414 protein-coding genes, 11 tRNA genes, 3 rRNA genes, 2 pseudogenes and 2 riboswitches (2 of these 432 cut by a window edge) are annotated in these 461,373 nt (G+C 36.5%); of the genes and pseudogenes, 184 read left to right on the forward strand and 246 right to left on the reverse strand.

The genetic code is table 11. The features are described from left to right. Nucleotides 1-1,366: the 5' portion of a M23 family metallopeptidase gene (locus ACWPWS_RS19980; protein WP_454047681.1), read on the reverse strand. It extends 323 nt beyond the left edge of the window; 1,366 of the gene's 1,689 nt are visible here — the first part of the coding sequence; the start codon lies at nt 1,364-1,366; the stop codon falls past the left edge of the window. A 454-nt stretch (nt 1,367-1,820) separates the two neighbouring features. Between ACWPWS_RS19980 and ileS the strand changes: the two genes are divergently transcribed. From ileS to trpS, 7 genes are all read left to right on the forward strand, one after another. Then, nucleotides 1,821-5,216 carry an isoleucine--tRNA ligase gene (gene ileS, locus ACWPWS_RS19985; RefSeq protein WP_454047682.1) on the forward strand — a complete coding sequence of 1,132 codons (3,396 nt, stop codon included), beginning with the start codon at nt 1,821-1,823 and terminating at the stop codon, nt 5,214-5,216. Between the two features lie 58 nt (nt 5,217-5,274). Beyond that, complete coding sequence (locus tag ACWPWS_RS19990) at nt 5,275-5,655, forward strand: TraR/DksA family transcriptional regulator (RefSeq protein ID WP_002983772.1); 381 nt, start codon at nt 5,275-5,277, stop codon at nt 5,653-5,655. 81 nt (nt 5,656-5,736) lie between these two features. Further along, nucleotides 5,737-5,982, forward strand: a complete 246-nt coding sequence (locus ACWPWS_RS19995; RefSeq protein ID WP_454047683.1) for a DUF6576 domain-containing protein — start codon at nt 5,737-5,739, stop codon at nt 5,980-5,982. Between the two features lie 17 nt (nt 5,983-5,999). Further along, nucleotides 6,000-6,194 carry a DUF2683 family protein gene (locus tag ACWPWS_RS20000; protein ID WP_309512962.1) on the forward strand — a complete coding sequence of 65 codons (195 nt, stop codon included), beginning with the start codon at nt 6,000-6,002 and terminating at the stop codon, nt 6,192-6,194. Further along, nucleotides 6,194-6,832, forward strand: coding sequence for a lipoprotein signal peptidase (locus tag ACWPWS_RS20005; protein ID WP_209786760.1), 639 nt, complete (start codon nt 6,194-6,196; stop codon nt 6,830-6,832). The genes ACWPWS_RS20000 and ACWPWS_RS20005 overlap by 1 nt, the downstream gene beginning before the upstream one ends. A gap of 14 nt (nt 6,833-6,846) precedes the next feature. Further along, the gene (locus ACWPWS_RS20010; RefSeq protein WP_454047684.1) at nt 6,847-7,491 is read left to right on the forward strand and encodes a SanA/YdcF family protein; all 645 of its coding nucleotides are present in this window, start codon (nt 6,847-6,849) and stop codon (nt 7,489-7,491) included. A 259-nt stretch (nt 7,492-7,750) separates the two neighbouring features. After that, nucleotides 7,751-8,719: a tryptophan--tRNA ligase gene (gene trpS, locus ACWPWS_RS20015; protein ID WP_209786758.1), complete on the forward strand. Its 969-nt coding sequence runs from the start codon at nt 7,751-7,753 to the stop codon at nt 8,717-8,719. Between the two features lie 46 nt (nt 8,720-8,765). Here trpS and ACWPWS_RS20020 read toward each other — a convergent pair whose 3' ends face one another. The 9 genes from ACWPWS_RS20020 to ACWPWS_RS20060 form a co-directional block, all read right to left on the reverse strand. Continuing rightward, entirely contained in the window at nt 8,766-10,061 is a 1,296-nt protein-coding gene (locus tag ACWPWS_RS20020; RefSeq protein ID WP_454047685.1) for a sensor histidine kinase, read from the reverse strand. Further along, nucleotides 10,061-10,732, reverse strand: coding sequence for a response regulator transcription factor (locus ACWPWS_RS20025; protein WP_454047686.1), 672 nt, complete (start codon nt 10,730-10,732; stop codon nt 10,061-10,063). The genes ACWPWS_RS20020 and ACWPWS_RS20025 overlap by 1 nt, the downstream gene beginning before the upstream one ends. Nucleotides 10,733-10,865: 133 nt before the next feature. Continuing rightward, on the reverse strand, nt 10,866-11,066 hold the full coding sequence (locus ACWPWS_RS20030) for a PepSY-like domain-containing protein (RefSeq protein WP_209786755.1): 201 nt from the start codon (nt 11,064-11,066) through the stop codon (nt 10,866-10,868). Nucleotides 11,067-11,101: 35 nt separating this feature from the next. Then, on the reverse strand, nt 11,102-11,551 hold the full coding sequence (locus tag ACWPWS_RS20035; RefSeq protein ID WP_309512969.1) for a PepSY-like domain-containing protein: 450 nt from the start codon (nt 11,549-11,551) through the stop codon (nt 11,102-11,104). 178 nt (nt 11,552-11,729) lie between these two features. After that, entirely contained in the window at nt 11,730-12,425 is a 696-nt protein-coding gene (locus ACWPWS_RS20040) for a YjjG family noncanonical pyrimidine nucleotidase (RefSeq protein WP_105684158.1), read from the reverse strand. A 202-nt stretch (nt 12,426-12,627) separates the two neighbouring features. After that, the gene (locus ACWPWS_RS20045) at nt 12,628-13,218 is read right to left on the reverse strand and encodes an RNA polymerase sigma factor (RefSeq protein ID WP_105684157.1); all 591 of its coding nucleotides are present in this window, start codon (nt 13,216-13,218) and stop codon (nt 12,628-12,630) included. A 192-nt stretch (nt 13,219-13,410) separates the two neighbouring features. After that, on the reverse strand, nt 13,411-13,902 hold the full coding sequence (locus ACWPWS_RS20050) for a hypothetical protein (RefSeq protein ID WP_209786753.1): 492 nt from the start codon (nt 13,900-13,902) through the stop codon (nt 13,411-13,413). 85 nt (nt 13,903-13,987) lie between these two features. Beyond that, the gene (gene metK, locus ACWPWS_RS20055; RefSeq protein ID WP_105684155.1) at nt 13,988-15,268 is read right to left on the reverse strand and encodes a methionine adenosyltransferase; all 1,281 of its coding nucleotides are present in this window, start codon (nt 15,266-15,268) and stop codon (nt 13,988-13,990) included. Nucleotides 15,269-15,506: 238 nt separating this feature from the next. Next, nucleotides 15,507-16,457 (reverse strand): LysR substrate-binding domain-containing protein, encoded by a 951-nt coding sequence (locus tag ACWPWS_RS20060; RefSeq protein ID WP_047428937.1) that lies wholly within the window; start codon nt 16,455-16,457, stop codon nt 15,507-15,509. A 133-nt stretch (nt 16,458-16,590) separates the two neighbouring features. On the opposite strand from ACWPWS_RS20060, the gene ACWPWS_RS20065 reads away from it, so the two are divergent. The 5 genes from ACWPWS_RS20065 (at nt 16,591) to ACWPWS_RS20085 (ending at nt 20,859) form a co-directional block, all read left to right on the forward strand. Beyond that, complete coding sequence (locus ACWPWS_RS20065) at nt 16,591-18,078, forward strand: catalase (RefSeq protein WP_454047687.1); 1,488 nt, start codon at nt 16,591-16,593, stop codon at nt 18,076-18,078. 105 nt (nt 18,079-18,183) lie between these two features. After that, the gene (locus ACWPWS_RS20070; RefSeq protein WP_105684154.1) at nt 18,184-18,951 is read left to right on the forward strand and encodes an enoyl-CoA hydratase-related protein; all 768 of its coding nucleotides are present in this window, start codon (nt 18,184-18,186) and stop codon (nt 18,949-18,951) included. Nucleotides 18,952-19,006: 55 nt separating this feature from the next. Further along, complete coding sequence (locus ACWPWS_RS20075; protein WP_034692520.1) at nt 19,007-19,429, forward strand: deoxycytidylate deaminase; 423 nt, start codon at nt 19,007-19,009, stop codon at nt 19,427-19,429. Between the two features lie 6 nt (nt 19,430-19,435). After that, complete coding sequence (xerD, locus tag ACWPWS_RS20080) at nt 19,436-20,350, forward strand: site-specific tyrosine recombinase XerD (RefSeq protein ID WP_454047688.1); 915 nt, start codon at nt 19,436-19,438, stop codon at nt 20,348-20,350. Continuing rightward, the gene (locus tag ACWPWS_RS20085) at nt 20,347-20,859 is read left to right on the forward strand and encodes an NUDIX hydrolase (RefSeq protein ID WP_309512970.1); all 513 of its coding nucleotides are present in this window, start codon (nt 20,347-20,349) and stop codon (nt 20,857-20,859) included. Before xerD ends, ACWPWS_RS20085 begins: the two co-directional genes overlap by 4 nt. A gap of 102 nt (nt 20,860-20,961) precedes the next feature. Here ACWPWS_RS20085 and ACWPWS_RS20090 read toward each other — a convergent pair whose 3' ends face one another. From ACWPWS_RS20090 to ACWPWS_RS20135, 10 genes are all read right to left on the reverse strand, one after another. After that, nucleotides 20,962-21,420 (reverse strand): heme-binding domain-containing protein, encoded by a 459-nt coding sequence (locus tag ACWPWS_RS20090; protein ID WP_209786748.1) that lies wholly within the window; start codon nt 21,418-21,420, stop codon nt 20,962-20,964. Nucleotides 21,421-21,424: 4 nt separating this feature from the next. Continuing rightward, nucleotides 21,425-23,200 (reverse strand): Ig-like domain-containing protein, encoded by a 1,776-nt coding sequence (locus tag ACWPWS_RS20095; protein ID WP_454047689.1) that lies wholly within the window; start codon nt 23,198-23,200, stop codon nt 21,425-21,427. A 25-nt stretch (nt 23,201-23,225) separates the two neighbouring features. Further along, nucleotides 23,226-24,488 (reverse strand): serine hydrolase domain-containing protein, encoded by a 1,263-nt coding sequence (locus tag ACWPWS_RS20100; protein WP_454047690.1) that lies wholly within the window; start codon nt 24,486-24,488, stop codon nt 23,226-23,228. 127 nt (nt 24,489-24,615) lie between these two features. Then, complete coding sequence (locus tag ACWPWS_RS20105; protein ID WP_454047691.1) at nt 24,616-24,972, reverse strand: hypothetical protein; 357 nt, start codon at nt 24,970-24,972, stop codon at nt 24,616-24,618. Between the two features lie 106 nt (nt 24,973-25,078). Then, nucleotides 25,079-26,008 (reverse strand): 2-hydroxyacid dehydrogenase, encoded by a 930-nt coding sequence (locus tag ACWPWS_RS20110; RefSeq protein WP_454047692.1) that lies wholly within the window; start codon nt 26,006-26,008, stop codon nt 25,079-25,081. Nucleotides 26,009-26,054: 46 nt separating this feature from the next. After that, nucleotides 26,055-26,441, reverse strand: coding sequence for a GxxExxY protein (locus ACWPWS_RS20115; RefSeq protein WP_454047693.1), 387 nt, complete (start codon nt 26,439-26,441; stop codon nt 26,055-26,057). A gap of 78 nt (nt 26,442-26,519) precedes the next feature. Next, nucleotides 26,520-27,062 (reverse strand): acyl-CoA thioesterase, encoded by a 543-nt coding sequence (locus ACWPWS_RS20120; RefSeq protein ID WP_047381641.1) that lies wholly within the window; start codon nt 27,060-27,062, stop codon nt 26,520-26,522. After that, nucleotides 27,050-27,802, reverse strand: coding sequence for a hypothetical protein (locus ACWPWS_RS20125; RefSeq protein ID WP_454047694.1), 753 nt, complete (start codon nt 27,800-27,802; stop codon nt 27,050-27,052). Before ACWPWS_RS20125 ends, ACWPWS_RS20120 begins: the two co-directional genes overlap by 13 nt. A 213-nt stretch (nt 27,803-28,015) precedes the next feature. Continuing rightward, the gene (locus ACWPWS_RS20130; RefSeq protein WP_454047695.1) at nt 28,016-30,133 is read right to left on the reverse strand and encodes a TonB-dependent receptor; all 2,118 of its coding nucleotides are present in this window, start codon (nt 30,131-30,133) and stop codon (nt 28,016-28,018) included. 308 nt (nt 30,134-30,441) lie between these two features. Continuing rightward, entirely contained in the window at nt 30,442-31,212 is a 771-nt protein-coding gene (locus tag ACWPWS_RS20135; protein WP_454047696.1) for a WG repeat-containing protein, read from the reverse strand. Between the two features lie 287 nt (nt 31,213-31,499). Between ACWPWS_RS20135 and ACWPWS_RS20140 the strand changes: the two genes are divergently transcribed. Next, nucleotides 31,500-34,283, forward strand: coding sequence for a bifunctional aconitate hydratase 2/2-methylisocitrate dehydratase (locus ACWPWS_RS20140; RefSeq protein ID WP_209786738.1), 2,784 nt, complete (start codon nt 31,500-31,502; stop codon nt 34,281-34,283). A gap of 319 nt (nt 34,284-34,602) precedes the next feature. Next, nucleotides 34,603-36,870 carry an aconitate hydratase gene (locus tag ACWPWS_RS20145; protein ID WP_454047697.1) on the forward strand — a complete coding sequence of 756 codons (2,268 nt, stop codon included), beginning with the start codon at nt 34,603-34,605 and terminating at the stop codon, nt 36,868-36,870. A gap of 154 nt (nt 36,871-37,024) precedes the next feature. On the opposite strand, the gene ACWPWS_RS20150 is transcribed toward ACWPWS_RS20145, so the two are convergent. Then, on the reverse strand, nt 37,025-37,702 hold the full coding sequence (locus ACWPWS_RS20150) for a LytR/AlgR family response regulator transcription factor (RefSeq protein ID WP_454047698.1): 678 nt from the start codon (nt 37,700-37,702) through the stop codon (nt 37,025-37,027). Beyond that, entirely contained in the window at nt 37,695-38,714 is a 1,020-nt protein-coding gene (locus ACWPWS_RS20155; RefSeq protein WP_454047699.1) for a sensor histidine kinase, read from the reverse strand. Before ACWPWS_RS20155 ends, ACWPWS_RS20150 begins: the two co-directional genes overlap by 8 nt. Nucleotides 38,715-38,903: 189 nt before the next feature. Here ACWPWS_RS20155 and ACWPWS_RS20160 point away from each other — a divergent pair, with 189 nt between their 5' ends. Together ACWPWS_RS20160 and ACWPWS_RS20165 are read left to right on the forward strand one after the other, a co-directional pair. Further along, nucleotides 38,904-41,027, forward strand: a complete 2,124-nt coding sequence (locus tag ACWPWS_RS20160; protein WP_454047700.1) for a TonB-dependent receptor domain-containing protein — start codon at nt 38,904-38,906, stop codon at nt 41,025-41,027. Between the two features lie 183 nt (nt 41,028-41,210). Further along, nucleotides 41,211-43,439 (forward strand): outer membrane beta-barrel protein, encoded by a 2,229-nt coding sequence (locus ACWPWS_RS20165; protein ID WP_454047701.1) that lies wholly within the window; start codon nt 41,211-41,213, stop codon nt 43,437-43,439. 173 nt (nt 43,440-43,612) lie between these two features. On the opposite strand, the gene ACWPWS_RS20170 is transcribed toward ACWPWS_RS20165, so the two are convergent. The 13 genes from ACWPWS_RS20170 to ACWPWS_RS20230 form a co-directional block, all read right to left on the reverse strand. Then, complete coding sequence (locus ACWPWS_RS20170; RefSeq protein ID WP_454047702.1) at nt 43,613-44,323, reverse strand: HesA/MoeB/ThiF family protein; 711 nt, start codon at nt 44,321-44,323, stop codon at nt 43,613-43,615. A 142-nt stretch (nt 44,324-44,465) separates the two neighbouring features. Then, on the reverse strand, nt 44,466-45,584 hold the full coding sequence (thiH, locus tag ACWPWS_RS20175; protein WP_454047703.1) for a 2-iminoacetate synthase ThiH: 1,119 nt from the start codon (nt 45,582-45,584) through the stop codon (nt 44,466-44,468). Between the two features lie 9 nt (nt 45,585-45,593). Next, nucleotides 45,594-46,370 carry a thiazole synthase gene (locus ACWPWS_RS20180; RefSeq protein ID WP_454047704.1) on the reverse strand — a complete coding sequence of 259 codons (777 nt, stop codon included), beginning with the start codon at nt 46,368-46,370 and terminating at the stop codon, nt 45,594-45,596. Further along, nucleotides 46,367-46,981: a thiamine phosphate synthase gene (locus ACWPWS_RS20185; protein WP_454047705.1), complete on the reverse strand. Its 615-nt coding sequence runs from the start codon at nt 46,979-46,981 to the stop codon at nt 46,367-46,369. The genes ACWPWS_RS20180 and ACWPWS_RS20185 overlap by 4 nt, the downstream gene beginning before the upstream one ends. 2 nt (nt 46,982-46,983) lie before the next feature. Next, nucleotides 46,984-47,724 (reverse strand): hydroxymethylpyrimidine/phosphomethylpyrimidine kinase, encoded by a 741-nt coding sequence (locus ACWPWS_RS20190; protein ID WP_454047706.1) that lies wholly within the window; start codon nt 47,722-47,724, stop codon nt 46,984-46,986. Continuing rightward, nucleotides 47,700-48,287 (reverse strand): thiamine phosphate synthase, encoded by a 588-nt coding sequence (locus ACWPWS_RS20195; RefSeq protein WP_454047707.1) that lies wholly within the window; start codon nt 48,285-48,287, stop codon nt 47,700-47,702. The genes ACWPWS_RS20190 and ACWPWS_RS20195 overlap by 25 nt, the downstream gene beginning before the upstream one ends. Then, entirely contained in the window at nt 48,284-50,095 is a 1,812-nt protein-coding gene (gene thiC, locus ACWPWS_RS20200) for a phosphomethylpyrimidine synthase ThiC (protein ID WP_454047708.1), read from the reverse strand. The genes ACWPWS_RS20195 and thiC overlap by 4 nt, the downstream gene beginning before the upstream one ends. Before the next feature lie 24 nt (nt 50,096-50,119). Then, nucleotides 50,120-50,326, reverse strand: a complete 207-nt coding sequence (gene thiS / locus ACWPWS_RS20205; RefSeq protein WP_105684220.1) for a sulfur carrier protein ThiS — start codon at nt 50,324-50,326, stop codon at nt 50,120-50,122. 58 nt (nt 50,327-50,384) lie between these two features. Then, nucleotides 50,385-50,480: riboswitch (TPP riboswitch) on the reverse strand. Between the two features lie 104 nt (nt 50,481-50,584). After that, nucleotides 50,585-51,427: a hypothetical protein gene (locus tag ACWPWS_RS20210; protein ID WP_454047709.1), complete on the reverse strand. Its 843-nt coding sequence runs from the start codon at nt 51,425-51,427 to the stop codon at nt 50,585-50,587. Between the two features lie 21 nt (nt 51,428-51,448). Continuing rightward, nucleotides 51,449-52,126 carry an RluA family pseudouridine synthase gene (locus tag ACWPWS_RS20215; protein ID WP_209786724.1) on the reverse strand — a complete coding sequence of 226 codons (678 nt, stop codon included), beginning with the start codon at nt 52,124-52,126 and terminating at the stop codon, nt 51,449-51,451. 11 nt (nt 52,127-52,137) lie between these two features. Then, the gene (locus ACWPWS_RS20220; RefSeq protein WP_105684126.1) at nt 52,138-52,455 is read right to left on the reverse strand and encodes a hypothetical protein; all 318 of its coding nucleotides are present in this window, start codon (nt 52,453-52,455) and stop codon (nt 52,138-52,140) included. Nucleotides 52,456-52,458: 3 nt separating this feature from the next. Then, nucleotides 52,459-53,274, reverse strand: a complete 816-nt coding sequence (gene panB, locus ACWPWS_RS20225; RefSeq protein WP_047381678.1) for a 3-methyl-2-oxobutanoate hydroxymethyltransferase — start codon at nt 53,272-53,274, stop codon at nt 52,459-52,461. 61 nt (nt 53,275-53,335) lie between these two features. Further along, the gene (locus tag ACWPWS_RS20230; RefSeq protein ID WP_209786722.1) at nt 53,336-54,049 is read right to left on the reverse strand and encodes a Crp/Fnr family transcriptional regulator; all 714 of its coding nucleotides are present in this window, start codon (nt 54,047-54,049) and stop codon (nt 53,336-53,338) included. Between the two features lie 88 nt (nt 54,050-54,137). Here ACWPWS_RS20230 and ACWPWS_RS20235 point away from each other — a divergent pair, with 88 nt between their 5' ends. The 9 genes from ACWPWS_RS20235 (at nt 54,138) to ACWPWS_RS20275 (ending at nt 63,722) form a co-directional block, all read left to right on the forward strand. After that, nucleotides 54,138-56,516: a heavy metal translocating P-type ATPase gene (locus tag ACWPWS_RS20235; protein WP_454047710.1), complete on the forward strand. Its 2,379-nt coding sequence runs from the start codon at nt 54,138-54,140 to the stop codon at nt 56,514-56,516. A gap of 109 nt (nt 56,517-56,625) precedes the next feature. Then, nucleotides 56,626-56,838 (forward strand): cbb3-type cytochrome oxidase assembly protein CcoS, encoded by a 213-nt coding sequence (gene ccoS, locus ACWPWS_RS20240; protein WP_209786720.1) that lies wholly within the window; start codon nt 56,626-56,628, stop codon nt 56,836-56,838. A 21-nt stretch (nt 56,839-56,859) separates the two neighbouring features. Beyond that, nucleotides 56,860-59,121 carry a cytochrome-c oxidase, cbb3-type subunit I gene (gene ccoN / locus ACWPWS_RS20245; protein ID WP_209786719.1) on the forward strand — a complete coding sequence of 754 codons (2,262 nt, stop codon included), beginning with the start codon at nt 56,860-56,862 and terminating at the stop codon, nt 59,119-59,121. Between the two features lie 17 nt (nt 59,122-59,138). Continuing rightward, nucleotides 59,139-59,339 (forward strand): cbb3-type cytochrome oxidase subunit 3, encoded by a 201-nt coding sequence (locus ACWPWS_RS20250; RefSeq protein WP_103232097.1) that lies wholly within the window; start codon nt 59,139-59,141, stop codon nt 59,337-59,339. Nucleotides 59,340-59,348: 9 nt separating this feature from the next. Continuing rightward, nucleotides 59,349-60,230: a cbb3-type cytochrome c oxidase N-terminal domain-containing protein gene (locus tag ACWPWS_RS20255; RefSeq protein ID WP_209786718.1), complete on the forward strand. Its 882-nt coding sequence runs from the start codon at nt 59,349-59,351 to the stop codon at nt 60,228-60,230. A gap of 95 nt (nt 60,231-60,325) precedes the next feature. Next, complete coding sequence (gene ccoG, locus ACWPWS_RS20260) at nt 60,326-61,780, forward strand: cytochrome c oxidase accessory protein CcoG (RefSeq protein WP_454047711.1); 1,455 nt, start codon at nt 60,326-60,328, stop codon at nt 61,778-61,780. 10 nt (nt 61,781-61,790) lie between these two features. Continuing rightward, nucleotides 61,791-62,243: a FixH family protein gene (locus tag ACWPWS_RS20265; RefSeq protein ID WP_454047712.1), complete on the forward strand. Its 453-nt coding sequence runs from the start codon at nt 61,791-61,793 to the stop codon at nt 62,241-62,243. Further along, on the forward strand, nt 62,234-62,959 hold the full coding sequence (locus tag ACWPWS_RS20270) for a sulfite exporter TauE/SafE family protein (protein ID WP_105684119.1): 726 nt from the start codon (nt 62,234-62,236) through the stop codon (nt 62,957-62,959). The genes ACWPWS_RS20265 and ACWPWS_RS20270 overlap by 10 nt, the downstream gene beginning before the upstream one ends. 19 nt (nt 62,960-62,978) lie before the next feature. Next, the gene (locus tag ACWPWS_RS20275; protein ID WP_454047713.1) at nt 62,979-63,722 is read left to right on the forward strand and encodes a hypothetical protein; all 744 of its coding nucleotides are present in this window, start codon (nt 62,979-62,981) and stop codon (nt 63,720-63,722) included. A gap of 67 nt (nt 63,723-63,789) precedes the next feature. Here ACWPWS_RS20275 and ACWPWS_RS20280 read toward each other — a convergent pair whose 3' ends face one another. The 12 genes from ACWPWS_RS20280 to ACWPWS_RS20335 all read right to left on the reverse strand — a co-directional run bounded on the left by ACWPWS_RS20280 (nt 63,790) and on the right by ACWPWS_RS20335 (nt 78,380). Next, complete coding sequence (locus ACWPWS_RS20280; RefSeq protein ID WP_454047714.1) at nt 63,790-64,491, reverse strand: hypothetical protein; 702 nt, start codon at nt 64,489-64,491, stop codon at nt 63,790-63,792. Nucleotides 64,492-64,827: 336 nt separating this feature from the next. Beyond that, on the reverse strand, nt 64,828-66,096 hold the full coding sequence (gene serS / locus ACWPWS_RS20285; protein ID WP_209786712.1) for a serine--tRNA ligase: 1,269 nt from the start codon (nt 66,094-66,096) through the stop codon (nt 64,828-64,830). A gap of 66 nt (nt 66,097-66,162) precedes the next feature. Further along, a complete protein-coding gene (locus ACWPWS_RS20290; RefSeq protein ID WP_454047715.1) occupies nt 66,163-66,681 on the reverse strand; it encodes a hypothetical protein in 519 nt (172 codons plus the stop codon). Between the two features lie 38 nt (nt 66,682-66,719). Further along, the gene (gene asnB / locus ACWPWS_RS20295) at nt 66,720-68,618 is read right to left on the reverse strand and encodes an asparagine synthase (glutamine-hydrolyzing) (protein ID WP_454047716.1); all 1,899 of its coding nucleotides are present in this window, start codon (nt 68,616-68,618) and stop codon (nt 66,720-66,722) included. A 66-nt stretch (nt 68,619-68,684) separates the two neighbouring features. Next, nucleotides 68,685-69,938: a lipopolysaccharide biosynthesis protein gene (locus tag ACWPWS_RS20300; protein WP_454047717.1), complete on the reverse strand. Its 1,254-nt coding sequence runs from the start codon at nt 69,936-69,938 to the stop codon at nt 68,685-68,687. A gap of 5 nt (nt 69,939-69,943) precedes the next feature. Further along, nucleotides 69,944-71,077 (reverse strand): glycosyltransferase, encoded by a 1,134-nt coding sequence (locus ACWPWS_RS20305; RefSeq protein ID WP_454047718.1) that lies wholly within the window; start codon nt 71,075-71,077, stop codon nt 69,944-69,946. Nucleotides 71,078-71,175: 98 nt separating this feature from the next. Continuing rightward, entirely contained in the window at nt 71,176-71,664 is a 489-nt protein-coding gene (locus ACWPWS_RS20310) for a hypothetical protein (protein WP_454047719.1), read from the reverse strand. 110 nt (nt 71,665-71,774) lie between these two features. Next, entirely contained in the window at nt 71,775-72,911 is a 1,137-nt protein-coding gene (locus ACWPWS_RS20315; protein ID WP_454047720.1) for a hypothetical protein, read from the reverse strand. 14 nt (nt 72,912-72,925) lie between these two features. Next, the gene (locus ACWPWS_RS20320) at nt 72,926-73,711 is read right to left on the reverse strand and encodes a (Fe-S)-binding protein (protein WP_047377320.1); all 786 of its coding nucleotides are present in this window, start codon (nt 73,709-73,711) and stop codon (nt 72,926-72,928) included. 89 nt (nt 73,712-73,800) lie between these two features. Beyond that, the gene (locus ACWPWS_RS20325; protein WP_454047721.1) at nt 73,801-75,138 is read right to left on the reverse strand and encodes a 4Fe-4S dicluster domain-containing protein; all 1,338 of its coding nucleotides are present in this window, start codon (nt 75,136-75,138) and stop codon (nt 73,801-73,803) included. Nucleotides 75,139-75,146: 8 nt separating this feature from the next. Continuing rightward, on the reverse strand, nt 75,147-76,097 hold the full coding sequence (locus ACWPWS_RS20330; RefSeq protein ID WP_454047722.1) for an MlaD family protein: 951 nt from the start codon (nt 76,095-76,097) through the stop codon (nt 75,147-75,149). 129 nt (nt 76,098-76,226) lie between these two features. Beyond that, entirely contained in the window at nt 76,227-78,380 is a 2,154-nt protein-coding gene (locus tag ACWPWS_RS20335) for a SurA N-terminal domain-containing protein (RefSeq protein WP_454047723.1), read from the reverse strand. A gap of 260 nt (nt 78,381-78,640) precedes the next feature. On the opposite strand from ACWPWS_RS20335, the gene lon reads away from it, so the two are divergent. The 3 genes from lon to ACWPWS_RS20350 all read left to right on the forward strand — a co-directional run bounded on the left by lon (nt 78,641) and on the right by ACWPWS_RS20350 (nt 82,877). Next, complete coding sequence (gene lon, locus ACWPWS_RS20340; RefSeq protein WP_209786703.1) at nt 78,641-81,046, forward strand: endopeptidase La; 2,406 nt, start codon at nt 78,641-78,643, stop codon at nt 81,044-81,046. Between the two features lie 208 nt (nt 81,047-81,254). Next, entirely contained in the window at nt 81,255-82,367 is a 1,113-nt protein-coding gene (locus ACWPWS_RS20345) for an AI-2E family transporter (RefSeq protein WP_034692644.1), read from the forward strand. Nucleotides 82,368-82,499: 132 nt separating this feature from the next. Continuing rightward, the gene (locus ACWPWS_RS20350; protein WP_454047724.1) at nt 82,500-82,877 is read left to right on the forward strand and encodes a DoxX family protein; all 378 of its coding nucleotides are present in this window, start codon (nt 82,500-82,502) and stop codon (nt 82,875-82,877) included. A gap of 116 nt (nt 82,878-82,993) precedes the next feature. On the opposite strand, the gene ACWPWS_RS20355 is transcribed toward ACWPWS_RS20350, so the two are convergent. Beyond that, entirely contained in the window at nt 82,994-84,352 is a 1,359-nt protein-coding gene (locus tag ACWPWS_RS20355) for an acyl-CoA dehydrogenase family protein (protein WP_209786701.1), read from the reverse strand. Nucleotides 84,353-84,560: 208 nt separating this feature from the next. Between ACWPWS_RS20355 and ACWPWS_RS20360 the strand changes: the two genes are divergently transcribed. The 11 genes from ACWPWS_RS20360 (at nt 84,561) to ACWPWS_RS20410 (ending at nt 94,729) form a co-directional block, all read left to right on the forward strand. After that, nucleotides 84,561-85,472: a DUF4349 domain-containing protein gene (locus ACWPWS_RS20360; protein ID WP_454047725.1), complete on the forward strand. Its 912-nt coding sequence runs from the start codon at nt 84,561-84,563 to the stop codon at nt 85,470-85,472. Nucleotides 85,473-85,628: 156 nt separating this feature from the next. Beyond that, nucleotides 85,629-86,504: a TraB/GumN family protein gene (locus ACWPWS_RS20365; RefSeq protein WP_454047726.1), complete on the forward strand. Its 876-nt coding sequence runs from the start codon at nt 85,629-85,631 to the stop codon at nt 86,502-86,504. A gap of 24 nt (nt 86,505-86,528) precedes the next feature. Next, a complete protein-coding gene (locus ACWPWS_RS20370) occupies nt 86,529-87,038 on the forward strand; it encodes an RNA polymerase sigma factor (RefSeq protein ID WP_209786698.1) in 510 nt (169 codons plus the stop codon). Next, nucleotides 87,028-87,633: a hypothetical protein gene (locus ACWPWS_RS20375; RefSeq protein WP_209786697.1), complete on the forward strand. Its 606-nt coding sequence runs from the start codon at nt 87,028-87,030 to the stop codon at nt 87,631-87,633. The genes ACWPWS_RS20370 and ACWPWS_RS20375 overlap by 11 nt, the downstream gene beginning before the upstream one ends. Before the next feature lie 206 nt (nt 87,634-87,839). Beyond that, complete coding sequence (pgi, locus tag ACWPWS_RS20380; RefSeq protein WP_454047727.1) at nt 87,840-89,480, forward strand: glucose-6-phosphate isomerase; 1,641 nt, start codon at nt 87,840-87,842, stop codon at nt 89,478-89,480. A gap of 47 nt (nt 89,481-89,527) precedes the next feature. Then, on the forward strand, nt 89,528-90,412 hold the full coding sequence (locus tag ACWPWS_RS20385) for a bifunctional 5,10-methylenetetrahydrofolate dehydrogenase/5,10-methenyltetrahydrofolate cyclohydrolase (RefSeq protein ID WP_034692667.1): 885 nt from the start codon (nt 89,528-89,530) through the stop codon (nt 90,410-90,412). A 7-nt stretch (nt 90,413-90,419) separates the two neighbouring features. Then, complete coding sequence (locus tag ACWPWS_RS20390; protein ID WP_454047728.1) at nt 90,420-91,049, forward strand: 7-carboxy-7-deazaguanine synthase QueE; 630 nt, start codon at nt 90,420-90,422, stop codon at nt 91,047-91,049. A 43-nt stretch (nt 91,050-91,092) separates the two neighbouring features. Then, nucleotides 91,093-92,463 carry an exopolysaccharide biosynthesis polyprenyl glycosylphosphotransferase gene (locus tag ACWPWS_RS20395; protein ID WP_209786694.1) on the forward strand — a complete coding sequence of 457 codons (1,371 nt, stop codon included), beginning with the start codon at nt 91,093-91,095 and terminating at the stop codon, nt 92,461-92,463. A 103-nt stretch (nt 92,464-92,566) separates the two neighbouring features. Then, entirely contained in the window at nt 92,567-93,319 is a 753-nt protein-coding gene (locus tag ACWPWS_RS20400; RefSeq protein WP_209786693.1) for an MlaE family ABC transporter permease, read from the forward strand. Then, nucleotides 93,319-94,134: an ABC transporter ATP-binding protein gene (locus ACWPWS_RS20405; RefSeq protein WP_047428831.1), complete on the forward strand. Its 816-nt coding sequence runs from the start codon at nt 93,319-93,321 to the stop codon at nt 94,132-94,134. Before ACWPWS_RS20400 ends, ACWPWS_RS20405 begins: the two co-directional genes overlap by 1 nt. Next, nucleotides 94,118-94,729 (forward strand): outer membrane beta-barrel protein, encoded by a 612-nt coding sequence (locus tag ACWPWS_RS20410; RefSeq protein WP_454047729.1) that lies wholly within the window; start codon nt 94,118-94,120, stop codon nt 94,727-94,729. The genes ACWPWS_RS20405 and ACWPWS_RS20410 overlap by 17 nt, the downstream gene beginning before the upstream one ends. A 36-nt stretch (nt 94,730-94,765) precedes the next feature. Here the strand turns inward: ACWPWS_RS20410 and ACWPWS_RS20415 are convergent, their stop codons facing one another. Continuing rightward, complete coding sequence (locus ACWPWS_RS20415; RefSeq protein WP_105684091.1) at nt 94,766-95,077, reverse strand: hypothetical protein; 312 nt, start codon at nt 95,075-95,077, stop codon at nt 94,766-94,768. An 86-nt stretch (nt 95,078-95,163) separates the two neighbouring features. Further along, entirely contained in the window at nt 95,164-95,970 is an 807-nt protein-coding gene (locus ACWPWS_RS20420) for a M48 family metallopeptidase (RefSeq protein ID WP_454047730.1), read from the reverse strand. A 105-nt stretch (nt 95,971-96,075) separates the two neighbouring features. Between ACWPWS_RS20420 and ACWPWS_RS20425 the strand changes: the two genes are divergently transcribed. Beyond that, nucleotides 96,076-96,624: a DUF4251 domain-containing protein gene (locus ACWPWS_RS20425; RefSeq protein ID WP_209786691.1), complete on the forward strand. Its 549-nt coding sequence runs from the start codon at nt 96,076-96,078 to the stop codon at nt 96,622-96,624. On the opposite strand, the gene meaB is transcribed toward ACWPWS_RS20425, so the two are convergent. Then, nucleotides 96,621-97,613, reverse strand: coding sequence for a methylmalonyl Co-A mutase-associated GTPase MeaB (gene meaB / locus ACWPWS_RS20430; RefSeq protein ID WP_454047731.1), 993 nt, complete (start codon nt 97,611-97,613; stop codon nt 96,621-96,623). The two genes, ACWPWS_RS20425 and meaB, sit on opposite strands and share 4 nt — an antisense overlap. Nucleotides 97,614-97,812: 199 nt before the next feature. On the opposite strand from meaB, the gene ACWPWS_RS20435 reads away from it, so the two are divergent. Both ACWPWS_RS20435 and ACWPWS_RS20440 read left to right on the forward strand, forming a co-directional pair. Further along, nucleotides 97,813-98,106, forward strand: a complete 294-nt coding sequence (locus tag ACWPWS_RS20435; protein WP_062676044.1) for a c-type cytochrome — start codon at nt 97,813-97,815, stop codon at nt 98,104-98,106. A 20-nt stretch (nt 98,107-98,126) separates the two neighbouring features. Further along, nucleotides 98,127-98,414, forward strand: a complete 288-nt coding sequence (locus ACWPWS_RS20440; protein WP_209786689.1) for a c-type cytochrome — start codon at nt 98,127-98,129, stop codon at nt 98,412-98,414. 75 nt (nt 98,415-98,489) lie between these two features. On the opposite strand, the gene ACWPWS_RS20445 is transcribed toward ACWPWS_RS20440, so the two are convergent. The 16 genes from ACWPWS_RS20445 to ACWPWS_RS20520 form a co-directional block, all read right to left on the reverse strand. Then, nucleotides 98,490-101,039 carry a T9SS-dependent M36 family metallopeptidase gene (locus ACWPWS_RS20445; protein WP_454047732.1) on the reverse strand — a complete coding sequence of 850 codons (2,550 nt, stop codon included), beginning with the start codon at nt 101,037-101,039 and terminating at the stop codon, nt 98,490-98,492. Between the two features lie 86 nt (nt 101,040-101,125). Then, nucleotides 101,126-101,647, reverse strand: coding sequence for a hypothetical protein (locus tag ACWPWS_RS20450; RefSeq protein ID WP_454047733.1), 522 nt, complete (start codon nt 101,645-101,647; stop codon nt 101,126-101,128). Continuing rightward, nucleotides 101,634-102,332: a peptide chain release factor H gene (gene prfH, locus ACWPWS_RS20455; protein WP_454047734.1), complete on the reverse strand. Its 699-nt coding sequence runs from the start codon at nt 102,330-102,332 to the stop codon at nt 101,634-101,636. The genes ACWPWS_RS20450 and prfH overlap by 14 nt, the downstream gene beginning before the upstream one ends. 1 nt (nt 102,333) lies before the next feature. Further along, nucleotides 102,334-102,879 (reverse strand): hypothetical protein, encoded by a 546-nt coding sequence (locus ACWPWS_RS20460; RefSeq protein ID WP_454047735.1) that lies wholly within the window; start codon nt 102,877-102,879, stop codon nt 102,334-102,336. A gap of 83 nt (nt 102,880-102,962) precedes the next feature. Further along, entirely contained in the window at nt 102,963-104,354 is a 1,392-nt protein-coding gene (locus ACWPWS_RS20465; RefSeq protein ID WP_454047736.1) for an RtcB family protein, read from the reverse strand. A 28-nt stretch (nt 104,355-104,382) separates the two neighbouring features. Then, nucleotides 104,383-105,120 (reverse strand): hypothetical protein, encoded by a 738-nt coding sequence (locus ACWPWS_RS20470; protein ID WP_454047737.1) that lies wholly within the window; start codon nt 105,118-105,120, stop codon nt 104,383-104,385. A gap of 408 nt (nt 105,121-105,528) precedes the next feature. After that, the gene (locus ACWPWS_RS20475; RefSeq protein ID WP_454047738.1) at nt 105,529-106,515 is read right to left on the reverse strand and encodes a M28 family peptidase; all 987 of its coding nucleotides are present in this window, start codon (nt 106,513-106,515) and stop codon (nt 105,529-105,531) included. A 43-nt stretch (nt 106,516-106,558) separates the two neighbouring features. After that, nucleotides 106,559-108,679, reverse strand: a complete 2,121-nt coding sequence (gene scpA / locus ACWPWS_RS20480) for a methylmalonyl-CoA mutase (RefSeq protein WP_454047739.1) — start codon at nt 108,677-108,679, stop codon at nt 106,559-106,561. 138 nt (nt 108,680-108,817) lie between these two features. After that, complete coding sequence (locus tag ACWPWS_RS20485; RefSeq protein WP_454047740.1) at nt 108,818-111,871, reverse strand: reprolysin-like metallopeptidase; 3,054 nt, start codon at nt 111,869-111,871, stop codon at nt 108,818-108,820. 137 nt (nt 111,872-112,008) lie between these two features. Then, the gene (locus ACWPWS_RS20490; protein WP_454047741.1) at nt 112,009-114,111 is read right to left on the reverse strand and encodes a prolyl oligopeptidase family serine peptidase; all 2,103 of its coding nucleotides are present in this window, start codon (nt 114,109-114,111) and stop codon (nt 112,009-112,011) included. A 93-nt stretch (nt 114,112-114,204) separates the two neighbouring features. Further along, nucleotides 114,205-114,882 (reverse strand): hypothetical protein, encoded by a 678-nt coding sequence (locus ACWPWS_RS20495; protein ID WP_454047742.1) that lies wholly within the window; start codon nt 114,880-114,882, stop codon nt 114,205-114,207. A gap of 78 nt (nt 114,883-114,960) precedes the next feature. Further along, on the reverse strand, nt 114,961-116,046 hold the full coding sequence (prfA, locus tag ACWPWS_RS20500; protein ID WP_209786678.1) for a peptide chain release factor 1: 1,086 nt from the start codon (nt 116,044-116,046) through the stop codon (nt 114,961-114,963). A 159-nt stretch (nt 116,047-116,205) separates the two neighbouring features. After that, on the reverse strand, nt 116,206-117,504 hold the full coding sequence (locus ACWPWS_RS20505) for an APC family permease (RefSeq protein WP_454047743.1): 1,299 nt from the start codon (nt 117,502-117,504) through the stop codon (nt 116,206-116,208). A gap of 7 nt (nt 117,505-117,511) precedes the next feature. Beyond that, entirely contained in the window at nt 117,512-119,935 is a 2,424-nt protein-coding gene (locus ACWPWS_RS20510) for a TonB-dependent receptor plug domain-containing protein (protein WP_454047744.1), read from the reverse strand. A gap of 93 nt (nt 119,936-120,028) precedes the next feature. Continuing rightward, nucleotides 120,029-120,134: riboswitch (SAM riboswitch) on the reverse strand. Nucleotides 120,135-120,405: 271 nt separating this feature from the next. Beyond that, nucleotides 120,406-123,243, reverse strand: a complete 2,838-nt coding sequence (locus ACWPWS_RS20515; RefSeq protein ID WP_454047745.1) for an alpha-amylase family glycosyl hydrolase — start codon at nt 123,241-123,243, stop codon at nt 120,406-120,408. 192 nt (nt 123,244-123,435) lie between these two features. Further along, nucleotides 123,436-125,514 carry a T9SS type A sorting domain-containing protein gene (locus tag ACWPWS_RS20520; protein ID WP_454047746.1) on the reverse strand — a complete coding sequence of 693 codons (2,079 nt, stop codon included), beginning with the start codon at nt 125,512-125,514 and terminating at the stop codon, nt 123,436-123,438. A gap of 154 nt (nt 125,515-125,668) precedes the next feature. On the opposite strand from ACWPWS_RS20520, the gene ACWPWS_RS20525 reads away from it, so the two are divergent. Then, nucleotides 125,669-126,541: a helix-turn-helix transcriptional regulator gene (locus ACWPWS_RS20525; protein ID WP_309513019.1), complete on the forward strand. Its 873-nt coding sequence runs from the start codon at nt 125,669-125,671 to the stop codon at nt 126,539-126,541. Between the two features lie 93 nt (nt 126,542-126,634). Here the strand turns inward: ACWPWS_RS20525 and ACWPWS_RS20530 are convergent, their stop codons facing one another. Next, entirely contained in the window at nt 126,635-126,919 is a 285-nt protein-coding gene (locus ACWPWS_RS20530) for a hypothetical protein (protein ID WP_172625768.1), read from the reverse strand. A 93-nt stretch (nt 126,920-127,012) separates the two neighbouring features. Beyond that, the gene (locus ACWPWS_RS20535) at nt 127,013-128,620 is read right to left on the reverse strand and encodes a fumarate hydratase (protein WP_454047747.1); all 1,608 of its coding nucleotides are present in this window, start codon (nt 128,618-128,620) and stop codon (nt 127,013-127,015) included. Nucleotides 128,621-128,845: 225 nt separating this feature from the next. Between ACWPWS_RS20535 and fumC the strand changes: the two genes are divergently transcribed. Then, entirely contained in the window at nt 128,846-130,240 is a 1,395-nt protein-coding gene (gene fumC, locus ACWPWS_RS20540) for a class II fumarate hydratase (protein ID WP_454047748.1), read from the forward strand. A 74-nt stretch (nt 130,241-130,314) separates the two neighbouring features. Here the strand turns inward: fumC and ACWPWS_RS20545 are convergent, their stop codons facing one another. The 12 genes from ACWPWS_RS20545 to ACWPWS_RS20600 all read right to left on the reverse strand — a co-directional run bounded on the left by ACWPWS_RS20545 (nt 130,315) and on the right by ACWPWS_RS20600 (nt 142,031). Then, entirely contained in the window at nt 130,315-131,355 is a 1,041-nt protein-coding gene (locus tag ACWPWS_RS20545) for a porin family protein (protein ID WP_454047749.1), read from the reverse strand. A gap of 29 nt (nt 131,356-131,384) precedes the next feature. After that, complete coding sequence (locus ACWPWS_RS20550) at nt 131,385-131,993, reverse strand: hypothetical protein (protein WP_454047750.1); 609 nt, start codon at nt 131,991-131,993, stop codon at nt 131,385-131,387. Continuing rightward, on the reverse strand, nt 131,980-132,540 hold the full coding sequence (locus ACWPWS_RS20555) for an RNA polymerase sigma factor (RefSeq protein WP_149835407.1): 561 nt from the start codon (nt 132,538-132,540) through the stop codon (nt 131,980-131,982). The genes ACWPWS_RS20550 and ACWPWS_RS20555 overlap by 14 nt, the downstream gene beginning before the upstream one ends. A gap of 125 nt (nt 132,541-132,665) precedes the next feature. Continuing rightward, complete coding sequence (locus ACWPWS_RS20560) at nt 132,666-133,604, reverse strand: Dyp-type peroxidase (protein WP_454047751.1); 939 nt, start codon at nt 133,602-133,604, stop codon at nt 132,666-132,668. Nucleotides 133,605-133,622: 18 nt separating this feature from the next. Beyond that, nucleotides 133,623-134,339: an ABC transporter ATP-binding protein gene (locus tag ACWPWS_RS20565; RefSeq protein WP_454047752.1), complete on the reverse strand. Its 717-nt coding sequence runs from the start codon at nt 134,337-134,339 to the stop codon at nt 133,623-133,625. A gap of 3 nt (nt 134,340-134,342) precedes the next feature. Further along, nucleotides 134,343-135,809, reverse strand: coding sequence for a DUF5687 family protein (locus ACWPWS_RS20570; RefSeq protein ID WP_454047753.1), 1,467 nt, complete (start codon nt 135,807-135,809; stop codon nt 134,343-134,345). A 74-nt stretch (nt 135,810-135,883) separates the two neighbouring features. After that, nucleotides 135,884-137,533, reverse strand: a complete 1,650-nt coding sequence (locus tag ACWPWS_RS20575; protein ID WP_454047754.1) for a DNA repair protein RecN — start codon at nt 137,531-137,533, stop codon at nt 135,884-135,886. A 129-nt stretch (nt 137,534-137,662) separates the two neighbouring features. Next, nucleotides 137,663-138,568, reverse strand: a complete 906-nt coding sequence (gene porD / locus ACWPWS_RS20580) for a type IX secretion system protein PorD (RefSeq protein WP_454047755.1) — start codon at nt 138,566-138,568, stop codon at nt 137,663-137,665. A 36-nt stretch (nt 138,569-138,604) separates the two neighbouring features. Then, a complete protein-coding gene (gene coaBC, locus ACWPWS_RS20585; protein ID WP_454047756.1) occupies nt 138,605-139,810 on the reverse strand; it encodes a bifunctional phosphopantothenoylcysteine decarboxylase/phosphopantothenate--cysteine ligase CoaBC in 1,206 nt (401 codons plus the stop codon). 127 nt (nt 139,811-139,937) lie between these two features. Continuing rightward, on the reverse strand, nt 139,938-140,261 hold the full coding sequence (locus ACWPWS_RS20590) for a DNA-directed RNA polymerase subunit omega (RefSeq protein WP_034681463.1): 324 nt from the start codon (nt 140,259-140,261) through the stop codon (nt 139,938-139,940). Nucleotides 140,262-140,302: 41 nt separating this feature from the next. Further along, nucleotides 140,303-141,298: an outer membrane protein assembly factor BamD gene (locus ACWPWS_RS20595; RefSeq protein WP_105684058.1), complete on the reverse strand. Its 996-nt coding sequence runs from the start codon at nt 141,296-141,298 to the stop codon at nt 140,303-140,305. A 103-nt stretch (nt 141,299-141,401) separates the two neighbouring features. Continuing rightward, complete coding sequence (locus tag ACWPWS_RS20600) at nt 141,402-142,031, reverse strand: TetR/AcrR family transcriptional regulator (protein WP_034692722.1); 630 nt, start codon at nt 142,029-142,031, stop codon at nt 141,402-141,404. A 97-nt stretch (nt 142,032-142,128) separates the two neighbouring features. Between ACWPWS_RS20600 and ACWPWS_RS20605 the strand changes: the two genes are divergently transcribed. The 4 genes from ACWPWS_RS20605 to ACWPWS_RS20620 all read left to right on the forward strand — a co-directional run bounded on the left by ACWPWS_RS20605 (nt 142,129) and on the right by ACWPWS_RS20620 (nt 144,766). Continuing rightward, nucleotides 142,129-142,755, forward strand: a complete 627-nt coding sequence (locus ACWPWS_RS20605) for a TatD family hydrolase (RefSeq protein ID WP_209786662.1) — start codon at nt 142,129-142,131, stop codon at nt 142,753-142,755. Next, the gene (locus ACWPWS_RS20610; RefSeq protein WP_209786661.1) at nt 142,748-143,473 is read left to right on the forward strand and encodes a tRNA threonylcarbamoyladenosine dehydratase; all 726 of its coding nucleotides are present in this window, start codon (nt 142,748-142,750) and stop codon (nt 143,471-143,473) included. The genes ACWPWS_RS20605 and ACWPWS_RS20610 overlap by 8 nt, the downstream gene beginning before the upstream one ends. A 100-nt stretch (nt 143,474-143,573) precedes the next feature. Further along, nucleotides 143,574-143,945, forward strand: a complete 372-nt coding sequence (gene rnpA, locus ACWPWS_RS20615) for a ribonuclease P protein component (protein ID WP_209786660.1) — start codon at nt 143,574-143,576, stop codon at nt 143,943-143,945. Nucleotides 143,946-144,166: 221 nt separating this feature from the next. Continuing rightward, the gene (locus ACWPWS_RS20620; RefSeq protein ID WP_309513026.1) at nt 144,167-144,766 is read left to right on the forward strand and encodes a DUF4126 domain-containing protein; all 600 of its coding nucleotides are present in this window, start codon (nt 144,167-144,169) and stop codon (nt 144,764-144,766) included. Nucleotides 144,767-144,815: 49 nt separating this feature from the next. Here the strand turns inward: ACWPWS_RS20620 and ACWPWS_RS20625 are convergent, their stop codons facing one another. From ACWPWS_RS20625 to ACWPWS_RS20685, 13 genes are all read right to left on the reverse strand, one after another. Next, entirely contained in the window at nt 144,816-146,942 is a 2,127-nt protein-coding gene (locus tag ACWPWS_RS20625; RefSeq protein WP_454047757.1) for a hypothetical protein, read from the reverse strand. Nucleotide 146,943: 1 nt separating this feature from the next. Beyond that, the gene (locus ACWPWS_RS20630) at nt 146,944-147,495 is read right to left on the reverse strand and encodes an LptE family protein (protein WP_105684217.1); all 552 of its coding nucleotides are present in this window, start codon (nt 147,493-147,495) and stop codon (nt 146,944-146,946) included. Next, nucleotides 147,485-148,189 carry a hypothetical protein gene (locus ACWPWS_RS20635; protein ID WP_454047758.1) on the reverse strand — a complete coding sequence of 235 codons (705 nt, stop codon included), beginning with the start codon at nt 148,187-148,189 and terminating at the stop codon, nt 147,485-147,487. Before ACWPWS_RS20635 ends, ACWPWS_RS20630 begins: the two co-directional genes overlap by 11 nt. 13 nt (nt 148,190-148,202) lie before the next feature. Then, complete coding sequence (locus ACWPWS_RS20640) at nt 148,203-149,492, reverse strand: sigma-54 interaction domain-containing protein (protein WP_105684051.1); 1,290 nt, start codon at nt 149,490-149,492, stop codon at nt 148,203-148,205. 36 nt (nt 149,493-149,528) lie between these two features. Next, a complete protein-coding gene (locus ACWPWS_RS20645) occupies nt 149,529-150,326 on the reverse strand; it encodes a tetratricopeptide repeat protein (RefSeq protein WP_454047759.1) in 798 nt (265 codons plus the stop codon). Then, nucleotides 150,298-150,474 carry a hypothetical protein gene (locus ACWPWS_RS20650; RefSeq protein ID WP_209786655.1) on the reverse strand — a complete coding sequence of 59 codons (177 nt, stop codon included), beginning with the start codon at nt 150,472-150,474 and terminating at the stop codon, nt 150,298-150,300. The genes ACWPWS_RS20645 and ACWPWS_RS20650 overlap by 29 nt, the downstream gene beginning before the upstream one ends. Before the next feature lie 100 nt (nt 150,475-150,574). After that, a complete protein-coding gene (gene miaB, locus ACWPWS_RS20655) occupies nt 150,575-152,011 on the reverse strand; it encodes a tRNA (N6-isopentenyl adenosine(37)-C2)-methylthiotransferase MiaB (protein WP_105684216.1) in 1,437 nt (478 codons plus the stop codon). 83 nt (nt 152,012-152,094) lie between these two features. After that, on the reverse strand, nt 152,095-152,823 hold the full coding sequence (locus ACWPWS_RS20660; RefSeq protein WP_209786653.1) for an energy transducer TonB: 729 nt from the start codon (nt 152,821-152,823) through the stop codon (nt 152,095-152,097). Nucleotides 152,824-152,837: 14 nt separating this feature from the next. After that, nucleotides 152,838-153,320, reverse strand: coding sequence for a hypothetical protein (locus ACWPWS_RS20665; protein WP_454047760.1), 483 nt, complete (start codon nt 153,318-153,320; stop codon nt 152,838-152,840). 136 nt (nt 153,321-153,456) lie between these two features. Continuing rightward, nucleotides 153,457-155,190 (reverse strand): thiamine pyrophosphate-dependent enzyme, encoded by a 1,734-nt coding sequence (locus ACWPWS_RS20670; RefSeq protein ID WP_209786651.1) that lies wholly within the window; start codon nt 155,188-155,190, stop codon nt 153,457-153,459. Between the two features lie 222 nt (nt 155,191-155,412). Beyond that, nucleotides 155,413-156,615 (reverse strand): diaminopimelate decarboxylase, encoded by a 1,203-nt coding sequence (gene lysA, locus ACWPWS_RS20675; protein WP_209786650.1) that lies wholly within the window; start codon nt 156,613-156,615, stop codon nt 155,413-155,415. Between the two features lie 261 nt (nt 156,616-156,876). Continuing rightward, on the reverse strand, nt 156,877-158,100 hold the full coding sequence (locus ACWPWS_RS20680; RefSeq protein ID WP_454047761.1) for a 3'-5' exonuclease: 1,224 nt from the start codon (nt 158,098-158,100) through the stop codon (nt 156,877-156,879). 150 nt (nt 158,101-158,250) lie between these two features. Further along, nucleotides 158,251-159,777 (reverse strand): helicase HerA-like domain-containing protein, encoded by a 1,527-nt coding sequence (locus ACWPWS_RS20685; RefSeq protein ID WP_105684043.1) that lies wholly within the window; start codon nt 159,775-159,777, stop codon nt 158,251-158,253. Between the two features lie 140 nt (nt 159,778-159,917). Between ACWPWS_RS20685 and ACWPWS_RS20690 the strand changes: the two genes are divergently transcribed. The 4 genes from ACWPWS_RS20690 (at nt 159,918) to ACWPWS_RS20705 (ending at nt 163,285) form a co-directional block, all read left to right on the forward strand. Continuing rightward, complete coding sequence (locus tag ACWPWS_RS20690) at nt 159,918-160,979, forward strand: hypothetical protein (protein WP_454047762.1); 1,062 nt, start codon at nt 159,918-159,920, stop codon at nt 160,977-160,979. A gap of 201 nt (nt 160,980-161,180) precedes the next feature. Continuing rightward, on the forward strand, nt 161,181-162,590 hold the full coding sequence (locus tag ACWPWS_RS20695) for an MBL fold metallo-hydrolase (protein ID WP_454047763.1): 1,410 nt from the start codon (nt 161,181-161,183) through the stop codon (nt 162,588-162,590). Between the two features lie 4 nt (nt 162,591-162,594). Continuing rightward, a complete protein-coding gene (locus ACWPWS_RS20700; protein ID WP_454047764.1) occupies nt 162,595-162,972 on the forward strand; it encodes a rhodanese-like domain-containing protein in 378 nt (125 codons plus the stop codon). Between the two features lie 13 nt (nt 162,973-162,985). Further along, on the forward strand, nt 162,986-163,285 hold the full coding sequence (locus tag ACWPWS_RS20705; RefSeq protein ID WP_034692844.1) for a thioredoxin family protein: 300 nt from the start codon (nt 162,986-162,988) through the stop codon (nt 163,283-163,285). Nucleotides 163,286-163,418: 133 nt separating this feature from the next. On the opposite strand, the gene ACWPWS_RS20710 is transcribed toward ACWPWS_RS20705, so the two are convergent. Further along, nucleotides 163,419-164,171 (reverse strand): nitrilase family protein, encoded by a 753-nt coding sequence (locus ACWPWS_RS20710; RefSeq protein ID WP_454047765.1) that lies wholly within the window; start codon nt 164,169-164,171, stop codon nt 163,419-163,421. 224 nt (nt 164,172-164,395) lie between these two features. Between ACWPWS_RS20710 and ACWPWS_RS20715 the strand changes: the two genes are divergently transcribed. The 7 genes from ACWPWS_RS20715 to ACWPWS_RS20745 all read left to right on the forward strand — a co-directional run bounded on the left by ACWPWS_RS20715 (nt 164,396) and on the right by ACWPWS_RS20745 (nt 174,067). Further along, the gene (locus tag ACWPWS_RS20715) at nt 164,396-164,836 is read left to right on the forward strand and encodes a DUF6646 family protein (RefSeq protein WP_105684037.1); all 441 of its coding nucleotides are present in this window, start codon (nt 164,396-164,398) and stop codon (nt 164,834-164,836) included. Between the two features lie 106 nt (nt 164,837-164,942). After that, nucleotides 164,943-166,433 carry an RIP metalloprotease RseP gene (rseP, locus tag ACWPWS_RS20720; protein ID WP_209786643.1) on the forward strand — a complete coding sequence of 497 codons (1,491 nt, stop codon included), beginning with the start codon at nt 164,943-164,945 and terminating at the stop codon, nt 166,431-166,433. A gap of 80 nt (nt 166,434-166,513) precedes the next feature. After that, nucleotides 166,514-166,587: transfer RNA gene (locus ACWPWS_RS20725), tRNA-Asn, on the forward strand. Between the two features lie 497 nt (nt 166,588-167,084). Further along, nucleotides 167,085-170,267: a S41 family peptidase gene (locus ACWPWS_RS20730; protein ID WP_454047766.1), complete on the forward strand. Its 3,183-nt coding sequence runs from the start codon at nt 167,085-167,087 to the stop codon at nt 170,265-170,267. A 64-nt stretch (nt 170,268-170,331) separates the two neighbouring features. Continuing rightward, a complete protein-coding gene (locus tag ACWPWS_RS20735) occupies nt 170,332-171,051 on the forward strand; it encodes an AAA family ATPase (RefSeq protein WP_454047767.1) in 720 nt (239 codons plus the stop codon). Nucleotides 171,052-171,186: 135 nt separating this feature from the next. Then, nucleotides 171,187-171,260: transfer RNA gene (locus ACWPWS_RS20740), tRNA-Asn, on the forward strand. Between the two features lie 275 nt (nt 171,261-171,535). Continuing rightward, on the forward strand, nt 171,536-174,067 hold the full coding sequence (locus ACWPWS_RS20745) for a DUF5686 family protein (protein WP_454047768.1): 2,532 nt from the start codon (nt 171,536-171,538) through the stop codon (nt 174,065-174,067). An 85-nt stretch (nt 174,068-174,152) separates the two neighbouring features. Here the strand turns inward: ACWPWS_RS20745 and ACWPWS_RS20750 are convergent, their stop codons facing one another. The 4 genes from ACWPWS_RS20750 to rplU form a co-directional block, all read right to left on the reverse strand. Further along, the gene (locus tag ACWPWS_RS20750) at nt 174,153-174,326 is read right to left on the reverse strand and encodes a bacteriocin-like protein (RefSeq protein ID WP_209786639.1); all 174 of its coding nucleotides are present in this window, start codon (nt 174,324-174,326) and stop codon (nt 174,153-174,155) included. Between the two features lie 206 nt (nt 174,327-174,532). Then, the gene (locus tag ACWPWS_RS20755) at nt 174,533-174,700 is read right to left on the reverse strand and encodes a hypothetical protein (RefSeq protein WP_454047769.1); all 168 of its coding nucleotides are present in this window, start codon (nt 174,698-174,700) and stop codon (nt 174,533-174,535) included. A gap of 178 nt (nt 174,701-174,878) precedes the next feature. Continuing rightward, nucleotides 174,879-175,136, reverse strand: a complete 258-nt coding sequence (rpmA, locus tag ACWPWS_RS20760) for a 50S ribosomal protein L27 (RefSeq protein WP_002984034.1) — start codon at nt 175,134-175,136, stop codon at nt 174,879-174,881. Nucleotides 175,137-175,148: 12 nt separating this feature from the next. After that, nucleotides 175,149-175,727, reverse strand: coding sequence for a 50S ribosomal protein L21 (gene rplU / locus ACWPWS_RS20765; RefSeq protein ID WP_076597840.1), 579 nt, complete (start codon nt 175,725-175,727; stop codon nt 175,149-175,151). A 184-nt stretch (nt 175,728-175,911) separates the two neighbouring features. On the opposite strand from rplU, the gene ACWPWS_RS20770 reads away from it, so the two are divergent. The 8 genes from ACWPWS_RS20770 (at nt 175,912) to ACWPWS_RS20805 (ending at nt 185,955) form a co-directional block, all read left to right on the forward strand. Next, nucleotides 175,912-176,799, forward strand: coding sequence for a neutral zinc metallopeptidase (locus ACWPWS_RS20770; protein ID WP_105684033.1), 888 nt, complete (start codon nt 175,912-175,914; stop codon nt 176,797-176,799). Nucleotides 176,800-176,943: 144 nt separating this feature from the next. After that, nucleotides 176,944-178,032: an acyltransferase family protein gene (locus ACWPWS_RS20775; RefSeq protein WP_454047770.1), complete on the forward strand. Its 1,089-nt coding sequence runs from the start codon at nt 176,944-176,946 to the stop codon at nt 178,030-178,032. Nucleotides 178,033-178,106: 74 nt separating this feature from the next. After that, on the forward strand, nt 178,107-178,685 hold the full coding sequence (gene miaE, locus ACWPWS_RS20780; protein ID WP_062676098.1) for a tRNA-(ms[2]io[6]A)-hydroxylase: 579 nt from the start codon (nt 178,107-178,109) through the stop codon (nt 178,683-178,685). A 24-nt stretch (nt 178,686-178,709) separates the two neighbouring features. Continuing rightward, entirely contained in the window at nt 178,710-179,327 is a 618-nt protein-coding gene (locus ACWPWS_RS20785) for a DUF502 domain-containing protein (RefSeq protein WP_047377240.1), read from the forward strand. Nucleotides 179,328-179,420: 93 nt separating this feature from the next. Beyond that, nucleotides 179,421-180,797 carry a tryptophanase gene (locus ACWPWS_RS20790; RefSeq protein WP_413930365.1) on the forward strand — a complete coding sequence of 459 codons (1,377 nt, stop codon included), beginning with the start codon at nt 179,421-179,423 and terminating at the stop codon, nt 180,795-180,797. Nucleotides 180,798-181,123: 326 nt separating this feature from the next. Then, nucleotides 181,124-182,200, forward strand: a complete 1,077-nt coding sequence (locus ACWPWS_RS20795; protein ID WP_454047771.1) for an FAD-dependent monooxygenase — start codon at nt 181,124-181,126, stop codon at nt 182,198-182,200. A 2-nt stretch (nt 182,201-182,202) separates the two neighbouring features. Beyond that, complete coding sequence (locus ACWPWS_RS20800) at nt 182,203-183,360, forward strand: pyridoxal phosphate-dependent aminotransferase (protein WP_454047772.1); 1,158 nt, start codon at nt 182,203-182,205, stop codon at nt 183,358-183,360. Between the two features lie 162 nt (nt 183,361-183,522). Continuing rightward, complete coding sequence (locus tag ACWPWS_RS20805) at nt 183,523-185,955, forward strand: TonB-dependent receptor plug domain-containing protein (RefSeq protein WP_454047773.1); 2,433 nt, start codon at nt 183,523-183,525, stop codon at nt 185,953-185,955. A 43-nt stretch (nt 185,956-185,998) separates the two neighbouring features. On the opposite strand, the gene ACWPWS_RS20810 is transcribed toward ACWPWS_RS20805, so the two are convergent. Beyond that, nucleotides 185,999-187,216 (reverse strand): PQQ-dependent sugar dehydrogenase, encoded by a 1,218-nt coding sequence (locus tag ACWPWS_RS20810; protein WP_454047774.1) that lies wholly within the window; start codon nt 187,214-187,216, stop codon nt 185,999-186,001. A gap of 106 nt (nt 187,217-187,322) precedes the next feature. Here ACWPWS_RS20810 and uvrB point away from each other — a divergent pair, with 106 nt between their 5' ends. Further along, a complete protein-coding gene (gene uvrB, locus ACWPWS_RS20815) occupies nt 187,323-189,314 on the forward strand; it encodes an excinuclease ABC subunit UvrB (RefSeq protein ID WP_209786632.1) in 1,992 nt (663 codons plus the stop codon). Nucleotides 189,315-189,391: 77 nt separating this feature from the next. Here the strand turns inward: uvrB and ACWPWS_RS20820 are convergent, their stop codons facing one another. From ACWPWS_RS20820 to ACWPWS_RS20835, 4 genes are all read right to left on the reverse strand, one after another. Then, complete coding sequence (locus ACWPWS_RS20820; RefSeq protein ID WP_309513051.1) at nt 189,392-189,619, reverse strand: DUF3820 family protein; 228 nt, start codon at nt 189,617-189,619, stop codon at nt 189,392-189,394. Nucleotides 189,620-189,638: 19 nt separating this feature from the next. Then, nucleotides 189,639-190,718 carry an AI-2E family transporter gene (locus tag ACWPWS_RS20825; RefSeq protein WP_209786629.1) on the reverse strand — a complete coding sequence of 360 codons (1,080 nt, stop codon included), beginning with the start codon at nt 190,716-190,718 and terminating at the stop codon, nt 189,639-189,641. A 14-nt stretch (nt 190,719-190,732) separates the two neighbouring features. Further along, nucleotides 190,733-191,461: a beta-carotene 15,15'-monooxygenase gene (locus ACWPWS_RS20830; RefSeq protein ID WP_209786628.1), complete on the reverse strand. Its 729-nt coding sequence runs from the start codon at nt 191,459-191,461 to the stop codon at nt 190,733-190,735. A gap of 72 nt (nt 191,462-191,533) precedes the next feature. Then, complete coding sequence (locus ACWPWS_RS20835) at nt 191,534-192,259, reverse strand: hypothetical protein (protein ID WP_454047775.1); 726 nt, start codon at nt 192,257-192,259, stop codon at nt 191,534-191,536. Nucleotides 192,260-192,304: 45 nt separating this feature from the next. Here ACWPWS_RS20835 and ACWPWS_RS20840 point away from each other — a divergent pair, with 45 nt between their 5' ends. Continuing rightward, nucleotides 192,305-193,282 (forward strand): aminodeoxychorismate synthase component I, encoded by a 978-nt coding sequence (locus ACWPWS_RS20840; protein ID WP_454047776.1) that lies wholly within the window; start codon nt 192,305-192,307, stop codon nt 193,280-193,282. After that, on the forward strand, nt 193,266-193,892 hold the full coding sequence (locus ACWPWS_RS20845; protein WP_105684018.1) for an aminotransferase class IV: 627 nt from the start codon (nt 193,266-193,268) through the stop codon (nt 193,890-193,892). Before ACWPWS_RS20840 ends, ACWPWS_RS20845 begins: the two co-directional genes overlap by 17 nt. 2 nt (nt 193,893-193,894) lie before the next feature. Here the strand turns inward: ACWPWS_RS20845 and menD are convergent, their stop codons facing one another. Next, nucleotides 193,895-195,565 carry a 2-succinyl-5-enolpyruvyl-6-hydroxy-3-cyclohexene-1-carboxylic-acid synthase gene (gene menD, locus ACWPWS_RS20850; RefSeq protein ID WP_454047777.1) on the reverse strand — a complete coding sequence of 557 codons (1,671 nt, stop codon included), beginning with the start codon at nt 195,563-195,565 and terminating at the stop codon, nt 193,895-193,897. Nucleotides 195,566-195,649: 84 nt separating this feature from the next. Here menD and ACWPWS_RS20855 point away from each other — a divergent pair, with 84 nt between their 5' ends. Then, nucleotides 195,650-196,600: an isopenicillin N synthase family dioxygenase gene (locus tag ACWPWS_RS20855; RefSeq protein ID WP_209786625.1), complete on the forward strand. Its 951-nt coding sequence runs from the start codon at nt 195,650-195,652 to the stop codon at nt 196,598-196,600. Between the two features lie 396 nt (nt 196,601-196,996). Next, nucleotides 196,997-197,158: a bacteriocin-like protein gene (locus ACWPWS_RS20860; RefSeq protein ID WP_165791697.1), complete on the forward strand. Its 162-nt coding sequence runs from the start codon at nt 196,997-196,999 to the stop codon at nt 197,156-197,158. A gap of 779 nt (nt 197,159-197,937) precedes the next feature. On the opposite strand, the gene rrf is transcribed toward ACWPWS_RS20860, so the two are convergent. From rrf to ACWPWS_RS20895, 7 genes are all read right to left on the reverse strand, one after another. Next, a 5S ribosomal RNA gene (gene rrf, locus ACWPWS_RS20865) occupies nt 197,938-198,045 on the reverse strand. Between the two features lie 145 nt (nt 198,046-198,190). Next, nucleotides 198,191-200,932 (reverse strand): 23S ribosomal RNA (locus ACWPWS_RS20870). A 204-nt stretch (nt 200,933-201,136) separates the two neighbouring features. Then, nucleotides 201,137-201,210, reverse strand: a tRNA-Ala gene (locus tag ACWPWS_RS20875). 97 nt (nt 201,211-201,307) lie between these two features. Next, nucleotides 201,308-201,381, reverse strand: a tRNA-Ile gene (locus ACWPWS_RS20880). A gap of 212 nt (nt 201,382-201,593) precedes the next feature. Next, a 16S ribosomal RNA gene (locus ACWPWS_RS20885) occupies nt 201,594-203,112 on the reverse strand. The 16S, 23S and 5S rRNA genes sit together here with 2 tRNA genes alongside, the layout of an rRNA operon. Before the next feature lie 1,605 nt (nt 203,113-204,717). After that, complete coding sequence (locus tag ACWPWS_RS20890) at nt 204,718-205,764, reverse strand: PA0069 family radical SAM protein (RefSeq protein ID WP_454047778.1); 1,047 nt, start codon at nt 205,762-205,764, stop codon at nt 204,718-204,720. 122 nt (nt 205,765-205,886) lie between these two features. Beyond that, nucleotides 205,887-206,081 (reverse strand): hypothetical protein, encoded by a 195-nt coding sequence (locus ACWPWS_RS20895; RefSeq protein ID WP_034693837.1) that lies wholly within the window; start codon nt 206,079-206,081, stop codon nt 205,887-205,889. 175 nt (nt 206,082-206,256) lie between these two features. On the opposite strand from ACWPWS_RS20895, the gene ACWPWS_RS20900 reads away from it, so the two are divergent. Then, nucleotides 206,257-206,607 (forward strand): hypothetical protein, encoded by a 351-nt coding sequence (locus ACWPWS_RS20900; RefSeq protein ID WP_454047779.1) that lies wholly within the window; start codon nt 206,257-206,259, stop codon nt 206,605-206,607. Between the two features lie 103 nt (nt 206,608-206,710). On the opposite strand, the gene ACWPWS_RS20905 is transcribed toward ACWPWS_RS20900, so the two are convergent. Then, nucleotides 206,711-209,359, reverse strand: a complete 2,649-nt coding sequence (locus ACWPWS_RS20905; RefSeq protein WP_454047780.1) for a hypothetical protein — start codon at nt 209,357-209,359, stop codon at nt 206,711-206,713. A 33-nt stretch (nt 209,360-209,392) separates the two neighbouring features. Further along, nucleotides 209,393-210,190, reverse strand: coding sequence for a DUF2797 domain-containing protein (locus ACWPWS_RS20910; protein ID WP_209786620.1), 798 nt, complete (start codon nt 210,188-210,190; stop codon nt 209,393-209,395). Nucleotides 210,191-210,279: 89 nt separating this feature from the next. On the opposite strand from ACWPWS_RS20910, the gene ACWPWS_RS20915 reads away from it, so the two are divergent. The 10 genes from ACWPWS_RS20915 (at nt 210,280) to msrA (ending at nt 226,151) form a co-directional block, all read left to right on the forward strand. Further along, nucleotides 210,280-211,308: a GDP-mannose 4,6-dehydratase gene (locus ACWPWS_RS20915; RefSeq protein ID WP_454047781.1), complete on the forward strand. Its 1,029-nt coding sequence runs from the start codon at nt 210,280-210,282 to the stop codon at nt 211,306-211,308. Nucleotides 211,309-211,444: 136 nt separating this feature from the next. Continuing rightward, the gene (locus ACWPWS_RS20920) at nt 211,445-211,666 is read left to right on the forward strand and encodes a DUF2795 domain-containing protein (protein WP_002662059.1); all 222 of its coding nucleotides are present in this window, start codon (nt 211,445-211,447) and stop codon (nt 211,664-211,666) included. A 123-nt stretch (nt 211,667-211,789) separates the two neighbouring features. Continuing rightward, entirely contained in the window at nt 211,790-214,864 is a 3,075-nt protein-coding gene (gene secA / locus ACWPWS_RS20925) for a preprotein translocase subunit SecA (protein WP_209786618.1), read from the forward strand. Nucleotides 214,865-215,015: 151 nt separating this feature from the next. Continuing rightward, on the forward strand, nt 215,016-217,205 hold the full coding sequence (locus ACWPWS_RS20930) for a TonB-dependent siderophore receptor (RefSeq protein ID WP_454047782.1): 2,190 nt from the start codon (nt 215,016-215,018) through the stop codon (nt 217,203-217,205). 31 nt (nt 217,206-217,236) lie between these two features. After that, the gene (locus ACWPWS_RS20935; protein WP_454047783.1) at nt 217,237-219,396 is read left to right on the forward strand and encodes a TonB-dependent siderophore receptor; all 2,160 of its coding nucleotides are present in this window, start codon (nt 217,237-217,239) and stop codon (nt 219,394-219,396) included. A 41-nt stretch (nt 219,397-219,437) separates the two neighbouring features. After that, entirely contained in the window at nt 219,438-220,637 is a 1,200-nt protein-coding gene (locus ACWPWS_RS20940; RefSeq protein WP_454047784.1) for a PepSY-associated TM helix domain-containing protein, read from the forward strand. Further along, nucleotides 220,637-222,751, forward strand: a complete 2,115-nt coding sequence (locus ACWPWS_RS20945; RefSeq protein ID WP_454047785.1) for a TonB-dependent receptor — start codon at nt 220,637-220,639, stop codon at nt 222,749-222,751. The genes ACWPWS_RS20940 and ACWPWS_RS20945 overlap by 1 nt, the downstream gene beginning before the upstream one ends. Nucleotides 222,752-222,802: 51 nt before the next feature. Next, nucleotides 222,803-224,014 carry a PepSY-associated TM helix domain-containing protein gene (locus ACWPWS_RS20950; RefSeq protein ID WP_454047786.1) on the forward strand — a complete coding sequence of 404 codons (1,212 nt, stop codon included), beginning with the start codon at nt 222,803-222,805 and terminating at the stop codon, nt 224,012-224,014. Nucleotides 224,015-224,093: 79 nt separating this feature from the next. Further along, entirely contained in the window at nt 224,094-225,062 is a 969-nt protein-coding gene (locus tag ACWPWS_RS20955) for an ROK family protein (RefSeq protein ID WP_105682818.1), read from the forward strand. Nucleotides 225,063-225,596: 534 nt separating this feature from the next. Then, entirely contained in the window at nt 225,597-226,151 is a 555-nt protein-coding gene (gene msrA, locus ACWPWS_RS20960) for a peptide-methionine (S)-S-oxide reductase MsrA (RefSeq protein WP_454047787.1), read from the forward strand. A 199-nt stretch (nt 226,152-226,350) separates the two neighbouring features. On the opposite strand, the gene ACWPWS_RS20965 is transcribed toward msrA, so the two are convergent. Together ACWPWS_RS20965 and ACWPWS_RS20970 are read right to left on the reverse strand one after the other, a co-directional pair. Next, nucleotides 226,351-228,111: a RagB/SusD family nutrient uptake outer membrane protein gene (locus ACWPWS_RS20965; protein ID WP_454047788.1), complete on the reverse strand. Its 1,761-nt coding sequence runs from the start codon at nt 228,109-228,111 to the stop codon at nt 226,351-226,353. 13 nt (nt 228,112-228,124) lie between these two features. Next, the gene (locus tag ACWPWS_RS20970) at nt 228,125-231,169 is read right to left on the reverse strand and encodes a SusC/RagA family TonB-linked outer membrane protein (RefSeq protein WP_454047789.1); all 3,045 of its coding nucleotides are present in this window, start codon (nt 231,167-231,169) and stop codon (nt 228,125-228,127) included. Between the two features lie 331 nt (nt 231,170-231,500). On the opposite strand from ACWPWS_RS20970, the gene ACWPWS_RS20975 reads away from it, so the two are divergent. After that, a complete protein-coding gene (locus ACWPWS_RS20975) occupies nt 231,501-232,577 on the forward strand; it encodes a phosphatidylinositol-specific phospholipase C1-like protein (protein WP_454047790.1) in 1,077 nt (358 codons plus the stop codon). Between the two features lie 148 nt (nt 232,578-232,725). On the opposite strand, the gene ACWPWS_RS20980 is transcribed toward ACWPWS_RS20975, so the two are convergent. Then, on the reverse strand, nt 232,726-234,516 hold the full coding sequence (locus ACWPWS_RS20980; RefSeq protein ID WP_454047791.1) for a metallophosphoesterase family protein: 1,791 nt from the start codon (nt 234,514-234,516) through the stop codon (nt 232,726-232,728). A 74-nt stretch (nt 234,517-234,590) separates the two neighbouring features. Beyond that, nucleotides 234,591-235,430, reverse strand: coding sequence for a hypothetical protein (locus ACWPWS_RS20985; RefSeq protein ID WP_454047792.1), 840 nt, complete (start codon nt 235,428-235,430; stop codon nt 234,591-234,593). A gap of 364 nt (nt 235,431-235,794) precedes the next feature. Between ACWPWS_RS20985 and ACWPWS_RS20990 the strand changes: the two genes are divergently transcribed. The 4 genes from ACWPWS_RS20990 (at nt 235,795) to ACWPWS_RS21005 (ending at nt 239,583) form a co-directional block, all read left to right on the forward strand. Continuing rightward, nucleotides 235,795-235,956, forward strand: coding sequence for a hypothetical protein (locus ACWPWS_RS20990; protein WP_454047793.1), 162 nt, complete (start codon nt 235,795-235,797; stop codon nt 235,954-235,956). A gap of 73 nt (nt 235,957-236,029) precedes the next feature. Then, nucleotides 236,030-237,712 (forward strand): hypothetical protein, encoded by a 1,683-nt coding sequence (locus ACWPWS_RS20995; protein WP_454047794.1) that lies wholly within the window; start codon nt 236,030-236,032, stop codon nt 237,710-237,712. Nucleotides 237,713-237,724: 12 nt separating this feature from the next. After that, a complete protein-coding gene (locus ACWPWS_RS21000; RefSeq protein ID WP_309511911.1) occupies nt 237,725-238,390 on the forward strand; it encodes a response regulator in 666 nt (221 codons plus the stop codon). A gap of 125 nt (nt 238,391-238,515) precedes the next feature. Continuing rightward, nucleotides 238,516-239,583: a type I restriction endonuclease gene (locus tag ACWPWS_RS21005; protein ID WP_454047795.1), complete on the forward strand. Its 1,068-nt coding sequence runs from the start codon at nt 238,516-238,518 to the stop codon at nt 239,581-239,583. A 250-nt stretch (nt 239,584-239,833) separates the two neighbouring features. Here the strand turns inward: ACWPWS_RS21005 and ACWPWS_RS21010 are convergent, their stop codons facing one another. The 3 genes from ACWPWS_RS21010 to ACWPWS_RS21020 all read right to left on the reverse strand — a co-directional run bounded on the left by ACWPWS_RS21010 (nt 239,834) and on the right by ACWPWS_RS21020 (nt 241,723). Continuing rightward, a complete protein-coding gene (locus tag ACWPWS_RS21010; RefSeq protein ID WP_454047796.1) occupies nt 239,834-240,283 on the reverse strand; it encodes a GNAT family N-acetyltransferase in 450 nt (149 codons plus the stop codon). Further along, a complete protein-coding gene (gene yihA, locus ACWPWS_RS21015; RefSeq protein WP_105683392.1) occupies nt 240,276-240,899 on the reverse strand; it encodes a ribosome biogenesis GTP-binding protein YihA/YsxC in 624 nt (207 codons plus the stop codon). The genes ACWPWS_RS21010 and yihA overlap by 8 nt, the downstream gene beginning before the upstream one ends. Before the next feature lie 62 nt (nt 240,900-240,961). Next, the gene (locus tag ACWPWS_RS21020) at nt 240,962-241,723 is read right to left on the reverse strand and encodes an alpha/beta fold hydrolase (RefSeq protein ID WP_209786598.1); all 762 of its coding nucleotides are present in this window, start codon (nt 241,721-241,723) and stop codon (nt 240,962-240,964) included. A gap of 272 nt (nt 241,724-241,995) precedes the next feature. Between ACWPWS_RS21020 and mraZ the strand changes: the two genes are divergently transcribed. The 18 genes and pseudogenes from mraZ to ACWPWS_RS21110 all read left to right on the forward strand — a co-directional run bounded on the left by mraZ (nt 241,996) and on the right by ACWPWS_RS21110 (nt 263,085). Next, a complete protein-coding gene (gene mraZ / locus ACWPWS_RS21025) occupies nt 241,996-242,454 on the forward strand; it encodes a division/cell wall cluster transcriptional repressor MraZ (protein WP_209786597.1) in 459 nt (152 codons plus the stop codon). Nucleotides 242,455-242,502: 48 nt separating this feature from the next. Next, nucleotides 242,503-243,396, forward strand: a complete 894-nt coding sequence (gene rsmH, locus ACWPWS_RS21030; protein ID WP_309511909.1) for a 16S rRNA (cytosine(1402)-N(4))-methyltransferase RsmH — start codon at nt 242,503-242,505, stop codon at nt 243,394-243,396. A gap of 65 nt (nt 243,397-243,461) precedes the next feature. Then, nucleotides 243,462-243,827, forward strand: a complete 366-nt coding sequence (locus ACWPWS_RS21035; RefSeq protein WP_034693891.1) for an FtsL-like putative cell division protein — start codon at nt 243,462-243,464, stop codon at nt 243,825-243,827. Beyond that, nucleotides 243,811-245,802: a penicillin-binding transpeptidase domain-containing protein gene (locus ACWPWS_RS21040; RefSeq protein ID WP_209786595.1), complete on the forward strand. Its 1,992-nt coding sequence runs from the start codon at nt 243,811-243,813 to the stop codon at nt 245,800-245,802. Before ACWPWS_RS21035 ends, ACWPWS_RS21040 begins: the two co-directional genes overlap by 17 nt. Nucleotides 245,803-245,846: 44 nt before the next feature. Then, nucleotides 245,847-247,307, forward strand: coding sequence for a UDP-N-acetylmuramoyl-L-alanyl-D-glutamate--2,6-diaminopimelate ligase (locus ACWPWS_RS21045; protein ID WP_454047797.1), 1,461 nt, complete (start codon nt 245,847-245,849; stop codon nt 247,305-247,307). A 38-nt stretch (nt 247,308-247,345) separates the two neighbouring features. Further along, nucleotides 247,346-247,726 (forward strand): four helix bundle protein, encoded by a 381-nt coding sequence (locus ACWPWS_RS21050; protein ID WP_454047798.1) that lies wholly within the window; start codon nt 247,346-247,348, stop codon nt 247,724-247,726. Between the two features lie 44 nt (nt 247,727-247,770). Beyond that, entirely contained in the window at nt 247,771-249,012 is a 1,242-nt protein-coding gene (mraY, locus tag ACWPWS_RS21055) for a phospho-N-acetylmuramoyl-pentapeptide-transferase (RefSeq protein WP_209786592.1), read from the forward strand. Between the two features lie 86 nt (nt 249,013-249,098). Continuing rightward, nucleotides 249,099-250,424 carry a UDP-N-acetylmuramoyl-L-alanine--D-glutamate ligase gene (gene murD, locus ACWPWS_RS21060; protein ID WP_454047799.1) on the forward strand — a complete coding sequence of 442 codons (1,326 nt, stop codon included), beginning with the start codon at nt 249,099-249,101 and terminating at the stop codon, nt 250,422-250,424. 64 nt (nt 250,425-250,488) lie between these two features. Beyond that, nucleotides 250,489-251,727 carry an FtsW/RodA/SpoVE family cell cycle protein gene (locus tag ACWPWS_RS21065; protein WP_034694212.1) on the forward strand — a complete coding sequence of 413 codons (1,239 nt, stop codon included), beginning with the start codon at nt 250,489-250,491 and terminating at the stop codon, nt 251,725-251,727. A gap of 1 nt (nt 251,728) precedes the next feature. Then, entirely contained in the window at nt 251,729-252,826 is a 1,098-nt protein-coding gene (murG, locus tag ACWPWS_RS21070; protein ID WP_454047800.1) for an undecaprenyldiphospho-muramoylpentapeptide beta-N-acetylglucosaminyltransferase, read from the forward strand. Between the two features lie 71 nt (nt 252,827-252,897). Continuing rightward, nucleotides 252,898-254,268 carry a UDP-N-acetylmuramate--L-alanine ligase gene (murC, locus tag ACWPWS_RS21075; protein ID WP_454047801.1) on the forward strand — a complete coding sequence of 457 codons (1,371 nt, stop codon included), beginning with the start codon at nt 252,898-252,900 and terminating at the stop codon, nt 254,266-254,268. Between the two features lie 78 nt (nt 254,269-254,346). Then, nucleotides 254,347-255,312: a cell division protein FtsQ/DivIB gene (locus ACWPWS_RS21080; RefSeq protein WP_454047802.1), complete on the forward strand. Its 966-nt coding sequence runs from the start codon at nt 254,347-254,349 to the stop codon at nt 255,310-255,312. Nucleotides 255,313-255,391: 79 nt separating this feature from the next. Then, on the forward strand, nt 255,392-256,777 hold the full coding sequence (gene ftsA / locus ACWPWS_RS21085; RefSeq protein WP_454047803.1) for a cell division protein FtsA: 1,386 nt from the start codon (nt 255,392-255,394) through the stop codon (nt 256,775-256,777). Between the two features lie 121 nt (nt 256,778-256,898). Then, complete coding sequence (gene ftsZ, locus ACWPWS_RS21090) at nt 256,899-258,809, forward strand: cell division protein FtsZ (RefSeq protein ID WP_454047804.1); 1,911 nt, start codon at nt 256,899-256,901, stop codon at nt 258,807-258,809. Between the two features lie 90 nt (nt 258,810-258,899). After that, nucleotides 258,900-259,346, forward strand: coding sequence for a GatB/YqeY domain-containing protein (locus ACWPWS_RS21095; RefSeq protein WP_209786585.1), 447 nt, complete (start codon nt 258,900-258,902; stop codon nt 259,344-259,346). A gap of 452 nt (nt 259,347-259,798) precedes the next feature. After that, nucleotides 259,799-260,209 (forward strand): BrxA/BrxB family bacilliredoxin, encoded by a 411-nt coding sequence (locus tag ACWPWS_RS21100; protein WP_079243608.1) that lies wholly within the window; start codon nt 259,799-259,801, stop codon nt 260,207-260,209. A gap of 104 nt (nt 260,210-260,313) precedes the next feature. Beyond that, nucleotides 260,314-261,828, forward strand: coding sequence for a GH3 auxin-responsive promoter family protein (locus ACWPWS_RS21105; RefSeq protein ID WP_454047805.1), 1,515 nt, complete (start codon nt 260,314-260,316; stop codon nt 261,826-261,828). A gap of 113 nt (nt 261,829-261,941) precedes the next feature. Beyond that, a pseudogene (locus ACWPWS_RS21110) lies at nt 261,942-263,085 on the forward strand (IS3 family transposase). Between the two features lie 36 nt (nt 263,086-263,121). Here ACWPWS_RS21110 and ACWPWS_RS21115 read toward each other — a convergent pair. From ACWPWS_RS21115 to ACWPWS_RS21160, 10 genes are all read right to left on the reverse strand, one after another. Then, the gene (locus ACWPWS_RS21115; protein ID WP_454047806.1) at nt 263,122-263,532 is read right to left on the reverse strand and encodes a hypothetical protein; all 411 of its coding nucleotides are present in this window, start codon (nt 263,530-263,532) and stop codon (nt 263,122-263,124) included. A gap of 31 nt (nt 263,533-263,563) precedes the next feature. Continuing rightward, complete coding sequence (locus tag ACWPWS_RS21120; protein WP_454047807.1) at nt 263,564-263,926, reverse strand: hypothetical protein; 363 nt, start codon at nt 263,924-263,926, stop codon at nt 263,564-263,566. A gap of 4 nt (nt 263,927-263,930) precedes the next feature. Beyond that, nucleotides 263,931-264,902, reverse strand: a complete 972-nt coding sequence (locus ACWPWS_RS21125) for an endonuclease/exonuclease/phosphatase family protein (protein WP_454047808.1) — start codon at nt 264,900-264,902, stop codon at nt 263,931-263,933. A 74-nt stretch (nt 264,903-264,976) separates the two neighbouring features. Further along, complete coding sequence (locus ACWPWS_RS21130; protein ID WP_454047809.1) at nt 264,977-265,762, reverse strand: endonuclease/exonuclease/phosphatase family protein; 786 nt, start codon at nt 265,760-265,762, stop codon at nt 264,977-264,979. A gap of 213 nt (nt 265,763-265,975) precedes the next feature. Beyond that, on the reverse strand, nt 265,976-266,704 hold the full coding sequence (locus ACWPWS_RS21135; RefSeq protein ID WP_209786580.1) for a rhomboid family intramembrane serine protease: 729 nt from the start codon (nt 266,702-266,704) through the stop codon (nt 265,976-265,978). A gap of 6 nt (nt 266,705-266,710) precedes the next feature. Then, complete coding sequence (mutL, locus tag ACWPWS_RS21140) at nt 266,711-268,507, reverse strand: DNA mismatch repair endonuclease MutL (protein WP_454047810.1); 1,797 nt, start codon at nt 268,505-268,507, stop codon at nt 266,711-266,713. Nucleotides 268,508-268,822: 315 nt separating this feature from the next. Next, on the reverse strand, nt 268,823-269,650 hold the full coding sequence (locus ACWPWS_RS21145; RefSeq protein WP_454047811.1) for a YoaK family protein: 828 nt from the start codon (nt 269,648-269,650) through the stop codon (nt 268,823-268,825). A gap of 32 nt (nt 269,651-269,682) precedes the next feature. Beyond that, complete coding sequence (locus ACWPWS_RS21150) at nt 269,683-270,177, reverse strand: hypothetical protein (protein ID WP_454047812.1); 495 nt, start codon at nt 270,175-270,177, stop codon at nt 269,683-269,685. Nucleotides 270,178-270,423: 246 nt separating this feature from the next. Beyond that, complete coding sequence (locus ACWPWS_RS21155) at nt 270,424-271,839, reverse strand: sensor histidine kinase (protein ID WP_105682862.1); 1,416 nt, start codon at nt 271,837-271,839, stop codon at nt 270,424-270,426. A gap of 3 nt (nt 271,840-271,842) precedes the next feature. After that, nucleotides 271,843-272,550 carry a response regulator transcription factor gene (locus ACWPWS_RS21160; RefSeq protein ID WP_105682863.1) on the reverse strand — a complete coding sequence of 236 codons (708 nt, stop codon included), beginning with the start codon at nt 272,548-272,550 and terminating at the stop codon, nt 271,843-271,845. Nucleotides 272,551-272,966: 416 nt separating this feature from the next. Here ACWPWS_RS21160 and ACWPWS_RS21165 point away from each other — a divergent pair, with 416 nt between their 5' ends. The 6 genes from ACWPWS_RS21165 (at nt 272,967) to ACWPWS_RS21190 (ending at nt 282,372) form a co-directional block, all read left to right on the forward strand. Further along, the gene (locus ACWPWS_RS21165; protein ID WP_209786576.1) at nt 272,967-273,536 is read left to right on the forward strand and encodes a helix-turn-helix domain-containing protein; all 570 of its coding nucleotides are present in this window, start codon (nt 272,967-272,969) and stop codon (nt 273,534-273,536) included. 596 nt (nt 273,537-274,132) lie between these two features. After that, a complete protein-coding gene (locus ACWPWS_RS21170) occupies nt 274,133-276,958 on the forward strand; it encodes a TonB-dependent receptor (RefSeq protein ID WP_454047813.1) in 2,826 nt (941 codons plus the stop codon). 9 nt (nt 276,959-276,967) lie between these two features. Next, nucleotides 276,968-278,266, forward strand: a complete 1,299-nt coding sequence (locus ACWPWS_RS21175) for a DUF5690 family protein (protein ID WP_209786574.1) — start codon at nt 276,968-276,970, stop codon at nt 278,264-278,266. Between the two features lie 11 nt (nt 278,267-278,277). Then, nucleotides 278,278-279,432 carry a TIGR03364 family FAD-dependent oxidoreductase gene (locus ACWPWS_RS21180; protein ID WP_454047814.1) on the forward strand — a complete coding sequence of 385 codons (1,155 nt, stop codon included), beginning with the start codon at nt 278,278-278,280 and terminating at the stop codon, nt 279,430-279,432. A 7-nt stretch (nt 279,433-279,439) separates the two neighbouring features. Continuing rightward, on the forward strand, nt 279,440-280,108 hold the full coding sequence (locus ACWPWS_RS21185) for an HAD-IA family hydrolase (RefSeq protein WP_454047815.1): 669 nt from the start codon (nt 279,440-279,442) through the stop codon (nt 280,106-280,108). Nucleotides 280,109-280,518: 410 nt separating this feature from the next. After that, nucleotides 280,519-282,372 carry a LamG-like jellyroll fold domain-containing protein gene (locus ACWPWS_RS21190; protein ID WP_454047816.1) on the forward strand — a complete coding sequence of 618 codons (1,854 nt, stop codon included), beginning with the start codon at nt 280,519-280,521 and terminating at the stop codon, nt 282,370-282,372. Between the two features lie 76 nt (nt 282,373-282,448). On the opposite strand, the gene ACWPWS_RS21195 is transcribed toward ACWPWS_RS21190, so the two are convergent. Genes ACWPWS_RS21195 through ACWPWS_RS21205 form a run of 3 tightly spaced genes read right to left on the reverse strand, consistent with a single transcriptional unit; the run spans nt 282,449 to nt 284,773 of the window. Beyond that, nucleotides 282,449-282,934, reverse strand: coding sequence for a GNAT family N-acetyltransferase (locus tag ACWPWS_RS21195; RefSeq protein ID WP_454047817.1), 486 nt, complete (start codon nt 282,932-282,934; stop codon nt 282,449-282,451). 14 nt (nt 282,935-282,948) lie between these two features. Continuing rightward, nucleotides 282,949-284,364, reverse strand: a complete 1,416-nt coding sequence (locus ACWPWS_RS21200) for an aminotransferase-like domain-containing protein (protein WP_209786569.1) — start codon at nt 284,362-284,364, stop codon at nt 282,949-282,951. A 40-nt stretch (nt 284,365-284,404) separates the two neighbouring features. Beyond that, a complete protein-coding gene (locus ACWPWS_RS21205; RefSeq protein WP_209786568.1) occupies nt 284,405-284,773 on the reverse strand; it encodes a hypothetical protein in 369 nt (122 codons plus the stop codon). Between the two features lie 103 nt (nt 284,774-284,876). Here ACWPWS_RS21205 and ACWPWS_RS21210 point away from each other — a divergent pair, with 103 nt between their 5' ends. Continuing rightward, nucleotides 284,877-285,560 (forward strand): helix-turn-helix domain-containing protein, encoded by a 684-nt coding sequence (locus tag ACWPWS_RS21210; RefSeq protein WP_454047818.1) that lies wholly within the window; start codon nt 284,877-284,879, stop codon nt 285,558-285,560. A gap of 54 nt (nt 285,561-285,614) precedes the next feature. Here ACWPWS_RS21210 and ACWPWS_RS21215 read toward each other — a convergent pair whose 3' ends face one another. The 9 genes from ACWPWS_RS21215 to ACWPWS_RS21255 all read right to left on the reverse strand — a co-directional run bounded on the left by ACWPWS_RS21215 (nt 285,615) and on the right by ACWPWS_RS21255 (nt 290,390). Further along, nucleotides 285,615-285,956 (reverse strand): hypothetical protein, encoded by a 342-nt coding sequence (locus tag ACWPWS_RS21215; protein WP_454047819.1) that lies wholly within the window; start codon nt 285,954-285,956, stop codon nt 285,615-285,617. 81 nt (nt 285,957-286,037) lie between these two features. Then, nucleotides 286,038-286,385: a YrhB domain-containing protein gene (locus ACWPWS_RS21220; protein WP_454047820.1), complete on the reverse strand. Its 348-nt coding sequence runs from the start codon at nt 286,383-286,385 to the stop codon at nt 286,038-286,040. Nucleotides 286,386-286,463: 78 nt separating this feature from the next. After that, entirely contained in the window at nt 286,464-286,811 is a 348-nt protein-coding gene (locus tag ACWPWS_RS21225; RefSeq protein ID WP_454047821.1) for a YrhB domain-containing protein, read from the reverse strand. 23 nt (nt 286,812-286,834) lie between these two features. Then, complete coding sequence (locus ACWPWS_RS21230; protein WP_454047822.1) at nt 286,835-289,372, reverse strand: hypothetical protein; 2,538 nt, start codon at nt 289,370-289,372, stop codon at nt 286,835-286,837. Between the two features lie 399 nt (nt 289,373-289,771). Continuing rightward, nucleotides 289,772-289,855 (reverse strand) — tRNA-Leu (locus ACWPWS_RS21235). A gap of 79 nt (nt 289,856-289,934) precedes the next feature. Continuing rightward, a tRNA-Leu gene (locus ACWPWS_RS21240) sits at nt 289,935-290,016 on the reverse strand. 122 nt (nt 290,017-290,138) lie between these two features. Continuing rightward, a tRNA-Leu gene (locus ACWPWS_RS21245) sits at nt 290,139-290,222 on the reverse strand. Between the two features lie 6 nt (nt 290,223-290,228). Next, nucleotides 290,229-290,304, reverse strand: a tRNA-Gly gene (locus ACWPWS_RS21250). A 4-nt stretch (nt 290,305-290,308) separates the two neighbouring features. Beyond that, nucleotides 290,309-290,390 (reverse strand) — tRNA-Leu (locus ACWPWS_RS21255). A 180-nt stretch (nt 290,391-290,570) separates the two neighbouring features. On the opposite strand from ACWPWS_RS21255, the gene ACWPWS_RS21260 reads away from it, so the two are divergent. Genes ACWPWS_RS21260 through ACWPWS_RS21275 form a run of 4 tightly spaced genes read left to right on the forward strand, consistent with a single transcriptional unit; the run spans nt 290,571 to nt 293,431 of the window. Beyond that, nucleotides 290,571-290,948 carry a DUF3127 domain-containing protein gene (locus tag ACWPWS_RS21260; protein ID WP_454047823.1) on the forward strand — a complete coding sequence of 126 codons (378 nt, stop codon included), beginning with the start codon at nt 290,571-290,573 and terminating at the stop codon, nt 290,946-290,948. Between the two features lie 59 nt (nt 290,949-291,007). After that, nucleotides 291,008-291,661 (forward strand): leucyl/phenylalanyl-tRNA--protein transferase, encoded by a 654-nt coding sequence (gene aat / locus ACWPWS_RS21265; protein ID WP_309511883.1) that lies wholly within the window; start codon nt 291,008-291,010, stop codon nt 291,659-291,661. Further along, nucleotides 291,648-292,526, forward strand: coding sequence for a DMT family transporter (locus ACWPWS_RS21270; protein WP_454047824.1), 879 nt, complete (start codon nt 291,648-291,650; stop codon nt 292,524-292,526). The genes aat and ACWPWS_RS21270 overlap by 14 nt, the downstream gene beginning before the upstream one ends. 47 nt (nt 292,527-292,573) lie before the next feature. Continuing rightward, nucleotides 292,574-293,431, forward strand: coding sequence for a hypothetical protein (locus ACWPWS_RS21275; protein WP_454047825.1), 858 nt, complete (start codon nt 292,574-292,576; stop codon nt 293,429-293,431). Nucleotides 293,432-293,473: 42 nt separating this feature from the next. On the opposite strand, the gene ACWPWS_RS21280 is transcribed toward ACWPWS_RS21275, so the two are convergent. From ACWPWS_RS21280 to ACWPWS_RS21330, 11 genes are all read right to left on the reverse strand, one after another. Next, complete coding sequence (locus ACWPWS_RS21280; protein ID WP_209786563.1) at nt 293,474-294,856, reverse strand: tetratricopeptide repeat protein; 1,383 nt, start codon at nt 294,854-294,856, stop codon at nt 293,474-293,476. Between the two features lie 207 nt (nt 294,857-295,063). Beyond that, nucleotides 295,064-296,035: a quinone oxidoreductase family protein gene (locus ACWPWS_RS21285; RefSeq protein ID WP_454047826.1), complete on the reverse strand. Its 972-nt coding sequence runs from the start codon at nt 296,033-296,035 to the stop codon at nt 295,064-295,066. A 335-nt stretch (nt 296,036-296,370) separates the two neighbouring features. Beyond that, the gene (locus ACWPWS_RS21290; RefSeq protein ID WP_309511881.1) at nt 296,371-296,952 is read right to left on the reverse strand and encodes a Crp/Fnr family transcriptional regulator; all 582 of its coding nucleotides are present in this window, start codon (nt 296,950-296,952) and stop codon (nt 296,371-296,373) included. Nucleotides 296,953-296,998: 46 nt separating this feature from the next. Next, entirely contained in the window at nt 296,999-298,381 is a 1,383-nt protein-coding gene (gene glmM / locus ACWPWS_RS21295) for a phosphoglucosamine mutase (protein WP_454047827.1), read from the reverse strand. Nucleotides 298,382-298,451: 70 nt separating this feature from the next. Next, nucleotides 298,452-299,468: a DUF4421 family protein gene (locus ACWPWS_RS21300; RefSeq protein WP_454047828.1), complete on the reverse strand. Its 1,017-nt coding sequence runs from the start codon at nt 299,466-299,468 to the stop codon at nt 298,452-298,454. A gap of 218 nt (nt 299,469-299,686) precedes the next feature. Beyond that, nucleotides 299,687-301,720, reverse strand: coding sequence for a ferrous iron transport protein B (gene feoB, locus ACWPWS_RS21305; RefSeq protein WP_454047829.1), 2,034 nt, complete (start codon nt 301,718-301,720; stop codon nt 299,687-299,689). After that, nucleotides 301,720-301,974, reverse strand: coding sequence for a FeoA family protein (locus ACWPWS_RS21310; protein ID WP_105682883.1), 255 nt, complete (start codon nt 301,972-301,974; stop codon nt 301,720-301,722). Before ACWPWS_RS21310 ends, feoB begins: the two co-directional genes overlap by 1 nt. Before the next feature lie 104 nt (nt 301,975-302,078). Then, nucleotides 302,079-302,390: a hypothetical protein gene (locus ACWPWS_RS21315; protein ID WP_454047830.1), complete on the reverse strand. Its 312-nt coding sequence runs from the start codon at nt 302,388-302,390 to the stop codon at nt 302,079-302,081. Between the two features lie 82 nt (nt 302,391-302,472). Next, nucleotides 302,473-302,763, reverse strand: a complete 291-nt coding sequence (locus ACWPWS_RS21320) for a hypothetical protein (RefSeq protein ID WP_209786556.1) — start codon at nt 302,761-302,763, stop codon at nt 302,473-302,475. An 84-nt stretch (nt 302,764-302,847) separates the two neighbouring features. Then, entirely contained in the window at nt 302,848-303,135 is a 288-nt protein-coding gene (locus ACWPWS_RS21325) for a hypothetical protein (RefSeq protein WP_209786555.1), read from the reverse strand. 182 nt (nt 303,136-303,317) lie between these two features. Beyond that, on the reverse strand, nt 303,318-304,217 hold the full coding sequence (locus ACWPWS_RS21330; protein ID WP_105682887.1) for a GLPGLI family protein: 900 nt from the start codon (nt 304,215-304,217) through the stop codon (nt 303,318-303,320). 180 nt (nt 304,218-304,397) lie between these two features. On the opposite strand from ACWPWS_RS21330, the gene ACWPWS_RS21335 reads away from it, so the two are divergent. After that, nucleotides 304,398-304,895: a DinB family protein gene (locus tag ACWPWS_RS21335; RefSeq protein ID WP_105682888.1), complete on the forward strand. Its 498-nt coding sequence runs from the start codon at nt 304,398-304,400 to the stop codon at nt 304,893-304,895. Between the two features lie 56 nt (nt 304,896-304,951). Here ACWPWS_RS21335 and ACWPWS_RS21340 read toward each other — a convergent pair whose 3' ends face one another. Next, a complete protein-coding gene (locus ACWPWS_RS21340; protein WP_454047831.1) occupies nt 304,952-307,663 on the reverse strand; it encodes a hypothetical protein in 2,712 nt (903 codons plus the stop codon). A 450-nt stretch (nt 307,664-308,113) separates the two neighbouring features. Here ACWPWS_RS21340 and ACWPWS_RS21345 point away from each other — a divergent pair, with 450 nt between their 5' ends. Then, complete coding sequence (locus ACWPWS_RS21345; protein WP_209786552.1) at nt 308,114-308,995, forward strand: cupin-like domain-containing protein; 882 nt, start codon at nt 308,114-308,116, stop codon at nt 308,993-308,995. Between the two features lie 57 nt (nt 308,996-309,052). Here ACWPWS_RS21345 and ACWPWS_RS21350 read toward each other — a convergent pair whose 3' ends face one another. From ACWPWS_RS21350 to ACWPWS_RS21425, 16 genes are all read right to left on the reverse strand, one after another. After that, on the reverse strand, nt 309,053-310,777 hold the full coding sequence (locus ACWPWS_RS21350) for a hypothetical protein (protein WP_454047832.1): 1,725 nt from the start codon (nt 310,775-310,777) through the stop codon (nt 309,053-309,055). A gap of 123 nt (nt 310,778-310,900) precedes the next feature. Beyond that, the gene (locus ACWPWS_RS21355) at nt 310,901-311,629 is read right to left on the reverse strand and encodes a metallophosphoesterase (RefSeq protein ID WP_454047833.1); all 729 of its coding nucleotides are present in this window, start codon (nt 311,627-311,629) and stop codon (nt 310,901-310,903) included. Nucleotide 311,630: 1 nt separating this feature from the next. Then, the gene (locus ACWPWS_RS21360) at nt 311,631-312,173 is read right to left on the reverse strand and encodes an RNA 2'-phosphotransferase (RefSeq protein ID WP_454047834.1); all 543 of its coding nucleotides are present in this window, start codon (nt 312,171-312,173) and stop codon (nt 311,631-311,633) included. A gap of 10 nt (nt 312,174-312,183) precedes the next feature. Then, entirely contained in the window at nt 312,184-313,149 is a 966-nt protein-coding gene (locus ACWPWS_RS21365; RefSeq protein WP_454047835.1) for an ADP-ribosylglycohydrolase family protein, read from the reverse strand. Further along, on the reverse strand, nt 313,149-313,835 hold the full coding sequence (locus ACWPWS_RS21370; RefSeq protein ID WP_454047836.1) for an SIR2 family NAD-dependent protein deacylase: 687 nt from the start codon (nt 313,833-313,835) through the stop codon (nt 313,149-313,151). The genes ACWPWS_RS21365 and ACWPWS_RS21370 overlap by 1 nt, the downstream gene beginning before the upstream one ends. A 4-nt stretch (nt 313,836-313,839) precedes the next feature. Continuing rightward, nucleotides 313,840-314,346, reverse strand: a complete 507-nt coding sequence (locus tag ACWPWS_RS21375) for an O-acetyl-ADP-ribose deacetylase (RefSeq protein WP_454047837.1) — start codon at nt 314,344-314,346, stop codon at nt 313,840-313,842. Next, on the reverse strand, nt 314,343-315,158 hold the full coding sequence (locus ACWPWS_RS21380; RefSeq protein ID WP_454047838.1) for a TIGR02452 family protein: 816 nt from the start codon (nt 315,156-315,158) through the stop codon (nt 314,343-314,345). Before ACWPWS_RS21380 ends, ACWPWS_RS21375 begins: the two co-directional genes overlap by 4 nt. Nucleotides 315,159-315,160: 2 nt before the next feature. Then, the gene (locus tag ACWPWS_RS21385) at nt 315,161-315,574 is read right to left on the reverse strand and encodes an ADP-ribosylation/crystallin J1 (RefSeq protein ID WP_454047839.1); all 414 of its coding nucleotides are present in this window, start codon (nt 315,572-315,574) and stop codon (nt 315,161-315,163) included. A 20-nt stretch (nt 315,575-315,594) separates the two neighbouring features. Then, nucleotides 315,595-316,188 (reverse strand): DUF4291 domain-containing protein, encoded by a 594-nt coding sequence (locus ACWPWS_RS21390; protein WP_454047840.1) that lies wholly within the window; start codon nt 316,186-316,188, stop codon nt 315,595-315,597. 13 nt (nt 316,189-316,201) lie between these two features. Beyond that, nucleotides 316,202-316,675, reverse strand: a complete 474-nt coding sequence (locus tag ACWPWS_RS21395) for a macro domain-containing protein (RefSeq protein WP_454047841.1) — start codon at nt 316,673-316,675, stop codon at nt 316,202-316,204. A gap of 74 nt (nt 316,676-316,749) precedes the next feature. After that, nucleotides 316,750-317,817, reverse strand: coding sequence for an adenylosuccinate synthetase (locus tag ACWPWS_RS21400; protein ID WP_454047842.1), 1,068 nt, complete (start codon nt 317,815-317,817; stop codon nt 316,750-316,752). Nucleotides 317,818-317,848: 31 nt separating this feature from the next. Beyond that, the gene (locus ACWPWS_RS21405; protein WP_454047843.1) at nt 317,849-318,694 is read right to left on the reverse strand and encodes a hypothetical protein; all 846 of its coding nucleotides are present in this window, start codon (nt 318,692-318,694) and stop codon (nt 317,849-317,851) included. A gap of 2 nt (nt 318,695-318,696) precedes the next feature. Beyond that, the gene (locus ACWPWS_RS21410; RefSeq protein WP_120232302.1) at nt 318,697-319,032 is read right to left on the reverse strand and encodes a hypothetical protein; all 336 of its coding nucleotides are present in this window, start codon (nt 319,030-319,032) and stop codon (nt 318,697-318,699) included. 77 nt (nt 319,033-319,109) lie between these two features. Then, nucleotides 319,110-319,658: a 2OG-Fe(II) oxygenase gene (locus ACWPWS_RS21415; protein ID WP_454047844.1), complete on the reverse strand. Its 549-nt coding sequence runs from the start codon at nt 319,656-319,658 to the stop codon at nt 319,110-319,112. Between the two features lie 33 nt (nt 319,659-319,691). After that, nucleotides 319,692-320,234, reverse strand: coding sequence for an NADAR family protein (locus ACWPWS_RS21420; RefSeq protein WP_454047845.1), 543 nt, complete (start codon nt 320,232-320,234; stop codon nt 319,692-319,694). A gap of 312 nt (nt 320,235-320,546) precedes the next feature. Continuing rightward, nucleotides 320,547-321,242, reverse strand: coding sequence for an NUDIX hydrolase (locus tag ACWPWS_RS21425; protein WP_034694004.1), 696 nt, complete (start codon nt 321,240-321,242; stop codon nt 320,547-320,549). A gap of 124 nt (nt 321,243-321,366) precedes the next feature. Here ACWPWS_RS21425 and ACWPWS_RS21430 point away from each other — a divergent pair, with 124 nt between their 5' ends. Further along, complete coding sequence (locus ACWPWS_RS21430; protein WP_454047846.1) at nt 321,367-322,011, forward strand: DUF1579 domain-containing protein; 645 nt, start codon at nt 321,367-321,369, stop codon at nt 322,009-322,011. A 51-nt stretch (nt 322,012-322,062) separates the two neighbouring features. Here the strand turns inward: ACWPWS_RS21430 and lepA are convergent, their stop codons facing one another. From lepA to ACWPWS_RS21455, 5 genes are all read right to left on the reverse strand, one after another. Then, nucleotides 322,063-323,859 carry a translation elongation factor 4 gene (gene lepA / locus ACWPWS_RS21435; RefSeq protein WP_105702314.1) on the reverse strand — a complete coding sequence of 599 codons (1,797 nt, stop codon included), beginning with the start codon at nt 323,857-323,859 and terminating at the stop codon, nt 322,063-322,065. A 125-nt stretch (nt 323,860-323,984) separates the two neighbouring features. Next, nucleotides 323,985-325,004, reverse strand: coding sequence for a hypothetical protein (locus ACWPWS_RS21440; RefSeq protein WP_454047847.1), 1,020 nt, complete (start codon nt 325,002-325,004; stop codon nt 323,985-323,987). A 97-nt stretch (nt 325,005-325,101) separates the two neighbouring features. Next, complete coding sequence (locus ACWPWS_RS21445) at nt 325,102-325,614, reverse strand: hypothetical protein (RefSeq protein ID WP_105682907.1); 513 nt, start codon at nt 325,612-325,614, stop codon at nt 325,102-325,104. A 6-nt stretch (nt 325,615-325,620) separates the two neighbouring features. Beyond that, the gene (locus ACWPWS_RS21450) at nt 325,621-326,163 is read right to left on the reverse strand and encodes a hypothetical protein (protein ID WP_454047848.1); all 543 of its coding nucleotides are present in this window, start codon (nt 326,161-326,163) and stop codon (nt 325,621-325,623) included. 17 nt (nt 326,164-326,180) lie between these two features. After that, entirely contained in the window at nt 326,181-326,732 is a 552-nt protein-coding gene (locus tag ACWPWS_RS21455) for an RNA polymerase sigma factor (RefSeq protein WP_110008945.1), read from the reverse strand. Nucleotides 326,733-326,914: 182 nt separating this feature from the next. Here ACWPWS_RS21455 and ACWPWS_RS21460 point away from each other — a divergent pair, with 182 nt between their 5' ends. The 4 genes from ACWPWS_RS21460 (at nt 326,915) to porW (ending at nt 331,419) form a co-directional block, all read left to right on the forward strand. Further along, nucleotides 326,915-327,664, forward strand: a complete 750-nt coding sequence (locus ACWPWS_RS21460; protein ID WP_454047849.1) for a Rossmann-like and DUF2520 domain-containing protein — start codon at nt 326,915-326,917, stop codon at nt 327,662-327,664. After that, on the forward strand, nt 327,654-328,172 hold the full coding sequence (locus ACWPWS_RS21465) for a KdsC family phosphatase (RefSeq protein ID WP_105682910.1): 519 nt from the start codon (nt 327,654-327,656) through the stop codon (nt 328,170-328,172). The genes ACWPWS_RS21460 and ACWPWS_RS21465 overlap by 11 nt, the downstream gene beginning before the upstream one ends. 8 nt (nt 328,173-328,180) lie before the next feature. Beyond that, complete coding sequence (locus ACWPWS_RS21470) at nt 328,181-328,744, forward strand: Maf family protein (RefSeq protein ID WP_209786532.1); 564 nt, start codon at nt 328,181-328,183, stop codon at nt 328,742-328,744. Between the two features lie 128 nt (nt 328,745-328,872). Next, a complete protein-coding gene (gene porW / locus ACWPWS_RS21475) occupies nt 328,873-331,419 on the forward strand; it encodes a type IX secretion system periplasmic lipoprotein PorW/SprE (RefSeq protein WP_454047850.1) in 2,547 nt (848 codons plus the stop codon). Between the two features lie 17 nt (nt 331,420-331,436). On the opposite strand, the gene tsaB is transcribed toward porW, so the two are convergent. The 5 genes from tsaB to ACWPWS_RS21500 all read right to left on the reverse strand — a co-directional run bounded on the left by tsaB (nt 331,437) and on the right by ACWPWS_RS21500 (nt 335,056). Next, on the reverse strand, nt 331,437-332,117 hold the full coding sequence (tsaB, locus tag ACWPWS_RS21480) for a tRNA (adenosine(37)-N6)-threonylcarbamoyltransferase complex dimerization subunit type 1 TsaB (protein WP_454047851.1): 681 nt from the start codon (nt 332,115-332,117) through the stop codon (nt 331,437-331,439). 81 nt (nt 332,118-332,198) lie between these two features. Continuing rightward, complete coding sequence (locus ACWPWS_RS21485) at nt 332,199-332,948, reverse strand: SDR family NAD(P)-dependent oxidoreductase (RefSeq protein ID WP_209786529.1); 750 nt, start codon at nt 332,946-332,948, stop codon at nt 332,199-332,201. An 82-nt stretch (nt 332,949-333,030) separates the two neighbouring features. After that, a complete protein-coding gene (locus ACWPWS_RS21490) occupies nt 333,031-333,402 on the reverse strand; it encodes a YraN family protein (protein ID WP_209786528.1) in 372 nt (123 codons plus the stop codon). A 41-nt stretch (nt 333,403-333,443) separates the two neighbouring features. Next, on the reverse strand, nt 333,444-334,373 hold the full coding sequence (locus tag ACWPWS_RS21495; protein ID WP_454047852.1) for a S66 peptidase family protein: 930 nt from the start codon (nt 334,371-334,373) through the stop codon (nt 333,444-333,446). Next, a complete protein-coding gene (locus tag ACWPWS_RS21500; RefSeq protein WP_209786526.1) occupies nt 334,370-335,056 on the reverse strand; it encodes a LysE family translocator in 687 nt (228 codons plus the stop codon). The genes ACWPWS_RS21495 and ACWPWS_RS21500 overlap by 4 nt, the downstream gene beginning before the upstream one ends. A gap of 274 nt (nt 335,057-335,330) precedes the next feature. Here ACWPWS_RS21500 and ACWPWS_RS21505 point away from each other — a divergent pair, with 274 nt between their 5' ends. Further along, nucleotides 335,331-336,185, forward strand: coding sequence for a T9SS type A sorting domain-containing protein (locus ACWPWS_RS21505; RefSeq protein ID WP_454047853.1), 855 nt, complete (start codon nt 335,331-335,333; stop codon nt 336,183-336,185). Between the two features lie 55 nt (nt 336,186-336,240). Here ACWPWS_RS21505 and rnr read toward each other — a convergent pair whose 3' ends face one another. Both rnr and rpiB read right to left on the reverse strand, forming a co-directional pair. Continuing rightward, complete coding sequence (gene rnr, locus ACWPWS_RS21510; RefSeq protein ID WP_454047854.1) at nt 336,241-338,346, reverse strand: ribonuclease R; 2,106 nt, start codon at nt 338,344-338,346, stop codon at nt 336,241-336,243. 384 nt (nt 338,347-338,730) lie between these two features. Next, nucleotides 338,731-339,165, reverse strand: a complete 435-nt coding sequence (rpiB, locus tag ACWPWS_RS21515; RefSeq protein ID WP_454047855.1) for a ribose 5-phosphate isomerase B — start codon at nt 339,163-339,165, stop codon at nt 338,731-338,733. A gap of 642 nt (nt 339,166-339,807) precedes the next feature. Between rpiB and ACWPWS_RS21520 the strand changes: the two genes are divergently transcribed. After that, the gene (locus ACWPWS_RS21520) at nt 339,808-340,998 is read left to right on the forward strand and encodes a phosphoglycerate kinase (protein ID WP_454047856.1); all 1,191 of its coding nucleotides are present in this window, start codon (nt 339,808-339,810) and stop codon (nt 340,996-340,998) included. Between the two features lie 1,312 nt (nt 340,999-342,310). Here the strand turns inward: ACWPWS_RS21520 and ACWPWS_RS21525 are convergent. From ACWPWS_RS21525 to ACWPWS_RS21550, 6 genes and pseudogenes are all read right to left on the reverse strand, one after another. Then, nucleotides 342,311-343,132 carry a class I SAM-dependent methyltransferase gene (locus ACWPWS_RS21525; protein WP_454047857.1) on the reverse strand — a complete coding sequence of 274 codons (822 nt, stop codon included), beginning with the start codon at nt 343,130-343,132 and terminating at the stop codon, nt 342,311-342,313. 118 nt (nt 343,133-343,250) lie between these two features. Beyond that, nucleotides 343,251-345,113, reverse strand: a complete 1,863-nt coding sequence (mnmG, locus tag ACWPWS_RS21530) for a tRNA uridine-5-carboxymethylaminomethyl(34) synthesis enzyme MnmG (protein ID WP_454047858.1) — start codon at nt 345,111-345,113, stop codon at nt 343,251-343,253. Nucleotides 345,114-345,260: 147 nt separating this feature from the next. Next, nucleotides 345,261-345,680: an rRNA maturation RNase YbeY gene (gene ybeY / locus ACWPWS_RS21535; protein ID WP_454047859.1), complete on the reverse strand. Its 420-nt coding sequence runs from the start codon at nt 345,678-345,680 to the stop codon at nt 345,261-345,263. Between the two features lie 5 nt (nt 345,681-345,685). Further along, the gene (locus tag ACWPWS_RS21540) at nt 345,686-347,845 is read right to left on the reverse strand and encodes a patatin-like phospholipase family protein (RefSeq protein ID WP_105682924.1); all 2,160 of its coding nucleotides are present in this window, start codon (nt 347,843-347,845) and stop codon (nt 345,686-345,688) included. Between the two features lie 2 nt (nt 347,846-347,847). After that, a pseudogene (locus ACWPWS_RS21545) lies at nt 347,848-350,294 on the reverse strand (bifunctional UDP-N-acetylmuramoyl-tripeptide:D-alanyl-D-alanine ligase/alanine racemase). 185 nt (nt 350,295-350,479) lie between these two features. Continuing rightward, nucleotides 350,480-351,067, reverse strand: coding sequence for a thymidine kinase (locus ACWPWS_RS21550; RefSeq protein WP_209786519.1), 588 nt, complete (start codon nt 351,065-351,067; stop codon nt 350,480-350,482). A 61-nt stretch (nt 351,068-351,128) separates the two neighbouring features. Between ACWPWS_RS21550 and ACWPWS_RS21555 the strand changes: the two genes are divergently transcribed. The 5 genes from ACWPWS_RS21555 to ACWPWS_RS21575 all read left to right on the forward strand — a co-directional run bounded on the left by ACWPWS_RS21555 (nt 351,129) and on the right by ACWPWS_RS21575 (nt 357,045). Then, nucleotides 351,129-352,610: a hypothetical protein gene (locus tag ACWPWS_RS21555; RefSeq protein ID WP_454047860.1), complete on the forward strand. Its 1,482-nt coding sequence runs from the start codon at nt 351,129-351,131 to the stop codon at nt 352,608-352,610. A 2-nt stretch (nt 352,611-352,612) separates the two neighbouring features. Then, entirely contained in the window at nt 352,613-353,287 is a 675-nt protein-coding gene (gene rsmI / locus ACWPWS_RS21560) for a 16S rRNA (cytidine(1402)-2'-O)-methyltransferase (RefSeq protein WP_209786517.1), read from the forward strand. Between the two features lie 6 nt (nt 353,288-353,293). Next, on the forward strand, nt 353,294-354,805 hold the full coding sequence (locus tag ACWPWS_RS21565) for a WG repeat-containing protein (protein ID WP_454047861.1): 1,512 nt from the start codon (nt 353,294-353,296) through the stop codon (nt 354,803-354,805). A gap of 173 nt (nt 354,806-354,978) precedes the next feature. Further along, complete coding sequence (fabG, locus tag ACWPWS_RS21570; RefSeq protein ID WP_209786515.1) at nt 354,979-355,722, forward strand: 3-oxoacyl-[acyl-carrier-protein] reductase; 744 nt, start codon at nt 354,979-354,981, stop codon at nt 355,720-355,722. A gap of 3 nt (nt 355,723-355,725) precedes the next feature. Further along, nucleotides 355,726-357,045 (forward strand): DUF6056 family protein, encoded by a 1,320-nt coding sequence (locus ACWPWS_RS21575; protein WP_454047862.1) that lies wholly within the window; start codon nt 355,726-355,728, stop codon nt 357,043-357,045. Between the two features lie 42 nt (nt 357,046-357,087). Here the strand turns inward: ACWPWS_RS21575 and ACWPWS_RS21580 are convergent, their stop codons facing one another. The 3 genes from ACWPWS_RS21580 to ACWPWS_RS21590 all read right to left on the reverse strand — a co-directional run bounded on the left by ACWPWS_RS21580 (nt 357,088) and on the right by ACWPWS_RS21590 (nt 359,561). Continuing rightward, on the reverse strand, nt 357,088-358,128 hold the full coding sequence (locus ACWPWS_RS21580; RefSeq protein WP_454047863.1) for a GMP reductase: 1,041 nt from the start codon (nt 358,126-358,128) through the stop codon (nt 357,088-357,090). Nucleotides 358,129-358,312: 184 nt separating this feature from the next. Further along, nucleotides 358,313-359,101, reverse strand: a complete 789-nt coding sequence (gene surE, locus ACWPWS_RS21585) for a 5'/3'-nucleotidase SurE (protein WP_454047864.1) — start codon at nt 359,099-359,101, stop codon at nt 358,313-358,315. 289 nt (nt 359,102-359,390) lie between these two features. After that, nucleotides 359,391-359,561, reverse strand: a complete 171-nt coding sequence (locus tag ACWPWS_RS21590; protein ID WP_047426491.1) for a lmo0937 family membrane protein — start codon at nt 359,559-359,561, stop codon at nt 359,391-359,393. Nucleotides 359,562-359,900: 339 nt separating this feature from the next. On the opposite strand from ACWPWS_RS21590, the gene ACWPWS_RS21595 reads away from it, so the two are divergent. Beyond that, nucleotides 359,901-362,030: a carboxy terminal-processing peptidase gene (locus ACWPWS_RS21595; RefSeq protein ID WP_209786511.1), complete on the forward strand. Its 2,130-nt coding sequence runs from the start codon at nt 359,901-359,903 to the stop codon at nt 362,028-362,030. Nucleotides 362,031-362,084: 54 nt separating this feature from the next. On the opposite strand, the gene ACWPWS_RS21600 is transcribed toward ACWPWS_RS21595, so the two are convergent. Next, the gene (locus tag ACWPWS_RS21600; RefSeq protein WP_062672846.1) at nt 362,085-362,588 is read right to left on the reverse strand and encodes a superoxide dismutase family protein; all 504 of its coding nucleotides are present in this window, start codon (nt 362,586-362,588) and stop codon (nt 362,085-362,087) included. Between the two features lie 242 nt (nt 362,589-362,830). On the opposite strand from ACWPWS_RS21600, the gene ACWPWS_RS21605 reads away from it, so the two are divergent. The 10 genes from ACWPWS_RS21605 (at nt 362,831) to ACWPWS_RS21650 (ending at nt 371,426) form a co-directional block, all read left to right on the forward strand. Continuing rightward, nucleotides 362,831-363,481, forward strand: a complete 651-nt coding sequence (locus tag ACWPWS_RS21605; protein WP_454047865.1) for a 4'-phosphopantetheinyl transferase family protein — start codon at nt 362,831-362,833, stop codon at nt 363,479-363,481. A gap of 84 nt (nt 363,482-363,565) precedes the next feature. Next, nucleotides 363,566-364,468 (forward strand): AraC family transcriptional regulator, encoded by a 903-nt coding sequence (locus tag ACWPWS_RS21610; protein WP_454047866.1) that lies wholly within the window; start codon nt 363,566-363,568, stop codon nt 364,466-364,468. 92 nt (nt 364,469-364,560) lie between these two features. Next, nucleotides 364,561-366,807: a TonB-dependent receptor gene (locus ACWPWS_RS21615; protein ID WP_454047867.1), complete on the forward strand. Its 2,247-nt coding sequence runs from the start codon at nt 364,561-364,563 to the stop codon at nt 366,805-366,807. 50 nt (nt 366,808-366,857) lie between these two features. After that, complete coding sequence (locus tag ACWPWS_RS21620; RefSeq protein ID WP_454047868.1) at nt 366,858-367,517, forward strand: hypothetical protein; 660 nt, start codon at nt 366,858-366,860, stop codon at nt 367,515-367,517. Nucleotides 367,518-367,654: 137 nt separating this feature from the next. Next, nucleotides 367,655-368,968 carry a 2TM domain-containing protein gene (locus ACWPWS_RS21625; RefSeq protein WP_454047869.1) on the forward strand — a complete coding sequence of 438 codons (1,314 nt, stop codon included), beginning with the start codon at nt 367,655-367,657 and terminating at the stop codon, nt 368,966-368,968. Nucleotides 368,969-368,972: 4 nt separating this feature from the next. Continuing rightward, nucleotides 368,973-369,278, forward strand: a complete 306-nt coding sequence (locus ACWPWS_RS21630; RefSeq protein ID WP_454047870.1) for a 2TM domain-containing protein — start codon at nt 368,973-368,975, stop codon at nt 369,276-369,278. Nucleotides 369,279-369,325: 47 nt separating this feature from the next. Next, the gene (locus tag ACWPWS_RS21635; protein WP_454047871.1) at nt 369,326-369,895 is read left to right on the forward strand and encodes a methyltransferase family protein; all 570 of its coding nucleotides are present in this window, start codon (nt 369,326-369,328) and stop codon (nt 369,893-369,895) included. A 125-nt stretch (nt 369,896-370,020) separates the two neighbouring features. Then, nucleotides 370,021-370,317 (forward strand): 2TM domain-containing protein, encoded by a 297-nt coding sequence (locus ACWPWS_RS21640; RefSeq protein ID WP_454047872.1) that lies wholly within the window; start codon nt 370,021-370,023, stop codon nt 370,315-370,317. A 29-nt stretch (nt 370,318-370,346) separates the two neighbouring features. Then, nucleotides 370,347-370,622, forward strand: coding sequence for a 2TM domain-containing protein (locus ACWPWS_RS21645; protein WP_454047873.1), 276 nt, complete (start codon nt 370,347-370,349; stop codon nt 370,620-370,622). 60 nt (nt 370,623-370,682) lie between these two features. Next, nucleotides 370,683-371,426, forward strand: a complete 744-nt coding sequence (locus ACWPWS_RS21650) for a LytR/AlgR family response regulator transcription factor (RefSeq protein ID WP_105682943.1) — start codon at nt 370,683-370,685, stop codon at nt 371,424-371,426. 92 nt (nt 371,427-371,518) lie between these two features. Here the strand turns inward: ACWPWS_RS21650 and ACWPWS_RS21655 are convergent, their stop codons facing one another. The 3 genes from ACWPWS_RS21655 to ACWPWS_RS21665 all read right to left on the reverse strand — a co-directional run bounded on the left by ACWPWS_RS21655 (nt 371,519) and on the right by ACWPWS_RS21665 (nt 374,132). Beyond that, nucleotides 371,519-372,745 (reverse strand): DUF6051 family protein, encoded by a 1,227-nt coding sequence (locus tag ACWPWS_RS21655; RefSeq protein WP_454047874.1) that lies wholly within the window; start codon nt 372,743-372,745, stop codon nt 371,519-371,521. A 170-nt stretch (nt 372,746-372,915) separates the two neighbouring features. Further along, nucleotides 372,916-373,113 (reverse strand): hypothetical protein, encoded by a 198-nt coding sequence (locus tag ACWPWS_RS21660; RefSeq protein ID WP_309511842.1) that lies wholly within the window; start codon nt 373,111-373,113, stop codon nt 372,916-372,918. 122 nt (nt 373,114-373,235) lie between these two features. Beyond that, a complete protein-coding gene (locus tag ACWPWS_RS21665; RefSeq protein WP_309511841.1) occupies nt 373,236-374,132 on the reverse strand; it encodes a hypothetical protein in 897 nt (298 codons plus the stop codon). 112 nt (nt 374,133-374,244) lie between these two features. Between ACWPWS_RS21665 and ACWPWS_RS21670 the strand changes: the two genes are divergently transcribed. Then, nucleotides 374,245-374,982, forward strand: a complete 738-nt coding sequence (locus ACWPWS_RS21670) for a glycine-rich domain-containing protein (protein WP_454047875.1) — start codon at nt 374,245-374,247, stop codon at nt 374,980-374,982. A gap of 13 nt (nt 374,983-374,995) precedes the next feature. Further along, nucleotides 374,996-375,346 (forward strand): hypothetical protein, encoded by a 351-nt coding sequence (locus tag ACWPWS_RS21675; protein WP_454047876.1) that lies wholly within the window; start codon nt 374,996-374,998, stop codon nt 375,344-375,346. A gap of 63 nt (nt 375,347-375,409) precedes the next feature. On the opposite strand, the gene ACWPWS_RS21680 is transcribed toward ACWPWS_RS21675, so the two are convergent. Both ACWPWS_RS21680 and mnmA read right to left on the reverse strand, forming a co-directional pair. Continuing rightward, nucleotides 375,410-375,616: a hypothetical protein gene (locus tag ACWPWS_RS21680; RefSeq protein WP_454047877.1), complete on the reverse strand. Its 207-nt coding sequence runs from the start codon at nt 375,614-375,616 to the stop codon at nt 375,410-375,412. Nucleotides 375,617-375,742: 126 nt separating this feature from the next. Then, nucleotides 375,743-376,930 (reverse strand): tRNA 2-thiouridine(34) synthase MnmA, encoded by a 1,188-nt coding sequence (gene mnmA / locus ACWPWS_RS21685; RefSeq protein WP_454047878.1) that lies wholly within the window; start codon nt 376,928-376,930, stop codon nt 375,743-375,745. A 189-nt stretch (nt 376,931-377,119) separates the two neighbouring features. Between mnmA and ACWPWS_RS21690 the strand changes: the two genes are divergently transcribed. Then, nucleotides 377,120-377,647, forward strand: coding sequence for a hypothetical protein (locus ACWPWS_RS21690; protein WP_105682951.1), 528 nt, complete (start codon nt 377,120-377,122; stop codon nt 377,645-377,647). 98 nt (nt 377,648-377,745) lie between these two features. Here ACWPWS_RS21690 and ACWPWS_RS21695 read toward each other — a convergent pair whose 3' ends face one another. Further along, a complete protein-coding gene (locus ACWPWS_RS21695) occupies nt 377,746-380,280 on the reverse strand; it encodes an ATP-dependent Clp protease ATP-binding subunit (RefSeq protein WP_209786494.1) in 2,535 nt (844 codons plus the stop codon). Nucleotides 380,281-380,432: 152 nt separating this feature from the next. Here ACWPWS_RS21695 and ACWPWS_RS21700 point away from each other — a divergent pair, with 152 nt between their 5' ends. Genes ACWPWS_RS21700 through ACWPWS_RS21715 form a run of 4 tightly spaced genes read left to right on the forward strand, consistent with a single transcriptional unit; the run spans nt 380,433 to nt 383,193 of the window. Continuing rightward, nucleotides 380,433-380,657, forward strand: coding sequence for a uroporphyrinogen decarboxylase (locus ACWPWS_RS21700; RefSeq protein ID WP_105682952.1), 225 nt, complete (start codon nt 380,433-380,435; stop codon nt 380,655-380,657). Beyond that, entirely contained in the window at nt 380,657-381,754 is a 1,098-nt protein-coding gene (locus ACWPWS_RS21705) for a glycosyltransferase (RefSeq protein WP_454047879.1), read from the forward strand. The genes ACWPWS_RS21700 and ACWPWS_RS21705 overlap by 1 nt, the downstream gene beginning before the upstream one ends. A 45-nt stretch (nt 381,755-381,799) precedes the next feature. Then, nucleotides 381,800-382,219: a SufE family protein gene (locus ACWPWS_RS21710; RefSeq protein WP_105682954.1), complete on the forward strand. Its 420-nt coding sequence runs from the start codon at nt 381,800-381,802 to the stop codon at nt 382,217-382,219. A 50-nt stretch (nt 382,220-382,269) separates the two neighbouring features. After that, nucleotides 382,270-383,193, forward strand: coding sequence for a glycosyltransferase family 9 protein (locus ACWPWS_RS21715; RefSeq protein ID WP_408915153.1), 924 nt, complete (start codon nt 382,270-382,272; stop codon nt 383,191-383,193). Here ACWPWS_RS21715 and ACWPWS_RS21720 read toward each other — a convergent pair. The 7 genes from ACWPWS_RS21720 to ACWPWS_RS21750 all read right to left on the reverse strand — a co-directional run bounded on the left by ACWPWS_RS21720 (nt 383,183) and on the right by ACWPWS_RS21750 (nt 389,386). Further along, the gene (locus tag ACWPWS_RS21720; RefSeq protein ID WP_454047880.1) at nt 383,183-384,304 is read right to left on the reverse strand and encodes a hypothetical protein; all 1,122 of its coding nucleotides are present in this window, start codon (nt 384,302-384,304) and stop codon (nt 383,183-383,185) included. The two genes, ACWPWS_RS21715 and ACWPWS_RS21720, sit on opposite strands and share 11 nt — an antisense overlap. A gap of 109 nt (nt 384,305-384,413) precedes the next feature. Beyond that, a complete protein-coding gene (locus ACWPWS_RS21725) occupies nt 384,414-384,920 on the reverse strand; it encodes a hypothetical protein (RefSeq protein WP_454047881.1) in 507 nt (168 codons plus the stop codon). 88 nt (nt 384,921-385,008) lie between these two features. After that, nucleotides 385,009-385,509: a hypothetical protein gene (locus tag ACWPWS_RS21730; protein WP_454047882.1), complete on the reverse strand. Its 501-nt coding sequence runs from the start codon at nt 385,507-385,509 to the stop codon at nt 385,009-385,011. Nucleotide 385,510: 1 nt separating this feature from the next. Continuing rightward, a complete protein-coding gene (locus ACWPWS_RS21735; protein WP_454047883.1) occupies nt 385,511-387,721 on the reverse strand; it encodes a cysteine peptidase family C39 domain-containing protein in 2,211 nt (736 codons plus the stop codon). A 195-nt stretch (nt 387,722-387,916) separates the two neighbouring features. Then, nucleotides 387,917-387,991: transfer RNA gene (locus tag ACWPWS_RS21740), tRNA-Val, on the reverse strand. 33 nt (nt 387,992-388,024) lie between these two features. Continuing rightward, a tRNA-Val gene (locus tag ACWPWS_RS21745) sits at nt 388,025-388,099 on the reverse strand. Nucleotides 388,100-388,141: 42 nt separating this feature from the next. Continuing rightward, the gene (locus ACWPWS_RS21750; protein WP_454047884.1) at nt 388,142-389,386 is read right to left on the reverse strand and encodes a bifunctional folylpolyglutamate synthase/dihydrofolate synthase; all 1,245 of its coding nucleotides are present in this window, start codon (nt 389,384-389,386) and stop codon (nt 388,142-388,144) included. Nucleotides 389,387-389,568: 182 nt separating this feature from the next. Here ACWPWS_RS21750 and ACWPWS_RS21755 point away from each other — a divergent pair, with 182 nt between their 5' ends. The 5 genes from ACWPWS_RS21755 to ACWPWS_RS21775 are packed head-to-tail and all read left to right on the forward strand — an operon-like array spanning nt 389,569 to nt 393,765. Further along, a complete protein-coding gene (locus tag ACWPWS_RS21755) occupies nt 389,569-390,891 on the forward strand; it encodes a TolC family protein (protein WP_454047885.1) in 1,323 nt (440 codons plus the stop codon). 1 nt (nt 390,892) lies between these two features. Further along, nucleotides 390,893-391,483 (forward strand): SprT-like domain-containing protein, encoded by a 591-nt coding sequence (locus ACWPWS_RS21760; protein ID WP_105682958.1) that lies wholly within the window; start codon nt 390,893-390,895, stop codon nt 391,481-391,483. Nucleotides 391,484-391,485: 2 nt separating this feature from the next. Further along, nucleotides 391,486-392,568, forward strand: coding sequence for a mannose-1-phosphate guanylyltransferase (locus ACWPWS_RS21765; RefSeq protein ID WP_454047886.1), 1,083 nt, complete (start codon nt 391,486-391,488; stop codon nt 392,566-392,568). Nucleotides 392,569-392,600: 32 nt separating this feature from the next. Next, the gene (locus tag ACWPWS_RS21770) at nt 392,601-393,263 is read left to right on the forward strand and encodes a hypothetical protein (RefSeq protein WP_454047887.1); all 663 of its coding nucleotides are present in this window, start codon (nt 392,601-392,603) and stop codon (nt 393,261-393,263) included. Then, a complete protein-coding gene (locus ACWPWS_RS21775) occupies nt 393,232-393,765 on the forward strand; it encodes a GNAT family N-acetyltransferase (protein ID WP_209786484.1) in 534 nt (177 codons plus the stop codon). The genes ACWPWS_RS21770 and ACWPWS_RS21775 overlap by 32 nt, the downstream gene beginning before the upstream one ends. A 93-nt stretch (nt 393,766-393,858) precedes the next feature. On the opposite strand, the gene bcp is transcribed toward ACWPWS_RS21775, so the two are convergent. Further along, on the reverse strand, nt 393,859-394,308 hold the full coding sequence (gene bcp / locus ACWPWS_RS21780; RefSeq protein ID WP_105682961.1) for a thioredoxin-dependent thiol peroxidase: 450 nt from the start codon (nt 394,306-394,308) through the stop codon (nt 393,859-393,861). Nucleotides 394,309-394,341: 33 nt separating this feature from the next. On the opposite strand from bcp, the gene ACWPWS_RS21785 reads away from it, so the two are divergent. After that, nucleotides 394,342-394,962, forward strand: a complete 621-nt coding sequence (locus tag ACWPWS_RS21785; RefSeq protein ID WP_454047888.1) for an endonuclease III domain-containing protein — start codon at nt 394,342-394,344, stop codon at nt 394,960-394,962. Between the two features lie 182 nt (nt 394,963-395,144). On the opposite strand, the gene ACWPWS_RS21790 is transcribed toward ACWPWS_RS21785, so the two are convergent. Both ACWPWS_RS21790 and ACWPWS_RS21795 read right to left on the reverse strand, forming a co-directional pair. After that, the gene (locus tag ACWPWS_RS21790) at nt 395,145-395,591 is read right to left on the reverse strand and encodes a DinB family protein (protein WP_454047889.1); all 447 of its coding nucleotides are present in this window, start codon (nt 395,589-395,591) and stop codon (nt 395,145-395,147) included. A gap of 103 nt (nt 395,592-395,694) precedes the next feature. Further along, entirely contained in the window at nt 395,695-397,491 is a 1,797-nt protein-coding gene (locus tag ACWPWS_RS21795; RefSeq protein ID WP_309511832.1) for a DUF885 domain-containing protein, read from the reverse strand. A gap of 169 nt (nt 397,492-397,660) precedes the next feature. Between ACWPWS_RS21795 and ACWPWS_RS21800 the strand changes: the two genes are divergently transcribed. The 4 genes from ACWPWS_RS21800 to ACWPWS_RS21815 all read left to right on the forward strand — a co-directional run bounded on the left by ACWPWS_RS21800 (nt 397,661) and on the right by ACWPWS_RS21815 (nt 400,331). Continuing rightward, complete coding sequence (locus ACWPWS_RS21800) at nt 397,661-398,122, forward strand: hypothetical protein (protein ID WP_209786478.1); 462 nt, start codon at nt 397,661-397,663, stop codon at nt 398,120-398,122. Nucleotides 398,123-398,296: 174 nt separating this feature from the next. Then, nucleotides 398,297-399,001 carry a MotA/TolQ/ExbB proton channel family protein gene (locus ACWPWS_RS21805; RefSeq protein ID WP_077413278.1) on the forward strand — a complete coding sequence of 235 codons (705 nt, stop codon included), beginning with the start codon at nt 398,297-398,299 and terminating at the stop codon, nt 398,999-399,001. Between the two features lie 11 nt (nt 399,002-399,012). Beyond that, nucleotides 399,013-399,411: an ExbD/TolR family protein gene (locus ACWPWS_RS21810; protein WP_209786476.1), complete on the forward strand. Its 399-nt coding sequence runs from the start codon at nt 399,013-399,015 to the stop codon at nt 399,409-399,411. Between the two features lie 35 nt (nt 399,412-399,446). Then, nucleotides 399,447-400,331: a ferric siderophore ABC transporter substrate-binding protein gene (locus tag ACWPWS_RS21815; RefSeq protein ID WP_454047890.1), complete on the forward strand. Its 885-nt coding sequence runs from the start codon at nt 399,447-399,449 to the stop codon at nt 400,329-400,331. Nucleotides 400,332-400,346: 15 nt separating this feature from the next. Here ACWPWS_RS21815 and ACWPWS_RS21820 read toward each other — a convergent pair whose 3' ends face one another. The 9 genes from ACWPWS_RS21820 to ACWPWS_RS21860 all read right to left on the reverse strand — a co-directional run bounded on the left by ACWPWS_RS21820 (nt 400,347) and on the right by ACWPWS_RS21860 (nt 408,013). Then, nucleotides 400,347-400,739 (reverse strand): hypothetical protein, encoded by a 393-nt coding sequence (locus tag ACWPWS_RS21820; RefSeq protein WP_105682968.1) that lies wholly within the window; start codon nt 400,737-400,739, stop codon nt 400,347-400,349. Nucleotides 400,740-400,803: 64 nt separating this feature from the next. After that, the gene (locus ACWPWS_RS21825; protein ID WP_454047891.1) at nt 400,804-402,207 is read right to left on the reverse strand and encodes a nucleoside recognition domain-containing protein; all 1,404 of its coding nucleotides are present in this window, start codon (nt 402,205-402,207) and stop codon (nt 400,804-400,806) included. A gap of 299 nt (nt 402,208-402,506) precedes the next feature. Next, on the reverse strand, nt 402,507-403,016 hold the full coding sequence (locus tag ACWPWS_RS21830) for a DUF6973 domain-containing protein (protein ID WP_454047892.1): 510 nt from the start codon (nt 403,014-403,016) through the stop codon (nt 402,507-402,509). 54 nt (nt 403,017-403,070) lie between these two features. After that, nucleotides 403,071-403,925: an acetyl-CoA carboxylase, carboxyltransferase subunit beta gene (gene accD, locus ACWPWS_RS21835; RefSeq protein WP_047095043.1), complete on the reverse strand. Its 855-nt coding sequence runs from the start codon at nt 403,923-403,925 to the stop codon at nt 403,071-403,073. Between the two features lie 90 nt (nt 403,926-404,015). Next, nucleotides 404,016-405,086 (reverse strand): class II fructose-bisphosphate aldolase, encoded by a 1,071-nt coding sequence (fbaA, locus tag ACWPWS_RS21840; RefSeq protein WP_454047893.1) that lies wholly within the window; start codon nt 405,084-405,086, stop codon nt 404,016-404,018. A gap of 70 nt (nt 405,087-405,156) precedes the next feature. Then, nucleotides 405,157-406,023, reverse strand: coding sequence for an NAD kinase (locus ACWPWS_RS21845; protein WP_105682973.1), 867 nt, complete (start codon nt 406,021-406,023; stop codon nt 405,157-405,159). A 1-nt stretch (nt 406,024) separates the two neighbouring features. Next, nucleotides 406,025-406,678, reverse strand: a complete 654-nt coding sequence (locus tag ACWPWS_RS21850) for a CBS domain-containing protein (protein ID WP_209786469.1) — start codon at nt 406,676-406,678, stop codon at nt 406,025-406,027. Between the two features lie 187 nt (nt 406,679-406,865). Beyond that, nucleotides 406,866-407,396, reverse strand: coding sequence for an RNA methyltransferase (locus ACWPWS_RS21855; protein ID WP_454047894.1), 531 nt, complete (start codon nt 407,394-407,396; stop codon nt 406,866-406,868). A 5-nt stretch (nt 407,397-407,401) separates the two neighbouring features. After that, nucleotides 407,402-408,013, reverse strand: a complete 612-nt coding sequence (locus ACWPWS_RS21860) for a toxin-antitoxin system YwqK family antitoxin (protein WP_309511826.1) — start codon at nt 408,011-408,013, stop codon at nt 407,402-407,404. Between the two features lie 64 nt (nt 408,014-408,077). Between ACWPWS_RS21860 and ACWPWS_RS21865 the strand changes: the two genes are divergently transcribed. After that, a complete protein-coding gene (locus tag ACWPWS_RS21865; protein ID WP_245169802.1) occupies nt 408,078-408,677 on the forward strand; it encodes a hypothetical protein in 600 nt (199 codons plus the stop codon). 12 nt (nt 408,678-408,689) lie between these two features. Here ACWPWS_RS21865 and ACWPWS_RS21870 read toward each other — a convergent pair whose 3' ends face one another. Next, complete coding sequence (locus ACWPWS_RS21870) at nt 408,690-409,568, reverse strand: bestrophin family protein (RefSeq protein WP_454047895.1); 879 nt, start codon at nt 409,566-409,568, stop codon at nt 408,690-408,692. Nucleotides 409,569-409,831: 263 nt separating this feature from the next. On the opposite strand from ACWPWS_RS21870, the gene ACWPWS_RS21875 reads away from it, so the two are divergent. Continuing rightward, a complete protein-coding gene (locus ACWPWS_RS21875; protein WP_454047896.1) occupies nt 409,832-410,710 on the forward strand; it encodes a cupin-like domain-containing protein in 879 nt (292 codons plus the stop codon). Between the two features lie 136 nt (nt 410,711-410,846). Here ACWPWS_RS21875 and ACWPWS_RS21880 read toward each other — a convergent pair whose 3' ends face one another. After that, complete coding sequence (locus ACWPWS_RS21880; protein ID WP_454047897.1) at nt 410,847-411,377, reverse strand: GNAT family N-acetyltransferase; 531 nt, start codon at nt 411,375-411,377, stop codon at nt 410,847-410,849. A 126-nt stretch (nt 411,378-411,503) separates the two neighbouring features. Between ACWPWS_RS21880 and mutS the strand changes: the two genes are divergently transcribed. Further along, complete coding sequence (gene mutS, locus ACWPWS_RS21885; protein WP_454047898.1) at nt 411,504-414,098, forward strand: DNA mismatch repair protein MutS; 2,595 nt, start codon at nt 411,504-411,506, stop codon at nt 414,096-414,098. 37 nt (nt 414,099-414,135) lie between these two features. Here mutS and ACWPWS_RS21890 read toward each other — a convergent pair whose 3' ends face one another. The 3 genes from ACWPWS_RS21890 to ACWPWS_RS21900 all read right to left on the reverse strand — a co-directional run bounded on the left by ACWPWS_RS21890 (nt 414,136) and on the right by ACWPWS_RS21900 (nt 414,809). Continuing rightward, nucleotides 414,136-414,294, reverse strand: coding sequence for a hypothetical protein (locus ACWPWS_RS21890; protein WP_454047899.1), 159 nt, complete (start codon nt 414,292-414,294; stop codon nt 414,136-414,138). Between the two features lie 29 nt (nt 414,295-414,323). Beyond that, a complete protein-coding gene (locus tag ACWPWS_RS21895; protein WP_209786462.1) occupies nt 414,324-414,491 on the reverse strand; it encodes a bacteriocin in 168 nt (55 codons plus the stop codon). Nucleotides 414,492-414,653: 162 nt separating this feature from the next. Beyond that, nucleotides 414,654-414,809 carry a bacteriocin gene (locus ACWPWS_RS21900; protein ID WP_123864437.1) on the reverse strand — a complete coding sequence of 52 codons (156 nt, stop codon included), beginning with the start codon at nt 414,807-414,809 and terminating at the stop codon, nt 414,654-414,656. A gap of 149 nt (nt 414,810-414,958) precedes the next feature. Between ACWPWS_RS21900 and ACWPWS_RS21905 the strand changes: the two genes are divergently transcribed. From ACWPWS_RS21905 to ACWPWS_RS21915, 3 genes are all read left to right on the forward strand, one after another. After that, nucleotides 414,959-415,447: a TlpA family protein disulfide reductase gene (locus tag ACWPWS_RS21905; RefSeq protein ID WP_454047900.1), complete on the forward strand. Its 489-nt coding sequence runs from the start codon at nt 414,959-414,961 to the stop codon at nt 415,445-415,447. 10 nt (nt 415,448-415,457) lie between these two features. Further along, nucleotides 415,458-416,111 carry a thioredoxin family protein gene (locus ACWPWS_RS21910; RefSeq protein WP_454047901.1) on the forward strand — a complete coding sequence of 218 codons (654 nt, stop codon included), beginning with the start codon at nt 415,458-415,460 and terminating at the stop codon, nt 416,109-416,111. A 70-nt stretch (nt 416,112-416,181) separates the two neighbouring features. Next, nucleotides 416,182-416,583 (forward strand): ribosomal maturation YjgA family protein, encoded by a 402-nt coding sequence (locus ACWPWS_RS21915; protein WP_454047902.1) that lies wholly within the window; start codon nt 416,182-416,184, stop codon nt 416,581-416,583. 24 nt (nt 416,584-416,607) lie between these two features. Here ACWPWS_RS21915 and ACWPWS_RS21920 read toward each other — a convergent pair whose 3' ends face one another. Genes ACWPWS_RS21920 through ACWPWS_RS21940 form a run of 5 tightly spaced genes read right to left on the reverse strand, consistent with a single transcriptional unit; the run spans nt 416,608 to nt 421,143 of the window. Then, nucleotides 416,608-417,528: a YARHG domain-containing protein gene (locus ACWPWS_RS21920; RefSeq protein WP_454047903.1), complete on the reverse strand. Its 921-nt coding sequence runs from the start codon at nt 417,526-417,528 to the stop codon at nt 416,608-416,610. After that, nucleotides 417,525-418,163 (reverse strand): DUF2306 domain-containing protein, encoded by a 639-nt coding sequence (locus ACWPWS_RS21925; RefSeq protein WP_454047904.1) that lies wholly within the window; start codon nt 418,161-418,163, stop codon nt 417,525-417,527. Before ACWPWS_RS21925 ends, ACWPWS_RS21920 begins: the two co-directional genes overlap by 4 nt. Nucleotides 418,164-418,180: 17 nt before the next feature. Then, nucleotides 418,181-418,588, reverse strand: coding sequence for an energy transducer TonB (locus tag ACWPWS_RS21930; RefSeq protein WP_454047905.1), 408 nt, complete (start codon nt 418,586-418,588; stop codon nt 418,181-418,183). Between the two features lie 19 nt (nt 418,589-418,607). Beyond that, nucleotides 418,608-419,909 carry an alpha/beta fold hydrolase gene (locus tag ACWPWS_RS21935; RefSeq protein ID WP_454047906.1) on the reverse strand — a complete coding sequence of 434 codons (1,302 nt, stop codon included), beginning with the start codon at nt 419,907-419,909 and terminating at the stop codon, nt 418,608-418,610. Between the two features lie 31 nt (nt 419,910-419,940). Further along, a complete protein-coding gene (locus tag ACWPWS_RS21940; RefSeq protein ID WP_454047907.1) occupies nt 419,941-421,143 on the reverse strand; it encodes an NAD(P)/FAD-dependent oxidoreductase in 1,203 nt (400 codons plus the stop codon). A gap of 114 nt (nt 421,144-421,257) precedes the next feature. Between ACWPWS_RS21940 and ACWPWS_RS21945 the strand changes: the two genes are divergently transcribed. From ACWPWS_RS21945 to ACWPWS_RS21965, 5 genes are all read left to right on the forward strand, one after another. Continuing rightward, complete coding sequence (locus ACWPWS_RS21945) at nt 421,258-421,752, forward strand: acyl-CoA thioesterase (protein WP_209789236.1); 495 nt, start codon at nt 421,258-421,260, stop codon at nt 421,750-421,752. A gap of 95 nt (nt 421,753-421,847) precedes the next feature. Beyond that, entirely contained in the window at nt 421,848-422,900 is a 1,053-nt protein-coding gene (gene thiL / locus ACWPWS_RS21950; RefSeq protein ID WP_209786453.1) for a thiamine-phosphate kinase, read from the forward strand. Nucleotides 422,901-422,992: 92 nt separating this feature from the next. Beyond that, nucleotides 422,993-423,811, forward strand: coding sequence for a helix-turn-helix domain-containing protein (locus ACWPWS_RS21955; protein ID WP_454047908.1), 819 nt, complete (start codon nt 422,993-422,995; stop codon nt 423,809-423,811). 170 nt (nt 423,812-423,981) lie between these two features. Then, a complete protein-coding gene (locus ACWPWS_RS21960) occupies nt 423,982-425,202 on the forward strand; it encodes a multidrug effflux MFS transporter (RefSeq protein WP_454047909.1) in 1,221 nt (406 codons plus the stop codon). A gap of 98 nt (nt 425,203-425,300) precedes the next feature. Next, entirely contained in the window at nt 425,301-426,209 is a 909-nt protein-coding gene (locus ACWPWS_RS21965; RefSeq protein WP_454047910.1) for a DUF6268 family outer membrane beta-barrel protein, read from the forward strand. A gap of 58 nt (nt 426,210-426,267) precedes the next feature. On the opposite strand, the gene ACWPWS_RS21970 is transcribed toward ACWPWS_RS21965, so the two are convergent. The 7 genes from ACWPWS_RS21970 to pepT form a co-directional block, all read right to left on the reverse strand. Beyond that, a complete protein-coding gene (locus tag ACWPWS_RS21970) occupies nt 426,268-427,002 on the reverse strand; it encodes a LytR/AlgR family response regulator transcription factor (protein ID WP_454047911.1) in 735 nt (244 codons plus the stop codon). Next, the gene (locus ACWPWS_RS21975; protein WP_454047912.1) at nt 426,995-428,053 is read right to left on the reverse strand and encodes a sensor histidine kinase; all 1,059 of its coding nucleotides are present in this window, start codon (nt 428,051-428,053) and stop codon (nt 426,995-426,997) included. Before ACWPWS_RS21975 ends, ACWPWS_RS21970 begins: the two co-directional genes overlap by 8 nt. 78 nt (nt 428,054-428,131) lie before the next feature. After that, complete coding sequence (locus tag ACWPWS_RS21980; RefSeq protein ID WP_454047913.1) at nt 428,132-428,728, reverse strand: porin family protein; 597 nt, start codon at nt 428,726-428,728, stop codon at nt 428,132-428,134. 153 nt (nt 428,729-428,881) lie between these two features. After that, nucleotides 428,882-429,115, reverse strand: coding sequence for a hypothetical protein (locus ACWPWS_RS21985; protein ID WP_209786446.1), 234 nt, complete (start codon nt 429,113-429,115; stop codon nt 428,882-428,884). Nucleotides 429,116-429,282: 167 nt separating this feature from the next. After that, on the reverse strand, nt 429,283-430,590 hold the full coding sequence (locus tag ACWPWS_RS21990) for a hypothetical protein (protein ID WP_454047914.1): 1,308 nt from the start codon (nt 430,588-430,590) through the stop codon (nt 429,283-429,285). A gap of 155 nt (nt 430,591-430,745) precedes the next feature. Continuing rightward, on the reverse strand, nt 430,746-431,312 hold the full coding sequence (locus ACWPWS_RS21995; protein ID WP_454047915.1) for a hypothetical protein: 567 nt from the start codon (nt 431,310-431,312) through the stop codon (nt 430,746-430,748). 6 nt (nt 431,313-431,318) lie between these two features. Continuing rightward, on the reverse strand, nt 431,319-432,566 hold the full coding sequence (gene pepT, locus ACWPWS_RS22000; protein ID WP_454047916.1) for a peptidase T: 1,248 nt from the start codon (nt 432,564-432,566) through the stop codon (nt 431,319-431,321). A gap of 187 nt (nt 432,567-432,753) precedes the next feature. Between pepT and ACWPWS_RS22005 the strand changes: the two genes are divergently transcribed. From ACWPWS_RS22005 to ACWPWS_RS22015, 3 genes are read left to right on the forward strand one after another with little or no spacing between them, the layout of a single operon-like run. Then, nucleotides 432,754-433,602 carry a hydroxymethylglutaryl-CoA lyase gene (locus ACWPWS_RS22005; RefSeq protein WP_454047917.1) on the forward strand — a complete coding sequence of 283 codons (849 nt, stop codon included), beginning with the start codon at nt 432,754-432,756 and terminating at the stop codon, nt 433,600-433,602. Nucleotides 433,603-433,605: 3 nt separating this feature from the next. After that, entirely contained in the window at nt 433,606-434,622 is a 1,017-nt protein-coding gene (locus ACWPWS_RS22010) for a tetratricopeptide repeat protein (protein ID WP_454047918.1), read from the forward strand. Between the two features lie 8 nt (nt 434,623-434,630). Next, entirely contained in the window at nt 434,631-435,473 is an 843-nt protein-coding gene (locus ACWPWS_RS22015; protein WP_454047919.1) for a sulfurtransferase, read from the forward strand. 52 nt (nt 435,474-435,525) lie between these two features. Here ACWPWS_RS22015 and ACWPWS_RS22020 read toward each other — a convergent pair whose 3' ends face one another. The 4 genes from ACWPWS_RS22020 to ACWPWS_RS22035 are packed head-to-tail and all read right to left on the reverse strand — an operon-like array spanning nt 435,526 to nt 437,430. Further along, the gene (locus ACWPWS_RS22020) at nt 435,526-435,852 is read right to left on the reverse strand and encodes an SUF system Fe-S cluster assembly protein (protein ID WP_034691980.1); all 327 of its coding nucleotides are present in this window, start codon (nt 435,850-435,852) and stop codon (nt 435,526-435,528) included. A gap of 3 nt (nt 435,853-435,855) precedes the next feature. Continuing rightward, nucleotides 435,856-436,557, reverse strand: a complete 702-nt coding sequence (locus ACWPWS_RS22025) for a 3'-5' exonuclease (RefSeq protein WP_209786440.1) — start codon at nt 436,555-436,557, stop codon at nt 435,856-435,858. Nucleotides 436,558-436,576: 19 nt separating this feature from the next. Next, a complete protein-coding gene (locus ACWPWS_RS22030) occupies nt 436,577-436,924 on the reverse strand; it encodes a tRNA-binding protein (protein ID WP_079243765.1) in 348 nt (115 codons plus the stop codon). Further along, entirely contained in the window at nt 436,921-437,430 is a 510-nt protein-coding gene (locus ACWPWS_RS22035) for a hypothetical protein (protein ID WP_454047920.1), read from the reverse strand. Before ACWPWS_RS22035 ends, ACWPWS_RS22030 begins: the two co-directional genes overlap by 4 nt. A gap of 289 nt (nt 437,431-437,719) precedes the next feature. Between ACWPWS_RS22035 and ACWPWS_RS22040 the strand changes: the two genes are divergently transcribed. From ACWPWS_RS22040 to ACWPWS_RS22060, 5 genes are all read left to right on the forward strand, one after another. After that, entirely contained in the window at nt 437,720-441,364 is a 3,645-nt protein-coding gene (locus ACWPWS_RS22040; protein WP_454047921.1) for a hypothetical protein, read from the forward strand. A gap of 29 nt (nt 441,365-441,393) precedes the next feature. Next, entirely contained in the window at nt 441,394-442,971 is a 1,578-nt protein-coding gene (locus tag ACWPWS_RS22045) for a hypothetical protein (protein WP_454047922.1), read from the forward strand. Between the two features lie 119 nt (nt 442,972-443,090). Beyond that, entirely contained in the window at nt 443,091-443,597 is a 507-nt protein-coding gene (locus ACWPWS_RS22050) for a hypothetical protein (protein WP_454047923.1), read from the forward strand. 75 nt (nt 443,598-443,672) lie between these two features. Continuing rightward, on the forward strand, nt 443,673-445,931 hold the full coding sequence (locus tag ACWPWS_RS22055) for a hypothetical protein (RefSeq protein WP_454047924.1): 2,259 nt from the start codon (nt 443,673-443,675) through the stop codon (nt 445,929-445,931). Between the two features lie 11 nt (nt 445,932-445,942). Then, the gene (locus ACWPWS_RS22060; RefSeq protein ID WP_454047925.1) at nt 445,943-446,332 is read left to right on the forward strand and encodes a hypothetical protein; all 390 of its coding nucleotides are present in this window, start codon (nt 445,943-445,945) and stop codon (nt 446,330-446,332) included. A 192-nt stretch (nt 446,333-446,524) separates the two neighbouring features. Here ACWPWS_RS22060 and ACWPWS_RS22065 read toward each other — a convergent pair whose 3' ends face one another. The 7 genes from ACWPWS_RS22065 to ACWPWS_RS22095 all read right to left on the reverse strand — a co-directional run bounded on the left by ACWPWS_RS22065 (nt 446,525) and on the right by ACWPWS_RS22095 (nt 452,501). Beyond that, nucleotides 446,525-447,535 carry a trypsin-like serine peptidase gene (locus tag ACWPWS_RS22065; RefSeq protein ID WP_105683005.1) on the reverse strand — a complete coding sequence of 337 codons (1,011 nt, stop codon included), beginning with the start codon at nt 447,533-447,535 and terminating at the stop codon, nt 446,525-446,527. 73 nt (nt 447,536-447,608) lie between these two features. Continuing rightward, nucleotides 447,609-448,454, reverse strand: a complete 846-nt coding sequence (locus ACWPWS_RS22070; RefSeq protein WP_454047926.1) for a caspase family protein — start codon at nt 448,452-448,454, stop codon at nt 447,609-447,611. Between the two features lie 271 nt (nt 448,455-448,725). Beyond that, complete coding sequence (locus ACWPWS_RS22075) at nt 448,726-449,370, reverse strand: response regulator transcription factor (RefSeq protein WP_454047927.1); 645 nt, start codon at nt 449,368-449,370, stop codon at nt 448,726-448,728. After that, nucleotides 449,367-450,137, reverse strand: a complete 771-nt coding sequence (locus tag ACWPWS_RS22080) for a sensor histidine kinase (RefSeq protein WP_454047928.1) — start codon at nt 450,135-450,137, stop codon at nt 449,367-449,369. The genes ACWPWS_RS22075 and ACWPWS_RS22080 overlap by 4 nt, the downstream gene beginning before the upstream one ends. Before the next feature lie 13 nt (nt 450,138-450,150). Next, nucleotides 450,151-450,795: a hypothetical protein gene (locus ACWPWS_RS22085; protein WP_454047929.1), complete on the reverse strand. Its 645-nt coding sequence runs from the start codon at nt 450,793-450,795 to the stop codon at nt 450,151-450,153. A 10-nt stretch (nt 450,796-450,805) separates the two neighbouring features. Then, nucleotides 450,806-451,360 (reverse strand): hypothetical protein, encoded by a 555-nt coding sequence (locus ACWPWS_RS22090; protein WP_105683008.1) that lies wholly within the window; start codon nt 451,358-451,360, stop codon nt 450,806-450,808. Between the two features lie 316 nt (nt 451,361-451,676). After that, entirely contained in the window at nt 451,677-452,501 is an 825-nt protein-coding gene (locus tag ACWPWS_RS22095; protein WP_454047930.1) for a universal stress protein, read from the reverse strand. Between the two features lie 229 nt (nt 452,502-452,730). Between ACWPWS_RS22095 and ACWPWS_RS22100 the strand changes: the two genes are divergently transcribed. The 6 genes from ACWPWS_RS22100 to ACWPWS_RS22125 all read left to right on the forward strand — a co-directional run. After that, entirely contained in the window at nt 452,731-453,849 is a 1,119-nt protein-coding gene (locus ACWPWS_RS22100) for a sensor histidine kinase (RefSeq protein WP_454047931.1), read from the forward strand. Continuing rightward, entirely contained in the window at nt 453,846-454,610 is a 765-nt protein-coding gene (locus ACWPWS_RS22105; protein WP_454047932.1) for a LytR/AlgR family response regulator transcription factor, read from the forward strand. The genes ACWPWS_RS22100 and ACWPWS_RS22105 overlap by 4 nt, the downstream gene beginning before the upstream one ends. A gap of 249 nt (nt 454,611-454,859) precedes the next feature. Beyond that, the gene (locus ACWPWS_RS22110) at nt 454,860-455,981 is read left to right on the forward strand and encodes an efflux RND transporter periplasmic adaptor subunit (protein WP_454047933.1); all 1,122 of its coding nucleotides are present in this window, start codon (nt 454,860-454,862) and stop codon (nt 455,979-455,981) included. 29 nt (nt 455,982-456,010) lie between these two features. After that, nucleotides 456,011-459,169, forward strand: a complete 3,159-nt coding sequence (locus tag ACWPWS_RS22115; RefSeq protein WP_454047934.1) for an efflux RND transporter permease subunit — start codon at nt 456,011-456,013, stop codon at nt 459,167-459,169. Beyond that, entirely contained in the window at nt 459,156-460,571 is a 1,416-nt protein-coding gene (locus ACWPWS_RS22120; RefSeq protein ID WP_454047935.1) for an efflux transporter outer membrane subunit, read from the forward strand. The genes ACWPWS_RS22115 and ACWPWS_RS22120 overlap by 14 nt, the downstream gene beginning before the upstream one ends. A 256-nt stretch (nt 460,572-460,827) precedes the next feature. Beyond that, nucleotides 460,828-461,373: the 5' portion of a DUF4840 domain-containing protein gene (locus ACWPWS_RS22125; RefSeq protein WP_454047936.1), read on the forward strand. Its footprint extends 33 nt past the window's final position; 546 of the gene's 579 nt are visible here — the first part of the coding sequence; its start codon is at nt 460,828-460,830; its stop codon lies off the right edge, out of view.

Raw genomic sequence — 461,373 nt, forward strand, 5'->3', positions numbered from 1 at the left:
AATCACCATTCCATTTTACCTTGACAACGGTTTTATCGCTGCCATAATCAAGGACAATAACGGCTTTATCTTTTTCTGCATTGGTTAATTTCCTATTAGGCTTTATTTTTAAAGTATATTCATCGTGAACCGGAATGTAAGGACTTTGTAAAACAATACTGTTTGAAACCGCAGTCTGATCTGTATCCGGTTTTTCATAAGCATTGAAATTGACCGCATCATAGACCGCATTTTTGCTGAAACTAATCTCTGTATTTTCAGTGGCAATAGTTTTTCCTTCGTTAGGTGTTACCGTTTTCCCTGTGGAAGACACTTTTTCTAAGGTTTTGTTTAACTGAACTTTTGTTGTTAACCGGCTTGTATTTCCTTTTGTATCTTTCAGTACCATTTCAATAGTGTGAACTTCCTCATCCTGAAGATTGATAACTCCTGTCAAATTCGGAATACTGTAATTCTGAAGTTTCATTCCGGGTAAATCAGCAAGATGCTGAATTCCCATTTTATCTCTGATGAATTTACTATAATCTATACAGCCATTGATATAACGGGTATCATCATAGTGGATTTTATCAATTTTAAAACTGTAAATCAGCTTGCCATCCATTAGCAATTCAGCCTGATAAATTCCAAGATTAAATCCTTTGTTGGCTTTATCTATGGCTTTCACTCCAAAACTTATTAAGGGTGAGTTTACACGGATTACATCCGCACTATAACCACTTCCTGTTTTTTTCACTGCAATTGCGTTAGCTCCGGGTTCATAAGTACTGAAACGTCGGTCATACCAATACAATCCACTGATAATTGGGGCTATATTATCAGGGATAGCAAATCCAAAAAGTAACGGATTAAGACACTCTTCTGTTTTGGTATCTCTTATTTCAAAGTGCAGATGCGGGCCTGCTGATCCTCCTGTATTTCCACTCAAGGCAATCTGCTGTCCTTTCTCCACAGGAAACTGCCCAGGTTGAAACGTTATGTCCTGCTCCCACTTTTCATCTTTATATTGTTTTTCTTTTACATATTCATCGAGCGTATTGAAGTATTTGTTCAAGTGAGCATACACCGTAGTATATCCATTGGGATGCGTAATGTATATGGCATTTCCAAATCCATACCGCTCCACTTTGATTCTGCTCACATAACCTTCTGCTGCTGCAAGAACCGGTAAATTTTCCTGGCTGTTTGTTCTCAGATCCAGTCCCATATGAAAATGATTCGTACGGATTGCTCCGAAGTTAGCCGCCAGCTGCATGGGAATATTGAGTGGATTCCGGAAGTAATTCTGTGGGTAATTATTTTGAGCCTGTACAATGCTTGTGTTGATAAAACAAACAAAAAGCATCAAGTGATAAAAGATTTTCATACAGCATTTGGTTTTATACGTCTATTTAAATGTACAAAATTCCAGCCAATAAACGGTTGTTGTCCAACCCTATTTTTTTAATCAATTCCGTTTTCTTACCCCTATTTCCTCTGCTGAGTGAAACGCCTTTGCGAACAATTTTAACCCATTCATAAGATCTTTGTGAAACTTTGCGCAATCATTAGGTTTTGGCTAAAGCCGTTGGATTTGTTTTTATTATTTAAGCGGGCTAAAGCCCGCTCCTATTGAATAAATTGCATTAAATTTTATATAAAAAACACCCAGAAAAATTCACTTATTGACCATTCACCATTCACGTTTTCTCACTTTCTTCATTTATATTTCTGAGATTGAACTTTTTAATAGAAGATATCAAAATAAAACATATATTATAAACCGACAAATTTTAGTAAATTTGCAGACTTAATTAATCAACGATATTGAGATATTTACAATGAGCCAATTTAAAGAATACAAAAACCTCAACCTTATTGACGTAGCAGAGAATGTAGCGGAATTTTGGAAACAAAATAAAACTTTCAATAAGAGTGTTGAGATTCGTCAGGGAAATCCTGAGTTTGTTTTTTATGAAGGTCCGCCTTCAGCAAACGGTATGCCTGGAATTCACCACGTAATGGCAAGAGCATTGAAAGATATTTTCTGCCGTTACCAGACTCAAAACGGAAAGCAGGTTTTCCGTAAAGCAGGCTGGGATACGCATGGTCTTCCTGTGGAACTGGGTGTAGAAAAAGAGTTAGGAATCACTAAAGAAGATATTGGCAAAAAAATCTCTATTGAAGACTATAACAAAGCTTGCCGTGAAGCAGTAATGCGTTATACAGACGTTTGGAACAACCTTACCGAAAAAATCGGATATTGGGTAGATCTTGATGATCCGTACATCACGTACAAGTCAAAATATATGGAAACCGTTTGGTGGTTATTGAAACAATTGTATAGCAAAGACTTGTTGTACAAAGGGTACACCATCCAGCCCTACTCTCCAAAAGCAGGAACAGGACTTTCTTCTCACGAGCTGAATCAGCCCGGAACCTATCGTGATGTTTCAGATACAACGGTTGTGGCTCAGTTTAAAGTAAAGAAAAACTCTTCAGCATTGTTCAATGATGTTGACGGAGATGTACATATCCTTGCATGGACGACGACTCCATGGACGCTGCCATCCAATACCGCTCTTACTGTAGGTAGAGATATTGAATATGTTGTAGTTAAAACTTTCAACCAATATACATTTGAACCCGTAACAGTTGTTTTATCAAGAGTTCTTTTACCTAAGGTTTTCGGTAAAAAATATGCAGAAGGTACAGATGAAGATTTTGCCAACTATACTCCGGAAACTAAAGTAATTCCTTTCAGGGTTTTAAAAGAGTTTACAGGAGAAAAACTTTTTGACACGAGATATGAGCAATTAGTTCCTTGGTTTACGCCAAACGATAATGCTGAAAATGCATTCAGAGTGATCTTAGGGGATTTCGTAACTACGGAGGATGGTACTGGTATCGTTCACACGGCACCTACTTTCGGTGCAGATGATGCGAGAGTTGCTAAAATGGCTCAGCCTGAGATTCCTCCAATGTTGGTAAAAGATGAAAATGACAACCTTGTACCATTGGTAGATTTACAGGGTAGATTCATCAAAGGAGAAAATGTTCCAGAGGTATTCTCCGGAACCTATATCAAAAACGAATATTACGATGAAGGAACTGCTCCTGAGAAATCATGGGATGTAGAACTTGCGATCCTGTTGAAAACAGAGAACAAGGCCTTCAAAGTAGAAAAATATGTCCACTCGTATCCACACTGCTGGAGAACAGATAAACCGGTATTGTATTATCCTTTGGATTCCTGGTTTGTGAAAATGACAGCTGTAAAAGACAGACTGGTTAATTTGAACAAAGAAATCAACTGGAAGCCGAAAGCTACCGGAGAAGGACGTTTTGCCAACTGGCTGGAGAATGTAAACGACTGGAACCTTTCCCGTTCTAGATATTGGGGAATTCCATTGCCAATCTGGAGAACAGACGATCTGAAAGAAGAAAAGATCATTGGTTCTGTAGAAGAATTATACAACGAAATTGAGAAATCCATTGCTGCAGGACTGATGACTGAAAACCCATTCAAAGGTTTCATCATCGGAAATATGGCTGAATCTAACTATGAGCTTGTGGATCTTCACAAAAACGTAGTAGACAAAGTAGTATTGGTTTCTGATTCAGGAAAAGCAATGAGACGTGAAAGTGACCTGATTGATGTTTGGTTCGATTCAGGTTCTATGCCTTATGCGCAGTTGCATTATCCTTTTGAAAACAAAGAATTAATAGATAACAATAAAGCATTCCCGGCTGATTTCATTGCAGAAGGTGTTGACCAGACCCGTGGATGGTTCTATACGCTTCACGCCATCGGAACTGCTGTGTTTGATTCAGTTGCTTATAAAAACGTAATGAGTAACGGTCTTGTTCTGGATAAGAACGGACAGAAAATGTCAAAACGTTTAGGAAATGCGGTGGATCCGTTCGAAACCCTTTCTGTATACGGACCGGATGCTACCCGTTGGTATATGATTTCCAATGCAAACCCATGGGAAAACCTGAAGTTTGATATTGAAGGAATTGACGAAGTAAGAAGAAAGTTCTTCGGAACACTTTACAATACCTATTCATTCTTTGCTTTATATGCAAATGTTGACGGCTTCAACTATTCGGAAAAAGAAGTGGAAAACCGTCCTGAAATTGACAGATGGATTCTTTCCGAACTCAACCTTCTGATCAAGGATGTAAAAGCATTCTATGAAGACTATGAGCCAACAAGAGTGGCAAGAGCGATCAGTAACTTTGTCAATGACAACCTGAGTAACTGGTATGTAAGATTGTGCAGAAGACGTTTCTGGAAAGGAGATTATTCTGATGACAAGATCTCTGCTTACCAGACTCTATACACTTGTCTTGAAGTAGTTGCTAAACTATCTGCTCCTATTGCTCCGTTCTTTATGGATCAGTTGTACCAGGATTTAAATAAAGTAACCGGAAAAGAAAACTGTGAATCTGTACACCTTACAGACTTCCCGGTAGCTGATGAAAGCTTAATAGATCAGGATCTGGTGGAGAAAACACACTTAGCTCAGAATATTACAAGTATGGTATTCTCTCTGAGAAAGAAAGAAAATGTAAAAGTTCGTCAGCCGTTACAAAAAGTATTGGTTCCTGTACTGGATTCTAAAACAGAAGAACAGATTCTAGCTGTGGCAGATCTTATCAAACAGGAAGTAAACGTGAAAGAATTACAGTTAATCAATGCTGAAGAAGCCTCTCACTTAATTGTAAAACAGATAAAGCCCAACTTCAAAGCGCTTGGTCCTAAATTAGGAAAAGATATGAAGGTGGTAGGTGCCGAAATTGCCAATCTTACTACAGAACAGATTGCCAGTCTTGAAAAAGAAGGAAAAATAGATGTTCAGGGATATGAAATCACTCTTACCGATGTGGAAATTTCTACAAAAGATATCCCGGGATGGACTGTTACTTCCGATGGTAAAACAACTGTGGCATTAGATTTGACGTTAACCGATGAATTAAAATCTGAAGGGATCGCAAGAGAGTTCATCAACAGAATTCAAAACCTGCGAAAAGATAAAGACTTTGAACTGACAGACAGAATTTCAATCACACTAGAAGAAAGTACTCCTTTCCTAAGTGATATTAAGAAAAATGAGGAATATATTTCTTCTGAAGTCTTGTCAAATAAAATAGAAATTGTATCTTCACTTTCAAATTTTAACGAAATCGAAATAGATGAGGTTAATTTTAAGATAAATGTTGAAAAAAATTAACATGTAGTTATTATATTTCAAATTCCATTTCATAATTTTATTAAAAAAGAGAAAGAATATGTCAGACGAAAGAGTTAGATACAGCGATGCTGATTTACAGGAATTTAAAGCGATCATTAAAGAAAAAATAGAAAAAGCAGAAAAAGATCTTCAGCTTATCAGAGAAAGTTTCATCAATGACCAGAATAACGGAACTGATGATACTTCTCCTACCTTCAAAGCTTTTGAAGAAGGAGCAGAAACGCTGAGCAAAGAGCAAAACTCTATTTTAGCAGGAAGACAGGAAAAATTCGTGCGTGACCTTAAAAATGCTTTGATCAGAATCGAAAATAAAACGTATGGTGTGTGTAGAGTAACAGGAAAACTGATTCCTAAGGAAAGACTTTTAGCCGTTCCTCATGCTACATTGAGCATCGAAGCGAAAAACATGCAAAAATAACCGTAAGGTTTGTAAAAAAATAATATTGGGTTTATATCGTATTCACGGATACTTTATAAACCTAATTTTTAATGTATACCCATGAGCGAATTATTAATTTTGGGATTTGTTATCGCCTTAGTATTACTGTTTTTCAATAGAGAATGGATCAAAAACAGATTCTTTCCTGAACCGCAGAAAAACTATACGATTGATGATCAATTCAATTCTGATAAACGTGAAAGGGAGAAAGAGATCGACAGACTTTTGAGTAAGATGGGCAAAAACGGAGTCAATGATCTGTCTGAAAAAGATAGAAAAAGACTTGATGAATTGTCCAAAATGTAAAAATTAAATAATAAGAAATGGAATCTATTATAGTACATCCAAAAAATGCAATGGAGCTTAGTGCACTGAAAGGTGTCCTTAAAGAAATGAACATTAAATTTGAAAAAGCTCATGTTAAAAGTTCATATAACGGACAGAAAGTAGTCAAGAAAGCAAGCGACAATAAAAATGTAAAGCCGGCTGCAAAGCCTTCAAAACCTAAAGGGCAATAATGAAAAAGATCTTAGCGATAACATTTTTGGTGTTATTAATTGACCAGGCTTCGAAAATTTATATTAAAACCCATTTTAATCTGGATGACAGCATTACTGTTCTGCCAGGTTTTAAGCTAACCTTTGTGGAAAACCCGGGAATGGCTTATGGATTTCACTTCGGAGGTATCATCGGGAAGTATTTTCTGGTGATCCTAAGAATCTTCCTTATCGGAGGAATGGTTTATATGTTTAAAAAATGGTTAAAGGAAGGAGCTTCCAATTATCTCTTGATTCCAATGGCTATCATCTTTGCAGGTGCCATCGGAAATCTTATTGACGGAATGTTCTATGGAATGATCTTCGACAGCGGAACCGTATACGACCCTAGCATAGACCGATGGATCGGCTATGGCGGTATTTCTAAATTTGCTCCTTTCGGACACGGATATTCTACTTTTATGAAAGGGTGTGTGGTAGATATGCTTCACTTCCCATTGGTAGACTGGAATGTTCCTGAAAGCTGGCCCTTAATAGGAGGAAAACACCTTGAGTTTTTCAAATATATTTTCAATGTTGCAGATTCTGCCATTACTGTAGGAGCAGCATTCTTATTAATATTCAGAAAGAAAGCTTTCCCGAACGGTCTGGAGTTTTAAACGATATATTTCGGATGAAAAAAATAATCAAAAATATTTTTAAAATTTTCCTGCTTCTTTTCGTTGCAGGAATTATTTTTATTGCCTGGGCGAATTACAGCATCAAAAAAGACAGCGAACCATTTGTTTCTTATAACATCACTGATGTACCGGAAGCAAAAACCGCACTCTTATTGGGAACAGGAAAGCTTTTGAGCAACGGAACCCCAAATGCCTATTTCTACAACAGAATTAAGGCTGCAAGCGATTTATATAAAAGCGGAAAAATACAGTACATTATCGTTAGTGGAGACAACAGCACCAAGGATTATAATGAACCTGAAGATATGCAGCTGGCATTAATGCAGAGTGGAGTTCCAAAGGATAAAATTATTCTGGATCACGCCGGATTCAGAACACTGGATTCTGTGGTAAGAGCAAAAGATATTTTCAGCCAGACGAAACTGGTTATTATTTCTCAGAAATTCCACAATGAAAGAGCCGTTTTTCTGGCCAGAAAAAATGGAATGGAAGCCTTTGGGTATAATGCCGCTGATGTAAATAAATATGCAGGCTTAAAAACCAATTTGAGAGAGTATTTTGCGAAAGCTAAGGCCTATTGGGATCTTGTTTTTGGAGTGGAACCGAAGTTTGGAGGAGAGAAGATTTTGATTCCTTAATATTTCCCACAGATTTCACGGATTTTCACGGATGATGCGTAAAGGCATATAAATTATTGAAGGTTGATAGGTTTTGGCTAAATCCAATGGAAAGGTGATTTATCATTAGCTGGGCTAAAGCCCACCTCTATTGAATTTTAATAACAACATCTTTTATCTTTTATCTTTTATCTTTTATCTTTTATCTTTTATCTTTCTTTATTCCGTCAAACCTCGTAAATTTGCTATTCATTAATTTTTAAATATAAATTTTAAACAAATGTCAAGAATTCTTACCGGCATTCAAGCCACCGGAACACCCCATCTTGGAAATTTATTAGGGGCAATTATTCCTGCTATTGAACTATCCAAGCAGGAAGGAAATGAATCATTTTTATTTATTGCGAATCTTCATACGCTTACACAGATTAAAGATGCGCAGACTTTAAGACAAAATACCTACGAGATTGCTGCGGCTTGGCTTGCTTGTGGATTAGATACTGAAAAAACATATTTCTACAGACAAAGTGATATCGCTGAAACCTGTGAACTTTCTTGGCATTTATCATGTTTTTTTCCTTATCAAAGATTAACATTGGCGCATTCATTCAAGGATAAGGCAGATAGATTGCAGGATGTAAATGCAGGTTTGTTTACTTACCCAATTTTGATGGCTGCAGATATTTTACTGTATGATGCAGAGATTGTTCCTGTAGGAAAAGATCAGCTTCAGCATCTGGAAATTGCAAGAGATGTAGCGTCCAGATTTAATAACCAGATGGGTGAAGTTCTTGTATTACCACAGGCGGAACTTCAGCAGGACACTAAATATGTTCCCGGAACCGATGGGCGTAAAATGTCTAAATCCATGGGAAATATCATCAATATTTTCTTACCTGAAAAAGAGCTGAAAAAACAGGTGATGAGTATTGAGTCGGATTCTAAATCACTGGAGGAGCCTAAAGATCCTGCAACGGATAAAACCTTCCAGATCTATGAATTGATTGCAACGCCTGAGCAAACTGAGGAATTAAGAACAAAATATCTTGCCGGAAACTTCGGATACGGACATGCTAAAAAAGAGTTGCTGGATCTTATCCTGGTACGTTTTGCCAAAGAAAGAGAAACGTTTGCTTATTATATGAGCAATCTTGATGAATTGGAAGCAAAACTGCAGCAAGGTGCGGAGAAAACCAGACCTATTGCGCTGGAAACTCTTAAAAGAGTAAGAACAAGCTTAGGATTTTAATTCTGAGTTACCAACATAAGAAAGCCTTTCAAACGAAAGGCTTTTTCTATTTATTGAAGCTATTATTATTCTTTGTAAGGATAAAGTAATGCATCTGATCCCCGAATTCATAAGTAATATCCCAACCCGGATATTGTTTGATAATGGTTTTGATGATAGACAGCCCCAGTCCGGTAGAGGTATGATCTGATCCCTGCTTATAGAACCGGTTAAAGATTCTGGATTTATCCAAAGGGATGGATGCTCCGCTGTTTTGGAATGTTATCCTGTTATTTTCAATGATAATATTTAAAGTTCCTTCTTCATTGTTATATTTAACGGCATTCTTAAGAAGGTTTGACAACAGAATATCTGCAAGATCCTGATTAAAGTCTGCAATAAATTTTCCTTTCTCAATAATATTGACTTCTACCTTTTTAAATGCAATAAAGTCTTCATAATTCTGAACGAGCTGGGTAACCATTCCGTTAAAATCAACATCTGAAGTTCTATTAAACTGACTGTTTTCAATTTTGGAAAGCATTAATAAAGATTTATTCAACCCTACCATTCTTCTCAGATCATTTTTAACTTCGGTAAGAAAGGTCATACTCTTTTTATCAAGATCATCATTCTGAATCAAAAGGTCAATTTTATTAATCACAATGGCCAAAGGTGTCTGAAGTTCATGGGAAGCATTTTCAATAAACTGTTTCTGCTGATAAAAAACAAGTTCATTACGCTCAATCATTTCATTGATTTCCACATTTAATTCTTCAAATTCTGTGATCTTATAATTCTGTTTTTCCTGGGAAAAAGGAATTCCGAACTGATATTTTTTAAGCTTATCCAGAATCTGGTAAAAAGGTCTCATGGCTTTATTAAGCAGATAACCATTAACCGCTACAATACTGATAACCAAAAGGATGTAAAGCACAATCAATGCTGTTGTAAGATCGTATATCAACTCATCTTCTTCTACCGTTGAAGTTCTTATGACAAGCCGTCTATGATCTTTGAACTGATCGATAAAGTCTGCTTCCAACACTCTGTAAGGCTGGTCTTTATCATCATACTCCATGTAGTACATCTTGTTGTAAAGCCTGCTTTTGTTTTGATACTCTTCGGCTTTAATCGGATTGATTTTAAACTCATTAAAACCAAACTCCTTATTCTTCAGCAACTCAGGGTTAAGATACACCGCTTTAATAATCTGAATCTTTCTATCCCTCAATCCGTCATCCACATTATCGTGCACTTCATCCAGAATATAGGCATAAAATAACCCTGCCCATACTGCGATAATCAACAGCAGGATCATGATCAGATATTTTATGGTGTAATATTTTAATGAGGTTTTCATCAGATAAATTTATATCCTATTCCATACACAGCCTGGAAATCGGCTTCTGCATGGAGGGTTTTTAATTTTTTACGAAGATTTTTAATCTGGGAATAAATAAAATCCAGACTGTCTGCCTGATCGATATAATCTCCCCAGATTGCTTCAGCCAACGTTGTTTTCTGTAAGGTTTTTTCCGGATGGATGACAAAATAATACAAAAGGTCATATTCTTTACGGTTAAGGACAAGCTCCTCATCACCCACTTTCACCGTTCTGTTCTCCGGATTAATAGTTATATTTTTATAGCGGATAATATTCTCACCATCCTGATTTTTTCTTCTGATCACAGATTTGATTCTCGCCATCAGCTCTGCAAGGTGGAAAGGCTTGGCCAGGTAATCATCAGCCCCTATTTCCAGTCCGGTCACTTTATCATCTACAGAATCTTTGGCAGAAAGAATGATTACCGGATCTTTCTTGTGCATTTTTTTGATCTCTTTAAGAAGATCTATACCGTTTCCGTCAGGCAGCATAATATCCAGCAAAATACAGTCGTATTCATACGAAATAATTTTCTCCAGTCCGCTGCTGTAATTTTCCGCATATTCTACAATGAAATGTTCTGCTTCCAGAAACTTCTGTATTGTATCTTTCAGTGCGGGCTCATCTTCTACAATTAAAATCTTCATATTTCCGGATCTATATGCTCTGCTGCATGATTAACTTCTATCAAATATAAGAAATTAAAAGCGGGAAGAATGAAAGCAGGAAGCGGGAAGTTTTTTACACTGCCATCACTTCCCTCTTCCTTCCTCCGGCTTCTTACTTAACAAATCGCCCGTCTGCATCAAACACAAGACACAAACCATTCATCAGATGAATTTTATAGGCGTTATATTTTCGTTCAATAGATTCAATGATGCTGCAAGGATAATTTCTTGTCATAAATGAAACTATATTTTTTCTAATCTGAGCAGAAGAAATCGTTCTTCCGTTGCTGTTTATTAAATTCCAGTTGACCATATTATTAATATTTAGTGTTTGTATTCGGTTAAATGTTAATCATCGATTTTTTTAAAATTCCCATTCCTGTCAAATTCAAGCTCCAATCCGTTGGAAAGTTCTGCTTTATAAGACCATCTTTTCTTTTCCATCTTAATGATGTAAGTATTAGGGAAATTTTTACTGCTGTAATTTCTGATTGATGCAGGGATGAAACCATACGGAACCTTCTGGTGTTTGCCATCTACTTCTTTCCAGTTTCCACTGCTGTCGAACTCTATTTTCATTCCATTGGTCAGATATACTTTGTATTCGTCTACTCCATAGATCTCTCTGTCTTCTAATGCTGAGTTTACAGGAATTCCTTTAAAATGGGAAGCAAGAAAGTTTTTAGCCGTTTTCGGTAACTGATTCGCAGTGATTGCTCTATCCTGAGCAGAAACCCAACCTCCAATTAATAAAAATATGATCATTAATACTCCGGTGATTTTCTTTACATTTTTCATACTATTAAATTTTTCTGTTGTTATTATGCTGCAAAGTTCATCATCAAATTGGGAAAGAATTGGGAAAACAGATTTCAATAAAAAATAAATAGCTTAAAGTTTAATTCACTCACTGAAAAACAGAAAAGCCATTAAGATCAACTTAACGGCTTTTTTATAGATGGTAAAATCTTACACTTTATAAATATTCTTTAATCTGCTGAAGATGGGTAATGGCTTTTAATCCTTCTTTCTGCTTATCTTCTTTATAGACATCGAAAAAGATGGCATCCATTCCAAAATCAGTTGCTCCCAGGGCATCTGCAATCCAGTCGTCTCCAATCAGAATACTTTCTTCTTTTCTGGCTTCGGAAAGTCCCAGAGAGTATTCAAAAATCCTTGGATTAGGTTTTCTTACTCCCACCGCATCGGCACTGGTAATTGTTTTAAAATAGGGAGCGATTCCTGATAGGGTACATTTTCTTTCTGTCACCTCCTGAAATCCGTTGGAAATAATGTGTAATGTATAATTTTTAGCTTTCAGATATTCCAAAACATCTTCTGCTCCTTCTACCAGTTCATTATGACTCACAATATTATCAAGGAAGTTTTCTTCAAAATAAAGGGCAAGCTCTTTATTATCTATTCCAAAATGTTTAAATGAATCATAAAAACGGTGTTCTCTCAAGTACTCTTTGCCAATAATCCCATCTCTGATCTTTTCCCACAATTCTTCGTTGATATCGTGATAAACAGAATGAAACTCCTCAAAGTCAATATGATACTTCGAAGTTATTTCCTGTTTTTCAAAAAGGTCTTTGATGGTAAGGTAGGCATTTCTGCGGTGATCCCAGAGTGTATTATCCAGGTCAAAAAAAACATGCTGCATTTTCATACAGCACAAAGTTAATAATTTTAATTTTTTGTAATAGGATAATTTTTGCTCTTGCTTTTCACAATTTCAAGGCTTTTAGAAAAATTCAGCAAAAAATCAATTGTTTGTTTCTTAGGTTTCAAAGTTTTCACTTTTAAGGAGTCATTTTTTTTCATAAGCGAAGTATGTTTTCCTTAAAACGTGAAATTTCACTAAATATTATCTATCTGGTTAATATTATATTGTTTTCATCCATGATTTTTCTCAGGTTGATGAGTGCATATCTTACTCTGCCCAAAGTTGTATTAATACTCATCTCAGTATGGTCTGCAATTTCTTTGAAACTCAAGCCGTCAAAAAATCTCAGTTTGATCACCTCCTGCTGGTTTTGTGGCAAAAACTGTAACATCCTAAGAAGATCTTCCTGAATCTGATTGGTTACCAACTGATCTTCAATGTTTTCCGAAGGCTCTCTGATCAAATCAAAAATAGAATATTCATCCGTTTCAAAAGTAGTTTCTGAAACTTTGATATTCTTGGCTTTAGACCTGAAATGATCGATGATTAAATTGTGGGAAATTCTTTTTGCCCAAAGAATAAATTTACCTTCTTCGTTATAGCGTCCTTCTTTCAGCATCACAATAATCTTCATGAAAGTATCCTGAAAGATATCGTTGGCCAAATCTTCATCATTAATTTTGTAAAAAATGAATGTAAAAAGTTCTCTCTGATGTCGGTGAATAAGGGTTGATAATGCGCCCTCGTCTCCTTTCTGGTAAAGGGAAATTAGTAAACTATCCGATTTTGATTTCATAACTCTTCTCAATATAAATATTTGCAGACAGGTATTCCTCCAGATATTCATCTGGCCTTTGCTGTATAAACAAAACAGTTCTAGAGTAGAGTCTCTTCTATAGGCAGGTACAATTATTATGATGTAAATATAATAATTTTTTAATAACTGTTAACCTATTATTAAATTTTATAGAGAAAAATCTAAAAAAAATCATTTAAACATGTCATGAATCAAGACTGTAGGGATATTTAATGAAAAATTAACATTTAACCCTTTCATCTCTTTCCCATTCAATCGGGTATCTCCGATGGGAAAAGCATAGCCTCCTGTAAGGTCCAGCATACCAAACAGGGTAACTCCTATTTTAGGGGCAATATATTTATTCGTTCCTTCCACTCCGGCTAAAAAGTAATAAGAGTGGTAGAAATCTACATTTTTCTGAAAATTAAGAAGTACATCAGCCTGCAGTTTCGGCATAATAGCAAATTTTGAATCTACAGATCCCATCATTGCAGATCCTCCCAATCTGTAAATGACATCATCATTTTTAAGGAAGAGCAATTTACCTCCTACTTCACCAAAACTCTGGTTCTGGTAAGTATATCCCACACTGATCATTTTGTGCATAGTATATTGAGCTTTTACCAATGTACTCAGCAAAAACAGGGACAGGGCAGCAACTACAGTTCGAAAATTCATCATCTTTCTATATTATTAAGGTGTAAAATTAAAAAAAACTGCCTTATCCAAAGATAAAGCAGTTCATTTATTATTCTTTAAAGAGAAATTAAATTCCAAAAGCGGTTTTAATTTCCTCTACTTTGTCAAGTTTTTCCCAAGTGAAGAACTCAAGATCTTTTAAGGTAATCTCGTTTTTCTGTCCTTTGTTGAACGTTTTATCAGCCACATAATGCTCTTTACCCATATGTCCGTAAGAAGCTGTTTCCTGATAAATAGGATTTCTTAATTTTAAGTTCTGCTCGATTGCATAAGGTCTTAAATCAAAAATAGCAGAAACTTTTTTCGCAATGTCTCCATCATGAAGATCTACTTTTGCCGTTCCGTAAGTGTTGATATATAAACCACAAGGTTCAGCTACCCCGATTGCATAAGAAACCTGTACCAAAACTTCATCAGCCACTCCTGCAGCCACTAAGTTTTTAGCAATATGTCTTGTTGCATAAGCAGCACTTCTATCTACTTTAGAAGGGTCTTTTCCTGAGAAAGCACCACCTCCGTGAGCTCCTTTACCACCGTAGGTATCAACGATGATTTTTCTCCCTGTAAGACCAGTATCTCCGTGAGGTCCTCCGATTACGAATTTACCTGTAGGATTGATGTGATATTTGATCTGATCATTGAACAAAGCTTTGATTTCTTCTGTTTGCTGTGCAACCACTCTTGGAACCAGAATATTTTTGATATCCTCACGGATCTTGTTCAACATTTCTTCTTCCGCTCCAAAGTCATCGTGCTGAGTAGAAACTACGATAGAATCAATTCTGATGGGTTTGTGATCATCAGAATACTCAATAGTTACCTGGCTTTTCGCATCAGGACGAAGGTAAGTGATTTCTTTATTTTCTCTTCTGATGGCAGAAAGCTCTTTAAGGATTGTGTGGGCAAGATCTAATGCAAGAGGCATATAGTTTGCCGTTTCATTGGTAGCATACCCGAACATCATTCCCTGGTCTCCAGCTCCCTGTGCATTTGCTTTAGCTTCAAAAGACTCATCATTTACGGCTCTGTCAACTCCCTGATTGATATCAGGTGACTGTTCATGGATGGCAGAGATCACTCCACAAGAATCTCCATTAAACATATATTCTCCTTTTGTATATCCGATTCCGTTGATTACTTCTCTGGCAATGGTCTGTACATCAAGGTAAGCATCTGATTTTACTTCTCCTGCCAATACCACCTGTCCGGTAGTTACAAGAGTTTCACATGCTACTTTTGAATCTTTATCATAAGCTAAGAAATGGTCGATTAATGCATCGGAAATCTGATCGGCGATTTTATCCGGATGTCCTTCTGAAACTGATTCAGATGTAAATAAATAAGACATATAATTCTTTTGTTTTTAAAGATTTAAAAAATAGTGTTGAAGAAAAATATGAAATAAAATTGCCCAGAAAAAAGAATACTGTTTTAGCATATTTTTATAGAGGTTGCAATCAGGTCAAATTTTTCCTCGTAATAAACGTCAGCAAATTTAAGCACTATTTTCGTAATACTCAAAACTTTTGTTTATTAATTATAATTTTATTTAAATTGATGATTTCTATCACTTTAAAGCATTTCCATTACTGAGGCTTAATGCTTACAAATTCTTTCGGACTTTCGTGATAATTCAGCTTAAGTTCTAAAGAAGTTTTGATAGAATGTGACAATTCATCAATTATTTTTTGCTTAAATGTTGGCTTATAATAAATAATACTGATTTCTCGGTAAGGGAAAGGTTTTTTGAATCTGAAAACATTTTTCTTCTGCTCTTCTGAAAGCTGGCTCAATGCCAATTCCGGCAGAATACTGATTCCTCCTACCTTATCTACCATGTGTACCAAGGTTTGGATATTGGAAGCCAGGAAGTCTAAATTTTTAGGCTTCAAGGTATTTTCTTTCAGATGACAGATATTTTCAAACTGGTTTCTCAAACAGTTTCCTTCTTCAAGCAACCATACTTTCTCTACATTCAGATCTTCCGGAATGATGTAAGAATTCTTTTTGTTGGCTTCCGTATTGGAGCTGTAAATCATCAATTCTTCATTGAATAAGAAATCCTGATAAAACTCGTCAGCAGTGTCATAAGGTGTTGAGATAATTCCCGCATCCAGTTCACCAGCTTTCAAAGCTTTAATAATATTATCCGTAGTCATTTCTTTTACATTCATCTGGATCTTCGGATTATCTTCAAGGAATTTAAAGATTTCCGTTGGCAGAATGAAAGAAGACACCGTAGGAATAATCCCCAGATTAATGGTTCCCCCTAAAATATTATTCAAAAGGTTGGCTTTGTTTTTCAGCTCATTGACAGACTCTATAATCACTTTTGCCTGATCAATAATCTGAAGACCTACATCTGTGGTACGAATCGGGTGGGTAGTTCTGTCAAAAACCTTTACATCCAGTTCATCCTCAAATTTCTGTATCATGGCACTTAACGTAGGTTGGGTAATAAAACACGCCTGAGCGGCTTTACCAAAATGTTTATACTTATCAACAGCGATAAGATACTCCAGTTGCTGAATGTTCATTTGATTAATATTATCTATTACAAAGATATAACGTTTTTGCTATTAGCAATTAAAAATTCAAGTAAATTTGATATTCATTACCTTTACACTTGGATTTAGAAAAAGAAAAACATTTATACAAATCATTAATGATATGGATTCTAAAAAATTAACGTTAAGTAACGGCGCACCTTATTTTGAACATCAGGATTCACAGACGGTAGGACCAAGAGGCCCGGTATTGCTGCAAGACTTTATTCTTCAGGAAAATCTTGCGCATTTCGTTAGGGAAAGAATTCCTGAAAGAATTGTGCATGCCAAAGGAAGCGGAGCTTACGGAACTTTTACCGTAACGCATGACATCAGCCAGTACACGAAAGCGAAACTGTTTTCAAATGTAGGAAATTCATGCAGAATGTTTGCAAGATTCTCCACGGTAGGAGGCGAAAAAGGAAGCGCAGATACGGCAAGAGATCCAAGAGGCTTTGCTTTAAAATTTTATACTGAAGACGGAAACTGGGATTTGGTAGGAAATAATACACCGGTATTCTTTATTAAGGATGCAAAAAAATTCCCGGACTTTATCCATACTCAGAAAAGAGTACCCAAAACAAATTTAAAAAGTGCCACCATGATGTGGGATTTCTGGAGTTTAAACCCTGAATCTCTTCATCAGGTTCTTATATTAATGTCAGACAGAGGAACTCCGCATGGTTACAGACATATGCATGGTTTCGGATCTCATACTTTCTCCATGATTAATGATAAAAATGAAAGGGTATGGGTGAAATTCCACTTCAAAACAAAACAAGGCGTAAAAAATTTCACAGATGAAGAAGCTGTAAAAATGGCCGGAGAAAACCCTGACTTTGCCCAGGAAGATCTTTGCAACGCTATTGAAAACGGAGACTTCCCGAAATGGACTTTATACATACAGGTAATGACCGAAGAACAGGCAAAAGATTTCAGATGGAATCCTTTTGATGTAACCAAAGTATGGTTCCACGATGACTTCCCTTTAATCGAAGTAGGCGAAATGGAACTGAACGAAGTCCCTGTTAATTATTTTGCGCATGTGGAACAGTCTACTTTTTCACCCAGCAACCTGATTAACGGAATAAGCTTTTCACCTGACAAAATGCTTCAGGGAAGATTATTCTCTTATCCAGATGCACACCGCTACAGAGTGGGCGTAAACTCACATCAGCTGGAAGTGAACAGATGTCCTTTTGAAGTTAACAACTATCAGAGAGACGGCTATATGGCAGATTCAAGCCATTATCAGGATCAACCGAATTATCATCCCAACAGTTTTGATGACATCAAAGCGGATCCATCTTATAAAAACTATGAATATGAGCTAGACAGTGCACATGTTGCCAGTTACAACAGAAATGAGAACGACAGTGATCACTATACTCAACCGGGGCTTTTATATTCAAAAGCAATGAATGCAGAAGAAAGAGATCATTTGATCAAAAATATTGTAGGCAGTATGAATGGTATAACCGGACCGAAAAAAGATGAAATTATCAATCGACAGCTGTGTCACTTTTTCCGTGCTAATATTGAACTTGGCATGAAAGTGGCTTCTCAGCTAAATGTCAATATTGATGCAAATATGATGAATCATTCCAAATAATTATTTGAAAGGATAAATTAAAAAAAAGGAAAAAAAAATAATATTTTTTCCTTTTTTTTGTAAAAAATTCATAATTTGCAAAGGATGATATTTTAAAGTGGAAAAATGAGTTACGAGAACATATTATTAAAAAAAGAAGATAAATTATCTATCATTACCATAAACAGACCTGAAAGTTTAAATGCTTTAAACGCAAAAACAATTCAGGAAATCAGTACTGCACTGGATGAGCTTAACGCTGATACTTCTTGTAGGGTAATTATCCTTACAGGGAGTGGAGAAAAATCTTTTGTAGCGGGAGCTGACATCAAGGAATTCAGTGATTTCGGACAGGAAAAAGCTGAAGAACTTGCAAGAAACGGACAAAACACATTGTTCAACAAAATTGAAAACATGTCTAAACCTGTCATTGCAGCCGTAAACGGTTTTGCATTGGGAGGAGGTTTAGAGCTTGCCATGGCATGCCACATCAGATATGCATCGGAAAACGCCAGATTAGGGCTTCCTGAAGTAACTCTTGGACTGATTCCAGGATATGGAGGAACTCAAAGGCTTCCGAAGCTTGTAGGAAAAGGTATTGCCAATGAAATGATCTTCTCTGCCAAAATGATCCTTGCTCAAAAAGCAAAAGAGATCGGGCTGGTCAATGAAGTATATCCTATTGAAGAATTATTAACCAAAACGAAAGAATTAGCAAACACGATTGCCTACAATTCACCAATGGCAATATCCAAGGCTATAAATGCCGTGAATTTATCTGACACGGAGAAAGGTTTTGAAGCTGAAATCAAATATTTCGGTGAACTTTTTGACATGGAAGATAAGAAAGAAGGAGTTACTGCGTTTCTAGAGAAGAGAAAACCTAACTTCTAAATCTTTCTAAAAGATTTTAATCCAAATTATTTCGAAAAAAAAACAATGCTGCGGTATGAATAAGTTTGATAAAGCTTATCTAAAAATGGCTCAGGAATGGGCAAAACTCTCCTACTGTAAGAGAAAACAGGTGGGAGCTCTTATCGTAAAAGATAGGATGATTATTTCAGATGGTTACAACGGGACTCCTTCGGGATTCGAAAACTGCTGTGAAGATGGAGAAGGGAAAACACACTGGTACGTATTGCATGCAGAAGCCAACGCTATATTAAAACTAGCGGCTTCCACTCAATCTGCAAAAGGGGCAACGTTATATCTGACGCTGTCTCCCTGTAAAGAATGCAGCAAGCTGATTTTGCAGGCAGGAATTACGAGACTGGTGTACATTAATGAGTATTCGGATGACGATGGGATATCGTTCCTGAGAAACCATAATATTGAAATAGAACAAATATCGGACTGTGAACTAAAAAAATAAGCACAAATGACTTGGGATGAAAAGATCAAAGATTTTGAAATATTTCTTCGTTTCGAAAGAAATTTTTCAGAAAACACACTCGACGCCTACGTTCGGGACATTAAGAAATTAAAAGATTACGCAGAAGAGGATCTGGAAAACGTCGGTCCAGACTCCATCGGTTACGAAAACCTGCAGGAATACATTTTCAATCTTTCCAAACAGAAATTCAGTGAGAGATCACAGGCAAGATGGATATCTTCCATTAAAGCTTTCTTTAAATTTCTGCTGGAAGATGAATATCGTGAAGACAATCCTGCGGCGTTACTTGAAGGCCCTAAATTGGGATTATATCTACCAGATACTTTAAGCTTGCCTGATATCAACAAAATTATTGCTGCTATTGAGATCAATACAGATCTCGGAAAAAGAAACCACTGCATCATAGAGGTACTATATGGCTGCGGACTTCGGGTTTCCGAACTGATTGATCTAAAGATCTCCAATATCAACTTCAAAGAGCAGTACATCAAAGTACACGGAAAAGGAAACAAAACCCGTTTTGTTCCTTTAGCTGACTATACTGCAGATATGCTGGAAAGTTATATCAAAGAGGTACGTTCTAAAGGTAAAATTAATAAGAAATATGAAGACACTCTGTTTTTAAACAGCCGTGGGACTTCTATGTCCAGAGTGATTGTATTTCTTATCATTAAAGAACTTACAGATAAAGCCGGGGTCAACAAAAAAATATCTCCACACACCTTCAGACATTCGTTTGCAACCCATTTATTACAGAATGGGGCAGATTTGCGTTATATTCAGGAAATGCTGGGACATTCCAGTATTACGACAACGGAGATCTATACGCATCTGAAAACTGAAGAATTAAGGGATGTTATTTTGAGTTATCACCCGAGAAATATTAATATTGCTCAATGAAACTATTGAAATATTGTCCAAGCTGTGGCAAAGAGTCCTTACACTGGGATGGTGAAAAGAAATGGAACTGTCCGGAATGCGGTTTTACTTTGTATAATAATGTGGCAGGTGCAGTAGCAGTTGTCATCAGATGTGGAGACGAAATTTATCTTACCCGAAGAAACAGAGATCCCAAAAAAGGAAAACTCGATCTTGCCGGAGGATTTGTCGACCCAAAAGAAAGTGCAGAGGAAACCTGTAAAAGAGAACTTTTTGAAGAACTTCAGCTTGATATTGATATTTCTAACCTGAAATACCTTACCAGCCTTCCTAACATCTATCAATACAAAGAGATTGATTATAATACGATTGATCTATTTTATGAGTATAATGTTTCGGAAAAGTTTGAGGTAAATCTTGAGCTCTCTGAGATTTCAGAAGCAGTCTGGATTCCTTTACAGGAGTTAAACTTAGAGGACATTGCTTTTGATTCCCAGAAGAGATTTTTCGAGAGTTATTTAAAGAAATAATTTTTGTAATATATTCTCTCGCAGATTTTGCAAATTGAGCAGATTGTAAGTACAATCATCTGCTGGATCTGTAAAATCTGCGGGAGTTTTTTTATGATTGAATTAATACGTTTTAGCCTTAAGCATTTCTTCAAAGTACTGAATCAATAATGCTCTTTCTGCTTCTGAAAGATTGGCTTCCTGATGATAGACAATATAACCAGGCATTGGCATTGTCCTGTTCTGGATTGTTTGAATAGATTTCGTAAGCATATTCTCCTTCAAATCCTTATTATAATTTCCCCAGGTAGAAAAATTCAGATGTTCCCGGCCTTCATTCACATGGCTTTTTACAGACCATGAAACGGGAGCAATAAAGGCATATTTCGGATAAACCGTCTCATTGGAATGACAGTCATAACAGGCATTTTTAAGCAGTGTTCTGATCTTTTCCGGTGATTTCCTTGCCTCCACAAAGTTTACAGCAGAATCAATAGGTTTATTGGTTCTGTCAATAGGAAAAAACTGAATCAGAGCAAATGCTACCAATGTCCAGAATACTATTTTCTTAACTATTTTCATCAGTTTACTTTACCGGAGTTAAAACTGCATTGGAGGATTTCAATTCTTTCTTAACTTCCTGTTTCACTTCAGCAGCTGGTGGTGTTTCCACGACTGGCGTTGGTGCAGGAGCTGTTGTTCCTTTAGGGTTATCAAGTGTTCTGGAGTCTTTTAGATCCCATTCTTCCCTTGTTTCCCATAGACCTCTCACAATTACTTTTTTGTAGAAAATATAAGCATCTTCAGCAAAAACATCATTAGCAAAGTCTGCTTCATCCCAATATTTATTGCCGTTATTATCCACCAGAATTCTTACAATATATTCTCCAGGTTTCAGGATATCAAATTTTATATGATCTCCTTTGATATATTTCTGATAGGCTATCTTGTCTGAAGAATCTACCAGCTGAATCCAATAATTGGTAGTTGGCGCATTCGAAATAGAGAATTCAACACTTCCAAACTGGTCTACTTTAGCCACATCAAAGTCGAAGCGCTTAGATTGTGTATTTTTTGTATAGAATGAGGATATTGTTTCCTTAGGAACAGTAAGCTCATAGCTTTTTCCCATCACAAAATCTGACTGAACCTGGATCTGGTAAGGATTTGTTTCTGAGATTTTTGCGGTAAATGGCAAAGTTGTCAGGCTGTCTCCTTTAATTTTCAGTGTCCATTTTGAAGGATCAATTTTATCAACGATATAGTTGGAAGCAATTTTTAAATCGGCTTTTGGAGCGATGGAAGTTCCATCATTGTCACTGAAGACATCCATAGCATTCTTCTTATTATATCTGTAAAATAAGGAAACGCTGTAAGCACTGTCTTTTTTCGGACCTTTATTATGCGTGAATATAAGCTTTTCATTGGCGGTTTGCCCCACGTCATCTTTTACAGCATCAAACCAGATTCTAACGGAATCAGATTTTGGATTATGCGTTATTTTTACATCCTTCAATTTCTCATTCAATGACTGAACTTTTACTTCATCAGGATTCCCTTCGAATGTCATCAGAACACCTCCTGCAGTTTCTTTCATTTCTACATATTTCACAGGCTTTTTGGAAGGATATACTTTTAGATTTAATCCTGAAATAGATTTTTCAACATTAATCGGATCTTTCTGGAATCCTACTTTTTCTTTACCCGGATCATACATAGAATTTCCATTCTCATCTTCAAAAGCAATAATTTTATATTTCCCTGGGGTCAGATAGTTTAATTCGTAATATCCGTCTTCATCCACCTTGGTGATATAGTAAGGCTTTTTCTTGTAATCCATGGTATCTTTTACCTGATACAATCCAACCACCAGTTTATTCTCCGTTGTTGTTCCGGTTTTCTTTTTAATATCCAATGCATCCTTTACTTCACCGCTCACATAAAGATCATCCAGTTTATCTCCTGTGGAAAAAGCAAAATTAAAATACCTCAGTATATTGGATTCATTATTATCAACAATCGAATTTCCAAAATTGAAATTATAAGTGGTATTTGCCTGAAGAGTATCTGTCCACTGGATCAGTACAAATTTATTGGCTATATTCGAAGGAAGAATCCTTGTTATCCCTTTTATAGGAGGTGAAATAATCAGATTTTTGTTGATGTCCTTTAAAGTCACATATTCATCAAAATCCAGACGGAGTTCGCGAATATCTCTTTTCACATTAATTCTTGTGGTATCAATGTTTGAGCTTAAAAACTTCGGCGCAAGGGTATCTTTAGGCCCTCCAACAGGAGATCCTACTCTTGCACAAGAATGAACAAGAAAACAGATAACGAATAATAAAAGAAACCTTTTCATGAAAATGTTTAGGCAAAAGTAAACATTATTCTCCAAAAACTTCCTGTCCGGAATTCAAAGTATCTTTATTGTCATGCATCACGGTATGAAGCTTCTCCTTCTGCAAAGGGAAATCTTCGAATAAGCCTGATAATGCAAGAGCCGTATATACTTTGTTTGAATATTTGTTTCCAATAGCTACAATGGTCACTTTAGATTTTAAAAGGTGGGCAAATACGGAATTCGTACCATGCCACCAACCATTATGATAAGTAAGCTTTTCACCGTTATCAAATATTTTCATTCTGAATCCTAAACCATAGTTATTCATTCCTGCTTTTTCATTGCTATAAGGAGCAAATACCATTTCCATCAGCTCCGGTTTAAGGAATTTTTTTGAAAACATGGCTTTTGAGAAATTGTATAAATCTCTTGGGGTAGTGTATACATTTTTATCTCCGTAAATAAGATCCAGTCTGTCTAAAGGATACAGTTTGTTTCCTCCATAATAGAATGACTGTGAAGCGGTAGGAATATCTTTTTCCTGGAAAATGTACGTATTATTCATTTTCAGCGGAGTGAAAACCATTTCTTTCATGGCTTGAGGAAAAGGAGTTTTGGTAACTTTTTCAACCAATAAAGCCAATAAAGCAAAGTTGGTATTACAGTACATAAACCCTGTATCCGTATCTCTTGCCAGATCAGGTTTGTATTTGATAATCATATTCAATACATCCTGATTGGTAATGAATGGCTTGGAAAGTTCTGCCGGTGCAGGCTGTATTTTAGTGATAAAGTATTCGTATTTTGGAAGACCACTTCTTTGATCTAATAACGTCTGAACCGTAACATTAGGATAAGGAAATCCAGGGAAAAACTGAGTAAGATGATCTGTAAGTTTTATTTTACCAGCTTCAATTAGCTTCATCATTGCCATTGCAGTTAAGGTCTTTGAAACTGACGCTACATGTAAAGGTGTATTTTTATCAATAGGCATCTGATTTCCTTCTCTTCCAAAACCTCTGTAATTCTCATATAGAATTTCATCACCTTTGGCAACAAGAATTCCGCCACTAAGATCTCCTGCTTCCCATATCTTTTTGTAATACTGATCTATATAACTTACCGTAGTCTGTCTGTTTAGAAGCTGCCCATCACCTTTTGTGAAGACATCTCCCAGATCTACGTTTCCATAGTTAGGAAGATTGGTTGTATTTTCAGCCGAAGCACCTTTAGCTTCAGACTTTTTTTTACAAGAAAATATTGATAAGAAAACAGTTAAGATAATTACAAAATTACGCGTCGTCATGAGATTCAAAATGAGCGGCAATTTAATAAAACTCAAAATAAATAATAAACATGAGGTGGATATTAGAAATTATTTAACATTCATGAGAGAAAAAGTGAAATTTGTTCTTTATACAATCTAAAGATTATTAAGTAGAATAACCCGCCTGTCCTATGATTCTTCCTCCAAAGGTAATAAGACTATAAAGATTTACAATGGCTATATCGAGTTCATCTTGAGTACAGTAATAATGATCAATTGTTCCGTATTCTGTATATTCTGAAATATTAAATCCTTCTTCAATGTCATTATAATAAATTACTCTTTTACCTATTAATCCTACTACCCAAAAACCTCCTCCTTCTTGTCCATACTCTTCTTCGTACCATTTTTCAGGGTATATTTTGATTAAATCCCAGAAGTTTAAAAGATTACCGTTTAACTCTTTCTCTGCGGAAAAAATCATTTCGAAAATTTCTTCTATAGTGATTGGCGTCCAAATCATGAGGCAGAGTTATTTTAATTGTTCCAAAATTATGATAAAGGCAAGTTAATAAAAAAAGCGAATTCACTTTTCGTAAATTCGCTTTTTATCTTATTATTTTTTTTGCCTAACAATGTGAAGCAACAATTTTATCTACAATAAACTGAGCCAGCTTTTCTTTGCTCTGATGCGTCCAGCCAGCAATATGTGGCGTTACAATGGCTTTTTCAGATTCGAGAAGATATTTTAAATCTTCATTTTCGGCCTCAATATTCTCGAAAGAAGACTTTTCATACTCTAATACATCCAGACAAGTACCTTTTACTTTCCCAGACCTCAATGCTTCCACTAAACTTTTAGTTTTCACATTCTTTCCTCTTGCCGTATTGACAAAATAGAAGTCGTTTTTCATTTCTGCAATGAACGTTTCATCAATAAGATAATGCGTTTCCGAAGTTAAAGGGATATGTAAGCTTACAACTTCTGCAGACTGCTTCAGTTCTTCCAATGAAACCTGTGAGGCATATTCATCTGAAAGGCCTGGAAATATATCATGGAAAATCACTTTACATCCAAAACCGGAAAGTCTTCTAGCCGTAGCTTTCCCCATATTTCCATACCCAATTAATCCGACTGTTTTTCCTAACAGCTCATCACCTCTGTTTTCTTCACGTTTCCAGATCCCGTTTTTCACTTCCTGAGAAGCTATAAAAAGTCTGTTCATGATAACAAGCAGCATTCCTACTACGTGTTCTGCTACAGAATCTCTGTTTCCTTCCGGAGAATTGATCAATTGAATTCCCAGTTTTTCGGCAACAGGAATATCAATATTTTCCATACCGGCTCCTACTCTTGCAATAAACTTCAGATTCTTACCTTTTTCCAGAAAGTTTTTGTCTAAAGGAATACGACTTCTGATAATAATACCGTCGTAATTCTCAATTTTATCACAAACCTCATCATAAGACGACGTAAAATCCTCTTCCAATATAAAATTCTGAGCCAGAAGCTGTTCAGTAATAAGAGGATGGTTTTTATCTAAAAGAAGTATTTTCATTTTTTTAAACACAAATGGCACTAATTTATTTCACAAATAACACAAATCACAAGGTACCGTTAATAACTCTCTTAACTCCATTTTTAAACTGGAGTGTATTGAAGTTAATTAGCATTCCAAGTTTACAATTACTTAGGCGGAGGTAGGTAAGTATTTGTGCTAAATGAATATCCTGTAATGATTCTATAGATTTTATTTCCAGCACAAATTTTTTCTCAATTAAAAAGTCAAGTCTATAGCCAACATCCATTTTAATTTCATCATAAATTAATGGCATCGGTTTTTGTCTTTCTACAAGAATATCATGTTTATTTAATTCATAAAACAGACATTCTTCATAAGCACTTTCCAAAAGTCCAGGTCCCAACGCTTTATGAACTATATACCCGGCCTCATAAACAATTTTTGATATATCATTTTCTGAAATATCCATTTTCATTATTTTTTTTCATTTGATCAGGCACAAACCATTTGTGAAAATTCGTGCCAGACATTTGTGTTTTTTGTGTTTTTACTTTTTGTCTTTTTTAGACTCCTGTGGTTCCTGGAATAACTTTTTAAGTTCTACAGATTCCAGAGGCTTCATTCTTCCTGAAAGAATCAATGAAAGTTCTTTTCTACGGAAAGCCGCAGCAAATCTTTCTTTCTCCTCTTCTGTTTCCGGAACCATTTCCGGGATAGGAATCGGGCGGTTGAATTCATCTACAGCAACAAAGGTATAAATACCGGCATTGGTGTGAATTTTCTTCTGATTGATCGGATCATCCAACCATACATCCACATACACTTCCATTGAAGTAGAGAATGCTCTGGAAACTTTAGATTCCAATACCACTACTCCACCTTCCGGAATCGGATGATTGAAAGACACGTGGTTTACAGAAGCTGTTACAACTCTTCTTTCACAGTGTCTTGCTGCAGAAATAGACGCGCAACGGTCCATTTTTGCTAAAAGTTCACCACCGAAAAGGTTTCTTAAAGAGTTGGTTTCGTTCGGAAGAACGATATTGGTCATAATGGTCAGAGATTCTGACGCTTTTTTTATTTTTGCCATCTATTCTTAGTGTTGTTTGGAGCGGCCGGGGCAGATCGTTTTGCTTTTCCGGCAGGTTTTACTAATGAATCTTTTTTCAAAGAATCTGAAACGGATGCTTCCGGAGTATGTACCATCACCTTCACTGTATCTTTTACAATTCGATGGGTAGAAGTCTGTACGGAAACATTCTTGAAAGATTTTTTTCCAAAAAGAAGTTCCTGCTGGGTAAATGCCAGATATAAAATTCCTAGAACCGGAATAATCAGAAGGAAAACCCAGAGAATTGTTTTTCTGAATTTAAAATCTTTTTCGCGGTTTACTAAAGTTTTTACCTTTTCCCCGTTATTGATATCTGAAAAACGAATCTCTTCCAGTCCGTAAAAGTCAGGACGTCCGGATTCTATTCTTTTTCCTTTGAAATGGGTATGCCCTTCTTCAATGAAAACTGTTCCAAGGTTTTGAATTTCAAGAACCTGTTCGGCCTGAAGTTTTTTCTTCCAAAAATCAGTCTGGATCTTAAGATCACTTCTTGAAGCTTCCAGGGACATCTGTTTCTGTCCTGCAATAAAAGCAGTAAGATCTTCAGCCTGTACTTCGTAGTCTATTGTAAATTCAATCTGACTGGCAGGAGGCAGGATGCTTCCGTTTTCGGAATTGATAATTGCCTTGGAATTTTTCAGTGAAAACACCCCGAAGCCTGGAACCGTGGCAGTTCCAAATTGTTTTAAATATTCTAAAATGTATGCTGAAATATTCATTTGGCAGCAAATTTATAACTTTTTCGTGACTTTTTGTAAAATTTAATGGATATAAAAAAGACTGCCGAAACAGTCCTTTGATTATTCCGTACTAAAATAGGAATACGGTTATTTAAACTTCTTTTTTTAAGCTTAACAATTGTTATGAAAAAGATAAAAAGGTCAAATTTATGATCCTGCAGATCTGTTTTCAAAACCATTTTGCCTTCACGATTATTGAATCTTCCAACTCACCCCAAACATAAAGTTTGTTCCTGCCTGAGAAAAATAGTAAGGTTGCCCTTCATATACGGATCCATTGTTCACATATTTTTTGTTGAACAGGTTATTCACCAACAGTTTTAAAGCGATTTCATTATTGGCAATTTTAAACTGATATTGCGCATTGAAGTCTGTCAGAAAATAATCTTTAAGCTGTAAATTTGCATCTTCGGTATTATCAAGATATTGTTTTCCCACATACTGGTTCATTACAACAAACTGGAAATTTTTTGTAGGGTTAAATTTCAAACTCAAATTAGCAATTACGTTCGGAGAAAATGAAATCTGTGTGTTTCCAAGACTTTTAGGAGTATCTCCATTTTGAATATTAAAATCCTGATTCCTGTTCTGGCTTAAGGTTACATTTCCGGAAACTTCCCATTGTTTGGATAGTTTTGCCAATGCTCCAACCTCAACCCCTCTTCTATAGCTCTTTCCTGAGTTTGTTCTGATGAATGCTCCTACGTTATTCAATTCTCCGTTTAAAACCAACTGATTCACATAATACATATAGTAAACATTCGCAGTAAGTGATACGATTCCGAACTGTTTTTCAAAACCAGCTTCAATATCATGAAGTTTTTCAGCTTTCACATCATTATTGGCCATCAGGTCATCTCTGTTCGGTTCACGGTGGGCATGAGCATAAGAAAGGAATACCTTCCCTCCTTCAATTCGGTAGTTCACCCCAGCTTTTGGATTAAAGAACAGCCAGTTTTTGCTTAAATCCGCACCTTCACCGTCACCCGCCATCAGGATTTTGGTATTGTAATTAATTTTTCTTAGCTGTAAATCACCAAAAAATTCAAAGTTATCTACTCTTAATAATGCTTTTGCAAAACCAGACACTTCATTCTTTACCGAGCGGTTTCTGTAGTATTCACTTTCATCAATCTGAGGGAAAAATACACCGGTAACATTTCCATAATGCCTTCCGTAATACTGATTCACAACAGCCCCAAAATTCAGATCCAGATTTTCAAACTTTCCATACAAAGTAGAAACCATTCCGTAGAAATCGTTATTAAGCCATTTTTTTCTGATAAAATCAGAGTATTTTATGGTTTGTCCACCTTCAATGATATCAGACAGATTATATCTTGAAAAAAGATTTCCCTGCTTATAGTTTTCGTAATATCCTTTTCCTTTGGTGTAATGAAAAGTTGTTTCCAGATTCCATCGGTCACTGAATTTTTGCTCCCAAAGTAACTGATAATGATTCTGTCGGTAATTATCGGTTTCATTGTCATAAAAACTTACAATATTCTCCCAATTGGCATCATAAATTGCTCCCGAAACATTGAATTTCGGGTCTGTTTCCCAGGTTTTACGATCAATCCCATTCCAGGCCTGATACGTTTTCTCTTTTCCACCGAAAGCCATTAAACGTAACTTCGTATTTCCCTCTTCAAATAAAGCGGTAAAATTATAAGAGTGTAAATTGGATGAAGCTCTATCGATATATCCATCAGAGTGAATATGGGTATATCTTCCCATTACAGAAAGACGGTTGTTCCAGAATTTCCCGGAGCCTATTTCAGCTGAATATTTATAGGTATTAAATGATCCGTAGCTGTCATCGGTTTTAAAATAAAACTTCTCTTCCGGATCTTTGGAAAGTACATTGATACTTGCTCCGAAAGCAGAAACACCATTATTGGAAGTTCCCACTCCTCTCTGAATGACAATCTGTGAGGCAGAACTTGTTAAATCCGGAACGTTTACAAAAAATGTTCCCTGGCTTTCAGAATCGTTGTACGGAACACCATTCATCATTACATTAATGGCACTTCCTGAAACTCCACGAATTCTAAAACCGGTATATCCCACTCCGTTTCCTGCATCTGAGGTGGAGATTACAGAAGTTTGATTTTTTAAAAGGATAGGAAGATCCTGTCCCAGATTTTTCCCGTCTAAATCTTTCTGTACATTGATGATTTCCTTTGCAACCGGAAGTCTTTTAGTAAAGTTGACCGCTTCAATTTCCCTGACCTTCAGAGAATCTCTATTCTGAGCCTGGATAAAAGCTACAGAGCTTACGCTAAGCCCTAAAAAAAATAATCCTTTCATTCTATAAATCTTTGACATTTAATGAATAAAAGGGGATCGATAAGATATTATACAATTCAGCGTCTTATGAAGACACATCCCTAAACAGCATTACCTGTTCCAGGTTCGTTGGGTATAATCTCAGCCTGTTAAAGCACCCCTTTATTTCAACGGCAAAAATACAAAAAATATATGAATTGGAATTCGGGTTGCGAGATACGGAATAGCGGATTGCGAGGTACAAAGTATTAGGTTATTGGATGAGGAAAAATACGATGAAAAATAGGAGTTATCAAATAAATCATTCATCATTCATCATTTATAATTATCTAGTAAATTTTGTTGTTGGAGTCGATATAGTAATAATTAGAGCCGTCTTTTGTCACTTCAAACATTTTTCCCAGTTTCCAGCTGAAATTTCTTTTAATATTCGAGTATTCAAACGGAATAACAATCTTATTGTTGACATCAATAACTCCGAATTTATCATTATTGGAAGCCACAATCATAGGATTAGCTACATCATCTCCCTCCAGAATAAACAGATACTGATATTGAGGATAGATCTGATATTGTCTGTAATCAGCTGCATTTACAAACTTTGATTTTTCAATAATTCCATAAAAGCCATTGAGAATATAGGCCTGAAACAACTGCTGTTTATATTCTTCGAATTTGCATTTTCCAAAATCTGCTTCTTTGAACTGATAAACTCTCTTTCCCGATTGGTCTACACGGTACGAAATCATATTTTTCTCTACCGTCGCATACTCTTTTGTTCCAAATTTTCTGACCTTTTCATTAGGTGAATTCAGAAGATTGCAGTCTTCATAAAAAAATACGGCAATATGATATTCCGGCTGAATAATAAATTTCCCATTCTGGTTAACATACCCGAACTGATCTCCTTTTTTCTTAGGAATCAAAAGAGGAAGATCTTTATTGATCACAACAAGATCAGCATTAGCTTTATTGGCTGCAATTGCTTTTTTAACCGTGCTTTTTGTTCCTTTCTTCGCAGGAATTTTCTTCACAGATTGAGCCTGAGAGAAAACGAAAATCGAAATAAAAACACATAAAACATTCAGGATATTTTTCATATTCTCCATTTGTTTACAAAAATACGACCAAAAATAGATATTATAAAATTCATATTTATAAAGAATCTAAATAATTTCATTCTTATAAAATAGTAAAATTTCGTAATTTTGGGAACATTTTGAATTGTTTGATAATTTTAAAAAACTTTTGGAAAAGTGTAGATTATGCTGACTTTATTCGGTTAATGTTGCATCAAAATGCGAGAACTCAAAATGTCATTAACTGTATTTATACACACCGATAAAGAAAAAGCAGGCCTACCTTTAATTTTGAAAGACCTTCTATTATGAGTATTTATAAGGATTACATCAAAGAGATTGAAGAAAGAAAAACCCAGGGGCTTCATCCAAAGCCAATTGATGGTGCTGAATTACTAAGCGAAATTATTACGCAAATTAAAGATTCAGGTAATGCTGACCGATCAGATTCTCTTCAATTTTTCATTTATAACACACTACCCGGAACGACAAGTGCAGCGGGAGTAAAAGCAAAATTTTTAAAAGAAATTATTCTGGGTGAATCCCTAGTAGAAGAAATTTCTCCGGCATTTGCCTTTGAATTATTATCTCATATGAAAGGTGGACCTTCTATTGAAGTGTTGTTAGACCTTGCTTTAGGAAATGATGCAGCAATTGCTAAAGAAGCGGCTAATGTTCTTAAAACACAGGTGTTCCTTTACGAAGCAGACACTACCCGTCTGAAGGAAGCATTCAATAGCGGTAACGAAATTGCAAAAGAAATTCTTGAAAGCTACGCGAAAGCTGAGTTTTTCACAAAACTTCCCGAAGTTGCTGAAGAAATTAAAGTAGTAACATTTATTGCAGGTGAAGGAGATATCTCTACAGATTTACTTTCTCCGGGTAATCAGGCTCACTCAAGATCAGACCGTGAACTTCATGGTAAATGTATGATTACTCCTCAGGCTCAGGAAGAGATTAAAGCTTTACAGGCTCAACATCCTGATGCAAGCGTTATGCTTATCGCTGAAAAAGGAACAATGGGTGTAGGTTCATCAAGAATGTCCGGAGTGAATAACGTTGCTCTTTGGACAGGAAAACAGGCGAGCCCATATGTACCATTCGTAAATATTGCTCCAATTGTAGGAGGAACAAATGGTATTTCCCCAATCTTCCTTACCACAGTAGACGTTACCGGAGGTATTGGTGTTGACCTTAAAAACTGGGTAAAGAAAGTTGACGAAAACGGAAACCCAATTCGTAACGAAAATGGTGACATTGTTCTTGAAGAAGCATATTCAGTAGCTACAGGAACCGTTTTAACGATTAATACAAAAGAAAAGAAATTATATAACGGCGATAAAGAATTGATCGACCTTACCAAATCTTTCACTCCGCAAAAGATGGAATTCATCAAAGCGGGTGGATCTTACGCCATTGTATTTGGTAAAAAACTACAGACATTTGCCGCTCAGCTTTTAGGAGTTGAAGCTCCTGCTGTTTTTGCTCCGTCAAAAGAAATTTCTCATGAAGGACAAGGACTAACCGCTGTAGAAAAAATATTCAACAGAAACGCTGTTGGAACTACTCCAGGGAAAGTTTTACACGCTGGTTCAGACGTTCGTGTACAGGTAAATATCGTTGGATCTCAGGATACGACAGGTCTTATGACTTCTCAAGAGCTTGAATCCATGGCAGCAACTGTGATTTCGCCAATCGTTGACGGTGCTTACCAGTCAGGATGTCACACCGCTTCTGTTTGGGATAAGAAAGCTCAGGCTAATATTCCGAAGCTAATGAGATTCATGAACGAGTTCGGTTTGATTACAGCCCGTGACCCGAAAGGTGAATACCACGCAATGACTGACGTAATCCACAAAGTACTGAATGATATCACTGTAGATGAGTGGGCTATCATCATTGGTGGTGACTCTCACACCAGAATGTCTAAAGGGGTGGCTTTCGGTGCTGACTCAGGAACTGTTGCCCTTGCATTAGCTACTGGTGAAGCTTCTATGCCAATTCCGGAATCTGTGAAAGTAACATTCAAAGGAAACATGAAAGAACACATGGATTTCCGTGATGTGGTTCATGCAACGCAGGCTCAGATGCTGAAGCAGTTTGGAGGAGAAAACGTATTCCAGGGTAGAATCATTGAGGTTCACATCGGAACACTTCCTGCTGACCAGGCATTTACCTTTACAGACTGGACTGCTGAGATGAAGGCAAAAGCTTCTATCAACATTTCTGAAGATAATACTTTGATCGAATCACTGGAAATTGCAAAAGGAAGAATCCAGATCATGATTGATAAGGGGATGGATAACCACAACAAAGTTCTTCAGGGATTAATTGATAAAGCAAATAAGAGAATTGAAGAAATCAGATCAGGAGAAAAACCTGCTTTGACTCCGGATTCCAATGCTAAATATTATGCAGAAGTAGTGGTAGATCTTGATGTAATTGTTGAACCAATGATTGCTGACCCGGATGTAAACAATGATGATGTATCTAAAAGATATACTCACGATACCATCAGAGATCTTTCTTATTATGGAGGCGAGAAAAAAGTAGACCTTGGATTCGTAGGATCTTGTATGGTTCACAAAGGAGACCTTAAGATCGTTTCTCAGATGCTTAGAAACATTGAAAAACAACAAGGAAAGGTAGAATTTAGCGCACCTCTTGTAGTTGCCGCTCCTACTTATAACATCATTGACGAATTAAAGGCAGAAGGAGACTGGGAATTATTAGAAAAATATTCCGCTTTTGAATTTGATGATAATGCTCCAAAAGGAGAAGCTCGTGTTGAATACAAAAACGTAATGTACCTTGAGCGTCCTGGATGTAACCTTTGTATGGGTAACCAGGAAAAAGCAGCAAAAGGAGATACTGTTTTAGCAACTTCTACCCGTCTTTTCCAGGGAAGAGTAGTGGAAGATTCTGAACGTAAAAAAGGAGAATCTCTGCTTGCTTCAACTCCGGTTGTAGTTCTTTCTGCGATTATCGGAAGAATTCCTAGCATTGATGAGTACAAAGCTGCTGTTGAGGGTATTGACCTTACTACTTTTGTTCCTTCTATCAAAGAATTGACAAGTACAAGCGCTCACTAAGAGATTAATAAATACGTCGAAAGACTTATTTTAAACTATATCATTGGAAGATTTTGGTCCTTTAGGATTTAAAATCTTCCAATTTTTTGTTTAGAACGTTTCTATTTTAAGATAGTTACGTTTTTTTTTCGATAAAATCCGGAAAATAAATTCTATTTTTTCTTAAATTGAAAGTTATAAAATCTATTGATTTTAAAGTCAAAAACACCCTATTTATGGATTATAGGAACGTTTTTTGATGCATTAAAAGTGATTTTTCTTTTTCAAACACCAGAGAAAAAGAAGCATTAACGGAAAAAGAACAAAATTAAAATACGATATGACTTTTGATATTGATATGATCAAAAAAGTGTACGAGCGTTACCCGGAAAGAATTGCAGCAGCAAGACAAATCGTGGGAAAACCTCTTACCCTTTCAGAAAAAATTCTTTACACCCATCTTTGGGAAGGAAATGCTACACAAGAATATGAAAGAGGAAACTCTTATGTAGACTTTGCGCCAGACAGAGTAGCGATGCAGGATGCAACCGCTCAGATGGCACTTTTACAGTTTATGCAGGCAGGAAAAGCTAAAGTAGCGGTTCCTTCTACGGCTCATGCGGATCACCTGATCCAGGCGAAAGTAGGTGCTGATAAAGATTTACAGGAAGGGATCAACAAAAACTCCGAAGTATTCAACTTCTTAAGTTCTGTATGTGATAAATACGGAATCGGGTTCTGGAAACCGGGAGCAGGGATCATTCACCAGGTAGTACTGGAAAATTATGCTTTCCCTGGGGGGATGATGATCGGTACAGACTCTCACACGGTAAATGCCGGAGGACTTGGAATGGTAGCGATTGGTGTAGGAGGTGCTGATGCCGTAGACGTAATGGCAGGAATGGCCTGGGAACTTAAGATGCCCAAACTTATCGGGGTAAAATTAACCGGTAAAATGAACGGATGGACTTCAGCAAAAGATGTCATCTTAAAAGTAGCCGGAATTCTTACCGTAAAAGGAGGTACAGGATGTATCGTAGAATATTTCGGTGAAGGGGCAGAATCACTTTCTGCAACAGGTAAAGGAACCATCTGTAACATGGGTGCAGAAATCGGAGCTACAACGTCTACTTTCGGATACGATGATTCTATGAGAAGATATCTTGCCGCTACCGGAAGACAGGATGTGGTAGATGCTGCCGATAAAATTGCAGAACATTTAACAGGTGATGCTGAAGTATATGCCAACCCGGAACAATATTTCGACCAATTAATAGAAATTAACCTTTCTGAACTGACTCCACACTTAAACGGACCTTTCACTCCGGACCTGGCGACCCCAGTTGCTGAATTCAGAGCTAAAGCTGAGGCTAACGGATGGCCTTTAGAAGTTGAGTGGGCGCTTATCGGTTCTTGTACCAACTCTTCTTATGAAGATTTATCAAGAGCGGCTTCCATTGTAGAAGATGCGGTATCAAAAGGAGTAAAACCTAAAGCTATTTTAGGAATCAACCCAGGTTCTGAACAGGTGAAATTCACAGCGGAAAGAGACGGTTTCTTAGATTCTTTCAGAAAATTTGAAAATGCAAGAATCTTTACCAATGCTTGTGGACCATGTATCGGGCAATGGGACAGAGAAGGGGCGGAAAAAGGAGAGAAAAACTCTATTATTCACTCTTTCAACAGAAACTTCGCCAAAAGAGCAGATGGTAACCCAAATACCCACGCATTTGTAGCTTCTCCTGAAATGGTAGCTGCTGTTGCTATCTCAGGTAGATTAGATTTCAACCCAATTACAGATACTTTAACTAACGAAGCAGGTGAACAGGTAAAGCTTGATGAGCCTAAAGGTTTTGAGCTTCCTGAAAAAGGTTTTGCTGTAGATGACAACGGATACCAGGCTCCTTCGCAAGATGGTTCCAGCGTTGTTGTTAACGTAAGCCCAACTTCAGATAGACTGCAGTTATTAGAAGAATTCCCGGCTTGGGATGGTAAAAACATTGAGGGCGCTAAGGTATTGATCAAAGCTTTCGGAAAATGTACTACCGACCACATTTCTATGGCTGGACCATGGTTGAAATACAGAGGTCACTTAGATAATATTTCAAACAACATGTTGATTGGAGCTGTAAATGCTTACAACATGGAAACCAATAAGGTTAAAAATGAATTAACCGGTGAATACGGTGAAGTTCCGGCTGTACAAAGAGCTTACAAAGCAGCAGGCGTTCCAACAATTGTTGTGGGAGACCAGAACTATGGTGAAGGTTCCTCAAGAGAGCACGCTGCAATGGAGCCTAGACACCTTGGTGTGAAAGCTGTATTGGTAAAATCATTTGCGAGAATCCACGAAACTAACCTTAAAAAACAAGGAATGCTGGGAATTACTTTCGCTAATGAAGCTGATTATGACAAAATTCTGGAAGATGACACGGTTAACTTCTTAGATCTTGATCAGTTCGCTCCAGGAAAACAACTGACTTTAGAATTCGTTCATGCTGACGGAACTAAAGATATCGTCATGGCCAACCATACTTACAACGATCAACAAATTGAGTGGTTTAAGGCAGGTTCTGCTCTGAACCTGATCAAACAACAGGAAAATTAAGATTAATTGTTAGATTAATATAAAGGCGGCTTCAATAGAAGTCGTCTTTTTTATTATCATACCAAAAATTCCTGCTAATCAATTCAATAGGAGCGGACTTTAGTCCACATTTAAAATTATAAAATACATCTGGCTTTAGCCAAAACTTACAATTTTACTTTAATCTATCCAGAAGACCTGCTCTATAGCTTTCTCCAATGGGAATTTCATACTCGGGAAAGTTCACTTTTTTAGCACCAATGCTTTTTATTTTATCCAAATTGACAATAAAGGATTTATGAACACGTACAAACCTCTCGGAAAGCTGAATTTCCATTGATTTAAGCGTATCCAGTACAATAAACTCATCGGTTTCCGTCCGGATATTGACATAATCTTTGATACTTTCCACGTACAAAATCTCATTAAAACCAATACGATGTCTTTGCCCCGAGGATTTCACAAAGAAATATGAATTTTCCTCCTGAGGAAAAGAAAACCGTTCCTGCACCTTTAATGCACTCTTTTGAAATCTTTCAAATGAAATAGGTTTCAGCAGATAATCCACAACATTATGTTCATATCCTTCCAGGGCATATTCTGAATAAGCCGTTGTTAAAATATATTTTTGATCAGGTCCTACAATCTTCATAAAATTGATTCCCGTAAGCTCCGGCATCTGAATATCTAAAAAGATAAGGTCTGAATCGTTTTTCTGAAGGTATTCTAAAGCCAAAATCGGGTTCTCTGTAGAAAATACCAGCTCAAGAAAAGGGAGTTTTTCTACATAATGCTCAAGAAGAGAGATTGCCAGTGGCTCGTCATCAACAATAATGCATTTTATCTTATTCATCGCGTAAATCAATTTTTAAGTCTACAATAAACTCTGTTTCCGAATCTCTGATCTCCAGCTGATGGTTGGGATACAATATTTCCAGTCTTTTTTTCACATTCTGAATTCCTATTCCGGAAACGGTATCTTTCATTTTCTGTGTTTTAAAATTGAAAAGATAAAAATGCAGCATTTTATCATGATCTGAGATTTTCATTTCAAAACCTTTATCACGGAAATCTCCATGTTTAAAAGCATTTTCAACAAAAGGAACCAACAGCATTGGCGAGATCTTAAGGTGAGGATACTGAATATTTTTTTCTATGAGCAACAGCTCAGGTTTTCTGATTCTAAGTTTCTCCAGGGCAATCAGGCTATCAATATATCCAATTTCCTTATCCAAAGGAATTGAATCTTTTTCAAGATCCTTTGTGCTGTATCTTAACAATTGTCCCAGTTCTTCAATTGCTGGCAAGGCTTTGTCTGATTTCTGATAGACAAGAGAATATATATTATTTAATGAATTAAAAATAAAATGAGGATTGATCTGGGTTTTTAATGCCTGAAGCTCTGCCTGTTTCTTTTCAATCAGCAGCTGCTTTTTATCATTTTCAGCAACACCATATTTCTCCAGTATCCATAAAATCCCAGCTATAAAAGTAGTCAGAGAGCTATTGTAAATATTATCGAAAAAATAATAGAGAAGGCCTGTTCTCTCATCATAATTCCGGAATCCAAGAGTAGAAGGGAGGATCATTTCCTCCAAAGCATATCTCATGCTGGCAAAACACAAAAGGGTCAGAATAAAAACGAAAACCGCTGAATACAGTTTCTCAAGTTTAAAAACCTTTGGAAATATAAACAGATAGGAAATATAGAAGGTAGCAATTTTTACAATAAAGAAGGTAATTCTCAAAATATGTACTTCACGACGATTGCTCTCCGGTATAAAAAAATTAGGAGTAATAACGGTTCCAAAAAAATTGAATCCCCAATAAATAATTTGCAGCCAGATAATTTGCTTTTTATTCATACTCAAAGATAAATCTCTATCAGGATAATTCGTTAACCCTTTTCGATAAAAACCTGTTTTTTCCCGATGAAACTTTTTTGATAAGCATAATCATGCCCTTCATCTAAATGCTATTTCATTTCAAAGGCACCTCCAATACTTTTGCCAAAGAAATGTAACACAATCGTCATTTAATCCATCATTTATCATATGAAAAAACACATTTTATTTATGGTTACCCTTGCTTGTTCTTTTGCTACAGCACAAACAAAAGACACTGCGAACGTCAACAAAATTGAGGCAGTAACAGTAAATGTTAAGAAAGTTCTGGTAGAGCGTAAAGTAGATCGTCTTGTTTATAATGTTCAGAATTCTATGCTTTCACAAGGAAGTTCCGGAACTGAGGTGTTGGCTGGCACTCCTTTATTACAGGTGGATGAAAATAAAGGTCTTCTTTCCATTGCAGGAAAAAATGGAGTTTCTGTGATGGTAAATGACCGGATGCTTAATCTTTCCGGATCTGAACTGATCAACTATCTCCGAAACCTTCGCTCTGAAAACATCCTGAAAGTTGAAGTGATCACGACTCCGCCTGCCAAGTATGAAGCACAGGGAAATAGCGGAATCATTAATATTGTCCTTAAAAAGAATCAGAATCTTGGATGGAACGGCTACCTGACTACTAATTACACTCAAAAAACATATGCTGCATTCAGTACGGTAGCAGGAATAAATTATCAGAATGAAAAGATTAAAGCTTCCGTAAAGCTGATGGGATATGATGGTGACAAAAAATCGGTAGAAAATTATAGAATTATGGGGCAAAGTTCTTCTATCAGCAGAAATGAGAGAAGGGATATGAATGACGGGCTCGGTCTGAATGCCAATTTTGATTATTCACTTTCTAAAAACTCCAATATCGGATTGGTATACGATATTACAAAGGGGCATACCAATATGGATATCAATTCAACACAAAGTTACTTTACAGATGGTACGCCTACTTTACAAACAGAGACGGATTCAAAGCATCGTTCTCCATATACAACCCAAATGCTTAATCTGTATTTTGACCAGAAATTTGGAGAACATAAGCTAAGTTTTGGTGCCAATTATTATGGAAACCTTCCTGATACGGAGGTCAATTTTACCACAAAAAATGTTGCTGATAATTCAATGCAGACGGTAAGAAATCTTTCTGGTGTAGACTATAAAATCTATTCAGGGCAGGCTGATCTGACTTTAAACTTAAAAAAAATTCAGTTGGAAACCGGCGCTAAATACAGTCAGTTTTCTAATAATTCTGACATTGGATATTTCAATTTCATCCATGGAAATTATACCATAGATCCTGCAAAGAGCAATCTTTTTGATTATAATGAAAAAAATTATGCCGCTTATGTCAGTGCCAGTAAAGATCTTGGTGAAAAATGGTCGGTGAAAGCAGGATTACGTTATGAATATTCACAAACCAATGGATTCTCTCCTACTACCCTGTCTAAATCCGAGAATAATTACGGAAAATTTTTCCCTACAGCCTATGTTTCCTATAAAGCCAGTCAGGATAACCAATTCAGTATTAACTATTCCCGAAGAATCAACCGTCCTTATTTCCGGGCTTTAGATCCTTTCCGATGGTATTCTAATCCTAATACATATTATGCCGGAAACCCAAGTCTGCAGCCTTCTTTTAATCATAATATTGAATTCAATTATATTTTTAAAAATAAATTCTCAGCCAATCTTTATTATCAGAGAACAAAGAATAATTTTGACCAGATTTCCCTCCTGAACGGCATTGATCTTATCAGTACCTATGAAAACTATTACAACCAGAATATTTACGGGATCAATTTCAATTATACAGATACTTTTTTCAAAATCTGGGAAAGTAATATTTCAACCTCGTTCAGTTATAATGAAACACAGATTACAAGATTTAATCTGGTTCCTAAAAACGGTCAGTCATTTTATTATTCTCTCAACAATACATTCCAGCTGAACAAGGCTAAGACCTTCATGCTATTTGTCAATTATTGGCATAATCTTCCCTCGAGAAACGGCTCCGCTTCCATCAAAGGTGTAGTAAGTTTTGATGCGGGAGTAAAAATGAGCTTTGTGGAAAAAGCCCTGCAGGTCAATCTTTCAGTGAGTGATATTTTTAAACAATCCGGATTTAAGGCTGATCTGTATTTTACAGATAATACACAATCATTCAACAACTATTGGGATGCACGAAGAATGACACTCAGCATCACCTACAATTTTGGGAATCAGAAAGTAAAATCGAACAAAAGAGCGATCAATTTTGAAGAAAAAGATCGAGCACAATAATAATTTATAGCAAGAATTCCTGTTATTGCACGAAATGGCCATTCGACAGTATTAAGAAGGCTTTTTACTTCTTCTGCATAATATGATTTTATTGAATTTTCTTCATTGAAATAAATAAAATTACTGTGCTGATTGTAACAAAATTTGTTTTTCATCGTCTAACCGAATAGTAGTAAAAACATTATGAAAAAAACTATATTCGCTTTATCTCTGGTAAGTTCTATGCTGGTTTTCTCTCAGGAAAAGAGCAATACAACTTCTAAAGAGAAACAAATTGAAGGTATTGTCATCACTAAAACTAAAAAAGCCGTTGAACAAAAGGCGGACCGTACTATTTTTGACTTTTCTGAACAACCTCAACTGAATAACGGAAACGTTCTGGAAGGAATTAAAAAACTTCCCGGGCTTGTATCTACGGACATTGCCGGAATGATGTATCAGGGAAAAATGCTGGAAGTGTATCTTAACGGAAGACCTCTGAACATCACATCCAATGAGCTGAACTCCTTCCTGGAAGGAATGCCGGCTAATTCTGTAGAAAGAATTGAGGTAATTACCCAGCCTGGAGCTGAGTTCCCGGCTACTTCCGGAGGGGCTATCATGAATATTATCACCAACAAAAATGCCAATAAATATTTAACAGCTACTTATTCGGGGAATTATTCTTTCACGAATTATGACAAATACAGAAGCAGAACAACCAATTCTGTTAATTTAAATGCCAGAAATAAATATTTCGGATGGCAGCTGAACGTAGGACAGAATTACCGTGAAAGTATGCTGAATGGCCAGCAGGATGAGCTTTTAACAAGCCATACCGATAGATACGCACGGGGATATTTTGCAAAATCCGGATTGACTTTTGATGTAGGACAGGACAGATTATTATTAAACTACGATATTTATCACAACAATAATGACAACTACACTTTAAGTGACGGGCATGGAGATTTACCGTTCAAGAGAAATCTGAAAGATTTAAGAGAAGCTTTCTATACATCTTCGGATGTTGCTCATACCGATAATTTGAGACAGGAAGCTGTGGTAACGTATCAGAAACGTTTTGCTGACAAATCTCAAAAACTGGACTTCCAGTTCGGGTATACAAGATCAGACAGCAAATTTGCTCAGGATAACTACTTTCAGGATGGGACATTTGTAGAGTATCCCACTGAACCTCTCGATAGTCCTACCAATGGATTAAAAGATATTCTGAATAATAAATCTGTCATGAATATTGCCAACTTTAAAGTAGATTATGCCCAGCCTATCAAGCTTCTTGATGGTGGAAAAGTAAGCTTCGGCGGATTGTATGAAAAACAGGATTACGATACAAAAAGTTTTGGCTTAACCAATCTTGAATATCAGAGACAGACTGCTTCAACCTATTTAGAGTTTCAGGCGAAATTGAAAAAGTTTGATTTCACCTTGGGTTCGCGGGCTGAAAATTATGATATTTCCGGAGTAACAAGATATTTTGATAAGGATGCAAAACTGGTGGAAGCGAATTTGATTCCCTTCAATAAGTTTAAGTTTTTCCCGAATGCAAGTGTACAGTATAACATGATGAATCAGGTTTATATTGCCGCGAATTACAACAGAAAAATCAGCTTACCAAGTATTTCTGCCTTAAACCCGAATAACGTGACGTTCTCCGGACCAAGTACGGAAGTAAACGGTAACCCGAATCTACAACCCACTATTTTTGATAATTATGAAATAAAAGTATCCGCTTTTGATTATGCATTTATCGGATATAGTGTAAGTTCGGCAAGCAATCAGGTGGCACAGATCATCAGAAAAGACGGAAGAAAACTCTTTAATGAGCAGGTGAACATTTCAAATATGAAAATTCACAATTTCAATGTGGGATTACCCGTTCCTTTTATGATTTTCAGCAAGCCTTTGAGCGAGATTATGAAATTTAATTTTAATCCTGATAAAATTAATTTCATGTACTTATATGCTGGTTATCAGAAACATGAAATCGACAATCTGAACAATAAAGGATTCTGGATTTTCAATATCATGACGCAGATTATCTTGCCTAAAGATATCAAACTGACAGCCAATTACAGTTATCTGACGCCAAAAGCAGGATATTTCTACTTTACAGCAGAGAAGCCTTTCAACAACTCGCTTGATATTACACTGACGAAGAAGTTTATGAACAACCGTTTGACACTTTCTGTTTTTGCGAATGATATTTTCAACGGACAGATGATGCAGGTACGTTCTAATCCGCCATCAGGAACTCCGGTAATGATCTATAGTAAATATGATACAAGAAACTTCGGACTTTCTATCAATTATAAAATTCCAACAAGAAATAAACTGGCGAAAGAGGATCCAAATATTCTTAACCAGACCAAAAAAGAAGATAACGGCGGCGTAATGCAGCAGGCACAATAATTTTTTGAGATAAAATAAAAGAGGCGGCACCTAAGGTGACCGCCTCTTTTTTGTATTGAATATAGGTTTTGGCTAAATATTCTAAAAAGCAAAACGAGCTAAAGCTCATTCCTATTGATATTAAAATGGTGTTATTTGTGAAAACATTAGTGATATTAGTGTTTATATTTACATCAAAAATCTATTGTCTGAAATCTCCAATCCATTGCATCTATCAATGTAAGCTGATTTATATGTACGGGAAGGCCGGTGATAATTTTTAAAGTCTGAAGAGCCATCATACTGCCTATTATTCCTGGCAAAGCGCCTAAAACACCAAGGCTGTCGCAATCCGGCATCTCTTCATCAAAAGGCGGTTCAGGGAAAATATCCCTAAGATTTTTACTCCCGAGATGATTGAAAACTGCAACCTGTCCGGAAAATCCTAAAATACTGCCATAAACAAGCGTTTTTTTCAATGTTACACAGGTATCATTCACCAGATACCTTGTTGAAAAATTGTCTGAACCGTCAATAATAACATCGTACTGAGAAAGTATTTTTTCAGCATTATTTTCATTTATTTTCTCTTCGATTCCTGTAAATGCAACCTGATGGTTAAGTTTTTCTACAAATGTTCCGGCACTCTTCACTTTGGATAATCCTACGCTGTTTTCAGTGTGAATAATCTGTCTGTTCAGGTTATGAAGTTCCACCTCATCAAAATCTGCAACGCCTAAAGTGCCCACTCCTGCAGCAGCCAGATATTGTATAACAGGACTTCCCAATCCTCCTGCGCCAATAACGAGAACTTTAGAATCTATTATTTTCTTTTGTCCTTCCAGCCCTATTTCTTCGATAAATATCTGCCGGCTGTATCGTGAAAAATGATCTTCTTTTTTCATACTTTATGATAATTGAACCATTAAGATTCTTTAGGTTTGTAAGGAAAGTTAAGTTGAGCTTCGCTTCAAAAAAGATAGTATCTTAAAAATCTTCGATTTTTCTTAAATAACCTTCTTCAAATTTCTTAATGGTTTAAAAATTTTAAAATCCACTATACACAGAATCCCAGTCTTTCATAACAGGATCATAACCCGATTTTTTGATCATGAGCCTGATTTCCTCCATGCTTCGTTCGTCACTGGTTTCAAACTGTTCCAGAGATTCTTTATCTACAGCATAGCCTCCCGGGTTTGTTTTTGAACCGGCACTCATGGCTGTTGCTCCCAGAGATACTATATTATTTCTAAAGACCTCATTTTCTCTGGTGGAAATAGAGATTTCCAGGTCTTCATTCCAGATTCTGTAGGCACAGATGAGTTGAAGGAGGTCTTTGTCTTCCATAATAAAATTCGGTTCAATAATTCCTTCAGCCGGTCTGAGCCTGGGAAAGGAAACAGAAAACTTACTTTTCCAATATTGTTTCTGAAGATAATCTATGTGTAACGCGTTGAAAAAACTGTCCACTCTCCAGTCTTCAAGTCCAAGAAGAACGCCCAGCCCAATTTTATGGATTCCTGCTCTTCCTATCCTGTCCGGTGTTTCCAGGCGAAAATGGAAATTTGATTTTTTTCCTTTCGGGTGATATTCTCTGTAAACATCCTGATGATATGTCTCCTGATACACCAAAACGGAATGCACTCCTTCTTCATGAAGCAGTTTGTATTCTTCTTCCAATAATGGCTGAACTTCAATGGAAATATTGGAAAAATGAGGTTTTAACTTGCGGACAGCATTCTGAAAGTAAGGAACTCCTACTATTTTATTGGCTTCTCCACTTACCAGCAATACGTGATTCACACTCATTGATTTCAAAACCGATGCTTCAATCATCAGTTCCGTATCGGAAAGCGTTTTCCTTTTCAGATGATTATCAAGACTGAATCCACAGTAGGTACAGATATTCTGACATTCATTGCTGAGGTACAGCGGTGCATACAGCTGAATGGTTTTTCCAAATCTTTTTTGGGTAAGCATCTGTGTCATTCCTGCCATCAGTTCCAGTTCCTGAGAAGCGGCTGGCGACAGGAGATTCAGAAAATCATCAAGCGTTTTATTCTTTTTTTGAAGACTGTATCTTACATCAGACAAGCTTACTTTTTCAAGCTTATTCTTTACCTCATCCCATTGGTAGTTTTCAAAAACATCTTTGAAGCTTTTCATGAGTCAGATTTATTCAAATAAAAATGAAGTGAGCGGGCTTGAAGCTTCAGCATGGTTGGCGATGGCTCCCAATCCTGATTCAAAAGCTCTTCTTCCGGCAATCACACCTTCTTTAAAAGCAACAGCCATATTCAATGGATTTCCTGCAACGGCAATGGCTGTATTCACCAAAACGGCATCTGCTCCCATTTCCATTGCTTTTGCAGCATCGGATGGTGCCCCGATTCCCGCATCTACTACTACAGGAACATTACTTTGACTGATGATGATTTCAAGAAAGTCTTGTGTTCTTAATCCTTTATTTGTTCCAATTGGTGCTCCCAAAGGCATAACGACTGCTGTTCCGGCATCTTCAAGACGTTTACACAAAACAGGATCAGCGTGAATGTAAGGCATTACTACAAATCCCAGTTTAGCCAGTTCTTCAGTGGCATATAAGGTTTCAATAGGGTCCGGTAGTAAGTATTTTGGATCCGGATGAATTTCCAGTTTCACCCAGTTGGTTTCCAGTGCCTCCCGGGCTAATTGTGCGGCTAATACTGCTTCTTTTGCTGTTCTCGCTCCTGAAGTATTAGGCAGAAGATGAACATTGGTTGCTCTTAAAGAATCAAGCAGGTTATCTTCATGAGACCGGGCATCAATTCTTTTCAAAGCCATAGTCACCATATCGGTTTCTGATGCGATGACAGACTGCACCATATCTGTGAGACTTCCGAACTTTCCTGTTCCTAAAAACAGTCTTGATTCAAAAATTCTTCCTGCTATTTCTAATTTCTGATTGTTCATATCATTACTTTGTTTAGTTCTTTAATAATGGTAGGCTGCTTTGTAATAAGCCCTGAAACGGAAACACCATAAATTCCGATTTCCTGTAACGGTAAAATATCTTCAAGGGTAACACTTCCGATGGCAAATATTTTGGGAATATCTATTGATTTCTCTCTTAATCCATCAATGATATTCTGATACCCTTCAAACCCAAGAACAGGGCTCAGCTTTTCTTTAGTGGTGGTAAATCTCAATGGTCCCAAACCAATATAATCACAGGATTCTTTGATTCTTTGAATGACATCTGAAAGTGTATTCGCTGTTCCCCCAATGATTTTATTTTCACCTAAAATCAGTCTTGCTTCTTCGATAGAGCTGTCATTTAATCCCAAATGCACACCATCAGCATCTATTTCTTTTACCAGCTGTACATGGTCATTGATGATACAAACTGCATGATATTCTGAACAAAGCTGTTTTGATATTTCACAGAGACTGATCAATTCATTTTCCGGAGCATTTTTCCATCGAACCTGAACCCATTGAATTCCATTGTCCAAGGCTTTTCGGATATGAAGCTCCTGTTCCTGTTTTGTATTTCCCTGTGATATGTATTGTAATTTTTCCATGTTTATAATGAATGCGTTCCCAGTAAAGTGGGATTGCTTTTTAAAAATTTTTCAATGTATGATTTCCCATTCCGGCAGGCCGTTTCCCTGTTTTCACCTTTGGCGAGCTCTGCTGCGATGGCAGAAGATAAAACACAGCCGGAACCATGTTTAGGAAAATATGCTGTACTTTTTTCCCGCGGAAGTAAAAGAGTTTCTTTTTCATTTTCAACTAAAACATCCGTTCCTAAATGATCTTCTCTATGGCCACCTTTAATCAGTAATGCACATTGATGAGTATCCGGTAAAAGATTATTTTCCTTTAAAACGCTGTATTCGTTATAATTGGGAGTTATTAAACTAAGTTTATTAACTGTATTCTTTAATTGAGGAAGTGTTTCAAGATCAAAAAAAGTAAATTGGGAAGTACTTTTCAGAACAGGATCCCAAACGATTTTTACTTCAGAATTGCTTTCTTTAACCGTTTCTACAATCTTACTTAGAAATTCTGCATCTTTTACAATTCCGATTTTCACTGCTGAAACCGGATAATTCTCCATCAGCACCTGAATCGCTTCTGTGATTTCTTTTACAGGACGCCATTCCAGACTCAGGCATTGGGAAGCGGTTTGTAATGTCAATGCTGTACACACTCCCAGTCCCATCACTTTCGATTGTTCAAAGGTTTTACTGTCTGATAGCAAACCTGCTCCTCCGCTAGGGTCGAAACCCGCAATACTTATGACATAAGGACGTTCCTGCATTCTTTGAATACTTTTAAAGGTTCTTCATTTTCCCAGATTGCTCCTAGCAAAGCTGCTCCATCTACATTTGTTTCAAAAACTTCGTGGATATTATTCTGGTCAATTCCACCAAGAGCAATCAATTTTACATCCGGATTGTTCCGCTGTGTTATTTCATGCTTAATAGTAGAATCCAGTCCATAGCCCTTTTTGGATATACTAGGAAAGAAAGGGCTTATGAAAGCATAATCCCATTCTTTGTCCAAAGTATTGTATGTTGCAATATCGTGCACTGAAGTTGAAATGATATTTTCTTCTGCAAAAGGCTTGTATACTTCTTCCTTCCGATCAATCTCCCTGAAATGAAACCTTGAGATGTTATATTCTTTCCCCAGATCGAAATGAGTATGCAATACCAGCTGTGAATGAAAAATGTCATCAATTTGGCTGATAAAATTAATCATTTCATCGCGAGTAATCCATGGTTTACGGATATGAAGCAGATCAAGGCCTTCCTGAAACATTTGATGAATGGTATCTGTTTCGTTCGGGACAATCAATTCAGGAGTGATAACGAGAATCATATATAAATTTCTTTCCCTTTTTCAATGAATTCCTGAGACTTATCCAGCATTCCTTTTTCTGCAGACTCACGGATTTCCTGAGTAATTTTCATTGAGCAGAATTTCGGTCCGCACATAGAACAGAAATGGGCAATTTTTGCTCCTTCTGCCGGAAGTGTTTCATCATGATAAGCTCTTGCCGTCTCTGGATCTAATGAAAGATTAAACTGGTCTTCCCATCTGAATTCAAATCTGGCTTTACTTAATGCATTGTCTCTGTATTGCGCTCCCGGATGACCTTTTGCTAAGTCTGCCGCATGGGCTGCCAGTTTATAAGTAATTACCCCAACTTTTACATCATCTTTATTCGGAAGACCTAAATGTTCTTTCGGAGTTACATAACAAAGCATAGCACAGCCAAACCAACCGATCATCGCCGCTCCGATTCCTGAGGTAATATGATCATAACCTGGTGCAATATCCGTCGTTAAAGGACCTAAAGTATAAAACGGAGCTTCATGGCATTCTTCCAGTTGTTTTTCCATGTTTTCTTTGATCATATGCATCGGAACGTGGCCCGGGCCTTCGATCATTACCTGTACATTGTGCTTCCATGCGATTTTAGTAAGTTCTCCTAAAGTTTCCAGTTCTGCAAACTGAGCGGCATCATTGGCATCTGCAATGGATCCTGGACGAAGACCGTCTCCCAGAGAGAAAGCTACATCATATTTCTTCATGATCTCGCAGATCTCCTCAAAATGAGTATACAGGAAGCTTTCTTTATGATGGAACAAACACCATTTCGCCATGATTGATCCTCCTCTGGAAACAATTCCGGTTACTCTTTTAGCGGTTAAGTGGATGTATCTCAACAAGACACCAGCATGAATAGTGAAGTAAGAAACGCCCTGTTCTGCCTGTTCAATCAGAGTATCTCTGAAAATTTCCCATGTCAGATCTTCCGGAACACCTTTTACTTTCTCCAATGCCTGATAAATAGGAACGGTACCAATTGGAACCGGACTGTTTCTGATGATCCACTCTCTTGTTTCGTGAATATTTTTTCCGGTTGAAAGATCCATGATAGTATCTCCTCCCCATCTGCAGGCCCAAACCGCTTTTTCTACTTCTTCTTCAATGCTGGATGAAACGGCACTGTTTCCGATATTGGCATTGATTTTCACCAGAAAATTTCTTCCGATAATCATCGGTTCACTTTCAGGGTGATTGATATTATTAGGAATAATTGCTCTTCCGGCAGCAATTTCGTCTCTTACAAACTCCGGAGTAATTTTACTTTTCGGAGTATTCGCTCCAAAGCTGTGTCCCGGATGTTGAAAAGCCATTTCTTTTGATACGGAATCAAGCTGTTCAATTCTTTGATTTTCTCTGATCGCTACGTATTCCATTTCCGGAGTAATGATTCCCTGTTTTGCATAATAAAGCTGGGTAACTTCTTTTCCTTCCTGTGCCACTTTAGGTTTATGGTCATAGGAAAACCTCAGTTCATCAAGACGTGGATCTGCTAAACGGGCTTTTCCGTATTCTGAGGTAATTCCTTCCAGAATATTCACGTCATTTCTATCCAGAATCCATTGTTCTCTGATTCTCGGAAGTCCTTTTTGAATGTCAATAACTGCATTTTCGTCAGTATAAGGTCCTGAAGTGTCGTAAATGGTTACCGGAGCATTATGTTCAAAGCCGCCATTGGTCAATTTGGTTGGGCTAAGCTGTATTTCACGCATTGCTACATTGACCGGGTATAATGTTCCTTCAACATAGATTTTCTTTGAGTTCGGAAATGGCGAACATGTAATGGAGTGAGCCATAAGTATTGGTATTAAATATGAAAATTAACCGCCTTGAGTGGCAGTAATGATTAAAACTGAATCGTTGTTGTTAAGGATGGTTTCCGCCCAGACTGACAGCGGAATAATGCGATTGTTGAGGGCTACAGCAATACCTTTCTTCTTTCCGGGTAGCTCAATAGCCAATAATGCTTCCAGGTTTTCAGGAAGTACATCAAATGTTTTTCGGGTGTGGTTGATTATAAGTTCCATTCCTAATAATTTAAAATATACTTTAGGAATGGCCATTATTGTACAATAGAATGTACAGCAAAAGTCATCTACTTTTCCCTACGCTGGTATGATCCAGATCAGGTTCAAAGGGTAAAGTCTCAGTCTGTTGATACAGACACCCCTAAAGTTGGGAACGAAGTTAGACATTATTTTGAAATAAGCAAAATTGATTTTTGCTTATAATGAAAAAAGACCATCTCGGTTTTGAGACAGTCTTCATTTTTTTTAAATAGGTCTTTAGTAAAAAAGCTTCAAGCTTCCACCAGAATTATATTGATTAGTCCAATTTGATTGGCTCAGAAAAAATTCGGAACTATAAGGTTTATATTCTTTTGAGATCATTCTTTGAGGATTATTTTTTGATAATGACAAATAGAAATAATCTTCAAAAATACCTAAATTCTTAAATGGATTTTGTACAGCATCAAAGTTATCAAATGTAATTTCATTCGTAATATAAGCATCAATATTATTATGCTTTTCAGTTTTAGTTGCCTTTTCTAAATTTCCTGAATTATTATAAATAAACTTTTCTACGTAGGTCAAAATATAATCCTGAGGGTCAGTCGGATCGTAGGGAACATTAGGATATTCAGTTAAAATCTCAATTAATTTTCCTGAAGTATCATAAGTATAGGTCAAATACTTATCCATATATGAATTATTAACCTGTGGAATAACTACTTTAACAACTCTACCTTGATTATCAAATTCAAATTTCCTTTCATTCAACTGAGCATTAAATGATGGATCTGAGCTATAACTTCCTACAACAGCTGTATTTCCCGTATAAGATATTTTAGTATAAATCAGATTTGTAAATCGGTCCGGAGCCCCCGAAGCTCCTGTGGACTTCAAAATTCCTCCTATTTTTTTACTAATTCTTCCCTGAGCATCATATTCGAACATATAATTTTGTTCCAACCCATTAAAGACAGGTGACAAAACAGGATAATTCCACGATATTTTACTAGTATTTTCAGTAATCGTCTGTTGTGAATGATCAACCGGCAATTCATCATTGTCTGAACAAGATGCCATAACCAGCAATGTGGCTAATAAAAGTGATTTGAATTTCATGGTATAGTTGTTATGATATGCTTATTCTTCACAAGCTCTCCAGATCGCATCATTTTGCGGCACCGGAGCTGTAATTTCGATATTTTCTTTGGTAACGGGATGAATAAATTCCAGTTTTCTTGCATGAAGATTGATTCCTCCATCCGGGTTGGAACGTGAAGCTCCATATTTCAGATCTCCTTTGATCGGAATTCCTGTTTTAGATAATTGAGCTCTGATCTGATGATGTCTTCCTGTTTCAAGGTCAATTTCCAGCAACAAATAATTGTCTAATGTTTTGATCACATGATAAGTCAGAATGGCTTCTTTTGCGCCTTCAGTCGCTTTCGGAAAAACAATGGCTTTATTGTTTTTTTCATTTTTCTTCAGGTAATGGACTAATCTTTGGCTTTGGGGGATCATTTCTTTTCCTACAACCGCCCAATAGGTCTTTTTTACTTCACGGTTTTTCACCATTTGAGTAAGCCGTGAAAGTGCTTTGGAGGTTTTTGCATAGATTACCAGCCCGGATGTGGGACGGTCTATACGATGAACCAAGCCGAGAAAAACATTTCCCGGCTTAGCATCTCTTATTTTTATAAAATTCTTGATGGATTCTAATAGTGATTCATCTCCGGTTTTGTCACCCTGTACAAGCTGACCTACCTTTTTATTAATCACCAGAAGATGGTTATCTTCATATATAATCTGCTCCTTCATTCTTTTTCAATCTATCTTCTTCTGTTAGACAATGACAGGATAATCCCCGCCAGAAGTCCTACTGTTTTAAGGGCTGAAAGCTTTGATCCTTCCGGTATAAAAGCACCCAATACACAAATAGCAGCGGCAGCATACATAGCATACACAAAGTTTTTGTTAGTAAGCAATGGCGCCTGAATAAAGAAGCTGGCTCCTATCAGAACATAAAAAACTTTTCTTGAAAGTAAATGATTGATTTCCGGGGAAAATAAATTAAACCATCCTACAGCAAGGCAAATCAAAGCTGCGATAGATAATATTCCCTGGATAGATTGTTGTTGATTCTGCATGGATTAATAACTTTCGTTTTCGTTGGGAAACTCTACATTCTTCACATCTTTTACATATTGAGAAACGGCTCCTGTAATTTCCGTGTAAAGGTCAAGATATCTTCTTAAGAATTTCGGGCTGAATCCCTTGTTCATTCCTACCATATCATGATATACCAAAACCTGTCCGTCACAATCTGCTCCGGCACCGATTCCGATAGTAGGGATAGAAATGCTTTCTGTAACTTTTTTCGCCAATTCTGCAGGTATTTTTTCCAATACGACAGAAAAACAGCCCAATTCTTCCAAAAGCTGTGCATCCGCAATCAGTTTTTCAGCTTCTGCCTCTTCTTTAGCTCTTACTTTATACGTTCCGAATTTATAGATGGACTGTGGTGTTAGCCCCAAATGTCCCATTACCGGAATTCCGGCGTTGATGATTTTTTTAATAGACTTGGAAATTTCCTTTCCGCCTTCAATTTTCACAGCATGTGCCCCACCTTCCTTCATCATTCTTACCGCAGATTCCAATGCTTTTTCAGGATTACTCTGATAAGTTCCGAAAGGTAAATCTGCTACCACCAAAGCTCTGTCGGTTCCTCTTACCACACTTTGGGCATGATAGATCATTTGATCCAGCGTAATAGGCAATGTAGTTTCAAAACCAGCCATTACATTCGCTGCAGAGTCTCCAATTAAAATAGCATCTACTCCACCTGCATCTACCATCTTTGCTGTGGTAAAATCATAGGCTGTAAGCATTGTTATTTTTTCCTTGTCGAATTTCATTTTACGCAAGGTTTCAGTCGTAACTTTTTTAATTTCAGAGTGAACAGACATAATTTATCTATTTTTAAAAGTTAAAAAGTCGGCCTTCAGCCGACTTAAGTTTTTGTATGATTTATAAAACTACGTGACCGAGTTTCATGAGTTTGTCGTGGTTTAAGATCTTGATATTTCTTCCGTCCACTTCAATCAGACTATCCTGTTTGAATTCTGAGATGAGACGGATGGCACTTTCTGTAGCAGTACCGATAATATTGGCAATTTCTTCCCTTGTTAATGAGATTTTGATAAAACCTTCAGGATCTACTCCCAGCTTCTGCTCCAGAAGCAGCAGAATTTCTGCCAGTCTTTCTCTTACCGTTTTCTGGGCAAGGAAAGTAATGGTATTGGACGATTCTCCTAATTCGTAAGAAATTTTTTGAAGCATTACGAAAGACAGCTGTGGGTCTACTTCCAAAAGATACATAAAGATATCCGCTGGTAAGAAAACACATTCAATATCTGTCATTGCTTCTGCTTTGGCCTGGAAGTTTTCCCCGCAAAGCAAAGAACGATAGCCGATGATATCCCCTTCTTTGATAAATCTTAAAATTTGATCTTTCCCGAATGCTCCTGATTTTGAAAGTTTGGCAGCCCCTTTTTCCAGAACATACACTCCTTTTGGAGTTTCACCATCCTCGAAAATGGTATCATGTTTCTGAAAACTCAGTTTCTTTTTGCCATTAATGTATTTTTCAAAATCTGCGCTAGAAAGTCTTTCTTTAAATGATTTATCATTAAAAACTCTGGCGAACCTCTCTTCAATTGCTATCTGTTGTTCCTGCGGCATTTTATATGATATTTATCACAAAAATAGAACTTTTTAACACGATAAACAAAAAAATTTGTTATAATTTTGTAGTTCAATATTTTATGGGGTGAGCGAGAACTGTTTTCATTGTGGTCAAGGGATAGAAAAAGAGAGAATTTTATTTGATGAAAAGACTTTCTGTTGTAATGGATGTAAGTCTGTTTACGAAATTCTAAATTTAAATAATTTAAGCAATTTCTATGAGCTTAATAAAGGAGCGGGAATTCGTCCGAATGATGAAAATTCTACTCAATTTGACTATCTGGATACACCGGAAATCTTTGAAAAGGTTACTGATTTTTCTGAAGGAAGCACCAGTCTTGTTACATTCAAAATCCCTGTAATTCATTGCTCTTCCTGTATCTGGCTATTGGAAAGTCTTCATACTTTAAATACCCACATCAAATATTCGCAGGTAAACTTTACAAGGAAGACCTTACAGATCTCATTCAATCATAACGATCTGAAATTAAGCGAACTCGCTAAATTTTTAACCAATCTGGGATATAAACCCGTTATCAGCCTTGAAACTGCCGATAAAAATGAAGATCATCTCGATAAATCTTTATTGGTAAAATTTGCCATTGCAGCCTTTGCTTTCGGTAACGGAATGTTCCTTGCCTTTCCTGAATATATCGGAGGGGAAGATTATTGGATGGAACATTATAAAGGCTTATTCAGAACTTTAATATTCCTTCTGGCAACCCCTGTGGTCTTCTACTCAGCTTCAGATTATTACAAATCTGCATGGTATGGTTTAAAAAATAAGATCGTCAACATTGATGTGCCGATTGTTTTAGGAATTTTTGTTCTTTACGGAAGAAGTATCTATGAAGTGGTAACAGATTATGGCCCAGGATATTTTGACACCCTTTGCGGACTTTTATTCTTCATGCTTCTAGGGAAAATTTTCCAGAAAAGAACGTACAATGCTCTTTCCTATGACAGAGATTACAAATCTTTCTACCCGATTGCCGTAACGAAAGTTGATTTCGAAGGAAAACAGGATAATATCTTACTGTCTGAAATAAAAGTGGGTGATAGAATTTTGGTTAGAAATCAGGAAATCATTCCTGTTGACGGAATTTTGATCAACGGAGAAGGAAATATTGACAACAGTTTCATCACCGGAGAAAGCGAAAGCATCAGCAAACAACCCGGAGATAAAATTTTCGCGGGAGGAAAACAGATCGGATCTTCTTTAGAGCTTGAAGTGATTAAAAACGTAGACCAAAGTTATTTAACCCAGCTTTGGAATAAAGAAGCATTTAAAAAACACGAAACAGGACTTGACACGTTAACAAATAACGTCAGTAAATATTTCACATTCATTATTTTAGGCATCGCTTTAGTTTCCGGAACGTATTGGTATTTTATTGATTTAAATAAAATGTTCCAGGTTATTTCAGCCATCCTGATCATTGCATGTCCTTGTGCTCTTGCATTATCTGCACCGTTCACTTTCGGACACATTATGAGGATTTTAGGTCGAAATAAGTTTTATGTAAAAGATACTTTAACGATTGAAAAAATCGCGAAGCTCGATACCATTGTTTTTGACAAAACCGGAACGATTACCCACAGAAAGAAATCCAATATCAAATACGAGGGAGATGAAATTAATGAGTTTGATTCTCTGAATATTAAAACATTATTAAAGAACTCCAATCACCCGCTTTCAAAATCATTGTATGAATTCATTGAAGTAAATGATGATTATTTCCCGGTAGAGAATTATGTTGAAATTTCCGGAAAAGGATATGAAGCCAGCGTAAGAGGAAATCTTTATAAAATTGGTTCTGCCCGTTATAACAACCAGGAGCCTAAAAATCTTGAAACAGCAGTGTATATCAGCAAAAATGGCGCATATTTAGGTAAGTTTATCTTTAAAAATGAGTACCGCCCGAAGCTGAGAGAACTTTTCACAAAACTCACCCACTACAAAATATTTATTCTGAGCGGAGACAATTCCTCAGAAGAAAACCAGCTGAAAGAGCTTATCCCGAATTACAAAGGAATGGCCTTTAATCAGAGCCCGGAAGACAAACTGAATTATATCAAAAACCTTCAGGATCAGCATATGAAAGTAGCTATGCTTGGAGATGGTCTTAATGATGCAGGAGCTTTAAAACAAAGTAATGTAGGAATTGCTATTGCAGACGACACCAATAGCTTCACCCCATCTTCTGATGTAATTATGAACGGTGATAAAGTGGTAACTCTTGACCATTACCTGAACGTTTGCAAAGGCTCTATCACCATTGTGAAAATGACATTTATAATCAGTTTCCTATACAATATCGTTGGTTTAAGTTACGCTGTTACAGGGCATATGCATCCGCTTTTTGCTGCAATCATCATGCCAATCAGTTCCATCACGGTGGTTACCTTTACTACACTTTCAACCTGGATATTAGGTCGTAAACATTTCAAAAAACAGGCGTAAAAGCCCTTATTTAGACTGATTTTAAATTAGCTGAAATCGGCATTTCGTGATGAATGTCATTATTTTTCACTAAATTTGAACCCCGAAAATAGGTTAATTTTGTTGTCCAATGGATATTCTATATTTAATGATCCTCTGCAGTGTTTCTTTAGCTGCGATTTTCTTGGTCGTATTTATAGTGTATGCCCGAAAAGGACAGTTTGAAGATGATGAATCTCCTGCTGTCAGAATCCTTTTTGATGATGAAAAAATCAAAGAAAATGATGAAACTGGCGACAAAAATAAAGACGAGAAAGAAATAGGAGAAAATAATAAAAATTGAGAAAAATAGTGAATAGTTGATATGGAAACACAGAAGTTTAGTTATGACAATAGTATTGTCCGTGCGTTCCTTTATGCGACCTTAGTTTTCGGTCTCATTGGATTTACGTTCGGGCTTACGGCGGCATTAATGCTTTTCTACCCTGAATTACCTGAATTCTTTTTCGGGACAGATGACACAACCATTAAAAGTTTGGCATCCGGTAATATTGAAGGGTTAATAAACACTCATGGTGCATTTGGTTTTGGTAGAATCAGAATGTTGCACACCAATACCGTAATCTTTGCATTCGTTTGTAACATCGTTTACACGGGTATTTATTACTCATTACAAAGATTATTAAAAACAAGAATGTACAGTGACACCTTGTCTTGGTTACATTTCTGGACTTGGCAGTTTATGATCGTTGCTACGTTCGTTACGTTCTTTATGGGGATCAATACCTCTAAGGAATATGCAGAACACGAGTGGCCGATCGACATATTGATCGCATTCTCATGGATCATTTTTGGTATCAATATGTTCCTGACTATTTCGAAGAGAAGAGTGAGACACCTTTATGTAGCCATCTGGTTCTACATCGGTACCTGGATTGCAGTAGCAATGCTTCACATCTTCAACAACCTTGAAGTACCTTTATCTTTCACAGGCTGGAAATCTTATTCAGCATATGCAGGGGTAAAAGATGCTATTGTACAGTGGTGGTATGGTCACAATGCGGTTGCATTCGTATTGACGACACCGGTTCTAGGTTTGATGTATTACTTCCTTCCGAAGGCTGCAGACAGACCGGTATTCTCTTATAAACTGTCTATTATTCACTTCTGGTCATTAATTTTCGTATATATCTGGGCTGGTCCTCACCACCTTCAGTATACAGCTCTTCCAGCGTGGGCTCAGGCGGTAGGAACAGGGTTCTCTATCATGCTTATTGCACCATCTTGGGGAGGAATGTTAAATGGTCTTCTTACGTTAAGAGGAGCTTGGGATAAAGTAAGAGAAAATCCTATCCTTAAGTTCTTCGTAGTAGCTGTTACATGTTATGGTATGGCAACGTTTGAAGGGCCGCTTTTGGCAACTAAAAACATCAACAAAATTGGTCACTTTACAGACTGGGTTATCGGTCACGTACACTTAGGAGCTCTTGGATGGAATGGTTTCATGGCATTCGGGGTTATCTATTATCTGGTACCAATTATGTGGAGAACAAAACTTTGGTCTGTAAAATTAGCTAACTGGCATTTCTGGTTAGGTACTTTAGGAATTATCTTCTATGCAGTACCAATGTATATTTCAGGATTTACACAAGGATTAATGTGGAAGCAATTCAACCCGGATGGAACATTATTATGGAAAAACTGGTTGGATACTGTAACGGCAATTATTCCTTACTTTAAAATGAGATTCGTAGGAGGTTTATTCTATATTTCAGGATCTATCCTAATGATCGTAAACGTAATTGCTACGGTAAGAAAAGGATCATTCCAGAAAGAAGTTCCTGCTGAAGCTCCTGCATTGGCAAACATCAGCAAGAACAGAAAAGAAGGAGAAGGAACTCACCTTTGGTTAGAGAGAACTCCTGTATTACTAGGTATTTTATCTTTCATTACAATATCTATCGGTAGTTCAATTGAAATTATCCCTACACTATCTCTTAAGAAAAGTGTACCTACTATTTCTGCAGTGAAGCCTTATTCACCGCTTGAACTTGAAGGTAGAGATATTTATATCCGTGAAGGATGTAATGCTTGTCACTCTCAGATGATCAGACCGTTCAGAGATGAGATCACAAGATTCAACGGTAAAAATGGACAATACTCCAAAGCTGGAGAATTCGTATACGACAGACCATTCCTATGGGGTTCTAAGAGAACAGGACCGGATTTACATAGAGAAGGTGGTAAAAACCCAAGTTCTTGGCACTACAAGCACATGTATAACCCAAGATCTACTTCTGCAGGTTCAATCATGCCTCGTTACCCTTGGTTAATTGCTACTGACTTAGACAGAACTAAGATGGTAGACAAAATGAAGCTGATGAAAAATGTATTCGATGTACCTTATACTAAGGCTCAAATCGATTCTGCAGACAAATGGGCTAATAACCAATCAGCAAAAATTGTAAAAGATATCTTCTCTGAAGCAAATGACCTTAAGCAGGCTTATGCAAAGAGACCTCAGGGAGAACTAGAGAAAAAAGAAATTGTAGCTCTTATTTCATATCTTCAGAGATTAGGAACTGATATCAAAACAACTGAAATCAAAACAGCAAGTAATAACTAAAACATTAAAAGGTTCATATGATTCCTCAGAACTTTAAAGATATATTATCCAATACAGAAAACGCTGGCTTTTACCAGACGTTGGCTCTGATTTTCTTTATGCTTTTCTTCGTTGCTCTGGTAATCTATGTTTTTAGCAGGCCTAAAAAATATTACAAAGAAGAGGAAGAGGCACCACTTGGGGATGATGAGGATGACAATTTTAATTTAAAAAATTAAACTATTTTTATGAAACAAAGAACACCTGTTGTCGTAAACATCTTAATAATAATAGGACTTTTAATAGTTTTTTATTATTTGTTTGTACAAAGCTACGCGTTCCTAGCTTCGCCTTACTTCTGGGGAACAGTTGTGATCGCTGGTATCCTTGCCTATATTCATAGTGCTATTGGAGACCTGATTGAGAACAACAAATTCAAAAAATTATCTCCGGAAGAGAAAGCAGCATACTTAGCTGAAAAGAAAGTACCTTTCTTGAGAAGAATGTATGATGCAGCTTTCAAAAAGCAATCTGAAACTGAAGAAAAAGATATCCTTATTGACCACGGTTTCGATGGAATCATGGAGCTGGATAACCAGTTACCAAAATGGTGGGTAGGTTTATTCTATTTTGGGACCGCTTTTTGTATTGTATATATTGCAGCATACTCTTTCACAGACTTCGCTCACCCGTTAAGCGAATATGAAAAAGAATATAAAGAACAAATGGCAAGCATCAAAGAATTTGAAGCAAACCAGCCTCCTGTAACGATTGAAACAGCTAAATACTCAGCTGATAACATTGCAGAAGGTAAAGAATTATTCAAAACAAACTGTGCATCTTGTCACAAAGAAGACGGTAGTGGAGGTATCGGACCAAACCTTACTGATAACTACTGGATCAACCAGCCTGAGAAAACGTTATTTAAAAACGTATTCCACATGGACTGGAATGGTTCTCCTACTAACCCTGCGATGAGAGCATTCGGTAAAAACGGAGAAGTTTCAGGTGCAGAGATTGAAAAGATTGCAGCATATGTATATCACATCAATCAGGAACAACCACCAGTGACTCAGGCTCAAGGAGGAGCAGCTCCTCAAGGAACTGAAGCGCATTGGGAAAAAGAATAATTTAAAAAATTAGAAAACATATGAAAAAAACATAATTTGTTATTAGATTAAAATAGTAACGAATTATGTTTTTTCTTTTTTAAAACCTATTATATATGTCAGACATAGAAGAAATAGAAGTACGCGGCGGACAGGGACAGGTTCTGGACCCTGAGACTTACAGAGATTCTATAGGGACAATGGAGCAATCCGGAAAGAGAAGATGGGTATTTCCAAGAAAACCTAAAGGAAAATACACCAACTATAGAAACATTGTAAGCTATCTCTTATTAATCATTTATTTTGCATTACCATTTATCAAGATCAATGGTAACCCATTATTACTATTCAACGTCATAGACAGAGAATTTTTCATCTTTGGACAGCCTTTCTATCCACAGGACTTTTTTATCCTTACTTTGGGTGCTATCGCATCTTTAATCTTCATTATTGTTTTTACGATTGCGTTCGGAAGAATTTTCTGCGGGTGGATTTGCCCTCAGACAATTTTTATGGAATCGATATTCCGTAAAATCGAATATCTGATTGAAGGTGACCGAAACAAGCAGATGAAGCTGGACAGACAGGAGTGGAACAGTGAGAAAATCTGGAAAAGAAGCTTGAAATGGACGGTTTATGTTATCATTTCATTGATTATTACCCACTTTATGTTCATGTACATCGTAGGATATGAACAGGTATTTAAAATTATTGGTGAAGGGCCATTTGCCCATCCAACTAATTTTATTGTCATGATTCTTCTTACCGCTGCATTCTATTTTGTATTTGCATGGTTCAGAGAACAGGTTTGTACACTGGTATGCCCGTACGGAAGACTTCAGGGAGTATTGATTGATAAAGATACGATCAATGTTTTCTACGATTTCAAAAGAGGAGAAAACAGATCAAAATGGAGAAAAGGGGAAGACAGAAAAGCAGTTGGAAAAGGAGACTGTATCGACTGCCATCAGTGTGTGGTAGTATGCCCTACAGGAATTGATATCAGAGACGGACAGCAGTTGGAATGTATCAACTGTACTGCCTGTATTGATGCCTGTGATGAAGTCATGGAAAAAGTAGGTCTTCCAAAAGGACTGATCCGATACGCTTCTGAGAACGAAATTGAAAAAGAAACTCAGTTCAAATTTACAGGAAGAATGAAAGGTTTCAGTATATTTCTTTTCCTTCTTGTAGGTTTCTTGGGATACCTGTTGTACAGCCGTGGTGAGATGGAGGCTAAATTCATCAAACCTGCAGGAAGTACATTCTTTGTAAGAGACGGTAAAATTACCAATACCTATAATTATACCTTCCTTAATAAAACGAACGAGAAAAAAATCGTCACCATCAAAGTAATTGATCCTGCCCATGGTGAGATCACTTACAGTGCATCAAGTAAAATTCAGGTAGACAGAGACAAAATTTCTAAGGGAACCATCAATATCAGCTTCCCGGAAAATGATATGAAGCTCTCTAAACAAAATATTACCATTGGTGTTTATGATATGAAAGGTAAATTGATAGACTCATACCAGACATATTTTGAGGGACCATTCAAACTGCAATTTTAATTAGAAAAAAATGAAGAACTTTAGTTGGGGACACGGTGTTGTAATTGCATTACTTGCATTCATAGTTTTTATATTATCCATGATGTTTCTTTTCCCGAACGGGCAGAAGAATTCTGAAATGGTAACAGATAACTATTACGAAGAAGAGTTGAAGTACCAGGATGTGATTGATGCCAAGAAAAAAGCTGATGATCTGCAGGAAAAACCTGTATACAGCCAGGATACCAAGGGAATTAAAATTACTTTTCCAAAAGAATATAATAACTCAAATACTACGGTAAAATTTGTTTTGAACAGAACCGACGACCAGAATTTAGACATCAAAAAATCTGTACAGCTTGATGCCACCCAGTCTTTCACAATCCCTGCACAGGTATTGAAGGTAGGAAACTACACGTTAAGATTAAGTTGGAGCAAAGATAAAACAGACTATAGAATGGATTATGATGTGATATGGAAATAGGACTTATTGTATCGGCTATTGCTTTAGGCTTTGCTTCCGGCTTTCACTGTATCGGAATGTGTGGCCCTATTGCCTTGTCGATGGGATTAACTAAAAAGCAGGCCGCTAACTTCTATCTTCAGAACCTTACTTATCAATTCGGAAGAATTTTCACCTATTCATTATTGGGTGCGCTTCTGGGAATTATCGGACAGGGATTTGAAATGGCAGGTTTTCAGAAATATCTGACTATTACAGCCGGAGTTCTTCTCATTATTATGGCTGTATTTTCCTTTGGTGGGAAAGATTTTGCTTCAAAAATTCCTTTCCTCTCCAAATTCCTGTATAGTGTAAAAATGAATCTGGGAAAACTTCTTCAGAAAGCAGATTATCGCTCAAGATTCTCTACAGGACTTTTGAATGGTTTCTTACCATGTGGAATGGTGTACATGGCACTTACCGCCAGTCTAGCAGGCGGAGGAATATGGCAGGGAGCTTTATATATGGCTTTATTTGGTCTGGGAACCCTTCCGTTCATGTTTGCCATTGTTTTGGCCGGGAATCTTATGAATCAGGCCTTCAGGGTAAAAGTTCTAAAAGCTGTTCCGGTGATCATGATTATTTTAGGAGGATTATTCATCCTGAGAGGTCTTGAACTGGGTATTCCTTATGTTTCTCCGAAAGCTGAAGCAATGACGATTATTAAAGACCCCAACGGAGCGGTGAACTGCCATTAATTAGAATGTATAATATACCATGAAGAAAACAATCGTCTTATTTTTAATAAGTCTGTTTACCCTACAATCCTGCAGCATTAATACCGAAGTAATCTATCATAAGGATACAGCCACCTCTATGATTACTGATGTAGATACCAGAGAATTTATGGCAGAGATGCAGGCTATGACTCCTGATTCCCTGAAACAGGAGAAATTTAATGAGCTGGATCGATTCCCAACAGTCTGGACCAGTATGCACGATATTCTAAAGAAAGAAGGAAAACTAAAAACGGAAAATCAGGATACGCTCAGGATGCTGAAAAAAGTTTTTCTGAAATCCACAAAAGATGGCAACAATCCTATTCCCACTGGATTTTCCTTTAAAATGGATCATTTTACTCCCCATGATTATGAGATCATTAAAAATTTCAATAAAGACGAAAAATTACCCTTTGATCAAAATTTACTCAATACCTGGGATGGTAAAACACTAACCATTAACACCGATTTTTTCAATCTTAATAATATTGAGGAAGTACTTCGCTCTCAAGGTTCTAAAGAGGAAACGGAAAAAATGGAGGGAATGATGATGATGTTTTTCAAAAATATCGGAACGACTTTAAAATTTGAAAGTAAAATAAAATCAATCACCGGTAAGCATGACTGGCTGAAGCAGGTTGACGATTATTCTGTAAGGATAGAATATGATCTGAAAGCCCTGAATAACAAAGATTCAAAATTCAAAAACGCAGATAGAAAGATCATTATCATTACTGAATAAAAAAAAATAAAAAAACAAAGGCCCGGATCAGTGATCAGGGCCTTTATTTTTTTATTAAATAATGTGTTTAATTAGTAATTAACGTTGCTATAATAGAAGATTGTGAAGAATACACATTCCAGGTATATGTACCTGCATAAGCACCGGTTGTACCATTATATTTATAAACATCTTTTGCAACCACATCGAAAGCATAAGCAGTTCCTTTGGTAACATTTATTTTACCAATAATACCTGTCGTTTCAGGGTTCATTCCCGCCACTGGAGGAGTACCGCTACCTATTGGTGTTGACATCCCATAAAATGTTTCAATACCATTAACCTTTATGGCGATCTGCATATTGGTGAAAACAAGGCTTCCAGATCCGGAGCTTTCTCCCAATGCTGTATAAATATTAGCCTGGATAAGTAGAACGCCATTAGCCGGAGCTGTATAGGTATAGTTGAGTCCCGGGACTGAATTAAATACTGTAGAGCCATTCACCGTCTTTCCAGTACTAAAAATATTGAAGGCTAAAGAACTTTGACCACTTAGTGCCTGCAAAGAATTCCAGGTGGGTGCTATTCCAGCGCCCTGAGACGTTAAAACCTGTCCCGGTGATCCTGCAGAACCTGCCGTTCTGGCATCTCCTCCTACATTGAATTCGTTCGTAATCTGTAATGAACCATTAACATGCAAAGATTTTTGAGGCGTATCCGTTTTGATCCCAACCTGTCCAAACATTGTTAATGACAGCAGAAATCCTCCGAAAATAAAATTTTTCTTCATTTGAATGTGTTTATTTTTAATATTAATAAAGTATTGGTAAATAATTACTTACATAAAAAATTTAATCGTCCTATCAATGACTCAGCAAAACTAAATAAACGAATAAAAAAAACATAATTTAACTCTCACAAAGTTGAATTATTTCTAAAACTCAAATTATAATCGATTAATGAAATAATAAAATAAACACTATATCTAAAAATGTAGAATAAAAAACTAGAAAGGAAAAACCTGTACACGAATTAATGGCTAACTTATACTACACCAGTATCTCCGAAGATTTTAAATAAAAAAACCACCGAAATGGTGGTCTTTTTTATCTTAAAACATGATTGGTTAATTAATTACATCAAATCTTGCATATTCTGCAACCTTTTTAGGAAGTTTGATGCCCTCTGCTGTCTGATTGTTTTCAAGCAATGCAGCCATAATTCTTGGTAATGCCATGGCTGATCCGTTCAAAGTATGAACCAGCTGAGATTTACCATCTCCTTTATAACGGCATTTCAATCTGTTCGCCTGGAATGTTTCAAAGTTAGATACAGAACTTACTTCCAACCACATTTCCTGGGCAGCACTCCATACTTCGAAGTCATAGGTCATTGCAGATGCAAAACCTGTATCACCACCACAAAGTCTTAATACTCTGAACGGAAGTTCAAGATCTGTAAGGATTTCTTTGATATGCTCTACCATTTCTTCCAAAACAGCATAAGAATTTTCAGGTTTTTCAATTCTTACAATCTCTACTTTTTCAAACTGGTGAAGACGGTTTAGCCCTCTTACATGAGCTCCGTAGCTTCCTGCTTCTCTTCTGTAACACTGAGAGAATGCTGTATTTTTGATCGGAAGATCTTTTTCATCAAGCAAAACGTCACGGTAAAGGTTTGTTACAGGAACTTCTGCTGTAGGAATAAGATATAATTTATCTTCGTTGATATAATACATCTGCCCTTCTTTATCCGGCAGCTGACCGGTACCAAACCCAGATGCTTCATTCACAACGTGAGGAGGATTTACTTCTGTATATCCTTTTTCAACATTTTTATCTAAGAAATACTGCACCAAAGCTCTCTGTAGTCTTGCTCCTTTTCCTAAATAAACAGGAAAACCAGCTCCGGCGATTTTTACTCCTAATTCAAAATCGATAAGGTTATATTTTTTTGCCAGTTCCCAGTGAGGAATTGCTCCTTCCCCAAGACCTTCTACAGGATGAGACTGGAAAATAATTTCATTATCATCAGCAGAAGCACCACTCTTCACCAATTCATTGGGAATGTTGGGAAGCTGGTACAGAATATTCAGTAAGTCATTTTCTTTACCTTCTAACTGGGATTTCAATTCTGAGCTCGACTCTTTGTATTGCGCTGTTTTAGACTTTGCCGATTCCGCTTCTTCTTTTTTCCCTTCTTTCATCAAAAGTCCGATTTCTTTCGAGATTTTGTTGATTTCGGAAAGCTGGGAATCTAGTTCAAACTGGATTCTTTTTCTTTCTTCGTCGGCAGCGATAGCCTCGTCTACCAACTCAAGATTTTTGAATTGTCTTTTCTTAAGACCTTCTAAAACGCGTTCTTTATTGTCGCGCAAAAAATTGACTTGTAACATTTTATTTAGATGTTAAATATTAGATGTTTAGCTTATAATCAGCTAACAGTTGTACAAATTTAAAAATTATTTTGTGATCGTAACGGTATTTATCGAAGTTGGTGCATCAGCATTTTTTGAAAACACTTCATTTCCGTCATATAATACCTTTGAAACCTGAAATGCGGTGGGCGTATTACGATACTGAACCTCCAGTAATCCTATAACATTATCAGCTACATTCGTACTTTTGGTAAACGTAATCTGCATTCTGGAGAAATAAGAAGTTCCTGTTCCCGGATTGTCTGGGCTGATAGAATCCAACCTTCTTCTTTTTGCGCCTGCAAGATATTCCATATAAAACAGAGAATCGGTTGTCATTCTCAATGAAATGCTCACCGGAGAATTATCTTTAGCTCCGAAAACATCATTCACAGAATATCCTGTAAAAGATCCTGTTTTCTTACTGTTCAGAAGATCCTGACCAGCGCTGTTTTTCATGTAGATATTAAGTACCTGATCTATTCTCTGTAAAGAATCATCATCACTTTTGCAACTGATCAGTGCAAAAACCGCAACAAGTATACTCCAAAAATATTTCATCATAAATACAAAGGTAAAATATTAATCTTTAGGCAGCTTCTTTATTTTTCAAAATATTTCTGGTACCATAGCTCAAAAGTAACCAGCTGCCATATTTTCACCCAGTCGTATTCATGTTCCTGATGATTCCACCACTCATCAATCACTGCAGCATTGAAGAAGTTTCTCTTCTTTAAACTTTCAAGATTTTCAACAATAAAATCTCTTACTCTTTTTTCGTTTTTAATGAAATAATTAACAGGAAATGAAAACCCTTTTTTAGGCATATTCAAAACTGATTCAGGAAGATATTTTTCAGCGGTTTTACGCAATAAGGGTTTATTCTGAGTGCCATTAAATCTAATATTCTGGAGCAGGGCTGATACATAATCAATAAGATTGTTACTCAGATAGGGATAACGAAATTCGACACTGTATTTCATGGCACTCAGGTCATCGCGAAAAACGTGGTGAGAAGACAGTGAATATTTCATATCATATTCAAAATATCCGGAATAGTTTTTTGTTTCCGAAAGATGATACTCTGAAAGTTCTGAATTAATTTTATTGTAAATATACGGCTGTATAAGGCTTTTAGCTTCCAAAGGCATCATACTGATCTGGCTTTGTCTGAAAAAGTCAAACATATCATCCTGAGAGAAATAGTTTTTCACCCGTTGCGAAAATTTGTCTTTTGTGAAGATCAATGGACTTAGAAAGTTAAAATTCCTCATCAGAAGCCATCTGTTGAGCTTCAGCGTATGGGAATAGCCTGCAAAAAGCTCATCGGCACCATTTCCGCTTAATACCACTTTAAAATCGTTATCATGTGCATATTTTGCCGCATTGAGTAAGACTTCAAAACTGCTGTAAGGTTCTTCAAAATGCTGAATATTTTCTTTAAGCTGTTCCAGCGCTTCTTCATCACTTACTTCCTTCACTTCATGGGAAACCCCAAAATGCTGAGCTGCCAGAGACGCATTTTTCACTTCTTCCTCAGAAAACGGATAAGAGATGGTGTATGTATTAATATTGGCATTAAAAGATTTTGATTTTGAAGCAATTAAGGTAGAATCTATTCCACCACTCATCATAACTGCTACAGGAACATCGGCATATAATTGTTCTGAAATACTTTCGGAAAGAAGTTCGTCTATTTTTTTTACCGCTTCTTCCTGAGAAATATTCTCCGCAGACGGTGAAGGCAATTTCCAGAATTTTTCTTTGATAATTTTTTGATTCTTTAAGTCAACGCTCATAAAGGAAGCTGGTTCCAGAGAGAAAATACGCTGAAAGCAGGTTTGTGGAGCCAGTGTGGTCTGAAAAAGAAAATTGGTATACACTCCATCCCAGTTGATTTCTGGTTTTACCCATTCATTTTTCAGTAATGCTTTTATTTCTGAAGCCCAAACCAGCCCTTGTTCACTCTCATGATAAAATAAAGGTTTCATCCCTACTCTATCCCTTGCCAGTATAAGCTTTTGGGAGATAAGATCCACGATACAAATCGCAAACATCCCATCCAGCTTTGCAAAGGTTGAATTTCCCCACTCTTTATAAGCCTTGAGAATAACTTCTGTATCAGAAGTGCTGTGGAAAGTATGTCCTGAAATTTCAAGTTCTTTTCTTAATTTTTTAAAATTATAAATCTCTCCATTAAATGTAATAACAATCTGCCCATCTTCTGAAAGCATGGGCTGATGGCCTTTTTCAGAAAGATCAATAATGGATAGCCTGCGAAAACCTAAGGCAATATTGGAATTTATTTCCTGTAAAACCGGAAACTGTTCTTGAATTTTTTGAGTAGAATCATTTCCTGAAAAACAAAGTCCATGGCTATGATCATATAACCAGAAACCTTCATCATCCGGTCCGCGATGTCTGATTGCCTGATTCATTTCCAGAATATTTTTTGAGGAAATACTTTTATGAAATGAATAATAACCACTGATTCCGCACATAGTAAAGACTTAATAGTTTTGTAAAAATAGGGAAATGACTTTATTTACCGTTCGTGTAATGAGTAATTATTTCTTCAATAATTTTTGTTTTAAAAGCTGTATTTCTTCTTTGGAAACCATATAATCTTTCCAACTCAATGAGGTGGAACTATAAAATTTTCGGAACAACAGAAAAGCTGAAACCAAATAAGATGAAGTAGTGGCAATACATGCTCCTAAAATTCCCCATCTGGGTATTGCAATGAAAGAAAAGACCACTGTAACGACCAATCCGAGAATTGATTTAACATTGAGAATTCTAAGTTCTCTCATTCCTGAAAAGTAATGCCCAACCATATCACTTACGGCTATGGCAAAAATTCCCGGTGATAAGAGGAGCATAATTTCTTTGGTTTCTCTGAATTCTTTCCCAAAAATCATCTCATAAACCTGGGAAGGGATAATAATAATTCCCAGTACAAAGCCTATCATTAAAATAAATGTCAGCTTTAAAGACTCTTTGGTTTTCCCTATGGATTCTTCCTTACTTTTACTATTCACGACATCAGAGTATAAAACAACAGCGATACTACGGGTAATCGTCCATATGGCTTCTGAAAAAGTGACCCCAATGGAAAAAATCCCTACGCTGGCGATGCCTTCAAAGTATTCCAGGAAATAAAATGAAAGTCTGTAATTAAGAAACTGAACGAAAGCACTCAGCTGGGTTTTCCAGCCATATTCAAACATATTTCTGGCAACCTCTTTACAGAATGATATTTCGGAAATATTACATTTTCTGATGATCTGAAAAAAGCTGGTCAGGAAAAGAAGAGCAAGACACCCAATCTGTGCAAGAAAATAGACTGAAACGTCTTTTTTCCCAATCACGTAAACAAGTATTCCGATAAAGATAATATGTACAAGCTGCTGTAAAACGGTATACACGTTAAACTTTCTAATATCCTGTTTTCCAATAAACAAACTGATATTAGTAGACAAAAGGGAAGAAAAAACAGAGATTCCGATAAGATAAAAAAGATATTCACTCTGAATAGAAGCCAGACTGAATAAAAACGGGATCAGAAGTCCTGTGAGAAGAGACCACAGATAAGCATACAATAAGACTTTTTCTATTTTAAATCTTGAAGCAAAATAAGAAGCACTGCTCCCCGAAAAGATACTGCTGAAAAAGCTCACAGCAGCAGCATTGGCAACCACAATAGAAATGGTTCCCTTTCCTTCACTACCCCACATATTCGTAGAATAGATCACCAATCCGAAACTCAGGATCAGAATAAGAAAACGGGAGACAAATGTTTTAATGATAGTAAGCTGCATGGTGATTATTTATCAATAGATCTATTCACAAAATCAACGAAGGAACCTTTTATTCTACCCCAATTATATTGTTCTTTAAATTCTTTCCTGGCATTGAGAGCATGTGCATGATATGACTCAGGATTCCTGATATAATTGATGATAATCTCCGAAATAGCTTCGGCATGATGAGGATCTACGAGACTGCCAAACGAAAGTGTCTCCAGATGCTTCCGGATTCCTTTTAAATCTGAATAAATCACCGGCTTTCCTGATCCCATAAAATAAAACAGTTTTATGGGCAGAGAATGATTGTTTTCAAAATTAATTTCCCGAAGATCAAAGCATATATCTGCTTCTGCCAATGATTCTGTAAACCTTTCAAAAGCTGTTGGTTTTCGTATCTCTATATGATCAAAAGAATATTGCTTCAGTAATGTTGAAAAATAAAGTTCATCATCTCCATCTACCGTTGATCCGATAATCAGAATCCTGATATGAAGCGTGGGCATTTTCTGACGAAGCTTATCTATTGTACTGAAAAAATTTTCAATACCCTTATCTTTAGAAATCTGACCTGTATAGCAGAGCGTAATCGTATCTGTATCCAGCTGTTTTATGCTTTCCTGAATATAAATAGAATCCGGATAGTAGGGAAGAATCATTTGTTTTTTGAATCCAAAAAAATAAGCCAGCGGAAACTTTTTGGTTGTTTCTCCAAAAATGAAATGAGTGCTTAAAAAACCAGCATACAACTGGATAAGAGAAAATTTTACCGTTTGAAAAATTTTAGCCGGAAACCGGTACTTTTGAAGCATAGACAGGGAAGGATACCATTCTGTAACATCATAGATACAGCTTATCTTGTTTTCTTTTACAAAGTTCCTTACTGCTACAATAGCCAGAGGTTCAGAGCAGATGATACATTGGGGTTGAAAATCATTACAGACTTTCCGGAAAGTCTCCATTTTACGATCTATACTTTCCTCCAGGACTGCATAAGATTCTATCTCAATTCCATCTATAAAACCTTTATACTCTGCCTGTAAACTGCATATTTTTACTTCATACCCATTATCTCTAAGAGCTTTGGCCTGATGATAAAAAATCCGGTCATCATTATAGCTGTGGGAAGTCGTTAAAAAAAGTACTTTAGGCATTAGTCTCTACTCGAATCTATACAAATATACATTAAAACAAAAAAGTGGAAATATATTTTCCACTTTATGATTATTCTACTGTATCAGGATAACAGCGATTATTTTATAGAAGCCGCCCAGCTCTTCTCCAAAGGAAGCAGGAAGTGACTCAAAAAGTCCAGATAGGTATTTTTTGAGAAGTCAAAAACCTGTATATCTTCTGAAAATTCTCCAGCTCTCAGCTTCGTTTTGAAATCTATTAATTTTAAAGTTTTCACTTCCCCATTTTCAACAAAGCTTGCTTTCATTCTGTCAAAAAGACCTAGTTGATACTCTTCATCAATTTCTCTCATGATCTTCCCTAAAGCATCAATACTGCATCCTGAAGCCATTTCTTTTTCTTCATCTACACATACTATGATAAACTGATTCTTTTCAATTTTAAATGAAGAAGAAAGCGGTTTTCCATGAGCAGCCCATGTGGCAAGGAAATCAAAAAGTTTTTCAGTGATAGCTTTTGCTTCTTTGGTTTCAAAAGGTCTTGAAGCCGGGTATATAATAACTCTGTAGTCGTTGGTTTCTACAATATTAGATTCTTCGATTTTCATAATGTAAATATTTATTTTTCAGGAACCTGAACACGTATCATCAATTCCGGTTATTGAACAGAATATGAATTGAACAGTGATGGTAAATCCCTATCTTCTAAAAGACAAAATTACGCAATTTTCTCCAGTTTAAGATCATTGTATTTTTTGCTCAGTACATAAAGCATCATCATGAAAAGCGGAAAAATAAACGGAAAGAAAAACCTTAACGCTGCTGACTGCGGAAAGAAAAAGAATTTGATATACACATTGATCAGAAAAAGAACTGAGATCATTCTTACCCAAACATCTTTGGAGCGCCAAAATATAACTCCAATCATAATGGCTACGGATAGCGTTACCTTTTTAAAGTAGATAATTTTAATGTAAATAATACTCAGATAGTCTTTTAAACTAACATCAATAGGATGTGTTGAGATAATAGGTCTTCTATCGATAAAGGTATCATAGAAGAGATCTTTCCATCCAGGATAATGATAAAACTTAATAATGATCAGGTACATGATCAGAAGAACTGTTCCCTGTGCGATAAAGGAAACATCAATTTTCTTTTCCTGAAAATACTGGAAAAAGAAAACAGCGATAATATAAGTGAGAGTGAATGTGATATAATCCGGCCGTATAAAAGTAATCCCAAAAAGAAGCACAAACATGGCCCATTTGCTCCATTTTTTGAGCAAACCAATAATAAAGATCAGCATAAACTGAAAAATAAACATATCAGGTGTAGAAACTCTGGACATATAGGTCATGGGTGGTAATAGCATGGAAGCAACCGTTAATATTACCGCAAGCCAATATTTCTTCGGAAACAGCAGTTTTAGAATATAAAATAATAATACCCCTGAAAAAAAGTACGAAATAAGGCTGGTAAACAGGACTGCCATTGGAGATGAAAGCCCAAGCTTATAAAAGAGAGTGATAACAAGAATATACCCTACTTTAATCTGAAAATAGGGTAATTGTTCTGTAAAAGATTGTGTATTTTTTACGAAATACTGCCTTGGAATATCCCATTGCTTTATTCCAATGATGTCTGTATAATGTTCTGCAGGAGCCTCTTTTTTTATTTCCTGATAGGTAATGATTCGAACTTTATCCGGTGAGTCCGGGAACTCAGATGTATACATACTTCCCATGTAGCCCGGCATATCCCAATCATATACTCTGTTTTGATAATTCCAGAATGTAAGAAGAGCAAGTATTGAAATGATCAATAAAAAGGAGAGTCTCCATTTCACCTTCATAACCTTTTATAAGATTATAAGTCTTCTGCTTCAGCAAGAAGTTCAACAATATCTTTTACGGCTACTTCAGTATTTTTGTTAAAGTGTTTTACCCCATCTGTCATCATGGTATTACAGAAAGGACATCCTGTAGCAATTACCTTAGGTTCAAAAGATAGAGCTTCTTCTGTTCTTTCAATATTGATGTCTTTATTTCCTTTTTCAGGCTCTTTAAACATCTGTGCACCTCCTGCTCCACAACAAAGTCCGTTGGTTTTACAACGTTTCATCTCTACAAGTTCTGCATCCAGTTTCTCAAGAAGCATTCTTGGCGCTTCATATTCGTCATTGGCACGTCCCAAGTAACATGGATCATGGAAAGTAATTTTTTTCCCTTTGAATGCACCTCCTTCAATTTTCAGCCTTCCTTCTTCCATTAATGTTTTAAGGAACTGAGTATGGTGTACCACGTCAAAGTGTCCACCTAAGCTTGGATATTCATTTTTCAAAGTATTGAAACAGTGAGGACAAGCCGTTACAATTTTCTTTACTTCGTAAGCATTCAATACTTCGATATTGGTAAGAGCCATCATCTGGAAAACAAATTCATTTCCGGCTCTTTTTGCAGGATCCCCGGTACAGCTTTCTTCCTGTCCCAGAACTGCAAATTCAACACCTATTTTATTTAATATCTTGCAAAATGCTTTTGTAATTTTTTTAGCACGGTCATCAAAACTTCCCGCACATCCCACCCAAAATAAAACTTCCGGGGCTTTTCCTTCGGCAGCATATTCTGCCATTGTTTTTATATTGAAATCCATTTCTTTTTCAGTTTGAAAATGTGAGAATTTGGAGATTTGAAAATGATCTAGACTGGTATCAATTTCAAATATTCAAATTGATTAATTATCTAGTTTTCTGTTGCCCAGTTCAGACGGTCAGCCTGGTTATACTGCCAAGGAGCAGCGTTATTTTCCACATTGGTCATCATCAGATTCAGTTCCTGTGGAGCAGCAGATTGTTCCATCACCAGGAATCTTCTCATTTCAAAAATAATGGAAAGCGGGTCAAGCAATACCGGACAGGCTTCTGTACATGCGTTACACGTGGTACAAGCCCAAAGTTCTTCTTTTGTGATATAGTCGTTCAACAGTTTTTTACCGTCATCAACAAATTTTCCGTTTTGATCGATATTTCTTCCTACTTCTTCCAAACGATCTCTTGTTTTCATAAGGATTAATCTTGGAGAAAGTTTTTTTCCGGTAATATTAGCAGGACAAACAGAAGTACAACGTCCGCATTCTGTACAAGAATAGGCGTTCAGCAACTGTACCTGGTTCAGGTCGAAGATATCTTCAGCACCGAATTTAGAAGGTACATCTGTTTCTGCTCCTTCAGCCGGAGCAGCATAAGGATCTGCGTTAGGATCCATCATTAATTTGATCTCTTTTGTAACAGATTCAAGATTGTTGAATTTTCCTTTTTTATCAAGATTTGCATACCATGTGCTTGGAAATGCAAGGATAATATGCAAGTGTTTTGAATAGTAAAGGTAGTTCATGAAGAAAAGAATTCCTACAAAGTGAAACCACCAGGCACCTTTTTCGGTGAACATCAAAAATCCATTATCAAAGCTGAAAATTTCTAAAAACGGAACCAATGTCATCTCACTGATTGGGAAACTTCCATGTTCTGGCAAAACACCTCTTGATTGCAAAATAAAATCTGATGCATTCATCATAAAGAAAGCCATCATTAGGGCAAATTCAATAATCAAAATCCAGTTGGCATCATTTTTCGGCCATCCAAAAAGTTCTTTCATTGTCAATCTTTTCACTCCGTAAAAATTTCTACGAATAAAGAAAACGACAACACCAATTACCACCAAAAGTGCTAAAACTTCTAATGTTGAAGTGAAGAAATTATAAAATGTATGTCCGAAAATGCTTGACAAAAAACGGTGTGTTCCAAATATTCCATCAACAACGATTTCTATTAATTCGATATTAATAATCACAAAACCTACATATACAAAAAGGTGCAAAACTCCAGCTACAGGACGTGCCGTCATTTTACTTTGTCCCATAGCCACACGAGCCATAGTTTCCCAACGTTCTCCTTTTCTGTCGTTTCTATTGATTTCGTGACCCAATCTGATATTTCTATAGATCTTCTGCAGGCTTTTGGCAAACAGCCCAAATCCTGCCACTAATAAAATCAGGAAAATAATGTTATCAATGTACTGCATAAGGCGTATTAGTCTTTGTTATTTTTACCGAAAACCGAGAAGTTGATGTATCTCTTCGGATTCGCTTTCATATCTTCGATCAATGAATTCAAGTTAGTAGAAGCCGAATTCAGGTTGTTATAAAGCTGATCATCCTTCATCAGTTTACCTAAACTACCTTCGCCTTTATCAATACCACCAATCACCTGATTCAATTTTCCTACAGTAGCATCTAAATTGGCAATCGTTGCATTCAATTGTTTCGTATCAATACTCTGAGCCAGGTTACCATATTTATCCAGAGTAACTTTTCCACTTTGCATGGTAAGGCTTGCATCATCCAATACTTTCTGTAATTTAGGATCATTGTGTCCTACCAGGTTGTTTACACTCCCTGCCGTAGTTTGCAACGCGCCTACTGTTTTATTAAGATTGGATAGTAAAGCTTTTATTTCAGCTCTGTTCTGAGCGTCAAAAACCTGGTTTGCATTGGCCATTAAAGAGTCAACCCTGTGTAGTACTACCTGTAATTGATCTTTTACCGGACCTACCTGAGAAGAAAGACTTCCCAATGTTCCAAGTTTGAAAGCTCCTTTCAGGGTATCACCGTCCTTTGCAGTAGGGCCTCCATACATAAGGTTTACTCTCATTTCTTTACCAGACATTAATCCTGGTTCAAAAATCTCCAATGATGAATTTTTTGAAAACTCGAATTTGTTATCAACTGTAATTTTTACGACAAAATTAATTTTTCCATCTTTTGCAGTTATAGGAATAATCTTATCTACCTGTCCTACTTTCAGACCATTAATAGAGACTGCCGAAGACTGTGCCAGACCTTCTACATTATCATATTTTGCGTAAAATATATTGTCGGTAGTAAAAAGGCTTTTCCCTTTCATAAACTGAAACAACACCACAAAGCCTACAATAGCTAGAAGTGCAATCACACCAGCTTTTAATTCTTTACTGAACTTCACTTGCTAATTTTTTTCTAATAAGCAAATATAATACATTTTAAATAAATCTTTTCCTTTATTGTTCTGCGTTAAATACAAAAAAAGCGACAAAAAAATTTGTCGCTTTTAATATTTATAGAAATGAATTTCTTATTGTTGCTGATTTCCCAGCTTATTCCAGATCTCAATTCTGTAATCCTCGATATCTGCATTGTCCTGAAGACTCTTCATCCAAGCCTGTCCGAACATTCCTGCATTTCTCTGAGTAAGAGATTCTGTAAACTGCTTAAGATCTCCAGGCTGTTTGTTTACTGTTTCTGATTTCTTAACCAAAACATAAACTCCTGTTCCTCCTTCAACCGGGTTAGAAAGTTTACCTTTTGCAACACCGAATGCTGCACCAGCTACTTTAGGTTCCATAGCACCAGCTACAGAAGGGTTCAGTAAATTCACCTGAGCGGATTGTTTTGGAGCGGCAAACAATTTAGCAATCTGATCTAAACTAGAAGCTTTTGCTGCTGCAATTTTATCAGAGATTTGTTTTGCTGCCAATTTATTTTTAACAAGAACTTCAATCTGGTCTCTTACCGATTCCGGATCAGCAAGACCTGCATCCTGTTTTCCGTTCAGATATACTACAATTTTATCTCCTGTTCCGTCTACTGTAAATAATTCAGTATCTCCTTTTGTTCTTTTCTTATCGAAAGCCCAAGTAAGGATATCAGCATCTTTTTCAGTACCTAAGCCCTGAAGCTGACCTTCAAATCTTTTTGCTGCTTTTGGATTGGAGAACTGATAGTTTCCTTTCTTAGCAATGTTCACAAAATCGTTGAAAGATTTCCCTTGAACCTGCTGAATAAATTTTCTTGAGTTTTTGTCTGTTTCAGCTTCAGTAGCATCTGAAGGTTTGATTGCTTTCACAAGGTTAGCAACTTTATACCCCATTGATCCTGATTTCTTATCTTCAATATTGATGATATGATAACCGAACTGTGTTTCTACTACACCTGTAGCTCCTTTAGGATTGCTTGCAAGATAAGCAAGGAATTCAGGAACGAAAGGTGTTTCCGGAGTTGTCCACCCTAAGCTTCCGCCTTGTGCTGCAGAATTCGGATCGCTTGAAAGCTTAAGGAATTCTGTAAATTTAGCAGGAGTCGCTTTTACAATAGCACCAATAGAGTCTGCCAATTTCTTAGCCTGTTCTTTGGTTCTTGTTACTCCTTCACCTGCAGGACTTCCTTTGAATGCAATAAGGATATGTCTTGATAAAGTAGAATCTGAAGGTCTTTTACCAACCAATTTAGAGACTACATATACATCTTGTTCTTTATAAGGGCCAAAAGTCTGACCAACTGCCGCCGCCGTGATCTGATCTTTGATTGTTGGAGGCAATTGAGCAGGATTCAAATACTGAGGATTGAATGGTGCATCAGAGTTTGCCGCCACAAACATAGAATCGTTTTTAGTATTTTGGAAGTTTTCAGTTCCTCCACTTGCATCTGTACCTCCTGAATATAATTTGGTAATTTCTTTCAGAACTGCGGCATCATCTGCTGCACTAGGTTTAGATGGGAAAAATACAATACCGATATTTCTGCTTGGCTCTGCTTTGAACATTACAGGGTGCTGCTTGATGTAATCAGCAAGATCTTGTGTGGAAACATTGATCTTTGTTTTTTGAAGATACGCTGCATAATCTACTTTCACAAAGTCGATATCTGCAAGCTGATCTCTCTGCTTCATCAATTCTTCAGCTTCTTTCTTACCTGTAGTAATACCTGCTGAAAGATTAGTAAACACCTGTCTTGCCATAAGTCTGTACTCGATTGTCTTTCTTGTTTTCAACCATTGAGTATATCCTTGAGGATTGGTGTTTTGTAATGTTTCAATTTCTTTTTTAAGCTCTTGAGTTTTAAAATTACCTTTCTCATCAAAAAACTGTTGATTCTGGGCAAACATCTGATCGTACTGGATTTGATTCCAGAAATAATCATCAGTCATTTCAAAGCCCAATTTTTCAAACTGTTGTTTGATAAGTTTAGATTGTACAAGTAACTGCCAAGCCTGCTCTTCAAGACCGTTTTTCGGACGACCTTGCTGTTCAGCCTGCTGCTGCAACACGAAAAGCTGATCATTGAACTCTTCGCGGGTGATTTTCTCACCGTTTACTTTTCCTAAAACGTCAGGATTCTTACCAAAAACCTTGTCGATACTATCCGGGTTCACCAAGAACGCCAAAAGCGCTAAGGCTATTACTCCCATTAAAAGCCAAGGCTTACTCCTAATCTGTCCTAAAATTGCCATTTTATAAATTATAGTTTTTTATCAGTTTGCGAAAATACACATTTTTAAGAAATTACAGAAACAGAACTGCTTTATTTTGATTTTTAATGCAAAGATTAACTAAAAAAGGAAATTTTGACCGTATTTTTAAGTAAAAAACAAATGGCATAAGTATTGTGCATCTTTAGAATATTATAATATGCCACACGTTTTCAGAGTATATTATAAAAAATCCTTATAACGATAAAAAACGAAAATGACAATTTGTCATTCGATTGACTATGACAGAATTTGAAGATATTAGTTTAGAAGAAATGATCAGTGACGGATTTGATATCGTAGCTGAAGAAATCAATCTTTCCGACTTCGCAGAGACTGATAAAAATTCCGAACAGAAAATATTCCCTATACTTCCGGTAAGAAATATGGTTATGTTCCCTAACGTGGTAATTCCTATTACTGCAGGAAGAAAAACCTCAATACAGCTTCTTGAGGAAGCACAGAAGAACGGGGATTTTATTGGAATTGTAAGCCAGAAAAATTCGGATCTGGAACAACCTTCCGAAAAAGATATTTATTCTACAGGTACGCTGGCTAAGATCATTAAGATCATTAAGCTGCCGGAAGGCAATATTACGGCTATTACCAAAGGATTCCACAGGTTTAAGATTAAAAAGATCATTGATAACCAACCTTACTTCAAAGCAGAAATATCAAAATTAAAAGATACCCGACCTAAAGATCAGGAAGAGTACGAAGCATTGCTGGAGAACATCAAGGATCTTGCATTAAAGATTATTGAACTGGATCCCAATATTCCCAATGCCGCGAACTTTGCCATCAAAAATATTAATAATAATGATGATCTTCTGAATTTCATCTGTACCAATGCTAATTTTTCTTCCATAGCAAAGCAAAAGCTTCTTGAAGAGAAAAGTTTGATGACCAGAGCCAATCAGTGTTATGAAATGATGCATGAGGATTTCAGAAAGTTGGAACTGAGAAATCAGATTCATCAGAAAACCTCAAAGGATCTTGATAAGCAACAGAGAGAATATTTTCTGAATCAGCAGATCAGAACCATCCAGGAAGAATTGGGAGGCGGACCTGAAAGCGATGTTGAGGACCTGATAGCCAAGGCAAAAACCAAAAAATGGAGTAAGGAAGTAGAGGAACATTTCCAGAAAGAAATCGGCAGACTACAGCGTCAGAATCCTAATTCTCCGGACTATAATGTACAGAGAAATTACCTGGACTTCTTTACGGATCTTCCTTGGGAAACATACACAAAAGATGTTTTTGATATTGCTAAGGCTGAAAAAGTGCTTGATAAAGCTCACTTCGGATTGGAAGATATTAAAAAGAGAATTCTGGAGCACATGGCTGTTTTAAAATTAAAAAACAACATGAAATCTCCAATTCTATTATTGGTAGGGCCTCCCGGAGTAGGTAAAACGTCTTTAGGAAAATCCATTGCAGATGCTTTAGGAAGAAAGTATGTAAGATTATCTTTAGGAGGGCTTCATGATGAGAGTGAAATCCGCGGACATAGAAAAACCTATATCGGGGCTATGGCGGGAAGAATTTTGCAGTCTATCAAGAAATCCGGTACTTCAAACCCGGTGATTGTTCTTGATGAAATTGATAAAATCGGACAGGGTCTTCATGGGGATCCAAGCTCAGCACTCTTGGAAGTTCTTGATCCTGAGCAGAATAAATCTTTCTATGATAACTTCCTGGAAATGGGTTATGATTTATCTAAAGTAATGTTCATTGCTACGGCTAACTCACTTTCAACGATACAAACTCCTCTTCTAGACAGAACGGAAATTATTCAGATTGCCGGTTATACTTTGGAAGAAAAGATTGAAATCGCTAAAAGACATTTAATCAAGAAGCAACAGGAGGAAAATGGTCTGGATGCAAAATCATTTAAACTCGGAAATGCAGAGCTTAAACATATTATTGAAGCACATACTTCAGAAAGTGGAGTAAGAACGCTGGAAAAAAGAATTGCGGCCGTTGGAAGATGGGTAGCGCTTCAGACAGCACTGGTAAAAGAATATGATCCAAAAATTTCATTGGAAAAAGTAGATGAAATCCTTGGCGTTCCAAGACCGAAAAGTTTATCTGAAATCACAGGAGTTCCCGGTGTAGTGACTGGGCTTGCATGGACAAGTGTAGGCGGAGATATTCTTTATATTGAAAGTATTTTAAGCAATGGTAAAGGAGCCTTAACGATGACAGGAAACCTGGGAACGGTGATGAAAGAATCGGCCACTATTGCTTTGGAATATATTAAAGCTAAGCATGATGAGCTGGGAATTCCTCAGGAAGACATTGAAAAGAAAAATATCCACGTGCACGTTCCTGAAGGAGCGACCCCGAAAGATGGACCATCTGCAGGTATTGCCATGCTGACTTCTATGGTTTCTTCATTCAAAAACAAAAAGGTAAAACCACACCTTGCCATGACGGGAGAAATTACATTAAGAGGGAAAGTACTTCCTGTAGGAGGAATCAAAGAAAAGCTGCTGGCTGCAACAAGAGCCGGTATCAAAGATGTTATTCTTTGTGAAGCCAACAGAAAAGATGTAGAAGAGATCAAAAAAGATTATCTGAAAAACCTGAGGGTACACTACGTCAACAGAATGGAAGAAGTCATTGACATTGCCATTGAAGAATAAAACAACTTATAACATATTAACTTCTCAATAAGGAAACACGTTCTGATATTCAGGGCGTGTTTCTGTTTTTAGAGCCAAAAGTACAATTCTCCTTATTCGGTGGAATAAAATTTGCTACAATACAAGAAAATCCTGAAGGATTGAATAAAAAATTTTTCAATTCACACGGGTTTTCTTATTTTTATTCCACACTGCATATTTTTAGATTATGAATTTTCTTAGACTTCCTTTCCTTGTCAAGCTTACGCTCGTGGTGGTTTCCATCATTGGACTTGGCTATCTTCTGGCGTTAGGACAGAGTATTTTAGCTCCGTTTTTTCTGGCATTCCTTATGGCTATGCTGTTTTTGCCAGCAGCAACTTTTATGGAAAGAAAGTTAAGATTTCCAAGATCAATGTCTACCATGACCTCAGTGTTTATTATGCTGATGATTCTAAGTGGTATTATTTATTTCTTTACCAATCAGCTTTCTGATTTCAGTAAGGATCTTCCACACCTCAAGGAACAGTTTACTACTGTTTTTAACAGCCTTCAACATTGGGTTTCGAAAACATTTAATGTGAAAGTGGATGAACAGGTGGATTACATTAACCAGGGATTAACTAAACTACTGTCTTCTTCGGGAGTCATTTTAGGTTTTACATTTGGGATTTTTTCAACAGGATTCGGCTTCATTATATTCTTCACCTTGTTTTTTATCTTTATTTTAAATTACAGAAGGCTTTTAAATAATTTCATCGTTACTGTTTTTAACGAAAGACATAAAGCGAGTGTACAGGAAGCAGTAAATGAGATTCGAATCATGACCAAGAAATATATCTTCGGACTCTTTCTTCAGGTAATTATCGTATCTGTTCTTACTTCCACCCTCCTTACAATTCTGGGAGTGAAATATGCGATTCTTTTAGGAGTTCTGACAGGATTACTAAACGTTATTCCGTATCTGGGAATCTTTATCTCACTTTTAATTTCCTGTTTTATAGCATTTGCCACTTCTACTCCTTCAACATGCATTTATGTTGCTTTAGGATATATTGCAATTCATGCTGTAGATGGTAATATTGTTCTTCCATTTGTTGTGGGTTCTAAAGTAAAAATCAATGCGTTATTTTCTTTTATTGGAATCCTTTTAGGGGAACATCTTTGGGGAATTGCGGGAATGTTCTTGTGTATTCCGGCCATTGCTATTATTAAGATTATCTGTGAAAGAGTGGATGATCTCAAACCTTGGGGAAGATTGCTCGGAGAAGAGCCAAAACCTCATAAAAAGAAGAAAAGTTATAAGATTTCCAAAAATATTACGCTGAAGGAAATGGATTGACCGTGGATAATGGAGAGGGAAATTACACAAAAACAACCACCAACACACATTAATGATTGATTTCATATTTTATGTTGAATAAAATACAATATATCCTATTTTTATTTTACATTTGATATAAAATCATCAATCATGAAAGTAATAAAATTCATTTTATGTTTGCTTTTCGGGCTTATGTTTATTAATGCCGGGCTTAACAAGTTTTTTAATTATATGCCCATGGAGAAACCCACTCCTGAGCAAATGAAACTCTTCGCTGCTTTTAGCGAAATCAGCTGGCTGATGCCTTTGGTAGGTATCGTGGAAATCATTGGCGGATTATTATTTATTTTCCCAAAAACAAGAGCATTAGGTGCCATTGTTATTCTGCCTGTCATGGTAGGAATTGTTACCCATGTTTTCACGATGGATAAATCTCCCATGGGAATGAGCATTGCTGGAATTATGTTTCTGATTAACCTTTGGATGATTATTGATAATAAGGAAAAATACGACCATTTAGTTTCGTAAGGTGCAGAAGACAATAGATTGTAGGTAATAGGTTGCAGGTTGCAGCACCAGTAAACTTCAGATGAAGCCTATTGTTGCTTTTCACTACCTGTAACCTATTATCTGCCACCTGCTCCCTATACAAAAGCACTGAAACCTGTAATCGATCTTCCTACGATGAGCGAATTAATTTCTTTTGTCCCTTCATAAGAATAAATAGCCTCTGCATCGGCAACAAATCTTGCAACATCATATTCCAGCAGAATTCCGTTTCCTCCCATCACTTCCCTTGCTCTGGAAACAATATCTCTTGTTCTGAGTGTGCAGAAAACTTTTGCAAGCGAAGCATGTTCATCTTTTAAAATTCCTTCATCCTGCATTTCGGACAGTCTGAAAACCATAGTCTGCATGGCAGTAAGGTTAGACAGCATTTCTACCAAATGTCCCTGTATCATTTGAAATGAGGCAATAGGTCTTCCAAACTGTTCTCTTTTTCGGGTATAATCCAAAGCACTTTCGTAGGCACCACGCGCACAACCTGTAGCCATCCATGCTACTCCTGCTCTGGTCATTCTCAGGACTTTTCCGGTATCTTTAAAGGAATTGGCATTCTGCAGACGGTTTTCCTCGGTTACCAGACAGTCTTTTAAAGTAATTAATCCGTTTTGGACAATCCTTAAAGCCATTTTCCCCTTGATTTTTTCTACAGCGTATCCCGGATTATCTTTTTCTACAATAAATCCTTTCACTTCTCCGCTGTCCAGATCTCTTGCCCAGATTATGATCAGATCCGCGAATGTGGCATTTCCAATCCATTTTTTCTGGCCGTTAAGAACCCAGCCTTCCGGTGTTTTTTTACAGGTCACTGTAAGTCCTCCTGCAGCGCCTGAACCTACTTCCGGTTCCGTAAGCCCGAAAGCGCCTATTTTTTCAAACTTCTGCATCTGCGGAAGCCATTTTTGTTTCTGTTCTTCAGATCCGCAGATATAAATAGAACCCATCGCCAATCCAGACTGTACTCCGAAAAATGTTGCAATGGAAGCATCTACTCTTGCCATTTCCATCGCAATAACTCCTTCCATCAGAAAAGGCATTCCCGGACAGCCATAACCTTCATAGGTAACGCCGCAAATATCAAGTTTTTGAAATTTAGGAATCAATTCGAAAGGAAATTCATCTCTGAGCCAGTAATGGTTTACCAAAGGTTTTACTTCTTTTTCCATGAATGCTCTCACTTTAAGCTGAATTTCACGCTGTTCAGGAGTAAGCGTATGGTAAATATCATAAAAGTCTCCATCTATGGGAGGAAGTTCTTTTTTTTTCTTTTCCGGATCAAGCATTTTCATAAGCCCGGAAAGCTGTTTATCATCCAGTTTTGAGAAATTCTGCATCAGTTTGGGCAGATCTACCTTTTTAGAAATGGCACTCAACTGATCGAAATCTATGGAGGTAAATAATTCTATTGCGTTTCTGATTTTGGAAAAAGTATTCGACATAATGATAGATTGTAGTTTTGGTTTGTAAAAGATAAGCAAAAATTGCTCCGAAAGCAATGACTAGAAACCAAGTCTATTTTACAAAATACTAAATTTCAATTCATTACAACTGAAAATTTTGTTTACAAGCTTTTTACTTTTGATTTTCAAGCGTTACAAAAGATCCTGACTGAACTTTGATCTCAGGAAAACAATAAAAATTAACGTTATGAAAACTACTTACATTAAACTATCTCTGGCTGCTGCTCTTTTATTAGGAATTTATTCATGTAAAAAAGGTGAAGTTGCCTCAACGGATCTTGAAGCTTATGCTACTACAGACTCAGCTGCTGTTGTTGTTTCGGATAGCATCTCCTCTGTAGCCAGTATGAAAGTAAAAGACAAACAGTTTATCAAGACTGCAGATGTCAATATGGAGGTAAAAGATGTGTACAATACCACTATTGCCATTGAAAAATCTGTACAGGAACTTGGAGGTTTTGTCACCAATAGCAATCTTCAAAGTAACGTAGTTTCTGAAAACACTTACAACACATCTAGTGAAGAAGCTATGCTGGTCAAAAAATATCAGACAGAGAATAGAATGCAGGTACGTATTCCTACGGAAAAGCTTGGTGAACTGCTGACGGCAATCAATACAAACAAATTATTTTTGAATTCAAGATCTATCAATGCGGAAGACGTGACTGCGAATATCAAATATTCTGAACTGGAAGGAAAAAGAAATCAAAAAACTTCTGAGAACATTAACAAACTGAAAACAAATAAGGACAAGGTAAAGCTTGATGACGAGAATATGTCTGAAGGAAACCTTCAAAAACTGTCAAGTATGAATATGACAGATGATTTGAAATACAGTACTATTGATATCTACATCAAAGAACCTCAATTACGTATCGCTGAAATTGCTGTTACCAATACCACAAACATCGATAATCAATATAAATACAATTTCATTTACGATGCTAAAGATGGCTTTGTTTACGGATTCTACCTGATTCAGAGAATCATAGTTGGTCTTATCAATGTCTGGCCTATTCTGTTAATTGCAGCAGCCATCATTTATTTTGTAAGAAAAAGAAAAACTTTAAAATCTGAACAGTCCAAAATTCAGGGATAAAAAACACTCCTAACCAATTGGTTATCATCATAATTTTAGATTTTACAACCTCTCCTTTTTGAGAGGTTTTTATTTTTTTTAATAAAAAAGTGTAACGATTGTAATGCCTGCTTTACCTACTCTTTAAAAGAACAGAAAATCAAAAAAATTAATACAATGAAAAATTTAATAAAACTTGGATTCGCAGCATTATTATCAATAAGCACAATAACTGCAAAAGCGCAAAGCAACAATACGAACAAAGAAAACAGTCTTCTTTGGGAGGTTTCCGGAAACGGTCTTTCCAAGCCATCTTACATTAGCGGAACTTTTCATATCTTATGCAGTAAAGATTTTGAGATCAAACCTAAGGTATTAAAAGCGCTTGAGAAATCTGACAACTTTGTTATGGAAATCAATTATACGGATCCCGCTGAAATGATGTCATTACAGAAAATGTTTAAAGCAGATAAAAAAATATCGGATCAGCTTTCTCCCGAAGAAGCTAAAGAACTGAATACTGTTCTCGCTAATTATGGAACAGATCTGAAAAGTATAGATTCTTCAAGTCCTCAGGCTCTGTATGCACTGCTTTCTACCAAAGCGATTCCCTGCCCTCAGACCGAAGTAAAACTTTACGAAATGGAACTTCTTCAAAAAGCAATGAAAGATAAAAAAAGCATCAAAGGACTTGAAAAAGTGGAAGATCAAATGAAATCAATCAATGAAGCGTATGATCTGAAAAGCACAATCTCTCAGCTTAAAATGGACAAAGAATATCAAATATTGTTCAGACAGATGATTGAAGCTTTTAAAAATGAAAATGTACAATCTCTATACAGTCTTTTTAAGGATGAAAGATTCATGAATGCTCAACAGGAAAAGGCTATGTTGACCAACAGAAATCAAAACTGGGTAAAAGTAATGCCGGACATGATGAAAAAAGAAAGTTCTTTCTTTGCCATTGGAGGCTCTCATCTTATGGGTGAAAACGGAATTATTCCTCTTCTACAGGCAAAAGGCTACACGGTAAAACCTGTATCGAGCTTATAACACTAACCAAACCATGAAACTATTGTGAGTAATCCAACTGAAACTGCTTTTTTAAAGCTCGTTAACCAGCACAAGGGTATTTTATACAAAGCTTCACGGATCTATGCAGATTCTGTAGAAGACCGCGAAGACCTTCAGCAGGAGATTCTTATCCAGCTTTGGAAATCCTATCAGAATTTTAAGGGTAACAGTGAGTTTTCTACCTGGATGTATCGGGTTGCCATCAATACTGCAATTACCTATTTAAAAAAAGAAAAGAAAAGATCCAACAATCATACAGATGCTCCTGCTCATTTTGAAGTACAGCAGGAGGATTACAATCCTACAAAGGACAGGCAGCTGGAAATTTTCTACAATGCTGTTCAGGAGCTGAACTCCTTAGAAAAAGCAGTCATATTTTATTTCATGGAAGGGATGTCACACAAGGAAATAGGAAATAATTTAGGACTTAGTGAAGGCAATGCCCGCGTAAAACTCAACAGAACAAAAGAAAAAATACAACACATCATAAAAAAATCAGGTTATGAATTTTGATCAATTAAAAGAACAATGGAATAAAGAAGACAGTGATGTCCATATTCCTGATACCATAGAACAATTAAAGGAAAGTAAACATCCTATAGAAAAGATTCAAAAGAGTATGAAAAAGGAATTTCCTGCACAGGTTATTTCCATCATCCTTATTGGTTTCTTTCCGATGCTATTCCAATTTCCGCCTTCACAGTATACCATTTATTATATATCTTATGCTTTATTGGTGGTAGTATCCTGTTATTATTTATTCGGATTTTACCAATTTTACAAACAAGCGGAACTTTATACCGGAAACACAAGAAATAGTCTTTGGAAGATCTACCACGAACTCAAATTAAATATGGAAAGATACCAGTCGTTTGGATTCTTGTTACTTCCCCATTTTATAATAACATTAGGTTTAGTGGCATATAATCTTCTGGAGAAAAAAGGTGAATCGTTGGCGGATATTAGCCATCAACATCAAATATCCCTTATTTTATTAGTATTGATAGGCGTTCTTTCTGTTGTAGCAAGTATTATTTTATGGACAAAATATTTTTACGGACCTAGCGCCAAACAATTGGAAAATATCCTGAACGAAATGGATGAATAACATTTAAAACATCTATCATAAAACACTTTTTATACAACCTCAGAGCCTTTCTGAGGTTTTGTTTTTTAAAAAATCGTTATTTATCATCTTCAAATTTATCTGAGGTTTTATTTTTCCGTAAATTTGCAGATCAGAAATAAATCATTATGGATTATGAGCTATTTCCATCCAATACATGATTTTCTGAACGATAAAAATTCTGTAATATGCTATCAAAAATAAATCCAACACAAACTAACAGCTGGAAAGCACTTGATGAACACTTCGGTGGAAATGACTTTGATCTTAGAACTCTTTTCCAATATAATCCGAACCGTTTTAATGAATTTTCCCTGCAAAAGGACAACTATCTTTTTGATTATTCTAAAAACTTAATTGATTCAAGAACAAAGGAGCTTTTATTGCAATTGGCGGAAGAAAGCCAGCTAAAAGATGCTATTTCTAAAATGTTCTCCGGAGATAAAATCAATGAAACAGAAGGAAGAGCCGTGCTGCACACGGCATTAAGAGATTTCTCAGACCGTGAAATTATTGTGGACGGGGAAAATATCAAACCACAAATCAAAAGAGTTCTTGAGCACATGAAGTCTTTTTCTGAGAAAATCATTTCAGGAGAGCATAAAGGATTCAGTGGTAAAGAGATCACAGATGTCGTAAACATCGGAATTGGAGGATCAGACTTGGGACCTGTTATGGTTTGTTCGGCTTTAAAGCATTTTAAAACAAGACTCAACGTTCATTTTGTTTCCAATGTAGACGGAAATCATATCGCAGAAGTGGTAAAAAGCTTAAATCCTGAAACCACTTTATTCATCATTGCTTCCAAAACTTTTACGACTCAGGAAACAATGACGAATGCCAATTCAGCAAAAGACTGGTTCCTGAAAGCTGGAAAACAGGAAGATGTAGCAAAACATTTCGTTGCTTTATCCACTAATATTGAAGAAGTTAAGAAGTTCGGAATCGCAGAAGAAAATATTTTTGAATTCTGGGACTGGGTAGGTGGAAGATATTCTCTTTGGAGTGCTATCGGACTAAGTATTGTACTTTCTGTAGGATATGAAAACTTTGAGCAGCTTTTAAGAGGTGCTTTTGACACAGACCAACACTTCCAGACTGCCGAATTCTCTGAAAATATTCCTGTATTAATGGGACTTTTGGGAATCTGGTACCGTAACTTCTATGCAGCAACTACTTATGCAATCTTACCTTATTCTCAATATCTGGACAGATTTGCGGCTTATCTTCAACAGGGAGATATGGAAAGTAACGGAAAATGCGTAGACAGAAACGGTGAATTTGTAGAATATGAAACCGGACCTATCATCTGGGGAGAGCCAGGCACAAATGGCCAGCACGCATTTTATCAGTTAATCCACCAGGGAACAGAATTAATTCCGGCAGACTTTATTGCGTATGCAAAAAGCCCAAACAAAGTTTCGGATCATCAGGATAAATTATTAGCGAACTTTTTCGCTCAGACTGAAGCACTTGCCTTCGGAAAACTGGAAGAAGAAGTAGAAGAAGAATTGAGAAATGCAGGCAAATCTGATGAAGAAATAGACAGACTGATCAATTTCAAAGTCTTCCATGGAAACACTCCAACTAACTCGATACTATTCAACGAATTAACTCCTTTTTCACTAGGTCAGTTGATTGCTCTGTATGAACACAAAATTTTTGTTCAGGGTGTGATCTGGAATATTTTCAGCTTTGACCAGTTTGGAGTGGAATTAGGAAAAGTATTAGCCAATAAAATCCTTCCGGAGCTTGAGAACAATGAAGCAATAAGCTCTCATGACAGTTCTACCAACGGATTGATCAATTACTATAAGGAAAACAAGTAGTAAGTAAAAAGAAAGTAAAAGTAAATCTATAAAGTAAAAAAGTAAAAATGGCAGAAATTCTTGACGGACTTAAAGTATCCAAGGAAATTAAAGCAGAGATCAAGGTTGAAGTAGAAAAGATTCTCGCTAGCAAAAGAAGAGCTCCACATTTGGTGGCTATTCTTGTAGGAAATAACGGAGCAAGCAAGGCCTATGTAAACTCTAAAGTGAAAGATTGTGAGGAAGTAGGGTTTCAATCCAGCTTAATCAAATTTCCAAGCACAGTTTCTGAATCTGAATTATTGGAAAAAATTGATGAGCTTAATAAATCTAAAGCAGTAGACGGATTTATCGTTCAGCTGCCTTTACCGGATCAGATTGATCAGGAGAAGATTATCAATGCGATTGATCCTAGAAAAGACGTGGATGGTTTCCACCCTGAAAACTTTGGAAAAATGGCTCTTGAAATGGATACTTTCTTACCGGCAACTCCTTTTGGTATTTTAACATTATTGGAAAGATACAATATTGAAACCAAAGGAAAAGACTGTGTAATTATCGGAAGAAGTAAAATTGTAGGAAGGCCAATGAGTATCCTTATGGGAAGAAAAGATTTCCCAGGAAACTCTACCGTTACCCTTACACACTCCTATACAAAAGACATTGAAGAATATACAAGAAAGGCAGACATCGTTATTACTGCTTTGGGAGATCCGCATTTCCTGAAAGGAGATATGATCAAAGAAGGAGCTGTAATTGTTGACGTGGGTATTACAAGAGTAGATAATGATTCTCCAAAAGGATATTACCTTGCAGGTGACGTAGATTTTGACAGCTGTGCTGCAAAAGCAAGCTGGATTACACCGGTACCTGGAGGAGTAGGCCCTATGACAAGAGCAATGTTGATGAAAAACACCATCATTGCCTACAAAACTTCGGTCTATAACGACTAATTTTAAAATGAATAAAGAAGAAGATATTTTATTAAAAGAAGGTAAAATGCTCCCTGTAATGGAGCATTTTTACACTTTACAGGGAGAAGGAGCACACACCGGAAAAGCAGCCTATTTTATCAGACTTGGAGGTTGTGATGTAGGATGTCACTGGTGTGATGTAAAAGAAAGCTGGGATCCGGAACTCCATCCTCTGATGAATACAGTAGAAATTGCAGAAACAGCTGCAAAACATTGTAAAACAATTGTTCTTACGGGTGGTGAACCTCTAATGTGGAACTTGGATATATTGACTTCCAGATTGAAAGAACTGGGATGTACAGTACATATCGAAACTTCGGGAGCCTATCCTATGAGCGGACAGCTGGACTGGATCACCCTTTCGCCAAAGAAAACAGGATTGCCTAAAGAAGAGATTTATCAAAAGGCCAATGAGCTTAAAGTAATCATTTTCAATCAGCACGACTTTACGTTTGCTCAGGAACAGGCTTCAAAAGTTTCTGAAAACTGTAAGCTTTATCTTCAGAGTGAATGGAGCAAGAGAGATGATATGTATCCTAAGATCACAGATTTTATCCTGGAAAATCCGGAATGGCAGGCTTCTGTTCAGACGCACAAATATCTGAATATACCGTAAAAAAGTGTAAATTAGCCGGGCTTATCCGCTATAATACTGATAGATGCAGAGAATTCGATACTCTAGATACCTGAAATCAATCATTATGTTGCTTGACCTCATGGTTATTGCATCTATCTTCATATTCTTTTTTATAAGCAGAAACGAAAGTTTAAAATACAATAAAGAAACCTGGTATCAGAATAGTTTTTCTCTGATTCTGTTGTTTTTGTTCTGGGTGCTCCTGAGTGGTAGGACAAAAATATACAATATTCCGAGGAACCTTACTTATACCTTGTTTCTTGAACGCCTTTTAATCCATTTCCTCTTTTTTATACTTGGCGTACTGCTTATAGGAAAGGTAAGTTATAATGTATTTTTTAATTCGGATATTTACTGGCTTTCCCTTTATCTTTTTATTTCTATTTTCCTGGCAAAATCGCTGGTCTATTTCGCCATCAAATACTTACGATCCCTTGGAGCCAACTACAGAAATGTAATGTTTTTGGGAGATAATCATTCTACAGAGATCCTTAAGAATATCTTCACAGAACGTAAAGATTACGGATACAGGATATTTGAATACGAAAATTCTGATATCAATATTAATGAACTGGTTGCTTTCTGGAAAAAGAACGGGATTCATACCCTGTTTTTATCTCTGGAAAACTCTTATGATGAATGGATTCAGAATGAACTTTTCAAACTGGCAGAAGATAATAAGATTCATATTTCACTTATTCCAAGTATCACACAAAGTGATTTTTTCTTGTATGATCTTGGATATATACAAACTCAGCCAGTACTGAATCAGGCTAGATATCCTTTGGATTATTATTCTAATTTCCTGATGAAAAGAACGTTTGACATTTTCTTTTCTGTCATTATATTGGTTTTAATTTGCTCATGGGTATTTCCAATCATTGCCATTTTAATCAAAACTACTTCCAAAGGTCCGGTTTTTTTCCTTCAGAAAAGATATGGTTTCCATGAAGAAGTCTTTCATTGTTTTAAATTCCGTACCATGGTTGTTAATGATGAATCTACAACTAAAACCACCTCAGTAAACGACTCCAGGATTACCAAAGTGGGTAGATTTTTAAGAAAAACCAGTCTTGATGAGCTTCCCCAATTCATTAATGTATTGAAGGGTGAAATGTCTGTGGTAGGTCCGCGTCCCCATATGCTGGCTGTTGACAATTATTATAAACCCAAAATCGGAAGATACAGTTTAAGAAGCATGGTCAATCCGGGTATTACGGGATTAGCACAGGTGAATGGATTGCGTGGTGACTTCGGAGACGTGGAAGTAGAGATGAAAAAAAGAGTTCTGGCCGATGCTTTCTATGTAAGAAACTGGAGTTTTGTACTCGATCTGGTTATTATTTTGAAAACCGTTTTATTGGTGATAGGAGGAGATAAAAATGCAAAATAATAAACCGAATAAGGTTTATATTGAAATAATTTTAACACAAAACCAGGCTTTAGTCTTATTCTTGACTGTAGCCCAATTAAATAAAAAAGTCTAATTTAGCAGTATGTTAAAAAAGTTTTTCACAGCAGTAGGGGAATACATTATCCTCTTGGGAAAATCCCTGCAGAAACCTCAGAAAATGAGGGTTTTCTGGAAGCTGTTCATGAGAGAAATTAATGATTTGGGAGTAAATTCTTTCGGACTTGTCATCTTCACATCCATATTTGTTGGAGCTGTAGTGGCTATTCAGATGTTCAACAACTTTGATGCTTCTTCTTTTCCTATTCCGCCTTCATTTGTAGGATATGCTACGAAAGCGGTTTTGGTTCTGGAATTTGCACCCACCATTATCAGTCTTATTCTGGCGGGTAAAGTAGGTTCTTATATTGCTTCAAGTATTGGAACTATGAGAGTTTCCGAACAGATTGATGCATTGGATATCATGGGAGTAAACTCACCCAATTTTCTGATATTTCCTAAAATTATCGCCTGTATGCTGTTTAATCCCCTTCTTATTGCTATCAGTATCGTATTTGGTATTGGTGGTGGATATATTGCCGGGATTTTAACAGGAAACTGGACAGAAAACGATTATATCGTTGGTATTCAAATGTATATGCCGAATTTATTTATTTACTATGCATTTACCAAAACAATCGTTTTCGCCTTTATCATTGCAACAGTTCCTTCTTATTTCGGATACAATGTAAAAGGAGGATCGCTGGAAGTTGGTAGAGCAAGTACGCAGGCCGTGGTATGGACAATGGTATTCATTATCATTTCTGAACTAATTTTAACCCAATTAATATTAAGCTGATGATTGAGGTAAAAGATCTTAAGAAAAGTTTTGATGATGTTGAAGTATTGAAGGGAATCTCAACTTCATTTGATAAAGGAAAAGTAAACTTAATCATTGGGCAGAGTGGTTCCGGAAAAACTGTTTTTTTAAAGAGTTTATTGAATGTTTATATGCCTTCCTCAGGAGAAATCCTTTTTGATGGTAAGGATATCAATACCATGACGAGAGATGAGAAACAGCATCTTCGTTCAGAAATCGGAACCGTATTCCAGGGAAGTGCCTTATTTGATTCCTTAACTGTGGAAGAAAATATTATGTTTCCTCTGGATATGTTTACCAATCTTACCTACAGAGAAAAAAAGAAAAGAGTTTTTGAAGTAATAGGACGAGTGCATCTTGACAAAGCGGAAAGAAAATATCCGTCTGAGATTTCAGGGGGAATGCAAAAAAGGGTGGCTATTGCCAGAGCTATTGTAAATAATCCCAAATACCTGTTCTGTGATGAGCCCAATTCCGGACTCGATCCGTATACCTCAAAGATCATTGACGATCTTCTTTATGAAATCACAAAAGAATACAATACTACAACCATCATCAATACCCATGATATGAACTCTGTAATGACGATTGGCGAGAAAATTGTATACCTAAGACTGGGAATTAAAGAATGGGAAGGTAACAAAGACATTCTGATTACTGCAGGCAATAAAAATCTGATTGATTTCGTTTATTCTTCAGAACTATTTAAAGAGCTGAGAGAATATTTACTTGAGAATAATAAAACGATTGAAACTACAAATACAAAAATAGACGATAATGAAAAAGGTACTTAGTATAGCGTTATTAGGGTTTTCAATGTTGGCTTCTGCACAGATTTCACTGGCAGGTAAGGCTAACTTAATTTTTCCAACAGGCTCTCCTTCATGGTCCAATATCAAAGGAACAGTGAATGATGCCATTGATGGAACAGGTAAAAACAATGTAGGTTTTAACGTAGGACTTTCATTAAAAGTAGGACTTCCTACTTCATTGTTCGTGATGCCCGAAATCTATTATACTCACTTCAAAAATGAGTTTACTACAGAGAACACTACTTTTGATGTAAAAAGCAACCGTATTGATGTTCCCGTTCTTTTAGGATATAATCTTTTGGGGAATATGCTGGGAGTTTTTGTAGGACCCGTTGGAAGTTTTAACTTAAACAAAGACAATACTTACAATGATTTCAAAGAAAATGCTAAAAATGACTTTACAGTAGGATACCAGTTTGGTGCGCAGCTTGAAATTAAAAAGCTTATTGTAAATGCAAGATATGAAGGAGCTTTCAGTAAAGACGAAAGAAATTTCATCAATAAAGTTTCCGGTTCTGAAATCAGGTATGACAACAGACCTAACCTGTTTATGGTAGGTTTAGGATATAAATTCTAATGAATTATCGAAAATAACAACTTTAAACCCTCAAATTTAAATTTGAGGGTTTTTATTTTGATTTTCAAGTTCAGCCTGACGTTTTGCAATTTCTGCAGCCTGCTTTTCAAGCTCTTCTTTATCTTTCTGTAGCTGCTTGAATTCTTTTTTCTTCTGTTCTTCTTTGATAGCGCTTCCCTTGCTTAAATACCCTACCATTCCTCCAATGATAAGCCCTATCCCAACTCCTGCCATGATTCCCATAATATGAGAGATTTTTATTTGTTCTACGGCAAAATCAGTCGTTAAATAGAAAAGTAATGCTGAAACAGCTAAAAGTATAAGTCCGGTAATTGATAAACTCTTCATAATATTGTGTTTAGGTGATTTTATAAAAAAGCCTTACCAAATTTACTAAAAATTTAATAAGGCCTTACTCAAGATTAAAATTCTAATTATATTTTTCCTCCGGCAGCCTTATAGTATTCCAAAGCTTTTGGAAGATCTTTGTTGATATCTGAAATTCTTGTTTCCGGATTCGGGTGGGTAGATAAGAACTCAGGTTGTCTTGCTCCTGTAGATGCGGCTTCCATTCTGTTCCAGAAAGGGATGGCTGCTCTCGGGTCATATCCAGCCATAGACATCAGGTAAAGACCCATTTCATCTGCCTCAGATTCCTGGCCTCTTCCGTATTTCAATAAAGCCACTTGTGAACCAATAGGATATACCTTCTGGAAAACACTTGCCCATTGTGAGTTTGAGATGGTTCCTCCCAGGATTGCACCTCCATACTGAGCTACCATTGCCTGAGAAATTCTTTCATTTCCGTGGCCTGCCAGCGCGTGGGAAACTTCATGTCCCATTACCACTGCAAGACCGTTATCGTCTTTTGTGATCGGTAATATTCCGGTATAAACGGCTACTTTACCACCAGGCATACACCAGGCATTCAGCTCACTGCTTTGCAGAAGATTGAATTCCCAGCTGTAGCTGGTAAGATCTGCTGATCTACCGATACTTTGATAATATCTTTCTGCAGCGCTTTTAATTCTGTTCCCTACATTTACCACTCTCTTTGCATCTGCCGTACCGGTAATTACTTTACCTTTAGACAATGTCGTTCTATATTCCTGTGAAGACATTGTTAAAATTTCCGAGTTATTGGCCAGCTGTAAAGACGATCTTCCCGTAATTGGGTTCGTAGTACAGGCAACAGCCGACAGAGCAATAGCTCCTATTCCAAATAGATGTGTAACTTTCATAGTTTGAGTGTTAATAATTCAACCTTAACAATTTTTATTCCAAAATATTCCAGAAAGAATATATTTGCATACATTTTGCTGTCTAAATTTAATAATTATCTCATTATGAAAAAGTATATTTCTTTACTGACGATTTTTGGATTCCTGTTCTTCTTTCAGAGTTGTGCATCACAAGGGTCATTAGATCCGAAAACAGTAGATAATTTGATAGATTCTCAGGAGTTTACTTTCTATGCACAAAGAGCCAACCCAACGAATTATGATGTTATTAATGTGTTGAACTCAATGCCTAATTCTACTGCAACGAGAGTACTTAATCTCAATGGAGAGTATACCATTGATGTAAGTAAAAATACGCTGGATGTAGTGCTTCCTTACTTTGGAAGGATGTTCAATCCAACTTATGGAGGAGCAAGTGATAACAGTTACCGATTTACTTCCAAAGATTTTACAGTAACTAAAACTCAGAATAAAAAAGGAACCTGGACTTTAAAGTTCAAGCCTAAAGATGCAAGAAATGTTGATGAGCTTAATATTGAAGTCTTCAAAAACGGTAAAGCTTTCGTTTCTGTGAGAAGTAGCGACAGACAGCCCATTACTTATGACGGATATATTTCTAAAACAGAGGTAAAACAGGAAAAAGAGAAACTTTAATCTCTTTTTTCGTTAGATAAAAATTTTTCAACAAATAATTTTGCTTCAGTACTTGGATTCGAAACCATAGCTGAAGCATTTTTTTTATGCATATGGTAAGCCTCCTCTACTGCATCGCTCTTTTTCATCAGTGATAAAATATATTCCTGAACCCAGTATTCGAAGCGTTTTTCAGCCTGCTGAACACGAATTTCTTCAAAACGTCCGCTTTTCTTTTTCAGATCAATAAATTCGAAAATTGTATTATAAACTTCCTGCAATCCTTCATTGTAAAGGGCAGAACCTAATAAAACAGGGATTTTCCATCCTTTTTCTTTAGGTGGAATAAAATCCAACGCTCTTTTTAATTCAAGTCTTGTATTTTTGGCTTTCTGAAGATTGTCCTGATCTACTTTGTTGATGAAAATAAGATCTACCATTTCCATGATTCCCCTTTTTATACCCTGAAGTTCGTCTCCGCCTCCAATGATTTTAAGGAATAAAAAAACATCGGTAATATCAGCGACCAATACTTCTGACTGCCCTACGCCAACGGTTTCTATCAAAATATAATCATACCCTGCAGCCTCACAGATCATCATGGTTTCAAAGGTAGTATTGGCTACTCCGCCCAGAAAACCTGAACTGGGAGAAGGACGTATAAATGCATTCTCTTCTTTAGCAAGTTCTTCCATTCTGGTTTTATCCCCTAAAATACTTCCTTTGTTGATTGCCGAACTGGGATCAATTGCTAAAACAGCTACTTTTTTACCTTGAACAATAACCAAGCGGCCAAAGTTTTCTATAAAAGTGGATTTTCCCGCTCCGGGAACTCCTGTTACTCCTACTCTCACAGAGTTTCCGGTAAGGGGCATAATTTTCTTCAATAGATCTTCTGCCTGTACTCTGTGTTCTGCTTTTTTACTTTCAACCAATGTAATAGCTTTTGCAATCAGGCGCTTATTTCCTGACTGTATTCCTTCTATTAACTCTTCTGTAGTAAATTTCATTGATTCAAAATTAACAATTAAAATGGGAATGGTCAATAGTCCGCTCATAATGATGAGACAAAAAACCTAAATTGTTTTCATTGGGAATTAACGATTTTTCATGAATTCAATTTTTATTTCTTCTAAATTAAAACTAGAACGCCCTGTATCAACAGCTTAAGGAATTTATTACATTTGTTATATATCAAAAAGAAGAAACATGAAAAAACTCATCGCTGCGGCTTCGTTTACTGCTATTTTGCTGGTTTCCTGTACGCCGAAAGCTTCTACATCCGCCACTACTGCAGGAACATCTACATCTACTGCAGAACAGATTGCTCAGGGGAAAACTATTTTTGAAAACTCTTGTGGAAGATGTCATAAATTACCCGATCCTGCTTCACACAATCCTGTACAATGGGTAGGAATCATGAATTCTATGGCTCCAAAAGCAAAACTGACGGACGAACAGCACCAATGGGTGTATGATTATATTGTTTCTGTGAAAAAGTAATCATCAAACAAAAATATGGTATGAAAAAACTCATCTTAACCGGTATCGCAGCATCAGCATTTCTGGTATCCTGCGGACCAAAAAGTGTGGCTGTTACAGGGCCAAAGTATACCTCATCTGAGCAGTTGGCACAAGGAAAAACCATTTTTGAAAATTCCTGTGCAAAATGTCATAAGCTGCCAGAACCTACCAAGCATGACAACCAGGGATGGATCAACACGTTAAGCAGAATGGCTCCAAAGGCTAAGTTAACTGATGACCAGCATCAAATGGTGTATGATTATCTGATCTCTGTAAATAAGAAATAAAAGAAGGCCTCATTTTTGAGGCCTTCTTTTGTAATATATCAAGGGTATTTTTCATTGAAAATAGGACTTAACAACTTATCTTACCATTAGTTTTTCAACCTGAACTTTCTCTCCCTGCTGGATATGAACCATATAAACTCCTTTCTGGAATCCCTGAGTAGAAATAGCTTTTTTAGAACTTGATTCTCTGGTATCAGAGAATATCAGTTTTCCTGACATATCAAACATTCTGATCTTAACTTCTTTAGAAGATTTGTCTATATTTCCTACAAAGAATTCATCATAAGTAGGATTAGGGAAAATAATAAATTTCTGATCTGAAAGTTTAACATCCTGAGTGGCCAGTGCTGTAATACATTCTTGTGGTACCGTAAAGTCTTCCACCTGATCATTAGCCGCAGAACTACTTCCTGCTGAAGCATTTACCCCCAGACCTCTTTTAGCAAAGGTGTTCCAGATCATACATTTATCCAAACCTGCATTACCTACAGCATCAGCCTGAAGAATTGCATTTCTTCCATCAATAAATGAAGGGTTACAAGCCTGTAATTTCAGTCCGTCCATTACTATTTGCAGCACTTTAGCATTTCCGGAAGTACTGCTTGCCATGACATCACTGTTATATCCATATTTTTCAATGTACTTCCAGGTAAGATCCCACAACATTGTTGCCCAGATAAACCCAATGGCATGTGGTCCTGAAACAGTATTGGTTTTGCCATACGTATAATTGTTTACACTAAAGTCTGGTGAATATTTGGCAGGTCTGATACCATCTCCTGTAACAGGTTGGCTACTTGTATAGGTTCCAATTCCTCTCGCCAGCGCTGATGTATCTCCAGGTCTTGTTGTAAGCATTAAAGCAAAATAATCTGACCATCCTTCACCCATCTGCTCAGCACTTTGAAGACAGCTATATCCCTGCCCTGTTAATCTGTTTGAAATACCATGTCCATATTCATGGGCAACGATTCCATTATCCAGACTGGAATGTTTAAAGCCATTATAGTCGAAATTTAATGTTGTATTGACAGTTTCTCCTGTATTGATTTGATTTACAATATACTCGCCTTCTGTTTTCCCCATCATAATGGAAGGAATGGTAATTCCTGTCACGGCATTATCTCCCCCCATTGAAATAGGATCCACATTATTAGGATCATAGATAATTCCTCCCAAAGCTCCTGCAAGCTGCATATTTTTAACCTTGGTGGCAAAACTGCAGGTTCCTCTTTTGGCAATTCCTATTTTTCCTGTCATACTTCCTGCTGCAAGAGCTGTACAGGCATCATCCGGTGTAGCAATTTTCAGATCTCCTGTTACCGTTTGGCCACCTAACAGAAGAGGGCCAAAACTTGCCCCTCCGGTTGCCACTTTAGGTCGGTTTACAATAGCAGCCGGAGCATTATACTGATATCTTAAGATAGGATCATTGGCTGGCTGTGTTCTGTCCCAAAGATACATTTGCATTCTTGGTACAGAAAGATAAGTAGTTCCGTTAATGACCGCTTCATAGCCTGCACCGAAATTGGCATTATTAAGACCGCTTCCGTCAAAAGCCTCAGCTCTTACAGCATCTCCCTGTATACCTCCTTTTCCAAAGTTATTCGTTTGAAAGTTTCTGGCGGCTTCTGTAAATCCGAATTTATAAAAGATATCATGCATCTTATTATTCATGTAAAACAGATTGGTAATCGCAGCATCTTTATAGGTCATAGGATTATCATATCTCCCATCAGCAAAAGGAAAATTGAAAGTGAGGGAACTTCCTCCGTCCGGGGAATATCCCGGATTATTCGTATTATCCTGATCTGAATATGCATATACATTATTTCCTCTTGTATTGGTATAGCTGTTCGTTCCATCAGAATGCCAGCCTTCCGGTGAGGCAACTAAGTCCCAAGGATTATTTACCAATGCGCGAGCCCCAAACGTAGGAGCTTCTACCGGCAATGGAAAAACATTATAAGATGCATTTGTAGGTGCCCACATGGCATTTAACAGCTTACTTTGATTCTCCCCTGCTGATGTTTTCTCCCATTCATTGGATACTGCTTCATGAGAACGACCGTGATCTTCAAAGCTGCAGTTTAGTGTCATATTATCTTTACTGAGTATTTCTCCACTTTCAGCATCAGCAAGTACATGCCACACATCTGAAGAATTTTTATCTGAAACAAACAGTTCTTTAGCCAGAATATACTTACCATTCTTCTCAAAATAGACATCAGGCAAATAGTCTGTATCCGAAATAGCACTTAATCCCAGTTTTTGCTTAAGAAGGTCATCTGAAAATCTCTCATGCACTTTTGTTATACTGGCAGCAACAATATTTCTGCTAAAGTCGTTATTTTCAGAGAGTATCTGATCCCCTTTAATGATGACTTTTCCCAATGCATTGTATACTCTCAGTCCGTTATAAGTCTGCTGTACATTCACAATATTTGCCCCTAAACTATTGGACATATCTTCGTTCAGAATGATAACGCCCACTTTATTTTGGTTTAGCTTTCCACTTTTTTGATAATAATCCTGAATAAGCCTGTTGGAGTTCTGACCATTTATTTTCCCAAAACAGAAAAGAAACACAACAGATACAGGTAATAAAAATAATTTTTTGCTCATAAGATTGGTTTTTACACAACAAAACTATAAATTATTTGCGATATCGAAATATTAATTTCATTTTTTTTATCAAAAAGTAAAATTAATTAACTTTTTTTCTTTTTTTCAATTATTTTTTTCTTCTTTTTCTGCGGTATTTTACTTTTTATAAATTTTTCTCTGCTTTTTAAGAAATCAAGCATGCATTGATCATAGGCAAATGTTCGGGCAAGCTTTAAAGGTTTCAAAGCTTGTTTATATTCTAATCTGATTTCAAACAGTAAAGACTGATGGATAAGGATTCTACTTTTATCTATTCCTTTTATCTTTAAAGAATAGTCAATCAGTTTTTCTGCATCATCCAGGTCTTCATTGTCTAAAAGGCACTTGATATGATATTGCGGTGTATTCAGGTTAGAAATATTGCATTGCATCGCTTCTTCGAAATACAGTTTAGCTTTTTCATAATCAAACAGCATTTCACTATAAATTCTTCCCATCAGACAGAGGCTGTCTGCATCTTCCGGATCATATGACAAAGCATAGTTTAATGCCTCTAAGCATGACGGAAGGCTGTATGGATAATTATCTAAGGCCTCAAAATAATATTTATTTTTAGTTAAGGTCATTGTTGTAGTTTTTTAATTCATTTTTCAAGGCATTCCTCTGTTTTTTGAATGTCTTGTCTTCATAATTCTTTTTAAAATCTGTTCCTGAAAATGTCCGAACCGGATTTCCGCGTTCTACCTGCATCTGAAGAGACCAGGTATCTTTCAGCTTTCTTTCCAGCTGCCGGATATAAACCGCCATTACTTTTCCTTTTAATCTGATAATGGATAGCTTTTTATTTTCCAGCTGTGAACGGGAATCCTGTACAAAAACAGTCTCGTTAGTAGGAATATGGGTAGCCCGTACCGCGGTATTCACCTTGTTTACGTTTTGCCCTCCGCTTCCCTGGCTTCTGGCGGTCTGAAACCGGATATCTTTTTCATTGAAATCAATCATTTTTATATTTTCAAGTTCAAAGATTCCGATAAACCAATTGCTTCTTTTATGCAGTTTCCTGAATGTGCTTTTCCCTGTCCAGCACACACTTCCCAGCCAGTTTTTTAAAAAGGGGCTTAGATCTTTCCCTTTTAAAAGAACAGTCACCGATTTTAATGTCAGGTTCTCATCACCGTTCTCACGATGAATGATTTCGTATTCTATTGTATTTTGTTTTGCCTCTTCAAGAAAGGTCTTCAGCACCTTGGCTGCTACCCATTGGCATTCTAAAGGCCCTCTTCCTGAAGTGATCTGTATTAATTTTTCCATTTTATGTTGGCATTTTGCTTAATAAAGGATGTCCTACCGGATCTATTCCTTTTTCTAATAAATTTTTTGCAGCCATTACTGCCCAGCATTTGTCGCTGGAGTGGATATTTCTGTAAAAAGAAAGTAAAACACTGGGTTTCACAACAGTAAAACCATTGGCTTCAATAGTCTCAAGATCATCTTTTTCAAAGAAGTCAATGGTAATTCTGCAGACCTTTTCATTTTCCAACTTCACCGTTTTCTCGTACCTGCGAAAGTTTTCCTCACTCGGCAGATGGTCATATCGGGTCCAGACTTTCTGAAATCCTTCCTGCTGAAGAATGATAACCACGTCTGCAACATTCTCTTTCTTTACAAAAACATCAATATCCTTATGATCGTGGGCATGTTTGTATTCCGTATGTCCTTTTTCCGACATAAAATGCCATGCCCAGCCTCCTGATATAATGATTTTATCTTTTAATGTATTTAAAATTTCGAGCCCTAACCGGATTCTGAATTCCGGCCAGACTTCACCATATCTTTTTATGTTATGTGGTGCTCCCATTTTTTTGTTTTTTTAAATTAAAAGTTGAGAGTTTATAGTTGACAGCCGGTATTTCAACTGACAACTACAAACCATCAACCCAATTATCTGTCCATTCTCACAATCCTCGGTTGGAAAGTTCCCAGAATATCCACCAATTCGCTCTGTGCATTCATCACTTCATTAATGTCTTTGTAGGCCATAGGGGCTTCTTCTGCATTTCCACCCATCAGGGTGACATTTTTCAATTTCAGTTCTTTTTTGATATCATGCTGAGTGAAAAGACTTCTGCATTCTCCTCTTGAATGCGCTCTTCCTGCGCCGTGTGATGCTGAATTCAGGGATTCAGGATTTCCTTTTCCGCGGACGATAAATCCTTTTGCCGTCATGGATCCGGGAATCATCCCCAGTTCATTTTCATTAGCAGGAGTTGCCCCTTTTCGGTGAACAATCACTTCTTTACCGTTATGGATTTCTTTCCAGGCAAAGTTGTGATGGTTTTCAATTCTGGCTTTTACCCTTCCGCCAACAGCTTTTACCAGCCTTCTGTGAATATCATCATGACAGGCAGAGGCATAATCTCCGGCAAGATTCATTGCTGTCCAATATTCCAATCCCAAGTGGGTACTAAGATCCAGCCAGGCAAAGTTTTGAGCTTCTTTTGGTAACGGACATTGTTCTGTTGCCACTCTTGAGTAATACTGGGCAATCTCCGCTCCCAGACCTCTTGAGCCGCTATGAGAAAGGATTCCCAGATATTTTCCTTTTGGCAGACCAATTTGCTCATCTTCTTCAGTGATTTCCACTTCTCCGAATTCCACAAAGTGATTTCCTCCGCCTGAGGAACCCATCTGTTTGATTGCTTTTCCCTTTAATCTTCTTAAGATCGGGATCATATCGAATGTATCTCTGTCGAAAATCTCATGATCAATGTGAGATTTGTGCGTTTCATACATTCCGAATTTTGTATGTTCAGCAAGCGCTTTTTCATATTTATCTCTTGCTCCTTCAAGATATGAAACCGGTGTATCCAAAATACTGAGGCTCATTCTGCAGCCAATATCCATTCCTACGCCGTAAGGGATTACAGCATTTTCCACTGCCAGAACTCCTCCTATCGGAAGTCCGTAACCGCTGTGGGCATCGGGCATTAATGCTCCCTGAGTAGAAACAGGCAGCTTCAAAGCAGTATACAACTGATTTTTCGCCTCTTCAGAGATATTGTTACCAAAAATCTGAAATGAAGCACGCTGTGAATTCAGCATTCTTTTTTCTGTCTTTTTGGATGAAAGCAGGGTTTCTGCAATTTGTCCGAAGGTCAGATCTTTTTCAAATTCTTCCGGATTCAGCAGGATTTCCTTTAAAAGAGATTTTACGTGGTGAATATTCTTTGTTGCAAAATTTCTTTTCATGACTTCCAATGCTACGTTTACGCTTTGATTATTTGGATAGCCCAGTTTTAATATATCTTTTCCTTTTAGTTTTAAATTTCCCATTGTTTTTGTTTTAAATAACAGTTTGGACTTATATGTCCAGTAAGCTTTCTGCAATTTCTGTTGCAGACATTTTGCAGGTAACATATTTCCTGCTTTTGATAAGTGGAATATCTTCTCTTTTTCTTCTCCATGGGTATGATCTACCATAAATTGTTTTGTGGATAATCCCTACAATTTTATGCTGCCCTAAATAGGATCCCAGTTCTGCGCATTCTTTTTCTAATTCAAAGTCTACAGGTTTATAATGGGTAATCATATTGGGTCTTGTACGTAAGGTAAATCTCCAGGGTTCAATAAATTCGTAGTATGGAACATAAGCCTTCCGGGCCGGGCAATATTCTTCCTGTTTCAAAAAATACTGTCTTTCCCTTGTTGTAAGTCCCAGTTTCGGATCATTCCAGGAATATGAAGAGATATTTTTGAGTTTTTGTACTCTTTCAACATATATTCTACGCCCGAATTTTCTTTTCTTTTTTAAAAACTGGCGGCTTTCCGAATACATGTAGGTATTGATCTTCTTCAATATTCCCTCAAAGAAATCTCCATCTTTGGATCTCATTACCTCTTCCCTTACCGCAAAGAATCTTACAAATCCTCTCTGATAGGGCTTCTCCAAAGGCATCCATGGAATATTTCGTCTTATATCCCAAAGCTCATCACTACGTCGATATTTTTTTCTTATCTGCTTTTCTACATCTTTTCTAATTGTTCTTTTTCTGCTTCTAGCACTTCTCAGGCGGGAAAACAGAAGGTTATCATTTTCCATTGTTAACAGAAGTTAGATGTGAGATATTAGAAATTAGCTTATTTTACCTCACACAACTTTCAATCAACTAAAAAGATAGTTGAATGAATTAATAATAGACAATGAAAGTTTTGAGGATATACCTCATCCAATCTTGTCCTTCATGACACTAAAAAAGATTTCGGGTAAACTTGGGAGTTTGAAATATTGCGCAATAAAAAACCCGAAATCTCTACGACTTCGGGTTTTGATATTTCATTGTACTGTTATTCTAAGAATGTACCAAACCGCGAAGCCTTACCACCATAAGGGGTAATCCAACTGTAGAATTCTGTTTAGTTCTGAACATTGCTTCGTCGTTTTTTAATTGGTTAAACTTGATTTTCAGGTGCAAATATATAAATTTTTCTGAGAATCAAAATATTTTTTTCACTTAAGGTGAATAATGCTGAGAAAAATGGCGTCAATAACTTTTGTCATTCTCTTTGTATCGAGCGTTTCCATCGTATCCGTGGGTTCGTGATAATTTTTATTTCTGAAGAAGGAAGTATCCGTGATCATGAGAGCGGGAAAGTCAAAATTCCAATAGTTCAGATGGTCGGAATAGTCTATTCCTGCTACAAATTTTGGGGCTGAGAAGGTTTCTGTTTTTATCTGTCCTGAATCTTTAAAATTACCTATGAAATTTCTTACAAAAGGACCTGCTCCACTGATTTTTTTCACCAATGTAATGAAATCTCCCTGATCACCATATATCCAGGAAAGAAGACCTACAGGAAAACTCTGGGAATCTTTTTCATCTTTGAAATAACCGATCATTTCTACACTGGCCATTCCATAGATATCGATCTTATTGTCTTTTAAATATTTTGCATGGACATAGCTTCCCATATTTTCGGTCCTGAAATAAGGAGGTTCTTCCAAGGTATAGGCAACAAGATCTACTCTGTAATTAAGTTTTTGACCTTTGAGCATTCTTGCGAGCTCCAGAAGAGCGGTGACTCCTGTGGCATTGTCGTCTGCTCCCTGCTGATCTCCACAAACATCGTAATGAGCACCTATAATGATCCGCTTCTTATTTTCTGTTCCAAAGGATGAAATAACGTTTTTATATATTTTTCCATCAACTTTGTATTCCTGGTAAGCAGTGCTGTCACCATAAGTACTAAAAGTCTGATGGATATAGTCTGCAATGGCATTCAGCTGGTCTATATTTTTATGGTTTCTAAATTGTGGAGTTTGGGTCATTGCGGTCAAATGCTTTTTAACCAAAGCAGTATCTGCAACGACCTTCGAGCTTTGCATTGATCTATTGTTCTTCCCTGAACCCAGCAAGAAGACACCTGTAATAACAAATAAGCCTACGAGAAGAAACAGTTTTTTCCTCGTAGGCTTTATTATATTTTTTAGATTCATGGGGTATGTTTTAATCTCTGTGATGAAATTAAAACTTTTCTTTTTATTTTTCTAAAAATCTTTCCAGAATTTCTACTGCACATTTCGGAAGGTTGGTTCCAGGCCCGAAAATAAAGTCTGCACCATTGGCATAAAGGAATTCATAATCCTGCTGAGGAATTACTCCTCCCACAACGATGGTAATATCATCGGCTCCCAGTTTGGATAATTCTACTACTACCTGAGGAACTAATGTTTTGTGTCCGGCAGCCAATGATGATACTCCTAAAATATGAATATCGTTTTCTACAGCTTGTTTAGCCACTTCTTCCGGTGTCTGGAATAAAGGAGCTACATCCACGTCAAATCCCATATCAGCAAATGCTGTTGCCACTACTTTTGCACCTCTGTCATGACCGTCCTGTCCCATTTTGGCGACCATTAGCCTTGGGCGGCGTCCTTCTTCTTCTTCAAATTTCTGAGTCAGATTAAGGGCTTTTTCAAAGTATTCGTTTTTACCGGCATTCATAGCGTATACACCAGAGATTGTTTTAATATTTGCTTTATATCTACCAAAGGTTTCTTCCATGGCATCACTCATCTCTCCAAGGGTAACTCTTCTTCTTGCTGCTTCGATGCATAATGCCAGAAGATTTCCTTTCCCTGTCTGAGCACTTTTACGGATTTCATTGAGAATCTGCTCAACAGCTTCGGTATTTCGATCTGTTTTGATTGTATTTAATCTTTCAATCTGTTTTCTACGAACTTCTGTATTATCGATGTCCAGGATTTCTATTGCATCCTGTTTCAATGAGGATTTGAATGAATTGACCCCAATAATGAATTCTTCTCCGCTGTCAATTTTCGCTTGTTTTTTTGCGGCAGCTTCTTCAATTCTCATTTTTGGAATTCCGGCTTCAATAGCTTTGGTCATTCCACCTTCCTGCTCTACCTCATCAATATACCTCATCGCTTCTTCAATCATTTGCTGAGTAAGGCTTTCTACAAGATTACTTCCACCCATCGGATCTACCACATCGCATATTCCGCTTTCCTGCTGAAGAATGATCTGTGTATTCCTTGCAATTTTTGCTGAATAGTCTGTAGGCAGGGCAATGGCTTCATCCAGCGCATTGGTGTGAAGAGACTGCGTTCCTCCTAATGCTGAAGACAAAGCTTCTATAGCTGTTCTTGTGATATTATTGAAAGGTTCCTGCTCTGTCAGAGACCATCCGGAAGTCTGTGAATGGGTTCTTAATGCCAGAGATTTTGGATTCTGAGGATTAAACTGTTTTAAAAGGGTTGCCCAGATATATCTTGCGGCACGCATTTTAGCAATTTCCATGAAATGATTCATCCCGATTGCCCAGAAGAAAGAGAGTCTTGGAGCGAAATCGTCTACGTTCATTCCTGCTTTTATTCCTGTTCTTACATATTCAAGACCGTCTGCCAGGGTGTAAGCCATTTCCAGTACTGGTGTAGCCCCTGCTTCCTGCATGTGGTATCCGGAAATAGAAATGGAGTTAAATTTTGGAATGTTTTGCGAAGTGTATTCAAAAATATCTGCGATGATCTTCATGGAAGGTGCCGGCGGATAAATGTAGGTATTTCTTACCATGAATTCTTTCAAGATATCATTCTGAATCGTTCCTGAAAGCTGATCCTGCTTTACTCCCTGCTCTTCTGCCGCTACGATGTAGAAAGACAAAATAGGAAGTACAGCTCCATTCATAGTCATAGATACTGAAATCTGATCCAGGGGAATTTCATTGAAAAGGATTTTCATATCTTCCACAGAGTCGATAGCAACTCCTGCTTTTCCTACATCTCCTACTACTCTTGAGTGGTCAGAGTCATATCCTCTGTGTGTTGCTAAGTCAAATGCTACTGAAAGTCCTTTCTGGCCTGCAGCAAGGTTTCTTCTGTAAAATGCATTGGATTCTTCAGCTGTAGAAAATCCGGCATATTGACGGATCGTCCATGGTTTTTGAACATACATGGTGGAATACGGACCTCTAAGATAGGGTGCAATTCCTGGAGAAGTCTGCGTTAATGATTCATCTTTTACATCTTTTTTTTCATAGGATGATTTGAGTTCAAGTCCGTCTTTTTCAAAATTGTAAATCTCTCTTTCCTGAGCTGATACATTAAAATCCGGTTTTTTCACAGAAATTGTCTTTCGCATTCCAATTATTTTTGTCCCCGTAAAGTTAATTTTTTTGAGCGAAACATGAAACTTCTGTTAACGTTCTGTTTTACTTCAATTTATGAAAAGAAAAAGGCCGGGCAAATGCCCGGCCTTTCCTATTAGTAAATAGTATGCTTATTTTTTGATAAGCTTCGTATTGTAAGTATTTTTGTCATCTTTTATCGTGATTACATACATACCTTTGATTAATGAAGCTACATTAATTCTTTGTCCGTCAATATGTCCTTCCTGAGCTAATCTTCCATCAGCAGTATAGATTTTATAGTCTGCTTTTCCTTTCAGATTTTTCACTTCTACGAAAGTATCTGCAGGGTTCGGATAAATTGAAATTTCAGATGATTTAACGTCTTTTGTTTCGTTTACAGCAAGAGTACTTGTAATTTTTACCGGCAGATCCATTACTGAACCTCCTCCTGTTGTGATGTCTCCACATGCACTTGCTAAAGCAGCCGTATTATACTTCGTAACAATTCTCATTCTTAGAAGTTTATCTCCAGCATATGTAGTTGAAGGTACTGTAAAGTTTTGTGCTCCAAAACTTACACTTCCTGCAGGAACACCTCCGGAAAGGCTAATTATTCTTTCAGATATCTCAAATACTCCATTTCTATTATAATCAATCCAAACAGAAAGATTTAAAGGAACGTTGGAACTGCTAAATGCTTGTCTTACTACAGGTGTAATAGCGTACGTAGTTCCCTGAACCAAATTGACAATCTTACCAGGATCTTCAGATAAATCTTTATATGATCTTAATGAAGGATCATCATAAACAAGATTTGAAACTGTTACTTTTCTAATAGCTCCAACATAAGATGTTCCTGAATTCATTATACAGTAATCAATTCCGGTCTTTAAGCCGTTTGTTTTAAATACATAATTATTGGAGAATGCACCAGGAACACTGTTTACAACAGCTGCGACCTGTACTTCATAATTTGTTTCATCTTCAAGACCTGTTAATACCACTGAATTTGTTGTACTTGTTGTATTTGACCAGTTTGATGTCCCTTGTTTTCTATAGTTAACAGAATATGTTGCTCCAGTTACGCTATTCCATGATGCTCTGGCTGTTGTCTTGAACACTTCTGTGCTTATTGTTGTAAGTCCGGTTGGAGCCGCAGTTGTAGATGTAGGTGCATCTGCAACAGTAACTTGAGGAGAAACAGCATAGAAAACGTTACCAATTGCTGATACTCTCAACTTAATTGGTGTCGTAATTGTATTTGGCATTTGAACTGTGTAGCTCCCTGTATTAGGTGTAGAAGCTACTAAGTCTGTCCAGGTTGCTCCATTATCTGAAGTATAATCAATCTTTACATTAGGTGAGTTATAAGGAGCTGTATTTGTATTGGCTACTTCCCACTGAATAATGTTATTAGCATTTTTATACAGAACTGATGATGTAGTAAGACCATTAAATTTAAAAGGTCCGTCGTTTCCAATGACTGTATTAACTTCTGAAGAAGACAACATTGGTCTTTGTGCATTTTGGTCTCTAACCGTTACAGCATAACTTAGAGTTCTAGGAATATAAGATACAGTCTCCCAATTTGGATTTGGATTATTTGCGGCATCAGTCTTATTCGTAAGAATTCCATTCATAACCAGTGGAAAGCTTGGGAAATATCTTCTTCCACTACTTGTTCCAAAGCGGGATCTTGTTAATGCACCCTGTGTATTGTATCCCCATCCCGTATCTCCTGAAATTGAAGCCAGTCCGGTAACACTATCTGTTTGCTCCCAAGTGTAATTAATAGCATCTCCTTCTGCATCTGTTGCTGAAGCATCAAGATAATAAGCAGTCCCTTTAGGCACTGTATAAGAGGTAAGTGCTGCTATTACTGGCGGCGTGTTGTTCGTGATTGTCTCAGATGTACCGCATGTGGCAGGCTTACCGTCCAAATTCGTTAAAATCTGATCTACAGATTTATAATGGAAATAGGCATCTGAAGACATTTGAACATTATCACTTGTAATCCCTGCATATCCCATAATAGTAGTTCCTCCTCCTGGTTCTACGTTAACATTGCTTCCTTCAGATTTATTTGAAAATGTATGATTTCCTCCTAACTGATGCCCCATTTCATGAGCCACATAGTCAATATCAAAAGCATCTCCACTTGGGATACTATTAGCTGGTGAAGTAAATCCGGATCCTTTACCTGCAGGTACACTCGTGGTTGGATCAACACATATACAGCCGATGCATCCAGCGTTTCCTCCTCCTCCTGAAGCACCGAATAAATGGCCTATGTCATAGTTGGCATTGGTTACCTGAGCTGTAATCGCGTTCTGAAGTTCCAGATTCCAAGCTCCTTCGGATCCTACATCACCTGGTGAATAAGGGTCTGAAGCCGGATCTGTATAGATAACATTCGGGAAATTCTGAACAAGTAATTTTATTCCAAAATCCTTTTGGAATACTCCGTTCACACGGCTCATAGTATTGTTAATTGCAACAAGTGCCGGAGCTCTTTTTTGATCATCAGTAGCCGTAGCCGGTACGCCTGCCAAATTCATAAAGTATTGAGTATACTCTCCAGTAACAGAAATTGCTAATCTGTAAGTTCTGAATTTTGTACTTGAGGGTCTACTGGTGATTCCTACATTAGAAAGGGTCTTTTTTCCATTAGCTTCTAATGACTTTATATCTTTGAAGTTCTTCTCTTCTGTAGAACATTCAAATCCGTGCTCGCTTTCTGTTCTGTTTGTTTTGTAGAAAACGCCATACACCTGCTTATCTGTAGTAATAGGTTCTATAAACTGGAATTTTCCGTCTTTGATTATCATCGACTGCAACTCAGTAGGTGCAGTACTGAATCTTACATATTTTCCAGGATCATCTACTCCTACACCAACGTAAGAACCCAATTGATATTTGTCTGCAATAGATTTTTCCATAACAGGATCACTGTATACAGCAAATTTTTCAATTTTCCCTTCTGCTGTAGGTAAAGAAACAATCACAGCCTGAGCCCCTTTCCCTGTTTCTACAGCATCTTTTAAAATATTTCTAAGCGATTGCAAATCAAACCTGTAAGAATATTGAACTTCTACTTCTTTTCTGATTTGAGAAGTTCTTTGTGAGGCCGGTTCCCACCTCTGTGCATGGAGACTGGAAAGTCCAGCAGCCAAGGCACACACTAGTAAAATTCTTTTTTTCATAATTACCTAATTAGTTTAGAATTGATAAACTTTAAATATCCACCCTAAAAATAAGAATTATTAACACAACAACATAAAAAAAACGACCAATTTTAAATAAAATTAGCCGTTTTCTTAAATATATTTCTTTTTTAGAGTTATTTCTTTATTCCCATCTCAAATAACGCAAATGATATAAGATCTGCATTTTCACTGATCACCTGATCTGTAGATCTTCCGGCACCGTGTCCTGCATTCTTTTCAATTCTCAGGAGAATAGGATTTTTACAAGCCTGTTTTTCCTGAAGCTCTGCACCAAATTTAAATGAGTGTGCCGGAACTACTCTGTCATCATGATCACTGGTAATGATCATTGTGGATGGATAGCAAGTTCCTGCTTTTACGTTGTGTACAGGGGAATAGGATTTAAGATATTCGAACATTTCTTTACTGTCTTCTGCTGTACCATAGTCGTAAGACCATCCTGCACCAGCTGTAAATTTATTATATCTTAACATATCCAAAACTCCAACTCCAGGGAAAGCTACTCTCGCAAGATCCGGGCGCATTGTCATTGTTGCTCCTACTAATAATCCCCCGTTTGATCTTCCTGAAAGTGCCATGTATTCTTTTGAAGTATACCCTTTACTTTGAAGATATTCTCCTGCAGCGATAAAGTCTTCAAAAACATTTTTCTTCTGTTGTTTTGTTCCTGCATCATGCCATTTTTTACCATATTCACCTCCACCACGGATGTTTGGAACAGCATAAATACCGCCATTTTCCATCCAGATTGCATTTACTACAGAGAACGAAGGCTGTAAGCTGATGTTGAAACCTCCGTAAGAATACAGAATAGTAGGATTTTTACCGTCAAGTTTAGTTCCTTTCTTATAATTGATCATCATAGGAACTTTTGTACCGTCTTTTGAAGTATAGAACACCTGTTCTGAAACGTAATCATCCGGATTAAACTTCACTTTAGGTTTTTGATACACTTCAGATTTTCCTGAATCTACATTGAATTTGTAGGTGGTTCCCGGTGTAATATAGTTACTGAAAGAGAAATACACATCTTTCTCTTTTTCTTTCCCTCCGAATCCTGAAATATTTCCTTTTCCGGGAAGTGTAATTTCTCTGATCAGTTTTCCTGTTTTATCAAACTGTTTTACCTGATCTATAGCATCAATCATATAGGTTGCAAAGAAATATCCTCCACCTGTAGAAATTCCTAACACGTTTTCTGTTTGTGGAATTACATCTTTCCATGTTGCAGGAGCCGGGTTAGTGATAGTTGTTTTCACAAGACGCATATTCGGGGCATCTTTATCAGTAAAAATGAAAAGATCATCACCTTGTGTATCTACAATGCTGGCATTAATGTCAAATCCGCTCATAATTTGTACAAAGTCACCTCCTTTTTTAAGGTCTTTTATGTACAATTCATTACCATTTGTAGCATTAGCTGCAGAGATAATAAGGTATCTCTGGTCTTGAGAAACGCCTGCACTTAAGTATCTTCTTGGGGTTTTATCACCTCCGAAAATCAATTTATCTTCAGATTGTTTTGTCCCCAGTTTATGAAAGTATACTTTATGTTTATCTGTCATTCCCGAAAGTACAGTCCCTTCTTTAGGTTTGTCGTAGCTGGAATAATAGAACCCTTCATCTCCCTGCCATGAAATTCCGCTGAATTTTACATCCAGTAAAGTTTCATCAATCTGCTTTTTGGTAATTGCATCAATGATAATGATCTTATTCCAGTCGCTTCCTCCTTCAGAGATAGAATAAGCAGCAAGGTTTCCTTTTTTGTTGAATGAAAGGTTGGAAAGTGAAGTTGTTCCTTTTTCTGAAAATTTATTAGGATCTAAAAATACTTCTGTAGCATTGGTCTTATTGTTTGTTCTATACAAAACAGACTGAGCCTGCAATCCATCGTTTTTAGAATAATAGGTGTAATCTCCTTCTTTGAAAGGGGCTGAAATTTTTTCATAGTTCCAGATATCCTTCAGCTGGCTTTTGATTTTATCCCTGAACGGAATTTTAGATAGATAATTCTGACTGTAAGCAACTTCTTCATCTACCCATTTTTTTGTAGGTTCAGAATCATTTTCCAGATCTCTGAATGGATCGGAAACAGCGCTTCCGAAATAGGAATCTGTCTGGCTTCCTTTTAGTGCTTTAGGATAAATCATTTTCTGAGAGTAAAAAGATGCTGAAAATAATACTCCAGCTGTTAACAATATAGGTTTAAAATTCATACTGATCGGTTTTTCTCAAAAATACGCAAAGTATGTGAAATAAAAAAAGTCCCGTTATATTGGGACTTTTTTATGTATTATAGGATATTTCAACTATTCATTGGCACCGAAGCTTTCAAAATAGAAATCGGTAAGGTTGCTGACAATCTCATCCGGACTTCCATTCCAATAGTATATTTTATCTCCTTCTTTCAATTCATATAAAGTAAAGTTTTGATCTGTTGTTACCGTTTTATCGGCATTTTTAAAATCCTGAACTGCCTGAATTAAATATTTTTTCAGATCCTCAGTTTTTATTTTATTCAGATCACCTTTTGGACCGGAAGTCAGTTTGGAAGGAACCAGGAAGCTTACAGCATAACTAATTTCTGCAATTTTTTGCCCTTCAACATATTCATTAGGAACTACTTTTACTTCTTTGACGTTAAGTTTTCCGGTTTTAAAATTCCCAAACATTGCGGTGAAGTAATCTTCTGCTTCTTTTTTACATGCTGCAGCTGTTGCTTTAGGAAAAGCTGAAAGAAAATTATCTACGCTTCCATTGATCATTTCCTTTGAAGTTTCTTTAAAATCCACCTGATAAGCGGTTTGTCCATCTACTGTAGGCTTTAAATAATCATTGAGTTTATTCAATGCTGCTTCATCATTGTTCACGAAAGTACCAAAGAAGAGTTCAAAGGCTTCTTTAGGTTTCTTTACTTCCGTCTGAGCCATCAGTTGCTGTCCCATCATGGTAAGCAACAGCAGGAAAATAATTTTGTAGTTTTTCATAGTGTATATTTTGTTTTATTATTTGCAAAAACAAAGCCCCTGAAAAGTCAGAGGCTATATTTTTATGTATTGATAATTTTAGTAATTTTCTTCTTCCCCCTTCATTTTCTCTGCATTTTCCGCCATGATTACGGCATCAATCATTTCAGAAATATCTCCATTCATATAAGCATCAAGGTTGTACATAGACTTATTGATTCTGTGGTCTGTAACTCTTCCTTGCGGGTAATTGTACGTTTTAATTTTTGCAGAACGGTCTCCTGTAGATACCATAGATTTACGTTGTGCAGCAATATCTCCCTGTACTTTCTGTAATTCGATATCGTATAATTTTGTTCTTAGCATTTCCATTGCCAGCTCACGGTTAGCCAGCTGAGAACGGGCTTGTTGACAAACCACTACCATCCCGGAAGGTTTGTGGGTAAGCTGAACTTTAGTTTCAACCTTGTTTACGTTCTGACCACCGGCACCTCCTGAACGGGAAGTCTGCATTTCAATATCTGCAGGATTCAGTTCAAAATCTACTTCTTCAGCTTCCGGTAAAACAGCAATTGTAATGGCAGAAGTGTGTACTCTTCCCTGAGATTCTGTTTCAGGTACACGCTGCACACGGTGAACTCCGGATTCAAATTTCATGATTCCGTAAACTCCTTCTCCTTCCACTTTCATGATCAATTCCTTGTATCCTTTTGCAGCTTCGTTGGAATCTGTTACTTCATGTCTCCATCCTTTTGTTTTAAAATACATGGTATACATTCTGTAGACGTCCTCTACGAAAATAGCAGCTTCATCACCTCCAGTTCCGGCACGTAATTCTACGATAACATTTTTGTCATCTGCAGGATCTTTAGGGATCAGTAATACTTTCAGTTCTTCTTCCAATCCTGGAATTTTAGCCTGAGCTTCCAGCTTTTCTTCTTTAGCAAGATCTACCAAATCTCTGTCTGAACCGTCTGCAATAATTTCTTCAGATTCTGCAATACTGTCCAGCGCTCCTTTGTACTGATCGTAAACTCTTACAATTTTTCCCAAATCACTATATTCTTTGTTCAAAGAAGAATATCTTTTTTGGTCTGAAATGACATCAGGCTGTATAATAAGGTCTGCAACCTCATTATATCTTTGTTTTATAGCTTCTAATTTTGGAATTAATGATTTAGACATTGTAGAAATTTTGTGGGTGCAAAGATAAGGATTATTAAGTCAAAATTAAAATTCCGAATCATCATAAATTTTTGAGCATTAGGGATAAAGGGAGCAAAATGAAGAAAATTCCCAATTTCCCAATTATTTATCCGTCTTTCTGTATCACTAAAATGTACTTTAATATCTTTTAGAAAGCCTTCTGTCAATCAGATATAAAACAATTCCCACTGCAATAATTCCCAATCCTATCAAGCTTTCTTTAGGATTATGGATAAAAGTAAAATAAAGAATATAGATGCTGAACAATAGAAAAACGGCTGGAAAAATATGAAAAGCATTAGATTTAAAGATTTTTCTGTCTTTTTTCTTAAGAAAGAACACGGTAGAAATTGCCAGACTGGCAAAAAGCTGTAAAATAAAAGCTGTATAGACAAAGATCTCTTTAAAACTTCCTGTCAGAATAATAACAGAGGCAATCACTGCATGAGCAAAAATGGCTCTTACCGGAATTCCTTTTTTATTCCCTTCGGATAAGGGTTTCCAAATGTAGGTATGTTTTGCAAAAGCCTGTGTTAACCTCGAACCTACCCACAGATACCCGCTAATTGTTGCTATCAATTGCAGGGCAATAAAAACATTGACAATCTTTCCAAAAGCAGGTCCCAACATATTGACAGCAGCTTCTCCCATCACATCTTCTTTTCCTGCCAACTGGCTCACAGGAGCATGTTTCAGCATAATATAATTCACCAGAATATAGCTTACCGTCACGAAAACAGTTCCTATAATAAGAGATTTAGGAAGGTTTTTCTGAACATCCTTTATTTCTCCTGCGATATAAGAAGCTGAATTCCAGCCTGTGTAAGAATAAGTTACAAATACCAGAGAGGTAGCAAATGCAGGAAGCATGATTTCATTCTGCCAGCTGTCACTGAAATTGAGACTGTTCCCAATCTGCGGTGAACCTGAAATTCCTACTCCAAGAATAACCAGTACAATAATGAATGCAATCTTAATGAACGTAAAAAAGTTATGAAACCTACTGGATGTTTTCAGGCTAAATGATAATGCAATGGCAACCAGAAATATTGCGGCAATGGCAAACCCATTTCCAAAAGAATAATCGAATACGGAAAGGTATTTCGACATTGCCAATGCTGCCAGCGCAACCGGAGAAGAAAATCCAATGATAAGTGAAATCCAGCTTATCAGATATCCGAATATCGGATGATAGGTTTCTTTGAGGTAAATAAAATCGCCCCCGTTTCCTTTAAAATGTGAACCTAATTCGGCATAGCAAAAAGCCCCGAACAAAGCGAGAATTCCTCCAATACTCCAAAGCAGGAAAATGCTGTAGGTATTGGTAATATCGGACAACTGAAATCCCAGGGTTGTAAAAATCCCGGTTCCGATCATATTGGAAACAACGATAGCGGCGGCTGTTTTCCAGCCAATCTGATGTGAAGCAGTACTCATTTAATGATTAAAAGTTAAAATTAAGTCTTCCAAAGAAATAATTTCCCAGTGTTCCCATCTGAACCGGCGCGTATTTGAATACTCCATAATATGAATTTTCATAGATCTGGCGATCCGGGAAGACATCAAATACATTATTGGCTCCTACTGTAAAATTGATGTTTTTTGTGATGTCATACCCGACACTGATGTCCGTAACGACCTTCGGAGAGAATTCCTGAACGCCTCCAAATGGATAACCATCTCTTATTACTTTACCAAAATAGGTATTTCTTACGAGAAAATTGAACTTTCCTATTCCATAATTCAAGCCTAATGAAGCTTTTGTTTTTGGAGACAGGGTTTCAATGATGTTGATCTGATCCGGGCCAAAGAATTCATTCTGAGGAGTTCCTAAGTTTTCCGGAAAATGAAAGTCTGTGATTTTTGTTTCTGTATAGTTTCCGGCAAGATTAATATTTAAATTTCCGCTTCCAAGAATCCAGTCATAAGAAACTACCACATCTACTCCTTTTGTTTCAGTATCAATGGCATTTGTAAAGAATCTTCCGCTTTCTACGTTAAACTGATCCAGTCTGGGATCGGTAATATTGCTGGTAATTACAATCCTGTCTTTTACTTTTATCCAATATCCGTCTACCGAAATATAGAGTTTGTTTAAAGGTCTCAGGGTAAATCCAGCGCTTGCATTGACAGAGGTTTCCTGTTTAAGCTTATCAAACCCAAGAATTCTGGCTGCTTCGCTATCATTTCGGAAAATCCCTTTGGTTACAATTCCTGAACCGGAAGTAGAAATGTCGGCATAAGAGTTATTAAAATACTGCTGTTGAAGGGAAGGAGCTCTAAACCCTGTTCCTACCGCTGCTCTAATTGCATAATTTTTTACAAATTCATATCGTACTGCTAATTTCCCATTCAGGGTATTTCCAAAATCTGAATAATTTTCAAATCTGGCAGCAGCGTCAATATTGAGTTTTTTATCCAGATCATAGGAAACATCTGCATATACTGCCGTGGAATGTCTGTCTTTTTTCAGTGCATTGTCTGGAGAGAATCCGATAAAAGATTGAGATCCGCCTGCTCCAAGCACCGTTGATCCTTCGGTGGCAACATTTCCGTTGATGTCATATTGGGTATAAGAAGCTTCATCACCGGGTTTGATCTGATATTGTTCCAATCTGAACTCTCCCCCGAATCCGATATTAAAACGGTTTATCTTTTTGGAAACATCAAGATTAATCGTATTTTGAAGGAAGCTGTGTGCTCCAGCATAAAAACGGGTTGGTGAATTTGCTCCCAGGGAAGCATTATTGGTATTGCTAACATTGTAATTGAAGGTATTGCTTCCGAATGTATTGCTAAGGTCAAAAAACCAGTCACTGACATTATATTTTACTCCTACAGCATAGGAGACATCATATACTTGTGATCCGAGATTTGCCTGAAACCCGTTCGGATAAATGGATGAAACCACATTAGACGTTTCGCTTGGAAGTCTTCTGAAACCAAACCCTTTTCCTTCTTTGATACTGAAACCTCCGAAAGAATAGATCTTAAATTGATCATTAAAAGGATATTCTGCATTGAAAAACAACTGTCCCTGTCTGATCTGGGCATCTCCGATCTGAAAATTAAAATCGTCACGGGTTAGTCCTCGTTCTTTAATCTTTGCATCATCCGCTGCTCTTGCCGCTTCGGGATCATCAGCAAATGCATAGGCAAAATTATTTCCAAAAATATCCAGATCATGATTTTGAGTTCGTGTTGTTTTTCCTCTATGGCTTAATTGTAGGGAAAGGTTGATATAACCCTCTTTTTTTCCTAATGAAGTCCCATAATTGGCTCCTGCCTGATAAGTATCCCCATCATTTCTCCCAGTCAATCCATACGTAAGACTTGCTGAGGCTCCCGTATTTTTTTTAAGAATAATATTGATCACTCCTGCAATGGCATCAGAACCGTATTGTGCTGCAGCTCCGTCTCTTAACACTTCTATTCTATCAATCGCAATGACCGGAATTGTACTTAAATCTGTTCCTACAGATCCATTTCCAACCGTATTCTGATAATTAACTAAAGAGGTGGAATGTCTTCTTTTTCCGTTAAGTAAAATCAGGATCTGATCTGGTCCCATTCCTCTTAAGGTTACAGGATCAATATGCTCTGTTCCATCAGAAGCAGACTGTCTCACTGCATTAAACGATGGAATCACATAGTTCAGGAGATCCTGAGCCGTCATTTGTGGAGAACTTCTTTGTATTTTGTCAATATTAATAACATCTACAGGAACTGGTGTTTCCAGTTTTGTTCTTTTGACATTTCGGTTTCCGACAATGATGATATCTTCTATTTCTTTGCCTTTCTCCTCATTCTCCTGAGCAGCGACTAACATTGCCCCAAGCAATAATACAGCTGTGCTTAATTTTTTCATTTTTGTTCTTGCCAATTAATAATACGAATCTGACGGATCTTTCCGCAGATACACAAGACTTCAAGAAATGGAATTCATATAGAATATTGACTTCACTTATCTCCCCCTCCGGGTTGGAATTAGCACCTTTACACTTCTGGAACCGTGCAGGTTGCTAAGGTTTCACCGGGCCAAATCCCTCCACCTTTCTTGATAAATCTACTGCAAAAGTAGACTATTTTTTTAAATATACAAAAAAGCAGATCTGCTGTACTGCAAATCTGCCTTTCATTATTTTATAGAACTTGTGGTAAGTTTTATTTTTGAAACATTAAGATGATATTAAGGTGATAAGAGTATTAAGATAAGCTTCGTTTTAAGCTTAAAATTCAGAATGATCCATCTTAACGATACTTTATTTCTTAAATCCTTCTTAATGGTTTTACATATTCAACATTTTTTATAAGTCTAAACAGCTTGATAATTTGTTTTTATTTGATCATCATCTTTTGAATGGCAATTCCTGTATCCGATTTCAACTGTACCAGATAGGTTCCCGGTGGATAACTTATTTTCGTTTCATGTGTACCGTTTTCTTTATTCAGCTTGAAAGAGTCCAGCTTTTTACCCGTCATATCAAAAATTAAAATTTCTCCGTTTTTTGCTTTATTGAAAATGAATCGAGCGATTCCGTTTTGTATCGGATTATCTGCAATCTGAAGAGACAATTTGTTTCCTGTATTGATATCTATTGTTGACAAAGCACCTGCATAGTTTCCAAATATTCTGAATTCTCCAGGCTGTAAAGTAATCGGAGTTGTTGTAGAAGCCACATTCAAAATACTATCATCCATCAGATTCTGCCACTGCCCTGTGTAAGGGAAATAAGGCACCACATTTTGGGAAGAAGTAGTATAATTGGCTAATACTACTATATTTTTTATTCCAGTTGTAATTGCTGCATCATACACGTAAATTCTTGTGATCAGCCCATTTGGATCATTCGTAAGGTTATTGGATTCTATACTGTAAGTTTTAGATTTAAAAACCTGATGGGTATTTCTGATATTGATTATTTTAGCCCATGTATCATAAACTGCTTTTCTGTTTGCATTGGTATCATATCCTAATGTAAATGCAACAGGTTTCTCATCTGTTCTGCATCCGCTGTCGATAGTTCCGTTAGCACATCTGTTGATGCTGAATTCGTATCCCAATTCTCCAAACTGCCAGATCATTTTCGGACCGGGAATGGTAAAGAACGTAGCACCGAAAGTTTTCATCCTTTCAAGAGATGTATTCAGGTTTTTAACATCGTAGCTCCCATTAGTAGAACCATAGGCAAGGTTTTTAAACATCAGCCTTTCTTCATCATGGCTTTCTCCATATCCTACAGCACTCATATTGGTAAAGCCATGAAGACTGTGATTCATACGGTCATAATTGCTGTTTTCCTGATACCCCATTGTATTCTGGTTGTAAGGTTCTGTCTGCTTATTCCAAAGCATAACACCTTTTCCTTCTGCGATCCTGTAGTTTGCCCATTGCTGTTCCTCTGCATCAGTTCCCAGATGTTCAAAAATCATGTAAGAATTCGGGTCTATTGCCCACTGTCTGTCAGCATAATGTTTCATGATATCTACTCTGTCCTGTTGATAAGCATTGGTACAGGCTTCATCATTTTCAGAACAGCTTTGGGTAAATCCTTTTGTTAAATCCCAACGGAATCCGTCTATGTGATATTCAGTCAGCCATTGCTGAAGACATCTTTCAACGTAATATTGCGTTGAAGGACTCGTATGGTTAAAATCATTAAATACATTGTACGAATGTTTCGGAACCTGATTAAAATAAGGGTTGTCTGGCGCAACATTTCCATAGCCATCACCATCAGGATCTACATTCCACAGTCTTACCAAAGGTGAACGTCCCGTAGCGTGATTAAACGCAACATCAAGAATAACAGCAATACCATTCTGATGGCACAGGTCTACAAATTCTTTGAATTTTTCAGGAGTTCCATAAGCTTTGTCCAATGCATAATGGAAAGATGTATTGTATCCCCAGGAAAGGTTTCCGTCAAATTCCATGATCGGGAGCAATTCTATAGCATTGATTTTTAGATTTTTTAAATAAGAAATTTTATTAATCAATGACTGCCAGTTCTTTTCCTGTGTAAAGTCTCTCAATAATAATTCATACACTACCAGATCTTCTTTTGCAGGTCTTTGGAAATTGGTTATCTGCCAGTTATAAGCCGCTTGCCCTGTTTTAAATGTTGACACTTCAAAACCCTGTCCGGCAGGAAATGCAGGTAAGTTTGGATAGGTAGAAGCCGAAATCCACGGATCATCATAAGAAGATAATATTTGTGGTGAATAAGGATCTGCTACTTTTCTCAAATCATTGGTTCTGTATTGGAAAGTATAAAGCTGTTGAGGGGTAATCCCGTTGAGCTCAATCCAATAAAGATCCGGGTTTGTGGTATCTCTTTTCATTAAATAAGAATCATTCACTGCCCAGTTATTGAAACTTCCGATGACATGCACAAAGTTTTTACCCGGCGCATATAAAGCAAGTCCCACTTTGGTCTGATCTGTCGGGTGATAATTGATTCCCTGTTTAATCCAGTTAGGTATTGCTTCAGAAACTACATTTCTCGGAACCTGTAGGATAAACGTTGCGGTTTTAGAATTAGATCCCTGTGTAGCTATAAGCTCCATACTGGCATCCTGAGAAACAGTATAACTATAAGAATAAGATTGTGAAGGCGTTGTTGTTGAATTTACAACCGTTCCGTTGGCTTTTAACTGAAATGTAGCATTAACATTAGAAGTAGCCGTAATATTGATAGAATTCCCCACGGGAACAGAAGTTAAACTATTGGCCAGCGGATGGGTAAGACTTAAGCTTAAAGTACCTACGTTTACAAAAATATCCGGTGAGGTCTGATGTGATCCTGTTTTATCTTTTAATAAAAATCCAAACCTGCCAATTCCTGTTCTTCCGAAAAAGGCTGTTGGAGTAAAAGTAAGCGAGTAACTGTCTGTACCTGCATTATAATTCAGTTTATTTACATCACTTGAATTGTTCCAGCTGCCATTGGTAGGACAATCCTGACTGTTCTGATAATTCGTGTCAAAAGACCAGGACCAGATATAGATGGCATTATTGGAAACACCCCACGCAGATTCGTCAATCTGATCTCCAGGAACTGTAAGTGTTATAGCGTCTGTTTCATCGAATGGGTTGGGGGTAATGGTATAATTGATCTGCCCAAAAACGAACAATGTAATCAACAGAAAACCAACGGAATAAAACTTTTTCATTTATTATTTTTTATCGAATATAGTATAATTTTTCCTTCATAACGACTATTCTTGCTTAATCATCCTCAAATATTTCAATTTTCCGGGAAAAAACAAATCAAAAAAAGGCTCATGAAATTTTCATGAGCCTCCCAATAAAAGTAATTGTAATGAACTAATTTTTTGACGAAAATCGATGTTCCTGAAATTCGCTTAATCTTTTATAATCTTTTTCGAAATGGATTGTCCGTTCTTAAGTTTTAATTCTACGATGTATAATCCTGAAGGAAGTTCGGTCATGTTAATCTGATTATCTGAGAACTGTACATTCATTCTTTGTCCTACAGCATTTACTACATTTATTTTTTCAATTCCGGAATCAGATTTAACCGTAAGAATTCCCTTTGTAGGGTTAGGATACATTCCTATTACTGCATTTTTCAGTGTAGTTTCAGAAGTACCCAAAGAAGCTGTAGGCTTGATACATCTTACCGATGATCCCTGTCCTCTCATAGATCCTGCTGACGGATTGGCAATTGTTGATCCGATATACAGATATTTTGCTCCCAGACTTGATGTATCAGAGCTCCAGAAATACCCTCTTTGTCCTACAAAAGTAAAGTTACCATCACTGGAGCTTCTGTATCCTCCAGCCGGTAATTTAAGATTGCTGCTATAGGCCGTTGCCGGATTGCCAATACCTTCTGCCCCTACTAAAGCAGTCCAGTCTGCCTGAGAAGGCATTTTCCAGTCTGCACCTATTGCTTTACAAGGATCTACTCCAGCCGATGCATTAACATCTGCCGCTGATACTCCTGTCCATGTATCTCCACTTGAAAAACCAGCCCACCATGCTGGAGATCCTGCAATATAACCTCCTCCTGTAGCACTTGTTCCTTCTGGTGTATTGGGCGATGGAGCCTGTACAACCTGAGAATTTCTAAGCTGGTGGCCATCATCCCATCTTCCCCATTGGAAAAGGTCTCCATAAGCGTTCGCATCAGCTATTGAAGAAGCCACCTGCGTACTTCCCAGGTTCTGTTGAAGCCATATTTTTCCGTCAGCGCCTCTTACCGTAGAATACGCTACCTGTTGACCGCGATACATAAAACTTACACAGCCTACGTCACCCACATTTGCTCCTGGATCTGTATTACTGCACGTTTGAGGATTTAATGTCAATGAAATTCTTTTAACTTTTGTGGTATTGTCAGAATAAGCCAGAACAAGGTAGTTTTGTGCTTTATCTATTGCAAGATCATTGTATTTTGCTTCATCATCGGAAACGAAGTCACCTCCAAATGAAACCCAGTTTTGTGAATCATCTAATTTATAAACGGTATTTCTCAGGAAATTGTCATTTTCAAAACGGCTGGCAACCACATAAGGTTTCCCGGATTCTGTTACAGCTAAAGCAACATGTTGTACCCTTCCTTCGGAAAAGTTAGCATTTCCAACCTGCACCCATGAATTTCCATCAAATTTTTTGACATTTACCTTTTTTCCCCCTCCTGAGTTTGAAACATAGGCTACATAAATAGTATTGGATCCATCTAAAGCAATATCAGCATTATACTGTTCTCCTGAAGAAGAAGCGTCTGCCGCAGCTCCACCTACTAAACTCCAGTTTTGTGTTGAGTTCGCACCAGTACTGTTTTGATATACTTTCAACCCTCCGGAAACATTACAGGTATACACCATATTATTGGTTCCGATGACCATTTCAGCAAATTCAGCTCCTCCTGAAAAGCCTGCATTTCCTACTTGTTCCCAAGCTCCTCCAAAGTATCTTTTAACAGTTCCTGAACCATAAGATCCATACGTAAATATGATATTAACAACTGATACTGCGGAAGCCTGATAATTAACAGAGCTATCTGTAGCGTTGGGAAGCTGAGACCATAAAGATCCTGTAAACAAACGTACTTCCATTCCGGAACCTGGATAACCAAGCTGGTTGGTATAATAAATACTGTTCCCGTTTGGACTTATTGACAGTGAGTTGTAAGTTGCTGTTCCTGTAGTAATACCAGGACTTCCCCCTAAGTAAGCCCATGAGGTTCCGTTAAATTTCTGAACAGAGCCTTTGGCTACTGAAACATCATAATATGACAGATAATAATTTCCCTGATTATCAATAACCAAATTATTAAAACTGCTTCCTCCTGCAGATACATCCTGAGCTCCTCCTACATTTTCCCATTGTTGGGCATACATATAGCTTCCAGCAAGGGTTAGCAGTGCTACTCCCGTTCTGATTTTCTTTATTGCAAAATGTAAATCTTTAAACATATGAAATATTATTTTTAATTATTCTAAATTTAATTTAATTTTGCGCAAAAGTACCTCACATAATTAACCCCGAGTTATCATTTTCGAACTTTTGGTTATCCTGCGAAGGACTTTTCCCTTAAGAAGTTGTACCATGGCCGTAAAAATGTGTTGTATGAGGAGTGAATCTAAAAATGGACTTTTGTTCAGATCCGAAGACATCAAAATCATTATGCAGGAAGATCTGTGTCCTGACCAAACCTTCAAGTCTCATATGCTGGAAGGGAAGTCAAGCTTTAACCTTCTGTTCTTTCTGAGCAATGCCATTAATCTGGAGGCTCATGACTGTGGAACTCAATTTTTGTTCAAGAAAAATCAATATATCCTTCATTATTCCCCTAAAGAAAATGTTGCAGAAGTATGGACTGAAAATCAGGAAATCCTGAAATATCTGCAGATTCAGATCAATTATCAATATATTTTCAACCTCATCAATCCTGAGCATAATCGTGAGAACGCAGAGATTCTTGAAAATATGATTCATAATAATTTTATATTCCTGCATAAAGAAACACCTCCGGACATGACCGTTGAAATGCATATGATTGTAAAGGAAATTTTAGGTTATACCAAGAAAGGAATCATGCAGAAATTATTCATAGAAGCAAAAATCATCAAACTTCTTATTCTGATTTTTGAGCAGTTTAATGAGAAAAACACATTGGAATCTACCCCAAAGACTCCGGAAATAATCAGAAAATTCATTGATGAAAATTATCACCGGAATATAAAAGCGGAAGAGATCGGAAAATATATTGGCATGAATCAAAATATTATAAGAAAGGAATTCAAAGCTCAGTATCATACAACGATTGCTCATTATATATCGGAACTCAGGATGTTGAAAGCAAAGAAACTGATCACCAATAAAGAAATTATGATCAAAGAGATCGCCATTGAATGTGGCTATGAATATCTCCAGAACTTTACGCGGGCATTTAAAAAAAAGTTTGGAGTCTCTCCGGAAAGCCTCAGGAATAATAAATAGAAAAACCGCCTAACGAATTAAGCGGTTTTGTATATGTTGTTTTGCTTTGATATTACTTTTTCAGAATTCAGGTGAAAAAGCAATGACAATCAATTAATGATGATGTCCGTGATCGTGAAGGAAAGGTCCGTTTCCTTTAGGCTCGCTGTAGATAACCTCTACACCTTCCTGCTCAGAAACAAGCTTTCTTCTGATATCTTCAGGGTCGAAAGGCTTTACTTTTCCGAAATACTCTTTCAAACCTTCAGTTAGCCACATTGGGATTACTAATCCGAAGAACATAAAAATACACCAGAATCCTACTAAGAACATAGTAATGAAGAATATAGTCCAAAGGAACTGGTAGAACGGCCAAAATGCTGATAATATCGTTATCATTCTCTTAAAGATTTTAGGCAAAAATAGAACTTTTTTCCTTTTTACACAAAAGATCGGTGTTCTATTTTGTTATTTATTTTAATTTTAAACTAATTAGTGAGCAAGATTTGCGAAGAAATCATTGCCCTTATCATCGGAAATGATGAATGCAGGGAAGTCTTTTACTTCAATTTTTCTTACCGCTTCCATTCCTAATTCCGGGAAGTCTACTATATCTACAGATACAATATTGTCTTTTGCAAGAATGGCAGCCGGCCCTCCGATAGATCCAAGATAGAAACCTCCATATTTATGACATGCATTGGTAACATCTTTACTTCTGTTTCCTTTTGCAAGCATGATCATACTTCCGCCGTGGCTTTGGAATTCGTCTACATAAACGTCCATTCTTCCTGCTGTAGTAGGTCCGAAACTACCTGAAGCCATTCCTTCCGGAGTTTTTGCCGGTCCTGCATAATAGATCGGGTGATTTTTAAAGTATTCCGGCATTGGTTTCCCACTGTCGATAATTTCTTTGATTTTTGCGTGCGCAATATCTCTTGCTACGATTAATGTTCCGTTCAGTTTTAATCTTGTTTTGATCGGATATTTAGAAAGCTCAGCAAGAATTTCCGGCATTGGCTTGTTCAGATTAACCTCAACAGCTTCTTCCAGGTGCGGAGGAGTATCTGGCAAGAATCTTTTCGGATCCTGTTCCAGTTGCTCAAGGAAGATTCCTTCTTTCGTAATTTTTCCTTTGATATTTCTGTCTGCAGAACAAGAAACTCCCATTCCTACCGGACAAGATGCAGCGTGTCTTGGAAGTCTGATTACTCTTACATCGTGAGTAAGGTATTTTCCTCCAAACTGAGCCCCAATTGCACTTTCCTGGCAGATTTTCTGAACTTTAGCTTCCCATTCAAGATCTCTGAATGCTTGTCCGCCTTCATTTCCTTCTGTCGGAAGGTTGTCATAATATTTGGCTGATGCTTTTTTCACTGCAGCAAGGTTGGCTTCTGCTGAAGTTCCTCCAATTACCAATGCTAAGTGGTACGGTGGGCAAGCCGCTGTTCCAAGATCTGAAATTCTTTCTTTAACAAATTGTTCAAGAGATTTTTCGTTCAATAAAGATTTCGTCTTTTGATATAGGAACGTTTTATTAGCTGAACCTCCTCCTTTTGTTAAGAATAAAAATTCATAGTAATCTCCTTTTTTAGCATAGATATCAATCTGTGCAGGAAGGTTAGACCCGGAATTCTTCTCCTCAAACATAGTCAAAGGAACAACCTGAGAATATCTTAGATTTCTTTTTTGGTAGGTATTGAAAATTCCTTTGCTCAGGTACTCTCCATCTTCTACTCCTGTGTACACATTTTCTCCTTTTTTCCCCATTACAATGGCTGTACCGGTATCCTGACATGAAGGAAGGGCTCCTTCAACAGCTACTGCAGCATTTTGTAAAAGGTTATAAGCAACGAATCTGTCGTTATCTGTAGCTTCAGGATCATCAATAATTCTTCTAAGGCTTTCCAGGTGGGAAGAACGAAGCATGAAAGAAACATCTGCCATTGCTTCTTCGGCTAACAATTCCAATCCCTTCGGATCTACTGTTAAAATTTCTCTGTCCCCTAGTTTTTCAACCTTTACATAGTCTGATGTAAGCTTTTTGTACACCGTATCATCCTTCTGAATAGGATACGGATCCTGATATCTAAAATCCATTCAATTTTTGTTTGTACAAAAATACGCCTCCTTTAAAAAAATATGAGTAAAATCAGTCATTTATATTGATATTTATAATGATTATAAATTGTAGGATTCTGAGTTTATAAGTACCTTTATAGAAGCTAAATAAACGAAGCCAAAACATTATTTTTTCCACTAAAAATCAATAATGTTAAATTTTTATGGCTTTTAAACCAACAGATCATACAAATTTCAACCACTATGAATTACAGAATAGAAAAAGACACCATGGGAGAAGTGCAGGTACCTGCAGATAAATTTTGGGGTGCACAGACAGAACGTTCCAGAAATAATTTCAAAATCGGACCTGAGGGTTCAATGCCGCATGAAATCATTGAAGCTTTTGCGTATCTGAAAAAAGCAGCAGCCTATACCAATACTGATCTGGGAGTACTTCCTGCTGAAAAAAGAGATATGATCGCTAAAGTATGTGATGAAATTCTGGAGGGAAAATTGAATGACCAATTTCCGTTGGTGATCTGGCAGACAGGTTCAGGAACGCAATCGAACATGAATGTGAATGAAGTAGTTTCCAACAGAGCCCATGTTAATAATGGAGGAACATTGGGTGAAAAATCTGAAATTCACCCGAATGATGATGTGAATAAGTCCCAGTCTTCCAATGATACGTATCCTACTGCCATGCACATCGCTGCCTATACAAAAGTAGTGGAGGTAACCATTCCGGCTGTCGAAAAATTAAAAAATACACTGGCTGAAAAATCAAAAGCCTTCAAAGATGTTGTAAAAATCGGGAGAACCCACCTGATGGATGCTACTCCGCTTACCCTCGGACAGGAATTTTCCGGATATGTGGCTCAGCTGGAATTCGGATTGAGAGCTTTAAGAAATACATTACCTCACCTTTCTGAGCTTGCATTAGGCGGAACAGCTGTAGGAACAGGATTGAATACTCCTAACGGGTATGATGTAAAGGTAGCAGAATATATTGCTCAATTTACCAACCATCCTTTTATTACTGCAGAAAATAAATTTGAAGCCCTTGCTGCGCACGATGCGATTGTTGAATCTCACGGAGCATTAAAGCAACTGGCTGTTTCTTTATATAAAATCGCTCAGGATATCAGATTGCTGGCATCAGGTCCTCGTTCAGGAATCGGGGAAATTCATATTCCTGAAAATGAACCGGGATCGTCTATCATGCCTGGAAAAGTAAATCCTACTCAAAATGAGGCAATGACGATGGTTTGTGCACAGGTTTTAGGAAATGATACCACCATTTCTTTTGCCGGAACTCAGGGAAATTATGAACTGAATGTTTTCAAACCGGTTATGGCTTACAATTTCTTACAGTCTGCCCAGTTGATTGCTGATGCATGTATTTCCTTCAATGATCACTGTGCTGTAGGTATTGAACCGAACCATGAGAGAATTAAAGAGCTTGTAGACAAATCTTTAATGCTTGTGACAGCATTAAATACTCATATCGGATATGAAAATGCAGCTAAGATTGCAAAAACCGCTCATAAGAACGGAACAACCTTAAAAGAAGAGGCTGTTAATCTTGGTTTATTAACTGCTGAACAGTTTGATGAGTGGGTGAAACCAGAAAATATGGTAGGAAGTTTAAAATAATGATTCTATAACTGATACAACGCAAAAACTCCGGGAGCTTTTCCCGGAGTTTTTCGTTTGCTATTAAAATATATTTAATCTAATCCAATGGCCAAGCCGAATATCAGTGCTTTATCATTTTTGAAGTAACTGTCTTTAAAGAAGTTGCTGAAATCTTTTTTAACAAAGAGACTAAAGCTGTTGTAGGAAACCGTAATCTGTGCTCCGTATACAAAAGGATTCACCTGATAATTTCCACGGTCTCTGGTTTCACCATCACTATCTTTTACAATATTGTTGGTAGACATTTTTACCCCTCCGTATACATTGGCTCCAATTTTAAATCCGGTGTAATAGCTGCGGTACTGGATATCCATTCCTGCATTCTTAAGCTTGGAGAAATTATATTGTACTCCCAAAGGAACCATAATATACCCAGTTCTCAGTTTACTTTTATCAAGATTTTCGTTAGCTTGAACTAAAGCAACTCCCTGCTCTGCACTTCTTGTAAACAGCATATTATTATCTGCTCTAAGGGTTCTCCATGAGAATCCTAATCCGGAAATAACGGCCCAGGGACTTGTTCTGCTAAGTTGATAGTTCAGTTTCAGACCAAACTCAAGGTTATTGGCATATCCGATATTTTTATCCAGTACATTATCCGGAGAGCTATTCGTTAATGTCATAATTCCGTAGGAGAAATATCCTGTAAAGCTTCTGCTGGGACGGAATTTTTTCAAAAGCTTTTCTTTAAGTTCTTCTTTGGACGTAACATCTGTATTCAAAAGAGAATATCTTACCTGCTTCTGAATCACATCATCCAGATCAAATCCAAGTTCCTCAATTCTTTTATCCATTTTCTCAGAATATCGATCTGCAATCAGAGCTTTTTCTCTGTCGAAATCAGATTTATTGAGATTTTTTGCCTGCAAAACGACCAATTCCTCCTCCATCAGTTTTTTTTCTTCCTGAATAATAGCGTTGATTTTAGCTGCATATTCTTCTACTTTCTCTTTTACAATCGGGCTTACCTCCGTATCTTTTTTAGAAGACAGATTAATATTGAATTTCTTTTGTGCATGGATTGACGCTGAAAAAAAGCACAGCAATCCCATTACGATTAATTTCTTGATCATAGTATTATTTTTTATTTTTTACAGATAAATTATCTGGCATTCAAATCAATAGTAGTTGCCACGTTGCTTCCATCTTTTGTTTTTTCGATGACATCTTTATGCTCTACTGAGAAAAGAAGCGTGGAAGGATCTACATATTTTTTCTTTTTAACCGGAGTTTTTAAAGAATCGGCTTTCGCCATCAGTCTAGGATTGGAAATCTGAGGAATCTCCAGTTTCTTAATAGGAATCATTTCTTTAGGAAGAAGTTTATTTTGCCCTACTGCCACTGGAGAAATAACTTCTTTGTTATCTTCTGAAAGTGTTTTCTTCACTTCCTTTTTATCATTATTCTCAACTGCCAGCGGAATATTATTCTGAACCGGAACTTTTATAATTTCTTCTTCATTATTTTTTGCTGTTTTCTTTACAATTTCCGGTTGTGTTTCTGAAGGCTGATTAAGAAAAAAGAAAACACTCCCTAAACCAAATGTCAACAGTAAACATGCAGCTATTAATATCCAGTTCACCTGTAATCTGGGACGATTACTGCTATTCTGAAGCTCAATTTCAGACCACAGATCGCGCGATGGGGTAATTTCTCTTTCCTCCATCTGTTTTTTGATCTGCCATTCCATATTATCTTTAGACGTTTTCATTTTTCACTTTTTTTTGTTGTTGAAAGTAGATCTTTCTTAATTTTTCTTTTGCTCTAAACAACTGGGTCTTGCTGACAGCCATTGAAATCTGCAAAGTATCAGCAATTTCCTGATGAGAATAGCCTTCCAGTACATACAGGTTAAAAACCATTCTGTAAGCATCGGGAAGCTGATCCAAAAGTTCCTGTGCATTAAAATCACAATCTATCTCCGGCTCATGGATGTCTTCGTGAAAAGACTGGTTGATTTCGTCCAGATAGAATACTGTTTTATGGCTTTTGATAAAATTCAGACATTCATTAACGACAATTCTCCTCGCCCAGCTTTCCAGGTTCGATTCTCCTCTGAAGCTTTCTATGTGCTTAAAAATTTTACAGAATGCTTTTATGAGACAATCTTCTGCCTGATACAAATCGCTCACATAGCTTTTGCTTACACTCAGGAATCTCTTCACATTCTGTTCATAGAAAATCTTCTGTGCAGCCGGATCCTGTTTTTTCAGGAGGCTCAACAAATCATTCTTTTTATTTCCGAACAAAAGTTTCATGCTTATGCTGTTTCTATCTTAAAGACACTCAAAACAAAAAAAGGTTACAATTTTTTAAAAATATTTTTATTGATATTACTTAATAAAGGAAAAAGACTGCCTTAGAATGAGACAGCCTTTGTATTTTATCCTGAAAATTCATCAAGCATATTTCTGGTGGGAACGAAGAAAAGTGTTCCGGTAACTGCGGTACTGAAATCTAAGATTCTGTCATAATTTCCCGGTGGATCACCTATAAACATATTGGTCAACATCTTTTTTGTTGTGGTAAATGTGCTTGAATAGGCAATAAAATAGGTTCCGAACTCATTTGTAGAAGGATTACCAAAAGGCATATTATCTCTGACTATTTTCAATTCCTCTCTATTCTCGCCTTCGATATTGGCTAAAGCAATGTGTGAATTCGAAGGTTTTACATCATCAGACATTTCAATATCATTTTCCTTTGATCTTCCGATCACTTTCTCCTGATCTTCTGTGGACAGACTTTTCCAGGCATCCATATTGTGAAGGTACTTCTGAACGAAAAGATAACTTCCTCCTTTATATTGAGGATCTTCATCTCCTATTTTTCCAAAATAATCACGGTCGTCACCATGCGGATTTTCCGTTCCGTCTACAAAACCAAGAATGGAACGTGCATCCCAATATTTAAATCCGTGAATTTCAAGAACACTTTCAGCTACGGAGCTCAATAATTTGGATATTTCAATCGCCATATCGAAAATCAGGCTTTTGTTATCTGCTCTCAGGTGAAAATGAAGATCTCCGGGAGTGGAAACAGCCGTGTGTTTTACTCCTTTTATTTCTTCAAAATCGGTCAATTCCTTTGGCAGTGGTGTTGGAAGTTCCAGTTTCCTCCATGCTTCAGCACCAATTCCCATGACACAGCTTGCCCTGCTGTCCGGAAAACGGTTAAAAACCGAATTATTAAGATTTAAAACCAAAGCACACAGCTCCTGAAAAATATCTTTCAGCTGAGGGCTTTCATGAAGTTTCCAGACCATGAAAATAGTATTGCTATTGGGATAGTCTGTCACATTCTGTGATTCTGTCGTATTCATACCTCTATTTTTGTGGTATTAAATATCCGAAACTGACACCTGATCTGCAAAATATTGTTCCAAATCTTTCAAAGTTTCAGGATTGGTCTGAATATCTTTTACCAGAAGACCTTTATTTACAACCACGATTCTGTTGCATACTTCTGTTGTATGCGAAAGATCATGACTGGAAATAAGGAAAGTAACACCATCTTGTTTTGATAATTCTTTGATCAGATTTTTAAGTTTGATCTGCGTAGAAGGATCCAGGTTGGCAAAGGGCTCATCGAGAATAATAATCTCAGGATTTCCAATGATAGCTCCTACGATTCCTACTTTTTTCTGATTTCCTTTTGAAAGATCACGGATATATTTCCCGGATTTCAGGATCTCACCATTGAAAAAATCATGAAAAGGTTTCAGGAATTCATCTACAGATGCTTTGTTCTGACCTCTCAGCTCCCCGATGAAATAAAAATATTCCTCCGGAGTAAGATAGCCAATGAGAAAGGTATCATCTACAAATGCTGAAACTTTATTTTTCCAGACTTCGGATTCATTGACCTTAATTCCGTCAATACTTACAAATCCTGTACTTGCCTGAATCAAATCCAGCATCAGGCTGAAAAGGGTTGTTTTTCCTGCTCCGTTATTTCCTACAAGGCCAAATGTTTCCCCGTTTGGAATTTCAAGATTTTCAATATTAAGAACAGTTGCTGTTCCGTATGTTTTGGATAAATTTTGTATGTTGATCATGTTTTAACCTTTATTTTTAAATGCATCAAGTGCGCTGTATTTTTCTCTTTTATATTGTTTTACAATGATATCGAAGATCTTTTCTCTCATAAAAAATCCGATAACTCCAATAATAGCAATACTTACCACTCCACCTGTAATTCCTGTAAAATATTTTGCCAAAGCAAATACACCCATAGGAAGAAGCATTTTAGGAATCAATAAAAGCATAGCCACCATATTAAAACTTCCTTTCTGCCCCAGTCTTTTTTCCTTTGAGTTCAGGTCAATCTGAGTTTTGTTGAAGGCTCCCGACCATAAAGTAAATTGAGAATTCACCCCCATATTGTACAATCCTGCTGCAAAAAATGTGACATATACTTCCCAGCCAAAATAAGCATAGCAAAGTGCTACAATTATAGAAGCTCCTGTTACAATATTCATCAGCCACCATTTTGCTTTTAAATATTCTTTGTACGGAACATTCAGAGTCATCATCAGAGGATAATATGAGCTGTCAAAAGCCGGCACCCTCTGCCCAAAAAGAAACTGGAAGCCACCTGTTACAAATAATCCCATGAACATCATCATTGCAGGGGTTTTGTATAGTGAAGAAGTAAACATCAGCAATCCATAAAAAAGAAACATAACACTGCCAAGTAAAATACCTTTTGTGACCTTATTACGTCTCAACATTTTAACATCGTTATTGATAAATGTACCAATAACCCCATATTTATTCAGGAAAGCTATATTTTCTGTTTTCCCTACTGTTTTCTTGGCTTCAAGCCCCTGATCAAGATAAAACTCTTTACGCAGATAACGGAAACATATCCACCACAGCAGGACAAACAGAATAACAGGGATCAGGGCAAAGTAAGGCTTTTCATAGAAGCTTAAAAAAACTGATTCTGAGTAAGACAAAACCGGAATGATATTGTAGTATCCCAGACTTCCGATGATCACAAAACAGATTCCTATGGCAATAGCTAAAGGCTCTTTCCCATTGAAAAAAATATTGATAAAGTTATTCAGATAGAGCAATGCTATGACTCCAATAAGCCACACCAGTATTCCTATAATGCTGTATCCGTTGAATAACGCAATCAGGGAAAATGTGATAAAGAATAATGAGGTCAGCCAGCTGAATGCAGAAAGAAAGGTTTTAGCCAGCATATAATTGACCAGTGTATTCTTCCTGATATTCATCGTCAGAAACGGTTTAATATTTTGTGTAGGAACTTCCTGCCATAAATATTTAATAGCCAAATCTATAATCCACGCAACGATCATGAATTTTGAAACCATCTTTAAAGGGTTCTGATGCATTTCTTCCTGAATGTAGAAAAAAGCAAGAAAGGCACCTCCAATAAGACATCCTATGAAGTAAAGAATTCCTATGAAACGGAGGATTTTCATGGTCAGGTTGATCCCTAAAGATGTACCACGAAAGAAGCTTTTGATTTCAAGCCTAAGGAACTTTAGAAACATATGTTAGTTTTTTACATTAGTAAATATAATGTAAAATATGTTACAAATTTTTAACGAAAATTAGATTTCTATAGTTATCCTATAAGCTCTTTTGCCTGTGCCAGAGCGGCTTCTGTAATTTTACTTCCGGAAAGCAATTGGGCAATTTCGTTCAGTTTTTCTTCACTGCTTAAAGGAATAATGGTGGATTGTGTTTTGCCTGAAATATCCTGCTTCACCACTTTATAATTATCATTTCCCTTGGCGGCAACCTGTGCAAGGTGAGAAATAACGATCAACTGCATGTCTTCAGACATTTCTCTCATAAGGTTTCCGATCTCTTCAGCTACTTTTCCTGAAACTCCGGTATCAATTTCATCCAGAATAAGGGTTGGAAGCTCATCACTTTCTGCAATAATCTTCTTTACAGCAAGCATTACTCTTGATCTTTCTCCTCCGGAAATAGCAGTCTGGATAGGTTTTAAAGGAAAACCGGAATTGGCCTGAAACAACAGCTGGATATTTTCTTTTCCAAACGGGTTGAATTCTTCAGCATCCTGTAATTCTATATCGACTTTTGCTTTTTCCAGCCCTAGTTTTTTCAGAAGGACTTCTGCTTTTTTGATGAAAACAGGAACATTCTTATGTCTGTTCTTTGAAAGCTTTGCAGCAAGGGTCTGAAGTGTTTTTTCTTTTTGAGAAATATTGTTTTCTGTTTCTTCAATCTGTGATTCCAGATCAGAAGCTCCTTTCTGATCTCCTGCCAGCTGATTTCTGATTTCAATCAGTTCATGAAGATCTGAAACATTGTGCTTCAGGAATAAAGCATTGATTTTGTTATTAAGATCGGTAAGGTATACCAGATTTTCCGGATTGATTTCAACCCTCTCCGCCTCATGTTCCAGTTCGGAAATGATATCTTTAAGTTCTACAAAAGAGGTTTCAAGTCTTTCATCAAGTTCAGCAAAACTGGTGGAAACTTCGGAAATTTTCGAAAGCTTGTTTGTGGCTTCATGGAAGAAGGATAAAATACCTATTTCTTCCTGATGGAATCTTGATAAGATCTGGCCTACATTTTCTGAAATCATCCCTGCATTTTCCTGAATAGAAAGCTGATTCTGAACATCTTCATAGTCTACATCATCAAGTTTAAGCTCTTCCAGTTCGTTAAGCAGAAATTCTTTGTAATCACTTTCTTTATTAGATTCTGAAAGCTGGGTTTTCAGCTTTTTCAACAATAGTTTAAGAGTCTGAAAATCAGAAAACTCCTGTTGATAATCTTCTATAATTTTTTTATTCTCAGAAAGCCCGTCAATAATTTTAAACTGATATTCTGAGGTAAAAAGGTTAGAGGTTTCAAATTGAGAATGGATATCAATGAGCTGTGAGGAAAGTTCTTTAAGAATATCCAGCGTTACCGGTACATCATTAATGAAAGCCCGGGATTTTCCTGAAGGAAGGATTTCTCTTCGGATAATGGTCTGAAGCTCATAATCCAGATCATTTTCAATAAAGAATTTCTTAAACTGATTATTGAGCGAAAACTCGGTTTCCACAACGCTTTTTTCTTCAGCTTTGGCAATAGATTTTACATCTGCTCTTTCTCCTAAAATAAGTCGCAAAGCCCCTAAAATAATAGATTTACCGGCCCCGGTTTCTCCGGTAATAACCTGTAAACCATTTTTCAATGATACTTCAAGGGTATCAATCAGGGCAAAGTTTTTAATGTAAATTCTCGAAAGCATTGATAATCCGGGTTATAATCCAATTTGAGTTTGAACGGTAAAATTAAGTTTTTTTAATGAGTTAAGAAATCGTTTTTTGATTGTGCACTCATCAATCATGCTATCTGTTATTAAACGTACTCAGAAATTTTAGACTTTCCATTTATTCCACTTATTCTCTATATTCTTTGGTGAGAGGATAATCATATTCTGCTTAAGGTCATTAAGAATGAGACCTCCATTATTTCCAGAATTGAAAATATTGAAAATTTCATCACTTTTGGTATCCATGAACAGGTTGAAGAAAAATGCCTGCTGGAAATTGTTTTCGTACATTTTAAGTTGCATCAGAGCATCAAAAATCACTTTTTTCCCGGCCGTCTGATCCTGGTTGAAAAGGTTATCCAATCCTGCTCTGTGGTAAGTATAAATGGTAGAACGTAACTGACTCCAGTTTGGGTTCATGATTTCGTTGATCAAAATAGAACGGCTTCTTGGCTCGTTGATGGTATTCCAGCCCTCATAGTTTCTGTTTTGGGAATTCTGTGCAATCTGCTGTGCTTTTGCATACCATTGAGATCCTCCCATAGACTGGAAGCTATCTGCATCCAACCCTAAAATCACATAAATATAGAAACTGATCACATCCGTAAGATTCTTCCCTGAAAACTGTCTTTCATTAAAAATAAGACTCTCATTTTCAATGTACTCAAAGGCAAATCTTTGATCCTGAAGGTTCAGTAAAGGAGATTCATAGGTTGTATTATACACAGGTCTTACTGCCTGAATAACAATAGTTCCTTTGAATTTATTTACGTCTCTTTCAGAAATAACAATAGAAAAAGCACATTTTATTTTTTCAAAATTCTGAAGTTTTTTACCCGTCCAGCTGGTATTATTAATAAAATCCCTGAGACTTTTCTCCAATGCTTTATAGGCCTGCTGGTTACTTCCCCCAAGCTGATTGGAGTTTACCTGCACTGTTGCCAACAGCTCCTGAGAAAAACTTTGGGTATATAGAAAAAACAGAAAAAATAAACTTATAATTTTTTTCATTGTCTATTAAAAATTGAGAACGGAAATTTATTAAAATTATTTTAAAAATTGAGCCTCTACAAAATTGAGAATATCTTTTGCTACATCATCCTTTGATTTCAGATTGAATTCTTTTTTCTCTGTTTTCGTAAATATTTTGATTTTGTTGGTGTCATTTTTAAAACCAGCGCCTTCGTCACGAAGAGAATTCAGAACAATCATATCCAGATTTTTCTTTTCCAGTTTTCCTTTTGCATTTTCCTCTTCATTTTGGGTTTCCAGGGCAAATCCTACCAGAAACTGGTGAGTCTTCTTTTCCCCCATTGTTTTAAGGATATCAGGATTCTTAACCAATTCAATCGTTAGGTTTTCATCATTTTTTTTGATCTTTTCCTTAGCCACTTCTTTTGGAGCATAATCTGCTACTGCCGCACTGGCAATCCCGATGTCTATTCTGTCGTAAAATTCAAATACTTTGGCCAGCATTTCTTTTGCCGAAATTACTTTATGAAGTTCAACATTTGGATCATTAAGGGTCTGAAAACTTGGTCCTGAAATCAAAATCACTTTTGCGCCTCTTTTTGAAGCCTCTTCTGCCAGAGAGAAGCCCATTTTCCCAGACGAATGATTTCCGATGAATCTTACCGGATCTATGGCTTCATAAGTAGGTCCTGCAGTAATTAAAACCGTTTTCCCATCAAGACTTCCGGAATGGCTATCTGGATGAAAATAATGTTCTACTGTAGTAAAGATTGTTGCAGGCTCTGCCATTCTTCCCTGCCCGATCAGTCCGCTTGCCAGCTCTCCGTTTTCCGCAGGTATGATTATATGTCCAAAACTTTCTGCCAGCTCCAGATTCTTTTTTGTAGAAGGATGTGCATACATATCAAGATCCATTGCAGGAGCAATGAATACCGGGCATTTTGCAGACATATACGTTGCAATAACCAGGTTATCACACATTCCGTGGACCATTTTAGACAGTGTATTGGCCGTACATGGAGCGACAATCATAACATCTGCCCACAAAGCCATTTCCACATGACTGTTCCATGTTCCGTTACTGCTGTAAAAGTCTGAATACACAGGTCTTTTGGATAATGTAGACAGACTTAGTTTCGTCACAAAGTTTTCAGCATCAGGAGTCATAATAACCTGAACTTCGGCTCCTTTCTTCACAAAATCTCTGATGAGAAAATGAATTTTGTAAGCCGCAATTCCTCCAGAGACAGCGATAAGTATCTTTTTACCGGAAACACTCATTTAGTTCTAATTTTTGAAATACTAAAGTACTTATTTTTTCCCACACAATGAGGCTTTAAAACAACAAAAGGTCATAAAAGAAATGAATTCCTTTATGACCTTGATTTATTAAAACACAGATGATTGATTATTTTCTTTCTTCTGTTTTTCTGAAATAAACATCTTCGTTTAACCATTCTTCAATAGCAATTGAAGTTGGCTTTGGAAGCTTTTCGTAATGTTTAGAGATCTCAATTTGTTCTCTGTTTTCGAAAACCTCTTCTAATGTAGAATTATGAACAGCAAATTCATCCAATTTATTGTGAAGTTCCGTACGGATCTCCGCATTGATCTGCTCTGCTCTCTTTCCCATGATAACAATAGCTTCATAGATTGAACCTACTTTATCTTCAATCTTATCTTTATCGTAAGTAATAGTATTTACTTCTGCTTTTGTATCTTTTACACTCATTTTGAGAAAATTATTTTATTTTAAGATGGCAAATTTACGAATTATCTTTGAATTTTGAAAGTCGCTGCCGGAGGAGGCGTCTTAAGCGCCGCACTGTCCCTCTGTAACTGGATTGCTTTCTTTTCGTTGCTGATCTGATCCTTTATTTGCTGATCAGCTTTATCTTTATCTGCCAGTTTTTCGGCTTCTTTTTTCTGTCTTGCCGTTAAAGCTGCAATTCTTGCTTCAGTTTGTTTTTTAACAACAACGAAGTTTTGTTTTTCCTTTTCCAGCTTTTCCCTAAGATCTAATGCCGTTTTAGAATATTCTGTATTAGGAAGCTCTTTCTCTACCACTTTTGTATAAGTCAGAGCACTTTCAATACGCTCATCTTTAAGATTATATACGGATTTCATCGCCAGTTCATAACGTGACTTCATGATATAATCATAAATTTTTGAACGAAGTTTTGTACTTGGGAAATCTTCTAAAACATTTTCAAATGCTACATTCGCTGCTTTATACTCTCCCATTTTATAGTATTGTCTTCCGTTTTCGTAAGCTTTAAATTCAAGCTTATAAGACAATTCATCAATAAGTTGGCTGATATTTTTAGATCTTTCAGAGTTGGGATAATTGTTCAGGAACTCCTGAAGCTCATTAATAGCCAATTCTGTACTGGACTGATCTAAGTTATAGTCCATAGATCCTTCATAATAGCACAATGCAGACATATACGCTGCTTCTTCAGCTCTTGGATCTTTTGGGAAACTCACTGCAAAGTTTTTAAACTGGTGACCTGCCAGCTTATAACTCTTGTCATAGTAGTTAGCATAAGCAGTGTTGAAACCTACATTAGGAAAATCATCCGTTCCTGCCACAAGATTTGCCAGTCTGTCGTAAAGAGCCAATGCATTTTTCCACTTTTTCTTAGCGAAATTTTCATTAGCTGCCTTTAAGATAAATTCTTTATCAGCACTCCTCATTGCTCTTTCCTGTTGGCTTACACAAGATGAAATCACCGCTACAACAAAAAGACCTAAAATATATTTTTTCATATAAAAAGTTCAACAGTTTTCGGATTATACAGCCGATTTACTAATTTGCAAAAATATAACTTTTTTGTCAATAGATTTTTTTTTATGAATATTTAACGTAATTTTAGTCTGCAGCGTATCCCAGAATCGCAAAAACACTTAATAAAAGATTCATTCTCACCTTTTTCTCAGCTTCTTTTGCATAGGTTTCCTCATTTTTGCTCGGAACATAGAGCTCATAGAAGTTTTTATTCCTGATTACAAATAAGGTGGATCCGATAATCATGGTAAGAATATCTTCAGGCTTTGGGGTAAAAGTAAAAACACCTGATGCAACGCCTTTTTTAATGACTTCATCCAGTTTTTTGACAAATAACTGATAGAAATCAAGCAGTTCATCTTTCAGGTTTTCTGTATGACGAAGCTCCTGGGTCACAAAACCATGGAAATAATTATACTTAAAAAGCTGAGAAACAATATATTTAATCATTTCCCGCAACTGCATTTCCGGTTTTCCTTCTTTGATGGTATCCGCAAATTCCGAAAAGTTCTCTCTGGTTTTCAGCACCCTGTACTGATAGAGGTAAGACATCATTTTCTCTTTGGAACCAAAGTAATAAGAGATCATGGCAACATTAATATTTGCTTTAGAACAAATATCTCTTACAGAAGTTCCCTCGTATCCTTTTTTTGCAATCAGCTCTTCTGCAATATCCAGTATGTGAATCTGTTTTTCTGTAAATTTTTTTTTCATGAAGTGTACTTTGAGTAAAGTTAAGAAATTTTTAACACATTTATAAACGTACGTTTAATAATTTTAAATTAATTCTGAAAAATCCTTACTTTTGAATATGGAATTTTTTGATTTTCACCATCATAAAAAAAACATCAGAAACGGAATTTACAATCTGAACATTGAGCAAATTCCGCCTGATTCCCCTTATTCTATCGGAATTCATCCCCAAGATATTGATGTAAATAATATAGAACAGCAATTTTTGTGGATGAAAAATATGATATTTCAGAACTGTTTTGCCATTGGTGAATGCGGCTTAGATTCTTTAGTTTCTATTGATCATAAAATTCAGGAAGAAGTGTTTTTAATGCAGATTAAGATTGCTAATGAAGTAAAAAAACCTCTGATTATTCATTGTGTAAGAAAATTTTATGAGGTTATTTCATTTAAAAAGAAGGCGGAACAGCCTATGATCATTCATGGTTTTAATAAGAAACATCAAATTGCTGAAGATCTTCTTGCCAATAATTTTTACCTGAGTTTTGGAAAAGCTGTTTTGTATAATTTATCTTTGCAGGATATTTTGAAAAACACTCCATTAGACAAAATCTTTTTAGAGACTGACAATGAAGATTTTAACATCGAAGAATTGTACGTTAAAGTTTCGGAAATAAAAGAAGTTTCTTTGGAACAACTCAATGAACAAATTTTAGAAAATTTACACAGAATAAAAAATGGATAAATACTGGCTGGAAAGAACTGAACTTTTGATAAAAGAAGATGGATTAGAAAAGCTCATAAAAGCCAATGTGCTTGTAGTAGGCCTAGGCGGAGTAGGTTCTTTTGCCGCGGAATTTCTAGCAAGAGCCGGAGTGGGAAATATGACGATTGTGGATGGTGATACGGTAGATATTACCAATATCAACAGACAGCTTCCTGCTTTGCATTCTACGGTCGGAAAACATAAGGTAGAGGTGGTTGCTGAAAGGCTTCTTGATATCAATCCACAGCTTAATTTAACGAAGATCAATGAATTTCTGAATCCGGAAAGAATGGATGAAGTTTTGGATTCTGCAAAATTCGATTATGTTCTGGACTGCATCGACAGTGTTACGCCAAAGCTTTGTCTGATTATTGCAGCCAAAAGAAGAAGGATAAAAATTGTAAGTTCAATGGGAGCCGGCGGAAAAACCGATCCAAGCAAAGTATTGGTAAGAGATATTAGCAAAACTGAACATTGCCACCTTGCAAGACAGGTAAGAAAAAGGCTGAAAAAAGCAAAAATTGACAAAGGAGTTCGTTGTGTTTTTGCCAATGATATTCAGGATGAAGAAAGTTTGAAAATGACTGATGGAACCAATTATAAAAGATCTTTTTACGGAACAATAAGTTATATGCCTGCTATTTTCGGGTTGTATACCGCTTCAGAAGTGATTAATCATTTATTAAACCAGGATTAAAATATTCCCCAGCCTATTTCACAGATTTACAAAACGATTTCGTATATAAATTTGTGAAATAGACGGGAGAAAAATAAAAACCCCTATTTACACTCCGTAAATGACAAATTTCCAATATCCCAGAGCGGAAAAGCTCAAAAAAAATACAGAGATCAGTTTGCTTTTTGAAAAAGGCAAATGGAGAACGAGCGGAAATCTGAGAATTATTATTCTGAAAGACAAACCCAATCTTGCTGTAGAAGATGCAAAATTTGGCGTTTCTGTTTCTAAAAGATATTTTAAAAGAGCAGTGCACAGAAACCGTATCAAAAGATTACTGAGAGAATGTTATCGTCTGAACAAAGATTTGTTTAAACAAGCGTTTGGAGAAAAAACTGTGGCCATGCTGTTTTGGGTTTCTGCTGAGATGCCTCCGAAATTTCAGGATGTAGAGGCTCAGTTTATAAAGCTTTGTGAAGCACAGAAAAAGTAATTTTCCGTTAGAATAAGAGATCTGTGATAACCTGCAGACTTTTTATTTTCCCACGGATCACACAGATTTATGCTGATTATTACGTAGGTATTTTTTTATTCTACAGTAAATCACAGATAGCAAAGATCGAAACTCGTATCCCGGAGCTCAAAAATCAACCATACTCTTAATTTCAGATAGTTTTTGTATTTTTAGAGAAAACAATAAATCTGAAAATTAATATGTTAGACAATATTCCCTATTTTCCTTATATAATCAGTGCGTTTATCGGCATTGGATTGGCGGCGGCTACAGGCTTCCGGGTATTTCTTCCCATGTTTATCGTAAGCCTTGCCTCTTATTTCAATTGGATTCCCATGAATGAGCATTTTGAATGGCTTGCAGGCCTGCCTACGCTTATTACAACAGGAATAGCCACTATTATTGAGATTCTGGCTTATTATATCCCTTTTGTTGATCATTTACTGGACACGGTCTCTATTCCTATGGCCACAGTTGCAGGTTCCATTTTATTTGCCAGCCAGTTTGCTGAGCTTGGAACTTTTCCGCAATGGGCACTGGCATTAATTGCGGGTGGAGGCACCGCAGCAACGATCAGTTCCGGATTTGCAGGAATAAGGGCCGCTTCTACCGCAACAACAGGAGGTCTGGGAAATTCTATGGTAGGAACAACAGAGACGGCAGGAGCAGGCATAATGTCTATTCTCGCGATGGCAGCTCCAGTACTGGCCGCTATTTTTGCAATAATTACCTTAATTGTTGTTATTGTGTTCGGACGAAAAGCCTGGAAAAAATTAAGAAGCAGTAAAAACAATCCTTAGAAATGATAAAATAAAAAAGGTACTGTTCTAATCAGTACCTTTTTCTTTTTTAATTTTTACTTCTGAAGTCCTTAATATCCTTAATCTTGGATTCAAAATATTCCTTTTTCTCAGGACTCTTTTTGATTAATATTTCAAACGCTTTTATGGCCTTTGTATAGAGTTTCTGCTCAAAATAAAGATTGGCCAATGTCTCTGTCATCAAATGCGAGATATCGTCATTCTTTTCTTTTACAACATAGGTACTTTCTTCTTTTAACTGACTGATTCTAGGATTGTTTTCAATAAAGGTTTCAATAGCCTTATCTTTAATTTCCAACTTTTCCTTTTCATTTTCTTCTGTTCTGCCAATCTTAAGCCAGCTCTGCCAAGTATTGATAAAACCAGGGACATTACTGTCTATTGATGACTGAGCCATATTCTTCATAGCAACCTCTTCTGTTTTTTCTACAGGTTCTTCTTTCTTTTCCTTCTGCTTTTCTTCCACTTTAAGGGTAGAAATATCAGTTCCAAAGAATGAAACATTCATCACAGGAACATCTTCTTTTCCATTTTCTGTATCCGTTTTTTCTTCTTCAGTTGATTCAATTGATACAGAGTGATTCTCTTCATTTTCAAATACTTCCGACACTGGCAGAACTTCTTCCTGAACGGTTGCTGTAACAGTTTCGACAGGTTGCTGTTCTTCAATGATTGCTTCAGATTCTGCAACAGGAGTTGCTTCCGCTACCGGAGTTTTGATTTCAGGCGCTGATTCTTTTTCTGATTTGCTGATTAAAGAATCTGGCATATTGGATTCCAAACTCATGGGCTTCCATACAGACTGTACTTCAGGAGTTTCTTCTTCTTTTTCTTCTGTAATTTCAACCTTAGCTTCTTCTACAGGCAGTTGACTTTCAACAACTTCTTTAGGTAAGGATTCTTCTTTTGTTTCCTGAGGTTTATCCTCACTTGTTGACCAGAAATGAAAATTCTGGGTATCAGCAAAGCTAATTTCATGATCTTCAACCACTTCAGACTCTACTTCCTCCTCTTGCAGAACAGGTTTCGTCTCCTTCATTTTTTTCTCAACCTCTTCAATCAGGCGTCTCATTTCCTCCTCATGTTTATTTACATTCGGTTGGGAAATCTCAGCGGTTTCTACAGTTTCTTCATTATTTGCCTGAATTTTAACGTCCGGCATAAATGAATCTGTTCCATGGAAGCTTACTTCAGCATCAGATATTTCTATTGATGACTCTTCTTCATTACTATTTGCCTCTTCTTTTTCTGCAGAAATCTGATCTTCGTCGATAATGGTTTCTGGCGTAAAGTTTTCTCCGGCATTATCCTCTACTTCAGCTTGTATTTCTTGTTGAGCGATTTCTTCTTCAGAAACAGATATAGCTTCAATATCAGTTGATCCTGTATTTAAAGGCTCTTCCGTAACTTCTTCAATACTTTCCTCTGATGCTAAAGGAGATACTTCATGGAAACTGATATTTTCTTCTTCCTCAACCTTTTCTTCTTCTTTTTCTGAAGAAATCTGATCTTCATGAATGATCGTTTCCGGCGTAAAGTCTTCTCCTGCTTTTTCCTCTGTTTCAGTTTGCTTTTCTTCCTGCTGAATAGGCTCCTCCACCAAAGGTTCAGTCTTTTGGGTTACCAAAGTTCCTGATTCCAGAGTAGACTCAATATCTATTGTTTCAGAATTTTGCTCGTTCAGGAAGTTTTCTTCTCCTTCAAATAAAATTCTGTTTCGTTCCCCGTTTACATAAATATGTTTAATCTCCTGTGCAGTTGGTAAGACACATGCTGACTCCTGCTCTTCTGCTGGTTTTTCCACAGAACCCTCCTCTTCTCTTTTAATAGGGAAAGACTTGGCTTTCTGAACTAATTGAGCAGGTTTTTCAACTGTTTTAGAGGCTTTCTTTTCTTCAACAATCTCTGGTTTGAGCTCTTGTTTGACCTTTCCGTTGATCAACTGATACAAAATCTTCTTATCAGTAGTATATGCCGCTGTTGTGGAAAGCTCTTTCTGATAGTTTTCTTTCTCGTACAGATGGACTCCATAGAGATGAAGTGCCCTGATATTTTGAATATAAGGAAAAGTGTGAATCTCTTCTTTCAAAAGACCAAGGTCTTCGGACTGAATATTTTTCGGATTTTTTATTAATTCTAAAACTCGTGGATTCATCTTACCAATTCGCTACAATGTCGTTAAATATCTTATTAATAATTCTATCTGTTACCAGTTTTACCTGCTGGTCTTCGATCTGACTTAGTGATACATCACTGTTGAAAGCAGCTTCATCAGAATACGTTCTGTCGAAACTTGCATCCGGATGAATTTTATTTTCATAATGTACTTTTACTGTAATCGTAAGTTTATTCTGTGCTTGCTGAATCACCCCACCAGAAGGGTTTGTCTGGGTATTGGAACTGATTGTGGTAGGCGTGATCGAGTAGTCTGTAATCTCTCCTTCAATAAGAATATCAGGATTCTCTTTTGTTCCTTTCAAAGTAGTTCTCTGAAGGAATCTGTTTTGTATTGCCGTAGAAAACTGTTGCGATAATGCAGGATTTACAAGAGGTGCATTATTGGGAAATTCATTGATCTGAACAGTCTTTTCGTCTGTAAGAGACGACCCCGTAAAGCTGTAGCATGAATTTAAAACGCCCAGCAATGCAAAAAGCATTCCCGTTAACAGTGATTGTTTCAGGCTGATATTTTTAATGTTAAAATTCATTTTTAGATCCGATTTCAATAATTTCATCATACTCAATTTGTTGAATAGCGTCTTCATAAGCAAAATAGTTTGCTGTGTATAAAAATGGTAAGGTAAGAAAAATTCCTATCCCACAGGCAACAATACCAATCTGAGCTAAAATACTTACTACCAATGAGAAAAGGAAAATAGACAGGAGATTTCCTTTGGTCATTACTTTTGAAATATTCCAGGCTTCTTTTATTTCTTTAACCCCTTTAAGACTGATTAACGGGATGATATAAAAGCCCTTCAATACGAAGTAATATATTGCTGCAATTAATAAGAATATATAAGGAAACACGAAAAGAGCAACCATTGGGTTAGGTTCATTACGCTCTGATATTGCTCCTGATATACCCAATACCGCAAATAAAGGAATGTAAAGCAATAACACACCACCAAAAATAATTAACTGCAACATAAAATAAGGCATGAAATCTTTAAAATCAAAGATATCTCCCGGGCTTGCCGGCTGATTTCTATTTAATCTCTGAAGATATTTGTATAAATTACCCATTGCCAACAGTCCGCAAAACGGAATAATCGACATGATAAAGCATAGTAAAAATGCTACAAAAATATTTCCGAAATCTTTCTTTAAAAGTTCGAAACCTTTGTTAATATATTCTCCGAGTTTAAAATTGATCGGCTTGGGTGTTAAATTTACTTTCATTATCTATGTTGTGTTAATCTTCCAGGTTATATTGTTTTATTTTTCTGTATAAAGTTCTTTGTGAGATTCCCAGCTCATCTGCCGCTCTGTTTCTACGTCCTTTATGCTTTTCCAAAGCTTTGATAATCAAATCTTTTTCATTATTCTGAAGCGAAAGTGATTCCGGTCTGTTTTCTTCAATTTCGATGTCTTCAATATCTTCATAGCTGTCATCAGGAGTCGAAATGATCGTAGGAGTCTGAACGGTCGGTGTATCGTTATTATTTTCAAAATACAACAATGATCCGGAATTCACCTGGGGCTGACTTTCGGGGGTATAAATCCTGTTAATAAGGTTTTTCTCATGATTACTAAGATCTGCTGTTCCTCTGTTTTTGATCAATTCCGAAGTTAAGGATTTTAAATCATTAATATCATTCCTCATATCGAATAGAATTTTATACATGATTTCCCTTTCACTTCCGAAATCGCTCTGCTTTGGAGTACTTTGAGTATTGACTACCATGGGAAGATGGGTTTCCATAGGAATATACTCGGCCAGTTTCTCAGCGGTAATATTTCTGTTCCTTTCCACAACAGTCATCTGTTCTACTAAGTTTCTTAGCTGACGGATGTTACCTGGAAAAGAATAACTTTCAATGTAATGAACAGCGCTTGGTTCCAGTTCAAGCTCCGGCATTCTGTATTTTTCTGCAAAATCTATTGCAAACTTTCTGAATAATAAATGGATATCACCTTTCCTTTCTCTCAAAGGCGGCATATCAATCTGAACGGTATTCAAACGGTAATATAAATCCTCACGGAACCTTCCGTCATGGATGGCTTTCATCATATTAACGTTGGTAGCGGCCACAATTCTTACGTTCGTTTTCTGAACCTGTGAAGAACCTACTTTCATAAATTCACCACTCTCAAGCACTCTTAAAAGACGAACCTGAGTCTGCAGCGGAAGCTCTCCTACCTCATCTAAAAAGATCGTTCCGCCATCTGCTACTTCAAAATATCCTTTTCTTGTAGCTGTAGCTCCTGTAAAAGCTCCTTTTTCGTGTCCGAACAATTCAGAATCTATGGTTCCTTCCGGAATTGCACCACAGTTTACCACAATATAAGGCTGATGTTTTCTTTTTGATTCTGAATGAATGATTTTCGGAATAAATTCTTTACCTACACCACTTTCTCCAATGACCAGCACAGAAATATCTGTAGGTGCCACCTGTATAGATTTTTCCAGGGCCCGGTTGAGTGCAGGAAAGTTTCCGATAATTCCGAAACGGTTTTTTATGTTTTGTAGCTCGTTGCTCATAAGTAAATTTTTGATTATTGATTTAATGTTAATCTTCTACAGTTCTTTAATCTGTTTTCTGTAGACTTTGTTAAAATGATGAGTGTAGACATCTTTCATGGTCTTTCCTTCATCATACGTTTGCAGGGCTAACATTTTTAAATCCAAATAATCTTTGTTTCTGATCTTAGAAACTTTACTTTTAAAGTATATGTTCTCGGCAAAGTTGTATTCTTTGCTTTGTTTTTCAAAATTTCCCAGGGCTTTGTCATACCTTCCCAGCTCGAAATAGGTCACTCCCAGCTGGTAATGATCAAACATTCCCTTCACATAACCTCTGGTAGCCAGAAGCCTTTCTATAATCCCCGCTGCTTTTCCTTTTTGTCCTAATGCACTGTAGGACACAGCGCTTACTACATCCAGATTATAGTGTCCGTTCTGAGATCTCCCTAAGTCTCCGGGCTCATATTTTTTTAACGCATCTAAATCCTGAATAGCTCCTTTATAGTCTCTTAAAAACTGAAACTTAGCCCAGCCTCTATAGCCAAGGTGCATTTTGGGGTCTAAAGCAACCGCTTTATCCATTAAAATTTTCCAGGTAACAAAATCTCCGTTTTTAAGATATGGAACGGCTTTTTCCATATAGGAACGGGAGAAATCGGGGTACAGTTCAATCGCTTTATCAAAGCCTTCCTGCGATGCTGCATATCCTTGTAAATCTGAAGCCCAGTTGTATAACCCACACGCTTTTTTGCAGTTCTCACCCTCTACTGCATTACAGTTGACCTGTGCAATAGTATTGGTGTAAACGATAAGTAACAAAAAGCTAAGGTAATACCTCTGAAACTTTTCCATTTTCAATTTTATAGGTTAAATACTGATAGTAATCTACTTTTAAACCTTTTATCTCTTTCGGCATCGAGCCATCGAGTGATTTTGTAAACTGCAGTACTTTATTTTCCAATTCTTCATCCAGTACAGAATCTTTCAGATCCGGGCTCATATGCTGTAATCTGAACAGTCCTGTCTTTCCTTCACAATTTACTAAAAATATTACGGTAATATAACCGCTGATCTTCTTTTCAGAATATATATTTCTTATATTATTCCGCTGTTCTCCCTAAAAGTGTGCCTTGTGTGTTGTCATATACAAAAACATCCACAATGTCACCTATTTTCTGTCCTTCAAGCTGATCGAATACACATACTGCATTCTGAGAGTTTCTTCCTTTCCATTGATTTTTGTTCTTTTTGGAAATTCCCTCAATCAGAATTTGATGGATTCTTCCAACATAAGATTTCATTCTTTGTTTTGAAAGTTCACCCTGAAGCGCAATAACCTCGGCAAGACGTCTCTGTTTCACATCAGCAGGAATATTGTCTTCCATTTTCTTGTGAGCCGGAGTTCCAGGCCTTTCTGAGTAGGCAAACATATAACCGTAATCATATTCTACTTCTCTCATCAGGCTTAAAGTATCCTGGTGATCTTCTTCTGTTTCATTACAGAATCCAATGATCATATCCTGAGAAAAGGATACATCAGGAACAATTTCTTTCGCTTTTTTAATCAGATCCAGATATTCTTCACGGGTATGCTGTCTGTTCATTGCTTCAAGCATGTTATTGCTTCCGCTTTGTACAGGAAGGTGTACATATTTACAGATATTGTCATGTTTTGCCATCATTCTGAATACATCCAGACTCATATCCTGCGGATTTGAAGTAGAGAATCTGATTCTCATTTCCGGAACAGCTTTAGCAACCAAATCAAGAAGTTGAGCAAAGTTTACAGCTGTTGCTTTCTGCATTTCAGATGCTTTGGCAAAATCTTTTTTAGGACCTCCTCCGTACCAAAGGTAAGAGTCTACGTTTTGTCCTAAAAGGGTAATTTCTTTGTATCCGTTGTTGGCAAGATCTTTACATTCTTCTATAATGGAGTGAGGATCACGGCTTCTTTCTCTTCCTCTGGTAAAAGGAACTACACAGAATGTACACATGTTATCACAACCTCTGGTAATGGTAACAAAAGCAGTAACACCGTTTCCGCCTAAACGAACGGGATTGATATCGGCATAGGTTTCTTCTTTGGAAAGGATTACATTAATTGCATCTCTTCCATCATCAGTCTCTTTTAAAAGATTTGGCAAATCTCTATAGGCATCTGGCCCTACAACAAGATCCACCAATTGTTCTTCTTCTAAGAATTTGGTTTTTAGTCTTTCCGCCATACATCCCAAAACACCTACCGTCATATTCGGTCTTTCTTTTTTGAGGTTTTTGAACTGGGAAAGACGCATTCTTACGGTCTGTTCTGCTTTTTCACGGATGGAACAGGTATTTAAAAGAATCAGGTCGGCTTCTTCTACCTTCATTGTTGTATTGTATCCCTGTTCATTAAGGATGGATGCAACAATTTCAGAGTCAGAGAAGTTCATCTGACAACCATAGCTTTCTAAAAATAGTTTTTTAGAGTTCTCCGGTCTTTCTGCAATAGCAAAAGCTTCGCCCTGTTTTGTTTCGTCTATATATTTTTCCTGCACGATAATCAATTTAAGGTTCGCAATTTTTAATTACGAAGAAATAAGTCTGCAAAGATACAAAATATTGTGACAGAATGTCAGGATTATCTTTCAGTAAATGTTATTGAAAATTGTACCGGAAATGAAATCCTCTCAACGATAGGAATATCTTTATAGAAAGCTGGTATCCAGATCTTTTTTATCCTTGCAAGAGTTCGCATAAAATCAATATTGAAATTTTTATTATCAACTTCAGGATAAATTCTGGGATTAGTAATACGGCCGTCTTTATTGATATAAAACTCCAAATTTACTTTTCCGTTAAGCTGATAATCGGAAAAAATCGTCATAAAATTATCATGAAATAAGGTATGAAAAGCTTTCGATCCTTCAGGATATTTGGTATGCGCTACAAATTTATTGGCATCATAACCAGGCTGATAATTGCTCATCAGATCCTTTGGATATAAAATAAATTCGGTAATAGCTCCTATTTTCCATCCTTTTGCTTCGGCAGGCTTCCATTTTTTAAGATTTTTAAGAACTTCTCTGGAAAGATCATATGCACATTTGTTCCTTGCAATATTAGCAGTATCCTGATCTTTAATAAATTTAACTTCAGCTTTTTCTGTTACAATAATTCGGGGTTGATAAATTTCCTTATCACTACATTCTTTAAAGTTATTCTTGACAAGATATTCATGAACATCTTTATAAAAATTAACGATTCCTCCTTCATAAAAGCTTTGTTTTTCTGGGTATTCATCAAGTATCTGTGCCTTACAAATAGATACAAAAACCAGAAAAAACATAATAAATTTTGTTTTCATCATTGTATTTAAATTATTTAATCTATATCAACTGAAACAGAAGAAAAGTTCATTTTAACTTTAATCTGTGAAGCCACAGGCTGTCCATTACACGACGCTGGAGTCCAGTTTTTCTTTATTCTTCTTACGACATACTGCATGTCATCAAAAAAAACTTCACTGTTCTGAACTTTAGGCATTCCCTTTACATCAACAACTTTTCCTTTTTCATCAAGAACTAGAGTAAATGTAAAGTCGCCAGTAAGCGCATAAAAATCCGAATTGAGATAAGCATACATATATTTGTTCAGAATGTCTTTATAGGCCGCAACGCCTCCTTCGTAAGCTGCAGGTTTAAAATCATTGCATTTTACAGCAACCTGCATAAAAGGTTCTTTGATATCTATTTTTAAAAGGTTTTTATTACTTTCCCTGATAAATGAATCATCTCGTTCTTCCTGATCCTGTGCCAATGAAAAATTCGCTGCACATAAGGCCAAAAATAAAAGTATCGTTCTCATAATTTTGTTTCCTAATAATAAACAAAGGTAAATATTTAGCCCATTTATAAAAAAGAAAAACTTCACACAAAGTATGAAGTTTTTAAACATGAACACTGCAGGTTCAGGATATATTTGAAATGATCACACTATAATTTTATAGCAGACCTTTGATGTGTTTATAATTCGTTTTCACCGTTTCAAAAACCTCATCCATTTTACCGCCAAGCATCAGCTGGGCCATAGACTTGGTCATTCCCATAATCTGGTCAAACTCAATTTTAGGAGGAAGAGCCAATGCATTAGGATTGGTAAAAATATTCAGAAGATAAGGACCGTTGTGATCCAGACATTCTTTGATGGCACTTTCCACATCTTCCGGCAGGTGTACATTTTTTCCGGGATAACCCATCGCATGGGCTACCATCGCAAAATCCGGATTAATCATGTCTGTTTCATTATCAGGCATTCCTCCCACTTCCATTTCCAGCTTTACCATTCCCAGGGTTCTGTTGTTGAATACAATCAGTTTTACTGGCAATTTATATTGAAAGATAGTCGCCATATCTCCTAATAACATGGATAATCCTCCATCTCCACACATAGCAATAACCTGCTTTTCAGGATGAGCCAGGGCAGCACCAATGGCCATAGGCATTGCATTCGCCATTGATCCATGATTAAATGATCCCAGCATTTTCCTTTCCCCTGTTCCTGTAATAAATCTGGCTCCCCAAACACAGCACATTCCGGTATCTACCGTAAAAATAGCATCATGTTTAGCAAGTTTGTCTAGAGTATGTGCCACATATTCCGGCTGAATAGCATTCTCTTTCCCAAAATCTTTCACATACTCCAATTGGTTTTCTTTTACTTTATCGTAAAATGCCAGCTGCTCATTCAGAAAATGAACATCTGTCTTTTCTTGCAGTAATGGCAGTAATGCTTTAATTGTTTCTTTAACATCTCCTGCAAGCCCCAGCTCCAGCTTTGCCCTTCGTCCTAATCTTTCAGGGCTTTCATCAATCTGCACTATTTTATTTTTTACAGGCATGAATTTTTGATACGGAAAATCCGTTCCCAAAAGAATCACGAGGTCAGCTTCATGCATGGCGTGATAAGCTGAAGGAAATCCTAATAATCCCGTAAGTCCCACTTCATTAGGGTTATTCGGCTGGATGGCCATTTTCCCACGAAATGAATATCCTACAGGGGCTTTCAACAGGTTAGACAATGCTATCACCTCATCACGGGCTTCAGCAGCACCTATTCCACAATAGACTGTTACTTTTTTACTATTGTTTATGAGTGTTGATAAGCTTTTTAACTCAGTATCCGAAGGCCTTATTACAGGATTGGTTTTAAAGATTTGAGTTGAAGTAGATCCTTCTTCGGCATCCAGTTCGGAAACATCTCCCGGAAGACCTATCACAGCAACTCCTTTTTTGGAAATCGCATGTTGAATAGCCGTTTGAACGGTTCTCTGCACCTGCTCCGGACGGGTAATCATCTGATTGTAGTAGCTGCAGTCATCAAAAAGTTTTATGGTATTGGTTTCCTGAAAGTAATCCATTCCCATTTCATCACTGGGAATGGTGGAAGCAATCACCAACATTGGAACATGAGAGCGATGTGCTTCGTAAACTCCATTGATCAGATGAACATGCCCAGGACCACAACTTCCGGCACATACGGCCAACCCATCAAGCTCTGCTTCTGCCGCCGCAGCATACGCTCCTACTTCTTCGTGTCTTACATGAATCCATTGGATACTGCTTTTTTTAACAGCAATATTCAGATGATTAAGACTATCACCGGTTACTGCATAAATTCTTTTCACATTGGCATTTTCGAGCATTTCAACAATTTGCTCAGCGATGTTTTTTGCCATAATTACTCTATTTTGGTGGTTGTTTTTTTGGTGAAAAATAGTAATTGAGAAGGACAATCGTCATCCTATCCCTATCAAATTTAGCTAATTAAATTGAAATTCCCCCGTTATTACCATGTTAAAACTTTGTGAATTTATAATGAAACTTTACAGACTGGATGTTTACTTTAAAACAAAACAGCCACCCAAAAAAGGTGGCTGTTTATATAATATGTTTCAGATTTACATCACTACTTCGATCTGATTTCTCAACAGATCTTCAAATTCGTCTCTCTTACGGATAAGGTGTGCTTTTCCATCCAAGAACAACACTTCAGCAGGCTTTAATCTTGAATTGAAGTTTGAACTCATTTCAAAACCATAAGCTCCTGCATTATGGAAAGCAAGGACATCTCCTTCTCTTACTTCATTAAGTTTTCTGTCCCATGCAAAAGTATCTGTTTCGCAGATATTTCCTACTACAGTATAAATTCTTTCCGCTCCTTTTGGATTGGACAGGTTTTCAATCATATGGTAAGAATCGTAGAACATCGGACGGATCAGGTGGTTGAATCCTGAGTTTACTCCCACGAAAACAGTAGCTGTTGTTTGCTTAATCACATTAGCTTTAACCAATAAATATCCGCTTTTTCCTACTAAGAATTTTCCGGGTTCAAACCATAGCTCGAATTTTTTCCCTGTAGATTTTGAAAACTCAGAAATTACTTTTTCTACTTTTTTACCTAATGTTCTCACATCAGTTTCTTCTTCACTGTCCTGATAAGGGATTTTGAAGCCGCTTCCCATATCCAGATATTTCAGGTTCGGGAAGTGCTCAGAAAGCTCCAGCATGATTTCCAAAGCCTGTAGAAATACATCCGGATCTTTGATCTCGCTTCCTGTATGCATGTGAAGTCCTTCAACATTCAGGTTTGTACTTTTCATCACTCTTTCAATGTGACGAACCTGGTGAATAGAAATACCGAACTTACTGTCGATATGTCCTGTTGAAATTTTATAGTTACCTCCGGCAAAAATATGCGGGTTGATTCTTACTAAAATAGGATAGGTATTTCCGTACTTATTCCCGAATTGCTCAAGAATAGAAATGTTATCAATGTTTATATGAACTCCAAAAGTCATTGCTTCCTCAATTTCAGCCAAGTCAACACAATTGGGAGTAAACAAAATCTTCTCTTTCGAAAATCCTGCCTTTAATCCAAGTTTAACTTCGTTAATCGATACACAATCCAAAGAAGCGCCCAGGTTCTTGACATACTTAAGAATATTGATGTTCGTCAAAGCCTTCGCTGCGTAGAAAAACTTCGTATGTTTTAAGAAAGAAGATGTAAGTTTTTCGTATTGAACTTTGATGGACTCAGCATCATAAACATACACCGGGGTGCCAAACTCAGTGGCAATCTTTAATAATTCTTTTGAATTCATAATTTCATTTTAACATAAAAAAAGGCAGATTCTTTCAAAAAAGAGTCTGCCGCATTGATTATTTTTTATGCAAGACAACTCTTTTAAATATTCCAAACCTTAGAGAACCTTACAGCTCCCTTTTTTCCAGTTTTAATTTGTTTAAAATTTTGCATTGCTACTATTTATTTTTTGCAAAAATACTATTTATTTTTTATTTTACGAAAATTGATTTGAAAAGCATCTTCTTTCATATCAACTTATAAAGTGTTAATTCCTATATCATTTCGGTAAAGGCAGAGTTTCAAAATCGCTTCGAAGCAGTGCCAGCTGCAATTCATTATTCAAATCCGTGGAGGATAATGGAAGGTCAATTTTTAACTTAGCAAGCTTACTTAAGGTTTGAATTTGTGTAAAAAGTTCATAGAAACCAAAGGAAACTACTTTTCCGTTTTCTATGATTAAAAATAATTTTTCACCCAATTTTCTTCCTTGTCCCAGCCAAAGTTCATTTCTTTTTCTGAATTCAATTTTCTGTTTCAAAGCAGAAAAATCTTTAAATTCTTCCTGAGAACCGATAAACTGAACCGCTTTGCTTCCTTGGGTAAATGATCTGAATTTTAAGACTGGTTTTTCAGTTTTATTGAGTGTATTTTTTTCAACTATATATTTATTATTCCTGAAATAGAGTCCGAAAGGCAGAACTTCTTTCTTTTTAATATTCTTAGAATTCAGAATCAGCTTGGCAATAGTGTCTGTTCCGGTAAGCTCAAAATTAATCTGTTCCACCTCTTTCTGGATCTGTTCCCATTTTTTTGATTTGGAATTGAATACTTTTTTGGAAAATTTATTGATATCCTGAACATAATCCGAGAACATAATCCGTCCGGATTCATCCTGAAAATAGACAAAACCTTTATCATTAGGAAGATCCTGGGTAAGTTCTTTGATCTTATTGATATAGGTTTTTGCGTTGGACTCATCATGCTGTTTCTGAATGATCTCATTTTCGGTATCCTTCGAAATCAGAAGTTTAAAAAGCTCTAACGTTGCTCTGGCATCACCTTCTGCCCTGTGGTGGTTTGTCAAAGGAATTCCCAAAGACTTCACCAATTTTCCCAACGAATAACTTACCTCATCAGGGATCAGTTTCTTCGCCAATGGAATTGTATCTAATGTATTGATTTTGAAATCATAGCCAAGCCTTTTGAATGACTGACGCAGCATTCTGTAATCAAAATCAATATTATGCCCTACCAACGTTGTATTTTGAGTTATTTCGATAACTCTTTTGGCAATTTCATGAAATTTTGGGGCAGTTTTGACCATTTTCGGGGTAATACTGGTCAGCTTCTGTACAAAAGGAGTAATATCACCTTCAGGATTTACCAGAGATATAAACTGATCAGTAATTTTCTGACCATCATATCTGTATATGGCGATATCTATAATGCATTCATTTCTATAACCTGCACCATTACTTTCTATATCTATAATTGAATACATTTAATATTAACTGCTGTTTTTTTTGTCATTTATATGTAAAACCGGCGTCTTTTTCCCGATAAAATCCGGCTCTATTTTTTCTTGTTAAGCAAAGATAACCTGCTAAAATAACAAAAAATATGTTAAAATATAACAGATTATTCTTCAAAATTATCTTCTTCTGCCTCCCAGACCAAACATTCCGAGAATAGCTTTTGCTCCTTCTCTCATTAATGTACTGGTAAAAGTACGGCCTGCTTTACTCTGCAATACCTGTTCAAACATTCCCGGCTCTTCTTTTACCGGTCTGGTCTTTTGTGTAGGAGCTGGATTCTGTGCAGCCTGTTCCATTCTGTTAGTTAGCATTTCATAAGCAGATTCTCTGTCAACGGCCTGCTCATATTTTGCAACGAGAGCTGATTTTGAAGTCAGATCAGAGACTTCTGCTCCACTCAAAACATCCATTCTTGATTCCGGAGAGATCAGGTAAGTATGCACTAATGGGGTAGGAATTCCTTTTTCATCCAGAGCCGTCACAAATGCTTCTCCAATTCCCAAATTCTGAATCAGACTGGAAGCATTGTAATATTCTGTAGTAGGATAATTTTCGACAGCTTTGGTAATTTCTTTTTTATCTTTTGCGGTAAAACCTCTTAAAGCATGCTGTATCTTCAATCCTAATTGGGAAAGTACATTTTCAGGAACATCACCAGGAATCTGAGTAATAAAATAAATTCCTACTCCTTTGGAACGGATGAGTTTTACCATTGTTTCAATCTGTGAAAGAAGGGCTTTGGAAGCTTCATCAAAAATCAGGTGGGCTTCGTCTATGAATAATACCAACTTTGGTTTACCACTATCTCCTTCTTCCGGAAACGTCATATAAATTTCCGCAAAAAGCGAAAGCATGAATGTTGAGAAAAGCTGTGGCTTGTTCTGAATATCTGCTACTCTTAAAATATTAACTACTCCTTTTCCGTCTCTTGTTTCCAGTAAGTCATGAACATCAAAACTTAGTTCACCGAAGAATCCTGCTGCTCCCTGTTGTTCCAGGGCAACAATAGATCTTAAAATCGCTCCAAGAGATGATGGCGCAATAGATCCGTAATTGGCTGCAAGCTCAGCTTTTCCTTGTGCATTATCCGTCACATACTGAAGTACTTTCTTCAGATCATTAAGATCAATCAATGGAAGGCCTTTATCATCACAATATTTGAAGACAATAGACATGATGCTTTGCTGCGTATCATTAAGCTCAAGGATTTTGCTGAGTAAAACAGGTCCAAATTCTGTAACCGTAGCTCTCAGTTTCACTCCTTCTCCTCCGGAAATGCTCATCAGTTCCACCGGAAAGCCTTGTGGGTTATAAGGAAGCTGTGTTTTACCATATCTTTCCTCAATGATAGCATTCATCTGGCCGGCTTCTGCAATCCCGGAGAAATCTCCTTTAATATCAAGAACCAAAGAGGGAATTCCTGCATGGGAAAGCTGTTCTGCAAATACCTGTAATGTTTTTGTCTTTCCTGTTCCCGTAGCGCCGGCAATAAGACCATGGCGGTTAATCGTTTTTAGGGGAATGGTTACGTTGACTTCTGTGACCACTTCTCCATCCAGCATTCCTTTTCCTAATATTATATGCTCTCCTTTCGGAGTGTATCTAGCGTTGAGTTCTTCAATAAATTGTGTTTTGTCTGCCATTTGATCGCTTTTTTAACTTATAAATATAAAATTTTTTGTAAAAGTCTGAGTAATTAAAGTAATATTATATGATTAAATTTTGTTCTAAGTTCATTAAATTTACTACTCACTTAGCCATGACAACAACATATATACCACATATGATTTCATTTAAGAAAATTACATTCGTTATTCTTTCTATTTTTTCCACATTATTTTTTTCTCAAAAAAGAAATGAACCTGTCAATTTACAGTTAAAAGGAGATTATACCCATACATCTACTTCAGTAGTCTTCCCAACTTTATGGTCTGGTTTTCAAAGAGAAACGATCACCTCTTATGATATACAGAATAAACACGTTGTAGTAAGCTATGTACAGCAAAACAGTAAAAAAAGCAAAACGGTTCTTACTTTATATCTCTATCCTAAAAAATCAGTTGACAATCAGCTATTGAGGGATGAATTTGCTGTATATGAAACGGTTCTTAATCAGAATTCTAATAAAAGTGTAGACCTCAAACCTATGTTTGGAAGTTCATCCAATGATAAAGTAAAAGTACATTATCTCTATTCAATATTTGATCATGCCATGGGTGAACGTGATTTTTTTAAAGGAGTAAAATATACGGATAAGAAATCTCTCCTCGCCATTTATGAATGTGGAGGATGGGGCTTTAAAATAAGGGGTTCAAGTGATAATATGACTTCTGATCAACTGGCAGAACTCAAAAATAAAACAGAAGTCTATTTCGGATTATTGGACATTGCATCTAAAAAATCTCTTCCCATCAGCAATACTCCAGATATTATTTTATCTCCCGTTATCAAAAGGGATTCTATGATGATTAATTCTGTAGTTGCTGCAGCTGATGCAAAAATAGAATGGCTGGGTAAAAATTCAGAAAAAAAAGAACTTTTGACTGGGTTCAATGATATGAATATTGAATCTGAGCTATATTCCATACAGAAAATGATAGAATTCTATAAAGTTCATGAAAAAGATTGGCCCATGCATGCAGACACTAAGAAATATTTTGATGAAATGATCAGGATTGCAGACCATGGGAAGATTAAAGATTATCTCTATGACAAATACAACAGGCTGATTCAATATGATGAAGGAGAAGCTAAAAAAGAAGAATATCTTCAATTCAAAACTGATAAAAACATCACGGAAAATACCAATGAAATTTTTTATAAATTATACTATATCATTGAGTAAAGGAATTATGCTTCAAAAGCTAAACATGATATAAAACAGCATTTCCCAATTGTCTTTATGTAAGGCATTCTTTTTGCTGAAAAACATCTTACGTTAAACATCCGTTTAACAAAGTATTGAAAGAAACTATCAATGGGATTTAACATTTCATTTAGAATTTATCTAATACTTTGTATCTTTAACTCATTAAAAAAAGACCCAATGAAAATTGAACAAATATATACGGGCTGTCTGGCTCAGGGTGCCTATTATATTGTATCAGAGAATGAAGCTGCCATTATTGATCCTTTAAGAGAAGTAAAACCTTACCTGGATCGTCTGGAAAAAGACAATGTCACTTTAAAATATATTTTTGAAACTCACTTCCATGCTGATTTCGTATCAGGCCATCTGGATTTAAGTAAAAAAACAGGTGCTCCGATTGTATATGGACCTACAGCCGCTCCGGAATTTGAAGCCATTATTGCAGAGGATAATCAGATTTTTGAAATTGGAAAAATAAAAATAAAGGTAATGCACACTCCTGGGCACACTATGGAAAGCAGCACTTACCTTTTAGTAGACGAAAATGGTGTTGAAACTGCGATCTTTACAGGTGACACTTTATTTTTAGGAGATGTTGGAAGGCCAGATCTTGCGCAGAAGGCAACAAATCTTACTCAGGAAGACCTTGCAGGAATTCTCTACGACAGTCTTCAGAACAAAATCATGCCATTGGATGACAGCATTACGGTTTATCCTGCTCACGGTGCCGGATCTGCCTGTGGAAAAAATATGCAGAAGGAAACGGTAGATATTTTAGGAAACCAAAAGAAGACGAACTACGCTCTTAATCAACCAGATAAAGAGTCTTTTATCAGAGAAGTACTTGACGGTTTGACCGCTCCACCGAAATATTTCGGAATGAATGTCGCTTTAAATAAAGGCGGTTATGAAAGCCTGGATGTTGTAATGAACAAAGGGATGCAACCTGTTGCTCCGCAAGATTTCGAAGCATTGGCAGAAGAAACGGGAGCATTAATTTTAGATACCAGAGGAGCTGCAGATTTCCATAAAGGATTTGTCCCTAACTCTATCAACATAGGTCTGAAAGGAGATTTTGCACCATGGGTAGGAACGCTTATTGTGGATGTAAAACACCCTTTATTATTGGTAACTGATGAAGGTACCGAAGAGGAAGTAATCACCAGACTGAGCAGAGTAGGCTTTGATAATGTAATAGGATATCTGAAAGGCAGTTTTGAAGCCTGGAAAAATGCAGGTAATGAAATTGACGAGATCAAAAGAATCACTCCAGCCGAATTCGCAGAACAGTTTACAGAAGACTCTACAGTAGTGGATGTAAGAAAACTGACTGAATATTCTGCCGAGCATATTAACAATGCTTACAACAAGCCATTGGATACCATCAGTGACTGGGCTCGTACGATTGATGATTCTGAACATTTCTTTCTGCACTGTGCCGGGGGATACAGAAGCATGATCGCAGCAAGCATCCTTAACTCACACGGAATCAGAAACTTTACTGAAATAGAAGGAGGTTTTAACGGCATCAAAAAGACGGAAAAATTCCCGACTACAGATTTTGTCTGCCAATCCAAAACATCGTAAGATCATGAAGATACGGTTTTTTGGACTTGTTTTAGTAATGGCTTTTACGCTAAGTGCCTGTAAAACAAATCATACAACTGTCACCCCCAAAGCAAACATCAAAGAAATGGTCAACAGTTCTGATGTTACCTTGGTGGATGTCAGAATTCCAGAACAGTATTCAGCAGGAACGGCAAAAAATGCCATCAATATTCCATTAGCGGAGATTCAAAGCAATATAGAAACCCTGAAGGGCAAAAAAGTTGTTGTGTTCTGCAATAAAGGAGTTCAGGCAGATCAGGCTATGGAAATACTGAAGAAAAATGGAGTTGAAGCCTATGATGGTACAAGCTGGAAAAATGTAAAAGCGATCCAGGACGAAACAAACAAAAAAGTAAACTAATAAAACCCAAACTATGTCACAAAAATTTCAGGAAATTATTGACTCTGAAAGACCGGTACTTATTGACTTTTTCGCAACATGGTGCCAACCTTGTAAAGTACAGTCTTCGGTATTAAATACGGTAAAGGAAAATATTGGTGAAGGAGCCAGAATCATAAAGGTAGATGTAGACCAATATCCCGCACTAGCAGCTCAATACGGAGTGCGTGGAGTCCCTACACTGGCCATTTTCAAAAAAGGAGAAATGCTGTGGAAGGAAAGTGGTGTTCATGATGTGAATACCCTCACACAACTTTTACAAGAATATGCTTAAAACTGTGATTTTTCACAGTTTTTGCTTTTTATAATTCCCACAGATCGCACAGATTTCCACAGATAATTATGTTTATTTTTCTTTATATAGAAATTAAAAATCTGTGAAGACCTGAGAAATCTGTGGTAAAATCCTAAAATTCAATAGAAAAGGAATCTCTATCATTCAAAAACTGGAAATGCTTTCTAAAATCGTTCAATTCTTCCATATATAGTTCTGCAGATACAAGATTTCCCTGTTTCTGAGAAATTTCTTTTCCATCCGCAAAGAAGCAGTGAGAGCTCTCCTGATAAAAGAGGTTATTCCCATCCGTTCCTATTCTATTTAAACCAAATACGAAAGATAAATTTTCAATGGCTCTGGCTTTTAACAAATGTTCCCACGCTCCTACTCTTTTCTCCGGCCAGTTTGCAACATATAAAACAGCATCATAATCATCATTATTTCTCGCAAAAACAGGAAAACGCAGATCATAGCAGACCTGAAGCAGAAAACGTATCCCTTTATATTCAACGATTACCCTTTCTTTCCCTGGGGTATAAACTTTATCTTCACCCGAAAAGGAAAACAAATGCCTTTTGTCATAGAAAGCCGTTTCACCATCCGGTTGTATAAAATACATTCTGTTGTAAAAATTTCCGTTTTGCTCTACGGGAGCACTTCCACAGAATGCGGCATTTTTTTCTTTTGACATTCTTTTCAAAAACTCCAGGGATTCATTATTCCGATCCGAAACTTCAGAAGCATCCATACAGAAACCCGTTGAAAACATTTCAGGAAGGAGAAACAGATCTGCTTCCACATTTTGCAGTTCGTTTTCTATGAGTTTAAAATTGTCAGTTTTATTTTTCCAGATGATATCTAAATTAAGCCCTACAACTTTCATCTTTTATTCTTTTTTTAAATTATTCCAAATCTGATGTATAAAAATACAGTTTTTATGATTACAAAAGAGGAATTAAAACTGCTGAAAAGACGATTTATCCACAAAAACTGAATCCTTTTTCATAATAATTTATTAAAGTCACCCATTTTCATAGAACTGACATTCTTTCGGTTTCATTTTTGATAGAAGTATTTTTTATTAATATCCTTAAAAATTTAAAATTTATGAAGAAATTGTTTTTTATGGTGACGATCTTATTTTTTGGTGCAATGGCCAATGCTCAGGCCTGGACAGGAAAAGGAGATCAGAAAATACAACTGGGGCTGAGTGCCTGGGGATATGGAACCGGAATAACGGGAACTTATGACTACGGACTCAATCAACTTATTTCAGTAGGAGCTGGTATCAACGGCTATTTTGACAATTATAAAAACAACGATAAGGATAATCGTGTTTTTGTTTTCGGGAGACTGAACTTTCATTTACAGGAAGCACTGAACCTGCCTTCAAAATGGGATATCTACCCAGGAGTGGATCTTGGCGTTCTGGGAAAAGACTTCGGAGTGGGTGCTCACATCGGAGCCCGCTATTTCTTCACAGAGAAAATAGGAGTCTTTGCAGAGGTTGGTAATAATGGCAGTCTTGGAGTTTCTTTCAATTTATAAACAAATCGTCTTTAAATATGACAAAGCTTCTCGTTTCGGGGAGCTTTTTTATTTGGCATAGTTTTGATAATTGTTACCTTTGCAAATTAAAATCTAAAATTTATTAATGGAAATAGCAATCAAACTTTTTCAGTTCATTCTGAGCATCTCTATACTAGTGCTTCTTCATGAGCTTGGGCATTTTTTACCCGCAATATGGTTCAAGACAAGAGCAGAGAAGTTTTTCCTGTTTTTTGATCCTTACTTCTCCATATTCTCCATGAAGAAAATCAATGGAAAATGGCAGTACAAATTTTTATCAAAGAACCTGCCGGATTCTGAAGTAATAGAGGTAAACGGAAAGAAGGAAGAAGTTCCTATCGATATATCAAAACTTCCGGACAACGACTGGAGAAAACATCCTGAACAAACCAAATACGGAATCGGATGGCTGCCTTTCGGAGGGTATGTGAAGATTGCAGGAATGGTAGACGAAAGTATGGATACTGCCCAAATGAAAAAACCGGCAGAACCATGGGAATTCAGATCAAAACCGGCCTGGCAGAGACTTATTATTATGCTGGGAGGGGTTACTGTTAACTTTTTCCTTGCATGGTTAATCTACAGTTCTCTATCTTTCTTCAATGGAGAAACGTATACAGATATTACGAAATTCAACAACGGTATTGAGGCTACTTCAGCTGGAAAGAAAATGGGATTCCAGAATGGTGACAAAATCATCAGCGTAGATGGAAAACCGGCAGAAAGACTTGAAAACACTTCAATCAATATTCTTTTAGGGGACAATGTTACTGTAAACAGAAACGGACAGGAAGTCACTTTCCCGGTAAATGCTGACGGTGTTGCAGATGTTCTTAAACAGAGAGAAGCGAAACTATACATTACACCAAGAGTTTCTATGGTTATTGATTCATTAGCCACTCCTTCTTCTCAGGCATCCGGTCTTGCGAAAGGTGATAAAATTGTAGGAATCAACGGTAAGAAAGCAGCATTCTTTGATGAAGTAAGTGCTCTTTTAGCTGAAAACAAAGGAAAAACAATTACTGTAGACGTTGAAAGAAACGGAGCTGTACAAACCTTACCTTCAGTTTCTGTTGATAAAAACGGGAAATTAGGAATAGCTATTGATACAAAAAGCATTGCAAAAGAAATTGTAACCAATAAGCAATATTCTTTTGGAGAAGCTATTCCAAGAGGATTTACAAGAACTATCGAGGCGTTGACCACTCAGGTTAAACAGTTCAAAATTATGTTCAACTCTAAAGTTCAGGGGTATAAAAATGTAGGAGGTCCTATTGCGATTGTAAAAAATATGCCTGTGGATAAAGATGCTGACGGAAGCTTTAAAATCAACTGGGTTGCTTTCTGGAGTTTTACAGCGATGTTCTCCGTATGGTTGGCATTCCTGAACCTTATTCCTATTCCGGGACTTGATGGTGGACACGTTTTATTTACTTTATATGAAATCATTGTAGGAAAACCGGTTCCACAGAAAGTTTTGGAGAATGCTCAGATGATTGGAGTTATCTTCCTGTTAGGCTTAATGTTACTCATCTTCGGAAGCGACATCTTCAAGGTATTCACAGGGAAATTATAATTTTTTTAAAATTTTTCTTAAAAATATTTGTAGGGTATAAATATTCGTCCTATATTTGCACCACTTAAAACAAAGGACATTCCTCCTTAGCTCAGTTGGTTAGAGCATCTGACTGTTAATCAGAGGGTCGCTGGTTCGAGCCCAGCAGGAGGAGCAAAAAGACTTACAGAAATGTAAGTCTTTTTTTGTGTCTTACTATGAACTATTTCATAGCAAGGACTCCAAATCTGAGAAATTACACCTTGTAATTTAAATATAACGCAAAGGATTAGTAGCTGGTACTTCATTTTTAAGGAAGCAAAGGCGGAATCAACTTTGTTGATTCTTTCTAAGCGCAAACATAACCATTCAGATTCATCAGCGACTCTGTCGCCTTCTTAGCTATCTTAAAATAAGATGAATGAAAATAATCTTTGCGTTTTGTAGAACCAATGAGTCCAACACAAAAAATAAATATTTGTAATTTTTCTTCAGTTTTCCAAAAATACACCTCTTTTTTATTGGATTTTATCAGCCTTTAAAGCATTTTACCTGTAACTATTTCGTTAATCATCCGACTATTCTTTTTTAGAGTAATCCGGATTGAGAAAATTTTTCACAAATAAACATTTCTCTAAAAAAGGCAAAAAAATAACAATACCCAATTGTACCATGAAGAAAACTATTATTTCGTTACTAACAGCATTTTCTATTATAGGAATTTCAGCGCAGGAAAAGTCATATTTTTTATCAAGTCCCTCATTAAGCCCTGATGGAAAAACAGCATATTTCGCTTATGATGGTGATATCTGGAAATCAGATTCCAATGGTGGAAATGCTTCAAGAATTACTGCACTGGACGGAGAGGAGATCAATCCCCGTCTTTCTCCTGATGGAAAATGGCTTGCCTTTAGTTCCAACCAATATGGAAATTATGATGTATATATAATGCCTGCAGCAGGAGGAACGATCAAGCAGCTAACCTTTCATACCGGAAGAGACGAAATGGAAAGCTGGGCATGGGACAGTAAAACCATTTATTTTACGTCCAGCAGAAATAATAACTTCGGCAGTTTTAAAACAACCATTGAAGGGAAAACACCACAAAAACTGTTCAACAATTATTTTAATAATACCAACGGTCTTGTAGAAACAGCTGCGGGAGAATATCTTTTCACAAGTTCTTCGGAAAGCGCTCATCAGGTACAGAGAAAGCGCTATAAAGGAGAAAACAATCCTGATATTCTTGGATACAACCCAAAAAGCAATTCTTTCAAACAATACACCCATTACGAAGGAAAGGACTTCAACCCAAGTGTAGATAAAAATGGTATTATTTACTTTATTTCTGATGAGAACAACGGAGAATACAATCTTTACAAACTTGAAAATGGTAAAAAGACTGCTTTAACCCAATTTGATACTTCTATTAAAAAGCCTTATGTTTCAGCGGATGGATCTAAAGTTATTTTTGAAAAGGATTATCAGCTTTTCACTTATGATGTAGCCTCAAAAAATACCACACCTCTTACCATCAGTCTGAATACCAACAAAACACTGGAAAAAGCACAGAATTTCAATGTTGAAAATAATATTTCCTATTATGATGTATCGCCTGATGGTAAAAAGATGGCATTCATAAGCCGTGGGATCATATTCGTTTCAGATATTGAAGGAAAATTTGCCCAGCAGGTTTCTGATGGGAAAGAACGGGCAATGGAAGTAAAATGGCTGAAAGACAACAGAACGCTTCTTTATAATCAAACGTATAACGGCTATCAAAACTGGTTTACGATTCCTGCAGACGGGAAAGGTCAACCAAAGCAATTAACGGAAGATTTACGCAATAACCGCAATATAACCCTGAATAACGACCTTTCAAAAGCAGTTTATTTAAGCGGTCGTGATGAAGTAAGATTGCTGGATTTAAAAAGCTTCAAATCTACAACCATTGTAAAGGATGAAATATGGGCTTTCCAAAACTCTAGACCTTCTTTTTCTCCTAACGATGAATATGTATTGTTTTCAGCGAAGAGAAACTTTGAACTTGATATTTTCATCTACAATATTAAAAAAGCACAGACCCTGAACCTTACCAACACAGGTGTTTCAGAAGAAGATCCTGTATGGTCACCGAATGGGAAGTATATTTATTTCGCCAGCGACAGAACCAATCCGTCTTATCCTTTAGGCATGCAGAAGTCTAACATTTACCGCATGGCGCTGGACTGGTTTGACGAACCTTTTAAATCTGAAAAATTCGATAATCTTTTTACTGAAGAAAAGAAGGAAACAAAATCTTCAGATAAAGCAAAAGATAAAGACAAGAAGGATAAAAAAGACGACGACAAGGAAAAAGAGAAAAAAGAAGAAAAAGAACCGGTTATCAAAGAACTGAAAGTAAATCCTGAAGATACGCTGGACAGAATCGAGCTGGTTACAGACCGATATGGATATCAGGACGATCCTGCCGTTTTTGCTGATGACAAGAAAGAAATCCTCCTTTTCAATTCTAATCAGGATAACGGAAAAAGACAACTGTTCAAAAAAGTTTTCACAGATTTTGAACCTGCCAAATCAGAAAAAGTTTTCGATAAAGCAGCTTATTACCTTACTAAAAACGAGAAAAACCTCTTCGCTCTAATAGAAGGTAATATTTATAAAACAACGGTTGCCGCATTAAAACCTGAGAAAATAAACATTCAATATAGTTTTGACAAGGATCTGGCATCAGAATTCACCCAGATGTATGCTGAAGCCTGGACGGGTGTAGAAGAAAACTTCTATGATGAAAAGTTCCATGGCATTGACTGGAAAGCAAAAAAAGAACAGTACGCCAAATATCTGCCGTATGTGCATAACAGAAATGATCTGCGAATTTTACTAAATGATCTTTTAGGTGAGCTTAATTCTTCTCACACAGGATTTTCTTCTACAGGGAAAGAAGAAACCATGTTCCTGAGCTATTTCACCAACGAAACAGGAATTACCTTCAAAAAAGACCAGCCTTACACCGTAGAAAGCATTTTGAGAAAATCTCCGGCTTACCGCTCAGGAGTTGATATTAAACCTGGCGACCAGCTGATTTCTGTAAACGGAAAAAAAATTGATCCAAACGAAAATATCGAAACGTATTTTACAAGCCCTAAAAAACAGGATGAGCTTGTACTCACGTTCAACCGTGATGGTAAAAATGTAACCGCCAAAGTGCATCCGATTTCTAATGGAGAATTAAAAGGATTACTTTACGACGAGTGGATCTACAATAATCACCAGCGTGTTGATAAGCTTAGCAACAACAGAATCGCTTATTCATGCATGAAAAACATGTCTACTGATGAGCTGGACCGTTTTCTTTTGGATATGGTAGAGCAGGAAAACAGAAAAGATGCTGTTATTCTTGACCTTCGTTATAATACCGGAGGAAATGTTCATGACAAAGTATTGAATTTCCTTTCTCAAAAACCTTATCTGCAATGGAAATATCGTGAAGGAAAAATAACGACACAACCTAATTTTGCCCCTTCCGGAAAACCAATTGTCCTTTTGATTAATGAAGCTTCCTTAAGTGATGCAGAAATGACTGCAGCCGGATTTAAAGCATTGAAACTGGGTAAAATCATTGGCCAGGATACCTATCGATGGATTATTTTCACTTCAGCAAAAGGTCTTGTAGACGGTTCTTCTTATAGATTGCCTTCATGGGGTACTTATACGCTGGACGGACAAAATCTTGAAAAAACAGGAGTAAAACCTGACATTTACGTTAAAAACACCTTTATGGACCGTCTTCAGGATAATGATCCTCAGCTGGAAAGAGCTGTTCAGGAAATACTTAAGGATTTGAAGAAATAAGGATTACCTCTTATTTTTTGCACATATTTTGCTTGATAAGAGGTAATCATTTTTATCAAGCAAAATGCCTTATTTATCCAGGATTTATTTAAAAGATAATTGTCCACAAGACTTCCCCTTCACCCTGCCTTTTTTGCGCAAGGGTCTAGATATAAGACTAAAAAGCAATGTTACCTTTTTTGTTGGCGAAAATGGAATTGGAAAATCCACTCTGCTTGAAGCTATTGCAGACAAGTGTAATTTCAATGTTGCCGGAGGAAATCGCAATCATAATTACAACTTTCATAAAACAGAATCTATGCTGTCGGAATATCTTACTCTTTCCTGGCATCATAAAACTTCTCAAGGTTTTTTCATGAGGGCTGAAAGTTTTTTCAACTTTGCGACCTATATTGACGAAGTTGCTGAAGAGGATCAAAGAGTTCTGGAAGCCTATGGAGGGAAATCTTTACACCAGCAGTCCCATGGCGAAGCATTTTTATCATTATTCCATAACCATTTTCAACACGGAATTTATCTTCTTGATGAACCGGAAGCTGCTTTATCACCACAAAGGCAACTTTCCTTACTCTCTATTATTCACAAATTAGAAAAAACAGGGAAGGCTCAGTTTATAATTTCAAGCCATTCTCCGATCTTAATGAGTTATCCGACCGCAGAAATTTATCTGCTCGATGATAAAATTCAAAAAATACACTATAAAGATACAGAGCATTATCAGCTCACAAAGAATTTTTTGGAATCACCAGAACGCTATTTTCAACATTTATTTGAAGACATCTAGCTTTACCTGAAATTTTCTGAAAATATTTCTTATTGAATTTCAATACATTTAGTTAAAAACTATCAAGAATAAAGGATAAAACTTGCTTGGTACGGATATTCATATTATATTTGCAGCACCTAAAACAAGGGAAATTCCTCCTTAGCTCAGTTGGTTAGAGCATCTGACTGTTAATCAGAGGGTCGCTGGTTCGAGCCCAGCAGGAGGAGCAAAAAGACTTACAGAAATGTAGGTCTTTTTTCATTTATAATCATAATGAAAAAGAATGGGAATCACTCCAAAAGGGAAAGACTTTTTACCGACTATTAATCCTCTGATTCTTATCCTTTAAGCATCAAAATTTCCTTTTTAATTTTCACAAACGCATATATAATTTTCGCTACATTTGTCGTTTTATATTATAGAATAAAAATATTTTACTTTTTCACCTATTTTTTTAATAAACTGCATGCTTTTTGTTTATGATAATTGCCTGAAGAAACGAATGATGTTAAACAATAACTCCCAAAAACACTATCTTTTATTTTTTTTTCTGATTCTCTCCAGTTCCGTATGCGCTCAAAACAGGGCCAGCGGTAAGGTGGTTGACGAAAAGAACAGTAAAGAACTGAATAAAGTTGATATTTTTATCAACAATGATAAGACTCCTTCCCTGACGACAACTTCAGGTAGTTTCATCGTTCAGTCAGACAGCATCATTCATCAGTTAAGATTTTCCAGAAAAAATTATACCACAGAAACCCTTGATATCACTCCCGAAAATGCTGAAAATATTTTCGTACAGCTTTCACAGGCTAAAGTAAGTGATATCCAGGAGATTGTTCTTCAAAGTGGTAAAACAAAATACAAGAACAAGAAAGAAAACCCGGCTTATGCGATTATGCAGAAAGTCTGGGCTCAAAAAAGAAATAACGGACTGGAGAAGTTCGATACCTATTCGTATAAGGAGTACGAAAAAACACAGTTTGATCTGAACAATCTAGACAGTGCGTTCATGAAGAAAAAGATTTTCAACAAACTGGATTTTATTTTTGACTATGCAGATTCAACAGCAAGCGGAAGATTAGGCCTCCCTATTTTCATCAATGAAGCCGTTTATGAGAATTTTGGTAAAAACAGACCTGATAAGGACAGCAAAAGAACATTAGTTGCCCAAAAGACTTCAGGTTTTCAGGACAATCAGGTGATTACGGTTTCTGCTAAAAACTTATATCGTGATATTAATATCTACGACAATACTTTAAATTATTTCGATATTGGCTTCCAAAGTCCCGTGGGAACAGATGGCTTCAGCACCTATGACTATAGTCTTATGGACACCATTACGATTCGTGGGGAAAAAGCCTTCCAGATAAGGTATCAGCCTAAGAGAAAAGATATCCTTGCCTTTCAGGGAAATCTTTATATTGATACAGATACCTATGCTGTTTTAGGAGCAACATTGAAGTCAACACAGAAAATCAATGTCAACTTTGTCAACAGTGTGTATACTCAGGTGGAATATGACAACCCTGATGACGCTACATTTCTTCCTAAAAAACTGATCACGGAATTTGAAATGAGCCCTTTTTCAAAAAAGAAAGGCGCCAAGAGTATCATAGCCAAAAGGTCAGTAGATTATTCCGATTATCAATTCAACAAACCTCTTGATCCTAAAGTATTCAAACGTACCGAAGAAGAATACGAAGACAAGTTTACCAATAAAGATGAAGCCTACTGGACTAAAGCCAGACCTGATACTTTATCTAAAGCTGAGCAGGGTGTTTATAATATGCTTGATCAGCTTCAGCAGACTCCTAAATTCAACCGAATGGTAAAACTGTTTGAAACGCTTGGTTCAAGATATTATAATGCATTTAAAGGAATAGATATTGGTCCTATCTTTTCAATTTACGGAAGAAATGAGGTAGAAGGAGACAGAATAAGATTAGGAGCAAGAACCTATTTTGGATTGAACGATACCTGGAGAGCTCAGTTTTATACAGCCTACGGATTCAAAGATCAACAGTTCAAATATGGAGTTGAGGCAAGATATATGTTCAATAAGCTTAACCGCTTTATGATTGGGGCAGGAACCAGCAGAGATATTGTTCAGCTTGGAGGACAGCTTACTTCCGGTGATGGGGTTACCCCACAATCTTCATCTTCCAGTACATTTTTTGCAAGAGGAGAAAACATTTCTTTAAGTTCTGTAAACAAAACAAGTGTCTTTGCTGCTATTGAACCCTGGAAAAACTTCCAGATCCGAATAGACGGAGTAATGCAGAGTATTAAGTCTGCTATTCCGGAGAAATTCAACCTGATGTATTATAAAGACGGTCGCCTAAGACAAACAGTGAATGACTCTCATGTTACCATCAGTTTAATTGCAAAACCCGGTGCAAAATTCTCACAAACCGGAATTGACCGTTACCAGGCCAGAAACTTAGCTCCAACTATTGTTTTAAGATATACAAGAGGTATTGAAGGATTATTTAATGCAGATTTCAACTATGACAAATTGCAGTTTATGCTTTATAAACCTTTCCTGATTGGAAGTGTGGGAAAACTAGTGGTTAATTTTGAGGCTGGAAAGAACTTTAATACAGTTCCTTTGGCACTACAGAATATCATTCCTGCCAACCTTTCCTATGGTTTGGTACCCAATACATTCTCTCAGCTTAACTATTATGAATTTGTAGCTGATGCCTATACCACCCTTCAGCTGGAGCACCATTTTAACGGTAAGATACTTTCTTATATTCCGTTGATTAAAAAACTGAAACTTAGAGAGGTTGCCTTCATCAGAGGAGCGTATGGAACATTAAGTGATGCAGCCAAGGCAATCAATGTGGAAGGCTTCAGATATTCAGCGCCCAGCGAACATATTTATTATGAATACGGATTCGGGATTGAAAATATAGGAATCGGAAACCTTAGAATCTTCAGAGTTGATTTCAACTGGAGAGGCAATTACCTTGACAGACCAGATATCTCAAAATTCGGCGTTAAAGCTGGTTTCCAGGTAGGATTCTAAATTGAAAATAAGATAAAACAACTCCAGCGGCTTCTTTGAAGCCGCCGGAGTTTATTTTTTAAACTTTATATAAAGTCAGTGATGCTTAAAAGCACTCACAAGGTTCTTCCACGTCAAGCAGACAACGCATTTTCTGCTCCTTTGTCAGTCCGCACCACGTACTACATGAAGTAATTGGTTTTGGTGGACACCATACTGTACCCGCTCCTCCGTTGATTTCTTTAAGGTTCTTCTTCGTTAATTTCTTTAAATTTTTCATGATTATAATTAGTTTTATTTGTTGCCTACTCTCTCTGCTTTTCGGCTTCCGCAATGATTTTTTTATTTGATTGCGGACAAATATATCAATATTTCACAACCACGAGATATTATTTAACGTTTTTTAATGTTTAAAAAAAGCCGAACACATTAAAGGTTCAGCTCTTTTGTTATTCTCAAGAATAATACAATCTGTGCTTGTATGTCTTATTCAAAACATTCTGTACATGGCTGAGAAAGCATGCAGTGTGATTTCTGCCACGGAGACCATCTGCACCATTCGTCACAGGACTGAAACATGGAAGGACATACTGCTGCCACACCTCCGGTTACTCCTTTTAAATTCGTTCTGGTTAATGTTCTTACATTTTTCATAGATATTTTGTTTTTAATATTGCCTACTCTTTATGCTTTTCGGCTTTCGCAACTGACTCAAAACTGGACAGTTAACAAATATAAAATATTTCACGAATAAATGAATGCTTTGAAAACCAGTAAATAAAAAAAACCTCAGTAAAAACTGAGGTTTTAATTTTTATAAAACGCTTAAAAATTATGCGTTTGGTTCTACAGATACGAAAGATCTGTTGTTTGCTTTCTTTCTGAAAACTACTTTACCATCTACTAATGCAAACAAAGTGTGATCTTTACCGATTCCCACGTTATCACCTGGGTGGTGCTGAGTACCTCTTTGTCTAACAATAATATTTCCGGCAATAGCTTCTTGTCCTCCGAAAATCTTCACACCTAATCTTTTAGAGTGAGACTCTCTACCGTTCTTGGAACTACCGACTCCTTTCTTGTGTGCCATTTTATTACTGGATTATTTATTAAGTGCTTTAAATTGATCGATATTCTTAATGATAGCAGCATCTACTTCTTCATGAGTAAGAATATTCTTTTCTAATTCAACTTTAACTGCTTTACCTAAAGTAATTAAAGTCTCTCTGTTCTCTTTAGACTGAGACAAGTTGTTTTTCTTTAAGTGATAGTTCAACTCGTGATCTTCACCAAAGTTAACAGTTGCGTTGTCAGAAAGAACTTCACCTTTCACAGTTTCTTTTTTAGCAGCAGCTTTTTTAGCTCCACCTTCAAATCCTGTAATACCAGTGATTACGATTTGAGTTAAAGATTGTCTGTGACCGTTTTTCACTTTGTAACCTTTTCTTCTTTTCTTTTTGAAAACGATTACTTTATCAGCTTTTACGTGGTCAAGGATCTCTGCTTCTACAGTGATTCCGTTTACAGCTGGGGCGCCTACAGTGATTGCACCGTTTACAGTAAGAAGAACTTTATCGAAAGAAACTTTTCCTCCTTTATCTCCTTTTAAACGGTTTACAAACAACTTCTGGTCTTGCTCAACTTTGTATTGAAGCCCTGCTATTTCTACAATTGCAAACATTGTTTATAAATTTTTAGTTATTTCGAGGTGCAAATATACATATAATTTTCTAATTAGCTTACAATCAAAGCAATGTTTTTTTAATTAAAATCCTATTCACTATGTTTTGAATAATTTTTTTAAATAATGTACTCACACTTAAGAGATAATTTCATACCTTCGTTTTACCAAATTGAATTTATATATGAAAAGAAACTTTAATCTCTGCTTACTAGCAGGCGCCATTGCTGTTACTTCATTAACAGCATGTAGTGATGACCAAATGGACAACAATGTTCAACCTCAACAAGAAGCACAGAGTGCAAAAATTGATCAGCCAGGAACTACCGAAAAAGGATGTTCTTATGTTGACAACAACTGGAGCTCCAATTCAGTTTTACTGACCGGGCTTCAAAACACCACAGACACCAATTTTATGAACGGTCAGATGACTAAAATTGCAAGCATGTGGGGAAGAAGCAATCCTACGCTGCGTTTTGTAAACGATCCATCCAATTTCAATTCAACCTATAATGCGATTTCCTACTCTACAGGAAAGATCTATTATGGATATGCAATCTATTATGATGCAAAATCAAAAGGAGGTGATATTGTAAACGCAATGATTCTTGCTCATGAATATGGACATCAGTTGCAGTACATCTTCAATCTTCCTTCTGTATCAGAGTCAACATACAGACCGAACGAGCTTGAAGCGGATGGCTTTGCAGGATATTATCTGAGAAGACCTAACGGGTACAATAAAACCAGTTTCCCGGAAATTGCAGCGGCCTATGAATTTGCCCAAAGTATTGGGGACTATCAGACAACGAGTGTTAACCATCACGGAACACCTGCACAAAGAAGATCAGCAGTTCGTTTAGGATTCCTTTTAGGACAGTATGATCTTAATGCTTCCAATTTCGATTATAACTTCTTCTATTATTATCAGGGAGTATTAAACGGAACTTATAAGATGGCTAAGAACACTGTAAATCCTGAAATTGACGCGTATATGAGTCAATATATAGATGAACTTAGAAAAATTCAGTCAGGAGAAATTTCTGCGGAAGAATTTAAACATCTTCAATAAACGAGAACATTCATTTTTAGCATATTTAAGAAAGGAGGCGGACAGTATGTTCCGCCCCTTTTTATTTTAACATTTATTTTCTCTTTTATAAAATCAATTTGTTTGTATTTTTGAAAAATAAAAAAGAATATCCAAGCAACTACAATGAACAGAGATCTCTACATTGATTTCGCCAAAGGACTGGCCACACTTTCCATCATATTTATCCATACCGCTTTCTGGTCTGGGCAGTTTTATATTCCCGCAGAAGTAAGGGTGTTCTCTCTGGTCTTTGATGTCGCACTTTTTTATGCGTTGAGTGGTATTACTTCGGGAGCAAATATTGAAAAAACATTATATCGCCTTCTGAAACTGCAGATCACTTATATGATTTTTGTAACCTTCCTGTTCTTTTTAGATTACTTCTTTAAAGTATTTGGATTGAGTTTCTTTTCTATGGAATGGCTCCAGAGTTTTTACTCCACCTTTGGCTCCAAATATTCAACGACCAGTATTTCAGTCTATCCCCAATGGGAAAATCTTGGAAACTGGTATCTTCATCAGTACACCAACGCTGATACCTTTCCTGTGGTAATGGGAAGCTTCTGGTATCTTAAAGTATATTATATTCTCACCGTTTTCGGGGTATTAATTTTAAGGTTTTTCCCAAAACATATCCATTGGTTCATCGGGCTTTGTATGGGTTTAACACTACTATTCAACATCTTTCCGGAATATTATCCAACGGGACAGGTAGGGTATGTCGCTTTCTACCTTGCTGTCTTTTTAATTGGCCACACCATGCGTGGAAAAAAGATTCCGGCCAAAGCAATTCCTGTATTATATGCACTTGTGGGTGCAGCACTTATAGGGATGTTCTGGTACTATGGAGGTGATATCTTCTATAAAATCAATAAGAATAAGTTTCCTCCAAAAATCCCTTATATCATCTGGGCATTATTCTCTCTGGTAACTTTATTTGTCCTTTATAACCGACTGAAGATTACAAAAGAAAACTTCATCACCTATATCGGGAAGAATGCCATTTTCTTCTACTTTGCACAGGGAATCAGTTCTTCACTGGTTTATTTCCTTGTAGTTCCATTAAAAGAAAACATGCCGTGGTGGCTTTTGATGATCATTATTTATGGTATTAATATCGTTTTGGCCTTCATTATTTCGGCAGGATTGAAAAAAGTGGATACATCAGGTTGGATTATTCTGGAATTCTTAAGAAGAAAGACCGCATCTTAAGACTTTAATGATCAAATTGAAATAAAGTCACATTCCTTACCTCAATTTGTTTAAATTTACAAAAATTTTACAACATGTTTAAGTTGAAACTACCTACCGATCCAAGGTGGGCAAATATTGCAGAAGGAAACATTGGAGAAATTTTAACGGATCATGCCTGGTGTGAGCAAAAAGCAGCTACCAATGCCATAGGGCTGATTACAATGCTTCCGGAATATCCTGAGATTGTGACCGAACTTCTTGCCATTGCACAGGAAGAATTAGATCATTTTAATCAGGTGCATGAAATCATTAAGAAAAGAGGTTTTACTTTTGGAAGAGCCAGAAAAGATGATTATGTCAATGAACTGGCAAAATTTATTGTGCAGGGAAGCAGAGAAGACCTCATCGTAGACAAAATGCTTTTTGCGGCTATGATTGAAGCCAGAAGCTGCGAAAGATTTAAGGTTCTTACCGAAAACATCAAAGACGAGGAGCTTAAAGTTTTCTACAAAGAACTGATGATTTCTGAAGCCAATCATTATACAACTTTCATAGGATTTGCAAGACAGCTTGGAGATCCTGAAAAAGTAAACAAACGTTGGGAAGAATGGCTGGAATATGAAGCCAATATTATTAAATCCTACGGAAACAAAGAAACCATCCACGGTTAAAATAAAAATAGTAAAGAGTATCCATTGAAGAAGCCAAGCTTTGAAAATATCGCCAATCTATTCCTGAAAAATTTTTTCCAGGGGCTCGTGATTATTGGTCCTATCGGGCTTACCATTTTTGTCATCTGGTATATCGTAAGTGCGATTGACAATCTTGTTCCTTCTCTTGCCAAGCAGATTCCGGGGCTCGTATTTGTATCCATCATTCTGTTTACGGCTATTTTAGGATATTTAGGAAATAAATTCGTTGTCGGAAGATTCTTTTTCGATACGATGGACAGCTTACTGGAGAAAACTCCGGGAGTAAAACATATCTATACTCCTACGAAAGACGTGATGTCTTCATTCGTGGGCGACAAGAAAAAATTCAACGATCCTGTATGGGTAAAAACCAATGAGAATCCGGAAATCTGGAGAATCGGCTTTTTAACTCAAAAAGAAATGTCGGACGTTGACAAGCATAATTACGTTGCGGTATATCTTCCCCACTCGTACGCCATCTCGGGCTGGGTAATTGTTACTGAAGAAAAAAACATCAAACCTGTAGTGGGAATGACAGCGGCTTCTGCCATGAAGTTTGCAGTGAGTGGCGGTGTAGCCGGATTCCATTCTGATGAAAATATATTTAAGGCTCCGGAATAATTTCTTTTTCCGCCTTATTTATACATTGATGAAATTTGAAAAATTATTTTCAAGCACATTTTCTTTACAAACAATTTAAAACATATTTAACTCATGAATTTACCGTACGCGGAACCTTTCCGCATTAAAATGGTGGAGGAAATCTACCAATCTACAAGAGAAGAAAGAGAGCAATGGCTTAAAGAAGCGAATTACAATCTTTTCAATTTAAGATCTTCACATGTTTACATTGACCTGCTTACGGATTCCGGAACCGGAGCAATGTCTGACAGACAATGGTCAGCTTTGATGACAGGAGATGAAAGCTATGCAGGATCCCGTTCTTTCGAACAATTACAGAAAACTGTCGAAAAAATTACAGGATTCAAATATTTATTACCAACGCACCAGGGAAGAGCAGCAGAAAACGTTCTTTTTTCAGTATTGGTAAAAGAAGGTGATGTAGTTCCCGGAAACTCTCATTTTGATACCACAAAAGGACATATCGAAATCAGAAAAGCTCATGCCATCGACTGTACAATTGATGAAGCTTTTGATATTAATGATCTTCACCCTTTCAAAGGAAACATCAACCTTGAAAAACTGGAAGAAGTTTATAAAAGCCATCCTAAAGAAAACATTCCTTTCTGCTTAATTACCATTACCTGTAACTCTTCCGGAGGACAGCCTGTTTCTCTGGAAAACATGAAGGCGGTAAAAGCTCTTTCTGACCAATATGGAATCCCTGTATTCTTTGATTCAGCAAGATTTGCAGAAAATGCCTATTTCATCAAAAAAAGAGAAGCAGGACAGGAAAACAGAAGCATTAAGGAGATCTGTAAAGAGATTTTCTCTTATGGAGACGGGATGACGATGAGTTCCAAAAAAGACGGTTTAGTAAATATAGGAGGTTTCATTGCATTGAATAATGAGGAAGTTTTCAGAAAAGCATCCAATTTTACCATAATCTACGAAGGATTTATTACTTATGGAGGAATGGCCGGAAGAGACATGGCAGCATTGGCAGTAGGTCTTGATGAAGCTACTGAATTTGCTTACCTTGAAAGCAGAATTTCTCAGGTTGAATATCTGGGGAATAAATTAATAGAATATGGAATCCCTGTTCAGAAACCTATTGGAGGACATGCTGTATTCATTGATTCTTTAAATTTCCTTCCGAATGTTTCCCGTGAAGAATATCCGGCACAGACCTTAGGACTTGAAATTTATAAGGAAGCAGGGATCAGAACTGTAGAAATCGGAACTTTGTTAGCCGACAGAGATCCTGCAACAAGAGAAAACCGCTATCCGAAGTTAGAACTGGTACGTCTGGCAATTCCTAGAAGAACTTATACCAACAACCATATGGATTATATTGCTGCTGCTATCAAAAACGTATATGAAAGACGTGAAGAAATAGCAAAAGGATACAAGATCACCTGGGAACCGGAAATCTTAAGACACTTTACTGTTCAGCTTGAAAAAGCGTAATGATAGAACCGGAAATTTTTTCCGGTTTTTTTATGCATTAATATTTGAGAATTCATCAAACAGGAAGAAGTTTACCTGTTTTTGTTTTCGCTGTCATCACTAACCCAACAACCTTATAATCATTTAGATATTATAAATAAAATAAATCAATCATATTTTTTTATTGCTAATAATACGTCATGCTTTTCATTCTATTTTTTATAAAACAAAAATCAAATTGACCATTTTTTGAGATAGTGAAGGTTTTTAATTTTAATTTTGTATTTATCTAAAGGAGATAAAAAAAATACTTAAAAAACCAACCTGAAAAATACATTATTCCGCAAATGAAGAAAATTACTGTCGTGGGCGCCGGTATTTCCGGCTTAAGCATGGCGAATTACTTAGAAAAATATAAGATTGATTATCACATTTATGAAAGAAGAAAAAGGAAAGATCTGGCAGGTCACGGCTTTCTCATTCCGAAGGAAGGGATGGACTATCTTTATCAAATCATTACCCCTGATCTTCTTCTCAAAAATGGAAATTTCCTGAAAAAATATGTACAGTATTCTCACACCGGAAAATTTCTGGCAGAAAAAGATCTGGATAATGTTTTTGCAATTTCGAGACACGCATTGATTAATCTGTTAGCCCAAAACATTTCTGCTGAAAAGATATCATACGAAGAAACCATATTCTACGATGATCAGCAAAGTGACAACCTTAAGTTTTCTGACGGAACCAATGTTGGTGCAGATATTATTGTTATTTCTGACGGATCCAGAAGCCGCATCAGGAAGAATCTTTTTAAAGATGAAATAATGAGAATGGTAAGAGAAAGTGAGGTCGTTAATATCATTCAGAATAAAGAAATTGCAGATTCTATTGAAAATGACTTTATGAAATTTCATCATGAAGAAGGCGGTCTGACATTCGGGATTCTTAAGCTGTCTGATGATACGATTCTTTGGTATTCACAGTTTGATAACCAAAAATACACAATCAATGAGTGTTCTGCAGAGAATCTAAGAAAATATATGCTTGAAGTTTTTGAAAACTGGCATCCTATAGTTCCGGAAATCATACGAAAATCAGACTATAAAAATGTACATTTATGGAATGTTTATGAGCTGGAAGAACTCAATCCATTTTATAAAGAAAACACCGTATTTATCGGTGACGCAGCACATCCACTGATTCCATTTACAAGCCAGGGAGTTACTTCTGCTTTGAAAGATTCTTTTTTACTAACGAAATATTTAGTTGAAGAAAATTCCATAGAGTATGCTTTCAGTAAATATGAGTCTGAGAGAAAACCTGAAATCGAGGTTCACATCAGCAATGGGAGGATATTACTCAATCAGTTTTTACTCCCTCTCAACCAACAAACAGAAAATATTTTACCCATATCTTATAAATAAATATGTTCACCAATAACGATATCAACTTTGAAGCGCTAAAAAGAAAGGCCTACAACGGAAGATGGGCAACCCTGGAAGACGGAATTATCCCTCTTACAGCTGCAGATCCCGACTTCAGAACGGCTCCCGAAATAGAACAGGGAATTATTGAATACCTGAAAGACGGCTATTTAAGCTACGGTCCGTTTTCGGGACTTCCGGAATTCAAAAAAAGTGTTGCAGATCATTTCAATATGGAGAAACACGGAACTTTTGCTCCTGAAAATATTCTGGCAGTCAACAGTGCTGCCCAGGGAATGTTCCTGATTGCTTCTTATGTTCTGAATCCGGGAGATGAAGCCATAATTCTGGATCCGGTAGATTTTCTTTTCAAAAAATCGGTAGAAACAGCAGGTGGAAAAGTAATGCTTTGCCCTGTAAATACGATAACCGGAGACATTGATTTTGAAAAACTGGTTTCTCTAATTGGTCCCAACACCAAGCTTATCAGCATATGCAATCCTCATAATCCACTTGGAAAAGTTTATTCTAAAGAAATATTGATTAAAGTAGCAGAGATTGCTTCAGCCCATGATCTTTGGGTCATGAGTGATGAAATCTGGAGTGATATTATTTATGACAATAAAAGCTTTCATACCTATTCTTCAGTATCTGAGAAGGCCAGGAAAAAGAGCTTTACAGTATATGGATTTTCAAAATCATTCGGAATAGCAGGATTGAGAATTGGGGCAGTATTGTGTCATGATCAGGATATCCTTGAAGATTTCACAGAGAAATCCAATTTCAACTCCACTATAGAAGGCGTTTCTACTTTGTCACAGATCGCCGGAAGTGTAGCTTTGGAAAAGGCAAAACCCTGGTATAAGGAATTTTTAGCTCATTTACAGAGTAACAGGAATCTTGCGTTTACATTATTAAGCCGTTCAGAAATTCTAACTCCTAATCTGCCTGAGGCAACTTTTGTACTGTTTCCAAAGATAGAAAACGGAATGACCAGTGATGAATTTGCCCAGCACGTTTTAAAGCACGGAAAAGTAGCGATTGTTCCCGGATCAGAAAGATGGTTCGGAAAAGGAGCAGAAGGACATATCAGAATTTGCTTTTCTACCTCACAGGAAATTTTAGAAGAAGGAATTAACAGAATCATTACCAGCTTTTAACATTAAAATTTTTAATTAAATTCGGATAATACATTATTATTTTTCCAAATTTAACCCAAATCAACATTAAATTAAGATATTCATACTAAATATTTTATTTTAATGTTGATTTAAAAATAAATATTGATAATTTTGATTGAATCACCACTTAAAATTATTAATATGAAAATAAAATACATCAGCATTATTTTCCTTGGAGTTTCTACTCTCTCCTATGCCCAGCAAATAAAAGACACTCTGAAAGAATCAAAGATTGACGAAGTAGCCATTACCGGAAGCCGAAACAAAAAAAGAACGGTAGTCAATACGCCTGTACCCATCGATATTATAGACATTAAACAGGTAAGCCAGTCCACAGGACAGGTAGAAATTAACCAGCTTTTGCAATTTTCTGCTCCATCTTTCAACTCCAATAAACAATCAGGATCTGACGGTGCTGATGCTGTAGATCCGGCTACTTTAAGAGGTCTTGGCCCTGATCAGACTTTACTTCTTTTAAATGGAAAACGATACCATCAGTCTTCACTGATTAATCTTTTCGGAACCAAAGGAAGAGGAAATACCGGATATGATATGAATACCATTCCGATTGGCGCGATAAAAAGAGTGGAAGTTCTACGTGACGGAGCATCAGCTCAGTACGGTTCGGATGCTATTGCAGGAGTAATTAATGTTATTTTGAATGACAGAGACAAAGGTTTTGAAGGAAATCTATTCACAGGAATGAACCTTTTTAAAAGCCCCGGAAACAATGATGTAGTCTCTGATCATAAAATAGACGGAACTACTTTTGATTTCAGTGGAAATTTAGGAACTAAAATAGGTTCAAAAGGAGGTTTTGGAAACTTTACCGTAGAATTTATCAATAAAGATTATGCGATACGAAATGCAAATCCGGATGTGTACACATCACCAAGACAGCGTTTCGGGGATGCAAAAGCGCAAAACATTTACTTTTTTGGAAATATTGAGGTACCCTTAACTGATGGTCTGAAATTCTATTCCCGTCAGGGCTTTTCACATAGAAACACTAAGGCTTATGCCTGGACCAGAACACCTGATGCAGACGGAAATATTCCTGAAGTTTATCCTAACGGATTCAACCCGATTGAAAACACCAGCATTACAGATTTTACTTTTGATAATGGCTTAAAATTCAAAGTTGCAAACTGGGATGTAGATTTCTATAATGCTTTTGGTAACAATAGATTTACTTACCAGATTGATAATACGATCAATGCTACTTTAGGAGTTAAATCTCCTACAAGCTTTAATGCAGGAGGACACTCACTGCTTCAGAATACCACTGGGTTTAATGCTGTGAAACAGTTTAAAGTACTGGAAGGGCTTAATATCGCTTTCGGATCTGAGTTCAGATATGAAAAATTTGACATCATCAAAGGAGAAGAAGCCTCATATGCCATGTATGATATTAATGGAAATGTAGTTACAAAAGATACTCCTCAAAATTTATGGGTAACAGTTCCAGGTTCTGATCCTCTGCGTTATCGTCCGGGAGGGTCTCAAGGGTTTCCAGGCTATTCTATTGATTTTGGCAAGAGCAGAAACAACTTTGCGGCGTATGTAGACACTGAACTGGATGTAACCAAAAACTGGATGATAAGTATTGCCGGAAGATTTGAAAATTATAATGATTTCGGAAGTACCCTGAATGGTAAGTTTGCTACAAGATATGCTATCACTCCACAGTTTGCGTTCCGTGGGTCTGTTTCTACGGGATTCAGAGCGCCTTCTCTGGCTCAGAAATACTACAGCCAACAGTTTACCAACTTCCAGGGAGGACAGTTGGTTACAATTCAGCTGGCATCTAACGACAGCAAGCTGGCAAGCAGCCTTGGAATCCCTCAACTGAAACAGGAAACCTCTGTGAACGGAAGCGCCGGATTTACTTTCAATACAGGAAAATTCACAGCAACAATAGATGGCTACTATATTCGTGTAAAGGACAGAATCGTTTTGACCGGATATTTTGCACAAGCAGACTTACCGGCAGATGTTCAGGCAGAGAATCCATTCATCGATCAGGTACAATTCTTTTCCAATGCTATTGATACCAAAACAAAAGGGGTTGACCTTATCTTAAGTTATACTGAAAACATTGGTTCCGGAAAACTGGCTGCTACTTTAGCCGGAAACTATAATGATATGGAAATCACCAAAGTAAATACTTCAGAACAGCTGGCGGGAAAAGAAGACATTTACCTAAGTGCAAGAGAAAAGGCTTTTATCCTTGCTTCAGCTCCGAAGACCAAGGTTAATTTAAATCTTAATTATAGACTCAACAAATTTAATGTAAACTTACAGATGGTAAGATTTGACAAAGTAACCCTGATTGGCTATGACGACTCAGAACAGGTCTATAATCCAAAAGTTACCACCGATCTTTCTTTCGGGTACGAATTCTGCAAGAACCTGAATCTGACTTTAGGAAGTAAAAATCTGTTCAACAGATATCCTACTTTACAGACCTCCCATGTATCTAGCGGAAATACAGAAGCCGGAGGTATTTTTGATCCTGTTCAGATGGGATTTGCCGGAAGACAGGTTTTTGCCAGACTCAACTTTAAGTTTTAACTGAAATAAAAACTCCTGAAGATTCTCAGGAGTTTTTTTTATGTTATTTTTTTGAAATTTTATAAAGCTTACCACTGTCTGTTACAGCATAGAGATTTCCGTCCATCCCATTCAATACATCACGGAAACGTTCTTTCTGATCTGCAAGAAGGCGTTCTTCTCCCACTACTTTATTATCTTTCATTACGATTCTGTTGATATGCTCGCCACTCAGACATCCGATAATGAGATTTCCTTTCCATTCATCAATATTCCCCGTGTAAAAAGTAATACCACTGGGTGAAATCACAGGATCCCAATAATAAACCGGTTGTTCTGTTCCTTCTCTTTGGGTTATTCCGTTTCCTACTTTGTCTCCGGAATATTCAATCCCATACGTTACGTCTCCCCATCCATAATTTTTTCCCGGTTGAATCAGATTAATCTCATCTCCTCCTCTCGGTCCCATTTCCACATCCCATAAATTTCCATTGGAATCGATTGCCATACCTTGAGGATTACGGATACCATAGGCATAGATCTCAGGCTTAAAGCCTTGCTTCCCAATAAAAGGATTTCCCGGAGCAGGCTTACCTTCTTTTGTAATCTTTAGAATTTTCCCAAGATAATTATCTGTTTTCTGGGCGTAAACACGGGTTACTTTATCTGATCTTTCTCCGGTACTGACAAATAAGTTTCCATCTTTATCAAAAGCCAGACGGCTTCCATAATGCTTATCTCCGTCATAAGAAGGTTCGGCACGGAAAATAACTTTCACCTCTGAAATATTTTTGAGATCTGCAGACAACTTCCCTTTCGCAACAGACGTTAAGTTTCCTTTTCCAAAAGGTTCAGAAAAACTGAAGTAAATAATAGCATTGGTTTTAAAATCAGGATCAAGGGCTACATCCAGCATTCCTCCCTGCCCTTTAGAATCCACTTTTGGAAAGCCTTCAATTTTTGACACCTGTTTTCCATCTGTTGAAACAACATTCATATGCCCTTTTTTATCCGTAATGAGAAACCTCCCATCAGGCAAATTGATAATTCCCCAGGGCCTTCCCAAATCTTTATTCAATATTTCTACATTATAGGCGGTTGTTGTCTTCACAGCCTTGATTCTTGTCTGTCCTTTAAATGCCGGCTTATAATCAGAATTAGGATTTTCCGTTTCCACACTTCCGTCATTTCCTGTCTTCTGAGCATTGGCATGATTCTCTTTACATGAAGATAAAAAAAGAAAAAGGCTTACTACAGGGATGTAAAATTGATTGATTTTCATAGCATTATGATTAGGTGATTGTAGGCTATGAATGGAAAAATAATGCCATAAAACATTATCCTGCCTAATAATTTCTTTTGTATTTTTGTTGTATACATTCTTTTCTATGGATTTTAAGCTTCAATCAGAATATAAACCTACAGGAGATCAGCCTCAAGCTATTGAAAAACTTACCGAAGGAATAGAGATCGGTGAAAAATATCAGACGCTTCTTGGGGTAACAGGTTCCGGAAAAACCTTTACGGTTGCAAATGTTGTACAAAATGTTCAGCGTCCGACATTAGTCCTGGCACACAATAAAACACTGGCAGCACAGCTTTTTATGGAATTTAAAGAATTCTTCCCGGAAAATGCGGTGGAATACTTTGTCAGTTACTATGATTACTACCAGCCAGAGGCCTATATTGCCACAACAGGAACTTACATTGAAAAAGATTTGAGTATCAATGAAGAGGTAGAAAAATTACGTCTTTCCGCTACGGCCAGTCTTCTTTCAGGGAGAAGAGACGTTTTGATTGTAGCCTCAGTTTCATGTATTTATGGTATCGGAAACCCCACAGAATTTCATAAATCTTTAATTTCCATAGCGATTGGTGAGAAGGTCACAAGAACCGCACTTCTTCACTCATTAGTAAACGCACTCTATGCCAGAACATTAAACGAGTTCCAAAGAGGTACATTCCGAGTGAAGGGAGATGTAATTGATGTTTTTCCTGCATATACTGATAATGCCATCAGAATTCAGTTTTTTGGAGATGAAATTGAAAAAATCCAAAGCTTTGATCCTGTGACGGGGAATGTAGAAGACAATTTTGATCAGATACAAATTTACCCTGCCAATCTTTTTGTAACCTCGAAGGAGACCTTAAACGGTGCCATTAAAGACATTCAGGATGATATGGTAAAACAGGTTGATTTCTTTAGCTCTGTTGGAAAACCATTAGAAGCCAAGCGACTTCAGGAAAGAACCGAATTGGATCTTGAAATGATTAAGGAGCTAGGCTATTGTTCAGGAATTGAGAACTATTCGAGATACCTGGATGGCCGTCTTCCGGGAACAAGACCTTTCTGCCTGATTGACTATTTTCCTAAAGACTTTTTGATGGTTATTGATGAGAGCCACGTTACAGTTCCACAGGTTCATGCCATGTATGGTGGTGACCGAAGCAGAAAAGAAGCATTAGTGGAATATGGTTTCAGACTTCCGGCTGCTATGGACAACAGACCTTTAAAATTTGAAGAATTTGAGGCCATTCAGAATCAGGTAATATATGTATCTGCAACTCCTGCAGATTATGAGCTTGAGAGAACCGGAGGCGCTTATATAGAGCAGATTATCCGTCCAACAGGACTTCTTGACCCTATTATTGAAGTAAGACCTACCATCAACCAGATTGATGATCTGATGGAAGAAATCCATAAAAGATCTGATGCTGACGAAAGAGTATTGGTAACCACTTTAACGAAGAAAATGGCTGAAGAACTTACGAAATATTTTACCAAGTTCGGGATCAGAACACGATATATTCACTCTGATGTTGAAACACTGGAACGTATTCAGATCATGCAGGATCTTCGTTTAGGGCTTTTTGATGTATTAATTGGAGTCAATCTATTAAGAGAAGGACTGGATCTACCAGAAGTTTCATTAGTAGCCATTCTTGACGCAGATAAAGAGGGAATGCTCAGAAGCAGAAGATCAATGATACAAACCGTAGGTCGTGCCGCAAGGAATGTAAACGGAAAAGCGATCATGTATGCAGACAAAATCACCAAATCGATGCAGGCTACATTGGATGAAACCGAATACCGTCGTGCCAAACAAATGAAGTATAATGACGATCACGGCCTGAAGCCAAAAGCATTAAATAAAAAGATTTCTGAAAATCTTGTAGGGAGAAGCAAAGATTTCCCTGATGAAAAATATACCCAAAAAGAAATTCTTCAAAAAGTTGCTGAAACAAAAGCCAGTTACGCAAGTGAAGATATTGAGAAAATGATTGCCCAGAAACAGAAAGAGATGGAAGCTGCCGCAAAAAATCTTGATTTTATAAAAGCAGCCAAACTGAGAGATGAAATTGCAGCCTTAAAAGCTTAAACAACTGATAATAAAAGATTTTCGGCGGCATCTTCGATGCCGCCGAAATCATATCTAAGATTGATATATTTTAATTTTTACAATCCATTCCTTACTGCTGCCCTGATAGGAACCAACAGATCCATAAGTCCATTTAGTTTGATCTCATAAACCGTTGAAAGCTGCATTCCCAGTTTTCCCTTTGGCATTCCGTTTTTATTGAACCATTCCAGGTAGCTGATCGGAAGATCAATAAGAACCGTTCCTTCATACTTACCAAAAGGCATTTTCATTACACAGATTTCTTTTAATATTTCGGGATTCAGTCCTTCCACTTTTATATAATTAAATTAATTTTTCTTTAATATCATCCTCACCGGGTAATTCAAGATCCGGAGGGGTTTCTTCATCCGAAAATTCATTTCTGTATACCTGAACCAAAAGAAGGGTCAATGAGATCAGAATAGGTCCGAAAATAAGCCCCATGAAGCCAAACAGATTCATTCCCATGATGATTCCGAATACGGTATTCAGTGGGTGAATATTTTCCAGTTTCTTTAAAAGGGTAAAACGAAGAAGATTATCTGTAAGACCTACCACCACAAGACAATAGATTGCCAAACCAATTCCTTGCCCGGTATTGCCTTCTGCAATCATAAAGATACACACCGGAACATAGATAATAGCCGTTCCTACTACAGGAATCACAGAAGCAGCAGCAGTTAATGCAAAAAGCAATATTGCTCCCGGTGCTCCAAAAATAAGATATCCTATAAGGGCAACTATTCCCTGTCCTACTGCCACTACCGGAATTCCGATAGCATTTGCCATGATCAACTTTCTCATTTTATCGCCAATTAAAGAAATGTTGGATCTCTTCAACGGTGCGGAAGAAGTCAGGATCTTTTCAAAGAGCCTCGGCCTTTCCAGCATAAAATAAAGAATGAAATACATGGACATCACTACGGTAAGGGTATTGAATGTACCACTGACTGCTGATGTAGAAAATTTTCCTACATTATCTTTAAGCTTTGCCATATTCTCCTTACTCAGAATATCAAATCCTGTTTTAGAGAAAATATAGGAATGGATTTTATCCAGGAAAATATTGAACTTGGCCATATAAGCCTGAGCATTTCCCAGTTTATCAATAATCAGATCAGCAATAAAATAGATAGGAAGAATAAGAACAATAAGACTCGCCAACATGAGCACAAAAGCGGCCAGTGACGGTTTCCATTTTTTTTCTTCCTGCAGATAAAAATTATACTTTCTGCAGACTACATAAATGGTAATTGCTCCCAGAACTGAGGGAATAAACAATGCCAGATTGAAACAGATCAACCCTGCCAATACCAGAATAATGGCCAGCAATGACATCTGCTTTATCGCAACACTGCTTATTTGTTTGTCCTTATTCATCATGTATTTTTATATTTTTATTTGCTGAACATAATTTGTCTTGGTTTTCCTAAGAAAGCACAATAGGTGGAGTACATTACAATCATAATAAACGGAGCCGTCAGGATCACTCCTATTCCACAAAGGATCACTCCGGCGATAGAAATCAGAAATCCTAAAAATCCTGTTAATAAGAAAATTCCATAGTTTTCTTTAGCAATATTGAAAGACTTCGATAAAGCGTCTGTAGCTGAAGCATTCTCGAATAACAGAATCGGATATCCTATCAAAAGGAAAGGATACACAAAAATGATAGGTAAAACACACAATGCCAATGCAATTGAAGAAATAATACCGGAAAGAAGACTGTAGATCAGTATATTTACAAAATTCTGACGGTAACCGATGAAAAGGTCGGAAAACTCAATTGGATTTTTGGTATTGTATTTATTCACCATGTAGATCAGTCCTACATATAAAGGAGATAACAAAAGTCCGAAAAGGCTGGAAGCTCCCATATACAAAGGAAGTCCCGGAGCACTCCAATAATTAAAATCGCCATCTGAGGATTTCATTTCTTCAACCATTGAAGCAGAATCAAATCCGGTAAGCATTTGAATAAGAGATCCTCCAATCAGGTAAATGATCATTGCTACGATTCCGTAACCGAAAACACCTTTATACATTTCAAAGGCATGAGAAATAATTGATCCCGTATCTCTGTTAGGTACAGAGCCTTGCTGATCAAATTCGTTAAATTCAGACATAGTTTAAATATTTAATGATTTTACCAAATTTACTTTTTTTTAGTAAAAAATCATATTAAACACGAATGAATTTTAACTTTTCTCTGAAAAAACGGTTTTATAAAGAGAGTAAATCATTGCATTCCAAAAAGGAAAAGTGAAAAGTCCACCTACTAAAAACAGAGCAAAACCTAAGTACTTAAATAGAAAAGCAACTATCACACACACCATTATTTCTACGAAATACATTTTAAGCGCTTTAAAGTTCAGAGAAATCGATTCAAAAATCCTCTTGTTAGTAAAGAACATCAACGGGGCAACAAATATCGTTACAGCAACCCAAATCACAGCCAAAACAATTGTTGGAATAGTAAACCTGTAAATAAAGAACCAGAAAAGAAAATATCCTACATACTTAAAAAAGTTAAGTCCATTGTAACCAGCAAACAAATCGCCTATTACAACATTTTCTTTAAGGTCAAGTTTTCGGAAAATCTGGAACATTCCAAGATTCAACGGATATAAAAACGCTGTAGTACCCCAAATGGCCAATGTGAACATCTGATAATTTTCAGTCGCTGTTATTTTCTCCATTTTTTTCAGATAAACCTGAGTTCCTTCCATAAAAGCTTCCTGCAATTCCTTGTTATAAGAAAAAATGTCATATTTCTGCCCGAAAAGCATAACAGCGGTAAGCAATATTCCAAAAAAGATGATTGAAAACATCAACTGAAAAACGAGTGTCTTATTCCAATAAAAAAATGCCTGCTTCAATATAAAATCAATTCCCGGTTTCTGAGGATATTTGTTCTGCATCATAAAAAAATTTATGCAAAAGTAAACATCAATAAGTATTTTTGCAGAATGTTTTCAGTGAATCATCAAAAATTTATGGAAATGGACGAGCTTTCCCTTCAGAAGGTTCCCTATTTTTTCGTCATCGACTTTCTCACAGAGAATGTTGAAATATATCAGGAACATGAAATTGAAAAAGAGGGTTTAATTATTGATTTCAAAGAACTTACAGAACCAAAAGAGACCCATACACTAGACAAAAAGGTAATATGGAAGTCATTTCCTGAGACACTGGAAAGCTTTAAAATAGGCTTTAACAAGGTTCAGAAAAATATTCGTTTAGGAAACTCTTATTTAGTAAATTATACTAGAAAAACAAAAATAGAGACCAATTTAACCTTAGAAGAAATTTTTTACCACTCAAATGCGAAGTACAAAGTTTTTTATAAAGATTTTTTTGTATTTTTTTCTCCTGAAACTTTTGTAAAGATTATTGATGGTAAAATTCTGACTTATCCCATGAAAGGTACAATTGATGCTTCTATTGAAAATGCAGCAGAAATTCTAAAAAATGATAAGAAAGAAAAGGCAGAACATTACACGGTAGTAGATTTGCTCCGAAATGATCTGAGCATGGTAGCTGATGATGTAAAGGTAGACCAGTTTCAGCATATTGATTTTATCAAAACCCAGCAGAAGGATCTGTATGCCATGAGTTCTGAGATTTCAGGAACAATAAAACCTGAATTTGACGGAAAAGTAGGAAGTATTATGCAAAAGCTTCTTCCTGCGGGCTCTATTTTAGGAGCTCCAAAACCTAAAACACTGGAAATAATTCTGGATGCGGAAGGATATGACAGAGGGTATTACACAGGAGTTTGTGGCTGGTTTGACGGTCAAAATGTTGACAGCTGTGTAATGATACGCTTTATTGAAAAAGAAGGAGATCAACTTTATTTCAAAAGCGGAGGCGGTATAACGCACATGAGTAAGTTAGAAGACGAGTATCAGGAAATGAAAAATAAAATCTATGTCCCAATTCATTGAAAGCATTAAAGTAGAAGATCAGGAGGTTTTTCTATTGGATCTACATCAGAAACGTGTCAATCAAACATTTTCCCATTTCGGGAAGGAAGACTCTATCGATCTGGCCAAGATCTATAAAAACCTGCAGCATGATGAGGATGGTCTTTTCAAACTAAGAATTGCCTATGACCTTGATAAAAGAATCAGGACACAGATGATTCCTTATGCTATTCCTGAAATACAGGATTTCAAGCTGGTAGAAAACAACAGCTTTGATTATTCATTTAAATTTGAAGACCGAAAAGAGTTGGATAAGATGAAAATGAAAGCAAAAGCTGAAGAAATCATCATTGTCAAAAACAATCATATCACTGACACCTCTTTTTCCAACCTTTTGTTTTTAAAAGGAAAAGATTGGTTTACCCCTTCTACCTATCTGTTAAACGGAGTACAGAGACAGCATCTTTTAAAGCATAAAAAGATCAAAGAAACGGAGATTACTTTACAGAATATAAAGCAATTCACCCATTTCCAGATCATTAATGCGTTGAATGATTTTGATGATATGTTTATCTACCCTATCGACAGGATTATCAATCTGCCAGGGAACGAGGAATATCTTGATCTTTAACCCTATTTCATAAATTCAAAATACGACTTCAGTACATCTGCGCTGTTCTTCCCGTGAGTATTTACTTCCAGGATTTTTGGCTGTGCATCAGGTTTGAAGAAATTCTCAAGCACCCTGTCCAGCGTAAGCTCGTCCTCTACCCGAATATAGGAGAATCCGAAATGTTTTGCCAGATATTCTGCATTCTTACGGTGTTTTGTAGCAATAAATTCATCCAGCGTATTCGGATTGGCATTACCAGGCCCCGGAATGATTTTAAAGATGTTTCCTTCACCGTTATTGAAGATCATAATTCTTACAAATGGTGGAATATATTGATTCCAAAGACCATTGATGTCATAAAAGAAACTTAAATCTCCTGTTATTAATAAGGTTGGATTTTCATTTTTGATAGCAAATCCCATTGCCGTAGAAGTAGAACCGTCAATACCGCTTGTTCCTCTGTTACAATATATTTTTCTCTTTCCAAAATCAAACAGCTGTGCATATCTGATTCCGGAGGAGTTACTGATATGGATATTATAGTTTTCAGGAATCGTTTGTGATGCCTTATTGAAGAAATAAAAATCTGAAAAATCAATTGTATTCAAAAACTGTTCATGCTTGGCATCTTTTTTATCCCTTAAAACATCCCAAAGATTAAAATAAGGTCTCGGCTCCAGATTGATAAATTTCAGCAGTTTTGAGAAGAATACTTCGGGCTTAACTTCTATCTTTTCTGTGAGGGAGAAATAAGTATCAGGCTGCCACACTTCATCCAGGTGCCAATGCTGCTTCGGGTGGGCTTTTCTCAGGAATTGTTTTACCTTTTTGGAAACCACATTCTGTCCTATCGTAATCAACAGATCAGGGGCATAGGTTTTATAATCTTCTTCCGTAAAATTGAAAATATAGCGGTCTATATGTTTGAAGAACTTCTCGTGATGTAAATTTGAGTTGGCTTCACTTAATACAACAACAGAATGGTTTTTCACCAATTGAGTTAACTGACTTTCCAGTTCCGGACTGTAATCTCTCGTTCCCACCAACAGCAAAATTCTTTGTGAGGTATGCCATTCTGCAATCAGATTGGATGGAATTTCATACTCTTTATGTTTGATTGTTTTTTCAACAGTAGGAAAAGTAGGAAGCTCAGATACCAGCTCATATAAAGGTTCTTCTAAAGGAATATTAATATGTACCGGGCCTTGTTTCTCAAAACAAAGCTCAATAGCTTTTTTAATGATATCGAAATTAATATCTTCTGCATTTTCTTTGCTGTCTTCCAAAAGCTGAAAGTCACCATAGGAATGCTGATGAAAAACATCTTTCTGTCTAATCGTCTGCCCATCAAAAATATCAACAAAATCAGTAGGTCGGTCTGCCGTCAATACCAAAAGGGGAACATTCTGATAAAAAGCTTCAGTCACTGCAGGATAGTAATTAACTACTGCTGATCCGCTGGTACAGGTAATCGCTACAGGTTTTTTCTCGCTTTTTGCCATTCCCATTGCCACGAAAGCAGCACTTCTTTCGTCTACAATACTGTAACAGTTGAAACTATCTACCTCTGAAAAATGAATGGCCAAAGGAGCATTTCTTGACCCCGGAGAAATTACGATATCTGCAATTCCGTACTGCTGAAGAAGATGTGCAAGTATTTGGATACTTCTCTTAGAAGAATATTTTTTCATACAGCAAAATTAACTTATAAATAATGATTTTAAAATCATTTAATTTAAAAAAAATGTAATTTTGCTGTTCGTAAATTTCTAAAAATGGATAAAATACCTAGTGTAGACCTGCGTGATTTCCTTTCGGACAACCCGGAACGCAAACAGAAATTTGTAAATGAAATCGGAAAAGCTTATGAAGAAATTGGTTTTGTAGCCTTAAAAGGCCACTTTCTTGATGACAACCTAGTGGAGGATTTGTATGGAGAGGTAAAAAACTTTTTTGAACAACCAGTGGAAACGAAACAGAAGTATGAGATTCCAGGAATTGGTGGACAGAGAGGTTATGTAGGATTCGGTAAAGAAACTGCAAAAGGTTTCAAAAAAGGAGACTTAAAAGAATTTTGGCATTTCGGACAGTATTTGTCTGATGATTCAAAATACAAAACTGAGTATCCGGACAATGTAATCGTTGATGAACTTCCAAAATTCAACGAAGTAGGTAAAGAGGCATTCCAGATGCTTGAGAAAACAGGACAGTATGTGTTAAGAGCTTTAGCACTACACCTTGGGTTAAATGAGTTTTATTTTGATGATAAAATCGCAGAAGGAAATTCTATTTTAAGACCTATTCACTATCCGCCAATCACCGAAGAACCAGATGATGCGGTAAGAGCTGCTGCTCATGGAGACATTAACCTTATTACCCTTTTAATGGGGGCACAAGGTAAAGGTCTTCAGGTTCAGAACCACAACGGAGAATGGATTGATGCCATTGCTGAACCAGATGAACTGATGATCAATGTTGGTGATATGCTTTCAAGACATACGAACAACAAATTGAAATCTACCATCCACAGAGTGGTAAACCCGCCAAGAGAAATGTGGAGTACTTCAAGATATTCAATTCCTTTCTTTATGCATCCTATCAGTGCAATGTCTTTAAATGCACTTGAGAACTGTGTAGATGAAAACAATCCAAAATTATACGAAGATACAACTGCCGGAGAATTCCTGCATGAAAGATTAATCGAATTAGGATTGATTAAAAAATAAGAAAAGAATGGGCTGTTTCAAAATTGAGACAGCCCATTTTATTTAAATGCGAACTGCCTTTTTGCCCTATTCTATTATACTATAAAATTCCGTAGTTTCTTAGGCTGCCTGAAACTATTTAAAGACAGATATAAGCATCACAACCAAGGTTCTTTATCTTCCCTGGATAAACTCCTTTCATTCAACCTCCTTTAAGTCTGTTTCTTCACCAATACATATTTTCTATTCAAACTTTTATTAGATGTTTCATCACCCAGATCTTTAGTTTTTTCTTGAGCTGTAAGCTTTTCGGGTCATTATTTTAAACTACATTAAATTTTTATTTTCATAAAGACTATTTAATTAAAAATATTTTAACTAATTTTACTTTAACTACAAATTTTTAATTAAAACGATATGAAAAATTTAAAAAAACTACAAAAGGGCCAATTAAAAAACATTTCTGGAGGTGCTAATCTTCCTGAAACAGATTTCTGTATGTACTACTGCAATGGAACCATTGTATGTGCTACCTGCAGTGATGATTTTAAATGCCCGGACACAAACAGTGATATGTAAGATTGAAAGTCCCAATATCATAAATAAGAACCGTTTCTTTACGAAGCGGTTTTTTTTATTTCTTCTGGATTAAGATAAGGCAGGTTCTGAGGATTTATATATATTTTCCATACCAGATAAGCTTCCAGGGATAATAAGCCTTATATGAGCGTAAATAATCAGCGTATAAATAATGAACACTTCCTCTTGATTAAATAAAGAAGTTTAATAAATTTAAGTCGTGATATTTCAGGAGCTGTATCCCGCTATTCATTCATACTCCTCGCGCCTGCACACTCCCACGCTCAGCCCCACTCACTCGCCAATCCAAGCTGTGGGGTAACCATTGCTATCGGGGCTAGGAGAAAGTCAATTATGAATTATAAGTTATGAATGATGAGTTTCGGGATTTGAAGGAGAAATCGTGAATTTCTGATTTGGTTTGATGAATTTTAAAATGTGAATTGCCCTATTTCATATTCAATAGGAGCGGGCTTTAGCCCGTTTTATTAAAATTTCTTTCTTCCTATAGGCTTTAGCCAAAACTTATTATTTGGTAAGACATCCGTTGAGGAAAATGATACAATACAGTCCCGAATTGTTTAGACTCCTGGGGAGTGGACAATAGTGCTGGGTAGAGATGAGTAATGGGTAATAAGTAATGATAGCATACGTTGGATATTACTCATTGCTGATTGCTGATTACTCATTATTGATGTTGGGTTGGGATTTGTCAGGGTATAGTATATAACAAAAAAATCCTTTATCATCAGATAAAGGATTTTTAAAAATAAAATAAAAACTGGCGGCGGCCTACTCTCCCGCGTTAGCAGTACCATCGGCGCTGGTGGGCTTAACTTCTGTGTTCGGAATGGGAACAGGTGAGCCCCACCGCTAAAACCACCCTAAAGGTTGTATATAAGATGTCAGATGTAAGACAGCAGATGTCAGACGAATTTGTCTGAGATCTGAGATCTAATCTCTGATATCTGTTTTAAGCGATAAAAACTTTCACAAAGAGGTAACCTTGCTGCACTTCCGTGCGCCATATCAGGCTATAAATCTACGGGTAATTAGTACTACTTGGCTATGACATTACTGTCTTTACACCTATAGCCTATCAACGTCGTCATCTCCAACGACCCTTAAAAGATGTCTCATCTTGAGCGAGTTTCGCACTTATATGCTTTCAGTGCTTATCTCTTCCAAACGTAGCTACTCAGCAGTGCACCTGGCGGTACAACTGATACACCAGAGGTTTGTTCAATTCGGTCCTCTCGTACTAGAATCAAGCCCTCTCAAACATCTAACGCCCGCAATAGATAGAGACCGAACTGTCTCACGACGTTCTGAACCCAGCTCGCGTGCCACTTTAATGGGCGAACAGCCCAACCCTTGGGACCTTCTCCAGCCCCAGGATGTGACGAGCCGACATCGAGGTGCCGAACCTCCCCGTCGATGTGAGCTCTTGGGGGAGACTAGCCTGTTATCCCCGGAGTACCTTTTATCCTATGAGCGATGGCCCTTCCATACGGAACCACCGGATCACTATGTCCTGCTTTCGCACCTGATCGACTTGTAGGTCTCACAGTCAAGCACCCTTATGCCATTACACCAAGCGTGCTGAGGGTACCTTTGAAAGCCTCCGTTACTCTTTTGGAGGCGACCACCCCAGTCAAACTACCCACCACGCAATGTCCTTCTAAAAGAAGTTAGGCTCCAAGTAAGTAAAGGGTGGTATTTCAACGTTGGCTCCACAAACACTAGCGTGCCTGCTTCAAAGCCTCCCACCTATCCTACACATTACTTACTCAAAGTCAATACGAAGTTATAGTAAAGGTTCACAGGGTCTTTTCGTCCCATTGCGGGTAATCGGCATCTTCACCGATACTACAATTTCACAGAGCTCATGGTTGAGACAGTGCCCAGATCGTTACACCATTCGTGCAGGTCGGAACTTACCCGACAAGGAATTTCGCTACCTTAGGACCGTTATAGTTACGGCCGCCGTTTACTGGGGCTTCAGTCAATGCCTTCGGTTTAACCCTAAGCACCTTCCTTAACCTTCCAGCACCGGGCAGGTGTCAGACCCTATACTGCATCTTTCGATTTTGCAGAGTCCTGTGTTTTTGATAAACAGTCGCCTGGGCCTCTTTACTGCGGCCACCATTGCTGATGGCGTCTCTTCTCCCGAAGTTACGAGACTATTTTGCCTAGTTCCTTAACCATGATTCACTCTAGCACCTTAGGATTCTCTCCTCGACTACCTGTGTCGGTTTTGGTACGGGTTGCTTCACTTCGGCTTTTCTTGGAAGCACTTTCCCTACAGCAGCTTCGCCCGAAGGCTAGGCCTTGACTATTCCGTCAGTCTCCAGTAAGTACGGCACTCCGTCCCCTTTTTAGTGTGAGCAAGTATGGGAATATTAACCCATTGTCCATCCACTACCCCTTTCGGGTTCGCGTTAGGTCCCGACTAACCCTCAGCTGATTAGCATGGCTGAGGAAACCTTAGTCTTTCGGTGAGCGGGTTTCTCGCCCGCTTTATCGTTACTTATGCCTACATTTTCTTTTCTATCCGCTCCACAATACCTCACAGTACTGCTTCGGCGCAAATAGAATGCTCTCCTACCAGATGTATCTAAAATACAAATCCATAGCTTCGGTAATATGTTTATGCCCGATTATTATCCATGCCGGACCGCTCGACTAGTGAGCTGTTACGCACTCTTTAAATGAATGGCTGCTTCCAAGCCAACATCCTAGCTGTCAATGCAGTCCAACCGCGTTGCTTCAACTTAACATATATTTTGGGACCTTAGCTGTTGGTCTGGGTTCTTTCCCTCTCGGACATGGACCTTAGCACCCATGCCCTCACTGCCGTAGAACATTTATTAGCATTCGGAGTTTGTCAGGAATTGGTAGGCGATGAAACCCCCGCATCCAATCAGTAGCTCTACCTCTAATAAACTTATATACGACGCTGCACCTAAATGCATTTCGGAGAGTACGAGCTATCTCCCAGTTTGATTGGCCTTTCACCCCTACCCACAGGTCATCCGAAGACTTTTCAACGTCAACCGGTTCGGTCCTCCACTCTGTGTTACCAGAGCTTCAACCTGCCCATGGGTAGATCACAAGGTTTCGCGTCTAATCCTACTAACTATACGCCCTATTCAGACTCGCTTTCGCTCCGGCTCCGGTACTTAATACCTTAACCTCGCTAGTAAAATTAACTCGTAGGCTCATTATGCAAAAGGCACGCCGTCACACCATATAGGTGCTCCGACCGCTTGTAGGCGTACGGTTTCAGGTTCTATTTCACCCTTCTATTCGAAGTGCTTTTCACCTTTCCTTCACAGTACTTGTTCACTATCGGTCTTTCAGGAGTATTTAGCCTTGGAGGATGGTCCCCCCATATTCAGACAGGATTTCACGTGTCCCGCCCTACTCATTTATCATCCAAATATGCCTTTCGAGTACAGGATTATCACCTTCTATGATTGTTCTTTCCAGAACATTCCTCTAAACATATAAAGACTTTTGGGCTAATCCGCTTTCGCTCGCCACTACTTACGGAATCTCTTCGATTTCTTTTCCTCCGGGTACTTAGATGTTTCAGTTCTCCGGGTTTGCTCCTCCTAAGAGGTGACTGGTCTTCAACCAGCCGGGTTGCCCCATTCGGACATCTGCGGATCAATTCGTGTGTGCCAATCCCCGCAGCTTTTCGCAGCTTACCACGTCCTTCGTCGCCTCTGAAAGCCTAGGCATCCGCCATACGCCCTTAACGATTTCTTTCCTAATATTTAAATTAGTTCAGTATTTTTTGATAAACTCTCGTCTATCGATATTTTTATAAACTCGGCACTCGAAAGTGCTCGGTTATCTCTTTGTGATGTCTTTACCGTTAATGTCAATGATCTTAATGTCTTCTTGTCTGCTTAATGAACAGATATTGTTTTTGGCTCTATCCGTAACTTTTAAATTAAGCTTCCAAAACTGTGGAGAATAAGGGAGTCGAACCCTTGACCTCCTGCGTGCAAGGCAGGCGCTCTAGCCAGCTGAGCTAATTCCCCTCTAGTAGAAATTGTAAATTCTAGATTATAAATTTTAAATCAAACATGCGTTATAATCTAAAATCTATAATTTATAATCTATAATCCCTTCAATTAGTAGTCTCGGGCAGGCTCGAACTGCCGACCTCTACATTATCAGTGTAGCGCTCTAACCAGCTGAGCTACGAGACTTCATTATTAATTTTAAATTTTAAATTGAAAATTTTAAATGATTCTTAAATCTAAAATCTATAATTTATAATCTAAAATCTCTCTATCCCTTTACTAATTTCTAGTGGGTTTTGTATTTTTATATAGCAACCAAACAAAAAACTAAAGCTTGAACTTTAAGTAAGTGCTGTATCTTGCGATACTAATTTTGTTTATCGTCCTAAGACGCTCTAAAATGAGATGTTCCAGCCGCACCTTCCGGTACGGCTACCTTGTTACGACTTAGCCCTAGTTACCTGTTTTACCCTAGGCAGCTCCTATTACGGTCACCGACTTCAGGTACCCCAGACTTCCATGGCTTGACGGGCGGTGTGTACAAGGCCCGGGAACGTATTCACCGCGCCATGGCTGATGCGCGATTACTAGCGATTCCAGCTTCATAGAGTCGAGTTGCAGACTCCAATCCGAACTGAGACCAGCTTTCGAGATTTGCATCACATCGCTGTGTAGCTGCCCTCTGTACTGGCCATTGTATTACGTGTGTGGCCCAAGGCGTAAGGGCCGTGATGATTTGACGTCATCCCCACCTTCCTCTCTACTTGCGTAGGCAGTCTCACTAGAGTCCCCAACTTAATGATGGCAACTAGTGACAGGGGTTGCGCTCGTTGCAGGACTTAACCTAACACCTCACGGCACGAGCTGACGACAACCATGCAGCACCTTGAAAAATGTCCGAAGAAAAGTCTATTTCTAAACCTGTCATTTCCCATTTAAGCCTTGGTAAGGTTCCTCGCGTATCATCGAATTAAACCACATAATCCACCGCTTGTGCGGGCCCCCGTCAATTCCTTTGAGTTTCATTCTTGCGAACGTACTCCCCAGGTGGCTAACTTATCACTTTCGCTTAGTCTCTGAAGCTTGCGCTCCAAAAACGAGTTAGCATCGTTTACGGCGTGGACTACCAGGGTATCTAATCCTGTTCGCTCCCCACGCTTTCGTCCATCAGCGTCAGTTGTTGCTTAGTAACCTGCCTTCGCAATTGGTGTTCTAAGTAATATCTATGCATTTCACCGCTACACTACTTATTCCAGCTACTTCAATAACACTCAAGACCTGCAGTATCAATGGCAGTTTCACAGTTAAGCTGTGAGATTTCACCACTGACTTACAGATCCGCCTACGGACCCTTTAAACCCAATAAATCCGGATAACGCTTGCACCCTCCGTATTACCGCGGCTGCTGGCACGGAGTTAGCCGGTGCTTATTCGTATAGTACCTTCAGCTTCCCACACGTGGAAAGGTTTATCCCTATACAAAAGAAGTTTACAACCCATAGGGCCGTCGTCCTTCACGCGGGATGGCTGGATCAGGCTCTCACCCATTGTCCAATATTCCTCACTGCTGCCTCCTCCGTAGGAGTCTGGTCCGTGTCTCAGTACCAGTGTGGGGGATCACCCTCTCAGGCCCCCTAAAGATCGCAGACTTGGTGAGCCGTTACCTCACCAACTATCTAATCTTGCGCGTGCCCATCTCTATCCACCGGAGTTTTCAATTTTAAATGATGCCATTCAAAATATTATGGGGTATTAATCTTCCTTTCGAAAGGCTATCCCCCAGATAAAGGCAGGTTGCACACGTGTTCCGCACCCGTACGCCGCTCTCTAGATCCCGAAAGATCTATACCGCTCGGCTTGCATGTGTTAGGCCTCCCGCTAGCGTTCATCCTGAGCCAGGATCAAACTCTCCATTGTATGTTTGTCTGACTCACTCAAAGTTTTTTAACGCTTTAGTTTTTCCTTACTTGGTTGTTATATTGTATGTCAATGATCTTTATATCTTTCGCTTTTCAACGAAGCAATCTCTCTGTCAGTGTCGCTCCGTATTTGCGAGTGCAAAAGTAAAACTTTATTTCTTAATGACCAAATGTTTTAAAAGAAAATTTTAAAGTTTTTTAAGTAACCTTAATCTCTCTCCTAAACCCTCAATCATTCTACTCCTGCGCTCCCTCTAATTGGGACTGCAAAGATACAAACTCTTTTTAAACCCGCAACTCTTTTTAATAAAAAAATTAAAGTTTTTTGTTTGTCTCTTTTTGAAGTATCATATGGTCTCTGCTTATCTAAAAGCTCTTCTGCGCTACTGAACTACTCTCGTTTTTCAGTGGGGCAAAGATAACAACTTATTGCAACGCAAAACAACTTTATTTAACATAAATGTTATATCCTCGTAATATTTGAACATAAGCCACTGATACAAAGTGAGAAAAATTTTAAACATTTGTTTGGGATTCCCAGTGGGAGGGTTTGAGGGTGGGAGAATTTGAGGGTTTGAGCGTGAAAGGGGGAATCATGAGTAATTAGTAATGAGTAATGAGTAATGAAAGATATATATTCTATATAGGATATGTATAAAAGATAAGTTTTGGCTAAAGCCATAGGAAAGGAATATTTTTGATAAAACGGACTCTCTTCGTCTACACTCAGGATTATAGCCCGTTTCTATTGAATATGGTTGTAGAGTGAATAGGTACTGGTTGGGATGCGTGGCTATTTTTTCCCACAGATGGCACGGATTTGCACAGAGGATGATGGATATAATATAGGTATACAAAAAAAGTGTGTAGTGAAAACAGGATAAAGCATGCTAATATTGAATATGGTTGTAGTGGGAATGAATAAAGCGTGGGATGCGTGGTGATTTTTTCCCACAGATGGCACAGATTTGCACAGAGGATGATGGATATAATATAGGTATAAAAAAAGTGTGTAATGAAAACGGGATAAAGCTACGCTAATATTGAATATTATCGTTGCGGGAATGGATACAGGTTGGGGTGCATTGTGTTTTTTTTCCACAGATGGCACAGATTTACACAGAGAATACTGGATATGATATAGGTGTACGAAAAAGATGTGTAGTTAAAACTTGATAAAGCATGTTCTTATAGTATATAAATACTGCTGATGATATAGAATAGGGATAGTAATAATACGAAGCCTGAAAATCCGGAACTCAAATATTAAAAAACAGAACTCGAAACACGTAACTCAAAACCCAAACCCTGAATTCATCATTTATCATTTATAATTCATCATTTGCCTTCTCCTCTAGCCCTGATAGAAATGGTTACCCCGCAGCTTGGGTTGGAGAGTTGCTGGGTTGGAGCACTAGAGAGCCGCTGGCGTGAGGAGTATGAATGGATAGCAGGAAATAGCTCCTGAAAAACGAATGCTATACTATATATATGATGATATATTGATAGCAAACTGATTTTGGAAGAAAATTTATTGGAATAATACCGGAAAGAAACTCTATTTATCCTATAAATAACAGGAGGATGTTTTCAAAAGTGATGATCAATCAAACAATCTTAGTTGCTGATCCCTGGCTCCGGTAAAGTTAGTGGTGGACAGTTTGGGAAATTCTTTCCCGTCAAAAAACTTCTTTCTGCCAATCTTAAAGGTAGTATGAATCATTTCAGCGATATTCCCCTCACCTCTTTGTCTTTCAAAATATCTTTTATCTCCCAGTTTCCCACCTCGCATGGAGCGGATGAGATTGAGGACTTTTTGTGCTCTGTCTGGAAAATGGGCTTCAATCCAGTTCACAAAAACCGGTTCTACGGTATCATTTAATCTAACCAGCGTATATCCGAACCCGGAAGCTCCGGCATCAGAAATTGCTTTTAATATATTCAGAGGCTCATCACTATTGAGTCCGGGAATGATAGGCGCCACCATTACATGTACAGGAATGTTGTTTTCGGAAAGAATTTCGACGGCTTTTAATTTATTTTTCGCAGAACTTGTTCTTGGCTCCATTTTACGTCTCAATTCTTCGTTGATTGTGGGAATGCTTAGGGAAACTGAAACCAGATTCTGTTCTGCCATGGGTTTTAAAATATCAAGATCTCTCAGCACCAGTGCATTTTTTGTCAGAATATTGACAGGGTGTCTGTAATCGAGACAAACCTGCAGTAATTTTCTGGTAATTTCAAACTGTCTTTCGGCTGGCTGGTAACAGTCGGTATTTCCGGACAGCAAAATCGGGGCGGCTTTATACCCTCTTTTCTGAAAAAACTTTTCCAGAAATTCGGGCGCATTTTTTTTCACCATGATTTTTCTTTCAAAGTCAATTCCGGCGCTGTATCCCCAATATTCATGGGTAGGTCTTGCAAAGCAGTAAGAGCAGCCATGTTCACATCCCTGATAAGGATTCATAGAATATTCCATCGGAAGATCTTCGCTTTTCACCTGATTTACAATGGTTTTGGGAAACACTTCCGTGAAAGAGGTTTTTACTGTTTCGAAATCTTCATCTTCAGGCTCATAGGTATACCTGTCGAAACGATTGACCACATTCCGCTGAGCACCCTGACCTTTTATGAAATTTTCGTTTTGCATTATGGTGTAAAATTAGAATGGAATTTTTATAAAATAATGAGTTTTAACATTAAAGTTTTCCACAAAAAAATCCAACACTTTCAAAAGCGTTGGATTTAAACATAATTAAATATATTTTTTTACTACTTCACTGCGTAAAATTCCACTCCGTGAGTTTCATCGTCGTGGTTCTTTTCATCAAAGTGTCTGTGATAATCTGAATAGGAATCACTATATTTTTTATCTTTTTTTGTCAATATTTTTTTTATGCTGATTAAACTTAATACTGCCAAAAGACCAACTCCCCCTGCCAGTAAAACTCCAACTTCTTTTTTCATATTTTCTCTGATTTATTATTGATACCATTGCAAAAAGTATACCTATTTTATTTTTTTAAATTATAAATTTTGTTAACATTAAACTTTATTTTTAAGGAAATTACAATCTGCTATTTTTCTTATATTTAGGGATTGCAATGGTTTAATTATTGTACTTAACAACAAAAATAGTATTATGGGAAATTCAGAGAACTTTGATAGAATGACAACTTTAAGTGAAGTTATGAAAACGCTTTCTGAGAGAGGAATTCATAGAGAATTCAGAATGAATGAAAAGTGCGAAATGAAGTTTGAAAATTCTGAGAAAGTTTATCAGCCTGCTGAGTTGGTGATTTTAAAAACATATCGTTTTGAAGGCGACAGCAATCCTGATGATAATGCGGTACTGTATGTGGTAAAAGATAATGCCGGAAACCGTGGAATGATTATAGATTCGTATGGTGCAGACAGCAATTATCCGGGTGAAGAGTTCGACAAGTTTTTAAGGGATATCCCTGTTCAGGAAAGTGACGAATTCAATTTTTAACCACTCTATCATATTAATTTTTTAAACCATTAAGGTTGTTTTTAATTAAAAGATTGTGAAGTTTCACTAGCAGTCAACAATTCTATCTTAATGGTTTAAAGAATTACCCTTCGGTTTTCTCTTTTTTTCTAAACATATTGTTCAGAAAACCTTTCTTTTCCTTTTTTTCTTCAGGTTGGGGTGTTTCTTTTTTATTTTTAATTTCCTGCTTTATTTCTTTTACGGATTGTTTCATTTCTTTTACAGATGAAACGGCATTTTTCACGGTCTTTTCTGTTTTTTCTACACTTTTACCAATCAGTGTTTTCTTGAGCCCTTGTTCAATTCCTCTCCAGAAGAGATTAAAGAAAGATTTTGTAGGATCACGTTCTACATTTTCTACAGTAACCGCTTCCGGAAAACTTCCTGAATTTGATTTCAGAAAAACATTGGCAACAGCAGTCAGAAAACCTTTTTTCTCATGATTGTTCTTATTCAGGACTGCAATTTTCAAATCTTTATGTTTCATATTAAAAGTTCCGTGTAATCCGGCAGGGTTTCCTTTAAAATTAAAGAGCATCTCCTGAATGGTTCCCGCAGTTGCTGTCACATGAAGATAAGGTCTGATAAATGGATTGATTCCGCTGGCAGGAAGATTGGTCGTTTTTCCTGAGATAGCAAAGGCATCTTTCTGATCTGCCACATCAAAACTCCAGTTTACGGAAAGTGGTGAGAGGTTCATGAAAGAACAATTGATTTTTATATCCACTTTTGTGGGTTTTCCTTTCATTTTAGCTGAATTCAGGTTTTTGACATTCATATTAAAGTTACTGAATGTCAGTTTTCCCGGCCCCATACTTTCCGGAGTATCTTCTTCATATACCAATACTGAGTTTTTCAGGTCAAGAGTATTAATCGTCATAGGGATTTTAATGGAACGCAGCATTTTTGAATACAATGCTTTTACTTTCGGATCATCTTTCGGGATTTTACTCCTGAAAATATTGGCATTAGCAGACTCAATCCCTACATGGGAAGCGCTTACCATTTTATTGTGAGAAAAAAGATCCCACTCTCCTTCTGCGGTAATTTGTCCGGCTTTTAAATCATACAGATCTCTCTCAACGGGTATCATTTTGATAAACTGTGCTCTTGAAACGAGAGGTTTCATGGCAAAATTGGTAATCTGTATTTTATTCTTATTCAGTTTAAGAAGTCCAAGGCTCATGTTGTAAAACTGTGTTTTATAAGCCAGGTTTCTGGTGGTAATGTAATAGTCTTTCACTTTGACGGACAGCCCGGTTTGATTAGGCTTAGGTAATAGTTCAATATTATTTACCGTTGCATTAAGATCATGGAAAGTCAAAGGCTGTTTTCCTTTATCATAAGTAATGTTTGAGTTTTTTAAGGATGTTTTTCTTATGATAACAGAATTAATAATACCGGGTCCAGCAGATTTATTATTTGTTTTTTCACCTGCTCTAAAAGTGCCATTTACATTTTCTACGAGAAGATCTTTAAGATCCACGTTCAGTTTTTTATCAATAAATTCCAGTTTATTGATATTAAAAGCAATATGATTTGTTTTTAAATCTTCCGCGGCTTTTCCTGTTTCAGGATGACCTGACCTCAATACAACATCCCAGATCTCACCATTGGCAGGTTTCAACGCAAAGCTTCTTACTGTGATATTCTCAGCATTGGAGTATTCAATATTTCTCCCTGCAATAGTAAAATCTTTGTATCCTATAGGAATGACCTGTTCAGAAGTTTCTTTATTAAACATCAGCTGATTGATATTTACTGTAAGACTCCCTACAGACAGAAGATTGTTTCCATCAGGTTTAGTAATCTTTACTATGGCATTATTCAGCTTAATATTTTTTAAATCTACCTCAAAATTTGATTTTTTTTCAGCTTTTTTACTTTTTACTCCTGTATTATAAACTTTCAGAACAGGATTCTGGAAGCCTGCATTCGTAAGTGAAATTTTATTTTTGTTTAAAATGACATCTGTAAAATTCATTTTAGGAACTGCAAAGTCAAATAATTGGGCTTTTTTAGGATAAAACTTTTTAAACTGTGCAAAAGAAAGCAGCGGAGTCAGCCTGAAATTCTCAACAGACATATGCCCATTACTTGTATTTATAGTACTGATGGTAACAGCATATGTTTCATCTGGACGGAGAAAGAATTTTTCTCCTTTAATACTGTATTTATCAAAAACGATGGGTAGTTTATTTTCTACAGATTCTTCCGTCATCTGTAAATTTTCTACAAACAGATCCAATTGCTGTACTGATAGAAATTTTCGTTTGGTATGTCGGAAAACAGCAATTTTACCTTCGTTGATTCTGATATTTTCAAATAAAACCGGATTTCTTTTCTTTCCGGTTTTGCGATCAATAGGTTTTGCAAGAATGATATTTAAAACAGGTTTTGCCAGCAACAAATCGGACGAGCTGATTCTTTTATTAAAAACAGCATCATAAATTCCAAAACGGCTTATCTTCAAAGTGTCAACTGTTCCCTGCAAGCCGATAACGTCTGTGTTTTGAGGATCTTTACTGTTAACTGAAATTCCCGTCGCTAAAATATTTCCTGTTCCCAGATCAACATCCAGGGTTTTATAGGAAACTTTATAGTCTGTATTCTTTTTAATGTATTCCGGAAGCTGGGTTTTAAGCCATACATTCAGCCCGAAATTCGCAGCAAGAAGAATTCCTGCCAGGATTCCGAAACTTATTAATAGTCTTTTAACCCATTTTTTCATATTTTGTGATTTGATTTTTTCCTGTTATACAGATCAGTTCTTTATTTCCAGTTCAATAACATAGCCTTCATGCCCTCTTACATTGATAAAGTTTCCTCCTTCAAATCCGAGGTATTGTCCTTTAATTCCTGTTAATCTTCCTGTAAACTCAGGTTTTTTATCTAAAGTAAACGAAGAAACTTTTTCCGGCTTTTCAAAAGGGTAATCAAAACTCCACAATTCTTCTCCTTCACTATAAAATCTCTGGAAGTCATCAGGAAAATATTCTTTTATTTTCTGACGGAAATCCGCAAGATCTACTTCTCCTTCAAAATCATCCTGCAGCATTTTTCTCCAGTTGGTTTTATCTGCAAGATGCTCTTTCAGGGCCACTTCTATCATTCCTGCCTCATAGCGGTTTTCGGTTCTTGCTATGGGTAATGCAAAAGTTGCTCCCTGATCAATCCATCTTGTAGGAATCTGAGTATTTCTCGTTACGCCTACCTTTACGTCTCCGGTATAAGCCAGATACACGGTGTGCGGCTGAAGCTGAATTTGTTTTTCAACCTCAAGATCACGTTCTGCAACTCCTAAATGTGCGGTAGAAAGCTCCGGTCGGATAATGGTATCACTGGCATAAGGACTTTCAAAAAAACAACTTTTGCAGAATCCCATTCTGTAAATCGGTTTATTTTCCCCACAATTTACACATTGGAATCCTGTATGTTTTATACTTAACTCCTTACCAAACAGCTCATTCATATGGATCAGATCTCCTGAAAGATTGAGGTAGTATTGGATTGGCTTAGCATCATAGCTTGTCATTTTTAAAATTTGCCCTTGAAACTGCATATTATATTTATATTACTTTTTTAAGTAAATTTAATGATTATATTTTTCAAAAAGTAAAATTTATATTTTTGTGCTAATAAAAAATACAAATGGTTTATCTTGTAACAGGCGGTAGTGGGTTCATCGGTTCCCATTTAGTTGAACGATTATTAGGAAATGGACATTCTGTCATAAACATTGACAATTTTGATGATTTCTATGACTATCAGGTAAAAATTAAAAATACTTTAGAGTCAATTGGTAAAAATTCGGATTTTGAATTCTCAGATAAAGAGACCGATATCCAGCGTTTAGTTTCCCTCACCCATTCTGAGCAATATTCCCTCTATTGGCAGGATATCAGGGATAAAAAAGGCCTTGAAAACATCTTTAAAAATCATCATATTGATATGGTCGTTCACCTGGCAGCTCTTGCCGGTGTACGGCCCTCTATTGAACGACCTCTTGAATACGAAGAAGTGAACGTACGAGGTACTATGAATCTTTGGGAACTGTGTAAGGATTTCAATATTAAAAAATTCATTTGTGCCTCCTCTTCAAGCGTGTATGGAAATAATGAAAAAATTCCTTTTTCAGAAACAGATAATGTAGACAATCCGATTTCACCCTATGCAGCGACAAAGAAAAGTGGGGAGATTATAGGTCATGTTTACCATAATCTATACCATATAGATATGATCCAGCTTAGGTTCTTTACAGTATATGGACCGAGACAAAGGCCAGATCTTGCCATACACAAGTTTGTAAAACTTATTTCAGAAGATCAGGAAATCCCTTTTTACGGTGATGGAAATACTGCCAGAGATTACACCTATATTGATGACATCATTGATGGGATTACCAAATCAATCCTCTATCTGGAAAACCATTCCGGAGTTTATGAAATTCTGAATCTGGGAGAAAACCAGGTAATCACTTTATCTGAGATGGTGGAAACTATAGAAATAGCACTTGGAAAAACTGCCATCAAAAAAATTCTGCCAATGCAGCCGGGAGATGTCACAAAAACGAATGCCGATATTACCAAAGCGAAGGATTTAATAGGCTATAAACCGGCCACAAACTTCCAAAATGGCATAAAAAAATTTGTGGAATGGTTTTTGAGAAAACGACAATAAGTAAATTGCTGACACAGCTGCCAGTTAGTTTGTGACAGCCATTTATAAGAAAAAATTATAAAAAGAATTGAAAATCAAGTATAAAAAAGTTTATTATACAACCTATTTTTATACTTTTGCAAAAAATTAGAAAATTATGTACTGGACATTAGAATTAGCTTCATATTTAAGTGACGCACCTTGGCCAATGACAAAAGCAGAGCTTATTGACTACGCAATCAGAACTGGTGCACCTATGGAAGTAGTAGAAAACCTTCAGGCAATCGAAGACGAAGGAGAAATTTATGAATCTATCGAAGAAGTATGGAGTGACTATCCTACTGACGAGGATTTCCTTTGGAACGAGGACGAATATTAATAAAGCGATGAGCTTTAGGCTGCGTGCTTAGAGCTTTTTTGCCCTTTTTATATATTAATTTACACGATAAGTGTTATTTAAAACGCTTAAAGCATTTTGCATTAAGCATAAAGCAAAAAATTTATGAGTTTTTTAAACAAAGTTCTTAAAGGGTTTTTGGGAGACAAAAAAGCGCAGGACCTAAAAGAAGTAAAAAAAGTTGTAACAAAAATCAGAGCTGTAGAACCTAACATTCAACAATTGTCAGATGATGGGTTGAGACAAAAAACGGCTGAGTTTAAAGAGAATATAAAATCTGCAACCAGCAAGATTACAGCTCAAATAGAACAGATAAAAGAGCAGATAAAAAATTCAACAAACGTTGACGAAAAAGAAGCTCTTTTCTCAAAAATTGAGTCTTTAAAGAAAGAATCATACGAAATTGAAGAAAAAGTTCTGATTCAGGTTCTTCCCGAAGCTTTTGCATTGATCAAAGAAACGGCAAGAAGATGGGCTCAGAATGGAGAAATCCGTGTAACGGCTAGTGACTGGGATAGAGAACTGGCTGATGCAGGAAAAGATTTCGTGAGCATTCAGGGAGACACAGCTGTTTGGAAAAACTCATGGGACGCTGCCGGAACTCCTGTAGTTTGGGATATGGTCCACTATGATGTTCAGTTTATCGGAGGAGTTATTCTTCATAGCGGTAAAATTGCCGAGATGGCAACCGGTGAAGGTAAAACTTTGGTAGGAACATTACCTATTTATTTAAATTCACTTCCTGAAAGAGGGGTACACGTTGTAACCGTGAACGACTACCTTGCAAAAAGAGACTCCGCATGGATGGGTCCTCTTTATCAGTTCCATGGTATGTCTATCGACTGTATCGATAACCACCAACCGAACTCTGACGGAAGAAGAAAAGCATATAACTCAGATATTACCTACGGAACGAATAACGAATTCGGTTTCGATTACCTGAGAGATAACATGGTGACATCACCTTCAGAACTGGTACAAAGAGAATTGAACTTTGCAATCGTGGATGAAGTTGACTCTGTATTGGTAGATGATGCAAGAACACCATTAATCATTTCTGGTCCGGTTCCTCAGGGAGACAGACAAGAATTTGATGTTCTTAAGCCTTCTATCGACAGAATCGTTGAAGTACAAAAGAAAACGGTTTCTGCTATTTTCAATGAAGCGAAAAAATTAATCGCTGCTGGAAATACAAAAGAAGGAGGATTCAAATTACTTCAGGCATACAGAGGTCTTCCAAAAAACAGACAATTAATCAAATTCTTATCGGAAAGCGGAAACAGAGCATTGCTTCAGAAAGTTGAAGCGCAATATATGCAGGACAACAACCGTGATATGCCGATCGTAGATAAAGATCTTTACTTCGTCATCGAGGAGAAAAACAATCAGGTAGACCTTACAGACAAAGGTGTTGAATACATGTCTCAAGGAAACTCTGATGCCAACTTCTTCGTACTTCCGGATATCGGAACTGAGATTGCTGAAGTAGAAGCTAAAAACTTATCTAAAGAAGAAGAGTTTGAAGCTAAAGAAAAACTTTTCTCTGATTTTGCTGAAAAATCTGAGCGAGTTCACACGATGAGCCAGCTATTGAAAGCTTACACATTATTTGAAAAAGATGATGAATATGTAGTGATTGATGGTGAAGTGAAAATCGTTGACGAGCAGACAGGTCGTATCATGGAAGGAAGACGTTATTCAGACGGTCTTCACCAGGCGATTGAAGCGAAAGAGAATGTAAAAATTGAGGCAGCGACTCAAACTTTTGCAACGGTTACACTTCAGAACTATTTCCGTATGTACAACAAACTTGCGGGGATGACCGGTACTGCTGAAACTGAAGCTGGAGAACTTTGGGAGATCTATAAATTAGACGTTGTGGTAATTCCTACCAACCGTCCTATTTTGAGACATGACAAACAAGATTTAGTTTTCAAAACTAACAGAGAAAAATATAACGCCGTAATTGAAGAAATTGAAAAACTAACAGCAGCAAGAAGACCTGTCTTGGTAGGTACAACTTCTGTTGAGATTTCTCAATTATTATCAAAGGCACTTCAATTAAGAAAAATTCCACACCAGGTATTGAATGCGAAGCTTCACAAGAAAGAAGCAGAAATTGTAGCAGGTGCAGGACAGCCGGGAGTTGTAACAATCGCAACCAACATGGCAGGTCGTGGTACGGATATTAAGCTTTCTAAAGAAGTAAAAGAAGCCGGAGGTTTAGCCATTATCGGTACTGAAAGACACGATTCAAGACGTGTTGACAGACAGTTAAGAGGTAGAGCAGGACGTCAGGGAGATCCGGGAAGTTCACAGTTCTATGTATCTCTTGAAGATAACTTAATGCGTTTGTTCGGTTCTGAGAGAATCGCTAAAATGATGGACAGAATGGGTCATAAAGAAGGTGAAGTTATTCAGCACTCTATGATCAGCAAGTCCATTGAAAGAGCTCAGAAGAAAGTAGAAGAAAATAACTTCGGAACAAGAAAGAGACTTCTTGAGTATGATGACGTAATGAATAAACAACGTGACGTAATCTATAAGAGAAGAAAGAACGCTCTATTCGGAGACCACTTGAAATATGACATTACGAATATGATTTTCGATGTTGCTAATTCTATCGTTGCGAAAGGAAAAGCTTCTGGAAGTTATAAGGATTTTGAATATGAAATTATTAAAACATTCACCATGGAATCTCCGGTTTCCCAAAATGATTTTAATAATAAAACCATTCCGGATCTGACCAATATCTTATTCAAGGCCGCTCAGGAAGATTACGCAATGAAGCTGAACTTATTGAAAGAAAAATCATTCCCAATCATTGAGAATGTATACCAAAATCAAGGTTCAATGTTCAAAATGATCCAGGTTCCTTTCACAGACGGACACAAAACAATGACTATTGTTGCTGACCTTAAAGAAGCTTACGATACGCATTGTGAAAGTTTAGTGAACGATTTTGAAAAGAACATCACATTATCAATTATTGATGAAAACTGGAAGCTTCACCTTCGTGAGATGGACGACTTGAGAAGATCTTCTCAAGGAGCTGTTTACGAGCAAAAAGATCCATTGGTAATCTATAAGCAGGAATCTTTCCACTTATTCAGTGAAATGATTGACAAACTAAACAAAGAAATTATTTCTTTCTTATACAAAGGAGAAATTCCAGCGTAAGAAAAATTTAATAAAATCATACAAAAACCGCTCTGGCATTGGCTAGAGCGGTTTTTTATTATTCACTATATAATAATTTTATGATAAATATCAACTTCATTATTTATTTAGAACAGTTAAAAATAATATATTTGCAGAAAATTTGACTTTCATGAAAAATGTACTGATCTGTGCTTCCGCACTGGGAACAATGCTGGTTTCTGCCCAAAAAAAAGATTCATTAACCACTAAAAGCATTGACGAAGTAGTTATCAATACATATGTTAAGAAAGACAGTGATTATTCTAACAAAATGCCTCTTAAAGCCATAGAGGATCCACAGGTATACTCATCCATTGACAAAGGAATTTTAGAAAACCAATTAATTTTTACAGTAGACGATGCCTTCAGAAATGTGGCTGGTGCACAAAAAATGTGGAGTGCCACCAACAGAGCAGGAGATGGAGGAATTTATCTAAACTTAAGAGGTTTTGTTGCCGGAAACTCTATCAGAAATGGAATGGTAGCTCCTATTACAACTTCAATGGATGCAATTAATATTGAAAGAATTGAAGTTTTAAAAGGGCCTTCAGCAACATTATTCGGAAGCAATGTAACATCTTACGGAGGAGTTGTCAACAGAATTACCAAAAGACCTTATGAAACATTTGGTGGAGCCGTTTCTTTAGCAGGAGGAAGTTATAATTACTATAGAGTGCAGGCTGACGTAAATGCCCCGCTTACTGCTGATAAAAAATTACTATTCAGATTAAACACAGCTTACACCAACCAGGGAACTTTCCAAAGAACGAATGCTAAAAATTCTTTTTATGCCTTCACTCCCTCTATTACGTATCGTCCAACAGACAAACTAGAGATTAATGCAGAATTGGAAATGCTTGAGACCAATGCGTATCCTGAAACATCGTTTTTCTTTTATTTCCCCGGATCACAGCTTGGAGCCGACAGCATGGACCAAATGGAAAAACTGGGATACGACTACAAACAAACCTATACAGGGAATGATCTTAAAACAACAGCTAAAGCCAGAAACTTTTTTGGGCAGGTAAATTATAAAATCAATGATTTTATCAAGTCATCGACCAACGTGAGTACTTCCTACTCATATTCCGATGGCTTCAATCCATATTTTTATTTTGCACCCAATCCAGCGAACAGCTCAGAAATTGGAGTAGCAAGAGCAGACCAGTCAACCAAAGACAGCAAAAGAACGTATTTCCAACTTCAGCAAAACTTTAATGCAGATTTTAAAATCGGAAGTGTAAGGAACAGAACTGTAGCTGGTTTTGATTATATGAGAATGAATGATAACCAGTTCTTTATGTTTACTGAGTTTGATTGGGTACCATTCAACGCTGCAGATTATTCAAACATGAATGGCCAGACACTGGCAGCAAAGTATCAAGCTCTACAAAGCAACCCCAACTTTGATCGTGATAACACCTATATCAGTACAGGTAAAAAAGATGTTTACAGTGGTTATATCTCCAACGTAATTACACCTGTTGCAGGACTTAATATCCTTACCTCTTTACGATATGAAAGCGTAGATTTTAAAGGAGGTCAAACGGGACAAATTGCAACAGCAGCATATACCCAGGGAGCATGGTCTCCAAAATTGGGAATTGTTTACCAGGTTATTCAGGACAAAGTATCTGTTTTCGGGAATTATCAAAACAGCTTTACAAGCAATGGATACTATATTTCAGATGCAGATTCCAATGTAACCTTGTCAGATCCTGAAAGAGCAAACCAATTTGAAGGTGGGTTTAAAGCCAGCCTTATCAAAGGAAGAATCAGCACAACTTTGAGTTATTACAATATCAAAGTAAAAAATACACTTCTTAATGTGGGATATACATCATTAGGAAGAGCCATTCAAAGACAGGCAGGTTCATTAACAAGCCAGGGTGTTGAATTAGAAGCAAATGCATATCTGATCAAAGGTTTCTCCGTAATCGCCGGAGTAAGCTACAACGATATGAAATATACGGAAGCTGATGAAACCGTAATGGGAAGAAGACCTTCCACTGCATCATCTCCGTGGTTAGTTAACTTCAATGCTAGCTACCAGTTCCTTGACGGAAACTTGAAAGGTCTTGGATTCGGGGTTGGAGGAAACTATGCCAGCGATAACAAGATTGTTAACTCAACAACGATGGGAACCTTCATCCTTCCAAAATACTTAGTCATGAATGCCAACGTATTTTATGATGCCAGAAAATTCAGAGTCGGTGTAAAAGTAGACAATTTCACGAACGAAAAATACTGGAACGGATATACCACGGCTAATGCACAGCCACTTGCTAATGTATTAGGAAGCTTTACTTATAAATTTTAAACTGTTAGAATAAATTATTCCCTTATAAACAATGAAAAGAATAACAATAGGAGCTGCATTATTAACTTCCATGTTAAGTTTTGCACAGGAAAAAAAAGACACCATCAAATCCAACGATATTGAAGAAGTAGTTGTTAACGGAAGATATTATCAGAAATACAAACTGAATGAAGTTTCAGGTTCATTGAGAATTCAGACTCCGATTCTTGAACTTCCTCAAAATGTACAATCTGTAAGTTCTCAGGTTCTTGCTGATCAGATTACATTGAACATGTCGGAAGGAATTGTCCGTAACGTAAGTGGAGCAAGGAAGGTAGAACACTGGGATAATGTATACTCCAATGTTTTCATGAGAGGAGCCAGTATTGCTACTTTTATGAATGGGATGAATGTATCTTCAACCTGGGGGCCAATCAATCCTGATGCCTCTATTATTGACAGAATAGAGTTTGTAAAAGGGCCAGCCGGATTTATGGGTTCTATGGGAGATCCTGCCGGGTTTTATAATGTGGTAACTAAAAAGCCTACCGGAAAGTTTGCCAACAGTGTACGTTTCACTACGGGAAGTTATAACCTTTTCAGAGGAGAAGCTGATCTGGATGGAGTACTTGTAAAAGACGGTGTTTTAGACTACCGTATTAATTTAATGGGTAGTTCTAATAATTCATGGGTTGAAAATGATAAAACAAGCAAAATTATTGTTGCTCCTTCCATTACTTTCAGACCTACAAAGACCACTACATTTACCGCTCAATATAACTATCAGTATTTAAAATTCAATCAGCCGGGAGCTTATCTGATGTCTAATGACGGATATGCTTCATTGAATGTCCATACCAACTTTAATGATCCTAATTTCAAAAAAACAGAGGTAAAAGATCAGAGTTTATTCTTAAGTCTAGACCAGAAATTATTCAAAGACTGGGTTTGGAGCACGCAGTATGCTTACATGGATCTGAACTATGACGGAGGTTCATGGTGGGGAACTTTTGACCCGAACAATAAAAATGTTTTAAACAGAACACTAAGTAACTGGCAGGCCAAAGGAAAAAATCATATTTTCCAGACCTATGTTAGAGGAACATTAAATACCGGAAACATTGTTCATAAAATAATTGCAGGATTTGATTACGGAGACAGAAAATACAATGCAGATTTCTCATCTTTTGCAGGAGGGCCATTCCCAATTGATATTTACAATGTAAACTATGGGGTAGATCCTTCAAAACTTCCTTCTTCTGACTTTTATACTTTAAATCCATCTGCATCTTTTTATGATGATGAAGGAGTAAAATATACTTCGTATTATGCTCAGGATCAGATTGAAATGTTTAACAACAAGTTAAGATTAACATTAGCAGGAAGATACACAAGTGGTACCACTTATGCCGGATATCCAGCTTTTTCGCCGGGAAATGTTGTTCCAAGAAATAAAGCAGGAGAATTCACACCGAGAGTAGGAATTAGTTATTCAATCATGGACGATTTCTCTGTTTATGGGATTTATGACAAAACTTTCGCACCACAATCTGGAACTGGAATTAATAATACACAGATTACGGATCCTTTCAGAGGACAGAATATCGAATTCGGTTTAAAGAAAGACTGGTTTGGAGGAAAATGGAACTCTACTTTCTCAGTATACGAAATCAGAAGACAAAATATTCTTGTAGCAGGACTTAAAGAACAAAATGGAGGGGTTCCATTTCAGATTGCTTCAGGTGAGCAAAGAGCAAGAGGTTTTGAAACCGATATCAAAGGAGAAATCATCAAAGGGTTGAACATTATTATCAACTATGCTTATACAGATGCAAAAACCATCAAAGACACAGATCCTACAAGAATTGGAATTCAGTCTCCGGGAAATGCAAAAAATGTACAAAATACCTGGGTAAACTACAGATTTGAAAATGGTCTTATGAAAGGGTTCGGAATTTCAGCAGGCTACCAGTATCAGGGAGGAAGACAATCCTGGTTTGGAGTAAATGCCACGAAAGATCAAAGCCTTCCGGATTATTTTGATACCAACTTCGGGGTTTCCTATGTTGCTAAAAAATTCGATGTCAATCTAATGTTGAATAATGTCCTTAACAAAAAGCTTTACAGCGGTTACAGAGGAGATGCCGGCGAATATGCCTGGATCTACAATGCTCCACGTAACTGGAGATTATCAATAGGATATAAATTTTAAAAAAATCAAAGGTTAGCCCCTCATGGGGTTAACTTTTTGCTATGAGAAAAAAGCATCACCATAAAAAGAAAGCTTCTTCAAAAAAATGGTCCGCAAAACTCCATTTGTGGTTTGGCCTGTCTGTTGGTATCATTGTATTTATAGTCTCTCTTTCTGGGACTTTATATGTTTTTAAGGACGAAATACAAAACAGCCTGCGTAAAGAAGCTATTTACCTGAAGAAAGAGGATATTGGGAAAAAACCATTGTCTATCAATCTGCTCCGTGAAAAAGTATCCTTAGAACTTAATGAAAAATATCCTGTAAGCGCTGTAGAAATTCCTTTAGACAAAACAAAGTCCTATCAGTTTGAATATTATGACAAAAGCAAAAAGGGATGGAACTATTTTCAGCAGGTGCGCATCAACAAACTGGTTTATATAAATCAGTATACCGGAGAAATCCTTGCGGTATATAATGAGAAATATGATGTATTCAGTATTCTGAAATATCTCCATTGGGGACTTCTGCTCAACTCAGAGTGGGGACCATATACGGTAGGAATTCCAACCGTTCTTTTTATCATTATGCTGATTACAGGAATCATTTTATGGTGGCCTAAAAATAAAAACGCCAGAAAAGGACGTTTCTGGTTCAATTGGGAAAATGTAAAAAACTGGAAACGTAAAAATTATGATCTTCATAATATTCTGGGATTCTATGCATCATTTATTGCTCTTCTTCTAAGTGTAACGGGGCTTTATTTTGCCTATCCCTATGTAAAAAACACGTTTACTTTCACCTTATCTGGTTCATGGGAACTTCCAAAAGAAAAGGAAAGAAAATCCCCGGACTCATTGATGGCAAAGAATGAAGCTGTTTTTGATCTCGCTGCAGCACAGACTGAAAAACTGTATGCAAAATCATCCAGCTTCAGAATTACTTTAAATGGAAAGAATAAAAAAGGAAAAGAACTGAAAAACCTTCCGGTAACAGTTTACGGACTGGATGGAAGATACAGTGAAAGAAACATCCTGAACTTCGACAAATACTCAGGAAAACTACTGGCCAACAAACCTCATCACAAACTCAATACCGCCGAGAAATATTCCAACGCCAATTATGATATCCATACCGGATCCTACTTCGGAATCATTGGAAAGATCATTTGGTTTATTGCCGGCCTTACGTGTACATCACTCCCTGTAACCGGATTCCTGGTTTGGTGGGGAAAAAGAAAGAAAAAAGGAAAGAAAATATAATGAAAAAAGCGCTTTTATCAGCTGCCTGCTTAGGAACTACTACCGTTTTTGCCCAGGTAAAAGATTCTTTACAAACCAAAAATGTGGACGAGGTTGTTATGACTGCCTCCAGAAAAAAGGAAAACATCAAAGAAGTTCCAAGCTCTATCACAGTGGTAGGAGAAAAACAGATTCAGTCTCAACTGACTGTTAACTCAGATATTACAAGCATCCTGCAGTATACGGTTCCCAGTTTAGGAACCAATTCAGGACAGACTTCCAACACGGGACAGACGTTAAGAGGTCGTCAGGTTCTGGTTTTGATTGATGGTATTCCACAGTCTACGCCACTTCGTAACGGAGCCAGAGACTTAAGGACTATTGATCCTTCGGCCATCGAAAGAATTGAAGTCATCAAAGGAGCATCTTCCATCTATGGAAACGGAGCAGATGGTGGGATTATCAATTATATTACAAAAAGAAACAAAACAGATAAAAAGATCTCCGGAATTTCTCAGATTGGTTTTACCGGACAGCCTTACGGTGGTACGTTAGGAGTAAGAGCCAGCCAGCTTTTAACCGGAAAGATCAAGAAATTTGATTATACCCTTTCACTAGCCTACGAAAGAACAGGATATACAAAAGACGGAGACGGCGTTTTGATAAGCCCTACTTATAGTATTGCCAAGATGGACAATTACAATGGCTTACTGAAAATAGGGTATGATATCAACGAGAATCAAAGAATTGAAGCATCTTACATTGGTTATTCTTCAAGATCAGACCTGAATGTAGGACTTAAAACAGGAAAATACGGCATCACCCCTACCATTGGCGAAGGAATTGGAAAAGGGCTGGAAACAACGCCTCAGGGAACTCCGAAAAACCATAACATCAGAGTGAGCTATGACAATAAAAACCTGTTTGCAGGAACCTCGTTAAATATCAATCTTTATTATCAGGATTTCAAAACTGTTTACGGATATAGCGATACCTTTTTCAATGGCGGACAGTCTAATGTGATTTCAAAAAAAGCAGGGGCCAGATTCAATTTGGATACCCAGCTTTGGAACTCAGCCAACTCTCAGGGAGAAATTATCTACGGAGCTGATATTCTGAATGATGAAACGGTACAAAAACTGGAAGACGGACGTTTCTGGACTCCCAATATGAATATGACCAATATTGCCCCTTTCGTCTTGGCAAAAATTGATCTGTTCAAAAAATTAACCATCAAAGGAGGCCTTCGTTACGAAAACATCAAAGTCAATGTAGATGATTTCAATACCCTTTCTACCCTTAAAAGTGACGGAACTTTCACCAAAAGTATTCCTGTAGCCGGCGGAAAACTGAGCTATAATGCTTTGGTAGGAAATATTGGTGTCCGTTATAATATTGAGCCTTATATCAACCTTTTCGGAAGCTTCTCTCAGGCCTACTCTATCAATGAATTAGGAAGAATTCTGAGAACCTCAACTTCTGAGACCATCAAAAACCTGGAAACAAAACCCATTATTGTAAACAATTACGAATTAGGTGCTACAGGACAGCTTTCCAGCTGGCTTAACTATGAATTAACTTCTTATGTGAGTACTTCTAAACTAGGAGCATCATTCGTACAAAGTCCGGACAGAGCATTGATGATTCAGAGATCTCCTGAAATTGTATATGGTGTTGAAGGATTTTTACATTTCACCCCTACAAAATGGATTCAGTTTGGGGGAAGCTACAGCTGGATGGAAGGGATCACTTCCATAAAAGATGACGGTGATTACTCTGCAAAAATCAACAACAGCAGAATTTCTGCCCCTAAAGTATTAGCATATGTTCAGGCGAAACCTATCCCTACTCTATCAATTGGTCTTGATATGCTTCACTCTTTCCAGCAAAACAGATTCGAGCCTAATGCGAAAACAGGATTGTTTGCGTATGGTGAAGGATATGTTCCTGAATATACTGTTTTCAACTTCAAATCAAGTTATGAAGTTAGCAACAACTGGAGACTGTCATTAGGTATTGAAAACTTATTCAACAAAGTATACCAACCTGCCATTTCATGGTGGACAGCAAGAGACAGTGACTTCACGAATGCTCTTGGATTGAGAGGAACATTCATGATTGAGTATAAATTTTAATTAAACTAAATAAAAAGCAAAGCATATCTTTGCTTTACTTTTTACTGCTATATGAAGAAAAACCATCATCATAAAAAGAAACCAGGCTTTTTCAAAAAATGGTCTGCCAAACTGCATCTTTGGTTCGGATTGGGAATAGGGTTTCTGATCTTTATTATCTCTGTTACCGGAGCATTGTACGTTTTTAAGGATGAAGTGGAAAACATCACCCGAAAAGATGTCATCTACCATCAGGAGCAAAATATTGAACACAAACAGGTACTTCCCATCAGAGTGATGGAAAAAGCTGTCGCAGAACAGGTGAAAGAAAAATATCCGATTCACTGGGTAAATATTCCTATTGACAAAAAGATGTCCTATATGTTCTTCTGGTATGAGCATAATACGGATGCCTGGAACTATTTTGATGAGTTCCCTATCTATAAACAAGCTTATGTAAACCCATACACAGGGAAAGTACTGAGGGTTTATGATGAGAAAAACGGATTCTTCAATATTGTAAAAATGATCCACTGGAGCTACCTTTTGAAACAGGACTGGGGAACCTATGTAGTAGGAATTCCTGTTATCATTTTTATCATTATGCTGATCTCCGGGATTATTTTATGGTGGCCAAAGAACAAAGCAGCAAGAAAACAACGTTTTGCCTTCAAATGGAAAAATATCAAAAGCTGGAAACGAAAAAATTATGACCTTCATAATGTCTTAGGATTTTATGCATCCATATTCGCTTTAATCTTCTCTATTACCGGATTATTCTATGCATTCTTTGTGGTGCAAGCGATGATCTACGTGATATTTTCCGGTGGAGAAACAAAGTATCCAGACTTTTCCCACATTAAAACAAAAGCTCCTATCGAGCTCAGAACAGAAGGAACACTGGATAAAATCATCAATACCGTAACGGAAAAATATCCTGACTCTTATGGTTTTGCCATAGATTTAGGTCATCCACACATGGATGATCACGAACATCCTAACTTTGAAGTGTATGTGAAACATCTTTCTTATTCTTATCATAAAAGCAGCAGCTTGATCTTTGATGAAAACTCAGGAGAATTGCTGCACACTCATGATCCAAAAGATAAAAACTTTGGGGAAAAAGTAGTAAGTGCCAATTATGATATCCACGTAGGGGCTATTTTAGGACTTCCTACCAAGATTATTGCTTTTATTGTGAGTATTATCTGCGCCTCTCTTCCGGTTACCGGATTTATGATCTGGTGGGGAAGAAAAAAGAAAAAAACGCCAAAAACAGTTTAAAATATTAAATAAAACGGAGTTAATAATCCATTAATACAATCTTTTTTATAATTTTAGCCCTTAGAATTTAATAATAGAAATGTCATTAATAGATTTATCAAAACAAGTTGCCCTTGGAGTTGACATCGGCGGAACCAATACTAAATTCGGAATTGTAAACCACCGTGGGGAAGTTCTGGATAAAGGAAATCTGAGAACTGATGCCTATGAAAAAGTAGAAGATTTCATTGATGCTTTATATGAACATGTTCGTCCAATGATGGAAAAGTATGGTACTGAAGCACACTTTGACGGAATCGGAGTAGGCGCTCCCAATGCAAACTATTACAAAGGAACCATAGAGCTTGCCCCTAACCTTCCATGGAAAGGCGTAATTCCTTTCGCTGAGCTGATGACGGCAAAATTCAATCTGCCTTGTACAGTAACCAATGATGCCAATGCTGCAGCGCTGGGAGAAATGCTTTTCGGAGCAGCAAGAGGAATGAAAGATTTTATCATGATTACCCTAGGAACAGGAGTAGGCAGTGGAATTATCGCTAATGGAAGCTTAATCTATGGACATGACGGGTTTGCCGGAGAATTAGGACATACGATTGTAAAACCAGGCGGAAGAAAGCACTGGAGCACAGGTTCTGAAGGAAGTCTTGAAGCTTATGCATCTGCCACAGGAATTACCATTACAGCAAAGAAAATGAGAGCCGAATTTCCGGAATCTATGCTGAACCAATATCCTGAAGACGAGATCAATTCTAAAACAGTATACGAATGTGCGATCAAAGAAGACCCGATTGCTATTGAGGTTTTCAGATATACAGGTCAGAAGCTGGGTGAGGCTATAGCCAATTTTGTAATGTTCTCTTCCCCTGAAGCTATTCTTCTATTTGGAGGAGTGATCAAGGCGGGAGACTTTATCCTAAAGCCAGCTAAGCTTCATATGGAAAGAAATCTTCTTCCGATTTTCCGAAATAAAGTAAAACTGGTATTCAGTGAACTTGACGAAGCAGACGCAGCTATTCTTGGTGCAAGTGCTTTGGTTTGGGAAAAATAACTGAAATCTTTTTTAATAATATAGAGCATCCTTTTTTAGGGTGCTTTTGTTTTTCCCACAGATTACGCAGATTTTCCCAGAGGATTTCGCTTTATTTTCCTTGTGCTTATTTGTGAAAACATTGGTGCTATTCGTGTTTAAAATTAAATGCTTCGACTCAGCTCAGCATGACATTGCTAATACTAACCGCTTTAAAATATTCTGCGAAGATTCAATCAGAGAAATTGCATTCTATTTTCCTTGTGCTTATTTGTGAAAGCATTTGTGCTATTCGTGTTTAAAATTAAAATGCTTTAGCTCAGCATGACATTGCTAATACTAACCGTTTTAAAATATTTCGGAGATTATCTCTTTGGTTTTATCCTATATGTATTCATAAAATGGTTAATAATCGTGTTTAAAATCATTTGTCACATCTATCATTGTAATTTGAGTTTAAGCGGTAAAATCATGTTTAAATGAAAAAGTTTTTCATATTTTTGATCAGCTTTTTCCGGATCTGGAAAAAATAATAAAACAATATAATTACCAAAAATGGACAACAATAATTTAGACCAGATTACTTTCGGTGGCGGATGTTTCTGGTGTGTAGAAAGCTGTTTCAATATGCTGAAAGGGGTACAGTCTGCTATTTCAGGATATTCAGGAGGGCATAAAGACAATCCTACTTATCAGGAAGTTTGTACAGGAGAAACAGGACATGCAGAAGTGGTACAGATCACGTATGATCCGGCAATTATTTCTTATGAACAATTGATGGATGTATTTTTCTTTTTACATGATCCTACTCAATTAAACAGACAGGGAAATGATATCGGAACCCAATACCGTTCTGTAATTTATTATAAAGATGATGCTGAGAAAGCAAAGGCTGAGGAAGCTATTAAAGTATCTCAGGAATCAGGAAGATGGGCTGGAACGTATGTAACAGAATTAACCCAATTCGACAAATTCTGGCCGGCAGAACAATATCATCAGGGATATTATAATGAAAACCCAACACAGCCTTATTGCAGTGCTGTGGTAGGTCCTAAAATCCAGAAATTCAAAAAGCATTTCGGGGAACTGGGAATGCTGAATGTGGAGTAAAACCTGAAGTCTTTTAAGTTTTGGCTAAAGCCAGATGAATGTTTGATATTTTGTTAAACGGGCTAAAGCCCGTTCATATTGATAGTTAATATCATTATCAGAATTTTAGCAGGATATTTACAAACCCATATAAAATAACAGAAGCGAAGAGGAAATCTCTTCGCTTCTTGTTTGCACAAAAATTGTTTATATAAAGAAACTAGTATCCTGGATTTTGGGTAAAATCTTTTGAGGCATCAATGGTTGCCTGAGGAATCGGGAAAATCCTCCTGTAAGGCAGAGAAGCCGATTTGGCTGTTCCCGGTAAATCAAACTTCTTGAAGCGGATCATGGCCTTTCTTCTGTACATTTCCCAATACAGCTCATATCCTGATTCTTTAAACAGTGTATTCTCATCCAAAGAAGCAATGGCAACTCCCGGAGCATTGTTCTTTAAAGCATCATTCGTTCTGCTTGTTCTCAGCTTATTCACATCCGCCAACGCTGCAGCTAGGTTTCCACTTCTTAAGTACGCTTCTGCTCTCATCATATAGATGGTTCCTAATCTGTACAAGGGTACATCCATTCCGCTTGTTCCGTTATTTCCATATCCCGGATCGAATTCAAACTTAAAGTTTCTTACTCCTCTGTTGATCTGAGCCTGAGTAAATACAGATTCAGAAGGGTTATCAAAATTCAGCTCAGGAGTGAAGTCTGCGGCAAGTGTTGTATTTTTTTCTGTAAATAATTTATACACTTTAATTCTTCCGTCTGAAGTCATATCAAAATTTCCGTCTGCAAGAATCTTAGGCCCATATTGCTGTCCCACCTGCAGCCCTCTGTTGAAATGAAACCATGGTTTTCCTGTACCTTCCACTTTACTGGATGAAGGTACACTTACATCTGTTCCGTCATTTCTGAACCATGTTCCATCCGTATACTGATAAGATCTCTGAAAGCGTGGGTCATCATGATTCCCGTTCCAGGAATAATAGAATTCCGGGGTAATACACGATGCATTGGTTCCTCTGTTATCAGGGGATGGCTTCTGAATTCTTTCCATAGACATATATGCCAGGTCATTATCTGAAGCTTTATCTGTATTTTTTTTCTGAACGATGGAGAAAATCATCTCCTTGCTTGTATCATTATTGATATCAAAATTGTGGAAATAATTGGATTCCAGACTGAAATTCGGATTGTTAATCAATAGATTGGAATATTCAATTACTTTATCCATATCTGTTCCTGAACCACTCACCGCCTGTTCCAAAAAGTTGAATGATCCTGCCGTTTTATTCTTCAAAACCGCTCTGTTCAGGTACATATCTGCAAGGAATGCATACGCTGCCTGTTTGGTAAATCTTCCGGCGTGAGTATTCTGGGTCTTAATATCTGCCAGATTGGGAATAAGTCCTTCTACTTCAGTAATCAAAGCATCAATAGTAGTTTCTGCTTTTCGGATTTGAATAGGAGCATTTATATTACCCGGATCTCTGTAAGGAGCCTGCCCGAAAAGATCAATTGTGGTATAAGTATAATAGGCTAATAATCCTTTTGCTTCCGCTAAAAATAAGGCTCTGTTTGTACTGTTACTTTTTTCAATACTTGAGATGGCCGTCAGAGACTTTGTAATCCCGAAGTTCAGAGAATTCCAGGTTGTTTTTACCACATCATTGCTTGCATCCCATGTGAATTCGTGCATGGCTCTCCATTTTCCTCCATCACCCCAGTCACTTCCTCTTGTGGGTAATAAAGCTTCATCAGTAGAATATTCCTGTAAAGCAAAAACATTTCCGTGATCTACAAAAGTTCCGTCTCCCAGCTGTCCGTAAGCAGCAGCAAGAGCCGCTTCAGGATCGGCCGTTTCAGAGCCCAAAACCTCATCAATTACTTTTTCATCCAGATTGGTACATCCCATTAAAGACAGTACAGCAAAGGATAAAATAATGGTATTTATATTTAAAAATTTAGATTTCATGATTTCTTTTCAATTAAAATTTAACAGTAGCTCCCAAAATGAAAGTCTTGGCAGACGGATAGGTTGTATAGTCGATTCCCAGAGACTGATTTCCACTCACCTGTTTGTTCGTATCCACCAATGGATCATATCCGGAATAGCTTGTAAGGGTCAACAGGTTTTGTGCGCTTACATAAAGATTGATACTTCTCAAAAACTTCAGCTGGCTGGTATCGAAAGTGTATCCCAATCTTACATTATTCAATCGTATAAAATCTGATTTTTCAAGATAAAGGGATGATAATTGAGGCTGATTGGTAAAGTTGGCTCCGGATTCGTAGAAGTTTTTCAATACGTTTCTGTCTGACGCTAAGTTGTTGATATTTAAATCCAATGCCGTATTATTCACCAGGTAACCACCCGTTTGCCCAATGAAAGAGAATGAGAAATCAAACTTCTTGTACTTCATGTAAGAATTAATCCCGAAAGTGAAATTCGGAATCGCTCCTTCAAAGATCTTTCTGTCATTCTGATCAATTCTTCCATCTGCATTTACATCTTCATAGATATATTTTCCGTTGGCATCTACTCCCAAATAATTCAACATATAGAAAGATCCTGCTTCATAGCCGTTTCTGTAAATATTGGCCGTAACTCCTGAAAGTCCGGGCCCGGATACTTCCCCCGAATAGATAGCAGAAACCGGAAGATCTTTTACCACGTTATTCACTGTCGCTCCATTGACATCAAAGTTCCAGGTAAAGTTTTGTGTTTTGATGATTTCTGAACCTAACGAAAATTCAAATCCTTTGTTTACAATCTTTGCATCTACATTTTTCCATACTGTACTTGTGGGACTTAACGGTCTGGAAGGAATATTCAGAATCGGATCTTTGGTTATTTTGTTGTAATATTCCAATGATCCATACAACTTGTTTCTCCACAAGCTAAAGTCTGCTCCAATATTGGTCTGCTCCACCACTTCCCATTTCAGATCAGGATTAGGGGTTCTGTTGATCACTACTCCATTGATCAGGTTCAGATTATCATACAAATAATATCCTCCGGATGGTGACAGTGAGGAGCTTGCCTGAGTGATTTTATTCGGAACTTCCTGGTTACCGGTTTGTCCCCAGCTTCCTCTTAATTTTAATTCGTTGATGATCTGAGAGTCTTTCAGAAAATTTTCATTAGAAACCGTCCAGCCTACGGCAACAGAAGGGAAATACCCGTATTTGTTGTTTTGACCAAAACGCGTAGAACCATCAGCTCTTAATGAAGCCGTTAGTAAATATTTTTTATCAAAATTATAGTTTACTCTTCCGAAATAAGATTGTAATTCATTCTCCTGAGCATATCCTGCTGCCGGAATAAAGGCTTCACCAGAGTAACCAGGATTAATTTCAGGTGGAATTCCCGCTCCCTGATTCGCAATATTTTTCACCCCGAAATACGTTCCTGTAGTTTTGAATTTCTGATAGGAGAAACCACCTAACAAGCTGAAATTATGTTTATTTAAACTAAGATCGTAGGTTAAGTAATGTTCCAAAAGTACATTATAAGAATCAAGATTTGCCTGAACATACATTCCTTTCGGAGTTCTGTCTGTAATGTTTGGGTACATCGTTGTATTTCTCTCAGACATCGTTTTATCAATCCCTAAGTTGAACTTATAATTCAATCCGGGTAAGATTCTCAATGTGGCTTCTGTATTTCCTAATACTCTGAAAGTATTGGTTTTATCGTTATAAACACTCAGGAGATACAAAGGATTGTAATGAGCATTCATATTAAAATTAGTATAATTTCCGTTTTGATCATACACGGAACGCGTAGGATTCGCCATCAAAGCATGGATAATCACCTGACCGTCAGAACCTGCATTGGCTCCGTTCGGGATTCCCGTTTCTTTGATGTCACTTGCCGTAAGATTAAGTTTAATTTTTAATCTTTTATTATCAAAAAATGATTCTTCTGCATTCAAACGGGCCGTTGTTCTTTTGAAACCACTGTTCAGAATGATACCATCCTGATCCATGTGAGAAATGGACGCAAAATAATTTCCGGTTTCCGTAGATTTTGAAAAAGATACTGAATGATTGGAAGAGACTGCATTTCTGAAGATTTCATCCTGCCAGTCTGTATTTCCCCCATGGTCATATAATTTGTTGATTCCTGCAGACCTATATTCATCAGCAGTCATCAGGTCTAATTTTTTAATCACTGAAGAAAAACCTAAATACGTATCATAGGTAAACAATGGTTCTCCTTTTCTTCCTCTTTTCGTTGTTACCAAAACAACACCGTTTGAACCTCTTGCACCGTAGATTGCAGCAGCGGAAGCATCTTTCAAAACCGTAATAGATTCAATATCACTGGTATTTAAAAAGTTTAACGGGTTCTTGGCCTGTGCATTTCCTAACCCGATATTCGGGCCAGTAGCACTTACGGCATCGTTACTCAAAGGAACTCCATCTACAACGAATAAAGGAGTACTCCCGCTTCGGATAGAACCTATCCCTCTGATGGACACATTTACTCCGGCTCCCGGCTCTCCACTCGACTGGACAATACGGACACCCGCAATTTTCCCCTGCATCAGGTTGTCAACGGAAATGTTCATTCCTTCTTTAAAATTCTCAGCTTTTAGCTGACTTACGGCTCCCGTTAAATCAGATTTCTTCTGGGAACCATATCCTACCAGTGTTACTTCTTCGATGGATGTTGATTCTTTTTTAGTTTCTAATTGTACAGCAACTGAAGTACTGGAGATTTTCACCATCTGGATTCCATATCCTTCATAAGAAACAGATAAGGTTTGTCCGATACTGGCTGAAATGGTAAAGTTTCCCGATGTGTCAGTAGAAGCAGTTTCTCCGGTTTCTACAACCGTGATTTTGGCGCCTTCAACAGCAGCTCCTTTCTGATCCGTCACCGTTCCGGAAATGGTTTCGTTTACCTGCGAAAAGGCAGGATAGTTTGAAGTAAATCCTTTGGCATCAGCTTGGCTTGTCACCAAAAAAATTAATGCAATCGGAATTAGCTTTTTAAACTTAAAAAAATTAATTTTGTGGTACATATCAATAAGTAAAGTAATTGCAAGACGTTACATTGCTTATCTAAAAGCCGTTGTTGTTCCCGCAACAGTGGTTTTCTTTTCAGGCAACGGGTTAGTTTTTATTTCGGCATACAAAGTAAAAGGATCTCCCACAAATCTATTTTAACATAATATTATCTTAAAGTCAACAAAATATAAATATCTCACTTTGAGAGAATAGAAATCAACTAAATATCAGCTGTTTATACACGTCTATTTTTCCAACATTCACAGAATTTTAAAAATTACTTAACATAATATATAAATCATCTCCTGCAAAGAGTGAGTAATTTCGTATTCAAAATGTATCGAAATGAAAAAGGCTGTTTTCCTTGGCATCTGTTTATCTTCTTTCAACTTATTTTGGGCACAATCACAGCATCTCGATGAGTTAAAAATCAATGAAATTCAGGTTATTGGCTCTCATAATTCTTATAAAAAAGCCATTCTTCCCGAAGTGTATCATTATCTATCTCAAAAAGATACGCTGAACGTTTTACCAAGGATTCAGTATGAGCATATTCCTATTCCCCAGCAACTGGATCTGGGACTTAGAAATCTGGAAATTGATGTATATGCAGACAGCCATGGAGGAAAATATGCCCATCCGAAAATTCTGGATCTGGTAAAACCCTCTGAACCTTTTGATCCGGAAGGCAAAATGGAAAAACCAGGTTACAAAATGATTCATGTGACAGATATTGATTATCAGACATGGTATTATACCTTAGAAGACTGTTTAAAGGATTTGAAAAAATGGTCTGATCAACATCCTGATCACGATCCTGTTTTTATAACGCTTGAGCCCAAAGATGGTAAAGCAAATCAATTTGGAACCGAGCCGGAACATTACACATCGAAGCTCTTTGACGATCTGGATCATGAACTGAAAAAGTATCTGGGAAAAGACAAGATAATTACACCGGATGATATCCGAGGCTCTTATACAACATTGAACGAAGCTGCTCTAAACAAACACTGGCCAAAAGTAAAAGAGGTAAAAGGGAAATTCCTTTTCGTACTGGATAATAATGGAGAAAACAGAGACTTATATGCTAAAGATCATCCCTCATTGAAAGGAAGAATGATTTTTACGAATTCTGTTCCGGGAACTCCTGAGGCTGCAGTTTTGTTTATGAATGAACCCAGGAAGGATGATGCGATGATAAAAGATCTGGTAAGAAAAGGGTATATCATCCGCACCCGAGCTGATGCTGATACCATGGAAGCCCGAAATGAAGACTATTCAAGGTTTGAGAAAGCCAAAGAAAGTGGCGCTCAAATCATTACAACAGACTATTATTATCCCAGCAAGCTATTCAAATCCAATTATAAGGTAAGTTTTGGAAACAATACCTATGAAAGAAAGAATCCTGTAACAGGAAAATAGTCCTGTTTTTGCTATTAGATTTATAATTGAGGAGGCTGTCTTATGGCAGCCTTTCTTTTTGTTTAAACACAAATAACACTAATGCTTTTCACGAATAAGCACAACTATTTTATTGAACATAAGTTGAGTGTTGATGAAGCATAATAGTTTACAGCTTTATTATTTCTTTTCTTTTCAAATCTATTTCGAAATGGTCTGTGGGATCTCCATGGGAAAGTAATGAAAGAATTTTGAAAACAGATTTTAATTGCTGAATCAATGAATCCCCTTTTGAGTCATACACTTTGTATAGTTTTTCCAATATCTCATACTGCTTCAGCCTTTCCTCCGGAATATCATTTTTTGCCAGTTCATCCGCCGATTGAAATTTATACACGTCCAATAACAGATCATCAAAAGACCATTTTTTAAAGTCTTCAGACCTGATTGCTTTCTCTTTCAGCTGATCTTTATTTTGAATAAGCAACAAAAGATCTTCACCAGTAAGGTTCTTGGTTTTCTCAATAAAATCTTTCGGCCAGTCATCGGGAATCATTCTTAAACGAACCAGTTCTTTTAAATGAAAAAGCATAAAATCGTGATATGATTTTGTTTTTAAAATATCTTTATTCCAAAGTATTTGGGTGCTATCATGTTGTAAAGCATTGTATTCTTTTTCATATAAAGGAAATAACTCATCGAAATTCGGAACCTCATTTAGAACCTGGGTTTGAACGTCCATCTTATCAGGCGATTGTATGGTCAGAATTTTATACGCAGGCAGATAAGCCGCCAGTGAGGGCACCTGAACATTCACTAAAATATGGTCTCCTGTTTTCCTTATTCCCGTATCATTAATATGCATATGCCCTGCAAAATGAATCTGCAGTCCTGCTTCAGCAAATATCCTAGCAACTTCTTCCTGAGGAACACGCTCCAGCTGCCACTTTTTTTCACCCAATACATTTTTAATCTCACTGGTTGCTCCATCATTGAAATCAATCATAGGATAATGCGTAAATGCGATGAGGGTTTTATTATTTTTCTTTGCTTCGGCGGCCAGTTTTTTAACCCATTGAATTAAATGTTGTTTGTTGGTCAGAACATTATTATAGCCAATACTTGCTCCTTTATAGTTAGAAGGATTTTCAAAACTTTCATTGATATTTTTCGGGACATAAGTATTACCATCAATAGCAATCAACCACACATCTTTCACAGGTTCAACAACATAACTCAAATCCGGAACAGAAAAACCTTTAGTCACTTCATACATTCTTTTGGAATACTCTGCAGACTGTAATCCTTTTTTGTAAGAGTAATTTTTAAATGAATTATCATCAAAAGGAGTACTCCAAAACAGATCTTCTTTTTTTGGGGAGAAGCCAAAATCTTTTAACTCATTCAAAATTTCGAGATATCCGGATTCTGCAATATCATTTGTAATCACCTTATCTGCTGAGGTCCCAATATTTTCTTTGCTGTAAATTCCCAGGGGCTTTCCCTTCTCTCCAAGAAAATCACTTTTCCCTCCATCATTCCGAAATGGTCCCACCGGATCATGGTTTCCTGTAGTTAAATAAAAATTAATCCCATACGTTTCATGATATTTTTGTAATATTCTATGAAGACCACGAAGGTTATAAGCCTGTCCGTCATCTGAGAAATCACCAGGCATTGCTACAATCTTAATTCCTTTTGCAGCAATATCATCCAGAGCTTTAAGAAAGGCAAAATAATTTTCATTAAAAATTCTTGTAGAATGCAGTTGAGAATCCATGGTTCTCAAAATGGTGGATTTCCCTGTTTTAGGATTTATAATTCCTTTAAAATCATGATCCGAAAAACTTCCATACAGATCCTGGAAATGCACATCGGAAAGAAATGCAATCTGTACAGGTTTCTGTGCTGAGAAAAGTGTAGATATAAAAAGTAAAACGGGGAATAGTATTTTATTCATCTTAAAATAAGACGAAATTACAGGAATAGATAAGGATTTGTTTTAATTGTATTTTAAATTATTGTGAAAGAAATCTAATCTGCCTGTATCATATCGGGCTTTTTTCCGGAATATTTTCTAATGATATATTCAGTAGCCCGTTTTAATTCTCTTTTATTTTCCGGATCAATCCCATCCATTGTAAAAAATTCAACTTTTCCATTGACCTTTGAATACCATGTTTTTCCCAGGGCATTATCCACTGTAAGGGTATCTTTCCTTGTAATACGTTTAAAATATTTAATCTGAATATTATCTTTAGGAACAACATTCAATACAGGATTGTCTTCATTACAGTCTGTCAGCTTATATTCATTCTGATCCCAGTACATACAATTCTTTTCAATCGCAGGCAGAGTCAAAAAATTAAATGGTTCATTAACATTTCTGTTTCCGGAGGAGCAATAATAATTACCAATCAAAAATCCTCCGAGCAAAAATATCCCCACGAGACCAAAACTATTTTGTCTCACAAACTCCGGCATTTTAAAATGCTGTTCATTGATGATATTAATGTTGATCTTAGACAGCCTTTCCGATATAATCTCCTCATCCTGATCCACACTGATTTTTACCGTGGTCAGATTTTTTTTTTCATCATTCCTGATAAAAGTTCTTGAAAAATCGGTGAAATCTTTATAGCCGATGTACTGGCACATTTTATTCAGTCTCTCAGGCTCAATGTTCCTGCTGCTATTGCCTTCTACAAAGTCTTCATAATATCGTATGAATGTTTTCTCTGAAATATCATAGCATTTCAGGTTATCAATAAAACAAAGATGCAGGTAAGAGGCCAATCCACTTTTTGTGGTTTTCTCTGACTCTCTTCTTGCCTGCTCAAATACTTCATTAATCAGCAGTTTTTTCTTGGACATAAGCAGTGTTTTCGGGCATTACAAAGTAGATGAATTTCAATCACACCACATTACGGATTTCCGTAATAACTCCACGCCCACTTACTGTCTATTGATGTCTGTGTTTTGTCTAACAAACCTATCCTGTTTTGCCGCAAATTTGCTTTAGAAATCAAGAAAAACATTACAAAAGACTGATTTCAAAAAAACCAGAGAAAACAGAGATCAAACTCCGGATTGGGAAGCAGATGTTTCGTCTCCGTTTTTAAAGGTTCACTTCCCTAAAAAATTAAGAAGCGCTTCGAAATTTTAACAGTGTACAGCTTACGATAAATACTTCGTGAGAGGAAGAAATACAGTTTCAACTTCGAAAATTTTAAAGGAAATGATCCAAATTATAATGATGCTATTAGGATTAGCATTTTCAGATAATAATGCCAATACTTCAACAGCTGATACCAATTACCAATCTACTACAATGAACCTTTCTGTAGAAAGTAGTAGTGATACGAGTGGAGATAACGGACAACTCCCTCCAAAAAAATAAAAAAGGCACACCTATATTCAGCGAAAGAGAAATCTTTCGCTGTTTTTTTTTAAATTCGACAAAACAAATAATTTTGAAATTTTATTTTATTCTATTTTGTCTGATTATTCTATCGTGCTCTAAGAATAAACCTCCGGTTGTTAAAAATAATTTAACCAATCCTTTCTATGATAAAGCCTTTGAATATAGAGAAAGTAAGCAGCCTGACAGTGCATATTTCTATTTTGATAAAGCTCGTGATTTATTTCTGCAAAGACAGGATAGTTTAGGTGCCGGAAAGTCTTTAAACAATATGGCAATTATTCAAGAACAATTTGGTGATAACTACGGGAGCCAGGAAACTTCATTAGAAGCAACTAAATATCTAAATGAAAGTAATCCAGCCAATTATGAATATGTAAAGTCAAACTATAATAATCTCGGAATAACCAGTTATAATCTAAAGGAGAGTGACAATGCCATACGATTTTACAACCTTGCAATAAAATTCTCACCAAGCCCTGACGAAAAAAAAACATTCATTAATAATAAAGGAAATGCATACCGTCAAAAGAAAGACTATAAAAATGCATTACAAATGTATGTCTCAATTTTAAAAGATTCTCCAAAAAGTAAAAAATTATTGGCAATGGTTATTACGAATCAAGCCAGGACGAAATGGCTTCAGAATCCGGCATATGATCCAATTCAAGAATTTAATAAGGGATTAGATATTAGAATTAAAGAACATGATATGTATGGACAGGTTTCTAGCCATTCCCATTTAGCAGATACCTATCAGGAAAAAGATCCTCAAAAGGCTTTATTTCATGCCAAAAAAATGTATGAACTTGCGAGAGAAATAAAAAACCCAAATGATGAAGTTGAAGCTTTACAAAAAATAATCCTTTTAGAATCACCAGAAAGAAGTAAATTCTTTTTTAAAATTTATCAAAAACGGAATGATAGCATTGATGTGGCGAGAAAAAAAGCTAAAAATCAATTTGCGTTAATCCGTTATGAAACAGAAAAAAATAAAGCAGAGAATCTCTCACTCCAAAAGGGAATTGCTCAGAGGGAATATCAAATCACCAAAAAAAATATTTTAATTATAAGCATAAGTTTAGGAACGCTTGCTCTTATAATTGGCGCTTTCTTTTGGTATAAAAAACGTAAGCAGACAATGCTTCTGGAATCCGACAATAAGTTAAAAGAACAGCAGCTAAAAGTTTCCAAGAAAATTCATGATGTGGTAGCCAACGGTATTTATCAGGTCATGACCAAGATTGAAAACCAGGAGGACTTTGATAAAGAAAAGGTACTTGATGAGCTGGAGTTCGTCTATGAAAAGTCCAGAGATATTTCCTATGAAAAAGCTGTCTCAGAATATAAACCTGAGTTCAGTAAGAGAGTATCCACTCTTATCGCTTCGTTTAACAATGAAAATGTAAAAACTTATCTTGCCGGAAACGACGAAAATATATGGAATTCACTGAAAGAATTTACCCGGGAAGAAATTTATCAGGTGATGCGGGAACTTTTGGTCAATATGAAAAAACACAGTCAGGCTACTCTCGTTGCTTTTAAATTTGAAAGAAAAAATAACACGATACAAATTCAGTATACAGACAATGGAATTGGTATTCCTGGAGGAATTATCTATAAAAATGGTTTAACAAATACGGATTCCCGTATTGAAGCTATCCATGGAGAAATTATTTTTGACACGGAAACCGAAAAGGGATTGAAAATTTATATTTCATTTCCTGCTTCTTAAAAAAGAAAAAGAATGTTCAAAAAAATTTTAATAGCGGAAGATCACGAAAGCAGCAGTATTTCTGTACAGAAAACATTGGAAGACCTTAGTATTTCACACACAGATTATGTTTATTATTGTGATGATGCATTAGCTAAAATTCAAAAATCCATTCGTGAAAATGATCTTTACGATTTGTTAATTACAGATCTTTCTTTTGAAGAAGACCACAATATACAAAATCTTAAAGATGGAAAAGAACTCATTAAGACCATTAAAAAACTTCATCCTTCTTTGAAAATCATTGTCTTTTCTGCGGAACATAGATCCGGAGTAATAGACAGTCTTTTTAATGAATATGGAATTAATGGTTTTGTTCGTAAGGCCCGTAATGATTCAAAAGAACTGAAAAAAGCAATTGCTTCCACCTATGTAGACGAAAACTATCTTTCCCTTGATCTTAAACAGGAGGTAAAGAAACTCAACAATTATGAATTCTCTACCTATGATATCACCTTAGTCTCTCTTTTGTCTCAAGGTGTTTTACAGAAAAACATACCTGTTTATCTTCAAAACAATGATATTAAACCCAATAGCTTAAGCAGTGTAGAAAAAAAACTGAACAGCATGAAGGAAGATCTTCAGATAACAAGCAATGAACAGCTTGTTGCTTTTTGTAAAGATTTGGGAATTATTTAATCCTTTACTATAATCTCCCTTATATGTAAACCTTTCATTTGTCGAAAGGTTTTTTGTTTTACGGTTTTCCGTAAGGATTGAACTTTAAAGGGTTATAATTTTGGAATGCAAATAAAAATAACCGAATGGACCTTAAAATTAAACTTGAGCAGTTACAGCAAAAAGTATCAGGATTAAAAGATCAGATTTTAACTGAAGAGGCTACTAAAAATGCCTTTGTAATGCCTTTTATACAAATTTTAGGCTATGACATTTTCAATCCTACAGAGGTGATACCTGAGCATGTCTGCGATATAGGAACCAAGAAAGGAGAAAAAGTTGATTATGTAATTAAGAATAATGATGAACCTATTTTTATCATTGAATGTAAACACTGGAAAGAAAGTGCTGATGCTCATAATTCTCAGCTTCACAGATATTATCATGTTTCTAAAACACGGTTTGGTGTTCTTACCAACGGAATTATGTATAATTTTTATACCGATCTTGAAAAGCCTAATATCATGGATGAAAAACCATTTTTCACCATCAATATTGAGGACCTAAAGGACAGTTCAATCAAAATACTGGAAAGCTTTACTAAAAAGGATTACAACCTTGAGAGTATTCTTGACTCAGCTGAAGCGTTGAAATATATTAAGGCTATACGGAAAGAATTTGAAAAAGAAATAGAATCTCCATCTGATGAAATTGTAAAACTATTGGTTGGGAGATTTTTTGAAAAGCCAATGACTGCTAACAGAATGCTCTCTTTTAAAGAATATACAAAAAAAGCATTAGCAACTTCTATTAATGAATCTATCAGTTTCAGACTCAAGTCTGCTTTAAATATCAATGAGCAAATTGAGAAACAAGAAGAGGATATAAAAACATCTCAGCCTATAGATGAAAATAATGATTCTAAAATTGTAACCACTGAAGAAGAACTTGAAGGATTCCAAATTATAAAAGCAATTATGCGAGAAAAAGTTCCGGCAGGGCGCATAGCTTATAGAGATACATTATCTTATTTTGGAATTTTACTAGATGATAATAACAGAAAACCCCTTTGCAGATTACATTTCAATACAGCTAATAAATACATTGAAACGTTTCATAATGGAAAAGATGCAGGAGAGAAAATATTATTGAATAACCTTGATGAGATTTATAATTTTAGAGAGGAACTTCATAAGACATTAGAAAACTATTAAGTCTACAAACTTCTCAACAATGTTAGTTTCAATAGCTTAATCAGTCTAAATGGGGATGAAAGAAGACCTTAAGACGAACAACTTCTTGCATTTTATAAAAATTAAGGAATTATTTAACCCATTACGGTTTTCCGTAAGGCTAATTTTCATAATAGTTTTACTTTTGGAGTAAAGAAATGATGAAAAAAACTAATAACACCCAATATAATTTTATACAGTTCGAAAAAAGGTATCTCAAATGAGATACCTTTTATTTTCTTATCATTTCCGTATGGGGAATATCATCTTCCAGATATTTTTTCCCTGTATCCACAAATCCGAATCCACTATAGAATCTTAACAGATAATCCTGTGCAGATATTTTGATTTCAGAAGTATGAAACCGGTTTTCTATTGTTTCTACGGCATATTGTATTAACTGCTTTCCCAGGCTTTTTCCTCTTGCCTGCTCTGTAGTCAGTACCCTGCCGAAGGAAGTTTCATCATACTTTATTCCTTTGTCAAAGACACGGCAGTATGCCAGTATCTGTCCGTCTTCTTCTGCCCAGATGTGAACTGCTTTCTGATCATAGTTATCCAGATCAGGATAAGGACAGTTCTGCTCAATAACAAAAACATCAATACGTGCCTTCAGTACCGAATACAATTCCGGAACAGTGAACTCATCAAACGTTTTGATTTTCCAGACCATATTACTCATCGAAACTTATATTATTATTCGTTAGAAATTCATTGGTCTTTTGTATAAAATTAAGAATGTTGTCTCCTCCTTCTTTCTTTTCTGCTGAGGTAATATACAGTTCAGGAAGGTCTTCCCAGCTCTTATGAAGCTCAGTTTTATAATCTTCAACATTTTTAACGGCAACATTCGGCTTTAGCTTATCAGCCTTTGTAAATACAATGGAAAACGGGATTCCACTTTCCCCACACCATTGGATAAATTCCAGGTCTATTTTCTGTGGAGTGTGTCTTATATCTACCAATACAAAAAGATTGACAAGGTTTCTTCTGTTCAGAATATAGTTCGTGATCAGTTTTTCAAAATCCTTTCGCTGAACTTTTGAAACCTTTGCATACCCATATCCTGGTAAATCCGTAAGATACCAGTTCTCATTCACCAAAAAATGATTGATCAGCTGAGTTTTTCCCGGAGTCCCCGAAGTTTTAGCCAAATCTTTATGGTTCATCATCGCATTGATGAGTGATGATTTTCCTACGTTTGACCTTCCGATAAAAGCATATTCAGGAATATTGGGTTCAGGACATTCCTGCCATTTTCCACTACTCTTTACAAAAGCTGCTGTTTTAATAATCATTTTTGAATGTATTTTAGAAAAATAAACCATTAAGAAAAGCTCTTAATGGTTATTTATATGTTTTAAACTTTATCTTTTACCCAGTTGTATAGGATTTCATTGAACTCTTCTGGTTTTTCCATCATGGCGGCATGCCCGCATTTATCAATCCAGAATAAATCAGAATTAGGAATAAACTTGTGCATATCTTCTGCCACTTCCGGAGGTGTTACATTATCCTGTTTACCCCAGATCAGGCAGGTAGGTGTCACAATCTTCGGAAGATCGTTCAGCATATTGTGTTTGATGGCACTTCTTGCCAGCATTACGGTCTTGATTCCTTTCATTCTGTCATTCACTACTGCAAAAACTTCATCTACAAGATCTTCTGTTGCCACTGTAGGATCATAGAAAACTTCTTCCGTCTTCTTTCTGATGTAAGAACGGTCGTTTTTTCTCGGAAAACTGTCCCCGAAAGTTCTTTCATATAGTCCGGAGCTTCCTGTAAGAACCAGATTTTTTACCAGATCAGGTCTTGCCAAAGTCAGAATAAGCCCTACATGTCCTCCCATTGAGTTTCCTACAATAGTAACAGGACCGGAAATATGGCTCTCTATAAACTTGATAATATATTTTGCGATAGTGGTAAGATTCGTATTGAGTACCGGCAGATCATAGATCGGCAACTGAGGAACATATACTTTGAAGCCTCTATCCGAAAAAAAATCTACCATTTTATCGAAATTACTCAAACCACCCATTAACCCGTGCAACAGCACTAATGGATGTCCTTCTCCCGCTTCTACATAGGAATATTTCTTTTCTTTTTTTGTACTAAATATCATAAAACGCCTTAATAAAGCCCTGCAAAAATACAAATTAAACCTCAAAAAAATTTTGATTATCCTAATTTAAGATAAAAATAATATAATATTCTCCTTTTTAACTTTTTTTTTCAAAACGGCTTTATTATGGCATAAATAATACTTTCAACAAGTCCCTTCATATCAGTATTTTACATTATTGAAATTCAATCTTTAATAAAACTTATTAACATTGAGTCAAAAAGTGGGAAAAAGTGGGAAATTTTGGAAATTATTATATAAATTTGTCCCAAATGAAAAATTTCATTGGGACATATGAGTGTAAAATTGACGACAAAGGCCGCTTAAAAGTTCCTTCATCTTTAATCAAACAGATGGAAGACTTCGATGATAAGGCGTTTGTAGTCAAAAGATCTGTGTTCCAACCTTGTCTGGAAGTTTATCCTATGAATGCATGGGACAAACTGATGGGCAAAATTAATAAACTGAACAGATTCATAAAAAAGAATGCTGATTTCATACGAATGTTTACGGCAGGAGTAAAAACAGTAGAATTGGACAATGCAGGAAGACTACAGATCTCTAAAGACCTGACGGTTTTCGCAAATCTCCAGAAAGAGATTGTGATCACCAGTGCAGGAGAACTTTTCGAGATTTGGGACAAAGAAGCCTATGAAAAGGTAATTGCTACTAATGAAGCTGATTTTGCAAGCCTTGCCGAAGATGTGATGGGCTCTTTCGATGAAGAATAACTGTAGGTTATTAATTGATTATATAGTAAATAAAAAACACAATTAAGCATGTATCATAACCCCGTTTTGTTGAAGCAGAGTGTTGATGATTTGGTAACGAATCCTGACGGAATATATGTGGACTGCACCTTTGGAGGCGGAGGCCATTCAAGAGAAATCTTGAGCAGACTTTCCGATAAAGGGAGATTGTTCAGTTTTGATCAGGACCTGGATGCACTTAAAAATACAATTGATGATCCACGTTTTACATTGGTTAATCAGAATTTCAGATTTCTGGAAAACTCATTGCTGATGTATGGAATTTCGCAGGTGGACGGTGTCTTGGCAGACTTAGGTGTGTCATCTCATCAGTTTGACGAAGCAGACAGAGGATTCTCCACAAGAAGCAATGCTCCTTTGGATATGAGAATGAATGTAATGCAGAATCTGGATGCTAAGAGAGTGATCAATGAATATGGAGAGGAAGAACTTGCAGATCTTTTCTACCATTATGGAGAATTAAGAGAAGCGAGAAAACTGGCGAGAGAAATTGTTCACCACAGAAAAACAAAAAGTATAGAAACTACGGAAGATCTGAAAAAAATGTTCAGCTATATCCCGCCTCACAAGGTTAATAAGTTCTATGCTCAACTTTTTCAGGCGATAAGAATTGAGGTCAACCAGGAACTTGAGGTATTAAAAGAAATGCTGGTTCAGGCATTCAATGTCTTAAAACCAGAAGGAAGATTAGTCGTTATTTCTTACCACTCTCTGGAAGACCGTTTGGTAAAGAGATTCCTGAAAAACGGAATGTTCGAAGGAGAACCGGCAAGAGATATCTACGGAAATTATAAAAAGGCATTCGAATTGATAAAGAGTAAAGCAATCATTCCTGATGACAAGGAAATTGAAGAAAACTCAAGAGCAAGAAGTGCCAAGATGAGAACAGGAATAAAGGTATAAATGATAAATCATAAGTGATAAACGATATCAATTATCTTTTATCATTAATCAATTATAAAAAAGCTGTGGCAAAAAGAACAACAAATCGCCCCCAGAAAAGACTCACTTTTATAGACATTATAAAAGGAAACTTTCTGAATCGTGATGAGATCAAAATACATTACAGGTATTTTCTTCTGTTGTTTGTTCTGATGATGGCCATGATTTATACCAACCATCTCGTCAATAAAAAAATAAAAATTGTAAACGCCTTAAAGGAAGAAACAGAGGAATACAAATCGAGAAATGCTTACGCCCAGAGTAAGCTGATCAAAGTGAAAATGGAATCAGAGCTGGGGAAAGAGGTTGCCCGGGATTCATTAATGACCCTGGAAAACCACCCTCACAAATTGCTAATAAAACTGGATAGTACAGATGCAAAAGCAAAATGAATACGACAATAAACGTAAGAAAACGTTACGATGGGGCTACCTCTTTGCAGTGGTAGCTTTGTGCGTGTTTGTAATGTTCTTGGCAAGGATTGTTATCCTTCAGAATACCAATGTCCAGGAAATTAAAGATGATTATATTAATAAAAACTATCGTGAAGCCACTTTAAAGGCTGCCCGTGGTAATCTTTTTGCATCTGACGGTTCTATTCTCGCAACCACAGTAATGCGGTATGACATCTATCTTGATTTCAAAACCATGAAAGATACAGTGTACTCCAACAACATTGGTGCACTGACAGATTCTCTGAGCAAAATGTTTGGAAAATCCAGAGGAGAATTCAGACAGAAGTTTGACGAGCAGAAGAAAAAGAAAAACCAGTACTACACTTTGGTAAAAGGACTGGATTTCGATCAATACGACAGAATCAGAAAATTCCCAATCTTCAAAAAAGGGAAAAATAAAGGAGGATTTATTGTTGACCGAAACTATAAAAGAGAATTGGCCACCTCAGAAATCGGGGCAGGAACCATCGGTATGGATAACGGTGAGCTTAAATCCGGACTGGAAGGTGCTTTCTCAAAATATTTAACCGGAACAGATGGTAAAAGATTAGAACAGAGAATTAATTCATCTCAATGGAAACCTATTGACTTCTGGAAAGTGCAGGAACCCGTAGACGGAGAAGATGTATATACCACCTTAGACCTTAGAATTCAAGACATTGCACACTCCGCACTTGAGAAGCAGCTGATTAATTTCGAAGCTAAACACGGAACCGTAATTGTGATGGAAGTCGAAACCGGAAAAGTACGTGCTCTTGTTAATTTAAGAAGAACAGAAGAAGGAGAATACGAAGACTCTTACAACTATGCTCTGAAAGATAATATCGAGCCTGGATCTACTTTTAAAACCATTTCCCTTTTGGCGGCAATGGACGATGGATTCATCGATGAAAATACAACCGTAAACGTCGGAAACGGAGTTTGGGTTTATGCAAAACAGAGAATCTCTGACGGCCATGGAGGAGGAACATACGATATCAGTGATGTATTGGCAAAGTCCAGTAACGTAGGAACATCAAAACTGATCACAAAGTATTATGCAGAAAAACCACAGATCTTCCTTGACCACCTGAAACGCTGGAAATTATTCGACAAGATGGATATAGAACTTCCGGGAATTACAAAACCAAAGATCGTAACTCCACAAAATAAAAGATGGAATGCCGCTACACTGGCGTCTATTTCTTACGGATATTCTTCTAACATCAACCTGCTGCAGCTGACCACCTTCTACAACGGAGTAGCTAACGGAGGAAAAATGCTTAAGCCTTTATTCATTGATAAAATCATGAAAGACGGAAAGGTAATGTACAATGCCAAGCCTGAAATCATGGTAAACAAAATGGCATCTGAAAAAGCAATTAAAATGATGACCAGTGCTTTAACCAAAGCCGTAGAAAAAGGAACCGGACGAAGCATTTTTACCCCTAACCTGAAAATGGCAGGAAAAACAGGTACCGCAAGATTTGAATACTGGCTGCCTGGCCCGATGAAGTACCGCGCCTCATTTGCAGGATTTTATCCCGCAGACGCTCCAAAATATACATGCTATGTAATGATTAGTGAGCCCAACACCGCAAAAGGTTTTTATGGAGGTTCCGTTTCAGCACCGGTATTTAAGGAAATTGCAGGAAAAACATTCCTGAAAACACCTCAAAATATTGAAAAAGAAATGCTTGTAGACAAAAAGGTAAACCTAAACAAAATGGTTGAACCTAATGTCAAAGTAGCAGTAAATGATAAGCAAATGCCCAATGTAGTAGGATTAATTGGTAAAAACGTTATCCCACAATTGGAAAATTTAGGCTACCGTGTCGATTATAAAGGAGTGGGAAGAATTAAAGAACAATTCCCTCTGGAAGGTACAACGATCAGTAAGAACCAGAGAATTTATTTGTCTCTGCAGAATTAAATAAGGATTTAAAACAAAAATAAGGCAAAGCCTTATTGATAAAGATGATTATAACAGAATTAGTAAACAGAATCCCAGTATTGGAAATCCATGGTGACAACAACCGTGAGGTTACTGAGTTGGTGATCGACAGCAGAAAAGTTACAGAAAACTCTCTTTACATTGCGATGAGGGGAACAGTAGTGGATGGGCATTCATTCATTGCATCTGCTATTGAAAAAGGGGCTTCCGCAATCGTTTGCGAAGAATTCCCTGAAACACTGGCGGAGAATGTAACGTATGTTAAGGTAAAAGATTCATCTAAAGCCTTAGGTCACCTTGCTTCTAATTTCTACGGAAACCCTTCTCATAAACTGAAACTGATCGGGGTTACAGGAACTAATGGAAAAACATCTGTTTCAACCCTTCTTTTTGACGTTTTCAAAAACCTGGGCTATCCGGCAGTTTTACTTTCCACTGTTGAAATCAGAATTGGTGAAGAAATTATCCCTGCTACTCACACAACACCTGATGTGATTACGATCAACAGGATTTTAGCTGAAGCAGTGGAAAAAGGATGTGAATTTGCTTTCATGGAAGTAAGCTCACACGGAATTGCCCAAAACAGAATTGAAGGATTACACTTCAAAATTGCAGGGTTCACCAATCTTACTCATGATCATTTAGACTATCATAAAACATTCGAAGAATATTTAAAAACAAAGAAAAGATTCTTTGACGAATTGGAAGATACAGCTATTGCCATCACCAATGTGGATGACAAGAACGGGAATGTCATGCTTCAGAATACCAAGGCTAAAAAGAAGTCTTATGCTTTGAAAACTATGGCAGACTACCACGGAAAACTTTTAGAAGTAGATTTCAACGGAATGCTGTTGAACTTCAACGGAAAAGAATTCTGGACAACACTGACAGGGAAATTCAATGTGTACAACTTGTTGCTTGTATTCGGAATTGCTGAAGAACTAGGTTTTGAACAAAATGAAATTCTTCAGGCCATCAGCAAATTAAAAAGAGTTTCCGGAAGATTTGAAACATTCAAATCCGATGGGGGAATTTTCTTTATCGTAGATTATGCGCACACTCCGGATGCATTGGAAAACATTCTGGACAGCATCAACGATATCAGAACCAAAAACGAAAGATTAATCACCGTATTTGGCTGCGGAGGCGACAGAGATCATTCCAAAAGACCTGAAATGGGGAATATTGCCACAAAAAAATCAACATTGGCAATCATCACTTCGGATAATCCGAGAACAGAAGATCCTGCACAGATCATCAAAGAAATTGAAACAGGCGTTGAACCTCAAAACTTCAGCAAATACACTTCAATTCCGGACAGAAAAGAAGCCATAAAGATGGCTATAAAATTTGCAGAACCTAAAGATATCATCTTAGTTGCCGGAAAAGGCCACGAGACCTATCAGGAGATTAATGGTGTGAAACATCATTTTGACGACAAAGAAGTAATTAATGAGCTTTGGAAATTAATGTCCAAATAAATTGAAAGATTAAACTCATTTAATGATTTAAAAATTTGATGATGACGAAGAATTTTGAAAATTTCCCAGTATATATCAAAAGTTTAGATCTTATTGAAAAAATTTATTCATTTCTTCAGAGTCAAAGTTTTGAAAAAGAATTTGAATTTAATAACCAGATAAAAAGAGCGAGCTTTTCAATTAGCAACAATATTGCAGAAGGCTCAGAATATAACAATAACAGACAATTTATTAGATATTTAAAAATTGCAAAAGGCAGCTGTGCTGAAGTAAGAAGTATGCTGATTGTAAGTAGAAGATTAAAATTAGGTAACGAAAATAAAGCGGAAGAAATCATTACCCTTTCAAGAGAGATTTCTTCAAACATATCAAACTTTATTAAATATTTAAGTGAAAATATTGAGAAACCCAATCTTTAAATCTTTAAATAAATTAAATTTTTAAATAATAAAAAACTAGAAACATGCTATACTATCTATACGAATATCTAACCAACCATGGAATTCACGTTCCGGGATTAGGATTGTTGAAATACATTTCCTTCCGTGCCGGAATGGCTGTATTATTCTCCCTTATTATTGCTCTTGTCTACGGAAAAAGAGTAATCAATTACCTGAGAACAAAACAAATGGGAGAATTGGTACGTGATCTTGGATTGGATGGGCAGAAACAAAAAGAAGGCACTCCTACCATGGGAGGGCTTATCATTATTTTGGCAACCATCATCCCGGTATTGCTGTTTACAAGAATTACCAATGTGTATATTGTTCTGCTGCTAGTTTCAATGTTTTGGATGGGTGCAATTGGTTTCCTTGATGATTATTTAAAGAAAATCAAAAAAAATAAAGACGGTTTAAGTGGTAAATTCAAAATTGTTGGACAGGTTGGTTTAGGGCTAATTGTCGGAATTACCATGTATTTCCACCCGGATATTACTGTTAAAAGAAAATATGCAGATGCTAAAGTGGTGAACAGAAACAATGTAGAGCAAAACTTTATGCCTACAGAAAAAATCACCGTTTCCACTGTACCTTTTGCAAAGAATAACGAATTCGATTATAGTGGAATTTTATTCTGGATGAATGATAAAGATGCCCATGAGTGGGCATGGATTGTCTTTATTCCCATTGTGATCTTCATTGTAACCGCTGTTTCAAACGGAGCCAATATCACAGATGGAATTGACGGCCTCGCCGCAGGAACAAGTGCCATTATACTGCTCACACTGGCTCTTTTCGCCTACCTATCAGGGAATATCATCTTTGCAGATTATCTCAATATCATGTTCCTTCCCAATATGGGAGAAACCACCATTTTTGCCGTGGCAATGGTAGGTGCCGTGATCGGATTCTTCTGGTACAATACCTATCCTGCACAGGTTTTCATGGGAGATACCGGAAGTCTGATGCTGGGAGGAGTCATTGCTGTTTTAGCTATTATTTTAAGAAAAGAATTGCTGATTCCTGTATTATGCGGAATCTTCTTAATTGAAAACCTGTCTGTAATGCTTCAGGTAGTTGTTTTCAAATACAGAAAAAGAAAATACGGGCTGGAATATGCCCAAAACAATAGACTATTCAAAATGTCACCATTACACCATCATTATCAGAAAGACGGATTCCACGAAAGTAAAATCGTGAACAGAATGATCATCATCGGAGTAATATTGGCTATTGTATGTCTGATCACACTAAAAATGAGATAAATTTTGTAAAAAGTAAAAAGTATTAATGTAAAAAGACACCAGATACATTGTACGTTTTACATTTTACATTTTACAAAAGAATAAATATGAAAATAGTTGTTTTAGGAGGTGGAGAAAGCGGATGTGGTGCTGCTTATTTGGCTAAAAAGAAAGGTCTGGAAGTATTTCTTTCAGATAAAGGAGCTATTAAGGATAACTATAAGCAGTTTCTTACCGATAATGAAATTGAATTTGAAGAAGGAAATCACGACGAAGAAAGGATTTTAAATGCTGACTGGATCGTAAAAAGCCCGGGAATTCCGAAAAAAGCAGACATCATCAACAAAATTCATGACAAAGGAATCAGACTTTCCTCTGAAATTGAATTTGCTTCTGAATTTACAGATGCAAAGATCATTGCCATTACCGGAAGCAACGGAAAAACAACCACTACTTCCCTGATCTATTACATCCTTAAAAATGACGGGTTGAATGTAGGTTTGGGAGGAAACATAGGATACAGCTTTGCCAAACAGGTTGCAGATGAAAACCATGAATATTATGTACTGGAAGTAAGTTCTTTCCAGTTAGACGATATTCAGAACTTCAGACCCTATATTTCTTTATTGTTGAATCTGTCTCAGGATCACTTGGATCAGTACAACTACAATTATGAAGAATATGCATTGGCAAAATTCAGAATCACGGAAAATCAGGAAAATGATAATTTCTTCATCTACAATAAGGATGATGAAATGAGCAAAAACCTTCTTGAAAAGCTTGAAATAAAAGCTAAAATGATTCCTTTCTCTACCAAAGAGAAACTGCCTGAAGGAGGTTTCATTAATGAAGATGAAATTGTGGTGAAAATGAAAGACGAATTCGCAATGAAAGTTGATGAATTGTCTCTATTGGGAAATCACAACGTTGCCAACAGCTTAGCCGCTTCTATTGCCGGTAAAATATTACAAATCAACAATGAAAGCATCAGACATTCATTGATGACATTCCAGGCTGTAGAACACAGATTGGAATTGGTGACTGAAATTGATAGCGTAAAATACATCAACGACAGTAAGGCAACCAATGTGAACGCTACATATTATGCCTTAGAAAGTATGAAAACACCAACCGTATGGATTGTTGGTGGATTGGATAAAGGAAATGACTATACTGAAATTGAAGATTTAGTCAAAAGAAGAGTAAAGGCAATTGTTTGCCTTGGGATAGATAATAAGAAGATCATAGATTTCTTTAAAGACAAAAAAGAATTTATTTATGATACTTCAAGCATGGAAGAAGCCGTGAGAATTTCAAAATCATTGGCTAAAAAAGGCGATACCGTCCTATTATCTCCGTGCTGTGCAAGCTTTGACTTGTTCAAAAGCTATGAAGACAGAGGACGCCAGTTTAAAGAACAGGTATTAAAGTAAAAATGTAAAATGTCAGATGTAAAAAGTACATTTTACTTTGTACATCATACATCAATACAAAATTATGGACGAACAGAACACAGAAAGCAGATTTGAATTTCTAAAGGGCGATAAAGTACTTTGGATGGTCATCCTTGTGATCTCCATTTTCTCTATTTTCCCCGTATACTCTGCAAGTTCAAATCTTGAATATATTGTCAATAACGGGACTACAACAGGTCACGTTATCAAGCATATGTTCTTTGTAGTCTTAGGTTTAGCCATTATGAGACTGGTAGGTACAATAAAATATGAATACATTGGAAAGCTCAGCAGTATTCTGCTCGGCCTTATGATTGTTTTATTGATCGTTACCATGTTTACCGGACAAACCATTGATGGAGCCAGTGCTTCCAGATGGTTAAAAATCCCGGGAACACCTATCTCTTTCCAGCCTTCATCATTTGCTTTCTTAATGTTAATCATCTATCTCTGTAGATATTTAACCAAAAAAATTACCAGAGAAAGGCTTCCTATAGAGAATATCATGTATATTTTCGGGCCTATCCTTCTTGTTTTTGTACTGGTAGCCAAAGATAACGGTTCTACGGCATTAATGATTTTAATGGTATCCGTAGTGGTACTTATCATTGGGCAGCTACACTGGAAATACATTGCAGGATTCATTTCTGCCTCATTTGTAGCCATTGTCTTATTCTTATTAATAGCGCTGAATACGAATATGATTGGCGGAAACCGTGTTCATACATGGATGAGCCGTGTAGAAACATTTACTTCCAGCAAAGCAAAATCAGCCGATGTAGATGATGAAAGTGTAAAAGCCAAAAACTATCAGGTAATGCAAGCCAAAGCAGCCATTGTACATGGCGGGATTACCGGAATGGGACCAGGAAAAAGTGCATTGAAACAAATGCTGCCACAATCTGCCTCCGACTTTATTTTTGCGGTTATCGTAGAAGAATACGGAGTGATAGGAGCCGCTTTTCTGATCAGTTTATATCTGATCATGATGATAAGGATCGTAATGATTGCCAGCAAGATGCCGGCATTTTTCGGATCGTTGCTCGTGCTCAGCCTCGGGGTAATGATCTTTATTCAGCTCTCGGTAAACATAGCCGTTGCGGTGAATCTGATCCCGGTAACTGGACAGCCGCTGCCTTTGATCAGCTATGGAGGAACCTCAATGCTGGTAACCTATTTGCAGTTAGGTATTATTTTAAATATAAGCTCAAGGATTCAGATTTATGATGAAGAAGGAATGGGCAAAAAACAAAGTATAGCAGAAATAAACGATATCGCTTAACATGGACAAAAAATTGAAAATACTATTATCAGGCGGAGGAACAGGAGGACACATCTTCCCGGCCATCGCTATTGCTGATGAAATCAAAAAAAGATTTCCTGATGCAGAATTTTTGTTCATTGGAGCCAACGGGAAAATGGAAATGGAAAAAGTTCCACAGGCAGGCTATAAAATTGAAGGAATCGATATTGCTGGAATCGATAGAGGAAATCTTTTATCCAATCTGGGACTTCCTTTCAAGATTCTGAAAAGCTTATCAAAATCCAAAAGGATTATTAAAAACTTCGCTCCCGATTTCGCAGTAGGAACAGGAGGATTTGCCAGCGGGCCAGCTCTTTATGAAGCAAGTAAAATGGGAATTCCTATTTTCATACAGGAACAAAATGCTCATGCAGGAGTAACAAATAAAATTTTAAGCAAAAAAGCGAAAGCTGTCTTCACCGCTTACCCAAAAGTAGAAGGTTTTCCGGCAGAAAAAATAAAATTTCTGGGAAATCCGATTCGTGAAAATATTATTTCAGGAATGCAGGATACCGCTCAGGCAAAAGAAAAAATGGGATTAAATAAAGACAAACTTACAATTCTTTCTGTAGGCGGTTCTTTAGGCTCCAGAACATTGAATAATGCATGGAAATCACATTTAAAAGAAATTGTAGATAAAGATTATCAGCTGATCTGGCAGACAGGAAAGCTTGATTATAAAGATATTATAAACGAAACAAAAGATATAGACACCGGAAATGTTCAGATCCTTGAATTTATCAAAGATATGGAACTGGCTTATTCTGCTGCTGATGTCATTGTTTCAAGAGCTGGAGCAATTGCCATTTCAGAGCTGGCTGTAGCACAAAAGCCGGTTCTTTTGGTTCCTTTCCCTTTTGCAGCGGAAGATCATCAAACCAAAAATGCCATGAACCTGGTGGAAAAAAATGCAGCAAGAATGGTAAAAGACTCTGAAATGCAGGAAAAATTCTGGAATACATTATCAGAAATCTGCGAAAATGAAAATGTAAGAAAAGAGATGTCTGACAATCTTAACTATTTTGCCAAGCCGAATGCCGCAAAAGAGATCGTAGACGAGATTTTTAATAAACTGTAAAAAGTAAAAGGTACAATGTAAAGAGTAAGAAAATACATTATACTTTGTACATAATACATTAAGACAAAAAAATGAATAATTTACAAACATATCAGACTTTTTACTTCGTTGGAATCGGAGGTATCGGAATGAGTGCATTAGCACGCTATTTCAATGCATCCGGAAAAAAAGTATTGGGCTACGATAAAACCAATACAAAATTAACTCAGAATCTGATGAACGAAGGTATTGATATTGTTTTTGAAGACCTTATTGATGAAAGGATAACTTCCCTTCAGAAAGAAAACACATTGGTAATCTATACCCCGGCTATCAAAACGCTTGGAATCTTAGATTATTTCAATCAAAATCAGTTTGAAGTTTTAAAGAGAGCTAAAGTCTTAGGATTAATTACAGAAAATACAGACTGCATCGCTATTGCAGGAACTCATGGGAAGACAACAACCTCTACTCTCGTGGCTCACCTGTGCAAAGAAGCAGGTCTTCCTTTCTCATGCTTTTTAGGAGGAATTTCTGAAAACTTTAAATCCAACTTCCTGTATAATGGTTCCAAGTATTCTGTAGTAGAAGCTGATGAATATGACAGAAGCTTCCTGAACCTGTCGCCAGACTGGGCAGTAGTAACTTCTACCGATGCTGACCACCTGGATATTTATGGAGATAAAAGCCATATTGAAGAAGGATTCAGACAGTTTGCAGCTTTAGTACCTCAGGACAAACAGCTTTTTGTAAGAAAAGGACTGGAAATCGGCAGAGGACATCAAACTTATGCCGTAAATGAGCCCGCAGACTACTATTCAGATAATCTCCGTATGGATCATGATAAAATCTATTTTGATTTTCATACCCCTACTGAAACGATAAAAGATTTTGTCTGGGAAATTCCAGGAATTCACAATGTGGAAAATGCCACTGTAGCACTGGCTATTCTGCATAATTTAGGCGCAGATTTTGATACGCTGAAAAAGGCAATTGCCAATTTTAAAGGAATTAAAAGAAGATACACAAAACATATTTATCAGAATGGTAAAATTTATATTGATGACTATGCCCACCACCCTACAGAAATTAATGCTGTAATGGGCTCAATCAAAACATTTTACCCTGATAAAAAACTATTGGTAGCTTTCCAGCCCCATCTTTTCAGCAGAACAAGAGATTTCGCAGATGGTTTTGCAGAAAGTTTAAGCAAGGCTGATGAACTGATCCTTCTTGATATTTACCCTGCAAGAGAACTTCAGGAGAACTTTGAAGGGGTTACCTCAAGCTGGCTGTTGGAAAAAGTGACATTAGATAAAAAAGAAGTATCCACATTATCTGATGCTTTTGAAAAAATAAAAGAAAAAGATTTTGACATCCTTCTTACCGTAGGAGCAGGAAATATAGATACCCTGTATGATCCTATCTGTGAGTGGATTAGCACAATACAAAGTACAATGTAAGATGTACAATGTAGAGTTGAAAAGAAATTAATATAAAAATACATAAGTACATTGTACTTTTTACATTGTACAGAAAATATGAAAAATAAATACAGAATATTAAAAATTGTTGTCACGGTAATCATCCTTGGATTGTTACTGAGTTTCTCATTGAAGAGATTCAGCCACCAACAGATTACAGACAATAAGATTTCTGTAAAAATGAGTGAGAAAACTCCGGTTTATTTTGTTGATGAAAAAGATATTAGGGAGATTGTAAAAAAAGAAAATCCTTCAGGAAAAGTGGGAAATCTTAATATTCCTTCTTTAGAAAAAAGAATAAATTCTCTTCCGGCGGTAGACAGTGCCAACGTCTATTTGAACCTGAATGGAAAGCTTAATCTGGATATCAAGCAAAGAGTTCCTGTTTTCAGATTAAATAAAGATGGCAGAGATTTCTATGTGGATGAAAAAGGAATTGAATTCCCAATTTCAAGAACCTACTCACATCCATGTATGCTGGTAACCGGAAATGTACAGCCCGATGAATACGAAAAGCTGGCAGAACTGGTAGAAAAGATCGATAAAGATGATTTCAGTAAAAAATATTTTATCGGAATCTCCAAAAGCAAAGAAAGCTATAGTCTTCTTACGAGCGAAGGAAACTACAGAGTAGAGATCGGAGACCTTGATAATATTGATTTTAAAGTAAAAGGATTTAAAACTTTCGTTGAAAAATATCTGGTGTATCAGGACCCTCAAAAATACAGTATGGTTTCCGTGAAATATCAGAATCAGATTGTCACGACTTTAAACCCTTATTTTAAAGAAAATGACAGTATTTTAAAAGCAGGGAAAATGGAACTTGCAAAAGTACCTTCTCCTGCAGCTAAAAAGGCGGAATCTAAGCCCAAGACAGCAGAAGTAAAAAAAGCAAATTCCACTCCGGCCAAACCGAAAGAAGATACAAAGACGAAAACACATACAAAAGAAACGAAAAAAGCAGAGAAAAAGCCCCCCGTCAAGGCGCAGTCCAAGCCTAAGGCAAAAGTAAAAATAGAATAAGTCCTTCAGGGCATTTAATACACAAATAGGATATTATCCTTTCAAAGAAAAAAGTAGAAAAAATCAAATCGATATAAAAATGGAAAATCAAGAGTATTCAGTAGGTCTGGACATCGGGACAACGAAGATAGTCGCGATTGTCGGAAGAAGGAATGCACACGGGAAAATAGAAGTTCTCGGTGTAGGAAAAGCTAAAAGTCTTGGTGTTCATAAAGGTATTGTGAATAATATTTCACAAACTATTAATTCAATCAAGGCTGCAGTATCCGAAGCACAATCCAGTGCCGGTGTTCCTATCCGCAAAGTTACGGTAGGTATTGCAGGAAAACACATTCGTTCTCTGCAGCACTCCGATTATATTATGCGTGAACATCCTGATAAATTTATTACAGACGACGACATCGAAGCATTAAAAGATCAGGTGAAAAAGCTGGTTATGCTTCCCGGAGAAGAAATTATCCACGTACTTCCTCAAGAATATAAAGTGGATTCCGAGGGTGAAATTCAGGAGCCCGTTGGAATGCATGGAAAGCGTTTAGAAGCAAACTTCCACGTTGTAGTAGGCCAAATGGGCAGCATCAGAAACATTGCAAGATGTGTTCGTGAAGCCGGATTAGAAATGGAAGCCCTTACTTTAGAGCCATTAGCATCTTCAGAAGCTGTTCTTACAAAAGAAGAAAAAGAAGCTGGTGTCGCTATTGTTGACATTGGTGGTGGTACTACCGATATTGCCATCTTTAAAGATAACATCATCCGTCATACCTGTGTGATTCCATACGGAGGCGGAATTATTACCGAAGATATCAAAGAAGGCTGTTCCATCATAGAGAAACATGCAGAACAACTTAAAGTAAAATTTGGTTCGGCTGTTCCCGAATTAGAAAAAGATAGTACTTTTGTAACCATACCGGGGCTTCACGGCAGACCGGACAAAGAAATTTCTTTAAAAACGTTAGCACAGATCATCAATGCAAGAGTAGAAGAAGTTTTAGAAATGGTCAATACAGAACTGAAAGCTTATGGTGCTTTTGAACAAAAGAAAAAACTTATTGCAGGAATCGTTCTTACGGGTGGAGGTTCAAACTTAAAACATCTTCGTCAGCTGGCCAATTATACCACTGGTTTTGACAGCAGAATCGGTTTTGCGAATGAATATATCGCCAACGATAAAAATCAGTACCTGAAAGGCCCTGAATTTGCTACCTCTATCGGGTTACTGATGGAGAGTTTGAAAATCAGAGACAAAAAACACAATGCTGATGAAATGATAGAAATTGTTGCTGAACAACCAAAGCAGGAAACTGTAACAGCACAGCCTGAAACCGTACAACCCGTACAGCAGGCAGCGCCAGTTCAGGATCAGCAGTTTTTCGAAAATGAAAGGCAAGAGAACAGAAAAGCGAAATTAACCTTCGGGCAGTCGCTTATGGAAAAAGTAAAAAAATTCTTTGAAGAAGTAGAATAAATATAAATGATAAAAGATTAATGATCAATGATACCTGAAATAGATTAATATTTATTAAATTAAAGACGAATATCATTCATCAATTATCATCTATCGCTTATCAATTATTAAAAGTATAGTTATGGAAAATATAGGTACACAAGGATTTTCATTTGATTTGCCAAAAGGAAATTCATCCATCATAAAAGTAATCGGTGTAGGGGGCGGCGGAAACAACGCTCTAAAGCACATGTACGAGAAAGGAATTCACGGAGTTGATTTCGTGATTTGTAATACAGATGCTCAGACTCTTGATAATAACCCGGTTGCTAATAAAGTTCAGTTAGGAACCACAATCACAGAAGGTCTTGGAGCAGGTGCAGACCCTGAGGTTGGTGAAAAATCTGCAATCGAAAGTATTGAAGATATTAAAGCAGCTATGGGACAAAACACCAAAATGGTGTTTATCACTGCCGGAATGGGCGGTGGTACCGGTACCGGAGCAGCTCCTGTTATTGCTAAAGTAGCAAAAGACATGGGAATTCTTACTGTAGGTATTGTTACCGTTCCTTTCAGTTTTGAAGGTAAAAGAAGACTTGATCAGGCTGAAAATGGTCTTGATAAACTAAAAAATAATGTTGATTCATTAATTGTGATCAACAACGATAAACTAAGACAGCAGTTCGGAAACCTCGGATTCAAGCAAGGATTCTCAAAAGCCGATGAAGTTTTAGCTAATGCTGCGAAAGGGATGGCAGAAGTTATTACAGGTTACTTTGATGTAAACATTGACTTTAGAGATGCTAAATCTGTGCTTCAGAACTCTGGTACAGCGTTGATGTCCACAGGAACTGCTTCAGGTGAAAATAAAGCAGAAGAAGCCGTAAGAAAGGCACTTGATTCCCCATTATTGAATGATAATAAGATTACAGGTGCTAAGAACGTTCTGTTATTGATCAGAAGTGGTGCTGAAGAAGTTACTATGGACGAGATCGGTATCATCATGGACCACATTCAGAAAGAAGCTGGAAACACTGCGGATATTATTTTCGGGGTGGGTGCTGATGAAGAATTAGGAGATGCAGTAAGCGTTCTTGTTATCGCAACGGGATTCTCTAACGATAATAAAAAGTTTGCAGGGCCTACAGAGAAAATTAGAATCAGCCTTAACGACAGTTTTGAAGCTCCCAAAAATTCTCCTTTCAAAACAAGAGAGGAAAGAGAGGTAGCTCCTGAAACAACACATGATTTTGGAGGTAAAAACCTTTTCAGACTTGATGATGACCATGATACTTCTTTCAATGTGACATCTACCGAAAAAAAAATGATTATTGAAGAAGAGCAGCCAAGAACTGAAATAAAATTCTTTGATAAAGAGGAAGATGCTATAAATACACCTGAACAAAACTGGAGAAATGAAGAAGAAGGAGAAGAGGAATACAGCTTGCTCTCTATTGATGAGGAGAATGAAGATCCTAACGATCTTGAGATCCAGTCTTTCTCATTTGATTTTGAAAATAAAAAAGATGAGCCGCAATCCGGAACTCAATTCAACAACTCGTTTTCTAATGAAAAACCTGTTGAATTCAGCTTCTTTGTAAACGAGCCTACCAGAAATGAACCGAATACAGATTTTGGACAGCCAAAAGCAGAATTTAATACACCTACCAATGCTGCCGTAGCTGAACCAGCTCAAAAGATTGAAACATTCTACCAGAAACAGGAAGAACCAAAAGCGGAAACAAGATCAGCTTTTCAAAACAAAACAGAAATTGAAACTCCAAAAACTGAAGAATCAGAATTCACTTTCGTGAATAAAACGATTGATCAGGACAGAGTCATTGAAAGAAGAAATAAATTAAAAGAATTCAACTCACGCTACCAAAATTTTGACAGTACCAGTGAATTCGAATCTATTCCTGCTTTTAAAAGAAAAAATATTTCTATCGACGGAAACAATGCATCAGACCAGAATATCAACACTTATTTGTCTGATAACAATGGGTCTATGCAGATCAGAGAGAACAGATTTTTAAATAAAGACGTTGATTAAATGCTATAAGTAGTATGCAGTAAGCCATAGGCCATTCCAGCCCAATCAAAAAGCTTACTGCTTATTGCCTAAAGCCCCAAATATATAAACATGAGCTTAGAAAATATAATAACCGAAGCTATAAAAACAGCAATGAGAGCTAAAGACAAAGTGGCTTTGGATTCTCTACGCGCTGTAAAATCTCAGATATTACTGATTAAAACTGAAGCCGTTGGAGCCGAAGTAAGCGCAGAACAGGAAATTGCTATTCTTCAGAGAATGGTAAAACAGCGTAAGGATTCTTACGAACAGTTTACTGCACAGGGAAGAAATGATCTTGCAGAAGTAGAAGACGCTCAGATGAAAATTATTGAGCAGTTTTTACCCAAACAGCTTTCTGCTGAAGAATTAGAAACAGAAATTAAAAATATTATTTCTGAAGCCGGTGCTGAATCTATTAAAGATTTAGGGAAGGTAATGGGAGTTGCATCAAAAACATTAGCCGGAAAATCTGACGGAAAAAGTATTTCCGAGATGGCTAAAAAGCTCCTTTCTTAATGTGATCCGTGTTTAAGCTTAGAGTAATTTCAAAGCCTGAAAACACGCCTCACCCATAACTATAGGATATACAACCTTTGCATATCGATTTGATTAAAGAAGCCCGGAACTCTTCAGTTCCGGGCTTCATTTCTTTGGATATTAAAGTTTGTTAATCAGTTTGATTCTAAACTGAAAAAAGAATTAAGCTACTACCATATTTCAGAGAGTATTTAAGTGATTGATTGCTTGAGGGAAAGCCTTAAATGTTTTTTTCATGGTCGTTTGTTTTTCAGAATCATTTCAAATTTAATAATAATATTTTATTATTCCTAATTTTAATTCACATTTTTTAGAATATTATTACAATATTAATACTTGGTTAATTTTATATGACTAATCAATTGATAGTTTTTATATATTGAACAAACGCAAAGAATTGCTTAACTTTGTAGAGATAAAAAACAAAATATATGTATCCAACAGATTTAGTAATGCCTATGAAGGCAGAGCTTACAGATAAAGGTTTTCAGGATTTAACAACTCCCACTCAGGTAGAAGATGCTTTAAAGCAATCCGGAACTACCCTATTGGTAATCAACTCCGTATGTGGTTGTGCTGCAGGCGCTGCAAGACCAGGAGTAGTATACTCTTTAACAGGAGACAAAAAACCAGATCATTTAACAACTGTATTTGCAGGATTTGATACTGAGGCTGTGGTAGAAGCAAGAAAACACCTTGCTCCATTCCCTCCAAGTTCTCCATGTGTAGCACTTTTCAAAGATGGTGAATTGGTTCACATGCTGGAAAGACACCACATCGAAGGAAACCCGGCAGGTGCTATTGCTGCAAACCTTCAGGCTGCATACGATGAGTATTGTTAATAACAACAAACTAGATATCAAACCGTTACAAAATTTGTAACGGTTTTTTTATTTAATCACGTAAAAAATTTTCTGAAAATTCAAATATCATTATATTTGTTGAAATGGCAACCAAAGCACTTTTCAATACCGTAGTCAACTGGTTCATCCGTCAAAGGATTGATCAGATACAGAATTTCATGGATCATCCCATTGAAACCCAGAAAGGTATACTCTTTTCTCAATTGTTTCATGCGGAGGATACAGAATATGGCAAACTATACGGATTCAATTCTATATCAAGTTATCAGGATTTTAAAAACAAAGTTCCTATTGTCACGTATGAAGAAATGGAACCTTTTATTGAAAAAGCAAGACAGGGATATAAAGATGTAAGCTGGCCCGGTCTCATTAAACATTTTGCCAAATCATCGGGAACCACCAATGCGAAAAGCAAATTTATTCCCATCTCTGCAGAAAGCCTTGAATACTGCCACATGAAAGCAGGAAAGGATATGGTTTCCATCTATGCCAACAACCATCCTGAAAACCAGCTTTTTAATTATAAAAACTTACGTTTAGGAGGAAGCTCTGAACTTTATGCTGATTTTAATACAAAATTTGGCGATTTATCAGCTATTTTGATTGACAATCTTCCATTTTGGGTAGAAATTACCACCACACCGAGTAAGAAAGTTTCTTTGATGGGTGAATGGGAAAGTAAGCTGAAAGCAATCACTTCCGAAGTAAAGAATGAAGATGTAGGAAGTATCCTTGGAGTACCCAGCTGGATGATGGTTCTTTTACAAAGAGTATTAAAAGAAACCAATGTAGAAAGTATTTCTGAGCTGTGGCCTAATTTAGAGGTGTTTTTTCACGGCGGAATAAGCTTTAAACCCTATCGGGAACAATTCAGGCAGATCATCGGAAAAAACATCAATTACTACGAAATTTATAATGCTTCCGAAGGGTTCTTCGGTATTCAGGACAGACCGGACAGTGATGAGATGCTTCTGATGCTGGATTATGGGATATTTTATGAGTTTATCCCAATGGATCAGTTCCATTTTTCAAATCCTAAGGTTGTAAGCCTGGAAGATGTGGAAGTAGGAAAAAATTATGCAATGGTCATCACCACCAACGGAGGACTATGGAGATACCTGATTGGAGACACTGTTGTTTTTACTTCAGTTAATCCTTTCAGAATAAAAATAACGGGAAGAACCAAACATTATATCAATGCTTTTGGGGAGGAACTGATGATTACCAACGTAGAATCAGCCCTTTCAAAGGCTTGTGAAGCAACGGGTGCCCAAATCACGGATTTTACAGGAGCTCCTGTATTTATGAACGGAAATGAAGGAGGTGCTCATGAATGGATTTTTGAATTCAGCCAGCATCCGGATGATCTGGACAGCTTTATTGATGCTTTTGACAAGCATTTAAAGACCATCAATTCAGACTATGAAGCAAAGAGATACAACAATATAACGCTTAAAAGACCTATCGTACATATCGCTAAAAGTAATCTGTTTTATCATTGGCTGGAAGCTAAAGGAAAACTTGGCGGACAAAATAAAGTGCCCAGATTAAGCAATGACAGAGAATACATTGATCCATTGCTGGAAATGAATAGATAGAAAATATAGACCTCTTCTGGTTAAAGAATAAAAAAGCCGCAATTCTCAGAGAATTACGGCTTTTATTTTATTGTCCCGTCCTGAAATAAGTTGACACTTAATCAACTTATATTATGAAAGATCAAGAATTAAAAGATGAAAAACGTACTCAAAGAGATTACAGTATAGGCTTTAAATTACGAGTTGTTTCTCAGGTAGAAAACGGCGATTACACTTATAAACAAGCCCAAAAAGAGTATGGTATGAAACTCCGGCTCAAAAAATTAAGCGTTTTGAAAAAGAATTAGCTGATGAAAAACTAAAAACTAAGGTTCTTAATACCATGATTGATATATCAGATAAGCAGTGTGGCACCCAAATCAGAAAAAAGTTTTCCTCCCAACAATCTTCAGACTCCACAGAGAAGGAATAAGCATATCCAGGCTGTGCAGATTGTTTGGGATAAGCCGTCAGGCAGTTTATCAAAATAAGCAGAGGAGCTTAACCCGTGAAAAAGAATTACTAAAAATAAAGATACTCGTACAAAAAGTACGAATGGAAATGCCTAGACTTGGAACCAGAAAGCTTTATTACCTACTTAAAGGAAGGTTCAAAAATGAAGGAATCAAAATAGGCAGAGATGCTTTATTTGCTTATCTAGAAAGAGAGAATATGCTTGTGCGTGCTCAAAAAAAGTATGTTAAGACAACTTTTTCAAAACATTGGCTTAGAAAACATCCTAATTTATTGAAAGAATTAAAGATCAGAAAAGCAGAACAGGTTTTTGTAAGCGATATAACTTATATTAAAACAAGAGATACCTGCTATTTGTCTTTAGTAACAGATGCTTACAGCAGAAAAATCATGGGATATTCATTAAGTTCAAATATGAATACTGAGAATGTAGCCAAAGCCTTAAAGATGGCAGTGAAAAATAGAGTTTCAAATACTCCTTTGATTCATCATTCAGATAGAGGATTGCAATACTGCTCGGGCTATTACCAGAAAATGCTTAATAAAAACAGAATAAAACCATCTATGACTGATGGTTATGATTGTTATCAAAATGCATTGGCCGAGAGAATTAATGGAATATTAAAACAGGAATTCCTGTTTTGTAAAACAAAGAATATACAAGACTTAGGATCATTGGTAAAAGAAAGTATTGATATCTACAATACAAAAAGACCACATCTGAGTCTTAATATGCAAACGCCAGATAAAGTGCATAAAAAATCCGAAGAAAATAAATACTTCTCCGGATTAAATATTGTCTAATTTTATGTCAACCTATTTTAGGACGACTCATATATTTTATTTACTTAAGTCTTCTTTCACTTTCTTGGCAGCTTCCTCTACTTTTGAAGCTCCTGCTTTAGCCGCTTCCTTAGCATCTTTCCCTACTTTATTCGCTTCAGTTTTAATATCCTGTCCTGCTTTGTGAAGATCCTGTTTTGTTTTATCAGCTGTTGCATCAATTTTATCTTTTGCTTTCTGAGCAGCATCGTCAATTTTGTTACCCGCTTCATCTACTTTTGCTTTCACATCTTCTTTTGCATTGTTGATCTTTGCTGTATCAACGGTGTTTGGCGTCTCTGAAACAGTAGTTGAGGTAGTGGTAACAGATCCGTCAGGGTTTTCTACCTGTTCTGTTTTTGTTGTTGATTTTGTGCATGCTACAGTGAATACTGAGATTGCTACTGCAGCCAAGATTTGTTTTTTCATATTGTATATTGTTTAATGATGTTTGTAGTGTTTATTGTGCCTTCGTGTCCTGAGCAGAAGGTGTTTCTAAAGCTTTTTGTTTCTTTTCTGCTTCAACCTTCTTTTTTTCCTCTTCCTGTTTTGCTTTGTTTTCTTTTTCCAGCCCTGCTTTTAGCTTATTTTCTTCTTCCTGAAGCTTTTTAGCCTGTTTTACAGAATCAATATACTGAGGAGAAGACATTCTTATTTTTCGGGCGATATCCACTGAAACAGCTCCTGTAGAAAAGGAATCAATAGCCGTGGTATCATACCGAACTTTCACTTCCTGTTCAGCTCCGAAACCTGGAGATTCTTTCTTGGAACAGGCAGTAAAAAGGATAATAAAAATAAAAATCGCAGACAGTAAATTTTTCATGGAACTAATTTAATCGAAATTCTGCAATTACAGGATAGTGATCCGATAATTTCACAGATTGATCTACTTTATAGCTTAGCGGAATGATTGATTTCGAAGTAAAGATATAGTCAATTCTCAAAGGAACTTTATAATCATGAAAACTGCTGGCACTTCCCTTTCCGGCGACTAAAAATGCATCCTGAAGATCCTTTCCAAGATTATAATATTCATATGAATTGGGAACGGAATTAAAATCTCCGGCCAAAATCACAGGGTAAGGTGATAAATCAACCATTTTTCTGATTCTTTTTACCTGATCTTCATGAGCCTGGAATGTGGGAGTCATATGGGAAAGCAATGTAGAAATGTTTCCAAAACCTAATCCATCAAGTTTCGTAAACATAGATTTATTAAGCCTGAAAGGTTCAAGATAAATATTAATAATTCTGATTACTTTTCCATTGATGTCTATATCAGCATAAAATGAATTTCCACGTGCTTTTTCATCAATAAGTTCTGCCTGTCTTACAATTTTATGTTTAGTTTTAAGAATAACTGACGGATATTTTATAAGATCCCGTTTTATAACACGATTTGTATCTTTTTCCTGTACAAGAATAATATCCGCATCCTGTGCCGTGATATAATCTTTTACTTTATCCCAGCCATATTCTCCGTATTTCACATTAAAAGTCAGTACCTTAATATCCCGTATTGTTTTTAAATTTTCAGTTTTAGGAGAAAAATTAACCCATCGTCTGATTGGGTTGTAGAAAATAAGTGTACCTAAGGCAAAAGCAATCGCAATTTTTTCTTTTTTGAAGATCCATACCAGCGTAAGAATCACATGTGCCAGAATCAGATAAGGAAAACCAAGAGACAGAAGATTCAGGTTGCCTAAAATATTGGGTGGAATCCATGCATTCCCCAATGTGCATAACAGCAAAACAGCAACAACGATATGTATAAATAGTAATATCTGGTTCGACTTCATGAAAAAAACGGTCTTGGTACGGTTTTCTTTCAACAAAAATCCTACCAAGCAGACAATTTTAACTCTTTTTATGATTATTTGCCCTCCGTAGAAAACTTAACTGTGACAGGATAATGATCTGAAATACTTACAGAACGGTCAACTTGATAAGATATTGCCTTTAATGATTTTGAAGAAAACACATAGTCTATCCTGATCGGAAATTTATAGTCGTGAAAACTGGTTGCACTTCCTTTCCCCGCAGTTAAAAATGCATCTTCAAGTCCTTCTGATAAATGGTAATATTCATAAGAATTAGGTACAGAATTGAAGTCTCCGGCAAGAATAACAGGATAAGGTGAATTTTTAATTACTTCACGAATCAAATCAACCTGTTCCTGATGTTTTTTAAAGGTGGGAATCAGCCTTTTAACAACGTCTTTTATTTTTTTTTCGTTGGTATCTGTATTTGTGTTAAGCTTCACCATATCTTTTTCGAAGCGGAAAGGATGAAGATACACATCAATAAACCGATATATCCTTCCATGAATTTCTATATCAACCTGTAAACCGGGAACCTTGATGCTTTTATCCTGTGGTTCTATAACCTTTTGACTGATAATTTTATGTTTGGTCAGAACAGTTGTTCCGAAAGGTGGATTAGCTTTCTGATATCCATCAAAATTATATACGATCCCCGCATCCTCCTGTAAAAGAAGAACATCTGCATCAAGAGAATTCAGATAAGGCCCAATAGCATCACTTCCTCTTCCCCCAGCATTGGTATTGAAAGAAACTACTTTTATTTCAGAATTCCCTTTTTTATCAGAATAATTCACCCATCGTTTTACAGGATTTATAAATGCCAACCCAGCAAACATAAACACAAAAGCCCGCTTTTTCCAGCTGAATACCCAGAAGATAGTTAGCACAATATATAAAATGACTAAAATCGGGAATCCAAGCGACAGTAAATTAAACCACGGAAAAATCTTTGGGGGAACATAGGCATTTAATAATGTACCTAGCAGCAAAAATAAAATTCCAAGATGTAGAATGAATAATATGAGTCGGAAAATTTTCACAAAATTATTTTAATTGAATCGGTACAAATGTTTCTTCCAAATTCTTGCCAACAGCCAACCCACCAACGCTCCTCCTACGTGAGCCAAGTGGGCAATACCGCCTCCGTTTCCTGATAATCCAAGATATATTGAAATTACCACAATAATGGGTAACAAATACTTTACTTTAATCGGAACCGGAATAAACATGATTCCGATTTTAGAATCCGGATATAATGTTGCAAATGCCGCTACTACTCCGAAAATAGCTCCAGAGGCACCCACCATTGGTGTGGCCACAATACCTTTTAAACTTTCAAGTAACTCTTTTTGTTTAAGAACGGAAGTTGTATTTCCTGCAAATTCAACACTTGCACCAGATAAATAGGCATTGACATTAAATCCTAGCTGCTCCAATTCGCGGGAAAGCTGCTGAACTTCTACAAAGTTCCATAAATTAAAAAGGAAAAATGCTCCCAAGCCACTTGCAAAGTATAAAATCAAATACTTTTTGTCACCTAAAGTCTGTTCCAGAATAGGACCAAAACTAAAGAGTGTCATCATATTAAATAAAATATGCATAATACTTCCATGCATAAACATATGGGTAATAACCTGCCATGAATGGAAAAAGGGAGAGAACGGATAAAAGCCGGCGAGATAACCAATAATCTGGTTTCCCATAAAGTAAGTAACAATAAATACTATAACATTGATTATAATAATATTCCTTGTAATTGGCGGTATATTGTCAAACATAATTTTTTAAAATTTGTTTTTAAAGTCGTTAAACGGAACTTCATAAAAACATCTTTTGCCGTCCGGTAAAAATTCCGGGAAGCCTAATGCTGTAAAGTCTTTGATAAGCTGTTCCGCATCTTTTTTATAAATAAAGTCAAATCTTGACTTTGACTGCATTTTGTTCCATTGGTTATGGTAATACTGCATGAATTCTTCTTCTGTCTTGTATTCCAGGATTTCAAAAAGGTTTTCCAGAAACTTCATAGCCTGGGTTTCTTTCAGACCTTCGGGAAGTGAATCTATTCGAAGTACACTTTCATGAGCAATTTTCATGTCAAACCCTAATTCCGGAAGATATTTTTTGATCGAATTGTATTTTGTCTTCTCGATTTCATTCATGTGGTACTCCAGAGAGAAAAGAAGAGCATGGCTGTTTGTATTTGATTTTCTGGTAGATTTATTTCCCTCAGAAACCAAAAGCCTGTGCATTCTTCCCAAATCCAGCATTAAAGTAACATCTCCTTTATTGAAAAGCCAGTAACCATTGGGAAGTCTCATAAGGTCTTCGTCAAAATCTTCATCTTCAAACAAGTTGATCTTCGAAGGCTCTGCCGTTATGTTCTGATGATACATTTCTGTAAGGTTCTGAATTTCTTCAGGATGCACTACATTTTTTTCTTCAAGGAAAGGATTATAGTCTTTATCTACAATAATTTCAGGCATTTTGATAATGCCTCCACTTGTTCCGCCACCATTTCCTTTACTTGGAATAGGCTTATTCATCATTTCATCCAGTTCCGGATCTCTGTCAAAATCAAGGCTTGGAGACACGTTATAAATTCCTAAAGATCTTTTAATCGTTGAACGCAGTAAAGCAAAAATAAGGTGCTCATCTTCAAATTTTACTTCTGTTTTCTGCGGATGGATATTGACGTCTATTTTCTCCGGATCAAGCTCCAGGAAAAGGAAAAACGAAGGTACATATCCAGGTTGAAGCAATCCTTCAAAAGCTTCCTGTACGGCTTTATTGAAGTACGGACTTCTGAAATATCTGCCGTTTACAAAAAGAAACTGCTCTCCTCTTGCTTTCTTAGCGCCTTCGGGTTTAGCAACAAAACCGTGAAGCTTACACCAGATAATATCTTCTTTAATGGGTATCAACAGCGGCTGAAGCTTTCTTCCGAAAACATCTACAATACGCTGCATCTGGCTTCCTTTTCTCAGTCTGAAAACAGCTTCATCATCATGAAACAGAGAAAATTCCAGATTCTCATGAGCTAATGCAACCCGCTGAAACTCATCAATAACATGTCTGAATTCAACATTATTATTTTTCAAAAACTTCCTTCTTGCAGGAACGTTATAAAAAAGATTTTTTACTAAAAAGTTTGATCCGTCTGCTGTCTGAATCGGGTCCTGAAATTGGAAAACCCCACCTTCAATGTAAATATTGGTTCCGATGGAAGTATCTTTCTGTTTTGTTCTGAGTTCCACCTGAGAAACCGCAGCAATGGAAGCCAAAGCTTCTCCTCGGAATCCTTTTGTGGCAATCCTAAAGATATCTTCTGTTCCTTTGATTTTGGAGGTAGCGTGTCTTTCAAAGGCCATCCGTGCATCTGTTTCAGACATTCCTTTTCCGTCGTCTACCACCTGAATAAGGTTTTTCCCGGCATCTCTGATGATCAATTCAATCTTCGTTGCATCTGCATCTATAGCATTTTCCAAAAGTTCTTTCACGATGGATGCAGGCCTCTGCACCACCTCTCCTGCTGCAATTTGGTTGGCTACATGATCCGGTAAAAGCTGAATAATATCTGACATAAAAACGTAAATCAACTTACAAAAATAGTCAATGGAAACGGGAATTAAAATACTAAAATCGTGATTTAATATTTAATTATCAACATTTTTGCCTATTTATCCCCAACTGATTTTTTTAATGTTTGTAATGAAGGGCGTTAGCAAGTTGATCCGTCTCATCCGGAAACTTTCATTTCACCGACCATGGAAAGAGGGCAAAAAACAATAAAAATGCCAATAATGAAGTTAATTTTTCAGAAAAACGCCCCTATTCCATCATAAAATAAGGGCGTTTACAGCTAGTTTATACAAAAAAATAATAGTGTGTTTTACATTTTAATCCTCAAAGACAAGTTTTCTTTTCTTCTCTCTTTTAGGAATTCCATGGATTTTCTCATAGAGATAAGCAAAAATATTGGGCTTTCTGTAGATCCTGTTGTATCTGTACTTCGTATTGAAGTGACGAATATGAATTTTATAAGCATCATACCCAATGACAATCAACAGACATATACTGATTACATAGAAGACTCTGAATTCAAGATAGTAGTAAGTTAACCCTGAAAATACTGCTCCCATCACATAGGCAAGCATAATACTCATCAGAAGCTTTGCTCTGCCAATCAGCTCTCCGTTTCTTCTGTACTTTTTCTGTGTAAACATAGACACCAGGATTCCTAAGTCGGTGGTTGTTCCGGTAAGGTGGGTTGTTTTCACGGAGAAGTTGGAGATACTTGCCGTTAATCCGTTTTGCAATCCGGTAGCGAAAAGCATCAATGCTACTAAATATTCTGTTTCTTCTAATGTTTTCTGATAATAAAACTGCCCGTATATTCCTACAAAAAGAAGACATAAAATTTCCAGCGCAATAGGCATAGAATGGGCAAAATATTTACTTTTCTTATTAAAATTGATAACAATAAAGTTGGACAGAAAGCTTCCGAAGAAGAACAAAAAGATCCATCCTCCTACTACTCCTACCTGCGTCCAGTTTCCTTTACTGATTTCTGCCGCCAAAATAGCGTAGTGGCCCGTTACGTTTGATGTAAAAGAGAGAAATATCAATAGGGAAGCAATATTTATAGTACCTGCCGTAAAGGCAGTCAGCGTCCCCAACCTGATATTGTCTCCCAGTGTCCTGCTGTTACTATAATTTCTTAACATTTTTTATCTTTTTAAATAGTGTTTAATTCTTTTTAGACCTCAACAAAGATCTCCGCCAGTCTTCCTCTTTCCGGAAGCCTTTCTCTTACCTCAACTGTAATTTCGTGAGATTGAAGTTCTTTGCATTTTTTGATATAAGGAATCAGATCGAATTTGCCTTTTCCTTTGCTTTTAATACTTGGAGAATAATAAGCTTCCTCAATATTTTCTGCCTTTACATACTGGTTAAATGTTCTTTGGAAACTTCCTGTAAAGACATCACAGATGATTTTGTTAACCAGGTGAGGATATTTATTACTGATAATTCCGAAGGCATCACAGAATTCCGAAGGCCTGATTTTATTGAAAATAGATGTTTTGGTACTGAACAAAAGATCTCTGATAGAATCTCCGGAATCATACCCGGAAGTCAGAAGGATATTATATTGGTTCTGATCTTCCGATGCATCTTTCTCTTTAAGTACTTTTTTCAATATGTTCAATGACTCAAGAGAGTAATCTGTTGCAATTAAAATTGTTTTAGCCATGTTCTTTATTATTTTGTATCGTGTTTATCTTTTTTGATGATACAAAACTAGAACGACCATATTAGAAGGTCTTTGGAATAGAATTAAAATGTGATTAAAGAGATTAAAATGAGATTAGAAAATTGTTAAGGGGAGTTAATATAACGAAAAATCAAAATCGAAAAAGAGCGAACACACCTACACAACACCCTGATTATCAAAACAAACAAGGTGAAAACAGTTTAATAAAGTTCAGGATAAAGATATTTATTTGTTGATCTCCTCTCCTTTCTGCATCATACTATAGAAATTTGGAAAACGCATCTGTACAGTGGTTCCCTGATTCTCATGGGAGCTTACAATCAGTTCACCGTGATGCATTCTTACGATATTTCTGGCCAATGGAAGCCCGATTCCGTAGCCTTCGTAATTATTGGTATTGGAAGCTCTGAAGAACGGATCGTAGATTTTATTCATTTCTACCTCCGGAATTCCGATTCCATTATCTTTTACAATAATATAAACGTCTGTATTGGTAGCTCCTAATGAAACTTTAACCTGCTGGAAATTAGAATATTTACATCCATTACTGATGATATTAGCCACTGCAAGATGCAATAGCTGTTCATTCCCCTGTACTTTTAATTTTTTCGGATTATCGGGAAGCATGCTGATATCCAGATAAATATTATTTCTGGAATCGATCCTTCTGAGGGTTTCAATGACATCCCAAAGCAGCTGGTCAATTCTCACCTTATCCATCTTCTGGATCTTTCCGTCAAATCCGGTTTGGGCAATCATTAAGAGTGCTTTAATCTTTTTATCCAGCTTTTCAGCTTCATCCAGAATAATCCCCAGAGTTTCTTTATATTCGTCTGCGGTTCTGCTGATGGAAAGCGCTACATCCGCTTCTCCCATAATGGAAGTTAAAGGAGTTCTCAATTCGTGGGAAACATTTCCGATCAGGTGATTCTGGGTTTCGAAAGACGTTTCAATACGGTTGAGCATATCATTGAAAGTATCTACCAACTCATTCAACTCCTTATTATCAGGCTGTGCTTCCAATCTTAAGTGAAGGTTTTCTGAACTGATCTCCTTTACTTTTCCGGTAATTTTTAATATTGGCCTGAATAACGTTTTTGAAAGATAAAACGAAAAGATCATACTAAAGAACAGTGATAATACGATACAGGTAAGCAGTGTTCTTTTTAAAAAACCCAGATAGTAAACAACATAGTGGTTTTTGGCAGAAGCTATCGCAATATAATCTTTATCATCATATCTGAAACTCTGCCCAATGTAATAGAATTCCTGATCATTATAATTGGATTCCCCTTCTTTGATGATATTTTTAAAGAAGTAAGCTGGAATATGGACTTCCTGGGATATTTTTTTGAAATTGGAGTCTGTAGGAACTGCAAAAACATAGTCTTTTTCCATCGGAAGCTCTTCATCATTCAGGCTGCTGAGAACATAGTTTTCCGGAAGGTCAAGATGGTCTTTGCTCTTTTCAATCTGAACAATAGTAGCTGTTCTGATCTTCAGCAGTTCATAAAACCTCTGATGTGAAAAATTAACGATTGAAAAGTATACCAAACCACTGAACAGCAAAATGATGGCGGTAAAAACCAACATTAAAAGCACCATCGTTTTGGTTTGATTTGTAATCACTTTATTAAACATTCATTATGTTTTTTTCAACACATACCCCATTCCAATCACGGTATGAATCAATTTATTATCATCCTGGCTATCCAGTTTTTTTCTTAAATAGTTTACATATACATCTACTACATTGGTTCCCAACTCATAGTTTACTCCCCACACTGCGTCCAGAATTTCTGCTCTGGAAATTACTTTTTCCGGATTATTCAGGAAATACAGCAGGAGTTTATATTCTGTGGAAGTAAGGGAAATGTCTTCTCCCGAACGGGTTACCTTCTTTGTATAATCATTCACCATCAGATCAGAAAACTGAAATACATGTTCATTATCCGGTTCTGGTTCAGTAACTTCCTGCGGACCGTTGTTGTTGCTTCTTCTTAGCAAAGATTTCACACGGGCAACCAGTTCAATAAATTTAAAAGGCTTCACCAGATAATCATCTCCACCACTTTCCAGTCCGAGAACAATATTTTCAGAAGTTCCCAAAGCGGTCAGAAATAAAATCGGAACACTCTGATTGGTTTTTCTTATCTCTTTACACACATCCAAACCATTCATTTCCGGAAGCATGATATCTAAAATAACAAGATCGAAATCGTTAGCCTGTACCAGCTGTACTCCTGTGCGTCCGTCAAAAGCCACAGAAATTTCATATCCATTTTCCTGAAGTCCTTTTTTAATAAAGGATACCACACTGGTTTCGTCTTCGATAAGAATAATTTTTTTCATAAATGAAATAAGGAGTTTTACAAAAATAGGGAATTTTTCCTGGGATGGGCAAACCTGGAACAGAGAAAGGAAAGGAGGCTAGAAGATGGGAGTCTATTACGACCTTTTTATGATTCGGTTCAGATGGATTAGATTTAACGCAAAATCCGCAAGGCATTTTCAACATAAAATTATAAAATGATCGCAAGGGCGTTTCACTATGCAATGATCGCATTCTTAGCTGAACGAAGTGCCCTCGCGATCGAAAATAAAACAGTATAATAAACTTACTAGCTTTGCGTTTTTCATTTTTCCACTTTTATACCACTTTACCTTTTTATGAATTCCTCTTTTTACCATACAACCTATATAGAATAATATTACCTTTGTTTTTAATAGAATGATGAATAAATAATTCAGGTTAAATTACACACAGTATGAATGACTTTTTAATAGGTATCGGCAAGAGATTAAAGGATATTAGAAAAAAGAATAATTTAACCATTAATGATCTGGCTTTCAAAGCAAATGTGAGCAACGGTCTTGTTTCCAGAATTGAAAACGGAAGAACAATTCCTTCCCTTCCGGTTTTATTGGATCTGATACAGTCTCTTGAGATTGATGCCAGTTATTTTTTTGAGGGTGTTGAGAAAAAATCCAATGCCAAATTCATCTACGTTCCGAAAGAGAGCCAGCAGGTTATAGAAAAAGAGGTAGAAGCTGAAGGATTCAAGTATATGCATATTTTTAGCAAGAGTCTTCATTCTTTGGGTTTTGAAGCAGTATTGTTAACGCTCGAACCCAATTCTAAAAGAGAAAAGGTAATTACGGATGCCTGGGAATTCAAATACATTCTGAAAGGAGAAGTGAAATATGTGATTGATAATGAAGAAATTATCTTAAAAGAGGGAGATTCTTTATATTTCAATGGAAAATTTCCTCACGTTCCGGTAAGCATCAGCAATGAAAGCTGTGTGATGCTTGTTCTTTACTTTTATACTGCATAATTATATTTTTTTTCTAACGCAAAGTTTTTTATTATTTTGCTTTTGTCATTCTGACGAAGGAAGAATGTCTTATTTGCATTCAATAACTTGAGATTCTTCATTACATTTCATTTCATTCAGAATGACAATTGTAGTGTAAATTCACTACACCTATAATAATCACGCTTCATCAGCGACAATGTCGCAAACTTTGCACACTTATAATTTAGCGTTATAAATATTAGACTTTGCGCTTAAATCATATTCCAATTTTTATATCATTCTTCAAATTTTGATATTCCGGCACACACAAAAGTTTACAAATATGCAACTTTTGTTTTTTCATTTTCTTTCTAAATGAACGAAATATGAACAAAAATACGGCTATTTTCGGCAGGTTTCTATTCTTTTTATTCCCTTGAAATATTTACAAAAAACGTTTAAACAGGTACTTCAAAACCCATTTTATTAAATTCTCAAAGGATAGGTTTTATACTTTTTAAAGTAAAAATAGCGTAACAAATCAGATGTATTTGTTAATCAATACTTAATACAAAATATTTATATATATTAAAATTATTGGCGTGATTTGCATAAAAAATTTAATATATGTAAAAATGAAAACAAATTTAGAGAAATTACTTACCCTTGTTTTTGTCTGTTTCATGGACTTTGTTTCAGCGCAAAAGCAGTTAATTATAGGAACTGTTCTTGACGACAGCCAAGCTCTCCCCGGAGCAACAGTCAAAATAAAAGGCTTATCTAAGAATATAACCACTGATATTGAAGGAAAATTCACCATCAATGATATCAAAGAAGGCCAATATACTTTACAAATCAGCTATATAGGATATGAATCTTCCGAGGTTATTATTAATTTGAAATCAGAACAAACTGTTGATCTAGGAATCATCAAACTTTCCCAGCCGAGAAAAAACATTGATGAAGTAGTGGTTACCGGAACATTAAAAAATACGGAAGCTAGAGCTTTAAACCTTCAGAAAAATGCGATCAATATTACCAATGTAATTGCCTCTGACGGAATTGGAAAACTACCGGACAGAAATGCTGCAGAGACCGTACAGCGTGTACAGGGAGTTTCTATTGAAAGAGATCAGGGAGAAGGAAGATTTGTTTCTCTGAGAGGACTTCCGCCATTCTGGGCTTCCACCACCATCAACGGAAACAGACTTCCTACTGCTGAAGAGGAAACAACTTCCAGAGCTACAGCATTCGATTTCTTTCCTACGGAACTGATCTCCTATGTACATGTAAATAAATCATTTACCCCAGATATTGAAGCTGACGGAATTGGTGGTGGTGTCAATTTTATCACCAAAACACCACCAATGAAAACAGAGTTCAAAGCTACTGTAGGAAGTGGTTATAATGCAAAGTCTGACAAAGGCGTTTACAACCTTGGTTTTTTATATGGAGGAAGAACAAAGGATAAAAAATTCGGGTATTTATTCAATTTCGCTCACTTCATCAGAAACTGGTCTACAGATAATTTTGAAGCCAGAAGAAGTGGTGACGAAGGTGTTTTCAGACTGGAGCTTCGTGATTATAACGGAGTTAGAAAGACAACGGGAATCAATACCGCTTTTGAATATGTGCTGTCACCAAAAACAACCTTCTATTTAAAAGGAATGTATGGTACATTATCAGATGATGAAACCCACTACAAGCATAGAATCCGATTTGATAAGTTCAGCAGTGCCAATAATACAGCAAGAGTGGAGCTTCAGAATATCCACAATTTACTGATCACAGAGCTTACTTCTGTGTCTTTGGGAGCTGTTCATCAATTAGATAAAGGAAAAATCGACTGGGATTTATCTTACTACGACAATAAATTCAAGTATGGAAATATTCCTGACAAGCAAAACAATTCTTACTATGTCATCAAATACACACAATCCGGTGTAGGCATCAATCCAGATTATATTTCCAATCATGGAAATGGCCCCAGAGCTTACTGGAAAGCTGATGGTGGTAAATTAGATTATAAAAACCCTGACGCTTTGTTTGGTTTCTACAGCGATCCCAACTTTAAAATGGATGCTTCCCAGATGAGATTTACAGATCTTGAATTCTATAAGGTTTTTGTGGAGGAAAAAGATAAGATTGTAGCCGCATTCAATCATGAGATCAATGCTTCTGATAAGTTGATTTTAAAATATGGTTTTAAATACCGGGATAAGGAGCGTAATGCAAAGTTCTCTGATATTTTCTACAACTGGAACAATGGTACTGCCCCTCTACTGTCTGAGTATTCACAATATATCACAACACAGCCCAATGGACCGAAATATTTAAGTGAAATGAATGCTCATATCGGCAATACTTTTGGCCCCGTACTTTCTACAACAGGAATGAATCAGTTTTGGTATCAGAATCAGAGAAATCTAAAGATCAATACTGCTGATTCCGAAGCCCTGGAGTATAACAAAGCATTAGGAAGAAACTTTGATGTGTTTGAAAAACATGCAGATGCTTATGGAATGGCAACGTATAAACTGAATGACAAGATCACCATTTTAGGAGGAATCAGATTATCCAATACCAATACTAAGGTAAGAGGGTACAGTGTGAATGATAATGTACTTACTCCGGTAGAAAACACCAAAAAATATCTGGCTGTTCTTCCAATGGTTCATTTGAAATATACATTGAATGATAAAACCAATCTTCGTTTTGCTGCTGCAAGAACGTTCTCAAGACCCAATTTTGGAGATTTGACTCCAGGAGGAACGTATATTGAAGCGGACAACGAGTTCAAAGGAGGAAACCCAAATCTTAATCCTACCTATTCTCTGAATTTTGATTTGATGGGAGAATATTATTTCTCCAACGTAGGGATTCTGAGTGGTGGCGTTTTCTATAAATCAATTACAGATCCTATTTTCCAGGATTCTTTTATCGGAAGCTACAACGGAATGAATGGCGTACAGTTTACAGCTCCTAACAACGGAAAAGCAGCATGGTTAGGAGGAATTGAACTGGGAATCAACAAACGCTTTGACTTCCTTCCAGGATTCTTACAATACTTTGGAGTACAATTGAATGCCACATTTATGACTTCTGAAATGGAAAAGCCAAGCGGAAGAAAAGTAGCTCTTCCTTACCAGGCAAAGGAATTGTACAATGCGCAGCTTTTCTTTGAGAAAAAAGGATTCAATGCCAGACTGGCTTACAACTACAAAGGAAAGTATGCGGTAGAATATGCTGAAGAAGACATCAATGATTCTTATTATGGCAAATACAGCAATCTTGATTTCGGAGGTTCTTATCAATTTACCAAATACCTGACTTTGTATGCGGATGTGAACAATATCCTGAATAAACCTCTGATCTATCACTTTGGTAAAAATGAAGACCGCCCTGAGCAGGTAGAATATTATGGAGTGCGATTCAACCTTGGAGTAAAACTGAACTTCTAAACCAATACCATGGCCAGAACCATCAATAAAAAAACACTCGTAACACTGAAAGCCGCTTTTGCTGCTTTTGGTGTTTACTTCTGCATGTACGGTTTTCGAAAACCTTTTACTGTAGCTTCTTTCGAAGGACTTTCCTATTGGGGAGTTGATTATAAGATCCTGATTATCATCGCTCAGGCAGTAGGGTATTTTATCTCAAAGTTTATCGGGATTAAATTTATCTCTGAACTGAAACCTCAGAAAAGACTCACTTATCTGTTTGTTTTTATTGTTATTGCAGAGCTTGCCTTACTGGGGTTTGCTGCCGTTCCTGCTCCATACAATATTATATTTATGTTCATCAACGGGATTCCGTTAGGAATGATCTGGGGAATTGTTTTCTCTTACATTGAGGGACGGAAGACCACGGAAATTATCGGTCTGTTTTTATGCTCAAGCTTTGTGGTTTCTTCAGGATTTACCAAATCTGTAGGGAAATTTCTGATGGATACTTTCTCCATTTCAGAATTCTGGATGCCATTTTCTGCCGGACTTATTTTCGTTATTCCTCTGATTCTTTTCGGATTGCTTCTTGAAAAGATTCCGCAACCTACAGAAGAAGATATTTTGCTTAAAAACAAAAGAGAACCGTTGAATGGTAAGGAAAGAAAAGCGCTCATCCAGCAATTCTTTGTTCCCATTGTATGTATTATATTTTTGTACATCTGTTTAACCGTTTTAAGGGATTTCAGAGATAATTTCAACCGTGAAATCTGGGACGGACTGAATTTTAGTTTTGACAGTTCTATTTTCACCTTAACAGAAATTCCTATTGCCATAATGGTACTTTTGATCTTAAGCTTTATGGTAAAAGTAAAAAACAATAAAAAGGCATTTGCTTATTATCATTATATCCTTTTTGCCGGGATTATTACTGTAGGACTTTCTACTTATCTGTTTCAGCAGGGTTCTTTATCTCCCTTTTTATGGATGACGATTTCCGGTTTCGGAATGTATATCTGTTATATTCCCTTCAACGGAATTTATTTTGACCGGATGATTGCCGCTTTTGAAATCAAAGGAAATGTAGGTTTTCTGATTTATATTGTAGATTCATTCGGGTACCTTGGAAGTGTCTTGATTCTTTTGTATAAAAACTTCGGTTCGGCTCAAACTTCATGGTTACATTTTTATATCAACTTAAATTATATCATCACCATTGCGGTTTTCATCCTTTCAGTGATTGCTTTTATGGCTTTCAGAAATAAGTCAAAACCCAAATCTAATTCTAATCAATTCATCAATTTCGATACGTCGAAAATTTTATAAATACTCGTAAAATGACAACAAAATTTGATTTACTCGTTGTAGGAGGTGGAATTTTAGGAACATTCCATGCTTATCATGCGCTGAAGAAAAATCTTAAGGTAGCTTTACTGGAAAGAAATTCAATTCCTCAGGGAGCTACAGTAAGGAATTTCGGACAGGTAGTGCCTTCCGGAATGGATCTTAAATGGCAGAATTTCGGAAGAGAAAGTCTTGCAATATATAACGAACTTCATACCCAGGCAGATCTTACCATCAGACAAAACGGATCTGTTTATATCGCTTCAAATGATGAAGAACTTCAGCTGATTGAAGAGCTTTATGAAATCAACAGAAACAATGATTATGAATCTGTTTTATTATCAAAAGGGGACTGTATCAAAAAGTTTGACGGCCTTCGTTCTGATTATTGTAAAGGAGGATTATTTTTCCCTCAGGAACTGTCTGTAGACTCTGCTGATATGATTGTAAAGCTTCACAAACTGCTGCAGGAAAAAATGGGATTGCAGATTTTCTATAATACAACCGTTTTAGAAACCAGGGAAGATAATCAGAAATGTACAGCTGTAACCGCAGAGGGAACAGAATTCAATGCTTCTAAAATCATTGTATGCGGTGGTCATGAATTCAAAACATTGTACCCTAATGTATTCAATGACAGCGATCTGGAAGTCAGTAAGCTTCAGATGCTTCAGACCAAACCTCAGGGAATTTATTCACTTCAGGGAAATATTCTTACTGGTCTTTCGGTCAGAAGATACGAATCATTCAGTGAGTGTCCTTCTTTTCAGAAAATCAAGGCTTTAGAAGATCCCAACTCGTTTGAAAGGAAATACGGAGTTCATATTTTATTCAAGCAGGCGCTGGACGGTTCTGTCATCATTGGTGATTCTCATGAATATGCTGATGCTAAAAATGCTGATGACCTTGGCTATGATCTTAATATGGAGATTGATGAATTTATGATTCTTGAGGCTAAAAAAATCATTGATCTTCCCACGTATGAAATCCAGAGAAGGTGGTTCGGAATCTATTCCCAGTGCAAAACCAAAGATATTTTTGAACACAGCCCATCTGCCAATATTCATATTATAACAGGTATCGGAGGGAAAGGAATGACGGGAAGCGGTGGCTTCTCCAAGTTTACTATTGAAAAAATTTACGCATAAAATTTAAATGAAAAATATAGAATTATTAGTTCTGGATATGGCTGGAACAACAATTGACGAGGACAATGTAGTCTATAAAACACTTACCAGCGCTGTAAATGATTATGGCTATGTGGTAAGCCTTGAAAAAGTATTATCCAGCTGTGCCGGAATGGAAAAACTGGAAGCCATTACAAGTCTTTTAAAGAAAATCAATGGCAATGAGGAAGATGCTCCTGCTATTTTTGAGAATTTCTCTGATCAGCTAAAAGAATCTTACCAAAACCTTGAAATAAAACCCATTAACGGAACGGAAAACTTCCTGCTCCGTATGAAGTCTCAAAACAAAAAGATCGTGTTGAATACAGGATATACTTCTGAAATTGCTCATCAGCTTCTGAATAAACTCAACTGGAAAGAAAGTATTCATTTTGATGCCTTAATTACGGCAGATGATGTTTCAGAAAGCCGTCCAAGCCCGGAAATGATCCATCTTGCGATGAAGAAATTCAATATCACGGAAGCCAATAAGGTTTTAAAGGCTGGTGACTCTGTTATTGATATCGAAGAAGGCAAAAATGCAGGTTGCGGACTTACAGTAGCCGTTCTCTCCGGAGCACAAAGCAAAGCAGAGCTTGAAAAAGCAGCCCCCGATTATATTCTGAACACCATTTCTGAAGCAGAAGGTATTCTTTAACAACTTCTTTTCAAAAACTTTTTTTACTACTTCTTGACACAAATGTTTTCATGCTAATCCATTGAAAATGTTTGTGTTTTTTGAACCACCCCGTCAAAAATTCTTTGAATTTTCGCCACCCCTCCGGAGGAGGGGAATATCGTACGTCTGATTGAATATTCGTAGAAAACATAGATTTTTGGAATCTTTTGTGAATTTTATATTCTCAAAGCGTGTGACTTAAAATAAGCAATGTTAATCATTTTTCTGACTTTTGTGGTTAACCATTTCATTCTTTTTTCTGGAACTTTTTAATTATCAATTAATTAATTTACAGTTCATACATGTTTACAAATAGTAAACTAATTTTACAATAGTTAAAAATAAATTACTATTTGTAAACTTTTACGATTCGAAAACTTATTTTCCCTATGAAAACAAAACTATTCTCAATGGCTGTTGTAATGAGCTGTTTCCTTGGAGCTCAGACCAAAAAAGTTCTTTTTATCGGTATTGACGGATGTCGTGCAGATGTCATGATGTCTACTCCCACTCCTAACATTCAAAATCTTATCAGTCAGTCAATTTATTCTATTGATGGGCTTTGCGCTGCCACTACCTGGAGCGGAAACGGATGGAGCACTATGCTTACCGGCGTGTGGCATACCAAGCATAATGTTCAGGACAATAATTTTACCAGTCCAAACTACGTCAATTATCCTGATTTTTTAACCAGAGCAGAAACTTACAATCCCAGCCTGAGAACAATTTCTCTGGCACATTGGTCACCTATTAATGATAAGATTGTACAGAATGCGGATGTAAAAACCAATCTGGCAACAGATCTTGCCGTGAAAAATGCAGCTATAACGGCTTTGCAGAATGACAACCCTGATATTCTCTTTGTAGATTTCGATGATGTAGACCATGCAGGACATTCTTATGGATTTTCATCAAGCATTCCTCAGTATGTATCTTCAATTAAAACAACAGATACTTATATCGGAGAAATTGTCACTGCTATGAAAAACAGACCTTCTTACAGTAATGAAGACTGGCTGGTAGTACTCACTACAGACCATGGGGCAATAGAAAGCTCTCATGGTGGAGGAAATCTTTCTGAAAGAAACATTTTTACGGTATATTCAAATCCGGGATTTATTCCTCAGCAAATCAGCAAAACAATCCTTGAATCCAATAAGACATTCAATCAGTTGAATTTCCCTGCAGGAACCTATGCAAAACCATCTAACCAGACTCCTTTCAATTTTGGTGCGAATCAGGATTTTACGATTGAGTTTTGGGTAAAACCAAATGCAGCTTATTCAAGTGATCCTGTTATGATCAGTAATAAAAACTGGGCTAACGGAAAAAATAAAGGATTTGTTTTTTCAGGGTATTCCGGACAGACTTTTAAAATGAATATTGGCGATGGAAACAACAGAATTGATCTTGTTGGAGGAAAAGTGGAAACGAATAAATGGAAACATATTGCTGCCAGCTTTGACAGAGATGGCCTTGTCACATTGTATGAAGACGGTGTTCCGGTAACTTTTGCGAAAATGAATACCATCGGAAATATTGATTCCGGGCTTCCTTTAACCTTAAATCAGGATGGAACCAATGCTTATGGAATCAATCTGGCAGCTTCTTATAAAGATGTAAGAATCTGGAAATCTGCTCTTCCCAATGATGTTATCGTGAATTGGGCTAACCAGGATATTACGCCTTCACATCCTTATTATGCTCAGTTAGTGGCCAATTGGAAATGTAATGGAACTTCCGGAAATACATTGGCAGATTCAAGCCCAAGCAACAATAACATGGCTATTACAGGTTCTCCGACTTATAATGCCAATACCGTCAACAATTTTAAAGTGTATGATTATACAGCAACAACAAGAGAAACAGATCATTTTCCTACCGTACTGAACTGGCTTTGTATTCCGGTACAGGCTTCATGGGGAATTGATGGAATCAACAGAATTCCGGCATGTTCTAAAGAAATATTAGCAGCAAAAGATCCCAAGGTAATTGCTGATGATTTTAAAATTTATCCCAATCCTGTTTCAACATTCATTGGAGTTCAGTATCAATCTGAAGATAAGGATATTAAAGCAGAAATCATCGACAGTAAAGGAGCAATTGTTTCAACATCACGTTTACAGTCTTCAAGAGGATATTACGATGAAAAAATCAATATTGGAAATCTTCCGGCAGGCATATATTTTATTAAAATTAATGGAAGTAAAAAATCAATGACCAAGACATTCATCAAGAAATAAAACAGTAAAGCAATTAGATTTAAATTTTGATATTAGAACAAGGATATTCCTATCCGAGTTCTAATATTTTTTTTGCTTATTTATTGAAAATCAACTCCATTCTCACATCTGCACGGTCGTACTCAGCATGACCGATAGGTGTATGGATAAAGCCCAGTTTTTCATAAAGTTTAATAGCAGGAACCAAAATAGAATTGGTAACTAAAAAGACTTTTTCTGCGTTCAATTCTTTCGCTTTTTCCACCAAGGCATTTCCCAACAGATATCCTAGTTTTTTTCCCTGAGCTTTGGGACTTACGGCCATCTTTGACAGCTCAAAAGTAAGAGGATTGTTCTCCGTTTTTACTAATGCACAGGTTCCTACCACTTCTCCATTCAGCAAAGCAAAAGCAATGTGTCCGCCTTTATTTAAAATCTCTTCTTCCGGATGATCCAGAAGCTTATAATCTCCCGATTCCATTACAAAAAAAGTCTTGATCCACTCTTCATTCAAAGCTTTGAAAGCTTCTTTATACTGAGGTTCATACGCTGTAATTTTTACTTCATTCTTAATATCATTCATCGCTATAAGGTTTATTAAATTCTGTTTTTTATCATTTTTCCCAACTTCTCCAGGTCGCTTTCCACCCTATCAGTCCATTCCAGAGCATAGTTCAGCCGCATACAGTTCTGATACTGATTATATTGTGAAAACATTCTTCCCGGAGCAAAGTTCACTTTTTGGCTGACAGCGATATCATAAAGATCTTCTGTACAAATTCTCTTATCAAGTTCCAGCCAAAGCATAAAGCCTCCTTTGGGTTCTGAAATCTTTGTATTATCAGGAAAATACTCAATCACCGACTTCTGGATCTGAAGGTAGTTCGCATATAGTTTTTTTCTGAACATTCTCAAATGATGATCATACCGTCCGTGGGCAAGGAAATCCGCAATCACATCTGAAAACAAAGAAGGTCCGCTCACCGTCTGAACCAATTTCTGACGGATAATTTTTTCCTTAAATTTTCCCGGAGCCACCCATCCTACCCTAAAACCCGGAGCCAGTGTTTTGGAAACCGAACCTACCCACATTACAATTCCTGCTTCATCATAAAACTTACACGGCTTTGGTCTTCCCGCTCCGAAGTAAATGTTTCCGTACACATCATCTTCCACCAAAGGAACATTGTACTCGGTAAGCATTTTCACCAGTTCTTTTTTGTTCTCATCAGGCATTTGAAACCCTAACGGATTGTTATAATTCACTACAAAACAACATGCAGAGAGCTTCGGAAGTACCTTTTTTAAAGCATCAAGATCCACTCCTGTAATGGGATGCGTAGGAATTTCTACAGCTTTAAGCCCCAATAACTGAATGGCCTGAAGAATTCCGAAATATACAGGACTTTCCACCGCCACAGAATCTCCCGGCTTGGTCACTGCCATTAAGCAGTTATAAACGGCATTCATCGCTCCGGAAGTAATGACCAGATCATCTTCTGTAATTTTCCCTTCCATTACCATAGACCATTTGGCGATTTCTCTACGCAGAATTTCGCTTCCCTGCACAGGTTCATAATTGGTTCCGCTGTCACTCTTCCTTTTCATCACATCAATCATACATTTCTTCATTTTGGCAACCGGAAGGAGACTTTTCCCCGGAATTCCAAGAGCGAACTGCGTAACATCTGTACCCCCGATGCTCCCAAATACTTTATCAATAAGATCCTGAGGGGTATTTTTACCTTCCGAAACCTTCATCTGTGCTACAGAAGGCAATGCCAGTTTTCTTTGGGAAGTCTGGCTTACATAATATCCGTATTTCGGACGCGATTCTACAAGAGAACGGCTTTCCAGCTCCATATACGCTTGCTTTATTGTATTCAGGCTCACGTTGTATAATTTCTGGGCACTTCTCAGTGAAGGCAGCCTGTCTCCAAACTGCAGGGTTTCACTTTTAATCTGCTCTGTGACAGAATTGGCTATTTTAAGGTACAGAACATCTTTAGGCATTGAATCAGGGTTTTAAGTAAATGTACAATTTTATCCTGCTTTATTCAGGATTCAGCCAGCTAATCACACTGCTGATACTGCTTTTTAACTGTTCCGGATCTTTGAAATTCGGCGTATTATTATTTTTTAAATATCTTTCAGCACGGGAAAAAAAGTTTCTTTTCTCTACTTCTGGCATTTTGTTTTTATCATAAACTTTGAAAGAGATTTCATTTTTTTCATTAATGATAAGGCTGGCAAAAGCAACTACTATATTTCCGTTTTTAGCCAAAAGAAAAGGAAGTCCGAAATTCTGATCTGCTTTTTTCACATTCTGGATCTCCAGAAAAATAGTTTTAAGCATCCCCATATCTGAGATATACGCTTCAGCATATTGAAACGGCTTCTGCTGTTGAATGGTTGTTTCCATATTTTCTTCTTTAGCTAAACAAAATTATGGAGTATTTAATTTTGGATACAGATACAGAACTAAACAATATTACGGGTACAGATTTTTACGTTCCGGATCCAATATGCAAATATATTTAGCTAAAATTGTATTCTCTGTTTTATCTTTGCAAAAAGTATTAGACAAAATGAGCTTCTTTGGAACGAATATTAAGAAAATAAGACAGGTAAAAGGAATAAGCCAAAAAGCATTTGCAGACCTTCTTGATCTGAACAGAGGTGTGATAAGCTCTTATGAAGAAGGCCGTGCCGAACCTAAGATTGAAACAATATTAAAAGTTGCCCATCATTTTAACCTTACTCTTGATCAATTACTGACTGAATCTTTACAGGCAGGGCAATTAGTAAGTGTTTCTGACACGGATCAGCTTATGCTTTTTCCGGAATCAGAGATCCTGAATAACAAAGAAGAGCAGACAAAAACAGAGAAAAATAATCCCAACTCCTCAATACTGCAAAAAATATTAGCATCCGTTGATCTCATATATGAATTCACTCTTGAAAAACAACTGCTGGCCCACTATCAATACGGTGATGTTTTATTTTTAAATAAGGCTGATATACATACAGAGCCCTTCAACAATTTATTAGTTCATACCAATGGAAACCTTCAGTATACAATTGATAATCAAACACTAAACAGAAATACTCAGGAATATTATAAGATTGTTGGATACATTTCAATGGCTGAACAAAATATATTTAGAGGCATCTTTGAGAGATTGGAGAGGCTGGAAAGTAAGGGATAGTTTAATTAAGTTCGCAAGAAATAAATGCACTAAATGACACTTCATTTTTTTTTATTATTTGTAATCAAACCGATCTTCATCTGGATACCAATAAGTATCTAAAGCTGTTGATAATGTTCCATTTTCATAAGCTTTTATACGATCTCCTAAGCTGGACATGGTGCCCAAACTAACCACTCTTCCTGTTTCTTTTTCAACTAAAAAAGGTCCACCCCCCGCCAAAGATTTATTAAAATCGCCTGTTAAAATGAATTCTTTGGTATTGTAGCGGTAAATATTACCATACGGTTTTTTAATAATAGCATCAGTATATATCATTGTCTCAATACCTTTTTTTACCATTCTATTTAAAAAATATTCTGCTACTTCTAACATTTCCTTATCTGTTAACATCATTTTTTCAATTTTGTGTTGTTGTTTTTAAGTTGTTGAAAATAATAAAAACAGCAGTGAAATTACTGCTGTTTTTTATTATTTTTATTTGTAATCAAACCGATCTTCATCAGGATACCAATATGTGTCTAAAGCTGTTGGTAATGTTCCATTTTCATAAGATGTTATATAATCTTCTAACCTTCCTGCAGTACAGAAACCAACCACTCTCCCTGTTTTTTTTTCTACGAGAAAGGGTGCATTCCCTACCAATGATTTATTAAAATTTCCGGTTAATATATATTCTTTTGAATTATAAAAATAAATGTTACCATAAGATTTTTTTATAACATCATCTATATATATCATAACTTCAATATGTTTTCCTCTCTTTCCTAATCTTTGTAAATAACGTTCTGCTATAGCTAGCATTTCTTTGTCTGTTAAAATCATTTTTTTCAATTTTGTGATTTTGAAGTATTAAAAATAATAAAAAACAGCAGTAATTGCACTGCTGTTTTTATTTTCATTTTATTTGTAATCAAATCTATCTTCGTCCGGATACCAGTAAAGGTCTAAACTTGGAGTCATAGTACCATTTTCATAGGATCTTATATAATCTTCTAATCTTGCTGCCGTACCAAAAGTAACTACCCTTCCGTCTTTTTTTTCCACTAAAAATGGAGCATTACCTATTAAAGATTTATTAAAGTCTCCTGTTAAAAGATATTCTTTAGAATTATAACGATAAATATTACCATAAGTCTTTTTAATTATATCATCTAAACGTATCATTACTTCAATACTTTCTCCCCCCAGTTCTCCTAATCTTTTTAAGTAGCGTTCTGCTATTTGCAGCATTTCTTTATCTGTTAACATAAATTTTTTTTTCTAATTTGTTATTATCTTACTATTAAATATTTAAAGCCACCTTCTTTCTCAGATGCATAAGCTTTATTATATTTACTTTCAATGAATTTTGCAAAATTATAATCTTTTAAAGCAAAGATTACATATTCACCTGTTTGACCATCAAATAGATGTAACTCTCCTCCTTTTTTCATTCCAACAAAATAATGACCTTCAGTTGACTGTCCTATTACTCCTCTTGAGCCCCTTACATTTTTTACATCATGCACACCATAAATAACAACTATTTCTCCTTCTTTCATCAATTCCTTTAGTCTACCCAATGGGCTAATGGGCTGAAAATGGCCTCCCCCAAATTTAGGTACAATCTTTTCAAATGACTGATAACCTGATCTTTTTGCTAATTGTAATTCTCCCTTTCTCAAAAAATTAATTACAGATTCTACTACATTCCCACAATTTGTTTTATGAACTTGAACTACAGCACTACCTAATGACTCATGGTTAAAATATGGCATTGCTTCTTTCATTTTTTCAAAAGGGTTTTCAATTATAGTATTTGAAAATTGTTTTTTCCCTTCTATAAATGCTTTTACCTCTGCTTCAACTGTTGTTTCTACAATAGAAAAACCTGGCGGCACATGCCCTCCCAAATGCTCCAGCTCTTCTATTAACTTTTCTCCCTGTAAATTACGCCATTTTTTGTAGAACATATGCATTTCTGCTTTGGTAAACTCTTCAATCACTTCGCCTTTGTACACAAGAGCATAAGCATTTAAAAATTTCCCCTCTCTTTGTCCATATAAGAAAACTACCCCATTTTCAGCCATGGTATTACCAAGGGCTCTGTATTCCGCGCCATGAAAAATTTCCTTGGGTTCCAATACTTTTATCGTATTCTTTTGGAAGTTGGTAATATTGGTTTCCAGAGTTGCTTTTAGTACTAAAGTTTTAAGGTAATTCTTTGCACTACCGTCTGCCATTTTTGCGATCAGTTTGGCTGCTCCGCTATAAAAACCGCCTACAACAGTTAAGCCCGCCAATGCAATACCTCCCACCATATAAATCTCTTCCCACACTGCCAGAAATTCTGCTCCTCTTTCATATGTAGCAATTTCTTCTTTAAACGCCTGTACGGTAAGGTCAGCTCCCGCCAAAGAGATATCGGCGGCTGCCAGTAGAATAAAATAAGGGTTTCCGGTCGTAGCCAATGTAGCAACACCAATTACAACAGCCAGGAGATTGGCTGCAATACGGATATTCTGCTGCACAACCGCCCATTCTTCTGCGTCTGCCAGTGCTTTCAGATAAATAGCAGGCACCAGATATACTTCTTCCTTTTCTCCGCTGATATCTGTAAGATACACCATATCTAAAGGATGAAATTGTGCTCCTTCATCCAGATCTTCCTTTACGGTCTCTGTTGCATTGGGATCTCCTTCTTTCGGGACAATTTTTACATTTCGCTGTACCTCTTTTTGTTGCTGTAAGAAAAAAGTATCCCTGTACTGATCATTACTGCCCTGGAAAATGCCCATTTCCAGAATATCACTGTTTATTGTATAGCCTTTTCCAATGGTAAAGGATCTGGCTTCTTTTTTCCGCTTGTCATTGTTGGCAAACATTGAAAACAGCATCATGATATTAGCCAGAATCATCCGGTTGGTTTGCATCTTACCATCATACTCCGTGCTCCCGTCTAAATTGTAATAGATCCTGTTCAGTTTATCCGGATTTTCTCGGAAGTACTTAAGAACAGGAACCGGATCTCCAATGGCTTTGAAAATCTGTATCACTGCCGAACTGCTGTCTTTGAAAATATCCGAATCATCACCATTTGAAAGGATTTCAAGATGATTAAAAAACGTCAGATTGTCAATATGCTTAGAAAGTCCAGACAAAATAGTTTCAGGAATGTTTTCGTAGATGAATTTCAGAGATTTAGAATTTTCATGCTTTTTGATCGCATGTGCGAAGTTTTTCAGAAAGTATTTATAATCATCATCATAGTTATCAATATCACCATAGCCTAATACGATATTTAAATCTCTGAATTCCTGATAAGAACAGGTTTCCAAAATAATTGCTTTTTCGGCGCTTTGACCATAGAAAAAATTGATCCTGTAATAGATTTTCTCGTTGCCAACGTCTATTTCCTGGGTTATTTGGGTCTGGTTCCATTTTACTGGGACATTTTCTACTTTTGAGTTCAGATAAGCTTTCAGTCTGATGAAATTTCTGCCCGGAAGAGAAAGACTTTTGTTTGGGGTATTAGAATGATAGTCAATCGGATTATATTCCAGAATATAATCTTTCATACCACTGTTGGCATACTTAATTTTTGAAACCAAAAGTTCCAGATTGATATATTCATCCGTCTGCCAGTCTGTAATGTCTGAAGCTGGAGACGAAGCTGGTAAAGAGGTTTCTTTTTGTAAATCTGTGGGTTGTTTTAATGTTTTGCTAAAAAAAGATTCAGTGGACAGCAAATGATTTGATAAAGACTGCAGGGTTCTTTTACTCGTTTCATCTAAGTCGTCAAAATCGTTAAAATAATTGTCATAATTCATTGCTTAAAATTTTAGGTTAATAAAAATTCAGCATGAAAATCTAAACAAGGTTCAGGGACGGATTTAAATTTTGTCAAGAGTTCCTTAAAATTTAAGTCTCATTCTTAAGGAAATATACGATACAGATATCCGTCTGAAACATTGTTATTAAATTTCATATTTGTGTTTTATTATTACAAATATCAATGCGGAAAGCGACAGAACTTGACGTATTAAAATTTAAATTGAATAGGGCTTCATTTTGAAACGATGACTATATTAATGGAAACAAACTAATTTGACTATGATTTAAAAATATCTATTTTATATAGTGGAACCGAATATCTATGGATTTCCTGGTATTTTTTAAGTGATTAACAGAAACAAAAATCCCTCCGTAATAAATTACAGAGGGACTTGTACCCCAGACGGGACTTGAACCCGTACGTCCTTGCGGACACAGGATTTTAAGTCCTGCGTGTCTACCAGTTCCACCACCAGGGCATGGTGTGGGCAAAAAAAAAAGATCCGAACCAAGGGTTCCAACCTTTTCTGTGACTCTGTGAAGAGCCTTTTCGCATAGTGCGGATGAAGGGACTCGAACCCCCACGCCTCACGGCACCAGATCCTAAGTCTGGCGTGGCTACCAATTACACCACATCCGCTGATTTTTGCTGATCTGAATTTCAGATTCAACCTTATTTCTTACAAATATAAAATATTTTATTTAAAGAACACTCTCTAATTAAAACAAAAAACCCTCCGTAAGATATTACAGAGGGTCTTGTACCCCAGACGGGACTTGAACCCGTACGTCCTTGCGGACACAGGATTTTAAGTCCTGCGTGTCTACCAGTTCCACCACCAGGGCATGGTGTGGAGCGAAAAACGGGATTCGAACCCGCGACCCCAACCTTGGCAAGGTTGTGCTCTACCAGCTGAGCTATTTTCGCATAGTGCGGATGAAGGGACTCGAACCCCCACGCCTCACGGCACCAGATCCTAAGTCTGGCGTGGCTACCAATTACACCACATCCGCTGGTTTTTTTTATACTGTAAGTTTTAAAGAGCTTGCTTCGTTTTTGTGAGTGCAAATATAGGACAATTTCCTTTACTACCAAACTTTTCAGGAAAAAAAATTAAATTTTCCATATTTTTTTTTCACCTCACCTTTTATTACATTTCATTTTCTTATTTTTACATCGTTAATATTTACAATATGGAATTACAAGGAACGGTAAAGAAACTTTTTGATGCTCAAACATTTGCGAGCGGGTTTCAAAAAAGAGAAATGGTTATTTTGACCCAAGAACAGTATCCACAGCCGATAAACATAGAATTTTTATCTGATAAAATCAGTTTATTAGATAACCTTAAAGAAGGAGAAAACGTAAAAGTAGGAATCAACATCAGAGGGAGAGAATGGGTTTCTCCTCAAGGTGAAACTAAATACTTCAACTCTATTACAGGCTGGAGAGTAGAGAAAGTTTTTGAAAACGCTTCAGAACCTACTCAGGCAACGCCTCAACAATCAGCATCTCCCGTTTCTAACGAGAATCCTTTTGCCGGAGACGATGATGATGATTTACCTTTTTAATTAAAGAATAAAGATCAAATATAAATCCTGCTTTTTGAAGTGGGATTTTTTTTCTAAAAATGGTCCGATTAGACGAAAACGAGATTTCATTTCCTGACCCTGAGCTGTATGAGGGTCATGAAGGGGTGGTTGCTTTTGGAGGCGACCTATCTGTAGAACGCATTTGGTTTGCTTATCAACTGGGTATTTTTCCCTGGTACAATCCCGGAGAAGAAATCCTCTGGTGGTGCCCTGATCCGAGATTTGTTCTGGTTCCCGAAGAATTAAAGGTTTCAAAATCAATGAGAAAGATCCTGAACAGAAATGTTTTTACTTTCTCAGAGAATCAGAGTTTCAGAGAAGTGATCAGAAACTGTCAGCAGGCGACCCGCAAAGGACAGTCAGGAACATGGCTTTCCGAAGAACTGATGAATTCTTTTATCAAGCTTCACGAATATGGCCTGGCCAAAAGTATTGAAGTGTGGCAGGAAGGAGAGCTTGTAGGCGGCTTTTACGGATTACAGATTGGGAATGTCTTTTGTGGCGAAAGCATGTTTGCAAAAGTAAGCAATGCATCCAAAGCTGGATTTATCCACTTCGTAGAAAACAATAAAGACAAGATAGAATTAATTGACTGTCAGTCGCATACAGAACATCTTGAAAGTTTAGGAGCAAAAATGATTCCTAAAAAAGAATTTCTAAAAATCTTACACGAAAATAATGAACGCAGATAAAGAAAAATGGGTTCTTCTGGTTATCCTGAGTATTATCTGGGGATCATCCTTTATTTTAATTAAAAAATCACTGGAACATTTTAATCCGTATCAGGTAGGATCTTTAAGGGTTCTTATTGCAGGGATTATTTTGCTTCCTGTTGCTATTTCCAATTATAAGCTCTTTCCTAAAAAACATCTGAAGTGGCTAATTTTAGCAGCTTTTACAGGGAATTTTATTCCTATGTTTTTGTTTCCGATTGCAGAAACTGAAGTAAGCAGCAGTATTGCAGGGATTATCAATTCAATGATGCCTATTTTCGTCATTATTGTAGGTGCACTGGTATGGAAATTCGAAACGACAAAAAAGCAGATTATAGGAACGTTAATAAGCTTCACCGGAGTCTGCATTCTTGCATTTGGAGGTGGTGACAGCGGAGATTTGAAAATGGTTCCCATTCTGTTGTTATTATTGGCCACTTTATGTTATGCACTGAGTACAACAACGGTAAAATCGAAGCTTATGGAAGTTTCGTCTACTGTTTTATCGGCTTTTGTGTTCTCATTTGTGTTATTATTCCCCTCCATTATAGCCCTGACCTCCACTGGATTCTTTTCGGAATTTAGCTTTTCGAAGGATAATCTGCTGGGGCTAATGTTTGTCAGCCTCTTATCGATCTTCGGAACAGGTCTGGCAATGACCATGAATTATCGTTTGCTGAAAGTTTCTTCTCCTCTTTTTGCCTCCACAGTTACTTTAGTAATGCCTATTGTTGCTATTATCTGGGGAATTTTAGATGGCGAAAAACTAACGTATTTACAATTTATAGGAGCAGGAATTATCATTGGAGGACTGATCTTTTTGAGAACAAATCAAAAAAAATAAAATTACATTATAAATTAAATTATATTTGGCTGATTTAATTTATAACTATGAAAAAAAATCTATTTTTTGGCTTATTGGCCTTATCTACCATTTCATGCTATAATTCTGATGACACTCCTTTTGACAACAGCGATCCATCTGCTCAAAGCGTAATTCTTCCTACGAGAATGACGATGGATGGCATTGTAATGAAAATCAATTACAACGGAACTAAAATCATCAGTATGATTAACAATATTAATCATGGGCAAAGAATTGAATTCACCTATACGGACGACTATGTCACCGGTATTAAACATTACGAAAATAATATTCTTGAAAGTACGGTTGAATACGGCTATAATAACGGACGTATGGCGTCTGCTGTTACTAAGGAATATTCTACTACAGGTACAGTACAGAATACAGTCGCATTTGCTTATACCTACACAAGCAATACAGAAATCAGTGTAAAAAAACAGACAACTTCAGGAACTGCCGGTTCATCCACGATCAACAGTATACTTACTTACAGCAATGGAAATATGGTAAGCAATATAGGTTCAGGAACCGGAACAGTAAATGGCAATACGGTTAATTACACAGAGAATGAAACCTACACTTATACGGATAAAAACTATCCTTTTAAAAATGTAAAGGGTTTCGACAAAATCATATTTAACGGAAATGAGATCGATGGCGTAAGCATGCTATTTTCGAATATAAAGAACAGCTTAAGCACCTATAAAGGGCAATTCACCAATACCGGAGGAGGAGCAACAACCGGAACTACTGCTCATAAGTATACAACCACTTTTAATGCTGCAGGCTATCCGTCTGAAGAAAGCAGGCAGTCTCTTGATATGAATGGAAATGCAAACGGAAATGCTCCGGATAAATTTTTCTATGAATATAACTTTCAATAAAAAAACCTGCAAAAATGCAGGTTTTATTGTTTTTAAATTAATTTAATTCTTTTTTCTCACTCTACTTGCTTTAGCTTTTTTCACCTCATCTTTAATGAAAGGATATTTTTTCTGCATATCCTTAACTAAAGACGGATCCAAATCTAATGCTTTCTGAAGAGCTTCCATTCCCTTATCCTGGTCTTTCAGGTTAAAAAAGCAATTGCTTAACTGATAAAACAGTTCTGCTCTGTGGTGATTTTTTAACGCTTTATTCAGAACGGTTACCGCATCTTCATATTCTCCTACCAACATCAAAACTTCTGAATAGGCATACCAGTTGTAGAATCTTGATGGTTCTGCATCCACAAGCTTTTTAAGACAGGTAAGACTTTCTTCAAACTTCCCTGAATCAATGAACAGGAAAGCCAGTCTTTTTTGATAATCAAGATTGTTTTCATTCAGCTGGGTAGCTTCTTTGGCATAATACAATGCTTCAGACATTCCGCCCATTTCTTCGTAAAGATAAGACTGTTCCATCATTGCAAGATAAAACTGAGGGTCTTCTCTTAATGATTTCTGAAATGCATTTAACGCTATAATAGGCTGTTTTAATGCTTTATTACACAATCCGATTTTATAAAAAGTAAATGCTTTTGTGTATTCCAGTTCCAGCATTTCTTCATAGGTCTCAATTGCTTTTTGGTATTGTCCCAAAGCTTCATAACAGGCTGCTTTATTGGCATATACTCCTACAGAGTTTGAGTTGATTGCCAACAAATAATCGTAGCCTCTTATCGCTTCATCATAATTTTTTCTGTTGAAATAGAATTGTCCGTATTCAAACCATGCGGTTTCGGAATAAGAGAATTCATCTAAATATTCATTAAGAAAGGCAATAGCCTCCTCGCTCTTATTCAAATCACTGAAACACACCATACAGTTTTCCAGTGAATATTCATCCAACGGATCTTCTTTCAGTGCTTTTCTATAATGTTTAAGAGCGTTAAAAGGATCTCCGAGATTCACATATTCATCCGCAATAAAGTTGTGGAGAAAGTTTTCTTCTTCCTCTAATGTCAAAGCTTTTTTACAGATTTCAATGGATTTTCTGGGATTTCCTAGGTTCGAATAATACTTGGCATAACAAACCAAAAAGTCAGTGCTTTCCATAGAGGCACCTTTCAATTCATCGATAAGTTCTTTCGCCGTATTATACTCTTCCCACTCCAGAAGGATCTCAAGTCTTTTGATCTTAATATCCAACGAATTAGGGTGAAGCTTTAGTCCATAATTAACAGCCATGTCAGCGTAATTAAAATCACCAAGCTCCAAATAATAAACAATAATGTCTTCTAACTCTTCTGTATCGAAGTAGAATTCGTCATTGTTTTCCATCATTTCCTCGAACTTTTTTACAAGTTCATTTCCAAAATACTCTTCCAATAGTGTCCTCTTTGTCGGCCTGATGTCTGAATTTGCTTACAAACCTCGGCAAACGATTAGTTAATAATACATCTGAAACTGATATTCAAATATTTATGCAAAGTTGCAACTTTTTTTTGAATTTTCCATTTCATTAATTTCTATTATAAAAATAGTAAAAAAAGAAAACCAATAAAAGGATTGTGGATAAAAAAACGGAAATTGGGGTTAAATTCTTATTACAAGACGTTTTCCGCTTTGTATCTCAGCATTCCATATAGTTTCGATATTTTTAATATCAACGTCCTGTGTTTCCATTTTAATCTTTCCGTCTACAACTGCCTGAAACATTTCAGGAATAATTTCTGAAAACAGAAGGGCTGATTCTTCTTTTGTCCAGCTTCCCAATCCGGATCCTGAGATCTGAATATCTGTTCCTCTGAGGATCTGTGAAGACAGCTGGATGGTATCTCCGCTCATTCCTCCTATGGTTACCAGTTTGGTTTTATGAGAAAAGGTTCCGTCTCCTTTAAAAGCGGACAATATCATTTCTATAGAATGTCCCCAGATATAATCCAAAACAATATCAATAGGAGTTTCTTCATGAATTTCTTTTATTTTTTGTTTAAAATCATGATCTGCTAATTGGAGTGAAACAACTTCATCAGCTCCCAGCTCACGTAAAGACTGCAGAGATTCTTCATTTCTTCCTGTAACAATGATTTTACCGGCATTATATAATCTGGCGATCTGAACAGCAATTCTGCCTGTAATTCCGGTTGCTCCGTTAATCAGAACGGTATTTCCTTTTTGTATTCCGGCTTTAAACTTTAAGGCCATTGCAGATCCCATAACGGCATTTGGCAGTGCGGCGGCTACAGAAAAGTCCAGTTGTTCAGGAATTGGAATGATCATTTTTTTATCTGCTACAGCTTTTTCAGCTACCGTTCCTTTTTTACTGAAGAAATAAACTTTATTTCCATTTTCCAGATATCCTACTCCATCTGTCCCGATAATAGTGGGTTGATGTTCCTGATTTTCTGTGGAATAATGATTTCCTCCAGCTCTGGCTCTGTCAAGATTTTTAATAGACGCGGCTTTTACTGAAACCAGAATTTCATTTTCATTCATAATTTCAGGTGCCGGAAAATCTGCGTATTGAGGAATGCTTCCTTTTTCAAATACTACTGCTGCTTTCATTCTTTTTAATTTTTAAGCAAAATTATTGAGGATGAATGCCGCAGAGCGATAACATTTGTTATGAGTTTAGGAATTTGTTCGGGAAAGGAAGGAGGCAAGCCGGGCGTTTATAAAACCCGAAATATATTTGAAACGCAGAGAGCGCCAGGTGACACAATATTATGCATTATTTGGGCGCAAAGGCACTTCGTTTAGCAAAGAACGGTTATAATCGCTGAGTGAAACGCCTTTGCGAACATTTTCAACAATACATATTATTCTTTGCGAACGTTGCCTTTAAGATGAGTCAGAATTTATACAGTTTCTTTTTAAACTTCTGGCTTCCATCTTCCAGCCTATCCCAGTCTCTCTTTCAATATTTTGCTTTTGATTCTGCTGAGATGCACCGTTGTAATCCCAAGATAGGAGGCAATATAATGCTGCGGAACTCTTTTGATAATTTCAGGTTTGGTTTTAGCAAGATTGATGTACCGCTGCTGGGGTGTATCTTTAATGAAGGAAAAGAAATGCTTCATATAATCAAATACTCTTTCAAAAAGGGCATCCATAAAGAGATTTCTGAGCTCACGATTTTCATACACTTCTTCCAGAAAAGCTTCTACATCGGGCTTATTGATTTTATATAAAATACAGGGTTCTATCGTTTCAAATGAAACCATACTTGGCAAGCCTTTTTTAAAACTTTCAAGGGATGAAAACATTGTATTTTCAAGGAAAAACTGAAATGTTACGTCTTTTCCGTCATTATTATACCAGGCTCTTACCATACCTTTTTCAATGTAATAGGCATTGTAGGAAACCTCTCCTTCTTTTAAAAGCAAAGTTTTAGCCGGGACTTCCATTCGTTCAAAGCTGCCCAGAAATTTTCTCCACTTTTCTTTAGGAAAGGGAAATCTGTTTTTGATATGTTCAAACATTCCTGATAAAAAAAGAACGGACTCATTGTCCGTTCTTCAAATATTTTTAGATTAAACTCTTAATTTTAGCAATGATATCATCACCTAACTGATCAGCTTCTTCCTGAGAGTGAGCTTCCGTATAAATTCTGATGATGGGTTCTGTATTGGATTTTCTAAGGTGAACCCAATTGTTTTCAAAGTCTATTTTAACGCCATCTACAGTGGAAACTTCTTCATTCTGATATTCCTGTTCCATTTTGCTTAAGATAGCATCTACATCAATCTCCGGAGTCAGTTCTATTTTCTTTTTCCCCATGAAATAGCTTGGATATCCTGCTCTTAGTTCAGAAACTGTTTTGTTTTCTTTGGCTAAATGCGTTAAAAATAGAGCTACGCCTACCAAAGAATCTCTTCCGTAATGCAATTCAGGATAGATAATTCCTCCGTTTCCTTCTCCTCCGATGACAGCATTTTTCTCTTTCATCAGAGTTACTACATTTACTTCTCCTACTGCACTGGCAAAGTATTCTGAGTTGTGGGTATGTGCTACATCTCTCAGAGCACGGCTTGAAGAAAGGTTAGAGATTGCCACCCCATTCTGGTATTTCAACAGGTAATCTGCAACAGCAACCAATGTATACTCTTCGCCGAACATTTCTCCTTTTTCGTCAATCAGTGCCAGTCTGTCTACATCCGGATCTACGACAACTCCCAAATCAGCGTTTTCTTTTTTCACCAATTCGCAGATGTCTCCCAAATGTTCTTTCAAGGGTTCAGGATTGTGTGGGAAGTGTCCTGTAGGCTCACAGTATAATTTGACTGTTTCACAGCCTAGTTTATCCAAAAGCATAGGAATTGCAATTCCTCCTGTAGAGTTTACCGCATCCAGAACCACTTTAAAGTTTTTTGCTCTGATGGCTTCCACATCTACCATTGGTAAATCCAGGATCTGCTGAATATGGATATCAAAAGCATCATCTCTTGTTTCGTATTTTCCAAGATCGTCAACTTCTGCATAGTTGAAATCTTCACTTTCTGCCAAAGCCAGTACTTCCGCACCGTTTTCACCAGTGATGAATTCTCCTTTTTCGTTTAATAATTTAAGGGCATTCCATTGTTTTGGATTATGGGAAGCGGTAAGGATAATTCCTCCGTCTGCATTCAGCTCAGGAACCATTATTTCCACTGTTGGCGTTGTAGAAAGTCCAAGATCTACTACATTAATCCCCAATCCCTGCAATGTGGCCGTTACCAGAGAAGAAACCATCTGACCAGAAATTCTGGCATCTCTTCCGATGATAAGAGTAAGGTCTTTTTTGTTTTTATTATTTTGAAGCCAAGTTCCGAATGCGGAAGCGAATTTTACCACATCCAGCGGTGTTAAGTTATCATTTACTTTTCCACCAATGGTTCCGCGAATTCCGGAAATAGATTTTATTAATGACATGATGTTTTTTTACTTTTATTTTGTTCTTTCTAAATTTTCCAACGCAAAGATACTTAAAAGAGCCTTCAACTTATAGAACCGGAATCTTTTTTTGGACTTTATCATAGGTATTTTTTACAACTTTCGGCGGTGCAAAACGATACCCTATATATAACAATCCATAGAGATTATTATTTTCTACTGTCTGATTATTTTTCTGATCATAAGCATAGGTCTTAAAATTCATTTTTCCTCCAAATAAAAACCGGTCAGTATTGTATCCTATATGAAGCCCACCCTGCATTCTTATGGTTGCATACTGGGCATTTTCTTTTACTCCTCCGTTATCAAAATCTCTGTAACTGGAAAATTTTCCTCCGATTCCAATAGCAAGGTAAGGTGAGATGTTGACATTCTTTCCAATGACCCAATTATAGAAATACCCTATGTTTCCACCAATATTATATTGAGTTTCTTTGCTTTTCAGTCCATCAATTGTGTTTCTGAAAACAGTAAGGTCATAATCCAGAAATGGCACCCAGCTTCCGCTGCTTTTATACTGCCATTCTCCCTGTGTATAAATACTTCTTGCTGAAAAATTTTTATTGAGAATATAGGAAGTGGATCCACCGAAGGTTTGTACTCTTAAATCCGGGAACTGAATGTATGGATCTCTTCCTTCCTGCCATTCAGGCCACAGGTCTTTCATGTTTTCTACATAGAAGCCTTTCACATTTTTATAATAAACATTCTGTATGAATCTTCCCGGAAAAAACCTGAAGCTTAAATCAGTATAGGAGCTTTTCCCTTTCATTTCGTCATCATTATTTCCATCTAAAAATCTGGGGGCAAATGATACTGTTGCACTTATTATTCTATAATCGACTGAAAAGGATGTTTTGGTTTTATTGTTGATTGACAAGTCCATCTCGAATGCGTCCTTACCTTCTCCTGCAGAAAAAACATAGTTCTCGATATTGGTATCAAGATTCACACGAATCATTACCTGGTCTGCATAAGACTTGGTATTTGCGGTATCTGCCTGTGCTTTTACCTGAAAGGCTGATAAAGAAAATAATAGGAATAATCCTGTCTTAAAAAAATTCAAACCGAATAATTTACATTAGAAAAATGAAATTACTACATTTTTTTCAATTATCCGATCAACCCGGTATTAAGAACAGCCGCAATCTTTATCGCAGTTGGTTCTTTTGGAGCTGAATTTTTTAGGTGCAAAATTCTTTTTAAGTACTTTAAATAAAGAGTAACAAGCGAATGCTACAATTAATACAATAAGTACGTACTGAATGATTAATGATGAATCCATTACTTTAAAATCTGATATGCTATCATCGACACAAAATATGCCAAACCTGTCATCATGACCACCTGAAAGCAGGTCCATTTCCAACTTTTGGTTTCTCTGTAGACTACTGCAAGTGTAGAAACACACTGCATTGCAAATGCATAGAAAAGAAGAACTGAAATTCCGGTAGCAAAACTGAAGACTTTTTCTCCGTTGGGTTTCACATCTCTTCTCATTTTATCAATTACTTTTACTTCGGGAGCATCATCTTCCAAACTGTAAAGTGTAGACATTGTTCCTACGAAAACTTCTCTTGCGACGAAGCTGGTAAGAATTCCCACTCCCATTTTCCAGTCGTAGCCAAGCGGAGCAATCACGGGTTCTATTCCTTTACCCATTTTCGCAAGGTAAGAATGGTCAAGGTGAACATCTGTAGCTACAAATTCATTGGTTTTCTGGCTTGGTCCAAAGTAACTCAGAAACCAGATGATGATACTTACGATGAAAATTATTTTTCCTGCTCCGGTAATGAAATCCCATACTTTTCCCAGAACCATTTTAAAGTCATATCCGAAAAGTGGTTTTTTATAAGCGGGAAGGTCCATGACAAGGTACGTTTTTCCTTTACTTTTAATAAATCTTTTAAGGATTGCTGCTGAGAATAAAGCGACTAAGAAGCCAAGAAGGTACATTCCCATCAAGACCAGCGCCTTATATTTTATTCCTAAAAATGTTCCTTCTGAGATAATCAGTCCGATGATAATACTGTATACCGGAAGTCTTGCAGAACATGTCATAAATGGGGTTACCAGTATGGTAAGCAGTCTTTCTTTTACGTTTTCAATATTTCTTGTAGAAATCACAGCAGGAATAGCGCAGGCTGTACCTGATACAAGCGGAACAATGCTTTTCCCGTTAAGCCCGAACGGACGAAGTAATCTGTCCATCAGGAATACGACTCTTGCCATATATCCTGAATCTTCTAACAGGTAAAGGAAATACAACAGGATTCCGATCTGTGGAGCAAAAACTACAATTCCGCCAATTCCCGGAACAATTCCGTTAGAAATCAGTGAATTAATTGGTCCTTCCGGAAGATGTTCGTTTGTAAATGCAGCAAGCCAGGAAAATGTTTCTTCGATCCAGTTCATAGGATATTCCGCAAGGAAGAAAACGCTTTGGAAAATAACCAGCAGGATGAGCAAAAAAACTACATAACCCCAGAATTTATGGACTAAAACTTTATCCAGTTTTTCGGTCAGTAATTCTTTGAACTGAGCTTTTTTAGAAATAACATCAGCCAGTATTTTGTCTACATTCTGATATCTTCTTACGGTTTCCTGAACCTGTAATCTTTTCGGAACCAAGCTTTTAGAATCAGATTCATTGAGCTGTTCCATTACTGAGCTTATTCTTCCAAGATCTGTTCCTAGTGAAAGGCTCATCCAGGCTTTATATTCATTATCAAAACCTTTATGTGCTGCCAGTTTCTGAATAAAATCTCTGTGTTCGTTGGGGGTTTCAAAAGAAACTGTATTTGTTTTTACAAATTCATTGTTGTAAACAGCTTCTCTCACGGTATCAATTCCAATCTGCTCTTTGGCGTTGGTCTGAATAATCCGAATTCCTAATGCTTCGGAAAATTTTTGAATATCTATGGTGATTCCTCTTCTTTCTGCCTGGTCAATCTGATTGACAATCAGAATCATTGGAATGCCAAGATCCTGAATCTGCTGAAATAGAAGCAATCCTCTTTTTAAACTTAATGCTTCAAGAATATAAACAACTCCTGCGTAGTTTTTCTGCTCGTCGATAAGGTATTTGGAAAAAATAGCTTCATCTTCTGAGCTTGGGTAAACGCTGTAAGAACCTGGAAGATCAATGACTTCCACTTCTTCATTTTTATACGTATAGTTCCCCGAATGACTAGCCACGGTAACGCCGGCATAGTTTCCGGTTTTCTGCTTTTTGTTGCAAAGTGTATTAAAAACCGTTGACTTTCCTACATTAGGATTTCCGACTAAAAGTATCTGTTTTTTCTTGTTTTCCTGCATTAATTCAATTCTTCAACAATGATGTAATCTCCTTCTTCCTCACGAAGAGCAATCCGGCTTTTTTCTGCTCCAAACTCCACATACATAGGCCCATTGAATGGTGCCTGATACAAAATTCTGAAAGAGGTTTCCGGAAGAAGCCCCATTTCAATAATTTTATTGGGCATTTTAAGATGGTCGTTATCATACCCCAATATCTTCCCCATTTTGTTTTTAGGGAATCCACTTAATTTATGTAATCCTTTCTCTTTCAAAGCCTAATTTTTAGTCCTGCAAATATACGCTATTTAAATTTAATCTAAATAACAAGGTTCAGAAAGAAAACTTCCTGAACCTTATAATTTTTTTTACTATTTAGTTATAGACCTCCAAAACTAGCTATACAACTGGCTGTTGCTGCTGCCTCTACAAAACCATCTTCAGTAGGTATTCCCATGGATATGTACATTAAAGAAATAGATATTGAATTGTTGAAAACACATTGTTGGAAAGGATTCAATCTTTTTGCTGTTGCCATTTTTATTACCCCTTTTTCATCCTTAAAATTCTTTTTAGCTATAAGAACTGTTTCCGTTTTTGGGGTTTCGATTGTATTTGCTTTTGGTTCTTCTGTTTTTGCAAATGCAACGGCTGATGTCATCAATAATGATGCAATAATAATTTTTTTCATGGTATAGTTATTTTAAATTAGTTTTTATCAAAAAAGAAATCAACCCAGACGCGCAATGTGTTTGGGTTGATGGTAAATCTTATTATGAAACTCCTTCTGACTCAAGCTGGAAGCAATGAACAGCAGGTCCTACGAAAATAGGCCCTAAAGCAAGTTCAATAATACATTTTTCTTCATTAGTCAATTCCCTCTCTTTTGCCGTTGTAGATAATGCAATAGGCTTTTGTAGTTGATTTGTATTTTCGATAGTCTTCTTAGCAACTAAAACAGTTTCTGTGGTATTTTTCGGCTCCTCAATTTTATTTGGAGATTCTGTTTTTGCAAATGCAACTGCTGATGTCATCAATAATGATGCAATAATAATTTTTTTCATGGTATAATATTTTAAATTAGTTTTTAACAAAAAAAAAGAAATCAGCCCAGACACGCAATGTATTTGGGTTGATGGTAAATCTTATTAAGAAATTCCTTCTGCACCAAGCTGAAAGCAATGAACAGGAGGTCCGGCAATTATAGGACCTACAGCAAGTTCAATAGCACATTTTTCTGCTGTAGTCAATTCCTTCTTTCTTGCGGTGGTGGATAATGTAATAGGTTTTTGTAGTTGATCTGTATTTTCGATAGTCTTCTTAGCGACTAAAACAGTTTCTGTTGCATTTTTTGGATTCTCTGTTTTTGGAGATTCTGTTTTTGCAAACAATAGGGCAGATGTTGTCACTAAAACTGCGACAAAAGTTTTTTTCATGGTATAATTTTTAAATTAGTTTTAACAAACATATGAGAATAAAAAAACAAAATCAAATATTTTTTGAAAAAATTTAAAAATTTCTACGAATCAAGTATAGAATTTATCTAATAAAAAGAAATCAACCCAAATACATTGCTGTATCTGGGTTGATTCAAAATATAATTTAGTTGATATGAAGCTTATTTTTTCTTCTTGTCAGAAGCCTGTTCTTTTTCTATTGGGTTGTCATTGGATCCGAAGAAATCTTTCACCTGTTTTTCCATCCTTTTCATAAAATCACCAATGGTTCCATCTGTTCCGGGCATTGGTTTGCTCATCGTCTCAGCAGTCATATAGGGACGAGATTCAGCAAATGGATCTGCTTTAAAGGCATCAAATGACTTCTTGAATTTTTCTTTTGTAGTTGGAGTTACCGTATTACTAGACATTCCCATCTTTGCATTAATCTTATCTGCATAAGACACTTCATCGTAGTTTTCTATTTTTTTATTCCCACTTAACAGCCATGAATAATTTTTATCCGCGTCTTCAATTTTTACAATCAAACCTGGCAGTCCATAAAATTTATAAGGTCCATCCTGAAAAGGAATATCTGAGCTGAACCATGCCGTCCATGTTCTTCCTCCAAATTCAGTGGTAGCTTTTTGTGTATTATAAGTTCCTATTTTTTGTTTTTCTGGTAAAATATTCCACTGCAATTTCACATCATCATCATAAGAGAAAAAGTTTCTACTAATCTTATCTACATATTGCACTTTCATTTCCGGATAGTTTTTAAGAATCTTGTATGAAAACTTAGGCCATCTTATCATTTTACTCATATCCTTAAAGGATTTGGTTTTTTCCATCTCTTCTACCTGAACTTTAATAATTGAATCCTGGGCAGGCATTGTATAATCCTGGTAGATAGATTTTTTAGGAGTAATATCCAAAATGGTAATCACCTTATCCAGCTTCGCTGAATCTTTCTTCGGCTTAAAAGTCAGTTCATAAAAGAAACGATTCGCGGTTTCCTTTGACTCCTGAGCTCCTGCAAAAGCAAATAGAGCGATAAGAAATACGGAGAATAACTTTTTCATTGTAGCAAGTTTATATAATTAGTAATGATATCTCTTCTTTTGTTACAGTTTTTTTCAAATTTTATTTTCAGGAAAAGTATTCTTTGCTTTCAAGTCTTTACAGATTAAAAAATTATGATTCTCTTAAAACAGTTTCATTTTTAAAACGCTTACCTTTAAGTTTCTAAAAAACAAAATATTATGGATACCTTATCTCAATTAAAATCCGAACTGGAGGGAGAATTCCAAACCACAAAAAAATTTATTGAACGATTCCCTGAAGGTAAAAACGACTTTGCTCCCCATGAAAAAAGCATGAAGATGATGCCACTTGCCACTCATCTTGTAGAAGTTTTTGAATGGCCGAACACCATTTTAAATACTTCTGAACTTGATTTTGGAAAAGGAGACTACAAACCTACCGTTCTTTCTACAAAAGAAGATCTTCTGAAAAAGCTGGAAGAAGATTATCAGGCAGGCAAAAAAGCATTAGAAAACAGCACAGAAGAGGATCTGAACCCCAGCTGGACGATTAAAAATGACGGCCATGAACTGGCAAGCTGGAGTAAGTACGGAGCAATCCGTCATGCATTAAACCAGATCACGCATCACAGAGCGCAACTGGGAGTATATTACAGACTGAACAATATTCCTTTGCCGGGAAGCTATGGGCCTTCAGCAGACCAGCAAAGTTTTTAATTTTAATATATAGTATATCTCAACAAAAAACCAATCCGGATGGATTGGTTTTTATTTTATTTAAAGTTGAATTTCACACTTAACATGACCTGGCTTGGACGGAGCTGCATGGTTGTCTGAGTAATCGTTGTATTATCAATATCTATTCTTTCAAATACTTTCTTGTTTGCGATATTCATCCATTTCAGTTCAAAATCAACTTTCTTTTTAGCCCATGAGAACTGATAAGAAAGGTCAAAGAAACCGTTGTTATATTTTACATCTGCAGATTTTGAATTGATCTGATCCCAATAAAATCCTATGGTATGGTTTTCTAACGGATAGAAAAATACGTTAAGGTTGTGACTGTATCCTTCAGATTTTCCTTTGTTACCTGTAAGATAAATATTAGAGGTCTTATTCCAGGTTTTAGAGGCGTTAAAGTCTACGCTCATCCATGAGAAATAGGTATTGTTAAATTTAACTCCAAAAGTATTCCCGTTCGTTTTATTATCAATATCATCGGCATTTCTAATGGATTGAGATTTAGAGATTGTATTGTTATAGCTTAATGATGCGTTGGTTTTAAACTTAGGAAAATATTTTCCTATTTCCGCATAATAGGTATTGCTCGTTCTTTTATTTTCTCTTTCCAGGTATTCTGTTACTCTGAATCCGGATTCATTAACGATACTTGAGGCAATAAGGTTATTTTTAGCATCACTTATTCTATAGCCTACATTGAAGAAAAGGTTATTTAACGGATTTCTGTATTCCAATCTTGTCCCTACATTTTTAGTATTGGTTTCAGGAATCGGGTTGTTAGGATTCATCACATTAAATCCTGCCGGACTTGTCAGAATATATCCCGCATAGGCAGTCTGAATATCTCCGAAATTATTGCTGATTCCTCCATTCAAACTTGCTTTGAAAAACGAAGCGAATGAATACTGAGCAAAAATATTGGGTGTAAATGTTACTTTACTCAAAGATTTGGAAACATTTCTAAAGGCATCTTCAGCTTTGATATTATTAAAATTAACAGGGAAGCTTGAGAATAAGCTCCATGCTTCTGATTTATAATTAATTCCCACTGAGGCAGATGGATTGATTCTCGTAAATTTCAAATCATTTTCATAGGCTAAGCTTGTAAAATCCGGTTTATTTCCGACAGTACTTCCATCAAAATTTGTTGTCAGCTTATCCGTTGAAAGGTCAAATCCTACTTGTGGGGTAAACGTCCATCCTTTCGTAGAAAAACTGATATTTGCAGAATGTGAGGTATCTAAAGATTTGATTCTGAAATACTGCAAAGCCGTACTTCCTGGGGTAAAGTTTATCGTTGTAAAATCTTTGCTTCCCGGTTCTTTGTATGGGAACTGTAAATAGTTTGCAGGAGAAATTTCTAAGATCTGCTTGTCATTCTGATAACTAATATAGGATTTGAAATTCACCATCTTTTCTTTCCAAGGAATAATCGTGCTTAAAGAGTTCTGGAAAGATGTTGTAGGTGATTCTAAAGCTTCGTTTCCTATTCTGTATCCTTGTTTATCATTTCTTTCTGCCAATGCCCTGTCAGCATTCCAGAATTGAGAGAATGTTGTTGTGTTTTTGAAGAATCCCTTTTTAGCATTTTTAGTAAAAATTAATTCCCCTTTTAATTTATCTGTATAGAAGTTATTCAGGAACCTTGTATTATATTGTGTTCCCTGCTGAATGTCTCTGGTAATACTGTTAGACTCTCTTTCCACTGCATTATTAGTATAATTGGCATTGGCTTTAAGCTCCCATTCTTTCTTTTTATCAATATTGGTAAGGTAATTGGCTGAAAGATAGTGAACACTGTTCATCAAATATCTCTTTACCGGAAGATCCGGTACAGTAGCATTTTCTACATTTAACCAATTGTTTTGTGCAATATTACTTCTTCTACCTTCCCACGCGCTTCCGAAAGCAAGGATATTCCCTTCATTTTCTACCTGCTCACCCATATTATTGGTTTTATAATTGACTACCCATTGGCTTTTCTGTCCAAAAAACATGGGAGTCAATTTTACATTCCAAAGCCATGGATCTCCGAAACCGGTTCCTACTTCTCCTCTACCTGTCATCGTTACAGAGTTTTTAAGCTTAATATTGATGGCTGCCTGATCTGAAGGCACTTTGTCCTGGAGAATTTTTACCGGCTGGTGGTTTTCAAGAACTTCTACTTTTTGTACAGCATCTTTTGGAAGAGAGTTGTTGATGGTTCCATAACCTCCCTCCATAAGGTCTTTTCCGTTCACATAGAATTTATTGATTGCATTACCCTGATATAGAATCGTACCATCATTATTCACCTCAATTCCCGGAATCTTCTTCATCACATCCGCCAGGGTTCTGTCGTTTTTACTGTTAAAAGCTTTAAGGTCATAAGAAATGGTATCACCTCTTGCGGTAATCATTTTTGTTTTCAGCTGTACTTCTTTAATTTCTGTGGCTTCAGACTGCATTTTAAAATTCAGCGTCTGATCGCTGTTATTAATCTGCTTTGTAAGTGGTTTTTGATTGAATGCTTTCACTTTTAGATCCACGTTTGATTCGGCGGAAGTGAAAATTACTTTATATTCTCCTTTGGAATTGGTAATGGCATAAGCCAGAATAGCATCTTTACCGGGTTCTTCTATGGTCACACTGGCGCTTGGTATGGCTATTCCATCATCATCCGTAATCTTTCCCGAAACCGTTTTCTGTGCAAACGTAAGCACAGTAAAGAAAAGCATCAGAAATAAAGAAATATTTTTTTTCATACTTATTATTTGCTCAATTAGTTAACCATTGTAGTTTTTTGTTACACTTTTTAAAAAGATGAATTTTATAGGAAAAAGTTAAATTTTTATCACTACAAACATAGTGATATTTTTTTTAACCTTTTAATTATTTTTAAAGCAGGTTCATTTTGAATCAATTTAATGTGGTTTACAATTCATATTATCTCTATCAGAATATTTTTGAAAACAATATTGAGTATACAAATTCATTAAAAAAACCTGATTATTTACTATTGAAAAATTAGTAACAAAATCCTGATACAGATTGACTTATTTAATAGAAAAAGGGTAATTATTACGAGAAGTGAAAATTTTATTGGGGATTATTATTTTACATAGGAAAATCTGATTTGAATCATAGATTAAAAAAAAATTAAAGACTAGTACATCAACATATATTTAATAATTTTGTAACATAAAATTTACAAAATGGGAATAATTTTAAAGCCTATAGATGTTGTAGATGACATTTCGAAAGAAGAATTCTACGAAAAATATCTGAAGCCAAGAAGGCCCGTTGTCATCAAGAATATGGCAAAAAAATGGCCTGCTTATCAAAAATGGACGATGGAATATATGAAGGAAGTTGTAGGAGATGTAGAGGTTCCGCTATATGACAGCTCAAAGGCAGATCCTTCTGCTCCCATTAATTCTTCAGCCGCAAAAATGAAATTTGGAGATTATATAGATCTCATCCAGCGAGAGCCTACAGATCTCAGAATATTCCTTTTTGATCCTATAAAATTTGCTCCTAAACTTTTGGAAGATTATATTTCTCCTAAAGAACTCATGGGAGGTTTCCTTGATAAGTATCCTAATATGTTCTTTGGTGGTAAAGGATCTGTAACGTTCCTTCACTTTGATATTGATATGGCTCATATTTTCCATACCCACTTCAATGGAAGAAAGCATATTCTTCTTTTTGATTATAAATGGAGGGAAAGACTTTATCAGATTCCTTATGCAACCTATGCGCTGGAAGATTACGATATTGAAAACCCGGATTTCACAAAATTCCCGGCACTGGATGGTGTAGAAGGAATTGAATGTTACCTTGAACATGGAGATACATTGTTCATGCCTACAGGATGGTGGCACTGGATGAAATATCTGGATGGAAGTTTCTCAATTTCTTTAAGGGCCTGGGACAAATCATGGGCGGTAAAGGCACATTCTTTATGGAATCTTACAGTACAGCGTAAATTTGATGACATTATGAAGTCCAATTTCAAAAAGAATTACATGGACTGGAAAGAGAAAATGGCAATTAAAAGAGCTGAAATGGCCTTGAAAAGAGGCTTACCAAGATAATTAAAAAGACGTTTCGTTTGAAACGTCTTTTTAGTTTAAATATTCATAATCAACATTTTACAAGACTCTATAAACAGGATACTGTCTAAATGTTTTTTCTTCAAAATAAGGGGAATGTCTGTAAATCCAATCCAGTTGTGCAGTTCCATCTTCAGACAATTTTTTATCCAATGCTTTGGCTGATTCAAAGGCTTCTTTCAGTTTTTTATCTTTTTTAAGCAATTCAGCAGCGGTATCTTCGAAAATGTAAGCAGAATAATATTCTTTCTGTGCTAAAATCCCATCGAAGAAATTCCAGTTGAAGAATGAATCCAGTGCTTCAGGCTCGAGGGTTTCTATAATATATTTTACCCCAGACTGATTGGTAGAAACCAGATAATCTCCGGCAGAAAACATTATACTTTTATTGGACTTGTCGACGGTAGTTTCAAAATGCAGATAATGCCCTTCATAAGGGTTTTTAACGGTTTTAAAATCTTTAATTTTATAGGACTCAACCGCCAGAGTACTGTCTTTCTGAATCGGTTTCATCTGAATATTATTTCTTTTAAATTCTTCAAGAACCCGATACTGTGACTGCGGAATCACGTAATATTTTGGAATGGTAATATATCCCGTTGGAACAGCTGTAGTAAAGAGTTTTATGTTCTTTGTAAACGGCTTGTTTCTGTCATAATACAGCCTTGGTTTCCCGGAAACATCACTCGGTTTGTATTTTCCTTCGTAGCCTTTAAAATCCATGGTAGAAAACCTGGTGGAATCTATTTTCCAACGGATGCCATACTGTTTCCCAGCCTGATATTGTTTCAGGTTTTCAATACGGAGCTGTTTTATTTTGTGATAATCTTTATCTAAATTCTGCAGATTGACCCACATATATTTGTAAGTAGCATCCACTCTTTTGTTATAAGGTTTTAACATATGAGTTTCAGGGACTGTTCCTAAAGAATTGAAAAGGGAAGTATACCCTGTGGAATATCTCGGAGAATCTTCAAAGGAAGCAAATCCTACTTCGGGAACATCACCATGAATATTGACATAAGGCGTACTTTCATAGCCCAATTTTTTCATGTCCTCAAGATTTTTAGCCTGATAATCGTTATAGAAATAAGCTCCAAGGGTATTTCCCAGGCGTTCTTTAAAGGTTGAAATATAAGTGAATGTATAATGATAATCTGCTCCGTTGCTGACATGGTTATCAATAAAAACATCTGGTTTTAACCATTGATAGATTTCCTGAAAGCTTCTGGCATTTTTAGAATCTGCTTTAATAAAGTCTCTGTTCAGGTCATAATTTCTTGCATTTCCTCTGAAACCATACTGTTCCGGGCCATTTTGGTTGGCTCTGGAATAAGATCCTCTGTTGAACATTCCACTCACATTATAAGCAGAAATAGCGGCAATGATAAAGTTCTGTGGTCTTTTGATCTTTTGGGTTGCAAGATCTCTCATGAGCATCATGGTAGCATCTATTCCGTCCGGTTCTCCCGGGTGAATGCCATTATTGACGAAGAGAATGGCTTTATCTTTTCTTAATTTTTCAAGATCTTTTTCAGGAAAAGGATTGTAAACTACCACATAAATAGGTTTTCCGTTGTCATCTTCTCCTTTTTTAAGGTATTGAATGGTATTGAAGTTTTTAGCCAGATCCTGATAGTAGTTATTCATTTCGTCATAGGTAACAGTCTGGTTGCCATTTCCTTTTTCAAAAGGAGTCTGAAATGATTTTTGAGCAAAAAACAAAGTAGAACTCAGGGTGAATAAAAGATATTTCAGTTTCATTGAAGTCGTATTTTCAGACTTTAAAATTAATCATCTTTTATGAATGGACGAATAAGCGAAATTGTTTTTAAATTAAAACCCTCAAAGGTTTTGAAATCTATGAGGGCTATTTCTCTAATAATCTTAATTTCTTCCTTTTTCATTGGGGTACAAGGCAGGAAGCGGATCACTTTGCCAGAATTGTTTGGAATCAATATCCATGATGGATAAAGATCCGGTATAGGCTGCTCCGGTGTCCATATTCCAGATATTGGCTTTGTTGGTGGGCGTTGTCATTCCAATGTCAATAGTGGGTGTATGTCCGATAAATATTTCTTTGTACAAAAGCAGTCTTTTGGGATACAACTCTGAATTCTTTTCCAGTTTTTTATCCATTGCTACGGCGGTTTCCCAGAGGGTTCTGTCCCAACGGTAATTGCTGGAATAGACTTCTTTTTCAGGGCCGTGCATAGAAGCATATCCTGCATGAATAAACAGTCGGTTCTGATCGTCAATGTGATAATTTTTCATCCTTTGAAAAAATTCCAGATGGATATCCATATCTTCCGGGAGATAATCTTTGTAGCTTTCTACGGTACTTTTTCCGCCATTGAAAAGCCATACATCGGGCGTTTGTCCCAAAGCTAGCCAATCTTCACACCAGGCATCATGATTTCCTTTGATGAAAATACATTCCTGTTTTTCGGAAAGTTCTATTAAAAACTGTATAATTTGAGCAGACTCGCTCCATCCATCTACATAATCTCCGAGGAAGATCAGTTGATCATCCAATGTCACTTCTGCTCTTTCAAGAACCTGCTGTAAGGCTTTAAATCCTCCGTGAATGTCTCCTATTACTAATGTTCTTTTCATTTTACTTCGAAATATATTTTGCATCTACAAAATCCGTAAGCCAGACTCCGTTTGCAGACTGGTAGAAAGATAATCCGTCCTGATGCATTGTTCCGGTTCTGATAGTAAGAATCACAGGTTTACCATGTCTCATACCGACCTTTGTAGCAGTCTCTTTATCAGCACTTAAGTGTACATGCTGACGGGTTCTTTTTTGAATTCCTTTTTCCAAAATGGAAGAGATATTGGCTTCTGCAGTTCCATGATAAAGAAATTCAGGGGGTTGCTTTGTTTCCAACGCCAGATCTATATCAATAGAATGGCCCTGACTTGCTCTGATCATGGTTTTATTTTCATTAAAAGCAAAACGCTTTTTATTATTGGTTTCTACCACCTCATCCAGTTCTTCGGGAGTGAAATACACTCGTCTTTTGGCTGATTTTCCTCTCAGCTCTTCTATATCTGCCCAACCGTTTTCATCCAGCTTAAGTCCTATGCTTTCCGGCTGATGACGTAGGATCAGGCTTAAAAATTTACTTATTTTTTTCTTTTCTATTTCGTTCATGGTTTGTGTTTTAATTCATTAATTTTTGGTGTAATTTCTCACACAATTTTTCAATATCATCCTTTCTCACCAGCTCTGAAATCCAATCTTCCGGAATATTTTCAAATCCATAATAAATACCTGCAATACCTCCTGTGATTGCTCCGGTGGTATCGGTATCTTCTCCTAGGTTTACCGCCTTCAAAACTGCTTCAGAATAGCTTTCTGAGTTGAGAAAACACCATAGAGAAGCTTCCAGACTGTGAAGAACGTATCCACCAGAACTTATTTCCTCTTCCTGTAAAGTATGCAGGGCAGCCAAGTCATATTCACCTACTTTTAATTCTAAAATCCGGTGGAATTTATCCATTTCACTTTGTGAACAAATAAGATTATAATCCAAAAATTCTCTAACTGTTTTCTGCATTGTTCTATATGCTTCCCACTTTTCTTTCCCTTTTAGAATCTCCAAAGCAAATTCCAAATAAATAAAACAGGCCAAAACTGAACGGATGTGTCTGTGTGTAATAGAGGAAACGTCTTTTATAATATCAAACCGTTTCTCGATAGGAAAATCCTTGATGTAAAATACGAGTGGCATAATCCTCATTAAAGAGCCATTCCCGTTGTCGAATTCAGAATTCCCACCACATAAAGTAGGAGAAACCCCTTTTCCAATTCTATGAATAGCCTGTGAAGTTGCGATGCCTATGTCAAAAACACTCCCATGAGGAGTCCATATTTCTGTATTATACCATTGCAAAAATTTCATTGCGATGTCTTTGAGATTATATCCTTTACACAAACTATCTGCAAGACACAATGTCAAAGAACCATCATCACTCCATGTTCCTGCAGGTTGGTGATGGGTTCCTAAAGCACGCATTTTAGTAACAGGAGAGCGCTTAAGTTGTTCTCTACTCCTGAATTCTACAGGAACACCAAGCGCGTCTCCTATGCAAACGCCCATGATTCCGGCTTTTACTTTATTTTCCATCAGGCAAGATTGATCAGTTTATCAAACAACAGTTTCATTCCCTGGGTTGCTGTTTCTTTCATTACAACCGCTCTCTGTCCGTATCCAAATCCTGTTTCATTGGGATTGATGACGATTAAAAGACATTCATCCTTGATGTCATGAATCAGTCCGGCTGCAGGATATACCTGTAAAGATGTCCCGATAACCAGTAAAATATCTGATTCTTTCACGATTTCTCTTGCGTTCTGATACAAAGGAACATCTTCTCCAAACCAAACGATATATGGTCTTAATTGTGCTCCATCTTCAGCTTTGTCCCCAATTTTGATGTCTTCTTTTTGTTCATAAATCAGACTTTTATTGTTGCATGAGCATGATTTGAACAATTCTCCGTGAATATGAAGGATATTGGTAGATCCTGCTCTTTCGTGAAGATCATCAATATTCTGGGTAATAATCTGAACATCAAAATGTTTTTCCAGTTCTGCCAGTAAGTGATGGGCTTCGTTGGGCTGTACTTCGTGCAGCTGGCGTCTTCTCTGGTTGTAAAATTCCAAGACCAAAGCTCTGTCTTTTCGCCATCCTTCCGGACTTGCCACATCTGTTACATTATGATTTTCCCAAAGACCGTCTCCGTCTCTGAAGGTTTTTATTCCGCTTTCGGCACTGATTCCTGCGCCGCTTAATATGGTTAGTTTTTTCATGGGCTTAATCTAATAGTTTTTTGTAGATCATTTCATTTTCATCATCAAAACAGACAAAAATAACTTTCTCAATGACATCTGACTTAAATTTTCTGACTTCATCTACAGCAATTTTTCCTGCCAGATCTTTTGGAAATCTATATATTCCTGTACTGATATTGGGAAAAGCAATCGTCTTTACCCCAAGGCTTTCTGCTAATTTCAAGGAATTATGATAACAGTTTGCCAGAAGCTTTGATTCTTTTTCTTCATTACCATTCCAAACCGGACCTACTGTATGAATCACATATTTTGCAGGAAGGTTTCCCGCAGTCGTTACGACAGCTTCTCCAGTACTACATTTACCTTGTCTGTTTCTGATCTCTCTGCATTCTTCCAATATCTGTGGACCTCCTGCTCTGTGAATGGCTCCGTCAACTCCGCCTCCACCCAATAAGGAAGAATTGGCTGCGTTGACAATAGCATCAGCTTGGATCTTTGTGATGTCTCCTTTTATTAATTCAATTTTCATTGTATCTCTTCAAACGGTTTCAGCATTTCTTCTTTCCTGCTAAGCACTGCAAAAACCACTCTTTTAAATTTATTTTTATATTTTCCTTGAAGATGCTTCCTGAATAATCCTGCAATTTCTTTTGGATCATTTTTGAAAACACCACATCCCCAGGCTCCTAAAATCAAAACTTCATTTCCTTGCTGTAAAGCCAGCGAAAGCATTTTATCCATTCTTAGATCCATTGCCTCAAGGATTTCATGTTCTCTTTCCGGTTCCTGACGTTTTACCACGCCTGCATTAACTGCCGGAGAGGTAATGAAGTTACACAGCACAGGCTTAGGAAGCAATTCTCCTTTATCTTTCCTGAAAACCGGAACTTTGGGACTGTAAATCATTGTATCAGTATAAAAACAGGATTCCATCGCGCGGTGAGTTGTATAATAATCCCAGGCCTGAAGCAGACTTTCATACAATCCGGAAGTTCTTGCCAGACTTTCTTCCTGTGCTTCCGCTCCGTTGATAAATCCACCTCCGGGATTTTTTGCTGATGCAAAATTCAGACACATGAGTTTTTCCTGATTTTCTTCTTCGGCTAATTGTAGAATTGCTTTTAAAGAACTGCATTTCCAGGTTTCAAATTGAGTTTCAAAACCGGTCTCTGGCATTGGGGATTCTTTCATTTCAGAAAGTTGTTCCGGAGTGAAAAGAACGGTTTCTTTTTTACTGATTTCCAGTTCGTTTTCTATATTTATTTTTTCGTTGTGTTCGTTGATATAATATTTTTTGGCCAGGATATCTAAGGTATCTTTTGCCATTCCTTTATTTGTCATGGTTAGTTTTTAATGTTAATCATCAGCTCTTCCAGTTCAGCATTTTCTGTCTTTTCAAAATCATCTCCAATAAATACTTTGGTTATTTTAATGTTGCCTACAATAGCTTTATTAAAGTTCTCCAGTTCTTCTGAAGGAACCCAAAGTTCATTATGGTTTCTTGCCCCTACATTCTGTGCAGGATATTGATCTGCTACTTCTTCCAATACATCAAACTGGGTTACAAAACCAAGATAGTTTCCGGCTTCATCTCTGGTGTTCCATTTTTCAGCAATCTCGGAAGCATATTCTTCATTAAGTACAGGATAGAAAATGGGCTGCCAATCCAATCTTGGAGGAAATTTTGTAAATCCACTTTCTATAATCAATATCATTTCTTTTTCTCCTACTGGTCTGTATAATGTAACTGTTTTCATGGCACTTCTTTTAATTATTATTACACTGTGGCTCCAATTTTGTAAGCCAGTTCATCTGATAAGGGATAATTCTTTTCTACAGGCAGCAGTTTCTTTGCCTTATCGAATTCCCCTGATTTGGTAAGGGTCAAAATCTTCTTAACCAAAGGGCTATAATCCTCTATTTTCACAATCCATTCTTCATTAAATTCCTCAATCAGTGATCTGCTGATCCCAACCTGGATGGAACGGTAATTAAGTTTCGTTCCCTTAATATTCCTTTCAGGATCCCATTGCACATAAATTTCAGCATTTTCAAAGTCTTTTTCCCAATTTCGGGGATCAGGATAGACTCTTTTTTCTGGTGAAGTAAGTATTGCTTTGCTTAAAGCCTTCTCCCAGGCCTCTCTTTTAATGTGAATTGCCAGCGTACATTCCTGATTGGATTTCTGTCCATAGTTGCTGCGTTCCATCATCCAAAGAAAAGAAGGCTTTATCCAGGTCATTCTGTTCAATGAAAACGGTGCCATAAACTTCTGATTCTCTATAGCTGCTTTTGCAATTGTTTTATTATAAGCCTGGTATACTACCAGAGTATCATTTTTATAATCTGCTCTTATTTCAAATTCTTTCATCACTGTTAATTTATTAAAAATCATATACATACACCTCTACATTCTTTGCAAGCAGTGTTCTTTCAATAATAGGTTCTATTTCTTCCCATTTTCCTCCTGCCAGTCCGCACCCGATTCTCGGCATGTGAACACTTGCATTTAGCTCCAAAGCTTCATTGGCAAGTTTTTCCAAACCTTTTTCAATGGCATCATAACGAACAGGAACTCCTTTACTCCCGGTTTTTATTCCTTTTTGCCCAATCATATTAGCTACATAAATGTATCTTTCAACCTGAACCAACTGAATTTCTCCTAAAGCAAAATTATTTTTACTTCTGAAGTGGTGCCAGTTTCTGTATTCTTTTTCCGGTTCTTCCCATCTTCTGGAAACTGCCAGTACAAAACCTTTTCCCCAACCTCCTACATCATTACAGATGTGGGCAATAATTTTTATCCCTTTTGCCTCTGGTATTGTAGCATCGCCTTTTAAATATTGTATTGTTTTCATGGTTATTTACTTTTATTCATTATCAATATCCTGGCTCTGAAACCGTATAAAATTAATACTTGTATCGTCAAAATTTAAAAAATCTTAAAATCTTTTGAATACGGAGAATAAGATCCATAAACCTCATCAAATTTTACATCAAGGTTTTCTACCTTAAATTTCTCATCCATCTGATCTAAACAGGTAATCACAAGGTTCTTTTTAGCCGGAAATACATAAGCTCCATCTAACTTCAAAGCATAATTCAAGAGGCTGTAATCTATTTCTCCTGCTCTTAGTTCTTTCTGGTATTCATTAAATGTACAGGTTTCTTCTTCATTATTTCTCAGGTTCATTTCTTTTTCATTGCTCATCCAGCCGTTTCCGTGACGGGTTGCATAGCTTCTGGTGACATAATACATTTCAATATCTTCAATTTTTAAAAGCTTACAGATTTCGTATGCATTTTTTGAAGTGGTATCAGCATAAGTCACATTCGGAAAAACACCATGATCCATATCGAGTAAAATACCCTGGCTTCCTTCAAAAATAAAGTGATTGAACGAAGCCAGCCAGGTATAATCATTTATTTTCCAATCAATGCTGTCAACAGCTTCTAAAAATGGGTGTAAAAGCTCTTTAACTTCTTTTTCATCTGCAAAACCATAATAATAGGCGATCCCTTTTAGTTTTTCCAACAACATTTCTCTGGGTGCAATCAGGTCTATGGCAAACAGTTTATAAGGACTTTCGTGTCTTTTCATGGTTGCTCCTATTCCTTTTCCGCAGGTTCCGTGTTCCAGATTTCTGGTATTGGTTCTGTTCTGCCATACATCAAAAGGAGTGGTCACTTTTGCCAATGGATGAATATGCAGTTCAATATTTCCGCTCTTTGTTTTTAATTCTTCTCTTTCATTGAGTAGAAAAACCGGGTGAATAGTGCAATGCTCCGTAAAATAAGATGGTAATCCGCGAAGAGATCCACTTGCAAAACTGGAATGTACATGTTTTCTTTCATCCATCATTACCGTATGTGCTGCCTGCTGACCTCCTGAGAATCTGATCACAACAGCCTCAGGATTCTGAGAAGCCAGAAAATCTGTGGTAATTCCTTTCCCTTCATCTCCAAAACCTAGTCCTATTACGATTTGCGCCTTTTTCATGTCCTTTTATTTTAAATGTCAATGCCTTGTTCTAAAGCATCTGAAACTGATCTAAACCTGTTGTTCCCAAGGTTTTATTTTTAAACTTATCGCAGATAATTCCTTTGATAACATTAGGGATTTCTCTGTGATCTTCAATGGATATACAGTTTTGTCCTAACAATTCTCTCCATCCCCGGTCTGCTCTGAGTGCCTGATCAGAATGCAAAACACTGATATGGTATACTTCATATTTTTTCTTTGCTTCTTCCAATAATTCAATATGAGTATACGTTTGCTGTCCTTTCCCCATAATTTCTCTGATGGCTGAAGCAGGAAGCATTTTCAAGCAAGGTTCATCGCCAATGGTAAACAGTAATCCTTTTTGTCCTCTTTTTTCAAAAGCATCTGTTCTGGTGTGGAATGCTGCAAAATACCATGCTAAAAGATAACTTTCACCGGCATTTCCGCCGCCTCCGGATTCAATATAGGTTCTCGTCAGCCACATATCCAGTTCTTCATCGCCTGACTCAAACTGCCCAGCCTGAAGCGGGTAACCATCGCATTCATGATCTCCAATTCCCAGGAATAATAAGGCTGGATCCGGAACACCACCCTGGATAATTCCGCCCATTAGTTTGGGCAATCCATCTCTAATCAATTCATGGGGAATATGTCCCATACTTCCGGTAACATCTAATCCTAAAATAATCGGAACTGAGTGAGGATGAACTTCCGAATCTCTGGATTCTCTGAAAGCAATTCCGTGAGGATTCATTGATTCATGGGCCATTCTTTTGGCATTCTGAGTGAAAATTTCCCCTGCGGATTTTGTTCCGTACCCTGCTTTGCTTGCTCTGTCATAACGAGCGTCTAAATCGTATCTTGTACTTCCCATGATTATAATTTTTTTCCAAATAAATATTCAAATCTCTTCTGGGTTACTTCAAGCTGAATATTCAGATTTCTGATTGTTAATGATAATTCCATGTCTTTCTGAACGAATGCTTCGGGATTGAAATCCGCAAAAGTCAGACTGTTTCTGTCTAAAGGACTGATATCAATAAGTCCTTCCTGTTCGCGCTCAAGTCTTTTGATTTTTAATTCGATATCTTCAACTCTGCGTCTGTAGATCAACTCGGAATCTGCTCCGATAATCTTTGCACGGTCTTCTCTGATCTGATCATTATTTCTTTGTAATGATTCGATAAATCTTGGTTTTAATTCATCTTCCATGACCAAATATTTTTATTTGTGTTAATAATACGCTAATCAAACAAGACATAGCAATGCCTTCCTTTTTTACGGATAATTTATACTTTTGAGTACATGATATCTGTTCTCAATACATATTTTAATCCGCTGATTAAAGTCTTTCCTTCATGCCTTAAAGGGTGATGAAAAATAAGGGCTGTTCCTTTTTTGGGAGCTACTGTAAATAGGTTTTCAAACTCTGTTTCTCCTCCTTCAAAATCATCATTCAGATAGATCATAAAGGTATAAAAGCTTTTCTCTTTCTCATTTCGGATATAGCTTCCGTCTCTGTGCATCTTAAATTGCTGTCCCGGAGCATATTTATAAACTCTGAGCATTTCATTAAAGTTAAACAGTTGATATCCATCACATTCCTGAGGTAAGAATTGGTTTGCTTTGTCAAAAAGATCTTGAGCAATTGCAGTATCAAAAATCATCAATCGGTCATTATTTCTGATTCCTTTATTCATTTGCTGACGCCCAAATACATTGATCTTTGCTTCTTCAAAAACCTTTTCCTGTGAAAGGCCGATGTACTGATCACATTCGGTTTCCGTAAGAAAATCTTCTATCAGAAATATCTGTGGGTGTAATTCTATTTTTTCCATAATTCCTATTTTGTGTTAGTGTTGTGTGTGTTTTTACCTTCTTAATTGATCTCTTACTTCCATCAAAGCAAATCCTAAGAGGTTTTCTCCGTTCCATAATAAAGGATTCTCAGCTCTGCTATCTGTTTCCAGCATTCCGATACCCCAGATTCTGTCATAGGGACTTGCTTCTACCAGAATTTTATCTCCTGTTGACAAAAGGAAATCTTTAAATTTCTGATTCTGAGAGAACTTCAAAAAGTTTCCTTGGGTTACCAGTTCATATTTATGTTCATCCCAAAGTTTCGGATTAAAGTTTTTTACTTTTCTACCCAGAGCTTTTGCCTGGTTAGGAGTATCCGACTTTAAAATTTCAGCTTCCGTTTCAGGATCATTAAACAATCTGGCTTTTCCAGCCATCATATAATGTTCTGCGGTCTTATAAATAATCCCGTTTTCTTCAAATCTTCCCGGAAACCATTGACTGAAAAATGATTTGGTAATATTATCTTTTGCCGAATGTCCCCAGAAAAAAAGAAATTTTATCCTTTCCTTCTTCTGAAATCGTTCTGTAATATTTTGTAGGGTGTATTTCATGATTGCGTTATTTCTACACAAATTTAAAATATTATCAGTCTTTGCACCAAATTTATTTGTGTTAATTTTACGCTAATAAATTTAATTAATTGATTTTCAGGGATAAAAATTTAATTTCGATAAACACTAATAGCACAAATTTTAATCACAAATGACACCAATTTGATGCGTTTAGGCTAAAGCCAATTGAATTGAATGATAAAAAAAACGGGCTAAAGCCCGTTCCTATTGAATATATTATAATACTTTTTGTTCTAATATATTTGTGAACATTAGTGACACATTATTAGTGAAATTTGTGTTTAGCTATAACTATTTTATTTCGAAATAAAAGCCCTGCTCTTCCAGCTCTTTATACTTTTCTTTATTGAAAGTAAAAAGCTTTCCGGGTCTGCCGCTGCCTTCTTTTTTGACGTTATTTGTTTCGTTAAGCAGTCCGTAGCTCATGATTTTCTTACGGAAGTTTCTTCTGTCAATTTCCTGCCCCACAATGGTTTTATAAAGATTTTCAAGGTCTGAAAAAGGAAATTCTTCATTGAGAAGATTGAAACCGATGGGTTGATACTGAATTTTTGTACGCAGCCTTTTTAAAGCAGTCTCAATGATTGTTTTATGGTCAAAAGCCACAGAAGGAAGTTTATTAATACTGAACCATTGTGCATCTTCAGCATCTGAATCAGCAAAGAGTTCATGGTAAGATGGGTTTACAAGCCCCAGATACGCCACAGAAACCACTCTGTTCCTCGGGTCACGACCAAGATTACCAAATGTGTAGAGTTGTTCTAAAAAATCAGGTTTTATGCCGGCTTCTTCATAGAGTTCTCTTTTTACTGCATCATCTACACTTTCATCATCAAGAACAAGTCCTCCCGGAAGAGCCCAGCCTCCTTTAAAGGGTTCTATATTTCTTTTAATCAGAAGGATCTGAAGATCTTTTTTATCAAAATATCCGAAAATAACGGCGTCTACAGCCACTTTTATATCCTGTAATTTTTTTGGGGACTCCATAAAATTGATTTGCGTTACGAATACACAAAGCTACGATTTATGCTGATAGTAAAAAATAATTTCGGTTATAATAAAAGTTCCTATCTTTAAGTTATTATTCTAACCATCTTAAAACTAAATTATTATGAAAAATGTATTAACAATTCTTTCTGTTGCTTTTTTATTAACAGCATGTGAGAAAGGAAAAACAACAGCTGCGAATGCTACTGATAAAACAGACTCTACCGCAGCCAATTCTGAATGGAAACCCGTAGACTCCGCAACGGCTATGAAAAACTGGACGGAATATGCCACTCCAGGGGAAATGCAGAAAATGCTTGCAAAATCTGATGGGAACTGGGCCGGCGAAACTACTATGTGGATGGAAAATGGAGGAAAACCTATGGTAAGTAAATCCGAGGCTACAAATAAAATGATGTATGGCGGACGTTATCAGATCACAAACCACAAAGGCAACTTTATGGGAATGCCTTTTGAGGGAATGAGCATTGTGGGATATGACAATTCCAAGAAGAAGTTTGTCAGTACCTGGATAGACAATATGGGAACCGGAATTATGCATAGCGAAGGAGATTGGAATGCTTCCACAAAATCAGTTGAATTTAAAGGAAAAATGACCGATCCTTCAAGACCCGGAAAGGATTGTGATTTCAGAGAAGTTTTCACATTTGTGGATGATAATACTCAAAAACTGGAAATGTACGGTCCTGATTCCAAGACAGGAAAGGAGTACAAAACCATGGAAATAAAATATACCCGTAAGAAATAAATCCATAAAAAAACCGCTTCGTGTGAAGCGGTTTTTTATTTTTATAATGAATTAATCATTCAGTTTTAATACAGCCATGAATGCCGATTGTGGTACTTCTACTCTACCAATCTGCTTCATTTTCTTCTTCCCTTCTTTCTGTTTCTCCAATAGTTTACGTTTTCTGGAGATATCTCCTCCGTAACATTTTGCAGTAACGTCTTTTCTTAAAGCTTTAATTGTTTCTCTGGCAATTACTTTCGTACCTAATGCAGCCTGAACAGCAATATCAAACTGCTGTCTAGGAATCAGTTCACGAAGTTTTTCACACATTCTTTTACCAATATAATAAGCGTTAGAATCGTGAATCAAAGATGATAGGGCATCCACCATATCCCCATTGATCAGGATATCCATTTTTACAAGCTTGGAAGCTCTGAACCCAATCGGGTGATAATCGAATGATGCATATCCTTTAGAGATTGATTTTAATCTGTCATAGAAATCGAATACCACCTCAGCAAGAGGCATATTGAAAATTAATTCTACTCTTTCTGATGTCAGATAACTTTGGTTAACAATTTCTCCTCTCTTTTCGATACATAAAGTCATAACAGCTCCCACGAAATCGGATTTTGTAATGATAGAAGCCTTAATGAAAGGTTCTTCTACTCTATCCATTGTAGAGGGATCCATCATTTCAGATGGGTTGTTAATCAGAATCGGAACTTCAGGTTCTTTTTTAGTATATCCAAAATAAGAAACGTTCGGTACCGTTGTGATCACGTTCATATTAAACTCTCTGTCAAGACGTTCCTGAACAATTTCCATGTGAAGCATTCCTAAGAATCCGCAACGGAAACCAAAACCAAGAGCCGCAGAACTTTCCGGTTCGAAAACCAGAGAAGCATCATTCAGTCTTAGTTTTTCAAGAGAGAATCTCAGCTCTTCAAAATCTTCAGAATCAATTGGATAAATACCAGCAAATACCATTGGTTTTACTTCCTCAAATCCATCGATAGGACCATCAGCAGGATTTTCAAAAGAAGTGATCGTATCTCCTACTTTTACCTCACGAGCATCTTTAATCCCGGAAACCAGATATCCTACATCTCCACACTGAATGGTTTTCTTTGGAACCTGCTTCAATTTCAACGTTCCTACTTCATCAGCTCCATATTCTTTTCCGGTGGCGAAGAACTTGATCTTTTCATTTTTAGTAATACTTCCATTCACAACTTTGAAATACGCTTCAATTCCTCTGAAAGGGTTGTAAACAGAGTCAAAGATCAAAGCCTGAAGCGGACCGTCGGGATTTCCAACCGGTGCCGGAATTCTTTCTACGATCTGCTCTAAAAGATGGTGAACACCTTCTCCTGTTTTACCTGAAACTCTTAATACATCTTCATATTCGCATCCGATCAGATTCATGATTTCATCGGTTACTTCTTCAGGATTGGCAGACGGAAGGTCAATTTTATTCAAAATCGGAATGATCGTCAAATCATTTTCCAGTGCCAGATACAGATTACTGATGGTTTGTGCCTGAATACTTTGTGCAGCATCTACGATAAGAAGAGCTCCTTCACAGGCAGCAATAGAACGGGATACTTCATAAGAGAAGTCTACGTGTCCCGGTGTATCAATAAGGTTTAAAATATATTTTTCTCCTTTATACTCATAATCCATCTGGATGGCGTGTGATTTAATTGTAATCCCACGTTCTTTCTCCAAATCCATATCATCAAGCGTCTGAGACTGCAATTCTCTTTGGGTAACCGTATTCGTGTACTCCAATAGACGGTCTGCCAGGGTACTTTTACCATGGTCGATATGAGCGATTATGCAAAAATTTCGTATGTTTTTCATTTAAGAATCTTGTAATTTGCAAAGATAAGAAAATGCAAGAGAATTTTTCATTCTAATTCTTTCTTTTCACTGAAACACAGATAACAATAAGAAGAGAAGCTCAATTTTTCCCTTTTTTTCAAATATTATTTCGTTTTACCAAAGTCTTCCGGTAACAAATAATTTCCTGTAAAAGGATCTAGATAAACTTTAGGACCTAAAGTATTCTTCTTCTTATTTGAGAAACTGACATCTATAACTGCTCCAATGACACCCCCAACCAAACCACCTGCTCCAACACCAATGGTGACAGCACTTGTAGTGGTTTCAGGAAATAATTCTGCTTTAGTTACTTCAATAAAAACACCATTCTCATCTTTAAAAATCTCAGTATACCCAACAGGGATATTTTTGTATGCTATCCCATTATGCACAAAAGCATAAAAATGTCTTATTCCCGTTTTATCCTCTCCTTTTACTGCCTTTGTCACCAATCCTTTATCATTAGCCTGCAAAGTAAATCCCGGTTCAGGAGTATGAGTAAAAAAGCTGTAATAATCTTTATAGACACCTTCTTTCAGTTCGTTTGCTTTCAGAATACTAAGTTGTTCTTTTAATACAGAAGCATAGTAAGGAAGATCACTTTCTTGAATACTAAACTCCCATGGCATTCCTTTATAAGATTCTTTAAACAGATCAGTAAGAATTAAAGTCGCTTTTCTTGCCAGATTTTGAGCTAAATAAGGTGTTATACGTGATGAAACAGTTACTATCGTATCTTTTCTGTCAATAAAATGATAGCCATCTTCTTTCTTACTAAATGTGCTTGCTCTTAATTCAAGCTTTCCAATAGAATACTTTTCTTTTCTGTCTTCTGAGATTTTCAAATTTTCAAGCACGAAAACCATGTCATTATTCCCTCTTACCGGATTGTATTTATAAAACCAGTCTTGTATGTCTTTGCTGGCATTATTTTCGAAAATAATTTTCACCTCGTCTTTATGATACATGATCATTCCAACTTCCTGATCTGCTCTCTGATCTATTACCGTAAGACTTTTAATAGAGTTTTTGCTGTCTTTAATGGATTTTGAAAGATCAATCGTTTCTGTTTTCTGTCCAAATAATACTATCGAAAATAATAAAAAGAAAAGTGTTTTTTTCATAAATAAACTTTACGGTAAAAATAGGAATTTAGAGTAAAATCAAACGGCTCTCACAAAAAGATCTGTGAGAGCCGTCCAACATTAAAAAAATAAACTATTATGGGTTTTGTTTAGGTCCCGAAGCATTGTTATTATTACCGTGAGGTTTTCTTTCATCCATTTTATCCTTCATCATTTTTTCAGATTGAAACAGCTTCAGAACTTTCTGGCAGGGAATTACCTGCTGCATTTTATCTGCGTATTTCTTTCTGTTATCCAATAACTTCTGACCTACTTCAAAACTTTGCTGCAATTTAGCCTTTGCTTCCTCATCCGTTAACGTTTCAGGATCAAAGTTTGAATTAAACTGGCTTTTTATCTGCTTCTGACTATCCAGATATTCGTTATATAATTGGGTAAATTCGGCTTTATCATCTGGATCAACATTCAGATTATCCATGATCATATTGTTCCTGAATTTCTTAAGGAGATCTTTTCTCTCTTCCGGAGAAAGATTATTGATGACTTCTTTCCTTTGCTTAGGATCCATCTTTTTCCAATCATAATCCGTTCTTTGGGCATTTAATCCAAAGCCGTAGATAATCAAAAACGTCAATAATATCTTTTTCATTTTCTTTTAATTATAAATATCCAAATAAACGTCCTGAGTCGAATTACTTGCTAACTCTGCAATTTCAGAATTAGAAAACGAGTCCAGATATTCATTCATTCGTGTTTCTTCTTTTTTCTTTACAGTTTTCACCGGTTTTGGTGTTTCTGTTATTTTTTTTGTTTCATTTACTCTTTCCGAAGCGTAAATAGTATTATCCTTTTGATTTCCAACTGTTTGATTGTTATTTTCAACAGAAGTTAAATCCGATTTTAAAGTTTCATAAGCCAGCTCACTTTCTGTTTTTGGCTCTCCGTTATTGGCAACATACGCTGTTTTAGTGTTCAGTATTTGTTCTGTGGAATTATTATCTGAATTAAAAACATAAGTTGCTCCAAAAATCAAAGCCAGTGATGCCGCTGCTGCATACATCCAGTTCAGCTTAAAGACAGGTGCTTTTTTACTTGTCTTTATATCATTCATAACGCTCTCCTGAATATTTTCAAACATATTATCAGGAACTGTGTAAATGTTTTTACGCTCTAATTTTTCTATGTCGAACTCTTTCATCTTTGTTGGGTCAAAAATTATTTTTCGTAATTTTCTTTAATATACTCTTCTATTTTCTGTTTGGCATAATGATAATTTGTTTTCAAAGTCCCTACCGACATATCTACAATTTTTGATATTTCTTCATAGGGCAAATCATCATAATACCGCATCATAAATACCAGTTTCTGCTTTTCGGGCAGACTCTGTATAGCGTTCTGCAGTAAAATCTGTATTTCTTCAGCATCTCCTTCCGTATTATCTGCAACCAGATTCTGCATGTGATACTCCGGATCCTCATCAGTTTTCTGCATTTTCTTCATTTTGTTGACCTGCTGTAGTGCTTCGTTGGTAGCGATTCTGTACAACCAGGTATACAACTGGCTATCATTTTTGAACTGATGAAAATTCTGATAAGCTTTAATAAAAGTTTCCTGCAAAGTATCCTGTGCAAGATCTCCGTCCACAATAATTCTTCTTATGTGCCAATACAATCTGCTTTGATAGGCATCCATCAAGGCACGGACACCTTTATCCTGGGTCCGTGGATTCTGCATCAACGAAATAATTTCCGCGTCCTTAATCTTCATAAGATGCCTTACATTGTTTTGGATTACAAAAATAACTGAAAGTTAAATTAATTCTTCAATTTTCAATTTAAATATTAAAAATATTATGAGACACTTACGCAATAAACGTGCCTATATTGAAGTACAGAATTTCTGAAGTTGTCTTCCTTTTCTGACTCGGCTTAAAATCTTATATTTGTTATATGCAAATTGTAATCATCGGTTCCGGAAATGTGGCCTACCATATGGCAAAGGCATTCACTTTGAAAAGCATTCCCATTGCCCAGATTTTTGGCAGGAACGAAAAAGAATTAAATAAAATTTCTGAAGAATTAGCTATTCCTTATTCCACAAACCGTCTGGAAGAAGCGGATCTTTATATTCTCTGTGTAAGTGATCATTCTGTGGAAGAAATTTCGAAGATCATTACCAAAAAAAACTGTTTGGTTGCCCATACATCCGGATCGCTTCCTAAAGAAATTCTGGCTGGTGAGTACCGTAAAGCAAGCTTCTACCCTTTGCAGACCTTTTCAAAATCCAAAGAGCTGGAGTATGAAAAAATTCCTTTTTTCATAGAAGCAGAAAATGAAGAAGATCAAAAAATATTGTTTGACCTTGCCTCAAAGATTTCAGAAAAGGTAATGGAAAGCAATCACGAAAAAAGAAAATATATTCATCTGACTGCTGTTTTTGCCTGCAATTTTGTGAATCATCTTTTTTCCAGAGCTAAAGAAATTTCAGATTCCCAGGATATTCCGTTTGATTATTTCCTGCCGCTGATTGATGAAACAGTTCAGAAAATTTATGAAATTGAACCTAAGCAGGCACAAACCGGACCTGCAGTGAGAAATGATGTAAGAATTTTACAGCTGCATGAACAGTTATTAAAAGACGAAAGTCTTGAAATTTATAAAACAATGAATCATTCTATTCAGAAAATGTATGAGTTATAAAGAGAAATTAAAAGATATTAAAGCATTTGTATTTGATGTTGATGGAGTTTTCACCGACGGAAGTGTTTACTTGCTGCCCGGAGGAAATATGTGCAGAGTAATGAATGTACTGGACGGATATGCAGTGGTGAAAGCATTAAAAAATAATTATCTGATCGGTGTTATCACAGGAGGAAATGATGAAATGGTAAAACACAGGATCAATTATCTGGGTATTCAGGATTACTATCCGAAATCTCACAATAAAATGGAGGATTTTGAAGATTTTAAGAAGAAATACAATCTAAAAAATGAAGAGATTCTGACCATGGGTGATGATCTTCCGGACATTCATATCATGGAAAATTCAGCGATTGCGGCATGCCCTGAAAATGCAGTTCCCGAAGTAAAAGGAATTTCCGATTATATTTCCCCGAAAAAAGGAGGAACCGGTGCAGTACGCGATGTGATTGAACAAGTGATGAAAGTTCAGGGGAACTGGCATGATGATAATACCCAATCTGTATAACTACCGGCATGAAATTACTTTTAGCATCCCAATCGCCAAGAAGAAAAGAACTTCTTTCCAGCCTTGGTTTTGAATTTGAAGTCGTAAAAATAGACTGTGAGGAAATTATCCCTGAAAACATCAAAATAGAGGAAGCCGCAGCTTACCTTTCTGACTTAAAAGCAGAAGCTTTCAGAAGTCTGGAGGCAGATGAAGTACTTCTGACTGCTGATACGGTAGTTGCTATTGACCATCAAATCCTGGGAAAACCTAAAGATGAAGATGATGCCTTTGCAATGCTTCAAAGTCTTTCGGGAAGAACTCATCAGGTATATACGGGAATTACCATCAAAACGGCCAATACATCTTTTACAGAAACTGATGTAGCAGATGTTACGCTGGCTGAGCTCTCGGATGAAGAAATAAACTATTATATTCAGAAGTATAAGCCTTTTGATAAAGCCGGCAGTTATGGTGTCCAGGAATGGCTGGGAATGGCAAAGATCACAAGCCTTACAGGAAGTTATTATACAATTATGGGGCTTCCTACTCATCTCGTTTACAAAATATTGAAAGAAACCGCTCTGATTTAAGAGATTTTTGAAAATCCAAATGTCAGTTAAAGAAGAAATATAAATATTATTCATTATAAAATTTTATTATTTTTACAAAATCATCAAATGCTGATAATAAAAAGTAGATTAGCGAGTTATATTGAATAATGAAAAAGAATATATTATTCCTTTTAGTGATATGCCTTGTTGCTTCCTGTGCTACCAAAACAAAAAAGCCAGAGCAGCGTTCAAGAATATTAAAAGGGTTTTCCACATATTACAACACTCTGTTTAATGCAAAAGACGCATTGAACAGTGAATTTACGACCAGAGACAAAGGACATAAAGACAACTTCTATGCTCCTTATATTCCCATTCTGACTTATGAAGAACAGCCTTTGGGAAGTGATCTTGGGCAAACGGAAGCTTTTGCAGAAAATTCTATGAAGATGGCTGAAGTAGCCAACAGACCTTCGGGAAGAGGGGATTCCGGAGCTCCCAACAGACCTGGGGCTTCAGGAAATGGACCTGCAAGACCAGATGGTGAACAAGGTAAAGGAGCGACTACACTTGAAATTGCAGAAGCTAAAGCTTTAAAAGCAATCAATAAATATTCTGTAACCAGGAATGGTGAAGAAAAAAATAAGCAGATTTTCGATGCCTATATGATCCTCGCCCAGGCAAGAATTTATCGAGGTAAATCTCTGGAAGCACTGGATGCTCTCAATTATGTTTTCACTCATATGAAAGATGATAAAAGGATTGCATTGGCAAGAATTTATCAGGGTCTGGCTTATGATAAAATCAAAGATTATCACAGAGCACATGAAACTTTTGCAAAACTGAAAGGAGAAGATATCAGTAAGAGCTATGCAAAACTGCTGAGCATTTATTATTCTGAATCTCTTCTTGAGGCCGGTAAAAAAGAAGAAGCTGCCAAGGAACTTGATGATGCTTTTGAGCTGAATGGCAACAGAAAACTGAAAAGCAGAATTGCTTATCTGAGAGGTCAGGTTCTGGAAAATCTTAACCAAAATGATAAAGCAAGAGAAAGCTATACAGCGGCTTATAAATACGCTAGTGATTTTGAATTTGAAGTAAAATCGCAGATTGCTATTGCCAAAACTTTTAACGGTAAAGGCGATTATGCCGGTGCCAAAAATTATCTGGAAGGAATCAGTAAAAAAGGGATGTATGGCTCCAGAAAGAATGAATTTTACTATGCTTTGGGTTTAATGGCCAATAAAGCAGGAAAAAAAGACGAAGCTCAGCAATTCTTCAGAAAATCTCTTTTTGAAAAGGTTTCTGATCCTCAGATCCGTGGCTTGGCTTATTATGAAATAGGAAAAAGCTACCTTGACAAGAATGATTATATCGGAGCCGGAAGCTACTATGATTCTGCATTGGCTGTAATGACTTATGAACCTTCTAAAATCCTGTTAAAAGATCAGTCCGCATATATTAAAAAGATTTCCAGAAACTACTATCTGATCAAAAAGAATGACAGTATTCTTTCTCTGGCAAAGATGAGCGATGCCCAGAAAACAGATTATTTCACAAAATACATTGCAAAATTAAAGGTTAAAGAAGAAAAAGAGGAACAGGAAAGAAGACGTGCGGAAAGAAGCAAAGGATTTGATACCGGAGATTATAGTGCCAATTCTATTTTTGCCAATAGTGCCAATTCTTTTGAGGACTTTGGAGTAACTACAAAAGGTTTTTACTTCAGTAATTCAGGGACTGTAAGCAAAGGAACCTCTTCATTTAAGCAAATCTGGGGAGACCGTGCTCTTGCTGACAACTGGCGTTCTTCCAAGAAAATGGCCTCTATTGAAGATATGAAGAATGAAGCATTGGGAGTTACTTCAGCACCTAACCCTAGACGTTTTGAGCCTGCGTATTATATTGAACAGATTCCTTCGGATCAGGGTAAATTATCTCAGTTAAAAAAGGACAGAGATACGGCTTCATTAGGTCTGGGAATTATGTATCAGAACTATTTTACCAATACTCCCCTAGCTACGAAAACACTTTATGATCTTGTAGATGTAAAACCGGAAGAAAAGGTAATGTTACAGGCCCTGTATGAGATTTTTGCCATGAATTATGAAAAAAATCCACAGGCTTCTGAAAGAGCAAAACAAATCCTATTAGCAGATTACCCCTATACTTCTTATGCTGAGTTTGCGAGAAATCCTAAGAATAAATCATTTGTAAAATCAACAGAAGAAGTTGAAAATGAGTATAAAAAGGCATATGCACTGTTTGAATCAGAAAAATTTGCGGAAAGTAAAGATATAATTGATCAAACGATCCAGAAGTTTCCGAAAGATGCCCTGGTACCTAAGCTTTACCTTTTAAATGCATTCAATGCAGGAAAATCCAGTGGAAAGGAAGTAATGATTCTGCAGCTTGAGCAGATTGCCCTGAATTATTCTAAAACATCCGAAGGAATAAGAGCCAAAGAAATGCTGAATTATCTGAAAAGTGATTTGAGCTTCCAGGCAACGGATAATAAAGGAAATTCAATTCCTGAGCGACCTTCAGGAGCTCCTGTACAGCCAAGTACCCAAAATACCGGTATTCCACAAATGAACAACGGAAAAGTACAGAAACTGGAAAATGTCAATCTCCAGCCACAAAATGGAGCTACTACTCCACCGCAAAATGACAAAACGAAATCAGGGTCAAAGTCACCACCAAGACCTCAATAAAATAAAAAAAGCGAAGATTACTCTTCGCTTTTCTTTTTCTTTACTCCATGGAAATCTTTGAGATAAAAAGGCTCGAAATAAGCCATATCTTCAAATTCCTTGTTTTCTATTTTTGCCAGTGTTTTCCTGATGAGATATTGTGCGGAAGGATAAACATCCTCTTTAAAAACAGCATTCGGAAGATTCAGTATTTCTTTTGCTTTTTTAGCACCATCCCCTACAAACAATACTTTTTTATCTTTTAATTCTTCAAAAGAAGCTTCATCTAAAATCTTAGCTTCGGTCTCAGATAATTCCTCCCCTGTATTACCATCATAAACGGCCGTATAAACCTCCATTCTCCTTGCATCAACCAAAGGCACAACCAAATCGTAGTTATCGCCTAAAAACGGCTCTATCATGCTTTCAAGAGAATTTACAGCTAGCAGAGGAACTTTGAGCCCATAGCAAAATCCTTTTGCAGAAGCAGCACCAATTCTTAAACCGGTATAAGATCCCGGGCCTTTACCTAAGGCAACAGCTTCAATATCTTTAAGTGAAATCCCCGCTCCTTCCAATGCCCACTCAACATAGGTATGAAGACTTTCAGACTGTTTATAGTTTTCAGAAACCTCTTCACAAAGACATAGGAGCTTCTCATTGTCTGATACAGCTACTGAACAGTTTTTGGACGATGTTTCCAGATATAGAATTTTCATTTTTTTATTTTAAGCTAAGCTGCAACATTGCAAGAGCAAAATCGCTTTTAATATTCCGCAAATTTACTCCATTATTTTGGACTATTTTCTATAAATCGTTCTCGGTTCTGCCTGAGCACTTGGATAGATGGTCATATCTGAAACCGTAACATGCTTCGGAGCGTTCACACAATAGGCAATTGCATCGGCAATGTCTTCAGCTTTCAGAGCATCATAGCCCGCATATACGGTTGAAGCTTTCTCACTATCTCCTTTGAATCTTATCAGAGAGAAATCAGTTTCTACAGCACCCGGCTGGATGTTTGTTACTTTGATCCCAAATTCAGTAAGTTCTAATCTCATTCCCTCAGAAATCACGTCTACTGCTTTCTTTGTTGCACAGTACACTACTCCATTTGCATAAGTTTGTCTCGCTGCTACAGAACTGATGTTTACAATATGACCTAAATTTTTAGTTTTCATAATTGGGATGATCATTTTAGAAACATAGAGCAATCCCTTTACATTGCCGTCAATCATAGAATCCCAGTCATCTGTTTTACCAGCCGACAGAGGATCTAATCCATGAGCGTTCCCTGCATTATTAATCAGAACATCAATATCTTTCCAGTTTTCAGGAAGGGAATTAACCGCTGTTTCAACTTCTTCAAGATTTCTTACATCAAACATTAAACTAAATATTTCGGTAAATTGTGAAAGCTCTGTTTTTACAGATTCCAGCACTTCACTTCTTCTTCCACAGATAATAATTCGGTTCCCTTGTTTTGCAAGAAGTTCTGCAGTGGCTTTTCCTATACCGGAAGTAGCTCCGGTGATGAATATTGTCTTCATAAAATTGTTTATTAAATGTATGAATGGAATGCTTTACCAATAGCAAGATTGTATGACCTTCATACATTGTTATTTTGAGTTACTAATTTGCATCAAATGCCTGAAAAGCATCTGTGATATGATCAATAATTAAATTTTTGTTTTCATCGGGGAGAACAGAGATAATATCAAATCTTACCTCATTATTTTTATTAAATTCTTCCAGATAATGATTGGCAGCCGAGACAATAGATTTTATCTTCGTTTTGGTTACGGCTTCATGGGGCAGCATAAAGACATCAGTAGATCTTGCCTTCACTTCGATAATAATAATCTCATTATCTTTTTCAGCAATAATATCAATCTCCGCTTTCTGAAAACGGAAGTTTCTGACCAGGATTTTGTACCCCTTTTTCTGAAGATAATCAGCAGCAAGATTCTCTGCTATTTTTCCAAAATCGTTATGATGAGCCATATTGTATGTTTAAGAGTTTGGAGATAGGAGAGTGGTGATATTTAAAACTCTACTTTGACCTTAGTACCAACCTTCACTTTAACATTTCCACCTATTAATAGCGGCCTATTGTCCTTAATATGTCCATTGGGGAAACCGAATATCACAGGAAATTTATACTTTGAAATTCTATCCGAGATCAGTTTATAGGCAAATTCATCAAAGCTTTCTTCATAGCTTTTATTCTCCTTTTCATCTCCCATATTGGTCATACCGCCAACGATGAGTCCTTTGATTTTATTGAATACTCCGGCCAGCTCCAGCGTCATAATCATACGGTCAAGCGCATAAAAGTTTTCTCCGATATCTTCAATAAACAAGATTTTATCTTTAAAGTCGAATGAATATTTGGTGCCTAAAAGGGCATAAACAAGGGCTAAATTCCCTCCAATCAATTCTCCTTCAATATTCCCTTCTTTATTGAATTGATGAGATTCAAGGCTATATTTTGGCTTTTTCCCTTTTAAGATATCAAAAATCAGGTCATAGCTTTCCTCAGTAACTCCAAAACTCGAAGTTTTAATCGTTTGTCCGTGAATGGAGGCAAAACCTTTTTTCAACAGATAACTTTGAATTACCGTATTATCAGAGTAGCCAATGTACCATTTCGGGTTTTCAGTAAAGTTTTTCAATTTCAGATGCTGAATCAGATGCTGGCAGCCATAGCCTCCTCTGGAAGCCCAAACAGCTTTAACTTCTGTATCATTTAAAGCCCAGTTGATATCTTTTATTCTTTCCTTTTCTGTTCCGGCATAATTGTATCCGTTTGAAAATTTGGTGTAAAGATGCTCCCCGAGAATGGGTTCAAAACCTCTACTTTTAATCATTTCTATTCCCTTTTCCAGTTGAGAGGCATCTACCGATCCTGCAGGGGAAATAACAGCTATTTTGTCTCCTTTTTTAAGAGACTTAGGAAAGATCATTTTTTTCATTTTGTTTTTTGATATTTTACTTCTTTCTTCTCTGCTTCTTCCAGCTGTCTTTCAAACTGGTTGAACTTCTTGAAACTTTGCAGGAAGATAAAGAAACTGAATACAATAAGAATACAACCAACAACTCTTCTGATTTGGTTGGCTAGTTTTTGTGTTAATTTATCGTGAAATTGCTTGGCAAGAAATATCTTCGCAAGATCTATTGAAAGGTATGTGCCCAATACTATGCCTATGTATAAAATAAAACTGCTGGTGTCCGGATATTGATTCCTTACAGAAATTACTGTTACCAGCCAGAAAAGGATAACACCAACATTTAAGAGATTAAAGAAAAAACCATTGAAAAATGTTTTAAAATAATTCTGTCCAATGATCCTTTCCTCACCAGGCATATGCATTTTGGTTTTGGTGACCAGCATCACAATTCCGTAAATAAAAATAAGAATAGAAGTGATCCTATAAAATCCCGGGTGTTTATCAATTAAAGTGACGATATCTGTACTGGCATAGTACGCTGCTACAATACATAATAAATCTGCCGTAATAACACCAAGATCCAGTGATAAGGCATGTCTGGGGCCTCTGGAAAAGCTGGTTTCAATTAACAGGAAAAATATAGGTCCTATGAAAACCAGGCTCAGCATAAATCCTAATATGATGGCAGATAGTACAAGTTCTAGCATTAAGTGGTGTTTTAAAATGAAAAAAAATTCATTTCGTTTTATACAAAGTTATACTTTATGATTTAATTATTCAATAAAGTCCCATTTTAAAATAAAGACTCATTATCAAAAACTTGTAAAATAAAAAAAAATCATCCAAATAAAAGATTTAAAAACTTTTTCATTCATTCTACAACTTACTGTATTACAAATATCTTTATTGTATCCATGAGTATATTTTATATCTTTGCCCTTCTTTAATTTTCATACTAACTAATAACTAAAACAAACAAAAATGATGCGTAAGAAACATTTTCTACTTTCGATTTTATTAAGTATTCCAGCAATTTCTTTTTCTCAGGTAACATTAGGACAGGTTGATGACTTTCAGGATTTCACCACGCGAAACTGGACAAAAAACAATACCATACCTAATGCCAATATTTTTGATGGAGGACCTTTGGGTGCAGGTGACAATTTTTTACGTGTAAGTTCAAACGGCTCTGGTTCAAATCTTAATCTGATGACTTTTAATAATGCTCAGTGGACCGGAAGTTTTACCAGTGCAGGTATTACTTATATCTCGATGGATGTAAGAAATTCGGGGAGTGAAATCATATATTTAAGATTATCATTCAGATATAGTGTTTCCAGCACTCAACAGGAAGTCTGGAGTACCACTAATCCAATAGCAGTTATTCCCGGAGCAGGCTGGAAAAAAATATCTTTTCCGATAAATCAGGCTTCTGTTGTAAGAGTATCGGGATTAAACCCTTATTCTACAACGTTCTCTCATGTACAGGAAATGCGAATTTTACATAATGATGCCCCAAGCTGGGATTCAGATCCTATTACAGCAACATTAGATATTGACAATATCAGAGCTACAAATCAGGCATTGGGTGTATCCAGTGTTAAGCTTACAGAAAATAATTTTAAAATTGCTCCAAACCCAACTTCGGACTATCTTCAGGTTCTTGGTCTGACTAAAAAATCAGGCTTTAAAGTATATAATGCTTCAGGAAATCTTGTTAAAGAAGGTATTATCAATAACAACACTGAAAAAATCAATATTCAGGATCTTACCAGTGGAATTTACTTTATCAAATTAGACTCAGGAGAGTCTTCTTTCAAATTTGTGAAAAAATAAATTAATAAAAAAGAGGCCTTTTTAAAGACCTCTTTTTTATTTCAGTTATGCTGGTTTATTCTACAATCTTAAAATCAAGCTGTTTCTGGATCAGGTTAGCTTTTACCACCTTGATCTGAACTTCATCTCCCAACTGATATTTTTTTCCGTGTCTTATTCCGTATACAGCATGTGTTTTTGCATCATACATATATGAATCATCTACAAGATCTCTTAGTTTGATCAAACCTTCAGCACCGTTTTCAGGAATTTCCACCCAGAAACCGAATTCTGCCACTCCGGAAATAACTCCTTTGAAAGTTTCACCCAAATGTTTTTCCATGAATTTCACCTGCATGAATTTGATAGAATCTCTTTCTGCATCTGCAGCCAGTCTTTCCATTGCACTACAGTGTTTTGCCTTTTCTTCAAGATCACCTCTGTTTGGAGATTTTCCTCCGTCCAGATAATGCTGAAGAAGACGGTGTGCAAGCAAATCCGGATAACGACGGATAGGAGAGGTAAAGTGGGAATAATACTCAAAACCTAAACCATAGTGCCCAATAGGCTCTGTAGAGTATACTGCTTTACTCATACTTCGCATTGCAAGCGTTTCAATCATATTCTCTTCGCCTTTTCCTTTTACATCATGAAGAAGCTTATTCAAAGATGCCGCCACCTTTTTGGTATTGGCCAGATCCATTTTATATCCGAAAGTAGCAACGAAATCCCTCAAAGATTCCAGTTTTGCAGGATCCGGATCATCGTGAACCCTATAAATAAATGTATTGTTAGTGATTTCTCCTTTTCTGCTCAGAGATACATATTCAGATACTTTTTTATTGGCTAAAAGCATGAATTCTTCGATCAGGTGATTGGAATCTTTACTGATTTTAAAGTAAACTCCAATTGGCTCATTATTTTCATCAAGATTGAATCTTACTTCACTTCTGTCAAATGTAATAGCTCCTTTTCTGATACGTTCATGACGCAAAATTTTGGCCAGTTTGTCCAGCGTATTAATCTCTTCGGCCAGATCTCCCTGTCCGGTTTCAATTCTTTCCTGAGCTTCTTCATAGGTAAACCTTCTGTCTGAGTGGATAACCGTTCTTCCAAACCACTGTTTCTGAATTTCCGCATTGTCATTCAGTTCAAAAACAGCTGAAAAAGTATATTTATCTTCGTGTGGACGAAGGGAACAAACATCATTACTCAACACTTCCGGAAGCATCGGTACAACCCTGTCAACAAGATATACTGAGGTTGCTCTCTGATACGCTTCATCATCCAGAATCGTTCCCGGAACTACATAATGAGAGACATCTGCAATATGAACTCCGATTTCCCAGTTTCCATTTTCCAGTTTTCTTATGGATAAAGCATCATCAAAGTCCTTTGCATCTTTAGGGTCAATCGTAAATGTACAGATGTTACGCATATCCCAGCGTTTTGCAACCTCTTCATCAGTAATACTTCTGTCGATTTTATCTGCATCAGCTTCTACTTCCGATGGAAATTCATAAGGCAGACCATATTCTGCAAGAATAGAGTGGATCTCCGTTTCATGTTCTCCCGGAGCTCCCAATACCTGAATAATTTCCCCTTCCGGATTTTTATCCCCTGGTCTCCATTCTGTCATTTTTACAATGACCTTATCACCATCTTCAGCAGTGCTGAATTTTCCTTTTGGAATAAAGATATCCGTGTTGATTGATTTTTTATCACAAACCACAAACCCAAAATCTTTATGTAATACCTTCTGAAATGTTCCTACAAATTCTGTTCTGTTACGTTCTAAAACTTCAAGTACGGAGCCTTCAAGTTTCTTTCCTTTATAATGATAAGTTATAATAAGAACCTTATCTCCCTGCAAGGCATCCTTCACATTTTTGGCATGAACGAAGACATCATCTTCCAATCCTTCTACACTTACATAAGCATTTCCACTTTGGTTGAAGTCAATAATTCCGGTAAGCGTTCCTGCAATTTTCAGGTTCACAATATATTTTCCTTTTTCCACTTCTTTGATCTTTTCAGATCCCTGAAGTTTATGCAGTGCCTGGATGACAAGTTCTCTTTGTCTTGGATTTTTATAATCTATTCCGTCAGCAATCTGCTTGTAATTATAAATTTTGGATGAATTCGCATTCATAAATCGGAGGATCAGTCTTCCGATCTCCATCAATTTTAAATCATTTTTATGACTTATATATTTTCTTTTTTTGGCATGTTAATTTTCTTTTTACATTGTTTTGGTTTTATTTTACATAAAACCTTTTTCTAAATCTTCCTTATTCATTCCTTCGTATAAGGTCATTCAATTTCATCATTAGATTCTTTCCGCAAATTATCAGAAATCATTTTTAATTTCGCTTACAACGGGAGCTTTAGTTTTGTATAAATTTAATACAATTCTGGAGAAGAAAAGAGAAAAACCTTCTATTAAATATATTTCAAATATAAGAAAGGCTTTGGAGAATAATAGAGTGTAATTTCTATTGGACACTGCAAATGTACGAATAAAAAATAAATAAGGCTTGTAATGTGATTACAAGCCTTATTATATTTAGCAAACTGCAATTTTGTCAACTCTGTTCTGGTGTCTTCCACCTTCGAAGTCTGTTGAGAGAAATTTATCTACAATTTCAATCGCCAGTTCTTTTGATATAAATCTTGCCGGCATAGAAATCATGTTGGCATCATTATGGAGTCTTGCCAGTGTTGCAATCTCCGGCATCCAGCATAATGCACATCTTATTTTCTGATGTTTGTTCGCAGTGATCTGAACCCCGTTTCCGCTTCCACAGATCAGAATTCCCAGCTCATTTTCTCCGTTTTCCACAGAGGTTGCAGCAGGGTGTACAAAGTCCGGATAATCCACACTGTTTGTGGAAAACGTTCCAAAATCCTGAACTTCAAAATGTTCTGAAAGGTAGTTCTTAACAATCTCCTTATATTCATAGCCTGCATGGTCCGCTGCGATAGCAATTTTTCTTTTCATAATACTCTTATTAAGCTTTATTAGATTCTATTTCCTTACAAAGGTAAGAATAATAACAATTCGTGTTAGTAAACCCTGAGTTAATTGTGAAAAGGTATGTGAATAACTGTGGAAAACTTTTTTCAACTTTCTATTTTTAAAGACCAATTTATTTCGTAATAGAAATTCTTTCCGCAAATTTTTACCACAACTTTCCAGATGTTTTCTCCAGCTATCCCCAGCTTTTTCCATAATAAAATAACTAATAATCGTTTCATCTCAAAGTTATCAACATTTGTTAATAAGTATGTGAAATAGCGGGTTTACAAGGATTTATATTGTGAGTTAAATATGAATTCAATACAAGTTGAATGTTATCAATTATTACACTAAAACTTATCCCCGAAACTAACAACACTCAACAACAACTACATTATTCTTTTTTTTAAAAGAGATAAAATTGTTGATTAATGGATGATTGGGTTCGGGGAAAGTTTTTGAAAACTTTTATTTTAATCAAAGTGTTGAAAAAGTTTAAAACCTTACATTTGTGAAACGAAAATTCAATGAGATTTAGGAAATTGTCTTTGCGGGATTTACGGAAAAGTAAACCGGAATCTGGCCAAGGGGTTTCATAGAACTTTGAAAAAAATAAATCTACTTATGAAAACAATCAATGATTTCAATTTTAAAGATAAGAAAGCTCTGGTAAGAGTGGACTTCAATGTTCCGCAGGATGATCAGCTGAAGGTGACAGACAATACAAGAATTGTTGCTGTGAAACCAACAGTGGAGAAGATCCTTAATGATGGTGGTTCTGTCATCTTAATTACTCACCTGGGAAGACCTAAGGGAGAAGTGAAAGATGAGTTTTCTCTTAAACATATTGTGGGCGAAGTTTCTTCTGTTTTAGGAAAAGAAGTGAAATTTGTAGATGAGTGTATAGGAGAGAAGGCAGAGCAGGCTGCTGCAGAACTGAAACCAGGGGAGATCTTGTTATTGGAAAATGTACGTTTTCATAATGAGGAAGAAAAAGGCGATGCTGCCTTTGCAGAGAAACTTTCTAAGTTGGGAGATGCTTATGTAAATGATGCGTTTGGTACAGCACACAGAGCTCATGCTTCTACCGCGGTAATTGCTCAGTATTTTCCGTCAACTAAATATTTCGGTTTACTAATGGCTAAAGAGCTTCAGGCAATCGATAAAGTATTAAAGAGTGGAGAAAGACCTATTACGGCAATTCTGGGAGGTTCTAAAGTTTCAACTAAAATTACCATTATAGAAAATATTCTTCCTGCAATAGATAATTTGATCATTGGAGGAGGTATGGCATTTACATTTATTAAGGCTCTTGGAGGAAAAATTGGTAATTCTCTTGTAGAAGAAGACAAACTTCCTTTAGCACTTGAGATTTTAGGTAAAGCAAAAGAACATAAAGTAAAAGTATACCTTCCTTCTGATGCCATCATCGCTGAAAGCTTTAGTAATGATGTGGAGAGAAAAGAAGCTGATATTTATGCAATCCCTGAAGGATGGATGGGACTTGACGCGGGTCATAAATCAAGAGATCAGTTCAATGATGTTTTATTAAATTCAAGGACTATCCTTTGGAATGGACCAATCGGAGTTTTTGAAATGTCTCATTTTGCTGGTGGAACAGTGGCTTTAGGTGAAAGCATTGCTGAAGCAACAAGACTTGGAGCTTTCTCTCTAGTAGGAGGAGGAGACAGTGTTGCTTTTGTGAAGCAATTCGGATATGCAGATCAGGTAAGTTATGTTTCTACCGGAGGTGGAGCAATGCTTGAAAGTCTTGAAGGACTTGAGTTACCAGGGGTGGCTGCAATCAACAATTAATAGAAATAAAAACACAATATTTCAAAGCCTGCTAATTATATTAGCAGGCTTTTTTCTTTATGGAACTTTATAAAAATCCTTTATTGATCGTAGTTTTCATAAATATTTAGATATAACTTATAGTTATATAGGATGGAGTTGAATTCTTTTCCAGATACTTAGCTTTTTCAAAAATTCTATACTCAGAATATTACTTTTGAATTGATCAGTTTTACAGTTTTATTTCTCCTTTATACCGTTTTTTTTGCGGTAAATGACTATAATTTTACCATGAAATTTTAATTTTTCCTGGAGCTGATTGCATGTTTTTTTCATTATTCACTCATATGCTTTGGAAGAGATTGGTTGAATAAATAAAATGATAATTAGGAATATTCATGAGATGTAAGAGAGCCCTTTATGGGCAGTCTTAAAACTGATGGAATAACTTATGATATTTTTAAATTTAATCCGAATGGTTTGAATTAGGAATCTTCGATTTTTTTTGAAATTTAATTTTTTGTATGAATATTGGATTTTTGATTTTTATATTTTGCGAACCATTATAGGTTTTAGAGTAATTTTATGAGGAAATTCATGAATTATTTATTTCACACATTAGTGAAAGTGTTGTATTTGATTGATTTATAGTAATTAAACTATTTTTATATTAATTTTATACTTGTTTTTACCTGATATTATTGCTGAAGATTAGAAATTATTTTTTTAATGATGAAAAATGAGAGCTGAAATCAAAGTAGAAATCAAATTTTAAAATTTTATATGAGTTGAATTTTTAGTAGTATAGTTTTTTTGAGCTAAACTTATTTTGCGTTTGAACATATTAAAAAAATTACATGAAAATTTAGAATTTTCTTTTTTTCAAATAAATCTTTAAAAATCGACCTCTACAATTACTTCTAGAATCTTGAAACTATATTTTTCCGAGTATTTATATGTATTTTTATTTTAAAAAGATATTTACGGTATTTTTGTTTGAATTTACTTTTCAAAAGCTCATTTTTTGCTTAATTTCCAGTTCGGAAAGTACATTTGAAAAAATTGTTCAATAATTTCAAAGAAAGCTTTGATTGAGAAGGAGAATAAGAATTGACTGTCTTTTTTTCTTTCTTTATGAAATGGAGTAGGGAAGTATTTCAAGTAATTAAGAAAGAGGATTGTAAATTTGATTTTTGAGATAAAAGTTAAAAGAATATTAACTGTAAAATTTATAATAAAAAGAAAACTCAGGAGAAATAAATCCTGAGTTTTTTATTTTTAAGAGAGAAAATGCTGAAAATCGACCGTCATAAATGGTTCTAAAATCGATTTTCTATCTTTTTTCGATAATGTATATCAAACTTGAAAATTCGTTCGAAAATAGTGCTTTTACGTTCGAAATCGTTCCGTAGACCACAGCTTTTGTCCAAAATAGAGGTGATTTTTTGTATTTTTCGCTCAACATGGAGATGTAGTAGGAATCTAGTACCAAAGGTTTGATCTTTCTCATTTTCCAGTCTGAATTTTTGGAAATCAGATTTTCCATACCGTTTTTTGAAAAATGATAAATATGTCTTGGGACATCATAGGCTGCCCAATATTCTTTATAATGTATGGCATCATAAGAAGTAGGGTTGGGAACAGCGATAACAAGAATTCCTTTTTCTTTTAATTTGCTGTGAAAAATAGAAAGCATTTCATCCTGGTTTTCGATATGTTCAAATACATGCCAGAGTGTAATAGCATCTAAGCTTTTATCTTCAATTTTATGAATATCGTCTAAAATTGTAGCTTTTGTTATTTTACTGAGTGCTGCTTTTCTTGCATCAGAATCTGGTTCAAAACCAAAAACTTCAAAATCATTTTCTATGTATTTTACAAACTCCCCGGCACCGCATCCATAATCAAGAACTTTTGATCCTTTTTTTATTCTGTCAATCAGTATATTTTTTTTGTACTGAAGATTGAAAGACTGAAGGAATTTATATAATTTTTCTTTCAGACTTCCGGAATCCTGATGATGAGAAATGTAATCTTCACTTTCATAATATCTGGAAATATTTGATGGGATAGGAGTGGTTTTGAAGACTCCTTTTGTATCTGTCTCTTTAATTTCAAATATTTCCTGTGAAAGAAAATGATCTTTTATTTTCATTGAAGTAAATATCTTTTATATGATAAAAAAATTAAGATATCCAGAGGCTGGTAGAACCTCATAAATACCTTAATTTTTGTTTTATATTTTTTAATGTTTCACGTGAAACATTTCTTTTTTAACGTCCTAAATAGACTAGTAAAACGTTTATATCGGCTGGTGAGACACCGCTTATTCTTCCTGCTTGTGCAATGGTCTTCGGACGTACGTTAGACATCTTCTGTTTTGCCTCTGCAGAAAGGCTGCTTAGCTTCGTATAATCAAAGTCTTCCGGAATTTTAATGTTTTCCAGACGGTTCAGCTTCGCTACATTTTCTTTTTCTTTCTCAATATATCCTTTATACTTTATATTAATCTCTGCCTGTTCTCTTACTTCGTCACTGTATTGAGAAGAAACTTCTTTAATAGAATCAATTTCATCCAACTTTTCTAAAGTTATATTAGGTCTGGTAAGAAACTGTGCTGCTCGGTATGCCTGATCTACAGGGTTACTCTCAATAGATTCAAGAATAGGGTTGATAACGCCAGGTTTTAAAGAAGTTTCGCGAAGAAACTCTTCAAGTGATTGACTTTCAGATATTTTAGCTTCTACACGTCTTAATCTGTCTTCTTTTGCAAGTCCTAACTGGTATGCTTTTTCAGTCAATCTGATATCTGCATTATCCTGTCTTAAAAGAAGTCTGTATTCTGCACGGGAAGTAAACATTCTATAAGGTTCTTCCGTTCCTTTGGTAATTAGATCGTCAATCAATACTCCAATATAAGCTTCATCTCTGTTTAAGATAAAATCTCCTTTTTCGTGAACTTTATTGTGTGCATTGATACCGGCAATTAATCCTTGTCCTGCTGCTTCTTCATATCCGGTTGTTCCATTGATCTGTCCTGCAAAATATAAATTATCAATTAATTTTGTTTCCAGAGTATGCTTCAGCTGGGTAGGAGGGAAGTAGTCATATTCAATAGCGTAACCTGGACGGAAAACTTTTACATTTTCAAATCCTGGAATATGTTTCATGGCTTTGATCTGTACATCTTCCGGAAGAGAAGAGCTGAATCCGTTTACATAGATTTCTACAGTTTTCCATCCTTCCGGTTCTACGAAAAGCTGATGTCTGTTTCTTTCTGCAAAACGATTGATTTTATCTTCAATACTTGGACAGTATCTTGGACCTAAACTTTGAATGGTACCATTGAACATTGGGCTTCTGTCAAAACCTTCTCTTAAAATATCGTGTACGGTTTCGTTAGTATATACGATATGACAGCTTAATTGTTTTGTTAATTTCGGAGTATCAAGGTAGCTGAATTTTTGAGGATTTTCATCTCCTTTCTGTTCTTCCATTTTTGAGTAGTCCAAACTTCTTCCGTCTACTCTTGGTGGAGTACCGGTTTTCATTCTTCCTGCTTCAAAACCTAAAGTGACCAATTGTTCTGTAATCCCAAATGCTCTTGGTTCACCCATTCTTCCTCCTCCTAATTGTTTATCTCCAACGTGAATTAATCCGTTAAGAAAAGTTCCGTTAGTAAGAACTACAGATTTTGCTCTGATCTCAATTCCTAAAGAAGTAACAACTCCTGCTACTTTATTATTTTCAACAATCAGTTGTTTCACCATATCCTGAAAGAAATCAAGATTGGGAGTATTCTCTAATGCTAAGCGCCATTCTTCGGCAAAAAGCATTCTGTCATTTTGGGTTCTCGGAGACCACATCGCAGGACCTTTTGAAAGATTCAGCATCTTGAATTGAATAGCAGATTTGTCTGCTACAATTCCGGAATATCCTCCCATTGCATCAATCTCTCTTACGATCTGTCCTTTTGCGATTCCGCCCATTGCCGGGTTGCAACTCATCTGTCCGATGGTCTGCATATTCATTGTAACAAGTAGTGTTTTTGAACCGAGGTTGGCTGCTGCTGCTGCTGCTTCACAACCTGCGTGTCCGGCACCTACTACTATCACATCATATATTTCTGAAATCATTTTTATCTCGCTTGTTTTAAGCTTTAAACCTTATCTTTATAATCAATGTTTCACGTGAAACATTTTTGGAGAATGCACTCTAGGTAAATGTATATTATTGCTAGAATAGAGTACTTTAGATATGGGACTTTAAGTGATTGTTCAAATTTAAAACTTTAAATCCCTGTATTTATCAAGGTACAGATCTTCCATTCTCCGCATCTCTTTTTCTTCCTCTTCCGTCTTGTCTTTATAGCCTGCCAGATGTAAAATTCCGTGGGCTAAAACCCTTCTTAATTCTTCTTCATAATCTCGGGAAAGGGTAGAGGCGTTATCAGAAATGCGTTGCAAAGATACGAAAATCTCAGCGCTTATTGTCTTGCCTTTTACATAATCAAAAGTGATGATATCTGTATAATAATCATGCTGCAAATAATCCTGATTGATCTTAAGAAGATATTCATCATCACAGAAAATGTAATTAATTTCTCCCGTTTTTTTTCCTTCTGAAAGAATAAGATCTTCCAGCCATTTTTTGTAATCTGCACTTACCGACTCTGGTAAGTTTTCATAAAAGAATTGTATCATTTTTTTTAAAACCAGTGTCCTAAAATAACACTGAATATCCCTTTTTGGTTATTTTTAAGTGAGTGGCTGAAGTTTACTTTGATCTGCCCGAAAGGTGATTTGTAACCAGCCGTTATTCCCAGTGAGCTATAATTTACTTTAACAGCATCTTCAAACTTGATATCGTTTGATAAGTTTGCAAAGGTAAAGTTTCCACTGATAAAATAGTTTTTATTAAATTTAAACTGGATATCATTAGATGCCAGTATTACATTATTTGTATAAAGCTGGGCGAAATAAAATCCTCCAAAGCTTTTAAAATTCATGAGATTCTGTTCAAATATTCCGCCTAATCTGAATTGGTAATAAGCAGGAAGATTTTCACCGATAGTAACCCCTCCAAATAGATTCAGACGATAACTGAATTGCTTGCTAAGTGGAATGTTAAGTCTAAGGTCTGCTTTAATCTGAATAATTCTTTTGTCAACTTCAGATTTTAAAAGATCAACTACCTTTCCTTCAGCTGCAAAATAAACCCCTTTTGAAGGAAATTCCTTATCATCTTGGGTATCGGTTTTTATGAAGATATAAGGATTCAAAAAACGGCTGTAACGTCTGTTGTCTCCATTGCTGTTTTCTGCTTTAAAATAGTCATGACTGATACCACCCCCAATGGCAAACTTATCCTTCCATACAGATTGTATATAAGCTTCATTTCTGATCCATTCCCAGCGGTCTACTACATAGTTATCTACATTCTTTATATCAAAGCTCATTCCTGATGAATAGAGGCCAAATCCTGGAATATATCCGTTATCAATAAAATAGTTCAGGTAATATCTCATACGATCTCCTACAACAACATCCAGTGAGAGGTTTGAATTTTTAAATAAAAGCCTCTTTGCTGAATAGTTCAAAAGAAGTCCGGTCTTGAAGACTTCATCATAATGGAGTCCAAATTTTAGAAAATGACGGGTATCATCTTCTGTCACATAGAGCTTCAGGTAATTGGCGTCATTTTCCTGAACGATATCATAATTGATAAATTTGTAGTTGTTGGTAGCAACCAATTTATCAATCATTTTATTAATACTTCCATAAGTTTGTAAAGAGGGAAGACGAAGTCCCATTTTCCCCAGCGTGTAGTTTTTGCCATAGATTTTACTTCCTTCAATAGAAATGCTGTCTATTTTGTATACATTGGAATAAATAGGGTTTATACGCTGTCTGAGACGGTCAAACGGACGCTTGGGCAGCTGGTCTAATACCTGAGAATATTTTAATCCTTCTACATATCCACTGTCAAGAATTTTCTTTTTATCATCATAGCTGGTGGCAGACATTCCTTTCAGATTGGGTTTGATATTGATGTCTGTATATTTATATTGTCTTCGGGTATCTTTTTTTATTCCGAAATCAATGACCTGGTTCAGAATGGCTATAATATTGTTTAAATCTTCTCTTTTTGAGAGATCCTGATTAAGATCCACCCCGATTACGATATCGATTCCTTTATCCTTTAAAGGCTTTGAAGGATAGTTTACCGTCATTGCTCCATCAATATAAATACTGTCACCAATTTTTACCGGATCCATTAAGGAAGGAAATGCTGAACTTGCCATGATAGACTGTACGAGATCTCCTTTTTCAAATATCTGCATATTGCCGCTTTCAAGATTGGTTGCAACACACATGAATGGAATTGGCATTTTGGAAAAGTCCTCAATATTGGAAACGTTCTTAAAGAGTTCTTTCAGAAGATAAACATTTCTTTGTCCCGTACTGATAGAAGAGGGAAGTGTAATTTTTCCGTTTTTGAGCGGAATGGATAAAAGGTATTTGTCTACAGACTTATTAAAAAAGCTGGCTTCCTGTCGTGATTTGGGATCCATGATTAAAGAATAGAAATCTGTATCCATGACAATTTTTTCTATTTCTTTCCCGGAATAGCCGGCGGCATATAATCCGCCCACTATGGCTCCCATACTTGTTCCGGAGATATAGTCCACCTTCACTCCCAATGAATCTAATACTTTAAGAACTCCGACATGTGAAAAACCCTTGGCACCACCACCGGCGAGTGACAGCCCTATCTTTGGATTTTTCGGAATCACCAAATCTTTTTTTACCTGAGAATGGATCAATAACAGTGGGAATATGAAAAGCAGAATCAGGAGTTTTTTCATAATTAATCTTTTATATAAATCCGTTTCACCCGGGGCGAAATGGAGGTTAATACTTCATAGGTTATCGTTTTGCAGTAGCCTGCGAATTCTTTTAAACTTGGTTTGGCGTTGAAAACAGTTACTGTATCACCTTCTTTTACATTGGGAATATGGTCTACATTAATCATCATCATATCCATACAGATATTTCCGACAATTGGTGCCAGCGTTTTATTAACGCCTACATTTCCTACCTGATTTCCAATCAGCCTTGGTATTCCATCAGCATATCCTACCGGAATTGTTGCTATTCTTGTAGGATGATCTGCTTTATATCTTCTGCTGTAACCTACAGATTCACCGTTTTCAACAGTTGATATCTGTGAAATTACGGTTTTAAAACTTACCACAGACTGCAGTTGCTTCTGAATTTCAGGATCTGCTGATTCTCCCAGCATTCCGATACCAATTCTTACCATATCATGCTGATGATCTTTATAGCTTGTAATACCTGCTGAGTTCAGAATATGACGGATAGGAGTGTACCCTAACTTTTCAGTAAGATAGCTGGAATTTTTATCGAAAACCTCCAGCTGTTTCAAGGTAAATTCTTTTTCTTCAGGCATATCAGAAGATGATAAATGGCTGAACATGCTTTGTACCTTTACGTTTTTCTGGCTTAAAGTTTCGCTTAACTGATCCAGCTCAAAATCTTTAAAACCAAGACGGTGCATTCCGGTTTCGAGTTTGATATGAATAGGATATTTCTTGTCGTATCCTGATTTCTGAACTGCTTCATAAAATAATTCCAGTACTCTGAAACTGTAAATCTCAGGTTCCAGATTATATTCTATGATCGTCTGATAGCTGTGCTGTTCCGGATTCATCACAATAATAGGAGTGGTGATCCCTTTTTTACGAAGTTCAACTCCTTCATCGACATAGGCTACACCAAGATAATCAATATGGTGATGCTGCAGAAACTCTGATACTTCATAGCTTCCCAGACCGTAGGCATTGGCTTTTACCATTGCCATCATTTTAGTTCCGGGTTTCAGCAGTGATTTATGATAATTAATATTATGAAGTATAGCATTAAGGTTTACTTCCAATACGGTATCATGCTTTCTGAGTTCGAGAATATCTTTAAGTTTTTCGATCTCAAATTTTCGGGCTCCTTTCAGCAGAATAATCTGATTTTCTAATTCAGTAAGATGTTTACTTTCAATGAGCTCTTTAGTATCAATGAAAGTATATGTTTTAGTTTTAAATAATTCACTGAACTTTGATATTTCATCACCGATTAAGAAGACCGAATCAAAATGCTGCTCATTCACCAGTTCAGAAACTTCTTCATATAATTCTTTTGCGTTGGAATTTACGCCTACAATATCAGTTAAGACCAGAGATTTTTTAGATTTATTATATTCATTCAAAAACTGAAGGGCGGTCTTCAAAGAATCGAGGTCAAGATTAAAAGAATCGTTGATGACAATATTGCCTTTAATTCCTTCTATTGCTTCAAGCCTCATTTCAACGGCTTTTAAAAGGTTGATTTTTCGACGATCTTTTTATTTTCGATATTCAGTTCCTTAAGGACTGTGATAAGCGCCAGAGCATTGGTTAATGTCGCTTCGTCTCTCTGATGAGCAGGAAAACTGATTTCTTCTCCAAAATAGTCAACAATAATGTTTTCATCTTTGGAAATATTGTTTTTGATGAAAACCTTATTCTCTTTTTTACAACCGTAAGAAATTAATTTTTTATCAGAATAGGATTTTTTAATTTTTTGATCAACCAAAGAATTATCACCATTATAAATAACAACTTCAGAATTTTTAAAAAGTCTGATTTTTTCATCAATCAATTCTTCTTCGGAAGAAAAGTTAGCAGCATGAGCCGTTCCGATGTGGGTAAGCAATCCGATCTGAGGATGGAAAATATTTTCAAGCTTTTCCATTTCATGGGGTTTTGAAATTCCCACTTCAAAAATTCCCAGCTGATGTGAGCTGTTGATCTGAAGAAGAGACAACGGAAGACCAATCTGAGAATTAAAGCTTTTTGGACTTTTTACAGTAGGAAATTCATTCCATAAACATTGATACAACCATTCTTTTAAAATAGTTTTACCATTACTTCCCGTAATTCCGATGGATTGTAGGTGAGAATTTTCGAAATGATATTGGGCTAATTTTTGAAGAAACTCTACGGAATTTTCAACAATGATCCAGGTTATATTTTCAAACTCCGGATACTGATGTTCAGAAATAATGATATTGATACCTCTGTCTATAGCAGATTCAATAAATTTTTCCCCGGAATTTTTAGGGGTATTGATCGCGATAAAGGCTGTATTTTTGGTAGAATAAATAATCCTGCTGTCGTAGGCTATATTTTTGATCAATAAATTTTTGTCCCCAATGATCTGTGCATTGGTGATCTCTGCAATGTGTTGTACTGTATAATTCATTGGTACCCTTTCTGCTTTATTTTGAGCGAAACTGCAAAAAGGAATAAAGACCATTATATCATCACATTCCCTTTTTAATATTTTACAATAGAGCTTTTTCGCTTCTCATTTTATATTAAGTGAATATATTTATGGTTTGATGCAAACAGCTATTTTATCATTGAGCTATTTTGCCTTTTACCCATTTATTTCCTTTTTGAAAGCACTTCGTCTATAAAAACACGGCGGCTTACAGCCTCATAACTTTCAGTTTCTCCCAATTCTACCAGGTCATTTCCCTGGGAAGTTCTCATGGAATAATTGGCAAGATTACCTGTTCTTTTGCAAATAGCATGCACTTTTGTAACGTACTCTGCAGTTGCCATCAAATTAGGCATTGGTCCGAAAGGACGACCTAAAAAGTCCATATCAAGACCAGCAATTACCACTCTGATACCGCTATTGGCAAGCTGATTGGCAACATCAACAATGCTTTCATCAAAAAACTGAGCTTCATCAATGGCTACTACATCACAGTTGGAAGCCAACAGAAGAATTTCATTAGGATTTTCTACTGCGGTACTGCGGATTTTATTCTGATTATGGGATACTACATCCTCCTCAGAATATCGTATATCCATTTTTGGTTTAAAAATTTCCACATTCTGCCCTGCCATTTCCGCTCTTCGCAATCTGCGGATAAGTTCCTCGGTTTTACCGGAAAACATAGAGCCACAAATCACTTCCATCCAACCACTTTGTTTGGAATGATTAATTGTATTTTCTAAAAACATTTGTTAAATTAGCCGTATATTTTTAACATCAAAAGTAAGCAATTTTAATAAGAATCTTATTATGCAGAATATCCAAGATTTAAAGGAAAAGATTTTTTTTGAATCCATGAATATCATTGATAATCTGGACAAAATAGGTAATATAGACGAATTACTTTCTAAGCAAGATCTTGTAGATGAGCTTGCTAACAGGATTTCTTTTTTGAAATTGCTGGAAAAAAATATTGAATACTTTATAGCCGAAAATCCGGGGCAGAATCCGGATAATCAGTATATCTCTTTTGCTTCAGGAGAGACAGAACATCATGATACCGGTAATGAAGTGACGGAAGAGGAAGCTATTTTCAATAATGAACTGAATGAAATTGATGAAAATGAAGTTTTTTCGGACGGATTAGAAGAAGAAGCTACTTTCAATAACCAGCTGAACGAAATTGTTGAAAACGAATTCCATGAAAATATTGTACATTTTGTGGAAGAGAACAATCTTGAAAGAGAGTCTGAAAATAATCAGGAACAAACTTCTGATCATGAAACGCTGGAAGAAGAAGCAGTTTTCAATAACCAGCTGAACGAAATTGATGAAAATGAAATTTCAGAAGAACAGAGAGCTGTTCTTAGTTTTGTAGACGAAGACAAAATTCTTGCAGATTCCACGCCAGATTCAGATGAAGATCTTAATGAAGATTTGTTTCATAACGAGGTAACGGAAGAAGAAGTTGTTTTCAATAATCAGCTGAATGAAATAGAAGATGAAGAGGATGAGATCTCAGAACAGGAATCAAAAAAAGAAACTGATTTCGCTGTAGTAAATGAGGCTAAACCTTTAGTCACAGAAACAATTCCAAGTATTTTTGATAGTGAAACACTGGAAGATGAAATACTGATTGAAGAAAGTGAAGAGCAGTTTGTGGCTTCCAACGTTTCGATAGAACAGGGAGAAATGGCAACAGAAACTTCTAATGTGGAAAATATTCTGAGTGAGATAAAAAATGACCATTCAGTGGAAGAAACCAAAGAAGAAAGCATCCTTGCTGAAGTCTATGACCGAAGAAAGATTGTGGAAATTGATAAACCTGTTCCCGAAGAAACAGATAAACATCCTTCTGATGAGAGCTTCGAAAATTTAGAAGAATACCATCGGGAGAAAAAAATAAAACTCGCCAATATCAAAGGAATGAAAGCTGTTCAGTCACTTTTTGATGACGATCACCTGGAACTTCCTAAGGAAGAAAAAACGATTCCGGTTGTAAAAGAAGATACGGGAAGCATTCTGAAATCCAATATTCCAACGCATTTCATGGAAGCTGATAAGCTGAAGCCTGAATTTAAGCTGGATCTGAATGACAGAATTGCCTTCACGAAGATGCTTTTTGAAGGAAGCCAGACGGATCTGAATGACACAGTATATCAGCTGAATCAATTCAAAACACTGGAAGAAGCCAAAGAATATCTTAGTGATCTGTATTACGAAAGAAAATGGAATAAGGTGGATGAATATGCACAGAGACTTTGGATATTGGTAGAAAATAAATTCTTATAATTTTGAGCGGAATCCTATATTTTGTTCCCACACCAGTTGGGAATCTTGAAGATATGACATTCAGGGCAGTCAATGTTCTGAAAGAAGTAGATTATATTTTATGTGAAGATACCAGAACTTCCGGTATACTTTTAAAACATTTTGAAATCTCTAAGCCTTTAAAATCTTATCATTTACATAATGAGCATCAGGCAACGGAGAAAGTGATTGCAGATCTTAAAAACGGCCAGAATATCGCTATTATTACCGATGCAGGAACGCCCGGTATTTCAGATCCTGGATATTTATTGGCAAAAGCAGGTGCAGACAACCATATTGATATGATCTGTCTTCCGGGAGCAACAGCTCTGATTCCGGCATTAGTGGTTTCAGGACTTCCTAATAATGAATTTTTATTTGCAGGTTTTTTACCTCAGAAAAAAGGAAGACAAACAAAACTGAAGCAGCTTGCTGAAGAAAAAAAGACCATCGTACTTTACGAAAGTCCCCATAAAATCAATACGACTCTTGAACAGATCAAGGAATTCTTCGGGGAAGAAACCAAAGCAAGTTTAAGTCGTGAGATTTCTAAGAAATTTGAAGAAACTAAACGAGGGACAATCAATGAATTAATTGAATTTTCCAAGAGTAAAACTTTAAAAGGGGAGATCGTTCTTATTGTCAATAATTCTATTTAATTTTCCTTGAAAAAACTAGTTTTTGTATTATGTTCTGTAGTCTGTACAGCACAGACTAATCAGTATATGAAAGTGATCCTGTCTAAAAAGACGGAAAAGGAGGTCAGTTCCTATTCAGAAGGATATGGAATATTCTATGATACCGGTTATAAGAAACAGGGAATTGTAGACTCTTTAGGAACGATTACATTCGAGTCTCCTTACAAAGGAGGTATTTTACATGTTTTTAAAAACCGGTTTATTTTGTATTCTGATGAAGGGAACAGCAGAAAATCGGCTATTATTGATGAAAAAGGGAATGAACTTATCCCTTTGAATGATCAGGAGTTTAATACACCCTGGTGGAGTGAAGATTGTATCATTTCATCAAAAAAAAATGGAGAAGCCGTCTATGATTTTAATGGAAAGGAAATCATTCCTTATTCTGAAAAGATCCGTTTTTCAGGGAAGAACAGACTTTTGGTTTCAAAAGATAAAAAATGGCTGCTGTATGACTTTAAAGGAAAACAGCTCAGCACCCGTGAATTTAAAGAAGATTATAGTTTTGAAGAGGGCAGAGCACTGATCATTAATGAAGACAATGAAAACGAAATCATTGGAACTAATGGACAGACTCTGCATAAATTTTCTAAACAGATCGTCAATATCAATGCTTATCCTTATCTGATTAGTCAAAATAAAGCTACAGGAAAATATGGTTTGATTGATACTGATGGAAATACAATTGCCGAAGAAATATATAATGATATCACCCCGGAATATTTTGGGAAAAAGGAATATATCTATCTTACAAAAAATGGTAAAACCACTGTTTTCAATAAGAAAGACCAAAAGCTGTATGCACAGACTTTTAAGTATTTAAATCCTTTATTGAGCAATTATTTCAGTGTTTATAATGATAAGATCAGGAAATCCGGCATTATAGATCTGGAAGGAAATATTATTCTTTCTCAGGAATATGATTTTATCAGAAGTTTTACCATTTCCGGAAAAGAATTTATCTACCTTAAAAAAGGAAATGAAGAGAAATTTCTTGATAAAGATCTTAAAAATATTGTAGGAGATGGTGTTCAGATTTTTGGTTTTTATCCTGATAATCTTATTATTGGGAAGGAGGAAAAGTATTACAAATTTTCAGTGACAGGGCAATCTTTGACGGAATTGAAAAATATCAGCCAGATAAAAAATGAGGATTTTGAATATTTTAATCCTCTTAATCAGTATTCAAAACCTTTGGTTTGCAAAAATACAGGGAATTTTTATGGTATTCTGGATGGAAAAGGAACAGAAATTGTCCCTTTTGTTTACGAAGATATTATAACATTTGGAAATGCTGAAAATGAAATTGTAGTTAAAAAAGAAGGAAAATACGGGGTTTCAAACTTTCAGAATGAGCCTCTGAAAGAAATTATTTACGATAAATATTTCTGGCAGAAAGAGGTATTGAGATTGGATAAAAGTAAAAAAACTGACTTTATTTATTTCACCAGATTTAAAAATAATTCCGTTCAGCTTTAAAGAAAATCCAAATAATCATCAAGAAAATCCAGTATTTTAACAATTTAAATGGGTTGAATAACATTTTATAATATCTTTGCAAACCGTTTAATTCCAGAAAGGAATTTTAGAAACATGAAGAGGCAGCTGTCACAAGCTGAACGAGTTATAAAAGAAAATAATTGTCAATAGATATGAAAATATTAGAAGGAAAAGTAGCACTAATTACCGGAGCTACAAGAGGAATCGGTAAAGGTATCGCTGAAATGTTTGCTCAGCAAGGGGCAAAAGTAGCATTTACCTACGCTGGCTCTGTAGACAAAGCAAAAGAATTAGAAGCAGCTTTAAGTTCTGTAACCCAAATTAAGGGATATCAGTCTGACGCATCAGATTATGATGCTGCTCAGCAACTGGTGGAAGAAGTAATGGCAGAGTTTGGGCAGATTGATATTTTGGTAAACAATGCAGGGATTACAAAAGATAACCTGTTATTGAGAATGTCCAAAGATGATTGGGATAAAGTAATCAAAGTAAACTTAGATTCAGTTTTCAACCTTACAAAAGCGGTAATCAAGCCGATGATGAAGGCTAGATCAGGATCTATCATCAATATGACTTCTGTAGTAGGGGTAAAAGGAAATGCCGGACAAGCCAACTATGCAGCTTCTAAAGCTGGGGTAATCGGGTTTACAAAATCTGTGGCACTGGAATTAGGATCAAGAAATATCAGATGTAACGCTATTGCTCCCGGATTTATTGAAACGGAAATGACTGCTGTTCTGGATGAAAAAACAGTTCAGGGATGGAGAGAGGAAATTCCGATGAAGAGAGGAGGACAGCCTGCAGATATCGCAAATGCATGTGTATTCTTAGGCAGCGAAATGTCAGCATACATTACCGGACAGACATTAAATGTTGACGGTGGAATGTTAACTTAGAAAATGAAAAAAGCACAGAATATAGTAGTATTCTTGTCGGTTTTAATAAGCGTCGGTCTGGCATACATTAGTTTTTTTAATGTATATCAGACCGATGATTATTTCTGGTCCTATACTACCAGAAAAGTAGGGCTGCTAAAAAGCTTTATAAATACCTATACACAATGGGGCGGAAGATATTTCGGGTATTCTATCAACATGTTTAATCCTGTCTTTTTCGACCCTAATAATATTCTTCCGAAAATATATCCTGTTTTTTTAATGCTGTCCTTTATTGGGGTTTCAGCATTAAACTTTAAAGAATATTTCGGCTATTCTTTGAAAGAGTCCGTTAAGAAAGGATTCCTTCTGTTTTTCTTTTATACAATACTTCTGGTAAGTCTTCCGGAGCACTATTTCTGGATTACGGGATCCAATGTATATTTCGTTCCTGTTATCTTATCAGGGATTTTACTCTATTTTCTTAAAAAAAGAGAAGATACGGGAAGGAAAATATGGCTTTACCCTTCAGCTTTTCTTATCATCATTCTGATGGGTTCCAATGAAATTCTGGCATTAATTCTTGAAGGACTTTTGCTAGTCTCCTATTATCAGAAACGCAATAGAGAAAATTTGTTTTTGGTGCTGCTAGGAACTTTATTTTTACTTGTATGTTTTCTTGCCCCGGGAAATTTCAACAGAATGGGAGAGGAGGAAAAAGGAATGGTAATATGGCTGAAAAGAATTGCTCTTTTTGGTGCTGATACCCTGTATGTAGGATTGAAAGTGATTATGGTACTTCCATTATTTATAAAGGTTTTTGAAGAAGAACTTAAAAAAATCTCTACTCAGATAACATTTCAAAAAGCATTTCTATTCTGGTCGGTTTCATTGCTTCCTTTATTATTTACAAGCTATATTCTTACTTCTATTGCAAGACAGTTTGAAAGTATTCTCTTCTATTTTTTAATTACTTTTTCACTGATTATCTTCTTTAGATTTGAAAAAATTAAAAAGATCTGGTGGATTTCTCTCTGTATTGTGTTTCTTCCTGAGCTTAAAATTTTCCCGGAGAAATATGCTTATTTTAACATTGATTTTAATGGTGAAAATATTGTAATGGAGCTTTTTACCACAGATCTTAAGGAGTACGGAAGAGAGATGAATGAAAGAGTTGATATGATTAAAAATTCTTCACAGGATTCTGTGGTGGTAGATAAGATCAAAGAAGTTCCGAGAATTTTATATATCGATGAAATGGCTTCTGTAAAAGAGCAGGAAACCTATGTAAATGACCAGCTTCAAAAATATTTCAATAAAAAATATATCCGAACAAAAGAATAAATAAAGGCCTTAGAATATTATCTAAAGCCTTTTATCTTATTTCTAGTCTTTAAAAACCTGGTTTTCCTGTTCCTGAACTCTGATAAAAGTAGTTCTCTTGGAAAGCTCTTTAAGCTTTGAAGCACCTACATATGTACAGGTGGATCGTACTCCTCCTAAAATATCCTTTACAGTTTCTGAAACCGGACCTTTATAAGCCACTTTTACAGTTTTCCCTTCAGAAGCACGATATTCTGCTACACCTCCGGAATGCTTGTCCATTGCCGTTTTAGAACTCATCCCATAGAAAAGACGGTATTTTTTACCGTTTTCTTCAATCATCTCTCCGCCACTTTCGTCATGTCCCGCAAACATTCCGCCCAGCATTACGAAATCTGCCCCGCCACCGAAAGCCTTTGCTACATCACCAGGAACTTTACATCCTCCATCTGCAATGATATGACCTCCCAAACCATGAGCAGCATCAGAACATTCAATAATAGCAGAAAGCTGAGGATATCCCACTCCTGTTTTTACTCTGGTTGTACACACTGATCCAGGACCAATACCTACTTTTATGATGTCTGCACCCACTAAAAGAAGTTCTTCCACCATTTCTCCGGTCACCACATTTCCTGCAATAATAATTTTATCCGGGAAATTAGCCCTTGCCTTCTTCACAAATCCAACGAAATGCTCGGAATAGCCATTGGCTACATCTATGCAGAGAAACTCAATTTTTGGATGCTTTTCGAGGATATGTCTTATTTTTTCTTCATCTGCTTTTCCTGTTCCTGTACTTAAAGCAATATACTGATGAATACTTTCAGGCTGGCTTTCCAGAAAGACACTCCATTCATCAGGAGTATAATGCTTGTGAACCGCTGTAATAATTTTTTCCTTTGCCAGCTCAACGGCCATTTCAAAAGTTCCTACCGTATCCATATTGGCTGCAATTACAGGAACTCCTGTCCATTTTTTCTTCGTATGTTTAAAGGTAAATTCTCTTTGTAAATCAACTTCCGAACGGGATTTTAAAGTAGAACGTTTAGGGCGGAACATTACATCCTTGAAACCCAGTTTTATGTCATATTCTATACGCATTTTGTAATTATTTGTCAGAATAAAGGTAGTAAATAATCTTGAACAGAGCGTTTCTATGATGATGGATTTTCCAGTTTATGAAACAAAAAATACGGTTTGAAAATAAGTTTTTCAAACCGTATTTTAATTATTTAAAAGCTTTGCTTTAGCGTAGATTAAATAGAAGACTCTGATATTTTCAGAATTATTTTGCTTCTTTTATCCCTTCAAAAGTCATCACTTCTTCTAATGTTTTCATGTATTCATAGGCTGTAAGATCAAACTTTACCGGAACAATAGAAATATATCCGTTGGCCAATGCTGTTTCATCAGCATCTTCAGAATCATCCATATTGTTGAAATATCCTGTTAGCCAGTAATATTTTTTCCCGTGTGGATTGATTCTCTCATCAAAACTTTCTTCCCATTTGGCATTTGCCTGTTTACAGACTTTTACCCCTTTTATTTCTTCTTTCGGAAGTTTAGGAATATTCACATTCAGTACAATTCCTTTAGGCATTGGATTTTCCAGGGTTCTTCTTACGATATTCTGAATAAATTCTTTAGCTTGGCTAAAATCAGCTTCCCAGCTGAAATCCAGTAATGAAAATCCAATCGCAGGAATTCCTTCTACACCTGCTTCTACAGCAGCAGACATCGTCCCCGAATAGATCACATTGATAGAAGAATTTGCTCCGTGATTGATTCCGGAAACTACAATGTCAGGTCTTCTTGTTAGAATTTTATCAAGTGCCATTTTTACACAGTCTACCGGAGTTCCGCTGCAGGAAAAATCTGTCTGCGGGCCTTCCAGCGTAACTTCTTCGTAGCTAAGGGTAGAATTAATGGTAATAGCGTGGCCTTTTCCACTTTGAGGAGAGTTGGGGGCTACAACAACTACTTCTCCGATTTCATTCATAAAATTTACAAGATTTCTGATACCAGGAGCTGTAATTCCATCATCATTAGTAACCAGAATAAGTGGTCTTTCCATAAATTATCTTTAATATTTTTTATTAAATAGAGTGAATCTGTTCATTTTCAGAATTGAACAGACCGATTTTCAACACATCAAATGTAGGTAAAAATCAGACGCAATAAAATACCAGATTGGGATTGGCTGTTGAGAAAAGAGAAATAAAATTCTCATACTATGGCTTATAGAATAGAGAATTAAGCATAGATAAGGAAAAGTATAAAGTGCAGAAAATAAAACTGAAATGAAGTAAATTTAATATGAATTCATTTCAGTTTTAATTTAAATGGTTTTACAAAATAATAAACTAGTCGAGAGGTTTTCTGCCGGAAATGATATTATAAAGAATAACAATAATGGCAATGACCAGTAAAACGTGAATTAAATATCCTGTGCTCATTCCGGGAACTATTCCTAACATTCCCAATAGCCAAACAACGATGCAGATGACTGCTACTAACCATAATAAACTTTTCATGACTTAATATTTTGAATTTGTATGGTTAATTCTCTACATATTTTATGCCTTTATGGCTGAAATTTGGTTTTTGTGGTATGTATTTTCTGTTTTTTGATTAAAAAATGAAAATTCAGATATGCCTGAAAAAGAATGAGCAGTATGATTGTATAGTGAAACTGTCTGATAATAGGAAACAACTCATATTGTCTTGATTATTTGCAAATCTCTTTAAATAAAAATGATCAAAACTGTCGATATTTGTAAATAAGGTTAAATTTGATCATTTGTAACAGTACCAAACTTACTGCTACTAATTATTATACTTATTTTAAAAAAATTAATAAATAAAGACAGTTTATGTGGAAAAATTTCAAACTGAATAAATTTTTACTCCTTATTCCATTAACCAGTCTAATGTTTTGTTTCAACTCGCCAAAGAATGACGATGAAAAGATGCAGACGATAATGGTGAGCGTAAAAAACACACTTTCTTATCTGCATTATAGTCCAAAATCTATCAATGATGCCTATTCGAAGGACGTTTATAAGCATTATTTCGAATTGGTAGATCCAGCAAAAAGATATTTTCTGCAATCTGATATGGATGAATTCAGCAAGCATGAAACAAAGCTTGATGACTATATCGGGCAAGGTGATCTGACATTCTACAAACTTACGATTGACAGACTCTACCAAAGAGTGGATGAGATTGATAAAATCACACAGGATATCTTCAGTAAGCCTATTAATCTTCAGGAAGATGAAACGCTTACCCTTGAGCCAAAACTAAAAAAAGTACCTGCTAATAAGCAAGAACAGTATAATGAGTGGAAAAAATTCATCAAATACAACATCCTTCAGGAAGTTGAGTCGATGAACAGTAAAGAAGAAGCTCAGAAAGAAAAGAAAGACTCTGTTCAAAAGTACAAGCTGAAAGATACCATCAAGTTTAAGGTTCTTACTCAGGATGAAAAAATCAAAAAAGCGACTGATGAAGTAAAAGACCTTGTAAAAGACACCTTTACAAGATTCAAAAAGAGAAAGAAAATGGATTGGTTTACGGTGTATATGAATGCTTATACAGAGGTATTCGATCCGCACACCAACTATTATTCTCCAAAGGATAAAGAAGATTTTGATACTCAGTTTACCGGAAAAGTAATTGGTATCGGAGCCCTGATTCAGGAGAAAAAAGGAAACCTGTATTTAGGAGCTCTTACCATTGGAGCACCGGCATGGAAATCTAAACAGCTTTCTGAGGGTGATAAAATCCTGAAAGTAAAATCTAAACCGAAAGAAGATGCTGTAAATGTTGTAGGAATGCTTTCTGATGAAGCCGTAAGACTGATCAGAGGAGAGAAAGGAACACCTGTAACATTAACGGTTCAGAAAAAAGACGGAACGATTAAAGATGTAACCATGATCCGTGAGGAAGTAGCTATTGAAGATACTTTCGCAAGAAGTATCGTAGTGAATACTCCCAATGGGAAAAAATATGGTTTTATCAACCTTCCAAGCTTTAATGCTGATTTTGAAAATGCCAAAGGAAGAAACGCTTCTGATGATATCAAAAATGAAATCATTAAGCTTAAAGAACAGAACATTCAGGGAATCATTCTTGACCTTAGAAATAACGGTGGAGGTTCTTTAACTGAAGTAGGGGATATTATGGGGCTTTTCATGGAAGCTGGTCCTTACGTACAGGTGAAGGATGGAAACGGGAAAATACAGACTCTTAAGAATAAAAACGAAACTCCGATCTGGACAGGTCCGCTTGTAATCATGCAAAATGAACTTTCTGCTTCAGCTTCAGAAATCCTTGCAGGAGTAATGCAGGATTACGGAAGAGCAATGATCATAGGATCTCCGCAGTCTTTCGGAAAAGGTACCGTTCAGACTTTTGTTGACCTGAACAGATTCCTGAATACCGAAGATGATTTTGGATCTTTAAAACTGACCATTCAGAAATTCTACAGAATTACGGGAGAATCTACACAGAGAAAAGGAATCGTTTCTGATATTCAGATGAAAGACTTCTTTACCTATGCTGAAGTAGGAGAGCGATATGATGATTATGCGCTGGCATGGGATAAAATTCCACCTACGAAATTTGAGAAACTGAACTATTTCAATATTCAGGCGCTGGAAAAAGCAAGCGCAGACAGAATGGCTAAAAACAGCAATTATCAGTTGTTATTAGAATCTGCTCAATGGAGAGAAAAACTGGATAAAGAAGAAAATATCACTTTGAATATCACCAAGTTCAACGAGCTGATGAAGAACAGAAAGTCTCAGATTGAAAAGTTCAAAGCTCTGACAAAATTTGAAAACGGACTTCAGTTCATGATGTATCCAAGTGAAATTGAAAGAGAGAAAAAAGATGAAGCTTTCAAGAAAAAATCTGAAATGTGGATCAAGAATCTGAAAAAAGATCTTTACCTGCAGGAAGCAATGAATATTGTATCAGATATGGGAGCTAAATCCTAAACATAAAAAAACCGCTAATGAAAAATTAGCGGTTTTTTTATTGAATACAGTAGATTACTTAATTTCTACACATCCCACTCTTCCTCCGGCATTTCCGGTAGGCTGAGTATGGAAATCATCCGCTGCTGCGTGTACAATAAGACCTTTTCCGATGATGTTTTTAGATTCATCTGTACAGCCCAGACACCATTTGTCTGTCTTGAAAGTCAATGTTGCAGTTCCGTTCTGATCAGCAACCAGGTTTCCTATATCTCCCATATGGAAATGTTCAGCTCCCCATTTACCATGATCATTCTTGGAAGGATTCCAGTGACCGCCTGTAGAAGTTCCGTCTGCTGCAGAACAGTCTCCTTTTTCATGAATGTGTACCGCATGGATTCCAGGAGTAAGGTTGGTAATATCCAGCTTCATTGTTACTTCATTTCCATTTTGAGTAAACTTCGCTGTTCCTCCTGTCTGTGTTCCGCTTTTGGCATTTACCGAGTATGTTTTTGTTGTTCCGCACGAAACGGCAAAAACTGCAAATCCCGCCAATAATGCTAATGTTTGTACTTTCATTTGTTAAATGATTTAAAGTGATTTTACGATAAATTTAAAAAAGATTTTCCAAAAGGCTTTATGATCTCACTCTTTTTTGAAAAACTTAGTTTGAACGGTACTGCAATCCGGCTTGTTTTAACCTTAAATTCTGAAAGGTTGTCTGAAGGATAACTTCTTTAAAAAGAGGCGAAAAAAAGCTTATTTTTAGTCTTTAGAAAGTAACTTATTAATCCAGGATCTGCAGTAAGAAAAATTAGAGCATGATTATTCTGTATACATTCATTAATGAAACAAATCACCAGTCTCTTCTTGACAGGTATCTGCCTGTTTTTTCTCAGGAAAATAAACAGAATATCCTGAGATACAGGAGATGGCAGGATGCTCAGCTTTCCTTACTGGGAAAAGTCCTTTTACAATATGGATTAAAGACTTATTATAACATTTCTGATACTGAAACAGATGTTCTCACTAATAAAAAACCTTATTTAAAAGGAAATGATCTTCATTTTAATATATCCCATTCCAAAGATCTTGTTACCTGCGCTATTGCAGAATATGCCTTGGGAATAGATGTTGAATGTAATGATCAGAAAATTAGCTATCACGATTTTATATTTCAAATGACCGACAAAGAGCTTCAGGAAATCCAAGATTCTGAGGATAAGATGAAACAATTTTTCATGTATTGGACACGAAAAGAAGCCGTAATAAAGGCCCATGGAGCCGGAATGATGCTTCCGCTGGATTCTTTTGAAATAGTCAATAATGAATGCCATATTTTGGGTGAAAAATTCTTTGCCAAAGAGATTTTCATTCATGAAGAGTATCATAGCTGTATTGCCTCTTCAGATCAGAAAATTAAAGAGGTGATGCCGCTTATTAAATACATTGAAGAAGATATTTTACTATAAAATGAAATAAGGTTCTGATAATAGCAATAAAAGACAACTTAATTCCGCTATGGAAAAATATCTTTGTGAACTAACAACTTTGAAGTGGAAGAATATAAAATACGGATTGTAAAAACAATTCAATATATTGACAGCCATATTGATGCAGATCTGTCTCTGGAAAAAGTTTCAGAGGTGAGTGCCTATTCACCTTTTCATTTTCACAGAATATTTAAGCTGGTTACAGGGGAAACCCTTCAGAACTATATTACCAGAAAGAAAATAGAAAAAAGTGCCCTTCATCTGGCGATTCATAAAAATAGGGAAATCAAAGATATCTATTGGGATCTGGGTTTTTCTAACCATTCAGTTTTTTGCAAGACATTTAAAAAATATTACGGTCTGGCTCCCACAGAATTTCGCAGATCAGCTCCGGAGAAATTTCACAAGATTTTACAAATACATAGCAAGAACGGACAAGTGGATACAGTTTTCAGCCAATACATTTGCAACATTGAAAACCTGTTAAACTGGACTAAAATGAATTTAAAAATCGAAGTAAAAGAAATGCCGGAAATGAATCTGGCATCCGTAATGAGCCTTGGAATTGCCAATGTAGAACCTTCTTTCAATCTTTTAATAGACTGGGCAAAAAAGAAAAGCCTTTTTCCTAGGGAGAATGTGAAAATGATTTCTGTGTATCATGACAGCTGCAAAATAACACCTCTCGATAAAGTAAGAATCCATGCCTGTATGCTTTTGGATGATAGACTCTCAAAACAGGAGGGCGAAGTGTTTCCCGAAACGATAGATGGCGGAAAATACATTGTGGGAAGCGGTGAAGTTACTTTGGATGACTTTGAACAATGCTGGGTTTCTATGTTTTTGTGGATGAATGAGAACAATTATTCTACACGAAGAACCTTTCCCTATGAGATCTACCACACCAATTTTAAAGAACATCCGGAAGGAAAGATGATCGTGGATTTTTGTATTCCGGTTCATTAATTACCATTCGGAAGCAAAAGAATGCCTTTCAGTAATAATTTTTTTACAGAAGGGCATTTCTTATCCTATTTTTGATCCAGAAAACAATAAAAATGAAAACACAAGGACAAAACATCCTGTTTCTGATTCTCCTTCTCACCTCCATTATGGGATATTCCCAGGTGAAAATATCAGGAAAAGTATCCTTCAAAAATAAAGGAGTAAGCGAAGTAAACGTGACTTTAAAAGATACCTATGACGGTGCTACCACAGATGCTCAGGGTAATTTTACCTTTGAAACTTCGGAAAAAGGACCTCACAAAATAACGTTTGCCCATCCGAAATATGAAAATGTAGAAAGAGATATTTCTATTGAAAACCAAGATGTTTCGTTGAATATTGATCTTAAAGAACAGATCAGTGAGATTGATGCAGTAGTTGTTTCTGCCGGATCTATTGAAGCCAGCGATAAGAAAAGAGCAACAGCGCTGCTTACTCCCATTGATATTTATACAACGGCAGGAGCAGACGGACAGATTTCTTCAGCATTGACCTATCTTCCTGGAGTGCAGAAAGTAGGAGGGACGGAAGGTCTGTTTATCCGCGGAGGTACAGGAACGGAATCTAAAATTTTTATGGATGGTAGTCTTATCAACAATTATTTTTCCAACTCTGTTCCGGGGATTGCGGGTAGAGATCAGTTCAATACTTCACTTTTTAAAGGAAATATATTTTCAAGTGGTGGATATTCTGCGCTGTATGGGCAGGCTCTTTCAGGAGCATTGATGCTGGAAAGTGTTGATCTTCCGGATGAGAGTTCTTACAGCTTAGGTGTTTCACCTATTTTCCTGAGTGCCGGATTTCAAAAGCTGGGAGATAATAAAAACTATTCCTACGGGGCTACAGCAGGGTATTCTCTTTTAAGCCTGATGCAAAAGGTATTTAATTTTAATACCGATTTTTTTGAAGCACCACAAGGACTTAACGGAGATGTGAATTTCAGATTTAAAACAAAATCAGGAGGTTTCTTTAAATACTATGGAATGTTTAATTCCAATAAAATGGGTGTAAGATCAGAAAGTCTTGAACCCGGATCCGCTTTCAGTCTGGTAAAACTGAACGGGAAAAATACTTTTCATAATCTGTCATTTAAACAGAAATTTGGAAAGTATCTTCTGAATGTGGGTGGTTCTTATTCATACAATAAATCTGACCTTCATTTTTCTACAGAAACGAATGATGTTGAAGCGAACAGGAGCCAGCTTCTGACTGATGGAAATTATCTGAATTTCAAAGCTGTTCTGGAAAGAAAAATCAACAAAATAAGTGCCGTGAGAGGAGGATTTGAATTGAATAATACCGATGAAAATCTGAATTTTGAGACCATACAGAAACATTATACAGATTTAATTTCTGCGGCCTTCGTGGAAACGGATCTTGGTTTCAGTAATGCATTGTCAGCGAAGATAGGAGTAAGAGCAGAGCATTCCTCATTTTTAGGAAAGAACAATATTGCTCCTCGTTTTGCGATCGCCTACCGCCTTGCAAAAGATTGGACAACCTCATTAGCGTACGGACTTTTCTACCAAAACCCGGAAAGCAAGTACATCAATGGTCCTGCAAATCTTGGCTTTCAGCAATCTCAACATTATATTTTTCAGGTTCAGAGAGCGTCAGAGGGCAGAACTCTACGTTTTGAAGCGTTTTACAAAAAATACGATCAGTTGATCAAAACATTTAATGTTAACCCGGATAAGGAGCAAAATCAGCAAACCCAGTCTGCTTTAAACAACAGTGGATACGGATATGCAAAAGGACTGGAGTTCTTCTGGAGAGATAATAAAAAAACATTTGAAAATATTGATTACTGGATCAGTTACTCATACCTGGATTCAAAAAGAGATTTTCTTAATTATCCGGTAAGCCTGCAGCCAAGTTTTGCCGCTGAACATACCCTTTCGGCAGTGGCTAAAAGATTTATTCCGGAATGGAAACTGGGAGTGAATTTATCTTATACGTATGCAAAAGGACGTCCTTACTACGATATCGCTTCCAAATTTGAAAACGGACAGGCCGTTAACTATACCCGAACAGAAGGAAGATTAAAAGATTACAACGCTTTGAATTTCAGTATTAATTATCTTCCCAATATCGGTAAAAAAGATGCAAAAGCATTTCCGGTATTTGTATTGAGTATCAGTAATATTTTAGGATCAAAAAATGTATATGGTTACAATTTCTCTGCTAATGGATCCAGAAGCTCAGCAATCGTTCCGCCAGTCAACACTTTTGTATTCATTGGAGCATTTATAAGTTTTGGAGTAGACAAAACAGATGATGCCATCAATAACAATTTATAAAAACATATCTTAGAACACACAAACATAACTCACTTTTAAAATTTGATATCATGAAAAAATACCTTTTAAGTTTTGCTTTAGCTTTTGTGAGCTTAACTGCTTTTGCACAGGCAGATTATGACAAAATAATGTCTGAAAAAATTGCAAGAATAGAGACCTGTAAAACCTCGGAAGATTTCCAGAGCCTGGCCAATGATTTCCAGAGAATAGGAAGCAAAGAGAGCACAAAATGGCTTCCGGCATACTATGCCGCATTTTCTTATATCCAAAAAGGAAGAACACAGATGAGAGACGGTAAAATGCAAGAATTGGATGGTATCGCAGATCAGGCTGAAAAACATCTTTCTATGGCTCAGAATCTTGCCGGAACCGATAATGCGGAAATACACTTATTGAGAAAAATGTCTTATTCCCTGAGAATGATGGTGAATCCTGCACAACGTTATATGACCGATGGAGCGAGAGCTGCTGAGGAAATGAGCATTGCAGAGAAATTAGATCCTTCAAATCCGAGAATTGCTCTTATCAAGGCAGAAGATGTGTATTTTACGCCGGAACAGTACGGAGGAAGCAAAACCAAAGGATTGGAAATGTTTAAAGATGCTCAGGCAAAATTTAAAGCATATAAACCCAAGACGGCTTTAGATCCCAGCTGGGGAAAAGCAGAAGCAGATTATTTCTTAAGCTTACCTGTTGAAAAAGCAAAATAATTTTCACTGTATTTATATCCATTAACCTTCATTCGTGAAGGTTTTTTTATACCATTCAGAAATGAAAATCAGCCCTTCGGTAACAATTAATTTTTGATACCTTTAATAAAAACTAATTTTAGTCAAGAAAACAGATCATGAAACGGAAAAACTTTATCATACTATTCTGGGTATCACTTGCAGTCTCCATGTTTTTCTTTTTTGTCTTTACAGAAGAAAAGAATCTTGAAAACTTTTTATATACCCTGCTTATCTCTTTTATTTATTCTTTTGTATTGGGAGGAGGAAACGGAATGCTGAACAGTTTTCTGAATAAAAAAATCCCATGGTCGGAGGCTACAACCAAAAGAGCGGTTATCAGTATTATTTCAATTATTGTTGCCAATTTTGTGCTGGTCTATTTTTGCAATTATGTCAATTTTGTACTTATTCAAAAAACAGCTACTACAGAAGAGTTTTTTCTGGGAAAATATAATTTCCTTAATTGGTTTACCATCAATATTGCGTTGTTGATATCAGCTTTCCTTCATGCCAGAAGTTTTATGGAAGAGCTGAAAAAGACTTCCAGAAAAGAAGTGGTGGAACAGAAGCTTATCGCCAAATCCGCCAATGCGCAGTTTGAAAGTTTAAAGAACCAGCTGGATCCCCATTTTCTTTTTAATTCCTTGAATGTTTTAAGCTCCCTGATTGACGAAAACCCAAGACAGGCACAAAAGTTTACTGCTTCAATGTCAAAGATTTACCGATATGTACTTGAACAGAAAGATAAAGAACTGGTAACGGTAGAAGATGAAATAGAATTTGCCAAAACCTATTGTGAACTTTTAAAAACAAGGTTTGAAGACAGTGTAGATTTCACTTTTGATGTTCCCAAAGAAGACTATCAGAAATATGTAGTTCCATTGGCGCTGCAGTTACTGTTGGAAAACTGTATCAAGCACAATTTTGCCACATCATCAAAACCTTTGACCATCAGAATTTTTTCAGACGGAAAGACCCTTTGTATTGAAAATAATCTGCAGATAAGAGAACAGATCAAAGAGAGCTCAGGAATTGGTCTTGCCAATATTGTACAGCGTTATTCCTTACTAACGGAGAGAAATGTTTTCATAGAAAAATCTGAAGATCATTTTAAAGTAAAACTTCCAATGCTGATCGCTAATCCACAAGTTTCCACATCAAAACCCGAAGATGATTCTGCCGCTTACAAACGGGCACAAAAAAGAGTGAAAGAGATTAAAAGTTTTTATATGAATCTGATTTCTTATTGCACCGTATGCTCGTTTTTAATCTTTATTAATCTTTTTACAAGCAGCAAAAATCATTGGTTCTGGTTTCCTGTACTGGGATGGGGAATAGGCGTGGCTTCTCATGCATTCCAGGTGTTTGGAGTAGGAGAATCATGGCAGGAAAAGAAGATTCGTGAAATTATGAACAAACAAAAAAAATAGAAAGATGGGAACATTTGATGAAAACGATATTGAATACCAGCGTGCCCGAAGACAGGTAGAAAGGTTACGGGGATTTTATGGGCATTTATTCGCTTATATCGCAGTGAATGCAATGATTGTAATCTACAATTATACGAATCTGAAACCCGGTGAAAGCTATTTTCAGTTTAAAAACTTTTTTACCGCTACTTTCTGGGGAATAGGGCTTGCAGCACATGCTGTTACCGTTTTTCTTCCTCGTGTTAATTTTATCAGGAAATGGGAAGATAAGAAGATTAAGGAACTGATGGATAAACAGAAAGATCACTAAAGAAATTGTCTTTTTTTAAAATACTTTTAAATTTAAATTTATTGAAAATGAATGCTTTGTCAACGTTGTTTTATATTTCAATGGCCGCTTGGTTTCTCACCGAATTCCTTTACAAGAATATGCTGAAATCCGGTAAAGAAGATCAAAAGAACAAGGATAAATCCACCTTGAATATCTTATGGCTGGCCATTCCATTTTCTATTGCAAGTTCAATATTCATGTCCTATAACACTCATTTTCCGATGGCTGACGGTAATTGGATTCTATATCTTGGTGAACTTTTTATTCTTATCGGGATTATTGTCAGATATATGATCATCAGATCTCTGGGGAAATATTTTACGGTAGATGTTACCATCAGACAGGATCATAAAATTAAAAAAGAAGGGTTTTATAAATATCTGAGACATCCTTCCTATGCTTTTTCTCTGTTGACCTCGCTTGGACTTGGCCTGTATTTAAATAACTGGCTTTCATTGATCTTTGCTTTTGTTCCTCCTTTTTTAGCCTTTGCTTACAGGATAAAAATTGAAGAACAAACTCTCGTGGAGCAGTTCGGGAATGAATACATTGAATACCGAAAAAGTACTAAGAAACTCATCCCGTTTATCTATTAATTACTGGATTTTACCATTCGGAGAACATATTCTACCATTCGGTAACATAAAATTGATGGGAGACCTTTTCCTGACCTACCTTTGAATCAAGAAAAAACAAAATCAACCTTTTAAAACCAAACATTATGGAAATTTTACCTGACAAAGAAACAATTGCTTACAGAAAAGCATCAAGAAGAGTAAAAGACTTAAAAGAATTTTATGGAAACCTTACTTCTTATGGTATCGTTATTCCTTTTTTAGCAATCCTGAATCTTATGACGGCTCCCGGATATTTATGGTTTCTATGGCCTGCACTGGGATGGGGAGTAGGAATAGCATTTCATGCCATCAGTGTATTTGGAATTGGGAAAAACTGGGAAGAACGAAAAATAAAAGAACTTATGGAGAAGGATCAAAAGCAGAAAATAAAAACACTATAAACAATAATAACTAAAAAACTTATATCATCATGGACTACGAAGCTGCCCAAACCAGAACCCACAATATCAGAAAATTCTATAAAAGCATTTTTATATTTGCCATCTTTGCTGTTCTTATCATTCCGGATGACATTTTTGGCGAAAAGATGATCAGATTTCATTTATTTGACAGGTATGCCATTCTTGCAATCTGGGGATTTATTATCCTTGTAAAGGCGGTAAAACTGTTTCTTTTTGATTCCGAATGGGAAAAAGATATGATTGAAAAAGAGTTTAAAAAAGAGAAAAAGCCAATAAACTATTAAAATCTGTCCGCTTTTATCTAACTTTATTTCCCAAAACCTGAAAACCAAAATTAAAATTCAATGATCAAAACTGTCATTATAGAAGATGAAAAACCTGCTTCAAGGAAATTAGAGAGAATGCTGAGTATTTTTCCTGAAATTGAAGTAGTTGCTAAAATAGAATCAGTGGAAGAGGGAGTGGCCTGGTTTTCTGAAAACGAGCATCCGCAGCTGATTTTTTCAGATATTGTTTTAGGGGACGGATTGTCCTTTGATATCTTCGAAAAAGCACCCACCAAAGGTTTCATTATTTATACGACAGCGTTTGACCAGTACACACTGAAAGCTTTCAAGCTGAACAGTATTGATTATCTTTTAAAACCTATTCTTGATGAAGATCTGGAAGGTGCAGTGGAAAAGTTTAAGTCGTTCATCCCTGCTAACGATACCAATGGCTCTCAGGATATCAAGCAGCTGATCAGAAAGGAAAAATCTACACTATCGAGAGTTTTGGTTAAAATTGGATATAATCTAAAAATTATACAAACTCACGAAATAAGCTGTTTTTTCAGTGAAAATAAAATCGTTTATCTTCAGACGGAGGATCGTACTTATCCCTCAGATTTTACGCTTGATGAGCTGGAAGATGTTCTGGATGAGAAGAAGTTTTTCCGTGTAAACCGACAGTTTATTATCAGTTCAGATTATATCAAAAACATTCATACTTCGCCTTACTATAAAGTGGATCTGGAGTTTCAGCCTGAAGAGGAAATTACAGTAAGCAGAGACCGTGTGAAAGATTTTAAAGACTGGTTGGTCAGTTAAAGATTAACTTAAAAACAAACACCATGGAGCTTATATTATTATTCTTTAAACTATTCCTTTCTATCTTTTATCCCTGAAAATTAAGGGAATAGCTAATTACTATAAAAATCGCTGGCAGATTTTATAAACTGATGAAAGGCTTCTGTAACCTCTCTTTTATGCTTATGCGTAAGTGGAAAAGGAACCATATGGGAATATTCAAACGGAAAATCATGGATTTCAATATCAACATTAATATTCCTGTAACCTCCCTGCAGCGTATTTAAAGCTTCTATGGGCGGGGCAACACTGTCTTTCTCCAATACATATGCTTTGATCTGAGATTGAATTTCCTGAATTCTTTCCTCTCTTTCCTTTTGAAAATAATTGTAACGGAGCATTTTTTTGAACCAGCTTTCCTGTGGATGTAAAGCTTCAGTCTGATAATGTTTCAGGCGGGAATCTGACTTAAAATCCGAACTCAAAAGTTCTGTGAAAACCGACTGCATTTTAACCGTTGCCTGTGTGTCCATAATGTACTTGGATATCGGAAACATCCTGTCGATGGTCATTCCTCCACAGAAACAGAAAACTTTAGATTGGGTAAAATAGCGATGTGGATCTGCCATCTTGATCATCATCGAAAGAAAAGATCCTATAGAATACCCGAATAAATCCAGATCTGCTTCTCGGGAAATGCTATGGATTTTACCGCTTTTAATGTCTTTTACCACCTCTGTAATATCAGAATACGTCTGAAGTCCCGACCAGAAAATTCTTTGAGGATGAGCTTCCAGCCGGGAACTTATGGCTGCATTTACATAAGAGTAATTCATGTTTTCAGGATACTTTTTCTTCCTGAAATTAACGACTTCCATCATGTGGTGGCGGTCACTCCAGATGGCTTCTGCGCGGTCCATATGAAAAGCAATCGGGAACAGAATAATGGCTTTCTGTGTTCTTTGGGCAAGCTCATAAGCCCATGGCAGATATTTATCCCATTTCTTTTCGTTCAGGCCATGGAAGAAAAAAATGCACCCTGCGGCTGTTTCAGTGTCGGCCCTTTTCAGAATATGATACTTAAACTTTTTATTACATTCAATCTCAAAATCCCTGATGTCTACAGCAGGATGGCCGTACAAGAGATAGTTCTTTTCATTAATACTGAGTTTTTGTTGATGTTTGCTGCAATGCTGGTTTTCTGAGCCATAAAGAAGATCAGAAACTTTAGATTCAAAAGGAATTGATTCCATCGTTACATTCAGTTCCTTGAGTTCAATCAGATCTTTTCCGGAATCAAAATGACTCTTCAAAACTTCATACAATTCATAATATTCCATAGCGAGACGATTGAGGGGTTCATAATTAGAACTATCAAGTTAGAGAATTATTGCGGTAATCCGTTGATTTTTAGTGGTTAAATGTATTCTGGGCATTAGAGAAATAAAATAAAACCCGAAGCAAGACAGCTCCGGGATTATAATATATAGATTGATAAGGATGTTTACTCTTATTCTTTTTCCATGGGTTTATTTTCATATTGCTGTACGGTAACAGCGGTGAGGGCTATCATAAGGATACATAATACAAGATCTGCTTTTTCCGGATGAAAAATTTCCTGATAGAGATTATAGCCTGCAAGCATTGATACGAAGAAGATAAGAGCATTATTGGCAGAAGCAGATGGGTTTTTAATTGTTGTTTTCATAGGGATATTTTTGTTGTTATTTATCCAGTAAGTATGACAACTTTTAAAACGTTACAACGCTTTTTCAAAAAAAATAATCCTTTTCTTTCGAACTATTAACCCAAGTAATTTTTGATGGGTAACTATCTGTAATCAATCCTGTTAGATTCTGTGTCTTCAAGCTGTTTAATAATAGATTCAGGAATCTCATCACTATCAATAGGGAAACTGACGGAGTCCGAAATAAAGTTTTTTCTGTCGGCTTTTCTGAAGATTTCAAACAAAGCAATCGGCTCCTGATTAAAACTGATACAGGTGCTTATAAAGTGGATTTCGTGGAGTTTATAGTCCGGATTCTTAAGCTTTTCTTTAATATCCTTTATTCTTGAAATGAAATGCCTTTGACGGATAAAAGTATTGCTGTTCATAATAATGAAAACATAATCCGAATAGGCCGTTACCTTACCGAAATACTTATGATGATCTCCGCCGCTTCTTTCAATAAAATATTCTCCGGCGGTTTCAGACTTATAAATTTCCATCGCAGAACGCCATATACGGTCTTCTTTTGCCATTAAAGGATTGTCGGGAAGGTTTCTGTTATAAGAATACCAGCAGCCTACCAGACGGTCTAAAAGAGCGGTATTCAGATTCACATTATTCATATCAATCTTCAGATCATTAAAATTGAAGGATTCTGTATTGGAATTAATAAAATCTATATAATTCGAATACCCAAGAACCCTGACAATAAGACTGAGCTTAGCAAGATTGGGTCTGCTCAGAACCGCATTTTCATTCTGTCTGAATTTCTTCAGTTTATTGATAATCAGATGCTCATAGAGATAATTATTGCCCAGAAGATCAGGCTTTTTTTGAATGCTCTTCTCCGAATAATCATTAATAATCAGTTCGTTAAGCTCTGCGCTTATATAAGACCATTCCGTTTTGGTAACATCTTCCCAATGGTTTTTCTTTAAAAACTGCCGGCTTAAGAAATTCATAAGTTTCTCAAGATGATGGATATCTTCCTTTTTCATGGTATCTATTTATAAGACTAATTTAAGATTTTTATCAAACTAAAAAAGACTTTTAAGAGACTTTTATATTTTAAAATCCATTGATATTTGAATAGAAACAAAAAACAAAACAATGGAAACAAAAATGATATTAAAAGACGAAATCCTTTGGAAACGGATACAGGAGTTTTCTCTGGATGCTCCCGGTGTTGATTTTCCCTTCTCAAAAAAACTGGCAAAAGAAGAACGCTGGAGCCTTAATTTTGCCCATAAGGCGATTGAAGAATATAAAAAGTTTGTGTATCTCTGTTGTATTCTTCCCCATGGAGCTTCTCCCAGCAAGATAGTAGATAAAGTATGGCATATGCATCTGATTTACACCCAGAATTATTGGGAGGAGTTTTGTCCCCATATTCTAAAAAGACCACTTCATCATCATCCTTCCAAAGGAGGAAATAGTGAGAAAGAAAAACATCAGAACTGGTTTCAGGATACATTGGTAAACTACCGGGAAGTATTTAAACAGGAAGCTCCTGAAGAAATCTGGAAAGAACTGAAAGAAAGATCCAGACTGCAGTCCTGGATAAAAAAGATGGCTTTTTTTGCTCCGATCTTTATTGTACTGCTTTTATTCTCCTGTACGGAAGGAGAAGGATTTACCGGATTTCTTGTTACAGGAGTTGTATTTGGAATTATTTTCATTCTGGGAACAATCGTATCTGTCATAGGAAATAATGAAGTCTCTGATCCTAACAGAAAAGATAAACCAAACAATGACGGAGGAAGTTGTGGTGGTTCAAGCTGTAGCGGAGGTGGTGGTTGTGGCGGAGGCTGCGGGGGTTGTGGCGGATGTGGTGGCTGCGGAGGATAAAAAACTAATCATTATGAAAAAGATCATTATTCATACCGTACCGGTTGTAATAAGTGTTGTATGGCTTGTAGGAGTACATCAGACATTTAATCCGGTTATTCTTAAAGGACCAGACTTTCTGAATTTCTATTTAATCCTGGTTATTGGGTTCTATGCTTCGGTTTTCTGTTTACGTTCTTTGAATGAAATGATTTCAAGAACGACCCTTTATTTTGCAGGACTGATTGTCCTATTGGGAATCATCAAACTGATAAGAGGAGTGATGTTGGAAAAACCCATTGGATTTTTAGTTATGATTTTAATAGCAGAAATTATTGTTACATTGATTTTTATGTTGAATCATGTCAATAAAAAGATGAAGTAATACTTCTGTATAAAAAGAAACCCGAAACAAAAATGTTCCGGGCTTTATTATGTGTTGTTGATATTAAATATCTTTCTTTTTTTCCACGGGCTGATAGTCATATTTTCGAACCATAACGGAAGTCAGGACTACTAAAATAAGACTGATCGCAATATTCGAGTTTTCCGGATGTACAATTGCCTGATAGAAATTATAGCCAAAAACTGCAGATACAATAGCGATCAGAATATTGTTTACGTAAGCATACTGGTTTTTTGTAGATGTTTTCATAGTAATTTTATTGTTATTTACTTAGTAAGTAAGACAACTTAGAAAACGTTACAGAAAAATTTTAAAAAAATTCCAGAATCTTCAAATCAATAATTCTATAATCCCGAAACACAAACCTCGGATCCCTTACGCAATCACACCACTTCCGATAAGCTCCTCATCAATATACCATGAAGCAAACTGTCCTTCCGCAATTGCAGACTGAAGTTCATCAAACTCCATATACAATGCATTTTCAAACTGATATAGCGTTGCTTTCTGCAAAGCCTGTCTGTATCGGAATCTGGCCATTACTTCCATAGATTCTCCATTCTGAAGCTTCATATCTTCACGAACCCAATGCAGCTCAGAATTATCTATTTTCAGTGCTTTTTTGTGGAGACCAGGGAAGTGACTTCCTTCTCCCACGAAAATGATATTGTTTTCCATCTCTCTGGAGATGATAAAACAGCTTTCTTTGTGTCCGCCTATTCCAAGGCCACGGCTTTGTCCGATGGTGAAAAACTGGGCTCCCTGATGTTTCCCGATTACTTTTCCGTCAGATTTTTTGTAATTGATTTTTCTTGATAAAAACTCAAGTTCTTCTTCTTTAGATGAGAATTCAGGTTTTTCTTCAGAAAAGAGAGGTGAATCTTTGAAAATTTCTACAATTTCACCTTCGTTGGGTTTTAATTGCTGTTGTAAAAATTGTGGCAGGCTTACTTTTCCGATAAAACATAATCCCTGAGAATCTTTTTTATCTGCTGTTACCAGCCCGATTTCTTTTGCAATCTCTCTTACCTGAGGCTTTGTAAGTTCTCCGATAGGAAATAACGCTTTTGAAAGCTGGTCCTGGCTTAGCTGACACAGGAAATAAGACTGGTCTTTATTATTATCTTTTCCAGCCAGAAGATGGAAAATTTCTTTACCATTCTCATCAAAAGTGGAATTTACCCTGGCATAATGTCCTGTTGCAACCTTATCTGCGCCCAAAGACATTGCCGTTTTCATAAACACATCGAATTTTACTTCTCTGTTACACAATACATCAGGGTTGGGAGTTCTGCCTTTTTCGTATTCGGCAAACATATAGTCAACAATGCGCTCCTTGTAAAGTTCACTCATGTCTATCACCTGGAAAGGAATTCCAAGCTTTTGGGCTACCATAAGGGCATCATTACTGTCCTCAATCCAGGGACATTCATCTTCTAATGTTACGGAAGCATCGTTCCAGTTTCTCATGAATAAAGCCACTACTTCATGGCCCTGCTGCTGCAGCAAATAAGCTGTAACACTAGAATCTACACCTCCGGAGAGGCCTACTACTATTTTCATTGTATTTCAATTTTACGAAACTCTTAACGGGAGTTCTTAGTTTGATGCGGCAAAAATACGATTAATAAAGTCGTAAAAAAACCATAATTTTAAACATTGATAAAAACGATATTAATCGTGATCACCATCTTCCGCACTGATAACAAGTGAAGGGAAGATAAAAATCATCAAAATATAAAATATCTAGATATGAAAAAGTTTATTATTTCTATGATGCTGATAGGTTCAGGATCAGTATTTTCCCAGGTTTCAGTAGGTGCACCGGTACAGGAAAACAGCAAATGGACTTTCGGAGGAGGAATTGGAGTAGGTTTCGGAAGTAACAGTGCTTTTAATTTATCGGCTTCACCCAGAGTAGGTTACAGGCTTACCAATGATCTAGAAGGCGGAGTTGTTGGAAGTGTTTCGTGGCAGACTTCTGATTATTATAAATCAACGATGTTCGGAGTAGGTCCTTTTGTCAATTATTATTTTGCCAGATCATTTTATGTGGGAGCCAACTATCAACATTATTTTGTTGACTATAAAGATAAGTACTATGATTATAAATACAATACAGAAGAAAATGCATTGTATGTTGGAGGAGGATATATGCAGAGAATCGGGAATAACTCCTTTATGCAGCTGGGGCTGATGTATAATGTGCTTTGGAAGCAGAATTCCAGTGTGTTTTCCAGTGGCTTGATCCCGAATATCGGTTTTGTGGTGGGACTTTAATGTTTGATTTATCAATAGAAACGGGCTTTAGCCAAAACGTATAAAAACAAAAATCCCCGGGAAACTTCCCGGGGATTTTCTATTTGAAATTAAATTATTTATGATTGAGAAGACTTCTCTGCGGATTTTTTAGCTTTTTGCGTTTTTCCGATCAATCCGTCTTTTGCTTCATTAAGGTCAAGAACTACGGTTTCTCCTTCATTCAATTGCTTGTTTACCAGCATTTCTGCCAATAAGTCTTCAATATATTTCTGGATGGCACGTTTCAATGGTCTTGCCCCGAAATCTTTATCCCATCCTTTTTCAGAAATAAAGTCTTTCGCTTCTTCAGTAAGATCAACTTTATATCCTAATTTTTCAAGTCTGCCATAAAGCTTGTTCAGTTCAATATCAATAATTTTCTTGATATCATCCTGTACAAGAGAGTTGAAGATTACAATATCATCAATTCTGTTTAAGAATTCTGGAGCAAATGCTTTTTTAAGTGCACTTTCAATGGTACTTCTCGCTCTTGAATCTGAAGTTGTTTTCTTCGCAGAAGTTCCGAATCCTACACCGTCTCCAAAGTCTTTAAGATCTCTGGTTCCGATGTTTGAGGTAAGAATAATGATGGTATTTCTAAAGTCAATTTTTCTTCCTAAACTGTCAGTAACGTGTCCTTCATCCAAAATCTGTAACAGAATATTGAATACATCAGGGTGAGCTTTTTCAATCTCATCCAAAAGAACCACAGCATAAGGCTTTCTTCTTACTGCTTCTGTCAGCTGACCACCTTCTTCGTATCCTACGTATCCCGGAGGCGCACCTACCAATCTTGAAACAGCAAATTTCTCCATGTATTCACTCATGTCTATTCTGATCAGAGATTCATCTGATTCAAATAGTTCTCTTGCCATTACTTTCGCCAGCTCTGTTTTACCAACTCCGGTTGTTCCAAGGAAAATAAAGGTACCGATTGGACGGTTAGGATCTTTAAGACCTGCTCTGTTTCTTTGAATGGCTTTCACTACTTTTTTCACAGCATCTTCCTGACCAATCACTTTTCCGTTCAGTTTCTCATCCATTTGGGCAAGTTTGTCAAGCTCGTTCTTACCAACTTTCGTTACCGGAACACCGCTCATCATAGAAACTACTTCCGCTACATTTTCTTCCGTTACGGTTTCTTTTTTCTCTTTTACATCCTTATCCCATTTTTCCTGAGCAGCATTCAGTTCCATTTGAAGACGTTCCTCTTCATCTTTCAGCTTTCTTGCTTCAAGGTAATCCTGTGCTTTTACCGCTTTCTGTTTCAGTTCTTTGATGTCTTCGATTTTCTTTTCAAAATCAATGATTTCAGTAGGAACTTTCATATTCTTGATATAAACACGAGATCCTGCTTCATCCATGGCATCGATAGCTTTGTCTGGTAAGAAACGGTCTGTAATATATCTTGAAGTCAAATTGACACAGGCCAAAATAGCTTCAGGAGTATAGATTACATTGTGATGTTCTTCATATTTATCTTTGATCTGATTCAAAATCTGAACAGTCTCATCAATAGAAGTAGGCTCCACCATTACTTTCTGGAATCTTCTTTCTAAAGCCCCGTCTTTTTCAATATACTGACGGTACTCATCCAGAGTTGTTGCCCCGATGCATTGAATTTCGCCTCTTGCTAAAGCCGGCTTGAACATATTGGAAGCATCTAAACTTCCTGTAGAACTTCCTGCTCCTACAATGGTATGAAGCTCATCAATAAATAAGATGACATCTCTGTTTTTCTCCAGTTCCGTCATGATGGCCTTCATTCTTTCTTCAAACTGACCACGGTATTTAGTTCCGGCAACTAAACTTGCCAGGTCTAAAGTGATCACACGTTTTCCGTAAAGAACTCTCGACACTTTTTTCTGTTGAATTCTTAGGGCTAAACCTTCAGCAATGGCCGATTTACCAACTCCCGGCTCCCCGATAAGAAGAGGGTTGTTTTTCTTTCTACGTGATAAGATCTGAGAAACTCTCTCAATTTCTTTTTCACGCCCAATCACTGGGTCCAGTTTTCCATCTCTGGCCAAAGAAGTAAGGTCTCTACCAAAGTTATCCAATGTAGGCGTTTTACTTTTTGCAGACCCTAGATTTCCTGTAGGCTTTCTCATTTGCTCAAATTCTTCTCTCTCATCATCATCATCGTAAGCACTCATTTGTGGTGCCTGCCCTGAATTTTTAAGCATAGTCTGGTATTCTCTTGAAACTCCTTCGTAGTCGATGTCATAAGCTCCCAGAATATTTGAAGTAGGGTCCTCATATTTATAAAGAATACCTAAAAGCAGGTGAACGGTATTAATTTCATTGCTTTTATATTGTCGGCATTCTAACTCTGCACGTTTAATAGCATGATCTGCCATTTTAGTGAAAGAAATATTGGTAACCTCCTCAGAAATAGGATTAAGACTTGCTGTATTTAGAGTTTCAATTTTTCTTCTGATTTGTGTTAAATCCGCATTAAGGTTTTGAAGGATTTCTTTTGCAGAGTTTTCCGTTTTTATAATACCTAAAAGTAGATGTTCTGTATTAAGAAATTCACTTTTCAGCCGTTTAGCTTCGCTTTTGCTTTGTTTGAACACCTGGCTCAAACCTTGTGAAAACTTATAATCCATAATATATCTCATTAGAACAAAGGCAACATTACCTTTTATTCATTATCTAAATTACAAATATTTTACCAAAAATCAATTAATGACTTTATGGCAGTAAAAAATTTTATTATCTTATTGAAAATGATTAAGTTTGTTATCCTTAAAAATCTCTCATGACCCCTGAAATTACTACTTACATCGGATATTCCGCTTCAGTTTTTATCGTGCTGAGTTTCATACTGAAAGATGTAAGAAAAATTAGAATTGTCAACATGATTGGCTGTTTTTGTTTTGTCATTTATGGCTTTTTTAGTGGGCCGTTATGGCCGGTTATCATTCCAAACGGGTTGATTTGTTTCATTCAGATCTATCATTTAATACTAGGAAAGAAAGGTTGATGAGGAAAAAAATAATTACGTCGGCTTTTAGTAATCTGTATACCGACCAGCGGATAGAAAAAGTGTGTAAAACCCTTTTTGATAATGGTTATTCCATAGATCTGATCGGTAATGACTGGGGTGGAAATGAAAAAATGGAGCGCCCTTATCCTTTTTCCAGAATTGAGTTGAAATCTAAAAGCCTGAAGACTGCTTATTTTGAGTTCAACTGGAAATTATATAAAGAACTGAAAAAAAAAGCGGACAAAGATACCATCCTTCATGCCAATGATATAGATGCACTTCTGCCAAATTATCTCATTGCCAAAAAACTGAACATCCCGCTCGTCTTTGACAGTCATGAAATTTTCACGGAAATGCCTTCAGTTCAAAACCGATTTTCTCAGAAATTCTGGAGAGTGCTTGAAAGAAAACTGGTTCCTCACATGGAATTGATGATGACAGAAAGTGAAAGCTATGCCGAATGGTTTCATGAACAATATAATGTCAATCCGGTAGTAGTCCGAAATATTCCCAGAAAAATCCTTTCTGTTCCCGAAATTCCGGACAACCATCCTAAAATTATTTTATATCAGGGAGCCATCAATCAGTCCAGAGGAATTGAAAAAATGATTGTGGCCATGCATCATATTGAAGATGCTGTTCTGAAAATTGCAGGTGACGGGCCGAAGAAAAAAGAATATGAAGAGCTTGTTATTCAGGAGAAACTGCAGGATAAAGTATTTTTTCTGGGTAAACTGAAACCTGAAAACCTCAGGGAAATAACCAAAACTGCTGATGCAGGATTTAGCCTTGAAGAAAACAATGGGGTAAGCTACTATTATTCACTTCCTAATAAAGTTTGTGACTATATCCAGTCTAGAGTACCGCTTGTCATGATTAATTTCCCGGAGATGCAAAGGATAAAAAATCAATTTGATGTGGGAGAGGTTATTCCGGATCACAAACCTGAAACCATTGAGAAAGCAATTAATCTTATTCTTCAAAGAGGAAGAGGGTATTATCAGGATGAATTGAATAAGGCTGCAGATGTTTTTTGCTGGGAGAATGAAGAAACAAAAATCCTACAACTTTTTGAAAAAGCATCCAGTAAATAATTTTTACAAAATTGGTTATCTTTGCAAAAGAAATTTGATTTAAAAATGACCATTAAAGAAAAACAGCAGGAAATAATAGACGAATTCGCTTTTCTTGACGATTGGGAGCAAAAGTATGAGTATATCATTGATCTTGGAAAAGAACTGAAAGGCTTACCGGAAGATAGGAAAACAGAAGAAAATCTGATTAAAGGCTGCCAGAGCAAAGTTTGGATCGATGCTGAATTTAAAGAAGGGAAACTTTTCTTTAATGCAGATTCTGATGGTATTTTACCCAAAGGTATTGTTTCTCTTTTGGTAAGTATTTACAGTGGGCATTCCACTCAGGAAATTTTAGATTCTGATTTCGATTTTATTGCAGAAATAGGACTGCAGGAGTTTCTTTCGCCGTCCAGAGCCAACGGACTGATGGCGATGACAAAGCAGATCAAGTTTTATGCAGTTGCTTATCAACTGAAATCATAGCCGTGACAAAAATTTTAGCATATCGTTTTTCCGCATTTGGAGATGTTGCGATGACTGTGCCTGTTTTCAGAGAATTTCTGGAGCAGAACCCCGGTGTGGAAATTATTATGGTTTCCAGAAAAAATTTTGAGGCGCTGTTTGCGGGAGTTCCTAATGTAACTTTTAAGGGAATTGATCTGGATGATTACAAAGGTCTTTTTGGATTGAGGAAACTTAGCAATGAACTGATCCGTGAATTTAATCCGGATTGTATTGCTAACCTTCATGATGTAATCCGCACGAAGATTTTAGACAGAATATACAGAAGAAAAGGACTTAAGGTTTTTAAAATAAACAAAGGTAAAGAGGAGAAAGAGCACCTTACGGATGTCTGGAACCTGGAAAAAGTGCAACTGAAAAAAACAGTGGAACGCTATGCTGATGTTTTTCGTGAAATGGGTTTTAAAGTTGAACTTTCCCATACATTAAGACCTTTTTCTGTACACAAGTCAGGAATCGGCTTTGCTCCTTTTGCACAGCATAAAGGAAAAATGCTGCCTCTGGAGAAATCCTATGAACTGGTCAGAATTCTTGCCCGGAAACATACCATATATTTCTTTGGGGGTGGGAAAAAGGAGACAGAAACTCTGGAAAAATGGGAACGTGAGATTCCTAATACCAAAAACCTCTCCGGAAAATTAAATCTTACGGAAGAACTCAATCAAATTTCTCAGCTGGAATTAATGATTTCCATGGATTCTGCAAATATGCATCTTGCAAGTCTTGTAGGAACAAGATGTGTGTCTATTTGGGGAGCTACCCATCCTTATGCCGGATTTTTAGGGTTCGGACAAAGTGAAGAAGATGTTGTTCAGGTAAAAGACCTTAGCTGCAGGCCATGTTCCGTTTTTGGAGATAAAGAATGTTACAGAGGCGACTGGGCTTGTCTTGAGGAGTTTGATATCCAGAAAGTGGTAGACAGGGTTAATTTTTAAAAATAATCTTAATAATCTCTTCAGCTTTAGCTTTATCAGAGTGGGTTTCTTCCAAGATTTCCTTTCTTTTTTCCATGTTAAGATAATCTTTTTCAGCAGAGGAGATAATTTGTTGGCGAATTTCGTTCATATTGCGTCCAAACAGGCATAAATTCATCAAAACAGGATCGTCTGTAATATTTCCGTTAATAATAACAAAACGGCTGTTGTAAAGCGTATTAAACAGCTTCACTTTTGTTCCTGAATTCTGATAAGAAATCAGAATATTGGCCTGAGCGTTTTCCAGAAGCTGATGAAGATTTTCTGTCGTTTGAATAGGGGTGAGGCTGATATTTTCAACTGCTGAAATTCTCTTTTTAATATCTTCACTGGCACGGTCGGAAGCAACCATTAATTTGTATTGTGGGAGCGTTTTAAACAAATCAATAGTCTCTATCAGCGCTCTTTTGTTATCCGCAGTGGTGAGATCTCCATGAAAAAGAAAATATTTCCCTCTTTTATCCAGTTGCTTTACCGATTGATTCCCGTGGAATAGGTGAATCAGCTGAGCATTTTCTGAATATGCTTCTACCTCGTTATATTCCTTTTCAGACAGGCAGAATGCCGTTTCAAATTTCTTTAAAAGCTTTTTCTGATATCCTTTATATTTCAAAGATTCAATGCTGTAAACAATCTTTTTAAAGATGTTTTTTTCAGAGAGAGAAAGCCCTTTATAATATTCTGTTTCGTTGTTGTGATGGCGAAGGTAAAGTTGATGTTTTTTATCCTTTAGCTGTCTTATAATACGAGTGGTCTGCAAGCCCTCAAACAATATAGGGGCTTTGATCTTTTCAAGATTTTTAAGGAGAGCTTCAGAATCTCTTATGGAAGCTGCAAAAGGAATCCCAGAGAAATAAAGGAACGGATTCTTTTTCTTTTTGTAAAAAAATACATGTTCTGTTATCTCTTTAACTTCTGTATCGACCTTTAAAGGAATCTGGTCTATAAAACAGTGAAGGTGGATTTTTATTCCTAAATCAGATAAAGCCCTGATCTTATAATATACATCAATAATACCACCATATGAAGGAGGGTAGGGATAATTGAATGATATGATATGGAGTTCCTTCACGTCAGGTGAAATTCAAATGCAGGCAAAGGTAAATAAATATTAAATATAAGGAAAAGTGGAGGGGGAGATTTTCTGTTATTTTTAAGTTTAAAATCTATTAATTGTAGTATTACTTTAAGATTTTATATGAAGTATAGTCCTTGATAGTTTTTAGCTCATAAAATTCTTGTTTATCAGCATCTATAATCCTGATATTGTCTAAAGGAACATTTTGACAGTGAATAAAACTAATGAACTGCCCAGCATTGAACTTTCCTTTAACTATAATATCAAATCCTTTTTCCGTTTCTAAAGAACTATACCATTCCCATCTTCTGATATCTTTATCAAGAAAATTATCAACACTTGAATGGACTCTATATAAAAGTTCATCGTATTTGTAGTCATCATCACTTAATTGTTTTAGCTTGTTTACAATTCCCTGTGGTAGTAGTTGCTCCCACTTAGGGTCTTCATCACTTAAGTTCTTGTTTTTTAAGATTGTTAAAACAGCATTCTTAAAGTTGTCTAATACTTCTTTTGAGTGAGCTACATTTCTCACCCTAACAATCTGATATCCTTTTAAAGGTTTCTCTCCTTTTGTATTATATTGTATGTTTCCCTGTTCTGTCATCATTTGTTTTTTTAAGTTAAAATATCTAATAATCAAAAACCATTCTCTACTATAATTCAAGAATGGTTCTGTTTAGAAATATTTAGTTAGTCTACTTTAAGATTTTATATGAAGTATAGTCCTTGATAGTTTTTAGCTCATAAAATTCTTGTTTATCAGCATCTATAATCCTGATATTGTCTAAAGGAACATTTTGACAATGGATGAAACTGATGAATTGCCAAGCATTAAATTTGCCTTTTACAATAATATCAAATCCTTTCTCTGTTTCCAAAGAACTATACCATTCCCATTTTTTTATATCTTGGAAGTTATAGATAGTCATATCTATATCATCTAATAGTTCATCATATTTATAATCATCATCATTTAGCTGCTTAATTTTACTTACAATTCCTTTTGGTAGTAGCTCCTCCCATTTTGGATCTTCATAATGAAGGGTTTTATTTTTTAAGAATGTTAGTACTGCGTTTTTGAAATTATCTAAAACCTCTTTAGCATTGGCTACATTTCTCACCCTAACAATCTGATATCCTTTTAAAGGTTTTTCTCCTTTTGTGTTATATTGTATGTTTCCTGATTCTGTCATCATTTTATTTTTTAATAATTACTGCTTTTTTATTGAATATATTTTTTAGGTCATCTATTTTCATAGAGTAAGAAGCTCCCTGATTCATAGGTAAAGGATCACGCAAAAACACTTGCCCACCCTCAACTTTTTCCAGTACTATTGCATGTCCTTTAAATTCTTCTGTACCTATACTGATTATAGCCTTATCGCCATCCTCTAATTTTTCCAATAGCTTATGCAAAGTTATTTTACTTTCAGTAATAGTTGTCACTTCATCCAAATAACTATTATATAATGCATCTTGAATATCTAAAATAGAAGCACCATTTTTATCTGTGTTCAAAGCACTGGCAAGATACTCTTCGCTTTTAATAATACCTTTGTCATCCAATACCATTCTTAAAGAAGTGGAAGCACAGGTATAATCTGTAGACTGTCCAAAGACTTTAGCTTTACTTATCCATCTTTCTATTTTAATTCCAGCATTTTCAGCAAAAGACTTGGTTGCATCACCACCTCCTTTTTGAAGTTTTCTTCCTTTGATTATTACTTCCTCTATATCATGGATTTCATCAGCAAGTTCCTCTGCTTTAGCACCATTTTTAGCCCCTTGTAATAATTCTTCAATGAATCTGGTAAAGCCAGCAAACCCTTTAGCACAAGCCTTTCCAAATCTAATAATAAATCTTGAAAGAAAAGCCAGTAAATCAGTAATTCCCAATGTTGCTACAGAAACAGTTTCCCTTGCAAGAACCTTTAGTAAACTTGCAGCTTTCTGGACATAAGTAGCTCCTTTTACCACATTTCCTGCACCCTCTGTAAAAATCAAAAGTAGAATATTAATGAGCAGCTCAAAGGCAAAAATGCCTATATAAAAAGCTACTGTATAACGAGAAATATTCCCAAAATACTCTTTCATTTTATCCAGTATTCCATCCATATCAGATTGAGAAATGCTTCCACTGGCTTTGAATAGGTCTTTAATTCCCTGCAGGAACTTAGGAACATTCTCTGCTACCCAATCCAGTACATCTTCTGCTTTTTCCATTAAATCTCTTCGTTCAAGATACTGCTGATAGGAGAAAGCAATTGTAGGCTGTAAAAGAAACTCTAAAATATACAGCAAACATTGGATAAGACTAATTAGCCCACTATTAACACCGCAATAGAAAGCATTGGCTAGTTTAAGGATTTCTACTCCTTGTTTAGCTATCTCACTAATAGCATCAGCTAAATCGGTAAGAAAGGACTTAATATTATTAATGACACCTGTAATTTTGTTAATCAGCTTTTTGAAGGCATCAGGAAGATGTTCTATAGAAGCATCCTCAACTTTATTTGCTGCCTGCTTCACCATTGACCAAACTTTTGAAAAAGCAACATCATCTCCCTGAATAAAAGGATTATCTCCTAAGTTCTCAAAGAACTGTGCAGCCTTGTTTATATTAACAGGAACTGCAACACCTCCAATAATAGGAACCAATGGCGAATAGTTTTTAGAATCAGGATTATAATTTTTCTCTGTAGGCTTGAATACTTCTAGCTTTTCTGCACACCAGCCAATAGCATCAGCAGGAATAGATGTGATATTTCCTATAATCTCTTCAAACCTTCTGTCTCCTGTATAAAACTGATATTCCCTCATTAAAGCCTGATGAACAAGAGTAGCATCTATTTTATCTTTCTCAAAAGTATAAGCCAACTGTGTCAGATAGGCAGCTTCATCTTCCATAGAAGTGATATTCCTGAAAAACTGGCCATTTACATTGGAAGGTAATGGTTCTGGAAACCTCTTGAAGAGTTGTACAAAGTAATCTCCCATCTTGGCAATATAAAAATCACCAGAAAAGTTTGATTTGTTGGGATTAGGTTTTTCGTAAAATAGAAATAACGCCTGCTTCTTTCTGGCATTGGCCTGATAGCTTCCATATACCTGAGATCCGGTTTCACAAGAAAGAACTTCCGCATAATACTCATATCCCTTTTCTCCTTTCTCATTTACCCCTGTTGAAGAAAAGATAGATACAGGATTGTCTGTGAGATAAGAATAGCCTAAAGGTGTATTTCTATAATCATGGAAAGGACTTCTGTAATCTGGAGAGTTGTCTTTATTAATTATATGGTCACCTAAAGCATTTTTATCCCCTACAAATCCCTTGTTTAAATCTTCTATGGAAATAACTTTAAATTCAGAGAGGTCATCACTCCACTCATCATCAAACTGTTTTTTCATACGCTGTGTTTTAGTAATTAATATTTTGTTTTAATGTTACTAAAGCAAAGCTATTCCTTGCCAACGCCAGAAATTGACGTGTAATATTTTATTATTTATCTGATAAGGATGAAAAAGCGTAAATAGATTTTTAGATAATGGAGAAGTGGTAAGGATAAAATAAAAAAATCTCCCAGAAATCTGAGAGATTTTTTGTGGGTCCTGAGGGATTCGAACCCCCGACCCTCTGGGTGTAAACCAGATGCTCTGAACCAACTGAGCTAAGAACCCGAATTTTTTTGAAAGGTTTCGTTTCCTTTTCTGTGGGTCCTGAGGGATTCGAACCCCCGACCCTCTGGGTGTAAACCAGATGCTCTGAACCAACTGAGCTAAGAACCCTCTAGACTTGTTCTCTTGTTTAGAGTGGTGCAAATATACGACTTATTCCTTAATCTCCAAATTTTTTTCTAAAAAATCTCCCACTACAAAGTTGCTTCCGCCAATAAAAATTATTTCTTCATTTGTACATTGTTCTTTTGCAGATAGATACGCGTCCTGTACGGAATCAAAAATTTTATAAAAAATTTTCGCCTCCTGAAGCAGATTTTCATAATCTTCCGGATGTCTTCCTCTGTTGATGGATGGTTTTGCAAAATAGAACTCAGAATTTTCAGGAAGTAATTTCATCACATCATCTATTTTTTTGTCATTTACAAACCCCAAAATGACATGCTTATGTCTGTTAATTGAATTTAATTGTGAAAAAACATACTCCAAACCTGCCTGATTGTGTCCCGTATCACAAATTGTAAGCGGATTTTTTGAAAATTCAAACCAACGGCCAATAAATCCTGTATTCTGATGGACATGAAGCAGGCCGTTTTCAAGAGATTCTTCTGATATATGTACATTAAGTTTCCTTAATTCTTCTACTGCAGCCAGGACAACTCTGATATTCTTTTGCTGATAATTCCCCTTCAAATCTGATTCCAGAGTAGTACCAATAAGAGTAGCATCTATAAATGGAGCATTTTCTTTCACTGCTTTCTCTCTGATGATATTTTTCACTGTTTCATTTTCATCACCGGAAATAACAGGAATATTGTTTTTAATAATTCCGGCTTTCTCCATGGCAATTTCTTCAATGGTGTCTCCAAGAATATTCTGATGATCCAGCTGAACATTCGTGATCGCAGAAATCAAGGGCTTAATAATGTTTGTAGAATCCAGTCTTCCGCCCAATCCGACTTCAATAATTGCAAAATCTACTTTCTGCTGGTAAAAGTATTCAAAAGCCATAATCGTGGTGAACTCAAAAAATGAAGGACGAATATCTTCCGGAAGTGTTCTCAGCTTTTGAATAAACTCAAAGACAAATTCTTTATTACAGTTCTTTCCATTCACTTTAATACGCTCTGTAAAGTCTATAAGGTGTGGAGAGTTGTATAATCCTGTTTTATAACCGGCTTCCTGAAGTACAGATGCAAGCATGTTGCTTGAAGAACCTTTTCCGTTCGTACCTCCGATATGGATGCATTTGATCTTATCCTGGGGATTTCCAAAGAAAGCACACAGCTTTGTAATGTTGTCTAATCCTGGTTTATAAGCCTTCTGTCCATCTATCTGATAGTTGGGCATCTGTACGAAAAGCCAGTCAATAGCTTCCTGATATTGTTCATTTGTCATGGTACAAAATTCCCAAAAGTTTTTTTAAAATAAAATATAATTTTTCAATCTGTAACTTTTTTATATTTAATTCGTCTAATATTGAAAAATCTTAATATGAAATCGCTGTGATTTACCAGTTACAAGACTGATGAAGATAACAAGATTCCATATGACCATTAAAAACAAATAAACATATACATATGAAAAAAGTTTGGATCATCGTTTTTGGATTAGGTTATCTGGGTTTAAGCGCTCAGAAGAAATGGTCCTTAAAAGAATGTGTAAGCTATGCAGTGGAGCATAATCTTCAGGTTATCCAAAATCAGTATAACAAACAAAACCAGGAATACAATCTTAAAGCAGCTCAAAAAGAATATTTACCTTCAGTAACAGGGAGTATGACGACTGGGGTGAGTTTCGGGCAAGGATCATTAGGAGCCGGAAGCTTTAGAAACGATAGATTCAATAACAGTGTTGGTCTGGGCGCCGATATTTTGGTTTATAATAATGGGAGGTTAGAGAAGAATGTAAGAAAAGCTCAGTTTGATGTTGAAGCAAGCCAATATGATATTGAAACCATTAAAAATGATATTTCTCTTCAGATCGCTCAACAATATCTGACTGTCTTGTTGAATAAAGAGATTGTTAAAATCTCTCAGAGTGCTGTAGGAAATGCTCAGAAACAGTTTGACAGAGCTAAAATTACAACTCAGGTTGGAACAACGGCACAGACGGTTTTAGCAGAGGCAGAAGCAGCATTGGCAAGAGAAAAACAAAATCTTAAAACAGCAGAAGTGAATGTTGGCCGTGCTTTATTCGCTATCGTTCAACTTCTACAACTGTCAGATTATAAGGGTTTTGATGTGGAAGACGTAAATATTTCAGAAAAGCTTGATTTACAGCTTGCTAATGTAGATGAGGTATTGGCAACCGCGTACGAGATACAACCTCAGATAAAAGCAGCCGAAAGCCGTATAAGATCTGCCGAAGCACAAACTGAGGTAAGCAAAACAGCATTCTGGCCTACATTAACGGCGAGCGCTGGTCTTAACACTTTCTATAACAGACAATTTGATCCTATGCCAGGTACTGTGCAGGGAAATTTTTTTGAACAATATAAAGATCAGTTTGGACAAAATGTAGGATTGTCACTAAATATTCCTATCTTCAATAAAGGGAAAACAAAATTACAGGTAGAACAGTCTAAAGTAAACGAAAGTATAGCCAAGAATACCTTAGAACAGCAGAAACAGACGGTAAGACAGAATGTACAGAAGGCTCAGTTTGATGCTGATGCCAATTATGAAACCTATCTGGCTGCAGTAGAAGCAGAAAAAAGTTCCAAACTGGCACTTGATTTTGCGGATAAAAGTTATACCGCAGGAAGAACCACCATTTATGATGTAAATGTGGCGAGAAATAATTATGCAAATGCACAGGGATCAGTAGCGCAGGCAAAATATAATTATCTTTTTAGTCTTAAACTATTGAATTTCTATGCAGGAATTCCATTAAGTTTGTAAAATGCCAATTCAATCATTAGAAAAATATTTACCTCAAAATACACTTGAATATTTAAAAATCTGGTTTTCAGATTATTATATACATATAAAGGTTACGAGAAACCGAAATTCAAAACTGGGAGATTACAGAAAACTTCCGGATAATTCTCATGAAATTACAGTAAATTCTACACTTACCCCACAGCTTTTTTTCTTTGTGCTGACTCATGAGCTGGCACATTTGATCGCTTTCGAAAAGTATGGCCGTAAAATTTCTCCACATGGTAACGAATGGAAAGAAACTTTCAGAAATATGCTTATGGAAAGCCTTGAAATTTATGATGAAGAACTAAAACCTATCATCATAAAATTTTCAAAATCACCCAAAGCCAATTTCATGGCAAGTCCTGATCTGGTAAGATATTTCCATACTGAGAAACAGGATGATACTCTTCATTTTATTGAACAACTTCAAAAGGGAGAATTTTTTATCTATCGCAACGAAAAGTATTTATTGGAAGGTCTGGTTAAAAAAAACTATCTTTGTAAGAACCTGGCTACTGGAAGGAAGTATTCTTTCAAACCTTTAGCGAGGGTAGAAAAATGTAGCTAAGAATGTTAAAATCAGATAGATACTGTGTTATAATGGCGGGTGGAATCGGGAGTCGGTTCTGGCCTATGAGTACGCAGAAATTTCCAAAACAGTTTCAGGATATTTTAGGAACAGGGCGCACCATGATTCAGCAGACCTATGACCGAATCAGCAAGGTAATTCCTAAAGAACAGATATTCGTAATTACGAATAAAGAGTATGTTTCTGTTTCTCATCAGCAGCTTCCGGAGATTCCTGAAGAGAATATTGTGGGGGAGCCGCTTATGAAGAATACAGCAGCCTGTAATCTGTATATGGCCAACAAGATTGCTGAGATCAATCCGGATGCTACGATGATTGTATTACCGGCAGACCACCTGATTCTTAAAGAGGATGTTTTTCTGGAAAAAGTGGAACTGGCATTTGAGGTTGCTTCAAAGCATGATTATCTTGTAACATTAGGTATTACGCCCACAAGGCCTGATACCGGCTATGGCTATATTCAGTTTGTAGAAAAAAAGGGATCCGAATATTTCAAAGTGAAAACGTTCACAGAAAAACCTATCCTTGAAATTGCCCAAAGCTTCTTGGAAAGTGGTGATTTCCTTTGGAATGCAGGGATTTTTGTATGGAATGTGAAAAGCATTCACCACGCTTTTGATCTTTATCTGCCTGAGATGATGCAGCACTTTATGGCTTGCGAATACAATTCAGAAAAAGAAAACAGCTGTATTGAAACCATTTATCCAAAGGTTCAGAAGATCTCCATTGATAATGGGATTTTAGAAAAGGCAAAGAATGTTTACGTAATTCCTTCAGATTTAGGATGGAGTGATCTTGGTACGTGGACCTCTGTATATGAAAATACGGAAAAAGATAAGAACGGAAATGCCGTGAAAATTAAGCATTTACTTTCTTACAACTCAAAAGGAAATATCATCCGTTTAAAGAATAATAACAAGGCAGTGATTATTGATGGCCTTGAAAACTACATTGTTGTAGATACTGATAAAGCGCTTCTTATCTGCCCGCGAGATAATGATCAGCTTATTAAAGATTATGTCCTTGACTTAAAAAACTTTAAGAAAGGCGAGAAGTTTATGTAATATTTGGTATATTTTCTGCTGATTTTTAAATTATGATTAAAACTGCAACCCGATTTACAATTCTTACATTTTTACTTTTGGGAGTCTTAGGATTTTCTCAGGAGAAGAAAAAATTTTCAAGCATTCCTGCCGTTTTACAGCAGATCAACCCAGGCAATAAGGTAGACTCATGGGTGTTGATATACAACAGCTATGGGAAAGGTGAGGAAATAAAGATTTCGGGTAAGGTAAATTATACTCCTCAATTCTCAGGATTCAATCTTTTTCCTAGTGAAGACAGCTTTTACTATATTGCTTATGCAGAAGGAGGTAAGGTAAATTATGTTACCAATCTTGAAGATCTTAAGAAGTTTGTAGGCAGAATTGATAATGCTCAGGAAGCAGCAGTAGTATTGGGTGCTGACGGATATATGGTAGATGAAGAGTTCAAGGACCTCGCAGGAAACTATCATGAAGATCAATCGAATTATTATCTTGATCTTGGAAAACTGACCTCAAAGGAATGCCCCTATCAGAAAACGCATTATACGGTAACAGTAAATAAATCCACAGGAGCTGTAAGCAATGTAAAGGACAATGGAACTTATATTGAACTTTATAATAAAAAATGTGCTAATAACCCGAGACTTTTAAAAATCGAAAAAAAAGAAGAACCAAAGAAAGATGAGCTCAAAAAAACATCCAAGCGCAAATAATACCTATGAGACTGAACGATTAATCCTTCGCCCTATGTCTCGTGAAGACAGAGATTTTGTCTTTGAACTTTATAACAGACCCAAATTTATTCAACATATCGGCAACCGTAATGTTAATTCCATTGAAGATGCCGAAAACTATATCCTAAACAGATTTGCTCCCCAGATTGAAAGACTGGGATTCGGAAACTATCTTTTAGTAACCAAAGACGGAAATGAAAAAGTAGGAGCAGTAGGAATCTTTGAAAGAGAAGGACTTGATATTGTAGATATCGGATATTCTCTATTGGAAGAATTTGAAGGCAAAGGATATGCTTTTGAAGCCGCTCATAAGGTTAAATCTATTGGGATGGATGATTTTGGCTTAACAAAAATATCCGCAATCATTTCAAAAGATAATGTTTCTTCCCAAAAACTGATCGAAAAATTGGGATTAAAATTCAAAAAGCATGTTACACTTCCCGGTGAAACAGAAGAATTAAATTACTACGAAACAGAATAATAAAGGCAAAAAAAGATACTTTCACAAATAACACAGTGGTATAAATCGTGTTATTTGTGAAAGTATTTGTGATATTTGTGTTTCAAAAAAGAATTATCCTTCCAGAATCTGCTCAGCAGCAGTCTTTGAGGTCACTTTTTCAATCACTCTAGTACAAACCCCATTTTCATCAAAAATAAAAGTGGTTCTTACAATTCCCATATACGTTTTTCCGAACGTTTTTTTCTCCTGCCATACCCCAAATTTTTCGATGATGTCACGGTTTTCATCTGCAATAAGATCATAAGGGAAAGCAAATTTACTATGGAAATTCTTCTGCTTCTTTACAGTATCACCACTTATTCCCAATAACTGAAATCCAGCCTTTTCAAGCTTTGTATAATTATCACTCAGGTTGCAGGCTTCCACTGTACAGGTCGGCGTATTGGCTTGCGGATAGAAGAAAACTACCAGTTTTTTTCCAACTAATTTTGATGAGGTTACTGTTTCTCCGTCTTGATTGAATCCTTCAAATTCAGGTAATTTATCTCCAACTTTCAGCATAATGATTTAATTTTGTTCAAATTTAAGGCTTACATGACAAAAAAACAAAGAGCTGAGCTCGTTCAGATAGAACTGGATAAATTATATCCTACAACGCCAATTCCGTTAGATCACACTGATCCCTATACATTGATGGTGGCCGTAGCACTTTCTGCACAGACTACGGATAAGAAAGTCAACCAGGTTACACCAGATCTTTTTGCCGTTGCTGGAACGCCTCAAAGAATGGCCAAGCTGGAAGAATTTGAAATCAAAGAACTCATCAAAGAAATAGGATTGTCCAATACAAAGGCTAAAAATCTGAAAAAAATGGCGGAACTTCTGTTGGAAAGACATAACGGTATTGTTCCTCAGACTTACGAAGAACTGGAAGCACTTCCGGGAGTAGGACATAAGACTGCCTCAGTTGTAATGAGCCAGGGATTTGGATTTCCTGCCTTCCCTGTGGATACCCACATTCACCGTCTGATGACCCAGTGGAAGCTTACCTCCGGAAAAAATGTAGTGGAAACAGAGCGTGATGCCAAGAATTTATTCCCTGAAGAAGTATGGAATAAACTTCACCTTCAGATCATTTTTTATGGAAGAGAATATTCTCCGGCAAGAGGAAAAGGAGAGAAGGATTTTATTACGAAAATGATGTTTGAGAAATAATTCATTGAGCTTAGCACTATGCCCGAAAGGATTTTATAAAAAATTACGTTGAAATAGCTCGCAAAGGCACTTCGTTTAGCAAAGGCAATATTTCCCTTGCTGAGTGAAACGTCCTGCGAACGAAAAATAAAACGCAACAATTACTTTGTGATCGTTGCGTTATTTTAATTTTTATTGATGGATTAAATGTCCAATAATCTTCTGTGGTAATTAATCTGTCCCAAATGATAATCCAGATGAGCAACCAGATGAATAAGAAAGTAATCTGTGGTCATAGAGCTTTCAAAAACAACAAGGGGATATTCTTTTTTAAGATCTTCTTCAGACAACTGTGGCAGAACAGAATCTATCATAGCAATTGTAGCTTCAACCTTTTCAATGAGCTCGGCTCTTGAAACATCTTTTAAGGAAAATTCAAGTTCACGGTGTCTGACATATCCTGTGTTTCCTAGCTGCGCTCCTATAAAGTGATTGATATTTCCTACTAAATGAAGACAAAGGTTACCTGCGGAATTGGCAATACTTTTATCAGTTTTCCAAAGATTTTCTTCATTTTGATAAGCTTCTATCTCTGTTTTTAATTTATTTAAATCTCTGTTGAAAAGAGATCTGATGCTTTCTGTGATCATTGAGGTTTTATTTTTTTATTCAAATTTACTGAATAGAGTGATTAAAAATGAAAAGGGTACTGTTTTTTGTGCAGCACCCTTACAATCTTTATGAGCAAAGATGTTATTTTTGTTTTTGAGCCCAAAGCTCCATTTTTCTGTTCAGAACATCTAAAGGAAGACATCCTTGACTTAATACTTCATCATGGAAGCTGGCCAGATTGAATTTATTTCCAAGTTCTTTCTGATACTTTTCTCTTAGCTCACGGATTCTTAATGAACCTATTTTATAGCCTAAAGCCTGTCCCGGCATAGCCATATATCTTTCCACTTCTGCTGTAGCAGATCCTTCGTCGTAAGAAATGTTGCTTAAGAAGTATTTAATCGCTTCTTCGCGTGACATTTTTCCGGTATGAAGTCCTGTATCTACTACCAGTCGTACTGCTCTCAGCATCTGATCGCTCAGGTAGCCCATTTTCTGGTAAGGATCTGTGTATAAACCGAACTCAGGGCCTAATGTTTCACAATAATGTGCCCATCCTTCACCATAAGCGCCAAACCATCCAAATCTCATGAATTTAGGAAGCTTTGTATTCTCCTGTTGCAAAGAAACCTGATAGTGATGTCCTGGAATAGCCTCGTGAAGGAAAAGAGATTCCATTCCTGAGGTAACATTGAATTTAGTAGGATCCGGAAGTGGAACATAAAAAATTCCAGCCCTTTTTCCATCTGGAGTTCCCGGCATATATTCTGCGCTCGCACTTGCTTCCCTGAATTTCTCCGTCTGTCTGATCTCAAACTTTGTTTTTGGAGTTACATTGAACATCGTTTTCAGTTTCGGAGTAATCTTCGTCAGAATACCGTTGAAGGCATTTAAAACTTCCTTAGAGGTTTTATAAGGCATTGCCTTTGGATCTGTTTTCACAAAAGTGATAAACTCTTCCAGAGTTCCGGTGAAACCTACCTGTTGTTTTACTTTTTCCATTTCTGCACGAAGCATTGCAACCTGTTGAAGCCCAATTTTATTGATCTCTTCAGGAGATTTTTTGGTGGTAGTCCAGCTCTTTACATAATAGTTGTAGATCTCATTTCCATTAGGAAGGCTGTTGTATCCGTCGGTATCTCTTGCTTTTGGAAGATATTCTTTTTCTAAAAAGATTCCCATTTTGGTATAGGCAGGAATAATTTTTTTCGAAATAGCGTCTTTATAAAGTGTTGAGAATTTATCTTTCTGTGCCTGGGTGAAACTTTTAGGGAAGTTTTTAATAGGTCCGTAGAAAATATTCTTTTCCATATCAGACGTTATAATTTCTTCGGCCTTCATCTGAGGAATCATTTTGATAACCAGTTTTTTAGGCAATACAATCTTATTGTTGATTCCCTCACGGAAGTTGTCTGTTGCAGCATTCATCCACTCCGGGAATTTTTCCATTCTTTTCAGCCAGTCACTGTAGTCCTTTTCTGTTTTAAAAGGCTGATTCCCCTGTCCGCTTCCATACAGAGGGAAAGTTAGCGGGAGCCCTCCAAATTGAGTAAAAGGAATATATTCCGGATGATAGGCATAAGCTTCTGTTTTATCTTTTAAAGTATAATCCAACACATCATATACTACTTTATCTTCATCAGAAAGAGTTTTATAATCTACATGTTCCAGTTGTTTCTGCACAGAATTGTAGAATGCTATTTCTCCTGAGATAAAATCTTTATCAATGTTAATAGGAAGCTGGTCATTATATCTTGTATCTCCTTGTGCTGTAGCATCTAAAGGGTAAAGCTTAAGATACTGCTCATAATAGTTTGAAGCGATAGAATCCAGGTTGCTGGGAGTCACTTTTGTAAGAGGAGAGTCCGATTTTTTGCAGGATGCAAGACCGATGATCAATCCTAATCCCAGAATACTTTTTGATATAATGTTTTTCATTTTCAGAATCTTTATGAAAGCAAAAGTAAGTATTATTGGGTTATGCAGACTTATGGTCTGTATTGATTTTAAAAAATTATTTTCAAAATCCTTTTAACTTTGAATCAATTTTTTATCTTTGTCTAAAACGTTTAACAATCATATTATTACAGTTCTTTTTTAAGAAAAAATGAAAGGGATTTTAAAAATTTACCATCCGGAGGAAACGCTAAAATACAATATCAGAAATACTTATTGTAAGGCCGTTTACAGCAACCAGCAACATTTTTTAGAGGTTGAAGTGATTACAGATGATAGTTTGGATCACGTGGATGATGATTCACTACAGTACAATTTTCCGCAGCTTTCACTTGAAGTTTTCGATTTTCCTATTGAATCGGCGGAAATCGAAGGGAAAACAATCAAAATCAATGACTCTGATGAGGAAACCTACACAGAAGTAGATCTTTTCGATGACGAAGATGCCTATATCTATGATAATGAGCTTCTTTTTGAGAGAAATGAAGAAGGGGAGCTTCAGGTCATCTGGAAAGGAACCATTGATGATTTCTATACCGGGTCAGATACTCCAATTCCATTTAGATTAAAATGCGAGTTCAGACAAGATGATATTGTGGTAGACGAAGACTAGCAACAGCTTCTATACTTTTTGACACCGAATTTCTTTTCAAAATTATTTTTGGAAAGGAATTTGCTGTTTATAAAATTGTAACAAAATTTAAGTTGTTTTTAAGCAATTTTTAAGAGTTCAATTCATAATATTCTCCTACATTTGTCGTTGAAAATTTAATAAAATTCACATTTAATGCTGTTAACGGAACTTTCTCAGATTTTATTTGCACAAATCGCCACTCCTGCAGTTGCTGCAGACAACTTAGAGTTCTCTTTCTGGAAAATTATGTTCCATGGAGGAGCTTTCGCTAAAATAGTGATGGTCACTGTATTACTGTTGGGAATATTTTCTCTATACCTGTTTTTTGAGAGATTTTTCTTTATTAAAAGATTAACTTCAAAAACGGATTCCAACTTCATGAACAATATTGAAGACTTTATTAAAGCTGGAAAAATAGAGGCCGCTGCAGATTACTGCAAAACCCAAAACTCTCCGGAAGGAAGAATTTTAGAAAAAGGAATTTCAAGATTGGGGCGTCCTGTTTCTGATATTGTAAGTGCTATGGAAGCACAAGCTCAGGTAGAGGTGGCAAATATGGAGAAAAACCTGAACCTTTTGGCTGTAGTACCGAGTATTGCACCTATGTTGGGACTATTAGGTACGGTAATCGGGATGATTATTGCTTTCTTCAACTTATCTCATGCAACAGGATCTTTCTCACCGAAAACACTTTCAGAAGGTATTTATACCGCTTTGGGACAAACGGCTGTAGGTTTGGCAGTTGCTATTCCTGCTAACTTCTGTTATAATATCCTTTTAACAAGGATTGATAAGTTTGTGTTGAAAGCGCAGAATATGTCAGGAGAATTCTTAGACCTTATCAATAAACCTTTATAAATTTTCTTACGATGAAAATTCAGAGAAGAAATAAAGCGAATCCGGAATTCAGTTTAGCAGCGATGACAGACGTTATCCTGTTGATGCTGATTTTCTTTATGATTACCTCTTCTGCCGCTAATCAAAGCGCAATTGATGTAAATCTGCCGAAAGCCGGAGCTGTTGAAGACAATATACCTAATCCTTTAACGGTAAGTATTAAACCGGATGGTTCATTCTTTGTAGATGATAATCCTGTGAATAAAGGAGAACTGGAGAAGATTATTGTAGATAAGCTAGCCAGCCAGACCAATAAATCGTTTACGATCAGAGCGGATGAAAACACGCTGCATAAAGATGTGGTTTTTGTAATGGAAGTTGCTGAAAAACATAAATTTAACATTGCCATTGCAACGGTTAAAGATAAATAACAGATCCGGGTTTCCGGAAACAATTACATTTTAAGATGAAAAGCTATACAGCAAACCGAAATGAAGAAAATAAAGATAGAGTAAAAAGTGCCCTGCTTTCTATTCTTATCTGGGCTGCTATTTTGCTTTTTGTTTTTTTGTATAAATTAAAACCTGAGCTGGACAAAGAGCCTGAAATGGTGACTACTATGTTGGTCAACTTTGGAGACAACAGAAACGGAAAAGGAATTGAAGAGCCGGCGGAACAACCTGGAAGCCTTGCTGCAGCAACAGAAGAAGTAACCCCGGAACCTGCAGAAACACCTGTGCCGGAAACAAAGACTGTTGTAAAACCGGAGCCTGCTCCTGAGCCCAAGAAAGCAGACGTTAAGGAGAAGGTAATCACAGGAAATAATTCAAAAGCAACAGTTCCTAAGAAGGAAGAATCAAAAAAAGCTGAGAAAAAAGAAGCCACCAGTACGAGTGCTTCTAAAAATACTAAAAAAGCAGGTGCCGCCACATCCAATTCAAAAACAGGCAATGGAGATGGAAAAGGAAATGCAGCGATTGGAAACCTGATTAAAGGAAGAGGAACAAAAGCCGGAAGCCAGGGAACAGGTGACGGAATTGGAAATGCAGGAGATCCTTTGGGAGGTGATGGAAATGGTGACAGTAAAGTAGGAATAGACAGAAAGCTGATAGGTTATATCCCGGGAACCATGGGAAGAGGCGGTGCACAACCCTCTCACAGCTGTACAGCAAGTGGATCAATTACGATTGCTTATACTGTAGATAAAGCAGGAAATGTGGTCTCTGCGAGAAGATCAGGAGGTGTTTCAGATCCTTGTGTGGCATCTACATCAGTGTCCTGGGTGAAGAAATATGTAAAAGCAGAGAAAGCCAGTACTTCTTCTACCGGAACGTATAAAATTACATTCTAAAAATACAAAAGCACTTTATTCAAGTGCTTTTTTTAATTCGTTTATTCTGTTGATAATCGGAAGGGCAAAAATACCGCTGGTCTGAAGATACAGCTCATAGAATGTCTTTGCTTTATCCTGAAAATCTTTATTCTGATCATATCTGCTGTTAAAATAGAAAAGATTTCCCAGCATTTCATAGTAGTCTTTGTGATCTCTTTCCTGTCTTTCGTTAACGATAGCAATCATTTCTTCTTTTGTTTTCGAAGAAACTTCCGTGAAGCTCATCTTGAAGATATCTCTCATCAACGTATCAAAATCCAGTTCTTTCTGCATTAAACTTTCTTCAGGTTTATCCAGAATCAGTTTTTCCAGTGCTTGGGTTAACTGACGGATGAGTCTTAGGGTAAATTCTTTATCTGTAATCATAATGGGTTTAAAGTTTTGAGTTTAAGGTTTAAAGTTAATACAAGGTTTCTGCAATAAATTCAGTTTAAGCAAAGAATAGATAAGCCAGTGCAATTGCTGTGATAACACCCACCAAATCGGCCAGAAGCATAGCAATTACCGTATATCTTGTGTTCTTAACGGCTACGGCACCAAAATATACTGCGATCACGTAAAATGTCGTATCTGAACTTCCCTGAAGTACAGCGGCTAATTTTCCCTGGAAACTATCTGCCCCAAATGTTGCCATAGTATCCACCATCATTCCTCTGGCTCCGGAACCGGATAAAGGTTTGATTAAAGCGGTTGGAAGTCCATCCACGAACCTTGGATCCATATGGGCAACGTTGGCTACCCATTTCATTCCGTCAATAATGACATCGAAAACACCGGAAGTTCTTAATAAAGATATCGCAATCAGCATTCCAACCAGATAAGGAATAATCTTAACACAGGTGGTGAATCCTTCTTTTGCTCCTTCAATAAAGGCATCAAAAACGTTTATTTTCTTGTAAACGGCTCCAAGCACAATAGCAAGGAATATGAACAGGATTAAACCATTGCTTAAGACTTTACTGAAGTCATCCAATTGATCTTTACTCAGCTGTACAAGGTATACAACCAATAAAGCAATTATAGCTGAAATTCCTCCTACATAAGCAATGACTACAGGACGAAGCAGATTAATTTTCTGATAAAGGGATACAATAATCATCGCTGCCAAAGTAGCCGCAAAAGTAGCAATCATACAGGGCAGGAAAATATCTGTAGGTGTTTTTGATCCCATAGATGCCCTGATCGCAATAATAGAAACAGGAATCAAAGTCATTCCACCCGCATGAAGACACAGAAACATGATCTGCGAATTACTGGCTGTCTCTTTATTCGGATTTAAAGTCTGGAGGCTTTCCATGGCTTTTAATCCAAACGGAGTAGCGGCATTATCCAATCCCAGAAGATTGGCACTGAAGTTCATCAGCATATGGCCAAATGCGGGGTGGTTTTTCGGAATCTCCGGGAAAAGTTTTGAGAAAAATGGCTGAATCAGACGGCTCAAAAGGTTAATTCCACCTGCTTTTTCAGCAATACTCATGAAACCCATAAATAAAGTCATGATCCCGATAAGACCAAGGCAGATCTTTACCGCTGTTTCGGATGTTCCGATGACTCCGTCAGCTTCCTGAACACGATAAACGTTTACATTTTGCTTTAAAGAGTCTGTTTTATAATGAATTCTGCTGTCTGCAAAATCATTTTTTTTCATCAGGCTGTCTCTGACAACAGGGGAGAGGCTGTTCATCGGTTGTGATGCAATCTTCACTGTATCACCTCCTTTTCCTACCACCATATCATTGAAAATGGTTTTGTAGTGACCTGACGAAACGTATTTTATACTGGCAATGGCAATGGCAATGATAATGAAAGCCGACCAAATTCTGCTGAGAACCATCTGATTGATTTAATTGTTTAAACTTATCGAAAATACTTTAAACCACAAAAATAACTAAAGTCTTTTGTAATTCCGGTATGAGGGCTAATGATGGTTTGCCAGCTTTATCCCATTTTAACGCAATGTTCGCAAAGGTTTTTATGTAATGAAATATTTTTTCGTTCGCGAAGGTGTTAGCACTAAGCAAAGAGAATTTAAATTAGTGAACATAGCTTAATGAAATGCCCTTGCGGACGAAAATATGCATAAAGTTTTATATTTTCCTTGCGGTCCCTGGCGTTTAAAATGAAATGAATTATTTACTCTTCCAAATAGACAAGATGCCCTTCAAAATCATCATCAAGATGTTTCAGAACCTTTGCATCATCCATTTTTTTGATCAACGCGTCAACAAAGAAACTCTTTTCAAAAAACTGGCGGTGAATTCCCGGGAGAATTTCCATGAAATAATCCATTCCGATTTTGTTGTTATGGAGATCCATTTTGGTTTCCAAAGGCTCATTCGGGAATAATTCTTCATGCATGTCTGTTATTCTTTTGCAGAAATCCAGCGCTTTTTTAGGAGAGGAAATTTTGCAGCAGTACATCATAATGAAGCAGCACCACAATGCGTGTCTGAAAGCATTTCCGATTCCATTAGTGGAAGCTGTCTTAGGGAACTTTTTCTGTGCGATGGTAAAAGCCTTCACAGTAGCATGGAAACTTAGCAAGGCAAAAAGAGGATGGGGAAGGATCAGTGATAAAAGACGCATAATCTTTTTAAAACTCATACTTCTGATGGTATTGAAAAATATCTTAAAAGTCCTCATAAATAAAAATCTCTCCCTAATTAGAGAGAGATTGTATTGTTTTTGTTACAGATACTATGCTTTTACAGCTAATAAATTCACTGTTTTTGCAACAGTATCCTGAATTTCAGTTCTTTTTACGATGAAGTCCACAAATCCTTTTTCCTGTAGGAATTCTGATGTCTGGAATCCTTCCGGTAAGTCTCTACCGATTGTTTCACGGATTACTCTTGGTCCGGCGAAACCGATCAGGGCTCCCGGTTCTGCCATGATGATATCAGCAGTCATTGCGAAAGAAGCGGTAATTCCTCCGAATGTGGGGTCACAAAGGTAAGCGATGTACAAAAGTCCAGCTTCAGAAAGCTGAGCCAGTTTAGCCTGAACTTTTGCCAGCTGCATCAAAGAGTAAGTGGCTTCCTGCATTCTTGCTCCTCCGGACTGACAGATAATCATATACGGAAGTTTATGCTTGATACAGTAATCTACTGCTCTTCTGATCTTTTCTCCCATTACAGAACCCAAAGATCCACCGATGAAAGCAAAATCCATACAAGAAACTACCATTTCAGTTCCTTTTACAGTTCCTACAGCATTTCTGATGGAATCTGTAAGCTTGGTTTTAGCTTTTACTTCTTTCAAACGGTCTTTGTAAGGCTTTGTATCTTTGAAGTTTAAGATATCAATACTTTCAACATTGGCATCCAGTTCGGTAAATTTACCACCGTCAAAAAGGATGTCAAAAAATTCTGCACTTCCTATTCTTACATGAAATCCGTCTTCAGGAGAAACATAGTTATTTCTCTTTAGTTCATCATGTTCCACTACTTTTCCGGATGGAGTCTGATGCCAAAGGCCTTTGGGAACGTCCTTTTTCTCATCAGTAGAAGTGGTAATGTTTTTTGCTTTTCTTTTAAACCAGTCGAATGCCATTTTTGCTTGTATTAATGTATAAATGTAAAATGTACCAATGTAAATGCATTTCTTATGAATACTTTTTACATTGGTACAAATTTACAGTTCTTATTTTAAAGTATTTACGTTATTTAAATCTTCAAATGCTTTTACCAATCTTGTAGAGAATGTTTCCTCACCTTTTCTTACCCAAACTCTTGGGTCATAGAACTTCTTGTTAGGTTTTTCTTCTCCTTCAGGGTTTCCGATTTGAGCTCTTAAATAGTCAATATTGTTCACCATATAATCTCTCACTCCTTCTGTGTATGCAAACTGAAGGTCAGTGTCGATATTCATTTTAATTACTCCGTAGTCGATAGCTTCTCTGATCTCTTCTAAAGTAGATCCTGAACCTCCATGGAATACAAAGTTGATAGGTTTGGCAGCCGTTCCGAATTTCTCCTGAACATATTTCTGAGAATTGTCAAGGATTTTTGGAGTAAGAACTACGTTTCCTGGCTTATAAACTCCGTGTACGTTACCAAATGCTGCAGCAATCGTAAAGTTATCAGAGATCGCTTTTAATTTTTCGTACGTATACGCTATATCTTCAGGCTGAGTGTATAATTTAGAGTTATCAACGTCTGAGTTGTCAACACCATCTTCTTCTCCACCAGTCACTCCAATTTCTACTTCAAGAGTCATCTGAAGTTTAGCCATTCTTTCGAAATACTGAGCTGAAATTTCAAGGTTTTCTTCTAAAGATTCTTCAGAAAGATCCAGCATGTGAGAAGAGTAAAGAGACTTTCCTGTCTGCTTGAAGAAATCTTCGTTAGCATCCATTAATCCGTCGATCCAAGGAAGTAATTTCTTTGCACAGTGGTCTGTGTGTAGAATTACCGTTGCTCCATAAGCTTCAGCAAGAGTGTGAATATGTTTTGCTCCAGCGATAGATCCTAAGATAGCAGCTCTTTGTCCGTCATTGTTTAATCCTTTCCCTGCGTTGAATGCAGCTCCACCATTTGAAAACTGGATAATTACAGGAGAGTTCAATTTCGCTGCAGTTTCCATCACAGCATTAACGTTGCTTGATCCAATTACGTTTACTGCAGGCAATGCAAATTTGTTTTCTTTAGCATACTGAAAGATATCAGTAACTAACTGACCTGTGGCAACTCCTGCCGGAAAAATTCTGCTCATGTTTTACTTTTTATTATAAATTTATTAGGTGTTTTAATTTCGTGTAAAGGTAATCATTTTTAAGAAATTACTAGTTTCTTTTATCTCTGCCCCAAAGGAGCTTCTGACGGATGGTTTCGTAGAAACTTAAACTATTGGGCTGAACCAGAAGAAGCTGGAATTTTGCCTTTTTGATGATGATTTCCTTGTCGGTTTCTATGTGTATCAGTCGGGAATCTAAGGAAAGTGAGTATTGAGGTACACGGCTTTCCACCCTGAATTTTATTTCCACTTTATCATTCACCACTAAAGGTCTCACATTCAGATTGTGAGGAGCGATAGGGGTAATGACAAAATTTTCGTTATTCGGAGAAATAATCGGTCCGCCACAGCTCAGAGAGTAAGCGGTAGAACCGGTTGGAGTTGAAATGATCACGCCATCACCCCAGAACACATTCAAAAACTCATCGTTGATATAAGAATCTACGGTAATCATGGATGTTGTTTCTTTTCGGGAAACGGTAACATCGTTCAGGGCATAAGGAAAAGCTCCCTCAAGTTTTGGAGAAACTACCTCAATTACCGAACGGCGGCTTGTTTTTACATTTCCTTTTAAGATGGAATCCAGTTCTTTAAAGGCTTCTTCTTTAGTGAAGAAAGCTAAGAATCCAAGTCTTCCTGTATTGACTCCTACAACGGGAATTTCAAGATCCTCAATGAAGGTTAAAGAGTTTACAATAGTTCCGTCTCCTCCAAAAGTGAAGAAGAGATCCACCTCTTTATCCAAAAGATCTTGCTTACAGTTGAATGTTTCGAATATTTTTGAAAACTGAAGTGCTTCAGCCATTTCATCATACAGAACAGATTTTACACCTCTGGCTTCAAGTTCAGAGATAAACTTGCTTAAATATAAAAAAGTATCAAGATCTTTTTTCTGAGAATATATGGCTGCCTTCATGTTATATTTCTATGAATTTTTGTAAAAAACCATAACGGTCTTTAAACAGATCGGATTTCTCATCAGAATAGTATTTTTCAACAATTCTGTAATCGTACCGGTCAAATGTAGCATCTATCGAGGCCAGGTTTTCATTACTGATTTTTATGGTGACCTGAACTACCTCCTCAGACATAAAGCTTATAAACCCTCCGTAAAACTTGGAATTGTTGCTTTCTACAATATTGGTAATTTCCGTCATTGAATATTTTCTGGCCGGAGTTTCTACGGTAAGAATGGCTCCTGTTTCTGAAAATAAAGGATAACGGGAAAGATCCTGAAAAACATCTTCACAGGTAATATACCCCAGATATTTTTCATTTTTATTAATCACCGGAATCACATTGGAGCTGAAAGTATAAAACAGACGGATGCTGTCCATAACGTTGTTATCCTCCAGAATTGCAAACCGCTCAATCTGACGTTCCAGGTCCTTCAGTGTTCCACCATCTTCTTCATACAGAAAGTCCATAGCAATAGCTCCGTAGAAGTGATGGGATTTTTTGATGAAAACATGGGAATATCCAAAATCTTCTAGCGTATTTCTGGCCGACTCTATGGAGTCAGACAGGCTAAAACACGGAAAGTCTTTTGAGATATAGTCCTTGATAAACATTGTGCTAATTTATAAAAAATTAAATGAAACTTTTTCTGAAACCCCGACTTTTTTTAAGGTGAAACAAAAAAAATGCCGTCAAAATTTGTTTGTAAAAAAAAATAAAGTACCTTTGTCGCCTTTCATTTTTACTTTTTATTAGATTTATTTCAAACTGCACTGTCTACTAAGGACATATGCAGTTTTTTTATTTTAATGCTTTTGCAAATTCCCACATCACAATTCCGGCGCATACACTTACATTAAGAGAATGCTTGGTTCCGAGCTGTGGAATTTCTAAAAATACATCAATATCAGGAAGAACTTCATCACTGATTCCTTCCACTTCATTTCCTAAAATCAATGCATATTTTTTCGATCTGTCAATGGTGAAATCAGTAATAAGCTGGCTGTCGGTTGTCTGCTCAATTCCGATGATTTCGTAACCCTTACTTTTCAAATCAGCAATGGCTGTATTGGTTTCTGCTTCATGAGACCAGTCCACACTTTCCGTTGCTCCCAATGCTGCTTTATGAATCTCACGGTGGGGTGGCTGTGGAGTAATTCCGCAAAGAATGATTTTTTCAATTAAAAAGGCATCCGCCGTTCTGAAGGCTGCACCTACATTGTGCATGCTTCTGATATTATCTAAAATGATGACCAACGGAATTTTTTCAACCTTCTTAAATGTTTCTACATCTATTCTGTTAAGTTCTTCCAGTTTTAGTTTCTGTACCAATTGTATTATTTTGTTGAGATTAATTTTCCGTCTTGATAGACCTCTGTTTTTTCTATGCTTCCGTCTTCACGGTAATGAACTCTGTTGCCGTTTCTTTTATCATTGGCAAGCTCAGTTTCACGTTGTAATTTTCCTGAGGGATAAAATACTTTCCATTTTCCGGTAGCAAGTCCGTTATCGTACTGGCCAATATCTTTTATAGATTTTCCGTCTTCATGGAAGGTTTTGCTTTCCCCCTGTAATTTATTGAATTTATAATTGGAAATTTCAATGATTTTACCGGCAGGAGAATAAAAAGTAGCCGTAAGACTGTTGTCATAAATATTCTTATCTCCATTTCTGAATGCCTCTTTGGAGGTAAGAACTCCGCTCTTGTCAAAATATGACCATTCTTTTACTTTGAATCCTTTTTTATATTCTCCCTGTGATTGTATTTTTCCGTTATCATAATAAAAAATGGCATCTCCGTCCAGTTTTCCTTTTTTCCATTCCACTACATTTTTTACCTGTCCGTTCTCATAGAATTCTTTACAGGATCCTTCCTGCAATCCGTCTTTATATCCACAAGGTTTCTGAGCCATGATCAGGACAGAAGTGGAAAAAAACAATAGAAACATGTACTTCATAGCTATTTTTATTTCAAAAATAGTAAAATACTTATATTTGACTCAAAAATATACTATGAAAAAATTATTCACCTTATTCATATTACTATGGGGATTTATGTACCTGGAAGCACAGAACACCTATTATCCTCAAGCTTTTTTTGATAAAAAACTGGCCAGAGAAATGCTTGGATTCGGAAATTCTACCATTGAAGGAGTAGCTTCCACAAAACAAAAAAACAATTGGGGCATCAAACCATTGCTTGGAGAAAAACATTATGCACCCAAAGGAACCGTTATCATGCTTTTTCCTGTCACTCCTTACTTCGAGGAATTTTATGATATGAGAAAGAAATATGAAAATAAAAAAACAACAGTATATATGTCCGAAGAAGCTTTTAAATACAGAGTAGAAGCTTTAACAGATGATCATGGCAGGTTTAAATTTGAAAAGCTGAAACCCGGTAAATATTATCTTGAAACCATTGTGAATTTTACCGCAACGGCAAGTTATCAGCAACAGACCGGAACTTCAGATGCTTACAACGGATATGGAGCTTATCTGTATTCTACTCCCATATACAGTACCTTTTTTTACGGATATTCTGCTGCCAACAGGGAAAGCAAATTTGTAGAAATAAAACAGGACGGTGAACTCAAAGAAATCAAGCTTTAAAAGCTTGATTTTTTATTTTCTGTTCATAATCTGATGCACGTTCTTCTCAATATTCTGGGCTATAGTCTCCATCGGAATGTCATTTTCGTCATTATTAAAAGGATCTTCAATTTCTTCGGCAATAAGCTCCAGGCTCATCAGAACATAATATACAAAAACCGTCAGCGGGATCATAAAAAGGCCTATTGTAATAACGTATGCAATAGGTAAAGCAAAAACATACAGAATGATGAATTTCTTGATAAAAGAAGAGTATGAATAAGGAATCGGAGTATTTTTGATTCTTTCGCAACCTCCGCATACATCCAGAAACCCTGAAAGTTGGGTATCTAAGTACAGCATTTCAACTTCTGAAACTTTCCCTTCTTTTTTTAATTGGTTCAATTTATGGCTAAGCAGAATCACTATTTCGCTTGGTCCATGATTTTTTAACGAGCTTTCAATTTCAGAATAATCTTCATCCAATGCCAGTCTTGTAGATTCCTTGGAAAGATGTTTGGCTAAAAAGTGAGGAAAGTATTTTAAATATCTTGCAATCTGCTCAGCATCCTGGCGGTTATCACCCAGAATAGTATTGATTTTTATGGCAAGATTTCTGGTGTCATTGACCAGTTTTCCCCAAAGCTTGCGTCCTTCCCACCATCGGTCATAAGCAGTATTAGTCCTGAAAACCAGTAAAAGAGAAAGAACAAATCCCAGCAGAGAATGAATCATACCCACATTACTGACTCCGGATTTTGTAGTAAGGTGTAGATATTCAACTTCTAAATACTGAATTCCCCAGGAGTACAGCCCTACAAGAATCATACTTGGAAAAAGGATTTTTAACGTATCACTTTTGTGTAAACTGAAAAGGATTTTAATGAAATGTTTGGTATTGTAGACTCTCATAAACTCGCTTATTACCACAAATATAAATTTTTCATCTGAGCTCTGCTAATAAAGTACGGAAGTCTGAAGCTGGAAGAGGGAAGTTATTGAAGCCGAAGAAGAGCTCTAAGTTTTCCATAAAAAGGTATTTATAGAATGATGTATAGACGTTTGCAGACAAGTCTTAACTTCCAGCATCCCTCTTCCAGCTTCCAGCCATTTTAACTTAATTTTCTCAGGTTTCAAAAAAATACTATTTTTATTTCGCATTAAATACAAAGTACATGATCCTCGAAAACGTAGATATTGTAAATGATATCAGTAAAGAAGATTTTCAGAAAAATTATTTTAAAAAGCAGAAACCTCTTTTGATTAAGAATTTTGCCAGCAGATGGGATGCTTTTGATAAATGGAACCTTGCGTATATCAAAGAAAAGGCAGGAGACCAGGAAGTTCCGTTGTATGACAATAAACCGGCTGATGCCGCGAAAAGCTCTGATGCTCCGGTTACCCATATGAAAATGAAGGAGTATATTGATACGATAAAAAGCAAACCTTCAGATCTGCGGATCTTTTTCTATATCATCACAGACAGGCTTCCTGAGCTGCTGAAAAATTTCACCTATCCGGATCTTGGAATAAAGTTTTTTAAAAGACTTCCGACTTTATTTTTCGGAGGAAATGAAGCCCATGTTTTAATGCATTATGATGTTGATCTGGGTGATTTTATGCATATCCATTTCGAAGGAAAGAAAAGAATCCTGTTGTTTGATCAGAAACAGTCTCCGTTTTTATATAAAGTTCCTTTATCCGTTCATACCATTTATGATGTGGATTATGAAAACCCGGATTATGAAAAGTTTCCGGCGCTGAAATATGCAAAAGGATACGAAATATTTATGGAACATGGGGATGCGCTCTTTATTCCGGGTGCTTTCTGGCATTTCAACAGATATCTGGAGCCTGGTTTTTCCCTTTCATTACGGGCACTTCCCAATAAGCCGAATGTTTTTGCCAACATGCTGTATCATGTCTTCATTATGAGGTACACAGATAAACTGATGCGAAAAATTTTCAAGGCTAAATGGGTGGGCTATAAACAGAAATGGGCTTATAAAAAGAGTTCGGAAGCACTGGAAAAACACCTGAAAGCAGGAAAATAAAGAAGAGAGGAAGAAGGAGGCTGGAAGCTGGAAGACTCTTTAGAGCTTAGTACAACTTAAATACCTTTTTATTAAAAGATAGCCAGCCATTACACGACCCATAGAAACTTCCCTCTCCCAGCTTCGTGCTTCCCGCTTATTTATTAATCAGACCAAAGATTGTTGCATCTACGAATTTTCCTTTTTCAAAAAAATAATCTTTCAAGGTTCCTTCTTTACTGAAATTGATTGACGTTAAAAGTTTCTCAGAAGAAATATTGGAAGGATCAATGAAAGCATCTACCCGGTGAAGTCTCATGGTTTCAAATCCAAAAGTCAGGATAGGGAGAATAGCTTCTTTCATATAAGACTGCTGCCAGAATTTAGGATTGAGCTCATAACCAATTTCCGCTCTAAAGTGTTCCCTGTACCAGTTATGATAGCCGCAGGTCCCAATAACTTTTCCATTGGATTTCAGCTCCAGAGCCCATCTGAACCCTTTTCCTTTTTCGAATTCACCGTTAAAATGCTGAATAATGCGCAGGGAATCATCTTCTGTTTTGAAAGTTTCCAGATCGTAATATTCCATCACTTCATCCAGAGAAAAATACTCAAACAGATCCTGGGTATCATTAAAAGTAAGCTGACGTAAAATAAGTCTTTCAGTCTCTAAGACAGGAAATTCCATAAATAATGTGATTTGATGGGTGAAAAGTACGATTAATTACTGATAAAGAAAAGTAGGGAAGATTAACCGCTAAACAATTCTCTTACCCTGAATTTATTTTTTTAAATTTGGGGCTCATTTTTTACTATGGCAAAAGCAGCGAAGAAAGAAACTCCGTTAATGACGCAGTACAATACCATCAAGGGTAAATATCCTGATGCGCTATTATTATTCAGGGTTGGGGATTTTTATGAAACTTTTGGGCAGGATGCCGTCAGAACTTCTCAGATTCTGGGAATTGTCCTTACCAAAAGAGCCAATGGCGATGGGCATATAGAGCTGGCCGGATTTCCGCATCACTCTGTAGATTCTTATCTTCCAAAACTGGTAAGAGCAGGAATGAGAGTGGCAATCTGTGATCAGCTGGAGGATCCTAAAATGGTAAAAGGGATTGTAAAAAGAGGAGTAACTGAGTTGGTTACTCCCGGAGTTACTTTCAATGATCAGGTATTAAACTCCAAAAAAAATAACTTCCTTCTTTCATTGCACAAAGAAAAAGAGAAATATGGAATTGCCCTGGTAGATATCTCCACAGGAGAGTTTCTGGTAAGTGAAGGAAACCTGGAAAAACTTTTACATATTATCAACACTTTTGATCCCAGTGAGATTATCTTCCAGAGAAGTACACAGATTCCGGAGCAGATAAAAAATAAAAATGCCTTTAAGCTTGAAGACTGGGCTTTCCAATACAATTTTGCCTATGAAAAGTTAACCAATCACTTTAAAACCAGTTCTTTAAAAGGATTTGGTGTAGAAAACCTTCCATTAGCCATTACAGCGGCAGGTGCTATTTTCGCGTATCTGGTAGAAGATACTCATCATAACCTGCTTGCCCATATTACAAAACTGCAGATCATTCCTCAGGAAGAGTATCTGATGATGGATAATTTTACCCTGAGAAACCTGGAAATTGTTTATCCAAGTAATCCACAGGGAAAATCATTACTGGATATCATTGATAAAACGTCTACTCCGATGGGAGGAAGATTGTTGAGAAGAAGAATTATCCTTCCTTTAAAATCAGTGGACGAGATCATGAGAAGGCTTTCTCTGATTGATTTTTTAAACGAAAATGATCCTCTTAAATACGAAATCTGCCAGCTTCTGAAATCAATTTCCGATCTTGACCGATTAATGGGAAAACTCGCTGCAGAGAAAATTTCTCCTAAAGAATTGGGATATCTGCGACAAAGTTTGGTTAATATCCACACAATCAAAGCTTTATTGCATCCTCATGCCGATGTGCTGACGTGGTTAGAACCTTTATTTGATCTGGAAGAGCTTATTAAATTCCTGCAAAATTATCTTAATGAAGAGCTTCCGGTAAATATTGCCAAAGGAAATGTCATTAAAGAAGGTGTTTCCGAAGAGTTGGACAGATTAAGAAATTTACAAAGTAAAGGCCGCGGATTTCTGGATGATATGTGCCAGAGAGAGATTGAAAGAACGGGTATTACCAGCCTAAAAATTGATTTTAACAATGTTTTCGGATACTATATTGAAGTTCGGAATACCCATAAAGATAAAGTTCCGGACGATTGGGTAAGAAAGCAGACCCTGGTGAATGCTGAAAGATATATTACCGAAGAATTAAAGGAATACGAAAACCAGATTCTTGGTGCCGAAGAAAAAATAGGAGTTCTGGAAACTTCGCTATACAGAAATGTATGTGCGGAAACAATGGTTTATATTGATCAGATTCAAGGAAATTCCCATATAATTGCCCAGCTTGATGTGGCTGCAGGATTATCTGAACTTGCTGTTTCTGAGAGTTATACAAAGCCTGTTTTGAATGACGGCTATGTAATCGATTTAAAAGAAGCCAGACACCCAATCATTGAGAATGCACTTCCGTTAGGAGAAAAATATATCCCGAATGATATCTTCCTGGATAAAGATTCCCAGCAGATTATCATGGTAACAGGACCGAACATGGCTGGTAAATCGGCAATTTTACGCCAGACAGCTATTGTGTGTCTCTTGGCTCAGATTGGAAGTTTTGTCCCTGCAAAACATGCTGAAATCGGATTGCTGGATAAGATCTTTACAAGGGTAGGCGCTACAGATAATATTTCTGCCGGAGAATCTACTTTCATGGTAGAAATGAATGAAGCAGCCAATATCTTGAATAATATTTCAGAGCGAAGTCTGATTTTATTGGATGAAATCGGACGTGGAACCTCTACTTATGACGGGGTTTCTATTGCATGGGCCATTGCCGAATATCTTCATCAGCATCCAACGCAGGCGAAAACTTTATTTGCCACCCATTATCATGAGTTGAACGAAATGACCATTAACTTTGAAAGGGTAAAAAACTTTCACGTTTCCATTCAGGAAAATAAAGGAAACATCATTTTCCTGAGAAAGCTTGTTCCGGGAGGAAGTGAGCACAGTTTCGGTATCCATGTGGCAAAGCTGGCCGGTATGCCTGCTAAAGTGGTAAACAGAGCGAATGAAATCCTGAAAACCCTTGAAGCAAGCAGAACGCAGGGAAGCGGGAATACTTCCGAGAGCATCAAAAGGGTGACAGAAGAAAACATGCAGCTTTCTTTCTTCCAGCTGGATGACCCTGTTCTGGAGAATATCCGTGAGGAGCTTACCAAAATAGATATCAATACTTTGACACCCATTGAAGCTTTAATGAAGCTGAATGCCATAAAAAAAATGATTGGAGGGTAATCCAATCATTTTTTTTGTAAATAAAGTGAAAGCTTAATTAGCAGCAATAGCCGTCTTTCCCTCTTGGACCAATGATCAGAAAGTGGCTTACTCCTCTTAATTTACATAGTCCTTCTGCACAGGCACCTGCGCCTCCGTTGACTTCCTTTAGCTCTGCTTTGGAAAGTCTTCTTTTTTGAGTGATTGAATTTGTCATCTTCACTTGTTTAATTAGGATAAACTTAGTTAACAGCAAAATCCGTCCTGCATACCCGGAACTCCGTATTGTTCTTCTCCCGTATGAGGATCTGTACAGCTTATTACTCTTGGGCAAATGGGTCTGTTAGCACCTCCGCTGATCTCTTTTAGCTCATTCTTACTAAGCTTTCTTTTTTGATTTTTTGAATTTTTCATAATAATTTGAATTTGGTAAAAGCTAATTTACAAGTTATTTTGTTACGTTCAAAATATTGTTATTCAAATTGTTAACTTTTTTATTGGTGAAAAATTATTTCATAAAAAAGATTGAGGGGTAGCCTCAATCTTCATGTATATTATATAAAAAGCTGTAATAGATTAACAGCATCTTCCCTTGGTGTCACATGCACCTATAGTCATTTCACCATCAATATTGCAAAAACAGGTTCCCGGGCAAAGTGTTCCTCTTCCTCCATTGATTTGCTTTAACTCATTTTTTGTCAGTTTTCTTTTCTGAATGTTTGATTTTTTCATGATAATTTAGTTTTGATTCTGAGCTAATTTACATTTTATTTTTATTAATTCAACGGTTGGTGAAGAAATTTTATGAGATGAATGAAATTATTAACAAATTTTAACAGGTTGATTTTCATTGAGAAAGAATGCATTTGTTAATTTTGAATATGAAGAATTTAATCATGATCGTTACAGTATTCATGTTCTGTACGGTTTTTAAAGCACAACAGACTGAAGTTTCTGTGATAAAATATGAAGAACTGGAGAAGCGGATTCAGCAGGAAAAAGATAAATTGCTGGTTGTTAATTTCTGGTCAACCACCTGTGGTCCTTGTGTAAAAGAACTTCTTCATTTTATGGAAATCAATTCTAAATATGCAGATAACCAGAATTTTAAAATGATTCTGGTTTCACTGGACAGGCTGGCTGATAAGGAAAGAGTCTTGAAATTCATTAAAAATAAAAACCTTACGGCTGAGGTACTCCTTCTGGATGATATCAAAAGAATGAATACCTGGATTCCTAGATTTGAAAAAGACTGGGATGGGAATATTCCGGTGACACTGTTTTATAAAAACGGAGCTAAATTCCATTTTAATGATGGGGAAATGAGCAAGGAAGACCTTGAAAAAACAATTAAAGAAAACCTACAATAAATAATCTATTATGAAAAACCTGAAAATTTTAATAACAGCATTCATCGTTGGGCTGGGATTACTGAGCTTTACAACGACAGATCACGATAAAAACCAAAATCAGAACGAGACCATTTCTGGAAAAGGCTATGAAGTAGGGGATGAAGCTGCAGATTTTAAGCTTAAAAATATTGATGGAAAGATGGTTTCCCTGAGCGATTTTAAAAACGCCAAAGGATTTATTGTGGTGTTTACCTGCAACCATTGTCCATACGCCAAGAAATACGAAGACAGAATCATTGAATTGAATAAAAAATATAAGGATCAGGGATATCCTGTAATTGCGATCAATCCGAATGATCCAAATGTACAGCCGGAAGACGGTTATCAGCAGATGATTGAAAGAGCAAAGCAGAAAGGATTTACTTTTCCTTATCTGGTAGATGAAGGACAGAAAATCTATCCGCAATATGGTGCTACAAAAACGCCACATGTTTTTGTACTGAAAAAAGAGAACGGAAAGAATATTGTAAAATACATTGGTGCTATCGACAATAATTATGATAACCCGAATGATGTATCCGAATATTATGCTCAGGATGCTGTAAATGCTCTGATAAAAGGAGAACCGGTAAAAATGACTAAAACTGTTGCCATTGGGTGTACTATTAAAGTAAAGAAATAATATATTTGCCACATACATAAGGTCGGTGTTCCTGGAATGCCGATTTTTTATGCTTTAAACTTAATTTGAAATGAAATTCCAATTCAGCCTGAAGTATCTTCTTCTAACCGTATTTATTTTTCTTGTGGAGGTATTGATTGCCACCAAACTCAATGATATTTTCTTTATAAGAGCTTATCTTGGAGATGTTATTGTGGTGATGCTCCTTTTTACTTTCGTGAAAAGCTTTGTGAAAATGAATGATCAGAAACTGATTCTGGGAATTCTGATTTTTTCATTTCTGGTAGAATTTGCCCAGTATTTCAATATTGCAGAAAAACTAGGCTTCCGTCCTGGAAGCCTGATGTATATTGTTATCGGAAATTCTTTTTCCTGGATTGATAATCTGTGTTACGCTGTAGGATGTCTGATTCTCTATGTTTTAGTAAAGATTACAGACAATGAAGGCTTAATCTCAACCCCTAATCCCTAATCCCTAATCCCTGCAACCTACTACCTATCTTCCAAAACTGTCATATTTATCCTCCGCATATTTGGTAAAGCGGTTCAGTAAAGCCACATTTTCTTTTTCCAGAGGGGAAAGATCATGATCTACATTGCTTGCAACCGGGATATACCAATCCGTTTGCTCAAAGAAATTTCTGTAGGTTTCTTTTTTGAAAGAGTAGCCGTGTCTTGCAAATACAGAGTTCTTGATGATCTCAAGATCCAGTTTTCTTAAGTTTTTAAGATCTTTTTCAGTGAGTTTCTGCTTGGATGCATTCAGTTTGAAGATGGCTTCAGAAGCGAAGCGGTTTTTAGTGGTTTTATAGCTTTCTGTTTTCCCGGTTTCCTCATCCGTATACTTTTCGGTAAACTCTTTAGAATTTGACCAGTCTACCAGATCAGAATCCTTATCCAGCATAAAGTTGGGATTGTAAACAAACTCTTTTTTAATCAGTTTCAGCATTTTTAAAGGAGCTTTTACGGAAGTTTTATCAAAAGCATTCCACTTTCCGGTTAAGCTGTCTCCCTTCAGTTTTACCTCAAACCTTCCATCTGTTTTATCATTGCCGGGTTCGTCCAGCACAAAAGATGTGGTAGCTTCATTGAAAACACCTTTAAACGGACGCTGATTACCATTCACAATACTTTGTCCATAAACGCTGTCTTTGGTGATTCTGTTGATCTTTAAAGAAATTCTTTTGTAGTTACTGACATCATATTCTGAGCCGTCTGTTGGGTCAACAACTTTTTCCATTCCGGCAAATTCACCCGTGTAAATCCCATAATATTCTTTGTGTACTTCAGGAACTACTGCAGAGTCCTTCTTGGCGGTCAGAGAATCTTTTCCTGATTCAGTGGTTTTTCCCTCTTTCTTACAGCTTGCCAGAGAAACTGCCAGTAAGGAAATCAAGGTATAATTTACAATTTTCATATAAGTTTTTTTGTGATTAAATATTCAATAATAAGGATGTTGGGAATCCAGCCCAGCCATGCAATGATCTGATAGACATCCATGGGATTGGGATGAAATAAATATACAATAATTACTTTCCACATTCTCAGGGTAATAGCAGATAATGTAAAAGCAAAGCTCCGCCACATCCATTGCTTGTGTTCTTTAAACCTTTTTTGTCTTGCCAGCTGATAAGCTCTAAACGTTGAAAACCACCATAAAAAGCCTAAAATAACAAATGAAATCTTGGATAAAAAGCCTCCGTTGGCAAAGAGTCCCATATAAATTCCTGAAGGAGCGGCCAACATCAGAATGAGAAAAATATACACTTTCCCCATATTCCGGTGGAAGTTTTTTACTCCAAAATCCCTTCTGAGGATAGCCAGAAATCCTGAGAGAAGCACAAAAATACTTGTATACACATGAGTGTAGAAAAATGCAAGATATTCCGGTCTTTCCATCACTTCCGTCTGTTTGATCATCAGAAAACTGACTTCAGGATTAAAAGGAATATATTCTAAGGTGATTTTCAGCATCAGCCAAAAGAAATACCCGAATCCTATGATGAGAAGGATTTTAAAGAAGGAATTACTATTTCTTTTGGCAGAGAGCACTTTATCTGTTTTAACTTTTACTGAATATTGACTGTGGTAGGGAATTTAACAAAATACCTTACCGTCTTTCCTTTATTCTGGGCAGGCTTCCATTTGGTTTTTATGGATTTTATGACACGCTCCATTTCCTCATTCATGTATTTATCATTACCGGATGATGAGACAGATTCAATATTTCCTTCAGTACTCACAACAAATTCTATGGTTGACGTAAACACTCCGGAGTTTTTTATTTTTGAGGTGTTGAACTCATTGAGAATGTATTTTCTAAGGGCAGCCATTCCTCCCGGATATTCTGCGGGTATTTCTATATTGTTATTCTCAGCAGAAGTTGTAGGCTGGCTTATTGGTTCTTCTTTTTGTGTTGTTTGGGCAAAAGCAAACTGAGCTCCTAAAAGTAAAATCAGTATTGATATTTTTTTCATGGTTTGTTTTGTATTCTGGTTATTTATTTTCAAAGAAATCAATCACTAATTCATTGAACAATTCCGGTTTTTCTTCAGGAACATAATGATTTGCATTAGGAATAATCGCTAATTGTCCTTTTGGGATAGATTCTGCGATTTTTACTGTATGTTCTGTTTTTATAAGATCTTTATCACCCGCAATGATCAATGATGGGCACTGAATTTTACTCAGGTCTTCATACTTCCATTGGGGATACTTCAAGTCCAGATTCAAAAGATCAATAAGGATATCATTTTTATGGTCTTTATTCTCTTTGGTAAGGCTGGCAAGCATTTCTTTCATGGATTTTAAATCATTATCTTTGACTCCTTCCGGAAAAATATTGGCTCCTGAGCATGCTATTTTGTCTACCATCTCCGGATATTTCATGGCCATAGACAGTGCGAGAATTCCTCCGTCGCTCCAGCCCAGAATTTTTGTTTTTTTGATGTTCAGTTTCTCTAAAAACTGCTTAAGATCCTCTGTCTGAATATCAAAGGTAAGTTCTTTTGTTTTGTCATAAGTAGACCTTCCGCGTTCGCGACAATCTACAATGATCACCTTGTATTTTTTAGCAAACGTATCTTTTTGGTTCATAAAGGCGCTGATGGATTGGCCATTACCATGAAGCATAAGTACAGGCTCTCCTTCTCCATAGATTTCATAATATAGTTTGATGCCATTAACATCCATAAATTTCCCATCAGGCATTGTTCCGATAATGCCCTCACCTTTAATCAACAAAGATTTGCTGCCACTGAATGGTTTGTAATCCGAATTTCCAATGGTAAAATGCTTTACATGTTTTATTTTCTGGGAATGGATTCCTTCAAACCAACCATTGGAAGAGGTAATCTCTTTTTCAAAACCTGAGTTTTCCAGCGGAACTTCAATCCATTTTTTTGACTTTCCATCATTGATTTCCAGCTTAAAATCGTCAAAATAAAAATCGCCATTGTTTTGAGCAAAAGCGCCGATATTCATAGTTTGTGCAGAAGCATTGATCGTCCCCTTTATTTCATAAGTTTTCCATTCATGGGTCACTTGGATTCCATAATATTGGTTTTCAAAAAAGCCTACCGTGTGATCTTTATTATCTATTCTGCACCATAGTCCGCAATTGGAACCATTATCCTCATTCTCTTTTCTTATTTTTGTCGTTATACGGAAGTTCCAATTTTGTTTATTCTCTATATTGACAGCTTGCGTGAAGGAAGTCCAGTCAGAGACAATTGTTTTTTCCTGGCTATATCCTAAAAAGAGGAAGAATAGAAGAATGAAACCGAAAATTTTTTTCATGGGTATAGTTTTTAGTAAAAATAATGTTTTTTTACAAGCTGTTGAGATCCTGAGCAATCAGCCATCCTTCACTCCAGCAAGCCTGGAAGTTGAATCCTCCGGTCACGGCATCTATATTGAGAACTTCACCGGCAATATAAAAATTAGGAAGCAGTTTTGAAGACATGTTTTTGAAGTTAATTTCCTTTAAATCAACACCTCCGGCTGTCACAAACTCATCTTTAAAAGTTGATTTTCCGGTCACCTGAAATTTCTTCCTGCAAAGATTTTCAAGGATTTTCTGCATTTCCTTTCCGGAAATATTAGCCACCTGTTTGTTAAGATCGATCTTTGAAATCTCTAAAATCTTCTGCCAGAACCGGTTGGTAATATCGAAGATCTTTGATTGTCCAATGGTTTTTTTAGGATTGCTTTGTTTGAAATTATGGAAGATTTCTTCCGCTTCATCTATTTCTATGGAAATAAAATTGACCTCAATTTCAAAGTTATATTTAAGTTTTGCCAGACTTATGGCTTCCCACGCTGAAATTTTAAGAACTGCAGGTCCTGAAAGTCCCCAGTGCGTAATAAGCAAAGGCCCGCTCTCTTCAGTTTTCAGTTTTGGAATTGAAATTCCGGCATTTTCAAAACTTGTTCCCGGAAGATCTTTCAGTAATTCATCTTTAATATTAAATGTAAAAAGAGAAGGAACAAGATCTATAATTTTATGCCCCAGCGTTTCTATGATTTTCAATGATTTTGGAGAACTTCCTGTAGCATATACAATATAATCTGCTTCAAAATCCCCTGAATTGGTTTTTATAATATACTTTTCATCCAGTTTTTCAATCTCTTTTACCGTACATTTTGTTTTTACCGATACATTTTTCTTTTGTGTTTCATTCAGAAAAGTATTGATAATGGTCTGGGAAGAATTGCTTTCTGGGAAAGTTCTGTTATCGTTCTCAATTTTCAGCGGAACATTACGCTGGTCAAACCATTCCATTGTGTCACCAGGCTGAAATTTAGTAAAGACACTTAGCAATTCCTTGTTTCCACGGGGATAAAACTGAACCAGTTCTCTCGGGTCAAAACAGGCGTGGGTTACATTACAGCGCCCGCCTCCGGAAATTTTAACTTTCTGAAGGACATCCGAATTCTGTTCTAAAATCGTAATTGTATATTTCTTTTCGTCAAGATTAGATGCACAGAAAAAGCCTGCAGCACCGCCTCCGATAATAATGATCTGTTTCATGTATGTGTAATCCTATGCGGAAGATTATTTTTTCAAAAGTACAATTTTTATAAACCATCTTATTTGAGTATTTTTGAAGATTATAATTTTAATGAGACCCAAAACGATTTTCATATGATTTTCTACCATAAATTTGAAGTAAGATGGAGCGATCTTGATGCCAATAAGCACTTAGCCAATTCATCATATGTACAATATTGTGCACAAGCCAGAATGGCTTTCATGACTAAAGAGAAAATGGGAGTTACCCAACTGAGCAGATGGGGAATCGGCCCGGTAATCCTGCATGAAAGATATTCTTTCTTCAAAGAAATCTATGCAGATCAGATCGTAATCGTAAGTGTGGAAATAGACGGATGTGCAGAAGATTCTTCTATCTACCGTTTCGTACACAAGTTTTATACACCTGACGGAATGCACTGTGCTACTGCAGAAGCTACAGGAGTATGGATTGATATGATGCTTAGAAAAATGACCACTCCGCCGGATGATGTAGTGGAAGCAATGAATAAATATAAAAGCCCGGAGACCATTGTGCTGTCGAAAGAAGATTTCAAAAAATTCCCTTTCCATCCACATAATATTGACCCGGCAGAATTGATTAAATAATTCAAAGTTTAAAATTCAAGGTTCAAGGTTTAGAGTTTGAGAAGCAGTTTTAAATCATTCATACTTTTTACATTGGACATTAATACAAAAAAATTATGTTTGAAGATAAATCACAGGAGCTGACGCCCATTTCAAAATTAGGAGAATTCGGTCTTATTAAACATTTGACAGAGCATTTTCCGCTATCCAATGAATCTTCGGAGCTTGGGGTAGGAGATGATGCAGCGGTTATTAATCCTGATAACAAAAAAGTAGTTCTTACAACAGATGTGCTGGCAGAAGGTGTACATTTCAACTTAGGATATGTTCCTTTAAAGCATTTAGGGTATAAAGCTGTGGTGGTAAACCTTAGCGATATTGCTGCTATGAATGCAACTCCTACACAGATATTGGTATCTCTTGCGGTATCCAACCGTTTTCCGGTAGAAGCTTTAGAAGAAATCTATGCCGGAATTCAGGCTGCTTGTACAAGATACAAAGTTGATCTGATCGGAGGAGATACAACAAGTTCCAATTCCGGATTGGTAATGAGCATTACAGCAGTAGGAATTGAAAATGAAGAAAATATTGTAAAGAGAAGCGGGGCAAAACCGAACGATCTTCTTGTCGTAACAGGAGATTTAGGCGGAGCATACATGGGCTTACAGATTCTGGAAAGAGAACATGCCGTTTACCTTGCAGATCCTAATATGCAGCCGGAAATGGAAGGTTACGACTATATTCTGGAAAGACAGCTGAAGCCTGAAGCAAGAACAGACGTTAAAACGATTCTGGAAGAACTGGATATTAAACCAACTTCTATGATTGATATTTCTGACGGTCTGGCTTCTGAAATCCTTCACCTTTCAGATCAGTCAAATGTAGGGTTCAGATTATACGAGGAAAAAGTTCCTATGGACAGTCTTACCATCTCTACCGCGGATGAAATGAACTTGAATCCGGTGATGACTGCTTTAAGCGGTGGTGAAGATTATGAATTACTTTTCACCATTTCGTCAGGTGACTTTGATAAAATTAAAAATCACCCGGATTTTACCATTATAGGGCATGCGGTAGAAAAAGAAGAAGGAAACTTTATGGTAGCAAGAGGTTCAAACCAGCTCGTGGCTCTTACAGCTCAGGGATGGGATGCTTTTTTAAACCAATAAAACCGAAAAATTATATTTAATTTTAAATATTGTAAGAAAACCGTAGTACTTTTTGCTGCGGTTTTTGCTTTATTTGATCAAACACATTAGCAATGAATTCATCTGAAAAAAATATTCCTGTTCATAATCTGGTGTCTGAAGAATTTCAGGTCAACACCTTAGAAAATGGACATCCGGAAAACTTCGAGGATATTCATCGGCATAATTTTTTTGAAATTATCTGGTTTAAAGAAGTTCATACAGACAGCAGCCTTGAGTTGGATTTTGAGAGTTATCCTGTAAAAAACAACCAGATCTGTATTATTGTTCCCGGACAGGTTTTTAATATGAAACTCCGCAAGGAAAAAGGATCTGTCTTGGCTATCAGCAAAGAAATTTTCAAAGAAGCCTGCGATACTGAAGTGGTTCTGGCCAACGGAGCCAGACCTTTCTTTTTGGATGAAGACAGCAGTGAAACCGGAAATATGCTGATTTCAATGATCAAAAAGGAGTATCTTGGATCCGGACGTGTTGAAATTTTAAAAGCCTATCTGAGAGCTTTCTGTCTCATTATTACGGATCAGATTACGATGCAGAATACATCGGAAGATGATAAACCGAGGATTCAGCAACTGGTAGCACTGATAGAAGAACATTACATCAATCAGAAAAACACTGATTTTTATGCTGAGCAGCTCAAAATAAGCGCCCATCACCTTAATGATATTGTCCGGATTTCCAGGGGAACAACAGTGAAAAAAATGATTGCCCAAAGACTTATTCTGGAAGCCAAAAGAGAGCTTAGTTTTGGAGCTTTAACGGTAAAAGAGATTGCTTTTAAATTAGGTTTTGGTGATGCTTCTTACTTTTCCCGGTTTTTTAAAAAACATACCCGGCAGAATCCTGATGGGTTCAGGGATAGAAAAGGCTAATCCTCAGAATGTTCCTTTGTTTTTTATTGTAAATAAATAATTCAGGCGTTGATGCATAGTACAATCCTCAGTTTGTGCTATTCTTCCTTCAGTTCTTTTATTGAAAAACGATACTTTTTACAGCAATTTTGCAGCTGAAAAAAAACGCCTGCGAAGGCTTATTGTTATTTATGAAGAAGAATTTGAATATTGTAGTGTTTATTCTTGCACTACTCAACACGTTAGAATCACTAAGTATAGATCTTTATCTTCCTGCTTTTCCAAGTATGGCGAAGATTTTTAATACCGATATCGGGCATATTCAGGTATCCATTTCTGTTTTCTTTGCCGGATTTGCTTTCGGACAGCTGCTATGGGGACCTTTATCTGATAAAAAAGGACGAAAACCGATGTTATACTTCGGACTTTTGCTTTTTATTATAGGAGCAACAGCCATTTATTTTACATCCGATATTTATGTGTTATGGGCCATGCGTTTTCTGCAGGCATTCGGAGGCAGCGCAGGGATTGTGATCGGAAGAGCCATCATTATTGATCTCTATGATAAAAATAAAGCAGTCACTATCTTTTCACAACAGTCGCAGATCAGTGGAATTGCACCGATTATAGCCCCGTTATTGGGAAGTGTATTCCTTAAATTCTGGGGCTGGAACAGTTCCTTTGCCTTTTTATGTATCATGGGGCTGATTACCTTCTTCATGGTGTACAAATATGTGCCGGAAACCAATACCAGAATTCATCTTTCTGATGATGAAATGTTGAATGAAAAAGGATTAAAAGAACAGTTGAAAATGATCATTTCAAACAGAGATTTTATCAACAGTACCATGGTAGGAAGTATTGCTTTTGCATCCTTGATTATTTACATTTCAAATGCGCCGTTTCTATTTATGGAGATACACGGTTTTTCAAGCAGTACATTTAGTTTTATATTCGCTTTTAATTCATTGGCATTGATAACTGCAGCTTATATTACGCCTAAGCTGATCAAAAGAATAAGCAATTCAACCCTTTTATTTTCTGCTACCATTGTATTGCTGATAGTTTGTACATTGCATATTCTCATTGCGGCAGAAAACCTTTCTGTGGCCCTGGAAATTGCAATGTTGTATCTGTCATTATTAGCTATTGGTATTCTGTTTCCCATCACTTCTGCTCATGCTTTATCTCCATTTAAAGAGGGAAGAGGAACAGCGGCAGCATTATTGGGTTTTATGCAGCTGATGGTTACCTTTTTAATATCAGGATTAATAGGGTTTTTAGAGGCTGATTCTATCATTCCGATGGTGGTAACACGTTCCGCAATGGCATTGATTGCAGTGTGGTTCGGGTATCGTATTTTTAAGACTCAAAAAGTGACCGTTCCCATAGTTGCCCAATCCGAAAATTAATCCCCTTATTTGATCCTGTTGTCATACAATTCAGACACTTAATCAAGTAATTTTTGTAAAAAATAGTCAAAGGGTTCTCTTTGCATAAAATTTAAAATATGAAAAGAACCCTTTCGACAGCTCTATGCTGTATGTTGCCATTGGGATATTGGGTGAATGCACAGTCCGGCATCTCTGCAGAGCTTAAAACCGAATACATTCCTGCTTCCAGCTATATCCGTCCGGAAGACAGCGCAAAAACCAATTCTAAAAGTGATTTTAAGAGAGTAGACCTGAACCTCAGCATTCCGTTATCTGTAAAAAAAGATTCCAATGGGAAAGTAAGAGCATGGTCTATGCTGCTAAGCGGATCTTATGCAAAGATGGCCCACAAAAATTACGAAACTGCATTATTTCCGGATCAGATGCTAAACGCACAGGTCGGAATACAGCATATGAGACCTTTGGGTAAAAAATGGAGTATGATGATGACGGCATCTGTAGGAGTGTATACAGACCTCGAAAGAATCAGTTTTGATGATGTATTGGGACAGGGAGGAATTTTATTTATCAGACATTTTAATCCTAATATTTCTTTGGGAGGAGGGCCGGTACTTACCACAGCTTTTGGAGTTCCTATGATTTTACCCTGGATTTATTTTGACTGGAAGACCAATGGAAAAGTTAAATTCAGCATCAATTTCCCGCAAGGGATGGAGGCCGGATATATGTTTTCAGACAAATTTGCTTTAAAAGCTGTTGTAGATCTCAACGGGATGACGGTAGAGAGAAATGTAGGTGGAAAATCTATGCTTATTGGTTACCAGCAGATCACCGCCGGGCTCAGACCGGAATTGAAAATCAATGACAAACTTACATTACGTCTCACAGGCGGAACGGCAATACTGAGAAGCTTCAACGAAAATGACCGAAAGATCAAAAGTATTTTCAGAGATAAAAAAGTAGCAGATCCACGATTTGCAAGTACATTTTACGCTGCAGTATCATTACGCTGGAATCTTCCATAAAAAAAATGCCGGAGGCGGGGAATTTGATAACTCCCAGCTTCCAGCTTCTCTCTTCCAGCTATTTACTTATTAATTTCTTATAAACCACCTGATTCAGTAATTCTTCCTTGCGGGTACGGGATATAGGAAGTTCAATTTTATTAATGAAAAGACGTCCTCCTGAAATCATGTCAATATGAGTAATATTGATGAGGTAGGATTTATGAATTCTGAAAAAATGGTCTGAGGGAAGAGATTCTTCAATAGCTTTCATGGTCTGATGAATAATCAGTGATTTATCTTTAAAATGAAGCTTGGTATAATTCTGCATACTCTCAATGTACAGAATATCTACCCACGAAACCTTAATGAAACTATCAGACTGCCTTACATACAGAAAAGGATCATCTAAAGGAGTATTTTTTTTCAGCTTTTCACTGATGATAAACTGTTGTTGTGCTTTATTTACTGCCTGATAAAAACGGTTGAAAGCAATGGGTTTTAAAAGATAATCCACTACCTGCAGACGGAAGCCTTCCAGCGCATATTCAGAATACGCTGTAGTAAGAATGCATAAAGGAGGGTTTTCAAGCTGTTCCAAAAATTCCAGACCAGTGAGGTAGGGCATATTGATATCCAGGAAGAGGAGGTCAATTTCTGTTTCTTTTACTTTGGTATCCGCTTCCAGCGCTGTAGCACAGGTTCCTTCTACCGTTAAAAAATCAATCTGATCAGCCAGTTCTTTGAGATGAAATCTTGCCAGTGGCTCATCATCTATAATCAGACATTTCATTTTGGGAATCGTATTACTCATGGCGGTCAGAAAGTTGTAAGGTTAAAGATATTTTGAAAACATGATGATCTGATTCTATTTTTAAATCATGAGCATCAGGATATTGCAGCTTCAGGCGTTTTTTTACATTTTCGAGACCTATTCCTCCCACACCATCCTTCTTTTTATGGCTTATCATCTCTGAGTAGGAGTTTTCAATATAAAAAGAAAGAGTATCGTCTTTTTCCCTGCATGAAATCATAATGTATCCTTTGTGGCCGGGAAGTCTGCAGACATATTTAAAAGCATTTTCAATAAAAGGAACGAGAAGAAGAGGCGCTATAAACAAGTTTTTATGGCTTAATTCCCAAGAGGTATTGACATCCAGTTCGTTGCCCCATCTTAATTTCTCCACTTCTACAAGGTTCTGAACGTGTTCAATATCTTTGTCCAGAGGAACCAGATTCTGATTACAGTGATACAGCTGGTAACGCAAAATATCAGAAAATTTAAGCAGCAGATAATCAGCAAGTTTGATATCATTTCTCATCAGAATATGAATGTGATTCAGAATATTAAAGACCACATGTGGATTAATCTGATCCTGAAGCAATTTGAGCTGGTTTTCCAGATGTGCCTGCTGAAGAAGAATATGATCACGTTCTATTTTCCCATGTTCCTGATAAAATTTCACCCCACAGGCAGCACCATTAATCAGAAAAGAAGCCGGCAGTGCGAGATAAAAACCTTTCCATAGAAGAGGGGCGTGGTCTGAGAAATTGGGAGGGAGAGCAGTTCTGTTACTTCCTTCAATATAAGTGAATATAAGAGAATAGATAAAACTTAGCGCAAAAATAATAACCGTTGCCTGAATCAGAAATACTCCCATCTTTTTAGAACGCAGCGCTTTTGGAAGGAGCTTTGTTGTTAGGAAATGAGTGAAAAAAAATGAAGTTATGCTTAATACAAGTGTCTGAAAAACAGCGGTAATATTGTCAGATGTCGCCTGGAAATTAATCCAGATGGCAACAGCAAAGACGAGCCAGAATAGGATAACGAAAATATGCTTTCTGAAAACAACGAAATTTATCATGGTGAAGATCAGGTAAATAAATGCAAAATTAGAAACTGCAGGGAAAACAGTTTCTAACGGTAAAGATAATTTAAGTTTTTAGAATAAGAAATAACCTATTCCCAGGGAAAAACTGTGGGGTTTGGACTTAAATTCTTTACTGATGCTTGAAAGACTGGTCTCATACCTCAAATCTACTGTGAAATTCTTATAATCTAATCCCAGGCCTCCTGTAACTCCAATATTGGACTTGTCAAACTTTTTAAAGCCCTCCAGTAGAGCCTGGGAAGTAGATATTTTATTGTTGAAGGCATAGCTGTATACGCCTCCAGCAAATACTCTTACATTAAAATCATCAGTTTTAATCAACTTATATCCTACCACTACAGGAATATCAATAGCGTTCCATGAAAGTTTTGAAGAGCTTCCGTCTTGGGATTCGTAGGTTGTTTTTCTTTTGTTGAAGAGAGCCTCTCCCTGTACATACAGTTTTCCGATATCCATTCTTGTCATTACTCCTGCCTGATAACCGAATCCGTATTTCCCTTCTAAAGAAGAAGATTCCGTGGATGTTTTGGTGAAATTTGCTCCGCCCTTTACTCCAATGTGAAAAGCTGGGGTTTGCTGTGCTTTAGTTTCTATAGTGCAGGAGATGCACAGTAATAGGGAGCTCAGCGCTAAAAATTGCTGCTTCATAAATTAAGTGTTGTTAATAATCTGTTGCAAAACAACAATTATGAAGTAGGGGATGAAATTTTATTTGATGAATGGCAGAGATGCTTTGACAAAAATCTGTTTCCTGATGAAAAAAATAAAACCGGAAGCATGACTACTTCCGGTTTTTTATGACTAATAAGGCTGTTCTTCACAAATAGAAGGAGGATTACATCCACCGCCGCCAGGGTTTCCACCACCACCTACGGCAATGCATTGTCCCGGATTTCCGTCTTCATACATTTCACAGGCATATCCCCATGCGCATTGACAGTCATCCTGACAATTATAAGAGTTGCCTCCCATATGACAACCATCTATTCCGCTGCCCAGAATTGTAGATAAGTCTTTTCTTAAAAGTTTTTTCATTGTTTTCATGATTTAATTAGGTATTAAATGTTATAGTTTAAAATTGTACATCTTTGTAAATATAATAAAATTGTCTTAATTAATTGTAAATGAATTATGTGTAGCTGCTTTATAAGAAGAAAAGCCACTGAAAGAGTGGCTTCCTTATGATCGATAGAATGTGTGTCTTAAAAACTGAATTCCTTCTGATACAGCATGCGTTCTTTTGTAAAAAGAGGAATGGTTCCTTCATATCTTAAAGGAGCGATTCCAAAACCATAGAACATATCAGCCTGGATTTTACCTTTTACAGTAATCACTCCTTTTCTTTGAGGAACAATTGTTAATCCTAAAGAGGAAAGGGCAGAAGCTCTTCCTTTCAACCCTGAGTTGGCAATAGGAATGGTAAGAAACATCAGTCCTACAGCTCCTTTTGCTTCTAATCCACCTTCAGCAGATAAATTCCCCTCTGCAACAGTGATAGCAGGTTCTGATTTCTTTTGAAGATTAATGTTAATCTCTGGATTTTTGCTTACTAAAAAGTTTGCATTTCCTTCAAGATCCAAAAGCTGAGCCTGTACTTTTCCTGTAGCCTGTACTCCCAGAAAAGGTCCGGCAGAAAGAGTCGGGCTTAAGATCAGCCCTGTAGGTCCCAAAACGATAGGAACGATAGGGATATTCAGATAGTCTGTAGTACTTGCGGTGTAGCCCAGGCTTCCTACAATACTTGCGGAGCTCTGAAGTTTGATATCATCCATGATGAGGTTAACATAGAAGTTGGACAAATGCCCCCATGAGAATGTGATATTATAATCAATCTTTGGCGTAAATCCTCCTTTTACATTCACGCTGGATGTTCCTGCTGAAGATAAAGGAAATGAAAACGTTTTATTGAAATTGTAACGGTTGAAGGTAATTAATTTCTGGTTTTGAAGGTTTTTCGCTTCGATAGAATGTATTCTTTGGTTGATTTGCTCAGAAACCATACCTTCCACAGGAATGTAATTTACCATTCTGCCATCAATATTAACAGGAGCTTTCCCTGATGGGTCATACACTCCGCTTAGTGTTCCGCTGTAGATAAACTCTTCAAGTTTCGCACTGGAAGTCTGTACTTTAAATTGGTTATTCAATTTTGAAACAGCACTTACTTTTGAAAGAATGGTGTTCACCTGATCACCTTCTATCTTGGTCCCTACAATAACAGTTCCTATAGAAATACTGTCAGTTTGCGGAGTCATGCGGCTAAACGTAATTTCTCCATCATTATGAGTGGAAATTGCATTTACTGACTCATCATTAAGAATAATAACATTCTTCTGTAAAGTCAGGTTCCCCAAAGTCTTCATAGGAGCAGGCTCTGTAGTTTTTTCAGCAGGAAGATCCGCCGGATCATCCTGAGAACAAGACGTTAAAATAAACAAACAGAAAATAGATAAAAGAAAAGAAAAGTAAAATTTTCTGCCAATTTTGAAGTGGTTAGATTTAATTTTCATATAAAGTGATTTTAAGGTTTAATCAAAATTAGGTGAATTATTTAAAACGTACAAAAGAATTGTGTTAAATTAACATCAACAGCATAATGATTTTTGATTATGTTTCTATTATATGAAAAATAAAAACCCGCTATCAGAATAGCGGGTTTTGTATATTATTTTTTAAAATTCAATACTAATGGAATAGAAATACTAGAGGAGACAGGCTTTCCTTTGTCTTCTGCCGGCTTCCATTTGCCTTTATCTTTAATCCGGTAAAAAGCGGCTTCAATAAAAGCATTGACATCTTCATTATTTCCTTTTACATTAGGATTAAGAGCATTTCCTTTAGAATCTACTACAAAGTTTAATGTTGCTTTATAAGAATCTGAAGAAAAGTTTAAAAAGACAAGATCTACGGCTTCATATAAAAGCTTTTGAAAAGCTGCTTTACCTTTATCGTATTCAGCTTCTTTACTGACTTTTGCTTTTGTAGGAGGATCTGCAGTTATTATTTTTTGATCCTCAAGGGACGCTTTATCCAAAGCAGTCTTGTATGCGGTTATTTTATCCTCTGTCAAAAGCCACTCTTTCTTGGTTCTTAAATCATTAGGCTTAGGATATTTATTATACAGAGCCGTTTTCTTCCTTTCATAGCGTGAATCTGCCCTTTCAAATTCAGAAACCTGGGCACTGCCTAAAATAAAAGTGAGAATGAAAGCTGATGCTAAGACCTTTTTCATGATTTATTAAGCTTTTACAATATTAATAATTACTCCGGTTGCTTTTTCCATACTTTCCAAAGCTACATACTCATATGGACCGTGGAAGTTGATTCCTCCCGCAAAGATATTCGGGCATGGAAGTCCCATATAAGAAAGTTGTGCACCGTCTGTACCTCCTCTGATCGCTTTGATTTTAGGTTCGATACCCGCTTCGGTCATTGCTTTGGCAGCAAGGTCTACAATGTGCATTTTACCTTCAAACTGCTGCTTCATATTTCTGTATTGCTCTTTGATTTCCACTTCAGCAGTTCCTTCACCATGCTTTTGGTTGAATTCTGCTACTTTTTCCTCCATGAATTTCTTTCTCGCTTCAAATTTATCAGCATCATGATCACGGATGATATATTGAAGTTTTGCTTCAGAAATATCAGCAGTGATATCCATTAAATGGTAAAATCCGTCAAATCCCTTTGTTGTTGAAGGAGTTTCATTGGCAGGAAGCATTTGAGCAAATTCAGCGGCTAAAAGAGCAGCATTGATCATTTTTCCGTAAGCATAACCAGGGTGAACACTTAATCCATGGATTTTTACTACTGCTCCGGCAGCGTTAAAGTTCTCATATTCAAGTTCTCCCACTTCTCCGCCATCCATTGTGTAAGCCCATTCTGCACCGAATTTAGCCACATCAAATTTATGAGCTCCTCTTCCGATCTCTTCATCAGGAGTAAATCCTACTGCAATTCTTCCATGTTTAATCTCAGGATGAGCAATAAGATATTCTGCAGCTGTTACAATCTCTGCACAACCTGCTTTATCATCGGCTCCAAGAAGAGTAGTTCCGTCCGTAGTAATTAACGTCTGACCGATATATTTTTTTAAGCTTTCAAATCTTGAAGGAGATAAGGTGAATCCTGTAGTCTGGTTCAAAAGAAGATCATTTCCGTCATAGTTTTCCCAAACCTGAGGCTTTACATTCTCTCCGCTGAAATCCGGTGAAGTATCATAATGTGAAATAAACCCGATGGTAGGTCTGTCATCGTTTTCAAGGTTAGAAGGAACATAGCCCATAATATAACCATGCTCATCAATTGAAACATCTTCAAGGCCGATGGTCTTCAGTTCTTCAGTAATATAGTTGGCAATATCCCACTGGCGGGGAGTAGAAGGTGTTGTTTCACTTTCTGCATCACTGGTTGAATATATTTTTACATAGCTAAGAAAACGGTTCAGTAATTTTTCTTTCCACAATGGGGTGAATTCTATTGTACTCATCAGATATCATAAATTTTAACAAAGTTAGCAAATTTGATGCTGAGAATACGTTATTTGCGATTTAATATCAGTTATTGAAATTATAAATCAGATATAAATCTTTGAAAATCAAAATAATGTTAGCTTTGTATGTACAGTATACTAAGTAGTTTAGTTTTATTATATTTGAGAAAATCAAAAAGTAAAAATGTTTCTTACCGAATGTCCTAGAGATGCCATGCAGGGATGGGGAGAATTTATCCCTACCGATAAAAAAATAGATTATATCAACTCCTTGATGGATGTTGGCTTTGATGTATTGGATTGTCTGAGTTTTGTTTCTCCAAAAGCAATTCCACAGATGGCTGACTCTGATGAGGTGGCAAAAAATATTGATAAATCACGTTCCAAGACTAAAGTTTCTGCAATCATCGGTAATTACAGAGGTGCCGAAAAAGCATTGAAACACCAGTCAGTAGATATTCTGGGATTCCCGTTTTCTATTTCCGAAACTTTTCAGCACAGAAATACCAATAAAAGTCAGGAAGAAGCTTTTGATGAAATTATTAAAATGCTTGATCTGGTAAAAAGTGAAGGAAAACAGCTGAATATCTATTTCTCCATGGCTTTTGGAAATCCATACGGTGAAATGTGGAAATGGGAAGATGTTGACCAGTGGGCACAGCGATTTTCTGATATTGGGGTGAAAGATATCTTGTTATCTGATACCACAGGGGTGGCAACTCCGGAAACCATTGCTCTTTTGTTTGAAAAAATACCTTCAAAATATCCTGGAATCAACTTCGGAGGACATTTTCATAACCGTTATGAAGATTCTTATTCGAAATTAAAGGCTGCTTATGATCAAGGCTGCAGAAGATTTGACAGTGCCATCAAAGGAATCGGAGGATGCCCTATGGCTAAAGATGATCTTGTAGGAAATATGCCTACAGAACAGGTTATCAACTTCATGAGTGTTGAAAAGGCAGAACATAAACTGAACTTACTGAACTTTGAAAGCTCTTATAACAAAGCAAAGGATATTTTTCATTTTTAAGATATGAAAACATTTTACATCTCTTTTCTGATGTTTTGTTCTGCTTTAATGTTCTCACAAAATGTGGGGAATTTATTCAAAGAAGAAAAATTTTCAGAAATTATCGCTTTGGAGGATAAAAGTTCTGGCTTTAGCGGAGAAGAATTATATCAATTAGGTTTTGCATTCTTTAGAGCAGAAAATGATCATAAGGCAATTGAATATTATGATAAAGCTTTAGAAAAAGGGTTTAATAATCCCATTGTTTTCTTTCAGAAAGGCTTGTCTGAGAAGTATTTGAAAAAGTATAAGGAAGCTCTTCAAAATATAGATAAAGCTATTGAAGAAGCTCCTCTAGCAGAGTTTTATTATGAAAAAATACTAATATACTATTCTCAGAAAGACTTTGTGAATGAAGAGAAAACATTCTCGGAGGCTTTGCTTACATCAAGAGAGAAAAATGATTGGTATATTAAAATAGTAATAGCTGCCGGAAATTTTTACTATACTGAAAAGAACTTTGCAAAATCTGAAAAGATATATAAGGATGGGCTTTTGGATTTTCCTAAAGAATATGAATTCTATACAAAACTTATCAAGTCTCTTAATGCTCAAAATAAGTTTGCTAAGGCTAATCAGTACTTTACGATAATGAAGTCTTTTTATGAAAAAAAAGAACTTCCTGAAGATGAGATGAAGTTTAAAAATCTTAATGTTGATGAGTTTGCCTGGAAGAATCAGTGGATCAATGTTCATAGATATTTTGAGAAGCCCAAAAATACATTAGACGGTCTTTATATTCTTTATTTGATTGACGAAAAAGGAGAAAAAGTTGAAAGGCGTTTTAAAATTGAAAAGACAGTTCAGATTGAGAAAGAAGATGCTGAGTTTGTCATTTGTGAAGAAACAAGAGAAGGAGGTCATATTACTTATCCTGTGGCATTCAAAGATGACAGCTTTACTTTGGAAAGTCTAAGGAAAGAGATTATTAATATTTTGGATAAAAAATATGATGCTGTCGGATCATTTAAACCACAATAAATATAAAAATGAAAATATCTTCAATAATTTCGATTGCCGAATTCAAAAATATTCCAACAGAAAATCTCATCATTCTTGATGCAAGAACCGGAAAAGAGGTAAAGCAAAATTACCTTGAAAAGCATATTCGCAAAGCAAGATTTATTGATCTTGATAAAGATCTGGCCGAGATAGGGAAAGATGCAGCTTTTGGGGGGAGACATCCGCTTCCTTCCGTAGAAAAGTTTGCGGAAACCCTTTCAAATCTTGGAATTGCTGCAAATTCTCACGTCGTTGTGTATGACGATAAAAATGCTTCCAATGCAGCAGCAAGGGCATGGTGGATGTTAAGATCTTTTGGATTGGAAAATGTTCAGGTTCTTGACGGCGGAATGCAGGCGGCAGAGAAAAATGGACTGGAGTTTTCTTCCGGAGAAGAAACATTTGATAAAGCTGCTTTAATTAAAAAAGACAACTGGGGTCTTCCTGTTTCGAGCTTGGAAGTGGTTGAAAATGAATTGAAAAACGATTCTTCTACAGTTGTTGATGTGAGAGATGCCTATCGTTATAAAGGTGAATCTGAGCCTATTGACCTGGTTGCGGGGCATATTCCGGGAGCGATCAATATTCCTTTTTCTGAAAATCTTGATGAAAACGGAAACTTTCTAAGTCCGGAAATCTTAAAAGAAAAATACAGTAAGTTATTACAAAATAAGCCTGATCATCTGATTATTCACTGTGGGTCGGGAGTTACTGCCTGCCACACTATTTTAGCGCTGGATTATGCAGGATTTCCCATTCCGGATCTGTATGTAGGGTCATGGAGTGAATGGAGCAGGAGAGAAGGAAAGGAAATAGCAAAAGATATATAAACAAAAACCCCGAAAATTATTTTCGGGGTTTTTATATTGTTAAAGGTAATTTTTAAAGCATTCCCAGCTCAAACTTCGCCTCTTCGCTCATCATATCCTTATTCCAGCTTGGTTCGAAAGTAAGCTCTAAATCTACACTTTTTACGTTCTCTACTTCAGCCACTTTATCTTTTACTTCCTGAGGAAGTGTTTCTGCCACGGGACAGTTGGGAGTAGTAAGTGTCATTATAATTTTTACGTCAGCATCATCGGAGATCTGGACATCATAAATCAGTCCTAATTCGTAAATATCTACCGGAATTTCGGGGTCATATACGGTTTTTAGCACACCAATGATTTCCTCACCAATGTCAGCAATTTGATCGTCTGTAAATTTCATTTTTTAATCTAGATTGATATTCCTTTTCAACAAATCTTCCTGACGCATACGCCGGAAAATATTTGCCAAAGTTAAGACATCTTTTTCACAATAGTCAACAATTCTCTGCAAGTCTTTTTCTATGTAGTAAATTGATGAAACCATTGAGCCGTCAATATCATCTTTCGGAGTGGGAATTCCAAAGACATGCGCCAGCAATTCCAGCGATACAAAACTCTTATAATCTCCGAACTTCCATAGTTCCATAGTATCTATGTGAGGAACCTCCCAGGGTTTCTTTCCAAACATCTGAAACGGAGCAGGAGGGAGCATTCCATTGATCAGGTATCGTCTGGCAATCCATGGAAAATCAAATTCCTTTCCGTTATGTGCACAAAGAATGACATTGTAAAGCCTTGGACTGTTGAAGATTTCTCCAAATTCCTGAAGCATTTTCTTTTCATCATGCCCGGAAAAGCTTTTTATTTTTAACGTTTCATTCTTTTCCACCATCCCGATGGTAATGCAGATGATTTTTCCAAACTCGGCCATAATACCGGCTCGGTCATAGAATTCTTCTGCAGAGACATCGTCTTTTCTCTGAAATCTTGTTTTTTTATCCCACAGATATTGATCGGTTTCGGATAATTCGTTCCAGGAACCGGCTTGCGGAACAGTTTCAATATCAAGAAATAAAACTCTTTCTAAGGGTATGTTCTGTATCATATGTGTTTTTGTTGGGTGTCTATCCTACCTGCATTCCATTTTTTGTGGGTAATGAAGGCGCTAAAAGAGTGACATCTTTTTTGTCCTCACCATATAATCCTAATACAAGGCATTCACTGAAGAAGTTGGCAATCTGTTTTTTAGGAAAATTGACCACTGCTAAAATCTGTTTTCCCACAAGTTCTTCTTTTTCGTAAAGAGAAGTAATTTGTGCAGATGATTTTCGGATTCCTAAATCTCCGAAATCTATTTCCAGCTGATAAGATGGGTTTCTTGCTTTTTCAAAATCATTCACTGAAAGAATGGTTCCGCATCTGATGTCTATTTTCTCAAAATCTGCCCAGGTGATATCTGGTTTTACTGTCATGGTAATTCGTTAATTAGATGTTCTACTTCTGTTTTCTGTTCTGCATATTTTTGTTGTAACATAGAGCCTTCACCCATTCTTTTGTAATATTCCAACGCTTTTCCGCCGAAGAATTTTTTATGAAAATCCGAAACTTCAGGGATCTGCGGAAAAACTTTGTGAAAAAGCATCTCATAATAGGCCTGAAATTCTCTTTCATTTTTGTCTTCAATGACCTGCCCGGGAGCCTTTTGCCTTACATGAAGCATTTCATGGGCAACCATATTCAGAACAAGGTTCAGATCAAAATCAAATAAATTTCGTGGGATCATTACGGTCTGAGGACCTCCGAGCTCTCCTTCTGCTGTAAGAAGCATCGAAGTAGGAGAGAGCTCTTCCCTGAATCCGAACCCAGCAAAGTTTTCATGTTCCAGATCAAAGGAATGGATCAGATATTTTGCTGCATCCAGAATCTGGTTGTGTTCTTTGTAAGCCTCAAGGTGTAAGTTGATCTGCTCGAAATTCATCTGAAGTATGTTTTAAACAAATGTATTAAAATATTGAGAATACCAATAGTTTTTATCTCAAAGGTTTAGAGTAGAAAAATGAAATTCTTTTTTCATACGTCAAGTTCTGTCGCTTCTGGGGGTGATCTTTGCCTCAAGAAAAAAACACAATATGAAACTTGACTTAAAAATTCCAGGTGGACATCTTTTGCCGGAAACCACCTAAAAAAATAAGGCTAAAACCTGAAGACATTCTACTAAAAAGAGCTTCAGATCTCAACCTATTTTAATCTACACAAAATTACACAAAATGAACGAAATGGAAAATAATACTGCAGGCGCAACTGTAGAAAATACACCATCACAAACTCTTTTCAGATTTGTAAGCCTGAGAAGTCCTGAATTATCGGACGATACGAAGCAAGATAAAAGATTTATTGTTATTCCTCAGGATCTGAAAAACGATAACGCTTTTTATATTCCGGTTGTTAACGGAACCGGATTGAAACAAAAATTACTGCAGACATGTGCTGCCAATTATGTAAATAACCCTGAACGCATTTCAACAGACTTGAACAGTTCAAATAGTTTAGAAGGCTTCAAAAGAACCTATAAAGCTTACTATGCATTTGGAACCTGGCTGGCAAAAAATAAAAATACCTGCACGTATGAGGAGGTTATTGCAAAAAGAAGTTTGTTGACTGATCCACAGGCTGCTGCTGTAGCTCCGCCTATGATTGGTTTATGGAATAATTTAATCTATCAGGTGGTAACTCAGAAAGATTTTTATGTTAAGGAAGTTATTATGCAACAGCTTTTGGCTCACCATATTCTTTCTGTGTCCAATGAGGAAGAAATGAAAACGGCACTAGGCGCAAAAGTTGTTTTGCCTAAAGAATTGATGTTGGACAATGAGTCTCTTGTTGCGTCACAAACTGTTTCAAGAATGGCTTCTGAAGGACCGAAGGAAACTTTCCCGACAGAAGAAATGAAAAGTCAGCAGTTAATTTCTGCTGCAAAGATGAAGCTTGAAAAGTATGAAGCTTTAAAGAAAAATCTTTCTGCTGTTGAAAGATTGTATAAGGCAGAATATCAAAAAGAGTATGCCGCCAAAGAAGAAATTCATCAAAGTGAAATTACTTCGATTATTAATGGATATAAAAGAGAGCTGGCAGCTAATAAAGAGAACTTTTGCCAGGTAAGGAATCCTGAGATAAAATATGACCCGGCAGATCCTTGTCAGCAAGCTCCGGGTATCCCTGAACCAATATTACCAAAGTTTAATTTTCAATTCAGACCCGAAATAGAAGCAGACTCTTTATTAAGAGCAATAAAACCTGAAAATTTGGATGCTTTGCTTGATATTCTGGGATCTGATTTTCAGGCAAGCTCAAATAATGAAAGGTCAGCAGAGCTGAGTCCTCTCGATCTTGCAGGGCTTTTAGAAGGAAGAAGTACTTTTTCGGAGATTGATTCTTTATTGAAAGAAGCTGTTGAGAAGTGTAATACTAGTATTGTTGAAAATACCAATACGGATAATGAAGCATATACCAGTATCGGAGGAGTTTTGATTCCTGTGGCAAAAACAGTGGCTGTTCCTTTCACCTATCAGATTTGTCCAAAATATGTTTATCAGGGATTTACCTTTGATACAGCGCTTACAGTACCTGATTCTTCATGGGAGGTCAACAATATCTCTTATAATCTTACTCCAGGTAATGGTTCTGCAAACATTAGCAGTGATTATTATGTAAAGTCCAGATCCGGGAATATTATTTTCCTCAATGATCTTTGTATGCCGGGGCTAGACTTTAATACGATTCAGGATGCTTCTTTAAGTATTAAAATTATGTTCACTAATGGAAAACTGGCAAATATTTATGTGGATAAATTACAGGCCAGATCTTGTTTATCTGACAAATTTTTGCTTGAAGTGGAAGATGATGAACCTGTGAAGACAGATGATGAAAATAATTTTATTCCTTCAGGATTCGGATTTAAGCAAATTGGTATTGCAGATTATTTGAAAGTTGAACAGACTACTCACGCCTATGTTGAAGGTGAAGTCGCTCATATTGAGAATATCATGGCTCGCGAATATCGTGAGAAATCTACCAGAAGATTAAGAAGAAGTGAAAATACTACGACTACATCTTCTGATACAGAGAGAGAACAACTTACTGATACTACAACAGCTACCCGTTTTGAAATGCAGAATGAGATTGCTAAAATGATGCAGGAAGCATCAGACAGTAATACGCAGTTTGGAGTAAATGCAAGTTACAAAACCGGAAATGCAAATATCAATACAAGTTTAGGTCTGGGTAATGCCAGCCATAGTTCAAGAGATGAGAGCACAAGACAAGCCACTACCCAGGCACAGGATATTACATCACGGGCTATGGATAGGATTGTCACAAAAGTTCATGAGGAGAGAATTGAGAAAATTATTGAAGAGTTTGAAGAAAACAATAGTCATGGCTTTGATAATAAAAAAGGAGATAAACATGTTGTAGGCGTTTACAGATGGGTGGATAAACTGATGAAAAATCAGATCTATGATTACGGGAAACGTATGATGTTTGAATTTATGATTCCTGAGCCTGCAAAATTACATTTGTTGGGAATGACAAAAAGTAAGTTTGTAAAACCTGAAGATCCTAGAACTTCTGATGTAATGCCGATGAAAGATTTCAGTGCCCTCTCCAATGAGACAACTTTGAAATACTGGATCAGTAAATACAATGTGGAAATGGAAAAATTTCTGCAGAATAGTATCAAGGTAACAAAAGGGTTTGCATACGGTAGAGATAAAACTCCTGATATGAGTGAGACAGCAGGAGCATCGAGTGCAATCGGATTACAGGATGTGGTGAAAATTCCTGAGGGATATATCAGTACAGAATATTCAATCAGTGGCGGAGGAAAAGAATATGTTAGCTCATTATTGAATATCAATATTGCTGATAAACGTATTGTAGAGGGAATCACAACAACGGGGTTCAGTAAAAGCGGAAGTTTTGTTGGATATACCGGCGATGTTGCAGTCAGCATTTCTACGGACAGGTTTTACTCTTTTGAAACCTCACTTTCAATCACATGTATGCTGACAGAAGATGCCAGGAAACAATGGCAGCTTAAAACGTTCAAGTCTATCATTGATGCTTACGAAGTCGCTTTGGTCGAATATAACAATGCTATTTCTGAGGAAGAAAACAAAGCCTCTGCCATTAAAGACTCAAATCCTAATTTTTACAGGCAGATTGAAAATACGGTTCTTAGAAAAAATTGTATTTCCTATATGGCAGATAGAGCCCTGGACGCCATTCATGGTTACGGTTTATCAGGGTTAACTCAAGGGAGTTCATTTACTGATTATGAAACGAAGCTTTCTCATAATCTTGACAAATACTCTGCTTTTGTAAAATTCATGGAGCAGGCATTTGAATGGGAGAATCTATCCTATTATCTGTATCCATACTATTGGGGAAATAAACACAACTGGTCAGATTTATATAAAGCAGAAAATACAGATCCTGTTTTTAAAGCATTTTTACAAAGCGGTATGGCCAGAGTAGTAGTAACGGTGCGTCCAGGCTTTGAAGGTGCTGTACAATTTTATCTGGCAACAGGAAAAATATGGAATGGAGGTGAAGTTCCTGTCATTGGAGATGACCTTTATCTATCCATTGTAGATGAATTGAAGCAGCCAAAAGGGAAAAAACATGGAAAAGCATGGATTACCAGACTTCCTACTACTTTAAATATTCTTCAGGCAGAAAGTATAGGATTAAAAGTCGCTCATGCATTGCCATTTACTACTGAGAATCCAGATGATTTTGAAGTGCCTTCCGAAGTAATTACTGAGGACAGATTCAATTTCGAGCCTAACAATAATCTTCTTGGAGTAGAATCATTGGAAGGACAGAAAGTCATTTCAGGAGACTGGAAATAAATTAGTCATTAACCTTAAAAATTAAAAAAATGCCAATTATAGGAAAAATTATACGTGTCAATGAATTACCTCCAATTGGAGAAAGGGAAACGAATGCTATTTATCAGGTAGCAGCGCCAGGTTCCCTATCTTACACAGATTATGCCGTTGATGAAAACGGAGATTTAAAGACCCATGCCGTTGTTGACGGAACCATTCCCCTGGAATTAGCTGATAATCATGTCAGTATTTCAAATGCTGATCTTTTGGCCGAAGGAATTGCAAGTCAGGCTCAGTATAATATCAAGACAAGAGAAAAATTAGCTAAGAAATTAGAAGTTCCTGTCACAGATGGAAATGCTCAGGATTATCCTAAAATTATAGGATTGAATGATAATGGCAATGTTGCCAAACTTCCTGCAGGTGATTTAGGGAAAAATATGATGAATGCAAACCTGTCCAACAGCGCAGCAAGAAATCATACCCTTAACGCTTCATTTTCGATCAATACTCTAGGAAACCCTTATATATTATCCGGGTTACCTAATAAGAATGCTGATACGGCTAATTTTCAAAAAGTTGTAGTTCAAAATACCAGTGGCTTAAATGCCATTGTAGACAGTAAAAATTTACTGATGGAAATGCCCAATCAAATGACAGATGCTGAGAGAGCTACATGGAAGACGAAAATGAACGGAGGCTGGAGTACAGATACCATGAGTGTGGCAGTAATATCTCCGCCAATTGTTGATAAAACGGACCGTCCATTTTGGATCAATCTTAAGGGAGCTAATTTAAATCTCCCTTCCACAAGTTTTAAAGTAGAGCTATGTACCCAGGATAGTGTTTCAGCTGATACAGCTACTGTTGTTACCGCAATCCCAGGTTCACAGGTTCAGCTATATCCTAATGGAATTGATCTGACCTTCTATTACAATTTCAAAAATATTCCGGTAGGAGAATATAAAATCAGATTATGGAATGGGGTAGCCTGGTATCTGACAAGTTTTACCATCCGTGTGGTAACCCAGATACAGCGTATTCCTCTCAATAACATTGTTTGGGAACAAAAAATATACAATAATGCGGTATCACCCGCCATTACACAGGCCGGAGCTGCTGTAAGCTATAGTTCTGACAGCAATGTAAAGGCTCTTGCCGATGATTCAAGTTTCATCGCAGCCAGAAAGACAAATCAACTGATTGGGGCAGATGAAGATTTTTACATGAGTGTTGAAATTACAGGTAAAACGGCAACAATTAACGGACCTAACGGTTTTGGAACGATGACCCATTTTGTAGGATTAGTCAATGCAGCCAATGGAGTAGACCTATTAAATCAAACCGTTGCAAACGTTAGGCTGGTTCAGTCGTATTGGTATCCTATGTGTAAAATATTCCCTGACAATTCAGCTGAGACAGTCACTACTGCGGAGCCAACTTATGCTCTTAACGTCACATTTATAAGACGTGGAGGAAGCTGGACTGTTATTGTCAATTTCAATAATAAAACGGTTACCTATACCAAAACAGGGTATACCGGTCCGGTTGCCTTCGGAATGTATAACATGAATACAGGTGGGAATACAGGGGTAAGTGCCAATATTGTTGAACTGTATAAACTATAACCTTTATCAAGCTTTGAGCTTAAAGCAATAAAAGGCAGAGCCTGAAAATTCTGCCTTTCAATCAAATAGTGTCTATAAACTTAGCCACGAATTATTTAACCAAGCAAAATTTTAAAACAATGAAAGAAAAATTATTAATCCCTGAACAGGTACAGCAACTTTTAAAAGAAATCAATACAACAAATTTAAACCTGGGAGAAATCCAGATCTCTGAACATCCTTTGCTCTCAACTTTTAACAGATTTATCAGGATCAATAAAATGGTGGTAGATACAGAGCTTCCAAGAATCTATCTCTTTTACCAGCAGGTTTTAAGAGATAAAGAAACGAATGAAATTGAACCTTCAAACCTCCCGACTCCTGAATGGCTGATTGGGGAAGAAGAATGGTCAAGCCTTAGAGATGAAAACTTTAACAGAATATTTGTACCCGTAATAGATGAAGAAACCCAGAACCCTGTTCTGGATGAGAACGGACATCCCAAAACATCTATTGTCAAAGTGAATACCCATCATTACATGCTTTGGCTTGTCAAAAACAATAAAATAGGTTTTTTGGATCTTCTGAAAAGCTATTTACAGGAATTTGCTGAGATGAAAAGCAATGAGCTGAACAGATTGTCTTAATGTATTGATTATCAAATGATCATTTAACTGGCAGGGTCTTAAAACCCTGCCTTTATTCACCTTAAAAATCACAAAATGAGTTTAGAAATTTTAAATAATCCTCTGTTGAGGAACATCACGGATTTCTCTCCCGGAAATGACAGTTCTGATTCTTTTGAGACCATTTTCCCTGTTCAGGAATCTCCTTTGGAGTTAAAGCAAAAAACATCAAGACAAATTGCCAATACGTATTACGGTGGGAAACCGGTTGCAGACGGTAATGGATTTCAGATCTATTCGGATGATCCTGTCTTTGGAGGAAATATCGACGAAGTTGTTGTTTATAAAAGCAGATTCAGACAGACCATAGCCGGAATTGATGTTGTTCTTTTTGCCAGTAAAAATGGTGCTTTTCTTCTTCAGCGCTTTATGGAAGCTTTACCTAATAGTAATGAACTGATTCTCTTTTTAGAAATTGATGACCGTTACAATCATAATACGGTAATGCGTGCCGTAGCCGGAGCAGGACTTACGAATAAAAAGGATATGCCTTTTGCAGATATTCTCAGTTTTACAAGAAAACATGAAGTAACCGTTACATCAAAATCACTCAGAAACCTTATTGAAAAAGGGATTTACAGAAATAAAGTTGATTTTATAAGCTGGTTTCTGGGACTTAAAGATAAAAGTATCGGAGAAATATTCAGCTTTTTTAAGCAGGAAGCATTGGAAGGAACGTCAGTGTTTTTCACACAAGGTATTGCCGAAAATATTGTCAAACTAAGAATTTCAGAGAACGGATGGAATCCCAATCCGAAAGAAGGAGAATACAATCCTACCTTTATTCCGGAGGTCTTTTATAAAGAGATCAAAGATTTCTATGAACATAAAGCATACCAGAACCCTTATGAAAATCTTGCGGGCCAGAAAAAAATCAATGCTAAAATTGTAAAATCTTTTTTTGAAAGCATCAATGAGGTAAAGGATGGTTTTAATGGTCTGCTGAATAACGCTGAAACTTTATTTCCCACTTTTATCTATAAAAGAATTAATAAATCCCTGACCTTCTTTTTCAACCAGATCGATAAGCTGGAGAAGTTTATTGCAGACCCACTCACCGGAATGCAGCATATTGTGTACAGAAACTATCAGATTGCCAATGCCTTTCTTTGTGGAATCTATAACAGTCTGGTTGATATTATTGCCGGAATTTTCTCCATCATAGGCTTTATCTTCAAAGCAGTCGCTGCCATGGATAAAGTGAATGATAGGAAAGTGGAATATGGGGAAATGTTCCTGGAACTGATGGAAGACCTGCTGGAAGGTATTCTGACTTTTGATTATGTGGAGTTCTTTAAGGAATGCATTACGTTTCAGCTAAAAACCATCGTCCGTCTGGTAAAATGGGTAGAAAAAAATCTTCCTAAGGTCACACTGGAAAAAGCGGCCTATTATTACGGGTATATCATTGGGATTATCATTGATATTATTGTGGAGACACTTCTTACAAGTGGAACTGCAGCAGTCGCCAGGCTGGCCAAATCCGTAGAAAGTTTTGTCCTAAACCCTTTGGAAAAGATTACCAAAGCAATCACAACAGCAGAGAACGCTCTCAACAGAATTATAGAATTTATTCGAATGATTCTCCGGGAATTTAAAAAGGGATCAAAAGAAATTTTTTCTAAATTAGAAAAGATTTTAAATGAGGTCTTTGGTTTTGGCGAAGAGGTTGCAGATCATGGTTTGTCTCCTGCTGAGAAAACAGTGAAGGATAATCATAAGAGGATCCAGGAGAAGTTAGAAAGGAGAAAGGATCCGGTAAAAAGAAAAAGAATAAAGCAGCATGAAGATTTTATCAAGAAATGGTCTGGAAAATCAATAAAATCACTTACTAAAACTGAAATTGCAAATGCTTTGAAGGGCTTTACTGAGCAAGGAAATAGAATTGCAAAATTAATAGAAGATGGTAAAATAGTGATTCGTATTCTTGATGATGATGATTATATCAAGATGTGTATGGAAATATATGGTGATACCCTAGAAGTCGCTAAAAGCACACATGCTTTTGCTGATGGTACAGAAATGTTTTTTAGAGCATCAAGAAAACCAGATATTTTTTTAAGTGAGATTATTCATGAAGGAACCCATGCTAAAGAAGCATTGGAAATTAAAAATTTACTTGATTTAGGTAAAACAGATGAGGAAATTAGAAGAACCTTTGGAAATAACTGGTCTTTTGAAAAACGAGCTTTTTTTCATGAACATGCATGGCAGAAAGCTACCGGAATGGACAAAGATTTTGAAACAATTGAAGAATTGTTAGATAATATTTTTTCAAACTATGATGAATACTAAATGTTTAAACTATGAAAACAAAAATAAAAGAATTATTAATAGAACTTACTTTAAGAAGAAATAAAGATCAAAAAGACAGATTATTTTATCAAGCTAAAGAAAAATTAGGAATAAGTGACTCTGTTTCACTTACAAACTGGCTTATGCATTGGCATAAAAAAATAAAAAGAGGATTCCCTTTTGAAGAGTTTCAAAACGATTATTTTGAACCTTCCGATGTTTTGTTGCCAAAATATAAAATTTTATTTGAAAACTGTCCTGAACTTTCAGAACTCTATGAGCTTAAAAATGATAAAATATATTTCAATTCTTCTTTGACAGATCAGGAAAAGCAAGAGATTTTAGATTATGTAGATGAGAACTATAAGATTGTCAGACATAGCTACGGCAGAAGATCATAATATTTCTTAGGAAGCGGTCTTATTTTTTAATATCTAGTCCTTAAATAGGTTGACTAAAATAATTAACCCCGTTGCCGCACAATTATATCGTGTGGCTTTTTCGTTACCAACTTTCTCAAAAGTTTTCATCCTTGTAAAAAAATAAAAAAGCCTACCCCGAAAGGCAGGCTTTGATTGAAACTAAAAAATAAATTAAGGATGTTCATTTCTTGCTCTGATGACCAGATTGACTAAATCTGAGCCGCCACTTGCAAAATTATCGCTTGGGTTGTGGGCACTTTGAGTAGCCACAGCATATGGAGAGCCATCCCAATATCCCCAGAAAGGGCCTCCGCTTTGTCCAGGCCATATATCTGCTTTATGGCTCATGCTTTCGTTGTCATCAGCACTCCAGAAATCTCCATCCAGTGCGATACCTGTTTGGTAGGTTGGTCTTTGAGTTCCTGTAAGGTCACCCGGATATCCTGCGTGAGTCCAGTAAGCACCTCCATCCCAAGAGTCGGAATAAGATTTTGAGCCTAGCCAGCCTGTGCTGTTTCCGATGGGTCTGTCTAATACAATCACTACATAATCGTATTGTATTTCCGTAGAGTCGATAGTAGGACCTGCTACTTTATACTTGTAATAGGTTAATGTTCCCCAGGCTGTTCCGTAAGGAGCGCTTCCATTGTAATACATAGGGGTAAACTTCAGCCATCCTGTTGTATTATTAGGCTGCCAGTCTACAATATGGGAACAGGTAAGAAGGTGTCTTGGTCCTATCATGACACCGCTTCCTGAGCCTAAAGAACTTTCTACTCTTCCTACACATCTCCATGGATAGGCGGTAGAATTATATACTTTTCTTTGATCTGCTCCGAAAATTGTTCTTGCATTTTCAGGAGTCAGGAAAGAATCTCTTTCAATGAATTTAGGCTTTCTGTCTTTTTTAGGTTCCAGTTTTGGGTTGTATTCAAAATCAGCATGGGTAGGATAGAAATGATCAGTTTCCAACGATCGGTTTTCTGCTGTTTTTTCATCCATAGGCATTCCTATGGTTTTCATTCCTTTTGGAAAAGTTCTTCCGTTAATGGTTTCCATAGCAGGAGCCTGGCTGAATAATTTTTCAATTGCTGCCGGTTTTTCAGTTAATTTCGCTTTAACAGTTCTAAGTCTTGACACCTCTTCAGTTGTCATTGGGTTGTTGTTTTCAATTTTAGACATGATTATTATTTTTAATCTAGTGTATTCCTACTCTTTTGATGGCTTTTCGGATTCCGCCGGTAAAGGTTTATGATTAAGTGAATATTTTTTGTGAAAATTCTGCAGTAATGCTTTCTGTCTGGTTAATTTGAGCGGCTCCCATAGCAGCCAGTGCAATAGCCACCTGTTTATCAAGCGTTTTTCGGACGATATTTCCATTGGTAGCACGTAATGCCTTACAGAAATGATAGGTGAAATATCCTCGTATTTGTCCGCTGATATTGCCTTCCATTGATACCTGATTGTCTTTCGCAGCCGCCCATAAAGTATGGTTCATTCCTGCAACAGGGACAAGTGCTTTCGTGAGAACGGTTGATTTTTTTGAATTCTTAGAAGATTCCATTTCACTGGCATAGGTCAGATAGAATTCATCTTCAAGCATGGGAGGAATGTAACGGGCAGTTTCGTTCAGAAAATCTGCTTCCAGTCCCAGATCCATTTTTCTGGTTCCTGTTCCGGAATAACAGCAGTCGAAGATCACTTCCATATTAACTCCCGCTTTTAGTTTGCTGAGAACGGTCTTAAAATCATCATCACGAATGACTCCGTTATTGGCATAATCATTTGGACAAATAGCTTCATCCAGACCATCCAATTCCAGATCTGCTCCGATATTGGCGACTCTTGTTCCGTGCCCGGAATAATAAAAGACAAGAGAATCTCCTTTTACACTTGTGCTGATCATGGATTTCAGATAGTTCAATATATTCGCTCTTGTGGCATTTTGGTTGGTCAGGATTTTAATCTTTGCCGGACTAAAACCACAGATAACCAATGTATTTGCCATATCCCTCGCATCATTTACACAGCCATTAAGGTCCGGACCTCCGTATCCAATGGGTGCATAATCATTAATACCTACGATAAGTGCTTTTTTCATTGTATTAGTTTTAAAAATATTCCCTACTCTGTTTCGGCTTTTCAGGTTCTGCCTTTCTGTGTTTTTTTCTATCACAAAATTCCGCTATTCCGAAAGACAAAAACAGAGGAGAAAGCCGTATTTTGGAAAAGGGAAAACACCTTTTTGCTTGTATATGAGAATGTTATGAAATAAAAATCCGGCAGCTTGAAAAGCTGCCGGATACGTAAAATAGAATGTAAAGATGTTTGTTTTATAGTATTGAAATAAGATTAATAATGAGAATATTCAATCAGCACAGATCATGTTTTAAGGCAAAAAGCACCAATCCTGCTCTGTTTTTTATATCCAGTTTTACAAAAACAGAATCTCTGTAGCCATCAATGGTTTTGGGGCTAAGGCACATCTTATCAGCAATTTCCTTGTAGGTAAGTTCACTGCATGCCCATTTTATAAATTCCTTTTCCCGGTCTTTCAGTTCTGAAAGTAAGGATGCATTTTTAGCTTCTTCAGTTTTTACTTTCAATAACTTCTGGGCTACAAAATCAGTATAAAAACTCCCTTTCTCAAATACGGTATCAATGGCCTGAAAGAGAATAGAGGGCTGCATATCTTTGAGTAAATATCCTTTTGCTCCGGCCTTCAGCATTTTAATCAAAATTCTTTCATCATCATCCATGGTCAGGGCAATGACTTTGATATCGGGATAATGCTCGGTAAGCCATTCTGTGGTTTCTATACCATTTTTATAGGGCATATTAACATCCATCAGGACTACGGCGGGTAATTCTGAAGCCTGTTCCACACCTGCAATAAATTCTTCTCCGTTGGGATAATTCATAATTACCCGATATTGAGTGTTTTCTGTGATCATATTTTCCAGGGCTTTGGAAATTAAGGTATGATCATCAACGATCGCTATGGGAATAGTTTTCATAATAAATTTTTGTGATAGGTTATCAATGTTTGTGTTCCTTTATTAAGTTCTGAATGTATAGACAGTTCAGCATGAATCAGTTTGGCTCTCAGTTCCATGTTTTTTAATCCTGAACCGTCCTGAATACTGCTGGTATCAAAGCCTCTTCCATTGTCGGAGATGCTGATGTGTAGTTTCTCACAGTCATCTTCCATCTGTATGGAAACATTTTTGGCTTTGGAATGTTTAAGGATGTTGTTGATACTTTCCTGTACAATTCTGAAAAGAATCAGACCGTGCTTTGGTGAAATATCAATATCCTGTTTTTGGGTGATAAATTCTATTTTTAATAATTTCAGTTTTTTGATCCTCTGAACTTCTCTTTCAATAGACTCTGCCAGCCCGAAATGAATGATCTGTTCAGTGATTAATGTTTTAGACAGGTTTCTGATATCCTGTATGCATTCACCAAGTAATTCGTTGAGCTCAGTCAGATCTTCTTTTTCGGTATCTTTGAGCTTGGTAATCAATTGGTTTTGGAGCAAACGAACGACGGACAATTTTTGACCCAGATCATCATGCAATTCCTGACCGATATAGTTGAGGGTCTGCTCCTTCATTTCTACCTGCGAAGTAGCAAGCTCCTTTTCAAAATGAAGGTCTTTTTCTTTTTGTGCGATCAGTAAGGTTGTTTTTTTCTTGATAAAAACCGCATAAATAAAGATCATTGTCAAGACAACGATGAATAAAGTAATCGTAAAGATGATGACTAAATTATTCTCTTCCATATCTGAAAAGGATTTATCTGATTCTTTCTTGTTTGTTCCAAATTAAACCCAATATGAGTATACCGTTACTGATCAGATTCAACATAAATAAAATGAAAAAATAAATAGTTTCCGAAACAGTAGTTCTGAAAAAAAGGATCGGGATGCTTCCAATGAAAAAGATCAGTAAAGCTACTGAAATCCAGAATGGTAAGTAACTTTTGATTCCCAGTATTTTATCAGAATTAAAGGTTTGGTACAGGAACAAAATAATTGAAAATAACAACAGAAGAATATCTACATAGAGCATATTAAAAGAAAAGTGATGAAGCAGATCATCTTCCGTATAAAACATGACAGCAATATTGAGGACAAAAAGAGCCAGGATGATAACCTGTATCCTTTTGAGCAGCGGAACATACAATAACTGGTAATAGTAAAATAAGTATAAAAAGAATATAATCATTAAAAAACCAATCACGTAAAATATGTCCGTAGGCAGTTTTGTCAGGTCGTAGTAGAAATAACAGAAAATATCAATCAGGGAAAACAACAGATATCCTATGATAAAAAACAAATTCTCCTTTCCGGTTTTTCTATATTTTGTGACCATCAGAATCATTACTATAATGGATATAACCATAGATATCTGTTTCCCTGTTTCAATATTCCAGTTCATAATCTCGTTTTTATGGCATGGTTCCGGATAACGTTTTTGGAGGAGGTGCCAGATTGGTCATGTTCATAGATTCTATTGAAGGGACATCTGTATTTTCCTCAGTAGCTTCCGTTCTGGCCATTGCATTGTCTCTTTTTCTTTTCTGTGAAGTAGGCACCAGAAATATGGTTTGATAGCCTGCGTATTCAGGTTTTGCCATTCTGTTTTTAGGATGATTTACAGGGTATTTTCCCATATAAATTCTAATTCCCGGATTTTTTAATTTCTGTTTTTTGGCATTTTCTTTTACATATTTAATATAGCCTTCCATGTCTTCCAACGAAAACCAGTACCATCGGGAATCCGGTTCACCGTTCCTGTATTTGGTGAGAATTTCATGATTGGTTCTGGTGTACTCATCAAAAAGAACCCGGCCTTCACGATAGCTGATCAGCTTTTTCTTATAACTGTTGCTAACAGGTTCTTTAGGTGGTTCGGAGCAGCGGGTGCAGCTTAGCAGACATAAAGCCAGAATAAGTGCTGCACACAAGGGACTTAAAATCTTAGTAAAAAAGGAAGTTTTCATTTTTATGGTTTTTAATTTTATGGAACAAAATTAGCTAACGGCACAACTATAAAAAAGAGGGAAAACACTGTTTTTATCCTTTAATAAATTTACGGCTTTTTAATATTCAGTTGAATATAAAATGTTGATTTGTTTTTATTTTAAAAAAAATATTAATTATGATTATTAAAATAACAATATCTGTTTGGTTCCGAAACTAAGTATAAAAAACAGGACCGGAAATCTATTCCCGGTCCTGTCAAACAAGATTAAGTGTAAAATTTAGCCTTTAAAGGCAAAAAGGATAATTCAAATGTGAACAGATTTTTATTGATTCTTAATCTATGTTTAGGGGAATTGATAGTAATGGTATTTTATTCTTATAAGCCATAATGGCTGTTTTACTTCGGTGGAAAAGAGATTCCACAAGATTGTATTTGTAGGGAACCATGGTCAGCAGATCCGGACTCGTCAACCTTATTTCCTCCTCAATAGCCTTGATGACCTCGATGGATTGAATCATCTTAAAACTGTATTTAATGTCATCCAGATCATAGCCGGAATTCAGGTCAATATCATGAATAACCTCTGCGAAACCTTCCAGTCTTTCACTTACATTGAATACTTCAACTTCAGCATTAAATTCATTAATAAAATAATAAATGTCATTCATGGCAGACCAGGTCATGTTTTTGTGAGTGTCATACGCGAAAAGAATTTTCCTGATTCCCGTATATTCTATGTGGGCAGGAACAATGAGGATTGGCCTTTTAATTCTGTGGATAGCCCTTGTCACGCTATTTCCTAAAATCCTTTGCTCAAGAGTTTTTTCTGCCATTCCCATCACTATAAAATCGCATTCGTGAAGCTGTATACAGTTTTCGAGCTCTTCAATAAAATTACCTGAAGCCAGATGATGGGCAGCTTCAATGCCATACAGGGAGTTGAGTTCAATGGCTTTATCTTCCAGTTTTTTCTGATTTTTAAGCGTTTGGGTATAGAAAAAATCGGCGGAAGCCTGTGCATTCAAGGCATGAACAGAAACCGTTTGAAGATTAAAAAGGATAATCCTGTATTTGTTTTCTTTTGCCATAGATGCTGCGTAATGCGTGGCATTTTCAGCTTCGTGAGAAAAATCTGTGCAGACAATTATTGTTTTCATTGTACCGGATTTAATACTGCAAAACTATGATAGCCAGCAATTCGCCGATTATAAAAATAGGGTGACATTGCATAAAATGATGATGAAATGTCTTTTTCAGGTGATGAACCGTCATATCCATTTTAACTCTTGTATTTTACGTTTCAGGGACGGTTTTGGCGGTCTCGTCTAAAATAGAAGATATTCGTCTAAAATCTATTTCTATATTTACATTCATAAAATCCCGGATATGAATAGGATTTCTACCATCAGAAAAAATATAGTACGGAATAAGAAGATTCTTTCTACCATGAAGAGAAGGCTCGTAATCTGGGCAGTAGCGGTAGTTACTTTCTGTGTTTTTTCCTATCTTATTGATCCTTTTGATCCCGTTTGGAAAGAATATTTGGACGCTCCGCTGAGGATGATTCTGGAAGATGCCTCATGGATTGTCTTTTTTTCTATCATCATTTCAGAAGTAAGTATATTTATTGACAGGACACTTAATAAGCTGCTTCCCTGGAGTAACAGAACCGTAAAGCGATTGCTCATTCAATGTTTGATTCAGATCGTGGGAAGTGTTATGATTGTGATTATTATTAATGCAATTGTAGACTGTACTTCTGTAACATTACCTGAAATGGATTCCCGTAAAGAATATACCCTTCTTGGGCAGTGGATTGCAACCAATATTGTAATATCATTGATTATCAGTGCATTCAATACCGTGGATTATTTACTTGAAAACTGGAAAAAAACGGCAGTAGAAGCTGCCCAGCATAAATTGAGAGCATCCAAACATAAACAGGCTGCTATGGCAGCAGAACTTCAGGCTCTAAAACTGCAGATAGATCCCCATTTTATTTTCAATAACCTGAGTGTGTTGTCAGAACTCATTCTGGAAGATCAGCAGCTAGGTTATGATTATTCAGAGAAGTTTGCAAGAGTGTACAGATATCTGTTGGTCAATTCCAAAAAAGATATCATTGCAGTAGAAGAGGAGCTGAAATTTTTAGAATCCTACATCTTTCTGATTGAAAAAAGAATTGGTGAAGGAGTGGTATTCAAAATAGATATTCAGGAAGAATACAGATCAAGATTTACACTTCCTCTCTCTTTACAGCTGTTGGTTGAAAATGCCATTAAACATAACCAAACCTCTAAGGTAAACCCCTTGGAAATACAGGTTTATACAAATTCTGAAGGAGAGTTGGTGGTCTCCAATACATTTCTGCCTTTAATCAATAAGCCGGATTCCTCAGGAGTAGGACTCACCAATATTATTGCACGGTACGAGATTTTGGGATATCCTAAGCCTGTGATTGAAAAAACTGAAGATAAATTTATTGTAAAACTCCCATTGATATGAAGATTAATAAAGTTTTAATCGTTGAAGACGAAAGACCGAATGCTGATCGATTAAAAAGACTATTGTTGAAGTTAAGACCCCATATCGAAATCCTGTCTGTAGAAGACTCGATTACTTCAACAGTACACTGGCTGGAAAATAATGTCGTTCCGGATGTTATCATGATGGATGTACGCCTTGCGGATGGGCTCAGCTTTGAAATATTTAACAAGCATGAAATTAAAAGTGCGGTCATATTCACCACAGCCTATGATGAATATGCAGTACAGGCATTTAAATACAACAGCGTAGATTACCTTTTGAAGCCTATTGAAGAAGAAGAGCTGGATGCCGCTTTAAAACGGTATGAAACCTTTATGGAAGCCGTTCCGGTAGTGGGAACAGCCATTGAAGGACTGCTGAATTATATCCAGCCGAAAGATTACAGAAAACGGTTTTTAATAGCCCATAGAGATGGATATAAAACCGTTCTGGCAGAAGATATCTTATACTTTTATACCGAATTGGGAATCAGCAAAGCCATGTTGAATACCGGAGTAGTAGAGAATGTTCCCCAGACGCTGGAAGAGCTTGAAAAACAGCTAGATCCTAAATTCTTTTTCCGGGCCAACAGACAATTTATCATTCATATCAATTCCGTAAAACAGATTTTTAATCATTTTAATGGAAAATTGAAGCTGGAACTAAGAAAACCACCTGAAATGGAAGTGATTGTAAGCAGGGAAAAAGCTTCCATTTTCAAATCCTGGATGGATTATTAAGATGATTAATCCTTATAAAAAATAACAAAGGCTGTCTTTACATAAGGCAGCTTTTTTTCATTTAATTTTACTCTTATTTCTGTCGGAAAAGCTCTTTTTTATCCTGTTTATAAGCGAAAACACCTGTTTTCCTTTCATTTTTCCTTTCATACGCTTCACCTGCGATTAACGACACTTCACCCAATTTCTGAATGAATATCCTTATTATATGAAGTTATTTTGCTCCTGTAAAATTTAAAAACCAATGTTATGAATTACAGAAAAGGATATCTGGTACTTTCACTTACGGCTGCAGCGATATTGTACTCGTGTGGTTCCGGGAACAGCCAGGAAAATGCCCAGCAAATGCAGCAGGCATTGCCTACAGATTTTATTCAGGTGAAGTCCGGAGATGCTGAGGTGTCTACAGGATATCCTGGGAGTATTGAAGGGCAGGATAATGTGGATATTAAAGCACAGGTAACAGGATATCTGGAAGCTGTGTATATCAAAGAAGGACAATATGTAAGTAAAGGACAGACCCTTTTCAGAATAAACCCATCGGTATATAACGAACAGGTAAACACCAATGAAGCGGCTTTGAAATCTGCCCTTGCAGCCCAGGAAACGGCAAGACTTGAAGTGGAAAAGCTGAAACCCCTTGTAGAAGGAAAAGTAGTTTCTGATATGCAGTTGAAAACAGCTCAGGCAAGTTATAAAGCAGCATCAGCACAGGTAGCACAGGCACAGTCATCATTAGGATCATCAAAGATCAATGCTAATTTTACTTATGTCAAAGCTCCTGTTAGCGGGTATATTGGAAGAATTCCCAACAGGGTAGGAAACCTTATCAGTCCGTCTGATGCATCTCCGTTGACAACCCTTTCAAGTATCAACAGTGTGAATGTCTATTTCTCAATGAATGAAGCTGATTTTATTGCTCACAGCAGATCAGCTGCATCAGGAAATACGGCAGAAGATGTAGAACTTATCCTTGCAGACGGTTCTACGTATGCTCTTAAAGGAAAACTGGAAAATGCCAGCGGAAACTTCGATAGAAATACAGGAAGCATCCAGATGAAGGCCGTTTTTCAAAATCCCGATAAATTATTGAGAGCAGGTGGTACAGCAAGAGTCATGATTCACAATGCACAGAATGGAGTGGTTAAACTTCCCAAAACATCAGTAAAAGATATTCAGGACAGATTCTTTGTCTATAAACTGAATGGTAAGGATAAAGTGAAAATGACTCAGATTACCGTTTCAGGAAGTACATCTCAGGATTACTTTATCAAAGAAGGCGTGAGTGCAGGAGACAGGATTGCCATCAACAGAATTGATGCCCTCACGGATGGAGCACAGGTTGTTGCGACAACAGTTCCTTTGAGATAGTTGTATAACCATTCTTAGAAAATTCAAAAATGTTAAAAAAGATAATAGACCGTCCGGTACTGGCGACGGTAATATCCCTGATCATCGTGATTTTAGGGATAATAGGACTAAACCAGCTGGCGGTGACCAGATTCCCGGATATTTCTCCGCCTACCATCACCGTTTCAGGATCATATCCGGGAGGAAATAGTGAAACCGTAATTCGTTCTGTGGTAACCCCGCTGGAAGAGCAGATCAATGGAGTGGAAGATATGGAGTACATGAAATCTACCGCAAGTAATGACGGTACATTTTCCATCTCCATTATATTCAAACAGGGAGTGAATGCCGATCAGGCTGCGGTAAATGTGCAAAACAGAGTACAGCAGGCTACACCGATCCTTCCGCAGGAGGTTGTGAGAATGGGATTGACCACCTCCAAGCAGCAGAACAGTATGGTATTGATTTTCAATATTTATACTGAAGATAATAAACAGTATGATGAGACCTTCCTCCAGAACTATGCGAATATTAATCTTATTCCGCAGGTCAAAAGGGTAAAAGGAGTAGGGCAGGCCATGGTCTTCGGGTTGAAGGATTATTCCATGAGAATATGGTTGAACCCTCAGAAAATGTCTTCTTATGGGCTTGAACCTGCAGATGTTTCCAGAGCGATTGCAGATCACAGTTTAGAATCTGCTCCTGGTAAATTGGGAGAAGAATCTGATGCAGCCTTAGAATATGTAATCCGATATAAAGGAAAAAAGAACAAACCGGAACAATATGAAAATATTATTGTTAAAAATACCGGAAGCCAGGTCATCCGACTAAAAGATGTTGCCCGGGTAGAATTCGGAGCGATTTCAAATACGGGGGACAACCTTTCCAACGGGAAAAATGCTGTTACTGTAGCGATCATGCAGACTACAGGATCCAATGCCAATCAGATTGAAATAGGAGTGAATAAAGCGCTTGACCAACTGTCAAAATCATTTCCTCCAGGCATTAAATATACCAAGGTAATGAGCACCAAAGAAAGGTTGGATGAAGCTACAGGACAGGTAAAATCTACTTTGATAGAAGCTTTTATCCTTGTATTTATTGTAGTGTTTATCTTCTTGCAGGATTTCAGATCTACCATCATTCCGGCAATAGCTGTTCCGGTAGCAATTATCGGTACATTCTTCTTCCTTCTGGTTTTAGGATTTACCATCAATGTGCTGACTCTTTTTGCCCTTGTACTGGCGATCGGTATTGTTGTGGATGATGCCATTGTAGTTGTAGAAGCCGTCCATAGCAATATGGAAGGAACGGATCTTTCAGGAAGAGAAGCTACGCACAAGGCGATGAGTGAGATCACAGGAGCAGTTATTTCCATTACACTGGTAATGTCTGCCGTGTTTATTCCAATCGGGTTTATGTCAGGTTCTGCAGGATTATTCTATAAGCAGTTTGCCTATACATTAGCAATAGCGATTATTATTTCAGCGGTCAACGCATTGACGTTAACTCCTGCTTTATGTGCCGTATTTTTGAAAAATAACCATTCAGGAGAAGGAGAAAAACCCAAAGGATTCGGACAAAGGTTTGCGGTAGCATTCAATGCCGGATTTAACAATATGACGAACCGTTATGCAAAAGGGATTCGGTTTTTAATAGGAAGAAAATGGATTGCAGGAGGATTGGTTATCGCAATTATCGGTGTTGCAGGATGGTTAATGTCAAGCACTCCGAAGAGTTTTGTTCCAATGGAAGATGATGGGTTCTTTATGTATACCTTAAGCATGCCGCCGGGAACCGCATTAACCAAAACGACAGAAGTTTCGAATAAGATCAATACCATTTTAAAAGGGGTAAATGCGGTGCAGGAAAATACTTCCATTACTGGATATAACCTGCTTAGCAACAGTGCAGGACCAGCTTACGCAATGGGATTTGTTAAGTTAAAACCTAAAAAAGAAAGAGGTGAAGTTCAGGATATTCAGGCCGTTGTAGATATGGCTAACGAAAAACTGGGAGTTATTAAAGAAGGAAGTGTGATGACCTTCAGAATGCCTCCGGTAGAAGGATACGGAATGACGAATGATGCAGAAATTGTCCTTCAGGACCGTATGGGAAGAGATCCTCAGGTTCTTAAAGCTAAAGCAGATGAACTGATTGGACAGCTGATGAAGGTTCCGGAAGTAGCTTTTGCCTATACCATGTTCAGGGCAGACTATCCACAAATGGAGCTTGAAGTAAATGAAGATAAAGCCAAACAGCTTGGGGTAAGCATTTCAAACCTGTTGGGAACTGTTCAGACGTATTTCTCAGGAGATCAGTCTCAGAATTTCTCAAGATTCGGGAAGTTCTACAGAGTCAATATTAAAGCTGACGGAGTTTTCAGAATGGATGAACAGGCATTCAATGATATCTTCGTAAAGAATGAAAAAGGAGATATGGTTCCGGTAAATACGCTGATCACTTTGAAAAAAGTCTATGGTCCGGAATCCGTTCAGCGTTATAATCTTTACAACTCATTAAATATCAATGTATCTCCAAAACCTGGAGTAAGTAACGGAGAATTGATGGGTAAACTGGAACAGACTTTAAGCAAATTACCTTCTGACTACAGTTATGAATGGACGGGATTGAGTCTTGAAGAAAAGTCCGCAGGAAACCAAACCATCGCCATCTTTGGATTGTGTCTGCTTTTTGTATATCTGCTTTTAGCAGCGCAATATGAAAGTTATATCCTGCCTCTTGCGGTAATGCTTTCCATCCCAACGGGTATTGTAGGAGCGTTCTTAGGAATAAAAGCGATTGGGCTGGATAATAACATCTATGTACAGGTAGGATTGATTATGCTTATTGGTTTGCTGGCTAAAAATGCGATTCTTATTGTAGAATTTGCCATACAAAGGCGAAAAGCAGGTCTTTCGATTCTGGATTCTGCATTGGAAGGAGCAAAGGCGAGATTACGTCCGATTATCATGACTTCATTAGCCTTTATTGTAGGGATGATTCCGCTGATGATTTCCACAGGAGGAATGGCTTCGGGAAACAAGTCAATCAGTACAAGTGCAGCAATGGGAATGTTGAGCGGAGTGGTTTTAGGAGTTTTTGTAATTCCTGTACTATACATGTTCTTTCAGTATCTGGATGAGAAATTCTCTACCAAAAAGAAGTATAATACAATAGAAAATCAATTGACAAATGAGAATATTTAATATAAAGAATTTCCTTATTTCAGGCGCAATGGCATCACTGCTGATGTCTTGTGCCGTAGGGAAAAAATATACAAGAACAGATCTTCAGCTTCCTGAAACTTACAAAGAACAGGTACAGGTTACAGGAGATACTGTAGTGCTGCCATGGAAGACTTTTTTCAAAGATCCTAAATTGATTGGGTTAATAGATAAAGCCCTTTCAAGAAATAACGAAGTACATGTTGCCCTGAAAAATATTGAACAGCTGGATCTGATCTATAGACAAGCCAAACTGGGGCTGATGCCAACACTGGATCTCACTGCCGGAGCGAACAGAAGCTGGGCATCCAAAAATACCCTTAACGGCTCTCTTAATGAACAGTTTGTAGGGACAAAATACATGGATGATTTCAGTGCTGCACTGAGGCTTTCCTGGGAAATAGATATCTGGGGAAAAGCTAAAATGCAGAAAGAATCTGCTGCGGCAGAATATTTTGGGCAGAAGGAAAACTTAAATGCCATTAAAAGCAGGATTGTAGTTCAGGTAGCACAGGCTTATTATAACCTTATCAGTCTGGATGAACAGTTGAAAATAGCTGAACAGAATATTGAACTCAGCAACAACACGCTTACAATGATGAATCTTCAGTTTACGGCCGGACAGATTAATTCATTGGCTGTTCAGCAGTCGGAAGCCCAAAAGAAAACCGCTGAGTTGTTAATCCCTTTGGCAAAACAGAATATTTCTATCCAGGAAAATGCTTTGAGTATTCTTTGTGGAGAATATCCCACCGGAATAGAAAGAGAAGGAAATCTTAAAACAATGATTCCTGAAAATAGATTATCAGAAGGATTGCCAGCCCAACTGCTGAGTCGTAGACCGGATCTGAAAATGGCAGAATTTAACGTAATCAGCCTGAACTCCAAAACCGGACTGGCAAAAGCAGCCATGTATCCAAGCATCAGTCTGAGCCCGCAAATAGGAGTGAATTCCAATAAATTCAGCTCATGGTTTGATATTCCGGGATCTATAACGAAAGCAATTGCAGCCAATCTGACAGCCCCGATTTTTCAGAAAAAACAATTGAAAACAGCTTATGAAACAGCATTAATTGAGCAGGAAAAAGCAGCTATCAATTTTAAACAATCTGTCATGACCGCTGTGGGAGAAGTTTCTGATGCTATGGCCAAATCTAAAGGTTCCTCAGAAAGACTACAGCTTTTGGAACAAAGAACAGCCATTCTGGATAAAGGAATCAATGATGCTCTGAAGTTGTATAAAAGCGGTATGGCAACCTATCTGGAAGTAATCACTGCCCAGAATAACAAACTTCAGAATGATCTGGAAGCCATCAATGTTACGCTTGAAAAACTAAACGCTGAGGTTGATCTTTATAGATCGCTTGGAGGAGGAGTACAATAACACAGAACTGATCCATAATAAAAAGGAAGCTATACCCTATAGTTTCCTTTTTTGCTATTCATGAAGCAGGAATACAGCTTAATTTTTACAACAGGTACGGAATTTGCAGAAGAGTGGTGAAATTTTATATGCATTAAATCAATAAGTTATGTGAAAATTTATCTTTTTTTCAAAAATACATGCAAGATTTTTGAAAAGTGAGATTTATATAGATGAGTACTCGAAAATAATTAATGTTTAACGAAAAAGTAATGCAATGAAAAAATTGACAGTACCCCGATTTTTGATAACAGTTTTAATGGTTTTTGTAGGATTTACCTTATCCTCTTGTCTTAATGATGACAGTCCGGAAATTCCGCCTGTAAAAATGGATGACTTAAAAGGAAACTATAAAGGGAAGCTTATAATTGTTCAGGGAAATAGCAAAAGAGAAGGAGTAAAAGATTTTAAAGTAAAGAAAGATACCATCTCATTTGCTGAATTTCCAATTACCGAAATTGTAAAGACGGTAGTGAAAGATCCTGCAAAAGTAGAAGCTGCTTTAAAGACAATGGGAAAAATAAAGTATGATCTTCAATATGCAGCAGTGATTAATACCGCGAATAACGTAATAGAACTTACTTTAGCTCCTAAAGCAATGGAACTTCAGATTCCTGTAGATGGTGTTAATAAAAAAACGGTTGTAGAATTCATCTCTAAGCAAAAAGGGTATTACGTAGGTATGGATCAAACACTTAGGTATGCTCTTACAGCAGAAAAAATTACAGTAGATGGTACATTGGTTACTCCTTATGAAGTGATT

The organism is Chryseobacterium sp. Marseille-Q8038 (assembly GCF_965111995.1).

What these genes read in the sequence shown, in the direction of transcription:
- ACWPWS_RS20680 (WP_454047761.1), bottom strand. Translation starts at nt 158,100, where the DNA reads ATGTATTCAATTATAGATATAGAAAGTAATGGTGCAGGTTATAGAAAT.
- ACWPWS_RS22050 (WP_454047923.1), top strand. Translation starts at nt 443,091, where the DNA reads ATGAAAGAAAAATTATTAATCCCTGAACAGGTACAGCAACTTTTAAAA.
- ACWPWS_RS20180 (WP_454047704.1), bottom strand. Translation starts at nt 46,370, where the DNA reads ATGAACAATCAGAAATTAGAAATAGCAGGAAGAATTTTTGAATCAAGA.
- ACWPWS_RS20310 (WP_454047719.1), bottom strand. Translation starts at nt 71,664, where the DNA reads ATGAAAATCGAAGAATCTAATATTGTAGAAACCAACGACTACAGAGTT.
- ACWPWS_RS21755 (WP_454047885.1), top strand. Translation starts at nt 389,569, where the DNA reads ATGAAAAAAGTTTGGATCATCGTTTTTGGATTAGGTTATCTGGGTTTA.
- ACWPWS_RS21960 (WP_454047909.1), top strand. Translation starts at nt 423,982, where the DNA reads ATGAAGAAGAATTTGAATATTGTAGTGTTTATTCTTGCACTACTCAAC.
- ACWPWS_RS20905 (WP_454047780.1), bottom strand. Translation starts at nt 209,359, where the DNA reads ATGAAAAAATGGGTTAAAAGACTATTAATAAGTTTCGGAATCCTGGCA.
- ACWPWS_RS20110 (WP_454047692.1), bottom strand. Translation starts at nt 26,008, where the DNA reads ATGAAAATACTTCTTTTAGATAAAAACCATCCTCTTATTACTGAACAG.
- ACWPWS_RS20535 (WP_454047747.1), bottom strand. Translation starts at nt 128,620, where the DNA reads ATGGATTTTAGATATCAGGATCCGTATCCTATTCAGAAGGATGATACG.
- ACWPWS_RS21825 (WP_454047891.1), bottom strand. Translation starts at nt 402,207, where the DNA reads ATGGTTCTCAGCAGAATTTGGTCGGCTTTCATTATCATTGCCATTGCC.
- ACWPWS_RS21170 (WP_454047813.1), top strand. Translation starts at nt 274,133, where the DNA reads ATGAAAACAAATTTAGAGAAATTACTTACCCTTGTTTTTGTCTGTTTC.
- ACWPWS_RS20705 (WP_034692844.1), top strand. Translation starts at nt 162,986, where the DNA reads ATGTCACAAAAATTTCAGGAAATTATTGACTCTGAAAGACCGGTACTT.
- ACWPWS_RS20475 (WP_454047738.1), bottom strand. Translation starts at nt 106,515, where the DNA reads ATGAATCTAAAAAATATAATAAAGCCTACGAGGAAAAAACTGTTTCTT.
- ACWPWS_RS21765 (WP_454047886.1), top strand. Translation starts at nt 391,486, where the DNA reads ATGTTAAAATCAGATAGATACTGTGTTATAATGGCGGGTGGAATCGGG.
- ACWPWS_RS20920 (WP_002662059.1), top strand. Translation starts at nt 211,445, where the DNA reads ATGTACTGGACATTAGAATTAGCTTCATATTTAAGTGACGCACCTTGG.
- ACWPWS_RS21995 (WP_454047915.1), bottom strand. Translation starts at nt 431,312, where the DNA reads ATGAAAAAGGTCTTAGCATCAGCTTTCATTCTCACTTTTATTTTAGGC.
- ACWPWS_RS20565 (WP_454047752.1), bottom strand. Translation starts at nt 134,339, where the DNA reads ATGATCAACATACAAAATTTATCCAAAACATACGGAACAGCAACTGTT.
- ACWPWS_RS21400 (WP_454047842.1), bottom strand. Translation starts at nt 317,817, where the DNA reads ATGAAAAAGGCGCAAATCGTAATAGGACTAGGTTTTGGAGATGAAGGG.
- ACWPWS_RS21770 (WP_454047887.1), top strand. Translation starts at nt 392,601, where the DNA reads ATGATTAAAACTGCAACCCGATTTACAATTCTTACATTTTTACTTTTG.
- ACWPWS_RS20185 (WP_454047705.1), bottom strand. Translation starts at nt 46,981, where the DNA reads ATGGAAAAATTACAATACATATCACAGGGAAATACAAAACAGGAACAG.
- ACWPWS_RS22090 (WP_105683008.1), bottom strand. Translation starts at nt 451,360, where the DNA reads ATGAAAACTTCCTTTTTTACTAAGATTTTAAGTCCCTTGTGTGCAGCA.
- murG (WP_454047800.1), top strand. Translation starts at nt 251,729, where the DNA reads ATGGACAAAAAATTGAAAATACTATTATCAGGCGGAGGAACAGGAGGA.
- ACWPWS_RS20515 (WP_454047745.1), bottom strand. Translation starts at nt 123,243, where the DNA reads ATGAAAAAGTTTTATTCCGTTGGTTTTCTGTTGATTACATTGTTCGTT.
- ACWPWS_RS20550 (WP_454047750.1), bottom strand. Translation starts at nt 131,993, where the DNA reads ATGAAAACGTCTAAAGATAATATGGAATGGCAGATCAAAAAACAGATG.
- ACWPWS_RS21000 (WP_309511911.1), top strand. Translation starts at nt 237,725, where the DNA reads ATGTTCAAAAAAATTTTAATAGCGGAAGATCACGAAAGCAGCAGTATT.
- pepT (WP_454047916.1), bottom strand. Translation starts at nt 432,566, where the DNA reads ATGAGTACAATAGAATTCACCCCATTGTGGAAAGAAAAATTACTGAAC.
- thiH (WP_454047703.1), bottom strand. Translation starts at nt 45,584, where the DNA reads ATGAAAAGCTTCAAAGATGTTTTTGAAAACTACCAATGGGATGAGGTA.
- ACWPWS_RS21495 (WP_454047852.1), bottom strand. Translation starts at nt 334,373, where the DNA reads ATGAAAAAAATGATCTTTCCTAAGTCTCTTAAAAAAGGAGACAAAATA.
- ACWPWS_RS19995 (WP_454047683.1), top strand. Translation starts at nt 5,737, where the DNA reads ATGAGCGAATTATTAATTTTGGGATTTGTTATCGCCTTAGTATTACTG.
- ACWPWS_RS20065 (WP_454047687.1), top strand. Translation starts at nt 16,591, where the DNA reads ATGGATTCTAAAAAATTAACGTTAAGTAACGGCGCACCTTATTTTGAA.
- ACWPWS_RS21405 (WP_454047843.1), bottom strand. Translation starts at nt 318,694, where the DNA reads ATGGGAAGTACAAGATACGATTTAGACGCTCGTTATGACAGAGCAAGC.
- ACWPWS_RS20305 (WP_454047718.1), bottom strand. Translation starts at nt 71,077, where the DNA reads ATGCCTAAAGTACTTTTTTTAACGACTTCCCACAGCTATAATGATGAC.
- ACWPWS_RS21955 (WP_454047908.1), top strand. Translation starts at nt 422,993, where the DNA reads ATGAATTCATCTGAAAAAAATATTCCTGTTCATAATCTGGTGTCTGAA.
- ACWPWS_RS20210 (WP_454047709.1), bottom strand. Translation starts at nt 51,427, where the DNA reads ATGAAATTCAAATCACTTTTATTAGCCACATTGCTGGTTATGGCATCT.
- ACWPWS_RS21120 (WP_454047807.1), bottom strand. Translation starts at nt 263,926, where the DNA reads ATGAAAAATTTACTGTCTGCGATTTTTATTTTTATTATCCTTTTTACT.
- murD (WP_454047799.1), top strand. Translation starts at nt 249,099, where the DNA reads ATGAAAATAGTTGTTTTAGGAGGTGGAGAAAGCGGATGTGGTGCTGCT.
- ACWPWS_RS20415 (WP_105684091.1), bottom strand. Translation starts at nt 95,077, where the DNA reads ATGAAGAGTTTATCAATTACCGGACTTATACTTTTAGCTGTTTCAGCA.
- ACWPWS_RS21595 (WP_209786511.1), top strand. Translation starts at nt 359,901, where the DNA reads ATGTGGAAAAATTTCAAACTGAATAAATTTTTACTCCTTATTCCATTA.
- metK (WP_105684155.1), bottom strand. Translation starts at nt 15,268, where the DNA reads ATGTCTTATTTATTTACATCTGAATCAGTTTCAGAAGGACATCCGGAT.
- ACWPWS_RS21725 (WP_454047881.1), bottom strand. Translation starts at nt 384,920, where the DNA reads ATGATGACAGAACAGGGAAACATACAATATAATACAAAAGGAGAGAAA.
- ACWPWS_RS20010 (WP_454047684.1), top strand. Translation starts at nt 6,847, where the DNA reads ATGAAAAAAATAATCAAAAATATTTTTAAAATTTTCCTGCTTCTTTTC.
- ACWPWS_RS20690 (WP_454047762.1), top strand. Translation starts at nt 159,918, where the DNA reads ATGATTTCATTTAAGAAAATTACATTCGTTATTCTTTCTATTTTTTCC.
- ACWPWS_RS20070 (WP_105684154.1), top strand. Translation starts at nt 18,184, where the DNA reads ATGAGTTACGAGAACATATTATTAAAAAAAGAAGATAAATTATCTATC.
- ACWPWS_RS22045 (WP_454047922.1), top strand. Translation starts at nt 441,394, where the DNA reads ATGCCAATTATAGGAAAAATTATACGTGTCAATGAATTACCTCCAATT.
- ACWPWS_RS21005 (WP_454047795.1), top strand. Translation starts at nt 238,516, where the DNA reads ATGGACCTTAAAATTAAACTTGAGCAGTTACAGCAAAAAGTATCAGGA.
- ACWPWS_RS21785 (WP_454047888.1), top strand. Translation starts at nt 394,342, where the DNA reads ATGACAAAAAAACAAAGAGCTGAGCTCGTTCAGATAGAACTGGATAAA.
- ACWPWS_RS22085 (WP_454047929.1), bottom strand. Translation starts at nt 450,795, where the DNA reads ATGAACTGGAATATTGAAACAGGGAAACAGATATCTATGGTTATATCC.
- ACWPWS_RS20320 (WP_047377320.1), bottom strand. Translation starts at nt 73,711, where the DNA reads ATGGATTTCAATATAAAAACAATGGCAGAATATGCTGCCGAAGGAAAA.
- ccoS (WP_209786720.1), top strand. Translation starts at nt 56,626, where the DNA reads ATGGATATTCTATATTTAATGATCCTCTGCAGTGTTTCTTTAGCTGCG.
- ACWPWS_RS20635 (WP_454047758.1), bottom strand. Translation starts at nt 148,189, where the DNA reads ATGAAAGTAAATTTAACACCCAAGCCGATCAATTTTAAACTCGGAGAA.
- ACWPWS_RS21440 (WP_454047847.1), bottom strand. Translation starts at nt 325,004, where the DNA reads ATGAAAAAAACACTTTTCTTTTTATTATTTTCGATAGTATTATTTGGA.
- ACWPWS_RS21115 (WP_454047806.1), bottom strand. Translation starts at nt 263,532, where the DNA reads ATGAAAAAACAAATCTTGGCTGCAGTAGCAATCTCAGTATTCACTGTA.
- ACWPWS_RS20120 (WP_047381641.1), bottom strand. Translation starts at nt 27,062, where the DNA reads ATGGCAAAAATAAAAAAAGCGTCAGAATCTCTGACCATTATGACCAAT.
- coaBC (WP_454047756.1), bottom strand. Translation starts at nt 139,810, where the DNA reads ATGAGTGTTTCCGGTAAAAAGATACTTATCGCTGTCTCTGGAGGAATT.
- ACWPWS_RS20660 (WP_209786653.1), bottom strand. Translation starts at nt 152,823, where the DNA reads ATGATGAAAACAAAATTTATTATGTTTTTTCTGGTTTTTGTATCTATT.
- asnB (WP_454047716.1), bottom strand. Translation starts at nt 68,618, where the DNA reads ATGTGCGGAATCAGTGGTTATTATTCATTTCATAAAAGTATTTCCTCA.
- ACWPWS_RS19990 (WP_002983772.1), top strand. Translation starts at nt 5,275, where the DNA reads ATGTCAGACGAAAGAGTTAGATACAGCGATGCTGATTTACAGGAATTT.
- mraZ (WP_209786597.1), top strand. Translation starts at nt 241,996, where the DNA reads ATGAAAAATTTCATTGGGACATATGAGTGTAAAATTGACGACAAAGGC.
- glmM (WP_454047827.1), bottom strand. Translation starts at nt 298,381, where the DNA reads ATGTCATTAATAAAATCTATTTCCGGAATTCGCGGAACCATTGGTGGA.
- ACWPWS_RS22065 (WP_105683005.1), bottom strand. Translation starts at nt 447,535, where the DNA reads ATGTCTAAAATTGAAAACAACAACCCAATGACAACTGAAGAGGTGTCA.
- ACWPWS_RS21365 (WP_454047835.1), bottom strand. Translation starts at nt 313,149, where the DNA reads ATGGAAAATAAAGTAAAAGCCGGAATCATGGGCGTTTGCATAGGAGAC.
- ACWPWS_RS22025 (WP_209786440.1), bottom strand. Translation starts at nt 436,557, where the DNA reads ATGATACAGAACATACCCTTAGAAAGAGTTTTATTTCTTGATATTGAA.
- ACWPWS_RS21895 (WP_209786462.1), bottom strand. Translation starts at nt 414,491, where the DNA reads ATGAAAAATTCAAAAAATCAAAAAAGAAAGCTTAGTAAGAATGAGCTA.
- ACWPWS_RS20395 (WP_209786694.1), top strand. Translation starts at nt 91,093, where the DNA reads ATGCAGAGAATTCGATACTCTAGATACCTGAAATCAATCATTATGTTG.
- scpA (WP_454047739.1), bottom strand. Translation starts at nt 108,679, where the DNA reads ATGCGAAAGACAATTTCTGTGAAAAAACCGGATTTTAATGTATCAGCT.
- thiL (WP_209786453.1), top strand. Translation starts at nt 421,848, where the DNA reads ATGTTTGAAGATAAATCACAGGAGCTGACGCCCATTTCAAAATTAGGA.
- ACWPWS_RS20950 (WP_454047786.1), top strand. Translation starts at nt 222,803, where the DNA reads ATGAAGAAAAACCATCATCATAAAAAGAAACCAGGCTTTTTCAAAAAA.
- ACWPWS_RS21020 (WP_209786598.1), bottom strand. Translation starts at nt 241,723, where the DNA reads ATGATATTTAGTACAAAAAAAGAAAAGAAATATTCCTATGTAGAAGCG.
- ACWPWS_RS20710 (WP_454047765.1), bottom strand. Translation starts at nt 164,171, where the DNA reads ATGAAAGTTGTAGGGCTTAATTTAGATATCATCTGGAAAAATAAAACT.
- ACWPWS_RS21945 (WP_209789236.1), top strand. Translation starts at nt 421,258, where the DNA reads ATGATTTTCTACCATAAATTTGAAGTAAGATGGAGCGATCTTGATGCC.
- rsmH (WP_309511909.1), top strand. Translation starts at nt 242,503, where the DNA reads ATGTATCATAACCCCGTTTTGTTGAAGCAGAGTGTTGATGATTTGGTA.
- ACWPWS_RS21580 (WP_454047863.1), bottom strand. Translation starts at nt 358,128, where the DNA reads ATGCGTATAGAATATGACATAAAACTGGGTTTCAAGGATGTAATGTTC.
- ACWPWS_RS20975 (WP_454047790.1), top strand. Translation starts at nt 231,501, where the DNA reads ATGAAAAAGGCTGTTTTCCTTGGCATCTGTTTATCTTCTTTCAACTTA.
- ACWPWS_RS21860 (WP_309511826.1), bottom strand. Translation starts at nt 408,013, where the DNA reads ATGTTTCTATTGTTTTTTTCCACTTCTGTCCTGATCATGGCTCAGAAA.
- ACWPWS_RS22030 (WP_079243765.1), bottom strand. Translation starts at nt 436,924, where the DNA reads ATGACAGTAAAACCAGATATCACCTGGGCAGATTTTGAGAAAATAGAC.
- ACWPWS_RS20325 (WP_454047721.1), bottom strand. Translation starts at nt 75,138, where the DNA reads ATGCAGTACATTGATAACATTATTTTCCTGATTTTATTAGTGGCAGGA.
- ACWPWS_RS22105 (WP_454047932.1), top strand. Translation starts at nt 453,846, where the DNA reads ATGAAGATTAATAAAGTTTTAATCGTTGAAGACGAAAGACCGAATGCT.
- ACWPWS_RS20495 (WP_454047742.1), bottom strand. Translation starts at nt 114,882, where the DNA reads ATGAAAAACTACAAAATTATTTTCCTGCTGTTGCTTACCATGATGGGA.
- ACWPWS_RS21045 (WP_454047797.1), top strand. Translation starts at nt 245,847, where the DNA reads ATGATTATAACAGAATTAGTAAACAGAATCCCAGTATTGGAAATCCAT.
- ACWPWS_RS21975 (WP_454047912.1), bottom strand. Translation starts at nt 428,053, where the DNA reads ATGATAAATTTCGTTGTTTTCAGAAAGCATATTTTCGTTATCCTATTC.
- ACWPWS_RS20610 (WP_209786661.1), top strand. Translation starts at nt 142,748, where the DNA reads ATGGATAAATACTGGCTGGAAAGAACTGAACTTTTGATAAAAGAAGAT.
- ACWPWS_RS21430 (WP_454047846.1), top strand. Translation starts at nt 321,367, where the DNA reads ATGAAAAATGTATTAACAATTCTTTCTGTTGCTTTTTTATTAACAGCA.
- ACWPWS_RS21640 (WP_454047872.1), top strand. Translation starts at nt 370,021, where the DNA reads ATGGAAATTTTACCTGACAAAGAAACAATTGCTTACAGAAAAGCATCA.
- ACWPWS_RS20465 (WP_454047736.1), bottom strand. Translation starts at nt 104,354, where the DNA reads ATGGGAAATTTAAAACTAAAAGGAAAAGATATATTAAAACTGGGCTAT.
- ACWPWS_RS21180 (WP_454047814.1), top strand. Translation starts at nt 278,278, where the DNA reads ATGACAACAAAATTTGATTTACTCGTTGTAGGAGGTGGAATTTTAGGA.
- ACWPWS_RS21605 (WP_454047865.1), top strand. Translation starts at nt 362,831, where the DNA reads ATGATTATTCTGTATACATTCATTAATGAAACAAATCACCAGTCTCTT.
- ACWPWS_RS20265 (WP_454047712.1), top strand. Translation starts at nt 61,791, where the DNA reads ATGAAGAACTTTAGTTGGGGACACGGTGTTGTAATTGCATTACTTGCA.
- ACWPWS_RS21695 (WP_209786494.1), bottom strand. Translation starts at nt 380,280, where the DNA reads ATGGATTATAAGTTTTCACAAGGTTTGAGCCAGGTGTTCAAACAAAGC.
- lon (WP_209786703.1), top strand. Translation starts at nt 78,641, where the DNA reads ATGACAGAATTTGAAGATATTAGTTTAGAAGAAATGATCAGTGACGGA.
- ACWPWS_RS21700 (WP_105682952.1), top strand. Translation starts at nt 380,433, where the DNA reads ATGACCCCTGAAATTACTACTTACATCGGATATTCCGCTTCAGTTTTT.
- ACWPWS_RS20600 (WP_034692722.1), bottom strand. Translation starts at nt 142,031, where the DNA reads ATGAAAAAAAAATTTACAGAAAAACAGATTCACATACTGGATATTGCA.
- ACWPWS_RS20650 (WP_209786655.1), bottom strand. Translation starts at nt 150,474, where the DNA reads ATGAGCCCGGATCTGAAAGATTCTGTACTGGATGAAGAATTGGAAAAT.
- ACWPWS_RS20900 (WP_454047779.1), top strand. Translation starts at nt 206,257, where the DNA reads ATGGGAAATTCAGAGAACTTTGATAGAATGACAACTTTAAGTGAAGTT.
- ACWPWS_RS22005 (WP_454047917.1), top strand. Translation starts at nt 432,754, where the DNA reads ATGTTTCTTACCGAATGTCCTAGAGATGCCATGCAGGGATGGGGAGAA.
- ACWPWS_RS21665 (WP_309511841.1), bottom strand. Translation starts at nt 374,132, where the DNA reads ATGAAAAAGGAAGATATCCATCATCTTGAGAAACTTATGAATTTCTTA.
- ACWPWS_RS21350 (WP_454047832.1), bottom strand. Translation starts at nt 310,777, where the DNA reads ATGAAACTGAAATATCTTTTATTCACCCTGAGTTCTACTTTGTTTTTT.
- ACWPWS_RS22080 (WP_454047928.1), bottom strand. Translation starts at nt 450,137, where the DNA reads ATGGAAGAGAATAATTTAGTCATCATCTTTACGATTACTTTATTCATC.
- xerD (WP_454047688.1), top strand. Translation starts at nt 19,436, where the DNA reads ATGACTTGGGATGAAAAGATCAAAGATTTTGAAATATTTCTTCGTTTC.
- ACWPWS_RS21775 (WP_209786484.1), top strand. Translation starts at nt 393,232, where the DNA reads ATGAGCTCAAAAAAACATCCAAGCGCAAATAATACCTATGAGACTGAA.
- ACWPWS_RS20775 (WP_454047770.1), top strand. Translation starts at nt 176,944, where the DNA reads ATGAACAGAGATCTCTACATTGATTTCGCCAAAGGACTGGCCACACTT.
- ACWPWS_RS20685 (WP_105684043.1), bottom strand. Translation starts at nt 159,777, where the DNA reads ATGGCAGACAAAACACAATTTATTGAAGAACTCAACGCTAGATACACT.
- ACWPWS_RS20715 (WP_105684037.1), top strand. Translation starts at nt 164,396, where the DNA reads ATGAAGAAATTGTTTTTTATGGTGACGATCTTATTTTTTGGTGCAATG.
- ACWPWS_RS20020 (WP_454047685.1), bottom strand. Translation starts at nt 10,061, where the DNA reads ATGAAAACCTCATTAAAATATTACACCATAAAATATCTGATCATGATC.
- ACWPWS_RS20290 (WP_454047715.1), bottom strand. Translation starts at nt 66,681, where the DNA reads ATGATGAAATATTTTTGGAGTATACTTGTTGCGGTTTTTGCACTGATC.
- ACWPWS_RS21210 (WP_454047818.1), top strand. Translation starts at nt 284,877, where the DNA reads ATGCAAATATATTTAGCTAAAATTGTATTCTCTGTTTTATCTTTGCAA.
- ACWPWS_RS21320 (WP_209786556.1), bottom strand. Translation starts at nt 302,763, where the DNA reads ATGAAAAAAATTATTATTGCATCATTATTGATGACATCAGCAGTTGCA.
- ACWPWS_RS21800 (WP_209786478.1), top strand. Translation starts at nt 397,661, where the DNA reads ATGAAAGGGATTTTAAAAATTTACCATCCGGAGGAAACGCTAAAATAC.
- ACWPWS_RS21850 (WP_209786469.1), bottom strand. Translation starts at nt 406,678, where the DNA reads ATGTTTATCAAGGACTATATCTCAAAAGACTTTCCGTGTTTTAGCCTG.
- ACWPWS_RS20745 (WP_454047768.1), top strand. Translation starts at nt 171,536, where the DNA reads ATGATGTTAAACAATAACTCCCAAAAACACTATCTTTTATTTTTTTTT.
- ACWPWS_RS20945 (WP_454047785.1), top strand. Translation starts at nt 220,637, where the DNA reads ATGAAAAAAGCGCTTTTATCAGCTGCCTGCTTAGGAACTACTACCGTT.
- ACWPWS_RS20770 (WP_105684033.1), top strand. Translation starts at nt 175,912, where the DNA reads ATGAAAAGAAACTTTAATCTCTGCTTACTAGCAGGCGCCATTGCTGTT.
- ACWPWS_RS21355 (WP_454047833.1), bottom strand. Translation starts at nt 311,629, where the DNA reads ATGAAAAGAACATTAGTAATAGGAGACATTCACGGAGGATTTAAAGCC.
- ACWPWS_RS21630 (WP_454047870.1), top strand. Translation starts at nt 368,973, where the DNA reads ATGGGAACATTTGATGAAAACGATATTGAATACCAGCGTGCCCGAAGA.
- ACWPWS_RS21500 (WP_209786526.1), bottom strand. Translation starts at nt 335,056, where the DNA reads ATGCTAGAACTTGTACTATCTGCCATCATATTAGGATTTATGCTGAGC.
- ACWPWS_RS21100 (WP_079243608.1), top strand. Translation starts at nt 259,799, where the DNA reads ATGTATCCAACAGATTTAGTAATGCCTATGAAGGCAGAGCTTACAGAT.
- pgi (WP_454047727.1), top strand. Translation starts at nt 87,840, where the DNA reads ATGCTATCAAAAATAAATCCAACACAAACTAACAGCTGGAAAGCACTT.
- ACWPWS_RS21135 (WP_209786580.1), bottom strand. Translation starts at nt 266,704, where the DNA reads ATGTTTGACAATATACCGCCAATTACAAGGAATATTATTATAATCAAT.
- lepA (WP_105702314.1), bottom strand. Translation starts at nt 323,859, where the DNA reads ATGAAAAACATACGAAATTTTTGCATAATCGCTCATATCGACCATGGT.
- ACWPWS_RS21550 (WP_209786519.1), bottom strand. Translation starts at nt 351,067, where the DNA reads ATGTTTTTAGAAAATACAATTAATCATTCCAAACAAAGTGGTTGGATG.
- ACWPWS_RS20915 (WP_454047781.1), top strand. Translation starts at nt 210,280, where the DNA reads ATGGTTTATCTTGTAACAGGCGGTAGTGGGTTCATCGGTTCCCATTTA.
- ACWPWS_RS21600 (WP_062672846.1), bottom strand. Translation starts at nt 362,588, where the DNA reads ATGAAAGTACAAACATTAGCATTATTGGCGGGATTTGCAGTTTTTGCC.
- ACWPWS_RS20590 (WP_034681463.1), bottom strand. Translation starts at nt 140,261, where the DNA reads ATGAGTGTAAAAGATACAAAAGCAGAAGTAAATACTATTACTTACGAT.
- ACWPWS_RS20060 (WP_047428937.1), bottom strand. Translation starts at nt 16,457, where the DNA reads ATGAACATTCAGCAACTGGAGTATCTTATCGCTGTTGATAAGTATAAA.
- ACWPWS_RS21875 (WP_454047896.1), top strand. Translation starts at nt 409,832, where the DNA reads ATGATCCTCGAAAACGTAGATATTGTAAATGATATCAGTAAAGAAGAT.
- ACWPWS_RS20735 (WP_454047767.1), top strand. Translation starts at nt 170,332, where the DNA reads ATGCCTTATTTATCCAGGATTTATTTAAAAGATAATTGTCCACAAGAC.
- ACWPWS_RS20050 (WP_209786753.1), bottom strand. Translation starts at nt 13,902, where the DNA reads ATGATGAATTTTCGAACTGTAGTTGCTGCCCTGTCCCTGTTTTTGCTG.
- ybeY (WP_454047859.1), bottom strand. Translation starts at nt 345,680, where the DNA reads ATGATACAATTCTTTTATGAAAACTTACCAGAGTCGGTAAGTGCAGAT.
- ACWPWS_RS20250 (WP_103232097.1), top strand. Translation starts at nt 59,139, where the DNA reads ATGATTCCTCAGAACTTTAAAGATATATTATCCAATACAGAAAACGCT.
- ACWPWS_RS21575 (WP_454047862.1), top strand. Translation starts at nt 355,726, where the DNA reads ATGAAAAAAGCACAGAATATAGTAGTATTCTTGTCGGTTTTAATAAGC.
- meaB (WP_454047731.1), bottom strand. Translation starts at nt 97,613, where the DNA reads ATGAAATTTACTACAGAAGAGTTAATAGAAGGAATACAGTCAGGAAAT.
- ACWPWS_RS21985 (WP_209786446.1), bottom strand. Translation starts at nt 429,115, where the DNA reads ATGAAAAAACTTTTAAGAAAAGACTTATCTACAATTCTGGGCAGCGGA.
- ACWPWS_RS20825 (WP_209786629.1), bottom strand. Translation starts at nt 190,718, where the DNA reads ATGATGAATAAGGACAAACAAATAAGCAGTGTTGCGATAAAGCAGATG.
- ACWPWS_RS20365 (WP_454047726.1), top strand. Translation starts at nt 85,629, where the DNA reads ATGAAAAATTTAATAAAACTTGGATTCGCAGCATTATTATCAATAAGC.
- ACWPWS_RS20985 (WP_454047792.1), bottom strand. Translation starts at nt 235,430, where the DNA reads ATGTCCAAGAAAAAACTGCTGATTAATGAAGTATTTGAGCAGGCAAGA.
- ACWPWS_RS21525 (WP_454047857.1), bottom strand. Translation starts at nt 343,132, where the DNA reads ATGAAAATAAAAGATCATTTTCTTTCACAGGAAATATTTGAAATTAAA.
- ACWPWS_RS21655 (WP_454047874.1), bottom strand. Translation starts at nt 372,745, where the DNA reads ATGGAATATTATGAATTGTATGAAGTTTTGAAGAGTCATTTTGATTCC.
- ACWPWS_RS20095 (WP_454047689.1), bottom strand. Translation starts at nt 23,200, where the DNA reads ATGAAAAGGTTTCTTTTATTATTCGTTATCTGTTTTCTTGTTCATTCT.
- ACWPWS_RS20000 (WP_309512962.1), top strand. Translation starts at nt 6,000, where the DNA reads ATGGAATCTATTATAGTACATCCAAAAAATGCAATGGAGCTTAGTGCA.
- ACWPWS_RS20355 (WP_209786701.1), bottom strand. Translation starts at nt 84,352, where the DNA reads ATGTCGAATACTTTTTCCAAAATCAGAAACGCAATAGAATTATTTACC.
- ACWPWS_RS20575 (WP_454047754.1), bottom strand. Translation starts at nt 137,533, where the DNA reads ATGCTTTCGAGAATTTACATTAAAAACTTTGCCCTGATTGATACCCTT.
- fbaA (WP_454047893.1), bottom strand. Translation starts at nt 405,086, where the DNA reads ATGAGCAGAATTTTTCCGGCAGGAGTTGCCACAGGTCAGTTAGTTACT.
- ACWPWS_RS21385 (WP_454047839.1), bottom strand. Translation starts at nt 315,574, where the DNA reads ATGAAAACAGTTACATTATACAGACCAGTAGGAGAAAAAGAAATGATA.
- ACWPWS_RS21615 (WP_454047867.1), top strand. Translation starts at nt 364,561, where the DNA reads ATGAAAACACAAGGACAAAACATCCTGTTTCTGATTCTCCTTCTCACC.
- ACWPWS_RS21540 (WP_105682924.1), bottom strand. Translation starts at nt 347,845, where the DNA reads ATGAAAAAACTCCTGATTCTGCTTTTCATATTCCCACTGTTATTGATC.
- ACWPWS_RS22075 (WP_454047927.1), bottom strand. Translation starts at nt 449,370, where the DNA reads ATGAAAACTATTCCCATAGCGATCGTTGATGATCATACCTTAATTTCC.
- ACWPWS_RS21650 (WP_105682943.1), top strand. Translation starts at nt 370,683, where the DNA reads ATGATCAAAACTGTCATTATAGAAGATGAAAAACCTGCTTCAAGGAAA.
- ACWPWS_RS21105 (WP_454047805.1), top strand. Translation starts at nt 260,314, where the DNA reads ATGGCAACCAAAGCACTTTTCAATACCGTAGTCAACTGGTTCATCCGT.
- ACWPWS_RS21220 (WP_454047820.1), bottom strand. Translation starts at nt 286,385, where the DNA reads ATGATTTTAACAGACAAAGAAATGCTAGCTATAGCAGAACGTTATTTA.
- ACWPWS_RS21490 (WP_209786528.1), bottom strand. Translation starts at nt 333,402, where the DNA reads ATGGCTCATCATAACGATTTTGGAAAAATAGCAGAGAATCTTGCTGCT.
- mraY (WP_209786592.1), top strand. Translation starts at nt 247,771, where the DNA reads ATGCTATACTATCTATACGAATATCTAACCAACCATGGAATTCACGTT.
- ACWPWS_RS21175 (WP_209786574.1), top strand. Translation starts at nt 276,968, where the DNA reads ATGGCCAGAACCATCAATAAAAAAACACTCGTAACACTGAAAGCCGCT.
- surE (WP_454047864.1), bottom strand. Translation starts at nt 359,101, where the DNA reads ATGGAAAGACCACTTATTCTGGTTACTAATGATGATGGAATTACAGCT.
- ACWPWS_RS20450 (WP_454047733.1), bottom strand. Translation starts at nt 101,647, where the DNA reads ATGACCTTAACTAAAAATAAATATTATTTTGAGGCCTTAGATAATTAT.
- ACWPWS_RS20860 (WP_165791697.1), top strand. Translation starts at nt 196,997, where the DNA reads ATGAAAAATTTAAAAAAACTACAAAAGGGCCAATTAAAAAACATTTCT.
- ACWPWS_RS21095 (WP_209786585.1), top strand. Translation starts at nt 258,900, where the DNA reads ATGAGCTTAGAAAATATAATAACCGAAGCTATAAAAACAGCAATGAGA.
- ACWPWS_RS21920 (WP_454047903.1), bottom strand. Translation starts at nt 417,528, where the DNA reads ATGAAAATTGTAAATTATACCTTGATTTCCTTACTGGCAGTTTCTCTG.
- ACWPWS_RS21445 (WP_105682907.1), bottom strand. Translation starts at nt 325,614, where the DNA reads ATGAAAAAGATATTATTGACGTTTTTGATTATCTACGGCTTTGGATTA.
- ACWPWS_RS21200 (WP_209786569.1), bottom strand. Translation starts at nt 284,364, where the DNA reads ATGCCTAAAGATGTTCTGTACCTTAAAATAGCCAATTCTGTCACAGAG.
- ACWPWS_RS21065 (WP_034694212.1), top strand. Translation starts at nt 250,489, where the DNA reads ATGGACGAACAGAACACAGAAAGCAGATTTGAATTTCTAAAGGGCGAT.
- ACWPWS_RS20620 (WP_309513026.1), top strand. Translation starts at nt 144,167, where the DNA reads ATGTTAGACAATATTCCCTATTTTCCTTATATAATCAGTGCGTTTATC.
- ACWPWS_RS20970 (WP_454047789.1), bottom strand. Translation starts at nt 231,169, where the DNA reads ATGTACCACAAAATTAATTTTTTTAAGTTTAAAAAGCTAATTCCGATT.
- ACWPWS_RS20510 (WP_454047744.1), bottom strand. Translation starts at nt 119,935, where the DNA reads ATGAAAAAATTAAGCACAGCTGTATTATTGCTTGGGGCAATGTTAGTC.
- porW (WP_454047850.1), top strand. Translation starts at nt 328,873, where the DNA reads ATGAAAAAGAATATATTATTCCTTTTAGTGATATGCCTTGTTGCTTCC.
- ACWPWS_RS21845 (WP_105682973.1), bottom strand. Translation starts at nt 406,023, where the DNA reads ATGAAGGCAGCCATATATTCTCAGAAAAAAGATCTTGATACTTTTTTA.
- ACWPWS_RS20560 (WP_454047751.1), bottom strand. Translation starts at nt 133,604, where the DNA reads ATGAATACGACAGAATCACAGAATGTGACAGACTATCCCAATAGCAAT.
- ACWPWS_RS22040 (WP_454047921.1), top strand. Translation starts at nt 437,720, where the DNA reads ATGAACGAAATGGAAAATAATACTGCAGGCGCAACTGTAGAAAATACA.
- ACWPWS_RS21455 (WP_110008945.1), bottom strand. Translation starts at nt 326,732, where the DNA reads ATGAAGATTAAGGACGCGGAAATTATTTCGTTGATGCAGAATCCACGG.
- ACWPWS_RS21790 (WP_454047889.1), bottom strand. Translation starts at nt 395,591, where the DNA reads ATGATCACAGAAAGCATCAGATCTCTTTTCAACAGAGATTTAAATAAA.
- ACWPWS_RS20835 (WP_454047775.1), bottom strand. Translation starts at nt 192,259, where the DNA reads ATGATGCAGAACAAATATCCTCAGAAACCGGGAATTGATTTTATATTG.
- ACWPWS_RS21225 (WP_454047821.1), bottom strand. Translation starts at nt 286,811, where the DNA reads ATGTTAACAGATAAAGAAATGCTGCAAATAGCAGAACGCTACTTAAAA.
- ACWPWS_RS20940 (WP_454047784.1), top strand. Translation starts at nt 219,438, where the DNA reads ATGAGAAAAAAGCATCACCATAAAAAGAAAGCTTCTTCAAAAAAATGG.
- ACWPWS_RS21660 (WP_309511842.1), bottom strand. Translation starts at nt 373,113, where the DNA reads ATGAAAACAACAATTAAAAACCCATCTGCTTCTGCCAATAATGCTCTT.
- ACWPWS_RS21915 (WP_454047902.1), top strand. Translation starts at nt 416,182, where the DNA reads ATGAAATTCCAATTCAGCCTGAAGTATCTTCTTCTAACCGTATTTATT.
- ACWPWS_RS21590 (WP_047426491.1), bottom strand. Translation starts at nt 359,561, where the DNA reads ATGAAAAGTTTATTATGGTTAGTAGCAGTCATCTGCATCGTTGTTTGG.
- ACWPWS_RS20125 (WP_454047694.1), bottom strand. Translation starts at nt 27,802, where the DNA reads ATGAATATTTCAGCATACATTTTAGAATATTTAAAACAATTTGGAACT.
- ACWPWS_RS20605 (WP_209786662.1), top strand. Translation starts at nt 142,129, where the DNA reads ATGGAATTTTTTGATTTTCACCATCATAAAAAAAACATCAGAAACGGA.
- ACWPWS_RS20890 (WP_454047778.1), bottom strand. Translation starts at nt 205,764, where the DNA reads ATGCAAAACGAAAATTTCATAAAAGGTCAGGGTGCTCAGCGGAATGTG.
- ACWPWS_RS21155 (WP_105682862.1), bottom strand. Translation starts at nt 271,839, where the DNA reads ATGTTTAATAAAGTGATTACAAATCAAACCAAAACGATGGTGCTTTTA.
- ACWPWS_RS21670 (WP_454047875.1), top strand. Translation starts at nt 374,245, where the DNA reads ATGGAAACAAAAATGATATTAAAAGACGAAATCCTTTGGAAACGGATA.
- ACWPWS_RS21750 (WP_454047884.1), bottom strand. Translation starts at nt 389,386, where the DNA reads ATGACAAATGAACAATATCAGGAAGCTATTGACTGGCTTTTCGTACAG.
- ACWPWS_RS21080 (WP_454047802.1), top strand. Translation starts at nt 254,347, where the DNA reads ATGAAAAATAAATACAGAATATTAAAAATTGTTGTCACGGTAATCATC.
- ACWPWS_RS21620 (WP_454047868.1), top strand. Translation starts at nt 366,858, where the DNA reads ATGAAAAAATACCTTTTAAGTTTTGCTTTAGCTTTTGTGAGCTTAACT.
- ACWPWS_RS20490 (WP_454047741.1), bottom strand. Translation starts at nt 114,111, where the DNA reads ATGAATTTTAAACCTATATTGTTAACAGCTGGAGTATTATTTTCAGCA.
- ACWPWS_RS22070 (WP_454047926.1), bottom strand. Translation starts at nt 448,454, where the DNA reads ATGAAAAAAGCACTTATCGTAGGTATTAATGATTATGCACCCATTGGA.
- ACWPWS_RS21710 (WP_105682954.1), top strand. Translation starts at nt 381,800, where the DNA reads ATGACCATTAAAGAAAAACAGCAGGAAATAATAGACGAATTCGCTTTT.
- ACWPWS_RS20555 (WP_149835407.1), bottom strand. Translation starts at nt 132,540, where the DNA reads ATGAAACTTTTGTTCGGAAATAAAAAGAATGATTTGTTGAGCCTCCTG.
- ACWPWS_RS20755 (WP_454047769.1), bottom strand. Translation starts at nt 174,700, where the DNA reads ATGAAAAATGTAAGAACATTAACCAGAACGAATTTAAAAGGAGTAACC.
- ccoN (WP_209786719.1), top strand. Translation starts at nt 56,860, where the DNA reads ATGGAAACACAGAAGTTTAGTTATGACAATAGTATTGTCCGTGCGTTC.
- ACWPWS_RS21485 (WP_209786529.1), bottom strand. Translation starts at nt 332,948, where the DNA reads ATGAAGACAATATTCATCACCGGAGCTACTTCCGGTATAGGAAAAGCC.
- thiS (WP_105684220.1), bottom strand. Translation starts at nt 50,326, where the DNA reads ATGGAACTTATAATCAACCACACCCGAAAAACATTTGATGTACTTCCT.
- ACWPWS_RS20190 (WP_454047706.1), bottom strand. Translation starts at nt 47,724, where the DNA reads ATGCAGGAACGTCCTTATGTCATAAGTATTGCGGGTTTCGACCCTAGC.
- ACWPWS_RS21970 (WP_454047911.1), bottom strand. Translation starts at nt 427,002, where the DNA reads ATGAGTAATACGATTCCCAAAATGAAATGTCTGATTATAGATGATGAG.
- ACWPWS_RS21910 (WP_454047901.1), top strand. Translation starts at nt 415,458, where the DNA reads ATGAAAAACCTGAAAATTTTAATAACAGCATTCATCGTTGGGCTGGGA.
- fabG (WP_209786515.1), top strand. Translation starts at nt 354,979, where the DNA reads ATGAAAATATTAGAAGGAAAAGTAGCACTAATTACCGGAGCTACAAGA.
- ACWPWS_RS22035 (WP_454047920.1), bottom strand. Translation starts at nt 437,430, where the DNA reads ATGAATTTCGAGCAGATCAACTTACACCTTGAGGCTTACAAAGAACAC.
- ACWPWS_RS21345 (WP_209786552.1), top strand. Translation starts at nt 308,114, where the DNA reads ATGGGAATAATTTTAAAGCCTATAGATGTTGTAGATGACATTTCGAAA.
- ACWPWS_RS21865 (WP_245169802.1), top strand. Translation starts at nt 408,078, where the DNA reads ATGAAAAAATTATTCACCTTATTCATATTACTATGGGGATTTATGTAC.
- ACWPWS_RS21730 (WP_454047882.1), bottom strand. Translation starts at nt 385,509, where the DNA reads ATGATGACAGAATCAGGAAACATACAATATAACACAAAAGGAGAAAAA.
- ACWPWS_RS20840 (WP_454047776.1), top strand. Translation starts at nt 192,305, where the DNA reads ATGTTTTCAGTGAATCATCAAAAATTTATGGAAATGGACGAGCTTTCC.
- ACWPWS_RS21625 (WP_454047869.1), top strand. Translation starts at nt 367,655, where the DNA reads ATGAAACGGAAAAACTTTATCATACTATTCTGGGTATCACTTGCAGTC.
- ACWPWS_RS21325 (WP_209786555.1), bottom strand. Translation starts at nt 303,135, where the DNA reads ATGAAAAAAACTTTTGTCGCAGTTTTAGTGACAACATCTGCCCTATTG.
- ACWPWS_RS20375 (WP_209786697.1), top strand. Translation starts at nt 87,028, where the DNA reads ATGAATTTTGATCAATTAAAAGAACAATGGAATAAAGAAGACAGTGAT.
- ACWPWS_RS20805 (WP_454047773.1), top strand. Translation starts at nt 183,523, where the DNA reads ATGAAAATAAAATACATCAGCATTATTTTCCTTGGAGTTTCTACTCTC.
- ACWPWS_RS21820 (WP_105682968.1), bottom strand. Translation starts at nt 400,739, where the DNA reads ATGATTACAGATAAAGAATTTACCCTAAGACTCATCCGTCAGTTAACC.
- ACWPWS_RS20855 (WP_209786625.1), top strand. Translation starts at nt 195,650, where the DNA reads ATGGATAAAATACCTAGTGTAGACCTGCGTGATTTCCTTTCGGACAAC.
- ACWPWS_RS20640 (WP_105684051.1), bottom strand. Translation starts at nt 149,492, where the DNA reads ATGAGCAACGAGCTACAAAACATAAAAAACCGTTTCGGAATTATCGGA.
- ACWPWS_RS20830 (WP_209786628.1), bottom strand. Translation starts at nt 191,461, where the DNA reads ATGTCTGAATTTAACGAATTTGATCAGCAAGGCTCTGTACCTAACAGA.
- ftsZ (WP_454047804.1), top strand. Translation starts at nt 256,899, where the DNA reads ATGGAAAATATAGGTACACAAGGATTTTCATTTGATTTGCCAAAAGGA.
- ACWPWS_RS21705 (WP_454047879.1), top strand. Translation starts at nt 380,657, where the DNA reads ATGAGGAAAAAAATAATTACGTCGGCTTTTAGTAATCTGTATACCGAC.
- ACWPWS_RS20425 (WP_209786691.1), top strand. Translation starts at nt 96,076, where the DNA reads ATGAAAAAGTATATTTCTTTACTGACGATTTTTGGATTCCTGTTCTTC.
- ACWPWS_RS20220 (WP_105684126.1), bottom strand. Translation starts at nt 52,455, where the DNA reads ATGCAGAATCAACAACAATCTATCCAGGGAATATTATCTATCGCAGCT.
- ACWPWS_RS21460 (WP_454047849.1), top strand. Translation starts at nt 326,915, where the DNA reads ATGCAAATTGTAATCATCGGTTCCGGAAATGTGGCCTACCATATGGCA.
- ACWPWS_RS21215 (WP_454047819.1), bottom strand. Translation starts at nt 285,956, where the DNA reads ATGATGTTAACAGATAAGGAAATGTTAGAAGTAGCAGAATATTTTTTA.
- ACWPWS_RS20625 (WP_454047757.1), bottom strand. Translation starts at nt 146,942, where the DNA reads ATGAATCCACGAGTTTTAGAATTAATAAAAAATCCGAAAAATATTCAG.
- ACWPWS_RS21890 (WP_454047899.1), bottom strand. Translation starts at nt 414,294, where the DNA reads ATGACAAATTCAATCACTCAAAAAAGAAGACTTTCCAAAGCAGAGCTA.
- ACWPWS_RS20980 (WP_454047791.1), bottom strand. Translation starts at nt 234,516, where the DNA reads ATGAATAAAATACTATTCCCCGTTTTACTTTTTATATCTACACTTTTC.
- ACWPWS_RS20485 (WP_454047740.1), bottom strand. Translation starts at nt 111,871, where the DNA reads ATGAAAAAAAGAATTTTACTAGTGTGTGCCTTGGCTGCTGGACTTTCC.
- mnmA (WP_454047878.1), bottom strand. Translation starts at nt 376,930, where the DNA reads ATGAAAATAGTAGTAGGCCTCTCCGGAGGTGTAGATTCTAGTGTTACA.
- aat (WP_309511883.1), top strand. Translation starts at nt 291,008, where the DNA reads ATGGTCCGATTAGACGAAAACGAGATTTCATTTCCTGACCCTGAGCTG.
- ACWPWS_RS20790 (WP_413930365.1), top strand. Translation starts at nt 179,421, where the DNA reads ATGAATTTACCGTACGCGGAACCTTTCCGCATTAAAATGGTGGAGGAA.
- yihA (WP_105683392.1), bottom strand. Translation starts at nt 240,899, where the DNA reads ATGATTATTAAAACAGCAGCTTTTGTAAAGAGTAGTGGAAAATGGCAG.
- ACWPWS_RS20520 (WP_454047746.1), bottom strand. Translation starts at nt 125,514, where the DNA reads ATGTTTAAAGATTTACATTTTGCAATAAAGAAAATCAGAACGGGAGTA.
- prfH (WP_454047734.1), bottom strand. Translation starts at nt 102,332, where the DNA reads ATGGAAAAATTAATACAGATCACTTCAGGAAGAGGGCCTTTAGAATGC.
- ACWPWS_RS21050 (WP_454047798.1), top strand. Translation starts at nt 247,346, where the DNA reads ATGATGACGAAGAATTTTGAAAATTTCCCAGTATATATCAAAAGTTTA.
- ACWPWS_RS21205 (WP_209786568.1), bottom strand. Translation starts at nt 284,773, where the DNA reads ATGGAAACAACCATTCAACAGCAGAAGCCGTTTCAATATGCTGAAGCG.
- ACWPWS_RS21145 (WP_454047811.1), bottom strand. Translation starts at nt 269,650, where the DNA reads ATGTTAAGAAATTATAGTAACAGCAGGACACTGGGAGACAATATCAGG.
- ACWPWS_RS20570 (WP_454047753.1), bottom strand. Translation starts at nt 135,809, where the DNA reads ATGTTTCTAAAGTTCCTTAGGCTTGAAATCAAAAGCTTCTTTCGTGGT.
- panB (WP_047381678.1), bottom strand. Translation starts at nt 53,274, where the DNA reads ATGTCTGTTCACTCTGAAATTAAAAAAGTTACGACTGAAACCTTGCGT.
- ACWPWS_RS20470 (WP_454047737.1), bottom strand. Translation starts at nt 105,120, where the DNA reads ATGGAAAATGATAACCTTCTGTTTTCCCGCCTGAGAAGTGCTAGAAGC.
- ACWPWS_RS20230 (WP_209786722.1), bottom strand. Translation starts at nt 54,049, where the DNA reads ATGCCGCAGGAACAACAGATAGCAATTGAAGAGAGGTTCGCCAGAGTT.
- ACWPWS_RS20400 (WP_209786693.1), top strand. Translation starts at nt 92,567, where the DNA reads ATGTTAAAAAAGTTTTTCACAGCAGTAGGGGAATACATTATCCTCTTG.
- ACWPWS_RS20130 (WP_454047695.1), bottom strand. Translation starts at nt 30,133, where the DNA reads ATGAAAGGATTATTTTTTTTAGGGCTTAGCGTAAGCTCTGTAGCTTTT.
- menD (WP_454047777.1), bottom strand. Translation starts at nt 195,565, where the DNA reads ATGAAAAAATATTCTTCTAAGAGAAGTATCCAAATACTTGCACATCTT.
- trpS (WP_209786758.1), top strand. Translation starts at nt 7,751, where the DNA reads ATGTCAAGAATTCTTACCGGCATTCAAGCCACCGGAACACCCCATCTT.
- ACWPWS_RS20165 (WP_454047701.1), top strand. Translation starts at nt 41,211, where the DNA reads ATGAAAAAAACTATATTCGCTTTATCTCTGGTAAGTTCTATGCTGGTT.
- mnmG (WP_454047858.1), bottom strand. Translation starts at nt 345,113, where the DNA reads ATGATTTCAGAAATATATGATGTGATAGTAGTAGGTGCCGGACACGCA.
- ACWPWS_RS21735 (WP_454047883.1), bottom strand. Translation starts at nt 387,721, where the DNA reads ATGAAAAAACAGTTTGATGATGAGTGGAGTGATGACCTCTCTGAATTT.
- ileS (WP_454047682.1), top strand. Translation starts at nt 1,821, where the DNA reads ATGAGCCAATTTAAAGAATACAAAAACCTCAACCTTATTGACGTAGCA.
- ACWPWS_RS21360 (WP_454047834.1), bottom strand. Translation starts at nt 312,173, where the DNA reads ATGAACGAAATAGAAAAGAAAAAAATAAGTAAATTTTTAAGCCTGATC.
- secA (WP_209786618.1), top strand. Translation starts at nt 211,790, where the DNA reads ATGAGTTTTTTAAACAAAGTTCTTAAAGGGTTTTTGGGAGACAAAAAA.
- ACWPWS_RS20135 (WP_454047696.1), bottom strand. Translation starts at nt 31,212, where the DNA reads ATGAAAAATATCCTGAATGTTTTATGTGTTTTTATTTCGATTTTCGTT.
- ACWPWS_RS20910 (WP_209786620.1), bottom strand. Translation starts at nt 210,190, where the DNA reads ATGCAGTTTCAAGGGCAAATTTTAAAAATGACAAGCTATGATGCTAAG.
- ACWPWS_RS20545 (WP_454047749.1), bottom strand. Translation starts at nt 131,355, where the DNA reads ATGATCAAGAAATTAATCGTAATGGGATTGCTGTGCTTTTTTTCAGCG.
- ACWPWS_RS20800 (WP_454047772.1), top strand. Translation starts at nt 182,203, where the DNA reads ATGTTCACCAATAACGATATCAACTTTGAAGCGCTAAAAAGAAAGGCC.
- bcp (WP_105682961.1), bottom strand. Translation starts at nt 394,308, where the DNA reads ATGCTGAAAGTTGGAGATAAATTACCTGAATTTGAAGGATTCAATCAA.
- thiC (WP_454047708.1), bottom strand. Translation starts at nt 50,095, where the DNA reads ATGGCTCACTCCATTACATGTTCGCCATTTCCGAACTCAAAGAAAATC.
- ACWPWS_RS20390 (WP_454047728.1), top strand. Translation starts at nt 90,420, where the DNA reads ATGAATAAAGAAGAAGATATTTTATTAAAAGAAGGTAAAATGCTCCCT.
- ACWPWS_RS20145 (WP_454047697.1), top strand. Translation starts at nt 34,603, where the DNA reads ATGACTTTTGATATTGATATGATCAAAAAAGTGTACGAGCGTTACCCG.
- ACWPWS_RS20105 (WP_454047691.1), bottom strand. Translation starts at nt 24,972, where the DNA reads ATGATTTGGACGCCAATCACTATAGAAGAAATTTTCGAAATGATTTTT.
- ACWPWS_RS21555 (WP_454047860.1), top strand. Translation starts at nt 351,129, where the DNA reads ATGCAGAATATCCAAGATTTAAAGGAAAAGATTTTTTTTGAATCCATG.
- ACWPWS_RS21290 (WP_309511881.1), bottom strand. Translation starts at nt 296,952, where the DNA reads ATGTTTGAACATATCAAAAACAGATTTCCCTTTCCTAAAGAAAAGTGG.
- ACWPWS_RS22010 (WP_454047918.1), top strand. Translation starts at nt 433,606, where the DNA reads ATGAAAACATTTTACATCTCTTTTCTGATGTTTTGTTCTGCTTTAATG.
- ACWPWS_RS21270 (WP_454047824.1), top strand. Translation starts at nt 291,648, where the DNA reads ATGAACGCAGATAAAGAAAAATGGGTTCTTCTGGTTATCCTGAGTATT.
- accD (WP_047095043.1), bottom strand. Translation starts at nt 403,925, where the DNA reads ATGGCATTCGACTGGTTTAAAAGAAAAGCAAAAAACATTACCACTTCT.
- ACWPWS_RS20730 (WP_454047766.1), top strand. Translation starts at nt 167,085, where the DNA reads ATGAAGAAAACTATTATTTCGTTACTAACAGCATTTTCTATTATAGGA.
- ACWPWS_RS21870 (WP_454047895.1), bottom strand. Translation starts at nt 409,568, where the DNA reads ATGAGAGTCTACAATACCAAACATTTCATTAAAATCCTTTTCAGTTTA.
- msrA (WP_454047787.1), top strand. Translation starts at nt 225,597, where the DNA reads ATGGACAACAATAATTTAGACCAGATTACTTTCGGTGGCGGATGTTTC.
- ccoG (WP_454047711.1), top strand. Translation starts at nt 60,326, where the DNA reads ATGTCAGACATAGAAGAAATAGAAGTACGCGGCGGACAGGGACAGGTT.
- ACWPWS_RS21715 (WP_408915153.1), top strand. Translation starts at nt 382,270, where the DNA reads ATGACTGTGCCTGTTTTCAGAGAATTTCTGGAGCAGAACCCCGGTGTG.
- ACWPWS_RS20160 (WP_454047700.1), top strand. Translation starts at nt 38,904, where the DNA reads ATGAAAAAACACATTTTATTTATGGTTACCCTTGCTTGTTCTTTTGCT.
- ACWPWS_RS20530 (WP_172625768.1), bottom strand. Translation starts at nt 126,919, where the DNA reads ATGATAACGATATTATCAGCATTTTGGCCGTTCTACCAGTTCCTTTGG.
- ACWPWS_RS21930 (WP_454047905.1), bottom strand. Translation starts at nt 418,588, where the DNA reads ATGAAAAAAATATCAATACTGATTTTACTTTTAGGAGCTCAGTTTGCT.
- rseP (WP_209786643.1), top strand. Translation starts at nt 164,943, where the DNA reads ATGGAAATAGCAATCAAACTTTTTCAGTTCATTCTGAGCATCTCTATA.
- ACWPWS_RS20045 (WP_105684157.1), bottom strand. Translation starts at nt 13,218, where the DNA reads ATGAAATCAAAATCGGATAGTTTACTAATTTCCCTTTACCAGAAAGGA.
- ACWPWS_RS21410 (WP_120232302.1), bottom strand. Translation starts at nt 319,032, where the DNA reads ATGGAAGATGAATTAAAACCAAGATTTATCGAATCATTACAAAGAAAT.
- ACWPWS_RS22100 (WP_454047931.1), top strand. Translation starts at nt 452,731, where the DNA reads ATGAATAGGATTTCTACCATCAGAAAAAATATAGTACGGAATAAGAAG.
- ACWPWS_RS22015 (WP_454047919.1), top strand. Translation starts at nt 434,631, where the DNA reads ATGAAAATATCTTCAATAATTTCGATTGCCGAATTCAAAAATATTCCA.
- miaE (WP_062676098.1), top strand. Translation starts at nt 178,107, where the DNA reads ATGTTTAAGTTGAAACTACCTACCGATCCAAGGTGGGCAAATATTGCA.
- ACWPWS_RS20170 (WP_454047702.1), bottom strand. Translation starts at nt 44,323, where the DNA reads ATGAAAAAAGAAGATCATTTTTCACGATACAGCCGGCAGATATTTATC.
- ACWPWS_RS21965 (WP_454047910.1), top strand. Translation starts at nt 425,301, where the DNA reads ATGAAAAGAACCCTTTCGACAGCTCTATGCTGTATGTTGCCATTGGGA.
- ACWPWS_RS20275 (WP_454047713.1), top strand. Translation starts at nt 62,979, where the DNA reads ATGAAGAAAACAATCGTCTTATTTTTAATAAGTCTGTTTACCCTACAA.
- ACWPWS_RS21415 (WP_454047844.1), bottom strand. Translation starts at nt 319,658, where the DNA reads ATGGAAAAAATAGAATTACACCCACAGATATTTCTGATAGAAGATTTT.
- mutS (WP_454047898.1), top strand. Translation starts at nt 411,504, where the DNA reads ATGGCAAAAGCAGCGAAGAAAGAAACTCCGTTAATGACGCAGTACAAT.
- ACWPWS_RS20440 (WP_209786689.1), top strand. Translation starts at nt 98,127, where the DNA reads ATGAAAAAACTCATCTTAACCGGTATCGCAGCATCAGCATTTCTGGTA.
- ACWPWS_RS20445 (WP_454047732.1), bottom strand. Translation starts at nt 101,039, where the DNA reads ATGAGCAAAAAATTATTTTTATTACCTGTATCTGTTGTGTTTCTTTTC.
- murC (WP_454047801.1), top strand. Translation starts at nt 252,898, where the DNA reads ATGAATAATTTACAAACATATCAGACTTTTTACTTCGTTGGAATCGGA.
- ACWPWS_RS21190 (WP_454047816.1), top strand. Translation starts at nt 280,519, where the DNA reads ATGAAAACAAAACTATTCTCAATGGCTGTTGTAATGAGCTGTTTCCTT.
- ACWPWS_RS21810 (WP_209786476.1), top strand. Translation starts at nt 399,013, where the DNA reads ATGAAAATTCAGAGAAGAAATAAAGCGAATCCGGAATTCAGTTTAGCA.
- ACWPWS_RS21260 (WP_454047823.1), top strand. Translation starts at nt 290,571, where the DNA reads ATGGAATTACAAGGAACGGTAAAGAAACTTTTTGATGCTCAAACATTT.
- ACWPWS_RS20845 (WP_105684018.1), top strand. Translation starts at nt 193,266, where the DNA reads ATGTCCCAATTCATTGAAAGCATTAAAGTAGAAGATCAGGAGGTTTTT.
- ACWPWS_RS21125 (WP_454047808.1), bottom strand. Translation starts at nt 264,902, where the DNA reads ATGAAGTCGAACCAGATATTACTATTTATACATATCGTTGTTGCTGTT.
- ACWPWS_RS21645 (WP_454047873.1), top strand. Translation starts at nt 370,347, where the DNA reads ATGGACTACGAAGCTGCCCAAACCAGAACCCACAATATCAGAAAATTC.
- ACWPWS_RS20040 (WP_105684158.1), bottom strand. Translation starts at nt 12,425, where the DNA reads ATGAAAATGCAGCATGTTTTTTTTGACCTGGATAATACACTCTGGGAT.
- ACWPWS_RS22120 (WP_454047935.1), top strand. Translation starts at nt 459,156, where the DNA reads ATGAGAATATTTAATATAAAGAATTTCCTTATTTCAGGCGCAATGGCA.
- ACWPWS_RS22020 (WP_034691980.1), bottom strand. Translation starts at nt 435,852, where the DNA reads ATGAAATTTACAGACGATCAAATTGCTGACATTGGTGAGGAAATCATT.
- ACWPWS_RS20155 (WP_454047699.1), bottom strand. Translation starts at nt 38,714, where the DNA reads ATGAATAAAAAGCAAATTATCTGGCTGCAAATTATTTATTGGGGATTC.
- ACWPWS_RS22115 (WP_454047934.1), top strand. Translation starts at nt 456,011, where the DNA reads ATGTTAAAAAAGATAATAGACCGTCCGGTACTGGCGACGGTAATATCC.
- ACWPWS_RS20895 (WP_034693837.1), bottom strand. Translation starts at nt 206,081, where the DNA reads ATGAAAAAAGAAGTTGGAGTTTTACTGGCAGGGGGAGTTGGTCTTTTG.
- uvrB (WP_209786632.1), top strand. Translation starts at nt 187,323, where the DNA reads ATGGATTTTAAGCTTCAATCAGAATATAAACCTACAGGAGATCAGCCT.
- ACWPWS_RS20360 (WP_454047725.1), top strand. Translation starts at nt 84,561, where the DNA reads ATGAAAACTACTTACATTAAACTATCTCTGGCTGCTGCTCTTTTATTA.
- rnpA (WP_209786660.1), top strand. Translation starts at nt 143,574, where the DNA reads ATGACAAATTTCCAATATCCCAGAGCGGAAAAGCTCAAAAAAAATACA.
- ACWPWS_RS21340 (WP_454047831.1), bottom strand. Translation starts at nt 307,663, where the DNA reads ATGAAAAAAAATATTTCTTTATTTCTGATGCTTTTCTTTACTGTGCTT.
- ACWPWS_RS20315 (WP_454047720.1), bottom strand. Translation starts at nt 72,911, where the DNA reads ATGAAGGTGAAATGGAGACTCTCCTTTTTATTGATCATTTCAATACTT.
- ACWPWS_RS21275 (WP_454047825.1), top strand. Translation starts at nt 292,574, where the DNA reads ATGAAAAAAAATCTATTTTTTGGCTTATTGGCCTTATCTACCATTTCA.
- ACWPWS_RS21900 (WP_123864437.1), bottom strand. Translation starts at nt 414,809, where the DNA reads ATGAAAAAATCAAACATTCAGAAAAGAAAACTGACAAAAAATGAGTTA.
- ACWPWS_RS20335 (WP_454047723.1), bottom strand. Translation starts at nt 78,380, where the DNA reads ATGGCAATTTTAGGACAGATTAGGAGTAAGCCTTGGCTTTTAATGGGA.
- ACWPWS_RS20270 (WP_105684119.1), top strand. Translation starts at nt 62,234, where the DNA reads ATGGAAATAGGACTTATTGTATCGGCTATTGCTTTAGGCTTTGCTTCC.
- ACWPWS_RS21815 (WP_454047890.1), top strand. Translation starts at nt 399,447, where the DNA reads ATGAAAAGCTATACAGCAAACCGAAATGAAGAAAATAAAGATAGAGTA.
- porD (WP_454047755.1), bottom strand. Translation starts at nt 138,568, where the DNA reads ATGAAAAAAATTATAAGTTTATTTTTTCTGTTTTTTCTATATACCCAA.
- ACWPWS_RS20115 (WP_454047693.1), bottom strand. Translation starts at nt 26,441, where the DNA reads ATGGATATTTCAGAAAATGATATATCAAAAATTGTTTATGAGGCCGGG.
- ACWPWS_RS21465 (WP_105682910.1), top strand. Translation starts at nt 327,654, where the DNA reads ATGAGTTATAAAGAGAAATTAAAAGATATTAAAGCATTTGTATTTGAT.
- ACWPWS_RS21185 (WP_454047815.1), top strand. Translation starts at nt 279,440, where the DNA reads ATGAAAAATATAGAATTATTAGTTCTGGATATGGCTGGAACAACAATT.
- ACWPWS_RS20280 (WP_454047714.1), bottom strand. Translation starts at nt 64,491, where the DNA reads ATGAAGAAAAATTTTATTTTCGGAGGATTTCTGCTGTCATTAACAATG.
- serS (WP_209786712.1), bottom strand. Translation starts at nt 66,096, where the DNA reads ATGTTACAAGTCAATTTTTTGCGCGACAATAAAGAACGCGTTTTAGAA.
- ACWPWS_RS20505 (WP_454047743.1), bottom strand. Translation starts at nt 117,504, where the DNA reads ATGAGTACTGCTTCACATCAGATTGGCTGGAAAACAGCCGCCGCTATC.
- ACWPWS_RS20255 (WP_209786718.1), top strand. Translation starts at nt 59,349, where the DNA reads ATGAAACAAAGAACACCTGTTGTCGTAAACATCTTAATAATAATAGGA.
- ftsA (WP_454047803.1), top strand. Translation starts at nt 255,392, where the DNA reads ATGGAAAATCAAGAGTATTCAGTAGGTCTGGACATCGGGACAACGAAG.
- ACWPWS_RS20435 (WP_062676044.1), top strand. Translation starts at nt 97,813, where the DNA reads ATGAAAAAACTCATCGCTGCGGCTTCGTTTACTGCTATTTTGCTGGTT.
- ACWPWS_RS20695 (WP_454047763.1), top strand. Translation starts at nt 161,181, where the DNA reads ATGAAAATTGAACAAATATATACGGGCTGTCTGGCTCAGGGTGCCTAT.
- ACWPWS_RS21315 (WP_454047830.1), bottom strand. Translation starts at nt 302,390, where the DNA reads ATGAAAAAAATTATTATTGCATCATTATTGATGACATCAGCCGTTGCA.
- ACWPWS_RS21805 (WP_077413278.1), top strand. Translation starts at nt 398,297, where the DNA reads ATGCTGTTAACGGAACTTTCTCAGATTTTATTTGCACAAATCGCCACT.
- ACWPWS_RS20405 (WP_047428831.1), top strand. Translation starts at nt 93,319, where the DNA reads ATGATTGAGGTAAAAGATCTTAAGAAAAGTTTTGATGATGTTGAAGTA.
- ACWPWS_RS21760 (WP_105682958.1), top strand. Translation starts at nt 390,893, where the DNA reads ATGCCAATTCAATCATTAGAAAAATATTTACCTCAAAATACACTTGAA.
- rpiB (WP_454047855.1), bottom strand. Translation starts at nt 339,165, where the DNA reads ATGAAAAGAAAAATTGCTATCGCAGCGGACCATGCAGGCTATGAATAT.
- ACWPWS_RS20965 (WP_454047788.1), bottom strand. Translation starts at nt 228,111, where the DNA reads ATGAAATCTAAATTTTTAAATATAAATACCATTATTTTATCCTTTGCT.
- ACWPWS_RS20150 (WP_454047698.1), bottom strand. Translation starts at nt 37,702, where the DNA reads ATGAATAAGATAAAATGCATTATTGTTGATGACGAGCCACTGGCAATC.
- ACWPWS_RS20075 (WP_034692520.1), top strand. Translation starts at nt 19,007, where the DNA reads ATGAATAAGTTTGATAAAGCTTATCTAAAAATGGCTCAGGAATGGGCA.
- ACWPWS_RS20525 (WP_309513019.1), top strand. Translation starts at nt 125,669, where the DNA reads ATGAGGAGTGAATCTAAAAATGGACTTTTGTTCAGATCCGAAGACATC.
- ACWPWS_RS20645 (WP_454047759.1), bottom strand. Translation starts at nt 150,326, where the DNA reads ATGGAAAAGTTTCAGAGGTATTACCTTAGCTTTTTGTTACTTATCGTT.
- ACWPWS_RS21040 (WP_209786595.1), top strand. Translation starts at nt 243,811, where the DNA reads ATGCAAAAGCAAAATGAATACGACAATAAACGTAAGAAAACGTTACGA.
- rnr (WP_454047854.1), bottom strand. Translation starts at nt 338,346, where the DNA reads ATGGAGATCGGAAGACTGATCCTCCGATTTATGAATGCGAATTCATCC.
- ACWPWS_RS21370 (WP_454047836.1), bottom strand. Translation starts at nt 313,835, where the DNA reads ATGAAAAAACTAACCATATTAAGCGGCGCAGGAATCAGTGCCGAAAGC.
- ACWPWS_RS21450 (WP_454047848.1), bottom strand. Translation starts at nt 326,163, where the DNA reads ATGAAAGAGTTCGACATAGAAAAATTAGAGCGTAAAAACATTTACACA.
- rpmA (WP_002984034.1), bottom strand. Translation starts at nt 175,136, where the DNA reads ATGGCACACAAGAAAGGAGTCGGTAGTTCCAAGAACGGTAGAGAGTCT.
- ACWPWS_RS21680 (WP_454047877.1), bottom strand. Translation starts at nt 375,616, where the DNA reads ATGAAAACATCTACAAAAAACCAGTATGCTTACGTAAACAATATTCTG.
- ACWPWS_RS21010 (WP_454047796.1), bottom strand. Translation starts at nt 240,283, where the DNA reads ATGAGTAATATGGTCTGGAAAATCAAAACGTTTGATGAGTTCACTGTT.
- ACWPWS_RS20955 (WP_105682818.1), top strand. Translation starts at nt 224,094, where the DNA reads ATGTCATTAATAGATTTATCAAAACAAGTTGCCCTTGGAGTTGACATC.
- ACWPWS_RS21195 (WP_454047817.1), bottom strand. Translation starts at nt 282,934, where the DNA reads ATGAATGATATTAAGAATGAAGTAAAAATTACAGCGTATGAACCTCAG.
- rplU (WP_076597840.1), bottom strand. Translation starts at nt 175,727, where the DNA reads ATGTTTGCAATTGTAGAAATAGCAGGGCTTCAATACAAAGTTGAGCAA.
- ACWPWS_RS20085 (WP_309512970.1), top strand. Translation starts at nt 20,347, where the DNA reads ATGAAACTATTGAAATATTGTCCAAGCTGTGGCAAAGAGTCCTTACAC.
- ACWPWS_RS20195 (WP_454047707.1), bottom strand. Translation starts at nt 48,287, where the DNA reads ATGATTCTCGTTATCACTCCTGAATTGATTGTCCCGAACGAAACAGAT.
- ACWPWS_RS20100 (WP_454047690.1), bottom strand. Translation starts at nt 24,488, where the DNA reads ATGACGACGCGTAATTTTGTAATTATCTTAACTGTTTTCTTATCAATA.
- ACWPWS_RS20410 (WP_454047729.1), top strand. Translation starts at nt 94,118, where the DNA reads ATGAAAAAGGTACTTAGTATAGCGTTATTAGGGTTTTCAATGTTGGCT.
- ACWPWS_RS21335 (WP_105682888.1), top strand. Translation starts at nt 304,398, where the DNA reads ATGGATACCTTATCTCAATTAAAATCCGAACTGGAGGGAGAATTCCAA.
- mutL (WP_454047810.1), bottom strand. Translation starts at nt 268,507, where the DNA reads ATGTCAGATATTATTCAGCTTTTACCGGATCATGTAGCCAACCAAATT.
- ACWPWS_RS20700 (WP_454047764.1), top strand. Translation starts at nt 162,595, where the DNA reads ATGAAGATACGGTTTTTTGGACTTGTTTTAGTAATGGCTTTTACGCTA.
- ACWPWS_RS21980 (WP_454047913.1), bottom strand. Translation starts at nt 428,728, where the DNA reads ATGAAGCAGCAATTTTTAGCGCTGAGCTCCCTATTACTGTGCATCTCC.
- ACWPWS_RS21675 (WP_454047876.1), top strand. Translation starts at nt 374,996, where the DNA reads ATGAAAAAGATCATTATTCATACCGTACCGGTTGTAATAAGTGTTGTA.
- ACWPWS_RS21830 (WP_454047892.1), bottom strand. Translation starts at nt 403,016, where the DNA reads ATGAGGACTTTTAAGATATTTTTCAATACCATCAGAAGTATGAGTTTT.
- ACWPWS_RS22060 (WP_454047925.1), top strand. Translation starts at nt 445,943, where the DNA reads ATGAAAACAAAAATAAAAGAATTATTAATAGAACTTACTTTAAGAAGA.
- ACWPWS_RS20035 (WP_309512969.1), bottom strand. Translation starts at nt 11,551, where the DNA reads ATGAAAAATGTAAAGAAAATCACCGGAGTATTAATGATCATATTTTTA.
- ACWPWS_RS21165 (WP_209786576.1), top strand. Translation starts at nt 272,967, where the DNA reads ATGAATGACTTTTTAATAGGTATCGGCAAGAGATTAAAGGATATTAGA.
- ACWPWS_RS20630 (WP_105684217.1), bottom strand. Translation starts at nt 147,495, where the DNA reads ATGAATTTTAACATTAAAAATATCAGCCTGAAACAATCACTGTTAACG.
- ACWPWS_RS22055 (WP_454047924.1), top strand. Translation starts at nt 443,673, where the DNA reads ATGAGTTTAGAAATTTTAAATAATCCTCTGTTGAGGAACATCACGGAT.
- ACWPWS_RS20030 (WP_209786755.1), bottom strand. Translation starts at nt 11,066, where the DNA reads ATGGTCAACTGGAATTTAATAAACAGCAACGGAAGAACGATTTCTTCT.
- ACWPWS_RS20930 (WP_454047782.1), top strand. Translation starts at nt 215,016, where the DNA reads ATGAAAAATGTACTGATCTGTGCTTCCGCACTGGGAACAATGCTGGTT.
- ACWPWS_RS21635 (WP_454047871.1), top strand. Translation starts at nt 369,326, where the DNA reads ATGAATGCTTTGTCAACGTTGTTTTATATTTCAATGGCCGCTTGGTTT.
- ACWPWS_RS21150 (WP_454047812.1), bottom strand. Translation starts at nt 270,177, where the DNA reads ATGGCTAAAACAATTTTAATTGCAACAGATTACTCTCTTGAGTCATTG.
- feoB (WP_454047829.1), bottom strand. Translation starts at nt 301,720, where the DNA reads ATGCAGGAAAACAAGAAAAAACAGATACTTTTAGTCGGAAATCCTAAT.
- ACWPWS_RS21880 (WP_454047897.1), bottom strand. Translation starts at nt 411,377, where the DNA reads ATGGAATTTCCTGTCTTAGAGACTGAAAGACTTATTTTACGTCAGCTT.
- ACWPWS_RS20810 (WP_454047774.1), bottom strand. Translation starts at nt 187,216, where the DNA reads ATGAAAATCAATCAATTTTACATCCCTGTAGTAAGCCTTTTTCTTTTT.
- ACWPWS_RS21690 (WP_105682951.1), top strand. Translation starts at nt 377,120, where the DNA reads ATGAAAAAGTTTATTATTTCTATGATGCTGATAGGTTCAGGATCAGTA.
- ACWPWS_RS21330 (WP_105682887.1), bottom strand. Translation starts at nt 304,217, where the DNA reads ATGAAAAAGTTATTCTCCGTATTTCTTATCGCTCTATTTGCTTTTGCA.
- ACWPWS_RS21520 (WP_454047856.1), top strand. Translation starts at nt 339,808, where the DNA reads ATGAAAACAATCAATGATTTCAATTTTAAAGATAAGAAAGCTCTGGTA.
- fumC (WP_454047748.1), top strand. Translation starts at nt 128,846, where the DNA reads ATGAATTACAGAATAGAAAAAGACACCATGGGAGAAGTGCAGGTACCT.
- ACWPWS_RS22110 (WP_454047933.1), top strand. Translation starts at nt 454,860, where the DNA reads ATGAATTACAGAAAAGGATATCTGGTACTTTCACTTACGGCTGCAGCG.
- ACWPWS_RS20300 (WP_454047717.1), bottom strand. Translation starts at nt 69,938, where the DNA reads ATGCAGCTTACTATCATTAAAACATTTGTCTCCCGTTTTCTTATTCTG.
- prfA (WP_209786678.1), bottom strand. Translation starts at nt 116,046, where the DNA reads ATGTCTAAATCATTAATTCCAAAATTAGAAGCTATAAAACAAAGATAT.
- ACWPWS_RS21425 (WP_034694004.1), bottom strand. Translation starts at nt 321,242, where the DNA reads ATGGAGTCCCCAAAAAAATTACAGGATATAAAAGTGGCTGTAGACGCC.
- ACWPWS_RS20385 (WP_034692667.1), top strand. Translation starts at nt 89,528, where the DNA reads ATGGCAGAAATTCTTGACGGACTTAAAGTATCCAAGGAAATTAAAGCA.
- ACWPWS_RS21420 (WP_454047845.1), bottom strand. Translation starts at nt 320,234, where the DNA reads ATGAAATACACCCTACAAAATATTACAGAACGATTTCAGAAGAAGGAA.
- ACWPWS_RS21160 (WP_105682863.1), bottom strand. Translation starts at nt 272,550, where the DNA reads ATGAAAAAAATTATTCTTATCGAAGACGAAACCAGTGTGGTATCCTTT.
- ACWPWS_RS21230 (WP_454047822.1), bottom strand. Translation starts at nt 289,372, where the DNA reads ATGAATTATGACAATTATTTTAACGATTTTGACGACTTAGATGAAACG.
- ACWPWS_RS20140 (WP_209786738.1), top strand. Translation starts at nt 31,500, where the DNA reads ATGAGTATTTATAAGGATTACATCAAAGAGATTGAAGAAAGAAAAACC.
- ACWPWS_RS21375 (WP_454047837.1), bottom strand. Translation starts at nt 314,346, where the DNA reads ATGAAAATTGAATTAATAAAAGGAGACATCACAAAGATCCAAGCTGAT.
- tsaB (WP_454047851.1), bottom strand. Translation starts at nt 332,117, where the DNA reads ATGAAAATTCTATATCTGGAAACATCGTCCAAAAACTGTTCAGTAGCT.
- ACWPWS_RS20750 (WP_209786639.1), bottom strand. Translation starts at nt 174,326, where the DNA reads ATGAAAAATTTAAAGAAATTAACGAAGAAGAACCTTAAAGAAATCAAC.
- ACWPWS_RS20090 (WP_209786748.1), bottom strand. Translation starts at nt 21,420, where the DNA reads ATGAAAATAGTTAAGAAAATAGTATTCTGGACATTGGTAGCATTTGCT.
- ACWPWS_RS20025 (WP_454047686.1), bottom strand. Translation starts at nt 10,732, where the DNA reads ATGAAGATTTTAATTGTAGAAGATGAGCCCGCACTGAAAGATACAATA.
- ACWPWS_RS21380 (WP_454047838.1), bottom strand. Translation starts at nt 315,158, where the DNA reads ATGACAAATAAAGGAATGGCAAAAGATACCTTAGATATCCTGGCCAAA.
- ACWPWS_RS21990 (WP_454047914.1), bottom strand. Translation starts at nt 430,590, where the DNA reads ATGAAAATTAAATCTAACCACTTCAAAATTGGCAGAAAATTTTACTTT.
- lysA (WP_209786650.1), bottom strand. Translation starts at nt 156,615, where the DNA reads ATGAATTCAAAAGAATTATTAAAGATTGCCACTGAGTTTGGCACCCCG.
- ACWPWS_RS21795 (WP_309511832.1), bottom strand. Translation starts at nt 397,491, where the DNA reads ATGAAAAACATTATATCAAAAAGTATTCTGGGATTAGGATTGATCATC.
- ACWPWS_RS20350 (WP_454047724.1), top strand. Translation starts at nt 82,500, where the DNA reads ATGAAAGTAATAAAATTCATTTTATGTTTGCTTTTCGGGCTTATGTTT.
- ACWPWS_RS21390 (WP_454047840.1), bottom strand. Translation starts at nt 316,188, where the DNA reads ATGAAAGAATTTGAAATAAGAGCAGATTATAAAAATGATACTCTGGTA.
- ACWPWS_RS20935 (WP_454047783.1), top strand. Translation starts at nt 217,237, where the DNA reads ATGAAAAGAATAACAATAGGAGCTGCATTATTAACTTCCATGTTAAGT.
- ACWPWS_RS21905 (WP_454047900.1), top strand. Translation starts at nt 414,959, where the DNA reads ATGAAGAATTTAATCATGATCGTTACAGTATTCATGTTCTGTACGGTT.
- ACWPWS_RS20595 (WP_105684058.1), bottom strand. Translation starts at nt 141,298, where the DNA reads ATGAAAAAATATATTTTAGGTCTTTTTGTTGTAGCGGTGATTTCATCT.
- ACWPWS_RS22095 (WP_454047930.1), bottom strand. Translation starts at nt 452,501, where the DNA reads ATGAAAACAATAATTGTCTGCACAGATTTTTCTCACGAAGCTGAAAAT.
- ACWPWS_RS20345 (WP_034692644.1), top strand. Translation starts at nt 81,255, where the DNA reads ATGAATTTTCTTAGACTTCCTTTCCTTGTCAAGCTTACGCTCGTGGTG.
- ACWPWS_RS20215 (WP_209786724.1), bottom strand. Translation starts at nt 52,126, where the DNA reads ATGAAGGAGCAGATTATATATGAAGATAACCATCTTCTGGTGATTAAT.
- ACWPWS_RS20420 (WP_454047730.1), bottom strand. Translation starts at nt 95,970, where the DNA reads ATGAAAGTTACACATCTATTTGGAATAGGAGCTATTGCTCTGTCGGCT.
- ACWPWS_RS21940 (WP_454047907.1), bottom strand. Translation starts at nt 421,143, where the DNA reads ATGAAACAGATCATTATTATCGGAGGCGGTGCTGCAGGCTTTTTCTGT.
- ACWPWS_RS21130 (WP_454047809.1), bottom strand. Translation starts at nt 265,762, where the DNA reads ATGTTTGCTGGGTTGGCATTTATAAATCCTGTAAAACGATGGGTGAAT.
- ACWPWS_RS20005 (WP_209786760.1), top strand. Translation starts at nt 6,194, where the DNA reads ATGAAAAAGATCTTAGCGATAACATTTTTGGTGTTATTAATTGACCAG.
- ACWPWS_RS21470 (WP_209786532.1), top strand. Translation starts at nt 328,181, where the DNA reads ATGAAATTACTTTTAGCATCCCAATCGCCAAGAAGAAAAGAACTTCTT.
- ACWPWS_RS20665 (WP_454047760.1), bottom strand. Translation starts at nt 153,320, where the DNA reads ATGAGAACGATACTTTTATTTTTGGCCTTATGTGCAGCGAATTTTTCA.
- ACWPWS_RS20990 (WP_454047793.1), top strand. Translation starts at nt 235,795, where the DNA reads ATGATCCAAATTATAATGATGCTATTAGGATTAGCATTTTCAGATAAT.
- ACWPWS_RS20460 (WP_454047735.1), bottom strand. Translation starts at nt 102,879, where the DNA reads ATGGGAGCACCACATAACATAAAAAGATATGGTGAAGTCTGGCCGGAA.
- ACWPWS_RS21395 (WP_454047841.1), bottom strand. Translation starts at nt 316,675, where the DNA reads ATGAAAACAATACAATATTTAAAAGGCGATGCTACAATACCAGAGGCA.
- ACWPWS_RS21505 (WP_454047853.1), top strand. Translation starts at nt 335,331, where the DNA reads ATGATGCGTAAGAAACATTTTCTACTTTCGATTTTATTAAGTATTCCA.
- ACWPWS_RS20670 (WP_209786651.1), bottom strand. Translation starts at nt 155,190, where the DNA reads ATGGCAAAAAACATCGCTGAGCAAATTGTTGAAATGCTCGAAAATGCC.
- ACWPWS_RS21935 (WP_454047906.1), bottom strand. Translation starts at nt 419,909, where the DNA reads ATGAAAAAAATTTTCGGTTTCATTCTTCTATTCTTCCTCTTTTTAGGA.
- ACWPWS_RS20795 (WP_454047771.1), top strand. Translation starts at nt 181,124, where the DNA reads ATGAAGAAAATTACTGTCGTGGGCGCCGGTATTTCCGGCTTAAGCATG.
- ACWPWS_RS21285 (WP_454047826.1), bottom strand. Translation starts at nt 296,035, where the DNA reads ATGAAAGCAGCAGTAGTATTTGAAAAAGGAAGCATTCCTCAATACGCA.